The sequence below is a fragment of the Variovorax sp. efr-133-TYG-130 genome, from assembly GCF_030208835.1.
In the GTDB taxonomy this organism is placed as follows: domain Bacteria; phylum Pseudomonadota; class Gammaproteobacteria; order Burkholderiales; family Burkholderiaceae_C; genus Variovorax.
This window is the reverse complement of sequence record NZ_JARVTD010000029.1, coordinates 110,036-493,203: the sequence shown is the minus strand read 5'-3', so window position 1 is coordinate 493,203 and position 383,168 is coordinate 110,036. Positions and strand designations below refer to the sequence as shown.

Annotated in this window: 363 protein-coding genes, 1 tRNA gene, 2 pseudogenes and 1 riboswitch (1 of these 367 cut by a window edge); of the genes and pseudogenes, 153 read left to right on the top strand and 213 right to left on the bottom strand. The window is 68.1% G+C overall.

The annotated features are described in order from the left end of the window. The 3 genes and pseudogenes from QRN67_RS25230 to QRN67_RS25220 all read left to right on the top strand — a co-directional run. Positions 1–91 (top strand): annotated as a pseudogene (locus QRN67_RS25230) (superoxide dismutase [Fe]); the annotation flags it as partial. Positions 92–310: 219 nt separating this feature from the next. Continuing rightward, positions 311–1,297 (top strand): Bug family tripartite tricarboxylate transporter substrate binding protein, encoded by a 987-nt coding sequence (locus QRN67_RS25225; protein WP_081267475.1) that lies wholly within the window; start codon positions 311–313, stop codon positions 1,295–1,297. A gap of 60 nt (positions 1,298–1,357) precedes the next feature. Beyond that, positions 1,358–2,374 carry an MBL fold metallo-hydrolase gene (locus tag QRN67_RS25220; protein ID WP_285414049.1) on the top strand — a complete coding sequence of 339 codons (1,017 nt, stop codon included), beginning with the start codon at positions 1,358–1,360 and terminating at the stop codon, positions 2,372–2,374. A gap of 49 nt (positions 2,375–2,423) precedes the next feature. On the opposite strand, the gene QRN67_RS25215 is transcribed toward QRN67_RS25220, so the two are convergent. The 4 genes from QRN67_RS25215 to QRN67_RS25200 all read right to left on the bottom strand — a co-directional run bounded on the left by QRN67_RS25215 (position 2,424) and on the right by QRN67_RS25200 (position 4,777). Further along, the gene (locus QRN67_RS25215) at positions 2,424–2,681 is read right to left on the bottom strand and encodes a hypothetical protein (RefSeq protein ID WP_081267473.1); all 258 of its coding nucleotides are present in this window, start codon (positions 2,679–2,681) and stop codon (positions 2,424–2,426) included. Between the two features lie 19 nt (positions 2,682–2,700). Then, positions 2,701–3,465 carry an SDR family NAD(P)-dependent oxidoreductase gene (locus QRN67_RS25210; protein WP_285414048.1) on the bottom strand — a complete coding sequence of 255 codons (765 nt, stop codon included), beginning with the start codon at positions 3,463–3,465 and terminating at the stop codon, positions 2,701–2,703. A gap of 62 nt (positions 3,466–3,527) precedes the next feature. Next, on the bottom strand, positions 3,528–4,001 hold the full coding sequence (locus tag QRN67_RS25205) for a hypothetical protein (RefSeq protein WP_106936500.1): 474 nt from the start codon (positions 3,999–4,001) through the stop codon (positions 3,528–3,530). After that, positions 3,998–4,777, bottom strand: coding sequence for a Crp/Fnr family transcriptional regulator (locus QRN67_RS25200; protein WP_081267470.1), 780 nt, complete (start codon positions 4,775–4,777; stop codon positions 3,998–4,000). The genes QRN67_RS25205 and QRN67_RS25200 overlap by 4 nt, the downstream gene beginning before the upstream one ends. 84 nt (positions 4,778–4,861) lie before the next feature. On the opposite strand from QRN67_RS25200, the gene QRN67_RS25195 reads away from it, so the two are divergent. The 7 genes from QRN67_RS25195 to QRN67_RS25165 all read left to right on the top strand — a co-directional run bounded on the left by QRN67_RS25195 (position 4,862) and on the right by QRN67_RS25165 (position 13,695). Continuing rightward, positions 4,862–6,820 (top strand): AMP-dependent synthetase/ligase, encoded by a 1,959-nt coding sequence (locus QRN67_RS25195; RefSeq protein ID WP_285414047.1) that lies wholly within the window; start codon positions 4,862–4,864, stop codon positions 6,818–6,820. Next, the gene (locus tag QRN67_RS25190) at positions 6,817–7,602 is read left to right on the top strand and encodes an ABC transporter ATP-binding protein (RefSeq protein WP_081267468.1); all 786 of its coding nucleotides are present in this window, start codon (positions 6,817–6,819) and stop codon (positions 7,600–7,602) included. Before QRN67_RS25195 ends, QRN67_RS25190 begins: the two co-directional genes overlap by 4 nt. 153 nt (positions 7,603–7,755) lie before the next feature. Next, positions 7,756–8,685 (top strand): branched-chain amino acid ABC transporter permease, encoded by a 930-nt coding sequence (locus tag QRN67_RS25185; RefSeq protein WP_285414046.1) that lies wholly within the window; start codon positions 7,756–7,758, stop codon positions 8,683–8,685. 3 nt (positions 8,686–8,688) lie between these two features. Continuing rightward, positions 8,689–9,753, top strand: a complete 1,065-nt coding sequence (locus QRN67_RS25180) for a branched-chain amino acid ABC transporter permease (protein WP_081267466.1) — start codon at positions 8,689–8,691, stop codon at positions 9,751–9,753. 63 nt (positions 9,754–9,816) lie between these two features. After that, on the top strand, positions 9,817–11,148 hold the full coding sequence (locus tag QRN67_RS25175; protein ID WP_285414045.1) for an ABC transporter substrate-binding protein: 1,332 nt from the start codon (positions 9,817–9,819) through the stop codon (positions 11,146–11,148). Between the two features lie 169 nt (positions 11,149–11,317). Further along, entirely contained in the window at positions 11,318–12,130 is an 813-nt protein-coding gene (locus QRN67_RS25170; protein WP_081267464.1) for an ABC transporter ATP-binding protein, read from the top strand. A gap of 314 nt (positions 12,131–12,444) precedes the next feature. Then, positions 12,445–13,695 carry a phenylacetate--CoA ligase family protein gene (locus tag QRN67_RS25165; protein ID WP_285414044.1) on the top strand — a complete coding sequence of 417 codons (1,251 nt, stop codon included), beginning with the start codon at positions 12,445–12,447 and terminating at the stop codon, positions 13,693–13,695. Here QRN67_RS25165 and QRN67_RS25160 read toward each other — a convergent pair. Beyond that, complete coding sequence (locus QRN67_RS25160) at positions 13,686–14,723, bottom strand: hypothetical protein (protein WP_285414043.1); 1,038 nt, start codon at positions 14,721–14,723, stop codon at positions 13,686–13,688. The two genes, QRN67_RS25165 and QRN67_RS25160, sit on opposite strands and share 10 nt — an antisense overlap. Before the next feature lie 90 nt (positions 14,724–14,813). Continuing rightward, complete coding sequence (locus QRN67_RS25155; RefSeq protein WP_081267461.1) at positions 14,814–15,935, bottom strand: citrate synthase/methylcitrate synthase; 1,122 nt, start codon at positions 15,933–15,935, stop codon at positions 14,814–14,816. An 82-nt stretch (positions 15,936–16,017) separates the two neighbouring features. Here QRN67_RS25155 and QRN67_RS25150 point away from each other — a divergent pair, with 82 nt between their 5' ends. Further along, the gene (locus tag QRN67_RS25150) at positions 16,018–17,256 is read left to right on the top strand and encodes a citrate synthase (RefSeq protein ID WP_285414042.1); all 1,239 of its coding nucleotides are present in this window, start codon (positions 16,018–16,020) and stop codon (positions 17,254–17,256) included. On the opposite strand, the gene QRN67_RS25145 is transcribed toward QRN67_RS25150, so the two are convergent. After that, positions 17,201–17,770 (bottom strand): type 1 glutamine amidotransferase domain-containing protein, encoded by a 570-nt coding sequence (locus QRN67_RS25145; RefSeq protein ID WP_285414041.1) that lies wholly within the window; start codon positions 17,768–17,770, stop codon positions 17,201–17,203. The genes QRN67_RS25150 and QRN67_RS25145 overlap by 56 nt on opposite strands. 253 nt (positions 17,771–18,023) lie before the next feature. On the opposite strand from QRN67_RS25145, the gene QRN67_RS25140 reads away from it, so the two are divergent. Then, on the top strand, positions 18,024–18,998 hold the full coding sequence (locus QRN67_RS25140; protein WP_081267459.1) for a tripartite tricarboxylate transporter substrate-binding protein: 975 nt from the start codon (positions 18,024–18,026) through the stop codon (positions 18,996–18,998). Between the two features lie 82 nt (positions 18,999–19,080). On the opposite strand, the gene QRN67_RS25135 is transcribed toward QRN67_RS25140, so the two are convergent. Then, a complete protein-coding gene (locus QRN67_RS25135) occupies positions 19,081–21,216 on the bottom strand; it encodes a carboxypeptidase regulatory-like domain-containing protein (RefSeq protein ID WP_285414039.1) in 2,136 nt (711 codons plus the stop codon). 193 nt (positions 21,217–21,409) lie between these two features. On the opposite strand from QRN67_RS25135, the gene QRN67_RS25130 reads away from it, so the two are divergent. Then, positions 21,410–22,390, top strand: coding sequence for a helix-turn-helix transcriptional regulator (locus tag QRN67_RS25130; protein WP_285414038.1), 981 nt, complete (start codon positions 21,410–21,412; stop codon positions 22,388–22,390). Positions 22,391–22,399: 9 nt separating this feature from the next. On the opposite strand, the gene QRN67_RS25125 is transcribed toward QRN67_RS25130, so the two are convergent. Continuing rightward, positions 22,400–24,514: a PQQ-dependent dehydrogenase, methanol/ethanol family gene (locus QRN67_RS25125; protein WP_106936492.1), complete on the bottom strand. Its 2,115-nt coding sequence runs from the start codon at positions 24,512–24,514 to the stop codon at positions 22,400–22,402. Positions 24,515–24,647: 133 nt separating this feature from the next. Between QRN67_RS25125 and QRN67_RS25120 the strand changes: the two genes are divergently transcribed. Beyond that, positions 24,648–25,928, top strand: a complete 1,281-nt coding sequence (locus QRN67_RS25120; protein WP_285414037.1) for a helix-turn-helix domain-containing protein — start codon at positions 24,648–24,650, stop codon at positions 25,926–25,928. Between the two features lie 4 nt (positions 25,929–25,932). Here QRN67_RS25120 and QRN67_RS25115 read toward each other — a convergent pair whose 3' ends face one another. From QRN67_RS25115 to QRN67_RS25090, 6 genes are all read right to left on the bottom strand, one after another. Beyond that, positions 25,933–27,096 (bottom strand): ROK family transcriptional regulator, encoded by a 1,164-nt coding sequence (locus QRN67_RS25115; protein ID WP_285414036.1) that lies wholly within the window; start codon positions 27,094–27,096, stop codon positions 25,933–25,935. A gap of 1 nt (position 27,097) precedes the next feature. After that, positions 27,098–27,892: an ATP-binding cassette domain-containing protein gene (locus QRN67_RS25110; RefSeq protein ID WP_081267453.1), complete on the bottom strand. Its 795-nt coding sequence runs from the start codon at positions 27,890–27,892 to the stop codon at positions 27,098–27,100. A gap of 303 nt (positions 27,893–28,195) precedes the next feature. Next, entirely contained in the window at positions 28,196–29,386 is a 1,191-nt protein-coding gene (locus QRN67_RS25105; RefSeq protein WP_081267452.1) for a sugar ABC transporter permease, read from the bottom strand. Positions 29,387–29,496: 110 nt separating this feature from the next. Beyond that, positions 29,497–30,519 carry a D-xylose ABC transporter substrate-binding protein gene (xylF, locus tag QRN67_RS25100; protein WP_081267451.1) on the bottom strand — a complete coding sequence of 341 codons (1,023 nt, stop codon included), beginning with the start codon at positions 30,517–30,519 and terminating at the stop codon, positions 29,497–29,499. Between the two features lie 187 nt (positions 30,520–30,706). Then, a complete protein-coding gene (locus tag QRN67_RS25095; protein ID WP_081267450.1) occupies positions 30,707–31,210 on the bottom strand; it encodes a ferritin-like domain-containing protein in 504 nt (167 codons plus the stop codon). 131 nt (positions 31,211–31,341) lie between these two features. Continuing rightward, the gene (locus tag QRN67_RS25090) at positions 31,342–32,028 is read right to left on the bottom strand and encodes an alpha/beta hydrolase family protein (protein WP_285414035.1); all 687 of its coding nucleotides are present in this window, start codon (positions 32,026–32,028) and stop codon (positions 31,342–31,344) included. A gap of 133 nt (positions 32,029–32,161) precedes the next feature. On the opposite strand from QRN67_RS25090, the gene QRN67_RS25085 reads away from it, so the two are divergent. Then, complete coding sequence (locus QRN67_RS25085; protein WP_285414034.1) at positions 32,162–32,593, top strand: surface-adhesin E family protein; 432 nt, start codon at positions 32,162–32,164, stop codon at positions 32,591–32,593. Here the strand turns inward: QRN67_RS25085 and QRN67_RS25080 are convergent. From QRN67_RS25080 to QRN67_RS25065, 4 genes are all read right to left on the bottom strand, one after another. Beyond that, on the bottom strand, positions 32,590–33,870 hold the full coding sequence (locus QRN67_RS25080) for a phospholipase D-like domain-containing protein (RefSeq protein WP_285414063.1): 1,281 nt from the start codon (positions 33,868–33,870) through the stop codon (positions 32,590–32,592). The genes QRN67_RS25085 and QRN67_RS25080 overlap by 4 nt on opposite strands. Positions 33,871–33,901: 31 nt before the next feature. Continuing rightward, positions 33,902–34,534 carry a response regulator gene (locus QRN67_RS25075; RefSeq protein ID WP_081267540.1) on the bottom strand — a complete coding sequence of 211 codons (633 nt, stop codon included), beginning with the start codon at positions 34,532–34,534 and terminating at the stop codon, positions 33,902–33,904. A 177-nt stretch (positions 34,535–34,711) separates the two neighbouring features. Continuing rightward, positions 34,712–35,509, bottom strand: a complete 798-nt coding sequence (gene map, locus QRN67_RS25070) for a type I methionyl aminopeptidase (RefSeq protein WP_285414033.1) — start codon at positions 35,507–35,509, stop codon at positions 34,712–34,714. Further along, complete coding sequence (locus QRN67_RS25065) at positions 35,506–35,796, bottom strand: ParD-like family protein (RefSeq protein ID WP_285414031.1); 291 nt, start codon at positions 35,794–35,796, stop codon at positions 35,506–35,508. Before QRN67_RS25065 ends, map begins: the two co-directional genes overlap by 4 nt. Positions 35,797–35,946: 150 nt before the next feature. On the opposite strand from QRN67_RS25065, the gene QRN67_RS25060 reads away from it, so the two are divergent. The 3 genes from QRN67_RS25060 to QRN67_RS25050 are packed head-to-tail and all read left to right on the top strand — an operon-like array spanning position 35,947 to position 38,368. Continuing rightward, positions 35,947–36,963, top strand: a complete 1,017-nt coding sequence (locus QRN67_RS25060) for a thiamine pyrophosphate-dependent dehydrogenase E1 component subunit alpha (RefSeq protein WP_285414030.1) — start codon at positions 35,947–35,949, stop codon at positions 36,961–36,963. Further along, complete coding sequence (locus QRN67_RS25055) at positions 36,954–37,922, top strand: alpha-ketoacid dehydrogenase subunit beta (protein WP_285414028.1); 969 nt, start codon at positions 36,954–36,956, stop codon at positions 37,920–37,922. The genes QRN67_RS25060 and QRN67_RS25055 overlap by 10 nt, the downstream gene beginning before the upstream one ends. 23 nt (positions 37,923–37,945) lie before the next feature. Beyond that, complete coding sequence (locus tag QRN67_RS25050) at positions 37,946–38,368, top strand: MarR family winged helix-turn-helix transcriptional regulator (RefSeq protein WP_081267443.1); 423 nt, start codon at positions 37,946–37,948, stop codon at positions 38,366–38,368. Between the two features lie 130 nt (positions 38,369–38,498). Here QRN67_RS25050 and QRN67_RS25045 read toward each other — a convergent pair whose 3' ends face one another. Then, a complete protein-coding gene (locus tag QRN67_RS25045; protein WP_285414026.1) occupies positions 38,499–39,278 on the bottom strand; it encodes an SDR family oxidoreductase in 780 nt (259 codons plus the stop codon). Positions 39,279–39,402: 124 nt separating this feature from the next. On the opposite strand from QRN67_RS25045, the gene QRN67_RS25040 reads away from it, so the two are divergent. Together QRN67_RS25040 and QRN67_RS25035 are read left to right on the top strand one after the other, a co-directional pair. Continuing rightward, positions 39,403–40,341 (top strand): LysR family transcriptional regulator, encoded by a 939-nt coding sequence (locus tag QRN67_RS25040; protein ID WP_285414025.1) that lies wholly within the window; start codon positions 39,403–39,405, stop codon positions 40,339–40,341. A gap of 62 nt (positions 40,342–40,403) precedes the next feature. After that, on the top strand, positions 40,404–41,432 hold the full coding sequence (locus QRN67_RS25035) for a Bug family tripartite tricarboxylate transporter substrate binding protein (protein WP_285414023.1): 1,029 nt from the start codon (positions 40,404–40,406) through the stop codon (positions 41,430–41,432). Between the two features lie 124 nt (positions 41,433–41,556). Here QRN67_RS25035 and QRN67_RS25030 read toward each other — a convergent pair whose 3' ends face one another. Further along, positions 41,557–41,880 (bottom strand): DUF1840 domain-containing protein, encoded by a 324-nt coding sequence (locus QRN67_RS25030; protein WP_106936480.1) that lies wholly within the window; start codon positions 41,878–41,880, stop codon positions 41,557–41,559. An 11-nt stretch (positions 41,881–41,891) separates the two neighbouring features. Further along, positions 41,892–43,160 carry a class I SAM-dependent methyltransferase gene (locus tag QRN67_RS25025; RefSeq protein WP_285414020.1) on the bottom strand — a complete coding sequence of 423 codons (1,269 nt, stop codon included), beginning with the start codon at positions 43,158–43,160 and terminating at the stop codon, positions 41,892–41,894. 132 nt (positions 43,161–43,292) lie between these two features. Here QRN67_RS25025 and QRN67_RS25020 point away from each other — a divergent pair, with 132 nt between their 5' ends. From QRN67_RS25020 to QRN67_RS24995, 6 genes are read left to right on the top strand one after another with little or no spacing between them, the layout of a single operon-like run. After that, positions 43,293–45,671 (top strand): bifunctional salicylyl-CoA 5-hydroxylase/oxidoreductase, encoded by a 2,379-nt coding sequence (locus QRN67_RS25020; RefSeq protein ID WP_285414018.1) that lies wholly within the window; start codon positions 43,293–43,295, stop codon positions 45,669–45,671. Between the two features lies 1 nt (position 45,672). Further along, positions 45,673–46,152 (top strand): MarR family winged helix-turn-helix transcriptional regulator, encoded by a 480-nt coding sequence (locus QRN67_RS25015; protein ID WP_285414016.1) that lies wholly within the window; start codon positions 45,673–45,675, stop codon positions 46,150–46,152. After that, positions 46,149–47,003, top strand: a complete 855-nt coding sequence (locus tag QRN67_RS25010) for an enoyl-CoA hydratase family protein (protein ID WP_285414015.1) — start codon at positions 46,149–46,151, stop codon at positions 47,001–47,003. The genes QRN67_RS25015 and QRN67_RS25010 overlap by 4 nt, the downstream gene beginning before the upstream one ends. 4 nt (positions 47,004–47,007) lie before the next feature. After that, positions 47,008–48,201: an acyl-CoA dehydrogenase family protein gene (locus QRN67_RS25005; protein WP_285414014.1), complete on the top strand. Its 1,194-nt coding sequence runs from the start codon at positions 47,008–47,010 to the stop codon at positions 48,199–48,201. Between the two features lie 5 nt (positions 48,202–48,206). Next, positions 48,207–49,829, top strand: coding sequence for an AMP-binding protein (locus QRN67_RS25000; protein WP_285414013.1), 1,623 nt, complete (start codon positions 48,207–48,209; stop codon positions 49,827–49,829). After that, the gene (locus tag QRN67_RS24995) at positions 49,826–50,224 is read left to right on the top strand and encodes a RidA family protein (RefSeq protein ID WP_081267432.1); all 399 of its coding nucleotides are present in this window, start codon (positions 49,826–49,828) and stop codon (positions 50,222–50,224) included. The genes QRN67_RS25000 and QRN67_RS24995 overlap by 4 nt, the downstream gene beginning before the upstream one ends. A 111-nt stretch (positions 50,225–50,335) precedes the next feature. Here the strand turns inward: QRN67_RS24995 and QRN67_RS24990 are convergent. The 18 genes from QRN67_RS24990 to rplN all read right to left on the bottom strand — a co-directional run bounded on the left by QRN67_RS24990 (position 50,336) and on the right by rplN (position 59,253). Beyond that, positions 50,336–50,412: transfer RNA gene (locus QRN67_RS24990), tRNA-Met, on the bottom strand. A gap of 18 nt (positions 50,413–50,430) precedes the next feature. Then, positions 50,431–50,829 carry a 50S ribosomal protein L17 gene (rplQ, locus tag QRN67_RS24985; RefSeq protein WP_081267431.1) on the bottom strand — a complete coding sequence of 133 codons (399 nt, stop codon included), beginning with the start codon at positions 50,827–50,829 and terminating at the stop codon, positions 50,431–50,433. 91 nt (positions 50,830–50,920) lie between these two features. Further along, positions 50,921–51,910, bottom strand: coding sequence for a DNA-directed RNA polymerase subunit alpha (locus tag QRN67_RS24980; RefSeq protein ID WP_009124827.1), 990 nt, complete (start codon positions 51,908–51,910; stop codon positions 50,921–50,923). Positions 51,911–52,052: 142 nt separating this feature from the next. Then, complete coding sequence (rpsD, locus tag QRN67_RS24975; RefSeq protein ID WP_009124826.1) at positions 52,053–52,676, bottom strand: 30S ribosomal protein S4; 624 nt, start codon at positions 52,674–52,676, stop codon at positions 52,053–52,055. 131 nt (positions 52,677–52,807) lie between these two features. Continuing rightward, positions 52,808–53,212: a 30S ribosomal protein S11 gene (gene rpsK / locus QRN67_RS24970; protein ID WP_009124825.1), complete on the bottom strand. Its 405-nt coding sequence runs from the start codon at positions 53,210–53,212 to the stop codon at positions 52,808–52,810. Between the two features lie 12 nt (positions 53,213–53,224). Next, a complete protein-coding gene (gene rpsM / locus QRN67_RS24965) occupies positions 53,225–53,590 on the bottom strand; it encodes a 30S ribosomal protein S13 (protein ID WP_013544105.1) in 366 nt (121 codons plus the stop codon). Between the two features lie 23 nt (positions 53,591–53,613). Next, the gene (gene rpmJ / locus QRN67_RS24960) at positions 53,614–53,727 is read right to left on the bottom strand and encodes a 50S ribosomal protein L36 (RefSeq protein WP_013544106.1); all 114 of its coding nucleotides are present in this window, start codon (positions 53,725–53,727) and stop codon (positions 53,614–53,616) included. Positions 53,728–53,791: 64 nt separating this feature from the next. Continuing rightward, positions 53,792–55,105 (bottom strand): preprotein translocase subunit SecY, encoded by a 1,314-nt coding sequence (gene secY, locus QRN67_RS24955; RefSeq protein ID WP_009124822.1) that lies wholly within the window; start codon positions 55,103–55,105, stop codon positions 53,792–53,794. A gap of 27 nt (positions 55,106–55,132) precedes the next feature. Next, a complete protein-coding gene (gene rplO / locus QRN67_RS24950; RefSeq protein WP_009124820.1) occupies positions 55,133–55,564 on the bottom strand; it encodes a 50S ribosomal protein L15 in 432 nt (143 codons plus the stop codon). 11 nt (positions 55,565–55,575) lie between these two features. After that, positions 55,576–55,758 carry a 50S ribosomal protein L30 gene (gene rpmD, locus QRN67_RS24945; RefSeq protein ID WP_019653974.1) on the bottom strand — a complete coding sequence of 61 codons (183 nt, stop codon included), beginning with the start codon at positions 55,756–55,758 and terminating at the stop codon, positions 55,576–55,578. Between the two features lie 24 nt (positions 55,759–55,782). Next, the gene (gene rpsE / locus QRN67_RS24940) at positions 55,783–56,301 is read right to left on the bottom strand and encodes a 30S ribosomal protein S5 (protein ID WP_081267430.1); all 519 of its coding nucleotides are present in this window, start codon (positions 56,299–56,301) and stop codon (positions 55,783–55,785) included. An 18-nt stretch (positions 56,302–56,319) separates the two neighbouring features. Further along, positions 56,320–56,685 (bottom strand): 50S ribosomal protein L18, encoded by a 366-nt coding sequence (rplR, locus tag QRN67_RS24935; protein ID WP_081267539.1) that lies wholly within the window; start codon positions 56,683–56,685, stop codon positions 56,320–56,322. Between the two features lie 14 nt (positions 56,686–56,699). Then, positions 56,700–57,233, bottom strand: a complete 534-nt coding sequence (rplF, locus tag QRN67_RS24930; protein ID WP_081267429.1) for a 50S ribosomal protein L6 — start codon at positions 57,231–57,233, stop codon at positions 56,700–56,702. Positions 57,234–57,257: 24 nt separating this feature from the next. After that, positions 57,258–57,653, bottom strand: coding sequence for a 30S ribosomal protein S8 (gene rpsH / locus QRN67_RS24925; protein WP_081267428.1), 396 nt, complete (start codon positions 57,651–57,653; stop codon positions 57,258–57,260). A 20-nt stretch (positions 57,654–57,673) separates the two neighbouring features. Next, positions 57,674–57,979 (bottom strand): 30S ribosomal protein S14, encoded by a 306-nt coding sequence (gene rpsN / locus QRN67_RS24920; RefSeq protein ID WP_081267427.1) that lies wholly within the window; start codon positions 57,977–57,979, stop codon positions 57,674–57,676. A gap of 8 nt (positions 57,980–57,987) precedes the next feature. Beyond that, on the bottom strand, positions 57,988–58,527 hold the full coding sequence (gene rplE / locus QRN67_RS24915) for a 50S ribosomal protein L5 (protein ID WP_081267426.1): 540 nt from the start codon (positions 58,525–58,527) through the stop codon (positions 57,988–57,990). 11 nt (positions 58,528–58,538) lie between these two features. Continuing rightward, a complete protein-coding gene (gene rplX / locus QRN67_RS24910; RefSeq protein WP_056592808.1) occupies positions 58,539–58,871 on the bottom strand; it encodes a 50S ribosomal protein L24 in 333 nt (110 codons plus the stop codon). 13 nt (positions 58,872–58,884) lie between these two features. Beyond that, positions 58,885–59,253, bottom strand: a complete 369-nt coding sequence (rplN, locus tag QRN67_RS24905; protein ID WP_009124801.1) for a 50S ribosomal protein L14 — start codon at positions 59,251–59,253, stop codon at positions 58,885–58,887. A gap of 215 nt (positions 59,254–59,468) precedes the next feature. Here rplN and QRN67_RS24900 point away from each other — a divergent pair, with 215 nt between their 5' ends. After that, a complete protein-coding gene (locus QRN67_RS24900) occupies positions 59,469–60,629 on the top strand; it encodes an esterase-like activity of phytase family protein (RefSeq protein ID WP_285414007.1) in 1,161 nt (386 codons plus the stop codon). An 11-nt stretch (positions 60,630–60,640) separates the two neighbouring features. Further along, positions 60,641–61,501, top strand: a complete 861-nt coding sequence (gene proC, locus QRN67_RS24895) for a pyrroline-5-carboxylate reductase (RefSeq protein ID WP_285414006.1) — start codon at positions 60,641–60,643, stop codon at positions 61,499–61,501. Between the two features lie 2 nt (positions 61,502–61,503). Here proC and QRN67_RS24890 read toward each other — a convergent pair whose 3' ends face one another. From QRN67_RS24890 to QRN67_RS24845, 10 genes are all read right to left on the bottom strand, one after another. Then, a complete protein-coding gene (locus tag QRN67_RS24890; protein ID WP_285414005.1) occupies positions 61,504–61,986 on the bottom strand; it encodes a MaoC/PaaZ C-terminal domain-containing protein in 483 nt (160 codons plus the stop codon). A gap of 5 nt (positions 61,987–61,991) precedes the next feature. Next, on the bottom strand, positions 61,992–62,852 hold the full coding sequence (ubiA, locus tag QRN67_RS24885; protein ID WP_285414004.1) for a 4-hydroxybenzoate octaprenyltransferase: 861 nt from the start codon (positions 62,850–62,852) through the stop codon (positions 61,992–61,994). A 73-nt stretch (positions 62,853–62,925) separates the two neighbouring features. Continuing rightward, positions 62,926–63,501 carry a Dps family protein gene (locus tag QRN67_RS24880; protein ID WP_081267422.1) on the bottom strand — a complete coding sequence of 192 codons (576 nt, stop codon included), beginning with the start codon at positions 63,499–63,501 and terminating at the stop codon, positions 62,926–62,928. Positions 63,502–63,642: 141 nt separating this feature from the next. Continuing rightward, complete coding sequence (locus tag QRN67_RS24875) at positions 63,643–64,608, bottom strand: LysR substrate-binding domain-containing protein (RefSeq protein WP_081267421.1); 966 nt, start codon at positions 64,606–64,608, stop codon at positions 63,643–63,645. A 313-nt stretch (positions 64,609–64,921) separates the two neighbouring features. Then, positions 64,922–66,655 carry an acetyl/propionyl/methylcrotonyl-CoA carboxylase subunit alpha gene (locus QRN67_RS24870; protein ID WP_285414002.1) on the bottom strand — a complete coding sequence of 578 codons (1,734 nt, stop codon included), beginning with the start codon at positions 66,653–66,655 and terminating at the stop codon, positions 64,922–64,924. Between the two features lie 14 nt (positions 66,656–66,669). Then, positions 66,670–68,256, bottom strand: coding sequence for a 5-oxoprolinase subunit B/C family protein (locus tag QRN67_RS24865; RefSeq protein WP_285414061.1), 1,587 nt, complete (start codon positions 68,254–68,256; stop codon positions 66,670–66,672). 2 nt (positions 68,257–68,258) lie between these two features. Further along, positions 68,259–69,032: a LamB/YcsF family protein gene (locus tag QRN67_RS24860; protein WP_285414000.1), complete on the bottom strand. Its 774-nt coding sequence runs from the start codon at positions 69,030–69,032 to the stop codon at positions 68,259–68,261. 51 nt (positions 69,033–69,083) lie between these two features. Then, positions 69,084–69,764, bottom strand: a complete 681-nt coding sequence (gene pcp / locus QRN67_RS24855; RefSeq protein ID WP_285413999.1) for a pyroglutamyl-peptidase I — start codon at positions 69,762–69,764, stop codon at positions 69,084–69,086. Between the two features lie 9 nt (positions 69,765–69,773). Then, positions 69,774–70,730, bottom strand: coding sequence for a DUF979 domain-containing protein (locus QRN67_RS24850; protein ID WP_285413998.1), 957 nt, complete (start codon positions 70,728–70,730; stop codon positions 69,774–69,776). A gap of 2 nt (positions 70,731–70,732) precedes the next feature. Continuing rightward, complete coding sequence (locus tag QRN67_RS24845) at positions 70,733–71,470, bottom strand: DUF969 domain-containing protein (RefSeq protein ID WP_081267416.1); 738 nt, start codon at positions 71,468–71,470, stop codon at positions 70,733–70,735. Positions 71,471–71,741: 271 nt separating this feature from the next. Here QRN67_RS24845 and QRN67_RS24840 point away from each other — a divergent pair, with 271 nt between their 5' ends. Together QRN67_RS24840 and QRN67_RS24835 are read left to right on the top strand one after the other, a co-directional pair. Next, on the top strand, positions 71,742–72,446 hold the full coding sequence (locus QRN67_RS24840) for a GntR family transcriptional regulator (protein WP_081267415.1): 705 nt from the start codon (positions 71,742–71,744) through the stop codon (positions 72,444–72,446). A gap of 95 nt (positions 72,447–72,541) precedes the next feature. Then, positions 72,542–73,174 (top strand): LysE family translocator, encoded by a 633-nt coding sequence (locus QRN67_RS24835; RefSeq protein WP_285413997.1) that lies wholly within the window; start codon positions 72,542–72,544, stop codon positions 73,172–73,174. A gap of 6 nt (positions 73,175–73,180) precedes the next feature. On the opposite strand, the gene recG is transcribed toward QRN67_RS24835, so the two are convergent. From recG to QRN67_RS24820, 3 genes are read right to left on the bottom strand one after another with little or no spacing between them, the layout of a single operon-like run. Beyond that, complete coding sequence (recG, locus tag QRN67_RS24830; RefSeq protein ID WP_503010943.1) at positions 73,181–75,304, bottom strand: ATP-dependent DNA helicase RecG; 2,124 nt, start codon at positions 75,302–75,304, stop codon at positions 73,181–73,183. 11 nt (positions 75,305–75,315) lie between these two features. After that, positions 75,316–76,812 (bottom strand): TIGR01777 family oxidoreductase, encoded by a 1,497-nt coding sequence (locus QRN67_RS24825; protein WP_285413996.1) that lies wholly within the window; start codon positions 76,810–76,812, stop codon positions 75,316–75,318. After that, positions 76,809–77,483, bottom strand: a complete 675-nt coding sequence (locus QRN67_RS24820; RefSeq protein WP_285413995.1) for a DUF4166 domain-containing protein — start codon at positions 77,481–77,483, stop codon at positions 76,809–76,811. Before QRN67_RS24820 ends, QRN67_RS24825 begins: the two co-directional genes overlap by 4 nt. A 147-nt stretch (positions 77,484–77,630) precedes the next feature. On the opposite strand from QRN67_RS24820, the gene queA reads away from it, so the two are divergent. Next, positions 77,631–78,674 carry a tRNA preQ1(34) S-adenosylmethionine ribosyltransferase-isomerase QueA gene (gene queA / locus QRN67_RS24815; protein ID WP_285413994.1) on the top strand — a complete coding sequence of 348 codons (1,044 nt, stop codon included), beginning with the start codon at positions 77,631–77,633 and terminating at the stop codon, positions 78,672–78,674. 10 nt (positions 78,675–78,684) lie between these two features. Then, positions 78,685–79,857, top strand: coding sequence for a tRNA guanosine(34) transglycosylase Tgt (gene tgt, locus QRN67_RS24810; protein WP_285413993.1), 1,173 nt, complete (start codon positions 78,685–78,687; stop codon positions 79,855–79,857). 13 nt (positions 79,858–79,870) lie between these two features. Here the strand turns inward: tgt and QRN67_RS24805 are convergent, their stop codons facing one another. Next, the gene (locus QRN67_RS24805) at positions 79,871–80,248 is read right to left on the bottom strand and encodes a hypothetical protein (RefSeq protein ID WP_285413992.1); all 378 of its coding nucleotides are present in this window, start codon (positions 80,246–80,248) and stop codon (positions 79,871–79,873) included. Positions 80,249–80,361: 113 nt separating this feature from the next. Here QRN67_RS24805 and QRN67_RS24800 point away from each other — a divergent pair, with 113 nt between their 5' ends. Then, entirely contained in the window at positions 80,362–81,144 is a 783-nt protein-coding gene (locus QRN67_RS24800) for an SDR family NAD(P)-dependent oxidoreductase (RefSeq protein WP_081267409.1), read from the top strand. A gap of 126 nt (positions 81,145–81,270) precedes the next feature. Here the strand turns inward: QRN67_RS24800 and QRN67_RS24795 are convergent, their stop codons facing one another. The 7 genes from QRN67_RS24795 to QRN67_RS24765 form a co-directional block, all read right to left on the bottom strand. Further along, complete coding sequence (locus tag QRN67_RS24795) at positions 81,271–81,666, bottom strand: DUF3597 domain-containing protein (RefSeq protein ID WP_081267408.1); 396 nt, start codon at positions 81,664–81,666, stop codon at positions 81,271–81,273. 60 nt (positions 81,667–81,726) lie between these two features. Continuing rightward, a complete protein-coding gene (locus QRN67_RS24790) occupies positions 81,727–82,812 on the bottom strand; it encodes a serine endopeptidase (protein WP_285413991.1) in 1,086 nt (361 codons plus the stop codon). A gap of 19 nt (positions 82,813–82,831) precedes the next feature. Then, a complete protein-coding gene (locus tag QRN67_RS24785) occupies positions 82,832–83,620 on the bottom strand; it encodes a DUF2145 domain-containing protein (protein ID WP_503010945.1) in 789 nt (262 codons plus the stop codon). A gap of 11 nt (positions 83,621–83,631) precedes the next feature. Continuing rightward, the gene (locus tag QRN67_RS24780) at positions 83,632–84,111 is read right to left on the bottom strand and encodes a hypothetical protein (RefSeq protein WP_285414059.1); all 480 of its coding nucleotides are present in this window, start codon (positions 84,109–84,111) and stop codon (positions 83,632–83,634) included. A gap of 27 nt (positions 84,112–84,138) precedes the next feature. Beyond that, complete coding sequence (locus tag QRN67_RS24775; RefSeq protein WP_285413989.1) at positions 84,139–84,648, bottom strand: YiaA/YiaB family inner membrane protein; 510 nt, start codon at positions 84,646–84,648, stop codon at positions 84,139–84,141. Positions 84,649–84,764: 116 nt separating this feature from the next. Beyond that, the gene (locus tag QRN67_RS24770; RefSeq protein WP_285413988.1) at positions 84,765–86,726 is read right to left on the bottom strand and encodes an MFS transporter; all 1,962 of its coding nucleotides are present in this window, start codon (positions 86,724–86,726) and stop codon (positions 84,765–84,767) included. A gap of 13 nt (positions 86,727–86,739) precedes the next feature. Next, positions 86,740–87,594: a hypothetical protein gene (locus QRN67_RS24765; RefSeq protein ID WP_081267403.1), complete on the bottom strand. Its 855-nt coding sequence runs from the start codon at positions 87,592–87,594 to the stop codon at positions 86,740–86,742. Between the two features lie 144 nt (positions 87,595–87,738). On the opposite strand from QRN67_RS24765, the gene QRN67_RS24760 reads away from it, so the two are divergent. Further along, complete coding sequence (locus QRN67_RS24760) at positions 87,739–88,473, top strand: helix-turn-helix domain-containing protein (protein ID WP_081267402.1); 735 nt, start codon at positions 87,739–87,741, stop codon at positions 88,471–88,473. 6 nt (positions 88,474–88,479) lie between these two features. On the opposite strand, the gene pyrF is transcribed toward QRN67_RS24760, so the two are convergent. The 5 genes from pyrF to QRN67_RS24735 form a co-directional block, all read right to left on the bottom strand. Next, positions 88,480–89,304, bottom strand: a complete 825-nt coding sequence (gene pyrF / locus QRN67_RS24755; protein WP_081267401.1) for an orotidine-5'-phosphate decarboxylase — start codon at positions 89,302–89,304, stop codon at positions 88,480–88,482. 11 nt (positions 89,305–89,315) lie between these two features. Then, entirely contained in the window at positions 89,316–90,158 is an 843-nt protein-coding gene (locus tag QRN67_RS24750) for a uracil-DNA glycosylase family protein (protein WP_285413985.1), read from the bottom strand. Continuing rightward, the gene (gene rimI, locus QRN67_RS24745) at positions 90,155–90,697 is read right to left on the bottom strand and encodes a ribosomal protein S18-alanine N-acetyltransferase (protein ID WP_081266028.1); all 543 of its coding nucleotides are present in this window, start codon (positions 90,695–90,697) and stop codon (positions 90,155–90,157) included. Before rimI ends, QRN67_RS24750 begins: the two co-directional genes overlap by 4 nt. Beyond that, entirely contained in the window at positions 90,694–91,422 is a 729-nt protein-coding gene (gene tsaB, locus QRN67_RS24740) for a tRNA (adenosine(37)-N6)-threonylcarbamoyltransferase complex dimerization subunit type 1 TsaB (RefSeq protein WP_106936463.1), read from the bottom strand. The genes rimI and tsaB overlap by 4 nt, the downstream gene beginning before the upstream one ends. Before the next feature lie 114 nt (positions 91,423–91,536). Further along, positions 91,537–92,301, bottom strand: a complete 765-nt coding sequence (locus tag QRN67_RS24735) for a DeoR/GlpR family DNA-binding transcription regulator (protein ID WP_285413984.1) — start codon at positions 92,299–92,301, stop codon at positions 91,537–91,539. 80 nt (positions 92,302–92,381) lie between these two features. Between QRN67_RS24735 and QRN67_RS24730 the strand changes: the two genes are divergently transcribed. From QRN67_RS24730 to QRN67_RS24720, 3 genes are all read left to right on the top strand, one after another. Further along, a complete protein-coding gene (locus QRN67_RS24730; protein WP_285413983.1) occupies positions 92,382–92,969 on the top strand; it encodes an NUDIX hydrolase in 588 nt (195 codons plus the stop codon). Positions 92,970–92,976: 7 nt separating this feature from the next. Further along, positions 92,977–94,401: a D-alanyl-D-alanine carboxypeptidase/D-alanyl-D-alanine endopeptidase gene (gene dacB, locus QRN67_RS24725; RefSeq protein WP_285413982.1), complete on the top strand. Its 1,425-nt coding sequence runs from the start codon at positions 92,977–92,979 to the stop codon at positions 94,399–94,401. A gap of 171 nt (positions 94,402–94,572) precedes the next feature. After that, positions 94,573–96,159: an alpha/beta hydrolase family protein gene (locus QRN67_RS24720; protein ID WP_285413980.1), complete on the top strand. Its 1,587-nt coding sequence runs from the start codon at positions 94,573–94,575 to the stop codon at positions 96,157–96,159. A gap of 14 nt (positions 96,160–96,173) precedes the next feature. Here QRN67_RS24720 and QRN67_RS24715 read toward each other — a convergent pair whose 3' ends face one another. Genes QRN67_RS24715 through purE form a run of 3 tightly spaced genes read right to left on the bottom strand, consistent with a single transcriptional unit; the run spans position 96,174 to position 98,910 of the window. Further along, complete coding sequence (locus QRN67_RS24715; protein WP_285413979.1) at positions 96,174–97,175, bottom strand: L-threonylcarbamoyladenylate synthase; 1,002 nt, start codon at positions 97,173–97,175, stop codon at positions 96,174–96,176. After that, a complete protein-coding gene (locus tag QRN67_RS24710) occupies positions 97,172–98,362 on the bottom strand; it encodes a 5-(carboxyamino)imidazole ribonucleotide synthase (protein ID WP_285413978.1) in 1,191 nt (396 codons plus the stop codon). Before QRN67_RS24710 ends, QRN67_RS24715 begins: the two co-directional genes overlap by 4 nt. Continuing rightward, positions 98,359–98,910 carry a 5-(carboxyamino)imidazole ribonucleotide mutase gene (gene purE / locus QRN67_RS24705; RefSeq protein WP_106936457.1) on the bottom strand — a complete coding sequence of 184 codons (552 nt, stop codon included), beginning with the start codon at positions 98,908–98,910 and terminating at the stop codon, positions 98,359–98,361. The genes QRN67_RS24710 and purE overlap by 4 nt, the downstream gene beginning before the upstream one ends. 36 nt (positions 98,911–98,946) lie before the next feature. Between purE and QRN67_RS24700 the strand changes: the two genes are divergently transcribed. Together QRN67_RS24700 and QRN67_RS24695 are read left to right on the top strand one after the other, a co-directional pair. After that, a complete protein-coding gene (locus QRN67_RS24700) occupies positions 98,947–99,867 on the top strand; it encodes a tetratricopeptide repeat protein (protein ID WP_081268807.1) in 921 nt (306 codons plus the stop codon). A 134-nt stretch (positions 99,868–100,001) separates the two neighbouring features. Beyond that, positions 100,002–100,457: an META domain-containing protein gene (locus QRN67_RS24695; protein ID WP_106936456.1), complete on the top strand. Its 456-nt coding sequence runs from the start codon at positions 100,002–100,004 to the stop codon at positions 100,455–100,457. An 11-nt stretch (positions 100,458–100,468) separates the two neighbouring features. On the opposite strand, the gene QRN67_RS24690 is transcribed toward QRN67_RS24695, so the two are convergent. The 4 genes from QRN67_RS24690 to QRN67_RS24675 form a co-directional block, all read right to left on the bottom strand. Further along, on the bottom strand, positions 100,469–101,374 hold the full coding sequence (locus QRN67_RS24690; protein WP_081268805.1) for a phosphoribosylaminoimidazolesuccinocarboxamide synthase: 906 nt from the start codon (positions 101,372–101,374) through the stop codon (positions 100,469–100,471). A 107-nt stretch (positions 101,375–101,481) separates the two neighbouring features. Continuing rightward, positions 101,482–102,546: a class II fructose-bisphosphate aldolase gene (gene fba, locus QRN67_RS24685; protein WP_081268804.1), complete on the bottom strand. Its 1,065-nt coding sequence runs from the start codon at positions 102,544–102,546 to the stop codon at positions 101,482–101,484. A gap of 65 nt (positions 102,547–102,611) precedes the next feature. Beyond that, positions 102,612–103,550 carry an alpha/beta hydrolase gene (locus tag QRN67_RS24680; protein ID WP_285413977.1) on the bottom strand — a complete coding sequence of 313 codons (939 nt, stop codon included), beginning with the start codon at positions 103,548–103,550 and terminating at the stop codon, positions 102,612–102,614. Positions 103,551–103,585: 35 nt separating this feature from the next. Continuing rightward, entirely contained in the window at positions 103,586–104,071 is a 486-nt protein-coding gene (locus QRN67_RS24675) for an Lrp/AsnC family transcriptional regulator (RefSeq protein WP_081268802.1), read from the bottom strand. Positions 104,072–104,207: 136 nt separating this feature from the next. Here QRN67_RS24675 and QRN67_RS24670 point away from each other — a divergent pair, with 136 nt between their 5' ends. Beyond that, entirely contained in the window at positions 104,208–105,224 is a 1,017-nt protein-coding gene (locus QRN67_RS24670) for a 1-aminocyclopropane-1-carboxylate deaminase (protein ID WP_106936453.1), read from the top strand. A gap of 20 nt (positions 105,225–105,244) precedes the next feature. Here QRN67_RS24670 and pyk read toward each other — a convergent pair whose 3' ends face one another. The 3 genes from pyk to QRN67_RS24655 form a co-directional block, all read right to left on the bottom strand. Further along, positions 105,245–106,693, bottom strand: coding sequence for a pyruvate kinase (gene pyk / locus QRN67_RS24665; RefSeq protein ID WP_081268800.1), 1,449 nt, complete (start codon positions 106,691–106,693; stop codon positions 105,245–105,247). An 86-nt stretch (positions 106,694–106,779) separates the two neighbouring features. Then, positions 106,780–107,973 (bottom strand): phosphoglycerate kinase, encoded by a 1,194-nt coding sequence (locus tag QRN67_RS24660; RefSeq protein ID WP_106936451.1) that lies wholly within the window; start codon positions 107,971–107,973, stop codon positions 106,780–106,782. Between the two features lie 91 nt (positions 107,974–108,064). Beyond that, on the bottom strand, positions 108,065–108,970 hold the full coding sequence (locus tag QRN67_RS24655; RefSeq protein WP_285413976.1) for a LysR family transcriptional regulator: 906 nt from the start codon (positions 108,968–108,970) through the stop codon (positions 108,065–108,067). Between the two features lie 93 nt (positions 108,971–109,063). On the opposite strand from QRN67_RS24655, the gene QRN67_RS24650 reads away from it, so the two are divergent. Genes QRN67_RS24650 through QRN67_RS24625 form a run of 6 tightly spaced genes read left to right on the top strand, consistent with a single transcriptional unit; the run spans position 109,064 to position 114,566 of the window. Further along, positions 109,064–109,603, top strand: coding sequence for a VOC family protein (locus tag QRN67_RS24650; RefSeq protein ID WP_081268797.1), 540 nt, complete (start codon positions 109,064–109,066; stop codon positions 109,601–109,603). Further along, complete coding sequence (locus QRN67_RS24645; protein ID WP_285413975.1) at positions 109,596–110,717, top strand: alpha/beta hydrolase family protein; 1,122 nt, start codon at positions 109,596–109,598, stop codon at positions 110,715–110,717. Before QRN67_RS24650 ends, QRN67_RS24645 begins: the two co-directional genes overlap by 8 nt. A 7-nt stretch (positions 110,718–110,724) precedes the next feature. Next, positions 110,725–112,374, top strand: a complete 1,650-nt coding sequence (locus QRN67_RS24640; RefSeq protein WP_285413973.1) for an FAD-dependent monooxygenase — start codon at positions 110,725–110,727, stop codon at positions 112,372–112,374. After that, positions 112,371–112,577, top strand: coding sequence for a DUF2783 domain-containing protein (locus QRN67_RS24635; RefSeq protein ID WP_285413972.1), 207 nt, complete (start codon positions 112,371–112,373; stop codon positions 112,575–112,577). The genes QRN67_RS24640 and QRN67_RS24635 overlap by 4 nt, the downstream gene beginning before the upstream one ends. Continuing rightward, positions 112,574–113,551, top strand: coding sequence for an MBL fold metallo-hydrolase (locus tag QRN67_RS24630; protein ID WP_285413971.1), 978 nt, complete (start codon positions 112,574–112,576; stop codon positions 113,549–113,551). Before QRN67_RS24635 ends, QRN67_RS24630 begins: the two co-directional genes overlap by 4 nt. A gap of 43 nt (positions 113,552–113,594) precedes the next feature. Continuing rightward, the gene (locus QRN67_RS24625) at positions 113,595–114,566 is read left to right on the top strand and encodes a Bug family tripartite tricarboxylate transporter substrate binding protein (RefSeq protein ID WP_081268826.1); all 972 of its coding nucleotides are present in this window, start codon (positions 113,595–113,597) and stop codon (positions 114,564–114,566) included. 9 nt (positions 114,567–114,575) lie between these two features. On the opposite strand, the gene QRN67_RS24620 is transcribed toward QRN67_RS24625, so the two are convergent. From QRN67_RS24620 to def, 5 genes are read right to left on the bottom strand one after another with little or no spacing between them, the layout of a single operon-like run. Continuing rightward, positions 114,576–114,887, bottom strand: coding sequence for an AzlD domain-containing protein (locus QRN67_RS24620; RefSeq protein ID WP_285414058.1), 312 nt, complete (start codon positions 114,885–114,887; stop codon positions 114,576–114,578). 23 nt (positions 114,888–114,910) lie between these two features. Then, the gene (locus tag QRN67_RS24615) at positions 114,911–115,651 is read right to left on the bottom strand and encodes an AzlC family ABC transporter permease (protein WP_081268791.1); all 741 of its coding nucleotides are present in this window, start codon (positions 115,649–115,651) and stop codon (positions 114,911–114,913) included. Beyond that, positions 115,651–116,607 (bottom strand): methionyl-tRNA formyltransferase, encoded by a 957-nt coding sequence (gene fmt / locus QRN67_RS24610; RefSeq protein ID WP_285413970.1) that lies wholly within the window; start codon positions 116,605–116,607, stop codon positions 115,651–115,653. The genes QRN67_RS24615 and fmt overlap by 1 nt, the downstream gene beginning before the upstream one ends. After that, positions 116,604–117,116, bottom strand: a complete 513-nt coding sequence (locus QRN67_RS24605; protein WP_285413969.1) for a hypothetical protein — start codon at positions 117,114–117,116, stop codon at positions 116,604–116,606. Before QRN67_RS24605 ends, fmt begins: the two co-directional genes overlap by 4 nt. Position 117,117: 1 nt before the next feature. After that, a complete protein-coding gene (gene def / locus QRN67_RS24600) occupies positions 117,118–117,636 on the bottom strand; it encodes a peptide deformylase (RefSeq protein ID WP_285413968.1) in 519 nt (172 codons plus the stop codon). 159 nt (positions 117,637–117,795) lie between these two features. Between def and QRN67_RS24595 the strand changes: the two genes are divergently transcribed. The 3 genes from QRN67_RS24595 (at position 117,796) to QRN67_RS24585 (ending at position 120,839) form a co-directional block, all read left to right on the top strand. Next, positions 117,796–119,016: a LysM peptidoglycan-binding domain-containing protein gene (locus QRN67_RS24595; protein ID WP_081268788.1), complete on the top strand. Its 1,221-nt coding sequence runs from the start codon at positions 117,796–117,798 to the stop codon at positions 119,014–119,016. A gap of 30 nt (positions 119,017–119,046) precedes the next feature. After that, on the top strand, positions 119,047–120,219 hold the full coding sequence (gene dprA, locus QRN67_RS24590) for a DNA-processing protein DprA (RefSeq protein WP_285413966.1): 1,173 nt from the start codon (positions 119,047–119,049) through the stop codon (positions 120,217–120,219). A gap of 101 nt (positions 120,220–120,320) precedes the next feature. After that, positions 120,321–120,839 (top strand): Smg family protein, encoded by a 519-nt coding sequence (locus QRN67_RS24585; protein ID WP_081268824.1) that lies wholly within the window; start codon positions 120,321–120,323, stop codon positions 120,837–120,839. A gap of 13 nt (positions 120,840–120,852) precedes the next feature. Here QRN67_RS24585 and QRN67_RS24580 read toward each other — a convergent pair whose 3' ends face one another. The 5 genes from QRN67_RS24580 to QRN67_RS24560 all read right to left on the bottom strand — a co-directional run bounded on the left by QRN67_RS24580 (position 120,853) and on the right by QRN67_RS24560 (position 130,597). Further along, positions 120,853–123,264 carry a DUF1631 family protein gene (locus QRN67_RS24580; protein WP_285413965.1) on the bottom strand — a complete coding sequence of 804 codons (2,412 nt, stop codon included), beginning with the start codon at positions 123,262–123,264 and terminating at the stop codon, positions 120,853–120,855. Between the two features lie 151 nt (positions 123,265–123,415). Beyond that, complete coding sequence (gene secF, locus QRN67_RS24575) at positions 123,416–124,375, bottom strand: protein translocase subunit SecF (RefSeq protein WP_081268785.1); 960 nt, start codon at positions 124,373–124,375, stop codon at positions 123,416–123,418. An 18-nt stretch (positions 124,376–124,393) separates the two neighbouring features. Further along, entirely contained in the window at positions 124,394–126,274 is a 1,881-nt protein-coding gene (gene secD / locus QRN67_RS24570) for a protein translocase subunit SecD (protein ID WP_081268784.1), read from the bottom strand. 89 nt (positions 126,275–126,363) lie between these two features. Beyond that, positions 126,364–126,699 (bottom strand): preprotein translocase subunit YajC, encoded by a 336-nt coding sequence (gene yajC, locus QRN67_RS24565; RefSeq protein WP_081268783.1) that lies wholly within the window; start codon positions 126,697–126,699, stop codon positions 126,364–126,366. Between the two features lie 286 nt (positions 126,700–126,985). Further along, on the bottom strand, positions 126,986–130,597 hold the full coding sequence (locus tag QRN67_RS24560; RefSeq protein ID WP_285413964.1) for an indolepyruvate ferredoxin oxidoreductase family protein: 3,612 nt from the start codon (positions 130,595–130,597) through the stop codon (positions 126,986–126,988). A gap of 178 nt (positions 130,598–130,775) precedes the next feature. Between QRN67_RS24560 and QRN67_RS24555 the strand changes: the two genes are divergently transcribed. The 13 genes from QRN67_RS24555 to QRN67_RS24495 all read left to right on the top strand — a co-directional run bounded on the left by QRN67_RS24555 (position 130,776) and on the right by QRN67_RS24495 (position 143,345). Next, the gene (locus QRN67_RS24555; RefSeq protein WP_081268781.1) at positions 130,776–131,261 is read left to right on the top strand and encodes an Lrp/AsnC family transcriptional regulator; all 486 of its coding nucleotides are present in this window, start codon (positions 130,776–130,778) and stop codon (positions 131,259–131,261) included. Positions 131,262–131,316: 55 nt separating this feature from the next. Further along, positions 131,317–132,090, top strand: coding sequence for a hypothetical protein (locus QRN67_RS24550; protein ID WP_285413963.1), 774 nt, complete (start codon positions 131,317–131,319; stop codon positions 132,088–132,090). 79 nt (positions 132,091–132,169) lie between these two features. After that, a complete protein-coding gene (locus QRN67_RS24545; RefSeq protein WP_081268779.1) occupies positions 132,170–132,928 on the top strand; it encodes a basic amino acid ABC transporter substrate-binding protein in 759 nt (252 codons plus the stop codon). An 81-nt stretch (positions 132,929–133,009) separates the two neighbouring features. Then, positions 133,010–133,780 (top strand): amino acid ABC transporter permease, encoded by a 771-nt coding sequence (locus QRN67_RS24540; protein WP_285413962.1) that lies wholly within the window; start codon positions 133,010–133,012, stop codon positions 133,778–133,780. A 32-nt stretch (positions 133,781–133,812) separates the two neighbouring features. Then, positions 133,813–135,438 (top strand): MFS transporter, encoded by a 1,626-nt coding sequence (locus tag QRN67_RS24535; RefSeq protein ID WP_285413960.1) that lies wholly within the window; start codon positions 133,813–133,815, stop codon positions 135,436–135,438. Positions 135,439–135,607: 169 nt separating this feature from the next. Next, positions 135,608–136,429 carry a creatininase family protein gene (locus QRN67_RS24530; RefSeq protein ID WP_106936424.1) on the top strand — a complete coding sequence of 274 codons (822 nt, stop codon included), beginning with the start codon at positions 135,608–135,610 and terminating at the stop codon, positions 136,427–136,429. A gap of 11 nt (positions 136,430–136,440) precedes the next feature. Then, entirely contained in the window at positions 136,441–137,244 is an 804-nt protein-coding gene (locus tag QRN67_RS24525) for an ABC transporter ATP-binding protein (RefSeq protein WP_081268775.1), read from the top strand. Then, positions 137,222–138,106 carry an ABC transporter permease gene (locus tag QRN67_RS24520; protein ID WP_285413957.1) on the top strand — a complete coding sequence of 295 codons (885 nt, stop codon included), beginning with the start codon at positions 137,222–137,224 and terminating at the stop codon, positions 138,104–138,106. Before QRN67_RS24525 ends, QRN67_RS24520 begins: the two co-directional genes overlap by 23 nt. 129 nt (positions 138,107–138,235) lie before the next feature. Continuing rightward, positions 138,236–139,618, top strand: coding sequence for an FAD-binding oxidoreductase (locus QRN67_RS24515; protein WP_285413956.1), 1,383 nt, complete (start codon positions 138,236–138,238; stop codon positions 139,616–139,618). Positions 139,619–139,891: 273 nt separating this feature from the next. Beyond that, positions 139,892–140,920 carry an ABC transporter substrate-binding protein gene (locus tag QRN67_RS24510; RefSeq protein ID WP_081268772.1) on the top strand — a complete coding sequence of 343 codons (1,029 nt, stop codon included), beginning with the start codon at positions 139,892–139,894 and terminating at the stop codon, positions 140,918–140,920. A gap of 141 nt (positions 140,921–141,061) precedes the next feature. Next, the gene (locus QRN67_RS24505) at positions 141,062–141,652 is read left to right on the top strand and encodes an NAD(P)H-dependent oxidoreductase (RefSeq protein WP_285413955.1); all 591 of its coding nucleotides are present in this window, start codon (positions 141,062–141,064) and stop codon (positions 141,650–141,652) included. A 35-nt stretch (positions 141,653–141,687) separates the two neighbouring features. After that, positions 141,688–142,656 (top strand): PDR/VanB family oxidoreductase, encoded by a 969-nt coding sequence (locus tag QRN67_RS24500; protein ID WP_106936419.1) that lies wholly within the window; start codon positions 141,688–141,690, stop codon positions 142,654–142,656. Further along, on the top strand, positions 142,653–143,345 hold the full coding sequence (locus QRN67_RS24495; protein ID WP_285413953.1) for a TetR family transcriptional regulator C-terminal domain-containing protein: 693 nt from the start codon (positions 142,653–142,655) through the stop codon (positions 143,343–143,345). The genes QRN67_RS24500 and QRN67_RS24495 overlap by 4 nt, the downstream gene beginning before the upstream one ends. Here the strand turns inward: QRN67_RS24495 and QRN67_RS24490 are convergent. From QRN67_RS24490 to mdeB, 9 genes are all read right to left on the bottom strand, one after another. Further along, the gene (locus tag QRN67_RS24490; protein ID WP_285413952.1) at positions 143,338–143,805 is read right to left on the bottom strand and encodes a RidA family protein; all 468 of its coding nucleotides are present in this window, start codon (positions 143,803–143,805) and stop codon (positions 143,338–143,340) included. The genes QRN67_RS24495 and QRN67_RS24490 overlap by 8 nt on opposite strands. After that, positions 143,802–145,010 (bottom strand): amidohydrolase family protein, encoded by a 1,209-nt coding sequence (locus QRN67_RS24485; protein ID WP_285413951.1) that lies wholly within the window; start codon positions 145,008–145,010, stop codon positions 143,802–143,804. The genes QRN67_RS24490 and QRN67_RS24485 overlap by 4 nt, the downstream gene beginning before the upstream one ends. Further along, complete coding sequence (gene otnI, locus QRN67_RS24480; protein WP_285413950.1) at positions 145,007–145,825, bottom strand: 2-oxo-tetronate isomerase; 819 nt, start codon at positions 145,823–145,825, stop codon at positions 145,007–145,009. The genes QRN67_RS24485 and otnI overlap by 4 nt, the downstream gene beginning before the upstream one ends. A gap of 12 nt (positions 145,826–145,837) precedes the next feature. Then, complete coding sequence (locus QRN67_RS24475) at positions 145,838–146,503, bottom strand: class II aldolase/adducin family protein (protein ID WP_285413949.1); 666 nt, start codon at positions 146,501–146,503, stop codon at positions 145,838–145,840. Between the two features lie 290 nt (positions 146,504–146,793). Continuing rightward, a complete protein-coding gene (otnK, locus tag QRN67_RS24470) occupies positions 146,794–148,089 on the bottom strand; it encodes a 3-oxo-tetronate kinase (RefSeq protein WP_285413948.1) in 1,296 nt (431 codons plus the stop codon). Between the two features lie 3 nt (positions 148,090–148,092). Beyond that, on the bottom strand, positions 148,093–149,106 hold the full coding sequence (gene denD, locus QRN67_RS24465) for a D-erythronate dehydrogenase (protein ID WP_285413947.1): 1,014 nt from the start codon (positions 149,104–149,106) through the stop codon (positions 148,093–148,095). A gap of 27 nt (positions 149,107–149,133) precedes the next feature. Next, the gene (gene ltnD / locus QRN67_RS24460) at positions 149,134–150,054 is read right to left on the bottom strand and encodes an L-threonate dehydrogenase (protein ID WP_285413945.1); all 921 of its coding nucleotides are present in this window, start codon (positions 150,052–150,054) and stop codon (positions 149,134–149,136) included. A 127-nt stretch (positions 150,055–150,181) separates the two neighbouring features. Continuing rightward, positions 150,182–150,958, bottom strand: a complete 777-nt coding sequence (locus tag QRN67_RS24455) for a FadR/GntR family transcriptional regulator (RefSeq protein WP_285414057.1) — start codon at positions 150,956–150,958, stop codon at positions 150,182–150,184. A gap of 73 nt (positions 150,959–151,031) precedes the next feature. After that, complete coding sequence (gene mdeB, locus QRN67_RS24450; RefSeq protein WP_285413944.1) at positions 151,032–153,689, bottom strand: alpha-ketoglutarate dehydrogenase; 2,658 nt, start codon at positions 153,687–153,689, stop codon at positions 151,032–151,034. 105 nt (positions 153,690–153,794) lie between these two features. Here mdeB and QRN67_RS24445 point away from each other — a divergent pair, with 105 nt between their 5' ends. Further along, positions 153,795–154,262 carry an Lrp/AsnC family transcriptional regulator gene (locus QRN67_RS24445; RefSeq protein ID WP_081268760.1) on the top strand — a complete coding sequence of 156 codons (468 nt, stop codon included), beginning with the start codon at positions 153,795–153,797 and terminating at the stop codon, positions 154,260–154,262. A 121-nt stretch (positions 154,263–154,383) separates the two neighbouring features. Here the strand turns inward: QRN67_RS24445 and QRN67_RS24440 are convergent, their stop codons facing one another. Both QRN67_RS24440 and mltA read right to left on the bottom strand, forming a co-directional pair. Continuing rightward, positions 154,384–156,624, bottom strand: a complete 2,241-nt coding sequence (locus QRN67_RS24440; protein WP_285413942.1) for a PhoX family protein — start codon at positions 156,622–156,624, stop codon at positions 154,384–154,386. Positions 156,625–156,760: 136 nt separating this feature from the next. Beyond that, complete coding sequence (gene mltA / locus QRN67_RS24435) at positions 156,761–157,912, bottom strand: murein transglycosylase A (protein WP_285413941.1); 1,152 nt, start codon at positions 157,910–157,912, stop codon at positions 156,761–156,763. On the opposite strand from mltA, the gene QRN67_RS24430 reads away from it, so the two are divergent. From QRN67_RS24430 to QRN67_RS24420, 3 genes are all read left to right on the top strand, one after another. Further along, complete coding sequence (locus QRN67_RS24430) at positions 157,911–158,051, top strand: hypothetical protein (protein WP_172839868.1); 141 nt, start codon at positions 157,911–157,913, stop codon at positions 158,049–158,051. The two genes, mltA and QRN67_RS24430, sit on opposite strands and share 2 nt — an antisense overlap. Before the next feature lie 196 nt (positions 158,052–158,247). Next, complete coding sequence (locus QRN67_RS24425) at positions 158,248–158,907, top strand: YiaD family glycine zipper/OmpA-like lipoprotein (protein ID WP_285413940.1); 660 nt, start codon at positions 158,248–158,250, stop codon at positions 158,905–158,907. 117 nt (positions 158,908–159,024) lie between these two features. After that, on the top strand, positions 159,025–159,591 hold the full coding sequence (locus QRN67_RS24420) for an OmpA family protein (protein ID WP_081268756.1): 567 nt from the start codon (positions 159,025–159,027) through the stop codon (positions 159,589–159,591). A 7-nt stretch (positions 159,592–159,598) separates the two neighbouring features. Here the strand turns inward: QRN67_RS24420 and QRN67_RS24415 are convergent, their stop codons facing one another. From QRN67_RS24415 to QRN67_RS24400, 4 genes are read right to left on the bottom strand one after another with little or no spacing between them, the layout of a single operon-like run. Next, positions 159,599–160,225 carry a response regulator transcription factor gene (locus QRN67_RS24415; protein ID WP_081268755.1) on the bottom strand — a complete coding sequence of 209 codons (627 nt, stop codon included), beginning with the start codon at positions 160,223–160,225 and terminating at the stop codon, positions 159,599–159,601. Positions 160,226–160,273: 48 nt separating this feature from the next. After that, positions 160,274–162,328 carry a two-component system sensor histidine kinase NtrB gene (locus QRN67_RS24410; protein WP_285413939.1) on the bottom strand — a complete coding sequence of 685 codons (2,055 nt, stop codon included), beginning with the start codon at positions 162,326–162,328 and terminating at the stop codon, positions 160,274–160,276. A 2-nt stretch (positions 162,329–162,330) separates the two neighbouring features. After that, on the bottom strand, positions 162,331–163,146 hold the full coding sequence (locus tag QRN67_RS24405) for a carbon-nitrogen hydrolase family protein (protein WP_081268753.1): 816 nt from the start codon (positions 163,144–163,146) through the stop codon (positions 162,331–162,333). Next, positions 163,143–167,342 carry a YhdP family protein gene (locus QRN67_RS24400; RefSeq protein ID WP_285413938.1) on the bottom strand — a complete coding sequence of 1,400 codons (4,200 nt, stop codon included), beginning with the start codon at positions 167,340–167,342 and terminating at the stop codon, positions 163,143–163,145. The genes QRN67_RS24405 and QRN67_RS24400 overlap by 4 nt, the downstream gene beginning before the upstream one ends. Positions 167,343–167,367: 25 nt before the next feature. On the opposite strand from QRN67_RS24400, the gene glnE reads away from it, so the two are divergent. Both glnE and QRN67_RS24390 read left to right on the top strand, forming a co-directional pair. After that, on the top strand, positions 167,368–170,163 hold the full coding sequence (glnE, locus tag QRN67_RS24395; protein ID WP_285413937.1) for a bifunctional [glutamate--ammonia ligase]-adenylyl-L-tyrosine phosphorylase/[glutamate--ammonia-ligase] adenylyltransferase: 2,796 nt from the start codon (positions 167,368–167,370) through the stop codon (positions 170,161–170,163). Beyond that, positions 170,156–171,382, top strand: coding sequence for a septal ring lytic transglycosylase RlpA family protein (locus QRN67_RS24390; RefSeq protein WP_285413936.1), 1,227 nt, complete (start codon positions 170,156–170,158; stop codon positions 171,380–171,382). Before glnE ends, QRN67_RS24390 begins: the two co-directional genes overlap by 8 nt. Positions 171,383–171,386: 4 nt before the next feature. Here the strand turns inward: QRN67_RS24390 and QRN67_RS24385 are convergent, their stop codons facing one another. The 3 genes from QRN67_RS24385 to QRN67_RS24375 form a co-directional block, all read right to left on the bottom strand. Beyond that, a complete protein-coding gene (locus QRN67_RS24385) occupies positions 171,387–171,848 on the bottom strand; it encodes a carboxymuconolactone decarboxylase family protein (RefSeq protein WP_285413935.1) in 462 nt (153 codons plus the stop codon). 87 nt (positions 171,849–171,935) lie between these two features. Next, the gene (locus QRN67_RS24380) at positions 171,936–172,826 is read right to left on the bottom strand and encodes an RNA polymerase sigma-70 factor (RefSeq protein ID WP_285413934.1); all 891 of its coding nucleotides are present in this window, start codon (positions 172,824–172,826) and stop codon (positions 171,936–171,938) included. An 84-nt stretch (positions 172,827–172,910) separates the two neighbouring features. After that, positions 172,911–173,768: a ferritin family protein gene (locus tag QRN67_RS24375; protein ID WP_081268747.1), complete on the bottom strand. Its 858-nt coding sequence runs from the start codon at positions 173,766–173,768 to the stop codon at positions 172,911–172,913. Positions 173,769–173,897: 129 nt separating this feature from the next. On the opposite strand from QRN67_RS24375, the gene QRN67_RS24370 reads away from it, so the two are divergent. The 6 genes from QRN67_RS24370 to QRN67_RS24345 all read left to right on the top strand — a co-directional run bounded on the left by QRN67_RS24370 (position 173,898) and on the right by QRN67_RS24345 (position 180,318). Next, positions 173,898–174,512 (top strand): glutathione peroxidase, encoded by a 615-nt coding sequence (locus tag QRN67_RS24370; RefSeq protein ID WP_106936391.1) that lies wholly within the window; start codon positions 173,898–173,900, stop codon positions 174,510–174,512. 293 nt (positions 174,513–174,805) lie between these two features. Then, complete coding sequence (locus tag QRN67_RS24365) at positions 174,806–176,140, top strand: NAD(P)/FAD-dependent oxidoreductase (RefSeq protein WP_285413933.1); 1,335 nt, start codon at positions 174,806–174,808, stop codon at positions 176,138–176,140. Next, the gene (locus QRN67_RS24360; RefSeq protein ID WP_081268744.1) at positions 176,137–176,934 is read left to right on the top strand and encodes a DUF1365 domain-containing protein; all 798 of its coding nucleotides are present in this window, start codon (positions 176,137–176,139) and stop codon (positions 176,932–176,934) included. The genes QRN67_RS24365 and QRN67_RS24360 overlap by 4 nt, the downstream gene beginning before the upstream one ends. Positions 176,935–176,995: 61 nt before the next feature. Then, positions 176,996–178,213, top strand: a complete 1,218-nt coding sequence (locus tag QRN67_RS24355; RefSeq protein WP_081268743.1) for an SAM-dependent methyltransferase — start codon at positions 176,996–176,998, stop codon at positions 178,211–178,213. Positions 178,214–178,225: 12 nt separating this feature from the next. After that, positions 178,226–179,527, top strand: a complete 1,302-nt coding sequence (locus tag QRN67_RS24350) for an MFS transporter (protein WP_285413932.1) — start codon at positions 178,226–178,228, stop codon at positions 179,525–179,527. Then, positions 179,524–180,318, top strand: a complete 795-nt coding sequence (locus tag QRN67_RS24345) for an SDR family NAD(P)-dependent oxidoreductase (RefSeq protein ID WP_285413931.1) — start codon at positions 179,524–179,526, stop codon at positions 180,316–180,318. The genes QRN67_RS24350 and QRN67_RS24345 overlap by 4 nt, the downstream gene beginning before the upstream one ends. 117 nt (positions 180,319–180,435) lie before the next feature. Here the strand turns inward: QRN67_RS24345 and QRN67_RS24340 are convergent, their stop codons facing one another. After that, entirely contained in the window at positions 180,436–181,047 is a 612-nt protein-coding gene (locus QRN67_RS24340) for a glutathione S-transferase N-terminal domain-containing protein (RefSeq protein WP_081268741.1), read from the bottom strand. A 131-nt stretch (positions 181,048–181,178) separates the two neighbouring features. On the opposite strand from QRN67_RS24340, the gene purB reads away from it, so the two are divergent. Beyond that, positions 181,179–182,558, top strand: a complete 1,380-nt coding sequence (gene purB / locus QRN67_RS24335; RefSeq protein WP_285413930.1) for an adenylosuccinate lyase — start codon at positions 181,179–181,181, stop codon at positions 182,556–182,558. Next, positions 182,558–183,118 (top strand): YaeQ family protein, encoded by a 561-nt coding sequence (locus tag QRN67_RS24330; protein ID WP_106936385.1) that lies wholly within the window; start codon positions 182,558–182,560, stop codon positions 183,116–183,118. The genes purB and QRN67_RS24330 overlap by 1 nt, the downstream gene beginning before the upstream one ends. Positions 183,119–183,128: 10 nt before the next feature. Here QRN67_RS24330 and QRN67_RS24325 read toward each other — a convergent pair whose 3' ends face one another. After that, positions 183,129–183,434 carry a putative signal transducing protein gene (locus QRN67_RS24325; RefSeq protein WP_285413929.1) on the bottom strand — a complete coding sequence of 102 codons (306 nt, stop codon included), beginning with the start codon at positions 183,432–183,434 and terminating at the stop codon, positions 183,129–183,131. Between the two features lie 2 nt (positions 183,435–183,436). Further along, positions 183,437–183,907 carry a DUF3717 domain-containing protein gene (locus QRN67_RS24320; protein ID WP_081268737.1) on the bottom strand — a complete coding sequence of 157 codons (471 nt, stop codon included), beginning with the start codon at positions 183,905–183,907 and terminating at the stop codon, positions 183,437–183,439. A 493-nt stretch (positions 183,908–184,400) separates the two neighbouring features. Here QRN67_RS24320 and QRN67_RS24315 point away from each other — a divergent pair, with 493 nt between their 5' ends. The 3 genes from QRN67_RS24315 to QRN67_RS24305 all read left to right on the top strand — a co-directional run bounded on the left by QRN67_RS24315 (position 184,401) and on the right by QRN67_RS24305 (position 186,146). Continuing rightward, on the top strand, positions 184,401–185,147 hold the full coding sequence (locus QRN67_RS24315) for a TerC family protein (protein WP_081268822.1): 747 nt from the start codon (positions 184,401–184,403) through the stop codon (positions 185,145–185,147). An 87-nt stretch (positions 185,148–185,234) separates the two neighbouring features. Then, on the top strand, positions 185,235–185,699 hold the full coding sequence (locus QRN67_RS24310; RefSeq protein WP_285413928.1) for a hypothetical protein: 465 nt from the start codon (positions 185,235–185,237) through the stop codon (positions 185,697–185,699). Positions 185,700–185,792: 93 nt separating this feature from the next. Next, positions 185,793–186,146, top strand: a complete 354-nt coding sequence (locus QRN67_RS24305; RefSeq protein ID WP_081268735.1) for a phage holin family protein — start codon at positions 185,793–185,795, stop codon at positions 186,144–186,146. A gap of 19 nt (positions 186,147–186,165) precedes the next feature. On the opposite strand, the gene QRN67_RS24300 is transcribed toward QRN67_RS24305, so the two are convergent. Further along, a complete protein-coding gene (locus QRN67_RS24300; RefSeq protein ID WP_285413927.1) occupies positions 186,166–187,737 on the bottom strand; it encodes a M48 family metalloprotease in 1,572 nt (523 codons plus the stop codon). A 53-nt stretch (positions 187,738–187,790) separates the two neighbouring features. Here QRN67_RS24300 and moaC point away from each other — a divergent pair, with 53 nt between their 5' ends. Further along, positions 187,791–188,273, top strand: coding sequence for a cyclic pyranopterin monophosphate synthase MoaC (moaC, locus tag QRN67_RS24295; protein WP_081268733.1), 483 nt, complete (start codon positions 187,791–187,793; stop codon positions 188,271–188,273). Between the two features lie 6 nt (positions 188,274–188,279). Here the strand turns inward: moaC and QRN67_RS24290 are convergent, their stop codons facing one another. The 6 genes from QRN67_RS24290 to QRN67_RS24265 are packed head-to-tail and all read right to left on the bottom strand — an operon-like array spanning position 188,280 to position 196,234. Continuing rightward, positions 188,280–188,759 (bottom strand): type IV pilin protein, encoded by a 480-nt coding sequence (locus QRN67_RS24290; protein ID WP_081268821.1) that lies wholly within the window; start codon positions 188,757–188,759, stop codon positions 188,280–188,282. Then, positions 188,756–193,396 carry a pilus assembly protein gene (locus tag QRN67_RS24285; protein ID WP_285413926.1) on the bottom strand — a complete coding sequence of 1,547 codons (4,641 nt, stop codon included), beginning with the start codon at positions 193,394–193,396 and terminating at the stop codon, positions 188,756–188,758. Before QRN67_RS24285 ends, QRN67_RS24290 begins: the two co-directional genes overlap by 4 nt. A gap of 2 nt (positions 193,397–193,398) precedes the next feature. Continuing rightward, positions 193,399–194,031, bottom strand: coding sequence for a pilus assembly PilX family protein (locus QRN67_RS24280; protein WP_285413925.1), 633 nt, complete (start codon positions 194,029–194,031; stop codon positions 193,399–193,401). After that, positions 194,028–195,032: a PilW family protein gene (locus QRN67_RS24275; RefSeq protein ID WP_285413924.1), complete on the bottom strand. Its 1,005-nt coding sequence runs from the start codon at positions 195,030–195,032 to the stop codon at positions 194,028–194,030. Before QRN67_RS24275 ends, QRN67_RS24280 begins: the two co-directional genes overlap by 4 nt. Then, positions 195,029–195,646 carry a type IV pilus modification protein PilV gene (gene pilV / locus QRN67_RS24270; RefSeq protein ID WP_285413923.1) on the bottom strand — a complete coding sequence of 206 codons (618 nt, stop codon included), beginning with the start codon at positions 195,644–195,646 and terminating at the stop codon, positions 195,029–195,031. The genes QRN67_RS24275 and pilV (QRN67_RS24270) overlap by 4 nt, the downstream gene beginning before the upstream one ends. A gap of 12 nt (positions 195,647–195,658) precedes the next feature. After that, positions 195,659–196,234: a GspH/FimT family pseudopilin gene (locus tag QRN67_RS24265; RefSeq protein WP_285413922.1), complete on the bottom strand. Its 576-nt coding sequence runs from the start codon at positions 196,232–196,234 to the stop codon at positions 195,659–195,661. 246 nt (positions 196,235–196,480) lie between these two features. Here QRN67_RS24265 and pilV (QRN67_RS24260) point away from each other — a divergent pair, with 246 nt between their 5' ends. The 7 genes from pilV (QRN67_RS24260) to QRN67_RS24230 all read left to right on the top strand — a co-directional run bounded on the left by pilV (QRN67_RS24260) (position 196,481) and on the right by QRN67_RS24230 (position 204,838). Further along, positions 196,481–197,071 carry a type IV pilus modification protein PilV gene (pilV, locus tag QRN67_RS24260; RefSeq protein ID WP_285413921.1) on the top strand — a complete coding sequence of 197 codons (591 nt, stop codon included), beginning with the start codon at positions 196,481–196,483 and terminating at the stop codon, positions 197,069–197,071. Beyond that, a complete protein-coding gene (locus QRN67_RS24255) occupies positions 197,068–198,084 on the top strand; it encodes a PilW family protein (RefSeq protein WP_285413920.1) in 1,017 nt (338 codons plus the stop codon). Before pilV (QRN67_RS24260) ends, QRN67_RS24255 begins: the two co-directional genes overlap by 4 nt. Position 198,085: 1 nt before the next feature. Beyond that, entirely contained in the window at positions 198,086–198,685 is a 600-nt protein-coding gene (locus QRN67_RS24250; protein WP_285413919.1) for a pilus assembly PilX family protein, read from the top strand. A 15-nt stretch (positions 198,686–198,700) separates the two neighbouring features. Next, positions 198,701–203,089, top strand: a complete 4,389-nt coding sequence (locus QRN67_RS24245; RefSeq protein ID WP_285413918.1) for a pilus assembly protein — start codon at positions 198,701–198,703, stop codon at positions 203,087–203,089. 29 nt (positions 203,090–203,118) lie between these two features. After that, a complete protein-coding gene (locus QRN67_RS24240) occupies positions 203,119–203,580 on the top strand; it encodes a type IV pilin protein (RefSeq protein ID WP_503010944.1) in 462 nt (153 codons plus the stop codon). Beyond that, positions 203,577–204,152, top strand: a complete 576-nt coding sequence (locus tag QRN67_RS24235) for a GspH/FimT family pseudopilin (protein WP_285413915.1) — start codon at positions 203,577–203,579, stop codon at positions 204,150–204,152. Before QRN67_RS24240 ends, QRN67_RS24235 begins: the two co-directional genes overlap by 4 nt. A 365-nt stretch (positions 204,153–204,517) precedes the next feature. Continuing rightward, positions 204,518–204,838, top strand: a complete 321-nt coding sequence (locus QRN67_RS24230; protein WP_285413914.1) for a hypothetical protein — start codon at positions 204,518–204,520, stop codon at positions 204,836–204,838. A gap of 180 nt (positions 204,839–205,018) precedes the next feature. Here QRN67_RS24230 and QRN67_RS24225 read toward each other — a convergent pair whose 3' ends face one another. The 8 genes from QRN67_RS24225 to sucC form a co-directional block, all read right to left on the bottom strand. Continuing rightward, complete coding sequence (locus QRN67_RS24225; RefSeq protein WP_285413913.1) at positions 205,019–205,540, bottom strand: pilin; 522 nt, start codon at positions 205,538–205,540, stop codon at positions 205,019–205,021. Between the two features lie 208 nt (positions 205,541–205,748). Continuing rightward, complete coding sequence (locus QRN67_RS24220; protein ID WP_081268724.1) at positions 205,749–206,552, bottom strand: 3',5'-cyclic-nucleotide phosphodiesterase; 804 nt, start codon at positions 206,550–206,552, stop codon at positions 205,749–205,751. A gap of 29 nt (positions 206,553–206,581) precedes the next feature. Next, positions 206,582–208,834 (bottom strand): CHASE2 domain-containing protein, encoded by a 2,253-nt coding sequence (locus QRN67_RS24215; protein WP_285413912.1) that lies wholly within the window; start codon positions 208,832–208,834, stop codon positions 206,582–206,584. Positions 208,835–208,885: 51 nt separating this feature from the next. Further along, positions 208,886–209,536, bottom strand: a complete 651-nt coding sequence (locus QRN67_RS24210; RefSeq protein ID WP_081268722.1) for an FHA domain-containing protein — start codon at positions 209,534–209,536, stop codon at positions 208,886–208,888. 66 nt (positions 209,537–209,602) lie between these two features. Further along, positions 209,603–210,412 carry a Stp1/IreP family PP2C-type Ser/Thr phosphatase gene (locus QRN67_RS24205; protein WP_081268721.1) on the bottom strand — a complete coding sequence of 270 codons (810 nt, stop codon included), beginning with the start codon at positions 210,410–210,412 and terminating at the stop codon, positions 209,603–209,605. A gap of 26 nt (positions 210,413–210,438) precedes the next feature. Continuing rightward, entirely contained in the window at positions 210,439–211,122 is a 684-nt protein-coding gene (locus QRN67_RS24200) for a TerC family protein (protein WP_081268720.1), read from the bottom strand. Positions 211,123–211,241: 119 nt separating this feature from the next. Next, positions 211,242–212,135, bottom strand: a complete 894-nt coding sequence (gene sucD / locus QRN67_RS24195) for a succinate--CoA ligase subunit alpha (RefSeq protein ID WP_106936368.1) — start codon at positions 212,133–212,135, stop codon at positions 211,242–211,244. A 10-nt stretch (positions 212,136–212,145) separates the two neighbouring features. Beyond that, entirely contained in the window at positions 212,146–213,312 is a 1,167-nt protein-coding gene (sucC, locus tag QRN67_RS24190; RefSeq protein ID WP_081268718.1) for an ADP-forming succinate--CoA ligase subunit beta, read from the bottom strand. A 204-nt stretch (positions 213,313–213,516) separates the two neighbouring features. Here sucC and argC point away from each other — a divergent pair, with 204 nt between their 5' ends. Next, entirely contained in the window at positions 213,517–214,440 is a 924-nt protein-coding gene (gene argC / locus QRN67_RS24185) for an N-acetyl-gamma-glutamyl-phosphate reductase (RefSeq protein ID WP_285413911.1), read from the top strand. An 18-nt stretch (positions 214,441–214,458) separates the two neighbouring features. Here argC and QRN67_RS24180 read toward each other — a convergent pair whose 3' ends face one another. From QRN67_RS24180 to QRN67_RS24170, 3 genes are all read right to left on the bottom strand, one after another. Further along, positions 214,459–215,175 carry a hypothetical protein gene (locus tag QRN67_RS24180; RefSeq protein ID WP_285413910.1) on the bottom strand — a complete coding sequence of 239 codons (717 nt, stop codon included), beginning with the start codon at positions 215,173–215,175 and terminating at the stop codon, positions 214,459–214,461. A 63-nt stretch (positions 215,176–215,238) separates the two neighbouring features. Further along, positions 215,239–216,093: an IclR family transcriptional regulator gene (locus QRN67_RS24175; protein WP_285413909.1), complete on the bottom strand. Its 855-nt coding sequence runs from the start codon at positions 216,091–216,093 to the stop codon at positions 215,239–215,241. A 10-nt stretch (positions 216,094–216,103) separates the two neighbouring features. Then, positions 216,104–216,874 carry an SDR family oxidoreductase gene (locus tag QRN67_RS24170; protein WP_081268714.1) on the bottom strand — a complete coding sequence of 257 codons (771 nt, stop codon included), beginning with the start codon at positions 216,872–216,874 and terminating at the stop codon, positions 216,104–216,106. A 229-nt stretch (positions 216,875–217,103) separates the two neighbouring features. Between QRN67_RS24170 and QRN67_RS24165 the strand changes: the two genes are divergently transcribed. From QRN67_RS24165 to QRN67_RS24130, 8 genes are read left to right on the top strand one after another with little or no spacing between them, the layout of a single operon-like run. Continuing rightward, positions 217,104–217,775, top strand: a complete 672-nt coding sequence (locus QRN67_RS24165) for an RraA family protein (protein ID WP_285413908.1) — start codon at positions 217,104–217,106, stop codon at positions 217,773–217,775. A 7-nt stretch (positions 217,776–217,782) separates the two neighbouring features. Then, positions 217,783–218,109, top strand: coding sequence for a UxaA family hydrolase (locus QRN67_RS24160; RefSeq protein WP_081268712.1), 327 nt, complete (start codon positions 217,783–217,785; stop codon positions 218,107–218,109). Between the two features lie 14 nt (positions 218,110–218,123). Then, a complete protein-coding gene (locus QRN67_RS24155) occupies positions 218,124–219,356 on the top strand; it encodes a UxaA family hydrolase (RefSeq protein ID WP_285413907.1) in 1,233 nt (410 codons plus the stop codon). Between the two features lie 54 nt (positions 219,357–219,410). Beyond that, positions 219,411–220,094, top strand: a complete 684-nt coding sequence (locus tag QRN67_RS24150; protein ID WP_106936363.1) for an amino acid ABC transporter permease — start codon at positions 219,411–219,413, stop codon at positions 220,092–220,094. Between the two features lie 25 nt (positions 220,095–220,119). Continuing rightward, positions 220,120–220,767, top strand: coding sequence for an amino acid ABC transporter permease (locus QRN67_RS24145; protein ID WP_285414056.1), 648 nt, complete (start codon positions 220,120–220,122; stop codon positions 220,765–220,767). Further along, a complete protein-coding gene (locus QRN67_RS24140; RefSeq protein ID WP_285413906.1) occupies positions 220,751–221,479 on the top strand; it encodes an amino acid ABC transporter ATP-binding protein in 729 nt (242 codons plus the stop codon). The genes QRN67_RS24145 and QRN67_RS24140 overlap by 17 nt, the downstream gene beginning before the upstream one ends. 50 nt (positions 221,480–221,529) lie before the next feature. Further along, positions 221,530–222,351 (top strand): transporter substrate-binding domain-containing protein, encoded by an 822-nt coding sequence (locus QRN67_RS24135; protein ID WP_285413905.1) that lies wholly within the window; start codon positions 221,530–221,532, stop codon positions 222,349–222,351. Between the two features lie 5 nt (positions 222,352–222,356). Beyond that, positions 222,357–223,466 carry a mandelate racemase/muconate lactonizing enzyme family protein gene (locus QRN67_RS24130; protein WP_285413904.1) on the top strand — a complete coding sequence of 370 codons (1,110 nt, stop codon included), beginning with the start codon at positions 222,357–222,359 and terminating at the stop codon, positions 223,464–223,466. A 9-nt stretch (positions 223,467–223,475) separates the two neighbouring features. On the opposite strand, the gene QRN67_RS24125 is transcribed toward QRN67_RS24130, so the two are convergent. Genes QRN67_RS24125 through recA form a run of 3 tightly spaced genes read right to left on the bottom strand, consistent with a single transcriptional unit; the run spans position 223,476 to position 225,507 of the window. Further along, entirely contained in the window at positions 223,476–223,910 is a 435-nt protein-coding gene (locus tag QRN67_RS24125; RefSeq protein ID WP_285413903.1) for an SRPBCC family protein, read from the bottom strand. Next, entirely contained in the window at positions 223,891–224,352 is a 462-nt protein-coding gene (gene recX, locus QRN67_RS24120) for a recombination regulator RecX (RefSeq protein WP_081268705.1), read from the bottom strand. The genes QRN67_RS24125 and recX overlap by 20 nt, the downstream gene beginning before the upstream one ends. Before the next feature lie 48 nt (positions 224,353–224,400). Continuing rightward, complete coding sequence (gene recA, locus QRN67_RS24115; RefSeq protein WP_081268704.1) at positions 224,401–225,507, bottom strand: recombinase RecA; 1,107 nt, start codon at positions 225,505–225,507, stop codon at positions 224,401–224,403. A 144-nt stretch (positions 225,508–225,651) separates the two neighbouring features. Between recA and QRN67_RS24110 the strand changes: the two genes are divergently transcribed. Continuing rightward, positions 225,652–226,137, top strand: coding sequence for a MarR family winged helix-turn-helix transcriptional regulator (locus tag QRN67_RS24110; RefSeq protein ID WP_106936359.1), 486 nt, complete (start codon positions 225,652–225,654; stop codon positions 226,135–226,137). 72 nt (positions 226,138–226,209) lie between these two features. Then, the gene (locus QRN67_RS24105) at positions 226,210–226,884 is read left to right on the top strand and encodes a response regulator transcription factor (protein WP_081268702.1); all 675 of its coding nucleotides are present in this window, start codon (positions 226,210–226,212) and stop codon (positions 226,882–226,884) included. Between the two features lie 28 nt (positions 226,885–226,912). Here the strand turns inward: QRN67_RS24105 and QRN67_RS24100 are convergent, their stop codons facing one another. Next, positions 226,913–227,656: a hypothetical protein gene (locus QRN67_RS24100; protein ID WP_285413901.1), complete on the bottom strand. Its 744-nt coding sequence runs from the start codon at positions 227,654–227,656 to the stop codon at positions 226,913–226,915. Positions 227,657–228,021: 365 nt separating this feature from the next. Here QRN67_RS24100 and QRN67_RS24095 point away from each other — a divergent pair, with 365 nt between their 5' ends. Further along, complete coding sequence (locus QRN67_RS24095; protein ID WP_285413900.1) at positions 228,022–229,464, top strand: sensor histidine kinase; 1,443 nt, start codon at positions 228,022–228,024, stop codon at positions 229,462–229,464. 9 nt (positions 229,465–229,473) lie between these two features. Here the strand turns inward: QRN67_RS24095 and QRN67_RS24090 are convergent, their stop codons facing one another. The 3 genes from QRN67_RS24090 to QRN67_RS24080 are packed head-to-tail and all read right to left on the bottom strand — an operon-like array spanning position 229,474 to position 231,180. Further along, positions 229,474–229,716: a sporulation protein gene (locus tag QRN67_RS24090; protein WP_285413899.1), complete on the bottom strand. Its 243-nt coding sequence runs from the start codon at positions 229,714–229,716 to the stop codon at positions 229,474–229,476. Between the two features lie 13 nt (positions 229,717–229,729). Next, positions 229,730–230,542: a biotin--[acetyl-CoA-carboxylase] ligase gene (locus QRN67_RS24085; RefSeq protein ID WP_285413898.1), complete on the bottom strand. Its 813-nt coding sequence runs from the start codon at positions 230,540–230,542 to the stop codon at positions 229,730–229,732. A 2-nt stretch (positions 230,543–230,544) separates the two neighbouring features. Beyond that, positions 230,545–231,180 (bottom strand): SET domain-containing protein, encoded by a 636-nt coding sequence (locus QRN67_RS24080; RefSeq protein WP_285413897.1) that lies wholly within the window; start codon positions 231,178–231,180, stop codon positions 230,545–230,547. A 180-nt stretch (positions 231,181–231,360) separates the two neighbouring features. On the opposite strand from QRN67_RS24080, the gene QRN67_RS24075 reads away from it, so the two are divergent. Together QRN67_RS24075 and QRN67_RS24070 are read left to right on the top strand one after the other, a co-directional pair. Then, positions 231,361–234,321 carry a DNA topoisomerase III gene (locus QRN67_RS24075; RefSeq protein WP_285413896.1) on the top strand — a complete coding sequence of 987 codons (2,961 nt, stop codon included), beginning with the start codon at positions 231,361–231,363 and terminating at the stop codon, positions 234,319–234,321. A gap of 3 nt (positions 234,322–234,324) precedes the next feature. After that, positions 234,325–235,311, top strand: a complete 987-nt coding sequence (locus QRN67_RS24070; protein WP_285413895.1) for a tripartite tricarboxylate transporter substrate binding protein — start codon at positions 234,325–234,327, stop codon at positions 235,309–235,311. A gap of 20 nt (positions 235,312–235,331) precedes the next feature. Here the strand turns inward: QRN67_RS24070 and QRN67_RS24065 are convergent, their stop codons facing one another. Further along, positions 235,332–236,252, bottom strand: a complete 921-nt coding sequence (locus tag QRN67_RS24065; protein WP_081268695.1) for a LysR substrate-binding domain-containing protein — start codon at positions 236,250–236,252, stop codon at positions 235,332–235,334. A gap of 112 nt (positions 236,253–236,364) precedes the next feature. Between QRN67_RS24065 and QRN67_RS24060 the strand changes: the two genes are divergently transcribed. Both QRN67_RS24060 and QRN67_RS24055 read left to right on the top strand, forming a co-directional pair. Beyond that, positions 236,365–237,327 carry a tripartite tricarboxylate transporter substrate binding protein BugE gene (locus QRN67_RS24060; RefSeq protein ID WP_081268694.1) on the top strand — a complete coding sequence of 321 codons (963 nt, stop codon included), beginning with the start codon at positions 236,365–236,367 and terminating at the stop codon, positions 237,325–237,327. A 13-nt stretch (positions 237,328–237,340) separates the two neighbouring features. After that, positions 237,341–238,213, top strand: coding sequence for an N-formylglutamate amidohydrolase (locus QRN67_RS24055; RefSeq protein WP_285413894.1), 873 nt, complete (start codon positions 237,341–237,343; stop codon positions 238,211–238,213). An 84-nt stretch (positions 238,214–238,297) separates the two neighbouring features. Here QRN67_RS24055 and QRN67_RS33225 read toward each other — a convergent pair whose 3' ends face one another. Continuing rightward, the gene (locus QRN67_RS33225; RefSeq protein ID WP_350226937.1) at positions 238,298–238,642 is read right to left on the bottom strand and encodes a hypothetical protein; all 345 of its coding nucleotides are present in this window, start codon (positions 238,640–238,642) and stop codon (positions 238,298–238,300) included. 58 nt (positions 238,643–238,700) lie between these two features. Then, on the bottom strand, positions 238,701–239,591 hold the full coding sequence (locus tag QRN67_RS24045; RefSeq protein WP_081268691.1) for a gamma-glutamyl-gamma-aminobutyrate hydrolase family protein: 891 nt from the start codon (positions 239,589–239,591) through the stop codon (positions 238,701–238,703). Between the two features lie 140 nt (positions 239,592–239,731). Between QRN67_RS24045 and QRN67_RS24040 the strand changes: the two genes are divergently transcribed. After that, positions 239,732–240,787 carry a sugar phosphate isomerase/epimerase family protein gene (locus tag QRN67_RS24040; protein ID WP_285413893.1) on the top strand — a complete coding sequence of 352 codons (1,056 nt, stop codon included), beginning with the start codon at positions 239,732–239,734 and terminating at the stop codon, positions 240,785–240,787. Positions 240,788–240,792: 5 nt separating this feature from the next. On the opposite strand, the gene QRN67_RS24035 is transcribed toward QRN67_RS24040, so the two are convergent. Both QRN67_RS24035 and pdxR read right to left on the bottom strand, forming a co-directional pair. After that, positions 240,793–241,878 carry a catalase family protein gene (locus QRN67_RS24035; RefSeq protein WP_285413892.1) on the bottom strand — a complete coding sequence of 362 codons (1,086 nt, stop codon included), beginning with the start codon at positions 241,876–241,878 and terminating at the stop codon, positions 240,793–240,795. Between the two features lie 83 nt (positions 241,879–241,961). Then, positions 241,962–243,428, bottom strand: coding sequence for a MocR-like pyridoxine biosynthesis transcription factor PdxR (pdxR, locus tag QRN67_RS24030; protein ID WP_285413891.1), 1,467 nt, complete (start codon positions 243,426–243,428; stop codon positions 241,962–241,964). Positions 243,429–243,512: 84 nt separating this feature from the next. On the opposite strand from pdxR, the gene QRN67_RS24025 reads away from it, so the two are divergent. The 4 genes from QRN67_RS24025 (at position 243,513) to dbpA (ending at position 247,206) form a co-directional block, all read left to right on the top strand. Beyond that, the gene (locus QRN67_RS24025; RefSeq protein ID WP_285413890.1) at positions 243,513–244,748 is read left to right on the top strand and encodes an MFS transporter; all 1,236 of its coding nucleotides are present in this window, start codon (positions 243,513–243,515) and stop codon (positions 244,746–244,748) included. Between the two features lie 363 nt (positions 244,749–245,111). Then, positions 245,112–245,360 (top strand): hypothetical protein, encoded by a 249-nt coding sequence (locus tag QRN67_RS24020; RefSeq protein ID WP_081271150.1) that lies wholly within the window; start codon positions 245,112–245,114, stop codon positions 245,358–245,360. A gap of 58 nt (positions 245,361–245,418) precedes the next feature. Beyond that, complete coding sequence (infA, locus tag QRN67_RS24015) at positions 245,419–245,691, top strand: translation initiation factor IF-1 (RefSeq protein WP_015867950.1); 273 nt, start codon at positions 245,419–245,421, stop codon at positions 245,689–245,691. A gap of 84 nt (positions 245,692–245,775) precedes the next feature. Next, the gene (gene dbpA, locus QRN67_RS24010) at positions 245,776–247,206 is read left to right on the top strand and encodes an ATP-dependent RNA helicase DbpA (protein ID WP_285413887.1); all 1,431 of its coding nucleotides are present in this window, start codon (positions 245,776–245,778) and stop codon (positions 247,204–247,206) included. Here dbpA and QRN67_RS24005 read toward each other — a convergent pair. After that, entirely contained in the window at positions 247,181–248,635 is a 1,455-nt protein-coding gene (locus tag QRN67_RS24005; protein WP_285413885.1) for an MATE family efflux transporter, read from the bottom strand. The genes dbpA and QRN67_RS24005 overlap by 26 nt on opposite strands. 59 nt (positions 248,636–248,694) lie before the next feature. Between QRN67_RS24005 and QRN67_RS24000 the strand changes: the two genes are divergently transcribed. Beyond that, positions 248,695–248,865: a hypothetical protein gene (locus QRN67_RS24000; RefSeq protein WP_164546861.1), complete on the top strand. Its 171-nt coding sequence runs from the start codon at positions 248,695–248,697 to the stop codon at positions 248,863–248,865. Between the two features lie 93 nt (positions 248,866–248,958). After that, positions 248,959–249,279 carry a hypothetical protein gene (locus QRN67_RS23995; RefSeq protein ID WP_285413881.1) on the top strand — a complete coding sequence of 107 codons (321 nt, stop codon included), beginning with the start codon at positions 248,959–248,961 and terminating at the stop codon, positions 249,277–249,279. 19 nt (positions 249,280–249,298) lie between these two features. Here the strand turns inward: QRN67_RS23995 and QRN67_RS23990 are convergent, their stop codons facing one another. Continuing rightward, positions 249,299–250,186 carry a LysR family transcriptional regulator gene (locus QRN67_RS23990; RefSeq protein WP_285413879.1) on the bottom strand — a complete coding sequence of 296 codons (888 nt, stop codon included), beginning with the start codon at positions 250,184–250,186 and terminating at the stop codon, positions 249,299–249,301. Positions 250,187–250,278: 92 nt separating this feature from the next. Here QRN67_RS23990 and QRN67_RS23985 point away from each other — a divergent pair, with 92 nt between their 5' ends. After that, positions 250,279–251,247: a DMT family transporter gene (locus QRN67_RS23985; protein WP_285413878.1), complete on the top strand. Its 969-nt coding sequence runs from the start codon at positions 250,279–250,281 to the stop codon at positions 251,245–251,247. Then, positions 251,178–251,399: a tautomerase family protein gene (locus tag QRN67_RS23980; protein WP_285413877.1), complete on the top strand. Its 222-nt coding sequence runs from the start codon at positions 251,178–251,180 to the stop codon at positions 251,397–251,399. Before QRN67_RS23985 ends, QRN67_RS23980 begins: the two co-directional genes overlap by 70 nt. A gap of 10 nt (positions 251,400–251,409) precedes the next feature. On the opposite strand, the gene QRN67_RS23975 is transcribed toward QRN67_RS23980, so the two are convergent. The 9 genes from QRN67_RS23975 to QRN67_RS23935 all read right to left on the bottom strand — a co-directional run bounded on the left by QRN67_RS23975 (position 251,410) and on the right by QRN67_RS23935 (position 259,618). Then, positions 251,410–252,078, bottom strand: a complete 669-nt coding sequence (locus QRN67_RS23975; RefSeq protein ID WP_234382226.1) for a GntR family transcriptional regulator — start codon at positions 252,076–252,078, stop codon at positions 251,410–251,412. A gap of 26 nt (positions 252,079–252,104) precedes the next feature. After that, positions 252,105–253,403, bottom strand: coding sequence for an NAD(P)/FAD-dependent oxidoreductase (locus QRN67_RS23970; protein WP_285413876.1), 1,299 nt, complete (start codon positions 253,401–253,403; stop codon positions 252,105–252,107). Continuing rightward, positions 253,400–253,654 (bottom strand): (2Fe-2S)-binding protein, encoded by a 255-nt coding sequence (locus tag QRN67_RS23965; RefSeq protein WP_081268263.1) that lies wholly within the window; start codon positions 253,652–253,654, stop codon positions 253,400–253,402. The genes QRN67_RS23970 and QRN67_RS23965 overlap by 4 nt, the downstream gene beginning before the upstream one ends. Further along, positions 253,651–254,754: an NAD(P)/FAD-dependent oxidoreductase gene (locus tag QRN67_RS23960; protein WP_285413875.1), complete on the bottom strand. Its 1,104-nt coding sequence runs from the start codon at positions 254,752–254,754 to the stop codon at positions 253,651–253,653. The genes QRN67_RS23965 and QRN67_RS23960 overlap by 4 nt, the downstream gene beginning before the upstream one ends. An 11-nt stretch (positions 254,755–254,765) precedes the next feature. Further along, complete coding sequence (locus QRN67_RS23955) at positions 254,766–255,701, bottom strand: 4-hydroxyproline epimerase (RefSeq protein WP_285413874.1); 936 nt, start codon at positions 255,699–255,701, stop codon at positions 254,766–254,768. A gap of 14 nt (positions 255,702–255,715) precedes the next feature. Beyond that, on the bottom strand, positions 255,716–256,849 hold the full coding sequence (locus QRN67_RS23950) for a branched-chain amino acid ABC transporter substrate-binding protein (protein ID WP_106936337.1): 1,134 nt from the start codon (positions 256,847–256,849) through the stop codon (positions 255,716–255,718). Between the two features lie 51 nt (positions 256,850–256,900). After that, positions 256,901–257,815, bottom strand: a complete 915-nt coding sequence (locus tag QRN67_RS23945; RefSeq protein WP_285413873.1) for a dihydrodipicolinate synthase family protein — start codon at positions 257,813–257,815, stop codon at positions 256,901–256,903. Positions 257,816–257,962: 147 nt separating this feature from the next. Next, complete coding sequence (locus QRN67_RS23940) at positions 257,963–258,703, bottom strand: outer membrane lipoprotein (RefSeq protein WP_285413872.1); 741 nt, start codon at positions 258,701–258,703, stop codon at positions 257,963–257,965. 129 nt (positions 258,704–258,832) lie between these two features. Continuing rightward, positions 258,833–259,618 (bottom strand): Crp/Fnr family transcriptional regulator, encoded by a 786-nt coding sequence (locus QRN67_RS23935; protein ID WP_285413871.1) that lies wholly within the window; start codon positions 259,616–259,618, stop codon positions 258,833–258,835. 106 nt (positions 259,619–259,724) lie between these two features. Here QRN67_RS23935 and QRN67_RS23930 point away from each other — a divergent pair, with 106 nt between their 5' ends. Next, entirely contained in the window at positions 259,725–261,722 is a 1,998-nt protein-coding gene (locus QRN67_RS23930) for an acetoacetate--CoA ligase (protein WP_285413870.1), read from the top strand. A 59-nt stretch (positions 261,723–261,781) separates the two neighbouring features. Beyond that, complete coding sequence (locus QRN67_RS23925) at positions 261,782–262,768, top strand: tripartite tricarboxylate transporter substrate-binding protein (RefSeq protein WP_081268257.1); 987 nt, start codon at positions 261,782–261,784, stop codon at positions 262,766–262,768. Positions 262,769–262,775: 7 nt separating this feature from the next. On the opposite strand, the gene QRN67_RS23920 is transcribed toward QRN67_RS23925, so the two are convergent. The 6 genes from QRN67_RS23920 to QRN67_RS23895 form a co-directional block, all read right to left on the bottom strand. Then, positions 262,776–264,077: a HipA domain-containing protein gene (locus tag QRN67_RS23920; RefSeq protein WP_285414054.1), complete on the bottom strand. Its 1,302-nt coding sequence runs from the start codon at positions 264,075–264,077 to the stop codon at positions 262,776–262,778. Positions 264,078–264,097: 20 nt separating this feature from the next. Further along, positions 264,098–264,556, bottom strand: coding sequence for a helix-turn-helix domain-containing protein (locus tag QRN67_RS23915; protein WP_285413869.1), 459 nt, complete (start codon positions 264,554–264,556; stop codon positions 264,098–264,100). A 98-nt stretch (positions 264,557–264,654) separates the two neighbouring features. Then, positions 264,655–265,629, bottom strand: coding sequence for a tripartite tricarboxylate transporter substrate-binding protein (locus tag QRN67_RS23910; RefSeq protein WP_172839853.1), 975 nt, complete (start codon positions 265,627–265,629; stop codon positions 264,655–264,657). A gap of 48 nt (positions 265,630–265,677) precedes the next feature. After that, complete coding sequence (locus tag QRN67_RS23905) at positions 265,678–266,880, bottom strand: M20 aminoacylase family protein (RefSeq protein ID WP_285413868.1); 1,203 nt, start codon at positions 266,878–266,880, stop codon at positions 265,678–265,680. 80 nt (positions 266,881–266,960) lie between these two features. Then, complete coding sequence (locus tag QRN67_RS23900; protein WP_285413866.1) at positions 266,961–267,815, bottom strand: pirin family protein; 855 nt, start codon at positions 267,813–267,815, stop codon at positions 266,961–266,963. Continuing rightward, a complete protein-coding gene (locus QRN67_RS23895; protein ID WP_285413865.1) occupies positions 267,812–268,399 on the bottom strand; it encodes an NADPH-dependent FMN reductase in 588 nt (195 codons plus the stop codon). The genes QRN67_RS23900 and QRN67_RS23895 overlap by 4 nt, the downstream gene beginning before the upstream one ends. A gap of 127 nt (positions 268,400–268,526) precedes the next feature. Between QRN67_RS23895 and QRN67_RS23890 the strand changes: the two genes are divergently transcribed. Together QRN67_RS23890 and QRN67_RS23885 are read left to right on the top strand one after the other, a co-directional pair. Further along, positions 268,527–269,453: a LysR family transcriptional regulator gene (locus tag QRN67_RS23890; RefSeq protein WP_285413864.1), complete on the top strand. Its 927-nt coding sequence runs from the start codon at positions 268,527–268,529 to the stop codon at positions 269,451–269,453. Positions 269,454–269,493: 40 nt separating this feature from the next. Then, complete coding sequence (locus QRN67_RS23885; protein WP_106936326.1) at positions 269,494–269,970, top strand: FKBP-type peptidyl-prolyl cis-trans isomerase; 477 nt, start codon at positions 269,494–269,496, stop codon at positions 269,968–269,970. A gap of 10 nt (positions 269,971–269,980) precedes the next feature. On the opposite strand, the gene QRN67_RS23880 is transcribed toward QRN67_RS23885, so the two are convergent. Then, positions 269,981–270,664 (bottom strand): hypothetical protein, encoded by a 684-nt coding sequence (locus tag QRN67_RS23880; protein WP_285413863.1) that lies wholly within the window; start codon positions 270,662–270,664, stop codon positions 269,981–269,983. Between the two features lie 8 nt (positions 270,665–270,672). After that, entirely contained in the window at positions 270,673–272,259 is a 1,587-nt protein-coding gene (locus QRN67_RS23875; RefSeq protein ID WP_285413862.1) for a CYTH and CHAD domain-containing protein, read from the bottom strand. 159 nt (positions 272,260–272,418) lie between these two features. Here QRN67_RS23875 and QRN67_RS23870 point away from each other — a divergent pair, with 159 nt between their 5' ends. Together QRN67_RS23870 and QRN67_RS23865 are read left to right on the top strand one after the other, a co-directional pair. Beyond that, positions 272,419–272,841, top strand: coding sequence for a VOC family protein (locus QRN67_RS23870; protein WP_106936323.1), 423 nt, complete (start codon positions 272,419–272,421; stop codon positions 272,839–272,841). Between the two features lie 142 nt (positions 272,842–272,983). Then, entirely contained in the window at positions 272,984–274,057 is a 1,074-nt protein-coding gene (locus QRN67_RS23865) for a pirin family protein (RefSeq protein WP_503010942.1), read from the top strand. Positions 274,058–274,069: 12 nt separating this feature from the next. Here QRN67_RS23865 and QRN67_RS23860 read toward each other — a convergent pair whose 3' ends face one another. The 3 genes from QRN67_RS23860 to QRN67_RS23850 all read right to left on the bottom strand — a co-directional run bounded on the left by QRN67_RS23860 (position 274,070) and on the right by QRN67_RS23850 (position 276,626). Then, positions 274,070–274,360 carry a YciI family protein gene (locus QRN67_RS23860; RefSeq protein ID WP_285413860.1) on the bottom strand — a complete coding sequence of 97 codons (291 nt, stop codon included), beginning with the start codon at positions 274,358–274,360 and terminating at the stop codon, positions 274,070–274,072. Positions 274,361–274,424: 64 nt separating this feature from the next. Then, positions 274,425–275,441: a tripartite tricarboxylate transporter substrate binding protein gene (locus QRN67_RS23855; RefSeq protein ID WP_285413859.1), complete on the bottom strand. Its 1,017-nt coding sequence runs from the start codon at positions 275,439–275,441 to the stop codon at positions 274,425–274,427. Between the two features lie 93 nt (positions 275,442–275,534). Beyond that, complete coding sequence (locus QRN67_RS23850) at positions 275,535–276,626, bottom strand: tartrate dehydrogenase (protein ID WP_106936319.1); 1,092 nt, start codon at positions 276,624–276,626, stop codon at positions 275,535–275,537. A gap of 115 nt (positions 276,627–276,741) precedes the next feature. On the opposite strand from QRN67_RS23850, the gene QRN67_RS23845 reads away from it, so the two are divergent. Beyond that, on the top strand, positions 276,742–277,680 hold the full coding sequence (locus tag QRN67_RS23845) for a LysR family transcriptional regulator (RefSeq protein WP_285413858.1): 939 nt from the start codon (positions 276,742–276,744) through the stop codon (positions 277,678–277,680). Here the strand turns inward: QRN67_RS23845 and QRN67_RS23840 are convergent. Next, complete coding sequence (locus tag QRN67_RS23840; RefSeq protein ID WP_106936317.1) at positions 277,667–278,992, bottom strand: Nramp family divalent metal transporter; 1,326 nt, start codon at positions 278,990–278,992, stop codon at positions 277,667–277,669. The genes QRN67_RS23845 and QRN67_RS23840 overlap by 14 nt on opposite strands. A gap of 130 nt (positions 278,993–279,122) precedes the next feature. Here QRN67_RS23840 and QRN67_RS23835 point away from each other — a divergent pair, with 130 nt between their 5' ends. Then, complete coding sequence (locus QRN67_RS23835) at positions 279,123–279,431, top strand: putative quinol monooxygenase (RefSeq protein WP_285413857.1); 309 nt, start codon at positions 279,123–279,125, stop codon at positions 279,429–279,431. Positions 279,432–279,499: 68 nt separating this feature from the next. Continuing rightward, complete coding sequence (locus QRN67_RS23830) at positions 279,500–280,051, top strand: hypothetical protein (protein WP_285413856.1); 552 nt, start codon at positions 279,500–279,502, stop codon at positions 280,049–280,051. 45 nt (positions 280,052–280,096) lie between these two features. On the opposite strand, the gene gap is transcribed toward QRN67_RS23830, so the two are convergent. Both gap and QRN67_RS23820 read right to left on the bottom strand, forming a co-directional pair. Then, complete coding sequence (gene gap, locus QRN67_RS23825; protein WP_081268239.1) at positions 280,097–281,098, bottom strand: type I glyceraldehyde-3-phosphate dehydrogenase; 1,002 nt, start codon at positions 281,096–281,098, stop codon at positions 280,097–280,099. 57 nt (positions 281,099–281,155) lie between these two features. Further along, positions 281,156–283,258: a transketolase family protein gene (locus tag QRN67_RS23820; RefSeq protein ID WP_106937616.1), complete on the bottom strand. Its 2,103-nt coding sequence runs from the start codon at positions 283,256–283,258 to the stop codon at positions 281,156–281,158. Between the two features lie 144 nt (positions 283,259–283,402). Here QRN67_RS23820 and speD point away from each other — a divergent pair, with 144 nt between their 5' ends. From speD to QRN67_RS23805, 3 genes are read left to right on the top strand one after another with little or no spacing between them, the layout of a single operon-like run. Next, complete coding sequence (speD, locus tag QRN67_RS23815) at positions 283,403–283,783, top strand: adenosylmethionine decarboxylase (RefSeq protein ID WP_285413855.1); 381 nt, start codon at positions 283,403–283,405, stop codon at positions 283,781–283,783. 14 nt (positions 283,784–283,797) lie between these two features. Continuing rightward, a complete protein-coding gene (locus tag QRN67_RS23810) occupies positions 283,798–284,508 on the top strand; it encodes a nucleotidyltransferase family protein (RefSeq protein ID WP_285413854.1) in 711 nt (236 codons plus the stop codon). Beyond that, positions 284,505–285,902, top strand: coding sequence for an aminopeptidase P N-terminal domain-containing protein (locus tag QRN67_RS23805; RefSeq protein WP_285413853.1), 1,398 nt, complete (start codon positions 284,505–284,507; stop codon positions 285,900–285,902). The genes QRN67_RS23810 and QRN67_RS23805 overlap by 4 nt, the downstream gene beginning before the upstream one ends. Positions 285,903–285,928: 26 nt before the next feature. Here QRN67_RS23805 and QRN67_RS23800 read toward each other — a convergent pair whose 3' ends face one another. From QRN67_RS23800 to QRN67_RS23735, 14 genes are all read right to left on the bottom strand, one after another. Next, positions 285,929–286,297 carry a DUF3325 domain-containing protein gene (locus QRN67_RS23800; protein ID WP_081268235.1) on the bottom strand — a complete coding sequence of 123 codons (369 nt, stop codon included), beginning with the start codon at positions 286,295–286,297 and terminating at the stop codon, positions 285,929–285,931. Next, the gene (locus QRN67_RS23795; RefSeq protein ID WP_285413852.1) at positions 286,297–287,958 is read right to left on the bottom strand and encodes a PepSY-associated TM helix domain-containing protein; all 1,662 of its coding nucleotides are present in this window, start codon (positions 287,956–287,958) and stop codon (positions 286,297–286,299) included. The genes QRN67_RS23800 and QRN67_RS23795 overlap by 1 nt, the downstream gene beginning before the upstream one ends. Then, on the bottom strand, positions 287,955–288,266 hold the full coding sequence (locus QRN67_RS23790) for a DUF3649 domain-containing protein (protein WP_285413851.1): 312 nt from the start codon (positions 288,264–288,266) through the stop codon (positions 287,955–287,957). The genes QRN67_RS23795 and QRN67_RS23790 overlap by 4 nt, the downstream gene beginning before the upstream one ends. Positions 288,267–288,489: 223 nt before the next feature. Next, a complete protein-coding gene (locus tag QRN67_RS23785) occupies positions 288,490–289,863 on the bottom strand; it encodes an esterase-like activity of phytase family protein (RefSeq protein WP_285413850.1) in 1,374 nt (457 codons plus the stop codon). Positions 289,864–289,933: 70 nt separating this feature from the next. Next, positions 289,934–292,264, bottom strand: coding sequence for a penicillin-binding protein 1C (pbpC, locus tag QRN67_RS23780; RefSeq protein ID WP_285413849.1), 2,331 nt, complete (start codon positions 292,262–292,264; stop codon positions 289,934–289,936). Between the two features lie 17 nt (positions 292,265–292,281). Next, positions 292,282–298,293 carry an alpha-2-macroglobulin family protein gene (locus QRN67_RS23775; protein ID WP_285413848.1) on the bottom strand — a complete coding sequence of 2,004 codons (6,012 nt, stop codon included), beginning with the start codon at positions 298,291–298,293 and terminating at the stop codon, positions 292,282–292,284. A 194-nt stretch (positions 298,294–298,487) separates the two neighbouring features. Beyond that, positions 298,488–298,964, bottom strand: coding sequence for a DUF2269 family protein (locus tag QRN67_RS23770; protein WP_285413847.1), 477 nt, complete (start codon positions 298,962–298,964; stop codon positions 298,488–298,490). Then, complete coding sequence (locus tag QRN67_RS23765) at positions 298,961–299,338, bottom strand: DoxX-like family protein (protein ID WP_285413846.1); 378 nt, start codon at positions 299,336–299,338, stop codon at positions 298,961–298,963. The genes QRN67_RS23770 and QRN67_RS23765 overlap by 4 nt, the downstream gene beginning before the upstream one ends. Further along, positions 299,335–300,447, bottom strand: coding sequence for a saccharopine dehydrogenase family protein (locus tag QRN67_RS23760; protein WP_285413845.1), 1,113 nt, complete (start codon positions 300,445–300,447; stop codon positions 299,335–299,337). Before QRN67_RS23760 ends, QRN67_RS23765 begins: the two co-directional genes overlap by 4 nt. Beyond that, complete coding sequence (locus QRN67_RS23755) at positions 300,444–302,084, bottom strand: FAD-dependent oxidoreductase (RefSeq protein WP_285413844.1); 1,641 nt, start codon at positions 302,082–302,084, stop codon at positions 300,444–300,446. The genes QRN67_RS23760 and QRN67_RS23755 overlap by 4 nt, the downstream gene beginning before the upstream one ends. Before the next feature lie 119 nt (positions 302,085–302,203). Further along, a complete protein-coding gene (locus QRN67_RS23750) occupies positions 302,204–303,760 on the bottom strand; it encodes a polyamine aminopropyltransferase (RefSeq protein ID WP_285413843.1) in 1,557 nt (518 codons plus the stop codon). Next, a complete protein-coding gene (locus QRN67_RS23745; RefSeq protein ID WP_019653703.1) occupies positions 303,757–303,975 on the bottom strand; it encodes a DUF350 domain-containing protein in 219 nt (72 codons plus the stop codon). The genes QRN67_RS23750 and QRN67_RS23745 overlap by 4 nt, the downstream gene beginning before the upstream one ends. A 57-nt stretch (positions 303,976–304,032) precedes the next feature. Then, complete coding sequence (locus QRN67_RS23740) at positions 304,033–305,523, bottom strand: DUF4178 domain-containing protein (protein ID WP_285413842.1); 1,491 nt, start codon at positions 305,521–305,523, stop codon at positions 304,033–304,035. 124 nt (positions 305,524–305,647) lie between these two features. Then, positions 305,648–306,697 (bottom strand): SPFH domain-containing protein, encoded by a 1,050-nt coding sequence (locus tag QRN67_RS23735; protein WP_081268227.1) that lies wholly within the window; start codon positions 306,695–306,697, stop codon positions 305,648–305,650. A gap of 180 nt (positions 306,698–306,877) precedes the next feature. Between QRN67_RS23735 and QRN67_RS23730 the strand changes: the two genes are divergently transcribed. The 4 genes from QRN67_RS23730 (at position 306,878) to QRN67_RS23715 (ending at position 310,524) form a co-directional block, all read left to right on the top strand. Continuing rightward, entirely contained in the window at positions 306,878–309,226 is a 2,349-nt protein-coding gene (locus QRN67_RS23730) for an NADP-dependent malic enzyme (protein ID WP_106936308.1), read from the top strand. A 181-nt stretch (positions 309,227–309,407) separates the two neighbouring features. Beyond that, entirely contained in the window at positions 309,408–309,821 is a 414-nt protein-coding gene (locus QRN67_RS23725; protein ID WP_081268225.1) for a guanyl-specific ribonuclease, read from the top strand. Between the two features lie 50 nt (positions 309,822–309,871). Beyond that, positions 309,872–310,297, top strand: a complete 426-nt coding sequence (locus tag QRN67_RS23720; protein WP_086011111.1) for a barstar family protein — start codon at positions 309,872–309,874, stop codon at positions 310,295–310,297. Between the two features lie 77 nt (positions 310,298–310,374). Further along, the gene (locus QRN67_RS23715) at positions 310,375–310,524 is read left to right on the top strand and encodes a hypothetical protein (RefSeq protein WP_155742519.1); all 150 of its coding nucleotides are present in this window, start codon (positions 310,375–310,377) and stop codon (positions 310,522–310,524) included. Between the two features lie 58 nt (positions 310,525–310,582). Here QRN67_RS23715 and rsmA read toward each other — a convergent pair whose 3' ends face one another. The 3 genes from rsmA to QRN67_RS23700 are packed head-to-tail and all read right to left on the bottom strand — an operon-like array spanning position 310,583 to position 315,367. Further along, positions 310,583–311,347 (bottom strand): 16S rRNA (adenine(1518)-N(6)/adenine(1519)-N(6))-dimethyltransferase RsmA, encoded by a 765-nt coding sequence (rsmA, locus tag QRN67_RS23710; protein ID WP_081268224.1) that lies wholly within the window; start codon positions 311,345–311,347, stop codon positions 310,583–310,585. Between the two features lie 4 nt (positions 311,348–311,351). Next, positions 311,352–312,752 carry a peptidylprolyl isomerase gene (locus QRN67_RS23705; RefSeq protein WP_106936306.1) on the bottom strand — a complete coding sequence of 467 codons (1,401 nt, stop codon included), beginning with the start codon at positions 312,750–312,752 and terminating at the stop codon, positions 311,352–311,354. 20 nt (positions 312,753–312,772) lie between these two features. Beyond that, positions 312,773–315,367, bottom strand: coding sequence for an LPS-assembly protein LptD (locus tag QRN67_RS23700; RefSeq protein ID WP_285413841.1), 2,595 nt, complete (start codon positions 315,365–315,367; stop codon positions 312,773–312,775). A gap of 237 nt (positions 315,368–315,604) precedes the next feature. Between QRN67_RS23700 and QRN67_RS23695 the strand changes: the two genes are divergently transcribed. The 5 genes from QRN67_RS23695 to QRN67_RS23675 all read left to right on the top strand — a co-directional run bounded on the left by QRN67_RS23695 (position 315,605) and on the right by QRN67_RS23675 (position 322,633). After that, a complete protein-coding gene (locus QRN67_RS23695) occupies positions 315,605–316,783 on the top strand; it encodes an aminoglycoside phosphotransferase family protein (RefSeq protein ID WP_285413840.1) in 1,179 nt (392 codons plus the stop codon). Positions 316,784–316,852: 69 nt separating this feature from the next. Further along, the gene (locus tag QRN67_RS23690; protein ID WP_285413839.1) at positions 316,853–317,590 is read left to right on the top strand and encodes a 16S rRNA (uracil(1498)-N(3))-methyltransferase; all 738 of its coding nucleotides are present in this window, start codon (positions 316,853–316,855) and stop codon (positions 317,588–317,590) included. Positions 317,591–317,673: 83 nt separating this feature from the next. After that, a complete protein-coding gene (locus tag QRN67_RS23685) occupies positions 317,674–319,029 on the top strand; it encodes a M20/M25/M40 family metallo-hydrolase (RefSeq protein ID WP_285413838.1) in 1,356 nt (451 codons plus the stop codon). 102 nt (positions 319,030–319,131) lie between these two features. Beyond that, a complete protein-coding gene (locus QRN67_RS23680; RefSeq protein WP_081268219.1) occupies positions 319,132–319,593 on the top strand; it encodes a YidB family protein in 462 nt (153 codons plus the stop codon). 190 nt (positions 319,594–319,783) lie between these two features. Beyond that, complete coding sequence (locus QRN67_RS23675) at positions 319,784–322,633, top strand: DUF4132 domain-containing protein (RefSeq protein WP_285413837.1); 2,850 nt, start codon at positions 319,784–319,786, stop codon at positions 322,631–322,633. On the opposite strand, the gene QRN67_RS23670 is transcribed toward QRN67_RS23675, so the two are convergent. Together QRN67_RS23670 and QRN67_RS23665 are read right to left on the bottom strand one after the other, a co-directional pair. Next, the gene (locus tag QRN67_RS23670; RefSeq protein ID WP_285413836.1) at positions 322,605–323,462 is read right to left on the bottom strand and encodes an alpha/beta hydrolase; all 858 of its coding nucleotides are present in this window, start codon (positions 323,460–323,462) and stop codon (positions 322,605–322,607) included. The two genes, QRN67_RS23675 and QRN67_RS23670, sit on opposite strands and share 29 nt — an antisense overlap. Continuing rightward, positions 323,459–324,970: a M20 family metallopeptidase gene (locus QRN67_RS23665; RefSeq protein WP_106936299.1), complete on the bottom strand. Its 1,512-nt coding sequence runs from the start codon at positions 324,968–324,970 to the stop codon at positions 323,459–323,461. Before QRN67_RS23665 ends, QRN67_RS23670 begins: the two co-directional genes overlap by 4 nt. A gap of 92 nt (positions 324,971–325,062) precedes the next feature. Here QRN67_RS23665 and QRN67_RS23660 point away from each other — a divergent pair, with 92 nt between their 5' ends. Further along, complete coding sequence (locus tag QRN67_RS23660; protein WP_285413835.1) at positions 325,063–325,842, top strand: DUF72 domain-containing protein; 780 nt, start codon at positions 325,063–325,065, stop codon at positions 325,840–325,842. Positions 325,843–325,879: 37 nt separating this feature from the next. Here QRN67_RS23660 and QRN67_RS23655 read toward each other — a convergent pair whose 3' ends face one another. After that, positions 325,880–326,380 carry a bactofilin family protein gene (locus QRN67_RS23655; RefSeq protein ID WP_106936297.1) on the bottom strand — a complete coding sequence of 167 codons (501 nt, stop codon included), beginning with the start codon at positions 326,378–326,380 and terminating at the stop codon, positions 325,880–325,882. Positions 326,381–326,492: 112 nt separating this feature from the next. Here QRN67_RS23655 and QRN67_RS23650 point away from each other — a divergent pair, with 112 nt between their 5' ends. After that, positions 326,493–327,413 (top strand): ion transporter, encoded by a 921-nt coding sequence (locus QRN67_RS23650; RefSeq protein WP_285413834.1) that lies wholly within the window; start codon positions 326,493–326,495, stop codon positions 327,411–327,413. Here the strand turns inward: QRN67_RS23650 and QRN67_RS23645 are convergent. The 4 genes from QRN67_RS23645 to QRN67_RS23630 form a co-directional block, all read right to left on the bottom strand. After that, a complete protein-coding gene (locus tag QRN67_RS23645; protein WP_285413833.1) occupies positions 327,358–327,945 on the bottom strand; it encodes an IMPACT family protein in 588 nt (195 codons plus the stop codon). The two genes, QRN67_RS23650 and QRN67_RS23645, sit on opposite strands and share 56 nt — an antisense overlap. A 36-nt stretch (positions 327,946–327,981) precedes the next feature. Further along, entirely contained in the window at positions 327,982–328,572 is a 591-nt protein-coding gene (metW, locus tag QRN67_RS23640) for a methionine biosynthesis protein MetW (protein ID WP_081267859.1), read from the bottom strand. Further along, positions 328,569–329,816 carry a homoserine O-succinyltransferase MetX gene (gene metX / locus QRN67_RS23635; RefSeq protein WP_234382202.1) on the bottom strand — a complete coding sequence of 416 codons (1,248 nt, stop codon included), beginning with the start codon at positions 329,814–329,816 and terminating at the stop codon, positions 328,569–328,571. Before metX ends, metW begins: the two co-directional genes overlap by 4 nt. A gap of 217 nt (positions 329,817–330,033) precedes the next feature. Further along, positions 330,034–330,597, bottom strand: a complete 564-nt coding sequence (locus QRN67_RS23630) for a TMEM165/GDT1 family protein (protein ID WP_081267861.1) — start codon at positions 330,595–330,597, stop codon at positions 330,034–330,036. A gap of 19 nt (positions 330,598–330,616) precedes the next feature. Continuing rightward, a riboswitch (yybP-ykoY riboswitch) is annotated at positions 330,617–330,795 on the bottom strand. Positions 330,796–331,054: 259 nt separating this feature from the next. Here QRN67_RS23630 and rbp point away from each other — a divergent pair. After that, complete coding sequence (gene rbp, locus QRN67_RS23625) at positions 331,055–331,594, top strand: RNA-binding regulator (protein ID WP_285413832.1); 540 nt, start codon at positions 331,055–331,057, stop codon at positions 331,592–331,594. Between the two features lie 83 nt (positions 331,595–331,677). Here the strand turns inward: rbp and QRN67_RS23620 are convergent, their stop codons facing one another. From QRN67_RS23620 to QRN67_RS23605, 4 genes are read right to left on the bottom strand one after another with little or no spacing between them, the layout of a single operon-like run. Continuing rightward, a complete protein-coding gene (locus QRN67_RS23620) occupies positions 331,678–332,463 on the bottom strand; it encodes an SDR family oxidoreductase (RefSeq protein ID WP_285413831.1) in 786 nt (261 codons plus the stop codon). Positions 332,464–332,493: 30 nt separating this feature from the next. Further along, positions 332,494–333,156 (bottom strand): LPS export ABC transporter periplasmic protein LptC, encoded by a 663-nt coding sequence (gene lptC, locus QRN67_RS23615; RefSeq protein WP_172839906.1) that lies wholly within the window; start codon positions 333,154–333,156, stop codon positions 332,494–332,496. Further along, positions 333,153–333,701 (bottom strand): KdsC family phosphatase, encoded by a 549-nt coding sequence (locus QRN67_RS23610; protein ID WP_081269790.1) that lies wholly within the window; start codon positions 333,699–333,701, stop codon positions 333,153–333,155. Before QRN67_RS23610 ends, lptC begins: the two co-directional genes overlap by 4 nt. Beyond that, positions 333,701–334,702: a KpsF/GutQ family sugar-phosphate isomerase gene (locus QRN67_RS23605; RefSeq protein WP_285413830.1), complete on the bottom strand. Its 1,002-nt coding sequence runs from the start codon at positions 334,700–334,702 to the stop codon at positions 333,701–333,703. Before QRN67_RS23605 ends, QRN67_RS23610 begins: the two co-directional genes overlap by 1 nt. A 90-nt stretch (positions 334,703–334,792) precedes the next feature. Between QRN67_RS23605 and QRN67_RS23600 the strand changes: the two genes are divergently transcribed. Next, positions 334,793–336,778: a monovalent cation:proton antiporter family protein gene (locus QRN67_RS23600; protein WP_106936293.1), complete on the top strand. Its 1,986-nt coding sequence runs from the start codon at positions 334,793–334,795 to the stop codon at positions 336,776–336,778. Between the two features lie 22 nt (positions 336,779–336,800). On the opposite strand, the gene QRN67_RS23595 is transcribed toward QRN67_RS23600, so the two are convergent. The 8 genes and pseudogenes from QRN67_RS23595 to rpmH all read right to left on the bottom strand — a co-directional run bounded on the left by QRN67_RS23595 (position 336,801) and on the right by rpmH (position 342,490). Then, positions 336,801–337,478 (bottom strand): hypothetical protein, encoded by a 678-nt coding sequence (locus QRN67_RS23595; protein ID WP_285414064.1) that lies wholly within the window; start codon positions 337,476–337,478, stop codon positions 336,801–336,803. A gap of 213 nt (positions 337,479–337,691) precedes the next feature. Then, a pseudogene (locus tag QRN67_RS23590) lies at positions 337,692–337,739 on the bottom strand (hypothetical protein); the annotation flags it as partial. Positions 337,740–337,838: 99 nt separating this feature from the next. Beyond that, positions 337,839–338,300: a Crp/Fnr family transcriptional regulator gene (locus QRN67_RS23585; protein WP_081269786.1), complete on the bottom strand. Its 462-nt coding sequence runs from the start codon at positions 338,298–338,300 to the stop codon at positions 337,839–337,841. Between the two features lie 89 nt (positions 338,301–338,389). After that, on the bottom strand, positions 338,390–339,796 hold the full coding sequence (mnmE, locus tag QRN67_RS23580) for a tRNA uridine-5-carboxymethylaminomethyl(34) synthesis GTPase MnmE (protein WP_285413829.1): 1,407 nt from the start codon (positions 339,794–339,796) through the stop codon (positions 338,390–338,392). Positions 339,797–339,871: 75 nt separating this feature from the next. Then, on the bottom strand, positions 339,872–341,560 hold the full coding sequence (gene yidC, locus QRN67_RS23575; protein ID WP_081269784.1) for a membrane protein insertase YidC: 1,689 nt from the start codon (positions 341,558–341,560) through the stop codon (positions 339,872–339,874). Next, positions 341,557–341,844 carry a membrane protein insertion efficiency factor YidD gene (yidD, locus tag QRN67_RS23570; RefSeq protein ID WP_106936290.1) on the bottom strand — a complete coding sequence of 96 codons (288 nt, stop codon included), beginning with the start codon at positions 341,842–341,844 and terminating at the stop codon, positions 341,557–341,559. Before yidD ends, yidC begins: the two co-directional genes overlap by 4 nt. Further along, on the bottom strand, positions 341,841–342,254 hold the full coding sequence (locus tag QRN67_RS23565; RefSeq protein ID WP_285414051.1) for a ribonuclease P protein component: 414 nt from the start codon (positions 342,252–342,254) through the stop codon (positions 341,841–341,843). Before QRN67_RS23565 ends, yidD begins: the two co-directional genes overlap by 4 nt. A 101-nt stretch (positions 342,255–342,355) precedes the next feature. Then, positions 342,356–342,490 (bottom strand): 50S ribosomal protein L34, encoded by a 135-nt coding sequence (gene rpmH, locus QRN67_RS23560; protein ID WP_007834827.1) that lies wholly within the window; start codon positions 342,488–342,490, stop codon positions 342,356–342,358. A 341-nt stretch (positions 342,491–342,831) separates the two neighbouring features. Here rpmH and dnaA point away from each other — a divergent pair, with 341 nt between their 5' ends. The 6 genes from dnaA to QRN67_RS23530 all read left to right on the top strand — a co-directional run bounded on the left by dnaA (position 342,832) and on the right by QRN67_RS23530 (position 357,096). Next, positions 342,832–344,211, top strand: coding sequence for a chromosomal replication initiator protein DnaA (gene dnaA / locus QRN67_RS23555; RefSeq protein WP_081269782.1), 1,380 nt, complete (start codon positions 342,832–342,834; stop codon positions 344,209–344,211). An 88-nt stretch (positions 344,212–344,299) separates the two neighbouring features. Next, positions 344,300–345,406, top strand: a complete 1,107-nt coding sequence (dnaN, locus tag QRN67_RS23550) for a DNA polymerase III subunit beta (RefSeq protein ID WP_081269781.1) — start codon at positions 344,300–344,302, stop codon at positions 345,404–345,406. 134 nt (positions 345,407–345,540) lie between these two features. Next, positions 345,541–348,162 carry a DNA topoisomerase (ATP-hydrolyzing) subunit B gene (gene gyrB / locus QRN67_RS23545; protein ID WP_081269780.1) on the top strand — a complete coding sequence of 874 codons (2,622 nt, stop codon included), beginning with the start codon at positions 345,541–345,543 and terminating at the stop codon, positions 348,160–348,162. A gap of 160 nt (positions 348,163–348,322) precedes the next feature. Then, positions 348,323–351,526 (top strand): AAA family ATPase, encoded by a 3,204-nt coding sequence (locus QRN67_RS23540; protein WP_285413824.1) that lies wholly within the window; start codon positions 348,323–348,325, stop codon positions 351,524–351,526. Beyond that, on the top strand, positions 351,526–354,804 hold the full coding sequence (locus tag QRN67_RS23535; RefSeq protein WP_285413823.1) for an AAA family ATPase: 3,279 nt from the start codon (positions 351,526–351,528) through the stop codon (positions 354,802–354,804). Before QRN67_RS23540 ends, QRN67_RS23535 begins: the two co-directional genes overlap by 1 nt. Before the next feature lie 21 nt (positions 354,805–354,825). Next, complete coding sequence (locus QRN67_RS23530) at positions 354,826–357,096, top strand: AAA family ATPase (RefSeq protein ID WP_285413822.1); 2,271 nt, start codon at positions 354,826–354,828, stop codon at positions 357,094–357,096. A gap of 3 nt (positions 357,097–357,099) precedes the next feature. Here the strand turns inward: QRN67_RS23530 and QRN67_RS23525 are convergent, their stop codons facing one another. Continuing rightward, positions 357,100–357,771 (bottom strand): hypothetical protein, encoded by a 672-nt coding sequence (locus QRN67_RS23525; RefSeq protein ID WP_285413821.1) that lies wholly within the window; start codon positions 357,769–357,771, stop codon positions 357,100–357,102. Between the two features lie 286 nt (positions 357,772–358,057). Between QRN67_RS23525 and QRN67_RS23520 the strand changes: the two genes are divergently transcribed. The 3 genes from QRN67_RS23520 (at position 358,058) to QRN67_RS23510 (ending at position 360,558) form a co-directional block, all read left to right on the top strand. Continuing rightward, positions 358,058–358,579 (top strand): hypothetical protein, encoded by a 522-nt coding sequence (locus QRN67_RS23520; protein WP_081269778.1) that lies wholly within the window; start codon positions 358,058–358,060, stop codon positions 358,577–358,579. A 112-nt stretch (positions 358,580–358,691) separates the two neighbouring features. Next, entirely contained in the window at positions 358,692–359,177 is a 486-nt protein-coding gene (locus QRN67_RS23515; RefSeq protein WP_081269777.1) for a hypothetical protein, read from the top strand. A gap of 133 nt (positions 359,178–359,310) precedes the next feature. After that, on the top strand, positions 359,311–360,558 hold the full coding sequence (locus QRN67_RS23510) for a metallophosphoesterase (protein ID WP_081269776.1): 1,248 nt from the start codon (positions 359,311–359,313) through the stop codon (positions 360,556–360,558). Positions 360,559–360,572: 14 nt separating this feature from the next. Here QRN67_RS23510 and QRN67_RS23505 read toward each other — a convergent pair whose 3' ends face one another. Beyond that, positions 360,573–361,082 (bottom strand): polyhydroxyalkanoate granule-associated phasin, encoded by a 510-nt coding sequence (locus QRN67_RS23505; protein WP_081269775.1) that lies wholly within the window; start codon positions 361,080–361,082, stop codon positions 360,573–360,575. A gap of 209 nt (positions 361,083–361,291) precedes the next feature. Between QRN67_RS23505 and QRN67_RS23500 the strand changes: the two genes are divergently transcribed. Beyond that, positions 361,292–361,870, top strand: coding sequence for an acyloxyacyl hydrolase (locus QRN67_RS23500; RefSeq protein WP_285413820.1), 579 nt, complete (start codon positions 361,292–361,294; stop codon positions 361,868–361,870). Here the strand turns inward: QRN67_RS23500 and QRN67_RS23495 are convergent. Genes QRN67_RS23495 through QRN67_RS23485 form a run of 3 tightly spaced genes read right to left on the bottom strand, consistent with a single transcriptional unit; the run spans position 361,858 to position 364,881 of the window. Beyond that, positions 361,858–362,811, bottom strand: coding sequence for a lysylphosphatidylglycerol synthase domain-containing protein (locus tag QRN67_RS23495; RefSeq protein ID WP_081269773.1), 954 nt, complete (start codon positions 362,809–362,811; stop codon positions 361,858–361,860). The genes QRN67_RS23500 and QRN67_RS23495 overlap by 13 nt on opposite strands. A 19-nt stretch (positions 362,812–362,830) precedes the next feature. Continuing rightward, positions 362,831–364,096, bottom strand: a complete 1,266-nt coding sequence (clsB, locus tag QRN67_RS23490; protein ID WP_285413819.1) for a cardiolipin synthase ClsB — start codon at positions 364,094–364,096, stop codon at positions 362,831–362,833. Between the two features lie 11 nt (positions 364,097–364,107). Further along, positions 364,108–364,881 (bottom strand): endonuclease/exonuclease/phosphatase family protein, encoded by a 774-nt coding sequence (locus QRN67_RS23485; RefSeq protein WP_081269771.1) that lies wholly within the window; start codon positions 364,879–364,881, stop codon positions 364,108–364,110. A 223-nt stretch (positions 364,882–365,104) separates the two neighbouring features. Here QRN67_RS23485 and QRN67_RS23480 point away from each other — a divergent pair, with 223 nt between their 5' ends. After that, positions 365,105–365,533, top strand: a complete 429-nt coding sequence (locus QRN67_RS23480) for a serine/threonine protein kinase (RefSeq protein ID WP_081269770.1) — start codon at positions 365,105–365,107, stop codon at positions 365,531–365,533. Between the two features lie 89 nt (positions 365,534–365,622). Here the strand turns inward: QRN67_RS23480 and QRN67_RS23475 are convergent, their stop codons facing one another. From QRN67_RS23475 to QRN67_RS23440, 8 genes are all read right to left on the bottom strand, one after another. Then, on the bottom strand, positions 365,623–366,177 hold the full coding sequence (locus QRN67_RS23475; protein WP_285413818.1) for a Spy/CpxP family protein refolding chaperone: 555 nt from the start codon (positions 366,175–366,177) through the stop codon (positions 365,623–365,625). Positions 366,178–366,324: 147 nt separating this feature from the next. Beyond that, a complete protein-coding gene (locus tag QRN67_RS23470; RefSeq protein WP_285413817.1) occupies positions 366,325–367,407 on the bottom strand; it encodes a flavodoxin family protein in 1,083 nt (360 codons plus the stop codon). A gap of 87 nt (positions 367,408–367,494) precedes the next feature. Continuing rightward, the gene (locus tag QRN67_RS23465; RefSeq protein WP_106936282.1) at positions 367,495–368,391 is read right to left on the bottom strand and encodes a pirin family protein; all 897 of its coding nucleotides are present in this window, start codon (positions 368,389–368,391) and stop codon (positions 367,495–367,497) included. 47 nt (positions 368,392–368,438) lie between these two features. After that, complete coding sequence (locus tag QRN67_RS23460; protein ID WP_106937612.1) at positions 368,439–369,218, bottom strand: GNAT family N-acetyltransferase; 780 nt, start codon at positions 369,216–369,218, stop codon at positions 368,439–368,441. Between the two features lie 5 nt (positions 369,219–369,223). Beyond that, a complete protein-coding gene (locus tag QRN67_RS23455; RefSeq protein ID WP_285413816.1) occupies positions 369,224–370,420 on the bottom strand; it encodes a biosynthetic peptidoglycan transglycosylase in 1,197 nt (398 codons plus the stop codon). 83 nt (positions 370,421–370,503) lie between these two features. Further along, positions 370,504–371,073: an exosortase Q subunit 2 gene (xrtQb, locus tag QRN67_RS23450; protein WP_285413815.1), complete on the bottom strand. Its 570-nt coding sequence runs from the start codon at positions 371,071–371,073 to the stop codon at positions 370,504–370,506. Further along, complete coding sequence (gene xrtQa / locus QRN67_RS23445; protein WP_285413814.1) at positions 371,054–371,983, bottom strand: exosortase Q; 930 nt, start codon at positions 371,981–371,983, stop codon at positions 371,054–371,056. The genes xrtQb and xrtQa overlap by 20 nt, the downstream gene beginning before the upstream one ends. 36 nt (positions 371,984–372,019) lie before the next feature. Beyond that, positions 372,020–374,092 carry a VIT and vWA domain-containing protein gene (locus QRN67_RS23440; protein ID WP_285413813.1) on the bottom strand — a complete coding sequence of 691 codons (2,073 nt, stop codon included), beginning with the start codon at positions 374,090–374,092 and terminating at the stop codon, positions 372,020–372,022. 206 nt (positions 374,093–374,298) lie between these two features. Between QRN67_RS23440 and creD the strand changes: the two genes are divergently transcribed. From creD to QRN67_RS23415, 5 genes are all read left to right on the top strand, one after another. Further along, on the top strand, positions 374,299–375,765 hold the full coding sequence (creD, locus tag QRN67_RS23435) for a cell envelope integrity protein CreD (RefSeq protein ID WP_285413812.1): 1,467 nt from the start codon (positions 374,299–374,301) through the stop codon (positions 375,763–375,765). Continuing rightward, positions 375,762–377,054 (top strand): glycoside hydrolase family 3 N-terminal domain-containing protein, encoded by a 1,293-nt coding sequence (locus QRN67_RS23430; protein ID WP_285413811.1) that lies wholly within the window; start codon positions 375,762–375,764, stop codon positions 377,052–377,054. Before creD ends, QRN67_RS23430 begins: the two co-directional genes overlap by 4 nt. A gap of 20 nt (positions 377,055–377,074) precedes the next feature. Next, a complete protein-coding gene (locus QRN67_RS23425) occupies positions 377,075–379,474 on the top strand; it encodes a penicillin-binding protein 1A (protein WP_285413810.1) in 2,400 nt (799 codons plus the stop codon). Between the two features lie 85 nt (positions 379,475–379,559). Further along, positions 379,560–380,165, top strand: a complete 606-nt coding sequence (locus tag QRN67_RS23420) for a hypothetical protein (RefSeq protein WP_081269759.1) — start codon at positions 379,560–379,562, stop codon at positions 380,163–380,165. After that, complete coding sequence (locus QRN67_RS23415; protein ID WP_285413809.1) at positions 380,162–381,088, top strand: acyl-CoA desaturase; 927 nt, start codon at positions 380,162–380,164, stop codon at positions 381,086–381,088. Before QRN67_RS23420 ends, QRN67_RS23415 begins: the two co-directional genes overlap by 4 nt. On the opposite strand, the gene creC is transcribed toward QRN67_RS23415, so the two are convergent. Both creC and creB read right to left on the bottom strand, forming a co-directional pair. After that, positions 381,082–382,533: a two-component system sensor histidine kinase CreC gene (creC, locus tag QRN67_RS23410; protein WP_285413807.1), complete on the bottom strand. Its 1,452-nt coding sequence runs from the start codon at positions 382,531–382,533 to the stop codon at positions 381,082–381,084. The two genes, QRN67_RS23415 and creC, sit on opposite strands and share 7 nt — an antisense overlap. 124 nt (positions 382,534–382,657) lie before the next feature. Then, positions 382,658–383,168 carry the 3' portion of a two-component system response regulator CreB gene (gene creB, locus QRN67_RS23405; protein WP_081269756.1) on the bottom strand. 281 nt of this gene lie beyond the right edge of the window, so the window shows 511 of its 792 coding nt (coding positions 282–792); its start codon lies off the right edge, out of view; it ends in the stop codon at positions 382,658–382,660.

Sequence of the window (383,168 nt, the reverse complement as noted above, 5' to 3'; positions counted from 1 at the left end):
CATCGACTACCGCAACCTGCGCCCGAAGTTCGTCGAAACCTTCCTGGCCAAGCTGACCAACTGGGAATTCGCAGAGAAGAACTTCGGCTGACGCATCGCCGGCCGCCCGGCCGGCCCCTGAAGCACGCGGCCCCCATGCCATCCTCGGCATGGGGGCCGCTCCATTTCCGAGCCAGCGCGAGCCGATACGGGTCCCATCGCGAATCGCGAAAACCCCCGGCACACCGCTTCCGGCACACTGCACCCCCGGTGCAGTGAAGACAATGCGACTGCAACCCCGATCCGCTTCGCTCCCCACAAAGAGACAACCATGATCCGCAGACACCTCGGCACGCTGGCCATCGCGCTGGCACTCCCGCTGGCCTTCACGGCCCCCCTCGCCCACGCACAGACCGCGGCCTACCCCGCCAAGCCGATCCGCATGATCGTGCCCTTCCCGCCCGGCGGCGGCACCGACATCCTGGCGCGCCTGGTCGCGCAGAAGCTCACCGAGGTGAACCACTGGACCGTGGTGCCCGACAACCGCGCGGGCGCCGGCGGCACCATCGGCATCGCCGAGGCAGCGCGCGCCGCGCCCACGGGCTACGACATCGTGATGGGCCAGAAGGACAACATGGTCGTCGCGCCCTGGCTCTACAAGAACCTGAGCTACAACCCCGTGAAGGACCTGACCGCTGTGGCCCACGTGGCCTACACGCCGGTGGTGATCGTCACGCAGGCCAACTCCAAGTTCAAGACGCTCGACGACGTGGTGAAGGCCGCGCGCGCCGCGCCCGACACCATCACCTACGGCTCGCCCGGCAACGGCACCACCATCCACCTGGCCGGCGAGATCTTCAACGGCGCGGCCAAGATCAAGATGCGCCACGTGCCCTACAAGGGCTCCAACGCGGCCATGATGGACGTGCTGGCGGGCAACGTCGACCTGATGGTGTCGTCGGTGCCCTCGGCCATGGCACAGATCAAGGCGGGCAAGCTGCGGCCGCTGGCAGTGACCTCGGCCAAGCGCAGCACCTCGCTGCCCGACACGCCCACCGTGGCCGAGCTGGGCTACAAGGACTTCGACGTGAGCACCTGGTACGGCCTGTTCGTGCCGGCCGGCACGCCCAAGGACGTGGTGGCCACGCTCAATGCCGAAGTCAACAAGCTGCTGGCCACGCCTGAAATGAAGGCAGCCATCATCGCCCAGGGCGCCGAGCCGCAAAGCATGACGCCGGAGCAGTTCGGCAAGCTGCTGAAGACCGACTACGAAAAGTGGAAGGGCATCGTGCAAGCCTCGGGCGCGACAATCGAATAAGACTGGGCGTCGCAGAATGGTGTCTCCGGAACAAGCCGCAACGACGGCATGGAGACACCGATGGTTCCTTCCTTTCCCCTGAAGACAGCCGCCCTGGCGGCGGTTGTCGCCCTCGTCCAGGGCTGCGCGCAGACACCCGCGCAGAAGCCTTCCGACGCAACAGTGGCGGCGCACGTCGCGGCGGCCACGCAGGCCGCGGGCACCGACCTCGGGCCCCTGCTCTCGCTGTGCAAGCCCGCCCCCGCCACGCGTCCGCCGCAGGAAGAGCTCGACAGGGGCCTCCCCCTGCTCATCAACAAGCCGGCACCGCCGCCCGCCAAGGCCTTCGACAACCTGTACTTCGTGGGCGCCGACTGGGTCAGCGCGTGGGCCATCAAGACCTCGGACGGCATCATCCTCATCGATGCGCTCAACAACCAGGTGGAAGCAGCCGCGCTCATAGAAGGCGGCATGCGCAAGCTGGGCCTGGACCCGGCGCAGATCAAGTACGTGGTCGTCACGCACGGCCACGGCGACCACTATGGCGGCGCGCCCTACCTCGCGCAGAAGTACCGCGCGCGCGTGGTGATGAGCGACGCCGACTGGACGATGACCGAGACCAAGCTCGAATTCGCCACGCCCATCTGGGGCGCGCCGCCCAGGCGCGGCGCGGGCGACATCTCTGCGAAGGACGGCGAACGCATCACCCTGGGCGACACCACCGTCACGCTGTACCTCACGCCGGGCCACACCATGGGCACGCTCTCGCCGGTGTTCGAGGTGAGCGAGAACGGCAGGAAGCACCGGGCCATGCTCTGGGGCGGCACGGGCTTCAACTTCGGCAAGGACATGCAGCGGCTTGACAGCTACATCGCGTCCACGCGGCGCATGGACTCGCTGGTGAAGGCGCAGAACATCGACGTGATGCTGTCGAACCATTCGAACGTCGACAGCTCGCAGGCCAAGATGGCCGCGCTGCGGAACCAGCCGGCCGGCGCGCCGAACCCCTTCGTGATGGGCACGCCGACGGTGGAGCGGGCGTTGCGCGTGATGGGCGAGTGCGCGCAGGCGCAGCGCGACAGGTTCGCGATGCAGTGAGCGGGCTTTTGCTCCTTCCCTCTCCGGGGGAGGGAGAAATACCGAAGACTCAGTCCGGCACGAACTTGCTGTTGAAGATGGCCACGTCCGATTCGAGCTCGAACGTCGCCACCTGCCCCATCTTCCCGTCGCTCATCCTGCAGGCCGAGAACAGGCTGTAGCGGCCCTTGAAGTAGAACTCGTCCATCACGATCAGCGCGTACGGGTAGGGCACGAAGACCTGATGCTCGAAGACGATGCGGTGCACGTTCCTCGGCGAGGGGAAGAGCTTGTATTCGAGCGTGTCGATCGACTTGGCGGTGGCCATGGCTTGGGTGTCCCAGGTTTCAGGCCGGATCGCGCACGTCGGCCACGGGCTTGGCGCCGAAGTCTTCGCGCGCCAGGTAGCCCAGCACCTTCGCAGCAGCCGTGGCGGGGCTGTCGAGCATGCCTTCGTTCTTCATCTTCTCGAAGCGCGTGCGGTCGGGGAACTTGTCGGCCGAGGCGCCACGCAGCTGCACCTGCATGTCGGTGTCGATCACGCCGGGCGCGAGCGAGACGATGCGCGCGCCGTTGGGTGCGTTCGCTTCTTCGAGCGCCACGGCGCGCGAGAAGTGGTCCATGCCGGCCTTGGCCGCGCAGTAGGGCGCCTGGCTGCCCATCGCGTTGCGGCCCAGGCCCGACGAGATGTTGAGCACCTTGCGCACGCCGCGCCATTCGCGCGTCGCGCCCAGGAACGCGGCGGTCAGCAGCATCGGCGCTTCCAGGCCGATGCGCAGGGCCAGCGACAGCTCGGCCTCCACGGCACGCGACAGCGGCGCCGGGTTGCCGACGGTGCCGGCGTTGTTGATGAGCGTGACGCTGTCGAAGCGCTGCGCGTCGACGGTCTTGAGCCATGCCGACACGCGCTCCGATGCAGCCACCGGATCGGACAGGTCCTGCTCCCATTGCACGAGTTCGGCGCCGGCGGCCTTGGCGGCTTCGGCCAGCTCGGGCGACTGCTTGCGCGAGATGCCGAGCACCGTGTGGCCGGCCTGCAGCAGCTGCAGGGCCATGGCCTGGCCCAGGCCGCGCGAGGCGCCGGTGATGAGGGTGAGTTGGGAAGCGGTCATCGGAGAGTGGTCTTTCTGGAAAGGAGGCGGGGAGATTAAGGGGTATTGAAAAGCCTCGCGGCTCAACCGGTCCGGAACTGCTTGCGCAGGAAGTTGCGATGCCGCGCGATGTGCTGCAGCTGCGCGGGCGCGACGGTGCCGCCCAGGTCGACTTCGTCCGCGCCGTTGAGCACCGCGTTGGCGTTGGCCATGGCGCGCGCCACGACCTCTTCCTCGCTCACGCCGAGCTGCGCCGCAAGGTCGAGCGCCACGCGCCGCATGGCGCGCTGCGAGAGCATCCACATGGCGCCGAAGCGGTCCCATGCGAGCGCGGTTTCCTCGGCCTTCTCTCGGTCGGCGAGGATTTCGCTGAGCGGCTTGGCCAGCACCGCATCGAGTTCCTCGAGCTTTTCGGCCAGCTGCTCGTTGCGCGCGAGCGCCTCTTCGAGCGTCGGCCCGGCCGCTTCGGCCTCGGGCTTCTTCGGCTGCTCCGGGGGCGGGATGAACGCGGCCTCCGCATTCGCGGGCACGATCTGTATCTGGTCTTTGAGCGTCATGAGGTTTCCGTTTCCGCGGAGGGTTGGATGTTCTTCTTGTTCGACATCGCGGTGGCGCGCAGGCCCGGCAGGTCGAGCACGCGCAGGCCACCGTACTCCACGCGGATCAACCCCTGCGCCGACAGGCCGTTGAGCGCCTCGTTCACCCGCTGGCGCGACAGGCCGACCAGGTAGGCCAGCTCCTGCTGCGTGATGCGCAACACCTCGCCCACGCCGGGGTACAGCACCGGGTTGAACAGCGACACCAGGTTGCGCGCCACGCGGGCGTCGGGGTTGTTGAGCCGGTCGATCTCCAGCGCCGCGATGAACTGGCCGAGCCGCTCGTTGAGCTGGTTCATCACGAAGCGGTTGAAGCCGATGGAATGGTCGAGCAGCCAGTGGAAGCTCTCGGTCGGCAGGCCCGCAATGAGGCTGCGGCGCAGCGCCTGGATGTTGTAGCGGTAGGGCTCGCGCTTCATCACCGTGCCTTCGCCGAACCAGCCGCCGGGCGGCACGCCGGTGTAGGTGACGGAGCCGCCGTCGGCGTTGTCGTTGCTCATCTTCAGCAGCCCCTCGACCACGCCGAACCAGTAGGTGGGCGAGCGGCCAACGCGGCACACCAGGTCGCCGGGCTCCGCTTCGCCGACCACCAGCGTGGCCTCGGCGCGGCGGCGTTCGGCGGGGGTGAGCGTGGGCAGCCAGGGAATGCCGTCGAGCTCGGCGGCGTTCGCCGGACGCACGCGGTCCTTGATCGAACCGCCGAGCACGTTGTTGTGGTTGAGGTTGCCGCGAGGCATCGGGAAACTCCGGGGAGTAGTGTCCCTAGGATTGTCGTTGGAACGACAACCGGGCGTCAAAGTGAGACCTACGATCCGCCCACTGTGCAAACAACCGCCCCCACCTTCCCCCGCCTGATGCTCGAGCATGCCGAGGCCCGACCCGAGGCGCCCGCCGTGCGCGAGAAGGATCTCGGCATCTGGCAAACCTGGACCTGGAACGCCGTGGCGCAGGAAGTGCGCGAAATGGCCTGCGGCCTGGCGAGCCTGGGCTTCAAGGCCTTGGACAACCTGGCCATCGTCGGCGCCAACCGGCCGCACCTGTACATGGCGGTGATCGCCGCGCAGAGCCTGCGCGGCGTGCCGGTGCCGCTGTACCAGGACGCGGTGGCCGGCGAGATGGTCTTCATGCTGCAGGACGCGGGCATCGAGTTCGTGATCGCCGAAGACCAGGAGCAGGTCGACAAGCTGCTCGAGTGCCGCGAGATCCAGCAGGGCAAGCTGCCGGCCATCCGCCACATCATCTACGACGACCCCAAGGGCCTGCGCCACTACGACCAGCCCGGGCTCATGAGCTACGAGCAGCTGCGCGCGCTGGGCCGCGAGTTCGACAAGGCCAACGTGGGCTACTACGACCGCGCGGTCGCCAGCGGCGAGGCGACGGACGTGGGCGTGATCCTCTACACCTCCGGCACCACCGGCCGCCCCAAGGGCGTGTGCCAGACGCATGCGAGCTTCATCGCGGCGGGCCGCGGCGGCGTGGAGACCGACCGGCTCGGCCCCGGCGACAACATCATGAGCTACCTGCCGATGGCCTGGGTGGGCGACCACCTGTTCTCGGTGGCGCAGTGGCTGGTGGGCGGCTTCACGCTCAACTGCCCCGAGTCCGCCGAGACGGTGATGAACGACATGCGCGAGATCGGCCCGAGCTATTACTTCGGCCCGCCGCGCACCTTCGAAGGCCTGCTCACCGCCGTGTCGATCCGCATGGAAGACGCGGCCGCGCCCAAGCGCTGGCTGTATGCGAAGTTCATGGCGCTCGCGCAGCGCGTGGGCGCGGACATTCTCAACGGCGCGCCGGTGGGCGCCGGCGACCGGCTGATGTACGCGCTGGGCAACCTGCTGATCTACGGCCCGCTGCGCAACGTGCTGGGCATGAGCCGCATCCGCGTGGCCTACACGGCTGGCGCGGCCATCGGGCCCGACCTGTTCCGCTTCTACCGCTCCATCGGCGTGAACCTGAAGCAGTTCTACGGCCAGACCGAGACCTGCGCCTACGTGTGCCTGCAGCAGGACGGCAAGGTCAAGCTGCAGACCGTGGGCACCGCCGCGCCGGGCATCGAGCTGAAGATCGCGGAAGACGGCGAGGTGCTGGTGCGCGGCGTGTCGGTGCTCAAGGAGTACTACAAGCGCCCCGACGCCACCGCCGAGGTGCTCGACGCCAACGGCTACTTCCACACCGGCGACGCGGGCGTGCTCGACAGCGAAGGCCACCTGCGCATCATCGACCGCGCCAAGGACGTGGGCCGGCTCGTGAGCGGCGCGATCTTCGCGCCCAACTACATCGAGAACAAGCTCAAGTTCTTCCCGCAGATCAAGGAGGCCGTGTGCTTCGGCAACGGCCGCGACGAAGTGTGCGCGGCCATCAACATCGACTACGAGGCCGTGGGCAACTGGGCCGAGCGGCGCGGGCTGGCCTACGGCGGCTACGTCGACCTGGCCGGCAAGCCCGACGTGCTGGCGCTGGTGGCCGAATGCATCGGCAAGGTCAACGCCGACCTCGCGGCCGAGGACGGCATGGGCGAGACGCAGATCGCGCGCTTCCTGGTGCTGCACAAGGAGCTGGACCCCGACGACGACGAACTGACCCGCACGCGCAAGGTGCGCCGCGGCTTCATCGCCGAGAAATACGCGGTGCTGGTCGATGCGCTCTATGGCCGCAGGACCGAGCAGTACATCGAGACCCAGGTCAAGTTCGAGGACGGGCGCACGGGCACGGTGAGCGCCACGCTGAAAGTCGTCGATGCGAAGACTTTCCCCATCATCGTGAAGGCGGCGGCATGAGCACCAGGAAGACCGGCGAGGTCATCCTCGACGTGCAGAACATCAGCCTGAGCTTCGGCGGCGTGAAGGCGCTGACGGACATCAGCTTCAACGTGCGCGAACACGAGGTGCGGGCCATCATCGGCCCCAACGGCGCGGGCAAGAGCTCGATGCTGAACTGCATCAACGGCGTCTACTGGCCGCAGCAGGGCTCCATCACCTTCCGCGGCCAGACCTTCAAGCACATGAACTCGCGCCAGGTGGCGGAGATGGGTGTGGCGCGCACCTTCCAGAACCTGGCGCTGTTCAAGGGCATGAGCGTGCTCGACAACATCATGACCGGGCGCAACCTCAAGATGAAGAGCGGCCTGTTCGCCCAGGCGCTGCGCTGGGGCCCGGCCGAACGCGAGGAGCTGCGGCACCGCGAGTTCGTCGAGCACATCATCGACTTCCTGGAGATCCAGGCGCACCGCAAGACACCCGTGGGCCGCCTGCCCTACGGCCTGCAGAAGCGCGTCGACCTGGGCCGCGCGCTCGCGATGGAGCCGCAGGTGCTGCTGCTGGACGAGCCCATGGCCGGCATGAACGTGGAAGAGAAGCAGGACATGAGCCGCTTCATCCTCGACGTGAACGACGAGTTCGGCGCGACCATCGTGCTGATCGAGCACGACATGGGCGTGGTGATGGACATCTCCGACCGCGTGGTGGTGCTGGACTACGGCAAGAAGATCGGCGACGGGACGCCCGATGAGGTGCGCAACAACGATGACGTGATCCGGGCATACCTCGGCGTGGAGCACTGACGCCATGACAACCATCGCCTTGAAGCATTGCTCCTTCCCCCGCTGGGGGAAGGCTGGGATGGGGACACGCGGAGCGCCCATTGGATACGCCGCCTGCCCCCACCCGAACCCTCCCCCGAACGGGGAGGGAGAAAAACAAGAAAGAAACTGACCATGGGCTTTTTCCTCGAAACCCTTTTCGGCGGCCTCATGGTCGGCATGCTCTATTCGCTGATCGCCATCGGCTTCGTGCTGATCTACAAGGCCTCCGGCGTCTTCAACTTCGCGCAGGGCGCGATGGTGCTGTTCGCCGCGCTGGCCATGGCGCGCTTCTCCGAATGGTTCCCGCAGTGGTTCGGCTTCCAGAGCCAGATCCTCGCGAACATCCTGGCCTTCGTCGCGGCCATGGCCGTGATGGTGGTGGTCGCCTGGCTCATCGAGCGGCTGGCGCTCAGCAAGCTGGTGAACCAGGAAGGCATCACGCTGCTGATGGCCACGCTGGGCATCGCCTACTTCCTCGACGGCATGGGCCAGACGCTGTTCGGCAACGACATCTACAAGATCGACGTGGGCATGCCCAAGGAACCGCTGATGGTGCTCGAAGGCACCTTCCAGGGCGGCCTGCTGCTGAGCCAGGAAGACCTGATCGCCGCGCTGGTGGCGGCCGGGCTGGTGGTGGTGCTGGCCATCTTCTTCCAGAAGACGGCTACCGGCCGCGCCCTGCGCGCGGTGGCCGACGACCACCAGGCCGCTCAGTCGATCGGCATTCCGCTCAAGCGCATCTGGGTGATCGTGTGGTCGGTGGCCGGCTTCTCGGCGCTGGTGGCCGGGATCATCTGGGGGTCGAAGCTGGGCGTGCAGTTCTCGCTGTCGCTGGTGGCGCTGAAGGCGCTGCCGGTGGTGATCCTCGGCGGGCTCACCTCGATACCGGGCGCCATCATCGGCGGCCTGCTGATCGGGGTGGGCGAGAAGCTGTCCGAAATCTATCTCGGCCCCATGCTCGGTGGCGGCATCGAGATCTGGTTTGCCTATGTTCTTGCACTGGTCTTCCTGCTCGTCCGGCCCCAGGGGCTGTTCGGCGAGAAGATCATCGATCGGGTCTGAGCGATGTTCTACAGAGAAAACGGCCAGTTCAAGTCGAGCTACAGGGCCGACCAGCAGATCTTCCCGATCGCGCAGGACCGCATCGCGATCCTGGTGCTGCTGCTCGTGGCGTTCGTGGTGGTGCCGCTGGGCGTGTCCGACTACTGGATGCGCGCCATCCTCACGCCCTTCCTGATTCTTTCGCTCGCGGCGCTGGGGCTGAACATCCTGGTGGGCTACTGCGGCCAGATCTCGCTGGGCACCGGCGCCTTCATGGCGGTGGGCGCCTATGCGGCCTACAACTTCCAGGTGCGCATCGAGGGCATGCCGCTCATCGCGTCGCTGCTGCTGGGCGGCCTGTGCGCCACGGTGATCGGCGTGCTGTTCGGCATTCCGAGCCTGCGCATCAAGGGGCTGTACCTTGCGGTGGCCACGCTGGCGGCGCAGTTCTTCACCGACTGGGCCTTCCTGCGCATCCAGTGGTTCACCAACAATTCTTCGTCGGGCTCTGTGAGCGTGGCGGGGCTCAACGTGTTCGGCGTGCCGATCGAATCGCCGGTGCAGAAGTATCTGTTCTGCCTGGCCTTCGTGGTGGTGTTCGCGCTGCTGGCCAAGAACCTGGTGCGCAGCGCCATCGGCCGCGAGTGGATGGCGATGCGCGACATGGACGTGGCCGCCGCGGTGATCGGCATCCGCCCGGTGTACGCCAAGCTCACGGCCTTTGCGGTGAGCAGCTTCATCGTCGGCGTGGCGGGCGCGCTGTGGGGCTTCGTGCACCTGGGGGCGTGGGAGCCGGCGGCCTTCAGCATCGACCGATCGTTCCAGCTGCTGTTCATGGTGATCATCGGCGGGCTCGGCTCGATCATGGGCAGCTTCTTCGGCGCCGCGTTCATCGTGCTGCTGCCGCTGTTCCTGAACCAGCTGCCGGCGTGGCTGGGCTTCTCGATTTCGACCGCGCTGGCCTCGCACCTGGAGACCATGATCTTCGGCGCGCTGATCGTGTTCTTCCTGATCGTCGAGCCGCACGGGCTGGCCCGGCTGTGGTCCACGGCCAAGGAGAAGCTGCGGCTGTGGCCCTTCCCGCATTGATCCGTTTCGAGAGTTCCCGTTCGTAAAAACCCGGCACCGAGGTGCCCACAAAAGGAGACAGGCATGAAACTGAAATCGCTCGCTCTGACCGCCGCCCTGGTGGCCAGCACCCTCGGCGCCATGCTCGCGCCATCGGTCGCCCAGGCGCAGGCCAAGGAACAGTTCTTCCCGCTGCTGGTGTACCGCACCGGCCCCTACGCGCCCAACGGCACGCCCTGGGCCAACGGCAAGCAGGACTACCTGAAGCTGGTGAACGCGCAAGGCGGCATCAACGGCGTGAAGATCACCTTTGAAGAATGCGAAACGGGCTACGCCACCGACAAGGGCGTGGAATGCTACGAACGCCTGAAGGGCCGCCCCGGCGTTGCGTTGTTCGACCCGCAGGCCACCGGCATCACCTTCGCGCTGACCGACAAGGTGCCCACCGACAAGATCCCGCTCGTCACACTGGGCTACGGCCTCGCGGCCTCGCAGGACGGCGGCGTCTTCAAGTGGAACTTCCCGCTGATGGGCTCCTACTGGACCGCGGCCGACATCCTGATCCAGCACCTGGGCAAGAAGGAAGGCGGCATGGACAAGCTCAAGGGCAAGAAGATCGCCCTCGTGTACCACGACTCGCCCTTCGGCAAGGAGCCGATTCCGCTGCTGCAGGAGCGCGCGAAGATGCACGGCTTCGACCTGTCGCTGATTCCGGTGACGGCGCCGGGCGTGGAGCAGAAGTCGGCCTGGCTGCAGGTGCGCCAGCAGCGCCCCGACTTCGTGCTGCTGTGGGGCTGGGGCGTGATGAACTCGACCGCGCTGAAAGAGGCCGTGGCCACCGGCTACCCGCGCGAGAAGATGTACGGCGTGTGGTGGGCCGGCGCCGAGCCCGACGTGAAGGACGTGGGCGCCAACGCCAAGGGCTACAACGCGCTGGCGCTGAACGGTTCAGGTCCCGACAACAAGGTGATCCAGGACATCATCAAGCAGGTGCACGACAAGGGCCAGGGCACGGGTCCGAAGGAAGAAGTGGGCTCGGTGCTGTACACGCGCGGCGCGATCATCTCGATGCTCGGCGTCGAGGCGGTGCGGCGCGCGCAGGAGCGCTTCGGCAAGGGCAAGGTCATGACCGGCGAGCAGGTGCGCTGGGGCCTGGAGAACCTGGCGCTCGACCAGAAGAAGCTGGACGCGCTGGGCTTCGCCGGCGTGATGCGCCCGGTGAGCACCTCGTGCCAGGACCACATCGGCTCGACCTGGGCGCGCATGGAAACCTGGGACGGCGCCAAGTGGAACATCGCGCCCGACTGGTACCAGGCCGACGACCAGATCATCAAGCCGATGGCCAAGGCAGCGGCCGACAAGTACGCAACGGAGAAGAAGCTGACGCGCCGCGAAGCGGCCGACTGCCAGTCTTGAGCTAACCCCCAGTCTTCGCGCACTTCGTGTCGCTTCGCCAACCCCCTTCCAGGGGGCAACACCTGCGGCCCGGCAAAGCCGGTTCCGCGGTGTTCCCTGAAGGGAGGATGGCCGAGCGGGCATCCGAAAGAACTGCGCTGTTGTTCTTTCGAATGCTTCGGACCACACCATGAGCGAACCCAACATCCTCCTCAACGTCAACGGCATCGAGGTCATCTACAACCACGTGATCCTGGTGCTCAAGGGCGTCTCGCTCACGGTGCCCGACGGCGGCATCGTGGCGCTGCTCGGCGGCAACGGCGCGGGCAAGACGACCACGCTGCGCGCGGTGAGCAACCTGCTCGCGGGCGAACGCGGCGCCGTCACCAAGGGCACCATCGAGCTGCGCGGCGAGCGCATCGAGGCGCTGTCGCCTGCGGAGCTGGTCAAGCGCGGGCTGATCCAGGTGATGGAAGGCCGGCACTGCTTCGCGCACCTGACGATCGAAGAGAACCTGATGACCGGCGCCTACACGCGCACCGACGGCAAGGCCGCGGTGCAGCAGACGCTGGAGAAGGTGTACGCATATTTCCCGCGGCTGAAGACGCGGCGTACTTCGCAGGCGGCCTACACATCGGGCGGCGAGCAGCAGATGTGCGCCATCGGCCGCGCGCTGATGGCCAACCCGACGATGGTGCTGCTCGACGAACCTTCGATGGGTCTCGCGCCGCAGATCGTGGAGGAGGTGTTCGAGATCGTGAAAGACCTCAACACCAAGGAGCGCGTGACTTTCCTGCTGGCCGAGCAGAACACCAACATGGCGCTGCGCTATGCCGACTACGGCTACATCCTGGAGAACGGACGCATCGTGATGGACGGCGAGGCGAAGAGCCTGCGCGAGAACGAGGACGTGAAGGAGTTCTACCTTGGCGTGGGCGGCGCGGACCGCAAGAGCTTCCGGGACGTGAAGAGCTACAAGCGGCGCAAGAGGTGGCTGGCTTGAGAGTGCATTCGGCGCGCGATCAGGCCGATGGGGTGCCTTGCTCCGCGAATGTCCCCCGGCCTGCGGCCTCCTCCTTTATTTCGCTGCGCAAGGCACCCCATCGGCCTGATCGTTCAGAGCACCTGTTGATCAGCCAGCACGACAGCAGCGCTCGTCGTGCACAGGGCGTCGGGTGCTCCCCGCAGCGAAATAAAGGAGGAGGGGCGCAGCCCCGGGGGACATTCGCGGAGGGGAGTACCCGACGGCCTGTGCACACGCCCCGAACAAACACCGCTCGGTAAAGAACTGAACTGAACAGATTGAAGGGTACGGACATGACCGACCACTACGACAAGCTAGAAATCCGTGACCCCGCCGAACGCGAACGCGACCTGCTGGCCGCCTTGCCCAGGCAGATCGCGCAAGCCCAGAGCGCCGCACCCGCGTTCGCGAAAATCCTCGACGGCGTCAAGCCCGCCGACATCACCACGCGCGAAGCACTCGCCAGACTGCCCGTCACCCGCAAATCGGAACTGCTCGAACTGCAGAAAGCCCGCCGCGCCGACGACCCCTTCGGCGGGTTCTCATCGATCGCACGCGGCCCGCGCATGCCCCGCGTGTTCGCGAGCCCCGGCACCATCTACGAACCCGAGGGCGAAGCGCGCGACTACTGGCGCACCGCTCGTGCATTGCATGCGGCGGGCTTTCGCGGTGGCGAGCTGATCCACAACAGCTTCAGCTATCACATGACGCCTGCCGGTTCCATCATGGAAAGCGGCGCGCACGCATTGGGCTGCAGCGTCTTCGCGGGCGGCACCGGGCAGACCGAACAGCAGCTCGAAGCCATGGCCGACCTCAAGCCCGAAGGCTACGCAGGCACGCCCAGCTTCCTGAAGATATTGCTGGAGAAGGCCGAAGAGAAAGGGCTGAAGCTGCCCTCGCTCACCAAGGCACTCGTCTCCGGCGAAGCCTTTCCGCCGAGCCTGCACGACTGGATCGCCGCGCATGGCGTGAAGGGCACGCAGTGCTACGCCACGGCCGACCTGGGCCTCATCGCCTACGAGACCAGCGCGCGCGAAGGGCTGGTGATCGACGAGGGCGTGCTGGTCGAGATCGTGCGGCCCGGCACCGGAGACCCGGTGCCCGACGGCGAAGTCGGCGAAATCGTCGTCACCACCTTCAACCCCGACTATCCGCTGGTGCGCTTCGGCACCGGCGACTTGTCGGCGGTGCTCGCGGGCACCTGCCCCACGGGCCGCACCAACAAGCGCATCAAGGGTTGGCTCGGCCGGGCCGACCAGACCACCAAGGTGCGCGGCATGTTCGTGCATCCCTCGCAGGTGGCCGAGATACTGCGGCGCTTTCCCGAGGCGCGGCGCGCGCGGCTGGTGGTGTCCGGCGAGATGGGCGACGACCGCATGACGTTGCAGCTCGAATGTGACGGCGCCGTGCCCCAGGGGCTGCAGGCGCGCGTTGGCGACGCGATACGCGAAGTGACCAAGCTGCGCGGCGAAGTCGTGGTGGTGGGCGCGGGCGAGCTGCCCAACGACGGCAAGGTGATCGAGGACGCGCGCAGCTACAAGTAGCGGCGGTACAGCCAGCGCGTGGCGGCGCGCATGAGCATCACCACGTGTATCGCGTAGACCAGCGCGAACGCCAGCACGAAGCCGATGAGCCCTCCGAGGCCGTTGAGTCCGGAGGTGCTCGACGCGATGTACAGCCACGCGATGGCGATGACGATGCAGCTCACCTGCACCAGCACGAAGGCCAGCACCGAAGCGGCCACGGCCCTGAACGGACGCGCCCTGGCGAGCCCCGGCGCGGCGCCGAGCCAGCCGCCCCAGAACGCGAGCGCGAAGACCACCAGCGGCGGCACCATCCAGGCGAAGAGCAGCTCGGGGCCGTCCACGCCGCGCCCCATCGAGCTCCAGCGGCTCATGGCCACGCCGCCCCACATCTGCAGCGCCGCGAACATCGCGGCGCCCACCAGCGCCACCGCGCGGCGCGGCGACGCACCGTCCAGGTCTTCCACACTGCCCGGCGCTTCGGCGGCAGGCTCAAGCCGCGCGGCACGCCCGGCGCGCAGCGCGACCCACGCCGCGGCCCACACGCCCAGCACGAGCACGATCAACTGCGCGATGGACTGCAGGAACACGAACACCGCCATCACCGTGCGAATGGAAGCCGGCTCGACAGCCTCGTGCAGGCGGCCGCCCGGCATGAAGAGCAACTGCACCTCGTACAGCAGCGGGCTCAGCGCATAGAAGTTGAGCAGCAGCACTACCAGGTAGGCGGCGGCATAGCGCAGGCGCGGCCGCGCGAGCCGCGAGACGCTGTCGACGCCGCGCTTCTCCAGCGCATTGCGCCCGTGGCTCCAGGCCAGCGCCGCCGCCAGCACCCACGCCATGCCGATGCTGCACACCATCGGGATCCACACGCCCGGCAGCGCGTAGGTGCCGCGCATCTGCGCGCCCTCGGGCGTATCGGGGGCGAGCTGCACGGCCAGGTTGACGAGCACCATGACGGCATCGATGGCCACGGTGACGAGCGCGAGGTCGCGCGGCAGTCGCCGTGCGGACTCGTGCGTCGGGGGATGGAGGGAGGTCGCCGTCATGGGGGAATACTTTCGCTTTGCATTGCGCATGCCGTGGCATGCGAGGAACAAAGCGAGCGTATCGGATGACGGCGCCCGCGCCCTGTAGGCTCAGTGCGCGAGTGCGGCTTCGCCCGCCTCCTCGGGCTCGGGCCCCACGTACACCGACTGCGGACGGATCAGCCGCCCCTTCTTCACCTGCTCGCGCGCATGCGCCACCCAGCCGCCCACGCGGCCGGCCGCGAACACGCAGGTGAAGCTCTCGCGGCCGAAGCCCAGCGCCTCCAGCAGCAGCGCGGTGTAGAACTCCACGTTGGTCTCCAGCGCGCGGCCCGGCTTCTTCTCGCGCAGGATGGCCAGCGCGGCCTGCTCCGCCGCCTCGGCCAGCGCGAATCGCGCGGCATTGACGCTGCCCTCCTTGCCGAGCCGCCCGAGCGCGCCCTTGAGCGCATCGGCGCGCGGATCGCGCACGCGGTAGATGCGATGGCCGAAGCCCATCAGCCGCTGGCCCTCGGCCACGGCCTGCTCCAGCCATGCGCGGGCGTTGCCGGCGCTGCCGATGGCGTCGAGCGCATCGAGCACCGGGCCGGGCGCGCCACCGTGCAGCGGCCCCTTGAGCGCGCTGATGCCGGCGATCACCGCCGAGGCCAGGCCGGCGCCGGTCGATGCGACCACGCGCGCCGCGAAGGTCGAGGCGTTGAGGCCGTGGTCGCACACGGTGACGAGGTAGGTGTCGAGCGCGGCGCTCTGCGCCGGCGTGGGCGCGCGGCCATGCAGCATGCGCAACATGTCGGCGGCGTGCGGCAGTGCCTCGTCGGGTGCGAGCGCCTGCACGCCCAGGCGCCAGCGCATCACCGCGGCGGTGTACACGGCGGGCGCGGCCACCAGGCGCAGCGCGGTCGGCAGGTCGTCGCCGTCCGGCAGCCGTGCCAGCAGCGCGCGCACGGCCTCGATGGGCGGCAGCCGGCGCAGCACGGCGTCGTCGTTGGGCTGCAGGCGCTCGAAGGCTTCGCGGCGCGCGCGGCCGATGGCGGTGCGCAGGGCTTCGGCGGCGGGCAGCGTGTCGAAGAAGCCTTCGAACAGCAGGCCCACCACGTCTTCATAGCGCCAGCGCTGCGCGATCTCGTCCAGCGCATGCCCGCGGATCACGAGCCGGCCGGCCTCGCCGTCCACCTCGGACAGCACGGTATGCGCGGCCACCACGCCTTCGAGGCTGCCATCGTCATTGTTCATCGCTCTTTACTCCTGGGTTGACACGATGACATTGATTCTGGCCCGATGGATATTGACGTCAATCTTGATCTATTCTGTCAACATGACAACCAAGAGAACCGCGCCGCTGTGGCTGCCGGCCGCCGAAGTCCTCGAACTGATGCAGGTGCGCCCGCAGACGCTCTATGCGAGCGTGAGCCGCGGCCGCATCCGCGCCAAGCCCGATGCCGCCGACCCGCGCCGCAGCCTCTACCACCGCGACGACGTGCAACGCATCGCCGCGCGCGCACGGGGCCGCCGCAGCAGCGAGGCGGTGGCGAGCGAAGCCATCCAGTGGGGCGAACCGGTGCTGGCTTCGGCTGTGTCCACGGTGGCCGAAGGCCGGCTGCTGTACCGGGGGCAGGACGCCTGCGCGCTGTCGGAACACGCCACGCTCGAGGAAGTGGCGGGGCTGCTCTGGGAAAGCGCGCCGCCGCACTTTCCGGCTTCCGCCGTGCCGGTAGCCTTGCAAGGCAATTCGTCGCCGCTCCAGGCCGGCCTGCTCGCGCTGGCGGCGCGCGCCGCCACCGACCTGCCCGCGCGGGGCCGGTCACGCAACGTGCTGCAGGCCGAGGCTGCGGAAGCGATCGGCGCGCTGGCCGATGCATTGCTGGGCACCGCACCCGCGCGCGCCATGCCGCTGCACATGCGGCTGGCCTCGGCATGGCGCCGCCCGCGCGCCGCCGACGATCTGCGCCGCGTGCTGGTGCTGCTGGCCGACCACGAACTCAATGCGTCGACCTTCGCGGCACGCGTGACGGCGTCGACCGGCGCGTCGGTGGCGGCTTGCCTGCTCACCGGACTCTCGACCCTGACGGGCCCGCTGCACGGCGGCGCCTCCGCGGCGGTACAGGCGCTGATGCGCAGCGCGGCGGCCATCGGCACCGAAGCGGCGGTGCGCGAATGGCTCGCGCACGACCGGCCGCTGGCCGCCTTCGGGCATCCGCTCTATCCGGACGGCGATGCACGTTGCCGCGCGCTTCTGGCCAACATCGAACTGCCGCCGGCATTCCGCGAGTTGCGCGATGTCGGTGAGAAGCTGCTCGGCGACGCAGTGAACGTCGACTTCGCGCTCGCAGCGCTGGCGGCGGTACACAAGCTGCCGCCGGGCGCGCCGCTCATGCTGTTCGCGCTTTCGCGCACCGTCGGCTGGACGGCGCACGTGCTGGAGCAGCAGGCCAGCGGCCAGCTGATCCGCCCGCGTGCGCGCTACACCGGCCCCACGGCCGATGCGGCCACGCAGGAACTCAGTGAATCGACGCCTCGTGCGCGATCTCGAATGCCTTCGTCATCTCGCGGTTGAAAGCCGGCAGATCGTCGGGCTTGCGGCTGGTGACGAGGCTCTGGTCGACCACCACTTCCTTGTCGCTCCAGCTGGCGCCCGCGTTCTTCAGGTCGGCCTGCAGCGACGGCCACGAGGTCATCTTGCGGCCCTTCACGCCGCCCGCGTCGATCAGCGTCCAGGGCCCGTGGCAGATGGCCGCGATGGGTTTGCCCGCCTCCACGAAGGCGCGCACGAACGCGACCGCCTTCTCGTCGATGCGCAGGGTGTCGGGGTTGACCACGCCGCCGGGCAGCAGCAGGGCATCGAAGTCTTCGGGCTTCGCGCCCTGCAGCGGTACGTCGACCTCGAAGCTGTCGGCGGGGTCGTGGTGGTTCCAGCCGCGCACGCGGCCTTCGACCGGCGAGACGATCAGGGTCTGCGCGCCGGCATGGTCGAGCGCCTTGCGCGGCTCGGTCATCTCGACCTGCTCGAAGCCGTCCGACACGAGGATGGCGACCTTCATTCCGTCGAGGGAAGACGAGGTGATGGGCATGTGTGAATCTCCTTTGGGGTGAAAAAAACCGGCAATGAAGGTTCACCCTAGGGCCTGCGTGCGGCGGCCGCATCGTCCGGCGCCGGCTCCGCCTGTCGGACAGTTCGACGGGCGGCCGATTTCAGGCGCGCACCCGTCCCCGGCATGCACCGGCAAGGGGCGGATCGTGCTTCCCCCATAAGGGCTATTGGGTATAGGTCAGCTTGCAGTCAGCCCTTAAGATCGCGGCCTTTTTACCCCTCTCGGAGACGAAATGAAGAAACTGTTCGCCCTCGCGGCGATTGCCGCCGCAGCAGCCGGTGTTCACGCCCAGGACTTCCCCGGGAACAAGACCGTCACGCTCGTGGTGCCTTTCGCGGCCGGCGGCCCGACCGACCGGGTGGCGCGCGACCTCGCCGAAGCCATGCAGAAGACGCTCGGCACCACCATCGTGGTGGACAACACCGCGGGCGCGGGCAGTTCCATCGGCACCGCCAAGGTGGCGCGCGCCAACCCCGACGGCTACACGCTGCTGCTGAACCACATCGGCATGTCGACGATGCCGGCGCTCTACCGCAAGCTGCCCTTCAACGTCGAGACCGACTTCGAATACCTCGGCATGGTCAACGAAGTGCCGATGACGCTGATCGGCAAGCCCGGCCTGCCCGCCAACAACTACAAGGAACTGACGACCTGGATCGCCGCCAACAAGGGCAAGATCAACCTGGGCAACGCCGGCCTGGGCGCCGCGTCGCACCTGTGCGGCCTGCTGTTCCAGAGCGCGATCAAGGTCGAGATGACGCCCGTGCCCTACAAGGGCACGGCCCCGGCCATCGCCGACCTGCTGGGCGGCCAGATCGACCTGCTGTGCGACCAGACCACCAACACCACGTCGCAGATCGAGGCCAAGAAGGTCAAGGCCTATGCGGTGACCACGGCCAAGCGCCTGACCACCCCGGCGCTGAAGGACCTGCCCACGCTCGACGAGTCGGGCCTGAAGGGCTTCGAAGTGACGATCTGGCACGGCGTGTACGCGCCCAAGGGCACGCCCGCGCCGGTGCTGAAGAAGCTCAACGAAGCCATCAAGGCCGCCATGAAGGACCCGGGCTTCATCAAGCGTGAAGAAGCGCTGGGCGCGGTGATCACCACCGACAGCCGCACCGAGCCCGCCGAGCACAAGAAGTTCGTCTCGGCCGAGATCGCCAAGTGGGGCCCGATCATCAAGGCCGCCGGCGTGTACGCCGACTGATCGCCTTCCGCTTCCGGAACCAATGAAAAAGCCGCCGGCCCTTCGGGACCGGCGGCTTTTTCTCATGGCGCGAGCGGCGGGATCAGGGCGCGACCCGCCACACCTCGAAGCTCTTGCGCTGGTCGACCTGACGCGCGGTGCGCGCCGTGAAGATGAAGGTGCTGACCGAGCTGTTCTGCGCGTACTGGTAGGCATTGGGGCCCACCTGCGTGCAGTGGTTGTCGGACGGCGTGTTCACGGGCTGGCAATAGATGACGGCCTTGCGTGCCGTGGTGCGCAGCGTCACCGAATCGTTGAAGCGGTTGTTGTTGGGTCCGCGGCCGCTGGCGATGAACGTGGTGGGTGCGAGCGCGCCTTCGGGAACGACCCAGCCGTCGAGGTTGCCTTCGGCGCTGAAGTCGATGTTGTTGGCGCCGGGGTCCGAAGGGATCGGCGCCGGGAAGACGATGCCGCGATCCACGCCCTGCGTTTCCTGGAGCAGTTCGGCGCGCAGCGCGGGCGCCAGTTCCACCAGCGGCACCTGCACGGCTTCGGCCATGCTCGGCGCGCGCGAGAAGGTGCGCACGTACTGCACCACGTTGCTGCCGCCGGCGGCGTGGAAAAACTCCAGTCGCCAGACCGTCTGGTCGGGGATCGCGCGCAGCTGGGTGTCGGTGAACTGGGGCGAGGCGAACAGGTTGCCGGTCTCGAAGCTGCTCGGGTCGCCCTGCTGCGCCGGGTCGGCAAAGCGCGTGGCCATGCGCCAGGCGGACGAACTGAGCGGCGAGCCGGTGGCGGTGCCGTCCGAGGTGAGGACGAGCGTGGACAGGCCGGTGCGCGGCACCAGTACCAGCTCGCGGTCGCCCAGCGCGCTGCTGGTCACCACGACCTTCGAGAATTTCGAGCTGCCCTGCTCGAGAACGTTGTCCACGTTCAGGGCGTAGCCGGTCGAACGGTAGACGAGGTTCGGGTGCTTCAGGTAGTCCTTCATTTCCAGCTGCGGCCGCACGAAGGCGCGGTAGGGGTTGCTGCTGCCGGTGAGCTTGAGCGCACCGCCCACGATCTTCGCGTTGAAGACGTCGTTGTCGGTGTTGCCCACGACGTCGGTCCAGCGGTAGGTCAGTGCGATGTCGCCGTTGGGATAGAAGTATTCGAAGTTGCCGCGGTCGTGCTTCAGGTTGGTGGGGCCGGTGCGGAACAGGCTCTCGAACGGGCGGCGCGCGCCGCTGCTGTCGCGGCCGATGGTCGCGCCGCCGGCCGAGACGTAGCTCGCCGGGTTGTCGTCCACGAACAGGCTGCGGCAGGCCGGCGCGACCACGTTGGCCGCCGTGCCGAAGGCGTTGCCGTCGCCGTTGATGGTGCTGTCCACGCGCTGCGCGAGCGGCAGCGCATAGCAGGCGTTGATGCGCTCGAGCAGCTCCTGCACCATGGCCGGCGTGGGCGGCTGCACGAGCGCGGCGGCGTCGACCGCCGGCAGCGGCGCGATGGTGGCGTCGCCGCTGCGGAACACGATGGACACCGGCGGGCTGTCGTCCCCGGCCGGCTGCGCCTTGACGGTGATCTCGATGTTGGCGGCCGCGCCGTCGGGGCGCACCGACACGTTGATCGTGTCCAGCACGCGGTCCTGCCCGGTGCCGTCGGCCTTGAACTCTCCGCTCATCGGGTCGATGCTCATGTTGAGCGCATCCAGCAGCGGCTGCAGCGCGGACACGAGCTTCTTCACCTGGTCGGTGATCGCCCCTGCGGTCACGGCGCCGGGGTCGGCCTGGATGGCGGCGGCCAGCTTCGACGGGTCGCCGTTGGGCGCGAGCTGTGCCACCACGATGGTGGTCAGCGGCGTCACGTTGGTCGTGCCGGTGGCGGTGCTGGCGGTGGTGCTGTAGAGCGTGAGGTCGTCGCGCACGGCCTGGATCACCAGCGGCGCCTTGGTGCCGGCGGGCAGCGTGCAGCTGTAGGCGCCTTCGGCCGAGACCTTCACTTCGCAGACCTTGGCGCCGGTCTGGTCGAACACGGTGAGCGCCGCGTCCGCGAAGGCGGCGCCGGTGGCGACCGTGCCGCTCAGCGTGGTGGCAGGGGCCGTGGTGTCGGCGGCAGGGGCGGCGGGCTGCTGGCCGCCGCCGAGCGAAACCGGCAAGCCGCCGATGCCGCCGCCGCCCCCTCCACCGCCGCCGCACGCGCCGAGAAGCGCGAGCGTCACAGCGGACAGGGCAACGGGAATTTTCTGGATGAATGCGGGCATGTCTGGTTCTTCTCCAAGGGGTTGGACCTCGCTTGACCGGAGGTTCCGCAAACCATAGCTTTCACTTTTGTGGAAACAAATGATGCAAATGCACCATTCTTGAAACGCCGCGACGGGGTAACTTTCGAGCGGGCCACGGAAACCACCAGAACATGGGATGCGCGCTGCGCGGGAGCGAGGGAAAAAAGGCCAGATGAAAAAACCGGTCGCATTGCAAGACTTCAGCACGCTGCTGCTGCAGCTCTACCGGCTATCGCACGAGTTGCCGATAGACGCATTCCAGGACGCCGCGCTCGACCTCATCAAGCCGGTGCTGCCCTTCGACTCGTCGATGTGGGGCACGGCCACCAGCACTTCCAGCGGCATCGACATCCACACCATCCACCTGCACAACCAGCCGGCGGAAATGCTCACCGCCTATGAAGAGGTCAAGCACCTCGACACCGCGGCGGTGGAAGTGGGGAAGCGGCCGACCTCGACGCTCGCGTTCAACGCCGACGCATGGTTCCACCGGCCGGACCAGTCGCAATTGCGCGACTACGGCCGGCGTTTCGAGCAGGCCAACTTCTTCATCAGCTCCGACGCGAACCGGCAGACCGACTTCGTGCACTGGGTCAGCCTGTTCCGGGCGGACCCCGACGCCCAGGGCACCGAAGACGAACGCCAGCTGCTCGCCAGCCTGATGCCGCACGTGATGCAGGCGCTGGCGCTCAACCGCATCGTGCACCTGGACCGGCTGGAACCCGGCGGGCCGCCGGCATGCGGCTCGGCCATCGGCGACCTGCGCGGCGTGCTGTATCACGCCGACGGCCTCTTTGAAGCCGCGCTGAATGCGGAGTGGCCCGCGTGGCACGGGCGCACGCTGCCCGCGCCGCTGCTGAAGCACTTCCTGGAGGGGCACACCCGCTACGGCGGCCACGGGATCGTGGTGACGCACCACGTCGAGCAGCGCCTGCTGTTCCTGAAGAGCCGCACCCGTTGCCGCGCGGACAGCCTCTCGCCGCGCGAGCGCACGATTGCCGAGCTGCTGGCGCGCGGCGACACGCACAAGGACATCGCCACCATCCTGAGCCGCTCGCCGGCCACGGTGCGCAATCACATCCAGTCGATCTACGACAAGCTGGAGGTGAGCAACGTGGCCGGGCTGATCCAGGAGCTGCGGCTCGCGGGCTGAGCGCTCCCGCTACTTGGGCCGGATCGCGTCCGCCGTCCCCTGGATGAACGCCTTGATGCTTTCGATCTCCTCGCCCGAGAGCTTGCCCGTGAAGTCGGGCATGCCGCGCGACATGGCCGGGCCCTTGAGGATGAACTTGTCGAGGTTCTCGATGTAGGCCGCGTCCATGTAGCCGAGGTTGGGAATGTTGCCGCCGCGGTCCACGCCCGGCACGCCGTGGCAGAAGACGCAGTTGCTCACGTAGAGCATGGTGCCGGCCTGGACCTTGGCGGGGTCGTACTTGACGCCCTGCACCAGCTTGTCCATGCGGTACTGCACGAAGTCCGGCATCTTGGCCGTGCCGCCCACCGCGAAGGTGTAGACGGTGCCCGGCCCCTGCCGCTCGGTGGCGCGCTGCGCGAGGCCGTACACGCCGCCCCAGCCCACCGCCACCGACACGTACTGCTTGCCGTCCACCATGTAGGTCGACGGTGCCGCTACCACGCCGGTGCCGGTGGGCGTTTCCCAGAGCTTCTCGCCGGTCTTGGCGTTGTAGGCGAGCAGGCGGCCGTCGGCCGTGCCCTGGAACACCAGGTTGCCGGCGGTGGTGAGCGTGCCGCCGTTCCAGGGCGACACATAGTCCACGCCCCAGGCTTCCTTCTGCGCCACCGGGTCCCAGGCCACGAGACGGCCGAAGGGCTTGCTCTTGGGCGGCTCCACGTTGGCGAACTTGGCCAGGTTCCAGCCCAGGCCCGCATGCGGGCGGCCCGGCACGTCCTCGTTGAACTTCCAGTCCTTGTCGTCCATCAGGTTGATCGGCACGTGCTGCGCCGGCAGGTAGGCGAAGCCGGTCTGCGGGTTGAACGACATCGGGTGCCAGTTGTGCGCGCCGAAGGGGCCGGGGATGGCGTCGTTGGGCTTGGTGCCGTCGCGCGCGGCGGCCACGCCGATCGGGCGGCCGTTCTTGTCGTAGCCGGTGGCCCAGTTCACTTCGGTGAAGTTCTTCGCCGAGATGAACTTGCCGTTGGTGCGGTCGATGACGAAGAAGAAGCCGTTCTTCGGCGCATGCAGCAGCACCTTGCGCGGCTTGCCGTCCAGCTTCATGTCGGCCAGGATCATCGACTGGGTGGAGGTGTAGTCCCAGTTGTCGCCGGGCGTCTCCTGGTAGTGCCACTTGTACTTGCCGGTGTCGGGGTCGAGCGCCACCACCGAGCCCAGGTAGAGGTTGTCGCCGCCCTTTGGGCTGCGCGCCTTGTGCGACCACGGCGAGCCGTTGCCGGTGCCCACGTACATGAGGTTGAGCTCGGGGTCGAAGGCGAAGCTGTCCCACGCGGTGCCGCCGCCGCCGGCTTCCCAGTACTTGCCGCTCGGGTCCCAGGTCTTCGCGGCCTTGGCCATGGAAGCGTCTTCGAAGGGCTTGCTCGGGTCGCCGGGCACCACGAACCAGCGCCACTTCTGGTCGCCGGTCTTCGCGTCGTAGGCGGTGACGAAGCCGCGCACGCCGTATTCGGCGCCACCGTTTCCGATGATGACCTTGCCCTTGAACACCCGCGGCGCGCCGGTGATGGTGTAGCTGCCCTTCTGGCCTTCGAGCGTGTCCTTCTCCCAGACCTTCTGTCCGGTGGCGGCGTCGAGCGCGATCAGGCGCCCGTCGTAGGCGGCCACGTAGACCTTGCCCTCATGGATGGCGACGCCGCGGTTCACCACGTCGCAGCAACCCTTGAAGCCCTTGGACTTGTCGACCTGCGGATCGAAGGTCCACAGCTTCTGGCCGGTGCGGGTGTCGATGGCGTGCACCACGCTCCACGAGGCGGTGACGTACATGATGCCGTCCACCACCAGTGGCGTAGCCTCCACGCCGCGCGTCGACTCGAGGTTGTATGACCAGACCAGCCCCAGGTCCTTCACGTTGCCGGTGTTCACCTGGTCGAGCCTGCTGAAGCGCGACTCCGAGTAGTCGAGGCCGACGCTGGGCCAGTCGGGGGTTTTCTTCTGCGCCGCGTTGGCGCGTATGAAGTTGCCGTCGACGCGCGCGGTGGCGGCCGCTGCGCGCTCCTGTGCGTTCTGGGCCGTGGCCGCCGTCGATGCGCCCAGGCACAGCAGCGCGCCGGCGAGCATGAGCAGCCCGGAGTGTGTTCTTTTCATCGCAGGTCTCCTTTGTGCCGCAAGGATCGTTCGCGCCGGCCTCGCGTTCACCTTCGGGATTTCCCCAATCCGTCGCTGTTCCATTGCGGAACACATTCGCTGCTGGTCCCGAATACAGGGAGGCGGCGAACCCATGTCCCAAGGCAAGTTCGACAGCAGGCTAGGCACGGCGGATGCGCCGCGCCAGCTCTTTGCCAGCACGCCGGCGCAGCGCGTGGCGCTCGCGCGGCGGCAGTTCTTCGAAGAAGGCGTGCGGCCCTCGGGCCTGGTGGGCGAGGCGGTGATCCAGTCGTGGCTGCGCTGCAGCCGCACGCACACCGACCGCCAGCGCATCGTGCCCTTCGACGCGGTCACGCCGAGCCGTCTGCACGCCACGCTGGCGCGCAACCGCGAACTGCTGGAGGTGGCCCGGCAGGAGCTCGCGCAGATGGAGAACATGCTCGCGGGCACCGACTGCCGCGTGATCCTGACCGACCGCGACGGCGTGCTGGTGCACGTCACCGACCAGCCCGCCGCCGCGCACCAGCCGGTGCTGTGCAAGACCGCGCGGGTAGGCGTGAACATTTCGGAGCGCGTGGTGGGCACCACCGCGCCGGGCATCGTGGCCAGCACCGGGCAGGCCTGCACGGTGGACGGCGCGGAGCACTACTTCGACGTGCTGTGCCACATGCAGTGCGCCGCCGCGCCGATCCGCGATGTCACGGGCCGGCTGGCCGGCGTGCTCGACCTCACGGTGGAGGCGCGGCGCTTCGGCTTCGATGCGGCGTCGATGGTGGCGCTCTACGCCACCACCATCGAGAACCGGCTGCTGCAGGCGCAGTCGCGCGACCACCTGATCCTGCGCTTCCAGGCGAGCCCCACGCTGCTGGGCACGCCGCTGGAGGCGCTGGCCGGCATCGCGCCGGACGGCACCATCGCCTGGCTCAACAACGCGGGCGCGCGGCTGCTGGGCCGGCTGCCCGAGGCGGTGGACGAACGCGATGTCGAATGCCTGCTGGGGCACGACCTCGCGAGCCTGATGCGGCTCGGCCGGCGCGAGGCGGCGCAGCCGCTGCGCCTGGCGAGCGGGCTCGGCGTGTGGGTGCAGGCGCAGTTGAAGGGCGCGAACGGCGCGGACTTCCGCCATGCCGTGGCGATGCCCGGAGAGACGGCGCCAGCGGCCCTGGAACGCATCGCAGTGCCGGCCATTGCAACCACCGCCACTGAAGGCCGGACGGGCACAGACGCCGCGGAGGCCGCGTGGCCCGCCGGCACGCTGCGCGAGCACAGCCGCAAGCTGATCGAGGACACGCTCGCCGCGCACGGCGGCAACGTCTCGCAGGCGGCGCGGCAGTTGCGCGTGTCGCGCGGCACGCTGTACCGGCGGCTGCGCGGCTGGCACGACGACGCCGCGCAGGCCGCCGCGGACGACTGACCGATCAGACGGCGGCGCGGGCCAGCGCGCGCGCCCTTCGCGCCTTCGCGTCGGGCTGCAGCGGCCGCAGGTATTCGTGAAGCGCCAGCGCGGCGGCGCCCACCGCCGGCGCCAATGCGTCGTAGCGCGCGGTGCGCAGTTCGGGTGCCGGCATGCCGGCGCGGTCGGCGTGCCGGTGGACGCTCTCGAACGCCGCCTGCACGAAGTCGCGGTGATCGGTGCAGGCCTTGCCGCCCAGCACGATCGCGCGCGGGTTGAAGGTGACCCACAGGTTCTGCAGCATCACGCCGAAGAAGGCGGCGGCGCGCTGCATGTCGCGGCCTTCGCGCAGCAGCACGCGCGAGCCGAAGAAGGCCTCGGCGCAGCCGCGCCGCCCGCATGAGCACAGCGGCCCGTCGAGCTCGAGGATGGTGTGGCCGATCTCTCCGGCCATGCCCTGCGCGCCGGTGAAGAGCCGGTCGTTCAGCACCACGCCCGCACCCACGCCCACGTCGCAATTGACGAAGATCAGCGGGTCTTCGCCCTCCTGGCCTTCCATCGCAGCGAACTCGTATTCGCCCAGCACGGCGGCATCGGCGTCGTTCTGCAGCTGCACGGTGACGCGCGGCAGGCCCACGGCGGCAAAGGCTTTCTCCAGCGCGGGCAGCAGGCTCACGTTGCGCCAGCCGAGGTTGGGCGCGAAGCGGACCACGCCGGTGCAGTCGTCCACCGCGCCGGGTATGCACACGCCGATGCTCGACAGGCGCAGGCCGAGCTGCTCGAGCCGCGCATGCGCGACCGAGGCCATGCGCGCAACCTGCGCGCAGACGCCGGCGGGCGCGCTGTCGGCCAGTGCCCGGGTGTCGGAATACAGCACCTCGCCCTGCAGCGACATGCACACGAGGCGCACCGTCTCCACGGCGATCTCCACGCCCATGAGCGCGCGCACGCCCACGTTGATGCGCAGCGGCGTCGAAGGCCGCCCCAGGCCGTCGGCCACGGCCGCGCCCGATTCGCTGAGCCAGCCCTCGTCGATCAGCTCGCGCACCAGCAGGCTCACGGTCGACTTGGTGAGGCCGCTCTCGCCGGCCAGCCGCGCGCGCGAGAGGCCGGGCTGCGCGCGCAGCAGCCGCAGCAGGACGCTGCGGTTCATGCGCTTCACGAGCTGCTGGTCGCCGATGGTGGTCACATCAGGCGGCCGCGGTGTCGGCGTGATGGGCCTGCTCTTTGCCTTCGGGCCGCTTGCCGGCAATGATCATGCCGAGCACTTCGTCTTCGGTGACGTCGGCGGTGCGATAGGTGCCGACCAGCTTGCCGTTCTTCATCACGGCGAGGCGGTCGCTCAGCGAGAACACGTCGGGCATGTCGTGCGTGATGAGGAAGATGCCCACGCCGTCGGCCTTGAGCTGCTTCACGAGGCCGCCGACCATCGCGGTCTCCTCGGGGCCGAGCGCGGCGCAGGGCTCGTCCATGATGAGGATGCGCGCATTGAAGTACAGCGCGCGAGAGATGGCGACCACCTGCCGCTGTCCGCCGGAGAGACGACGCACGGGCACGCGGATGTTGGTGAAGTTCTTGTTGAGCCGGTGGAACACCTTGCGCGCCTGCACTTCCATGAAGTGGTCGTCCAGGGTGTTCCAGCGCGTCATCTTCTCGCGGCCGAGGAACAGGTTCGACACGGAGTCGAGGTTGTCGGCCAATGCAAGGGTCTGGTAGATGGTCTCGATGCCTTGCGCCTGCGCTTCGGCGGGCGTGCGGATGTTGACTTTCTCGCCGGCTATCAGGGTGTCGCCGGAGTCGATGGGGTAGGCGCCGGCGAGCATTTTCATGAGCGTGGACTTGCCCGCGCCGTTGTGGCCGAGCAGCGCGACCACTTCGCCGGGGTAGAGGTTGACGCTCACGCCGTCCACGGCCTTGACGCCGCCGAAGGACTTGCGGATCTCGCGCAGTTCGACGAGGGGTTTGGTTGTGTCGATGTCTGCCATTTCAGTGCTCTGCCTTGGTTTGGCGTTCTTGTTCGGGGAGTGTGCGAATGCCACCGGGTACTCCCCTCCGCGAATGTCCCCCGCCTTCGGCTCCTCCTTTATTTCGCTGCGGGGAGCACCCGGCGCCATTCGCACAATGGGCTCGGCCGTGATGCCGGCCGCGCGAGCGCTGCGTCCATCGATCACGCTGGCGGGGTGCCTTGCGCAGCGAAATAAAGGAGGAGGCCGAAGGCCGGGGGACATTCGCGGAGCAAGGTACCCCGTCGGCGTGATCGCACCCTGAACAGCAATGCAAGTTCATCCCTAGTTCTCCCCAAACTTGCGCCGGTAGAGAACGTCGAACACCACGGCCACGATCAGCACCTGCCCGATGATGACCATGCGCTTGCCGATGGGCACGTCGAGCAGCAGCATGCCGCTGTCGAGCGACTGCATGATGAGCGCGCCCAGCACCGAGCCGAAGATCGAGCCGCTGCCGCCCGCCAGCGCCGTGCCGCCGATGACGGCCGCCGCGATCACGTACAGCTCCATGCCCGTGCCCAGCGAATTGGTGCCCGCGTTGAGCCGCGCGATCGACACGATGGCCGCGATGGTGACCAGCACCGCCAGCAGCGCGAACAGCATCAGCGTGACGCGCTTGACCGGAATGCCCACCAGCGCCGCCGCGTCGGGGTTGCCGCCCATCGCGAACACGTAGCGGCCGAAGCGGGTGCGGTGCACGATGAACGACAGCACGATGGCCACCACCGCCCAGATCAGCACCGGAATCGGAATGCCCTGGGGCGCGTCTTTCGAATCGATCTTGTAGTGGTTCATGACCGCCGCGAAGCCGATCACCACCGCCGCCGGCACTGCGGTGAGCAGCAACTCCAGCCACAGCGGCTCGTTGGGCATCTCGTGGCGCGCGCGCGCCGCGCGCTTCTGGAACATGCGCGCGAACAGCACCACCGCCACCAGCCCGGCGATCACCCAGCTCGCGGTGACGCCGATGCCGCCGTCGTAGCCGCCGCCCAGGCGCTGGAAGAATTCGTCGTTCACCGGCTGCGTCTTGCCGTCGGCCACCAGGAAGGCCGCGCCGCGGAACGACATCAGGCCGCCCAGCGTGACCACGAACGAAGGCACGCCCAGCATCGCCGTGAGCCAGCCCTGGTAGATGGACACCAGCAGCGCCACCGCCAGGCCCGCCAGGCAGGCCGTGGGCCACGACCAGCCCGAGGTGTATTGCAGGTACGCGATGAGCACGCCGACGAAGCCCATCACCGAGCCGACCGACAGGTCGATGTGGCGCGCCACGATGATCAGCACCATGACGGTCGACACGATGCCGACCACCGCCGTCTGTTGCGCGACGTTGTAAAGGTTCTCGGGCGACAGGAACACGCCGCCCGACATGACGCTGAACACCACCGCCATGATGACCAGCAGCACGCACATCAGCACGAGGCGCAGGTCGATGCCCGTGCGGCGCCACCAGCCCGGTGTTGGATTGCTCATTTTTCAGACCCCCTTCGGGACAAAGACAGGAGCGCGCCCACCTCCGGCCGGGCCCGTGGACGGCCGGCCGATTGGCGCGTTGCGCGGGTGATCCGTGCTGGCTTGCTCGCCTACTTGCAGGCCGCGGGCGCGCTGGCGCCCGTCACGCCCTTGCAGAGCTCGTCCTTCTTGATCCAGCCGGCCTTGACCACGACGTCGAGGTTGTCGCGCGTCACGGGCACCGGCGTCAGCAGGCGCGATTGCAGCGAGACCTTTTTCGGACCGGAGTTCCAGGTGCCGGCCTTGTCGACCGGCTTGCCCTGCGACAGCGCGATGGCCGCGGCGGCGGCTTCGCGGCCGAGTTCGCGCGAGTCCTTGAAGATGGTCGCGGTCTGGGTGCCCAGCGCGATGCGGTTGAGCGCCGCAAAGTCGGCGTCCTGGCCCGACACCGGAATGCCGCGCAGGCCCTTGGCCGTGAGCGCCGCCACCGCGCCGCCGGCCGTGCCGTCGTTGGCCGCCACCACCGCGTCGACCTTGTTGCCGTTCTTGGTGAGGATCTGCTCCATGTTCTTCTGCGCGACTTCGGGCTTCCAGCCTTCGGTGTATTCGTCGCCCACGATCTTGATGTCGCCCTTCTTGATGGAGGCGTCGAGCACCTCCTGCTGGCCGGCGCGCAGGAAGTCGGCGTTCGGGTCGCTCGGCGAGCCCTTGATGATCACGTAGTTACCCTTGGGCTTGACCTTGAGCACCTCGCGCGCTTCCATGCGGCCGACCTCGACGTTGTCGAAGGTGATGTAGAAGACGCCCGGCGCCTCGATCAGCCGGTCGTACGCCACCACGGGCACCTTCTGGCGCGTGGCCTTGGTCACCGCCGGCAGGATGGCGTCCTTGTCCATCGCCAGCACGATGAGCGCCTTGGCGCCCTTCGACATCAGGCCCTCGATGTCGCCCAGCTGCTTCTCCGGAGAGCCGCCCGCATCGGCACTGATGTACTTGGCGCCGAGCTTCTCGAGTTCGGCCTTGATGGCGGCCTCGTCGGTCTTCCAGCGCTCTTCCTGGAAGTTGGACCAGCTCACGCCGACCACGGTCTGCGCCATCGCGCCCACGGCCGTGAGACCGAAGGCCATGGCGGCCAGGGTGTGTTTCAGTTGCATCGATGTCTCTCCTGAGTTGGTGCGCCCCACAGGGATAAGCCGTGTAAGAAATTAGTTAGTTTGAAGGGCGAACTAACTATCCCATCGCGGCAAGGTGCTGGGCATCCGGGAATTCCCGGAGCGCGGGGCGCCCATGAAAAAAGGCCGGGCAAGCCCGGCCTTCATGCGCTGGAGCGCGTGGCGGCGATCAGTCGCGGGCGCGCGCGGCGTTGCGCAGGTCGCGGATCTGGTCGTGGTTGCGCTGGGCGCCTTCGGCCTGGGCAGCGACCACGCTGCGCACGTCGGCGGGCAGGTTCTGCTTCAGGGCCTTGCGGTAGCGTGCAACACCGGTGTCTTCTCCGCGCTCGCACGATTCGAGGATCGAGAGTTCGCTGTTGGCGCCCAGCGAGCCCTTCACGTGCACCCAGCCACGATGCAGCGCGCCGCTGGCGGTGCCGCCATCGGCAGGCTTGCCGCCGTAGGCCGTGATGAGCGCCATCAGTTCGCTGCCGGCCTTGCGGCATTCTTCGGCGCGGTTGGCGAACAGTTGCTTCGCCGCCGGGCTCTCCACTTCGTCGGCGCAGGCGCGGAAGCCGTATTCGCCGTCCCGCGAGTTCTCGAGCAGGTCGTTGAGCACGTCCACGACTTCGTCGTTGGCGAGCGCGGGGCCGGTTGCCTGCAGGGTGTCGAGGGATGCGTCTGTGTATGCCATGTCGGTGATCCTTTCAATTGATGATCTGTTTGCCGTCTGTCGAACACACATCGTTGAAAGATCCGCGATGCCTCGGCGTCGTCCCATCGGGCGACACGGCGTAGGCGAAGGACGACCCGCGCCGCCCGGCTTCAGCCGATGCGCCAGGCCTGCATCCACACGGCGATGCCGTCGAGCATGTCGTCCAGCGCCTGCCCGTCGGTGCGGCCGGTGCGCCTGAGCACATGGAAGGAATGGTCGGCACCCTCGATCTCCAGCACGGTGGCGATCGGACCCAGCGCCTGCACGGTGTCGTCGAAAGGCGCGGGCTCGGCCAGCGTGTCGCGCGGCCCGTGCGCGAAGAGCATGGGCACGTCGACCTCGCGCAGATGCGCCGCGCGCCCGGCCGCCTTTGCGGGCGCGCCCGACGGGTGCAGCGGAAAGCCCAGGAAGACCAGCCCTTCGACGGCCGCGAGCGGCTCCAGCGCCTGGGCCTGCGACGTCATGCGCCCGCCGAACGACTTGCCGCCCGCGAAGAGGCGCACGCCCGCATAGCGCGCCGAGGCGCAGGCCACGGCCGCGCGCACCGTGGCATGCGCCAGCGGCGGTGCGTCCGTGCGCTTGCTGCCCTGCTCCATATAGGGGAACTGGTAGCGCAGCGTGGCGATGCGCCGCTCGGCAAGGCCCTCGGCCACGGCCTGCATGAACGGATGCGCCATGCCCGCGCCGGCGCCGTGCGCGAGCACCAGGCACGCCTCGGCCGAGGGTGGCGACATCGCAAGGGCCGACACCGCAGTGCCGGGCCTCACGTCGATGGAAAGTCTGTGCAGGGTGGTCATCGCGCGAGTTTGCCCCCGCGCGCCCGCCGTTCGGCACGGACCTTCGGCGTCGTCCGACACGCGAGGGGCCGGCGGTCAATGTAAATTCATGTTTCACCGTTTCCCCCTATTTCTTCTTTTCCTGGAGTCCGTCGTGAAGCACTGGCTGTTGGCTATCGGCATGGTCGGCTGCATCGCGCATGCGCAGCCCGGCTGGTTCACGGTGACGGGAGATCCGCAGGACAAGCTGGCAGACACGGTCCAGGTCGACCCCGACCGCGTGATGCTCCAGGACACACCGGGCGACGCCTCCAAGGCCATGAATCTGCGCGTGAGCCGCGCGGCGCAGCGCGTCAACTGGGACGGCATTCCGTACCGTTCGTACGAGTCTCGCGTGGTGTTCGACTGCCAGGCGGGCCGCGCCAGCTACGTGGCGGCGCGCTTCTACGCCCAGCCGCTGTGGCAGGGCGAGCCCCACCGCAGCGCGGACTACAGCAACGCCCCCAAGCCGGTGCGCTTCCTGGACATGAAGCCCAACCCGACGGCGCGCATCGTGCGCGCGGCCTGCCGCCCGCGCAGCAGCTAGAGCTGCGACGACAGCAGCGCCGCCAGGTGCTCCATCGCCTTCTCGTGCAGCGGGCGATCCTTCCAGGCCTCGTACGTCAGGCGCTTCGACTGGCGCAGGTCGGCCTCGAACTGCGCGGTCTGCTCGGCGGCGAAGGCCTCGTCGTAGATGTTGAGGTTGGCCTCGTCGTTCAGGCGGAACGAGCGATTGTCGAAGTTGGTGGAGCCCACCGACACCAGCAGGCCGTCGACCGTGAAGACCTTGCAATGGAACATGGTCGGCTGGTATTCGCTGATCTCGGCGCCCGCCTCCAGCAGCGGGCCCCACGCCGCGCGCGAGGCACCGCGCACGGTCTGCGAATCGATGATCGGGCCCGGCGTGATGATGCGCAGCCGTACGCCGCGCTTCATGGCCGCGACCAGCGCGCCCACCGTCAGGTCGTCGGGCACGAAGTAGGCGCTCGACAGGTCGATGGTCCTGGTGGCCGCCGCGATCGACAGCAGGTACATGAGATGCATGCTCTCGCTGCCGCCCGAAGGCGAACTGCTGAACATCTGGGCGCGCCCGTCGCCCATCGAGGGAATCGGCGGGAAGTAGGTTTCGCCGTGCAGCACGTCGCCCGACACCTTCACCCAGTTGTCCATGAACACGGCCTGCATCTGCGCCACCACCGGCCCTTCGACCTTGTAGTGCGAGTCGCGCCAGTGCTCGGCGTCCTGTGCATGGCCGGTCCATTCGGGCGCGATGCCCACGCCGCCGGTGAAGCCGGTGCGGCCGTCGACCACCAGCAGCTTGCGGTGGGTGCGGTTGTTCATGCGCGCGATGTCGTACCAGCTCGGCTTGTGGAACTTGCGGATCTGCACGCCGGCGCTTTCCATCTCGCGGATGAAGTCGCCATCGACCTTGGCGCTGCCCACCCAGTCGAGCAGCACGTGCACCTTGACGCCCGCGCGGGCGCGCTCCGAGAGCGCGTCGGCAAACTCGCGCCCGATGTCGCCCGACCAGTAGATGTACGTCTCGAAGGTGATGCTGCGCCTGGCGCCGCGGATGGCGGCGAGCATCGGCGGAAAAATCCGGTCGCCGTTCTGGAAGGCCTCGAAGCGGTTGCCGCCGGTGATGGGCGGCCCGAGCATCACGCCCAGCGCGCGCTGGTACTGCGCATCGTGCAGCGCGTACTCGCGCTTGACCTGCTCGTCGAGCTTCTTCTCGCCGCTGGTGAAGTTGAGCACCAGCAGCGTGGCGGCAAGCGTCAGGACGAAAGTCCAGACGATGGTCTTGAGCGTCCCTCGGCGCTGCACGTGGGGACGCGAAGCCTGTGTGCTCAAGCGATCAGTCGATCAGCTGCGTCTTGATCGCGTAGTAGGTCAGGTCGCTGTTGGTGGAGAGGTTCATCTTCTCCATGAGGCGCGTGCGGTAGGTGCTGATGGTCTTCACCGACAGCGACAGCGCCTCTCCGATGCTGCCCACCGACTCGCCCTTGGCGAGCTTCAGGAACACCTGGAACTCGCGCTCCGACAGGTGCTTGTGCGGCGGCGCGTTGTCCTTGCGCTCCAGCTGGCCGGCCAGCAGCTCCGCCACCGAGGGCGAGATGTAGCGGCGGCCCAGCGCCACCGTGCGGATCGCCTTGGCGATTTCCTCGGGCTCGCATTCCTTGTTGAGATAGCCCGATGCGCCCTGGCGGATCAAGTTCACCGCGTAATGTTCCTCGGGATAGCCGCTGAGGATGAGCACGCCCAGGTCGGGCGCCTTGGCGCGCACCATGGCGAGCGCGTCGATGCCGCTCTGGCCGGGCATCGAAAGGTCCATCACGAGCACGTCGATGTCGGCCGTGCGAACGAGGTCGATGGCCTCGCGGCCGGAGCCGGCCTCGCCGACCACGCGGAAATCGACGAAGGTGGAGAAGAACGCCTTGAGGCCTGTGCGGACGACGGCGTGGTCGTCGACGATGCCGATCTTGATCATGGTGTTGTTCCTGCTTGAAGCGATGCGCGCCAGGAGGCGGCGCGACAGGGGAACGAAGATGCCACAGCCATCGGCCCGCAAGACACCCGAAAAGCAGGACGCGGCGTTGTCCTGCACGGCAATGCAGGATTGCCTGTCGCCCGCGTCGGACGGAAACGACGCGGGAGCGCCGCCCTCTCAGGCAATGGCGGGATAGCGCCCCGTGCCTTCGGGCCAGGGCGTCAGCACCTCGAAGCCGTCTTCCGTGACCGCGACCATGTGCTCCCACTGCGCCGACAGCGAATGGTCGCGCGTGACCACCGTCCAGCCGTCGGGCAGCTCGCGGGTCTCGCGCCGGCCGGCGTTGATCATCGGCTCGATGGTGAAGACCATGCCGGCCTCCAGCCGCAGGCCCTGGCCGGGCTGGCCGTAGTGCAGCACCTGAGGATCGTCGTGGTAGATCCGGCCGATGCCGTGGCCGCAGTACTCGCGCACGACGCTGAAGCGCTCGCGGTGCGCAACGCTCTGGATCGCATGGCCCACGTCGCCCAGCGTGGCGCCGGGACGCACCTGCAGGATGCCGGCGCGCATCGCCTCGTAGGTGGTGTCCACCAGGCGCCGCGCCAGCGGGCTGGGCTCGCCGACGAAGTACATGCGGCTGCAGTCGCCGAACCAGCCGTCCTTGTTGACGGCCACGTCGATGTTGATGATGTCGCCCTTCTTCAGCACCTTCTGCGCCGAAGGCACGCCGTGGCAGACCACATGGTTGACCGAGGTGCAGACCGTCTTGGTGTAGCCCTGGTAGCCGACGTTGGCGGGCACCACGCCCTGCACATTGACGATGTGGTCGTGGCAGATGCGGTCGAGCTCCTCGGTGGTGACGCCGGGCTTCACATGCTCGCCGATCATCGCCAGCACCTCGGCGGCGAGCCGGCCCGCTGCGCGCGCCATCGCGATTTCGTCGGGCGACTTGAGCGGTGCGGCGGCGGTCCTCATGCGCGCGCCCCGGCCAGCTTGCGTGCGGCGGGAGCGGCAGCGGGCGCGGGCGCGGTCGGCGGCGGCGGTTCGACGAGGCCGGAGACGGTGGCCAGGTCGAAGCCGCCGGCCTGCTCGGCGCGGATGAGCAACTGGCAGATCTCGCGGTGATCGAGCTCGGGGTGCAGCTCGGCCAGCATGCCGATGCGCATCCAGTGCTCGGCCTGCGCGTTGATGGAACGGCTCAGCGCATTGCCCGCGACGCGCAGGTTCTCATGCATGAGGTCTGAAATCTTGACGATGCCCATGGTCTGTTTTTATATACGAAATGTATATGAATCATATCAAACCAGGCGGCGGGCTTCAACACCGCGACGGGGGTAAGCCCGGTGAAGCGGTTCGATCTCGTTTGATACGATTTTTCGCAAGGCGCCCACCTCGAGCGCGTTGGAGACAAGATGGACCCGAGCACATCCGATGCGCAGGCGCTGTACCGCGTCATGGTGCGCATCCGCGCTTTCGAGAACGCCGCCGAAGCGGCCAGCCAGGGCGGCGTGAGCGCCTATGGCCAGCAGGCCGCGGGTGCCGCCAAGGTGCGCGGGCCGCTGCACCTGTCCACCGGCCAGGAGGCGGTGCCGGCCGGCGTGTGCGCCCACCTGCGCGCCAGCGACTACCTCACCTCCACCCATCGCGGCCACGGCCACACGCTGGCCAAGGGCGCGGACCTCGCTCGGATGATGTGCGAGCTGTTCGGCAAGGCCACCGGCTTCAACGGCGGCAAGGGCGGCTCGATGCACATCGCGGACTTCTCGGTCGGAATGCTGGGCGCGAACGGCGTGGTGGCGGCAGGGTTGCCGATTGCCGTGGGCGCGGCGCATGCGCAGAAGCTGCTCGGCAAGGGCGACGACATCACGGTCTGCTTCTTCGGCGACGGCGCCATCAACCGCGGGCCCTTTCTCGAAGCGCTGAACTGGGCGCGGGTGTACGAGCTGCCGGTGCTCTTCGTCTGCGAAGACAACCGCTGGAGCGCGACCACCGCGAGCGGGCCGATGACGGCGGGCGACGGCGCTTCGGTGCGTGCCGAGTCGCTCGGCATCGCCGCCACGCAGGTCGACGGCAACGACGTGTTCGCGGTGCACGAAACCGCCGCGCGGCTGGTGAGCGAGGTGCGCGCCGGCGGCGGCCCGCGCCTGCTGCATGCGCTGACCTACCGCGTGAAGGGCCACGTGTCGGTCGACCTTGCGGCCTACCGCGACCCGGCCGAACTGGCGGCGGCGCTGGAAACGGACCCGATCGCGCGGGCGCGCGGCCATCTTCTTTCGGCGGGCATCGCCGCCGCCACGCTCGACGCCATCGAGAACGCCGCGCGCGACGAGGTCGACACCGCGCTGGCCGTCGCCGACGCCGCGCCCTGGCCCGACGCCGGCGCCGCCTTCACCGACGTGCAGACCACCGGAGCCGGCCAATGGCATTGACGAAGCAGGACCTGAGCTATTCCGAAGCCGCCCTGCTCGCGCTGCGGCGCGAGATGGAGGCCGACCCGCGCGTGGTCGTGCTCGGCGAGGACGTGGGCCGCGGCGGCATCTTCGGCCAGTACAAGGGGCTGCAGCAGCACTTCGGCACCGGCCGCGTGATCGACACGCCGATCAGCGAGGCCGCGATCATGGGCGCCGGCGTGGGCATGGCGCTCGCGGGGCTGCGGCCGGTGGTCGAGATGCGCGTGGTCGACTTCGCGCTGTGCGGCATGGACGAACTGGTGAACCAGGCCGCCAAGAACCGCTTCATGTTCGGCGGCCAGGGCCGCGTGCCGCTGGTGGCGCGCATGCCGGGCGGCATCTGGGACGCATCGGCGGCGCAGCACTCGCAATCGCTCGAAGCCTGGTTCGCGCACCTGCCGGGCGTGGTGGTGGTGTGCCCCTCGACGCCGCAGGACAACCACGGCCTGCTGCGCGCGGCGCTGCAGTGCGGCGACCCGGTGGTCTACATCGAGCACAAGACGCTGTGGGGCGTGCGCGGCGAGGTCGACGAAAGCATCGCGGTGCCGTTGGGCAAGGCCGCGCGTGTGCGCGAGGGCGATGCGCTCACGCTGGTGAGCTGGAGCCGGCAGATGCAGGCCTGCGCGGACGCCTGCGATGCGCTGGCCGCAGAAGGCATCGCTGTCGACCTGATCGACCTGCGCACCCTGTGGCCGTGGGACCGCGAGACGGTGCTGTCGTCGTGCGCGCGCACCGGCCGTCTGCTGGTGGTGCACGAGGCGGTGCAGGCGGCGGGCTTCGGCGCCGAGATCGCGGCCAGCGCGGCGGAGGCCACCGGCTGCCGCATCGCGCGGCTGGGCGCGCCGCGCATTCCGGTCGGCTATGCGCCGGTGCTGGAGGCGCAGTCGCGCGTGGGCGTGCCGGCCATCGTGGCCGCCGCGAAGAAGCTGGCCGGCTGAGGTCCGGCCGCGACACAGGCGCGATGGACCCGCTCTTCTTCAAGCTGGTGCGGGTGGTCAACCTCACGGCGCGGCCTTTTCATGAGCGCGTGGGCCGCGAGCACCAGCTCACGCTGAACGAATGGCGCACGATGGCCGTGCTCGGCGCCCAGCCCGGGCTCAACGCCACGCAGGTCGCCGACCAGACCGGCCTGGACAAGATGGCGGTGAGCCGCGCGCTGGCCGGACTCAAACGCCACAAGCGCGTGCAGCGCCACGAAGACCCGACCGACCAGCGCAGCAGCCGCCTCTACCTCACCGCCGCCGGCAAAGCGTTGCATGAAAAGGTCGCCACACTGGGCCGCGAGCGCGAGGCCGCGCTGTTCGCAGGTGTCGACGGCAACGAACTGGCCCAGCTAGACGCAACGCTCGACAAACTCATCAAGGCCGTCCAGCGCAGCAGTTGACCCCACCACGCCAGGCCCCGCCCCCCTTCCAGAACACCGAGGAACCGGCTCCGCCGGGCCTCAGGTGTTGCCCCCGGCAGGGGGAAGGCGAAGCGACACGAAGTGCGCGCAGCCTGGGGGCGAGCCAGTGTCAAGCGGCAAAGCCGCCGTCGATGTTCAGGCCCGCGCCGGTCACGAACGCGGCTTCGGGGCTGGCCAGGTAAGCCACCATGCCGGCGATCTCGTCGGCGTGGCCGTGGCGGCCGATGGCCATGAAGCCGTGCATGTTGGCGGCCATCGGGCCGCTGGCGGGGTTCATGTCGGTGTCGACCGGGCCGGGCTGCACGTTGTTGACCGTGATGCCGCGCGGCCCCAGGTCGCGCGCCAGGCCCTGCACCAGCCCGGTCAGCGCCGACTTGCTCATCGCATACACGCTGCCGCCGGCAAAGGGCATGCGCTCGGCGTTGGTGCTGCTGATGTTGACGATGCGCCCGCCCGTGCCCATGTGCGCCAGCGCCGCCTGGATCGCGACGAACACGGCGCGCACGTTGACCGCGATGGTGCGGTCGAAATCGGCCAGCGAGAACTGCTCGACGGGACCGAGGTGCAGCACGCCCGCGTTGTTGACCAGGATGTCGATGCGCCCGCCGAAGTGCCCGGCGGCCCGGTCGATGCCGGCCTTGAGCGCGTCGGCGTCGGCACTGTCGATCTTCAGCGCGAGGGCGCGGCCGCCCTCGGCCTCGATGGTGCGCACCAGTTCGTCGGCCGGCGCGCCGGAACTGGCATAGCTGAAGGCCACGGCGGCACCGTCGCGCGCCAGCCGGCGAACGATGGCGGCACCGATGCCGCGCGAACCGCCGGTGACGAAGGCGACCTTGCCGGCCAGGACGGGGGAAGAAGAAGAAGCAGAAGCGACGTTGCTGGAAGCCATGATTTTTTCCGATCTGTTGGAGGAAGAAGGCCTCCAGTCTCTGCCTTTCATTGCATTGCCGGTAGCCATTAATCGAGTCAATCAAATTCAACTGGAAGTTGAAACTCGGCCTGAAAATGCGCGCATGGAACCGCTCAATCACCTCGAATCCTTCGTGCAAAGCGCGGAGGGCGGCAGCTTCTCGGCCGCGGCCCGGCGCCTGGGCCTCACGCCGGCGGCGGTCAGCAAGAGCGTGGCGCGGCTCGAGGCGCGGCTGGGCCTGCGGCTGTTCCAGCGCAGCACGCGCAGCCTCACGCTGACCGAGGGCGGCGAGCGCTTCCTCGCGCAGATCGGCGGCGCGCTCGCCACGCTGCGCGAGGCCGTGGCCGGCATCGACACCGACGACGGCCAGCCCGCCGGCACGCTCAAGGTGAGCATGGGCCAGGCTTTCGGGCGCGCGCATGTGCTGCCGATGCTGGGCGACTTCATCGCGCGCTACCCGGCCATCGTGCCGGACTGGCATTTCGACAACCAGCAGGTCGACCTGGTCGGCGAGGGCTTCGACGCGGCCATCGGCGGCGGCATCGAACTGTCGGCGGGGCTGGTGGCGCGCGAACTGGCGCGCGTCCACCAGGTGGCGGTGGCGTCGCCGCGCTACATGGAAGGACGCAACATGCCCCGGCAGCCGTCGGACCTGGCGGCGCTCGACGCCTTGCTGCGCCGCTCGTCGCCCACGGGCCGCGTGCGCGGCTGGACGCTGCGGCGCGTGCGCGCCAACGCCCAGGAGGCCGAGATCACGGTCGAGCTGCCCCGCCCGCGCGCCGTCTTCAACGACCCCGAAGCCCTGGCGCAGGCCGCGCTCATGGGGCTGGGCGTGGCGATGCTGCCGATGCCCTTCGTCGAGCGCAGCCTGCGCGGCGGCGAACTGGTGCGGCTGCTGCCCGAGTGGTACCAGGACACGGGCGCGGTGTGGCTCTACTACCCGAGCAAGAAGCTGCTGCCGCCGAAGACGCGGGTGTTCATCGACTTCGTGCTCGAGCGCTTTCGCAGCGAACGCTTCGCCCAGCGCATGCAGGTGGCCTGACCGTTGCGCCCACGGGGTTTTCACCCGCGACGCAGGCAGCGCCCCCATGTACAAACGCGCGCATGACTTCTTTCTCTTTCTTTTCCTCGCCTTCCAATCGCCGGACCGCGCTCGCGGCCTCGGTCGCCACCGCACTCGCCCTCATGGCCGCACCGTCCTGGGCCCAGAGCAACTGGCCTACCAAGCCGGTGCGCATCGTCGTGCCGTTCGCGGCGGGCGGCACCACGGACATCCTGGCGCGCGCGATCGCGCCGGAGCTCTCCAAGGCCTTCGGCCAGCAGTTCATCGTCGACAACCGCGCCGGCGCGGGCGGCAACCTGGGCGCCGAGATCGTGGCGCGCGCGCCCAACGACGGCTACACACTGCTGATGGGCACCGTGGGCACGCACGGCATCAACCGCGCGCTCTATCCCAAGCTGGCCTTCGACCCGATCAAGGACTTCGCGCCCATCACGCTGGTGGCCGCCGTGCCCAACGTGATGGAAATGAACGCCGACAAGGCCAAGGCGCTGAACATCCACAACGTGCAGGACTTCATCAAGTACGCCAAGGCCAACCCCGGCAAGCTGAACATGGCGTCCAGCGGCAGCGGCACGTCGATCCACCTGGCGGGCGAGCTGTTCAAGAGCATGACGGGCACCTTCATGGCGCACATCCCGTACAAGGGCTCGGGCCCGGCGCTGCTGGACATGGTGGGCGGCAACGCCGACGTGATGTTCGACAACCTGCCCTCGTCGATGGCGCAGATCAAGGCCGGCAAGCTCACCGCGCTGGCCGTCACCAGCGCCCAGCGTTCGCCGGCGCTGCCGGACGTTCCGACGGTGGCCGAGGTGGGAGGCCCGACGCTCAAGGGCTACGAGGCGAGCTCGTGGTTCGGGCTGCTGGCGCCGGCCGGCACCCCGCCCGAGATCGTGAACCGCATTCAGCAGGAAGTGGCCAAGTCGCTGGGCACGCCGGCCATCAAGGAGAAGATGCTCGCGCAGGGCGCGCTGCCGAGCGGAAATTCACCCGCCGACTTCACGAAGCTCATCGCGAGCGAACACGTGAAGTGGGCGAAGGTGGTGAAGGACTCCGGCGCTAAGGTGGACTAACCCCCAGGCTGCGCGCACTTCGTGTCGCGGCGCCTTCCCCCTTGCAGGGGGCAACGCCTGCGGCCCGGCGAAGCCGGTTGCGCGGCGTTTCAAGACGAAGACCGGGCGCGCGGCTGGGCTGGGATCAGGTCTTCCAGGTCACGTCCTTCTTGTCGGCCAGCGAATCCTTGAGCATGTGAAGCAGGGGGGCTGCACGCTGGTGCAGTCCCACATGCTGCTTTTCGGCGTCGTTGGCATGGCCCTCGACCGCGTAGTCGTCGTGGTTGTGGGCATTGCCGCCTTCGCGGGCCAGTGCGGCCTCCAGCGCGGAAATGGCGCCCGGGATCTGCTCGACGGTGATGATGCCTTGCGGCGCGGCCGGCTTGCCGACGATGTCGAGCAACTGGCGCGCGTGCACTTCGAGCATCACGAAATCGGCGGAAGCCCGGGACTGGAATCGATAAAGCATGGTGTTCTCACTTACTTGTAGATGTAATCACGGGCAAAAGGGTACACCGATTGCGCACCGCGCAAGACGCCATGCTCGACATTGCCGTCGGGCTTGGTCGACAGCATCTGGTGCAGCGAAATCCAGCCCTGCTCGAAGCTCATGGCCGAGCCCGCCAGGTACAGGCGGTAGGCACGCAGCACGCGTTCGGCGTTCTCGCCCTGGCGGCCGCCGCTGCGCCTGAGCACCTCGCGCGCGGTGTCGAGCTGCGCTTCGAGCGCGTCCGACCAGGCCCACAGCGTGCGCGCGTAATGCGGGCGCAGGCTTTCGGTGTCGACCATCTCCAGGCCGGCCGCGGCCGTCTCGCGCAGCACGTGCGTCACGTGCAGCAACTCGCCGCCGGGGAAGATGTATTTCTCGATGAAGTCGCCCATGCCAGCGCCCAGCTGGCGGTAGTTGAGCTCCCCCGAGGTGATGCCGTGGTTCATGACCAGGCCACCCGGCTTGAGCAGTGAATGAATCTTCCGAAAGTAGGTCGGCATGTTGGCCGCGCCCACGTGCTCGAACATGCCGACCGACGAGATCTTGTCGAAGGGCTGCTCGGCCGACAGTTCGCGGTAGTCGCGCAGCTCGACGCGCACGCGGCCCTGCAGGCCCTTCTCCTCGATCAGCCGCTGCACGTGCGCATGCTGGTTCTTCGACAGCGTGATGCCGGTGGCATCCACGCCGTAGTGCTCGGCGGCCCACAGCAGCAGCGCGCCCCAGCCGGAGCCGATGTCGAGGTAGCGCTCGCCCGGCTGCAGCATGAGCTTGCGGCAGATGTGGTCGAGCTTGGCTTCCTGGGCCTGCGCCAGCGTGAGGTCGGGGGTGCGGAAGTACGCGCACGAATAGACCCGGCGCGGGTCGAGCCACAGCGCGTAGAAGTCGTCGGAAACGTCGTAGTGGAACTCGATCTGGGCCGCGTCCTTGCGCAGCGAGTGCGAGCCGTGCGACTTGGCCATGTGCTGCAGGCGGCTCCACCAGCCGGTGTCGGTCTCGGCCGGGTTGCCCGGCAGCATGCCCACCGTGGCGTCGATGAGGTCGCGCATGGCGCCTTCGATCTGCACCTTGCCCTCGACGTATGCCTCGCCGATGGCCCCCACCTGCCGGGCCGCCAGCTTGGCAAGCACCGCCCACTCCTTGAAGGCCAGCGTGACGCGGGCACCCGCCTGGGCGACGCGGCGGCCATCGGGCAACTCCAGCGCGATTGGAACAGGCAGCGAAGCCAGCTGCGACTCGATCTTGGGTATCAAGTGTTGCATGGGCCGATGGTATTGATTTTTCCAGGTTTTTGCATGGCTGCCCGTGTCGGCGGAAGCCTCGAAACGGTGCGCCCTGCCGTTGGTTGCCAACCCGCATTGACAGCAGATTGTTTATGTCTAAACTATTGAAACATGAACAGCCTCAACCCGGTTCAATCCGTCCGCCCCGCTCCAGCCGCGGATCTCCAACGCATCCTGTGCATCGGCGGCGGTCCGGCCGGGCTGTACTTCGCCCTGCTGATGAAGGCGCGCAACCCGGCGCTGCAGATCACGGTGGTGGAACGCAACCGCCCCTTCGACACCTTCGGCTGGGGCGTGGTGCTGAGCGACCAGACGCTGGGCAACCTGCGCGCGGCCGACGCCGAAACCGCGGCGCTCATCGGCAACGAGTTCCATCACTGGGACGACATCCAGGTGTTCTTCAAGGGCCGCCAGGTGCGCTCGGGCGGCCACGGCTTCTGCGGCATCGGCCGCAAGCGGCTGCTGAACATCCTGCAGGAACGCTGCCTGGCGCTGGGCGTCGACCTGGTGTTCGAGACCGACGCCACCGACGACCAGGCCATCGCCGCAAAGTACAAGGCCGATCTCGTCATTGCCAGCGACGGCCTCAACAGCCGCATCCGCCAGCGCTATGCCGACGTGTTCAAGCCCGACATCGATCTGCGCAACTGCCGCTTCGTGTGGCTGGGTACGCACCAGACTTTCGACGCTTTCACCTTCGCCTTCGAACAGACCGAGCACGGCTGGTTCCAGGCGCATGCCTACCAGTTCGACGACAAGACCTCGACCTTCATCGTCGAGACGCCCGAGGCCGTATGGAAGGCCCACGGCCTCGACCAGATGGAGCAGCCGGAGGCCATCGCCTTCTGCGAGAAGCTGTTCGCCAAGTACCTGGGCGGCCACTCGCTGATCAGCAATGCCACGCACCTGCGCGGCTCGGCCAACTGGATCCGCTTTCCGCGCGTGGTGTGCGAACGCTGGACCCACCGCATCGAGGTCGACGGCCGCTCGGTGCCCGTCGTGCTGATGGGCGACGCCGCGCACACCGCGCACTTCTCGATCGGCTCGGGCACCAAGCTCGCGCTGGAAGACGCCATCGACCTGGCCAACGAATTCGCACAGGGCGGCACCGTCGACCATGTGCTCGAAGGCTACGAGGCGCGCCGCAGCGTCGAGGTGCTGAAGATCCAGAACGCCGCGCGCAACTCGACCGAGTGGTTCGAGAACGTGCCGCGCTACACCGGCATGGAGATCGAGCAGTTCGCCTACTCGCTGCTCACGCGGTCGCAGCGCATCAGCCACGAGAACCTGCGCGTGCGCGACACGCAATGGCTCGGCGGCTACGAGCAGTGGCTCGCGGGCGGCAAAGCCGTGCCGCCGATGCTCATGCCCTACAAGGTGCGCGGTCTCACGCTGAAGAACCGCATCCTCGTGTCGCCCATGGCCACCTACAGCGCGGTCGACGGCGTGCCTCAGGACTTCCTGCTGGTGCACCTGGGCGCGCGCGCGCTCGGCGGCGCCGCGATGGTGTTCGTCGAAATGACGAGCCCGACGCCCGAAGGCCGCATCACCCCGGCCTGCACCGGCATCTACAACGACACGCAGCAAGCCGCCTTCAAGCGCATCGTCGATTTCGTGCACACGCAGTCGAGCGCGAAGATCGCGATGCAGCTCGGCCACAGCGGCCCCAAGGGCTCCACGCGCGTGGGCTGGGAAGGCACCGACGAGCCGCTCGAAAGCGGCAACTGGCCGCTGCTCGGCGCCAGCGCTGTGCCGTACGGCGAACAGAGCCAGCTGCCCGCCGCCATCACGCGCGCCGAGATGGACACGCTGCGCGACCAGTTCGTCGCCTCGACGCGCCGCACGCTGGAAGCCGGCTTCGACTGGCTGGAGCTGCACTGCGCGCACGGCTACCTGCTGTCGGCCTTCATCAGCCCGCTCACCAACCTGCGTACCGACGAGTACGGCGGCGACATCGAAGCGCGCTGCCGCTATCCGCTCGAGGTGTTCCGCGCCATGCGCGCCGTGTGGCCCGCGGACAAGCCCATGAGCGTGCGCATCTCCGCGCACGACTGGGCGCCAGGCGGCAACACCGACGCCGACGCGGTCGTGGTCGCGCGCCTCTTCAAGGAGGCGGGTGCGGACTTCATCGACGTCTCGTCCGGGCAGACGACGCGCGCCGCCAAACCGGTGTACGGCCGCATGTACCAGACGCCCTTCTCCGACCGCATCCGCAACGAAGTGGGCATCGCGACCATCGCCGTGGGCGCCATCACCGACGCGGACCAGGCCAACAGCATCATCGCGGCCGGCCGCGCCGACCTGTGCGCCGTCGCGCGCCCGCATCTCGCCGACCCGGCCTGGACGCTGCACGAAGCCGCCAAGCTGCAGAGCCGCGAAGTCGACTGGCCGAAGCAATACCTGAGCGGCCGCGACCAGATGTACCGCGAGATCGCCAAGCAGCAGCAGATGGCTGCGGCAGCCGCGGCGAACCCCGAGGAGACGCACTGACATGGACCTCGAAGCGCGCGCGCACAGCGAACACCCCGAAGCCCTGCGGCTCTGGCTGCGGCTTCTCACCTGCACCCAGCTGATCGAGAAGCAGGTGCGCAACGAACTGCGCTCGCAGTTCGCGACCACGCTGCCGCGCTTCGACCTGATGTCTCAACTCGAGCGCTCGCCCGACGGCCTGAAGATGAACGAGCTCTCGCGCCGCATGATGGTGACGGGCGGCAACGTCACCGGCATCACCGACCAGCTCGTGACCGAAGGGCTGGTGGAGCGCATCAATGTCGAGGGCGACCGCCGCGCCTGGCGCGTGCGCCTCACCGCGCGCGGCCGCAAGCTCTTCAACGAGATGGCGCAGCAGCACGAAGACTGGATCGTCGCGGCCTTCGCGGGCCTCAGCGGAAAAGAGATCGCGCAGCTGCACAAGCTGCTCGGCAAGGTCAAGCAACACTCACACAACCAATCGATGGCGGAGACGGAATGAAGCACTACATCGGCGCAGGCAACCCCATGCGCGCGCAATTCGAAGCGAAGGCTGCCTACAAGGCCGAGCACTTCGCATGGAGCTACGAAGCGGGCGTCGGCACCATCACACTGAACCGGCCCGAGCGCAAGAACCCGCTCACCTTCGACTCGTATGCCGAGCTGCGCGACCTGTTCCGCGCGCTGACCTACGCGACAGACGTGAAGGTGATCGTGGTCACCGGCGCGGGCGGCAATTTCTGCTCGGGCGGCGACGTGCACGAGATCATCGGCCCGCTGACCGGCATGCGCATGCCCGAGCTGCTGGAGTTCACGCGCATGACGGGCGACCTGGTGAAGGCCATCCGTTCGTGCCCGCAGCCCATCGTCGGTGCGATCGACGGCGTGTGCGCCGGTGCGGGCGCGATGATCGCGCTGGCCTGCGACCTGCGCTACGGCTCGCCCGCCACGCGCACCGCATTCCTCTTCACCCGCGTGGGCCTCGCCGGCGCGGACATGGGCGCATGCGCGCTGCTGCCGCGCGTGATCGGCCAGGGCCGTGCTTCGGAACTGCTGTTCACTGGCCGCGCGATGACCGCGCAGGAAGGCCACGCCTGGGGCTTCTTCAACGCACTGCACGAAAGCGATGCGTTGCTGGAGGCCGCCACCAAGGTGGCGCGCGAGCTGGCCGAAGGCCCCACCTTCGCGCACGGCATGACCAAGACCATGCTCGCGCAGGAATGGTCCATGACCATCGACCAGGCCATCGAGGCCGAAGCGCAGGCACAGGCCATCTGCATGCAGACCGAAGACTTCAAGCGCGCGTACGAAGCCTTCGCGGCCAAGCGCAAGCCGGTGTTCGGCGGAGACTGAAGCCATGATTACCAAGGCACCCGCTCCACCATCGACAGTGCACCTGGCGCTGCCGTTCTTCGACGACGCGCATCGCGCGCTGGCCGAAGGCCTCTTGCCCTGGGCCGCGGCGCAGGAGGTCGACGAGCACGACGACCGCGCCGCCTGCCGCGACTGGGTCCGCCGCCTCGGCGACGGCGGCTGGCTGCGCTACTGCGTGCCGGGCACATCGGGCGGCGCGCTCGAGCGGCTCGACTCGCGCGCGCTCGTGCTGCTGCGCGAGACGCTCGCCTTCCATTCGCCGCTCGCCGACTTCGCATTCGCGATGCAGGGCCTGGGCAGCGGCGCCATCACGCTCGCTGGCACGCCCGAGCAGCACGCCAATTACCTGACGGCCGTGGCCAAGGGCAGCAAGATCGCGGCCTTCGCGCTCAGCGAACCCGAAGCAGGCTCCGACGTGGGCGCGATGGCGATGCGCGCCGAGCCCACCGCCGATGGCTGGAAGCTCAACGGCGAGAAGACCTGGATCAGCAATGGCGGCATCGCCGACTTCTACTGCGTGTTCGCGAAGACCGATCCTGCAGGCGGCACGCGCGGCATCACCGCGTTCATCGTCGATGCGACGACGCCGGGCCTCGACACCTCCGCGCACATCGACGTGATGGCGCCGCATCCGCTCGCCACCTTGCGCTTCGAGAACTGCGTGGTGCCGCGCACCGCCCAACTCGGCGAGCTCAACGGCGGCTTCAAGCTCGCGATGCGCACGCTCGACATCTTCCGTGCATCGGTGGCCGCGGCCGCGCTCGGCATGGGGCGACGCGCACTGGCCGAAGCCATCGCGCATTCGAAGAACCGCCGCATGTTCGGCCAGACGCTCGCGGATTTCCAGCTCACGCAAGCCAAGCTCGGCGAGATGGCCGCGCTGATCGACAGCGCCGCACTGCTCACCTATCGCGCGGCATGGATGCGCGACGACGCCGAACGGCGCGGCGCGCCCGCTGTTGGCGACGTGTCGGCCGCCGCCGCGATGGCGAAGATGTGCGCCACGGAAAACGCGAGCCGCGTGATCGACATGGCGCTGCAGATGCACGGCGGCCTCGGCGTGAAGGTTGGCACGAAGATTGAGAGCCTCTACCGCGACATCCGCTCGCTGCGCATCTACGAAGGCGCGACGGAGGTTCAACAACTGATCATTGGCAAATCCGTTCTGCGGGGATAAATACCGTGTCTGCCCAAGTCGACCGCTTCGTTCACGACCGCCTGCCGCCAGCCGCGCAGCTGCCCGTCTTTCGCTACGACCTGCCCGAGTTGCAACTGCCCGACCAGTTGAACCTGGTCGAGGAACTGCTCGACAAGGCAACTGCCAAGGGCTTCGGCGACAACCCGATGCTTCGTTCGCCGCAGGGCACGCTCACGTATTCGCAAGCAGCCGTCGAGGTCAACCGCATCGCGCAGGTGCTGACGGAAGACCTCGGGCTGGTGCCGGGCAACCGTGTGCTGCTGCGCGGCGGCAACTCGGTGGCGATGGCGCTGGCTTGGCTCGCCGTGGTGAAGGCGGGATTGATCGCGGTCGCGACGATGCCGCTGCTGCGCGCGAAGGAACTGGGCGAGATCATCGAGAAGGCACGGCCCGTGGCCGCGCTGTGCGATGGCCGGCTGCTCGACGAACTCGCGACTGCGCAGCGGGAGCATCCAGTGCTCGCCACCGTGATCGCCTTCAACCAGCCCGATGCACCGGACTCGCTCTCGTCGCGCGCCGCGAAGAAGAGCGGCGTGTTCACCGCATGCCCCACGGCATCGGACGACATCGCGCTGCTCGCGTTCACGTCGGGCACCACGGGCAAGCCGAAGGCGCCCGTGACCACGCATCGCGACGTGCTCGCGATGTGCCAGACCTGGCCGCGCCACGTGCTGAAAGCGCGCAGCGACGACATCGTGGTGGGCTCGCCGCCGCTGGCCTTTACCTTCGGTCTCGGCGGGCTGCTGGTGTTTCCGATGTGGGCCGGTGCCTCGGTGTACTTTCCCGATGCTCCGTTCTCCCCCGAAGGGCTCGTGAAGCTGATCAACGAGGTCGGCGCGACCATCAGCTACACCGCGCCCACCTTCTACCGCCAGATGGCGCCCTTCGTGAAGCAGCACGGCATGCCTAGCCTTCGCATCAGCGTGAGCGCTGGCGAGGCACTGCCCGACGCCACGCGGCAGCTATGGAAGGAAGCCACCGGCATTGAGATGCTCGACGGCATCGGCGGCACCGAGGTGTTCCACATCTACATCTCGGCTGCAGGCGACGAGGTGCGCCGCGGCGCCGTCGGCAAGGCGGTGCCGGGCTTCACCGCCAAAGTGGTGGACGACGCCGGCAACGAGGTGCCGCACGGCACCGTCGGCAAGCTGGCGCTGCAGGGACCCGTGGGCTGCCGCTACCTCGACGATCCGCGCCAGGCCGACTACGTGAAGAACGGCTGGAACTACCCGGGCGATTCGTTCGTCCAGGACGACGACGGCTACTTCTTCTACCAGGCGCGCGCCGACGACATGATCATCACCGCCGGCTACAACGTCGGCGGCCCCGAGGTGGAAGATGCGCTGCTGAAGCACCCCGCCGTCGCGGAGTGCGGCGTGATCGGCAAGCCGGACGCGGACCGAGGCATGATCGTCAAGGCCTTCTGCGTGCTCAAGCCCGGCCATGAAGGCGATGCAGCCCTGGTGAAGACGCTGCAGGACCATGTGAAGGCGACGATCGCACCCTTCAAATACCCCCGGGAGATCGAGTTCGTCACGGCGCTTCCGCGCACCGAGACTGGCAAGCTCCAGCGATTCAAACTGAGACAACCCAACACAACATCATGATCAACAAACTCCTGCAGCCCGAAGGCTGGTTGCCTCCCAAGGGCTATGCGAACGGCGTCGCCGCACGCGGAACGATGCTGTTCGTCGGCGGCCAGATCGGCTGGAACGCGCAGCAACAGTTCGAATCGGACGACTTCATCGACCAATGCGGCCAGGCGCTGCGCAACATCGCCGAAGTGCTCCGCGCCGGCGGCGCGGGCCCCGAGCACATGGTTCGCATGACCTGGTATGTGACGGACCGCGACGAGTACAGCCGCCGGCTCTCAGAGCTGGGCCCGGTCTATCGCGATGCGATGGGGCGCAACTTCCCGGCCATGACTTGCGTGCAGGTCGCGGCGCTGGTGGAGCACCGCGCGAAGGTCGAGATCGAGGTAACGGCAGTCATTCCGGACTGACGCCGCGTCAGGCAAATTCCAGAAACAGAAAAGCCCTCTTTGCGAGGGCTTTTTCAATTCATTTACCAGCCAAGAAAAAAGGCCCTTTGAAATTCAAAGGGCCTTTTAGATTGGTTGCGCGAGCAAGATTTGAACTTGCGACCTTTGGGTTATGAGCCCAACGAGCTACCAGGCTGCTCCATCGCGCGGCAAGAATAAATTATAGCTTATTCAGCAGCGTTTTGCTCAGCTGCGTCTTCTTTAATTTCAGGACGGTCGACGAGTTCGACCAGCGCCATCGGCGCGTTGTCGCCCACGCGGAAACCCATCTTCAGAATGCGCGTGTAGCCGCCCGGACGGGCTGCGAAACGCGGGCCGAGTTCACCGAAGAGCTTCACGACGCTGTCGCGGTCGCGCAGGCGGTCGAAAGCCAGGCGCTTGTTGGCCAGCGTGGGCTTCTTGGCGAGCGTGATCATCGGTTCGATGACGCGGCGCAGTTCCTTGGCCTTGGGGACCGTGGTCTTGATGACTTCATGCTCGATGAGCGAGTTCATCATGTTCTGCAGCATCGCGAGGCGGTGCGAGCTGGTGCGGTTGAGTTTGCGGAGTCCGTGTCCGTGACGCATGGTGCTTTCCTTTACTTTATAAAAACAGGCAGCCGTATCAGGTACTGCCCGGTGCACTGGCTCTTTGGGGAGCCAAATTCAAAAATTCAAATCAACGCTTGTCGAGACCGGCCGGGGGCCAGCTTTCGAGCTTCATGCCCAAGGTCAGGCCGCGGGAGGCAAGCACTTCCTTGATTTCGTTGAGCGACTTGCGACCCAGGTTCGGGGTCTTGAGCAGCTCGTTTTCGGTGCGCTGGATCAGATCACCGATGTAGTAGATGTTCTCGGCCTTCAGGCAGTTCGCCGAACGCACGGTGAGTTCGAGCTCGTCGACAGGGCGCAGCAGGATCGGGTCGAACTGCTGTGCGCTGCGCGGTGCCGGTGCGTCGAATGCAGCGAGTTCGCCGCCTTCGAGCTGCGCGAACACTGCGAGCTGCTCGACCAGGATTTTAGCCGAAGCGCGAACTGCGTCTTCCGCGGTGATCGCACCGTTGGTTTCGATCTCGACGAGCAGCTTGTCCAGGTCGGTACGCTGTTCGACACGGGCGCTTTCGACCGTGTAGCTCACGCGCTTGACGGGCGAGAACGAAGCGTCGAGCACGATGCGGCCGATCGACTTCGTCGGCTCGTCCGCGTAGCGGCGCATCGTGCCGGGCACGTAGCCGCGACCCTTTTCGACCTTGATCTGCATGTCGAGCTTGCCGCCTTGCGACAGGTGCGCGATCACGTGGTCGGGGTTGATGATCTCGACGTCGTGCGGGGTCTGGATGTCCGATGCGAGCACCGGGCCTTCACCGTCCTTGCGCAGGCTCAGCGTGACTTCGTCGCGGTTGTGGAGCTTGAACACCACGCCCTTGAGATTCAGCAGGATGTTGACGACATCTTCCTGCACGCCGTCGATCGACGAGTACTCATGCAGAACGCCAGCGATCGTGACTTCGGTGGCCGAGTAACCGACCATGGACGACAGCAGAACGCGACGCAGCGCGTTGCCGAGCGTGTGGCCGTAGCCGCGCTCGAAAGGCTCGAGCGTGACCTTGGCCTTGTTGGCGGCAAGTTGCTCGACCTGGATGGTCTTGGGTTTCAGCAGGGTGGTTTGCATGCAGACTTCCTCTCAATACCCCCGGCTCGTTACACCGGTAAGGCTGGTGAAGCACCTGATCCGCGACGAAGCGCGGAGCAGGAACGTGAACAACAATATCAATCTCCCGCCAGCGCGAACGCGCCGAGGCGGGTAGAAAAAATCAACGCGAATACAGTTCGACGATCAGCGATTCGTTGATGTCGGCTGCGAATTCGTCGCGATCGGGCACCTTCTTGAACGTGCCTTCGGCCTTGTCGGCATTCACGTCGACCCAGGCCGGAATACCGACTTGCTGGGCGAGTTGCAGCGCTTCGACAATGCGGTTCTGCTTCTTCGACTTGTCGCGCACGGCGATCACGTCACCGGTCTTGACCAGGTACGACGGGATGTTGACCGACTGACCGTTCACCGTGATCGCCTTGTGCGACACGAGCTGGCGCGCTTCGGCGCGGGTCGAGCCGAAGCCCATGCGGTAGACGACGTTGTCCAGGCGCGATTCGAGGATGAACAGCAGGTTGGCGCCGGTGTTGCCACGGCGGCGGTCGGCTTCTTCGAAGTAGCGGCGGAATTGCTTTTCGAGCACGCCGTACATGCGCTTGACCTTCTGCTTTTCACGCAGCTGCAGACCGTAGTCGGAGGTGCGCTGACCCGAGGTGCGACCGTGCTGGCCGGGCTTGGAGTCGAACTTGGCCTTGTCCTGGATGGAGCGGCGGGCGCTCTTCAGGAACAGGTCGGTGCCTTCACGGCGGGAAAGTTTGGCCTTGGGGCCGAGGTAACGTGCCACGATTTTTCCTTTGTGTCATCTGCCGCAGTTGCCTGCGGGAGCCATCTGCGAAGCGCGGATGGCGGTGGGCTTAGATAAAAAACAAATGCGCAGCCGCTTGAAAAAGCCGGCTGCGCCTTGCGGACTGACGATCAGATGCGACGACGCTTCTGGGGACGGCAGCCGTTGTGCGGAACGGGCGTCACGTCGGCAATGGAATTGATCCGGATGCCGAGCGCAGCCAGTGCGCGCACCGACGATTCGCGACCAGGACCGGGGCCCTTGATCTCGACGTCGAGGTTCTTGATACCTTGTTCGACAGCAGCACGGCCGGCAACTTCGGAAGCGACCTGCGCAGCGAACGGGGTCGACTTGCGCGAGCCCTTGAAGCCCTGGCCACCCGACGAAGCCCACGACAGGGCGTTGCCCTGGCGATCGGTGATCGTGATGATGGTGTTGTTGAACGAGGCATGCACGTGGGCGATACCGTCCGCAACGTTCTTGCGAACCTTCTTGCGAACGCGCTGTGCGGCGTTGTTTGCAGGTGCTTTAGCCATGCTGGTCTATCCTTATTTCTTCAGGGACTGCGCAGCCTTGCGCGGACCCTTGCGGGTGCGGGCGTTGGTGCGCGTGCGCTGGCCGCGCATCGGCAGGCCGCGACGGTGACGGAAGCCGCGATAGCAGCCGATGTCCATCAAACGCTTGATGTTCATCGTCGTCTCGCGACGCAGATCGCCTTCGATGGTGAACAGAGCGATCTGGTCGCGGATCTTTTCGAGATCGGCGTCGGTCAGATCCTTGATCTTCTTCGAATACTCGATGCCGCTCGCTTCGCAGATTTGACGGGCGCGGGTGCGACCGATGCCGAAGATGGCGGTCAGGCCGATTTCAGCGTGCTTGTGCGGCGGGATGTTGATGCCAGCAATACGTGCCATGTGCGTCCTCTAATACTCTTCAATCAACCCTGGCGCTGCTTGTGGCGCGGGTCGGTGCAAATCACACGCACCACACCTTTACGGCGGATGACCTTGCAATTACGGCAGATGGTTTTGACCGAAGCCGAAACTCTCATTTCATTCTCCTAAAACTGTTTAACGTGGCGGTCTACCGCCCGGACTCAATACTGAAACACAGCCCTACGATGTCTTGAAGTTCGCCTTCTTCAGCAGCGATTCGTACTGCTGGGACATCATGTAGTTTTGCACCTGGGCCATGAAGTCCATCGTGACGACCACGATGATCAGCAGGGAGGTACCACCGAAGTAGAACGGCACGTTGTACTTCAGGATCAGGAACTCGGGCAGCAGGCAGACGAAGGTGATGTACACCGCGCCGGCCAGCGTCAAGCGAACCAGAATCTTGTCGATATAGCGAGCGGTCTGGTCACCCGGGCGAATGCCAGGAATGAATGCACCACTCTTCTTCAGGTTGTCGGCCGTTTCCTTGCTGTTGAACACGAGTGCCGTGTAGAAGAAGCAGAAGAAAACGATCGCAGCGGCATACAGCAGCACGTAGATCGGTTCGCCCGGACGCAATGCGCCCGCAACGTCCTTGATCCAGCGGAAACCGCCTTCACCGGTACTGAACCAGCCAACCACCGTTGCGGGCAGCAGGATGATCGACGAGGCGAAGATCGGCGGGATCACGCCGGCCATGTTCAGCTTCAGGGGCAGGTGCGACGACTGGCCGCCATAGACCTTGTTGCCGACCTGGCGCCGCGCATAGTTCACGAGGATCTTGCGCTGGCCGCGTTCGACGAACACCACGAAGTAGGTGACCAGCACCACGACGGCGATGATGAACAGCGCAATGATCGGATTCATTGCACCGGTCGTCACCAGCGAAGCGAGGCCGCCGATCGCGTTCGGCAGGCCGGCCGCGATACCTGCAAAGATCAGGATCGAGATGCCGTTGCCCAGGCCGCGTTCGGTGATCTGCTCGCCGAGCCACATCAGGAACATCGAACCTGCCGTCAGGCTCACCATGGCGGTCAGGCGGAAGCCGAAACCGGGGGCGATGACCAGACCGGCCGACGACTCGAGAGCCACCGCGATGCTGAACGATTGGAACAGTGCCAGACCGAGCGCGCCGTAGCGCGTGTACTGCGTGATCTTGCGGCGGCCGGCCTCGCCTTCCTTCTTCAATTGCTCGAAGGTCGGAAGCACGTAGGTCATCAGCTGCATGATGATCGACGCCGAGATGTACGGCATGATCCCCAACGCGAACACGGTGAAGCGCGACAGCGCCCCGCCCGAGAACATGTTGAACAGGCTCAGAATGCCGCCCTGCTGGCCCTGGAACAACGCTGCCAGCTGGTCCGGGTTGATACCCGGCACAGGAATGTGCGCGCCAATCCGGTAGACCACGAGCGCGAGCAGCAAAAAGACGAGCCGACGACGGAGGTCGCCGAACTTGCCTGTTTTTGCGATCGTTGCCGCGTTAGTTGCCACGAAGAACTTCTTTCAGTCCGATGGTGATCAGGCGATGCTGCCGCCGGCTGCTTCGATCGCAGCCTTGGCACCAGCGGTAGCGCCCACGCCCGTCAGCTTGACGGCCTTGGTCAGTTCGCCGGTCTTGACGACCTTGACGACCTTGGCCAGCTGACCCACGAGGCCGGCTTGCTTCAGCGCCAGGACATCCACTTCGGCCAGGCCGAGCTGCTCGAGAGCAGTCAGCGTGACTTCGGCGTTGAACTTCAGCAGGTGCGACTTGAAGCCGCGCTTCGGCAGGCGACGCTGCAGAGGCATTTGACCGCCTTCGAAGCCCACCTTGTGGAAGCCGCCAGCACGCGACTTCTGGCCCTTGTGGCCGCGACCCGCGGTCTTGCCGATGCCAGAGCCGATACCACGGCCAACGCGACGCTTGGCGTGCTTGGCGCCGGCTGCCGGCTTGATGCCATTGAGTTCCATATCAGTCTCTCTTACAGAACTTTGACCAGATAACTGATCTTGTTGATCATGCCGCGCACAGCGGGCGTGTCTTGCAGCTCGCTCACGCTGTTGAGCTTGCGCAGGCCGAGGCCGCGCACGGTCGCGCGATGCGATTCCTTGGTACCGATCGGGCTCTTGACCAATTGGACCTTGAGGGTTTGTTGTTGCGTCATTTGAATGCTTCTTTCGGCTTGCGCTTAAGCGAAGATTTCTTCGACGGTGAGGCCGCGCTTGGCAGCCACTTGACCCGCGGTCGTCGAGTTTTTCAACCCGTCGAGCGTAGCGCGAACCATGTTGTAGGGGTTCGACGAACCATGGCTCTTGGCCACGATGTCGGTGATACCCATCACTTCGAACACGGCGCGCATCGGGCCGCCGGCGATGATGCCGGTACCCTTAGGAGCCGGGTACATCACGACCGTCGAAGCGCCATGGTGGCCCTGCACCTGGTGGTGCAGCGTGCCGTTCTTAATCGAAACCTTCAGCAGGTTGCGACGCGCTTCTTCCATGGCCTTCTGCACTGCAGCGGGCACTTCCTTCGACTTGCCCTTGCCCATGCCGACGCGGCCATCGCCATCACCAACGACGGTGAGTGCTGCGAAACCGAGGATACGACCACCCTTCACCACCTTGGTGACGCGGTTGATCGCGATCATCTTCTCGCGCAAACCGTCCTCGGGGCCTTCGTTCTGCGTTCTTGCCTGAATCTTTGCCATTTTGAATCTCGTGTCCGGTTAGAACTGCAGGCCGGCTTCGCGGGCGGCCTCGGCCAGCGCCTTGACGCGGCCGTGGTAAGCGAAACCTGCGCGGTCGAAAGCGACCTTCTCGACGCCGGCTGCCTTCGCCTTTTCAGCGATGCGCTTGCCGACGGCGGTGGCTGCGGCGGCATTGCCGCCCTTGCCCGAACCGCCGAGCGAGGTACGCACTTCGGCTTCTGCCGTCGATGCGGTTGCAATCACCTTGGAGCCGTCGTCGGAGATGACGGTTGCATAGATGTGCAGGTTGGTGCGGTTCACCGTCAGACGGGCCACGCCCTGCGTCGCGATGCGAATGCGGGTCTGGCGCGAGCGGCGAAGACGCTGTGCTTTTTTGGTCAACATCATTTTGCTGCCCCTTACTTCTTCTTGGTCTCTTTGATCACGATCTTCTCGTCCGAATAACGGATACCCTTGCCCTTGTAGGGCTCGGGCGGACGAACAGCGCGGATCTCAGCGGCGATTTGACCAACGCGCTGACGGTCAGCACCCTTGATCACGATTTCGGTCGGGGTCGCGGTGGCCACCGTGATGCCTTGCGGCATGTCGATGTTGACCGGGTGCGAGTAACCGACTTGCAGGTTCAGCTTGTTGTTGGAAGCCGCAGCCTTGTAGCCGACGCCGACCAGGTTGAGCTTCTTCTCGAAGCCCTTGGTCACGCCAACCACCATGTTGTTCACCAGCTGACGGATCGTGCCGCTCATCGCGTTCGCTTCACGCGACTCGTTGGCGGGCTCGAAGCTCAGCTTGCCGTCATTGCTGACGATCTTCACCAGCGCATTGCGGGCCAGGCTGAGCGAACCGCCCGTGCCCTTGACGCTGATCTGGTCTTCCTTGATCGACACATCCACGCCTGCGGGGATGGTGACCGGCATTTTTCCTACTCGGGACATTTCAGTAACTCCTCGATGTCTCGGTTAGGCGACGTAGCACAGAACTTCGCCGCCGACACCGGAGGCGCGAGCCTTGCGGTCGGTCATCACGCCCTTGGGGGTCGTGACGATCGCAACGCCGAGGCCGTTCTGGACTTGCGGAATGGAAGCACTGGCCTTGTAGACACGCAGGCCGGGGCGGCTCACGCGCTCAATGCGCTCGATGACCGGACGGCCAGCGTAGTACTTCAGCGAGATTTCAAGTTCGCTCTTGCCGGCTTCGGTCTTGACCTGGAAGCCGTCGATGTAGCCCTCGTCCTTCAGGACTTGTGCGATTGCGATCTTCACCTTGGAAGACGGAACCGACACGGTGGGCTTCGCCACCATCTGCGCGTTACGGATACGCGTCAGCAGGTCGGCAATGGGATCACTCATGCTCATGTTGTTTGCTCCTGCCTGGCTTACCAGCTGGCCTTGGTGACACCGGGGATGTCGCCGTTGAAAGCCAGTTCGCGGATCTTGGCGCGGGCCAGACCGAATTGACGGAAGGTGCCACGGGGGCGACCGGTGATTTCGCAACGGTTGCGCTGACGCGTGGGGTTCGCGTTGCGCGGGAGCTTTTGCAGCGCCAGACGGGCAGCTGCACGCTCTTCGTCGGTCTTCTTCACGTCGTTGGAAGCCGCCTTCAGTTCCGCGTGCTTCGCAGCGAACTTGGCAACCAGCTTGTCGCGCTTGAGTTCGCGCTGGATCAAAGATGCTTTAGCCACGGATCACCTCAGTTCTTGAACGGGAAACGGAAGCCGGCGAGAAGCGCCTTGGCTTCTTCATCGGTCTTGGCCGTCGTCGTGATGCTGATATTCAGACCGCGCAGGGCATCGACCTTGTCGTACTCGATCTCGGGGAAAATGATCTGTTCCTTGACGCCGATGTTGTAGTTGCCACGGCCGTCGAACGCACGGCCGGAGATGCCGCGGAAGTCGCGAACACGCGGCAGCGCGATGGTCACGAAACGGTCCAGGAACTCATACATCTGCACGCCACGCAGCGTGACCATGCAGCCGATAGGCTGGTTTTCGCGGATCTTGAAACCGGCGATAGCCTTCTTCGACTTGGTGACCACGGGCTTCTGGCCAGCGATCTTGGTCAGGTCGGCGACAGCGTTGTCGAGAACCTTCTTGTCGGCGACTGCTTCACCCACACCCATGTTCAGGGTGATCTTGGTGAGGCGCGGAACCTGCATCGGCGACGTGTAGCCGAACTTTTCCGTCAGGTCTTTCGCGATCTTTTCGCGATAGTGTTGTTGGAGACGTGCCATGTGAGTACCTCTTAGGCGAACTTGATTTCGTCGCCGCTGGACTTGAAGACGCGAACAGCCACGCGCTTGCCGTCAGCACCCTGGGTGATCTTGATGCCCACGCGGTCGGCCTTGCCGGTCGCGGCATTGAAGATCGCCACGTTGGATTGGTGGATGGGCATGGACTTCTCGACGATGCCACCGGTCGTACCCTTGAGGGGGTTCGGCTTGGTGTGCTTCTTGACGAGGTTCAGGCCTTCGATGACGACGTGCGAGTCGTCCTTGCGCAGCGAGACGGTGCCCCGCTTGCCCTTGTCACGGCCGGCCAACACGATGACCTGGTCGCCTTTGCGAATCTTGTTCATGGCGTTGTTGTCCTTACAGAACTTCGGGTGCCAGCGACACGATCTTCATGAACTTCTCGGTGCGCAGTTCGCGCGTGACCGGTCCGAAGATGCGGGTGCCGATGGGCTCCAGCTTGGCATTGAGCAGCACGGCGGCATTGCCGTCGAACTTGACGAGCGAGCCGTCGGCGCGACGGATGCCCTTGGCGGTGCGGACCACCACTGCGCTGTAGATCTCGCCCTTCTTGACGCGACCACGCGGAGCGGCTTCCTTGATGCTGACCTTGATGACGTCGCCCACGCTGGCGTAACGCCGCTTGGAGCCACCGAGCACCTTGATACACAGGACGGATTTCGCGCCTGTGTTGTCGGCCACTTCGAGCCGGGATTCAGTTTGGATCATTTCTTGATATTCCCAACTTGTACCGATGTGCCTCCAGGAGGGAAACACCGCGGTCAGTCTTGGGCCCGTCGTCCGCACCTCGAACCACTCGAGGCACTTCCGCTTTGGGCTGAAAGCTTCGCCTTTTGGAAGCGAAGCCCGCGATTGTTGCACGCACTTGTGCCGATGTCAACAGCCCTATTACACCACCAAGCGCTGGCACTAGACTCTCGACGGTGCGCACCACTGCGAAATCCCACTTTTCAGCCCCGCATCCCGGCCGCCGCAGCGTTCTGGCCGGTGCTGCCGGCCTGCTGGCCCTGGGCCTCGGCGCCTGCCGCAGCGCCGCTCCGCAGCAGGACCCCGGCAGGCTGCGGCTGGTGGCCGAAGCGCGCTGGGCGCACCGCCTTCATATGGAAGGCACCACGGTGGGCGGCCTTTCGGGCATCGACTACGACCCGGCGCGAGGTGAGTACCTGCTCATCAGCGATGACCGGTCAGACTTCGATCCGGTGCGCTGCTACACCGCACGCTGGCCGCTGCCACAGGCCGCGCCGCCCGAGCCCACGGGCGTGGTAAAGCTGCAACGCCCCGGCGGCGGCCCCTGGCCCAGCCGGCGCCAGGCCATCGACGGCCTTCCGGTGCCCGACCCCGAAGCCCTGCGCCTGCGCCCCTCTACCAACACCATCCTGTGGGCCAGCGAAGGCGATATCGCCCGCGGTTTCGGCCCCGCGCTGTACGAATCGGCCCGCGACGGGCGCTTCCTGCGCGAATTCGCGATGCCGCCGATGTTTCAGCCCGACCCGGCAAAGCGCCGCGGCCCGCGCGACAACCTGACGTTCGAGGGCATCGCCCTCACGCCGGACGGCCGCTTCGCCTGGCTGGGCATGGAGAACGCGCTGATCCAGGACGGCCCCGAGCCCACCATCGGCGCGCCCGGCGGCCCCTGCCGCTTCACCGAGGTCGACCTGGGCACAGGCCGCGCCGTGCGCCAGATCGCCTACGTGCCCGACGCCATTCCGCTGCGCCCGCTGGTGCCCGGCACCTATGCCGACAACGGCGTCAGCGAGATCCTGATGCTCGACGCCCACCGCATTCTGGTGCTGGAGCGCGCCTACGCCACCGGCACGGGCAACTCGCTGCGCCTGTATGAAATCGACACCCGCGCCGCCGGCGACGTGCTCTCCATCGACACGCTGGTGCCGGGCAACCACCGCCCCGCCTCCAAGACCCTGGTGGCTGACTTCGCCGCCCTGGGCCTGTCGCGCCTCGACAACACCGAAGGCATGTGCTGGGGGCCGCCGCTGCCCGACGGCAAACGCATGCTGGTGGTCGTGAGCGACGACAATTTCAATCCGCTGCAGATCACCCAGTTCGCAGCCTTCGCCTTCGAATAACCCGACCGACCATGACCATCGCCGTCACTTTCCTGCCCCGTACCGCCCCCGCGCCGCTGCCGCCCGTCGCCTTCATCGGCGGCGGCAACATGGCGAGCGCCATCATCGGCGGCTTGATCCAGCAAGGCTCAGCGGCCGATTCGTTCGAGGTGGTCGAGCCCTTCGAGGAGGCCCGCGCCAAGCTGTCCCAGTCGTACGGCATCGTCGCGAAAGCCGAGGCCGGGGAAGCGCTGTCGCGCTGCGAGGTGGTGGTGTGGGCGGTCAAGCCCCAGACATTTGCCGAAGCCGCCCGCCCGGTGCGCGAATTCGCCGACGGCGCGTTGCAGCTCAGCGTGGCCGCGGGCATTCCGTCGGACAGCATCGCCCGCTGGCTGGGCACCGAGCGCGTGGTGCGCGCCATGCCCAATACGCCCGCGCTGGTCGGCAAGGGCATGACCGGCCTGTTCGCGCGCGCCGGCGTCACCGGTGCCGACCGCTCGCTGGTCGGCCAGCTGCTGGCACCCACCGGCGAGCTGATCTGGGTCGACGCCGAACCCGCGCTCGACGCCGTGACCGCCATGTCGGGCTCGGGCCCGGCCTATGTGTTCTATTTCATCGAGGCCATGACCGAGGCCGGCGTCGAGATGGGCCTGACGCCCGACCAGGCCCAGCGCCTGGCCATCGGCACCTTCACCGGCGCCTCGGCACTGGCGCACAGCGCGACCGAGCCGCCTTCGGTGCTGCGCGCGCGCGTCACCTCCAAGGGCGGCACCACTTACGCCGCCATCAGCTCGCTGGAAGAAGCCGACGTGAAGGCGCAGTTCAAGACCGCCATCCGCGCGGCGCAGAAGCGCGCCGCGGAGCTGGGCGAGGAATTCGGCCGGGACGACTGATCTCAGGCCGGGGGCAGCGCGCGCGGCCCCAGCAGGAAGAGCCACTCGGCCGCCAGCGTGACGGTGCCGTCTTCCAGCTCGAGCCAGACTTCCTCCTTCAGCAAGAAGCTGTCGCCGGACCTGGGCGTCACCTCCGCGATGCGCACCCGCGCCCGGAAGCGCGCGCCCACGGGCATCGGCCGCACGAAGCGCAGACGCTCGAAGCCGTAGTTGAGCGCGTGGTTCGAGTCGAAGGGCAGCAGCGTGCGCATGGCCTCGCCGGTCAGGCGGATCAGGTGCGACACCTGGAAGAAGCCCTGCACGATGGTGCCGCCGTAGTTCGCCTCGCGCGCCGCGCGCTCGGGGTCGAGGTGGATCCACTCACCCTCGCCGTCGCCCGACAGCTCCGAGTAGCGGTCGACCATCTCCTGCGTGATGCAGTGCCATTCGGAGAAGCCCTCCTGGCCGATCTTCCGCTTCAGCTGCTCCAGCATGGCGTCGGACATCGCGTTCATCGCAGCGCGTAACCGGCCACGATGCCGGCGAACACGGTGAAGCCCAGCCAGTGGTTCAGGCGGAAGGCCTTGAAGCAGCCGTCGCGCGTTCGGTCGTGGATCAGACGCCAGTGCCACAGCGCCTGTGCCGCGGCCACGGCGATGCCGGCGTAGAACAGGACGCCCAGCGAACGGCTCGCGCCGGCCCAGATCCACACCGCGAGGAAGATCGCGTAGCTCGCCATCACCGCCGCCACGTCGAAGCGGCCGAAGGTGATGGCCGAGGTCTTCATGCCGATCTTGAGGTCGTCGTCGCGGTCGACCATGGCGTATTCGGTGTCGTAGGCCAGCACCCAGAACAGGTTGCCCGCCAGCAGCCACGCGGCGAACACGGGCACGTGCGACTGCACCGCCGCAAAGGCCATCGGAATGCCGAAGCTGAAGGCAATGCCCAGCACCGCCTGCGGGATCGACACGAAGCGCTTGGCGAAGGGGTAGATCAGCGTGATGGCGAGCGCCGCGAACGACCACAGCACCGTGGTGCGATTGGTGGTAAGCACCAGGGCGAAGGACACCAGCGCCAGCACCGCGCCGAGCCCCAGCGCCTCCTTGACCGACATCGCGCCGCTGGTCACCGGCCGTTGCGCCGTGCGCTTGACATGGCGGTCGAAGTCGCGGTCGGCCACGTCGTTGACGCAGCAGCCGGCGCTGCGCATGAGGAAGGTGCCCAGCGTGAACACCACCACCAGGTGCCAGCCCGGCCAGCCGTCGGCGGCGAACCACAGCGCGCCCAGCGTGGGCCACAGCAGCAGCAGCCAGCCTGCGGGGCGGTTCCAGCGGATCAGGTCGAGGTAGAGCGCGAAACGACGGGCGAGCATGCGAGGGAAAGAGACGGGCAAAAAAAGAGCGGCCATTGTGCCGCTCTTGTGCAGGTGCGAGGAAAGCGCGCGCTCAGTCTTCGAGCAGCGAACGCAGCATCCACGCGGTCTGGTCGTGCACCGTGCAGCGCGCGGTCAGCATGTCGGCCGTCGGGTCGTCGCCGGCTTCCTCGGCCACGGGGATGAATTCGCGCGCGATGCGCGACACGGTCTCGTGGCCCTTCACCAGGATGCGCACCATCTCCATCGCCTTGGGCGGGGTCTGGGGCACGTCGGGCACGGTGGCGATCTTGCTGAATTCGGCATAGGAGCCCGGTGCGTAGTGGCCCAGCGCGCGGATGCGCTCGGCCAGCACGTCGGTGGCGCCCCACAGCTCGGTGTACTGGCCCATGAACATCGCATGCAGCGAGTTGAAGTGCGGGCCCGTCACGTTCCAGTGGAAGTTGTGCGTGGTGAGGTACAGCGTGTAGGTGTCGGCCAGCACGCGGCTCAGGCCTTCGGCGATGGCCGCGCGGTCCTGGCGTTCGATGCCGATGTTGATGATCGGCGCATTGCGGCTGCCCGACTCCTGCGCGACCACCGTGCCGCCCTTCTTGGGCACCTTGCCGGCGGAGGAAGCAGGCGATGATTTCTTCGAGGCTTTGGCCATGGCGGGAACTCTTTCTTCAAGTTTGGGTGGAACGCTTCGATTCTGGAAGCCGGCGTGCGGCTTCGCAACAGCGCCACTCTATCTCAGCGATCAACGATTCAAAACGGCCCTGGCGTAGGCCGATTCCCCGAATTGCCGCCTTCAGGACAGCCGCTTGACGCCCGGCAGCTCGCACGCGTAGATCGCGTTGCGCAGGGCCGCGATGGCCTCGTAGCGCGTGAAGGTGCGCCGCCAAGCGAGCACCACGCGGCGCGTGGGCGGATCGCGATCGTGCGCGTCGCGCACCGGCAGGTAGCGCACCATCTGCTCGGCCTCCTTGCGACCCTTGACCCTGGGCTTGAGCGCCTCGGCCGGCACCGACAGCCGCGGCACCAGCGTCACGCCCATGCCGGAGGCCACCATGTGCTTGATGGTTTCCAGCGACGAGCCCTCGAAGCTCTTGCGGATGCCTTCGGCATTGCTGGAGAAGCGCGCGAACTCGGGGCAGACCTCGAGCACGTGGTCGCGAAAGCAGTGGCCGGTGCCCAGCAGCAGCATGGTCTCGCTCTGCAGTTCCTCGGACGTGATCGATTCGCGGTCGGCGAACTTGTGCTTCGCGGGCAGGGCCGCCATGAAGGGCTCGTCGTACAGCGGCGCCATCGCCAGGCCGGTGTCGGGAAAGGGCTCGGCCATGATGGCGCAGTCGATCTCGCCGGCGCGCAGCATCTCGAGCAGCTTGACGGTGAAGTTCTCCTGCAGCACCAGCGGCATCTGCGGCGTGCGCTGGATCACCTGGCGGACCAGGTCGGGCAGCAGGTACGGCCCGATGGTGTAGATCACGCCCAGGTTCAGCGGGCCGGCCAGCGGGTCTTTGCCGCGCTTGGCGATTTCCTTGATGCTGGCCGCCTGGTCGAGCACGCTCTGCGCCTGCTGAACGATCTGCTCGCCCAGCGGGGTGACGGTCACCTCGCCGGCGCTGCGCTCGAAGAGCTTGACCTCGAGTTCGTCCTCCAGTTTCTTGATGGCGACCGAGAGGGTCGGCTGGGAGACGTAGCAGGCCTCGGCCGCCTTGCCGAAGTGCCGTTCGCGGGCTACTGCGACGATGTATTTGAGTTCGGTGAGAGTCATAGCTTGCGTCAATTATGCGCAAGCGCCCGCGACCCGGTGGGCCTGGGGCCTTGGGCGGAACAACTCTGGGGACAGTTTCAGCACAAGGCCCCACTTGTCCACAGCGGCATCGTTCGCCCGCGAGTTGTCCTTTTTCCAGGGCGACCCCGAAACGGACGTGTACACAGTGACGCGCGCGCGGCAAGTCGTTGTCAGCCAAGAGAAAACCCCTGCTGTCCACAGCGGGGGTTTACCCTTATCTACTACTACTAACTTGAATAAGAAGAATAAATAAGAGAGAAGCGGCAGCCCGCCATGGGCGTCGCGGGGCCCGTCAGCCGATGGTCGCGATCGCCGATCCCACCGCCACGTAGCCGCCTGCCGCCACGCCGAATGCGATGCGTCCCGCGCGGTGCGCGAGCACCTGCATTTCCATCTTCATCGCCTCCATGACGGCGATCACGGCGCCCTGCGCAACCTCGTCGCCGTCGGCGACCTTCCAGCCCTGCAGCGTGCCCGACACCGGCGCCGCCACCGCGGCCGGGTCCTGCACCGCCGCGGGCTCGGCCGGCACGGCGGTGGCGCCCCCCGCATCGGCCGACGACAGCCCGCGCAGCAGCTCGGGCGGCAGGCCCAGCGACAGGCGCCGGCCGTCGACCTCGATGGCGGTGCGCACCAGCACGGTGTCGGGCCGCGGCTCGGGCCGCGCGGCGGCGGTCTCGCCGTTGGCGAAGTCGGTCTCGATCCAGCGCGTGTGGACCTTGAAGGCATCGCCGGACACGAAATCCGGGTGCGCCATCGCGGCACGATGGAACGGCAGCACCGAGGCCACGCCTTCGATGCGGAATTCGGCGAGCGCGCGGCGCGCCCGCGCGACGGCCTGTTCCCGCGTGGCGCCGGTGACGATCAGCTTGGCCATCAGCGAGTCGAAGGTGCCCGGCACGCTCGATCCCGCCGCCACGCCGGTGTCGATGCGCACGCCCGGGCCCGAGGGCACGTCGAACACCTTCACCGGGCCAGGCGTCGGCAGGAAGCCGCGGCCGACGTCCTCGGCGTTGATGCGGAACTCGAACGCGTGGCCGCGCGGCGCCGGCGTTCCGGTGACCGACAGCGGCAGGCCGTCGGCAATGCGCAGCTGCTCGACCACGAGGTCGATGCCGGTGGTTTCTTCCGTCACCGGATGCTCGACCTGCAGCCGCGTGTTGACTTCGAGGAACGAGATCGCGCCGCTCGCGCTGAGCATGAACTCGACCGTGCCGGCGCCGGTGTAGCCGGCCTCGGCGCAGATGTCGCGCGCCGACTGGTGGATGCGCTCGCGCTGCGCATCGCTCAGGAAGGGCGCGGGCGCTTCTTCCACCAGCTTCTGGTTGCGCCGCTGCAGCGAGCAGTCGCGCGTGCCCAGCACCACGACGTTGCCGTGCGTGTCGCCCAGCACCTGCGCCTCGACGTGGCGCGGCCGGTCGAGGAACTGCTCGACATAGCACTCGCCGCGGCCGAAGGCGGTGACGGCCTCGCGCACGGCCGATTCGTACAGGCCCTCGACCTCGTCCATGCGCCACGCGACCTTGATGCCGCGCCCGCCGCCGCCGAACGCGGCCTTGATGGCCACCGGCAGGCCGTGCTTCTCGGCGAAGGCCAGCACCTCGGCGGCGCTCTGCACCGGGTCGGCGGTGCCCGCGACCAGCGGCGCGCCGACCTTCATGGCAAGCTTGCGCGCCTGCACCTTGTCGCCCAGCCGCGCGATGGCGGCGGGCGACGGGCCGATCCAGGTCAGCCCGGCGTCGATGACGGCCTGCGCGAACGCCGCGCTCTCCGACAGGAAGCCGTAGCCGGGATGCACCGCGTCGGCGCCGCTGCGCGCCGCCACGGCCAGCAGCTTGGCGATGTGCAGGTAGGTATCGGCCGGGCGGTCGCCCTCCAGGCCGTAGGCCTCGTCGGCCATGCGCACATGCAGCGCGTCGATGTCGGCATCGGCGTACACGGCGACCGATTGCACGCCGTAGTCGGCGCAGGCGCGCGCGATGCGCACGGCGATTTCGCCTCGGTTGGCGATCAGGACTTTTTTCATCGGAAAACTCTCGATCAGTGTTCGACCGGGCCGAGTCCGGCCACGGGTTGGAAGCGGACGCGGGCGTTCACGGGAATCTGCCCCGCGCGGTCCAGGTGGTGGGTGGCGACCGAGGCGATCACGGGATAGCCGCCGGTCAGCGGATGGTCGGCCAGGAACAGCACGGGCTGGCCGCTGGGCGGCACCTGGATGGAGCCGCGCGCGGTGCCCTCGCTGGGCAGCTCGGACAGGTTGGCGCGCTCCATCGGCCGATCGCCGGCCAGGCGCAGCCCGACGCGGTTGGACTGCGGCGTGACCTGCCACGGCTGGCCGCACAGCTGCGCGATGGCCTCGGGCGTGAACCAGTCGGCACGCGGGCCGGGCACGATGTCCAGCACGACTTCTTCCTGCACGGTGGGCAGGTCCGCAGGCGGCGTCTCGGGCGCGCCGACGACGGCGCCGACATGCACGGCACGCACCGGCAGCGCATCACCGGCAGCCAGCGCGGGCGGGCCGATGCGGGCCAGCGTGTCGCTCGAGCAGCTGCCCAGCACCGGCGCCACCGCGAAGCCGCCGCGCACCGCCACGTAGCTGCGGATGCCGGCGACGGGCTCGCCCAGCGAGAGCATGTCGCCGTCGGCCAGCGCGAAGGGCTGGTAGCGCGGCAGCGGCCACCTGGCGCCATCGGCACGGGTCAGCGTAAGGGGGCCGTCGGCACCGGTGACGGCCAGCACCGCCTCGCCACGGCACACGAGCTGGAAGCCGCCGTAGGCCACTTCGATGCAGGCTGTGTCGGTGGCGTTGCCGACGAGCCGGTTGGCCGCCTGCAGTGCGCGCTGGTCCATCGCGCCGGAGACCGACACGCCCTGGCGCGCCTGCCCGGGCCGGCCCCGGTCCTGCAGCAGCGCCTGCACGCCGGCGGCGCGGATCTCGAGTGCGCAGCCGCCCGGCGCGGCCGCCGCGAATGCGGAAGGCGCTTCGCTCGGTGGCACGGGCAAGGTCGCCGGCGAGGCGGTGACGTCCACGAAGCGCACGGTGTCGCCGGGCTGCAGCAGCGCCGGCGTTGCGCGCGACAGGTCCCACATCGGCGTGTCGGTCACGCCGATGATCTGCCAGCCGCCGGGGCTGGCCTGCGGGTACACGCCGCTGAAGCTGCCGGCCAGGCCCACGGCGCCGGCCGGGATGCGGGTGCGCGGCACCTTGCGGCGCGGTACGTCCAGGCTCGGATGGCCGCCCGACAGATAGGCGAAGCCCGGCGCGAAGCCGGTGAAGGCCACGGTGTAGTCGCTGCCGGTGTGGCGGCGCACCACCTCTTCGGGCGAAACGCCGAGCAGGCCGGCCACTTCGGCCAGGTCCTCGCCGTCGTAGCGCACGGGAATTTCGATGCGCTTTTCCGAGCGCGTCTCGCGGGCATCGAGGTTGCGCAGCCGCAGTTGGCGCGCAAGCTCCACCGCCGTCAGCGCGGCGGGCCGGAAGGTGATCAGCAGCGTGCGCGCGGCGGGCACCAGTTCCTCGATGCCGTCGATGGGCTCGGCGCGCAGCGAGGCCAGCAGCGCGAGCGTCTGCGGCAGGTCGTCGAGCTCGACCAGCACGGCATTCAGGTTGGCCGACAGGCAGCGCATGGTCATGCGCCGGTGCCCGTGCCCACGAACGAAGCGATGGTCACGCCGGCCTGCGACAGCCGCTCGCGCACCTGCCGCGCCATGCCGACCGCGCCCGGACTGTCGCCATGCACGCAGACCGACTCGGCGCGGATGCGCACGGTGCTGCCGTCGATGGCCGTCACCACGCCCTCCTCGGCGAACCGCAGCATGCGCTCGGCCACGTCCTGCGCATCGTGCAGCACGGCACCGGGTTCGCGGCGCGACACCAGCGTGCCCTGCGGCGTGTAGGCGCGGTCGGCGAAGGCCTCGGCCACGGCGCGCAGGCCCTGGGCCTCGGCCCAGCCCAAAAGCGGTGAGCCGGCCAGCGCCACAAGGCACAGGCCAGGGTCGATCTCGCGGATGGCGGCGATCACGTCGCGCGCCTGGCGCTCGTCGTGGGCGATGGTGTTGTAGAGCGCGCCGTGCGGCTTCACGTAGCGCACGGTGGTGCCGGCGGCGGCGGCCAGGCCCTTGAGGGCGCCTATCTGGTAGATCACGTCGGCGCGCAGGTCGGCGCTTTCCACGTCCATGTTGCGGCGCCCGAACCCCACCAGGTCGCGGTAGGCCACGTGGGCGCCGACCACCACGCCGCGCTGCGCGGCCTGGCGCAGCGTGCGCAGGATGCCGGCCGGGTCGCCAGCATGGAAGCCGCAGGCCACGTTGGCGCTGCTCACGATATCCAGCATGGCGGCGTCGTCGCCCATGCGCCAAACGCCCAGGCTCTCGCCGAGGTCACTGTTCAAGTCGATGTTCATCGTTCGTCTTTTCCGGCGCGCGACGGGCGCACGCCACAGGGGGTCATCGGGTCAGTGCAGGCGGCCGCCGGTCTCGCGCACGTCGTCGCGCACGGTCAATGCGGTGCGGATCGCCACGCGGAAAGCCTCGACCTGCGTCGCGAGCGCCAAGCTGGCGAAGCCGGGTTTGGAAGCCGCCTGCTCTGGCAGGTAGGGCACGTGCACGAAGCCGCCGCGCGTGCGCGCGAGCGCGGGCTGCGTCGCGATGCGGTGCATCAGCGCGTAGAAGATGTGGTTGCAGACGAAGGTGCCCGCGCTGTTGGACACCGCTGCCGGCAGGCCGGCCGCGCGCATGTCGCGCACCATGGCCTTGATGGGCAGCGTGCTGAAGTAGGCCGCCGGCCCGTCCTCGACCACCGGAATGTCGATGGGCTGATAGCCGGCGTTGTCGGGGATGCGCGCGTCGTCGACGTTCAGCGCGGCGCGCTCCAGCGATATCTCGGTGCGCCCGCCCGCCGCGCCGATGCAAAGCACCAGCACGGGCGCCGTGCCGGCCAGCAGCGCCTCGTCGAGCCGGTCGATGGCGCGGCCGAACACGCAGGGCAGCTGCACCGCCTGCACCGCGGCGCCTTCGCAGGTCCAGCCGTCCAGCGTGCGGGCGATTTCCCACGCGGGGTTGACGGGGTCGTTCTCGAAGGGCTCGAAGCCCGCGAGCAGCACGCGGGGCGCGGCGGAACCGGTCGTCTTCTTCATTGCGGGGCCTCAGCGGAACATCAGGAAGTACAGCAGGAAGATGTTGACCACCAGCAGCGCGGCCGCCGTGGGCACCTGCACCTTGATGACCGCGTTCTTGTCGGGCAGCTCCAGCAGCGCCGCCGGCACGATGTTGAAGTTGGCCGCCATCGGCGTCATCAGTGTCCCGCAGTAGCCCGAGAACATGCCGATGGCCGCCATCACCGCCGGGTCGCCGTGGTACACGCCCACCAGCACCGGCACGCCGACGCCGCCCGTCATCACCGGGAAGGCCGCGAAGCCGTTGCCCATGATGATGGTGAACAGCGCCATGCCCAGCACGTACACCACCACCGCGACGAAGCGGATGTCCATGTTGATGTAGCTGGTGGTGATGTACGCCACCGCCTTGCCCACGCCGGCGTCGGAGAACACCAGGCCCAGCATGCCCAGCATCTGCGGCAGCACCACGGCCCAGCCCAGCGCGTCGGTCAGGCGGCGCGACTCGCGCATGCCCTGCACCGGCGTCTCGCGCGTCAGCCAGCAGGCCAGCGCCAGCGCCACCACGCAGCCCACGCCCAGGCTCATCAGCGTGGTGTTCTTGGGGTCGAGCAGGAAGGCGTCGCCGATCTTGACCTTGCTCATCAGCACGGTGCCGATCACCGTGACCAGCGGAATCGCCAGCGCCGGCATGAAGAGCTTGTTGCCCAGGCGCGCGGCGCTGGCCTGGTACTGCTCGGGCGAGGGCTCGCGGTGCTTGCCCGCGCCGACGCCGCGCATGCCTGCAATGACGGCCATGGCCACGGCGCCCACGCCCACCCACGCGGGCGGCAGCTTGTCGCCCACCAGGAACACCAGCGAATAGAGCGCCCAGAACAGGCCGCTGGTGTAGCGCTTGGGGTGCTGGCGGTCGGTCAGCGTCATGATGGCCGTGATCGCGAGGATCAGGCCGACCAGGATGTAGAGGTGCTGGATCGAGAGAATCATGATCAGCGGCCCTCTTGCGTGGCGGGAACGGCCGGGGCATCGGTGCCCGGGGTGCCTTCCATCTCGCGGGCGATGGCCTGGTCGAGGCGGCGCAGGCGCCACGAATGGATGACGAACGCGGCAATCGCGGTGGGAATGCCCCACATCGCGATGTGCAGCGGCTCGACGTCGATGCCCGCTTCATGCAGGAAGGTGGTCATCAGCACGATGGCGCCGAAAGCCACGAAGATGTCTTCGCCGAAGAACAGGCCCACGTTGTCGGTGGCCGCGGCATAGGCGCGCAGCTTGTGGCGCAGGCGCTCCGGCAGCTTGCCGTAGCGGGTTTCGGTGGCGCCTTCGGCCATGGGCGCGAGCAGCGGGCGAACCATCTGCGGATGGCCGCCCAGGCTGGTGAGGCCGATGGCCGCCGTGAGTTCGCGCGCGGCGAGATAGACGATGAGCAGGCGCCCGGCGGTGGCCGACTTGATGCGCCCGATCCAGTTCTGCGCATGCTGGCGCAGGCCGTGGCGCTCCAGCAGCCCGATCACCGCCAGCGGCAGAAGAATGATCAGCGGCAGGTTGCGGGTCTTGATGAAGCCGGTGCCGATGGCCGTGAGGATGGCCATGGGGCCGAAGCCCGCGGCGGCGGCCGTCACGATGGCCGTGACGATCACCACCAGCATCGGATTGAAGCGCAGGATGAACCCCGCAATGATGACGGCCACGCCAATCAGCGGCCAGAGAGGGATGTCAGGAGTCATGTGGGTCTTTCGTGTTGGAGTTCACAGCCGCCTGGCGCATGTGCGCCGGCACGTCGGTCTACGCAAGCGCCGTGCCAATGAATGAGCAATTCAAACAACCTGAACCACTCATTTTCTTAATATTGTTGAACAATCATTGCGAGTGTGCCCAACAAAGGTGCCTGGATGACCCCATGGAAACCCTGATCGCGTTGCGATCTGGTGCACGGGCGGCCGGCGGAAATCTGCTACAAACGCGCGGCACCGACGCCCCCTCCACCTACCTCCCGGCATGAATCGACAGGTTTCCCCCACACCGCCCGCCTCGCCGGCCGCGGGCACGCAGACGCTCAACGACCGGGTGGCGGAACTCATCCGCCAGAAGATCGTGAAGGGCGAGTTCTCGCCCGGGCAGCGGCTGTCGGAGGCCACGCTGGCCGACAGCTTCGAGATTTCGCGCAACACGCTGCGCGAGGTGTTCCGCACGCTGACCAAGGAAGGCCTGCTCAAGCACGCGCCCAACCGCGGCGTGTTCGTGGCCGTGCCCAGCATCGCGTCGATCATCGACATCTACCGCGTGCGCCGCCTCATCGAGTGCCAGGCGCTGGCGCAGGCCTACCCCCGCCACCCGGCCAAGAAGCACATGCGCGAGGCGGTGGAACTGGCGCTGAAGTGCCGCGAGGCCGGCGACTGGCTGGGCGTGGGCACGGCGAACATGGAGTTCCACAAGGGCATCGTGGAGCTGGCCGACAGCGAGCGGCTGAACGTGCTGTTCGCGCACATCCTGGTCGAGCTGCGGCTGGCCTTCGGCCTGCTGAAAGACCCGGAGTTCCTGCACGCACCCTACGTGGACATGAACACCAAGCTGCTCGAACTCATCGAGGCCGGCAAGTTCGCCGAGGGCTCGGCGGCGCTGAACGACTACCTGATCCACTCCGAGCGCATCGTGCTCGCGGTGTACGCGCGGCAGATGCCCGAGGGCGGCGTCGACAGCTAGGCGGGGCTCCGGGAAGGGCCGCCCCGGTGTCGCGGCATTCCTCGGCGAGCTGAAATAATGGCGGTCCCGCCACGCAACGCCGACGGAGACGCGCCATGACACTGTCTGCCTACCTGCTGTTCCTGCCCGCCTGCTTCGCCATCAACATGGCGTTCGGCCCCAACAACCTGCTGTCCGTGACCAACGGCGCCAAGCACGGCGTGTCGCCGGCCGTCATCGCGGCCAGCGGACGGCTGGTGGCCTTCGCGATCATGATCGCCATCGCGGGCCTGGGCATGGGCGCGGTGCTGGTGGCGTCGGAGCTGGCCTTCCACGTCATCAAGTACATCGGCGCGGCGTACCTCGTTTGGATCGGCATCCGCCTGCTGCGCGCCCCGGCGCCCACGGCCGACGTGGGTTCGCGCGACGCCTCCGCGCCGCCGTCCATGCGCGCGCTGGCGCGGCAGGAATTCACCGTGGCGGCCGGCAACCCGAAGGCCATCCTGGTGTTCACCGCCTTCTTTCCGCAGTTCGTGGCGCCGGAAGCCTACGCCAGCAGCTATCTGCTGCTGGGCGCGACATTCCTGGTGTTCGAGCTGGTCGCGATCGCGCTCTACGCGCTGCTCGGCGCGCGCATGCGCCGCATGGCCAACGGCAGCCGCGCGATGCTCTGGTTCAACCGCATCAGCGGCAGCATGATGGTCGGCTTCGGGCTGATCCTCGCCTTCACGCGCCGGCCGACGACCTGAGTTCTCTCAGGCTTTGAGGTACTCGGCCTTGGTGCCGAGCCAGCGGTCGATGTGGCGCTGTGCCAGGTCGGGGTGCTTCTGCAGCATCACGGGCGCCAGTTCGCGCGCCCACTCGAGCAGCAGCGTGTCGGTCGTCAGGTCGGCAAAGCGCAGCAGCGGCGCGCCGGACTGCCGCGCCCCCAGGAATTCGCCGGGCCCGCGAATCTCGAGGTCGCGCCGCGCGATCTCGAAGCCGTCGCCGGTCTCGGCCATGGCCTTGAGCCGGGCGCGCGCGGCCTCGCCCACGCGGCCGCTGTCGCCGGGCGCATAGAGCAGCACGCAGGCCGAGGCCGCCGCGCCGCGCCCCACCCGGCCGCGCAGCTGGTGCAGCTGCGAGAGGCCGAAGCGCTCGGCATGCTCGATCACCATCAGCGAGGCATTGGGCACGTCCACGCCCACTTCGATCACGGTGGTGCTCACCAGCACCTGGATCTCGTTGGCGGTGAACGCCGCCATCACCGCCTGCTTCTCGGCCGTGGGCATGCGCGAATGCAGCAGACCGACCTGGATCGGCTCGCCCAGCGTGCCGGCCAGCTCGTCGCGGGTTTCGGTGGCGTTGCGCAGGTCGACCGCCTCGCTCTCCTCGATCAGCGGGCACACCCAGTACACCTGCCGCCCCTGCGCGATCTGCGCATGGATGCGGTCGATGACCTCGTCGCGCCGGTGGTCGGCCACCAGCTTGGTGACGATGGGCGTGCGGCCCGGCGGCAGCTCGTCGAGCGTGGACACGTCCAGGTCGGCGTAGTAGCTCATCGCCAGCGTGCGCGGGATGGGCGTGGCGCTCATCATCAGCAGATGTGGCTCGAGGTGCCCTTCGGCCTTGCCGCGCAAGGCCAGGCGCTGCGCCACGCCGAAGCGGTGCTGCTCGTCGATGATGGCCAGCGCGAGGTTCTTGAAGCGCACCTTCTCCGAGATGACGGCATGCGTGCCGATGACCAGCGCGGCCTCGCCGCTCTCCACCGCCGCCGACATCGCGTCGCGCTCTTTCTTCTTCTGGCTGCCCGTGAGCCACGCCACGCGCAGGCCGCGTTCGGCCAGCAGCGGATCGAGCCAGCCGACCAGCTTGCCGAAGTGCTGCGCCGCGAGGATTTCGGTCGGCGCCATCAGCGCGCACTGGAAGCCCGCATCGATGGCGCGTGCCGCCGCCAGCGCGGCCACCACCGTCTTGCCCGAGCCCACGTCGCCCTGCAGCAGCCGGTGCATGGGAATCTCGCGGCGGAGGTCGCGCGTGATCTCCTCGCCCACCCGCTGCTGCGCGCCGGTCAGGCCGAAGGGCAGCACCGCGAGCAACTGCGCATGCAGCGAGGCAGGCGCAGGCTCGGCCGGCGCGGGCAGCACCGGCGCGCGCTGCGCGGCACGCTCCAGCCGTGCCTGCAATTGCGACAGCTGCTGCGCCAGCAGTTCCTCGGCCTTGATGCGCTGCCATGCCGGGTGGCTGTGGTCTTCGAGCGTGGCCATGGCCACGTCGGGCGTCGGGTAGTGCAGGAAGCTCAGCGAGGCGCGCAGGTCCCAGGCCCCGCGGAAGCCGATCTGCACCGGAATGGTCTCGTCGAGCACGGCCCGCGCCAGGCCCGAGCGCACTTCGCGCCGCAGCACCGGCTGCGGCAGCCCCGCCACGGTCGAGTAGATGGGCGTCAGCGCGTTGGGCAGCGCGGTGCCGGCGGCCTTCACCGTGGGATGCATGATCTGCCGCCCCACGAAGCCGCCGCGCATCTCGCCGCGCACGCGCACCCGCGCGCCGACCGCGAGCTGCTTCTGCTGCGACGGATAGAAATTGAAGAAGCGCAGCTGGCAGGTGTCGCTGCCGTCGTCGATGGTGGCGATGAGCTGCCGGCGCGGGCGGTAGACCACCTCGCATTCGGTGACCACGCCCTCGACCTGCGCCATGTCGCCGTCGCGCGTGTCCACCAGGCGCACGATGCGGGTCTCGTCCTCGTAGCGCATCGGCAGGTAGAGCGCGAAGTCGATGTCGCGCACCAGGCCCAGCTTGCGCAGCGCGCGCTGCACCTGGCTCAGGCCGGCACCGGGCGGCTGCGGCGGTGCCGCGGCTGCGTCGGCGGTGGGCGGGGGAGCTTGTTTCTTGGGCGGCACGGGCGAAGCTTCTAGCGCGGGCGGCAAAGGTCCGTCAAGGCGCTGCGCGCATCGGGAAACGCGAAGCGGAACCCGGTCTGCAGCAGGTGCGCGGGCACCACGCGCTGCCCTTCGAGCAGCAGGTCGGCCTGCTCGCCCAGCAGCAGCCTGACCGGCGCGGCGGGTGTCGGCATCCAGAAGGGGCGGTGCATCACGCCGGCCGCCACGCGGGTGAATTCCTCCTGCGAGAGCGCACCGGGCGCGGTGAAGTTGAAAGCCTGCGCTGCCGCCGCATCGCCGCCGGCCTGCTCGGCCAGGCTCCACACATGGGCCATCGCGCGGATCACGTCATGCACATGCACCCACGACAGCCACTGCCGCCCGCTGCCCAGCCGGCCGCCCATGCCGAGCGCCACCGGCAGCAGCAGCTGCGGCAGCGAGCCCTGGTGGCCCAGCACGAAGCCGAAGCGCATGCAGGCCACGTGCACGCCGTGCGCGACCGCGCCCCGCGCGGCCTGCTCCCAGGCCTGGCACAGCGCCGACATGAAGATGTCCTGCGGCGGTGCGTCTTCGGCCAGCTCGGCGGTGTCGCCCTGCGGCTGCACGCCGTAGTAGCCGATGGCCGAGCCCGACAGCAGCAGCCATGGCTTGCGCGCACGCGTGGCGATCCACGCGACCAGCGTGTTCGTGAGGCCCGCGCGGCTTTGCATCAGCTGGCGCTGGCGCCGCTCGCTCCAGCGCTGGCCGAGGATGCGCGCGCCCGCCAGGTTGATGACCACGTCGACATCGTCCGTGGCCGGGATCTGCTCGAGCGCCTGCACGCAGCGCACCGCGCCACCGAAGCCCCAGGCCGCCGAGCGCGCATCGCGCGTCCACACCGTCACCGCATGGCCGTCGGCCAGCAGGTGGCGCACCAGGATCTGGCCGATGAAGCCGGTGCCGCCGGTCACCAGCACGCGCTGCGGCTTGCTGCCGAAACGCACCGGCGCATCGGCCGCGCGCTGTTCCTCCTGCGCGGTGCGGCGGAAAAGCGCGCGCGCCGCCAGCCCGTCGCGCAGCCCCGAGATGCCCACGCCCACGCCGCACAGCGCGAGAAACGCGCCGAGCCAGCCTTGCGGCTGCCACACCAGCGCCGTGGGCTGCGCCGCCCAGTCGGCCGCATTCATGGCCAGCAGCGCGATGAACGCGCCCGCGTTGATGGCCAGCACCGTATGCGTGACGCGCTCGGTGGGCGGCAGCAGCCGGCTGCCGTCTTCCACCACGAAGTCCCACAGCGTGAGCACGATCTCGACGCCGAACACCGCGAGCAGCACCCAGGCCCACACGCCGTGCCAGGCCCACGACGACAGCCCGATGAACATCGCGCAGTAGATCGACGAGCGCACCGCGTGGATGGACAGCTCGCGCCGCGCGGTGTTGCGCTGCGCCAGCGCCTCGGTGCCTTCGTGGTGATAGAGCGTGTCGAACGCGCCCATCAGCCCCTGTGCGGCCATGAGCTGCAGCGCCAGCAGGTGTGTGTCGATCGTCATGCGGTCACCGCCTTGGGTTCAGTCACTTCCTCGAACACGCCGACCTGGGTGAAGGTGGTGCCCATCAGCCAGTGGCGGATCTCGATGCGGATGTTGAAGCGCTCCGGCGTCTCGTTGTGGTGCCACAGGAAAGTCTTGCCGGGCGTGAACACGCCGGGCAGCGGAATGCGCCAGCCCAGCACGTCCCAGAAGTAGCCGTCGCTCTGGAAATGCAGGCTGCCGTTTTCTTCCACGCTCAGCACCAGCTTCATGCCCAGGCCCATGCCCACGTACTCCAGCACCTCGCCGCGCTCGCTCTCGCGCATGAAGCTGGTGAACTGGATCGGCTCGCGGCCATGCAGGCGGTAGATGCGCTGCTTGTAGATGGCCGGGTCGTCGGGCTTGGCATAGACCTGTATCTCCACCGGAAAATTGGCGTCGCTGTATGGAATGAGCGCGCCCTGGATCATCGGCTGCGTCAGGTGCCCCAGCAGCTTGCCGAAGCGCGAGCAGCGCAGCTCGCTGAGCGCACCGAGGTAATGCAGCGCCCTGCCCGGCAACGGGTTCTTGTCGAAGCGGCGGCGGATGTCGGGGTGCAGGCCCTGCCACTTGCTCCCCAGGATCTTCTTGAAGAGCTCGCCTTCGGAAGGCCCGGGCTGGGGTGCGGCGCGCGCGGCAAGTGAATCAGGCATGCGCCGATTCTGCCTTGGCAAGACACCGCCGATAGCCCCGCCTCGACGCCCCGTTTTCCGGGCATGGGACAATTCCGCCCGCCTCCCGGCTTTCTCTTTTCTTTTCCCATGCCTCCTTGGCACGGGCCCGTCCGGCCCTCAAGCAACATGCGCGCCTTCACGCTTTCCGATTTCGATTTCGCCCTGCCACCCGAGCTGGTGGCGCAACACCCGGCCACCGAACGCACCTCCTCCCGCCTGCTCGACGGCACGGGGCCCGCGCCGGTCGACCGCATCTTCAGGAACCTGCCCTCGCTGCTGCGCGCGGGCGACCTGCTGGTCTTCAACGACACGCGCGTGGTCAAGGCGCGCCTGTTCGGCGAGAAGCCGACCGGCGGCAAGCTCGAACTGCTGGTCGAGCGCGTGCTGCAGGGCCAAGAGGTGGTCGCGCACATGAAGGTCAGCAAGAAGCCGCCGGTGGGCACCACGCTCGACATGGTCGGCGGCTTCCGCGCCACGCTGCTGGGCCGCTGGCCCGACGAAGACGGCGCGCTGTTCCGCTTCGCCTTCGAGAGCGACACCGGCGAGAACCCCTACATGCTCATGGAGCGCTGCGGCCACGTGCCGCTGCCGCCCTACATCACGCACACCGATTCGGCCGAGGACGAGAGCCGCTACCAGACCGTGTTCGCACGCGTGCCCGGCGCGGTGGCGGCACCCACCGCCGCGCTGCATTTCGACGAAGGCCTGCTGGCCGAGCTCGAAGCGCGCGGCGTGCAGCGCGCCAACGTCACGCTGCACGTGGGCGCCGGCACCTTCCAGCCGGTGAAGACCGAGAACATCGCCGAGCACACCATGCACGCCGAGCGCTACGAGGTGCCCGATGCCACGCAGCGCGCCATTGCCCAATGCAAGGCGCGCGGCGGCCGCATCGTGGCCGTGGGCACGACCACCGTGCGCACGCTCGAGTCGTGGGCCAGGAGCGGCGAGGCATCGGGCGACACGCGCATCTTCATCACCCCGGGCTTCGCCTTCGCGCATGTCGACCTGCTGGTGACCAACTTCCATCTGCCCAAGAGCACGCTGATGATGCTGGTCTCGGCCTTCGCGGGCTACGAGCGGGTGATGGGGCTGTATGCCCACGCCATCGCCGAGCGCTACCGCTTCTTCAGCTATGGCGACGCCATGCTGCTGGAGCGGCAACAAGATTGAGACGACCACCATGCTGAACTTCGAACTCCTCAAGACCGACCCCGACAGCCACGCGCGCCGCGCCACGCTCACGCTCAACCACGGCAAGGTGCAGACGCCGATCTTCATGCCGGTGGGCACCTACGGCACCGTCAAGGGCGTGATGCCGCGCAGCCTGGAGGAAATGGGCGCGCAGATCATCCTGGGCAACACCTTCCACCTGTGGATGCGCCCCGGCCTCGACGTGATGGCCAGCTTCGGCGGGCTGCACGGCTTCGAGAAGTGGAACAAGCCCATCCTCACCGACTCGGGCGGCTTCCAGGTGTGGTCGCTGGGCGCGATGCGCAAGATCAGCGAAGAGGGCGTGAAGTTCGCGTCGCCCGTCAACGGCGACAAGCTGTTCCTCACGCCCGAGGTCTCGATGCAGATCCAGACCATCCTCAACAGCGACATCGTGATGCAGTTCGACGAGTGCACGCCCTACGACACCAAGGGCCACATCACGACCGAGGCCGAGGCGCGCATCTCGATGGAACTGAGCCTGCGCTGGGCGAAGCGCTGCCAGTCGGAGTTCAACCGGCTGGAGAACCCGAACGCGCTCTTCGGCATCGTGCAGGGTGGCATGTTCGAGAACCTGCGCGAAGAGTCGCTGGCCGCGCTGGTGGACATGGACTTCCCCGGCTACGCCATCGGCGGCGTGAGCGTGGGCGAGCCCAAGGAAGAGATGCTGCACATCATGGGCCACACGCCGCACCGGCTGCCCGCGAACAAGCCGCGCTACCTGATGGGCGTGGGCACGCCCGAAGACCTGGTGCAGGGCGTGGCCGACGGCGTCGACATGTTCGACTGCGTGATGCCCACGCGCAATGCGCGCAACGGCACGCTCTTCACGCGCTTCGGCGACCTGAAGATGCGCAACGCGCGCCACAAGAGCGATCCGCAGCCCATCGACCCCAGCTGCACCTGCCACGCCTGCGCGGGCACTTCGGGCGTGAGCTGGAACGACGGCGGGCGCGAAGGCTTCAGCCGCGCCTACCTGCATCACCTCGACCGCTGCGGCGAGATGCTCGGGCCGATGCTGACGACCATCCACAACCTGCACTACTACCTGAACCTGATGAGCGAGATCCGCGAGTCGCTGGACGCGGGCACGTTCACGGAGTTCCGCGCGCGCTTCAAGTCGGAGCGCGCAAGAGGCGTCTGAAGAAGAGCGGCCGCTACTTCAGCGGCTGTATCGGCAGCGGCGTGGCGTAGGGCTCGATGCGCAAGGCCTCGTTCCTGAAGACGACGATCTGCCTGAGCGGCGCCTGCACCAGCGCACCGCTCGCGTCCTTGTGGGAGGCGTACTGCCACAGCGTGAGCTGGCCCTTGGCCGCGAGCTGGGCGGCCAGCCTCTCGACGGCGGGACCGGAGCCGGTGCCGAGCAGCGCGGCATCTGCGCCCACGACAACCTCGTCGCGCGGCGAGACCACCTTGAAGAGCTGTACACCGCCCGCACCCGCCTGGGCGCGCACGGAGCGCACCGCCAGCGCGGCGGGAACGAGCATCGCGAACGCGATGAGGGTACGGCGGCGGGACAGCGTCTTCGTGTTCATGAGAGCGAGCGTAGCCACGCCCGGATGCGCCGCCCATTTGCCGGAAGCCATACACCGGCCGGCCGCTATCCGCTACGCTTGCCGTCCGTCCCCATCGCTGTTGCCGCATTCACATGACCGACGCATCACAACTTTCGCCCTACACCGCCCGCTACCCCTCGCTGGCCGGGCGCACCGTGTTCATCTCCGGCGGCGCCAGCGGCATCGGCGAATCGCTGGTGCGGGCCTTTCATGCGCAGGGCGCGAAGGTCGGCTTCTGCGACCTCGACACCGCTGCCGGCAGCGCGCTCGCGGCGCAGTTGCAGGGCGAGCATCCGGCACTGTTCTTGCCCTGTGACGTGACCGATACGGCCGCGCTCGCCGCCGCCATCGACGCGGTGCGCCAGCGCTTCGGGCCAATCTCCGTGCTGCTGAACAACGCCGCCAACGACCGCCGCCACGAGATGGCCGACGTGACCAGCGACGACTTCGACCGCCTCGTGGCCGTCAACTTCAAGCACCAGTTCTTCGCCGCGCAAGCGGTGGCCGACGACATGCGCGCGCTGGGCGGCGGCTCGATCATCAACTTCGGCTCCATCAGCTGGATGATCAAAGGCAAGGGCTATCCGGTGTACCAGGCCTGCAAGGCGGCGGCGCGCGGCCTCACGCGTTCGCTGGCGCGCGACCTGGGCAAGCAGAACATCCGCGTCAATTCGATCGTGCCGGGCTGGGTGATGACCGAGCGGCAGATCAAGCTGTGGGTCAAGCCCGAATCGGGCGCGGAGATCGATGCGGCGCAGTGCCTGCCGGGCCGCGTGATGGCCGAGGACATCGCGGCGATGGCGCTGTTCCTGGCAGCCGACGACTCGCGCATGTGCACCGCGCAAGATTACGTGGTGGACGCCGGCTGGACCTGAAATGGTCTCGCCCCCAGGCTACGCGCACTTCGTGTCGCTTCGCCAACCCCCTACCGGGGGCAACACCTGAGGCCCGGCAGAGCCGGTTCCTCGGTGTTCTCGAAAACTTCCGAGCGACTGTCCAGCTCAGTCCCGCAACTCTGCCGGAACCGTGCCGCCGTTGGCGGCCAGCTTGGTCATGACCTGGCGGTGCAGCCAGATGTTCATCTTGGCGCTGTCGCTGGTGTCTTGGCCGTAGCTCAGTTCCGCGGCCAGTTGCTTGCGTGCCTCGAGGCTGCTGTCCAGGCCCAGCAGCTTCATGAGGTCGACGATGGAGGTGCGCCAGTTGAGGTTCTTCGCGCCCGGCATGCCGTCGAGCACGGCGGCCACGTCGCCCAGCGGAATGGCGGGCGGGGGCGCGGCCACTGCGGGTGCGGGTGCATCGGCCGGTGCCGCGGCGGTGGGCGCCGGGGCTGGGGCCGGGGCCTCGGCTGCCTTGGCGCCCGGGAAGATCTTGGAAAGGATGCTGCCGAAAATGCTCATGCTTTAGCTCCGTCTGGGGTTGGGAATCCATCGTTGTAGCACGGCCTCGCGGCGCGCCGGCTACATGGTGTGTCGATCGGCGCGCGGGGGCGTGACCGAATCCGCAGACTGCGCCGCGGCCGGGGTGCCGCAGGCGTGGCAGAACCTGGAGAACGCGCTCTTGCGCGTCTCGCACACGCCGCAGTGGTCGAACAGGCCGATGCCGCAGTGCGGGCAGAAGTCGATCGCGTCGTTCTTCAGGTCCACCGGCCGCTCGCAGCCGGGGCACACGCCCTTGCCCAGGCGGGCCAGCGCGGTGTCGTAGCTGAGCTCTTCGCGCCGCACCTGGTCGGGCTGCTGCTCGGCGAGTTTCTGGCGCGCCAGGTAGCGGTTGAGCGCGACGATGGCGTAGCGCCCCACCAGCACCGTGAGCACGATGCCCACCAGGTAGCGCACATAGCCGCCGTAGCTCGGCAGGTAGGGCACCAGCTCGACGAAGAACGCGAACAGCGCGAAGAAGATGAAGCCCCACACGAAGGGCCAGTACGTGCTCCTGCGCTTCTTCGCGAACAGCCAGCCGGCGACCACCAGCAGCGGCAGCGTGAGCGCCAGCCGGTAGAGGAACACGCGCAGCTCGATGCGGCGGTACTCCGCCTCCAGCTTCACCTGCGCGTCGCGCTCCAGCTCGGCGAGCGCGGTGCGCGCGCGCTGCTCGGCCTGGCGCGCGTCGAGCGTGATCTGCTGCTGCGCGCTGACCTGGCGCTGCACCTGTTCTTCTTTCTGCTTGAAGGCGTCGAGCGCCTTGGTGCGCGCGATGAGCTCGGGGTCCTGGTCGGGCTGCGCGGTGGCACGGCGCGTGGCGAGCCAGTTGCCGAAGGTCTCGCGCGCATTGGCGTTGGCCTGCTGCGCGGCCTGCAGCTGCAGGCGGATCTGGTCGAGGTCGCGCGCGGCCTGCAGCTCGGTGGCTTCAGAGGCCGCGATGGTCGCGCGAAGCGGCTGCGCGGCGCGCAGGTCGATGAAGTCGTCGATGCCGCGCACGCGCTCGACCTGCGGCAGGTCGCCCACGATGGTGCTCCCCAGCCCGATGAGGAAGCTGGCGAACACGAAGGCCACCAGCCAGAGGCCGCGGCGGAACCATTTTTCGGAAAGGCGAAGGGATTTGCTCATGTCGTTGTCCCGCTCCTGGTCATTGAAGCCTCAGCGTCACCGGCGCGGCGCCCAGCCCGGCACGCGGCAGCCAGGCGAACACGGAGTCGACGGTCACCGTCTCGATGCGGTCGCTGAAGCGCTTGTCGTTCGGGTGGTCGTCGAAGGCCACGTTGGCCGAGCTCACGCGCCCGCCCAGCCGGGTGAGCGGCCCGAGCTTCAGCGTGGTGGGCTCGTAGCCCTTGAACTGCATCCAGGCCTGCGCCTGCGCGCGGTTGCCGATGGTGGCGGGCTCCATCGCGGCGGCCAGCGTCTCGACGGCCCACTGGTTCGACTGCTGGTACTTTCGGCCCCAGGCGTAGCTCACGATGCTGTAGGGCGCCACGTTCATCCGCACGATGCGCGCGGGCGGCTCGTCCAGCGCAGCCATCAGCTGCGCCTGCATGGCCGGCGTGGGTACGACCCATGCCGCCTCGTAGCGCCACAGGTCGTCGAGGAAGAACTCGCCGAGCCCCTGGCGGTACACCGCCGCCACCGCCGTTCCGCACTGGTTGAGCTTGTGCACCACGCGCCACGGACCGGCATCGGTCTTGTAGGCGATGCCCAGGTGCGAGTAGCGCAGGCCGTACTTGCCCAGGTCCTGCCCGGCGCGCGCCAGGAACACCACGCGCGCCCCGCTGGCGTCGAGCGCCTGCGAGGTGCGCTCGGCCAGCTCCATGCCCTTGACGATCACCGCGGGCGCCGGCTTGGCCTGCTCGCACGAACGGCCCGCCCGGGCCTGCATCGGCAGGGCCGCTGCAAGCGCAAGCCCGAGCGCGGTGCAAGCCATGAGCGCGCGCTTCACGAGAGCCTCTCGTTGTAGAGCAGCGCACGGCCGATGGCGTTGGGCACGAAGGCCAGCACCTCGCCGGCGGCCGACAGCACCACGCCCGAGCCGATCACGCTGACGGTGACGCCGGTGCCCACGGCAGCCGACACGCCGTTGGCGGCGCGCCCGGCCACCCTGATGCTGGCGCGCGCGCCGTCCGATGCGCGCTCCAGCACGTAGACCGTGCCGTCGGCCGAGGCTTCGACAGCGACCACAGTGAGCATGGAGCCGGCCACCGACAGCGCAGCGGGCAGCGCCACCGATGCCTTGGCCACTCCGCCGACAGAGTCCGCCGAAGCACCCACGGCCGACGCCGTGACAAGGACGGAGGCCACCGGCATCAGCGAGATGGCCGTGGAGGCGTCGCTCTGCGCCTGTGCCTGCAAGGGGACCGATACGCCAGCGAAGGCGGTGCATGCGGCGACGAGAACGGCGGCAATCGACTTCTTCATGATGGTCTTTCGTTGGTCGGGCACGGGTTATTCGGCGGTGGAGGAAGCAGACGCGGCGGCTTCGGCGCGGGCCAGCCGGCGGCCTTGCAGGCGGGCTTCGGCCATGTCGGCTTCGTGGCGGTCACGCAGCGTCTTGGCCAGCGTGAAGGCCGAGCTGATGAGGAACAGCCAGCTCACGCCCAGGAAGGCCTTGTAGGCGTCGTTGATCTCCATGCGCACGAGGCCCCAGCCGGTCAGGGCCATCGCGGTGAAGAAGCTGCCCCAGACGACCAGGCGCCACATGGGCACGTCGCGGCCTGCCGAGAGGCCGGCGGCGGCCTGCTCGCCGTCGCGGATGAACTTGGCCAGCATGAAGGCGGTGCTCAGGCAGAACACGTAGCCCATCACCATGAACGCCCGGTCCAGCGCCTGCCCCGGCAGCCAGCTCAAGCCGGTGGCGCACAGGAAGACGGCGATCGCGAACGAGGCCCAGGTCTGGAACTGCCAGGCCCGCGTGTCGCGCTGGATGGAAACGGTCGAGGATGAAAGGGGTTGCATGTGTGCCTCGCGGCGTAGTGAAGGTGAGCGAATGATGGTTCGCTCCCGCACCGCGGGGCTTGAATGCTTGCACCGGTGGCGGTTTGCAGCGCCGCCGGTATCTCGGGGAGGTACTTTTAGGCGCCGAGCAGGCCGCCCACGCGCTGGCGCAGCGACTCGGGCTGCACCTCGGACGACGGCACGGCCGCGCCCACGTTCAGGCCCACGCGGCTGAAGAAACCGCGGCGGAAGGGCTTGGCCATGGCCACGCGCTCGCCGCCGCGCAGCTCGATGCGGCTGAAGTACGAGCCCCAGAGGTTGGTCAGCGCCATCGGGATCACCGGCGGCTCGATGCCTTCGGCGCGCGCGCTGTCGACGATCTTCATCACGCCGCCCTTGAAGGGCTGCAGCGTGCCGTCACGCGTGATCGCGCCCTCGGGGAAGATGGCGAGCAGGTCGCCCTCGCGCAGCACGCCCAGCGCGCTGGCGAAGGCGGCTTCGTAGGCGGCCGGGTCTTCCTTCTGCGGCGCGATGGGAATGGCCTTGGCCAGCTTGAACAGCCACCCCAGCACCGGCACCTTGAAGATGCGGTGGTCCATGATGAAGCGGATGGGCCGCGGGCTCGCCGCCATCAGCAGTACCGCGTCGATGAAGCTCACGTGGTTGCACACCAGCACGGCCGCGCCCTCGGTGGGAATGTGCTCGTCGCCCTTGATGTCGAAGCGGTAGACGAAGCGCGACAGCACCCAGGCCACGAAGCGCAGCATGTACTCGGGCACCAGCATGAAGATGTAGAACGCCACCACCGCGTTGGCGATGCCGGTGAACAGGAAGATCTGCGGAATGGTGAAGCCCGCACCCAGCAGCGCGCCGGCGATGACCGAGCTGCCGATCATGAACAGCGCGTTGAGGATGTTGTTGGCCGCGATGATGCGCGCGCGGTGCGTGGGCTGGCTGCGCAGCTGGATCAGCGCGTACATCGGCACGCTGTACAGGCCCGCGAACAGCGACAGCAGCGCCAGGTCGGCCATCACGCGCCAGTGGGCGCCCTGGCGCACGAAGCTGCCGATGCCCATTTCGGCCACCTTGGGCAGCCCGCGCGAGGCGAAGTACAGGTCGATCGCGAACACGCTCATGCCGATGGCGCCCAGGGGCACCAGGCCGATCTCCACCTGCCGGCGGCTCAGCGTCTCGCACAGCAGCGAGCCCACGCCGATGCCCACCGAGAACACCACCAGCAGCAGCGAGGCCACCTGCTCGTCGCCGTGCAGCACTTCCTTGGCGAAGCTCGGGAACTGGCTCAGGAACACCGCGCCGAAGAACCACATCCACGAAATGCCCAGCAGCGAGCGGAACACCACGATGTTCTCGCGCGCGAGCTTGAGGTTGCGCCAGGTCTCGCTGACCGGGTTCCAGTTGATCACCAGCCCGGGGTCGGTGGCCGGCGTGCGCGGAATGGCCTGCGCCACGCCGCGCCCCACCAGCGCGAGCAGCACGCAGGCCACGGCCACCGTGAGGTGGCCGATCTGCGGCACCGCCACCAGCAGCCCGCCCGCCACCTGCCCCAGCAGGATGGCGACGAAGGTGCCCATCTCGACCATGCCGTTGCCGCCCGTGAGCTCGCGCGGATCCAGCACCTGCGGCAGGTAGGCGAACTTGACCGGTCCGAACAGCGTGGAGTGAAGCCCCATGAGGAACACGCAGCCCAGCAGCACCACGGCGTTGGCCGTGACGAAGCCCCAGGCGGCGATCAGCATGATCGCGATCTCGAGGTTCTTGACGAAGCGGATCATCTTCGTCTTGTCGAACTTGTCGGTCAGCTGGCCCGAGGTGGCCGAGAACAGCAGGAACGGCAGGATGAACAGCGCGCCGATCACCAGGCCCGCCATGGCCGGCGGCATCCAGCTGAGCTGGAGCTGGTAGGTCACCATGACGGTGAATGCGAACTTGAAGAGGTTGTCGTTCGCGGCGCCCGCGAACTGGGTCCAGAAGAAAGGCGCGAAGCGCCGCTGCCCGAGAAGGGCGAACTGGTTGGCGTGCGCGTTGGCCTCGTGGGGCGCGGACGTCGCGGGGGCTGCAGCAGCGGCGGGGGTGGTCATGCGAAGGATTTCCTCAGGCCGCTACGGCGGCTGCGCCCGGATTGTGCCGCAGCGCGGCTTGCCAGCGCATCTCGAGTTTGCGCAGCGCCAGCACCACCGGCAGTCCCGCGAGCGACGCCGTCAGGTGCTTGAGCGTGTGGCCCGAAACCGCGTGCTGCGTGAACTCGTAGATCGAGTGGTCGGCCATCTCGAAGGCCTTGGCCACCACGTAGAAGAAGATCACCCAGCCCAGCTTGAGGCCGACCGAATTGCGCATCGGGGTGGACAGCGCCAGCGTCAGCACCAGCGCCATGCCGCCGAACTGCACCAGCGCCCAGGGCATGACGTTGCCGGTCTCCTGGAACACCTCCGCCGAGAGCAGGCCGGCCGTGAGCACGAACCACGCCGCGGGCCAGCCGGCGCGCTGGCTCACCCGCTCGCAGACCGCCACGCCGATCAGCCCCGCGAAGGCCACCGCCATGCCGGCGCGGTCGGCCGCGAGGCGCGGGGCGTCGGGCACGAGGTGGAAGAAGGCGGAGCCCGCGGCGGTGGCGATCAGGCCCGCGAAGAAGAGCCAGGCGCAGTCGAGCGTGTTGTCCGGCGGGTCGCTGGCGGGCGGGGCCAGCGGGAACCGCGACAGCGCTTCCTGGTGCGAGCGGTCGATGCGGTTGAGCCGGTACAGGCCCCACAGTCCGATCACCACGAAAGGGATGTTGCTCAGCACGTCCATGGCGTTCGGCAGGCCGTGCCAGGCGCGGTCGTCGGCGAACACGGTGGCGATGGCGACGTCGGCCGCCGGCAGCGCCGGGCCGAAGACGGCGATCGCCGTGAGCAGGACCAGGGTGAAAAGCAACCCGCGTTCGCGGCGGCTGAGAGAGGGCAGAGGCATGGCGTTTCTCGGTGGTGGTCGGTACGTGCCGCGGAATTTAGGGTCCCGACCCCTCCACGGGCATCGAGAATCGATACGAGGTACTAATTCACACCCAGCGGTATCTCCAATTGATACTTGCCTGTGCCCGTGTACGCTCGAACGATGAGCACCACCGTCGACCTCGTCCAAGCCCTCAAGAACGAACTCAAAAGTGCGCGCATGACCTACGCCGACCTGGCGCGGTCGCTCGACATGGCCGAATCCAGCGTCAAGCGGATGCTGGCCAAGAGCGACATGCCGCTGTCGCGCGTCGACGCCATCTGCCGTGCGCTGAAGATCGATTTCGCCGAACTGGCCCGCCGCGTGGCCGACGCCCAGCCGCTGCTCAAGGAGCTGACGCACGAGCAGGAAAAGGCCGTGGTCAAGGACAAGAAGCTGCTGCTGGTGGCCATCAGCGTGCTGAGCCAGTGGACGCTGGAGCAGATCGTGGCGGCCTACCGCATCAGCGAGGCCGAGTGCATCGGCTGCCTGGCACAGCTGGACCGCATCGGCATCATCGAGCTGCGGCCGCTGAACCGGTATCGCCTGAAGCTGGCCAAGACTTTCCGCTGGCGCCCGCACGGCCCGGTGATGGAGTTCTTTCGCGAGAACGTGGTGCTCGACTACTACCGCGGCGGCTTCGACGGCCCGGCCGAGGGACTGCTGCTGGTGCACGGCTCGATCAGCCGCTCGCTGGCGCCGGCCTTCCTGGAGCGCCTGCAGCGCGTGGCGCAGGACTTCGCGCAGCAGCACCAGACCGACCAGAAGCTGTCGGCCAAGGACCGCGAGGGCTACACCCTGCTGCTGGGCATGCGCAACTGGGAATTCGAGCTCTTCACCCGCCTGCGCCGGAACTGACGGGGCTCAGGGCTTGGCGGCTTCCAGCGCGTCGCGCGTGCTGCGCGCGGCGTTCTTCGCGGCCTCGGCGAAGTCATCGCCCGACGACGCGTAGCAGATCGCCCGCGACGAGTTCACGATGATCGGCGCATCGGCACGCCAGCCGGCGCGCACGGTGGCGACGGCGTCGCCGCCCTGGGCGCCGACGCCCGGAATCAGCAGCGGCACGGTCGGCGCGAGTTCGCGCACGCGCTCGATTTCCGCCGGGTAGGTCGCGCCCACCACCAGCCCGAGCTGGCCGTTGAGGTTCCACGGGCCCTGCGCCAGCCTGGCGACGTGCTCGTACAGGAAAGGCTGGCCCTCGACGTCGGCCAGGCGCTGGCCCTGCAGGTCGGAGCCGCCGGGGTTGCTGGTGCGGCACAGCAGGAAGGCGCCCTTGCCCTCGTGCTTGAGGTACGGCGCCACGGAATCGAAGCCCATGAAGGGCGACAGCGTGACCGCGTCGGCACCGTAGCGCTCGAAGGCTTCCAGCGCGTACTGCTCGGCGGTGGAGCCGATGTCGCCGCGCTTGGCGTCCAGGATCACGGGCACGTCGGGCGCGTTGCGGCGCATGTGCTCCATTAGCTGCTCGAGCTGGGCTTCGGCGCGGTGGGCCGCGAAATAGGCGATCTGCGGTTTGAAGGCGATGACCAGGTCGGCCGTCGCGTCGACGATGCGCGCGCAGAAATCGAAGATGCGGCTGGCGTCGCCCTTGAATTGCCCCGGGAATTTGGCCGGCTCGGGATCGAGCCCCACGCAGAGCAACGAACCGTTTTTTTGCTGTGCGGCGGCCAGCTTGTCGAGGAAAGTCATGGGCCGGGATTTTAGGCGGGCGTGTGCTGCTCGGCCGCCAGGCAGAGGTCGGCCCAGGCGCGGGCCTTGTCGGCCGGGTTGCGCAGCAGGTAGGCCGGGTGATAGGTGGCCACGACGACCGCCGCGCCCGGCTCCCCGTTCGTCGCCAGCGGCACCGCGCGGCCGCGCAGCTTGCCCAGCGGGTCGCCGCTCTGCATCAGGCTCTGCGCGGCCAGCGGGCCCATCGCCAGCACGACGCGGGGCGCGAGCGCGGCGGCGTGCTCGCCGAAGGCCTCGGCCATGGGGCGCGGACTGCCGGGCTGGCCGGCGGCCACGCCGCGGTGGGTGCGCATGAGGTGCACAGGCGTCTTGCCGTCGTGCAGCTTCAGGGCGCGCAGCATGTTGTCGAGCAGGCGGCCGGCGTCGCCCGCGAAGGGCTCGCCGTGGCGGCCGTCGGCCTCGGGCGGCATGTCGGCGACGACCAGCCAGCCGCCTTGCGTCGCGGCAATGTCGTGTGGCGTGCCGGCATCGGCATAGAGGCGGCAGGGCGCCTCGAGCAGCACGGCGGCGCCCATCGACGCCGGGGCGGGGGCGGGGGCCGGGCGCGCAGCCGGCGCGGGTGCCGCCACGGGGCGGGCGGCAGGCGCGCGCGGCGGGCGCGGCGCGGAGACGGGCATTTCCGCCTCCATGCGCTCCTCGGCGCTCGGGATGTATTCCTCGTCGTCGGGCGGTCCTGCTTCGGGCGCGGCCTGCACCGGTACCGGTTCGGGCTCGGCTTCCGCGACCTGGGGCACGGGCCACCAGACCTTCACGCCCATTTCGTCGAGCATCGCGCGCTGGCGCGCGTCGAGCTTCAATGTCTGCACCGCGCTCATCGCAAGGCTCCCCAGGCGGTGCCTGTTTCGTTCAATCGCAGGCTCATGACGACGGCATCCTCGCGCTTGCCGTCATGGGCTGGGTAGTAGCCCTTGCGCACGCCCACGCTGCGGAAACCCTGCCGCACGTAGATGTCGAGCGCGCGCTGGTTGCTCTGGCGCACTTCGAGCCACAGCCATTGCGCGCCCTGGCTGCGCGACCAGCCGCCCAGCGCCTCCAGCATGAGCGGCGCCCAGCCCTGGCGCTGGAAGGCCGGGGCCACGGTGATGTTCAGCAGGTGCACCTCGTCGACGCCCTTCATGGCCACGAAATAGCCGATGAGCGTTTCGCCCAGGCTGGTGACGGGCGAGGCGACTCCTTGCGCCACGCCGGGCGCCAGCAGGCACTGGCAGTGGTAGCCCACGGCCATGGAGTCGGTGAAGTTGGCGCGCGTCCAGGGGTGGCTGTAGGCCGTCTGCTCCACCGCGCAGACAGCGTCGATCCGCTCGATGGTGAGCGGTTCGAGGCGGGCTTCGACGGGCTGGAGGACGGCGCTCATGCGTGGCTGGAAGGGGCTGCTGCTGCCGCCGATGCCGCGGCCGCCTTGATGGCGGCGCGTTCTTCGGTGGTCTGCGCCACTTTATCGCGAACATAGAGCGGCCAGGCCTGTGCCGCGGGCACGGTGCGGCCGGCCGCGAGCAGCGCGGGCGCGAGCCGCAGCATGGCGGTGGCGCTCGGCAGGGCCTCGTGGCGGGCGGCGGCCGGCGCCAGGCGCGGGCCGTAGGCGGCGAAGGCGTTGCCGGCCAGCGCATGGCCGGCGGGCACTTCGAGGGCCTCGGGCGACAGCAGCAGGAGCTCGTCCTCGCCGGCCAGGCCACCCAGGGGGCCGGCGGCGAAGTCGTAGCGCGCGGCGTAGACCTGGTCCATGCGGGCGTCGAGCACCGCCACCACCTGCCGCGCGCCGAAGGCATGGCGCGCTTCCTCGGCCACGGCCAGCAGGGTGTCGACCGGCAGCAGCGGCACGCCGGCACCGAAGGCCAGCCCCTGCGCCACCGAGCAGGCGGTGCGCAAGCCGGTGAACGAGCCGGGGCCGCGGCCGAAGACGATGGCGTCCAGGTCGGCCAGCGCCAGCCCGGCCTCGCCCAGCAGTTGCTGGATCAGCGGCAGCAGCGTGGTCGAGGCCTGCGCGCCGCCCACGCCGTTGTGGGCCAGCAGCCGCTCGCCGTGCAGCACCGCGACCGACAGGTGCTCGGTGCTCGTGTCGAAGGCCAGCAATCTAGGCATTGGCGGGACACCCCGGGGCCGCGCCCGCGGCGGGCGGGCGGAGAAGGAAACGGGGCGAAAGAGGCATGCCCCGATTATCGAGGGGCGGCCAATCCCGGTCGCCGCCCTGCGATATCAGGCCTTTTCGCTCATCAGCACGGCCAGCCCGGCCTTGCGCAACGGCGCCAGCGCCTTGGCGGGCGCATCCGGCGACACCAGCAGCGTGGCGGCCGAGGTGACCGGGTTGACCACCCAGGCCGAGGCCGCGCCCAGCTTCTCGGACGAGGCCAGCACCACCGTCTCGGCCGACGCGGCCATCAGGGCGCGCTTGATCTCGGCTTCCTCGAGGTCGCCGGTGGTCAGGCCCGCCTCGGCGTGCACGCCGGTGACGCCCATGAAATACGTGTCGGCGTGGATGCGAGAAATGGCCGCCATCGCCGCCGAACCCACGACCACCACCGAATGCTTGAAGAGCCGCCCGCCGATCAGCACCACCTCGATGCCGGCATGCGACACCAGCTCGACCGCCACCGACGGGCTGTGCGTGACCACCGTGGCCTGCAGCGAAAGCGGCAGGTGGCGCGCGAGCTGCACGGCGGTGGTGCCGCCGTCGATGAACACCACCTGCCCCGGCTTCACCAGCCGTGCGGCGGCGCGGCCGATGGCGACCTTCTCGCCGGAGGCCAGCTGCTGGCGACCCGCGAAATCGGCCTCGGCCGGCGCCAGCGGCAAGGCACCGCCGTGCACGCGCTGCAGCAGGCCCTCGGCGGCCATCTCGCGCAGGTCGCGGCGCAGCGTGTCTTCCGACAGGCCGAGTTCTTCGCTGAGCGCCTTGGCGACGACGTTGCCGTCGCGCCGCAGGACCGAAAGGATGTGTTGCTTGCGCTGGCTGGTGAGCATCGGGCGATGGTATCGGGCTTGCACGCTTTCTGCACGAATTTTCTTGTTATTGCACGAATATGCACATATGCTCGCCGCCCATGACACTCCAAGACCGCGTCCGGGTGCACGAAGTCACCCTGCTTTCCGACAACTGGTACACGCTGCGCACCACCGCCTTCGACTGGCAGCGCAACGACGGCCGGTGGCAGCGCATGCACCGCGAGACCTACGATCGCGGCAACGGCGCCACGCTGCTGCCGTACAACCTCGCGCGGCGCACGGTGCTGCTGGTGCGGCAGTTCCGCTACCCGGCCTTCGTCAACGGCCATGACGACCTGCTGATCGAGGCGGCCGCCGGCCTGCTCGACGACGCGGCGCCCGAGGAGCGCATCCGCGCCGAGGTCGAGGAAGAACTCGGCTACCGGCTCGGCGAGGTGCGCAAGATCTTCGAGAGCTTCATGAGCCCCGGCTCGGTGACCGAGAAGCTGCACTTCTTCGTCGCGCCCTACGAGGCCTCGATGCGCATCGGCGCGGGCGGCGGGCTGGCCGAGGAAGGCGAGGACATCGAGGTGCTGGAGCTGGACATCGACGAGGCGCTGGCCATGGTGGCCGACGGCCGCATCGCCGACGCCAAGACCGTGATGCTGCTGTACCACGCGAAGCTGCATCTTTTCGCGCCGGGATAATGGGCGCATGCCTCTTGCCTCCCGCCGCGCCGCGCGCGCACTGACCCTCGTCGCGATGCTGGCCCCGGCCGGCGCCGCCTTCGCCCAGCAAGCCTTCCCGACCCAGGTCGACGCCGCCCTCGCCCGCGCCAAGGTGCCGCGCGACGCGGTGACGATGCTGGTGGCCGATGCCGACGGCTCGCGCCCGCCGCGCCTGGCCTGGCGCACGCAGGTGCCGGTGAACCCGGCGTCGATCATGAAGCTGGTGACGACCTACGCCGCGCTCGACCTGCTCGGGCCAGCCTACAACTGGACCACCCCGGTCTACACCGACGGCACGGTGAGCAACGGCGTGCTCAACGGCAACCTCTACATCAAGGGCCAGGGCGACCCGAAGCTGGTGCTCGAGCGCATGTGGCTGCTGCTGCGCCACGTGCAGGGGCTGGGCATCACCACGGTGAGCGGCGACATCGTCATCGACCGCAGCGCCTTCGAGAACACGGTCGAAGGCGACCCGGCCGCCTTCGACGGCGAGCCGCTGCGCCCGTACAACGCCTCTCCGGACGCGCTGCTGGTCAATTTCAAATCGGTCAACATGAGCTTCGCGCCCGACCGCGCGGGGCAGTTCGCCCGCGTGAACTACGAGCCCCCGCTGGCCAGCGTGGCCATGCCGGCCACGGTGCCGCTGGTGCCCGGCGAATGCGGCGACTGGCGCACCGCGCTGCGCGCCGACTTCACCGACGTGAACCGCATCCGCTTCAACGGCGGCTTTCCCGCCGGCTGCGGCGAGAAGAGCTGGGCCGTGGCGTACGCCGACCCGCGCACCTACAGCCTGCGCGCCATCGGCGGCATGTGGGCCGAAATGGGCGGGCGCGTGGGCGGGCAGATGCGCGAGGGGCGCGTGCCGGCGGGGCTGAAGCCGGCCTTCGAGTTCGAGTCGCCGCCGCTGGGCGAGGTGGTGCGCGACATCAACAAGTACAGCAACAACGTGATGGCGCAGCAGCTGTTCCTCACGATCGGACTCACGCAGAAGAACCGCGGCACCTTCGAGGCCTCGCGCACCGCGCTGGGCCAGTGGTGGCGCGACCGCATCGGCACGGGCGAGGCGCAGCCGGTGTTCGAGAACGGCTCGGGCCTGTCGCGCGACGAGCGCATCAGCGCCGCCGCGCTCGGCAAGATGCTGCAGGTGGCGTGGCGCTCGCCGGTCATGCCGGAGCTGGTCTCCTCGCTGCCGGCCATGGGCGTGGACGGCACGCTGAAGAAGCGCACGCTGCGCTCGGGCGGCTCGGCCCACCTGAAGACCGGCACGCTGCGCGACGCCTCGGGCGTGGCCGGCTTCGTGGACGGCGCGAGCGGCCGGCGCTACGTGCTGGTGGCCATCGCCAATGCCGAGAACGCGGCGGCCGCGCGCGCCGCGTTCGACGCGCTGGTCGACTGGGCCTCGCAGGACTGACCTGCGGCCCCCAGCCGCCGGGCCGCTACAGCGGTGTACTGAAAAAATCTACCGGGGTGCGCCGCTTGCGCGCAGCCCGGCCCCTGCGCAAAATCGCTGCGGGTCATGCGAACGACCGTTCGTTTCGGCCTTCCGGCACGACAACAAACATCCACGCAGGAGACATTCCCGATGAAAAGACCGTTGCACATTCCCGCACCGGCGTTCGCGCTGGCGGGCGTCGCGTTGCTGTTGACCGCCTGCGGCGGTGGTGGTGGAGGCGGCGGAGGCATCGGCTTCGGCGGGCTGCCGATCGGCGGCGGTGGCGGCGGCGACACCGGGCGCGGCTCGGTCGTCTCGGGGCCGCCCGCGCAGACGGCCAACCTCACCGCCTCCCAGTTCAATGCCAGCCTGCAGGCCAGCGACCAGGGCAAGGCGCTGCTGCAGGTGGCCGGCGCGCCCAAATGCGGCATCGACCTGCGCTACCTCGAGTACCGCACCATCGGCGGCAAGAACGAAGCCACCAACGCCACCGCCGCCATCATGGTGCCCACGGGCAGCGACGCGGCCTGCAGCGGCGCGCGGCCGGTGGTGCTGTATGCGCACGGCACCACGCCGGCACGCAACTACAACCTGGCGAAATGGACCGACACCACCCAGCCGGCCGCCGGCGAGGGCCTGCTGGTCGCGGCCATGTTCGCGGCGCAGGGCTACATCGTGGTGGCGCCGAACTACGCCGGCTACGACAAGTCGACCCTGCCCTACCACCCGTATCTCAACGGCGACCAGCAGGGCAAGGACATGGTCGATGCGCTCACGGCGGCGCGCAAGACCTTCGGCGACATCGGCGCCACGGATGCGGGCTCGCTGTTCATCACCGGCTATTCGCAGGGCGGCTACGTTGCGATGGCGGCGCACCGCGAGATGCAGGCCACCGGCAAGACGGTGACGGCGGCGGCGCCGCTGTCGGCGCCCTCGGCCATCAGCCTGCTGACCGACTACACCTTCCAAGGCTGGCCGGCGCTGGGCGCCACGCTGTTCGTGCCGCTGCTGTCGACCAGCTGGCAGCAGCAGTTCGGCAACGTCTACAACGCCACCACCGACGTCTACGAGAACCAGTACGCCAGCGGCATCGACACCCTGCTGCCGAGCAACACGCCCATCGCCACGCTGTTCCAGACCGGCAAGCTGCCGCAGCTGGCGCTGTTCCCGGCCGACGCGGTGCCGGGTCCGCTGAATCCGCAGCTGTCGATCTTCTACGGCGCCAACAACCTGATCCGCCAGAGCTACCTGACGCAGGCGGCGAGCGACATCCAGTCGAATCCCTGCGCCGGCAACGCGCTGCCGACCACGGCGGCCTCGTTGGGCACGGCCACGCCGCTGGACTGCAAGCCGACCACGGGCTTCCGCAGGGCGGCGGTGGCGAACGACCTGCGCAACTGGGTGCCGGCCAAGCCGGTGCTGATGTGCGGCGGCGCCAACGACCCGACGGTGAACTTCGCCAGCACCCGCGCCACCGCGGGCTACTTCCGCGCCAAGGGCATGCCCGCTGCCGCGCTCACGGTGGTCGACCTGGAGGATTCGGGCGCCAACGACGCTTATTCAGCCGCCCGCGCCGGCTTCGCACAGGCCAAGAGCCTGCTGGCGCAGAACACGCCGGGCAGCGCGACCGACAAGGCCACGGCCGTCACACAGGCGTACCACGGCACGCTGGCGCCGCCGTTCTGCCTGGCGTCGGCCCGAGGCTTCTTCCAGGGCGTGCTCGCCGCCGGAAGCTGACCGGGGACGGGGGATCAGGCGGCCGCTGCGCGCTGCAGGCGGTCTTTGACGCCTTCCCACTCGGGCGTGTCGGGCGGGGTCTCGACCCAGATCAGCTTGACGCCTTCGGTGTCGAACGCGCGCAGCACGGCGAACAGCTGCTGCGCGCTGGCCGCTGCGTCGTCGGGCATGCGCCGCAGCAGCACGCGCTGCGAACGGCTGCGCACCAAGGCGCGCGACCACACGGCGATGTGCGCGGCGTTGGCGCCCAGCACGTCGAGCCCGGTCTGGATGGCCTTGGCGTCCATCAGGCGCACCTTGGCGTCGGGCGCGTAGTGCGCCTCCAGCGTGCCCGAGGCGCGCGGGTCGGGTGTTTCGAGCACTTCGCGGTCGGCCAGCTTCTCGCCGCAGGCCGCCTCGATCTGCGCGCGGGTGATGAGGCCGGGGCGCAGCAGCACGGGCGCGCCGCGGCTGCAGTCGACGATGGTCGACTCGATGCCGACCTCGCAGGCCCCGCCGTCGACCACCGGCAGCGCGTCGCCGAATTCGTCTTGCACATGCTGCGCCGTGGTCGGGCTGACGCGGCCGAAGCGGTTGGCGCTGGGGCCCGCGAGCCCCGGCACGCCCTGCTCGGCGCAGGCCTGCAGCAGCGCCTGCGCCACCGGGTGCGAGGGGCAGCGCAGGCCGATGGTGTCCTGCCCGCCGGCCGCCGCCGCGCCCACGCCGGGCTGGCGCGTGACGATCAGCGTGAGCGGGCCGGGCCAGAAGGCCTGCACCAGCTTCTGCGCGAAAGCCGGCAGCGGCTGGGCGAAGCGCGACAGCGATTCGGTGCCCTTGACGCCGGCCGCCACGTGGACGATCAGCGGATGGTCGGCGGGACGCCCCTTGGCCTTGAAGATGCCGGCCACGGCGGTGTCGCTGCTCGCATCGGCGCCCAGGCCGTAGACGGTTTCGGTCGGGAAGGCGACCAGCCCGCCCGCGCGCAGCACGCGCACGGCTTCAGCGATGGCGTCCGGGGAGCGGCCGTCGAGGATCATGCGAGGTCGGTGGAGGTCACCGCCGGCAGGCCCAGCAGCAGCGCCGCCTGCGAGGCCGTGGCGCGCACCGCTTCAAGGGTGGCGCCGGTGAGCGTGAGGTGGCCCATCTTGCGGCCGCGTCGCGGTTCCATCTTGCCGTAGAGGTGCAGGTGCACGCCCGGCAGGGCCAGCACTTCGCTCCAGCGGGGGGAGACCGGCTTGTCGGCACCGGCCGGGAACCACAGGTCGCCCAGCAGGTTGAGCATGATGGCCGGGCTGTGCTGGCGCGGCGCGGCCAGCGGCAGGCCGGCGAGCGTGCGCACCTGCAGCTCGAACTGCGACACGTCGCAGGCTTCCATCGTGTAGTGGCCGCTGTTGTGCGGGCGCGGCGCCATCTCGTTCACCACCAGCGAGCCGTCGGCCAGCGCGAAGAACTCGACGCACAGCACGCCCACGTAGCCCAGCCCGTTGGCGATGCTCTTGGCCGAATTGATGGCGCCCTGCGCCACCGTCTTGGGCATGTTCTGCGGATGCACCTCGGTGACGGCCAGGATGCCGTCGCGGTGCAGGTTGCGCTGCGGCGGAAAGTGCACGACCTGCCCGTCGCGGCCGCGCGCGAGGATCACCGAGCACTCGAATTCGAGCGGCAGCATCTTCTCGAGCACGCAGGGCACGCAGCCCGTGGCCTGCCAGGCGTCGACCAGCTCGGCGCGCGTCTTCACGCGCTGCTGGCCCTTGCCGTCGTAGCCCAGGCGCGCGGTCTTCAAGATGCCGGGCAGCAGGCTGTCGTCCACCGCGGCCAGCTGGGCCGCCGTCTCGATGGCCGCGTAAGGCGCGCAGGGCACGCCGCAGCGGGTGAAGTGCGCCTTCTCGGCGATGCGGTCCTGCGCGATGGCGATGGCCGGGGCGCCCGGCGACACCGGCCGCGCCACCGCCAGGTGCTCCAGCGAAGGCGCGGGCACGTTCTCGAACTCGGTCGTCACCGCGTCGGCCAGCCCGGCCAGGCGGGCGAGGCCGTCGACGTCGTCGTAGTCGGTGTGGATGTGGTGGTGGCTCACGCGGCCGGCGGGGCTGTCGGTGTCGGGGTCGAGCACCGCCGTGAAGTAGCCCATGCGCTGCGCAGCGTGGACGAACATGCGCCCCAGCTGTCCGCCGCCGAGCACGCCGAGCGTGGCGCCCGGAAGAATGGGCAGGTCGGCGTTGCTCACAGGGCACCTCCGCCCTGGGGCGAGAAGGGGGACACGGGGGGTGCTTCGCCAGCGGGGGCCGGCGGCAGCGTCATGGCTTCGGCGGCGGCGGTCTGCGCCGTGCGGAAGGCGTCGAGCTTCGCGCGCAGCGCCGGGTCGTTCACCGCCAGCATCGACACCGCGAACAGTGCCGCGTTGGCCGCGCCGGCGTTGCCGATGGCAAAGGTGGCCACGGGCACGCCCTTGGGCATCTGCACGATGCTGTAGAGCGAATCGACGCCCTGCAGGTGGCGGCTGGCCACCGGCACGCCGAGCACCGGCACCGTGGTCTTGGACGCCAGCATGCCCGGCAGGTGGGCCGCCCCGCCCGCGCCGGCGATGATCGCCGCGAGCCCGCGCCCGGCGGCGCTTTCGGCATACGCGAAGAGCGCATCGGGCATGCGGTGGGCCGAGACCACCTTTGCCTCGTGGCTGATTCCGAATTGCTGGAGAATCTCGACCGCGTTGCGCATCGTCTCCCAATCGGAGCTCGAGCCCATCACTACACCGACCTGAATGGTTTCGTTCATGGTTTCAATTTTACGTTTCACCCTCAGTTGGTTCCGATGATCGACATCACTCTCGAAAATTTCCAGGCCGAACTGATCGAAGGCTCGGTCGCCACGCCGGTGCTGCTGGACATCTGGGCCGAATGGTGCGGCCCCTGCAAACAGCTCGGCCCGGTGCTCGAAAAGCTCGAAGTCGAGTACGGCGGCCGCTTCACGCTGGCCAAGCTCGACGCCGACAAGGTGCCGCAGATCTCCTCCCAGCTGTCGGAGATGTTCGGCGTGCGCAGCATCCCGTTCTGCGTGATGTTCAAGGACGGCCAGCCGGTCGACGGCTTCGTCGGCGCCATTCCGGCCGAGAAGATCCGCGAATTCCTCGACAAGCACGTGCCCGGCGCCGACGAAGCCGAGGCTGCCTCGGAAGAAGCCGCCGCGCAGGAAGCGCTGGCCGGCGGCGACACCCAGGGCGCGCTCGAGAAGCTGCAGCACGCCGTGGCCACCGACCCCGCCAACGACGACGCCCGCTTCGACTACGTCAAGCTGCTGCTGCAGGAAGGCCGCCACGACGACGCCAAGGTCGCGTTCGCCCCGGTGATCGCCAAGACCACGCTGGTGCGCCGCTTCGACGCGCTGCAGCGCTGGATGGACGCTATCGATTTCGCAGCGCCGCCCACCGGTGCCGCGCCGGCCGTCGCCGATTTCGACGCGAAGATCGCGGCCAACAAGCGCGACTTCGACGCCCGCTTCGGCCGCGCCCGCCTGCTGATGGCCGCCCAGCGCTGGACCGACGCGATGGACGAGCTGCTCGACATCCTGATGCGCGACAAGACCTGGAGCGAAGACCTCGCGCGCAAGACCTACATCGCGATCCTCGACCTGATCGAGCCGCCGAAGGTCAAGGTGGCCGACGGCCAGATCCCGCCGGACGATCCGGTGGTGGCCACCTACCGCCGCCGCCTGAGCAGCGTGGTGCTGAGCTGATCCCCAAAAGCGGCCTCCGGGTCGCTTTTTTCATGGCCCGGCCGCACGCGGGGACGGCATTGGCGCGGCCGGCGCCGTCGCATACGATCACGCCCGATTCAACTTGTTGCAGATTTGAAAAGGAAAGACCGGCCATGCGCTCATTCGCCCGCCCCACCAGCCGCATCGCACTGCTTGCCCTCGCGGCGGCGGCGCTGTCGACCACCCTGGCCGGATGCGGGAGCGGCATCAGCCTGGACGAACCGATCGAGGGGCCGACCTGGCGCCTGGTGCAGCTGGGCGACGAGACCATCGCGCCCAACAGCGGCGCGCAGGTTCAGTTCGACCGCAGCAGCGGACGGGTCAGCGGATCGGGCGGCTGCAACCGCCTTTCGGGTTCGTTCACGCGCGCCGGCATCTCGCTGAAGATCGGCCAGCTGGCCTCGACCCGCATGGCCTGCCTCGACCCGACGCGCGGCGCCAACGAGGCGCAGTTCATTTCGGCGCTGCAGAACACCGCGAGCTACAGCCTCGCGGGGCCGGGCCGGCTGGCGCTGCTGGACGCCGGCGGCCGGACCGTGGCGACCTTCAGCTCGGCCGGAGCGCGCTGATCAGCCGCTGATCAGCCGGTGAGGCGCTCGAGCGCCTCGCGGTACTTGGCGGCGGTCTTCTCGATGACCTCGGCCGGCAGGCGCGGCGCCGGCGGCGTCTTGTCCCAGGGCTTGCCGTTGATCTTGGTGGCTTCGAGCCAGTCGCGCACGAACTGCTTGTCGTAGCTCGGCGGGTTGGCGCCGGCGGCCAGCGCGGCCTGGTAGCCCTCCACCGGCCAGTAGCGCGAGCTGTCGGGCGTGAGCACCTCGTCCATCAGCACCAGCGTGCCGGCTTCGTCGAGGCCGAACTCGAACTTGGTGTCGGCAATGATCATCCCCTTGGCCAGGGCGATCTGCGCCGCGGTTTCGTAGATGGCGATGCTGGTCTCGCGGATCTGCTGGGCCAGCTTGGGGCCGACGATCTCGACCACGCGCTCGTAGCTGATGTTCTCGTCGTGCTCGCCGGCCGCGGCCTTGGCCGCGGGAGTGAAGATGGGGCGCGGCAGCTTGCTGGCGTTGGTCAGGCCCTCGGGCAGCGGCACGCCGCAGACCGACTGGCTTTCCTGGTATTCCTTCCAGCCGCTGCCGGCCAGGTAGCCGCGCACCACGGCCTCGACCGGGATCGGCTTCAGGCGCTTGACCAGCATCGAGCGGCCGGTGACCTGCGGCACCTCGGCCTCGGTGACCACGCTCTCGGGCGCATCGCCGGTCAGGTGGTTGGGGCACAGCTGGCCGAGCCGCTCGAACCACCACAGCGCCATCTGGGTCAGGATCTCGCCCTTGCCGGGAATCGGCTCGCCCATGATCACGTCGAAGGCGCTCAGCCGGTCGCTCGCGACCATCAGGATGCGGTCTTCACCGACGGCGTAGTTGTCGCGCACCTTGCCGCGCGCAAGCAGGGGCAGGCTCTGGATGGAGGAGGTGTGGACGGTGGTCATGGGCAATTGCGGTGGGGAAACGACGGAAACTGAAAGACGGTGAAAGCGGATTGTGCGCGCAGAAAAAAGCCACCGCGAACGGTGGCCTTCGAATCGCGGGAAGGTTTTTAAACGACTTCCTGAGCGAGTTCGCCCTTGGCGTACTTGGCGGCAACCACTTGCAGCGTGTCGCCCTTGATCTTGGCGCCCTGGCCTTCGCAGCCGAACTCGATGTAGCGCTGCTTGCAGATCAGCTTGGCGGCTTCGCGCGCGGGCTTGAGCCATTCGCGGGCGTCGAACTTCTCGGGGTTCTCGAACAGGAACTTGCGCACCGCGCCGGTCATGGCCAGGCGGATGTCGGTGTCGATGTTGATCTTGCGCACGCCGTGCTTGATGGCTTCCTGGATTTCCTTGACGGGCACGCCGTAGGTTTCCTTCATGTTGCCGCCGTACTGGCGAATGATGGCCAGCAGCTCCTGCGGCACGCTCGACGAGCCGTGCATCACCAGGTGGGTGTTGGGAATGCGGCGGTGGATTTCCTTGATGCGGTCGATGGCCAGGATGTCGCCGGTGGGCTCGCGCGTGAACTTGTAGGCGCCGTGGCTGGTGCCGATGGCGATGGCCAGCGCGTCGATCTGGGTGCGCTTGACGAAGTCGGCGGCCTGCTCGGGGTCGGTGAGCAGCTGTTCGCGCGTCATGGTGTCGTCGGTGCCGTGGCCGTCTTCCTTGTCGCCCTTCATGGTCTCGAGCGAGCCGAGGCAGCCCAGCTCGCCTTCGACCGTCACGCCCAGGCGGTGGGCCATGTCGGACACCTTCTTGGTGACGTCGACGTTGTAGTCGTAGCTGGCGATGGTCTTGCCGTCGGCCTCGAGCGAGCCGTCCATCATGACCGAGCTGAAGCCCAGGTCGATGGCGCCCTTGCAGACGTCGGGGTTCTGGCCGTGGTCCTGGTGCATGACCAGCGGGATGTTCGGGTACTGCTCGATGGCGGCCTGGATCAGGTGCTTGATGAAGGCTTCGCCGGCGTATTTGCGCGCGCCTGCGCTGGCTTGCAGGATGACGGGGGCGCCGGTTTCCTTGGCGGCCTCCATCACGGCCTGGACCTGTTCGAGGTTGTTGACGTTGAAGGCCGGAATGCCGTAGCCATTGGCTGCGGCATGGTCGAGCAGTTCGCGCATCGAGACGAGTGCCATGGGGAAATACCTCGCGGGAAATTGGAAAAAGAGAAGGCTGGAAGACGAGAAAAACTACTCCAATTCTACCGAGCGGCCTTGTCGGACGGCACTGACGCCAACCCGAGGAACTCCATGACCGGCGGCAGCACCGGCCCGCCCAGCCACTGGATCGGCTTGGCGAAAGCGCCGATCAGCGTCACGTGGCTCAGGTTGTCGTACAGCCTGACCTGCACCGGAACGCCCGCCGCGCGCAGCGCCTGGGCCATCCGCCCGGTGTTGCGGTCGGGATAGACCAGGTTGTCCTTGGAGGCCGCCAGGAGCAGCGCGCGGGGCGATGCGGACGTGACGTGCGCCAGCGGCTGCGAGTCGGGCGGGGTGTCCGGCCAGTTGAAGGCGGCCTGCGCCTGCGGGTCGCCGATGGGCAGGAAGTCGTAGGGCCCGGCCAGGCCGATCCAGCCCGCGAGCTGCCTGGGGCTGGCGCCCACCTCGGCCAGCCAGCGATCATCCAACGCCACCATCGCGGCGTTGTAGCCGCCCGAGCTGTGGCCCATCACGTAGACCTGCTTCGGGTCGGCGCCCAGCTGCGCGGCGTTGTCGAGCGCCCATTTCACGGCCAGCGCGCTGTCGCGCACGAAGACCGGATAGGTGAAGGTGGGCGACAGGCCGTAGTCGGGAACCACCACCACCGCGCCGCGCGCGGCCAGCGCCTCGCCGACGAACTTGTAGCTGGCGCGGTCGCCGTTGGTCCAGGTGCCGCCGAAGAAGAACACCACCAGCGGGCGGGAGCCCCGCGCCGGTTGCGTGGACGGCAGCGGCTGGTACACGTCGAGCAGCTGGCGCGGCGCCTGGCCGTAGGCGATGCCGCCCTGGAACTGGTAGGTGTCGCCGGGCACCAGCCCGTTGAGCACCTTGACCGGCGAACAGGCCGAGAGCACGGCGGCGGCGGTGACTGTGAAGGCGGTGAGGAAAGCGCTGCGGCGCCGGCGGAGGGACTCGAAGGTGGCGAAGGTGGGAAGGCTCATCGCACCAGTACGCACGAAGGCGGGCGGCGGTTTCGTCAGATCGGAAGCTGCGTGGTTGACAGCACCTGCTTGAGAACGACGAAGGTGCGGATCTGGCGCACCCCGGGCAGGTAGAGCAGCTGCTCGGCGTGCAGGCGGTTGAAGCTGTCGTTGTCGCGGGTGCGCACGAGCATGAAGTAGTCGAACTCGCCGGTGACCACGTGGCATTCGAGGCAGCCCAGGACCTTCTGCGCGGCCTTCTCGAAGTCGGCGAAGGAGTCGGGCGTGGAGCGGTCGAGCACCACGCCGATCATCACCAGCATGCCGAGGTCGAGCGCATCGGCATCGAGCAGCGCCACCACGCCCTTGATCAGCCCCGCCGCCTTGAGCCGCTCGACCCGGCGCAGGCAGGCGGCGGCGCTGAGGTTGACCTTGGCCGCGAGCGCCACGTTCGACAGCGAGGCGTCGCGCTGCATGGCGCGCAGGATGGCGCGGTCGATGCGGTCCAGCTCCGGCGGGGTACGCAACTTTGTTGTGTTCATCGGCAGCCTTGCAGATTGAAATTCCTGAATATACAGATCCTGCCTTTTTTTCTTACGAAAAGCCACTGAACTTCGCAAGCACGTTGCGAACCGTTCTTCCTACGATCGATGGCTTCAACGCACCGGAGCCAGCCTCATGAACCTGAAGAAATTTCCCCGCCATGCCCTGACCTTCGGCCCCACGCCGATCCACCCGCTGAAGCGGCTGAGCGCCCATCTGGGCGGCAAGGTCGATCTGTACGCCAAGCGCGAGGACTGCAACAGCGGCCTGGCCTTCGGCGGCAACAAGACGCGCAAGCTCGAATACCTGATTCCCGAGGCGCTGGAAGGCGGCTACGACACGCTGGTGTCGATCGGCGGCATCCAGTCGAACCAGACGCGGCAGGTGGCCGCGGTGGCCGCGCACCTGGGCCTGAAGTGCGTGCTAGTGCAGGAGAACTGGGTCAACTACTCCGACGCGGTGTACGACCGCGTGGGCAACATCGAGATGTCGCGCATCATGGGCGCCGACGTTCGGCTCGATGCCTCCGGCTTCGACATCGGCATCCGCAAGAGCTGGGAAGACGCGATGGAGAGCGTGCGCAAGGCCGGCGGCAAGCCGTTCCCGATTCCGGCGGGCTGCTCGGAGCATCCGCGCGGCGGGCTCGGCTTCGTGGGCTTTGCCGAGGAAGTGCGCCAGCAGGAGGCCGAGCTGGGCTTCAAGTTCGACTACATCGTGGTCTGTTCGGTCACCGGCAGCACGCAGGCCGGCATGGTGGTGGGCTTCGCGGCCGACGGCCGGGCCGACCGCGTGATCGGCATCGACGCCTCGGCCAAGCCGCAGCAGACCTTCGAGCAGATCGTGCGCATCGCGAAGAACACGGCCGAGCTGGTCGAGCTGGGCCGGGACATCACCGAGAAAGACGTGGTGCTGGACCGCCGCTTCGGCGGCCCCGAATACGGCCTGCCGAACGAGGGCACGCTGGAGGCCATTCGCCTGAGCGCGCGCTTCGAGGGCATGCTGACCGACCCCGTGTACGAGGGCAAGTCGATGCACGGGATGATCGAGAAGGTGCGGCTGGGTGAATTCCCGGCCGGCTCGAAGGTGCTGTATGCGCACCTGGGCGGGGTGCCCGCGCTGAACGCCTACAGCTTCCTGTTCCGCAACGGCTGAGCAAGCTCAGCCGGGCGGGTTCAGCTCGCCCTGCAGATCTTGAGCATGTTGGTGCCGCCGGGGGCACCCATCGGCTCGCCGCAGGTGATGGCGTAGACGTCGCCGGTCTGCACGATGCCGCGCTTCTTCAGGTGGTTCTCGGCCTGCAGCAGCGCGGTGTCGCGGTCGCTTTCCGAGTCCATCAGCAGCGGGCGCACGTTGCGGTACAGCGCCAGCTTGCGCTGCGTGGCCAGCCGCGAGGTCAGCGCGTACATGGGAATGTGCGCGCGGTGGCGGCTCATCCACAGCATGGTGGCGCCGGACTCGGTCAGCGCCACGATGGCCTTGGCGCCCAGGTGGTGCGCCGTGAACAGCGCGCCCATGGCGATCGACTGGTCGATGCGGCTGTAGGTCTTGCCGCTGAAGTCGGCGTCGAGCGTCTTGTCTTCGGCCGCTTCCGCGGCTTCGCAGATGCGGCTCATCTCCTGCACGGTCTCGAGCGGGTAGCGGCCCGAGGCGGTCTCGGCGGAGAGCATCACGGCGTCGGTGCCGTCGAGCACGGCGTTGGCCACGTCGCTCACCTCGGCGCGCGTGGGCACGGGGTTGGTGATCATCGACTCCATCATCTGGGTCGCGGTGATGACCACCTTGTCCATGTCGCGCGCCATGCGGATCATCTTCTTCTGCAGCGCGGGCACTGCCGCGTTGCCCACTTCCACGGCGAGGTCGCCGCGCGCGACCATGATGCCGTCGCTGGCGCGCAGGATCTCTTCCAGCTTGGGAATGGCTTCGGCCCGCTCGATCTTGGCGATCATGCCGGGCTTGTGGCCGTACTCGGCCGCGGCCACGTTGCACAGCTGGCGCGCCATTTCCATGTCGGTGGCGTTCTTGGGGAAGCTCACGGCCACGTAGTCGGCCTGGAAGCTCATCGCGGTCTTGATGTCTTCCATGTCCTTGGCCGTCAGCGCGGGCGCCGTGAGGCCGCCGCCCTGCTTGTTGATGCCCTTGTTGTTCGACAGCTCGCCGCCGAGCTTGACGGTGGTGTGCACCGCCTCGCCCTTGACGGCGTCGACCGTGAGCACGATGAGGCCGTCGTTCAGCAGCAGCTTGTCGCCGGGCTTCACGTCGCGCGGCAGGTCCTTATAGTCGAGGCCCACGGCATCGACGTCGCCGGGCTCGGTGCGCGAGGCGTCGAGCACGAACTTGGCGCCCGGCTCCAGCCAGACCTTGCCCTGCGCGAACTTGCCGACGCGGATCTTGGGGCCCTGCAGGTCGGCCATGATGGCCACTTCGCGGCCCGTCTTGCGGGCGGCTTCGCGCACCATGGCCGCGCGGTCGATGTGGTCCTGCGCCGTGCCGTGGCTGAAGTTCAGCCGCACGACGCTGACCTTGGCCAGGATCATCTTTTCCAGCAGTTCCGGCGTGTTGGACGCCGGACCGAGCGTGGCAACGATCTTGGTGGCGTGGCGGGGAATGCGGTCCGTGCTCATGAGGGTAGTCTCCGTTTTGTATTCGCTACTGTATACACTTTGTGTGTCTGACGGAAGTCACCCCACGGGCTTTCCCGCCGCCGGCATCAGCCGGCCGCGCGCCTGGACAGGATCTCGAAGGCCGGCAGGGTCTTGCCCTCCAGCACTTCCAGGAAGGCACCGCCGCCGGTCGAGATGTAGCCGACCTGCTTCTCGATGCCGTACTTGGCGATGGCCGCCAGCGTGTCGCCGCCGCCGGCGATCGAGAACGCGCTGCTTTCGGCAATCGCCTGCGCGATGGCCTTGGTGCCGCCCGCGAAGGCATCGAACTCGAACACGCCCACCGGGCCGTTCCAGACGATGGTGCCGGCTTCGCGCAGCTGCGCGGCCAGGATCGCGGCGGTCTTGGGGCCGATGTCCAGGATCAGGTCGTCGTCGGCCACGTCGCTCGCGTCCTTGACGGTGGCGGCCGCGTCGGCCGCGAAGGTCTTGGCCGTGACCACGTCCACCGGAATCGGCACGTCGGCGCCGCGCGCGCGCATGGCGTCGATCACCGCCTTGGCCTGGTCGACCAGGTCGGGCTCGGCCAGCGACTTGCCGATCTTCAGGCCGGCGGCCAGCATGAAGGTGTTGGCGATGCCGCCGCCCACGATCAGCTGGTCGACGTTGGCCGACAGGCTCTTGAGGATGGTGAGCTTGGTGCTGACCTTCGAGCCCGCCACGATGGCCACCAGCGGCCGCTTGGGCTGTGCCAGCGCCTTGGTGATGGCGTCGATCTCGGCGGCCAGCAGCGGGCCGGCGGCGGCGATCTTCGCGAACTGCGCGATGCCGTAGGTGGTGGCCTCGGCGCGGTGGGCGGTGCCGAAGGCGTCGTTCACGTAGATGTCGGTGAGCGCGGCCAGCTTGCGGGCCAGCGCCTCGTCGTTCTTCTTCTCGCCCTTGTTGACGCGGCAGTTCTCGAGCAGCACGACCTGGCCGGGCTTGACGTCGACGCCGTCGACCCAGTTGGCGACCAGCGGCACTTCACGGCCGAGCAGCTCGCCCAGGCGCCTGGCGACGGGGGCCAGGGAGTCTTCGGGCTTGAATTCGCCTTCGGTCGGGCGGCCCAGGTGCGAGGTGACCATCACGGCCGCGCCGGCGTCGAGCGCCAGCTGGATGCAGGGCACCGAGGCGCGCACGCGCGTGTCTTCGGTGATGTTGCCGGCGTCGTCCTGCGGCACGTTGAGGTCGGCACGGATGAAGACGCGCTGGCCGGCGGCTTTGCCCTGTGCGCAGAGGTCGGTGAATCGAATGACGTTCATGGGTCTGGAAGAGGTGGAAGACGGGTCGGCCTGCATTGTAGGTTTTGCACTTTGCCCGCCCTGAGCGCCTGTTGCCGCGGGCCGATGCTTTTCAGGCCTTTTGCTGCGCGCTGGCGAACTGCTCCAGGATCTCGACGAAGCCCGCGGCAGCCGGCGAAAGGCTGCGCCGGGCCGCGCTGTAGACGCAAACCTCGCGGTGGAAGTCGGGCGACTCGAGCCGCACCATGCGCAGCCCGTGGGCGCGCACCAGCGGCGCGGAATAGGTCGGGCACACCGTGAGCCCCAGCCCCGAGGCCACCATGCCGAGCGCGGTGGTCATGTACGAAACCTCCTGCGTGCCGGGGCGCAGCATGTAGTCGCGCTCGGCCGGCGCCAGCTCGGGCAGCACGCGCTGGCGGAAGTCTCGCGTGGGCGCGATGAAGGTGTAGGGGCCCAGTTCGTGCCAGCGCACCTTGCGGCGGTTGGCGAAGGCGTGTTCCGGCGGGCAGATCAGCCAGTGCCGGTCGCGGAACAGCGTGCGGCGCTCGATGGCGCTGTCCACCGCCACGTCCTGGCCCACGGCCAGCTCCACGTCGCCGGCGCTCACGCCCGCCAGCAGGTGCTCCGGCAGGGTGTCGGCCAGCCGCACGTCCACGTCGGGATAGGCCTCGCGATAGACCGCGATGACGCGCGGCATCAGCGTGCAGGCCATGAGCTGCGGCGCCGCAAGCCGCAACAAGCCTTTCTTCTTGTCACGCAGGTCGGTGACGCCAGCCACCGCGCCCGCCAGGTCGCCGAGCAGCCGGTGCACCGACGGCAAAAACTCGCGCCCCGCCTCCGACAGCTGCACGCTGCGGGTGTTGCGGTCGAGCAGCTGCACGCCCATTTCGCGTTCGAGCTCGCGCACCAACACGCTGAGCGCCGACTGCGTGAGGTGCAGCTGCTGCGCCGCGGCGGTGAAGCTGCCGCTTTCGGCCACGGCGGCGAAGGCGCGCAACTGGCGCAGGGTGAGGTTCATATATATGGTTATTTCATCAATCGATGAATTAATTTCGATTGCATCATAAGACCCGGCGTCGCCCAATACCGGCTCAACGGAGACACCAGAGCCATGCCAACCCCACCACCGCCCGTGCGCGGGCTGCACCACTTCGCCTGGCGCTGCCGCGACAGCGAGGAAACCCGCCGCTTCTACGAAGACCTGCTGGGCCTGCCGCTGGCCCACGTCATCAAGAGCGACCACGTGCCGAGCACGGGCGAGTACTGCCCCTACGTGCACATCTTTTTCCAGATGCGCGACGGCTCGTACATCGCCTTCTTCGACCTGGGCGACGACGTTGCAGCGCTGCCCTCGCCCAACACGCCTTCCTGGGTTAATCACATCGCGCTGCGCGTCGATTCGGTGGACGACCTGCTGGCCGCCAAGGCGCGGCTCGAGGGCGCGGGCGTCGAGGTGCTGGGCGTGACCGACCACCACATCATCGAGTCGATCTACTTCTTCGACCCCAACGGCATCCGCGTGGAGCTGACCACGCCGACCGTGCCTCAGTCCGAGATGGACGCGCATGCGCTGCGCGCCCGTGCCGACCTGGACGCCTGGACCGCGCGCAAGGCCGAGCTGCGCGCTGCGAGGAGTGCGTCGAATGCCTGAGCTGCAACTCGCCGTCATCGACGTGAAGCCCGGCGCCTCGATGGAGAGCCAGTCGGGCCTGCAGCTGCTGCGCCCGCGCATCTATGGCGCCTGCCAGGCACCGCAGGGGCCGAAGAAGGTCGCGGCCATCGTGATGCACCCGACCAGCAACTTCATGGGCCACTACCTGATCGGCCCGCTGGCCGAGCGCGGCATCTGCTGCATGGGGCTGAACTCGCGCTTTGTGGGCAACGACACGGTGCTGCTGATGGAACGCGCCATTCAAGACCTGGGCGCCGGCGTGCAGTACCTGCGGGCGGCGGGCTACGAGAAGGTGTTCCTCGTCGGCAACTCCGGCGGCGCCGCGCTGTCGGCTTTCTACCAGGCGCAGGCCGAGAAGCTCACCGCCACGCACCTCCCGGACGGCGACCCGACGCACCTGCACCCGGGCGACCTGCCCCCGGTGGACGGCATCGCGCTGTGCGCCGCGCACCTGGGCCGCACCCGGCTGATGCGCGACTGGATCGACCCCTCCGTCACCGACGAGCACGACCCGCTCTCGGTGGACCCCGAGCTCGACATGTACGACCCGCGCCACCGCGTGCCCTACGACAGCGACTTCCTCGCCCGCTTCAGCGCCGCGCAGAAGGCGCGGCTGGACCGCATCGAGCAGTGGTGCATCGACCGCCTCGCGCTGCTGCGCAACACGCCCGGCGCGCCGCGCGACCAGACCTTCATCGTCTACCGCACGCATGCCGATCCGCGCTGCGTCGACCTCTCGCTCGACCCCAACGACCGCCTGCCCGGCAGCGTGTGGGGCGACGCGCGGCAAGTGAACTACTCGGCCAACGCGATGGGCCGCACCACCTCGCTCACGGCCTTCCTGTCGCAGTGGTCCTCGCGCTCGCAGGCCGACGGGCCGACCAACCTCGCGCGCACCACGGTGCCGAAGCTGCTGCTGACCTACACCGGCGACCAGTCGACCTTCCCGAGCACGCGCGACGCATGGATGGCGGCGGGCGGATCGCGCATCCGCAACGTCGACATCGTGGGCGGCAACCACTACCTGGCGGGCCAGCCGCACCTGATCCCGCAGGCGGCCGACGCCATCGCCGAGTTCGCCCACGCGCTGTAGAAGAGACATGGAAAACTTTGCATTCGCACCGGCCTACGAGCTGCCGGTCTGGCCCTTCACGCCCCCGCCCGAGCTGAACAGCGCGAAGGTCGTGCGCCACCCCATCGTGATCGTCGGCGCCGGCCCCTCGGGCCTCACGCTGGCCTGCGACCTCGCGCAGCGCGGCGTGCATGCCGTGCTGCTCGACGAGGACGACACCGTCGGCGTGCGCGGCGCCTCGTCGCGCGGCATCTGCTACGCGCAGAAGAGCCTGGAGATCTTCGAGCGCCTGGGCATCTACGAGCGCATCGCGGCCAAGGGCATCACCTGGTCGTTCGGGCGCACCTTCTCGGGCGAGCAGGAGGTCTACAACTTCAACCTGCAGGCGAACAGCGTCTCCAGGCAGCCGCCGTTCATCAACCTGCAGCAGTTCTACGTCGAGTGGTTCCTGGTCGAGCGCATCCTCGAACTCGGCCGCACCGACGTGCGCTGGAAGAGCCGCGTGACGCGCGTCGAGCAACTGGCCGACGGCGTGCGCCTGGACATCGAGACGCCCGCGGGCAGCTACACCATCGAGGCCGACCGGCTGATCGACGCGACCGGCGCCAACAGCCCGATACGCGCGCAGCTCGGCATCGAGGCGCACGCCTCGCGCAGCACCGACCGCTGGTGCATCAGCGACGTGCGCTTCAGGAAGCCGCTGCCCACCGAGCGCTGGACCTGGGTCGACGCGCCCTTCAACGAAGGCCGCGGCGTGTGGCAGCACCTGATGGCCGACGGCGTGTGGCGCATCGACTACCAGATGCCCGAAGACTGCGACACGGCCCACATCAGCAAGCCCGAGGTGGCCGGCGCGCGGCTGCGCGAGCAGCTGGGGCCGGACGTGGAGTTCGAGTTCGTGTGGATCGGGCCCTACGGCTACCGAGACCACCTGCTCGACAGCTTCCGGCACGGCCGCGTGTTCTTCATCGGCGACGCGGCGCACGTGGTGAGCCCCTTCGGCGCGCGCGGCGGCAACAGCGGCATCCAGGACGCGGCCAACCTCGGCTGGAAGCTCGCGCTGGTCGCGCAAGGCAAGGCCGGCGATGCGCTGCTCGACAGCTACGACGCCGAGCGCCAGCCCGCCGCCGCGCAGAACCTGCAGGTGACCAGCCGCTCGGCGCGCTTCCTGGCGCCGCGCTCGCCGGCCGAGCACACGCTGCGCCGCGCCGTGGTGGCGCTGGCCGCGCGCCATCCATTCGCCCGGGCGCTGGTGAACACCGGGCGCATGTCGGTCGCCAACGACTACCCGCCCGCGCCCGCGCTGCCCGAAGGCGGCCGCACGGTGCAGAACCTGGCGCTGCGCTGGACCGACGGCCGCGGGACGACGCTGATGCAGCTGCTGGCCGAGGGCACGCAGTGCATCGGCCTGTGGTTCGCGCCGACGCGCGAACAGGCACGGGCCGCGCTCGACGCCACCGCCGCATTGCCGCTGCGCCTGCTGGCAGTGGGCGGCGACAGCGGCCTGCCCACGCTGCAGGCCGACGAACAACTGGCGCGCCATCTCGGCATCGGCCATGCGGGCGGCTTCGTCCTCGTGCGGCCCGACGCCTACCGCGCCGCCGTGCTGACGCAAGCCACGCCCGGAGCCATCGCCGCCGCGTTGCGCACCGCCCTCGCCCACGACACCGCCCCATGAACACAGCGCCCCGCATCCCCGACCCCGACGGCTTCTACGCCGCCCTGCTCGCCGCGCACGAAGGCCTGAGCGAGGCGCACAGCGCCGACCTCAATGCCCGCCTCGTGCTGCTGCTGGCCAACCAGTGCGCCGACCAGGACGTGCTGCTGGCCTGCATCCGCGCGGCCGCCGAAGACAACCCCACGACCAACCACACCCCATGACCGCCAACGTCTCTTTCGCTTCTGCCTCGGACACCCGCGAGCAGAAGCCGCAGCTGCGCGAGCTCGCGCCCGGTGCCTACGGCTACATCAGCGACTTCGATCCCAACTGCGGCTTCGTCGTCGGCGACGACCACGTGGTACTGATCGACACCCGCCCCACGCCGCGCATGGCGCGCGACTTCCTCGCGGCCATCCGCACGGTGACCGACAAGCCGATCCGGACCATCGTGCTCACCCACTACCACGCGGTGCGCGTGATGGGCGCGAGCGCCTTCGACGAGGTGGAGCAGATCATCGCGAGCAACGGCACGCTCGACTGGATACGCACCCGCGGCCAGGCCGACTTCGATTCGGAGGTGGGCCGCTTCCCGCGCCTGTTCGCGGGCGTGGAAGAGATTCCGGGCCTGACCTTCCCGACGATGAGCTTCCAGGGCGAAATGAGCCTGTGGCTCGGCCCCCGCCCGGGCACCGGCCGCGAGCTGCGGCTGATGGCGCTGGGCCGCGGCCATTCGAGCGGCGACACCGTCGCCTGGCTGCCCGACTGCGGCGTGCTGTTCTCCGGCGACGTGGTCGAGAACCACTGCGGCGTGTACGCGGGCGACGCCTACATCGGCGACTGGGCCCGCACGCTCGACGCGGTGCATGCGCTGAACCCGCGCGTGCTGGTGCCGGGCCGCGGCGCGGTGCTGCAGGACGAAGCCGCATGCGCCGAGGCGATCGGCCTGACCAAGGCATTCCTGTCGACGCTGCTCGACAGCGTGAAGGCCGGCATCGCGGCGGGCGACACGCTCAAGGGCTGCTTCGCGCGCGCCGAGGCGGCCATGACGCCGCGCTTCGGCGGCTGGCCCGTGTTCCAGCATGTGCTGCCCTTCGACGTGTCGCGCGCCTATGACGAGCTGCGCGGCATCGAGCACCCCGTGGTGTGGACCGCCGAGCGCGACCGCGAGCTGTGGCAAGTGCTGCGCGGCGACTGAACAGAACCGATTTCTAGACAGGCAACGGAGACAAGAGACGATGATGAAACGCTTCCTTCCCCTGCTGGCCGCGACCCTCGCGCTGGCTGCTTCTTTCGCGTCGGCGCAGCCGGCCGCCTACCCGAACCAGCCGGTCAAGTGGATCGTGCCGTACTCGGCCGGCGGCGGCACCGACAACCTCGCGCGTTCGCTGGCCGAGGCCATGCAGCCTTCGCTGGGGCAGCCGCTGATCATCGACAACCGGCCCGGCGCGTCGACCAACATCGGCGTGTCCGTGATGATGCAGGCCAAGCCCGACGGCTACACGATCATGCAGGCCGAGAACGCTGCGCTGCTCTTCAACGAACACATGTTCACCAAGCTGCCGTACAAGCCGGCGAGCGACTTCACCTACATCGGCACTATCGGCCGCTTTCCGGTGGCGCTGGTGGTGCACCCCGACTTTCCCGCGAAGAACGTGGCGGAGTTCGTGCGCTACGTGAAGGCCAACCCCGAGAAGGTGAGCTATGCCTCGCCGGGCAACGGCTCGCCGCATCACATGGCGATGGAGCTGTTCAAGCAGAAGGCCGGGCTGAGCATCGTGCATGTGCCGTACAAGGGCGCCGCGCCCGCCATGTCCGACGTGATGGGCGGACAGGTGCCGGTGATGATGCTCGACCTGGCCTCGGGCCTGTCGATCATCAAGTCGGGCAAGGTGCGGGTGCTGGCCATCGCGCTGCCGCAGCGCGCCAATGCGCTGCCCGAGGTGCCGACCTTCGTCGAGGCCGGCTTTCCCGACGTCAACGCCTACGCCTTCCACGGCCTGATCGGCCCGGCCGGCATGCAGCCGGAAGCGGTGGCGCGGCTCAACGCCGAACTGCACAAGGCCATGAAGGCGCCGAAGGTGGTGAAGCTGTTCGCGGACTTCGGCTTCGAGGCGCTGCCGGGCTCGCCGCAGGACTTCTACAAGCTCTCGCGCGCCGAGAGCGAGCGCTGGGGCAACATCATCAGAACAGCCGGCGTGAAGCTCGACTGAAGACGCGAACTACCAGCCGAGGCCCAGGTGCAGCGGCAGGTACACCGCCATGCCCGCGAGCATGGTGCCGAGCACGCCCCGCCGCCAGTAGTAGTACGCCGCGCCGACGACCGCCGCATAGAGGCGGGCGTCGTGCAGCGTGCCGATCAGGTGGCCCTGCGTCATGACGATCTCGGGCGCGATCACCGCCGCGAGCGCGGCAGCCGGCGCGTAGTGCAGCGCACGGTGCGCCCACTCGGGCAGGCCCCAGGGGCGGTCCAGGATGAAGAAGAAGCAGCGCGTGAGCACGGTGACGAGCGCCAGCCCGACGATCACGCCCATGGTCCACAGGTCGGTGGTTCCACTCACTTGTCGTCCTCCGCCGCCGGGTCGAGCCCGAACTGCTTCTCCAGCCAGAAGCACAGCAGCACCGCGACGCCGATGGCGACCACGATGTTGAGCTTCAGCGGCAGCGCATAGGCGGCCACCGCGGTGACGCCGGCAATCAGCGCGGCCAGCACGCGCAGCCGCGTCGTCGCCATCGAACAGACGATGGCCACCAGGCTCAGCACGCCCGCGAAGCCCAGGCCCCAGTTCTGCGGAATGAAGTTGGCGAGCGCCACGCCCAGCATGCTCATGCCCATCCAGGCGCACCAGGTCACGAAGTAGTTGCCGGTGAGGTAGGCCTCCTGCGAATGCTCCTCGGCAATGGTGAGCGGCGGCTTGGGGTACTTCCTGGTGAAGAGCGCATAGCTCATGTCGGCCGTGAGGTAGCCGTGCAGCATGCGGCGCCAGCGCGGCATGTGCATGAGGTAGGGGCGCAGGTGCAGGCTGAACACGACGAAGCGCAGGTTCACGCAGAAGCCCGTGGCCAGGATCACCCAGGCCGGCGCGCCCGCGGCCAGCAGCGGAATGGCCGCCAGCTGCGAGCTGCCCGCGTAGACCAGCAGGGTCATCGCAATGGCCTCGATCACGCTCATGTCCGACTTGACCATGGCCACGCCGGTCATGAGGCCCCAGGCGCCGATGCCCAGCGCCACGGAAGACATGTCGCGCACGCCCGTCCGGAATTCGGGCCGCGAGCGGATGGCGGTCGACAGGAACATCAGCCGAACACCTGCCCGGGCTTCAGGTCGAAGCCGCGCAGGAAATCGGCCACGGGCAGGCGTTTGCCGCCCGCGCGCTGGAGTTCGGTGATGGTGACGGTCGAGCCGGAAGCCGCCACGGCAACGCCGGCGTCGGTGACGGCCAGGATCGTGCCCGGCGCAGCCGACGCATCCGTGGCCGCAGTCGCGTGGGCGGCCCACAGCTTGATGGCCTCGCCGTCAAGCGGGCTGTTGGCGCCGGGGAACGGGTCGAAGGCGCGGATGCGACGCACGATGGCGTCGGCGGCCTGGGCCCAGTCGATCAGCGCTTCGTGCTTCTCGACCTTGTGGGCGTAGGTGATGCCTTCGGCGGGCTGGGGTGTGCGGGTGAGGCCGCCGATGTTCGCCAACGCCTCGACGATCATGCGGCCGCCCAGCCCGGCCAGCCGGTCGTGCAGGCGCGCGGTGTTGTCGTCGCCGATGTCGACCGACTCGCGCAGCAGCATGTCGCCGGTATCCAGCCCCGCGTCCATCTGCATGATGGTGATGCCGGTCTGCGCGTCGCCGGCCTCGATGGCGCGGTGGATCGGCGCGGCGCCGCGCCAGCGCGGCAGCAGGCTCGCGTGGATGTTGAGGCAGCCGTGCGCCGGCAGGTCGAGCACCCACTGCGGCAGGATCAGGCCGTAGGCGGCGACCACCATCACGTCCGGCTTCGCGGCCAGCAGGGTGTCGCGCGCGGCCGAGGCTTCGTCGGGGTACTTGCCGTCCAGGCGCAGGCTGCGCGGCTGGGCCACGGGCCAGCCGTTGGCCACTGCGCACTGCTTGACGGGCGAGGCCTGCAGCTTCATGCCGCGGCCGGCGGGGCGGTCGGGCTGGCTCATCACCAGCACGATGTCATGGCCGGCGGCGGCGATGGCCTCCAAGGCCACGCGAGCGAACTCGGGCGTGCCCGCGAAAACGACGCGCAGGCGGCTCAATCGCGGATCCGATCGAGCTCGAGATCGTCCCCCGTGTGATAGCGCCGGACCACGCCGGTCGGATCGATGTAGATGTACAGCATGCGGCGCTCGTTCACGGCCTTGTAGCGCCAGGTCCAGACGGCACCGTCGAAGGAACTGACGCGGGAGATTTCATAGGGGCGGCCGTAGAAGGCCATGACGTCGTCCTGGCGCCACTGGTTGACCTTGATGTCCTGGCCGAAGCGCGCTTCGCTGAGCACTTGGGTCACGGAGACGACCTTGCCGGACGCGTCGACGTCGATGTCGGTCACCTCGAAGCCGGCGGGCATGCGCGAATACTGCAGCCGCTCGCCGCCGCCGTTGAGCGGATAGCGGCCCGTGGGCGTGCCCAGCAGCTGCAGCGTTTCGGCGGCGGAGGTGCCGGGCCGGATGCGCGCGGGCTCGCTCACGCAGCCCGCCAGCCCCAGGCCGGCGGCCGCGAAGACCGCCAGCGTGGCGAAGGTGCGAAAGCCGCGCTGCATCGTCATGTCAGGCCCGTTCCCGCAGTTCTTCGCGCTGCTGCTTGAGCAGCTTGCTCTTGATGCGGTTGCGCTTCAGGGGGGAGAGGTATTCGACGAACACCTTGCCCAGCAGGTGGTCGAGTTCGTGCTGGATGCACACGGCCAGCAGGCCGTCGGCCTCGATGGTGCGGCTTTCGCCGTTCTCGTCGAGCGCCTGCACCTTGACCGAGGTCGAGCGCATCACGCCGTCGTAGATGCCGGGTACCGAGAGGCAGCCTTCCTCGTTCAGCACCTTCTCTTCGCTGGCCCAGGTGATCTCGGGGTTGATGAGCACGATGGGCTCGTTGCGCTCTTCCGACACGTCGATGACGACGAGCCGCTCATGCACGTCGACCTGCGTGGCTGCCAGGCCGATGCCGTTGGCGTCGTACATTGTTTCCAGCATGTCGGCCACCAGCGCCTTGACGCGTGCGTCGACGCCCTGCACCGGCTTGGCCACCGTGTGCAGGCGCTTGTCCGGGTAACTCAGAATGATTCGTTTGGCCATGAAATCGGGGGGAAGTTGTGGCTATTTTCGCCAATTCCGCGACGCGACGGGCCCCGCGAGCCCGAAAACGTTGCCCTGCCAGGGGCTTCAGCGCAGAATTCGTAGCAAATTGTGAGATTCGTATGTGCGGCGATACCTCGCGCGCTCACCCATCCAGACATGAAAAAGCTCAGATCAGCTGAACGCCAGCGCCCCTCATTTCTTGCCACGCTGACCGCCCTGGCGGTGCTCGGCAGTTGCGGCGCCACGACGGCCTGGGCCCAGAACTACCCGGTGACGCCGCAGCAGCGCGCCACGGCCCAGCAGACCGCGCAAACCGGCGTGCCGCTGAGCGAACTCTCCCCCAACGCCCCCGACGAATACACCGTCAAGCCCGGCGACACGCTCTGGGCCATCTCCCGCCTCTACCTGCTGCGCCCCTGGCGCTGGCCCGAGCTGTGGGGCATGAACCTCGACGAAATCGCGAACCCGCACCGCATCTACCCCGGCCAGGTGCTCTACCTGGACAAGACCGGCGGCCGTGCCCGTCTCACGACCACCCGCCGCGGCGGCTTCAGCGGCGACGGCGGCACCATCAAGCTGTCCCCGCGCACCCGCTTCGATTCGCTGGCCGGCATGGCGCTGCCCACGCTCAACCCGAGCATCATCGAGCCGTTCCTGAGCGAGCCCATCGTGGTCGACGCCGGCACGCTGGAGAGCGCGCCGCGCATCGTGGCCGGCAACGACAACCGTGTTCTGCTGTCACGCGGCGACCGCGCCTATGCGCGCGGCAACGCCAATTCGCCGCTGGTCGAGGCCCCGGGCCCGGTGCAGCATTTCCGCGTGTTCCGCAACGCCACCCCGCTGAAAGACCCGGGCACGGGCGAAATCCTCGGCTACGAGGCGCAGTACCTGGGCAAGGCGCAGCTGCAGCGCGGCGAGTCGACCACCGTCGAGACAGTCGAGGACAAGGACGTCATCACGGTGGTGCCCGCGACCGTCGACATCATCGCGTCGCGCGAGGAAATCCGCGCCGGCGACCGCCTGCTGCCCGAGCCGCCGCGCCAGCTGCTGAGCTACGTGCCGCGCGCGCCCTCGACGCAGGTCGACGGCCGCATCATCTCGGTCTACGGCAACGCGGTGCAGTTCGCCGCGCAGAACCAGGTGGTGGCCATCAACAAGGGCACGCGCGACGGCATCGACAGCGGCCACGTGCTGGCCATCCTGAAGAACGGCGAGACCATCGTCGACCGTACCGGCGCCCGCAAGGAAACCATCAAGCTGCCCAATGAACGCATCGGCCTGCTGATGGTGTTTCGCACTTTCGAGAAAGTGTCCTACGCGCTGGTTCTGGAAATCAACGACACTCCGCGCGCTGGCGACTTCCTCGTCAATCCCTGACCCACGGCTACGGCTCTTTCGCACATTCGTTTGGAACGCGCAGAACTCGCAGGCTGGCTGCGACTTTCACTGACCCCCGGCATCGGTGACGGCACCGTGCGCCGGCTCCTCGCGGCGTTCGGCCTGCCCGAGCGCGTGTTCGCGCAGCCGGAAGAAGCGCTGCGCGAAGTGGTGTCGCTCGCGCAGGCCGAGGCACTGCGGCAGCCGCCCGCCAATCTGCAGGCCCAGGTCGACCAGACCTGGCAATGGCTGCACAGCACCGACAACGGCAGCTCGCGCCGGCTCGTCACGCTCGGCGATGCAGGCTACCCGGCCTCGCTGCTCGAAATGGCCGATCCGCCGCCCATGCTCTATGTGCTCGGCGCCGCCGACTACGACCTCACGCAGCTCGGCCACAGCATCGCTGTCGTGGGCAGCCGCAACCCGACACCGCAAGGCGCCAGCAATGCGCGCAGCTTTGCGCGCGCGCTGGGCGAGGCGGGCCTGCCGGTGGTCTCGGGGCTGGCGCTGGGGGTGGACGGCGCCGCGCACCAGGGCGCGCTGGACGCCGCCGGCGAGACGTCATGCCTGGCCACGGTCGCCGTGGTCGGCACCGGGCTCGACCGCGTCTACCCGGCGCGGCACCGCGACCTCGCGCACCGCATCACCCAGCAAGGCCTGATCGTCAGCGAGTTGCCGCTGGGCACGCCGCCGCTCACGCAGAACTTTCCGAAGCGCAACCGGCTCATCGCCGGGCTGGCGCGCGGCACGCTGGTGGTCGAGGCGGCGCTGCAGTCGGGCTCGCTGATCACCGCGCGGCTCACCTCGGAGCAGGGCAAGGAAGTGTTCGCGATACCGGGTTCGATCCACTCGCCCCAGTCGCGCGGCTGCCATGCGCTGATCCGGCAGGGCGCCAAGCTCGTGGAATCGGTCAACGACATCCTCGAAGAGCTGCCGCCGCTGCAGCACACACCGTCCGCATCGCCGCCCAAGAACGGCAACGGCAACGGCAGCAGCGACGCAGCCGAAGCGCAGCAGGCGCCGTCGTCGGCCGAGGCCCCGCTGCTGGAGGCCCTGGGCTTCGACCCGGTCAGCCTCGACGCACTGAGCGCACGCACCGGCTGGAGCGCCGCCGCGCTGCAGGCGAAGCTGCTTTCGCTCGAACTGGACGGCCATGTCTCGCGCCTGCCCGGCGGGCTCTTCCAGCGATCTGCCAGCAGCTGATCGAGGCCCGCGCGACCGCCTGCGCATGCAGGAAGGAAAAGTGATGCGAAGTGCGCAAAGCCCGGGGGCGATCGGCCACTTCCTGGGCTATATTGGTGCGCATGTTCGAAGTACTTGTTTTTGTCTACGAGAACTACTGGCGCGGCGATGCATGCCCCGAACCCGAACAACTGGGCCGCAAGCTCAGCGCGCACGGCTTCGAGGCAGAAGAAATCCGCGAAGCCCTTCACTGGCTCGACGGCCTGAGCCTTGCAACGCAAGGCATGCAGATCGAGCACCACGCCGACGACGCGGCCTCGGCCACCGTCACACTGCGCGGCGCACCCGAAGCGGCCCTGCCCCAATCCCCCGATGCCATGCGCATCTACTCCCAGGCAGAGCAGGAGCACCTCGGCGCCGAATGCCTGGGCTTCATCCGCTTCCTCGAATCATCGGACGTGCTGCCCTGCGGGCTGCGCGAAATCGTGATCGAGCGCGCGATGGCGGCGCCGGGCGATCCGGTCGCGATCGACGAGCTGAAGATCATCGTGCTGATGGTCCACTGGAGCACCGGCATCGAGCCCGATGCGCTGGTGCTCGACGAACTCTGCGAAAGCCGCGAAGGCCGCACCGCACACTGAGCTCGCCTCCCGGCTAGTTCAGCAGGCGCTCGGGGTTGGCGTCGAGCTTGGCCAGCGCTTCGCGCGTGGCGCGCACGGTGAGCGTTTCTTCCTCGGCCGGCACCAGCAGGCCGGCCTGCAGGTACATGGCCAGGCGACCGGCCTGGATCAGGAAGCTGCGGCCGTCCGCGGAGGCGAACAGGTGCAGTTGCTTGCGGTCGCTGCGCCACACGAACTGAACCTGGCTCACCCGGTCGTTGTGGTCGAGCATGAACCAGGTGCCCACCTGCAACTCATGCGCCCAGGCGAGCATGTCCTCGGCCACCTTGGCGCCGGCGGCATCGGGAACGACCTCGATCGAGGCGGCGTCCACGCCGAGCAGCAGCTCGATGCTGTGGGCGTCGAGCGGCAGGTCGGAGGCGCCGCCGACGTCGGTCACGAAGTCTTCCAGGTGCGTCAGCCGCTCGGCCATGGCTTCGATCTTGGCCTGCGGAATCGCCTCGGTCTTCGACAGGAAGGCGTCGGACAGCGTGGCGCCGATGATCTTGATGTGCGCTTCCTGTGGCTCGTCGACGATGCCCAGCAGCGCCATGCCCTGGCGCAGGCGCTGCAGCAGCTGCGGCAGGTCTTGTATGACGCGGGCGCGGTCGGTGCGGTTGGGCTTGGCGCTCGCGGCCCACACCAGGTCGGAGGCCACGCGCTTGAGCATGACCGTCTGCTCGCCCTGCGCGCCGTAGCGCAGCGCGGCAATGGCCAGCACCTCGGCCCAGACCTTGAAGAGGAACTCCCGGATCTCGTCGCGCACCGGCATGTCGTTCAGCATCTTGCGCAACTCGATGGTGTACTGGATCGCCATCGTTTCCTTCTGCTCGACCTGCTGCGCCACGCTCATCACGCGCTGCGTGGTGTCGCTCTGGGTCAGGTAGCGGTTGAGGAAGGCGACGAACTCGTCGAACACCAGCTTGAACACGCGCTGGCCGGTTTCGGGATATTGCTCGATGACCTGCACCACGCGGCGGATCTCGCCTTCGAGCGCGCTGCCGGTGATGGCCGCCGCGTCGAAGCCCATCACGCACGAGCCCATGCGGTCGATCAGCATGCGCGCCGGGTGCTGCAGGGTGCCGAAGAACTCAGGCTCGGCAATGGCCACGCGCAGCACCGGCATCTGCAGGCGCGCGAACCACACGCGCGCCGAAAAAGGAATGCGTTCCTCGGCCAGGATGGCCTGGAACATCAGCGCCACGATCTCGACCGTGGCCTTGTCGGCGGTCGTCGGCGCACGCTTCTTGAGCTCGGTGGTCCGCTTGCGCAGGTCGACGGCGGTCTGCTGCATCAGCGTGGCCTGCTCGCCCGGGCCGTCCATGAACTGGGTGGCCGCCATGCGATAGGCGACTTCGGCGTCGGCGATGGCGCCGGCGAAGGTGCGCGAGAACGCGCGCGTAGCCGGCGGCCCCCCGCCGCCACCGGCATCGGTGGCGCGTCCATCGGGATTCGCGGCCTGGTAATGCTGTCCCGCGCCTGCGCCCGTGTCGCCGCCGATGCGCGCGGTCACGAACCGCTTGAGGCTGAGCAGGGCGGTCTGCGCGCGTTGCCGGGCGATCATCAACGGCGATCCGCCGGTGGTTGCGGGAGGCGCCACGGCCGAGGGCACCGAACCCTGCTGCGAGCCGGCGAACCCGAAGCCGGGGCGCTGGGCGCTGTGGGGGCCGCCGGACATGCCGCTGTCGCGGGCCATCGAGCCGCTCGACGTGGTCGGGCCGCCGGAGCCGCCGCCTGCGCCCGCTGCGCCGCCGCCGCTGCCCGTGCGCCGCACGAAGCTCTTGAGATCGATCTCCTGCATCACCCCGTTGGCGACCAGGAACACGTTGGCGTCCTTGTAGGCCTTGACGACCACGTCGACCAGCGCCTGCTGCACGGTGTCCTGCACCCGGGTCCACATGCCACGGCTCAGGCCCGCGCCGAGCCATTGCTCGACCAGCAGCTTGGCCAGCGTCTCGGGCTTGAGCACGTCGTGGGCGTCGAGTTCGGAGGTGCCTTCGAGGTGCTGGATGCGCAGGCGCAGGTCGCTCAGCTCGAAGCTGGCCTTGTCGTGGATCACCTGCGCCAGGCGCGAAGAGAGGATGTTGCTCTCGACCTCCTCGTCGCCGATGAGCTCGAGGCGCAAACCCGAAGACGCCGCGGCCGTGCCGCCGCCCGAGCCCGCCAGCGCCTTGCGCCAGCCGGTCTGCGCGAGCGAGACCCAGCGGGTGCCCTGCCCCTGGAACGCCACGAAATCGTCGCGGTGCTCCTGCATGGCGCGGGCGTTGCCCGCTTCCGAGGCCAGCGCGGTCAGCCGGTCCCGGATTGCGCGGGCCAGCGGCACGATCGCGCCTTCCGTGGCCGCCACGAAACGCTCACGCGTCTCGCGAGCGAGCTGCAGGGAAGAAGCGGACCGCGCAATGCTCATTGAAAAGTCGGAAAGGCCAGGGTGTTCGGTTTATCGGCGACAACCGCGAGCTTGCATCGGGATGCTCAACCGCACAAGTGTGGAGAGCGCGCGGCGTTGCATGCATACCGCGGCGCCGCCCTGGCCGCCTGAATTAAGCCTGAAGTATCCGTCAGACCACGGCTCCGGCGTTCGGGTCGTCCCCCGATTCGCCGTCGCGCTTGGTCGGGCCGCCCTTGACGAGGTCTTCGCGCTTGATGCCGAGCCACATGGCGATGGCCGCCGCCACGAAGCACGAAGAGTAGATGCCGAAGCAGATGCCGATGGTCAGCGCCAGGGCGAAGTAGTGCAGGGTCGGCCCGCCGAAGAAGAACATCGACAGCACCACGAGCTGGGTGGAGCCGTGGGTGATGATGGTCCGGCTGATGGTCGAGGTGATCGCGTTGTCGATGATCTCGGTGGTCGTCATCTTCCGGTAGCGGCGGAAGTTCTCGCGGATCCGGTCGAAGATCACCACCGATTCGTTCACCGAGTAGCCCAGCACCGCCAGCACCGCCGCCAGCACCGCCAGCGAGAACTCCCACTGGAAGAAGGCGAAGAAGCCCAGGATGATCACCACGTCGTGCAGGTTGGCCAGCACGGTAGCCAGCGCAAACTTCCATTCGAAGCGAAACGCCAGGTAGATCATGATGCCCACGACCACCATGCCCAGGGCCTTGAGGCCGTTGGTGGTCAGCTCTTCGCCGACCTGCGGGCCGACGACCTCGATGCCGCGCTGCGTGGCCGACGGGTCGACCGACTTCAGCGCCTGCATGACCTGCGCGCTCTGCTGGTCGGAGCTCATGCCCTTCTGGGCCGGCAGGCGGATCTGCACGTCGCGCGAGGTGCCGTAGTTCTGGACCTGCACCTCCGGGTAGCCGAGCTTGGTGACGGCATCGCGCACCTTGCCGATGTCGGCGGACTGCTCGTAGGCGACCTCGATCACCGTGCCGCCCGTGAACTCCACCGACAGGTGCAGCCCGCGGTGGAACAGGAAGAACACCGCCAGCGCGAAGGTGACGACGGAGACGATGTTCAGCACCACCGCGTGGCGCATGAACGGGATGGTCCTGTGGATGCGGAAGAATTCCATGACGCTTGTCCTCGCCCTTTACTTGGTTGCCACGGCCGAGCCGTCGGTTGCGGGGCGCCAGACCGTGCCGATGGACACCGTCTTGAGCTTCTTCTTCTGGCCGTACCAGAAGTTCACGAGGCCGCGCGAGAAGAACACGGCGGAGAACATCGAGGTGACGATGCCGATGCAGTGCACCACCGCGAAGCCGCGCACCGGGCCCGAGCCGAAGGCCAGCAGCGCGATACCCGCGATCAGGGTGGTCACGTTGGAGTCCAGGATGGTGCCCCAGGCGCGTTCGTAGCCGGCATGGATGGCCGCCTGCGGCGACGCCCCGTTGCGCAGCTCTTCGCGCACGCGTTCGTTGATCAGCACGTTGGAGTCGATCGCCACGCCGATGGCCAGGGCCATGGCCGCGATGCCGGGCAGCGTGAGCGTGGCCTGCAGCAGCGAGAGGATGGCCACCAGCAGCATCAGGTTGACGGCCAGCGCGATCGAGGAGAACAGGCCGAACAGTGCGTAGTACGCGCACATGAAGACCATGATCGCCAGGAAGCCGTACATCACGCTCTTGAAGCCCTTCTCGATGTTGTCGGCGCCCAGCGTCGGGCCGATGGTGCGTTCCTGGATGATTTCCATGGGCGCGGCCAGCGAGCCGGCGCGCAGCAGCAGCGCGAGGTCGTTGGCCTCGACCACGGTCATGGAGCCCGAGACCTGGAAGCGGTTGCCGAGTTCGCCGTTGATCGACGGGGCGGTGAGCACTTCGCCCTTGCCCTTCTCGAAGATCAGCATGGCCATGCGCTTCTTGTAGTTCTCGCGGCTGACGTCGCGCATGATGCGGCCGCCCTTGGCGTCCATGGTCAGGTCGACCTTGGGCTGGTTGCTCTGCTGGTCGAAGCCGGGCTGCGCGTCGGTGAGGTTCTCGCCGGTGACGAGCACCTGCTTCTTCACGATCACGGGCCGGCCCTGGCGGTCGAGGAATTTCTCGGAGCCGAAGGGCACGGGGCCGCCGCTCAGCTCGGCGGCGCGGCCCTCGGCGCTTTCGTCGACCATGCGCATTTCGAGCGTGGCGGTGCGGCCCAGGATTTCCTTGGCCTTGGCGGTGTCCTGCACGCCGGGCAGCTGCACGACGATGCGGTCCAGGCCCTGCTGCTGGATCACGGGCTCGGCCACGCCGAGTTCGTTGATCCGGTTGTGCAGCGTGGTGATGTTCTGCTTGAGCGCGGCGTCCTGCATGCGGCGCGCGGCCTCGGGCTTGATGGTGGCCACGAGGCGCCAGTTGCCGCCGTCCTGGCTGTCGGTGGTGGCGAGGTCGGGGAACTGGTCCTGGATGATGCGCTTGGCCGCGTCGAGCGAGGCCGCGTCGCGGAACGTCACCTCGACGGTCTGGCCGTTGCGGCTCACCGCGGTGCCGCGGATGCTCTTGTCGCGGAAGGTGGTGCGCAGGTCGCTGGCGAAGGACTCGGCCTTCTTGTCGATGGCGCCCTTCATGTCCACCTGCAGCAGGAAGTCGACGCCGCCGCGCAGGTCGAGGCCCAGGTACATGGGGAAGGCGTGCAGCGCGGTCAGCCACTTGGGCGAGCGCGACACCAGGTTGAGCGCCACCGTGTACGGCGGGTCGTTCGCGTCGGGCACCAGCGCGCGCTGCACGGCGTCGCGCGCCTTGAGCTGGTCGTCGGTGGTGGCGAAGCGGGCGCGCAGCGAGGTGGCGTCCAGGGTGATCAGGTCGGGCGTCAGGCCAGCGGCCTTGAGCGCCTCCTCGACCCGGGTCTGGGTGGAGGCATCGACCTTGACGACCGTCTTGGCCGCCGACACCTGCACCGCAGGCGCCTCACCGAAGAAATTGGGCAGGGCGTAGATGAGCCCCACGAGCAACACGATCACGATGATCGTGTACTTCCAGACCGGGTAGCGGTTCATGAGCGGGCGCTTTTCTCAAGCTTTTCAGAAATGGAACACCGCGTGACTTGGGGCCCTGCGCCGCAAAGCGCAAGGTTCAGCTCACGCTTTTATTGCTTGACGGCGCCCTTGGGCAGGACCTGCACCACGGCGCTGCGCTGGATCTTGATCTCGACGCCGTTGGCGATCTCCAGGCCCAGGTACTGGTCGCTCAGCGAGGTGATCTTGCCGAGCACGCCGCCGGCGGTGGCGACTTCATCGCCCTTGGCCAGCGCCTCGATCATTGCGCGGGCTTCTTTCTGGCGCTTCATTTGCGGGCGGATCATGACGAAATACAGCACCACGAACATCAGCACCAGGGGCAGCATGCTGCCGAGCGAGGACAACATGTCACCGCCGCCGGCTGCAGCGGGCGCGGTCTGGGCGAAAGCAGAGGAAATGAACAAGAGAGTCTCCAGCAGAGGGAAGAGAAAACGAGAGGAAGGCGGGCCGGTCCCGACTCTTCTCATGGCTTCGCGGCCACGAACGGAATTGGGGCCGCAAGTCAAAGCTCGGCGGGGCTTGGCCGCGCACAGCACCGGGCATTGTATTCGGCGCGGATGGCCGTTCCACGGGCTTATCCGGCGCGGCGGGGAGGGCTTTCCGGCCATCCGTTCCGCTTACCGAATGCTATCTTTTCAATAGCAAAAAGCGCCCGTCGGGCGCTCTTTGCGGTGGGATTCCGTCGAGAAATCAGGCAGCCGCGCGCTGCGCCTGCGGGTTGCGCCACTTGGCCAGCAGCTCGTTCCAGCGGGTGCGGGCGGCCGCGAGATTGCGCTCCTTGACGTGGCCGTAGCCGCGGATCTGCTCGGGCAGGCCGGCAATTTCGAGCGCCAGCGCATGGTTGTCGGCCCGCAGCGCGCCGAGCACTTCCTCGATGCTGGCGCGGTACTCGCCGATCAGCGCGCGCTCGGTCTTGCGCTCCTCGGTGCGCCCGAAGATGTCGAGCGCCGTGCCGCGCACGCCCTTGAGCTTCGCGAGCAGCCTGAAGCCGGCCAGCATCCAGGGGCCGAACTTCTGCTTCTGCAGCTGGCCCTTGCTGTTCTTCTTTGCGATGAGCGGCGGCGCCAGGTGGTAGTTGAGCTTGTAGTCGCCCTCGAACATGCCTTCGACGCGGTCGAGGAACGTGCGGTCGGTGTGCAGGCGGGCGACTTCGTATTCGTCCTTGTACGCCATCAGCTTGAACAGGTAGCGCGCGACCGTCTCGGTCAGCGCGGTGCTCTTGCCGACGGCCGCCTCGGCCCGCTGCACCTTGCCCACGAACTGCTTGTATTCGTCGGCGTAGGCGGCGTTCTGGTAGCCGGTCAGGAACTCCACGCGGCGCGCCACCAGGCTCTCGACCGATTCGCGCTTCTTGAACTCGATGACCTGGCCGGGGCGCACGCGCTTTTGCAGCTCTTCGGGCCGCACCGCCGCCTGGCGGCCCCACTCGAAGGCCGTCTTGTTGTTCTCGACGGCCACGGCGTTCAGCTCGATGGCGCGCATCAGCGACTCGTGCTCGAGCGGGATCCAGCCCTTCTGCCAGGCGTAGCCCAGGATCATCGGGTTGACGTAGATGCTGTCGCCCATCAGCGTGGTGGCGGCTGCATCGGCGTCGAAGGTGCCCATGGCGTCGATGCCCACGGCGCGCGCGATCTCGGCGGCGCAGGCGTCTTCCGGGTTCTGCCAGTTGGCGTTGCGCACGAAGGCGGCGGTGGGCGAGCTGTGGCTGTTGAGCGCCACGTGCGTGCGCCCTTCGCGCATGCGCGCCATGGTTTCGCCGTTGACCGTGACCAGCGGATCGCAGGCCAGGATCAGGTCGGCCGCCGCGGTGCCGACGCGCGTGGTGCGGATGTCGTCCTGCGTGTCGCCGATCAGCACGTGGCTCCAGGTGGCGCCGCCCTTTTGCGCAAGGCCGGCCGCGTCCTGCGTGACGATGCCCTTGGCCTCGATGTGCGCGGCCATGCCCAGCAGCTGGCCGATGGTGATGACGCCGGTACCGCCGACGCCCGCCACCACCACGCCCCAGACCTTGCCGCCGACCAGCGACGGGATCGCGGGCTCGGGCAGCAGGCCGAACTCGGCCGGCGTGGCCGCCTTGTTCTTGCCCTTCTTCTTGAGCTGGCCGCCTTCGACCGTCACGAAGCTCGGGCAGAAGCCCTTCAGGCAGCTCATGTCCTTGTTGCAGCTGCTCTGGTTGATGGTGCGCTTGCGGCCGAATTCGGTTTCCAGCGGCTCCACGCTCAGGCAGTTGCTCTGCACGCTGCAGTCGCCGCAGCCCTCGCACACCAGCTCGTTGATGACCACGCGCTTGGCCGGATCGACGGCCGTGCCCCGCTTGCGGCGGCGGCGCTTCTCGGTGGCGCAGGTCTGGTCGTAGATGATGGCCGTGGTGCCGGGGATCTTGCGGAACTCGCGCTGCACGTCGTCGAGCAGGTCGCGGTGCTTGACCTGCACGTGGTCGCCGGGGATGTTCACGCCCTCGTACTTCTCGGGCTCGTCGGTCACGATCACGACCTTGACCGCGCCTTCGGCATGCAGGCTCTCGGCGATCTGCAGCACCGAGTGGCCTTCGGGCCGCTCGCCGACCTGCTGGCCGCCGGTCATGGCGACCGCGTCGTTGTAGAGGATCTTGTAGGTGATGTTCACGCCCGCCGCGATGCTCTGGCGGATGGCGAGCAGGCCGCTGTGGAAGTAGGTGCCGTCGCCCAGGTTCGCGAAGATGTGCTGGTCGGTGGTGAAGGGCTGCTGGCCCACCCACGGCACGCCCTCGCCGCCCATCTGCGTGAAGCCGATGGTGGAGCGGTCCATCCAGGTCGCCATGAAGTGGCAGCCGATGCCGCCCATGGCGCGCGAGCCTTCGGGCACCACGGTGCTGGTGTTGTGCGGGCAGCCCGAGCAGAACCAGGGCTGGCGGGTGGCGTCGACCACGCTGGTGGAAGCCTGCTGCACCACCATCGAGCGCTCCTTGGCCTCGAGGATGGCGAGCTGGGCGTCGATGCGCGCGGCCATGTCGGCGCCGGCGGCGGCCAGCAGGCCGGTCTTGCGCAGCCGCCCGGCGATGGCCTTGGCGATCATGGCGGGGTTCAGGTCGGCGTTGGCGCGCAGCAGGGTGTGCGCGGTCGGGTTGGGCATCGACCATTCGCCGCCCGAGTAGCCCTCCGCCGCGTGCACCTCGCCCTCGTCGAACTTGCCGACCACGTTGGGCCGCACGTCGGAGCGCCAGTTGTAGAGCTCTTCCTTGAGCTGGTATTCGATGACCTGGCGCTTTTCCTCGACCACCAGGATCTCCTGCAGGCCGGTGGCGAACTCGCGCGTGAGCTGCGCTTCCAGCGGCCACACCACACCCACCTTGTGCAGGCGGATGCCCAGCTGGCGGCAGGCCGCGTCGTCCAGGCCCAGGTCGATCAGCGCCTGGCGGGTGTCGTTGAAGGCCTTGCCGCTGGCCATGATGCCGAAGCGGTCGTTCGGGCCTTGAATGACGTTGTGGTTCAGCCGGTTGGCGCGGATGTACGCCAGCGCGGCGTACCACTTGTAGTGCATGAGCCGGGCTTCCTGATCCAGCGCATGGTCGGGCCAGCGGATGTGCAGGCCGCCGGGCGGCATTTCGAAGTCGGTGGGAATGACGATCTCGACGCGCTCGGGGTCGATCATGGCCGTGGCGCTCGACTCGACGATCTCCTGGATCGTCTTCATGCCCGACCACACGCCCGAGAAGCGGCTCAGCGCGAAGGCGTGGATGCCCAGGTCGAGGATTTCCTGCACGTTCGCGGGAAAGAACACCGGCGTGCCGCAGGCCTTGAAGATGTGGTCGCTCTGGTGCGCGGCCGTGCTGCTCTTGGAGATGTGGTCGTCGCCCGCCACCGCGATCACGCCGCCGAACTCGGTGGTGCCGGCCATGTTGGCGTGCTTGAAGACGTCGGAGCAGCGGTCCACGCCCGGGCCCTTGCCGTACCAGATGCCGAAGACGCCGTCGAACTTGTTGGTGCCCTGCGGAGAGAAGCCCAGTTGCTGGGTGCCCCATAGCGCGGTGGCGGCCAGCTCTTCGTTCACGCCGGGCTGGAAGACGATGTTCTGTTCCTTCAGGAACTTGCTGGCCTTCCACAGGGCCTGGTCGTAGCCGCCGAGCGGGGAGCCGCGGTAGCCGCTGATGAAGCCGGCGCTGTTCTTGCCGGCCTGCTGGTCGCGCAGGCGCTGCAGCATGGGCAGCTTGACGAGGGCCTGGACGCCGCTCATGAAGGCCCGGCCGTAGTCGAGCGAGTATTTGTCGTCGAGCGTGACCGTTTCCAGGGCCTTGCGAATGTGCGCGGGCAGCGGTGCATTCATTTTTTCTGTCTCCGTATGGCAGGGCCTTGTGGGCCTGGCTGATTACTGTGGGTCTTCGCCCGGGTAGGGCACGAGCCCATGATCATGCAAAGTGTATGCCGGGGTCCGCGACAGGTGTTTGCGTTCTTTGCACTGAAAAACCCTGTTCCAGAAAGAATCTTGCTTAAGATTCGACTCCATGGAAAGCATTGACAAGTTCGACCTCGCAATCCTGCAAGAACTTCAGGCCGACGGACGCCTCACCAACGCCGAGCTTGCGCAGCGCGTGGGCCTCTCGGCCGCGCCCTGCTGGCGCCGGGTGCGGGCGCTCGAGGAAGCCGGCTTCATCAAGGGCTACCACGCCGAGATCGACCGCCACAAGATAGGGCTGGGCGTGCTCGCTTTCGTGCGCGTGGACACCGAGCGCGTCACGCACGAGGCCACCCGCAAGCTGGAAGACGCCATCCGCAAGCTGCCCGACGTGGTCGCCTGCCACTACATCAGCGGCACCGGCACCTTCGAGCTGCAGGTGGTGGCGCAGGACCTGGACAGCTTCTCGGCCTTCGCGCGCCAGCACCTGATGAACCTGCCGAACGTGAAAGACCTGCACACCAGCTTCTCGCTGGGCGAGGTGAAGGCCAGCAGCGCGCTGCCGCTGGGGCACCTGGCCGCCCGGGGCAAGTAGCCGCGCGGCGGTGTGCGAGCATGCGCCGATCACAACGAAGAGGAAGGGCTGCTCCATGAATCCCGACACCGGCCGCCGGGCACTGTCCTGGCTGCATGAAATGCGCTTGCTGACCGACGCCGAACACACGGCCGCCGCCAGCGACCCCGAGCTCGGCGTGGTCACGCTGCGCACGCCCGCCGAAGCCCTGGCCTGGGTGGTGGCGCGCAAGATCGTCTCGACCGCGCAGCTGGCCGACCTGCCCGCCCGCGCGGCCGCCGGCCGCGCAAACGAAGCGCAGGCGATCGTGTCGGAAGCGACCGGCCTGGTGAGCAGCGAGCTGCCGCTGCCGCCGTGGGCGCAGTTCCAGCTGCGCCTGCGGGAGCGGCGCATGCAGGACGGCGTGAGCGCCGACGCGCTCGACCGGTTGCTCGCCCTCGGGCTCGTCGACGCGGTGCAGCATGCGCACAGCCTCGCGATGCTGCCCACGCACCAGGCAGCCTGGGCCGCGCCCGATTCGCTGCCCGCGACGCTCGCCTGGACAGTGCTCGGATCGGGCGCCCTGAGCGACGACGACCTGGCGGCGCTGGCCGGGCGCGCGGGACACGCCGACATCGTCGCCGACGCGGCGGCCCGCGTCGCACAGGCCAGAAAGCCTTCGCGCACGGCGACGTCGTTCGTCACGTCGACTTCGAGCTCGGCGTCTTCCTCGACCTCTTCCACCTCGGCGTATTTCTCCAAGACCACGATTTCCGTCAACACCTCGCCCGGCCTCGTTCCCGCCCGCTGGAAGATGATCGGCGCCGTCGTGGCGGCCCTGGTGGTGCTGTACGTCCTGTTCGGGCGCTGATCGCGCCGCGGCGCGGCCCGGCGGCCGCCTAAAATCGTCGCCCACCATATCCCGCCAACCGCGGAAACGAGGACCCTCAATGAACCCCATCCGCCGCGCCCTGGCCCTCGGCCTTGCCGCCGCCACGCTCGCCTTCGGCGCCCAGGCGCAGAACCGCGAACTGATCGTGGCCTCCAGCGCCACCTACGCACCCTTCGCCTTCGAGAACAAGGACAAGCAGATCGTCGGCTTCGACATCGACATCATCAATGCCATCGCCAAGCAGCAGGGCCTGAAGATCAAGGTCGTCAACACGCCCTTCACCGGCATCTTCGGCGCGCTGAACAACGGCGACGTCGACCTCGTGATCTCGGGCGTGACCATCAACGAGAAGCGCAAGCAGAGCTACGACTTCACGCCGCCCTACTTCGCGGCCCGCCAGCTGATCGCACTGCCGAAGAACAGCAAGGTGGCCTCGCTGAAGGACCTGGCCGGCAAGAAGATCGCCGTGGTCAGCGCCTCCACCGCCGACGACATCGCCTCGCGCGAGTTCGGCAAGACCAACCCCGACATCCGCCGCTTCGAGAGCACGCCGCTCATCATTTCCGAGCTGGCCGGCGGCGGCGTCGATGCGGCCATGGGCGACAACGGCGTCATCGCCTATCGCGTGGCGCAGAACCCCGAGCTGAAGACCATCGACGACAAGTCCTTCCCCGAGGAAGGCTTCGGCATCGTCGTGAAGAAGGGCGACAAGGCCCTGCTCGACAAGCTCACCGCCGGCCTGGCCGCGATTCGCGCCGACGGCAGCTACGTGACCATCTACAAGAAGTGGTTCAACAAGGACCCGAACGTGCGCTGAGCCGCACGGCATTTCATTGAATACGGCCGCCTTCCAGCGGCCGTTTCGCTTTTCGTTGATTGAGAGTTTGAGGAGCTAGGGATGGAACAACCGATCCTGCTTTTTGGATGGTTCCGATGGGACATCCTGGTCGAATACAAGGACCTGTTCTGGCAGGGCGCCTGGATGACGCTGCGCATGACCGTGGTCTGCGTGCTGCTGGGCTCCAGCTGGGGCCTGTGCCTCGCGCTCGCGCGGCTGGCGCAGCCGCGCCACGCGCCCTGGACCTGGGTCGCGCGCTTCTTCCTGCGCTGGCCCGCCACGGTGTACGTGAGCTTCTTTCGCGGCACGCCGCTGTTCGTGCAGATCCTGCTGATCCACTTCGCGGTGATGCCGGTGTTCATCCACCCGACCAGCGGCCTGCTGATCGACGGCGAACTGGCGCGCACGCTCAAGCAGGAGCACGGCGCGCTCATCTCGGGCGTGGTGGCGCTCACGCTCAACTCGGCGGCCTACATCTCCGAGGTGTTCCGCGCCGGCATCCAGTCGATCTCGCGCGGGCAGTTCGACGCCGGCCGCTCGCTCGGCTTCTCGCCCGCGCAGGTGATGCGCTACGTGGTGCTGCCGCAGGCCTTCCGCCGCATGCTGCCGCCCCTGGGCAACAACGCGATCGCGCTGCTGAAAGACACCTCGCTGGTGTCCGCCATCGGCCTGGCCGAGCTGGCCTACGCGGCCCGCACCGTGGCCGGCGCCTATGCGCGCTACTGGGAGCCGTACCTGGCGATCTCGGTGATCTACTGGGTGATGACGCTGGTGCTCACGACGATGCTGCGCCGCCTGGAAATCCGTCTCGCCCGCAGCGATCGGGGCTGAGACGGGAAAGGGGCGCGCCACAATAACGGCACATGCCACCCATATCCCCCGAAGAGACACCGATCCCGCCCAAGCGGCCGCAGCCCTCGAAGCTCGCGGCCCTCGAGCCCCTGAAGCTCCCCGTGTTCCGCATGCTGTGGAGCACCTGGCTCATCGCCAACATCTGCATGTGGATGAACGATGTGGCCGCGGCGTGGATGATGACCTCGCTCACCTCCTCGCCCATCTGGGTGGCGCTGGTGCAGTCGGCCTCCACGCTGCCGGTGTTCCTGCTGGGCCTGCCGAGCGGCGCGCTGGCCGACATCCTCGACCGCAGGCGCTGGCTGGTGGCCACGCAGTTCTGGCTGGCCGGCACCGCCATCGTGCTGTGCGCGGCACTGGCGCTCGACGTGATGACGGCGCCGCTGCTGCTGGCGCTCACCTTCGCCAACGGCATCGGGCTGGCGCTGCGCTGGCCGGTGTTCGCGGCCATCGTGCCCGAGCTGGTGCCGCGGCCGCAGCTGCCGGCCGCGCTGGGGCTCAACGGCATTGCCATGAACGCATCGCGCATCGTCGGCCCGCTCACCGCCGGCGTGCTGATCGCGAGCGCCGGCACCGTGTGGGTGTTCGCGCTCAACGCGGTGCTCTCGGTGGCCTCGGGCTTCGTGGTGCTGCGCTGGCGGCGCGCGCACACGCCCAATCCGCTGGGCCGCGAGAAGCTCATCGGCGCGATGCGCGTGGGCGTGCAGTTCGTGCGGCAGTCCCAGCGCATGCGCGCGGTGCTGGTGCGCGTGTCGATCTTCTTCTTCCACTCCACCGCCCTGCTGGCCCTGCTGCCGCTGCTGGCGCGCAACCTGAAGGGCGGCGGCGCCGGCACCTTCACGCTGCTGCTGGCGGCCATGGGTTCGGGCGCGATCATCGCTGTGCTGTTCCTGCCGCGGCTGCGCCAGGCGCTGGGACGCGACCAGCTGGTGCTGCGCGGCACGCTGCTGCAGTCGGGCGCCACGGCGGTGATGGCCGTCGCGCCCAATGCCTGGGTGGCGGTGCCGGCGATGTTCTTCGGCGGCATGGCGTGGATCACGGTGGCCAATTCGCTCTCGGTGTCGGCCCAGCTCGCGCTGCCCGACTGGGTGCGCGCGCGCGGCATGTCGATGTACCAGATGGCGATCATGGGTGCGAGCGCGATCGGCGCGGCCATCTGGGGCCAGGTGGCCACGGTCACGACGCTGCAGCTGAGCCTGGTCATCGGCGCCATCAGCGGCACGCTGGTGATGCTGCTGGCCCTGCGCTGGGTGACCGACGTGAGCGACGAGGACGACACCAGCCCCGCCGCGGCCGGCTGGGCCGCCGGCCCGCCGGCCGAGGCACCGCAGGAAGAAGGCCGGGTGGTGATCACGGTCGAATACATCATCGACCCCGCCCGCGCCGCCGCCTTCCACCTCGTGATGCAGCAGACGCGCCGCGCGCGCCTGAGCCAGGGCGCCATCGGCTGGGAGCTGCTGCACGACATCGTGCAGCCCGAGCGCTACGTGGAGCAGATCGTCGACGACTCGTGGACCGACCACCTGCGCCGCTTCAACCGCGCCACCGCGAGCGACATGGCGCTGCGGGAACGCAGGCTCGCCTTCCACATCGGCGAGGCGGCGCCGGTCATCACGCGCTACGTGGTGCGGCGCTGACGCACCGGTTCGGGGCGCCCGGCGGGTCAATTTTTGACCAAACGGGTGAATTTGATGGCATGGCGCTTGCATGCGAAAAATCGCCGGGTATCCACGGATAGCCAGTCTTTTTTGACCATATGGATAATTTAAGCCACCGCCAACTCCGGCGTCACGAGGTACAGCCCCGATGAATACACCTCCCCTGCGCAGCCGTTTCTGGTCCGACCTGACCAGCGAAGAGTTCTCCCGCCTCGACCGTGAACGGCTCATCGCGGTGCTGCCGGTCGGCGCCACCGAACAGCACGGCCCCCACCTGCCGATGTCGACCGACACCGCGACCATCGACGGCATGGTGCGCGCCACGCTGCCCCACCTGCCCGACGACCTGCCGGTGCTCTTCCTGCCCACCGTGCCCTACGGCAAGAGCAACGAGCACTCGCGCTACCCGGGCACGCTCACCGTGTCGGCGGCCACCCTGATCGCGATGTGGAAAGACATCGGCGCCTGCGTTGCGAAAGCCGGCGTGCGCAAGCTGGTGCTCTACAACAGCCACGGCGGGCAGATGAGCGTCATGGACATCGTGGCGCGCGACCTGCGCGAGGAGCACGACATGATGGTCGTGGCCGCCAACTGGTACACGCTGGGCCTGCCCGATGGCCTGTTCACCGCGCACGAGGGCAGGCACGGCATCCATGCCGGCGACCTCGAAAGCTCGGTGATGCTGCACCTGACGCCCGACTACGTGCGCCGCGACCAGTTCCAGAACTTCAGCTCCATGACCGAGCAACTGGCCGCCGAGAACAAGTTCCTCTCGATCACGCCCAGCGGCAAGCTCGGCTGGCAGATGCACGACATCAACCCCGCGGGCGCCGCCGGCGACGCCACGCGCGCCACGGCCGAGAAGGGCGCGGCGGTGCTCGACCATGTGGGCCGCCGCTTCGTCGAGCTGCTGCACGAAGTCGACCGCTTCCCGCTCTCCCGCCTGGCCAACGTGCCGGCCTGGCGCTAGGCTCGCACGCCATGGACAGCACCCGGACCCCTCCCCTGGTCAGCCTGCGCAACGTAGGCAAGCGCTTCGCCAACGGCACGCTCGCATTGCAGGGCATGTCGCTCGACATCGGCGAGCACGACTTCATCAGCTTCCTCGGCCCCTCGGGCTGCGGCAAGAGCACCGCGCTGCGGCTGATCGCGGGGCTCACGCGCCTGAGCTCGGGCGAGATGGCCTGGTCGGGTGCCAACACCGGCTCGGCCAAGGACAGCAAGAGCGACCGCGACCTGGGCTTCGTGTTCCAGGAGCCCACGCTCATGCCCTGGGCCAAGGTGTTCGACAACGTCTGGCTGCCGCTCAAGCTGGCCGGCACCAGCCGCGACGCCGCCGCGCCGGTGGTGCAGCAGGTGCTGGAACTGGTGGGCCTCTCGCGCTTCGCCGACGTGTATCCGCGCGAGCTGTCGGGCGGCATGAAGATGCGCGTGTCGATCGCGCGCGCACTCGTCACGCACCCGCGCCTGCTGCTCATGGACGAGCCCTTTGCCGCGCTCGACGAAATGACGCGCATCAAGCTCAACAACGACCTGCTGGCCATCTGGCGCGAGCACCGCTTCTCCATCGTGTTCGTCACGCACAGCGTGTACGAGTCGGTGTACCTGTCGAACCGCATCGTGGTGATGGCGGCGCGCCCGGGCCGGGTGATCGACGAGATCCGCATCGACGAGCCCTACCCGCGCGGCGAAGAGTTCCGCACCTCGAGCCGCTACAACGCGCATTGCACGGCGGTATCCCAATCCCTGCACGGAGCGCTCCATGGCCTCGACATCGACCATTGAACCCGCCATGCCCATGGACACGACCGACGCCACCCCGTCCGCCGACATGCTGCGCGCCCATGAAGACCGGCTGCGCCGCCGCGAGTCGCTGCTGCGCATCGTCGTGCCCGCGGGCATCGTCATCGCGCTGCTGCTGATCTGGGAATGGACGGTGCGCGCCAACAACATCCCGCACTACATCCTGCCCGCGCCCTCGCTCATTCTTCGCACGCTGTTCGACAACTGGGATTCGCTCTCCAGCGCGCTGTGGTTCACGGTGAAGCTCACGCTGCTCGCGCTCACGGCGGCCATCGTCGGCGGCGTGCTGCTGGCGATTGCGTTCGCGCTGTTCAAGTGGGTGGAGATCGGCCTCTTCCCCATCGCGGTGATCCTGCAGGTGACGCCGATCATCGCGATCGCGCCGCTGATCCTCATCTACGTGTCGAGCACCACGGCGGCGCTGCTGCTGTGCGCCTGGATCGTGGCCTTCTTCCCGATCCTGTCGAACACCGTCATCGGCTTGAAGAGCGCCGACAGCAACCTGCGCGACCTGTTCCAGCTCTACAAGGCATCGCCCTGGCAGACCTTCCGCTACCTGCTCGCGCCCAGCGCGCTGCCGTACTTCATGGCGGGCCTGAAGATCGCGGGCGGCCTGAGCCTGATCGGCGCGGTGGTGGCCGAGTTCACGGCCGGCACGGCCGGCAAGGAAACGGGCTTGGCGTCGCGCATTCTCGAATCGAGCTTCCGCACCGAGATCCCGATGATGTTCGCGGCGCTGCTGCTGGTGTCGTTGCTGGGCATCGTGATCTTCATCGTGTTCGCCGCGCTCTCCCGCCTGGTATTGGGCCACTGGCACGAAAGCGAGATGCGCCGTGAAAGGTAGTTTGCTCGCCCCCAGGCTGCGCGCACTTCGTGTCGCTTCGCCAACCCCCTACCGGGGGCAACACCTGCGGCCCGGCCAAGCCGGTTCCGCGGTGCTCCCTTGCAAAGAGTTCCCCCGGACAGAGCCTCGATGAGTTCCGAACACCCTTCCCCGACAAACGTTGACTGGGACGCCGTACGCGCCGACCTGCGCGGCCTCAACGTCGTCACCGCGCCGGCCCAGCGCAAGCAGCTGTCGAAAGACTTCTACTGGTACAGCCCCATCCTCAGCGCGCAGCTCGCGGGCTGCGTGGCCGACCTCGTGGTCAAGGTCAGCACGGAAGACGACGTGCGCCAGGCCGCGGCCGTGGCCGCGAAGTGGAAGCTGCCGCTCACGGTGCGCGCCGGCGGTACCGGCAACTATGGCCAGTGCGTACCGCTCGAAGGCGGCATCGTGCTCGACGTGACGCAGATGTGCCGCGTGCTCGACATCGGCGAAGGCCGCATGCGCGTGGAAGCCGGTGCGCGCATGCACGACATCGACCTCACCGCGCGCGAGACCGGCCAGGCGCTGCGCATGTGGCCGTCGACCTGGCACGTGGCTTCCATCGGCGGCTTCATCGCGGGCGGCTTCGGCGGCATCGGCTCGTTCCGCCACGGCATCCTGCGCGACCCCGGCAACCTGCTGCGCGCGCGCGTGATGACGGTGGAGCGCGAGCCGCGCGTCATCGAGCTGCACGGCGACGAGATCCAGCAGGTGCACCACGCCTACGGCACCAACGGCGTGATCCTCGACGTGGAAGTGGCGCTCAGCCCCGCCGTCGAATGGGTGCACTGCACGGTGCTGTTCGACACCTACCGCGGCGCGCTCGACTTCGGCATCGCGGCGCAGGCGCCAACGCTCGACATCTTCCTGCTGTCCACGGTGGAGGCACGCTTCTCGCCCTACTACACGGCCATGCGCGACCGCTTTCCGCCAGACCGGCATGCGGTGTTCACCATGGTCTCGCCCGATTCGATGGCGGACTTCCGCGCGCTCGCCGAAGCGCACGGCGGCACCATCTCGGTGGCCGGCACCGAGGCCGAGTTGCTGGCCGACGGCCTGCCGCCGGCCTACGAATGCGCGTTCAACCACACGACGCTGCAGGCACTGAAGGCCGACCGTGGCTGGACCTATCTGCAGGTGGCTTACGCCCAGCCCTTCGACCCCGCAGTGGTTGAGCGCCATCTGCAGATCTTCGGGGACGACGTGCTGCAGCACCAGGACTTCGCCCGCGCCAACGGCGAATGCGGCACCTTCGGCATCCTGCTGGTGCGCTGGAAGGGCGAGGCCCACCAGTACGAGCTGATCCGCGAGATCGAGTCGCAGGGCGGCTGCAAGATCTTCAACCCGCACGTCGTGACCATCGAGGACGGCGGCATGAAGACCATCGACACGCAGCAGATCGAGTTCAAGAAGCGCAGCGATCCGATGGGGTTGATGAACCCGGGCAAGACGCGCGGCTGGACTGCCGACATGGCTGTCGAGCGCTGAAATGAAATCTCCTCTTCCTTTTCGCCGTGATCGTTGGACAGAGCAGTCGTTGATCGGCCGCGCACCAGCAGCGTGCCCCGTGCACAGGGCGTCGGGTGCTCCCCGCAGCGAAATAAAGGAGGAGGCCGCAGGCCGGGGGACATTCGCGGAGGGGAGTACCCGACGCCCTGTGCACGCACCCCAACCACACTCACCTCTATCAGTTCCATCCATCTCACAGTGGACCGCTGACATGAAAATACCCCGTCGCATTCAACCCAGGAGTCCACTGCCATGCGCGTTCCCGCTCTGACAATCCGTCCGCTTGCCCTCGGCCTCGCCCTCGCTGCCGCCGCCTTCGCCGTGCAGGCGCAGGAAAAAGTGGTGTTCGCCACCAACTGGAAAGCGCAGGCCGGCCACGGCGGCTTCTACCAGGCGCTGGTGGACGGCACCTACAAGAAGTACGGCCTCGACGTCGAGATCCAGCAGGGTGGCCCGATGGTCAACAACCGGCCGATGCTGCCGGCCGGCAAGGTCGACTTCCTCATGACCGGCAACCTGCTGCAGTCCTTCGACAACGTGAAGAACGGCGTGCCCACCGTGGTCGTCGCGGCCTTCTTCCAGAAAGACCCGCAGGCCATGTTCGCCCACCCGGGACAGGGCTTCGACACCTTCAAGGACATGACCAAGGCGCCCGTGGCCTTCATCGGCAAGGACGGCCAGTTCAGCTTCTGGCAGTGGATGAAGTCGGAGTACGGCTTCAAGGACTCGCAGCTCAAGCCCTACACCTTCAACGTCGGCCCGTTCCTGGCGGACAAGAAGTCCATCCAGCAGGGTTATGCCATTTCGGAACCCCTGTCGATCAAGGCGCAGGCCGGCTTCGACCCCGTGGTGCAGCTGCTGGCCGACAACGGCTTCTCGACCTACGCGACCACCATCGAAACCCGCGCCGACCTCATCAAGAACAAGCCCGAGACGGTGCGCAAGTTCGTCGAGGCCTCGATCATCGGCTGGAACAACTACCTCTACGGCGACAACAAGGCCGCCAACGAGCTCATCGCCAAGACCAACCCCGACTCGCCCATCGCCGCGCTGCAGGGCTCCATCGAGCTGATGAAGAAGATGGGCATCGTCGACAGCGGCGAGTCGCTCACCAAGGGCATCGGCGCCATGGACGAAGCCCGCGTGAAGGACTTCTACGACAAGATGGTCAAGGCTGGCCTGTACAAGCCCGGCGAGGTCGACCTGTCGAAGGTCGTGACCACGCAGTTCGTGAACAAGGGCGTCGGCGTCGACGTCCGCAAGAAGCTCACCGGCAAGTAAGCACGCCGGTTTTTTCCCGTGGGTCGCGCGGGGCTTGCGCCGGGGTCAGATGCCGGCGCCTGGGTTGCCATAAGGCACTGCGCGGCCTTTTGTTCCTTGGGCTCTGACCCCGTCTCGCCGAACAGGCGAACCGGCCCTCAAATGAAAACGCTCGTCGTCCACTGCCATCCGAACCCTGACAGCTTCAATCACGCGCTCTACCGCACCGCCCTCGAGGCGCTCGAGCCCCGGCACTCCGTCAAGGCCATCGACCTGTACGCCGAGGGCTTCGACCCGACGCTGACACGCGAGGAGCGCATGGCCTACCTGGACAACCCCGAACTGATCCGCGAACGCGTGAAACCCCACGTCGATGCGCTGCTGTGGGCCGAGCACCTGGTGTTCGTCTACCCCACCTGGTTCCACGGGCCGCCGTCGATGCTCAAGGGCTGGCTGGAGCGGGTGTGGCTGCCGGGCGTGGCCTTCCTGCCGGCCGAGCGCAAGGGGCAGCTCGTGAAGTCGGGCATGCGGCACATCCAGCGGCTGACGGTGGTGACCACGGGCGGCTCGCCGCGCTGGTTCGTGATGGCGATCGGCGATCCGGGCCGGCGGCTGTTCACGCGCGCGCTGCGGGCGCTGTTCGCATGGCGCTGCAAGGTGACGTGGCTGCAGCTGCACGACATGAACGCCGCGACCGCGCACGACCGCAGCCATTTCATTGCGCGCGTGTCGCGCAAGCTGCAGAGCATCTGAGCCATTTCAAACAGAAAGAATAGGGAGCTCGCACCATGAGCCTCGAACGCACGCTCACCGTCCGCGTCGAACGCATCTCGCGGCAGACGCCGGAAATCCTGGCCTTCGAGCTGGCCCATCCGTGGGGCCGGCCGCTGCCGGCCTACGAGGCCGGCGCGCACATCGACGTGCACATGCCCGGCGGCTTCTCGCGCCAGTACTCGCTGGCGCGGGCGCCTTCGGGCAATGCGGCGCCTTACGTGATCGGCGTGAAGCGCGAGCTCGGCAGCCGCGGCGGCTCGGCATCGATGCACGAGCGCGTGCGCGAAGGCGACCTGCTGCCGATCAGCGCCCCGCGCAACACCTTCCCGCTGCGCGAGGAAGCCGCGCATCACCTGCTGCTGGCCGGCGGCATCGGCATGACGCCGCTGCTGGCGATGGCGCAGGCGCTGGCCGCGCGCGGCGCCTCCTTCACGCTGTGCGTGTTCGCGCGCAGCGAGGAGCACCTGGCCTTTGCCGATGCGCTGCACGCGCCCGCGCTGGCGCCGCATCTGCGGCTGCACCTGGACCAGGGCGACGCCTCGCAGCGCATCGACCTGCGCGCGCTGCTGGCCGAGCGTGCGCCGGGCACGCATCTCTATGTGTGCGGGCCGGGCGGCTTCATGCAGGCGGTGCGCGACGCGGCCGCAATGACGGATTGGCCCGAAGACGCCCTGCACGCCGAATACTTCGCCGCCCCCACCGACGCCAACACCGCCACCGGCCTGCCCTTCACGCTCAAGCTCGCGCGGCGCGGCATCAGCGTGCCGGTGGCGGCCGACCAGACCGCCGTCGATGCGCTGCACGAAGTCGGCATCGACATCCCGGTGTCGTGCCAGCAGGGCCTGTGCGGAACCTGCGTGGTCGAGGGCGACGGCGAAGGTGCCGAGCACCGCGACTTCTGCCTGACCGGCAGCGAGCGCCGCCACAAGGTGGCGCTGTGCTGCTCCCGCGCCAGGGGCACGGAGCTGGTGCTTCAGCTGTGAACGCGCGCGCTTCCAACAACACCACCACCAAGCCCCCCGCCGCTGCCGACGAGGGCGACGGCGAGGCCCCCGCCACGCGCGGACGCTCGCGCAAGTACACGCAGGTGCTCGGCCTCATCAACCAGGCCGCCATCGAGGTGTTCGCGAGCGAGGGGCTGGCCGGCGCGTCGACCCAGGCCATCGCCGACAAGGCGGGCCTGTCGAAGGCGCAGCTGCACTACTACATCGAGAGCAAGGAAGCGCTGTACCGGCAGGTGCTGCAGGACATCCTGACCGACTGGATCGTGGTGTTCGGCTTCAGCGACGAAGCCTTCGGCCCGCGCAAGGTGCTGGGCGACCTGATCCACCGCAAGATGGTGTTCTCGTTCGACCATCCGCTGCGCTCGCGCATCTTCACGGCCGAGATGATGCGCGGCGCGCCGGTCATCAACGACATGATGACCACGAGCAAGGCCCGCACCGACCAGGCCGCCGCCGTGATCCAGAACTGGATGAACCAGGGCCTGATGGACAAGGCCGACCCGATGCTGGTGCTGTTCCACATCTGGGCCGTGACGCAGTTCTATGCCGACCATGCCACGCAGGCCGCCTACTTCCGCGATACGGCCCAGCAAGGCGACGAGAAAGACCGGCGCTACCTGATCGAGCAGGTGACCGATTTCCTGTTCAAGGGCGCAGGGGTCAGGTAGCCGCGCGCTGCGGCAGGTACATCGTCGCTTCGACTTCCACCAGCACCTCGTCGCCCGGCAGGAAGCGCGACACCTCGACCACCGTGCTCACCGGCGGCTCGCCCGGATAGAACAGGCCGCGCACGCGGTTGTAGAAGGCGTAGTGCGGCAGGTGGCGGAAGTACTGCACCAGCTTGACCACGTCTTCCATGGTGCCGCCGTGCTCGGCGGCGATCTGGCGGATGCGCTCCAGCACGAACCAGCTCTGCGCCACGATGGGCCCCTCGAAAACGTCCACCGACATCTGGCCGGTGGCGTAGCCCACCCCCTGCAGCGCGGTGCGCGCTTCTTCGGGAATGGCGTCGTAGCCAGCGACGGCGCGACGCGTGGCCGGATCGACCGCGACCACGCCGCTCATGAAGACGAAATCGCCGACGCGCTTGGCGGCGGCGTAGTTGGCCATTGGCTTGCCCATGCTCATTGGGTTTTCTCCAGATTTTTCTCGATGATCCGGCCGGCGCGGATGACGGTGCGTTGCCGTCCGCGCGGGCCGATGAGTTCGTGTTCAGCGGTGGCCGACAGCACCAGCAGGTCCGCCGGGCAGCCCGGTGCGATGCGCCCGTCCCACGCGAGCCCCAGCGCCTTCGCGGGGTTCACGGTGATGGTGTCGAGCCAGTCGGCCGCAGGTGCCAGGTGCGCCACCTGCACTCCGAGGCCGAAGGTCTCCAGCAGGTCATAGCTGCCGTAGGGATAGAAGGCGTCCTGCACGTTGTCGGTCGCCAGGCTCGCACGCAAGCCCCGTGCCGCCGCCTCGCGGATGCGCGTGATGCCGCGCTGCACCGGCGTGCGGTCCCATGCGCCCTGCAGGTAGAGGTTGGTGGTGGGCAGCGCGATGAGATGCAGCCCGGCGCCCGCGCACAGCGCGAGGGTTTCGCCCGCGACCGCATCGTCCTGCACCGACAGCGAGCAGGCATGGCCGCAGGCCACGCCGCCCTTGAAGTCGCGCGCGCGCACCAGTTGCGCGATGCTGCGCAGGCCGCCGGCTTCGGCGTCGAGCCCTTCGTCCACGTGGAAGTCGAGCGCCAGCCCGTGCTGCTGCGCCAGGTCGAACACGCGCCCCAGCTTGTGCACGATGCCGTCGTTGCGGTAGACGAAGGCGCCCAGCACGCCGCCCGCGCGCTTCACCTCGCGCGCGATGCGCTCGCCGGCCGCGAGGTCGGCGAACAGGTCGAGCGGCGTGAGCGAAACGAACTGCAGCTCGACGCGGCCGCGCCATTCCTCGCGCAAGGCTTCGAACACCGGTATCGCGGCCGGCGGCTCGGCATGCACCCAGTCGAGGTGCGTGCGCAGCGCGCGGGTGCCGCACTGCCATGCGTCGAGCAGCGCGCGCTCCATGCGCAGGCGCAGCGACTCGCCGGTCCAGCTGTCGCGGTGCCGGTTCATGCGGTCGATGGCCGCGAACAGGTTGCCCTGCGCGGCGCCCACGTCCTGCACGGTGTAGTTCTTGTCGATGTGCGCATGGGCCTCGACCAGCGCGCTCAGCAGCGTGCCGCGCGCGTGCTTCTGATCGGCGCTCGGCGTGATCGATTCGACCTTGCCGGCAGCCAGCACGATGTCGAACAGCTCCGCGTCGCCGGCACCGAAGCCCCGCAGCGGCGCCGGAATGCGCAACGCCTCGAGCTTCATGCGCGCTGCCGCCAGGCGCGCAGCCAGCCCAGGCCGGCCGACGTACCGCCGGGTTCGGCGCCGCGGGCGGGCCGGTACTCGCAGCCGACCCAGCCCTGCCAGCCGCACTGCGCCGACACCTCGTCGATCACGTCGAACAGGTAGGGGTAGTTCTGCTCGCCGATGTCGGGCTCGTGGCGCTCGGGCACGCCCGCGATCTGCAGGTGGCCGACGCGGCCGGTGGGCAGGTATTTGTGGATCTTCATCGCCACGTCGCCTTCGACGATCTGGCAGTGGTACAGGTCCATCTGCACCTTGAGGTTGGGCGCGCCGACGGCTTCGACGATCTCGTGCGCATGGTCTTGCCGGTTGAGGAAGAAGCGCGGAATGTCGCGCGTGTTGATCGGCTCGATCAGCACGTCGCGCTCGGCCTTGGCGGCTTCGGCGGCGGCCCAGCGCAGGTTGTCGAGGTACACGGCCTGCACGGCATCGCGCTCCAGGCCTTCGGGCACGAGGCCGGCCATGACGTGGATGCGCGGGCAGTCGAGCGCCACGGCGTAGTCGACGGCCCGGGCGATGCCTTCGCGGAACTCGGCGTCGCGCCCCGGCAGGCAGGCGAGGCCGCGGTCGCCGCCGTCCCAGTCGCCGGGCGGGCCATTGAAGAGCACCTGCTTCAGGCCGTTGGCCTGCAGGCGGGCCATGATCTCTTGCTGCGGGAAGGCATAGGGGAAGAGGTATTCGACGCCCTGGAAGCCGTCTTTCGCGGCGGCGTCGAAGCGGTCGAGGAAGTCGAGCTCCGGGTAGAGCATCGAGAGGTTGGCGGCGAATTGGGGCATGGGGTGTTTTTACTACCAGCGCGCGCCGAAGGTGCGGCGCAGTTCATCGATCTGTGCGGCATCCAGCGGCTCTGGGCTGGCAGCCTGGGTGAGCATCCGGAGCCGGGCGGTTTCCTCGAGTTCCTCGAGCACGGACATGGCGGCGGCGGGGGTGTCGTGCCAGACGTTGGGGCCCAGGCGCGAGAGCATCACGGCGCGGATCGGGGTGCCGGCGGCGCCCATGCGTTCGATGGCCTGAGCGACTTGTTCGGCCGCCTCGGCTGCACCGGGGCGGTGGTACGGAATGACCGGCACGTGGCCGACTTTCATCACGAAGTAGGGCGTGAGCGCGGGGAGCAGTTCGTCGCCCGTTGGGTTCAATGTGAGCGCGACGCAGTGGGTGCTGTGGGTATGAATGACGCAGGCGGTGTGTGCGTCGAACTTGCGCGCGGCGGCGTAGATGCGGGTGTGCAGCGCGATGGTCTTGCTGGCGCGGTCGCCGCTCGTCTGCCGGCCTTGCGCGTCGAGCCTTGCAAGGCGTGCGGGGTCGAGGAAGCCGAGGCAGGCGTCGGTCGGCGTGATGAGGAAGCCGTCGTCCAGCCGCACGCTGATGTTGCCTGCGGTGGCATGCACGTAGCCTCTGTCGAACAGGCTGCGGCCTGTGCGGCAGATTTCTTCTCTGGCTTGGGTTTCGGTCATTTCTTTTTTCTGTTCAGTTCCGTTGTTCGGGGGCTTGCACAGGCCACCGGGTACTCCCCTCCGCGAATGTCCCCCGGCCTGCGGCCTCCTCCTTTATTTCGCTGCGGGGAGCACCCGGCGCCCTGTGCAGTGGACACGCTGCTGGTGCTCGGCCGATCGACCGGCGCTCTGTCCAACGATCACGGCGATGGGGTGCCTTGCGCAGCGAAATAAAGGAGGAGCCCGAAGGGCGGGGGACATTCGCGGAGCAAGGTACCCCGTCGGCGTGAGCGAGCCCTGAATCACGAACGTCATCCAAGCACCGCAAACGCCTTGGTAAAAAAATCATCGCTGCCGAAGTTGCCCGACTTGAGCGCGATATGCAAGCCGCCTCCAGGCGCAGCGTCGGAACGCGCATGGCACCACGGCACGCCGGGGTCGATCTGCGGGCCGATCTGCATCTGCGAGATGCCCAGCGCCTGCACGCATGCGCCGGAGGTTTCGCCACCGGCCACCACCAACTGGCGCACACCGCGCTCGACCAGGCCACGCGCGATGGCGGCGATGGTGCGCTCGACCATCGCGCCGGCCTCCTCCACGCCGAGCTTGCCCTGCACCGACTTCACGGCGCCGGCATCGGCTGTGGAATAGACGAGCACCGGGCCCTTGTCGATCAATGGCGCAGCCCATGCCAGCGCTTCTGCCGCGACGTCGACGCCCTGCGCAATGCGCAGCGGGTCGACGGCCATGGCCGCGCCGCCGCGCTGGATGAAGTCTTGCACCTGCCGGTTGGTGGCGAGGGAGCAGCTGCCCGAGACCACCGCCGTCTTGCCGCCGGCCTTCGGCAATGCGCTGGCCTGCGAGGAGGGCGCGAGGCCGAAGTTGGCCGGCAGGCCGATGGCGACGCCGGAGCCTGCGGTGACGAGCGGCATCTTCGCGAGCGCGGGGCCCATGCGCACCAGGTCGTCGTTCGACACCGCATCGACGATGGCGATCGAGACTCCTTCGGCCTTCAGCTGCGCGATGCGTTCGCCGATGGCCGCCGCGCCGCGCGCCACCACGGCGTAGTCGATCAGCCCCACCCTGCGCGTGCACTGCGCCTGCAGCACGCGCACCAGGTTCGGGTCGGTCATCGGCGTGAGCGGATGGTTCTGCATGCCGCTTTCGTTGAGCAGCACGTCGCCTGCGAACAGGTAGCCCTTGAACACGGTGCGCTTGTTGTCGGGGAAGGCGGGGGTGGCGATGGCGAAGTCGCAGTTCAGCGCATCCATCAACGCTTCCGTGACGGGGCCGATGTTGCCCTGCGGCGTGCTGTCGAAGGTGGAGCAGTACTTGAAGTAGATCTGCTGCGCGCCCTGTGCCTGCAACCAGCGCAGCGCATCCAGCGATTGCGCGATGGCCTCGGCCGGCGCGATGGTGCGCGACTTGAGCGCGACCACCACGGCATCGACATCCGCGTCGAGCGGCGGCCGTTCGGCCCCCGCGCTCGGCGCTTCGGGCACGCCGATGGCCTGCACCACGCGCATGCCGGCGCGCACCAGGTTGTTGGCGAGGTCGGTGGCGCCGGTGAAGTCGTCGGCGATGCAGCCGAGCACGAGCTTGGCCATGGCTCAGTCCTTCAGCGGCAGCTTCACGGCCTGCGCGTTCTCTCGCACGTAGTCGCGCAGGATGGCGTCGAAGCTGGCGTCGGCCTTCAGGCCCAGCGCCTCGGCGCGCGTTGCCTGGATGCGGCTGGGCCAGCTGGTGACGATCTTCGCGACGGCGGCATCGGGCGCCCAGTCGATCAGGCCGGTGGCTTCCTTGCCCGCGATGCGTTCGAGCGCCTGCGCCATGTCGCGCACGGTGGTGGTGAGCGCGGGCAGGTTGACGGCCGTGCGTGCGCCCCACTCGGCGGCGCTGGCCGTGGCCGCGCGGATGATGCCGGCGACGGTGTTGCCGGGAGAGGCCAGCGCGACCGGCGTGTCGGGCGGTACGGGGCAGCGCGCGCGCTCGCCGGCCAGCGGCTCGCGCAGCATGCCGCTGAGGAAGCTGGAGGCCGCGCCGTTGGGCTTGCCCGGGCGCACCGACACCGTCATGAGCCGCGCGTTGCGGCCCTGCACAAAGCCCTTGCGCGTGAAGTCGGCCACCAGTTGCTCGCCGATGAACTTCTGGATGCCGTAGCTGTTCTGCGGCGTCGGCAGCGTGGTGTCTTCGATCACCGCCGGCAGGCGCTGCTCGGGCGAATCGCCGAACACCGCGACCGAGCTGGAGAACACGAACACCGGCGCATGGCCGGCGCGGCGCGCGGCTTCGAGCAGGCCGCGCGTGGCGTCGAGGTTGCTGCGCATGCCGAGGTCGAAGTCGGCTTCGCACTCGCCGCTGACTGCCGCGGCGAGGTGGAACACGAGCTGCGTCTCGGCCATGGGCAGCGCGCCGCTCGCGAGCTGTTCGAGCAGGTCGCCCTGCACGAACAGCACGCGCGCATCGCCGGCCAGGTCGGCGGGCGGCGGCACGCGGTCGGCCAGGGTGATGCGCGACACGGGCTGCGCGGCGGCGCCGGCCAGCGCGAGATGGCCGCCGGCGAGCAGCGTGCGGGCGAGGCGGGCGCCGAGAAAGCCGCAGCCGCCGGTGATGAGGATGTTCATGTGTGTGTGTCTCTCTGTGCTTTCTTTTCAGGCTTCTTTTTTCGGGGCCGGCACTTCTATGCCGGGGAAGATCTTGATGACCGCGCTGTCGTCCTCGCGCGCATAGCCCGCGGTCGAGGCCTGCATGAACATCTGGTGCGCGGTGGACGACAGCGGCAGCGGAAACTTGCTGGCCCGCGCCACGTCGAGCACCAGTCCCAGGTCCTTCACGAAGATGTCGACGGCCGACAGCGGCGTGTAGTCGCCAGCCAGCACATGGGCCATGCGGTTCTCGAACATCCAGCTGTTGCCCGCGCTGTGCGTGATGACCTCGTAGAGCGCGGCCGGGTCCACGCCTTCGCGCAGGCCCAGCGCCATCGCCTCGGCCGCGGCGGCGATGTGCACGCCCGCCAGCAGCTGGTTGATGACCTTCACCTTGCTGCCCGCGCCCGCGCGGTCGCCGAGGCGGTAGACCTTGGCGGCCATCGCGTCGAGCACCGCGCCGGCTTTCTCGTAGGCGGCCGGCGTGCCGGCGGTCATCATCGTCATCTGGCCGCTCGCGGCCTTGGCGGCGCCGCCGGAGATGGGCGCGTCGAGGTACAGGATGCCCAGCGTCGCGAGGCGCGCCTCGAGCGCGACAGACCAGTTGGGATCGACGGTGGAGCACATCACGAACAGGCTGCCGGGCTTCATCGATGCGGCGCAGCCGGGCGCGGCGCCGTCGCCGAACAGCACCGATTCGGTCTGCGCGGCGTTGACGACGACGGACACCACGATGTCGCACTGCGCGCCCAGCGCTTCGAGCGTGGCGCAGGCCGTGCCGCCGTCGCGGGCGAAGGCCTCGGCGGCTTCGCGGCGCACGTCGAACACATGCGGCGCATGGCCGGCGCGGCGCAGCGACTGCGCCATGCCGGCGCCCATGGCACCAAGGCCCACGAGGCCGACGACGGGGACAGGTGAAGAGGTCATGGACGCGCTTTCCTTGAACGGTGTACAGCGTAGGCCACGATGGCCTGCGGCTCGATTTGTAAGGTCATCATACAAATTCCCATCGCTCGGGCCGATCCGATCTAACCCGCACCGGGGCGTGCGCGGCTCAGCTGCGCGCGGGCCAGCCTTCGACCAACGGCCGCGCGAGCTGCGCGCCCTCCTGCTGCCAGAACGCCGGGTCGGCCTGCTCGATGCGGCGGATCGCGTTGTCCATGTGCGACTTGGCGGCTTCGCGCGCACGCACCGGGTCGCCGGCGTCGATGGCGTCGACGATCAGCGCATGCTCCTGCGCCACCTGGGCGGCGAAGTCGGCACGGCGTGCCTCGTTGGCGCGCGTGACCCGGGTGGCGCCATGCAGGAACTGCCGCAGGTACTGCAGCGTGCCAAGAAGGAAGGGATTGCGCGCGGCCTCGGCGATGGCGGTGTGGAAGCGCACGTCTTCTTCGGCCCCGTTGCCGCCGTCCGCCACCGCCGCCTTGAGCGCCTTGATGGCTTCGCGGATGCGGCGCAGGTCGGCCCTGGTGCGCCGCTCGGCGGCCAGCGCGGCCACCTCGGCTTCGAGCGCGCGGCGCAGCTCGACCATCTGGACCACCGCCTCGCGCGAGGCGACATGCGGCATCTCGAAGCGCAGCGGCTCGATGCCGGCGGCGCGCACATACACGCCGCTGCCCTGGCGCGAATCGACCAGGCCCAACGACTTGAGCCGCGACACGGCTTCGCGCACCACGGTGCGGCTCACGCCGAACTGCGCGGCCAATGCGGTCTCGGTGGGCAGCCGGTCGCCTTCGGACAGGCGGCCGCTGCGCACCTCGGCGACCAGCGCATCGGCCACCTGGTCGGCCAGGCGGACGGTGGGGGCGACGGACTGGAAGCGGGCGGTCATGGGCATGATGCGGCGATGGGCTGCGACTCTAACGCAGCCCCCGCGCGGACCGCTCCCGCCCTTCCGCGCCTGCTCAGGCCAGCGCGTGACGCGCGGCGCTCGCGATGCTGGCCGCATCCACCCCGAAGAAGCCGCGCAGCGCAGCGCGCGTGTCGCTGCGACCGAAGCCGTCGGTGCCCAGCGTGATGTAGCGGCGGCCTTCGGGCAGGAAGGCGCGCACGCTCTCGGGCACGGCGCGCACGTAGTCGGTGGCGGCAACGATGGGCGCATTGCCGCCCTTGCCGAGCTGCCGCGCGACGAACGCAGCGCCGACTTCTTTCTCGCCAGCCAGTGCGCGCTGCTCGCAGGCCAGCCCGTCGCGCGCGAGTTCGCTCCAGCTCGTGACGCTGAACACCTCGGCCTCGATGCCTTCGTCGGCCAGCAGCTGCGCCGCCTTGACGACTTCGGTGAGGATCGCGCCCGAGCCCATCAGCGTGACCTTCTTCTTCGCCTTGCCCGATGCCGGCGCGTAGGTGCCGAAGCGGTAGCAGCCGCGCAGGATGTCGCCTTCCGCGCCCTCGGGCACGTCGGGCTGCGCGTAGTTCTCGTTCATGAGCGTGACGTAATAGAACACGTCCTGCTGCTCGACCATCATCTCGCGGATGCCCGCGTCGACGATCACCGCCATCTCGCCCGCATACGCCGGGTCGTAGGCCTTGCAGTTGGGAATGGTCGCGGCCACCAGGTGGCTGCTGCCGTCCTGGTGCTGCAGGCCTTCGCCGCCGAGCGTGGTGCGCCCCGACGTGGCGCCCAGCAGGAAGCCGCGCGCACGCTGGTCGGCCGCGGCCCAGATGGCATCGCCCACGCGCTGGAAGCCGAACATCGAGTAGTAGATGTAGAACGGCAGCATCGCCAGGCCGTGCACGCTGTAGCTGGTGGCAGCCGCCGTCCAGCTCGCAATGGCGCCGGCCTCGCTGATGCCTTCCTCGAGGATCTGCCCGTCGGTGGCCTCGCGGTAGCTCAGCACCGAGCCGATGTCTTCCGGCGCATAGCGCTGGCCCACGCTCGAATAGATGCCCACCTGCTTGAACAGGTTGGCCATGCCGAAGGTGCGCGCCTCGTCGGCCACGATGGGCACGATGCGCGGGCCCAGGGCCGGGTCTTTCAGCAGGTTGCCCAGCATGCGCACGAAGGCCATGGTGGTGCTCATTTCCTTGCCGGCGGCCGCGGTCGCGAACTGCGCGTAGCTCGCGATGTCGGGCTTGGGCACCACGTCGCAGGCGGTCTCGCGCCGTGGCATCGCGCCGCCGAGGGCCTCGCGGTGCTGGCGCAGGTAGCGCATCTCGGCGCTGTCTTCCGGCGGGCGGTAGAAGTCCATCGCCGTGGCCTGCGCGTCGGTCAGCGGCAGGTTGAAGCGGTCGCGGAATTCGATCAGGTCCACGTCGCCCATCTTCTTGTGCGAGTGCGTGGTCATCTTGCCCTGCGCGGCGCTGCCCATGCCGTAGCCCTTCTTGGTGTGGGCGAGGATCACGGTGGGCTGGCCCTTGTGCCGGGCCGCCGCCGCGTAGGCGGCATAGATCTTCACCAGGTCGTGGCCGCCGCGCTTCAGGCGGTCGATCTGCTCGTCGGTCATGCCTTCGGCCAGGCGCGCGAGCTCGGGGTTCTGTCCGAAGAAGTTGTCGCGGTTGAAGCGGCCGTCCTTGGCCGCGAAGGTCTGCATCTGGCCGTCGACGGTGTTGGCGAACACGCGGGCCAGTGCGCCGCTCACGTCCTGTGCGAAGAGGCCGTCCCAGTCGCTGCCCCACACCAGCTTGACGACGTTCCAGCCCGCGCCGGCAAAGAGCTTTTCGAGCTCGTCGATGATGCGGCCGTTGCCGCGCACCGGGCCGTCGAGGCGCTGCAGGTTGCAGTTGACGACCCATACGAGGTTGTCGAGCTTCTCGCGCGCGGCGAGCGTCAGCGCGCTCATCGACTCGGGCTCGTCCATTTCGCCGTCACCGAACACGCCCCACACCTTGCGGCCTTCGCAGTCGAGCAGGTTGCGGTGCGTGAGATAGCGCATGAAGCGCGCGTGGTAGATCGAGCTGATGGGGCCGATGCCCATCGAGCCGGTGGGGAACTGCCAGAAGTCCGGCATCAGGTACGGATGCGGGTAGCTGCACAGGCCACGCGCGCCGCTGCCGTCGGTGAAGGCGGGCGCGGTGAGTTCCTGGCGGTAGTGCTTCAGGTCTTCCTCGCTCAGGCGGCCTTCGAGGTAGGCACGGGCATAGACGCCGGGCGCGCTGTGCGGCTGGAAGAACACCAGGTCGCCGCGATGGGCGTCGCTGCGCGCATGGAAGAAATGGTTGAAGCCGGTTTCGAACAGGTCGGCCGCGCTTGCGTAGCTGGCGATGTGGCCGCCGAGTTCGCCATACGCCTGGTTCGCCTTGGCCACCATCGCGAGCGCGTTCCAGCGCATCAGCGAGGCGAGCTTTTCCTCGATGGCCAGGTCGCCCGGAAACGGCGGCTGGTCCTGCGCGGCGATGGTGTTGACGTACGGCGTGGCCAGTTCGGGCTGCCAGCCGATGCGCTGCTGGCGCGCCAGCCGTGCCAGCTCGGTGAGCATCTGCTTGGCGCGCTGCGGACCCTGCGACTGCGCCAGCGCCAGGAAGGCGTCGCGCCATTCGGCGGTCTCGGCGGGATCGGGGTCGTGCGACAGCGGCGTATCGAGCAGCAGCGCGCGCATCTGGTCGGCGGAAATCGGGGCGTTCATGGCGGCACTTTAGGCCGGCATGCGAAGAATTAGCTACCGGCGCGTGCAAGTCCATGCGCACCTCGCGGCATAAAATTCCGCGAAATTACGGAGACGCGGCATTTCATGCAACTGGACACCATCGACCTGCGCATTCTTGATGAACTGCAACGCGACGGCGCGCTGTCGAACGTGGAACTGGCGCGCCGCGTGCACCTGTCGCCGTCGCCCTGCCTGGCCCGCGTGAAGGCGCTCGAAACCCACGGAGTGATCGACCGCTACGTGGCGCTGGCGAACCCCAAGGCGCTGGGCCTCGGGCTCAACGTGTTCATCTCGATCAGCCTCGCGACGCAGAACCGGCAATCGCTCGCCGACCTGGAACAGCGCATCGCCGAACACGACGAGGTGATGGAGTGCTACCTGATGACAGGCGACAGCGACTACCTGATCCGCATCGCCGTGGCCGACATGGCGGCGCTGGAGAAATTCATCATGGAACAGCTCACGCCGATTCCAGGAATCGAGAAGATCCGCTCGAGCTTTGCGCTCAAGCAGGTGAGATACAAGACGGCGCTGCCGCTGCCGAAGGACTAGGTACTCCCCCAGGCTTCGCGCACTTCGTGTCGCTGCGCCTACCCCCTCGCCGGGGGCAACACCGGTGGCCCGGCAGAGCCGGTTCCACGGTGTTCCCTCCCGGAAAGGGGGCGACCCTTGCTTACAGGCCGATCAGGCCGCCGTCGTTCTTCGTGATGACGATGGTTGCCGAGCGCGGGCGGGCGTTGCCGCCTTCGGGCCAGTGGCTGGAGAACTTGGCCGGGGTCGTGATGTCGGCCACCTTGGTGTCTTCGCCCGGGTGCTGGATGTTCACGAACAGCGCGCGGCCGTCGCCCGATTCGGCGATGCCGGTGATCTCGCACTCCTTCGGCCCGACGAGGAAGCGGCGCAGGCCGTCGGTGCCCGGTGCCTTGCCGACGAAAGTCGCCTGCTGCGCGGTGGTGGCGCCGTCGAAGTTGGTGATGGTCCTGGCCGCACCGTCGCCGACCTTGCCAGGCAGCGCCCCGAGCAGCATGCAGTTGGTCACGTCGGTGTACTTGCCGTCGTCGGTCTCGATCCACAGCAGGCCGGGCGCAGCCTGGCTGAACCACATGCCGTCGGGGCTGGAGAAGTCGTTGTCGGCGCCGAGGGCGGACACGTTCACGTCGGCCGATGCGGTCGAGCGCGCGCCGAACAGGTACACGTCCCACTTGAAGCTGACGGCCGCCGGGTCACCGCCGGTGTCGGTGAAGCGGACGATGTGGCCGTTCGGGTTGCCACGCTGCGAGCTGGTGCCCTTGGGGTCGTTGTAGAAACGCGGGTTGGCGGCATCGGTGGTGCCGATCGCGCGAGCCGAGTTGTTGGTCAGGGTGAGGTACACCTCGCCGTTCTTCGGGTTCACGGCCGTCCATTCCGGGCGGTCCATTTTCGTGGCGCCGGCTGCGTCGGCTGCATGGCGCGCGTTGATCACCACGTCGGCCGCGTCGGCGAACGCGTAGCTGGCGTAGCTCGCGGTGATGTTGTTGACGCCCAGCTTCAGTTCGAGCCAGTCGCCCGTGCCGTCGGCCTTGAACTTGGCGACGTAGAGCTTGCCGTCGTCCATGTACTTGTCGCCGGCTGCAATGCCGCCGCCGATGTCGGCCGCATCCCAGTTCCTGGTCGACACGAACTTGTAGAGGTACTCGTTCTGCGAGTCGTCGCCCATGTACCAGACGAGCGGCTTGCCGGCCACGACCGGGCCCAGGCAGGCGCCTTCGTGGCCGAAGCGGCCGAGCGCGGTGCGCTTCTTCGGGGTGCTGGTGGGGTTGAAGGGGTCGATCTCGACCACCCAGCCGTAGGTGTTGGCGCCGTTGCGGTAGTCGTCGGTGGCGGTGCCGCCCACGACGGTGACTTCGGTGTTCCAGCGGCCGTACAGGTTGTCGGCGGTGTCGGGCGTCACGGTGGCCCAGAGCTCGCGGCCGGTGCCGGCGACGCCGTAGCGGCTGAAGGAAGCGAGTTCCTTGGCGGTGCGGTTGGCGTTGTCGTTGGCGGTGACGCGGCGGAAGTAGCCGGCCCAGTTCTCTTCGCAGGTCAGGTACGTGCCCCACGGCGTGGTGCCGTTGGCGCAGTTGTTGACCGTGCCGCGGGTCTTGCTGCCGTCGGTCGAGTACTTGGTCTTCAGGTAGTCGGTCTTGGCGGCCGGGCCCGAGAAGGTCATTTCGGTCAGCGTGTGGACGCGGCGGTTGAAGCTCGAGTCCTGCTTGTAGCTCCAGGTGCTGCCGCTCTTGTTGACCTCGATCACGCTCACGCCGTGCAGGTAGAACTCGCGCAGCACTTCATCGGCAACCGTGCGCACGCCGCTGACGGCGGTCTGGCCCGTAGGGTGCAGGAACACGGGGGTGATGGCTTCGTGGTTCATCACGAGCAGGCCGCGCGTGGCGCTGGTGGCGTCCCACTTGTTCGACGCATTCATGCCGAAGAAGGTCATGCCGTCGTGGTGGTCGCCGGCGCGGCGGTCGTAGGTGGTCGCGTCGTCGGTGCCGTCGTTCTTGTAGGCGGCGACACCGGCTGCGGTCGGATCGCCCAGGCGGTACAGCACGCTGGCGGTGTAGCCGGCGGGCACGGTGACCACGTCGGCGAGGCTCTTGGCCACGGCATTGAAGCCAAGCTTCATCGGGCCGGCGGGGGCCGGTGCCGGTGCCGGCGCGGGGGCTGGGGCGGGTGCCGGCGGCAGGATCGGGAAGGGTGCGGCGCCTGCGCCGCCACCACCGCCGCCGCAGGCTTGCAGCAGGGCCGTGCCGGCGGTGCCGGCGCCGAGGCCGAACAGGCGCCGGCGGCTCAGGCGCGCGGCGATCAGGTCGGTGAACGAGGGGTTCGACGTGGGGTTGGTGCCGATGTCGTCGAGATCGACCGAGGGATCGTCGGTGCGGGTGTTTGCGGTCATGCGCAATGTCTTTCTTCGTGGGGTGGAAAGGAAACCAGCCCGCGAAGTTAGGCACTTCGTATGACGCTTCTGTGAATTGCTCAGCTTCCCGTCAGGTTGAATCGATCTCCCTGACGGCCCGCCGCGCCGGCAAAAATCAGGGCGCCGGCAACTGCCTCGGCCACAGCGCCCAGAGCCGCAGCGGCTGGTTCATGCTTGCCGCAAGCCGCCCGGCGTCGGCGCCGGTGCCGGCGAAGTAGTCGGCCCGCACGGCGCCCAGGATCGCGCTGCCGGTGTCCTGCGCCACCACCAGCTTCTGCAATTGCGCAGCAGGTCCGTTGGATGCCAGCCACACCGGTGTGCCGTAGGGGATGCTCTCGCGGTCGACCGCGATGGAACGCCCCGCCGTCAGCGGCACGCCCTGCGCGCCGCGCGGGCCGAAGGCGGCATCGACCTCGCTCATGGTTTCTTCGCGGAAGAACACGTAGCGCGGGTTGCTCCACAGCAGTTGCGTCACGCGCTGGGGGTTCTGCGCGGCCCAGGCCTTGGTGTCGTCGGGCCACTTGCCGACCTTGGTCACGCCCTGGCTCATGAGCCATTGCTGCACGCTGCGGTAGGGCTGCTCGTTGGTGGCCGAGAAGGCCATGCGCACGGTGTGCTGCCAGCCGTTGGCCTCGGTGATGCGCAACCGGCCGGAGCCCTGGATGTGCAGCATCAGCGCGTCGATGGGGTCGGCCATCCATGCGATCTCGCGGCCGCGCAGTGCGGCCTGGGCTTCGGGCAGGGTCTCGATTTCCTGGCGCGTGTACCAGGGGCGGCGCGGTGCCAGGCCATCGGGGGCCTGGTAGATCGGCACGTTGAAGGTGGCGGTGGGCACGCGCGAGGCCTCGTACACCGGCTCGTAGTAGCTGGTGAGCTTGCCTTCGCTCTGGCCGTTCAGCGCCTCGACGCGGTAGGGCTGCAGCCGCTCGGTCATCCACTGGCGCTGTTCTTCGGGCGTGGCGATGGTCAGCTGGCGCACGTCGCGGCACAGCGGCGCGAAGGCGGCATTGGGGCGCGAGCAGTTGGCCAGCAGCGCGATCCAGGCTTCGTGCAGCGGGTCTTCGCCGAAGCCCGGCAGCTCGGCCCAGCCGACCGGCACCCAGCGGCTCTTGGGATGCGCGAGCGAGCCGGTGAGCGGGCCGAGGTCGCGCGGCGGGGTGATGACGGGGGGGCGCGTCGGCAGGTCGGGTGCGCGCGGGCCGGTGGAGCAGGCTGCGAGCGTTGCTACGATCAAGAGCCCGACCAGCCACTGGAGTCCATTTCTCATGGGTTTGATTCTGCTTGAAGCCCTCGCCGCGGGACTTGTGTTCATCTTGATCATCTGGTGGACCATGTTTTCCGGCCGCAAGAAGGGTGAATTGCACGACGAGGACGACACCGACCGCAAGCCGCCGCCCGAAGCGTGAATTGCTTGTGCAGTCCGGCGCCGCCGCAACTTGTCGGAGAAGTACCCCATTGCTATTACTTTCGTAGCAATCATCGCAGCATTCATGGGCAATGGCGAAACTTTTCTTATTTTCCGTGGGGCTTTGAGGCCGTACCATCCGTGGCACCCGGGAGCTAAGCTGTGGCCCGCTTGACTCAACCCTGAAAGGTATCGCCATGAAAAAGTTCGTACTCGCAACCGCCGCCGCCGCCCTCGTTCTCTCCGGCTGCGCCGGAGGCATGACAGACACGCAGCGCAACACCGGCATCGGCGCCGGCATCGGCGCCCTGGGCGGCGCGGCGATCGGCTCCGCAACCGGCGGCAACCGCGGTGCCATCGGCACGGGCGCGGTGGTCGGTGCCGCGGCCGGCGCGCTCGGCGGCTACCTGTGGTCGCAGCGCATGGAAAACCAGAAGCGCCAGATGGAAGCCGCCACGCAGGGCACCGGCATCGCCGTCACGCAAACGCCCAACAACGAGCTGAAGCTGCAGATCCCGAGCGACGTGTCCTTCGACGTGGGCCGCGCCAACATCAAGTCGAACTTCGCGCCGGTGCTCGACCAGTTCGCGAACGGCCTGCGCAACAACCCGAACGCCGAGGTGCGCATCATCGGCCACACCGACAGCACCGGCTCCGACGCCATCAACAACCCGCTGTCGGTCGAGCGTGCAGCCAGCACGCGCGACTACCTGGTGGCGCGCGGCGTGAACCCGGCTGCCTTCCGCATCGAAGGCCGCGGCTCGCGCGAGCCGATCGCCGACAACAACAGCGACGCGGGCCGCGCGCAGAACCGCCGCGTCGAGATCTTCGTGGGCGAGCGCGCTCCGCAAGGCTGATCCGGCAGGGTGCCGGCGCGCCTCGGTGCGCCGGCACCCTGACCACTCCACCGGGGAACCGGCCGCTTTCAAGAAGCCGGAACCCGCCATTTGTCCGTTTAGAGAAGAGGGAATCTCATGAGGAAGTTTGTCGTTTCGAGTGCGGCCGCGGCCGCTTTGCTGTTCATTGCGGGCTGTGCTTCGCAGTCGACGCCGCCACCCGCACCGCCGGCCGCCGAGGCACCGGCCCCCGCACCGGCGAACAGCTGGACCGCGCGCCTGGCCACGCTGAAGGCCGACCTCGAAACTTCGACCAAGGGCACCGGAGTGGTGATCGAGCAGACCGCCGACAACCAGCTGCACGTGGTGATCCCGAACGAGCTGTCGTTCGACACCGGCCGTGCCAACGTCAAGCGCAACCTCGCGCAGGTGCTCGACAAGGTCGCCGCCGGCCTGAAGAGCGCCACCGCCGCCAGCGTGCGCGTGGTGGGCCACACCGACAACACCGGCAGCGAAGAAGGCAACGAGCGCCTGTCGGTGAGCCGTGCCGACAGCGTGCGCAACCATCTGGTGGCGCGCGGCGTGTCGACCACCGCCATCACCACCGACGGCCGCGGCTCGCGCGAACCGCTGGCCGACAACGGCACGGCCGCCGGCCGCGCACAGAACCGCCGCGTCGAAATCTTCGTCGCGGAGAAAGCCTGACGGGCCTCTAGAGGTCCCGCAGGCGGTTGGCCAGCTCCACGGCCGACTTCACTTCCATCTTGTCGAACACGCGCGCGCGGTGGACTTCCACCGTGCGCACGCTGATCGCGAGCTGGTCGGCGATGAGCTTGTTGGGCAGGCCCTCGATCACGAGCCGCATCACGTCGCGCTCGCGGTCGGTCAGCTCGGCGATGCGCTCCGACAGGCCGCGGCGCTGGCGCTGCAGCTCGAGCGCCTGCAGCGACGCATTCAGCGCATGCTCGATGCGGTCGACCAGCGCGTTGTCCGAGAACGGTTTCTCGCAGAAGTCGAACGCCCCGCGCTTCACGGCGTCGACGGCCGTCGGCACGTCGGCGTGCCCGGTCAGGAAGATCACCGGCATGGCGGGCAGCAGGCCGCGCTCCACGAGCCGGTCGAACAGCACCAGCCCGCTCGTGCCCGGCATACGCACGTCCAGCAGCAGGCACAGCGGCTGCTGGGGCAGCGGCCCCTGGTCGAGGAACTGCTCGAAGGCCTCCGCGCTGCCGAAGTGCTCGCTGGCCAGGCGGCGCGAGCGCAGCAGCCAGGCGAGCGCTTCGCGCACGCTGGCGTCGTCGTCCACGATAAAGATCAATCCATCGATCAGCGGTTGCATGCCATGAGGTCCAGCGGAAGATTGTTTGCTTGAGGAAAAAGGGCGCCGTCAGGCTGCCGCCGGTAGCGTAAACCTGAAGACGGTGCCGCGCGGCTTGTTCGGCTCGAACACCAGCGCGCCGCCATGCTGCTCCACCACCGTGCGGCACAGGCTCAGGCCGAGCCCCATGCCGTCGGCGCGGGTGGTGAAGAAAGGCGTGAAGAGCCGCTGGGCCACTTCGTCGCTGATGCCGCAGCCCAGGTCGGCCACCGAGAACTCGAGCCAGCGCCGGCCGTCTTCCTGCACCGCGCCGCCCACCGCCGCCGCACGCGCCACGCGCAGGCGCAGCACGCGGCTGCCGACGTTGTCGGGGCTGTCCATGGCCTGCATCGCGTTGCGCGCGAGGTTCAGCAGCACCTGCTCGACCAGCGTGCGGTCGCACATGGCCGCTGGCAGGCGGTCTTCGAACACCACCTCGATGCTCACGCCGAGCTTGCGCGCCTGCAGCCGCACCAGCGGCAGCACCGCGTCGATCAGCGCCTGCGGCGCGACCGGCTCGCGCGTGCGGTCGCGCCGGCGCACGAAGTCGTGCACGCTGCGGATCACCTGGCCGGCGCGGTCGGCCTGCTCGGCGATGCGCCTCACCGCCATCGCCACTTCGCCCTGGTCGCCGCGCGCATGCGGGCCGAGCAGGTTGAGCGAGCCGCTGGCATAGCTGGCAATGGCAGCCAGCGGCTGCGTGAGCTCGTGGCTCAGCAGCGACGCCATCTCGCCCACCGTGGCCAGGCGCGCGCTGGCCTGCAGGCGCTCCTGGCTGGCGCGCGACAGCTCCTCGATGCGGCGCTGCTCGCTCACGTCGATGAAGGCGCTCATCCAGCCGGTCTGCACCTTGTGGGCGTTGATGAGGGGCGCCTCGAAGATCAGCACCGGAAAGCGCGTGCCGTCCTTGCGCATGAAGACCGACTCGAAGCCCTCGCGCGGCGGCATGCCGCCCGCCAGCCGCCGCGCCTGGCGCTGCTGGTATTCGTGCGCCAGTTCCGTGGGCCAGTAGGGCGCCTCGGGCGCCTCCGCGTTGCCGGCCATGAGTTCTTCGGGCGTGAAGCCCACCATCTCGCAGAAGGCCGGGTTCACATAGGTGATGCGGCCCTGCAGGTCGCGCGCGCGCAAGCCGGTGATGACCGAGTCTTCCATCGCCTTGCGAAAGGCCAGCGCGTCGGCCAGGTCGCGTTCGGCGCGCAGGCGGCGGCGGGTGTCGCGCGCCAGCAGCACCAGCACCGACACCAGCGCGATCGAGATGGCCGTGACCAGCGCGGTGAGCATGTTCGGGAACAGGTCTGGCGCCGCGCGCCAGCCGTCCACGCGCAGCATCAGCGAGGTGCCCGGCAGGTCGATGAGCTGCTGCGAGGTGAACACGCGCGTGCCGGTGCGCCGCGAGGTGCCCAGCGCCACCAGCCGCGTGCCGTCGGCCTCGGTGAATGCCACTTCCTGCCCGCGCGTGAGCGTGGGGCCGACCAGCTCGATCAGCGCGTCGCGCAGCGAGTAGCTGGCCACGAGGTAGCCGCCCGCGTCGATCGGCACGCACAGCTCCATCACCTCGACGCCGCCGCCGCCCGCCACCGGCACGTAGTGGCTCGGCGAGTAGGCCGACGCGCCCAGCTTACGCGCGGCCGCGCAGGCCAGGGTGACGTCGGACTGCTCGGGCCCGCGGCTGGCCTCGTCGAGGATGCGCATGCGGTAGGGCGTGTTGACGGCCTGCAGCGGGCGCAGCGCGGCGTCGCGCCATTCGAGCCGCAGCCACTCGCGGTGCTCGCGCAGCAGCGAGGCGGCGATGTCGCTCCACTGCCCCAGGTTGGCGCCCGGAGCCTGCGTGGCGCGCAGGCTCTGCGCGTTGCGCTGGAAGCCGCTGCGCAGGTCGGACACGGCGTCGGCGGTGTCGCGGTCGAGCGAGGCCTGCACCTGTTCGACCTCGTGCCGGCCCGCGAGCCACACCACCGTGACCAGCAGCGCCGACACCAGCACCGCCAGCAGCAGCCACAGGAACCAGCGCTGCCACAGCGAGCGCAGGCGCGCGAACGCGATGAGCGCCCATCGCCTCGGTGGGACGGTCAGCAGCGCATCGGACATTGCTACAGGACGCTGTGCGAAAGCACGGGCAGCTGCATGCGCATGCGCGCGACCTGTCCGGCGTCGATGTCGAACAGCACCACGCCTTCCTCGGTGGCCTGTTGCGCCACCACCGTGCCCCAGGGGTCGACGACCAGCGACTGGCCCCAGGTCTGGCGGCCGTTCTCGTGCGTGCCGCCCTGCGCGGGCGCGACCACCCAGGCGAGGTTCTCGATGGCGCGGGCGCGCAGCAGCACCTCCCAGTGCGCCGCGCCGGTGGTGCGCGTGAAGGCGCTGGGCACCAGCAGCAGGTCGGCGCCCTGCTTTGCCAGCGCGCGGTACAGCTCGGGAAAGCGCAGGTCGTAGCAGACGCTCATGCCCACGCGCCAGCCGTGGCCGTCGCGCGAGGGCAGATCGAACACCACGGGCTCGGCGCCGGGCGCGATGACGCGGCGCTCGTCGTAGCGCTCGGTGCCGTTGTCGAAGAAGAAGAGATGGATCTTGTCGTAGCGCGCCACGCAGCGGCCTTCGGGCGAGAAGGCGAGCGAGCTGTTGAACACGTGCTCGGCGTCGGTGCTCTCGATGGGCAGCGTGCCGCCGACGATCCACAGGCCGAACTCGCGCGCCGCGTCGGCCAGGAAGCCCTGCACCGTGCCCGCGCCGGCGGTCTCGCGCAGGCCGAGCTTGTCGGTGTCGCGCGCGCCCATCATGCAGAAATACTCGGGCAGCACCGCGAGCTCGGCGCCGGCTTCGGCGGCCCGTGCGAGCAGGTCGTGGGCGCGCGCGAGGTTGGCCTCGCGCGCGATGGCCGACACCATCTGGATGGCTGCGACTTTCATTGCGTAGTCTCCGTTTTCTTGCCGTCGTCCGCGGTGGGCGTGCTGGGCAGCCCCGGCATGTTGGGAATGCCCTGGGGCAGCAGCTGCAGCGAGCGCGGCACCTTCGCTATTTTGGGGTCGGCCCAGGTGCCTTCGATATGGAACTCCTGCGTGGCCGCGGCCGAGAGCGGCTTGCTCAGCACCCACTGGGCCAGGAAGGTGCCGAGCCCGACGGCCGGATTGATGGCGGTGGCCACCAGCGCGGCGGTGCCGGCGTTGATCTCGGGCACCACCACCACGCGCAGGTTCTGCGTCTCGCGCACGATGTCGGCCGAGCCGTCCATCAGCACCGCGGCGTTCACGCCCTTCATCTGCAGGTTGTTGGTGCTGGCGATGCCCTTGCTGATCTTGGCGTCGCCGCGGATGAAGTCGAAAGCGAAGCCCTGGCTGAACACGTCGCGGAAATCGAGCGTGAGCCGCCTCGGCAGCGCCTGCAGGCTCAGCACGCCGAGCAGCTTGGCCAGGCCGGGGTCGGCCTTGAGGAACTGGCCCTGCTCGACGTCGACCTGCAGCTGCCCGCCCAGGCTGGGATAGTCAAGCGAGAACGGCGAACCGCGCCAGTTGACGTCGCCTTCGAGCCGCCCGCGCCCGCGCCGCAGCACGCCGGGCATGCCGAAGCGCGTCAGCAGCTCGCCGGCGTCGACGATCTCCAGCTTGAAGCTCATGGCGGTGCGGCGCTGGCCGGCCGCGGCACCGGGAATCGCGGCCCAGCTGCCCTTGGCCGAGAAGTTGGCGTCGGGCGTGCTGAAGGCCAGCTTGTTGAGCGCCCATTCGCGGCCGGCGCCGCCGCGGTTGACGGCATCGATCTCGGCCCGGCCCAGGCGCTTGCCGAGCAGCTCGAAGTCGTCCACCACGATGTCCAGGGCGGGCAGGGTGCCGGGCTGTTCGTCGAGCAGGGTCTCGACCTGCGTGGCCTCGGACGGCGCGATCTTCAGGCGCGCGAGCCGTGCATAGAGGCGGCCGGCCTGCGTATGACTGTATTCGGCGTAGCCGCTGAGCTCGGCGGCGTCGATGTTGGCGCGCCAGAGGGCGCCGTCGCGCGTGCCGCCGAGCACCACGTCGTGCAGCGTGCGCCCGGCAACGCCCAGCTGCTGCGCGCGCACCGCGATGCGCGTGGGCAGGTAGGCGAGCAGGGAGGTGTCGTCGGACCGCTCGGCGGCTTCCGTGCCCGTGCCCGTGCTTGCAGCGGCATCGCCCACCAGCGACTGCCACGCGCCCATGTCGAGCTTGCCTACGTTGATGTTCGCGAACACGCCCTTGTCGGGCAGGCTGGCGGTTTCGCCGGGCGCCAGGCCCACGCCGATGCTGCCGCGCGTCACGCGCGCCTCGCCGCCCACCAGCTCGCGCACGTATTGCGCCGAGCCGACCCGGCCGAGTTCGAACGAGAGCTGGTCTTGCGTGGCGACGCCCTGGCGGCTGTCGCGCGCCAGCACTTTCTTCTCGACGCGCAGCGGCATCTGCTCCTCGGCGGACTTCGTGAGCGGCGGCGGCAATTGCAGCGCCAGGCCCTGCAGGCTGCTGGCAAGCGAGAACTCGGGCGTGCCGTCGCGCATCGAGAAGGTGGCTGAGAACGGCGTGCTGCCGCTCGCGTTCTTCGCGAGGCGGGCGAGCCAGTCGACCTCGCGCGTGCCGCGCAGGCCGTCGGCCGTGGCGGTGCCCTGTGCCTTCAGCGCGACCTCCCGGTTGGGGCCGGAGAAACGCCCGCGGCCTTCGATGCGGATGTCTCCGCCCAGCAGCCTGGCCTGCACGCCGGCCAGCGAGAAGCCGGTTTCGGTGAAGTTGAGCGTGCCGCGTGTCTGGGAGAACGACGGGGCCTCGGGCACGATCTGCAGCTCGTTGTCGGCCAGCGTCACGCTGGCCTGCACCTTGGCGTTGTCCATGGCCGCGAGCGGCAGTTCGAGATGCAGCTTGTAGTCGGCCGAACCGGTGGCGCGCGCGCGCTGCATGACCTCGCCGACGCCCCCCGTCTCGGTGCCGGCCAGCGGCGCGCCGACGCGCAGCACCTCGGCCAGCGGCCCCTTGGCCTGGGCATCGACGCGCAGTTGCGGCGCGTGGTGCGACAGCTCCGGGATCTGCGCCTCGGCCCTGGTCACCTCGACACCGGCGGCGCCGGCCAGGCGGCCACGCGCGTTGCGCACCAGCATGCTGTCGCGCTCGAACACCAGTTCGCCCGACAGCGCGGTGAGCGGCGGCCACACGGCCGGCGGCTTGCCGTTGCGCGGCGCGGTGGCCGGCACGTGGGGCGGCGAATAGGCGTAGTCGACGTCCGCCACCTTGGCCGCGATGCGGAAGTCGCCCTGCTTCGGGTCCAGGAAGGGCATGTCGTGCAGGTCGCCGCGCACGCGGAAATCGACGCTGCTCGCAGTGCCCTTGGTGACGGCCTCGCGCACGTAGTCGCGCGTGTGCTGGGGAATGTCGAGCGGCAGGTAGCGGAACACGCGCGTGCCGTCGGCACGGGTCAGCTTGCCCTGCAGGTCGAGCACGCCGGGGTAGCGGCCCTTGCTGCTGGAGGTGGCGGGGTCGCTGGTGCGCCAGCTGGCCTCGGCGTCGCCTTCCGCGTCGACGTTGGCGAAGCGCAGCCTGGAGACCTGGAGCTGCGCATTGCCGTTGTCGAGCTTCCATTGCAACTGCGTCGAGAGCCGGTCGATCGGAATGACGGGATCCTCGAACACGCCGGGGAATTCGAGCGTGCCCTGCGCGATGGCCAGCGTGGCGGTGCCGCCGGCGTGGGTGGCGTCGAAGTCGACCGTGGCGCCGCTCAGGCCGGGGGTGCCGGCATGGACCTTCGGCGCAGCAGCCGCGGCGTTGGCCGTGGCCGTGGTGGTGGACGGAGCCGGCGCCGCGGCGGCGGCCGGCTGCGGCGGCGTGCCGGGTTGCGAGGCCACGCGCAAGCCGCTCACGCGGCCCTTGGCCTGGTAGCGGTCGGGCGCGCCCAGGGTGCCCTGCCAGTTGAAATCGATGTGCTCGACCAGCCCGCGCGGCGCATAGGCCTCGAGCAGGCGGTGCGAGGCTTCGCCCAGCGGCAGCCGGTCGGCAATGAGCGCCAGCGCCGCGAGGTCGAGCCGGTCGGCGCGCAGCGCGCCGTGCTCGGGCGTGCGGCCCCTGGCGGGCGTGTGCTGCAGCCACAGGTTGCCGCCGGGCCAGCGCAGGCCGTCGCTGGTGCCGAACTGCAGCGCGGTGGTCGAGAACTCGAGCGTGTCCGCGGTGAGCCGGCCGGACAGCCGGCCGGTGACGCCGCGAAGCACCAGCGGCTGCAGCCCCTTGTCGAGCGACACGTCGACCTTGTCGAGCCCCAGGTCGGCCGCGCCGCCGACGATCTGGCCGTCGTCCACGTCGGCCCACACGCGCAGCGCGCCGTTGCCTTCGCGGATGCGGGCGTCGAGCGACACGTACTGCCCGAGGCGGGTCACGTCGATGTAGGGCAGGTCGGCATAGAGCTGGCCGTCCCAGGTCTGCCAGTGGCCGCTGCGCATGGACAGCAGCGGCTGGCGGAACTGGCCGCGCAGCGTGAAGCGCTCGCCCCAGCCGGCCGGCGGCGTGGCGTCGAGCCGCACGCCGTGGCGCAGGCCGGTGTTGCGCGCGACGAAGCGCACGTCGGTCAGCAGGAGCGGTTCGGCCTTGCGCTGCTCGTCGGTCCAGCGCACCGTGCCGCCTTCGATGACCAGCTCGCGCTGCGCGAAAAACCAATCGGCGCCGCGGGTCTCTCCGGTGGTGTCGGTCTCCATGTGCAAACCAGCCACATGGAGTTTTCCCTGAGTGTCGCGGCGCACGTCGAGCTGCGGGCCCTCGATGTAGAGCTGCTCGAAATTGAGGCGCCACAGCGAGCGCGGCGACACGCTGGCCACCACGCGCACGAGGCGAAGGGCCTCGCGCCTGTCGGCATCCTGCAGCACCACGTCTCGCAGCTCGAAGGCCGGGAAAAGCCCTTCGGAGCGGGCGGTGATCGATCCGATGCGGACCGGCACGCCGATGGCCTTGCTAGCCTGTGCTTCCAGAGCCCCGCGAAAATCGCCGATTCGCGGCACAATCCACGCGTGTAGGACAACGACTGACAGCGCCAGCAGAAGCCATGCAGCGATCAACAGACCCAGCAGCCAGCGCGCCGTCACAGCGGTTATTTTGAGCAGACGTGAAGGGGTAGACGCCGTGTCGTTCATTGAGGATCGCGCTGTGTCGGGAATTATGACCGCCAGCATTCAGAGGGGTTCCACGGAAACCAGCATCAGTGTGAACCAGTTGCCAGCCACTTCGACGCAAACAGCGTTCTCCTCCTACTCGCGCTTCGTGCAGCGCCTGCGTCGCAGGTATGCGGCCGAGCTTTCATTGCTTCCCCCTGGCGCGCCGCGGCGCGAGTCGATGACGGTGGCTTACGAGGCATTGCGCCTGCGTGGGGACAGCGTCGGCGATGCCCTGAGGATTGTGCGGCAGCTCGTGATGGAGCGGCTTGTAACTCTTGATTGCGACGCGCAGGCGCCGCTGGCCGTGGTGACCACCGCGGTCACCGAGCTGGCCGAGCTGGCACTCGACATCGCCTGCCGGGACGCCTGCCACGAACTCGACGCCGTGCACGGCGCGCCGCTGGGCCCCGACGGCCAGCGCGCGCAGCTGTGGATCGTCGGCATGGGCAAGCTCGGCGCGCGCGAGCTCAACGTGTCGAGCGACATCGACCTCATCTACCTCTACGACCTGGACGGCGAGACCCGCGGCGACGCCGACGGGCGCGGCCGGCTGTCCAACCAGGAGTACTTCGCGCGTGCCGTGAAGCGCATCTATGCGCTGGTGGGCGACACCACCGAGCACGGCTTCGTGTTCCGCGTCGACCTGGCGCTGCGGCCCAACGGCAACTCGGGCCCGAGCGTGGTCTCGCTCGACGCGCTGGAAGAATATTTCCAGGTGCAGGGCCGCGAGTGGGAGCGCTTCGCCTGGATGAAGAGCCGCGTGGTGGCCCCGCGCGACGTGGTGCAGGCAGGCCAGGCCCAGTCGCTGCGCGGCGCGGTGCTGCCATTCGTGTTCCGCCGCTACCTCGACTACAGCGTTTTCGATTCGCTGCGCGTGCTGCACCGTCAGATCCGCGAGCAGTCGGCGCGCCGCAGCGCCGGCCGGCCCGAGCGCGCCAACGACGTGAAGCTGTCGCGCGGCGGCATCCGCGAGATCGAATTCACCGTGCAGCTGCTGCAGGTGGTGCGCGGCGGCCAGTTCCCCGAGTTGCGCACGCGTCCCACGCTCGATGCGCTGCAGCGCCTGGCGCGCGCCAACCTGATGCCGCAGGAAACCGCCGATGCGCTGGCCGCGGCCTACGAGTTCCTGCGCCGCGTGGAGCACCGCATCCAGTACCTCGACGACCAGCAGACCCACGTGCTGCCGGTGGCCGACGACGACCTGCGCTGGATCGCCCAGACCATGGGCTATGCCGATTGCTGCCCCTTCCTCGCGCAGCTCGACACGCACCGCGAGTTCGTCGCGCAGGAGTTCGACAAGCTGCTCGGCGGCGAGAAGCCCTGCAACGGCAAGTGCAGCGGCAAGAAGGCCGCCGCCCCCGCCGAGCTGGCCGACCTGCTCGGCGACCTGCCGCAGGTCTTTGCCGAACGCATCCGCGACTGGTGCGAGCAGCCCCGCGTGCTGGCCCTGCGCGAGGAAACCCGCGTGCGGCTGCGCCAGCTAGTGCAGCGCACCGGCGTGTGGCTCAAGGAGGCCGACGGCGACGGACCGGGGCAGACGCCGCGCCACGTCGACGCCGCGATGCGCTGGGCCGACTGGATCGAGCCGCTGATGCGCCGCGAGAGCTACCTCGCATTGCTGGTCGAACGGCCCGCCGTGCAGGAACGCCTGCTGCGCCTGCTGGGCGCGGCGAGGTGGCCCGCGCGCTACCTGATGCAGCACCCCGGCGTGATCGACGAACTGGCGAGCGACGAGATGCTCTCCGGCCGCTTCGTGGCCGCCGAGTTCGAGCGCGAACTGGAGGCACGCCACGCATCGCTCACCCGCACCGGCGAGGCCGACGAGGAACGCCTGCTGAACCTGCTGCGCCACGCCCACCATGCCGAGGTGTTCCGCACGCTGGCACGCGACGTGGACGGCCGCATCACCGTCGAGCAGGTGGCCGACGACCTGAGCGCCCTGGCCGACACCACGCTGCGCGTGACCGCCCGCTGGTGCTGGCCGCACGTGCGCAACCGCCACCGCGAGGAGCCGCAGTTCGCGATCATCGGCTACGGCAAGCTGGGCGGCAAAGAGCTGGGCTACGGCAGCGACCTCGACATCGTGTTCGTCTACGACGATGACGACGAGCGGGCCGGCGAGGTGTACGCGGCCTACGTGCGCAAGCTCATCAACTGGCTCACGGTGAAGACGCGCGAGGGCGACCTGTTCGAGATCGACACCGCGCTGCGGCCCAACGGCAACTCCGGCCTGCTGACCACCAGCTTCGAGGCCTACGAAAAGTACCAGCTCGGCCGCGGCAGCAACACGGCCTGGACCTGGGAACACCAGGCCATGACCCGCGCGCGATTCGTGCTGGGCAGCAGCGACCACGGCGCCGAACTGGGCGCGCGCTTCGACCAGGTGCGCGAGGCCGTGCTGGTGTCGCCGCGCGACCGCGAGGCGCTGAAGGCCGAGATCATCGCCATGCGCGAAAAGCTGCGCGGTGCGCGGCCGGTGAAGGCCGGCCGCTTCGACGTGAAGCACAGCCCCGGCGGCATGGTCGATGCCGAGTTCGCGGTGCAGTTCCTGGTGCTGTCGTCCTCGGGCGAGCATCCCGAGCTGATTCCCAACGTGGGCAACATCGCGCTGCTGCTGCGCGCCGAACTGGCCGGGCTGCTGCCCGAAGGCGTGGGCCGCAGCGCGGCGCGGGCTTACCGCGAGCTGCGCCGCGTGCAGCATCGCGCGCGCCTGAACGAAGAACCGACGCAAGTCACCCCGCCCGCACTGGCCGCCGAGCGCGACGCCATGCTGGCGCTCTGGAAGGCGGTATTTGGCTGACGGCACCCGCACCCCACTGGGCACCGCGCTGGCCGCCTGCGCGGTGGCCGTCGCCGTCTTCCTCGCGGGTTGCGCGAGCGGCCCGCGCTCCGGCGGCGGTGGCGCCACCGGCGGCCGCGACGGCCCCGGCACCAATATTCCGCCCGACCTGGCGCGCGTGCCCGACGCCGAGCCCCGCATTGAACCCATCCGCACCAGCGGCGGCACCGCCAAGCCCTACACGGTGCTGGGCCGCGGCTATGCGCCGATCACCGACGACCAGCCGTTCCGCGAATCGGGGCTGGCCTCCTGGTACGGGACCAAGTTCCACGCACAGTCGACGTCGAGCGGCGAGCCCTACGACATGTACGCCATGACGGCCGCGCACAAGACGCTGCCGCTGCCGAGCTATGTGCGCGTGCGCAACCCGGCCAACGGCCGCGAGGTGATCGTGCGTGTGAACGACCGCGGCCCCTTCGTCGACGGCCGCGTCATCGACCTGAGCTACACCGCCGCGCTGAAGCTCGACCTGCTGCGCGGCGTGGCGCCGGTGGAGATCGAGCGGATCACCAACGAGGACATCCGCACCGGCGCATGGCGGCGGGATTCGGGCACGGCCTATGCGGCGGCAGCGCCTGCCGCTGCACCCGCGGCACCGGCTGCGCAGTTCGTTCCGGTGCGCGTGGCGTCATCCTCGTCCTTGTCGCGTGCGTCGAATGCGCAGCAGCCCGTGGCGGTGCCCGTCCAGTGGACGACGCCCGTCGCCGCGAGCAACAACAGCGGCTACAACGACCTGCCGCCGCCCGCATCCACGATGCCGGTCGCGCCGCAGACGCCGATCGCCACCGTGCCGCCGGCCGGGGCCGAGCCGGAATCGGCGCAGTCGCCGCCATCCATTCCGCCGTCGCGCCCCGCCATCGTGGTGACCGACCTGGCGCCGCTGCAGGCCGCGCCTTCGTCGCCGCCGCCGTTGCCCGCGGGCGCACCGGCGCCCTCCACCGCGCTGCAGGGCTTCTGGGTGCAGCTCGGCGCCTTCCGTGAGCGGGACGGCGCCGAAAGCATGCTGAACCAGGCCGCGCACGGCGTGCCTGCGCTGGCGCCGCAACTGCGCGTATTCAGCGAGGCGGGCACGCACCGGCTGCAGGCCGGGCCGTTCCCGTCGCGCAGCGCGGCCAGTGAGGTCGTCACGCAGTTGCGCGACAGCCTGCGCATTGCGCCGATGGTGGTGGAGCGGCGCTGAGCCTTCAGGCGATCGCCTTGGCCGCGACGGGCAGGCGCATGCCGACGCCCAGGCGGTTCCAGCTGTTGATCTGCGCGATCGCCACCGAGAGTTCGGCGATTTCCTGGTCGTTGAAATTGGCCTTCAGCGCGGCGAATTCGGCATCGCGTTCGTCATGGCGGTCGGCCAGCCGCGTGAGCGACTCGGCCCAGGCCAGCGCGGCGCGCTCGCGGTCGCTGTAGAAGCTCACCTCGCGCCATGTCGGCAGGCTGTTGATGCGCTGCCATTCCTCGCCCTGCTTGCGCAGGTCGCGCACGTGCATGTCGAGGCAGTAGGCGCAGCCGTTGACCTGCGAGACACGTGCGAAGACGAGATCGATCAGCACCTTGCCCAGCGTGCTCGACTCGAGCGTGGCATTGACCGACAGAAAAGCCTCGAAGGACTTCGGGGCGAGCTTGGACCAGTTGAGGCGCAAAGTGGGGTTCATGGGTTTCTCCAGTTGGGTTGCAATGAAATCTGCCTGCTCACCCACTGAAGACGGACGGGTCCCACGCCCTGTGACACGCCGCGCGAGTTATTTCGAAGAAAAGAGCTGCGCGATGCGCGCCAGCTTGTCGGGGTTGCGCTGCGCGCGGATGCGCACGATGCGGCCATCCTCGATCTCGAAGGTCTGGGCCGATTCGAGTTCGCCGCCGAGAAAGCGCAGCATTCCCGGCTCGCCGTTGATGTCGACGATTTCCATGCGCACCGCCGGCCCCATGCGGCGCCAGAGCGCAAAGTAGAGCTGCGCCACGCGCTGGCTGCCATGCAGGCTCTTGCCGAAGGTCGGCACCTTGCCGCCGCCGTCGCCGATGAGCTCGGCGTCCTCGGCCATCAGCGCCTTCAGTTCATGCAGGCTGCCGCGCGCGGCGGCATCGGCAAAGGCGCGCAGCAGGCGCTCATGGGTCTCGCGCGGCACGCTGAAGCGCGGGCGCCCCTCCTGCACCTGGGCCTTGGCGCGATGCACCAGTTGCCGGCAGGCGGCCTCGCTCTTGCCGAGGGTGCGGGCGACTTCGTCGTAGTCGGCATCGAACACCTCGCGCAGCAGGAAAGCCGCGCGGGCCTCCGGGGCGAGGCGCTCGAGCACGGCCAGGAAGGCGACGGAGATGTTGTCGGCGCGCTCGAGCAGTTGCTCGGGGGTCGCGGGGGAATCAGGCGCGCCGGTGAGCGTGGGCTCGGGCATCCAGGCGCCGATGTAGTGCTCGCGCTGGACCTTGGCGGCGCGCAGGCGGTCGATCGACAGGCGGGTGACGACGGTCACGAGCCAGGCCTCGGCGCTGTCGAAGGCGTCCTTGGCGGCTTCGTGCCAGCGCAGCCAGGCGTCTTGCACGACCTCTTCCGCCTCGGCAACCGAGCCGAGCATGCGGTAGGCGATGCCCTGCAGGCGAGGGCGGTGGCGGTTGAAGGTGAGGGTGGCGTCGTCCATGGCTGCTAGACGGCTGGCACACGCGGTTTGTGACACCCGCCCCAAAAAAATCGCCCCGGGGTGCGGGGCGAGTGTTTTCTTTGCTTATGCGCCCTGGTATTCGGGCTTGGGGCCGAGCGAAGCGGCCAGTTCCTTGCGGTAGCGGTTCAGTTCCTGGACCGTCTTGAAGCTGCGGTCCATGAGCAGGCTCAGGTTGTGCAGGATGCGCTCGCCGACCTTGGTTTCCCAGACGGCGTCGAACTTGATCTGCTTGTCGAGCCAGTGCTCGAGCCAGTCAGGGTCGGGCATGCGGCTCTGGATGGTGTCGTTGGGGAACAGCGCCTTGTTGACGTGCAGGTTCGTCGGATGCAGCGCCTGCGCCGTGCGGCGGGCGCTGGCCATGAGGACGCCGACCTTGGTGAAGGCGGCACGGGCCTCGTCGCCGAACTTTTCCATGGCGCGCTTCATGTAGCGCAGGTAGGCGCCGCCGTGGCGGGCTTCGTCCTGGCTCAGCGTGGTGTAGATGTGCTTGATGACCGGCTCGGTGTGCCACTGGGCGGCACGGCGGTACCAGTGGTTGAGGCGGATCTCGCCGCAGAAGTGCAGCATGAGGGTTTCGAGCGGGGGCGCCGGGTCGAAGTCGAAGCGCACCTCGTGGAGTTCGGCCTCGGTGGGCGCGTGCTTGGGGCTGAAGCGCTTCAGGTACTCCATGAGCACCAGCGAGTGCTTCTGCTCTTCGAAGAACCAGATCGACATGAAAGCCGAAAAATCGCTATCGTGGCGGTTGTCGCGCAGGAACATCTCGGTGGCCGGCAACGCAGCCCACTCGGTGATGGCGTTCATCTTGATGGTCTGCGCCTGCTCTTCCGTCAGCAAAGAAGCGTCGAACGACTGCCAGGGAATATCCTTGTCCATGTCCCAGCGGACGGATTCGAGTTGTCTGAAAAGTTCCGGATAGAGCATCAATGTCTTTCTATGGCCGTCGATTTTAGTCGGCCCGTTTGGCGCGACCATGACAGACGCGCGATGATGCGGATACGCGCGCCCTCGCGGCGCGGATGCGCATTCCCCCTTTTTGACCAGGAGTCCGCCATGCGAACCCGTTCCCCATTGTCGGCTCTAGTCGGCCTCGTACCGGCTATCTCCCTGCTGGCGAGCCTGTTTACCGCCCTTCCGGCCAGTGCGCAGACACCGCCGGCAGCCATCGCCCCGGCGGAGGCTGCAGGATGCCCGGCCATCCTGCAGCACACCTTCCCGCGGCTGCAGGATGAAAAACCCCAGACCTTGTGCCAGTACTCCGGCAAGGTGGTCCTGGTGGTCAACACGGCCAGCTTCTGCGGATTCACGCCGCAATACAAGGGCCTGGAGGCGCTGGACATGAAATACCGCTCGCGCGGCCTCGTGGTGCTGGGCTTCCCATCGAACGACTTCTCCCAGGAATCGGGCTCGAACAAGGAAATCGCGGACTTCTGCGAGAGCACCTTCGGGGTGAAATTCCCGATGTTCGCCAAGTCGTCGGTGCGCGGCACGGAGGCGAATCCGCTGTTCAAGCAGCTCGCGCAAGCCTCGGGCACCACGCCCAAGTGGAATTTCTACAAATATCTGATCGGGCGCGACGGCAAGGTCGTGCAGGCGTGGTCGAGCATGACCGCGCCAGACGAAAACGGTTTCGTGAGCGTCATCGAGAAGCAGCTCGGACCAAATTGAGACTGCACAGTTCACAGAAAGACGGATCGGTAATATTATTTACCGATGCGTCCAAATCAATGTGAACTGAGCGAAACAAACGTTTACCACTGCGGCGGGAACCGTGCCGCAGCCGCTTCGCTCCTAACTTGCGTGGGCAGTGATTGCCCACCAGTTTTCATGTTGCGAGGTCTTCCGGACGCCAGCCGTCCGGTCGAAATCCCGAGGCGATTCTTCTCCTCCTCCCTCCCTCCCTCCTTCGCGTCGGGGCGCCTCGCAGCATTTTTGTATTCTGGCCGGGCGGGGGCTGTGCGATGACGCAGCCCACCCGCATCGCCGTCATCGGCGCCGGCATCTCGGGACTGGCCGCGGCGCACACGTTGCGTGACGCGGCCGCCGTCACCCTCTTCGAAGCCAGTGACTACTTCGGCGGCCACGCCCATACGGCAACGATCGAGCTTGCGCGCTCGCCCGCCGATGCCACCCGCGTCGCGCACGGCGTGGACACCGGCTTCCTGGTCTACAACGACCGCACCTATCCCCACCTGATCCGGCTTTTCTCCGATCTCGGCGTCGAGACCGCCGAGTCGGACATGTCGTTCTCGGTCCAGGCCACGCGTGACGACGGCCGCCCGCTCGAATGGAGCGGCAACAACCTCGACACCGTGTTCGCGCAACGCCGCAACCTGTTCGACGCCCGCTTCCTGGGCATGCTGCGCGACCTGCTGCGCTTCAACCGCCTGACCACCCGCATCGCCGAGGCCGGCACCGAGGGCGAGCTGGCCCAGCCGCTCGGCGAATTCCTCGATGCCAACCGCTTCGGCGCGGCGTTCCGCGACTGGTATTTCCTGCCGATGATGGGCTGCATCTGGAGCTGCTCGACCACGCAGATGCTGGCGTTCCCGGTGGCCACCATGATCCGGTTCTGCCACAACCACGGCCTGATCCAGATCGCCAACCGGCCGCAGTGGCGCACCGTGCGCGGCGGTTCGCGCAACTACGTCGAGAAAATCGTCGCCGGCCTGCCCGACAAGCGCCTGAACACCCCCGTGCGGCGCATCACCCGCACCGGGAACGGCGTGCTGCTGGCGACCGACGCCGGCACCGAGCGCTTCGACCACGTCGTGCTGGCCACCCATTCCGACCAGTCGCTGGCAATGCTGGGCGACGCCAGCCCGGCCGAGTCGGCCGTGCTGGGCGCGATCCGCTACCAGCCGAACCACGCCGTGCTCCACACCGACGCGGCCGTGCTGCCGCGGCACCGCTCGGCCTGGGCCGCCTGGAACTACGAGCGGGCCGCCGTCGGCGAGCGCGAATCGGGCCGGGTCTGCCTGCACTACCTGCTGAACAAGCTGCAGCCGCTGCCCTGGGAGCAGCCGGTCGTCGTTTCGTTGAATCCGGTTCGCGAGATCCAGCGTAGTCAGGTCATGGCGGAATACGACTACGACCACCCGGTGCTCGACCTTGCCGCGATCCGCGCGCAAGCCGAGGTGCCGGCCCTGCAAGGCCAGCGCAACACCTGGTTCGCGGGCGCCTGGATGGGCTACGGTTTCCACGAGGACGGCCTGAAGGCCGGCCTGGCCGCCGCCGCGGGCCTGCGCGCGCGGTTGTCCCCCGGCAGCGACGCGACCGCGAGGCGCGCGGCATGACACCGACGCAGGCCGTGCCGCTGATGGGCTTCGGGGAAGTCCGCCATGCACGCCTGCGCCCGGCGCGCAACGCCTTCGCCTATCCGACCTATTTCCTGATGCTGCCGATGCGCACTCTGCGCGCGCATGGCAGCGAGGCCGTGGCGCTCAATCGCCGGGCCGCGATTTCCTTCCACGACGTCGACCACGGCGACGGCCGAGCGCCGCAGCAAGGCGGCGCGCTGGCCTGGCTCGACGAACTGCTGGCCGCCCACCGCATCCACGACGCCACCGGCGAAGCCTGGCTGCACTGCTATCCGCGCGTGTTCGGCTACACCTTCAAGCCGGTGAGCTTCTGGTATTGCCACACGCCCGAAGGCGTGCTGCGGGCGATCGTGGTCGAGGTGAACAACACCTTCGGCGAGCGCCACTGCTACCTGCTCGACCGGCCGGTGTACGGCGCCGAGCTCAAGGCCGCGAAGGCTTTCCACGTCTCGCCGTTCTGCCAGGTCAGCGGCGGCTACCGGTTCCGCTTCTTCGTCGATGCCGAGCTGACGCGCACCGTGGTGCGCATCGACCACGACGACGCCGAAGGCCCGCTGCTGCAGACCAGCGTGAGCGGCCAGCTCGCCCCCATGGACGCGGCCAGCGTGCGGCGCGCGCTGTGGCGCTACCCGGCGATGACCTTCGGGCTGATCGCGCGCATCCACTGGCAGGCCGCCAGGCTCTGGCTCAAGCGCGTGCCGTTCGTCGCCAAGCCGGCGCCGCCCACCCATTTCGTTTCACGCGACAACCAGCAGCAGGCGAATCCATGAGCGCCGCGCCGGGCCGCCCCAAGCAAGCTCGCACCGCAGTGCGCAGCATGAAGGTACTTCAATGACTTCCTCCCTCACCACTGCCTCCCGCTTCTCGCTGCCCCAGGATGCGCCCGGCGCCGCGCGCACCGTGCTCGGCCTGCTGCAGCGGCTGGCTTACGGCTCGCTCACCGTGCGCCTGCCGGACGACTCCGTGCGGCACTTCGGCGCCACGCCCGGCAGCGGCCCCACCGCCTCGCTCACGCTGCGCAACTGGAACGTGTGCAAGGCCGCGCTCAAGTCGGGCGACATCGGCTTTGCCGAGAGCTACATCGCGGGCGACTGGACCACGCCCAACCTCACCGAGCTGATCAAGGTGTTCATCGCCAACCGCCGCGCAATCGAAGACGTGGTGTACGGCAACTGGTTCGGCCGCCTGGTGTACCGGGTGCGGCATCTCATGAACCGCAACAGCAAGGCCGGCAGCTCGCGCAACATCCATGCGCACTACGACCTGGGCAACGCGTTCTACAAGCTCTGGCTCGACGAGACGATGAACTATTCGTCGGCCTGGTTCGAGGGCGACCTCTCCAAGCCGATGCCCGGGGCGCAGCGCGCCAAGGTGCGCCGCGCGCTCGAACTCGCAGCCGTGAAACCCGGCGACCGCGTGCTCGAGATCGGCTGCGGCTGGGGCGCGCTGGCCGAGATGGCCGCCGTCGACTTCGGCGCCTCGGTGACGGGCGTGACGCTCTCGACCGAGCAACTGGCCTTCGCGCAGCAGCGCACCGCCGGCCTGCGCGCGGACCTGCGCCTGCAGGACTACCGCGACATTTCGGACGCGCCCTTCGACGCGGTCTGCTCCATCGAGATGGTGGAGGCCGTGGGCCGCGAGTACTGGCCGACCTACTTCCGCAGCGTGAGCCGGCTGCTCAAGCCGGGCGGCCGCGCCTGCGTGCAGAGCATCGTGATCGACGACGAGCTGTTCGACCGCTACATCGACTCGACCGACTTCATCCAGCAGTACATCTTCCCGGGCGGCTGCCTGCCGTGCCCGCGCGAGTTCCGCCGCGAGGCCGAGGCCGCGGGGCTGGAGGTGGTGGACGAGTTCGCCTTCGGCGCCGACTACGCCGAGACGCTGCGCCGCTGGCGCGAGAGCTTCCTGGGACAGCGCGCGCAGATCCTGCAGCTGGGCTTCGACGAGCGCTTCATGCGCATCTGGGAGTTCTACCTGGCCTACTGCGAGGCCGCGTTCTCGCAGGCCAACATCGACGTGGTGCAGTACACGCTGCGCAAGCGCTAGATCGCGCGGACCTTGGTGTCGTCTTCCTTCGGACCCCTGGCCGGCTTGCGCTACGGCCTTCTCGGACTGCCGCTCGCCTTTGTCGCGCTGCCGCTCTACGTGCTGCTGCCCAACCACTACGCGCGCGCCTTCGGCGTGCCGCTGGCCACGCTGGGCGCCGTGCTGCTGGGCGCGCGACTGCTCGATGCGCTGATCGACCCGCTGCTCGGGCGGCTCAGCGACCGGCTGCATGCGCGCTCGGCGCACGCGGTGCTGGGCGGCGGTGCCGTCGCGGCCGGCGTGCTGCTGCTGGGCTTCGGGCTGCTGTTCTTTCCGCAGGCGCTGGTCGATCCGTCGAGCCATGGCGCGCTGCTGGTGGCGGCGGCCGTGCTGCTGGCGCTGACCTACGCGGGCTACAGCATGCTGAGCATCGCGCACCAGTCGTGGGGCGCGATGCTCGGCGGCGACGCCTTGCAGCGCGGGCGCATCGTCGGCTGGCGAGAAGGCCTGGGGCTGGTCGGCGTGGTGCTCGCCTCGGTGATCCCGACGCTGGCGGGGCTGCCCGCGATGGTGGCGCTGTTCGGCGTGCTGCTGGTGATCGGCTGGGTGCTCTGGACGCGGGCGCCACGGCCCGTGCGTGGCAGCGCTGCGCATCAAGAGGTCGACCTGCGGCTGCCGCTGCGCCGCCCGGCATTCCGCCGGCTGCTGGCGGTGTTCGTGCTCAACGGCATCGCGAGCGCGGTGCCGGCCACGCTGGTGCTGTTCTTCGTGCAGGACCGGCTGCGCGCCCCGGCCTCGCTGGAGCCGGCCTTCCTGGGCCTGTACTTCGTGATGGCGGCGGCGTCGATTCCGGCGTGGCTGCGCATCGTGAAACGCTTCGGGCTGGCGCGTTCGTGGCTCGGCGGCATGTGCATGTCGGTGGCGGTGTTCGCCTGGGCCGGCGCGATGGGCGCGGGCGATGCGGTGCCGTTCCTGGTGGTGTGCGCGCTGTCGGGCTTCGCGATCGGCTCCGACCTGGTGCTGCCTAGCGCCCTGCTGGCCGGAATCATTGCCGACGCCGGCGACCAGCCGCATGCCGGCGCCTACTTCGGCTGGTGGAATTTCGCGACCAAGCTCAACCTGGCGCTGGCGGCGGGACTGGCGCTGCCGCTGCTCGGACTGGCCGGCTATGTGCCCGGAGCGCGCGAGGCAGGCGCGCTGCAGGCGCTGTCGCTGGCCTATTGCCTGCTGCCCTGCGTGCTCAAGGTGCTTGCGGGCGCCTCGCTGTGGGCACTGGTGATTCGCCCGGCGGCGGCATCGCAGCAGTCCATCCCGGTCTCGAAGGCCGCGCCTTGAAGCCGCTGAATCCTCCGCTCGCCGACTGGCAGGGCAAGACCGCGTGGATCGTCGGCGCGTCCACCGGCATCGGCCGGGCGACGGTGCTGGCGCTGCTGGAGCGCGGCGCGCGGGTCGGGGTGTCGGCGCGCAACGTCGAGGCGCTCGAAGAACTGGCGCTGCTGCACAACCATGCCGGCCAGCCGCCGCGCGTGATCGTGCTGCCGCTCGACGTGCGCGACAGCGCCGCGGTGGCCGCCGCGCATGCGCAGCTGCTGGCGGCCACCGGCGCCATCGATTTCGTGCTCTTCAACGCCGCCACCTATGGCGCGCTGCGCGCCGATGCGTTCTCGCTCGAGCAGATGCTGGCGCACCAGCAGGTCAACTACGTCGGCGCGCTCAATGTGCTGGCGGCGGTGCTGCCCGGCTTCGTGGCGGACGGTGCGGGGCATGTGTCGATCACCGGCAGCGTGGCCGGCTTTCGCGGGCTGCCCAAGAGCCTGGCCTACGGTCCGACCAAGGCGGCGCTCACCAACCTGGCCGAGGTGCTGTATGTCGACCTGCATGCGCGCGGCATCGGCGTGAGCGTGGTGCAGCCGGGCTTCGTCGACACCCCGCTCACGGCGAAGAACGATTTCAGGATGCCTGCGCTGATCACCCCCGCCCAGGCGGCCGAGGCCATGCTGGAGGGCTGGCGCCGGGGCGATTTCGAGATCCACTTCCCGCGCCGCTTCACCTTCTGGATGAAGCTCATGCGGCTGTTGCCCTACCGGCTGTACTTCCCGGCCGTGGCGCGCTTCACCGGCCTGTGAGGTTGGCGAAGGGAGGCTTCGCGAGACACCGTGGAACCGGCTTCGCCGGGCCACCGGTGTCGCCCCCGGCGAGGGGGAAGGAGAAGCGACACGAAGTGCGCGAAGCCTGGGGGAGAGTCAAGGCTTCGTGTCGATGAAGCTGGGGCGCAGCATCAGCTTGTCGTACAGCTTGGCGAGGTTGGCGTGGTCGGCGCGCCACTCGATCTCGGGGAAGCGCAGGTCCAGCCAGCCCAGCGTGCAGCCGACCGCGATGTCCGACAGGCTCAGGTGGATGCCGCTGCAGAAGGGCTTGTCGCCCAGCCCCTTGGCCATGGCCGCGACGCCGTCCAGCACCTTGGTGCGCTGGCGCTCGATCCATGCCGCGCTGCGTTCGCCGTCGTTGCGGCCGGACCAGGTGGCTTCCAGGCGCCAGAGCACGCCGGCGTCCATGACGCCGTCGGCCAGAGCTTCCCAGGTCTTGACCTCGGCGCGCTCGCGGCCTTGCTGGGGAATCAGCTTGCCGACCGGAGACAGGGTGTCGAGGTATTCGACGATCACGCGCGAGTCGAACATCGCCTCGCCGCCTTCCATGATCAGGCAGGGCACCTTCCCCAGGGGATTGGAGCTGGCGATGGTGGTTTCGGCAGCCCAGACGTCTTCGATCAGGAACTGGTAATCGAGCCGTTTCTCGGCCAGCACCACACGCACCTTGCGCACATACGGGCTGGCGGCCGATCCGATCAGTTTCATGAAGGCTCTCTCCCCAAACTATGACAACATTAGTTAATAGTCATTTTAGGTGAATGGGAAAACCGGAGGTCCGAATCGGCCCCGATGTGTCGGGCCGGCCCCACGGACCGCCGGCCGCCTAAAATTGAGGCATGAGCTTTTCCACCGTTTCCGCCCTTTCCCCCCTTGATGGCCGCTACGCGGCCAAACTCGCGGCGTTGCGCCCGCTGATGAGCGAACAGGGCTATATGCACCGGCGCGTGCAAGTCGAGGTGGCGTGGTTCATTGCGCTGTCCGACTGCGGCTTCGCCGAATTCAAGCCCCTCACGGGCGGCGCCCGCAAGTACCTGCTGGGCCTGGTGTCCCACTTTTCCGAGGCCGACGCGCTGGCCATCAAGGAAATCGAGAAAACCACCAACCACGACGTGAAGGCCGTCGAATACTGGATCAAGTCCAAGTTCGAGGCCCGGCCCGAGCTGCTGGCCGCTGCCGAGTTCGTGCACTTCGCCTGCACCAGCGAAGACATCAACAACACCAGCCACGCCCTGCAGATCCAGGCCGCGCGCGACAAGGTCATGCTGCCGGCCATCGACGGGCTGATCGCCAAGCTGCGCGAAATGGCGCACCAGTTCGCCGGTGTGTCGATGCTCTCGCGCACGCACGGCCAGACCGCCAGCCCGACCACCGTGGGCAAGGAAATCGCCAACGTGGCGGTGCGCCTGTCGAAGGCGCGCGCGCAGATCGCCTCGGTGCAGCTGCTGGGCAAGATGAACGGCGCGGTCGGCAACTACAACGCCCACCTCGCCGCCTGGCCGGAGTTCGACTGGGAAGCCTTCAGCCGCAAGGTCATCGAGACGCCCGCGCCGCTGGGCCTGGGCCTGAGCTTCCAGCCCTACAGCATCCAGATCGAGCCGCACGACTACATGGCCGAGCTGTTCGACGCGGTGGCGCGTGCCAACACCATCCTGATCGACTTCTCGCGCGACATCTGGGGCTACGTGAGCCTGGGCTACTTCAAGCAGCGCCTGAAGAAGGGCGAGATCGGCTCCTCGACCATGCCGCACAAGGTCAACCCCATCGACTTCGAGAACGCCGAAGGCAACCTGGGCCTGGCCAACGCGGTGCTGCGCCACCTGAGCGAGAAGCTGCCCATCAGCCGCTGGCAGCGCGACCTGACCGACAGCACGGTGCTGCGCAACATCGGCGTGGCCTTCGGCTACGCCACGCTGGCCTATGCCAGCCTGGCAACCGGCCTGGGCAAGCTCGAACTCAACGAGGAAGCGCTGGCCGAAGACCTCGAAGCCTCGTGGGAAGTGCTGGCCGAGCCGATCCAGACCGTGATGCGCCGCTTCGGCGTGCAGGGCGCCTACGAGCAGCTCAAGGAAGTGACGCGCGGCAAGACCGTGACGGCCGAGGCGCTGCACGGGCTGATCCGCTCGCTGGAAATTCCGGAAGAGGAAAAGGCCCGCCTGCTGGCGATGACGCCGGCCAGCTACGTCGGCAAGGCTGCCGAGCTGGCCAAGCGCATCTGATGGCACTCAAGTCCACCATCTTCAAGGCCACTCTCGCGGTGGCCGACATCGACCACGGCTACTACGCCGACCATGCGCTGACGCTGGCGCGCCACCCCAGCGAAACCGACGAGCGGATGATGATCCGGCTGGTCGCGCTCGCGCTCAACGCGCACCAGCTGCAGGACATCTGCAACGGCGACGGCACGCTGGCCTTCGGCGCCGGCCTGTCGAACGTCGACGAGCCCGACGTGTGGCTGCGCGACTTCACCGGCGAGGTGAAGATCTGGATCGAGGTCGGCCAGCCGGAGGACAAGCCCATCATCAAGGCCTGCGGCAAGGCGGACGAAGTGATCGTCTATTGCTTCAACCACGCGGCCGAGATCTGGTGGCGAGGCATAGAGAACAAGCTGACGCGGCCGCAGAACCTCAAGGTCTACCGCGTGCCGACCGCTGCCTCGCAGGCACTGGCCGCGCTCGCGCAGCGCAGCATGCAGCTGCAGGCGACGATCCAGGAAAACACGCTGACGCTGGGCGACGGCACGAACAGCATCGACGTCGAGCTGCTGCGCTGGAAGTAACGCCGCGCGGCTAGAACGCCGGCATCATCTCGCCGCACTGCCAGCACTGCTCGAAGCCGCCTTCGACGTGCTCGCCGCACACGCACTGCCAGCTGCGCTGCGGACGGTTCTGCAGCTCGTGCAGCAGGCGCCTGGCAAGGTCGAACTGGGTCTCGTCGTCGATCCAGATCTCGGGCAGGCACTGGTCGGGCGGCAGCTGGCCCATGACCGCGCCGAGAAACTCGCGCTGCACGGTGGCGGCCACGCCCTCTTCGCGCAATGCATGCGCCCACACGGTCGCGATGGCGAGGTTGGGGGCTTGCGCGAGGCGGCGCATCGTCAGGGCGCCCAGTTCTGCTCGTTGTCGGGGTCGAACCCGGGTTCGGCGGCGGACGGCGGCGGTTCTGCCTCGCGCGCGCGCTCCGCATAGCGGTTGAAGCGCCAGGCCGAGTCTTCCATGGTGATGCGGCGCCAGGTGGCGCGCTTCTCTACCGGCGTCATGGCGGGCCAGAGCTGCACTTCGTCGAAACTGCGGCCGCAGCCCTTGCATTCGTCGTCGCCCTGGCTGGTGGAGCAGATCGCGATGCAGGGGGTGTCGGGCGTGCTTTCGTACCAGGCCATCCATGCGGCCCAGGCCTTGGGCGGAAAGCCGACCTCGTCGACCTCCTCCTCGTGATGAAAGACCATGAGCGCGTAGACCTCGGCCAGCGCCCGCAGCTCGGGGCCCAGCGTGACCCCGTCGGGCGAGGGCGATTTCTCGCGCCAGTGATTGATGGCGGCCTCGATGTCGGTGATGTGTATGGCGGCCATGAAGAATGAAGAATCCAGCGAGCGGGGATCATAGACCGGCAATGCCCCGAAGCCGTGAAGGGCCATGATTGCTACAAAACAAGGAGCATCGGAGCCCCTGTTCATGCGCATTTTCAGCGCATTCTTTTTAAACCCCTGAAAACTTTCGGTTGCGCCGCCGATGTCTTCGATGCTCTAATCCCGCCCACGAAGGGGAGTAGCTCCCGACCGCCGTCCACGACGGCGCGAATCGTCAGGTCGTCAATACGAAGCAAAACACTTCCGGCCTGCCGGGCAGCGTACGCGCATTGTTTTTTGCGCGCGCGGTGTCGAGCAAGACCTTCGATTTGAACCTGTGCAGGTTTGGTCGAAGCGTTCGCGAGTCCCCGGTATCACCCGGCCTTTCTTCCTCGCTTTCGACCATCCGCCCAGGATGAATCGAAACGCATCGCCATGCGCCTTCGTCGTCGCCCTTCCGGGGGCGAGGCTGGGGCGCGACAACCAAGAGGAACCTATGGAACTGTTCATGGCCCCGGAATTCTGGGTCGCTGTCGGTCAGATCATCATGATCGACATCCTGCTCGGCGGCGACAACGCCGTCGTGATCGCACTGGCCTGCCGCAAGCTGCCGCCGCACCAACGCACCAAGGGCATCCTCTGGGGCACCGCCGGCGCCATCATCCTGCGCGTCATCCTGATCTTCTTCGCGCTCACGCTGCTGGCCATTCCGTTCCTGAAGCTGGTCGGCGCCATCCTGCTGGTGTGGATCGGCGTGAAGCTGCTGGCACCCGAGCATGACGACGCGCACGGCAACATCACCGGCAGCGACAAGCTGTGGGGCGCGGTCAAGACCGTGATCATTGCCGACCTCGTGATGAGCGTGGACAACGTGATCGCCATCGCCGGCGCCGCGCAAGGCGCGGGCGAAGGCCACCAGATGCCGCTCGTGATCTTCGGCCTGCTCGTGAGCATCCCGATCATCGTCTGGGGCAGCCAGCTCGTCATCAAGCTGATGGACAAGTTCCCGATGATCATCACCGCCGGCGGCATGCTGCTCGGCTGGATCGCCGGCACGATGGCCGTGTCCGACCCCGCGCTCGCCAACGCCGCTGCCTGGACCTGGGTGCCGAAGGTGCCGCAGACCGACACCATCAAGTACGCGGCCGGCGTTGGCGGCGCACTGCTGGTGCTGGTGATCGGCAAGTGGATTGCCGCCCGCCAGGCCCGCAACAAGCCGCAGACCCCGGTGACCACCGGCTGAGCATCGCTCGCAGCCACCGGACATCGATACCGCGAACTTCCGTCACAAGCCAGCCTCTGTCACTCTAACTATCTGAAGGAGCACGCCATGGAAAAGATCATTCTTTATATCGACGACGTCACCTACGCCTGTGAACAGTTCGCCGAACTCGCGCCCGACGCGAACAACGTCGTGGCGCGCCATTGGGTGCTGGTGGCCTGCGCGCCGCGCATGACGCATCGCATCAGCAAGTGGGTGAGCCACAGCGCGCGCGAGAACTGGCGCGCCAAGTGGTTCAGCAAGGTGCAGGCACAGATGCTGCCCCTGCTGGAGCGCAACGGCGGGCAGGTGACGCCGGTGCTGGCCAAGGGACCGCTGGCCGAGCTGACCGCGCAGCTGAAGCGCGAGCACGGTGCCGCGCACGTGGTCGATGCGCGCCGCCCGAAGATCGGCGTCGACCTGGAGCCGGTGACGCCGGAGCAAAAGCCGGCGCACCAGTCAGGCTGGGCCTTCCCGGGCGCGGTGATGGGCATGGGCGCACTGCTGGTGCTGGCGAACGAGCTGGCCGAGTAAGCGGCTCGCGTTCTCTTCTTCCACGAGCCCCGGCGCGGCAACGCACCGGGGCTCGTTTGTTTTGTCCGGGCACCCTGGGGTATCCTGCGCCGCATGCGCATCATCATCAAATGGCTGCTCAGCGCCGTCGCGCTGCTGGCGGTGGCTTATCTCTACAGCGGCGTCCAGGTCAACAGCTTCGGCTCCGCGCTGATTGCCGCGGCCGTCATCGGACTGCTCAACATGATCGTGCGGCCGGTGCTGGTGGTGCTGACGCTTCCCGTCACCATCGTCACGCTCGGGCTGTTCCTGTTCGTGATCAACGCGCTGCTGTTCTGGGCGGCCTCGGGGCTGCTCGCCGGATTCCACGTCAACGGCTTCCTGGCCGCGCTGATCGGCTCGCTGCTTTACTCGCTGCTGGGCCTGCTGATCGAGTCCGCGCTGGGCGGGCTGCTGTCCAGGCGCTGAAGCAACAGCCCTGCGCGGGCTACTTCAGCGGCGGCTCGGCCGCCTGTTCTTTCACCAGCACATCCACCGCCCGCGCCCGGGTGTCGATGATCGACGCCTCGTAGTGATCGACCGGCTTGCCGGACTGGCGGATCAGCTCCTGCGCTGCCTTGAAACGGTCTCGCGCGGCCGGATAGTCGAGGATCGCGACGTTGGCCTCGGCATCGGCGCGCACCGCGCGCAGCGTGTCGTTCTCCGCCCCGTAGAGGTTGGCCAGCGTGTGCCATGCCGTCGCATCGCGCGGGTTCGCGGCGACCCAATCGCGCAGCACGGGAATCATCGGTGCGGGCTGGCGCAGGGCGGTCGCGGCTTCGGCGGCGAGCATCATCTCCGGCCGCTCCTTCGACTTGGCGTCGACCAGCGCGGCGGCCTTGGCCGGGGCGCCCGCGGCGAGTTCGATCTCGGCGCCGAGCCAGCGCGCCTGCTTGGCCGCGGCGGGGTCATCGGCCGTGCGAGCCGTCAGCCGCTCGGCCAGCGCGCGTGCCGCCTTGTAGTCCCGCAGTTCCTTCGCCGACAACGCCGCCGCGTAGAGCGTGCCGGCCTGCTGTGCCGGCGAGCTTTTCGCGAATTCGCCGGAGGACGCGGAATCGACCCACAGCCGCAGCACGTCGACACCCGGCCGCGTCAGCACGCGGGCGCGCGAAGCGATCATCGCGTGGTCCATGACGAGCGGCAGCGGCGGCGTGGCGTCCATGCGGAACTGGAAGCGGCCCTGCATGTCGGAGATGCGCTCCGTGGTCAGCGGATGGCTGCGCAGGTAGGGGTAAGAGCCGTTGTCGTTCAGGCGCGAGGCGTACTGCAGCTTCTCGAACATCGCGGCCGCGCCCTGCGGCGCGAAGCCCGCCTGCGTCATCACGCCGAAGCCGACGCGGTCGGCCTCGCGCTCCATGTCGCGAGAGAAGTTCAGCTGGTTTTGCGCGAAGAGCGCCTGGCTGCCCATCATCACGGCCTGGCCGGCATCGCCGTTGCGGCTCTTGCCGGCCGCGATCATGCCGAGGATCAGGCCCGCGATCATCAGCGGCATCTGCTTGCCCTGCTTGCTCATGATGCGCGAGATGTGGCGCTGGGTGACGTGCGAGAGCTCGTGCCCCAGCACCGTCGCCAACTCGTCGCGGCTGCCGACCGCGGCGACGAGACCCAGGTTCAGGCCCAGATAACCGCCGGGCAGCGCGAACGCGTTGATGTTGCGGTCGCGGCCCAGCAGGATGGTCCAGGCAAAGCGCTCGTCGAGCTCGGGCGTGAGTTCGCCGCGCGCGCGGGCGGCCGCCAGCAGGCGCTGCCAGATGTCCTGCACATAGGCCGCGACCACGGGGTCGTCGATGTAGTCGGTGTCGCGATAGAGCTCGCGGGCGATCTGGTCGCCGAGGTGGCGCTCGGCGCTGGCGGTCATCTCGCCGCCGTCGCCCAGGCCGGGCAGGACCTGCATCTGCATCTGCGCCAGCGCGGGGGCCGGCAGCAGGGCCTGGGACGCTATCAAGAAAGTAGCACAGAACGTCCGCAAGGCGGGTGTCAGGCGGCGTCTTCTGAAGGGAGTGGGAGTCAAGCGCGGCATTCCTCGTCTGTGGCTCGGGCTCGTATGATGCATCTTCAAAACGAACGTTCACCATGAGCACTCTCACCCATTTTGACGCCCAGGGCCAGGCCCACATGGTCGACGTGGCCGGCAAGGCCTCCACCCACCGCGTGGCCGTGGCCACGGGCCGCATCGAGATGCAGGCGGCGACGCTGGCGCTGATCGAATCGGGAACGGCGAAGAAGGGCGACGTGCTGGGCATCGCCCGCATCGCGGGCATCCAGGCGGCGAAGAAGACGAGCGACCTGATTCCGCTGTGCCATCCGCTGGCGCTGACGCGGGTGGCGGTGGCGTTTGCCCTCGCCGACTCGGGCAACGCGCCGCAGGTGGCCTGCACGGCCACCGTCGAGACCGTGGGGCCGACCGGGGTGGAGATGGAGGCGCTGACGGCCGTGCAGGTGGCGCTACTGACGATCTACGACATGTGCAAGGCGGTGGACCGGGGGATGCGGATCACCGACGTGCATGTGCTGGAGAAGCATGGGGGGAAGTCGGGAAGTTGGGTGGCGGGGTAGCGCGGCTCAGTTCCAGCACGCGCTTGCAGCCGCCAGTGCCGCGCTGAAGCCCGTGTAGTTCTCGACGGATTTCCGGCCCGTGTGCGTGACGACATAGTCGCCGCAGCGGTCGCCTCCCATGGAACCCGTGCGCACTGCCTTCAGGGTGTAGCCGGTGCCCTTGTCGTTTGGCGTCAGCGCGATGTTGTAGTTCGCGGCGCCTTCGCCCGGCAAGGGTGAGGTGCTGAACTGGGTCTTGAACACGCCGCCGTTCGCGTTGATGTCCGTTCCGTCCGCCGTCTTGGCGTAGCTGTAGTTTTCGCTGTAGTGCCGCTCCAGCCATTGCTGGGCCTGCGCGAGCGAGGCCTTCGCCTGGGCGCGCTTGCCTCTGGCGATGTGCTCGCGGTAGTTCGGGTAGGCGATGGCGCTGAGGATCGCGATGATGACCACGGTGATCATCATCTCTATCAACGTGAAGCCCCGCGCGCGTGCTTGTCCGGCGCTCATCGGTGCTTCTCCACGGTCGTCTTCAGGCCGGGGATCTCGCGCCAGAAGATGCGCGCCTGCACGGTGTTCTTCTTCATCGTGATGTCGGTGTTCGGCCCCACGATCCGGGCGCAGGACAGGCCCGCCGCGCACCGGGCGGTCGAGTCTTCCGGAATGGCGAAGCGCTGGTCGAGGCCGACGATGCCGATCACTTCGCCCGCGGCGCCGGCAATGCCGAAGAGATTCGGTGTCGTGGCAACGCCCGCGACCCCGTTCACCTGCACGTCGGCCCCGGCGCCGCTGTCGGCGCACATGACCTCCGCCGCCGCCTTCTTGTAGACGATGGGAATGTTGACGTCCTTGCCCATGGCCTTCGGATTGCCCAGCACCATGCCCGAAGCCAACGAACCCGGAATGTTCACGTACCAGCCCTTCTTGCGGCTCCAGTCGATCGCGCCGGTGGCGCTCTGGACGATCGCCTCGGGCTTGTTCGTGTCGAGGCTCCACGTGCGCTGCTCGAGTTCGGTCACGCCCGACGGAATGGTGGCGGGGGCTGCCGCATAGCTCGGCTTGTCCCAGATGCCGAAGACGCGATGCTGCCGCGCCTTGTCGGGAAAGTCGCCGGAAAAGATCGATTGCCCCGTCCCGAAGACCACGACCTGCCCGCCGCCGGGATGGAAGCGCGTGACCGGCGCCGTCGTGATCGGGAGCACGTTCGACAAGGCGTCCATGGCGACGTACAGCGGCTTGCCGTAGGCCTCTGCCCAGCGGCTCGCGTCATCACTGGAAACATCGAACTTCCACATGTTGCCCTTGAGGTCGCCGGCATATATGGCGTCCGCGATGCCGTCATCGTTCGTGTCGAGCCAGGTCGGCTGCATCAAGCCGCCGCCGCCCGCCGTGCCGACTTCGATGCGCTTGTAGTGGGTGTTGTGCACCCATCTGCCATCGGCGCCCGGCCCGTCGACGAAGAGGATGTAGAGCACGGTCTTGCCCGACGCGCTCGACACGCCGTTGCCGAACAGCACGGCGAACTTGCCGTTGGCCATTCGCGCGACCTGCGCGGCCTGGTTGCTTGCCGGGTGCACGCCGCCGTCGGAAATGACATGGCCCAGGTCGGCGTCGTCCGCGGTGGTGAACTGCCATTTGAAGACGCTGGCGGCATTGGCCTCGGTCAGCGCTGCCGGCGACGTCACGTCCAGCGCGAAGATCGCCTTGGCGCCGCGCCCCAGGCTGGAGAAAAGGTACGTGCGCCACGCGGCCGTGGCGGCGGAGGTTTTCACATCCGCGGTGAATGGAGAGCCGTCCATGTAGGCGCGCAGATCGGTGACCGTGGGATCCGGAATTTCCTTGAGGCGCGAGGAGAGCGCCTGCGGCACATAGGACATGACAGGCGTCAGCGCGTCTGCGGTGAACGCGTGGAGCATGCCGTCCGCGGCGCCCACCCATACCAGCCTGGTGCGCGACTTCTGGGCGGCCTTGAATGTGCCGTAGCCGCCGAAGACGGCGCCGAAGAAGTTGGCCGAGGGCCGGTCCTGCAGCCAGGGGTTGGCGTTCACCACGCCGCCCATGATCGAATCCGAGTTCCGGTCACGGAAGGTGCCGCCGTACAGCTTCTCGTGGGTGCGGATGCCGCGCAGGTAGCCGATGACGTCCTGCTGCACGCTCGTGGAAACGCCGAGGCCGGCCAGGTACGTGGCGCCCGCGGGGACGTTCAGGCCCGCATGGGTGAACGGCACCCCGGTGGTTCCGAGGTTCGTGATGATCGCGCGCGTCGCTGCGCTGGTCAGGTTGGCATGCCCCTTCGCGGAAGGCGTGGCGCCGAAATTGCCGGCCGCGTCGAGCCGGTAGGCCAGCAGTTCGCCGTGCAGGTCGGACGCGGAGAAGTTGGCGACGTACTTGTAGTCGCCGGCGCGCAGGTCGGGCCGCGACACCGCCGGCGCGGAATTCGAAGTTCCGGTGATGTCCGCGAAGACCTGCCGCAGCGATTCCTCGAGCAGGTCCGGACGCCGTGCGAGGAAATAGTTGTCCGGAATGCCGTCGCTGCAGTCGGGCTGGCCGGCGGCCCCGCAGGCGGCACCGTCGGCCCGCCTGGTGTCCCACTTGGAAACGGCGTCGGGGAATCCGGTCGGGGTCTTCTCGGAGTCCTTGAAGCCGCCGTATTTGGCAACGTACCAGAGCGGGTCCTGGATCGCTGCCTCGCTGGAGCCGAGCATCTGGTAGTCGAGCCGGGTCTCGCCCTTGACGAAGACATTGCCGAACTTCACGCACAGGCGCGGCGCCACCTTGTGGTTCCACCCCTCCGGCTTGCTTCCGTTGTCGTTCAGGTAGCACTTGGCTGCGGTCGGCCGGTCTTCGCGCTGCACGTTCGATGCGGCATAGGACGCGGTCGACTCGCTGGAGGCGTAGTTGTTGATGCCGCTGTGGAAGTGGCTTCCATCCCTGTTGCTGCCCACCACCGTGTAGCCGAAGGCGAACGGCCCGGCGTTGCCGGTGTTCGACTCCAGGGTCTGCGTGAACACGCGCAATGTGGGCGGCGTGGTGCTCGCATCGGTCTCGTACCGGATGGAGCCGAGCATGTCCTGGTCCTGGTCTTCACCGAGCGCCTGGTGCTGCCAGAGCACGAGAAAGGTCCCGGATTCGCCGTTCGCTGCGCGCTTCAGGACCTTGAAGTCCACCATGTTGCCTGGAAGCGGAGTCGTGCCGTTCCAGTCGATGCTGGCGGGGGTGATGAAGACATAGCGCTTCGGGCTGGAACCTGGAACCGGAATGCGGATGGAGGCGGACCCGCCCGACATCGTCACCGCGTACTGGCGGACCTTCAGCACGTTGGCGTTCGCGTCCTTGGGCACGGTCAGTTTGGGGCGGATGCGGTTCACGTGGGCGTAGTAGGCGGCTCCGGCGCCGAGGTAGGTGCCCCGCATGTTCGGCGCCTCGGGGCACAGGCCCGACACCATGCTCAGGTCTCCGATGAGCTTGCCGGTGCAGATGCCCTTGGTGCCTTCGCCCTCGGTTGCGGCTCCCACGGACCCAGCCAGGCGGATCGTGTCCGAAATACCTTCATGCGCGGACTCGCCGATCAGCTTCGTGTAGTACGCCGCGCTGTGCGGAGCGCCAATGCCCAATTCGCTGTGGTCGAGAGCGCCCATGTTGTCGCCATCGAACGTGCCCACGCCGCTGGAGATGGTGACCATGTTGAGCGGTCGGCAGATGCTCTTTCCGTAGAGCGACTCACGCGACTTTCCAGAACCCGGGTACTGCGGATTTGCCTCGAGCGGATCGATCCAGGCGGGGGACGGCAGGCCCAGCGTTGCGTCTTTTTCTCCGCCACGGTAGAGAGCCCCTTTGGAGGCGTAGTAACGCAGCCCCTCCAGAATGATTTCTCCGATGGGATTGCCCCATGACGGGCAATCTCCGTTCTTGATGGTGTTGGAAAAGCAGTCGTCTGCGTATCTTCCGGTCACGGGTTTGTATCCAAAAGGCCTTAGCCGATTCAGCGAATAGATGATGCCGCGATCGTTTGCATTGGAGAAAACCTTGAACACCCCCGTTTGCGCATCGATTTCATCATTGATCTCGGACATGTTCTTGCGAAGCACGCCGCCATCGAGATTGGTGTCGAAGGAGCCGAGGAACATCGCAAATTCAGCCTTGGCTGCGCTGTGCCCGTAATTGCTGCTTTCTCCAAATTCATTCAGCAGGCCGATCGGCTTCAGATTTGAATTCGGATATTGCTTGCAACGCTCTTCCCCGATCAGATCTTTTCGGCAGACTTCCACTCGGGCCATGTATTCATTGGCCTTCGCCGGATTGCTGCCCTGGTGCGCCGATGCGCCACCAGCGCCCACATAATTCGCGGTCATGAATGCGACGGTCGAATCCTGCCAATCGTATTTTTCCTCGTTCAACCAGTTGCAGCTGCGGACTTCCGTCATGTTCCACAGAACGTAGTTGCCTTCGGCCGCACGAATCACCGGGTTCAATTTCGATATCTGCGATTCTTCGGCATTGGTCGGATTCTCGTGCCGGCGGCACAGCGTGAGCCCTGTAGCGTATGAAAACGGCGTGAGGCGAATCAGGTCGGGGCCGTTGTAGTACTTGGCGTAGGCCTGGCTGTTGCGCGGGACGAAAGCCATTTCGAGCACGGTTTTTCCAGGATTCTGCGAAGACCCGGCTTCATCGGTGGAGCGCAATCCGCCGTAAAGAATCTTGCGAAGCACGTCCATGCGGGACATGGTGGCCCAATTCAGGAAATTGCCGCTCCAGAGGCTGGATGACCTGGCACCCGCTTCGGCGCAGTAGTATCTCGGCGAACCTGCCGGGTCTCCGGCCACAGTCACCTTTTCGGCCAATTTCTCCGGAACGAAATTGCCGGCTGCTCCGGTGCCGCCATAGCTGTAGCATTTCGTCGGATCGAAATATCCGTAGTATTTGAAATACGGCAGAAAATAATAATCGATGCTGCCGTCGAAATTCAGGTCTTCGTAGTCCGTATAGGCGCGGCTGAACATGCTGTAGTCCTTGGACACGTTCAACACCACCATGGGCAGATTCGGATCCGGATTCACGTTGGGCGGAACCGCCTGGATCTGGGCATTGGCAGCACCCGCCACGGCCAGAAACAACATTGCCGCAAATTCGATGATTGCTTTTTTCATTTTCAGCTTCGCTTGAAATAGCTTTGCAGCACGACTTCCGTATTCGGGTCGAGCCCCCAGCCGCGCGCGGTGTTCCTGAAATAGATTTCTTCGCCGCGCTGCATGTACTCGATCAGGTATTCGGGCTGGCGAGACACACCCTTGACGCCCGGCGTACCGGTGAAGGTGCCCAGCGGGACGCCCCCTGTGAAAGCGCAGCCGGAAGGCGGGCTCGCCTTCCAGCCAACGCCGCCGCTGTCCGCGGGCCACCACGGTTCGGGGTTGGTCTTCGACTTGGCGTTGCTGTCCGCGTAATAGGAAGCAGGCGTCTGCTCGCCGAAGCGGCACTGCCCGCGGGGGCAGTCGGTGCCGAAGTTCGGCTCGCTGTAGGCCGACTTGATGGGGCGGTCGTCCCCGCGTGGGCAGGCGGCGCCCGTCACGTCGTCCGCCAGCGAAATGTCTCGCTCCGCATCGCGCAAGGCGGCCTCGGCGGCCTGCCTGGCAACTTCCATGTCGAGCACGTTGCGTGCGATGTGCTCGCCGAACATCACGCGCCGCACGGCGAAGGCGGCCACGCCGGACAGGATCACGATGAACACCAGCACGATGACCAATGCGAGTCCGCGCTGGGCGGCGGGGCGGCGCGTGCGGTTCAAAACGTCCTCGTGAGGTTGTTGCGGACGCCGAAGACGCGGGTCTGCTGCTTGTAGATCGCGCGATCGGCGCCGGAGAAGCTGCGCGAGACGCCGTCGCAGTCCACATAGCTGCCGCTCGAGGTCTGCCGCACCGATGCATCGAGCGTCTTGGTCACGACGCACACCTGCACGGCGACCACGCGCTGCCAGGCGGTCTTGCTCTGCCCGTCGATGGTGGCTGCCGGCTGTGCGCTGACCTCCGTTGCGGTGAAGAAGCGCGCGGGCGACTCGAGTGTGTTCGCCTCGGCAACCCCGTAGCGAAACCTCAGTTCGACGACGCCCGGGACGATGGGCTGGTGCGGTTTGGTGTTGGGCCCGTTCCCCGCGCAGCGAAAGCTGCGGGTGGAGATGGACCTGCCGTCCTGCGTGTAGGTGTAGCTGTCGCCCAGGCCGTAGACGTTGCTGATGAACAGCGGCAAGACCACGGTTCCGGTGCCTTTGTCGCCCGAGCCGGCGCGGTCCTTGTTGTATTCGGCCCCCTCGAAAGTGGCCAGTTCCACGTCCTGGCGCAGGCAATCCTTCCGCGTGCCGACGCCTTCTATCCCGAAGTTGTCCGCGGAAAAGTAATTGACCACGAGCGAATCAGGCGCCGAGGTGCCGGCTGCCGGGCAGGTTCCGCTGGCCACGTCGAACAGCGCCGCGCTGCAGCCGAAGATGCCCTGGTCGAACGCGTTCTTCGAGCTCGACACGATGTTCGAGTAGGCGCCGGGCAAGCGCGAAGAGCCGGCCGAAGCCGCGAAGCTGGCCGGATAGAAGCCCGCGTTCTTCAGGTCGCGGCCGATGATGTCCAGCACGATGTTGGCGGCTTCCTGCTGCTCGGCGCGGGCGTCGATGGCCCTAGCCACCCGGTTCGTCGAAACAAGCAGATAGCCGGCCACGGCGGCCAGCAGCAGCCCGAGCGCGATCGCAACCAGCAGCTCGACCAATGTGAGGCCGCGCGACCTGTGGGCACGCGCCTTCATGGCAGAACGCTCGTGGTGTAGCAACGCACGCCGGCAGGCGCCGAGGCTCCCTCAGGGCAGCAGAAGCGGGCCGACGCCGTCTGCCGGTCGTCGGCCTCGTCGGTGCAGACGGCCGGTTCGATCGCATCGCCGGCCTTGTCCGTCGCGCTCTTGTCGAACCACATCACGCTGACGACGAAGCCGGACGAGATGTTGCCGGTTACGTAGCCCGCCCCGCCCGGGAAAGCCGTGCGAAGAATGTTTTTCCAGGCCGCGAGGTCGTAGGCCGCCAGTTCCGCCGGGCTGCAGACCGCTGTCAGGCAATTCTTCGACGGTACGGTCACCGCCTCGGCGGCCTGCGTCGAATAGTCGTCGGTCAGCTGATAGCCCGACCCGGAAGCGGCGACACCGCCGACCAGGCCCGAATAGCCGTTTGCACCGGGTACGTTGATGCGGATCCTTTCCGACAGGTCGTCGATGACCGCCGAAACATTCAGCCGGGCTTCGTTGCCGGTCTGGTATCTCGTCGCCGCGGCCATCAGGCCGGCGATGCCCAGCAGCCCGAACGAGAAGACCAGTAGAGCCGCCAGCGCCTCGATCAGCGCCACACCCGATTGCCGAGCGCGATTCATCATTCGCCGTCCCGCCTAGTTTCGATTGCTGTCGTCGCAGCTGATGCCGCCGACGTTGCCGACGCGGGCGCGACCCATCACGTCCAGGCACACCACCTTGGTGGCGGAGGCGCCCACAGGCGCGAGCCCCAGCGACTGCTGGGCGGTGAGGCTCGAGCGCCCGCGCGCGTCGAAGCGCAGCGCCGCGACCTTGCCGGTGGGCGCGGTCAGCGTGGGACCGTTGGCCTTGCCGATGTAGAACTTCAGCAGCCGCGCCGTGTCGTCGTCGGCAACGCTGTCGCACTTCGGATTGGAGAACACGATCCAACCGCCGCTCCATTCGACCCCTCTGCCGGCGCAGGTGGGATCGGCGACGGTGATGTCCGCCGGCACGCAGACGGTGACGCACTTGTTCGTCGCGATGGCTTCGGAACGCGCGAAGCCCACCGCCATGACGAACTCATTGCCCAGCGTCGCCGCCGCCGAGTTCCGTTGCATCGCCACAAAACCCGGCACGGCCAGCGCCAGCAGTATCCCGAGCATCGCGACGACGACCACCATTTCGACGAGCGTGAACCCGCCGCACCGCAATGCTTTGCGCCTCCAGGACATGTGTGGCACCTCTCCCTTGCATCACTGTTTCTATATGTGTCCTGGATGCTAGGTGAGTTTGAAAGTACTCAATTGCCGTTTGTCACCTGGCTGCGACCGTTCGATGGGCACTAACAATCGAGTAACAAATGTTCCGAATGGTTGCTCAGGTCCGACAGGCGGCGCGCCCTTGCAAGAGCGCCCCCGGCATCATCTCCGTTCACATTTGAAAAATCTTGTTCACAACTCGGCCCGCGCACTGGAACGATGAACCCTGCAAATTTCCGGATCCGGCAAGCCCAGAAAACCAGCGGCTTCACGCTGCTCGAAGTCCTGGTGTCCATCGTCGTGCTGTCCTTCGGGCTGCTCGGCATGGTCGGCCTGCAGGCGGCTTCGCTGCAGGCGAACCGCGATGCGCGGCTTCAGTCGACAGCCGTGGTGCTCGCGCGCGAGCTTGCCGAGATGATGCGGGGCAACAAGGACCAGGCGCTGCTTGCTACGAACAATCCGTACCTGACAGCTGAGCTGACCAGCCCCCTGGTGGCCCCGACCGCGTCCTACTGCCTGTCCGTCGGCCAGAACTGCGCGAGCACGACCGCCGTCGCGCAAGCCGAGCTCACCGATTGGCTGGCACGGCTGGATGACGCGCTGCCGGGTGCACACGTGCGCATCTGCCGCGACAGCGCGCCGTACGGGTCGGACGGCAGGGCCGTGTGGGCGTGCACCTCGACCGATACCACCGACCCGATCCTCGTCAAGATCGGCTGGAGCCGCCCCTCCACGAAGACCGGCACCACGGTCGACCAGGCGGCGCAGCCGTCCATCGTCCTGCCGGTCACGCCTGGGAGCACTCTGTGATCGTCCGTTCACGCAGCCGCGACAGTGTTCGCGGCTTGACCCTGATCGAACTGCTCGTTGCCATGGCCGTCGGCCTGATCGTGGTGGCCGCGGCGGTATCGGCCCTGACGGTCGCGCGCCGTGGCTTCACCACGGTCGACGCAGCCTCGCAACTGCGCGACAACGGCCGGTTTGCCGCAGACATGATCCAGCGCATCGGTGTGCAGACCGGCTACCGGGACGTGTTCTTCGCGGCCACACTCCGCCAGGCGACAGCGACCGATCCGGCGCCGAGCATCATGGGGTTCGACAACGCCAAGGTGAACCTGACCAACCCGTTGACGACGTCCACCACACGGCCCGGCACCGAAGCGGGCACCGGCAGCGACGTGCTGATACTGCGCTACCAATCCGCGCAGGCCCACACCATGGTCGCCGGCTCCACGGACGCGGACAAGACGATGATCGACTGTGCCGGCAACGCGCAGGCCACCGTCGCGGACATCAACACCGCCGCTGCGCGAGACACGCTTCTGGCAAGCATCTTCTCCGTGGGCCTGAGCCAGGGCGAACCGTCGCTCCTGTGCACCTACTACGACACCGCGACCAGCTCATGGCTGTCCAGCCCCATCGTGCAAGGTGTCGAGAATTTCCAGGTGCTGTATGGCGTCGATGGCGTCACGGCCGGAACAGCGCCGGCGGCTAACGCCCCCTCTCCCAACGTGCCGAACGCCTATCTTCGAGCGGACCAGATCACGGTGACCGGCAACAGTGCCGCCACCAACGCCAACTGGCGCAGGGTGCGCAGCGTGCGCATCGGCATGGTGCTGCGCAGCGCCAAGGGCGCCGCCCAGGATTCGCAGTCGCAGACCTTCTACCCGTTCGGCCCGACCAAGAGCAGCGCGAACGGCGCGCTCGGAAGCGCCTTCGCCTCCAGTAACGACGTCAACACGGTCTTCCAGCCCACGCCGGACGGTCGACTTCGCCAGACGCTGACCTTCACGATCCACCTGCGCAACGACCAGGGGCTCTGACATGAAAAACACACGCTCTTCTTACCGTTCCGCAGGCCAGCGCGGCGTGTCCTTGATCATCGTGCTGCTGCTGCTGGTGATCGTTTCCATACTGGGCGTGGGCGCAGCGCAGATCGCGACCATGGGTGAACGCAGTTCACGGAATGACAGGGACATGCAGGTGGCCTGGCAGTCTGCCGAAGCTGCGCTGATGGATGCCGAGTTCGACATCCACGGCCCTGTGGACTCCAGCCGGCGGACGGTGTTCACCCGCATGGCCAACACCAATGCCTTCGTCAGCGGGTGCGGCAGCTCCGGCACCAGCAAGGGCCTGTGCGCACTTGAAACGACGGCCAAGCCCGCATGGCTGACCGTGGACTTCACAGCGACGACCGGAGCCAAGACGGCCGCCTATGGCGACTTCACGGGTCGAAGCTTCCCGTCAGGCTCGACCGGCATCCAGCCCTCCAAGCCGCCGCGCTACGTGATCGAGCCGATCGAAGACCCCGCCAACCGCGATATCGCGGGCTCGACGACCAGCTACATCTACCGCGTGACAGCCATGGGCTTCGGCCCCCGGGACGACATCCAGGGCGTCGTCCAGATCATCTATCGCGACTGACGCGAACCGCCTTCCATGAAAACGTCCAACACCAAAGCCCGTCCATGGTTCGCGCAGCCGCGCACGCTCGCGTGGCTTGCCTTCCCGCTGGTGGCCGCAACGATTGCGCTGTCTTTCGCAGCCATCTCCAGCACAGCCCCCAACATCAAGCCCGTTGCGCTGGCCAGCGACCCGCTCTATGCCACCACGTCCGGCGACAAGCCGACTCTGGCATTGGCGCTGTCGGTGGAATACCCGACGGTCGGCGCCCAGTACACCCCCAGCGGCGACACGGACAGCACCTACAGCAATCTCAACGAATACATCGGCTACTACGACGCCAATGCCTGCTATTCGTACAACGACACGCCGACCGAATCGCCTGCCTCAGGCCTCACGGCCTCCGACTACAAGCGCTTCGACCGCATCCTGTCCAGCGCGCGAACGGACCGCATGTGCGATGACGGCTTCAGCGGCAACTTCCTGAACTGGGCCAGCAGCTCGGCCATCGACATGCTGCGGCTTGCGCTGTCGGGCGGCGACCGCTACATCGATACGACCGACCTGACCATCCTGCAGCGCGCCGTGATCCCGAACGGTGACCCGATCTGCATGTGGAATTCGACCAACTTTCCAGCCAAGCAACTGCAGCGCAACGGCGGCAGCACCGGCGCATATTGGGGCGCGGTGCCCAGGAAGATGATCAACGCGGCCGGCACCAGCGACATCTGGGTGGCGAACACGCTGAACAAAATCTACTTCGGCACGGCCAAGGGTGGCAGTTGCGGTTCTCCCAGCAGCTACAGCCTCAGCGTGAAGCCATCCACGTCCGCGGTGGGTCCGGTGTCGAACTACTCGGGCGCGAAGCCCTCCGATGTGGCGAGCAGCAGTTGCGCGGCCGAGAACGGCAGCTGCACCTTCACCGGGACGCGAGAGGTCTGGTACGGCGCCGGCACCAAGTGGGCCGTGGCACCTGCGTCCAACGGCGTGACATGCTCCAACGGCGTGTTCGGCGACCCGATCAGCGGCACCGTGAAGGCGTGCTATCTGCGCACCTACAACGGAACCTGGACGCCACCCAGTTCCGCGAACGGCCTCAACAGCGACGGCTTCTTCTATTCCCGCGTCAAGGTCTGCGACAAGGATGCCTCCGGCAACCTGGCCGACGCACGGGACTACACCTTTTGCACCAAATACCCGAGCGGCAACTACAAGCCGACGGGCACCGTGCAGAAGTACAGCGACCAACTGCGCCTGTCCGCCTTCGGCTACCTGATGGACCAGACGAACAGCGGAGCCAGCCCGCCGGGCCGCTACGGCGGCGTGCTGCGCGCGCCCATGAAGTACGTCGGCGCCAAGACTTTCGACATCAACGGCATAGAGAACACACCGACCGGCGGCAACGCGGCGGCCGAATGGAACGCCACCACGGGCGTGTTCGCAACCAATCCGGACAGCAGCTCACTCTCGGGCACCAACGCCACCTTCGGCGTGAGCGGCGTCATCAACTACCTCAACAAGTTCGGCCGCACGGGTCCGGTGGCGGGCCGCTACAAGCAGTTCGACCCCGTCAGCGAGCTCTACTACGAATCCCTGCGCTATCTGCAAGGCTTGCAGCCCAGCGACATCGCGATCAGCAACATGACGACGAGCATGTACGACGGCTATCCGGTGTTCACCACCTGGAACGACCCCTACGGAGACAGCCGGTCCAGCTCGAGCAACTATTCGTGCCTGAAGAGCAACATCGTCGTGATCGGCGACATCAACACCCACGACGGCAACCGCTACCCCAGCACCAACGTGGCAGGGAACATTCCGAACCTCTCGGCCTGGACGGGCGTGGTCCAGAACTTCGAGCGGGGCAACGACACCACCTACATCGACGGACAGGGCGTGACGCAGCACACCACCGGCAACACCAGCACCAACGGCAGCCCGCGCGGCGAAGCGATCATCGGCTATTCGTATTGGGCGCATACGCAAGACATCCGCGGCGCCGGCTGGACCGACCAACCGAGCATGCAGCGCCCTGGCCTGCGCGTGAAGAGCTTCTTCTTCGACGTGAACGAATACGGCGACCAGAACGACGCGAACACCCGTCGAAACCGGAACCAGTTCTTCACCTCGGCAAAATACGGCGGCTTCGAGTCGGACCCATCCAATACCGGCAGCAAGCCCTACAACACCTTCGGCAACCCGTTCAAGCGGCAGGACGGCACGGTCGACGCCAACGTCTGGCAGGACAGCGCGCGCCCCGGCGAGGCCAGCACCTACTACCTGCAGAGCAGCGCGCGCAGCGTGCTGAGCGCGTTCGACAGCATCTTCAGCCGGGCTTCCACCTCCGCGCGCAGCATTGCCGGCAGTGCGGTGCAGTCGAAGTCGCTGCAAACGAGCAACTCGGTCTACCAGGGCGCCTTCGACACCAGCGACTGGAGCGGCGACCTGCTCGCGCAGTCGATCAGCGTCAGCAACGGTACCGCCAGCATCACGCCCACGCCCACCTGGTCGGCCACCAACCGGCTCTCGTTGCTGTCCGCGCCCGCAACCTCGCGCAACATCGTCATCGGACGTCCGGGCAATGCCGTACCCAAGGCCAGCGCATTCCTGTGGGATTCCCTGACCAGCGCGCAGCAAGCCGACCTGAACAAGATCACCCCTTCCTCCACCGCCGACTCGCTGGGCTCCGATCGCGTGACCTATCTGCGTGGCAGCAATGCCCGCGAAGGCTCGCCGTTCCGCCGCCGCAACAACAAGCTGCTGGGCGACATCATCAATTCGGGCGTCGTGTATTCCGGCGCGCCGTCCAACAACATCAACTCCACCAGCTATGCCGCCTTCAGGACGGCCAACCTCAACCGTACGGCCGCCGTGTTCGTGGGCGCCAACGACGGCATGCTGCACGCCTTCAACGCCGGCACCGGCGACGAGTTGTTCGGCTACATCCCCAGCTGGATGACACCCAAGCTTGCCGCGTTGACCGATGCGAGCTATGTGTCCAACCACCAGAGCTATGTCGACGGTCCGCCCGTGGTGGCGGAAGCGCAGTTGGGCTCCGCCGGTACAGCGGCCGACTGGAAGACGGTGCTCGTGTCGGGCACCGGCGCAGGCGGACGCGGCGTGTTCGCGCTCGACGTGACCGACCCCACGTCGTTCTCCGCGTCGAACGTGATGTGGGAGTTCACGCAGGACGACGACGTCGACATGGGCTTCGTCGTCGGCCAGCCGCAGATCCTGAAGATGCGCACCAGCGCGCCGACAGCCACGACCCCCACCTACAAGTGGTTTGCGGTGGTGGCCAGCGGCGTCAACAACTACACCAAGGTGAACGCGGCCAACAACTACAGCTCCGGCAACCCCGCCCTGTTCCTGCTCGACCTTTCGAAGGCGCCCGAGACGGCCTGGACGCTTGGCACCAACTACTACAAGGTGGAATTTCCATTCGATGCGACGCTGGCGGTCACCAAGGCCACCGGCATGCTCAACTTCAAGGCGGCCATTGCCACCGGCGGCAACCGCGAAGTGGCCCAGATCTTCGCGGGTGACCTGCACGGCAACATGTGGAAGCTCGACTTCCGCAACCACGGCACCTCCGAGTGGAACATGGCGAACCTGTCGGCCTTCAAGAACGCCAGCAGCAACGCCCCCTACCCCCTCTACGTCGCCAAGGACAGCGCGGGCAACGTGCAGCCCATCAGCATGGCCCCCACGCTGGTGGCCGCGACGAACAACATCAACGCGATCCAGGTGGCCTTCGGCACCGGCAAATACCTGGAAGTGGACGACCGCTCGTCGACCGCGCAGAACTCGTTCTACGTGGTGTACGACGACGGCACGAGTGTTGCCGATGCGACGCCGAACGGATCCGGCGCCATCAGCGGGCGTGCAAGATTGAGAGCCGCCTCGATCGACTCCACCGGCGCGATCACCGTGCCCAGCTTCACCTGGGGCCGCGCCACCAGCGACCTCACCAACTCATCGACCGTGAGCTCGGGCTGGTACATGGACTACGCCAGCACCGAGCGCCAGGTGAGCGGGGCGCTGTTGAACGGCAGCACACTGATATTCGGCAGCCTGATTCCGGGCACGGCAGGCAACTCGACCAACTGCGGCGTCAGCGGGGGCGGCGGCAATTCGTACATCGTCGACGTGGACACCGGCATGGGGACACGACGGGTATCGACCGTCGGCATCATGGGGCAGCCCTTGGTGATCGAGGTGGCGTCCACGGTCGAATCAATCAGCGACAGCACCGGCCGGCGCAAGAAGAGGATCACCAGCCAGGTGATTGCACAAGGTTCCGGCGGTGTCGGCAATGCCGCTGGCGGCACGGGCAACACCGGCCAGAGCAGCGTCGTCATAACCGCGGGCCGGTTGAGCTGGCGGCAGATCAACAACTACCTGGACCTGAAGCGCGGATCTTGAACATGAACCACATAAAGAAACGTGCCTCCATGGGCGGCTTCACGCTCATCGAATTGATGATCGTCGTGGCTGTGATCGGGATCCTGGCGGCTATTGCGTATCCGGCGTATACAGATTCGGTGCTGAAGGGTCGGCGCGCACAAGCGCGCACAGCGTTGCTCGAACTCATGCAGCAGCAGGAGCGGTACATGACGCAGCGCAATGCTTACCTCGATTTCACGACCAGTAATACGGGCGTGGTCACCCAAGCAACCACAACTTTGCCGAATCCGCTGCCTTTCAAGAATTACTCGGGCGATAGCTCGTCCAGCCCGGCCTATTGGCTCTCTGCAGCCAAATGCGGTAGTCAGTCCCTCTCCGAGTGTGTGCTTCTGACTGCCACGCCCACGGGAACGGATTCCGTCGTCGGCGCGCTGACCCTCAGCAGCACGGGCGCAAAAACCTGCAACATCGCTTCGACCGATGCCAAGTTCAGGCTTTGCTGGCCATGAGACGACTCAGCCAAAGCCAGAACATCGGCTTCACGCTGATCGAATTGATGGTGACGATCGCCATCGCGGCAGTCTTGCTGGTGATTGGCGCGCCAAGCTTTGTGACCTTTCAGCGCAATTCGGAACTCACATCGGCGGCCAATTCTTTCGTTGCTGCCCTGGGCGCCGCACGGGGAGAAGCAATGAAGCGTGGCCGGCAAGCAGTTGTAGTGCCCCGCGCGGACAACAACTGGGCAACCGGTTGGACCGTTTTTGTCGACACAGACAACAACCAACAATTCAATGGATCAGACATCCTCATCGTGCAGGGAAGCGCACTGCCTAGCTATTTCAACGCCACAGGACAGGGAACAGCGCAGAACAGCCCGGCGTACATCATGTTCAATCCCTCGGGCTACACACAGACCAGTGATTCGACTTTTCAGTCAGCGACGTTGAAGATTGAACGCAACGACATCTCGGGCACGGCGAAGACGCAGCAGACTCGGATTGTGGTGATTGCAAAGACCGGCCGCGTCCGCGCGTGCCAGCCTGCTACGGATGCAACCTGTACGACTTCGGCAACGGAATAGCAGCGTCCGCGCTACCGAATCGCGCCCACGAATCGAGGAAGCACGAAGTGGATGCAAGTCGTCCGCAGTCTGAATCGGAGCAAGAGTTTTTCGGTGTAACTGCGTCGCTATACTGCGCCAGTCATGCCAGAAGACGGCGTGATCGGGATTGGTCTCCCGTGCAATCACTGCGATACAAGCCGCGGTTTCCTCGCAGGGTCTGCGGCTTCGTCGTTCGTGCCTCCAGTTTTGGCGGCTCGGCGGGCGGGCGCGAACCCGGCCGGTTTCACGCAAGTGGTTGCCCGGTAGACCAACCCGTCGAGCTGCCGCCCCGATTGGTCTCGTGACGGCAGTTTTTGAAAGCTGCAATCACTTGGAGGCCGTTCATGGCTGCATCCGCCCGCGCGTCTGCGCACGCTCCTTCGCTCCCTGAGTCTTCTGAAAACGTCAGCGCGGAATCGCTTGCACTGCAGGCATGCGATGACATTGACAACCTGCAGATTGTGCGGCGCGCCTACACGTGTCTCGAAAAACTCATCGCTCCGCACCACGTGAACGACACGGAAGAGGTTTATCCGACGCGTTCTGAATTCAGCGCCTTGGTCTGGCTGGTCAACGATGAGTTGGGGCGGCGAATCGACGCAGCCGAAATCACGGTTCGATCGCTTCGTATTGCGCTAAATGACAGAGCGTCAATTGGAGTCTGACCCTGTTTTTTCGTGGTCGACCGAAGCCACAAATCAAGACGGCGTCTTGAGGTTTATCTGCGCAGGACCGGTATTAGCACCCCGTCAAAGGTCGCGGTTGCTAACTAAGTCCCAGTGGCGCAGCCAACAAAAAAGAAAAAGCCGGCTGACACTTTAATGTCAGCCGGCATTATTTTTTAATTACGGATAGATACCGCGGCAAGAAGCCGGAAGATATTTTGGAGGAATCGTGGTTGCGCCAGCAGGAGTCGAAGCCGTGGTGCCACCGCAGGCCCATCCAGCAATCGTCTTCCCGCCATCTTTCGTCCCATCAACTGCAGTGGTTCCAGTTTGAACGGGCACCAAGGTAAGCACATTGGTAGCGGTGGTCAGGGCGGTAAGGTTTGCTTCGTTCGCGGTTACGGTGATGACACCATTTGCACTGGCAGTGACAGATTTGACAAACTTGCTCGTAGCAGTAGTGCAAGCGGCGGGCAGTGCGGCGGATGCATCGACACCACTTGACGACTGCAGTGCCTCCGTGATGCCAGTGCGGCAAGCAGATGCGGCCAGAACAACTTCAGAAAGCTTGGCCCGTACCGTGTAATCTTGATACGCAGGCAGCGCCACAGCAGCCAAGATACCGATGATCGCCACAACGATCATCAATTCGATAAGGGTGAAACCCTTTTGCACGTTGCGTGCGATAGAACGACGGTTCATTCACTAACTCCAGGTTGGTTGGTTGTCACGCCCGGGAACCTGCCCGGAGCGGGAGAACTTCCGCAGCATCTGTGCCACCCTCCAAACCAGCCTTCTGTCGACCGAACACGTCACCTTTGTTTACCAACGTGTAACACGATGCGACACATTTTGTGTCCAGATGCTTCTTGCATGACAAATATGTCAACCGGCAAGGGCTGCCGATGCGTCAGAAAGTCAACACCCCATCCGCCTTCAACCACCGGATATCCCGCTGCGCCACCCCCGCCACCTGATGCTCTCCCAGCGCCTCGATCTGGCTCATGATTTCGTCGGTTTCCGCCGGCTTGGTATGGGTGATGTAGATCGGAAACTGCTTCGCGGGGTCGATCCGCGCCAGTTCGCCTGCCAGCATCACTGGTGACAAATGCAAGCTGCGCTCGGCCAGCGCCTGCTCCCTGTTGCTGAAGGCCGTCTCTATCACCAGCATCGCCACATCCAGCGCGTTGACCCGGTCCCAGAACGGCGGGTTGCGCTCGGTGTCACCGCTGAAAACCCAGTTCGCGCCGCCGGAAGCCCGTCGCACGGCAAAGCCGCAGGCCGGCACGGTGTGCACGGCCGGCAGCACCTCGATCGACTTGGGCGCACAGCTGCCCAGCTGCAGCATCTGCCCCACCTCGATGTCGTGAAAGCTCACGAACGGCGCTTCAGGGCTGGGAATGCTCTCGAAATCGGGCCAGATGACGTTGTTGAACACGTGAGCGCGCAGCGCTTCGATGGTGGCGCGCAGCGCATGCACGCGCAGCGGTCTGGAGCGGCGGCTGCCGATGGCGTCGAGCATCAGGGGCAGGGCGGCAATGTGGTCGAGGTGGCAGTGCGTCAGAACCACGTCGTCGATGGCGGCCATTTCTTCGAGCGAGAGGTCGCCCACGCCGGTGCCCGCATCGACGAGCAGGTCGGTGTCGACCAGGAACGAGGTGGTGCGGCAGTCTTTGGCAATGGCGCCTGAGCAACCCAGCACACGAACCTGCATTGTGAAAGACCCCTTGTGTGTGTCTGTCGTCATTTGGTTTCGAACCGGGTTGCGCCGTCCCAGTTCGGATCCTGGGGTCGCAACGCCATGGAGGCTAAACGCTGGGCGTAGAGCTGGTAAAGGACTTTTTTGGCATCCGCGGCGAGCAAGGGGGCCAGCAAGTTCCGGCCCACGGCCCAGTCCTGGCGGCGGTAGGCGGCGAGCACGGCGCCCCAGCGCTCGAGCATCGGCTGGGCCTGTTTTTCGGCTTCGGGCGTGCGCTCGGCCAGGGGGGTGAACACGGCCACGGCCTGCGCCTTGCCCTTGACGCGCACGCTGTCGAGCTCCTGCCAGACGTAGCCGGGCGCCAGTTCCTGGGTGGCGCCGCTGGCGACGATCTCCACCCCGTAGTGGCCGCTCAGGCCTTCGAGGCGCGACGCGAGATTGACCGCGTCGCCGACGACGGTGTAGCTGCGCCGCGCGGCCGAGCCCATGTCGCCCACGCTCATGACGCCGCTGTTGATGCCGATGCCCACGCTGATCTCCGGGCGGCCGCCGGCGCGGTTGGCGCTGTTGATGTCGCGCACGGCATCGGCCATGCCGAGCGCGGCGCGCACGGCCAATGCGGCGTGGTCGGGCGCGTCGATGGGCGCGCCCCAGAAGGCCATGACGCAGTCGCCCATGTATTTGTCGACGGTGCCGCGGTGCGCGCTGATCACGTCGGTGAGCCGGCTGAAGACGGTATTGAGGAAGGCCTGGAGCTGCGCCGGGGTCATCTGCTCCGACAGGCGGGTGAAGTCGCGCATGTCGCAGAACATCACGGTCATCTGCTTGCTTTCGGCGCGCATGCTGTAGCGGTCCGGCTGGACCAGCATTTCGTCGACCAGCTGCGGCGGAACATAGGTGCCGAAGAGCCGAACGAGCCCGCGCCGCGCGCGCGATTCGACGAAGTAGCCCCAGCTCATGCTGAGCACGAAAGCGAGCATGGTCATGGCAAGGGCCGATGCCAGCGGCAGCACGAGGCCGTACCCCACGAAGAGCCAGGAATTGAGCCCGACCAGCCCGGCGATGGTTGCCGCGACCAGCAGCACCGCGCGCGGCGCCGACAGCAGCGACAGGCCGAAGGCCAGCAGCAGCCCCGTCACCAGCACGCTCAGCACTTCGTAGCCGGGCGCATAGTCCGGCACGCTGAACAGCCGCCGGTCGAGCAGGCCGGAGACGACGTTGGCGTGCACTTCCACGCCCGGGAACGCGGCTTCGACGGGGGTGGCGCGCAGGTCCTGCAGGCCCGGCGCGGTGGCGCCGACGAGCACGATCTTTCCTTTCAGCTCGCCGGGGGCGAGGCGTCCTTCGAGCACGTCGGCGGCCGGGATGTAGCGGAACGATCCGCCGCCGGCGCCGCCCGGGCCACGAAACGGCACCTCCATGCTGGCGGTCTGGTCGACCGGCACGCGCAACTGGCCGATACGCAGCGATTCGAGCCGCGGCACGGCGCCGCCGGAGGCAAAGGCCGGACGCACGGGCGGCAAGCCGTTCGCCAGCCGGTAGACCGCGAGCGCGAGCGACTCGTAGTAGCCGGGCTGGGCCTGGTCGCCTTGATAGCGGGCAATGAGGGGCACGCTGCGGATCACGCCGTCGCCCTGCGCGCCGACCAGTGTGTTCAGGAAGCCCGCGGTGGGCGCGGCCTTGGCGAGCGCCGGCAGGCTGGCGCCGAAGCCGTTCCAGCTGGAAGCGTAGATGCCGCCGGCGGGAAACGCATCGGCCGGCAGCAGGGGCGCGTCGGGCAATTGCCCCTTGGCGCCGGGCTTGCCGGTCCGCGTGAAGTAGTAGCCGAGCGCCACCCGCCGGCCTTCCAGCGACCTGGCGAGGGTGGCGTCGTGGTCCAGCGCGGGGGCGAGCCGCTCGATCTCGTCAGCGAGCCCCTGCATGCCGCGAAGGGGGCCGGCCGCCATTGCCCGCAGCCTCTCGAGGCCGGAACTCCGGTCGGGCTCGAGGAACATGACGTCGAAGCCCAGCACCGCCGCCTGCTGGCGGTCCAGCAGCTCGGTGGTGAGGCCGGCGATCTTGTCGCGCGCCCAGGGCCACTGTCCCTGGCGCGCGAGGCTGGCGTCGTCGACATCGACGATCACCACGCGCGGGTCGAGCGTGCGCGGCATGGTCGCGCGCAGGCGGATGTCGTAGATCAGGCGGTCGAGGCGCTCGAGCGCGCTGAGCGGCCAGGCGCCGGTGGCGTGCGCCAGCGCCAGCAGCACCGGCAGCAGGCTGATGACGATGCGCGGCCAATGCCGCCGCAGCACGCTCACGGCGCGCCGTCCGTACGGTTCACGCCGCCACGAAACCCAGGGGGAAAGGAATCAGACCCGCACGAACTGCATGCGCGCGGTGCCGCCAAGCTCGAGCACGTCGCGCTCCTGCAGGGCGACTGCCTCGGTGCCCAGTTGCAGGCCGTTGAGCGTGACGTTGCCTTCGACGCCCGCCGCCACGTAGCCTTGACGCCGGCGCGTGACGACGGCCACGGCCACACCGGGCTTGCCGATGGTGGTGACGACCTTTTGCAGTGCGACGTCCTGGCCTTCGTTGGGGCCGGCCAGCACCCGCAGCACGGGAATGCCAAGCTCGACGAGCGCACCCGATTCCGTGGGCGCCGAAGACAGCGGCGTGGCCGGCGAATATTCGCCCACGGGATTGCGCACGGAACCGGGGCCGACGGCCAGGTTGCTGCGGGCCCGGAAATGGATGCGGCAACCTCCGACCTCGATGACGTCGTTGTCCTTGAGCGCCTGCTTCTGGATGGCGAGCGCATTGACGTAGGTGCCGTTGGTGCTGTTGAGATCTTCAATTTCGACGTCGCCATCGCTCATGTGCAGCACGGCGTGCTCGCCGCTGACTGCCAGGTTGTCGATCACGATGTCGTTGTAGGCGCGACGTCCCAGCGTCGTGCGTTCCTTGGCGAGCGCCACTTGCCCGATGACAACGCCATCGACCGAAATGATCATCTTCGGCATTGCCGACTCCCCGATTGCAAAGCTTGAATGACTGCAAGCGCAGCAGTGGGGTACCGCTGGGGCCTGCTACTTGGCTGCGCGAGGCGCTTGCGCAACGCCTGCTCTTGCCAGAACAACCGAAATATTGTCCCTGCCGCCATTCTCGTTGGCAATTGCAACCAAAAGCGAAGCTTTTTTCTGAAGCCCGACATCGTGTTCTAGAAGCGTGAAAAGCTGCTCATCGGAAATCATCTCGCTCAGTCCGTCGGAGCAAAGCATATAGAGATCGCCCGGCCTTGCGCTGTGCTCATGCATTTCCAGCAGGACCTGGGCCTCCACGCCGACCGCCCGGGTCACGAGATTGCGGGTTGGCGAATTGAGCGCTTCCTCGGGGGTGATGGCACCCGCGTCGAGCTGCTGCTGGCGCAGCGAATGGTCACGCGTGAGCAGTTCGAGCTTGTTGTTGCGCACCCGGTAGCAACGCGAATCTCCGATGTGCCCGACCACCACGCGCTGCGGCCGGAAGGCCGCCAGCACCAGCGTCGTTCCCATGCCCTGCAGCTCGGGGTTGGTGGTGCCGGCTTGCAGGATGGCGCTGTTGGCCTCGTCGGTGGCGGCCTGCAGCGCACGCCGGACCACCCGGGCCGGCGCCTGCATGCCGGCCTGGGCGAACCAGCGGCCGAAGCTGGCGTGCAGCAGCGAGACAGCCATGGCGCTCGCCACCTCGCCGCCCTTGTAACCGCCCATGCCATCGGCCAGCAGGGCCAGCCCCAGCGCGGAATCCACATGTACGGCGTCTTCGTTGTGGGCGCGCAGCCTGCCGACATCGGTCAGTGCTGCGAACTCCCAAGTCAGCGGTGGACGGGTGGAGAACAGGGAGACGCCGACACTCGCCATGGTTTGTCAGCGCAGACTTCGCGAAATCAGTGAGCAGCGGCGTGCGCGCGCCGTTGCATCAAGCGGCCCGCGGCCACGACAAACACCGCACCGGCCGCAGCCGCCGCATAGTGCAACCAGGGATTGGCCGCCAGCACGTCGCGCAGGGCGACGTCGCTCACGATGGTCTCGCCGCCGACCCAGCCGATCAGCGCGGCGCCCAGCATGACGATGATCGGGAAGCGTTCCATGAGCTTGATCATGAGGGTACTGCCGAAAATCACCAACGGAATGCTGATGGCCAGGCCCAGGATCAGCAGGACCATGCTGCCCTGCGCGGCGGCCGCGACGGCAATCACGTTGTCCAGGCTCATCACCAGGTCGGCCAGGAGGATGGTGCGCACGGCCGCCATCATGCTGCCGTATTCCTTGGACTCGCCGTCGTCCTCGTCGTCCTCGCTGAGCAATTGCATGCCGATCCACAGCAGCAGCATGCCGCCGATGATCTGCAGGTAAGGCAACGCCAGCAGCTTGGCCGCCACCACCGTCAGCACGATGCGCAGCACCACGGCCGCACCCGAACCGAACAGGACGGCCTTTTTCTGCTGCGCAGGCGGCAACGAGCGCGCCGCCATCGCAATCACCACCGCGTTGTCGCCCGACAAGATGATGTTGATCCAGACGATCTTGAGCAGACCTAACCAGAAGTCCGTGCTTTGAAGAATTTCCATGTCTCTGATCCCACTGTGTTTTATTGAAAAAAGCGCCCGCAATCCAGTGCGGGCGCTTTTTAATTTCTGCGTGGTCCTCGCATGACCCGGCTCTGCGGCCGGTGTCTAGGGGCCGTTTCTTACAGCTTGGCCTTGAGCAGCTTGGCCAGTTCCGAGAAGTTGCGCGTCACGGTGAAGCCGCATTCTTCCATGATGGCGAGCTTGGCATCGGCCGTGTCGGCGCCGCCGGAGATCAGCGCGCCGGCGTGGCCCATGCGCTTGCCGGGAGGGGCGGTGACACCGGCGATGAAGCCGACGACCGGCTTCTTCATGTTGTCCTTGCACCAGCGGGCTGCGTCAGCCTCGTCCGGGCCGCCGATTTCGCCGATCATGATGACCGCGTCGGTGTCCGGATCGTCGTTGAAAGCCTTCATCACGTCGATGTGCTTCAGGCCGTTGATCGGGTCGCCGCCGATGCCGACTGCCGACGATTGGCCCAGGCCGATTTCCGTCAGTTGAGCCACGGCTTCGTACGTCAGCGTGCCCGAGCGCGAGACCACGCCGATGCGGCCCTTGCGGTGGATGTGGCCGGGCATGATGCCGATCTTGATCTCGTCGGGCGTGATCAGGCCGGGGCAGTTCGGGCCCAGCAGCAGCGTCTTCTTGCCGCCGGCCGCTTCCTTGGCCTTCATCTTGTTGCGCACTTCGAGCATGTCACGGACCGGAATGCCTTCGGTGATGCAGATCGCCAGGTCCAGGTCGGCTTCGACGGCTTCCCAGATGGCGGCCGCGGCGCCTGCCGGCGGCACGTAGATCACCGACACGGTGGCGCCGGTCTGCGTGGCGGCTTCCTTGACCGAGCCGAAGATCGGGATGTTGAAGATCGACTCGCCGGCCTTCTTCGGGTTCACGCCCGCCACGAAGGCGTTCTTGCCGTTCGCGTATTCCTGGCACTTCTCGGTGTGGAATTGACCGGTCTTGCCGGTGATGCCTTGCGTGATGACTTTGGTGTCTTTGTTGATATAGATCGACATGACTTGTTCCTTAGGCCTTCTTGACTGCTGCCACGACCTTCTGGGCCGCTTCCGCCATGGTGTCGGCGCTGATGATCGGCAGGCCCGAATCGGCCAGCAGCTTCTTGCCTTCGACTTCGTTGGTGCCCTTCATGCGCACGACCAGCGGCACTTGCAGGTTCACGGCCTTGCAGGCCGCGATCACGCCGGTGGCGATGGTGTCGCACTTCATGATGCCGCCGAAGATGTTCACGAGGATGGCTTCCACGTTCTTGTTCTTCAGCATGATCTTGAAGGCTTCGGTGACCTTCTCGGGGGTGGCGCCGCCGCCCACGTCCAGGAAGTTGGCCGGCTCGCCGCCGAACAGCTTGATGGTGTCCATGGTGGCCATGGCCAGGCCGGCACCGTTCACCAGGCAGCCGATGTTGCCGTCCAGCGAGATGTAGGCGAGGTCGAACTTCGAGGCTTCGACTTCGGCCGCGTCTTCTTCGTCGAGGTCGCGCAGGGCCACGATTTCGGGGTGGCGGAACAGCGCGTTGCTGTCGAAGTTGAACTTGGCGTCCAGGGCGACGATGTTGCCCTTGCTGTCACGGTTGAGCGGGTTGATCTCGACCAGCGAGGCGTCCGTCTCCATGTAGCAGGTGTAGAGCTTCTTGAAGATGTCCACGGCTTGCGCGGTGGAGTCGGCCGGAATGCCGATGCCGTCGGCGATCTGCTTGGCCTGTTCGTCGGTCAGGCCCAGGGCCGGGTCCGCGAACACGGTGATGATCTTCTCGGGCGAGGAGTGGGCCACTTCCTCGATGTCCATGCCGCCTTCGCTCGAAGCGATGAACGCCACCTTCTGGGTGGCGCGGTCGGTCACTGCCGAGACGTAGTATTCCTTCTGAATGTCGGCGCCGTCTTCGATGTAGAGGCGGCGGACCTTCTGGCCTTCGGGGCCGGTCTGGTGCGTCTTGAGCTGCATGCCGAGGATCTCGCCGGCGAGCTTCTTGACGTCTTCGATGGTCTTGGCGACCTTGACGCCACCGCCCTTGCCGCGGCCACCCGCGTGGATCTGGGCCTTGACGACCCACACCGGGCCTCCAAGTTTCTGGGCGGCTTCCACCGCCTCCTGGACCGTATAGGCCGGGATGCCGCGCGGCACCGGCACGCCGAACTTGGCAAGGATTTCCTTGCCTTGGTACTCGTGAATCTTCATGAGGGATGTCTCTCGGAAGGAGGAGGTTGAGAACGGGAGATCTGGGGTGAGAGTGTTTCTGCTCTGTTGCTCGCGGGCGACGGCAGCCTGACGGCTGGGGGCGGCGAACAACCGCGGACTGTATCATGGTGCGCCGCACCAATACTGTACGTGGGGTTGCGGTCAATACGTACTTTCTTCTAGCTACCCCGGGCAAACTCCATCATGGCCAAGGTTTTCATCGACGGCGAAGCCGGTACCACCGGCCTGCAAATCCGCGAACGGCTCCAGACGATGCCGCAGGTCGAACTCGTGAGCATCGCTCCCGAACTGCGAAAAGACGCCAATGCCAAGCGGGACCTGATGGCCGGCGTCGACCTGGTGGTGCTGTGCCTGCACGACGACGCTGCGCGCGAATCGGTTGCGCTGATCGACCAGCTGCCCGGCAGGAAGCCCAAGATCATCGACGCCTCCACGGCGCACCGCATCGCTCCCGGCTGGGTGTTCGGCTTTCCCGAACTCACCGAAGGCCACTGGCAGGCCGTGGCGAAGGCCGATCGCGTCGGCAACCCCGGCTGCTACGCCACCGGCGCCATCGCGATGGTGCGCCCCCTGGTAGACGCTGGCCTGCTGCCCGCCGATTTCCCGATTTCGCTGCCCTCCGTGAGCGGCTACTCGGGCGGCGGCCGGACCATGATCGAGGCCTACGAAAAGGGCGAGGCCCCGCTGTTCGAGATCTACGCGCTGGGCCTGAAGCACAAGCACATCCCCGAAATCATGACCTACACCGGCCTCACACGCAGGCCGGTGTTCATCCCGTCGGTGGGCAATTTCAAGCAGGGCATGCTGGTGCAGCTGCCGTTGCACCTCGACCTGCTGCCCGGCAAGCCGAAGGCCGGCGACCTGCAGGACGCCCTGGCCGCGCACTATGCCCGGAGCAACACGCCCGAGCAGTTCGTGAAGGTGCTGCCGCCCACGGAAGACGGCAAGCTCGAAGCGCTGGCGCTCAACGACACCAACAACCTCGAGATCCGCGTGTTCCCGAATGAAGATCACCGCCACGCCGTGGTGATCGCGCGCCTGGACAACCTCGGCAAGGGCGCCAGCGGCGCCGCGGTGCAGAACCTGAAGCTGATGCTGGCGCTCTGAGCGCCAGCCGCTCGCTCGTCAGTTCACCAGCCAGAGCCCCACGCCCAGCAGGGCCGCGTGCGCGCCCAGCGCGATGTAAAGCGGCTTGCGCGAGGGCGTCGCCATGTCCTGCAGCGTCTCGTTGATGCGGCGCGTGAGCAGAGCGCGCAGCGCGGGGTCTTCGCCAGCGGCAGGGGCGCCATGCTCGGCGCGGCTCTGCTGCCATTCGGCAAGCATCTCGCTCATCGGCAGGCGGTTCAGCACGAAGGCCACCACCGAGCGCACCGCCCTGCCCTCGCCCAGCACCGGCGCGAGCTGCTTGCTCAAGGCATCGACCGACAGCCAGTCGGCCGCGCGATGCAGAACGCCCTGCGTGCGCGGCATCGCCTCGATGCGACCGGCAATGCCGCCCGCCAGCCGCTGCGACACGGCCTCCCCGCGCGCCGCGACCAGATGCTGCATCGCACGCGCGCGCCCCTGGTGCACGCCCAGCATCACGTAGACGACCACGAACAGCAGCAGCAACAGCGCCACCAGCAGCGGCGGCGAGGTGACGAGCGCCACCAGCGCGCCGACGCCGCCGGCACGCGCGGCCACGTTGCCCGGACCCTGCAGCTGGCTCAGATAGAAGAAGAAAACGCCGCCGCCCAGCACGACGCCGAGCAGGCCGCCCTTGATGACGGACCCGGCAAAGGACAGGCCGGCCTTGGCGCCGGTGCGCACCAGAGACTGCTGGCCGACGGGATCAGATGACATGGAAGGCTCCTCCGTAGTTTTGCCACGGATGATGCCACCGCCCCACCCTGCCTTGCCCTCGCGCTATTCGTTGTCGTTGTAGCCGCTGGCCCCCATCAGCGCCGACAGCCGCCCGGCGATGTTGCCCACGATGCCGCGCACCTGCACCGCGTCGGGTGCCGACTTCTGGTCGATGCGCTCGATGTACGGCACGTTGATCGACGCGATGACATGGTCGGCCGCCCCCATCACCGGGAACGCGATGTTGGTGATGCCGCGCGTCTGCTTGCTCGGCATGGCCGAGTAGCCGCGCTCGCGCACGTCCTGCAGGATGGCGAAGAGCTCCCCCGGGTCCATCTCCAGCTCGCCTTCCACGCCGATGTGGGCGCGCAGCATGCGGGCGCGGTCGATCTCGTCGCGGAACGCCAGCAGCACGTGGCCCGAGGAGGTGTCCGTGAGCCCCATCACCACGCCCACCTTGAGCCCGAAGGACCAGCGCTCCGGGCTCTCGACCTGCGCGATGACCACCACGCGCCCGCCCTGGTACATGGCCAGGTGGCACGACTGGCGCGAGCGGTTGGCCAGTTCGCGCAGCAGCGGCAGCGCCACGCTCACCAGGCTCTTGAGCGGCTGCTGGCGATGCGCCAGCTCGAACATGCGCAGCGTGAGCGTGTAGCGGTCGTTCTCGTCGACCTGCACGAAGCCGCGCCGCTGCAGGGTCACCGCCATGCGGAAGATCTCGCTGACCTTGCGCCCGACCTTCTGCGCCAGCTCGTTGAGCGTGTAGCCGGAGACGCTGTCGGCCAGCGCCTCCAGGATGTCCAGCCCCTTCTCCAGGGCCGGCGCGGCGTAGCGCAGCGCGCCCTCGCCTTCCGGCGCGGCCTCTTCGTGGCCTTCCCGGCCCTGTGGTTCTTGCGGCGCTGGTGCTGCTTGCTTCATCGTTCCCCGTTCAGTTCGACCATCCACCGTCGATCATATGGATGGCGCCGGTCGTGAAGCCCGACTCGTCGGAAGCCAGGTACACCACCAGCGCTGCGATTTCCTCGGGCTTGCCGACGCGCCCCAGCGGCTGGCGCGCCACGAAGGCGGCGCGCACCGCGGCCTCGTCGGTGCCGGCCTGCTGGGCCTGCGCCGAGATCCGGTCGCGCAGCGAGGGCGACTCCACCGTGCCCGGGCAGATCGCGTTGCAGCGCACGCCCTGCTGGATGAAATCGGCCGCCACCGCCTTGGTCAGCCCGATGACGGCGGCCTTCGAGGCGCCGTACACGAACCGGTTGGGCACGCCCTTCACGCTCGACGCGGCCGAGGCCATGTTGATGATCGAGCCGCCGCGCTCCAGCATCGCCGGCAGGAAGGCGCGGATCGTGCGGTACATGGACTTCGCGTTGAGGTCCATGCTGAAGTCCCAGTCGGCTTCCTCGCAGGCCAGGATGTTGCCGCTGTGCACGAAGCCGGCGCAGTTGAAGAGCACGTCCAGCCGCCCCGTGGTCTGCGCGAAGGCCTGCACCGCGGCGTTGTCGCGCACGTTGAGCGTGGCGGTCTTCAGCCCCGCCAGCCCTTCTTCGCGGGCCAGCGCGGCGAGTTCGGCCAGCGCGGCTTCGTCCACGTCGGTGGCCCACACGGTGCCGCCCTCGCGCGCCAGCGCCAGCGCGCTGGCCCGGCCTATGCCCTTGCCGGCGGCGGTGACGAGGATGTTCTTTCCCTGAACGCGAGAAGTCATTGGCGGTGTCCTTTGAGTGATGGTTGCGGCACAAGTGAAATACAAATTTCACTGATGAAATCAAATATACGCGACCGGCAAGCCCCCAAGCCCCCTCAAAAACCCGATCCGACTCACCGATTCATTGGTAAATACCCTCGAATAGGCGCAAACCCCAGCGTCAGGCGAGTACCCCGCTGCTAACCTCATTAATGAAATCTAGTTTTACCTAAGAAAACGAGACATATCCATGGCCCACGCTTTCGATGCCCCGGCTACTTCGCTGCTTCCGCGCCTGCAAGCCTGTTACACGGGCATCCTCCACGACGTGATGCGCGCCGCGGGCCTGCGCGACTTCACGCTGCCGCCCACGCTGCGCCCGCTGATCGCCGGCCAGAAGATGTGCGGCCCGGCCTTCACGGTGAACGGCCGAGTCGACGCCACGGCCGATCCCCACGAGACGCTGATGGCCTGGACCGGGTTTCTCTCGCGCGCCAAGTCGGGCCACATTGCCGTGATCCAGCCGAACGACTCGACCGTCTCGCACATGGGCGAGCTCTCGGCCGAGACGCTGGGCCGCAAGGGCGTGCTGGGCGTGATTGCCGACGGCGGCGTGCGCGACGCCGAATTCATCCTGCAGCAGGGCTTCCAGGTGTGGCACCGCTACTTCACGCCGCGCGACATCGTCGGCTACTGGCTGCCCGACGCGATGGACGTGCCGGTGCGCATCGGTGACGTCACGGTGAACCCCGGCGACCTGCTGCTGGCCGACACCGACGGCGTGATCTGCCTGCCGCTCGCGCAGGCCGAGGCCGTCATCACGGAGGCCGAGCACATGATGGGCCGCGAGAACCTCGTGCGCACCGCCATCCTCGCGGGCACCGACCCGCAAGAGGCCTACCTCAAGTACCGCAAGTTCTGAGCGACGGATGCCGACCCCGCAATCCATCGACGCCCGGCTGGTGCTGCTCTCGCCCGGCGACAACTGCCTGATCGCCTGCACCCATCTCGCCGCCGGCACCGCCGTGCAGCTCGAGGGCGGCACCGCCGTGCTGGCCAGGGACATCGGCCTGGGCCACAAGCTCGCGCGCCATGCCATCGCCGCCGGAGAGAAGGTGCTGAAGTACGGCGCCGTCATCGGCAGCCTGCACGCGCCGGTCGCGGCGGGCGAGCACATCCACACGCACAACCTCGACAGCGACTACACGCCCACCTACACGCTGGACGAGGGCAAGACCTTCGTCGGCCACGCCTGAGGCGCCCTCCCCGCATGAACGCTCCCGAATTCCAGATCCGCGGCTTCCCGCGCGCCGACGGCCGCAAGGGCATCCGCAACGTCGTGGTCGTGGCCTACCTGGTCGAATGCGCGCATCACGTGGCGCGCGAGATCACGCTCGACTTCCGCCAGCAGGACGGCGAGTCCGAAGTGCATCTCGTCGGCTTCCCCGGCTGCTATCCGAACGAGTACGCCGAACGCATGATGCAGGCGATTGCCACGCACCCCAACGTGGGCGCGGCGCTGCTGATATCGCTGGGCTGCGAGAGCATGAACAAGCGCAAGCTGGAAGAAGCGGTCGCCGCCTCGGGCCGGCCGGTGCACACGCTCACCATCCAGCAGGAGGGCGGCACGCGCAGCACCATCCGCGAAGGCACGCAATGGGTGCAGTGGGCGCTGGCCGAACTGGCGCAGCAGCAGCGCGTGCCCATGGACCTGAGCGAGCTCGTGGTGGGCACCATCTGCGGCGGCTCCGACGGCACCAGCGGCATCACCGCCAACCCGGCCGTGGGCCGCGCCTTCGACCTGCTGATCGCGCAGGACGCGCGCTGCATCTTCGAGGAAACCGGCGAGCTGATCGGCTGCGAGTTCCACATGCAGCGGCGCGCCGCCACGCCGGAACTCGGCCAGGCCATCGTCGAATGCGTGAACAAGGCCGCGCGCTACTACAGCACCATGGGCCACGGCAGCTTCGCGCCGGGCAATGCCGACGGCGGGCTCTCGACCATCGAGGAGAAATCGCTGGGCGCGTACGCCAAGAGCGGCGCCTCGCCGATCAACGGCATCGTCAAGCCCGGCGACGTACCGCCGCAGGGCGGCCTCTACCTGCTGGACGTCGTGCCCGACGGCGAGCCGCGCTTCGGCTTTCCGAACATCAGCGACAACGCCGAGATCGTCGAGCTCATCGCCTGCGGCGCGCACGTCATTCTTTTCACCACGGGGCGCGGCTCGGTGGTGGGCTCGGCGGTGTCGCCGGTCATCAAGGTCTGCGCGAACCCCGACACCTACCGCCGGCTGCACGAGGACATGGACGTCGATGCCGGCCGCATCCTCGAGGGGCGCGGCACGCTGCAGGAAGTGGGCGAGGAGATCTTCGACGCGGTGCGCCGCGTGGCCGATGGCGCCGCCACCAAGTCCGAAGCGCTGGGGCACCGCGAATTCATCCTGACCTACAAGGCCTTCGAGCCGCTCGGGCCTTCGTGCCTGCCGCTTGCGCGCGCCGCGTAGCCGCGCCTTTTCCTTCCTGTCTTTTTCTTCAATGGACTTACGGAGCCCGACGCATTGAACTACCAGTTCGACTTCATGCCCGTGCTCGAGCAGTGGCCGCTGCTGCTCGAAGGCGCGTGGACGACCGTGCAGCTGTCCTTCCTGGCCACCGTGCTGGGGTTCGCGCTGGGCACCGTCTGCGCGCTGGGCCGCAACAGCCGGCACGGCTGGCTGCGCGGACTGACGGGCGGCTACGTGGAGGCGATCCGCAACACGCCGCTGCTGATCCAGAGCTATTTCTTGATCTTCGGCCTGTCGAGCGCGGGCGTGACGATGCCGATCATGGTGGGCGCGGTGCTGGCGCTGGTGGTGAACATCGGCGCATACAGCTGCGAGATCATCCGCGCGGGCATCGAGTCGATCCACAAGGGCCAGCTCGAGGCGGCCGAGTGCCTGGGGCTTTCGAAGCCGCAGGTTTTCTGGCACGTGATCCTGCGCCCGGCGGTGGAGCGCGTGTACCCGGCGCTCGCCAGCCAGTTCGTGCTGCTGATGCTGGCCTCCAGCATCATGTCGTCGATCGGCGCGGAAGAGCTCTTCGGCGTGGCCAACCGCATCCAGTCGGACACCTTCCGCAACTTCGAGATCTTCATCGTGCTGTGGGTGGTGTACCTGGCGCTGTCGTACGCCATGCGCCTGGGCTTCTGGCTGCTCGGCATGGTCGTGTTCCCGCGCCGGCGCAAGCTCGGCACGCCGCTGTGAAGAAGAGGCCCGCGCCATGACATTCATGCCGGCCGAGCACTTCGGCTTTCTCCTGATGGGCGCGTGGGGCACGCTGCAGCTCTCGGCGCTCGCATTCATCGGCGGCGGGCTCATCGGGCTCGCGGTGGCGCTGGCGCGCGTGTCGCCGGTGAAGGCGGTGCGCGTGGCGGCCGCGGGCTACATCCAGGTCATCCAGGGCACGCCGCTGCTGGTGCTGATGGGGGTGTGCTTCTTCGGGCCCAACATCGCGGGCATCGGCTCCGTGCCCGCGCTGGCGGCGGCGGCGCTGGCCATCACCGTGTACGCCAGCGCCTTCCTCGGCGAAATCTGGCGCGGCTGCATCCAGGCCGTGCCGCGCAGCCAGTGGGAAGCGGCCGAATGCCTGGCGCTCACGCGCCTCGAGCGCATGCGCCGCGTGATCCTGCCGCAGGCGCTGCGCATCGCGACGCCGCCCACGGTGGGCTTCCTGGTGCAGATCATCAAGAACACGTCGATTGCGTCGCTGGTGGTCGGCTATGCCGAGCTTTCCTACAACGCCAAGGTGCTGAACAACTCGACCTTCCAGCCCTTCCTGTATTTCGGGTGCGCGGTGGTTCTGTATTTCATTCTTTGCTACCCGCTCTCGCGATGGAGTCGCGCCCTTGAAAGGAAGCTCAATGCAGCCCGTGGTTGAACTCAACGACGTCCACAAGCACTTCGGCAAGCTGCATGTGCTCAAGGGCGTGTCGTTCTCGGTCCAGCGCGGGCAGGTGGTGGCGATCATCGGCCAGAGCGGCTCGGGCAAGAGCACGGCGCTGCGCTGCATCGACCGGCTGGAGACCATCGACAGCGGCACCATTCAGTGCTGCGGCCACGCGGTGCACGACCCCGCCCTGAACCTGCGCGCGCTGCGCAAGGACGTGGGCATCGTGTTCCAGAGCTACAACCTGTTCCCGCACCTCACGGTCAAGCAGAACATCACGCTCGCGCCGCAGTCGGTGAAGAAGATGAGCGGCTCGGAAGCCGGCGCCATCGCCATGGAGGTGCTCGAGCGCGTGGGCCTGGCCGAGAAGGCCGATGCCTACCCCGAGCAGCTCTCCGGCGGCCAGCAGCAGCGCGTGGCCATCGCGCGCTCGCTCGCGATGAAGCCGCAGCTCATGCTGTTCGACGAAGTCACCTCCGCGCTCGACCCGCAGCTCACCGGCGAGGTGCTCAAGGTGATGGAGAAGCTCGCCTCCGAAGGCATGACCATGATCCTCGTCACGCACGAGATGGCCTTCGCGCGCGGCGTGGCCGACAAGGTCATCTACATGCACCAGGGGCTGGTGTGGGAGGAGGGCGACGCCAGCATCCTCGGCAATCCGCAGACGCCGGAGCTGCGCCAGTTCATCGGCACCGGGCTTTGAGCCGCGCGCCACCGACACCCGCTTTCATCAACAACTCCAGGAGACCATCGATGACCCGCTCTTTCCTCGCCCGGCGCCGCGGCGCACTGCTTTCCGCGCTCGCACTGGCACTGCCGCTCGCCTTCGCCGGCGGCGCGGCGCATGCCGACCAGCTCGACACCATCACGGCCGCCAAGAAGATCCGCGTGGCCATCGACCTGGCCGTGCCGCCCTATGGCCTGAAGGACGAAAAGCTCAACGCCACCGGCTCCGACGTGGAAACCGCGCGCCTGCTGGCCAAGAGCCTGGGCCTCGAACTCGAGATCGTGCCGACCACCGGCGCCAACCGCATTCCCTTCCTGCAGACCGACAAGGCGGACATCGTGATCTCCAGCATGTCGGTCACGCCCGAGCGCGAGAAGGTGGTCGACTTCTCGGTGCCCTACGCCGCCATCCTGGCCGTGGTGGGCGCGCCCAAGAGCATGAACATCACCGGCCCGGCCGACCTCGCGGGCAAGAAAGTGATCGCCACGCGCGGCACCACCAACGACCAGGAAGTGACGAAGATCCTGCCGGCCGGCGCGCAGATCGTTCGCTTCGACGACGACGCCACCTCCATCACCGCCGTGGTGAGCGGGCAGGCCGACATCTTCGCCACCGCGCCGCCGCTGCTGAAGACCATCAACGACAAGAACCCGGCCAAGCAGATGGAGCCGAAGTTCACCATGAAGGTCAACATGATGGCCATCGGCATGCGCAAGAACGAACCGCGCCTGAAGGCCAGGCTCGACGAGTTCGTGAAGGCGCAACTCAAGAGCGGCGAGCTCAACACCATCTACAAGAAGTTCCACGGCGCCGACCTGCCGGCCGACGTGACGCGCAACGCAGGCTGATCGCGATGGCGAAGATCGACCAGGTCGAGATCGCGCAGATCGACATCGCGCCGAAGGTCAGGCGCACCGACGCCATCCAGTCCTTCGTGACGCAGGAAACCGTGATGGTCACGGTGCGCTGCGACGACGGCTCGTCGGGCACCGGCTACACGTACACCATCGGCACGGGCGGCTCGTCCATCGTGGCGCTGCTGAACGACCACCTGGCGCCGCGGCTGATCGGGCGCGACCCGCAGCAGTACGAGGCCATCTGGCGCGACCTGTTCTTCCACACGCACGCCACCGCCGTGGGCGCGATCACCAGCCTGTCGCTGGCGGCGATCGACACCGCGCTGTGGGACCGCAACGCGCGGGCGGCAGGCTTGCCGCTGTGGAAGCTGGCCGGCGGCGCGCAGCAGCGCGTGCCGGTCTACACCACCGAAGGCGGCTGGCTTCACATCGAGCCCGCGCAGCTGGTGGAGCAGACACTGGCCGCCAAGGCCGACGGCTTCCTGGGCGCGAAGATCAAGGTCGGCAAGCCGCACGTGGCGCAGGACATCGCGCGCCTGTCGGCCGTGCGCGAAGCGGTCGGCGCGGATTTCGAGCTGATGGTGGATGCCAACCAGAGCTTCACCGTGGCCGAGGCCATACGCCGTGCGCGCCAGTACGCGCCGCTCGACCTCGCGTGGTTCGAGGAGCCGATGCCGGCCGAGCATGTGCGCGCGCATGCGCAGCTGCTGGCCAGCACCTCGGTGCCGATCGCGGTGGGCGAATCGATGTACCACCCGTCGCAGTTCGCGGAATACATCCAGCAGGGCGCCTGCTCCATCGTTCAGGCCGACGTGGCGCGGGTGGGCGGCATCACGCCGTGGCTGAAGATCGCGCACCTCGCGGAGGCGCACAACATCGCGATGTGCCCGCACTTCCTGATGGAGCTGCATGTGAGCCTGTGCGCCGCCGTGCCGAATGCGCGCTGGGTCGAATACATCCCGCAGCTCGACGACCTGACGACAAGCCGCCTGCGCATCGAGGACGGGCATGCGGTGGCGCCGGAAACGCCCGGGCTGGGCATCGAGTGGGACGCCGACCAGTTGAAGGCGCGGCGCAAGTTCACGCCGCTGGTGCTGCGCGGCTGAGCCGGCCGGTCAGTCGGCTTCGATGAGGCTGCGCAGCGACTGCAGGTCGCGCGCGATCCAGCCGGCGTCGCGCTCGAAGGCCGCATCGTCCATGTGCGGCTGTCGCAGCAGCGTGAACTGCAGCTCGCAGGCGTCGGGCCCGACGCCGATCACGCGGAACGGCAGGTAGACCTCGGGCACGCCTTCAGGCGTGACCCAGTGGTCGAGCACGCCGAAGTCGTTGCGCGGCGCGAAGCGCATGCGGGCGTCGCCGCTCTCGGGCGTGCGCACGATCCAGTGGTCGCCGTGCGGCACCAGCGCGCTCTTCGCAAGGCCGCTGGCCCAGTCGGGCAGGCGCTTCGGATCGGCGGCCAGCACGTAGGCGCGGCGCCATTCGCAGGCCACGCGCTGCGTGATGACGCGGGACTGGACGGCAGCACTGCCTTCATTCGTCGTCGATTTCATCGAAGTCGCTCCTGAGTACCTTGGACACGACGGCGCCCGAGAAACCGCGCGCCATCAGGAATCGCATCTGCTTGGCCCGTTCCTTCGCGTCGGCGGGCGCGGCGTCGAAGCGGCGGCGCCAGAGGGCGGTGGCGCGCTCCACCTCGGTTTCCTGCAGGCCGGCCACCGCTTCGGCGATGGCCTCGGGCGCGATGCCCTTGGCCTGCAGTTCCTGCTTCACCCGCAGCGCGCCGGAGCGGGCCGCCCGCTGGTTGAGCACCGAGGCCACCACGCGCGGCTCGCTGATGAAGTCCTTGGCGGCCAGTTCGTCGAGCGCCTTGGCCAGCGTGCCGGGCTCTTCTTCATGCTTGGCGAGCTTGCGCTCCAGCTCCAGGCGCGAATGCTCGCGCTGGCTCAGCAGGCGCAGTGCGCGGCCTTTGAGGGACGGGGCGTCGAATGCCATGCGGGAACCGCTCGCGCGGCCCGGCAGGGGACCGCGCTCGGGGGCTTGTTACTCGCCCTTGTCCGCCTTCTCGGCCTTGGCGGCCTTCTGCGGCTTCTCGGGCGTGGAGCCGGCATCGGCTGCCAGCAGCGGAATGCCCAGCGACTCGCGCACCTTGTTCTCGATCTCGCGCGACAGCTCGGGGTTCTCGCGCAGGAACTCGCGGGCGTTGTCGCGGCCCTGGCCGATCTTCTCGCCGTTGTAGGCGTACCAGGCGCCCGACTTGTCGACGATCTTGGCGGTCACGCCCATGTCGATGATCTCGCCTTCGCGGCTGATGCCTTCGCCGAACAGGATGTCGAACTCCGCCGTCTTGAACGGGGGCGAGACCTTGTTCTTCACCACCTTCACCTTGGTTTCGTTGCCGATGGCCTCGTCGCCCTTCTTGATGGTGCCGATGCGGCGGATGTCCAGGCGCACCGAGGCGTAGAACTTCAGCGCGTTGCCGCCGGTGGTGGTTTCGGGCGAACCGAACATCACGCCGATCTTCATGCGGATCTGGTTGATGAAGATGACCATGCAGTTGGTCTTCTTGATGGTGGCGGTGAGCTTGCGCAGCGCCTGGCTCATCAGGCGGGCCTGCAGGCCGGGCAGCGAGTCGCCCATCTCGCCTTCGATTTCGGCCTTGGGCGTGAGCGCGGCGACCGAGTCGACCACGATCAGGTCGACGGCGCCCGAGCGCACCAGCGAATCGACGATTTCGAGGGCCTGTTCGCCGGTGTCGGGCTGGCTGATCAGCAGGTCGGACAGGTTGACGCCGAGCTTCTGGGCGTATTGCACGTCGAGGGCGTGTTCTGCGTCGACGAAGGCGCAGGTGCCGGCCTGCTTCTGCATGGCGGCGATGACCTGCAGCGTGAGCGTGGTCTTGCCCGAGGATTCAGGGCCGTAGATTTCGATGACGCGGCCGCGCGGCAGGCCGCCGACGCCCAGCGCGATGTCCAGGCCCAGCGAGCCGGTGGAGACCACCTGGATGTCTTCCAGCGCCTCGCCTTCGCCGAGCCGCATGATCGTGCCCTTGCCGAACTGCTTTTCGATCTGGGCCAGCGCGGCTTGCAGCGCCTTGGCTTTTTCACTGTTGGCGACCGAGATGCTTGCGCCCTTGACGACTGCGTCCATGTGGAAACTCCTTGAATATCAACGGTTTGTGTCTGGTTTCACCCATCTGCTTTTAACCACAGGCTGGATGCTTGAACAGTAGTGTAGGGGCTGATGCCGCTGCGTAAACCTGTTTTTTGGTCAGTTTGCTTTACCATTTGGCACATGAGCGAAACCGCCTTTCCGACCGATCCCGACGCCTGGCGGCAGACCCACCTGGGCCGCCTGCTGGGCCACGCCATGCGCCGTTTCGACGAGCGCGTGCTGGAGCTGATGGCGCACGACGTCGACGTGCCGCTGGCGTTGTCGAACCTCGCGGCGCGCGCGCAGGTGAGCGCGGCGCACATCCACATCACCCGGCACCTGGCGCGCGAGGGCTCGCGCCTCACCGAGCTGGCCGAGCGCGCCGGCATGACCAAGCAGGCGATGGGCGCCCTGGTGGACCAGTGCGAGGCCTGGGGCCTGGTCACGCGCGGCCCCGATCCGCTCGACGCGCGGGCCCGGCGCGTGCTGTTCACGGCCGACGGGCTGGCCTGGCTCGACGCCTTCCACGGCGCGGTGACGCAGGCCGAGCGCGAGTTCCGCAGCAGCGTGGGCGACGACATCGCCACCGTGGTAACCATCGGACTGGAAGCCTATACAGCGGGCTAGACTTCGAGGCAGAGACAAACGTCGACGGCGCCGCCGGGCGCCCGACACCCAAACAGGCCGGAGGTGGCGCATATGCGGATTCTGATTGCCGAAGACGACCAGGTGCTGGCCGATGCCCTGCTGCGCAGCCTGCGCACCTCGGGCGCGGCGGTCGACCACGTGGCCAACGGCTCGCAGGCCGACACCGCGCTCATGACCCATGACGAGTTCGACCTGCTGATCCTCGACCTCGGGCTGCCCAGCCTGCACGGCATCGAGATCCTCAAGCGCCTGCGCGCGCGCGGCTCGCAGCTGCCGGTGCTGGTGCTCACGGCGGCCGACAGCGTGGAAGAGCGCGTCAAGGGCCTGGACAACGGCGCCGACGACTACATGGCCAAGCCCTTCAGCCTGCAGGAACTCGAGGCCCGCGTGCGCGCCCTCACGCGCCGCGGCATGGGCACCACCAGCAACGCGATCCGCCACGGCCCGCTGGTGTACGACCAGGCCGGCCGCGTGGCCACCATCGACGGCAAGATGATCGAGCTGTCGGCGCGCGAACTCGGCCTGCTCGAAGTGCTGCTGCAGCGCGCCGGCCGGCTGGTGAGCAAGGACCAGCTGGTCGACCGCCTCTGCGAATGGGGCGAGGAGGTGAGCCTCAACGCGATCGAGGTGTACATCCACCGGCTGCGCAAAAAGATCGAGAAGGGCCCGGTGCGCATCGCCACGGTACGCGGGCTGGGCTACTGCCTCGAGAAGATCCAGAACTGACAGAGGCCTCAGTCCACGCACCGGCCCGCTACGGCTGCTTGCGCAGGCCAGCCGACAGCGTGGCGCCATCGCTGGTACGGATCAGGAACATGATGTTGCGGAAGAAGCCGTTGCTGTCGAAGTTGCCGGCGGGCACAAGGCCGATGGCGGCCGGGCCCTTGTAGGGAAGATCGGTCCTGAGCTTGCAGGCGTCCTTGGCATCGGTGGCGGCGTTGACCGCACTCATGGCGAGACCGTACATGTTCTTGCTCGTGCCGGGCTGCGCCTGCGCGATCGTGCCCGAAATGCTGCAGGTGCCGATCTGCAAGCCGACCGTCTTGCCGGTGAATGCCCCCTTGTCGTCGACCTCGATCGTGACGCTGATGCCGAAGGTCGTATCCGTGTTGGCCCACTTGCCGACCACGCTGTCCTGCGACACCGCGAGCGCGTTCTCCGCGGCATAGCCCAGCGGCCCGAATTTCGACGGTTCACGCGAGCCGTGGGCATAGGTTCCGCTTATCGACTTCTTCGACACGAAAGTGCCGGAGCCCGTCACGGGCGAGGCGTCGATGAAGTAGTACAGCGTGTCGGGGTTGAAGGACCAGTCGAGTCCCGAAACCTTGATCGATCCCCACAGCGTGCCGACGACGAACTTGGCGGCCACGGAGCCGTCGGCACCGACAAAGCCGAGGTCGAGCAGCGAGCCGTATATGCCTTCGCTGTCGTTGCCCACTGCGGCGGTCGAGCCGGGTTGAGGCGCGCTCAGCGACGGCAGCGGTTCGCTGCCCTGCACGGGATCACGGTTCGCTGCAGGTGCGGGCGCAGGCGCGGGTGCCGGCGACGGTGCGGGTGCGGGTGCAGGCGAGCTCGATGGCAGTGGCAGCAACGGCATCCCCCCGCCGCCCCCGCTGCCGCCTCCTCCACATGCCGTGATCCCCACTCCCGTGGCAAGCACGGTCGCAGCAACCCAGAACGGCCTTGGGCAGCCGCCCGGTGACTTGGTCTTCATGATTCACTCCCTGAGATTTTTTCGAATTGCAGAAACTGCGTGCAGAGACTACAACCGAGCACCGCGCAAACTTCAGCATCCCGTTTTGTTGCAATGGCACTAAATCACGCTCGTCGTGGATTTCTTGAGCCTCATCAGGAACTTCACACTTGAAATTATTTCAGCGCGCGCAGCGCTCGCTGTTCGGCGAGATCCTCGACTGGATGCTCACGCCGCTGCTGCTGCTGGTGCCGGTGAGCATCGGCGTCACCTGGCTGGTGGCACAAGGCATCGCCAACGCGCCCTTCGACCGCGCGCTCGAGCACAACGTGAAGGCGCTGGCCGAGCTGGTGACGGTGAAGGAAGGGCACACGCAGTTCGTGCTCTCGCAGTCGGCGCGCGAGATCCTGCGGGCCGACGATGCAGGCCACGTCTACTACCAGCTGCTCGACGGCCACGGCACGCTGCTGAGCGGCGAGCGCGACATTCCCCAGCCCGGCCTCGACGAGCCGCTGCCGCCCAACCAGGTGTTCCTGCACAACAGCGACGTGCACGGCCAGCCGGTTCGCGTGGCCTCGATGTGGCTGGCCAGCGGCCGCGACGACGTGCCGCCCTCGCTGCTGCAGCTGGCCGAGACGCGCGAGAAGCAGTCGGTGCTGGCGGCCGAGATCATCAAGGGCGTGCTGCTGCCGCAGTTCGCGATCCTGCCGCTGGCGGTGCTGCTGATCTGGCTGGCGCTGGTGCGCGGCATCAAGCCGCTGTCGGTGGTGGAGGCGCGCATCCGCGAGCGGCGCCCCGGCGACCTGAGCCCGCTCGACGAATCATCGGTGCCGCTCGAAGTGGTGCCGCTGGTGTCTTCGGTGAACGAGCTGCTGGACAAGCTCAACGATTCCATCGGCACGCAGAAGCGCTTTCTGGCCGACGCGGCGCACCAGCTCAAGACGCCGCTGGCGGGCCTGCGCATGCAGGCCGACCTGGCGCAGCGCGAAGGCGCCAACGCCGACGAGCTGAAGCAGTCGCTCAAGCAGATCGGCCGCGCCAGCAAGCGCGCCACGCACACGGTGAACCAGCTGCTGTCGCTGGCGCGCGCCGAAGGCAACAGCGCCAACGTGCACCACCAGCCCTGCGACCTGGCGCGGCTCACCATCGAGGTGGTGCGCGAGGCGGTGCCGCGGGCCATCGAGAAGCGCATCGACCTGGGCTACGACGGCGCCGAGGCGGGCGCGCCCGGCGTGATGTTCGACGGCAACCAGACGCTGCTGAAGGAGCTGGTGCGCAACCTCGTCGACAACGCGCTGAACTACACGCCGTCGACGCCGGAGCGCCCGGGCCTGATCACCGTGCGCGTGCTGGCAGACCCCTTCGGCCACGTGCTGCTGCTGCAGGTGGAGGACAACGGCCCCGGCATCGCCGAGGCCGACCGCGAGCTGGTGTTCGAGCCTTTCTACCGCGTGCTCGGCAACGAGGCCGATGGCTCCGGGCTGGGGCTGCCGATCGTGCGCGAGATCGCGAACCAGCACCGCGCGCAGGTGAGGCTGGAGGATGCGCATCCCGGCAAGCATCCGCCGGGGGCGCTCTTCACGGTGCGCTTCGAGGCCGAGGCGCCTGTCTGAGCCTGATGGTCAGGGGGAGGGCGCGGGCGCGGCAGCTGCGGGGGCCGGGGTTGGAGTCGGAGCCGGCCCGGCAGGCTTCGCGTCGTTGCGGATCTGCAGCCACTCGGGCCGGATCTGCCGCGCGAGACGCTGCGGCTCGCGCTCGTTGAGCCCCGCCGGCGCCAGGCCGAAGCCGGCGAGATCGCCGCGCGCCCACAGGAAGTAGCCGGCGTTGGCCAGCAGCAATACGACGAGCAGGAGACGCAGCTTCATGCGGATCGGCCGGTCAGAACGCCATGCCGCGAGGGCGCACGCTTACTTCGTCGCTCGATATGAGCTGCAGCCCGGCGTCGGTGCGCACCTGCAGTTCGCCGCCCCAGGCCACGCCTTCGCACAGGCCGGTGGTGCCGTCGCTGAGCGCCACTTCACGGCCGCGCAGCACGTCGCGCGCGGCAAAGCGTTCGGCAAAAGGCGCGAAGCCGCGCGCCTCGAAATCCAGCACGGCCTGCACGAGCGGCGGGGCCAGCTCGCCCAGCACCTCGGGCGCGCTGGCATCGGGGCGCCACTGGCGCAGCCAGGCCGGCGGGGTGCGCATGCCGTCGGCATCGCGCGCGCCGATGTTCACGCCGATGCCGATCACGAGGTAGCGCGACGCATCGGGCCGGCCGCTGGACGGCAGCGCGGTCTCGATGAGGATGCCCACCAGCTTGCTGTCGTTGACCCACACGTCGTTGGGCCACTTGAGCCCGACCTTGTGTGCGCCGGAGGGGTCGAGGCTCTCGGCCACGCTGACACCCACGGCCAGCGACAGGCCGGACCAGTCGGCGGGCGCCAGCGGCAGGCCCAGCGAGAACAGCAGGGAGGCCGAGGCTTCCTGCCGCGGTGCGCTCTGCCAGGGCCGGCCCAGCCGGCCGCGCCCTGCCGTCTGGTGCTCGGCCACGAGCAGCACGGGCTCGACACGCCCGGCGCGCGCACGGCGCATCAGTTCGGTGTTGGTGGAATCGATCTCGGCCACGGCCTCGACGGTGAAGCCGGGCAGCAGCGGGGCGACCGCCGCGGCGATCCGGTCTTCGAACCAGTCGGCGGTGGTGCTGCCCATGTTCAGTCCTTCCCGGACTTGTCCTTCCTGGCGGATTTTTTCTTTTCAGCCTTATTGCCGGCCTTCTTTTCGGCCTTCTTGGCTTCTTTCTTTTCGGCCTCTTTTTTCTCGGCCTTCTTCTTCTCGGCTTTCTTTTTGTCTTTCTTCTTCTTTTTCTTTTCTTCGTCCTCATCCTTGGGCGTCAGCAGCGTGCCGCGGCACTGCTCGGAGCCGCACCAGCAAGGGAATTCGGACAGAAGCTTCGGCGTGTACGGCTCGTCGATGATCAGGCCGTAGTCGTAGTTGAGCTCTTCGCCTGCGGCGATGTTGCGCAGCGCCTTGATATAAACGCGCCCATCGACCTCGTCCGCCTCGCAGTTCGGTTCGCACGAGTGGTTGATCCAGCGCGCGTCGTTGCCCTTGACGTTGCCGTCGATCACACGCCCGTCGTCGATGTGGAAGTAGAAGGTGTGGTTGGGCTGGGCCGGGTCGTGCGGATGGCGGCGCAGCGCTTCCTTCCAGCTGATGATCTCGCCCTTGTATTCGATCAGCGTTTCGCCTTCGGCCAGGTCCTGCACCGCGAACACGCCGTTGCCGTGGACATCGGAGCGCCGCATCTGGATTCGGCGACCGGCGGAAAGTGGGGTTTTGGAAGGCATCGCCGAAGTCTGTTAGTTTGAATATGCACACATGCGCGTGTGCGCGTGCGCACGCGGGAAGCCGCAGATTGTATGTGGCCCCCACGCTCCCGCACTGCGTGTCGTCGCTGCCCCCCGAGGGGGCCGCAGGCCGCCTTGAGGCGGCTCGGCGGCGGCCTGAGAACTTTTTAGGAATTGTTGATGAAGACCTTGGTAATCGCAGAAAAGCCGTCGGTGGCGCAGGACATCGTCCGCGCCCTCACGCCGGTGGCCGGCAAATTCGACAAACATGACGAGCATTTCGAGAACGACAGCTATGTCGTGACCAGCGCTGTCGGTCACCTGGTCGAAATCCAGGCGCCCGAGGAATTCGACGTCAAGCGCGGCAAGTGGAGTTTTGCCAACCTGCCCGTGATTCCGCCGCACTTCGACCTGAAGCCGGTCGACAAGACCAAGACGCGCCTGAACGCGGTGGTCAAACAGGCCAAGCGCAAGGACGTGACGCAGCTCATCAACGCATGCGACGCGGGCCGCGAGGGCGAGCTGATCTTCCGCCTGATCGAGCAGTACGCCGGCGGCAAGTCGGGGCTGAACAAGCCGGTCAAGCGGCTGTGGCTGCAGTCGATGACGCCGCAGGCCATCCGCGACGGCTTCGACGCGCTGCGCACCGAAAAGCAGATGCAGGGCCTGGCCGACGCCGCGCGCTCGCGCTCCGAGGCCGACTGGCTGGTGGGCATCAACGGCACGCGCGCCATGACCGCATTCAATTCGCGCGACGGCGGCTTCTTCCTCACGACCGTGGGCCGCGTGCAGACGCCGACCCTCTCCGTCGTGGTGGAGCGCGAGGAACAGATCCGCAAGTTCGTCTCGCGCGACTACTGGGAAGTCCACGGCAGCTTCGCGGCCGAGGCCGGCGAGTACCCCGGCAAGTGGTTCAACCCCGACTGGAAGAAGGCCAGCGCGCCGCTCCTGGCCAACGGCGAACCCGACCCCGAACAGCGCGCCGACCGCGTATGGAACGAGCAGGAAGCCCGCGCCATCGCCGACGCCTCGCGCGGCAAGCCCGCCACCGTCACCGAAGAAAGCAAGCCCACCACGCAGGCTTCGCCGATGCTGTTCGACCTGACCTCGCTGCAGCGCGAGGCCAACGGCCGCTTCGGCTTCAGCGCCAAGACCACGCTGGCGCTGGCGCAGAGCCTGTACGAGCGCCACAAGGCGCTGACCTACCCGCGTACCGATTCGCGCGCGCTGCCGGAAGACTATCTTCCCGTCGTCAAGCAGACCATGGGCATGCTCGCCAACAGCGGCATGAAGCACCTGGCGCCGTTCGCCAAGCAGGCGGTCGACGGCAACTACGTCAAGCCCAACAAGCGCATCTTCGACAACGCCAAGGTGTCGGATCACTTCGCCATCATCCCGACGCTGCAGGCCCCCAGCGGCCTGAGCGAGGCCGAGCAGAAGCTGTACGACTTCGTAGTGCGCCGCTTCCTGTCGGTGTTCTTCCCAAGCGCCGAATACCAGGTCACCACGCGCATCAGCACGGTGGAGCAGGGCGGCAGGAAGTACCCCTTCCGCACCGACGGCAAGGTGCTGGTGAAGCCGGGCTGGCTCGCCATCTACGGCAAGGAAGCCCAGGACGACGAGAAGGAAGACGACAAGGACGGCAAGCGCCTCGTGCCGGTGAAGCCGGGCGAGATCGTGAAGACCGAGTCCGCCGACATCAAGGGCCTGAAGACGCGCCCGCCGGCGCGCTACTCCGAAGCCACGCTGCTCGGCGCGATGGAAGGCGCGGGCAAGACCATCGACGACGACGAGCTGCGCGAAGCCATGCAGGAGAAGGGCCTGGGCACGCCAGCCACGCGCGCGGCCACCATCGAAGGCCTGATCACCGAGAAATACATGCTGCGCGAAGGCCGCGAGCTGATTCCCACGGCCAAGGCCTTCCAGCTCATGACGCTGCTGCGCGGCCTGGGCGTGGAAGAACTCTCCAAGGCCGAGCTCACCGGCGAGTGGGAATACAAGCTCGCGCAGATGGAGAAGGGCGCGCTCAGCCGCGACGCCTTCATGCGCGAGATCGCCGAGATGACGGAGCACATCGTCAAGAAGGCGAAGGAATACGACCGTGACACCGTGCCGGGCGACTACGCCACCCTGCAGACGCCGTGCCCCAACTGCGGCGGCATCGTGCGCGAGAACTACCGCCGCTACGCCTGCACCGGCAAAAGCGGCACCGGCGAGGACGCCTGCGGCTTCTCGTTCGGCAAGTCGCCGGCCGGGCGCACCTTCGAGGTGGCCGAGGCCGAGGCGCTGCTGCGCGACAAGCACATCGGCCCGCTGGACGGCTTCCGCTCCAAGGCCGGCTGGCCCTTCACTTCCGAGATCGTCATCAAGTTCGACGACGAGGCCAAAAACTGGAAGCTGGAGTTCGACTTCGGCGACGACAAGAACGCCGACACCGGCGAGATCGTCGACTTCAGCGACCAGGACACCGTGGGCCCGTGCCCGGTATGCGGCGCGCCGGTGTTCGAGCACGGCAGCAACTACGTCTGCGAGAAGTCGGTGCCGACCAATGCGCAACCCACGCCAACGTGCACCTTCAAGACCGGCAAGATCATCCTGCAGCAGCCGGTGGAGCGCGCGCAGATGGAAAAGCTGCTGGCCACCGGCAAGACCGACCTGCTCGACAAGTTCGTGAGCATGCGCACGCGCCGCGCCTTCAAGGCCTTCCTGACCTGGAACGCCGAAGAGGGCAAGGTGACCTTCGAATTTGCACCGCGCGAGGGCGGCAGCAAGTTCCCGCCGCGCAAGACCTTCGGCAAGGCCGCGCCCGCGGGCAAGACGGCGGCAGCCAAGAAGGTGGCGGCGAAGAAGACGCCCGCCGCCAAGAAGGCACCGGCCGCGAAGAAGGCCGCCGCGCCGCGCAAGCCTGGCGCGGGCTTGAAGCCCAGCGACTCGCTGGCCGCGGTGATCGGCGCCGAACCGGTGGCGCGCACCGAAGTCATCAAGAAGCTGTGGGACTACATCAAGGCCAACGGCCTGCAGGACGCGACCAACAAGCGCGCGATCAATGCCGACGCCAAGCTCAAGCCGGTGTTCGGCAAGGACCAGGTGACGATGTTCGAACTCGCGGGCATCGTGGGCAAGCACCTCTCGGCGACCTGAGCCATGCGGCGCAGACACTTCGCAGCGAGCGTGGCCCTGGCGGCCGTCGCGACGCTGGGCGGCGCCGGCATGGCGCATGCCGCCGCGTGGCCCGACAGGCCGGTCAAGCTGGTGGTGCCGTTCCCGCCGGGACAGGCCACCGACATCTTCGCCCGCGCGATGGCCGAGCAGCTCGGCAGGCGGCTGGGCCAGCCGGTGATCGTCGACAACAAGGCCGGCGCCGGCAGCAACATCGGCACCGAGTTCGTGGTGCGCTCGCAGCCCGACGGCTACACGCTGGTGGTAGCGGGCAGCGCGATGGCGGTGAACCAGACGCTCTACGCCAAGCCGGGCTTCGATCCGCGCAAGGACCTGGTCGGCATCTCGCTCATCGCGAAGGTGCCGCTGGTGTTCCTGGCCACGCCGGAGAGCGGCATCCGCACGCTGGCCGAGCTCACCGCGCGCGCCAAGGCGGAACCCGGCCGGCTGAGCTACGCGAGCGCCGGCATCGGCGGCACGCAGCATCTGTCGGGCGAGATGTACAAGTCGGCCGCGCATGTGTTCATCACGCACATTCCGTACCGCGGCAGCGGCCCGGCACAGTCGGACTTCCTGGGCAACCAGGTGCCGCTGATGATCGACTCGGTGACGGCCGCGCTGCCGCACATCAAGTCGGGCAAGGCGGTGGCGCTGGCGGTCACGTCGGCCACGCGCTCGTCGCAGCTGCCCGAGGTGCCCACCGTGGCCGAAAGCGGCGTGGCCGGCACGAAGAACTTCGAGGCGGTGGGCTGGCTCGGCCTGATGGCGCCGCGCGGCACGCCGCCCGAGATCGTCGAGCGCCTCAACCACGAGGTGACGGACATCCTCAAGAGCGAGCAGATGGCGCGCTTCATCCGCGAGCGCGGCTCCGAGCCGGCGCCCACCACGCCGGCGGAGTTCGACCGCTTCGTGGCGAGCGAGATCCGCCTGTGGGGCGCCGCGGTGAAGGCTTCGGGCGCAAAGCCCGAATGAGCCGTTCGACCTAGCAGGGCTCAGGCGGGCGCCTGCGCCTCTTTGGCGCGGTCGACCTCCGCCAGCAGCCAGCTGCGGAAATGATCGAGCGTGGCCAGCTGGCCGCGCCCTTCCGGATAGCAGAACCAGTAGCCCTCGTTGCCCCTGTAGCCGCCGCCCGGCAGCGGCTCGTCCACCAGCCCCGAGGAAATTTCGTCCTGCACCAGGCAGCGCGGCACCAGCGCCACGCCCATGCCGACCATCACCGCGCGGATCATGGTCTGGAACTGGTCGAACTGCGGACCGGCCAGCGGGTCGAGGCCGCGCACGCCGTGCGTCTCGCTCCAGTGCAGCCACGACTGCGGCACCGTGACGTGGCGCAGCAGCGTGCAGCGCGCCACGTCCTGCGGCGTGCGGATGGCGACCTCGGCCTGCGCGGCGCGCGGCGCGATCAGCGCCACGTCACGGCCCGCGAGGTAGTGCGATTGCGCGCCGGGCCAGTGGCCGTCGCCGAAAAGAATGGCGCAGTCGAGCTCGGGCCGCTCGAAGTCGTAGCCGTGCACGAAGGGCACGAAATGCAGCGTGATCTGCGGATGGGCGCGCTGGAAGTCGGGCAGCCGCGGAATCAGCCACTTGGCGCCGAAGGTGGGCAGGGTGGACAGGTGCAGCGCGCCGCCGCCGTCGCCGCTGGTGATGAGCTCCAGCGTGGCCGCCTCCAGCTGCGCGAGCAGGGAGCGCACCGTCTTCTCGTAGCGCTCGCCGGCCGGCGTGAGCGCCAGTCGCTTGCGGTTGCGCTCGAACAGCGGCGCGCCGATCCAGCGCTCGAGCTCCTGCACCTGCTTGCTGACCGCGCCCTGCGTGAGGTGCAGCGCCTCGGCCGCGCGCGAGACGCCGCCGAAGCGCACCACGGTGGAAAAGGCACGCAGCAGGTTCAGCGGAGGATTGAGACGGCGCAACGACATGGCAGGATGCCCATTAAAACATTCCAGATCAGAATGTTAGCTGGTCTATCCTTTGCTTCTGAAGTGAGGCGAAATCGCTCCTTCTCACTCAATGCACATTGGAATCCACCCCATGCAACGTCGTCATTTCATCTCCACGCTGGCCGCTGCTTCGATCCTTCCAGGAATATCCTTTGCCCAGGGCAAGCCCATTCGCCTGGTCGTTCCGTTCCCGCCCGGCGGCGCCACCGACATCACGGCGCGCGTGCTCGGCGAGCCCGTGGCCAAGATCCTTCAGCAGCCGGTGGTCATCGACAACCGCGCCGGTGCCGGCGGCTCCATCGGCATGGCCGAGCTGGCCCGCGCCACGCCGGACGGCCTGACCTTCGGCATCGCCACCCTGTCCACGCACGGCGTGAACCCGGCCGTGTACCAGAAGCTGCCGTACGACCCGATCAAGGGCTTTGCCGCAGTGACCGAGATCGTCAAGGCGCCGGGCGTGATCGTCATCAACCCGGCGAAGCTGCCGGTGGCCAGCTTCGCCGAGCTGGTGAAGTACCTGAAGGCCAACCCGGGCAAGGTGTCTTACGCCTCTCCGGGCAACGGCACCATCGGCCACATGTGGGGCGAGCTGTTCAAGAGCAGCACCGGAACCTCGATGGTGCACATCCCCTACCGCGGTGCGGGCCCGGCCATCAACGACGTGCTCGCGGGCGAAGTGCCGGTGTACTTCGACCAGGTGGCTTCCTCGCTGCCGCACGTGAAGGCGGGCAAGCTGAAGGCGCTGGCCGTGTCGTGGAACGGCCGCCTCGACGTGCTGCCCGACGTGCCCACCTACGGCGAGCTGGGCTATCCGGCCAACAACGACCCGTCGTGGTTCGGCATGATCGCGCCCGCCGGCACGCCGGCCGAGCTGGTGCTGCGCATGCAGCAGGCCGTGGCCACCGCGCTGAAGGACGCCTCGGTGCGCGAGCGCCTGGCGCTGCAGGGCCTGTACGCATCGGGCACCACGCCGGCGCAGTTCACCAAGCAGATCGCCAGCGAGATCGACAAGATGAAGAAGGTGGCCGAATTCGCACGCGTGCGATTGGACTGAGCCCGGCCTGCCTATGCATCCAGTCCTGAAACTGATTCAAACCCGCGCCCAGGTGACGAGCGTTGCCGGGCATACGCCGCTGGTGCTGGACTCCCCGCACAGCGGCACCGTCTACCCCGAGGACTTCGGCACGGTGCGCGACCTCGCGACGCTGCGCCGCGCCGAGGACACGCACGTGGAAAAGCTCTACGCCTTCGCCCCGGCGATGGGCGTGGCCTGGGTGGAGGCGCACTTTCCGCGCAGCTACCTGGACGCCAACCGCGACACCACCGAGATCGACACCACGATGCTGCAGGGCGAGTGGACCGACCCGGTCTCCACCGATCCGCGCGTGCTGTCGAAGGTGCGCCTGGGCAAGGGGCTGATCTGGAAGCTCACCGACGAAGGCCTGCCGATCTACGACCGGCAATTGCCGGTGGAAGAGGTGCGCCAGCGCATCGACACCTGCTGGCGCCCGTATCACGCGGCGGTGGCGCAGGCCATCGACGAGGCGCATGCGCGCCACGGCTACAGCATCCACATCAACTGCCACTCGATGCCGGCCATCGCGGCCAGCCATGCCACCGACTTCCCGGGCCTGGCGCATGCCGACTTCGTGATCGGCGACCGCGACGGCAGCACCGCCGACCCGGCGCTGTCGCGCAAGATCTGCGAGCACCTGCGCGGCTTCGGCTACAGCGTGGACTACAACCACCCCTACAAGGGCGTGGAGCTGGTGCGCCGCAACGGCGACCCGGCAGGCCACCGGCACAGCATCCAGGTGGAGATCAACCGCAAGCTCTACATGGACGAGACCACGCTGGCGCTGGACGAGGCCGGCGCCGCGCGGCTGCAGGGGCACCTGCGCTCGCTGGTCGAGATGCTGCTGGCGACGGACCCGCGCTGAGCGGCCCGCCGCAGGCCAACAACCCTGCCGGCCCCGGTGTGTTGTTACACGAGGGGCCGGGCCGGCGGCCTATAGTGGAAACGGTCATGACCCACCACACCTCTTGGAGTTTCCAGTGAAGCCATTCATTGCAGCCGTTCTTGCCGTCGCGATGGGCGCGCTCGTCGCGGGTTGCGCGGGCACCGGCTCAGCCGGCAGCGCCAATGCATCGAGCGCCGCCACACCCACGGGCGGCAGCGGCGTCACCGTGTTCGGCACCATCGACGCCGGCGTCTCCGGCACGAAGAACAGCTCGCGCTGATTCAGCGCGCCACGCCCCTTCTTCGGGCCGTCGGCCGCCACGTCCGAGGCAGCCTCGAGCACGCCCACCCACTCGGCCACGAAACGGTCGTACATCTCGCGGTGCGCCTCGACCTGCGCGTCGATCACCGCATCGACGATCTCCCGCAGCGGCCACGGTCTCGCGGATGGTGATGGGAGCGCGGCCTCAGCGCCGCAGCAGTGCCTGCTTCAGCAGGCGCGCGGCGCGGTTGCGGATGCGCCCGGGCATGCCGCGCATGCTGCTCGTGCGCGGCGCCACGCGCGCGGTGGCGCAGGCCCAGAGGAAGTCGTGCAGGATGGGCGTGTCGTCGACCGTCTCGGTACTGCCGTACTTGTGGAACTCGGGGTGCCACTGGGTCGCGGCGATGTAGCTGCGGCCGCGATCGGCCCGGCGCCGGATGGCCTCGGGCACGCGGTCGGGCAGGCTCCAGGCCTCGATGTCGAAGCCGGGCGCGATGTCCTTCACGCCCTGGTGGTGGATGCTGTTCACCCGCGCGGTCTTCAGGTCGGGGTAGAGCTTCGACAGGCGGGTGCCCTGCACCAGCTCGATCTGGTGGAAGTTCTGGTCGTAGGTGACCGGGTCGCGGTGCTTGAGCGTCTCGGGGTGCCCGTGCTGCGCCTCGATGTCCTGGTAGAGCGTGCCGCCGAAGGCCACGTTGATGAGCTGCAGCCCGCGGCACACGCCGAAGATGGGCTTGCCGGCCTGCTCGAAGGCTTCGACCAGCGCCAGGTCGTAGAGGTCGCGGATGCGGTCGCCGATCCATGCGTCCTTCAGCGGCACCTCGCCGTAGCTGCCGGGCCAGACGTCGGCGCCGCCGTGCATCACCACCCCGTCGAGCCATTCGGCGTAGTGCGAGAGCTTGGTGTCGCCGCGCGCGGTCTCGCCGGTGGGGCAGGGCACCATCACCACCATGGCGCCAGCGGACATGAGCCAGTGCGCGATCGATTGCTCGACGTACTGCAGCGTCTTGTTGGTGAAGAGCGATCGGGCGGGGTCGGCATGCGAGAAGCAGGCGGACAGGCCGATCTTGAGCCGGGCGGAAACAGGTTGTGTCATCGCGGGACTGTCGACGGAGCGAACCGGACGGGTGATGCGAAAAGGAAAATCCATTGTGGCTCGTTGGCCTCTCGCACGGGGTCGGACGACACGCCAAGTATGCTTTCAACGCGACGCCCACGAACAAGGAAGACAAACCGATGAAGACAATCAAGGGTCCGGCCATTTTTCTCGCCCAGTTTGCGGGCGACACGGCACCGTTCAACACGCTCGACGGCATTGCGGGCTGGGCCGCCGGGCTCGGCTACAAGGGCGTGCAGATTCCCAGCTGGGACGCCCGCCTGTTCGACCTGAAGAAGGCGGCCGAAAGCAGGACCTACTGCGACGAGGTGAAAGGCACGCTGGCGAAGCACGGCCTGGAGATCACCGAGCTCTCGACACACCTGCAAGGCCAGCTGGTGGCGGTGCACCCGGCCTACGACGCGGGCTTCGACGGCTTCGCGGCGCCCGAGGTGCGCGGCGATCCGGCCAGGCGCCAGCAATGGGCGGTGCAGCAGCTTCACTTCGCGGCCAAGGCATCGGCCAACCTGGGCCTCACGGCGCATGCGACCTTCTCGGGCGCGCTGGCCTGGCCGTATCTCTATTCGTGGCCGCCGCGCCCGCCGGGACTCATCGAGGAAGCCTTCGACGAGCTCGCGCGCCGCTGGCGGCCGATCCTCGATGCCTTCGACGCGGCGGGCGTGGACGTGGGCTACGAGATCCACCCCGGCGAAGACCTGCACGACGGCGTGAGCTACGAGATGTTCCTGGAGCGCGTGAACAACCATCCGCGCGCCTGCCTGCTGTACGACCCGAGCCACTTCATGCTGCAGCAGCTCGACTACCTGGCCTACATCGACCACTACCACGAGCGCATCAAGATCTTTCACGTGAAGGACGCCGAGTTCAACCCGACCGGCAAGCAGGGCGTGTACGGGGGCTTCCAGAGCTGGATCAACCGCGCAGGCCGCTTCCGCTCGCTGGGCGACGGTCAGGTGAACTTCAAGGCCATCTTCTCGAAGATGGCGCAGTACGACTTCCCGGGCTGGGCGGTGCTCGAATGGGAGTGCTGCATCAAGCACCCCGAAGACGGCGCACGCGAGGGTGCGAAGTTCATTGCCGACCACATCATCCGCGTGGCCGACCGGGCCTTCGACGACTTCGCCGCGGGCGGCGTGGACGTGGCGGCCAACCGGCGGATGCTCGGGCTGGGCTGAAATCTTCAGCGGTGCAGCGGGCAACCGTTGCGCTCGCTGCGGTAGTCCGACGAAGCCGCATACGCCGCCTTGCGCGCGCGCATCACGTTGCCCAGCGGCCGGTGCGCGGCCAGCGCATGCCAGGGGTTGAAGGCCATGCCGTCGTCGATCTCGCGCGCCAGCGCCTCGCTCCAGCCTTCTTGCGGATCGGCCGTGATGCGCGCGACAACAATGAACGGGCTGAGCGCCTGCGGCCATTCGACCGATGCGTCTTCGACCGGCATGCGTTCCAGGTCCACGCACAGCTGCACGCGCAGTTCCCACACGGCGGGGTTCGCGCGGATGAAGTCGGCCACCGCCTCGCGCGTGCCGTCGGGCTTGCCGGCGAGGTCGAGCGGCGCGTTCTCCAGCGCCAGCAGCGCCGGGGAAACAGGCGCCAGCTGCAGCTTGGCGATGTAGGCGCCATAGCGGATCGGCACCTGCGTGAAGAAGGTGGCGCCGAGGGGGTGCGTCTCCGCATGGCCGCCGAGTGCGATCAGCGTGCCGCTCTGGCCGCCGAAAGTCTCGACCGCCTTCTCGACGCCCTGCAGCACGCCAGACAGCACGCGCTTGGCGTTCGGCGCCTTGTCGGTGGTGCCCGCAAGCAGCTTCAGAGTGCGCAGGAAGCCCTTGGCGTCGGGCGCGGAGAACACCGGTCCGTCGACGAACAGGAAGTCCTGCGTGGAGCCGCCTTCGGCACCGTCGACGCGCGGACCTTCCACGCCGAGCACCTTCAGGGCCATGCCGCGCGGCAGCGAGACGCGGTCGTCGAGCACCTCGGCGGGCGGCGTCGACAGCCGCATGACGACCGGGTAGCGGCGCGCCGACGCGAAGAGGCCCTGCGCCAGCGTTTCGGGCAGGCCGTCGAGCACGCTCAGTTCGCCGCGCAGCAGGCCGTGGCTCTTGGCGTGCACCGCGCGCATGGCATGGCCGGTGTGGTCGGCCATGGTTTTCTCCATGTCGACGAGCGTGGCCACCAGGTCGGTCTGCGTCTGCGCCTCGTCGTCGCGGAAGGTTTCCACGGCGGGGTCGTAGCGCACGGGGGTTGCTGAAGAGAGTGCGGTCGTGTTCATGCCTCGATTGAGCGCAGTGGCCCGCGCAACGGCTGTAGGAGCGCGACGCCATCGCGTGCGCTCGAATGCCTGCGTGGGCGGGCTTACAGCAGTTGCACCAAGCGCTGGATGGCGCCGTCGATCTGCGCTTCGCCGATCAGCCCGTAGCCGAACGACAGCCCGTTGGGCACGTCGGGCGCGTGCGGATCGAGCGCGAAGCGCGAGAGCGGCGGCAGCACGATGCCGGCCGCCGCGGCGCGCTCGACCACCACGTCGGCCCGCGTCGGGCCGTGCAGCCAGGCCGACAGGTGCAGCCCGGCGTTGGATGGAATCGCCTCGAGCCGCCCGCCGCCGTGCCGCGCCAGTGCGTCGAGCAGGGCGGCGCGCCGAGCGCCGTACAGCTTGCGCATCTTGCGGATGTGCCGGGCCAGGTGCCCCTCGGCAATGAAGGCCGCGAGTGCTTCCTGCCCCAGCACCGGGCCGTGCCAGTCGGCCAGTTCGCGCGCCCGCACCAGCGCCGCGCGGGCCCATGGCGGCGCGACCACGAAGCCCAGGCGCAGCGCGGGAAACAGGCTCTTGGAAAAAGTGCCGACGTAGAACACCGACTCGGCGCGGTCCAGCGTCTGCAGTGCATCGAGCGGCCGGCCGGCGAAGCGGAATTCGCTGTCGTAGTCGTCTTCCACCACGACCGCATTGCGTGCCCGCGCGAAGGCCAGCAGTGCGGCACGCCGCTGCGGCGACATCGCCACGCCGGTGGGAAACTGGTGCGACGGCGTCACGCAGACCACGCGCGCTTCGGGCGGAATGCGCTCGACGCACAGGCCCTCGGTGTCGGTCGGCACGGTGACCACTTTCGCGCCCGCGGCCAGCATCGCTTCGCGCAGCGAGGGATAGAACAACTGCTCGACCGCGACCACGGTGCGCCCCGGTACGACCAGGATGCGCGCGAGCAGCCCGAAGGCCTGCTGCGCGCCGGCCGTCACCACGATGTCGCCGGCTGTGCAGCCCACCGCGCGGGTGAACGACACATGCCGCGCGATCGCCTCGCGCAGTGCCTGCTGGCCCTGCGGGTCGGCGTAGTCGGCGGTCTGCCGCGCGACGCGGCGCAGCGCTCGGTCGGACAGGCGGCGCCAGATGTCGAAGGGAAAGGCGCTCACGTCGGGCAGGCCGACGCGGAAGTCGTCGCGCGCGGCTTGCGGCTGCAGCGTCGGCGCGAGATCGGCGCCGGGCACGTGCAGCGGCACCAGCCGGGGGTCGCGCCCGGCCGCCATGCCCCGCGCCGGGCGGGCGGGACGGCCGCGCCGCGAGGCCGGCAGGGTGTCGGCCACGTAGGTGCCGGCGCCGGGACGCGCCAGCAGGTAGCCCTCGCTCAGCAGCAGGTCGTAGGCCGCGAGCACGGTGTTGCGCGACACGCCGAGCCGCTCGGCCAGCGCGCGCGTGGCGGGCAGGCGCGCGCCGGGCTGCAGCCGGCCGTCGAGGATGGCGCCGCGCAACTGCCGGTGCACTTCGCGCAGCAGTTCGCGCGAGCCGGCGCCCGGCAGGCGGATGGCGAGTTCGAAAAGTGGTTCCATGAACTTCGCCGATTGTGGTTCTTTCAAGGAGCCAATCGCAATCCTATTCTGAAGGCCTCGGAACACCTTTGAACGGAGCATTCCATGCCAACCAACCCCACTGCCGCGCCCTTGCCCGAACGGTTGCCCATGAGCCTCGGCTGGCTCGCGCTGGGCGCCTTCGCCATCGGCACCGAAAGCTTCATGGTCGCGGGACTGCTGCCGGTGCTGGCGGCCGACCTGCAGGTCAGCGCCGCGCGGGCCGGACAGTTGGTGCTGCTGTTCGCGCTGAGCTACGCCGTCGGCTCCCCGCTGATGGCGGCGTTGTTCGCGCGCTTCGGGCGGAGGCCGCTGCTGATCGCCAGCCTCGCCGCGTTCTCGGGCCTCGCACTGGCGGCGGGACTGGCGCACGGCTTCGCGCAACTGGCGCTCGCGCGCATCGCGCTGGGGCTGGCGGCCGGCGTGTTCCTGCCGACCGCGAGCGCGGTGGCGGCGGCGATGGTGTCGCCCGCACTGCGCGGCCGGGCGCTGGCCATCGTGAGCGGCGGCGGCACCGTGGCGGTGGCGCTCGGCGTGCCGCTGGGCGCGTGGATCGCGAGCTGGGGCGGCTGGCGCACGGCCTACCTGCTGATCGCGGCGGTGGCGGCACTGGCCGCCTGGGGCCTGGCCCTGGGATTGCCGCGCGCCCTGGCCCAAGCCCCCGCTACCGCGAAGCAGGCACCGGCCTTCGAGGCGGCGCGCGCACCCGGCGTGCTGCCGGCGCTGCTCGTCACCCTGCTGTGGGCCACCGGGGGCTTCAGCTTCTACACCTACATCGCGCTGTTCCTGTCGGACACGCTGGGCCTAGGGGCCGAAGGCGCGAGCGCGGTGTTCTGCGCCATCGGCGTGGCCGCGGCCCTTGGCACCGCGGCCGGCGGCTGGGCCACCGACCGCTTCGGCGCCGACCGCGTGGCGCAGGGTTTTGCACTGTTGCTGGTGCTGATTCTGGGCGGGCTGTCGTTCGCGGCGCAGATGCTGCCGCGCGGGCTGGCGTTGCCGCTGATCGTGGGGCTGTCGGCGCTGTGGGGCTTTGCCGGCTGGGGCTTCGGGCCGGCGCAGGCGGTGCGGCTGATCCGGCTGGCGCCGGAGCGCGCGCCGATGACGCTGTCGCTCAATGCATCGGCGACGTACCTCGGCATCGCGGCAGGCTCGGCGCTGGGCGGCGCGGCCATCGAGCTGTTCGGCGTGAGCGCGGTGGGATGGGCGGGCGCCGCGATGCAACTCGCAGGGCTGGCGCTGCTGCTTCGGGCGGCTCGCAGGGCACGGAGGGCCTGTTCCGCCCCGGCATCGCTATGTTTTTAGTAGCTGAAAACCTCTGATCGCTGGCCCCTCGGGGCCTTTTTCATGGAAGCGTTGTAATTAAGACAAGCGGTCGTCATGCCCTGCGGGCTATAATGTCGGGTTCGTTTCGATACCACGACGAAGAATTTCGTCAATACCGCCGGCTGACCTGCACTGTCCTTGGATTCTTCAGGCCCCTCATTCCCAAGCCGGCTCATACAGTGTGTTGGAGCGCCAGACCGGGCGCCCATGATTGCCACCACTGCCTTCGTTCCTGTTGAAGCGAATAGCGCGTCCGCCGCGCCATTCCGGCCGGCCCACGCCCGTTTTCAATTATTTTTCAGGCTCTTCGCGCTTCGTATCCGCGCGCCGAGCCAAGGCTTCATGGACATCATTCAACACAGTATCGCGGTGGGCAAGTACCTTGTTTCGCCGCTCATCCGACACCAGGACGACGGCAATTTCGCCGCTTCCGTCTCCATCCGCTCCGGCAGCGGCAGCGGCATGCACGACCGCGTGATGCGTTTCACGCCGCGCTTCGCCAGCCACGCCGCGGCGGTCCGCTATGCCGTCGACGAGGGCCTTGGCTGGGTGCGCGAACGCGCCCCCCTCGCACTCCCGTGCGCGGCCTGAAACAATTACGCCCGATTCCATCTCCAACACACATCGAACGATTCAGAGGTAATCACACATGCCCAAGGAAGAACTGATCGAAATGAACGGCGCGGTGACCGAAGTCCTGCCCGACTCGCGCTACCGCGTCACGCTCGACAACGGCCATCAGCTGATCGCCTACAGCGGCGGCAAGATGCGCAAGCACCACATCCGCATCCTGGCGGGTGACAAGGTGTCGCTCGAACTCTCGCCCTACGACCTGACCAAGGGCCGTATCACCTTCCGTCACCTGGAACGTCGCGGCCCGCCGCCGACCAACTCCGGCAACAACAACGCACCCCGCCGCTGATCCGCGACTGACGCAAGGCCTTGCGGCGCCCCGCCAAGGGAGCCGGCAAGGCTTTTGTTTTTTGCGCTCCCCGGCTGCTGAACGATGACCACAACCAATCCCAAAGCCGGCGGCACCCCAGCCGACAACGGCTTTGCCACGCTGGCGCTCACGCCCCAGATGCTGGCCAACCTCACCCAGCTCGGCTACACGCAGATGACGCCGATCCAGGCGGCCGCGCTGCCGCCCGCGCTGCTCGGCAAGGACCTGATCGCGCAAGCCAAGACCGGCAGCGGCAAGACCGCCGCCTTCGCACTGGCGCTGCTTGCCAACCTCAACCCCCGGCGCTTCGCCATACAGGCGATGGTGCTGTGCCCGACGCGCGAGCTGGCCGACCAGGTCACGACCGAAATCCGCCGCCTGGCGCGCGCCGAGGAAAACATCAAGGTCGTCACGCTCTGCGGCGGCGTCGCGCTGCGCGGGCAGGTCGCCAGCCTGGAGCATGGCGCCCACATCGTGGTGGGCACGCCGGGGCGCATCATGGACCACCTCGAGCGCGAAAACCTCGACCTGTCCGCGCTCAACACGCTGGTGCTCGACGAAGCCGACCGCATGCTGGACATGGGCTTTTTCGACGACATCGTGACGGTGGCGCGCCAGTGCCCTTCGGCCCGCCAGACGCTGCTGTTCTCGGCCACGTACCCCGAAGGCATCGCCAAGCTCGCGCAGCAGTTCATGAAGAACCCCGAGCAGATCACGGTGCAGGCGCAGCATGAAGGCAGCAAGATCCGCCAGCGCTGGTACCAGGTCAAGGACAGCGAGCGGCTGCACGCCGTGAGCCTGCTGCTCGACCATTTCCGCCCCGTGAGCACGCTGGCCTTCTGCAACACCAAGCAGCAGTGCCGCGACCTCGTCGATGTGCTGCAGGCCCAGGGCTTCAGCGCGCTGGCGCTGTTCGGCGAGCTGGAGCAGCGCGAGCGCGACCAGGTGCTGGTGCAGTTCGCCAACCGCAGCTGCTCGGTGCTGGTGGCCACCGACGTGGCCGCGCGCGGGCTCGACATCTCGCACCTCGAGGCGGTGATCAACGTCGACGTGACGCCCGATTCCGAAATCCACATCCACCGCGTCGGCCGCACCGGCCGGGTCGGCCAGCAGGGCGGCTCGGAAGGCCTGGCGCTGAACCTCGCCAGCATGAACGAGATGGGCTTCGTCGGGAAGATCGAGCAGTTGCAGGGCCGCGAATCGGAATGGCACGAGCTGTCCGAACTCACGCCCGCCAAGGGCACGCCGCTGAAGCCGCCGATGGCCACGCTGCAGATCGTGGGCGGGCGCAAGGAAAAGATCCGCGCCGGCGACGTGCTGGGCGCGCTCACCGGCGACTGCGGCTACACGAAGGAGCAGGTCGGCAAGATCAACGTCAACGAGTTCTCGACCTACGTGGCGGTGGACCGCGCCATCGCGGCCGAGGCGGCGCGCAAGCTGTCCGCCGGCCGCGTCAAGGGCAAGTCGGTCAAGGTGCGGCTGCTGGAGCAGTAACGCCCGCCTGCGGCGTGGCCAGCGCCGATGCAGGCGCCACCGGTGCGTCGAGCACCGGGGCCGGTGCCGCGTCGGGCGCCTCCTGCCGCGCCAGCTTCGCGGCCAGCCTGAACGCCACCACCACCGCGAGCAGCCCGAAGATCGACGAGCCCACGGCCTGCCCGATCAGCACGCCGGCCGCCCCGTGGTGCGAGCCCCACCAGGCGAACGGAATCGTGCCCAGCGTGGCGCGCCCCCAGTTGAACGCGGTCGACAGCAGCGGATGTCCGAGGTTGTTGAACGACGCGTTCGCCACGAACAGCCCGCCCGCGAAGAAGAAGCTCGCGGCCAGCCAGCTGCAGAACAGCGAGATCAACTCCGCCGCCTGCCCTTCGGCCGAGAACGCGCGAATGAGCACGCCTTGCCCCAGCGCCAGCAGCAGCCACGCCGCGGCCACCGACGCCACCATGAACAGCAGGCTGTCGCGCAGCCCTTCCTGCACCCTTCGGTACTGCCCCGCGCCCAGGTTCTGCGCCAGGATCGGCCCGACCGCGCCGCTGAGCGCATAGACCAGCCCGAAGGCCACCGGCGTGAGCCGGTCGATGGTGGCCGCGCCCGCCACCGCTGAGGGACCGAACTGCGCCACCGCATGCGTGACGAAGGCCGCGCCCACTGGCGTGGCCAGGTTCGTCAGCACCGCCGGCCCGGCCACCGAGCCCAGCGCGCGCGCATCGGCGCCGAGCCGCGAAGCCTGGAAGGGACCGAGCATGCGGTGCTTCACCATCACGCCGTGCAGGCCGATGGCCGCCAGCACCGTGCGCGAGACCACCGCGCTGATGGCCGCGCCGTCGAGCCCCAGGCCCAGGCCGAAGATCAATATCGGGTCGAGCACCGCCGTCACGAAGGCGCCCGCCAGCGTGACCGTCATCGAGCGGCGCGCATCGCCCACCGAGCGCAGCAGCGCCGACGTCGCCATGCCGATGCCCAGCAGCGGCAGCGTGTGCACCGTCACCGAGAGGTAGCGATGCGCGAGCCGCGCCGTCTCGCCCTGCGCGCCCAGCGCCTGCAGCGCCGGGTGCAGAAAGAAGGCGGTGCCCGAGCCCGCGAGCACCGACAGCGCCACCATCAGCACGAGGCTCGAGGTGCCGATGCGTCGCGCGTCTTCCAAGCGCCCCGCGCCCACCGTGCGCGACACCACCGCCGCGATGCCGATGGTCAGCCCGATGCAAAGCGACGCATGGAAGAAGCCCACCACGCCCGCAAAACCGACCGCCGCCGCAGTCTCCTTTTCGCCGAGCAGCGAGATGTAGAACAGGTTGATCAGGTCGACCGCGAACACCGCGATCAGCCCGATGGCGCCCGTGCCCGCCATGACGCAGACATGGCGCATCAGCGAGCCCGAAACGAAGCGCGGACGCCCGGCGCCGGCGGTTGTTTCGGTTATTGGCATATGAAATCCTCGATGTGGCCTAATTGCGGGTTCGAACATTACTTTTACCCGAGCTTTTCATGCCCAAGACATTCCGTACCGAAGCCGAACGCGTTGCCACCCCGAAGCCGACGCCGCTGCCCGGCTACACCGTGCCTCGCTCCGGTGGCGGCCAGAAGGTCAGCCTCGAGCGCGGCACCGCAACGCGCAGCAAGAAGAACCCTGGCAAGCGCGCCAAGAAGGGCGGCTGATCCAGCCTTCGCCGGCTCCACGGAGCCACGACGACGAACGCGCCCCCGGGCGCGTTTTGTCGTTGGGACGACGGCCTTCCTGAGCGATTCGCGATGTCCGACGACAACCAGATCTACATCCCGCCCTCGTTCTTCGCGGTCTACAGCGACGCGCGCCAGCGCCTGAGCGAGCCGATCGGCGTGGTGCGAGCGCGCTACGAGATCTGCGAAGACCTGGCGAACCATCTCGTGGGCCACGCGCAGATCCAGCACTACACCGAAGTACCGGTCGAGAGCGAGATCCTGCGGCGCATCCACGCCGGGCTGGCGACGCCCGAGGCGGGCGTGTCGGCGGCGGAAGCCGCCTGGATCGTCCAGCGGCTGGCCGAGCTGCTGGGCTGGCAGGGCCCGGAACCGGCGCCAGACGCCGACTGAGCGCGCCGCTCCCGAGCGATCAGCGCGCTGAAAACCGCTCAGCCAGGAAGTCAACGAAAGCGCGCGTCTTCGCCGCGAGGTGACGCGAGGGGTAGACCGCGTACACCGGCGTCTTGTCGGCCTCCCAGTCTTCGAGCACCGCCTGCAGGCGGCCCGAGGCCAGCTCGTTCTCGACGTAGATGCGCGGGATCAGGCTCAGGCCGAAGCCCGCGAGCAGCGCGTCGCGCACTGCGATGCTGGAGCTGACCTTGTAGCGCCCGTCGACGGGCACCGCCACGCTGCGGCCGGCGCGGTTGAAGGTCCATTTGTTCGCATGCCCGGAGAGCGTGAACTGCACGCACTCGTGGGCCTTCAGGTCTTCGGGCTGCGCGGGGCGGCCGAACGCGGCGAAGTAGCCGGGGGCGCCGCACAGCACGTGGTCCATGGTCATGAGGCGGCGCGCGACGAGGCTGGAGTCCTCGAGCCGGTCGCTGCCGCGGATGGCCAGGTCATAGCCCTCGCCGATGATGTCCGAGCGGCCGTCCTGCAGGTTCAGCTCGAGCCGCAGCTTGGGGTAGCGGGCCATGAACTCGGGAATGGCGGGCGACAGCGAGGTGAGCGCAAAAGTGAGCGGCGCGCTCACGCGCAGCACGCCGCCGGGGCTGCTGCCCATGGGCGCGAGGGCGGCGTCGGCCTCGGAAAGCTCGTCGAGGATGCGCGACAGGCGCTCGTGGTACGCGGCGCCGGCTTCGGTCAGGCTCATCTGCCGCGTGGTGCGGTTGATGAGCCGCACCTTCAGGTGCGCCTCCAGCTGCGCGATGTTCTTGCTGACGGCCGCGGCCGAGAGCCCCAGTTGCCGCGCGGCACCGGCGAAGCTGCCCGTGGCGGCGGTGGTGCGGAACACCTTGAGGGCCGTGAGATGGTCCATGCTGGAAACGCTGCGAATTGACGACTGGCGGTAAAGAATCAATTCATTATTCGAACATTCACAACCGGCGGTCAATTCCATAGATTCGACCCATGACAAGCCGCACCACCGACGTCCTCCTCACCGCGTCAGCGCCCGCGATCTGGGGCAGCACCTACATCGTCACGACCGAGCTGCTGCCGCCCGGCTACCCGCTGACGGTGGCACTGCTGCGCGCGCTGCCGGCCGGGCTGCTGTTGCTGCTGATCGTGCGCAAGCTGCCGGAGCGCGCATGGTGGGGCCGCATCTTCGTGCTCGGCGCGCTGAATTTCTCGATGCTGTGGGCGATGCTGTTCCTGGCGGCGTACCGGCTGCCGGGCGGCGTGGCGGCCACCATCACGTCGGTGCAGCCGCTGCTGGTGGTGTTCCTGGCCGGCGCCTTTTTGGGCGCGCCGGTGCGCGCGCTGTCGGTGGCGGCGGCGGTGGTGGGCATCGGCGGGGTTGCGCTGCTGGTGCTCACGCCGAACGCGGCACTCGACGCCGTCGGCATCGCCGCAGCGATTGCAGCCGCGGTGTCGATGGCTTTCGGCACGGTGCTGAGCCGGCGCTGGCAGCCGCCGGTGTCGGCCCTCACCTTCACGGCATGGCAGCTCACGGCGGGCGGCCTGCTGCTGTTGCCGGTGGCGCTGCTGTTGGAGCCGCCGCTGCCCGCGCTCACGCTGCACAACTGGATCGGCTTCGGCTGGCTCGGCCTGGTGGGCGCCGCACTGACCTACATCGTGTGGTTCCGCGGCGTGGCCCGGCTGGAGCCCTCGGCGATCGCGCCGCTGGCCTTCCTGAGCCCGGTGACGGCCGTGATATTGGGCTGGGCGCTGCTGGGGCAGAGCCTCTCTGCATGGCAGGTGCTGGGCATCGGCATCGTGATCGCGAGCATCTGGCTCAGCCAGCGTGCGCAGCGCGGCGGGCAGCGTTGGCAGAATCACGCAGCCACGCCCCCTGGAGGAATCCGCTCATGCCCCTCGTCACCATCCGCCTCGCTCGCCGCGAGCAACCCGCCACCCGCGATCAGAAGGCCGCGCTGATCGACGGCGCCACCAGGCTGCTGCAGGAGGTGCTGGGCAAGCGGCCCGAAGACGTGACGGTGCTGATCGACGAGATCGACCCCGACAACTGGGGCCAGGGCGGCGAGAGCGCGACGGTGCTGCGGCAGCGGCGGCGCGCGGCGGGCGGCTGACCGGCCGGGCCTACCTGTCGATGATCTTGCGCGCGAACACTTCGAGGTAGTCCATCAGCCGGTCGGCGCCGGCAATGGCGGCGGCCTCGTCGCCGGTGGCGATGCCCTGCGCCAGTTCGAGGTGCGCGTTCGCGCCCTCGACGATCTCGCCCTCGTGCTGGTAGGCGTACCAGAAGCGCCGGCACTGCACGATCAGCGGCACCACGGCCTTCACCGCCGAATCGTTGTGGCTCGCCTGGTGGTTGACGAGGTCGAGCGCGCGGTCGGCCTTCATGTAGTCGTTGAGGTCGCCGCGGCCCGCGGCCTCGACCATCATCTCGGCGCAATGCACGATGGCCGTGCGCTGCTGCGCGGTGGCGCGGCGCGCGGAGCACGCGGCAATCAGCCGTTCGAGCACGCGCCGCGTGAGGATCACGTCGAGGTGGTCGGCCAGGTCGATGGTCGACACCAGCAGGCCCCGGCGCGGCTGCTGCACGATGAGGCCGATCGACACCATGCGCATCAGCGCCTCGCGCACCGGCGTGCGGCCGAGCCCGGTGCGTTCGGCCAGGTCGGCCTCGGCGATCTGGCTGCCCGGCTCCAGCTGCACGGTGGACAGCAGCGTTTCGATGGCGTCGTAGGCGAGGTCGGCGGCGCGGCGCTTGGGCGGGGGGCGGGAATCGGTCTTCGGGGCGGCCATGGTGTTCTTGTGCGGATGCTGCGGCGTCATTGTCGGGCGTCCACCGGGTCCACTGTGTCCACCAGGCCCGCCAGCGTCGCGATGCGGACCGGCGACAGCGGCGGCCTGGGCGCGGGCGGCGTCCAGCCGAAGAGGAACTGCGCCGCATCGCCGCAGACACGGCCCTGGCAGGCGCCCATGCCGCAGCGGCGGTGCAGCTTGGCGTCGGTCCAGCCGGTGCAGCCGGCCAGTGCGGAGAACGGAACGTCCTCGCAGCGGCAGACGAGGGTGTCGGCCTGCGGCATGCGCCTGATGGCGTCGGCCAGCGCGAAAGTCCGGTGCAGCTGCGCCGCGAAGGCGTTCCAGCGGGTGCGCTCGCTTTCGAGGGCTTTCGCCGCGCGCTCGTTGCCCACGGCGGCGTGGCCGGCAATGGCGCCTTGCACCAGCGCGCGCTCGCTGCCGCCGAAGCCGGTGCATTCGCCGGCGGCGTAGATGCGGTGGACGCTGGTGGCCTGCCTTGCGTCGACCGACAGGGCCTGCGTGCCGCCGCCGACTGGCGCGAGTGCGCAGCCGAGCAGCTGCCCGAGTTGCGTGTTGGGCGTGAGGCCGAAGCCGCAGGCCACGCGGTCGCAGGCGATGTCGGCTTCCTTGCCGCCTTGCAGCAGCCGGACCGATTCGACCTGCGCCGCGCCATGCACGGAGACGATGCGCGACGAGGTTCGATAGCCGGCGTCGGCCAGCGTCACGGCCTGCGCGGCCTTGCCCGGCCAGCGCGCCAGGCTGGCGCCGAAGCGCGCGACCGCTGCGAACGACGCCTGCTCGGCAATGCGCAGCACCTTCGCGCCTGCCGCGCGTGCGGTTGCTGCGGCGGCAAGAAGCAGCGGCCCGCTGCCCGCGATGACGATGCGTTCACGCTCGACAGGCATGCCCGCCTTGACGAGCGCCTGCAGGCCGCCCGCGCCTGTCACGCCGGGCAGCGTCCAGCCGGGGAAGGGCAGCAGCAGCTCGCGCGCGCCGGTGCAGAGAATGAGCTTGCGCCACGCCATGCGCGTCGCGCCGCCGGCGTCTTCGAGCAGCAGTTCGCAGGGCGCGGCGATGGCGACGATGCGCGTGCCGCTGCGCACGCGGATGTTCGCGTGCGCGGCGAGCGCGTCGCGCCACTTGCGCGCCGCCGGCGGCAGGGCGGCGCCGGGGCCGTCGCGCCAGATCTGCCCGCCGGGCGCGGGGTTGTCGTCGATCACGACGATGGATGCGCCGCTCGGCGCGGCCGCCACGGCCGCCGCCATGCCGGCCGGCCCGGCACCGACGACCAGCAGGTCGCAGCTGTCCGTCGCGATGCCGGTCATTCCGTCGTCTCCACGCGCATGCCCTCGGCGCACACGGTCTGGCAGGCGAGCCTGCGGCGGCCGTCGACCAGCACGCGGCATTCCTGGCACACGCCCATGCCGCAGAACGGCGCGCGCGGTTGCCCCGTGACCGAGGTGCGCGCAGCGCCCATGCCGCCGCCATCGGCCACGCGCAATGCCGCGGCCACCGAACTGCCCGTCTTCACGCGCACCAGATGCCCGTCGATGTGCAGCAGGGTGTGGGCGCTCATGCCATGCCTCGCAGGCCGCGCGGCGCGTAGGGCGCCGGGTCGAAATCGGGCCTGGCGCCGGTCATCAGCGCGGCGAGCAGTTGCGCGCTGCCCGGCGCGGTCGTCACGCCGAGGCCTTCGTGGCCGACCGCGAGCCAGAGCTTCTCGCGCCACGGATGCCTGCCCAGCAGCGGCAGGCCGTCGGGCGACGCGGCGCGCATGCCGGTCCATGAACGCACGGCGTTGAGGTTGGCGAGCCCCGGCAGGTAGTCGAGCGTGCGCTGCAGCATGCGCGCCAGCATCGGCGCTTCGACCGCCGGGTCGGTGGTGTCGAACTGGCGCGACGAGCCCACCAGCAGTTGCCCGGTGGGGCGCGGCTGCACGTTGAAGGCGACCGAATCGCCGTCGCTGTGGTGCGCGCTGGTCACGTAGCCGAGTTCGACGAGCTGGTGATGCACGGTGCCCGGGTAGCGGTCGGTGATCAGCAGGTGGCCCTTCTTCGGGCGGATCGGAAGTTCGGGGCACAGCGCCGTGGCCTCGATGCCGTTGGCCAGCACGATCTGCGGCGCGCGGCGACTGCTGCCATCGGCCAGCCGCAGCGTGCCGTCGTCCTGGATGGCGGCGACCTTCGCATGCTCGACACGCACCGAATCCGCGGCTTGCGCGAGCAGCCAGCGCGCCGCGTTGGGCGCATAGAGGATGCCGTCGCCAGGCACTTCGAGCGCACCGGCCAGGCCCTTGCGCAAGGCGGGTTCCGCGCTTGCCAATTCGCCGGCAGTCAGCAGGCGGCTGTCGATGCCGTGCGCATGCAGACGCTGGCGCTTGCGTTCGGCCTCGGCCATTTCTTCGTCGTTGGCCGCGATCCAGAGCGTGCCGCAGGGGCTGTAGGCGCAGTCTTCGCTCATGCGAGGCGCCAGCGCGCGCCATTGCGCGACCGAACGGCGGCTCAGTTCCAGCTCGGCCGCGTTGTCGTCCATCACCACGAGGTGGCCCATGCCCGCGCCGGTGGCGCCGCCGATGCGCGCATCGAGCACCAGCACCTGCAGCCCCGCCTGCGCGAGCGCATGCGCGCACGCCGCGCCGACGATGCCGGCGCCGATGACGATGACGTCCGCGTCCATGCCGCCCGGCGTCAGAGCCGGATGCCCCAGCCGAAGGGATCGTCGTCGTCGATCAGCAGCGTGGCCTCCGCGCTGATGTGCGCACGGCCGCGCAGCGTGGGAATGACCTTGTCGCCGTCCATCGCGTAGCTGGCCTCGAAGCGGCTGCCGATCACGCTGGCCTGCGTCCACACCGCGCCCGGCGCGAGCTTGCCGTCGGCCGCGAGGCAGGCGATCTTGGCGCTGGTGCCGGTGCCGCAGGGCGAGCGGTCGTAGGCGTTGCCGGGGCACAGCACGAAGTTGCGGCTGTCGGCGCCTTCGCTGTCGTCGGCGAAGAGTTCGATGTGGTCGATCTCCGCGCCGTCCGCGCCGGTGATGCCCTGCGCCGCCAGTGCGCGGCGCAAAGCGGCGGTGTAGTCGGTCAGCGCCGCGAGGTTGTCGCTGGCCACGCGCTGGCCGTGTTCGCTCACCAGGAAGAACCAGTTGCCGCCCCAGGCCACGTCGCCGCGCACGACGCCGTGGCCCGGCAGCTCGACCGCCACCTGCCGCAGGTGCCGGTAGGCCGGCACGTTGCGCACGCTCACCGAGCCGTCTTCATGCAGCGTGGTCGTGACCGTGCCCACGGGCGTCTCGATGCGGTGCTCGCCCACGCCGATGCGCCCCATGTGCGCCAGGCTCGCGACCAGCCCGATGGTGCCGTGGCCGCACATGCCGAGGTAGCCGGCGTTGTTGAAGAAGATCACGCCGGCGGCGGCGTCGGGCGACACGGGCTCGCACAGCAGCGCGCCCACCACCACGTCGCTGCCGCGCGGCTCCAGCACGGCGGCGGCGCGCCATTTGTCGTGCCGCTCGGCCAGCAGCGCGCGGCGCTCGGCCATGCTGCCGCCGCCCAGATCGGGGAACCCGCCGATCACAAGGCGCGTGGGCTCCCCACCCGTGTGCGAGTCGATGACCTGGATGCGTTGCATGCGGCCGGGCCCCATCAGTAGCTGGCCAGGGGAACGGGCGCGGCGTTCTTGAAGGTGAACACCGTGATCGGCGCCTGCTTCATGTTGCCCTTGTCGTCGTAGGCGTAGGTGGCGGCCACGCCCTTGTAGGTGGTTTTGTAGAGCTCGGCGCCGACCTTGTCGGGGTCGATGGAGTTGGCCTTCTTCATCGACTCGCCGATGAACATCACTTGGTCGTAGTACGAGGCGGCGTAGGCGTCGGCGTCGATGTTGAAGCGCTTCTTGAATTTCTCCTTGAACGCCGGGCCGCTCTGCGCCTTCTCGAGGATGGAGCCGCCCTGCGCGCAGAACACCACGTCGTTGACCGCGTCGCCGCCGAGCTTGCCGGTGGCGGGGCTGCAGACGGTGTCGCCGCCCAGCAGCTTGCCGGCCACGGCCAGCTGCTTCATCTGCCGGGCCATGGGCGCGGCCTGCGGCGCATAGCCGCCGAAGAAGATGGCCTCGGGCGCCTTGGCCTTCATGTTGGTGAGGATGGCGGTGAAGTCGACGGCCTTGTCGGTGGTGAACTCCTGGCCGACCACGCTCAGGCCCTGCGCCTTGGCTTCCTTGGTGAACTCTTCCGCCAGGCCCTGGCCGAAGGCGGTGCGGTCGTCGATCACGCCGACCTTCTTGACCTTGAGCACCTTGGCCGCATAGACCGCCATCGCGCCGCCGATCTGGTTGTCGCTGGCGATGATGCGGTAGAGGTTCTTGTAGCCGCCCTGCGTGACCTTGGGGTTGGTGCCCACGGTGGAGAGCAGCACGCCGCCGTCGCTGTAGATGCGCGAGGCCGGAATGGCCACGCCGGAGCAATACGGGCCCATGACGAACTTCACGCCGTCGTCCACGAACTTCTGCGCCACGCTCACGCCGGTCTTGGCGTCGCACTGGTCGTCTTCGGAGACCAGCTCGAACTTGAGCGTCTTGCCGCCGACCACGAGCTTCTTCGCGTTGAGCTCCTCCACGGCCAGGCGCACGCCGTTTTCATTGTCCTTGCCCGCGAAGGCGTTGGGGCCGGAAAGCGGGCCGCTGTGGCCGATCTTGACCACCTGCTCCTGCGCATGCGCCTGGCCTGCAAGGGCGAGGGCCGCGAGTCCGAGAAACGAAACCATGCTTGCTTTTGTCTTCATGCTTCTTCCTGCTGGGTTGGGGACGATGAAAAACGCGAGGCCGTGCGGTTATTACATGACCGACTGGTATTGAACAGGCCGGGTCGCGAGCGCCTTCTTCACGATGCCTTCGATGAACTCGCGCTCGGCGCCGATGAGCGGCAGGCGCGGACGGCGCATGTGCTCGGTGCCCACGCCCACCAGCACGTCGATGAGCTTGAGGTTCTGCACCAGCTTGGTCGACACGTCGAGGTGCAGCATCGGCGTCATCCACTGGTAGAGCTTGAGCGCTTCGGCGAACTTGCCTGCCTTCATCAGGTCGTACAGCGCCACGGTCTCGCGCGGGAAGGCGCAGCCGACGCCGGCCAGCAGCCCGTCGCAGCCGAGTGCCAGGCCTTCGTAGGCGAGGTCGTCCACGCCCAGGAACAGTTGGTAGCGGTCGCCCACGGTGTTGCGCAGGTCGGTGATGCGGCGGATGTCGTCGGTGCTTTCCTTGATGGCCGCGATCCATTCGCAGTCGGCCAGCTCGACCATGTGCTGCGGCTTAAGGTCGACGCGGTAGGCCACCGGGTTGTTGTAGACCATGATGGGTTTCTGCGCAGCGTTGGCGATCGTGCGCACGTTGAGCATGGCCTCTCGCGCGTCGGCCACGTAGATCACCGAGGGCATCACCATGAAGCCGGCCACGCCGAGCTTGTTGGCGCCGTCCACGTAGCGCAGCGCCTCCCGGGTGCTGGTTTCCGACACGTTGGCAAGCACCGGGATGCGGCCGTCGGCGGCCTCCAGCGCGATCTTGGCAACCTGCAGCTTTTCTTCCAGCGTGAGCGTGCTGGCTTCGCCGAGCGAGCCGCAGGTGACGAGGCCGTGGATGCCGTTGCGGATCTGGAAGTCGATGTGCCGGGCGGTGCCTTCGGCGTCGATGCTCTCGTCGGCGTGGAACTTGGTGGTGACGGCGGGGAAGATGCCTTGCCAGCGGGGATTGCTCACTTGGTCGCTCCTTGTGGATGTGCGGTGTGGAAGCGTCGCACTTTAAATATATTAACAATATACCGTCAAGATATTCGTGGGGCAAGCGCTCTTCCGGGCACGGAGCTTGTGTGATATGGCGGCCCGGGGGCGGGCCGCCGCCGTGCGCTACTTGCGGCCGTCGGCCGGGCGCAGCACGCCGCGCCTGAGCGTGACCGGCTTGCCGATGGGCGGCGCGCTCTTGGTCTCCACCGTACGCAGCGAGCCGTTGTCCATGCGCACGCCGACCTCGTAGACGGTGACGGTGCGCACGTGCTTCTCGATGGCATTGCCCGCGAAGCCGCCGCCGACCGCGCCGAGCACGGTGGTCGCGGCACGGCCGTTGCCGTGGCCGAACTGGTTGCCCACAAGGCCACCCACCACGCCGCCCGCGACCGCGCCGACACCGGTGGTGCGCTGTGCACGCTGCACCGGCCGGACCGATTCGACCCGGCCGCAGACTGCGCAAGGCGGCGGTGCGGGCTGGGCGGCGGCCACCACCGGCGCATTCGAGCCGGGGGCGGGTGCGGGCTGGACGGCTTGCGCCGGCAGCGGGGCCGGGACAGGCGTGGACATGGGCGCCGCGGCCATGGCCTGCGGTGCCGGGCCCGCGCCGGTAGGTGGCACGGCGGGGGCGGGCGGCATGAGCTCGGGCTTGAAGTCGTCCGGCGCCTTGGGCGCCATCGCGGCGGCCACGGGCGGCGAGGCTGCGGCGGCCGCCGTCGTGTCCTGCGACTGCTTGTGCAACAGCACGCCGCCCAGCGCCACCACGGCCACGGCCAGGACGCCGATCACTGCCCACAGTGCCTTCGGCGACCTGGCGGCGCCCGGCGCGCCGGAGGGTTGATCAAGGGGGGATGTCGAGTCCATGGGGAATCCTTTTTTCTTTCCCTCGCAGCATGCGGGGAACCCACCCCGGAGCATGGGCGCCGACGCCGCGTTGTCAATCCAGCGGCGTCCTACACGCAGCGTTTGCCACGCCGCTGCGGAAGAAGGGCGTCAGCCGGAGCGAGCCATCTCGGCGATGGGGTCGAGCGCGAGCAAGGTCAGGTGCCCATAGCCGACGTGCAGCCAGCCCTGAGCCTGCATGTGCTGCAGTGCCAGGTTGCAGCGCTGGCGTGAAACAGCGGCGATGGCGGCCAGTTCGTCCTGCGCGATGGGCAGGTGGACGAGGCCGAGCGGGTTGTTCAGCACATGCGCCAGTCCGCACAGCGCATTCGCCACTCGCGCGGGGCCGCGCATCAGCCGCACGTCGCCCACATGGTCCATGAAGTAGTGCAGGCGCTCGTTGATCTGCGAGTACACGAAGTCCTTGAACACCGGCTGCTCCTGCAGCAGACGGGCGAAATCGTCGAGCGGCAGCAGTACGACGCGGCTGTCGCGCAGCGCCACGTAGTCGGCATGGCGCGGCTTGCCGCGCAGCAGCGCGCCTTCGCCGAACCAGCAGCCCGGCAGGATGCCGCCGAGCGTGGAACTGCGTCCGTCCGCGGCGAGCACGGAGGTCTTGAGCAGCCCCTGCGCGAGCCCGAACCAGGCTGTCGGTATCTCGCCCCGCCGGGCCAGCAGCTGGCCCTGCGAGACCCGGTGTTCGCGGGCGCGTTTCAAGATCCAGCCCTGTGCCGGGGCCGGGAGCACCGCGTACCAGGGCGAAAGGCGCAACAGCTCGTCCAGCCGGTAGCCGGCAGGTTCGCCCACGTTCAGGCGCCGAGGCGGCAGGCGGGTGGCCGGGGCCGCGTGCGGCACCGTGCCAGGCGGAATCGGCAGATCGTCCGGCTTCGTTTTCAACGGGTAAACCCTTCCTCCAAATGTCCCCGTTTCAACAGTAACGCTTCGACGCAGACCGAACAATCCGGCCCAACCCGCCCGCACCCTGGATTCATCCGGCCACGACATGCACACCTCGACCCCCTCCGAAGCTCAAGCCCCACTGCTGTGGTCGCCTTCGGCCGAACAGATTCGCGCCAGCCGCCTGCACGACTACCAGCAATGGCTGGCCGACCGCCACGGCGTGCCCGCGGGCGGCTACGAAGCGCTCTGGCAGTGGTCGGTGGAGGAACTGGACGCCTTCTGGCAATCGGTGCGGGAGTACTTCGGCGTGGTCGGCCACGGCGATCCGCAACCGGCACTGGGCCGCCGCGAGATGCCCGGTGCGCAGTGGTTCCCGGGCATGCGGCTGAACTATGCAGAGAACCTGTTTCGCCGGGCGCCCATGGACCCGGCAAGTCCAGCGATCATCGCGCGCAGGGAAGGCGCGCCGCTGCGCACCGTGTCGTGGGCCGGGCTCGAACGCGACGTCGCCGCGCTGGCCGGGCAGATGCGCGCCTGGGGCATCGGCCCCGGCGACCGGGTGGCCGGCTACCTGCCCAACTGGCCAGAGACCGTCGTCGCTTTCCTGGCTTGCGCCAGCATCGGCGCCATATGGTCCAGCTGCGCGCCGGACATGGGCCCTGGCGTGGTCCTGGACCGGTTGCGCCAGATCGAGCCCTGCCTGCTGCTGGCCACCGACAGCTACCGCTACAACGGCAAGCGCCACGATCGCATCGCCCAGGTCAGGGAGTTGCTGGCCGAGCTGCCCAGCGTGAAGCGCGTAGTCCACGTGCCGGGCGCCGCGGACGAAGCGCCTGTGCCCGACTGGCGCGACCGCGTCGACTGGGCCGAGGCGCTGCGCAACGACGCGCCGCCGCACTACGAGCGCCTGCCTTTCGACCACCCGCTGTGGATCGTCTATTCCTCCGGCACCACCGGCCTGCCCAAGGCGATGGTGCACGGCCACGGCGGCATCGTGCTCACGCACCTGAAGACCATGGCGCTGCAGCACGACCTGCGCGAGGGCGACCGGCTGCTGTTCCTGGGCAGCACCGGATGGATCGTGTGGAACCTGCAGGTGGGCGCGCTGTTGACCGGCGCGAGCATCGTGATGTTCGACGGCAACCCCAGCTGGCCGGATGCCAAGGCCTTGTGGCGCTTCATCGACGAGCAGGGCGTCACGCTGTTCGGCTGCGGCGCGGCTTACTTGGTCAATTGCATGAAGGAAGGCTTGCGCCCGCGCGACATCGCGAAGCTGGACCGCCTGCGGGCCATCAACGCGACCGGCTCGCCGCTGCCCGTCGACGCCTACCTGTGGGTCTACGAGGCCGTCAAGCCCGACCTCTGGCTGGCCTCCATCAGCGGCGGCACCGACATCGCCTCGGGCTTCGTGGCTTGCGCTCCCAGCTTGCCGGTGCATGCCGGCGAGATCCAGTGCCCCGAGCTGGGCGTGGCGGCCTACGCCTTCGACGACGCCGGCCGGCCGGTGGTCGATGAAGTGGGCGAACTGGTCATCACCAAGCCGATGCCCTCGATGCCGCTCTACTTCTGGAACGATCCCGATGACCAGCGCTACCGCGAGAGCTACTTCACGACCTTTCCCCGCGTCTGGCGGCACGGCGACTGGATTCGCTTCACGCCGCGGCGCAGCGCGGTGATCTACGGCCGCTCCGACAGCACCATCAACCGATTCGGCATCCGCATGGGCACGGCCGAGATCTACCGGGTGGTGGAGCAACTGCCCGAGGTGCGCGACAGCCTGGTGGTCGACCTGGAGTACCTGGGCCGGCCGTCGTTCATGCCCCTGTTCGTCGTGCTGCAGCCGGGCGCGACGCTCGACGCTTCGCTCAAGGAGCGCATCTGCGCCGACATCCGGGCCAAGGCCTCGGCGCGCCATGTGCCCGACGACGTCGTCCAGGTCGACGAGATTCCGCGCACGCTCAGCGGCAAGAAGATGGAAGTGCCGGTGCGCAGGCTGTTGCTGGGCGCCCCGGCCGACAAGGTGGCCAGCCCCGACAGCATGCAAAACCCTCGCAGCCTCGCCTTCTTCATCGACTACGCCCGACAGCGCACGGCCGCCTGACGCCGGCGCCCCCCAGTTTTTCCCCGCACGCATACACACACACTCAAGGAGACAGAACCATGCAACGACGTCACTTCCTGAACACCATGGCCGGCGCCGCCACCGCGGGGGCGCTGATGCCCTTCTCGGCCATCGCGCAGGCACTGGACCAGGTGAAGGTCATCTACGGCTTTCCCGCCGGCAGCGCCGGCGACAGCGTGGCGCGCCGCGTGTCCGAAAAGCTGGGCGGCACGGCCTACAGCAAGAACCCAGGCTATGTGGAGAACAAGCCCGGCGCGGGCGGGCGCATCGCGCTGGAGACGCTCAAGGCCGCGCCGGCCGATGGCTCCGTGCTGGCACTGGCCCCCGTGTCGGCGTTGGCGGTCTACCCGTACATCTACCCGAAGCTCGCGTACAAGCCGGAAGACGTGACGGCCGTGTCCATCGGCGCGATCATGTTCCATGGCCTGGCCGTGGGGCCCGCCGTGCCCGCCGAGGTCAAGACGCTCAAGGACTTCCTGGCCTGGGCCAAGGCCCACCCCGAGAAGGCCAGCTACGGCTCGCCCGGCGCCGGCTCCATGCCGCACCTGCTGGGCGCGCTGCTGGGCATGCGCGCGGGCGTGGAGATCAAGCACGTTCCCTACCGCGGCACCGTGCCCAGCATCACCGACCTCGTGGGCGGGCAGATCGCCGCCGCCATGAACCCCAGCGGCGACTATCTGCAGTACATGAAGACCGGCCGCATCCGCGTGCTGGCGACCTCCGGCAAGAAGCGCTCGCCCTTCCTGCCCGACGTGCCGACATTCACCGAACTGGGCTACCCCGACGTGACGTCCGAGGAATGGTTCGGCTTCTACGCGCCCGCCAGGACGCCCGCCGCCACCATCGCCGCCGCCAATGCCGCCATCACCCAGGCGCTGAAAGACAAGGCCGTGGTTGACGCGCTGGCCCTGGTCGGCCTGGTCGCAAACGCCAGCACGCCGCAGGACATGGCGGCCGACCAGAAGGCCGAGTACGAGCGCTGGGGGCCGCTGGTGAAGCAGATCGGCTTCACCTCCGAGTCCTGAGCGGCTTCTACGCAGCGATGCCGTCGAGGCCTGCGAGGAATCGCTTCGCCTCGCCCCGCATGCCCTGCGAAATGGTCTGCCAGGTCCGCGCGGGAAAGCCAGGCGGCAGCAGCGCCTCGACTTCGTCCAGCGCGGCGTCCACCGACGCCACCAGGCCGAGCATGGCGTTCCATACGTCGATGCCGCCGTTCTTCATGGCCAGGCCATGCCAGTGGCGCGCCTGGATGGTCTGGAACACGTAGTGCGTGTTCCGCGAGCGCACGGCCATCGCCAGCCCCGCCTTGCGCGGCTGGAACTGATTGGCGCCATCGCCTAAGTACGGCCACATCGAGATGACGTCGTACAGCGGCGTCATCTCGTAGGCGTCGCCGCGCTGGAGATGGATCGAGAAGTTCTTGGCGTGCCCGTCCGTGGCCGCGAGCAGAAAGAAAGCCAGCTGCGCGAGCAGGAAGCGCATGCCGTCGTCCGCGCTCCGGCTGCCTTGCAGAAGCTGCAGGCACTTCGGCATGCCGGGGCCGCCGTGCTGCTCGTACTTCTTGTCTGACGGCAGGCCCAGGGCCTGGCAGAAGTCTTCCTGCGGCAGCCGCGCGATCCAGGTGCCGCCGTCCATCCATTCGCGGTCGAAGCGCTCCACCATCAGCACCGTCTGCCCGCCGAAGGTGGCCATGGAGGTCGGCGCCACCGGCAGGCCCAGGGCCTCGACGATCTGCGCGCACAGCCATTCGTTCTGCACCGAGTCGGAGGCGTCCACGCGCCTGGAGCCGCCGATCAGCCCGAGCGGCAGCTTCACGATGTGCGTGGTGGGCGTGGCGCCGTGCGGCCGGCACCACGCGCCATTCCATCGGGTCAGTGCCGTCTTTTCCTGCGCGCCGGCCAGCGAGATGCGAAACAGGTCTTCGTCGCGCATGCCTTGCGGGGCGTCTTCGGACGGCACGGCCTGCAGCAGTTCGGCGATCTGCGCGTCGTCCAGCGGCTCGCAGTTGATGGCGTTCCAGCCTTCCGGCACAGCCCCTTCGGGCAGCAGCTGCACGGCACCGACGCAGTCGCGGCCGATGGCTTCGAGCAGGCCGAAGGTGGTGGCATCCTTGAGCCGGAAGCGGTTGCGCAGCCGCGCGCGAATGCGGTCGTTGTCGGGCAGCAGGTTGTCGAAGTAGTTGCGGACCACATCGCCGCGAACCTCGAGCGTGCTGTTGAGCGGAATCGACAGCGACAGCGAGCGCCGCCGGGGCGATTCCAGCCAGGCCGGGTCGTAGCGGAAAGCGTGGGCGCCACGGTCGGCGAACCAGGTGCCTACGCGCTCTCCGTTCATCCAGGCATCCAGGGCCTGCGTCACCAGGATTCCCTCTTCGGCCGCACGACGAAGCTGCGGCGCGACGTGGGCTTGACCTCCTTGCCGGGATTCAGCGCCTGGAGCGCCCGAAGCGATTCGCCCGGTGCGCCCGGTGATTCGGCTTCCAGGCGCACCAGCACAGACTGATCGCTCATCTGCATGGCGGTCCATGGGCCGGGCGGGAGCTTCACCGCGTCGTACTGCGCGGCCTCTTCAGCGGCCACGAGCACGCGGCTTTGCGCAGCCTCGTCGCGCAGGCAAAAGGAGGCCCCCAGCGCCGACAGCAGTTTCATCAGCTGCTCGAAGCTGACCGCGCCGGGGTTTGCCTCGATTTCCGCGACGCGGGCCTGGCTGACGCCGATGAGCGCGCCGGCCTGCGCTTGCGTCAGCCCGCGCTGCTTCCGCAGGGCCTTGAGGTGCGGCCGGAGCTGGTCGACGAAGCGCAGGGGATAGTCCATGGCGGACTCAGAATATCGGCCCTGGCTTGTTTTGTCAAAATATCGGCTTTGGCGTATTTTTACGAACTATCAGGCTGAGCCTGTATTCCTCCGGCCATTCAATCGATCTTTGCGCCCGACGCCTTCACCACCGCGCCCATCGCATCCCAGTCCGAGCGCAGCAGCTTCTGGAATTCTTCCGCGCTCTGGCTGCGCGGCTCCACGCCCAGGCGCTTGAAGCGCTCCTGGATCGCCGGGTCGGCCAGCACCTTGTTGGCCGCGGCGTTGATGCGCTCGACCTCCGCCTTGGGCGTGGCGGCCGGCGCGAGCAGGCCGATCCACGAGTCGAAGGCATAGCCGGGCAGACCGCTTTCGGCCACGGTCGGCAGCTTGGGCAGGAAGGGGCTGCGCGACTGGCCGGTGGACGCCAGCAGCTTGATGCGCGCGTCGTCCTGGAACCCGATCACGCCGATGCTCGACGAGATCACCGCCTGCACCCGGCCCGCCAGCACTTCGTTGACGGCCTCGCCGGTCGACTTGGTCGGGATGTGCGTCATCTGCAGCCCCGCCTTCGCCAGGAAAGAAGCCATCGCGAGGTGCGTGGCGCTGCCGTTGCCGGCCGAGGCGTAGTTGTACTTGCCCGGATGCGCCTTGACCTCCTTGATGAAGTCGGCCGTGTTCGACACGCCCATGCCGCCCGCCACCGCCAGCACGTAGCCCGCGTTGCCGACGTTGGCCACGCCGACGAAGTCCTTCAGCGGGTCGTAGCTGAGCTTGTTGTAGAGGAAGCCCGCGATGTTGTGGCTCGCGGCCGCGAGGATGAGCGTGTTGCCGTCGGCCGGTGCGCGCGCCACCAGGGCCGCGCCCACGGTGCCGCCCGCGCCCGCGCGGTTCTCGACGATGGCGCTGGCGCCCAGCGCCGCGCCCAGCTCGTTGTTGAAGGCGCGCGCCACCGTGTCCTGCACCGCGCCGGTGCCGAAGGGCACGACGATGTGGATCACGCGCTGCTGCGCATGCACCGGTGCGAAGGCACAGAGCGCGGCAGCCGCGGCAAGCGCGCCCAAGGCACGCCGGGAGAACAGGGTCGAAGGCATCGTGGGGGCCGCTTTCTTTTTCATCGTCATCAACACAGGGGAGGAATCTCAGGCGCCCGACGGCAGCCAGCGCTGCACCAGCTTCACGAAGTAGCTGGCACCGATCGGGATGATCTCGTCGTTGAAGTCGAACGAGGTGTTGTGGATGATGCAAGGGCCGGGCCCGTGGCCGTCGAGCCGGTGGTCGCCGTCGCCGTTGCCCAGGAAGGCGTAGCAGCCGGGCCGCGCGAGCAGCATGTGCGCGAAGTCTTCGGCGCCCATCACGGCGGGGAAGTTGTCGGTGACCATGTCGTCGCCCACCACCTCGCGCATCACGCCGGCGGCAAAGCGCGCCTCGGCCGCGTGGTTCACCGTCGGCGGCGACGAGCGGTTGAAATACACCTCGGCCGTGCAGCCGTGCGCCGCCGTCACGCCCGCGGCCACTTCGCGCAGGCGCGCCTCGATCTTGTCGATGGCTTCGATGGAGAAAGTGCGGATGGTGCCGCCCACCGTGGCCACGTCGGGAATCACGTTGGGCGCGTCGGAGCCCTGCAGCTGCGTGACCGCGAGCAACGCGCGCTCGGTGCTGGGAATGGTGCGCGCCACGATGGTCTGCAGCTGCTGCGCAAGGTTGACCACCGCCGCCACGGGGTCGATGCCCGTGTGCGGCATCGAGGCGTGCGTGCCGCGCCCGCGCACGGTGATCTTGTACGTGTTGCTGGAGGCCATGAGGGCGCCTTCGTTGAGCGCGAAGCGGCCCACGTCGCCGACCGGAAAGTTGTGCAGCCCGAAGACCGCGTCGCACGGGAAGCGCTCGAACAGGCCCTCGTCGATCATCTTCTTGGCGCCGGCCTTGCCCATCTCCTCGGCGGGCTGGAAGATGAAATGCACCGTGCCGTCGAAGTCGTCCGGCCCCTGCTGCGACAGGTGCCACGCGGCGGCCAGCAGCATGGTGGTGTGGCCGTCGTGGCCGCAGGCGTGCATGCGCCCGGGGTTGGTCGACTTGTGGGCGAACTCGTTGGCCTCGTGCAGCGGCAGCGCGTCCATGTCGGCGCGCAGGCCGATGGTGCGGCTGCCGGTGCCCTTGCGCAGCACGCCGACGAGGCCGGTGCCGGCAATGCCGCGGTGCACCTCGATGCCCCATTCGGCGAGCAGCTTCGCGACCTTCTCGGAGGTGCGGTGTTCCTCGAAACCGAGTTCGGGGTGGGCGTGGATGTCGCGCCGGATCTCGACGAAGCGCGAGATGTCGGCAAAGGAATCGGCAATGTTCATGGCGGGGCGTGGGCTGCGAGTCGGTCGTTCGACCGGAAGCGAACGATTCTGGCGCAGCCGCGCGCCACGCGCATGCAGGCTTACGAGAGTCGGCCTTGCTGCCTCAGCGCCGCGCCGATGCGGCGGATCTCGGCCTCGCCCTGGTCGAGCGCCGCCCGGCTGGTGTGCACCGAGTAGTGGCCCATCACCAGCTCGTGCGGATGCTTCACCGCCGAGCCCAGCACGAAGGCCGTGTCGCCATGCGCGATGAAATCGATGGCGTCGTTCGACTCCTCGAACACCGCGAGCTCGCCGGCGCCGATCGGCCCGCCGCGCGCGTCGCCCGTGCCGAGCCCGCCCTCGTTGACCGCGACCCAGCCCACCGTGTGGCCGGCAGGCGGCGTGTAGCGCCAGCGCTCGCCGTCTTTCAGCTCCACGGCCAGGTAGTTCATCGACGCGGGCGCGGCAATGGCGCTGCGCGCCGCGCCGTGGCGCCCGAGCAGCACGCGCGCCGGACCTTCGCGCGGCACCTGCGCGGGTGCGAGGTACATGCTTTGCGCAGGCGCGTTTTCTTCCGAAGGCGGCAGGGCCACCCACAGCTGGAAGCCGCGCACGCGCTTCACGCCCGGCGCGGGCGCGCCGGTGTGCCACACGCCGTTGCCGGCGCGCATCCACTCCACACCGCCGCCGCGCAGCGTGCCTTGTTCGCCGGTCGTGTCTTCGTACAGCGTGTCGCCTTCGATCAGGTAGGTCAGCGTGGCAATGCCCGAGTGCGGATGCAGGCCGAAGCCCTTGTGGCCGCCTTCGGTGTTGAAGCCGAAGAGGTCGAGGAAAACGAAGGGCTTCAGGAATTCGCCCAGGTCCCCGGGGCTCACCAGCCGGGTGATCGAGCCGTGCGAACTGCCGCGCGTGCGGTAGACCACGGCGCGGGCCCGCGTATCGATGGCGGCGGTCATGCGGCCTCCCTTGCGGTCTTCAGCGCCTTGGCCCACCAGGCGATGTCGTCGAGCATGCCGTTTGCGGACTGCGCGAGATGCGGGAAGTCGCCGAAGCTCTTGCCCTGCTGCCATATGCCCATGAACTCGACCATGCCGATGTGCACCGCATGGCGCACCGGGGCCATCTGCATCTCGACCGCCACCAGCCGCAGCTGCTCGACCGCGCGCGCCGCGCCCACGCCGCCGTAGCCCACGAAGCCGATCGGCTTGCGGATGAACTCCTTGTAGGCCCAGTCGATCGCGTTCTTCAGCACCGCGCTGGGGCCGTGGTTGTATTCGGGCGTGACCACTATCAGGCCGTCGAAGGTGGCCAGCCTGGCTTGCCAGCGCTGCGCGGCCTCGTTCTTCACCGGCCCCCAGGCGGGCGCCGACGCCTCGTTGAAGAAGGGCAGCGGATGGTCGCGCAGGTCGACCAGCTCGAAGGCGAGGTCGGTGCGCTGCTGCGCGATCTCATGGATCCATTGCGCGGGCTTTTCGCCGAAGCGGCCCTCGCGGGTCGAGGCGATGACGATGCCGATACGGGGTTGCAGTTGTGAGGTCATGGGGTGCTCCTGGACGGGTGGATGAAGGCCGCGAGGCCATGGACAGAAGCTTAGGTACGCACCCATTAATCGACTAGACGGTAGAGTCGGATTGCACTCGTCCATCAAACGAAGGAATCAACCCGCCATGCTCGACCTCAACGACGTTGCCATGTTTGTGCAGGTGGTGCGCCACGGCAGCTTTGCCGAAGCGGCCCGCAGGCTGGGCCTGCCGCCCAACACCGTGAGCCGGCGCATCCAGCAGCTCGAGTCGCAGCTGGGCACGCGGCTGATGCAGCGCTCGACGCGCAAGCTGACGCTGACGAGCGCCGGGCAGGCTTTTCATGACCAATGCGCGGGGCTGGTCGACGGGCTGGCCGCCGCCGGGCAGGCGCTGGCGGCCGGAGGCCAGGAGCCCAGCGGCCTCGTGCGCGTGGCGGCGCCGGCGGATTTCTTCGATTTCTTCCCGATGGAATGGGTCGCCGACTTCCTGGCCGGGCATCCGCTGGTACGGCTCGACTTCGTGCTCAGCGACGCGGCCGCCGACCTGATCGCCGAGCAGATCGACGTGGCGTTTCGCGGCGGCGTGCTGCGCGATTCGGGCTACATCGGGCGCCGGCTGATGACGCGAAGCGGCGGCCTGCTGGCGAGCCCCGGCTACATCGCGCGGCGCGGCCAGCCCACCACCCTGCAGGAGCTGGCGGACCACGACTGCGTGACGCCGCCGCACCCCACCGGCCACACCATCTGGCGCCTCACGGGCCCTGGCGGCGCGGAAGAAGAAGTGCAGGTCACAGGACGGTTCACCGGCAACACCGCGCAGGCGCTGCGCAGGGCCGCACTGGCCGGACTGGGCATCGCCCAGCTGCCGCCGGCAATGGCGACGCGCGACGAGAAGGAAGGACGGCTGGTGCGGGTGCTGCCGCAGTACGAGTACACCGGCCGGGGGCTCAGCGTGGTCTACCCGAGCCGCAAGCACCTGCCGCTGGCGGTGTCGGCGTTCATCGAGCTGGTGATGGCCAAGCTCGACCAGATGGACGTGCTGCACGAGCCCGCGTCGCAGGGGAAAGCCTAGGCGACGGGTTCCTTTCGTTTTCCACTGAAAATGCCTCCCCATGAAAATCGAAAAAGACACCGTCGTCACCATCAAGTACAAGGTCTCCGACGCCCAGGGCAAGCTCATCGAGGCAAGCCCAGAGCCGATGGCCTATCTGCATGGCGGCTACGAGAACACGTTGCCGAAGATCGAGGAAGCGCTCGACGGCAAGGAAAAGGGCTACCAGACCGTGCTGAACCTCTCGCCCGAAGACGCCTTCGGCCAACGCGACGAGACGCTGGTGCGCAGCATTCCCAAGACCGACTTTCCACCGGGCGTGAAGGTGGGCGGCCAGCTGCAGGGGCGCCTGGACGACGGCCGCGAGCACGTCTTCACCGTGATGAAGATCAAGGGCCCGGTCGTGCTGCTCGACGGCAACCATCCGTGGGCGGGCAAGGCGCTGAAGTTCAGCCTGCAGGTGACGGACGTGCGCGCGGCGCTGCCGGTGGAAATCGAGCACCGGCATGTGCATGGCGCCCACGGGCACCATCACTGATCTGCTTCTTCTAGCCGCTGCTGCGCGGCACCGGCGTGACGGGGCTCAGTGCCAGCAGCCGCTGCAGGCCGGCCTCGTAGGCCGCAGCGTCCATTTCGCTGCTGTGCCTCGCCACCAGGTAGCTGAGCCCGAAGCGCTCGGTGGCCTGGGTGTAGAGCCGGTAGAAGCGCCCGCCTTCTTCGATGCGCGTCAGCTTCTGCCACGGTACGACGGCGGCCTTGCTGCTTTGGGGCGCCATGAGGCTCAGGCCTTGCGCGCTGATCGTCACCTCGTGGATGCCGACGGCCCTGGTCGCGGAGCGCGTGACCGATCGATGCAGTGCGCGGGCCACGCGGTCCCGCCTGGCGGGCTGGGTCCTCGCCCTGCGGCGCGAGCCCAGGGCGGCTATTCGCTCGACGAGACGTGCGCGAAAGAGCCACAGCACCAGCCCCGACAGCACGACTGCCACGGCCGAGCTGATCCAGAACTCGGCACGCACGGGCCGGGGTTCGAGCGCGTACAGAAGCCCGATGGCGAGCACGGGCGCGGCCACCATCAGGGCCGACAGCGCCCGTGGCACCAGCCGCTGGACAGCCGCATGAAGGCGTTCCGACTGCCGGTCATGTTCCGCGAGGCGGCGTTCCAGGGCCGCTTCTCCGAGCAGCTCCGCGTCTTCCGGCGCCAGCCTGAATCGCAGTTGCAGTGGCTCATCCATCCGGTTTCCTATTTCTTCTTCCAGAACCTGGCGGCCTTGTCGATCTTGCCCAGCGCCTTGGCGCAGGCCCTTGCGCCCGCCGCATGGCGCGCGCTGAACCAGCCCACGGCGAACCACGCGCGGGAATCGCGTTCGGTCGCTTCGCGGTAGAGCGCGAGCGCGACGGCTTCGTCGTTGAACTCGCCCAGCGCATCCTGCGCGGGACGCAAGGCCTTGAGGTAGCGCTCGGCGCCGCCCTTGTCCGCCGCATCGAACAGCGGCGCGACGAATTCGGCGAGGTAGCGCAAGCGCTTGAGTCGCTTGCGCACGCGGTGCTGGCTTTCGGTGTCCAGCGATTCGAAGCGTTCACCTTCGCGCATCACCTGCTTGTGCAAGCGTTGCAGCCGCTTGCGCAGCACGCGCCGGGCGGCGTCGGCATCCAAGGGCGCCGGGCTGGCCGGTGGCATCTCTCCTCCTTCTTCGCTTTCCGACGCAGCCTTCGCGGGGCCGGCCGCGGTAAAGCCGATCAGCGACACCAGCACGTTCTGGAACGCCGAAGCGCGCACGGCGTCTCCGGCCGAAGGCGCGCTTTTGGCCGCCGCATCGCCCGCCAGCGGATCGAACTCCGGCGCGCCTGCCTCGCGCAGCCGGGGCTGCGCCAGCTTCACCACCTGCTCGCGGTCACGCAACTCGCCAAGCGCGCGGAAGGCTTCGACCAGGGGCGGCTCCCATGCAGCGGCATCGAACAGGCCCGAGGCGGTGTCGAGTTCGGCCAGCTCACGCAGCGCGGTGCGCAGCCGCCGGATGCCGATGCGCAACTGGTGCAGCTGCTCCTCGTCTTCGCTGCCCGCGGCGATCTCGCTCGCGTTCGGCAGCATCTGCGCCAGGCATGAGGCGACCACCGCCTGCTGGATGGCACGGCCGTCCGGGTGCTGGCTGCCGAAGCGCGGGGCCTCGGCCTTCACGGCTTCCACCGTTTCCTGCGCCGCCAAAAGGCGCGCGCCGCGCTCGGCCTTCGACACGGTGCTGAACCACAGGCCGTGCTGCTGCGACCAGCGCCGCGCGAGCGACACCAGGCCATGCACGTCGCCGTGCTTGAGTTCCAGCTCCAGTTCGCACACCGGCGATGCGCGTTGCTCCGGCGTGCCGGCGTGGGCGACGACCTTGCCGACGTCGAGCGCCATCTCGACCACCGCGCCGCCGGCCCCGGTGACGCGCACTTCGCGCGTGAGCCGCACGATGTCGGTCGATTGCCGCTCGACCAGCGGCACGCCGCCGTCGCTGCCGTCCGCCAGCAGCAGCTTCGCGAGCCTGTCGCCCACCGGTGTGCCCTGGTGGCGCTGCGGGTCGATGGCCGGCGCGGCACCGGCCGTGCCCAGGTCGACGTTGTGCTCCAGCCGGTGCAGGGCGTTGTCGCCGGTGGCCTTCACGGTCTGCACCCAGCGCCGGCCTTCCTTGCGCAGCCGAAGCACCATGCCGTCGGCGGCCAGCCGCTGGTCGGCGGTGTCGAAATAGCGCGCTTGGAGGCGGGTGCGCACGACGGTGCCGCGTTTCAGGGCGGCTTCGACGGCCTTCAGGCGGCCGGCGGGAATGCAGAACTTGAACTCGATTTCCATAGGGCGCCATGATGCCCGCGCCGTCACGCAGGGCCGCCAAATCCCCTGTCTGGAAAATCATGTGGACGCCGTCCATTTTCTTTGGTATCTTTTGTGGACGGCGTACACAAGACGCCGTTGAACATCCACATCACCCCTTCACCGACACAGGACGACACCATGGCCACCAAGCAGATCTTCGTGAACCTCCCCGTCAAGGACCTCGACAAGAGCAAGGCATTCTTCGCCGCGCTGGGCTACACCTTCAATGCGCAGTTCACCGACGCCAATGCCGCATGCATGGTCATCCAGGAAGGCAGCATCCACGCCATGCTGCTGGTGGAAGATTTCTTCAAGACCTTCACTAGCAAGAGCATCACCGACACCAGCAAGAGCACCGAGGTGCTGCTGTGCCTCTCGTGCGAAAGCCGCGCCGAGGTCGACGAGCTGGTGGCCAAGGCCAAGGCCGCGGGCGGCACCATCCCGGGCGAACCGAAGGACTACGGCTTCATGTACGGCCACGGCTTCCAGGACATCGACGGCCACCTCTGGGAGCTGATGTACATGGACCCGAACGCCGTCGTCACGCACCAGAACCAGTGACGTGACGCCAAACCGTTGAAGAAGCAGAACGATGCCGATCGTTCCATACGCGCTCTTCACTGTTGCACGGAAGGCCCCTACCGGACGGGGGCGGCGCCCCGATATTCCTTTCACCGGCACGGCATCATCGGCCGAGCCCCCCATGAAAAGGAATAGCCCCATGCCCGAACAAGACAACAGCCCCGTCGTGCGGGTCGCGCCCCTCGGTTTCCCGTGGCAGACGATCGACCCGTTCCTGTTCTGCGTCTACCACGACGATGCCTATCCGCAGGGCAACGGGCGCATGGGGCCGGCCGCATCGCTGGCCGGGCGCGACATCGGCCAGGACTTCAGCCGCAAGGACGGCTGGAGCATGTACCACGGCGACAAGGTGCCGGGCTTTCCCTCGCACCCGCACCGCGGCTTCGAGACCGTGACCATCGTGCGCAAGGGCCTGGTCGATCATTCCGACTCGCTGGGCGCCACCGCGCGCTTCGGCGGCGGCGACGTGCAGTGGCTCACGGCCGGCAAGGGCATCGTGCACTCCGAGATGTTCCCGCTGCTCGACGCCGGCGCGCCCAACCCGCTGGAGCTGTTCCAGATCTGGCTGAACCTGCCGGCGCGCAGCAAGATGGCCGAGCCGCATTTCACGATGTTCTGGTCCGACGCCATTCCGCGTTTCGCGTCCGACGACGCGAAGGGCGGCCGCACCGAGGTCGCCGTGATCGCCGGCCGGCTGGGCGACGCCGCGAACGGACAGGACCCGATCCAGCCGCTGGCGCCGCCGCCCGACTCGTGGGCCTCGCAGGCCGACGCCGACGTGGCGATCTGGACGCTCAAGATGACGCCCGGCGCGCAATGGACGCTGCCGGCCGCCAGCGGCGAGGGCACGCGGCGCATGCTGTATTTCTTCAAGGGCGCGGCGGCTTTCGTCGCGGGCCGGCGCGTGGAGAGCCCGGCGGCCATCGAACTGCGCGGCGATGCCGCGGTGGAGATTGCCAACGGCGACAGCGAGAGCGAGTTCCTGGTGCTGCAGGGCCGCCCGATCGCCGAGCCGGTGGTGCAGTACGGCCCCTTCGTGATGAACACGCAGGCCGAAATCAGCCAGACCATGGCCGACTACCGCCGCACCCAGTTCGGCGGCTGGCCCTGGGACGACTCGGCGCCGGTGCACGGCCAAGAGGCCGCGCGCTTCGCAAGGCACCCGGGCGGGCGAGAGGAAGTGCCCGAAGCCTGAGCGAGCCCCGGCTCAGATCGTCTTCAGGACTTCGGCGCCCGGCGCCGTCATGCTGGGCACGAACTCGATCACGTCGGTGCGCGCGACGCCGTTCTGCACGAACGGATCGCGCGCCAGCAAGGCTTCCAGCGCCGCGCGGTCGCCCGAACGCGCCAGGATCACGCCGCCCTTGCGCGGCACCTGCCGGCCCGAGGCCACGAACAGGCCGCTTTCGTAGTGCTTCTTCAGCCAGGCGACGTGCGCATCCATCAGCGCGTCGAGCTCTTCGAGCGGGCGGATGTAGGTAAGGGTGACGATGAACATGGATGAGGGCAGAGAGTGAACGAGGAAGCCACCATCCTATGAGTTCGGTGGTTCGGCCGCCTCCTCACTCGATTGCCACGCCGCCTTCCTTCACCAGCTTCGCGAACTTGGCCGTCTCCTCGCGGATGCGCCGCGCCATTTCTTCCTGCGTGCCGCCCAGCGGCTCGGCACCGATGGCCTGCATGCGTTGCGCGAAGTCGGGCGAATGGATGATCTTCACCATCTCGGCGTTCAGGCGCGCGACGATCTCCTTCGGCGTGGCCGCCGGCGCCAGCACGCCGAACCAGGTGCCGATGTCGAAGCCCTTGAGGCCCGCCTCTTCCATCGTCGGCACGTCGGGCAGCACCGTCGAGCGGCGCGCCGTGGTCACGGCCAGCGCGCGCAGCTTGCCGCTCTTGATGTGCTGCAGCACCGGCGTGATGGTGTCGAAGGACATCGCCACCTGGCCGCCGAGCAGGTCGGTGGTGAGCGGGCCGCTGCCCTTGTAGGGCACGTGCAGCAGCGTGGTGCCGGTGCTGGCCTGGAACTGCGTGCCGATCAGGTGCTGCGCCGTGCCGTTCCCGTTGGAGCCGTAGGCCAGCTTCTCGGGCGCGGCCTTGGCCAGCGCGACCAGTTCGGCGACGTTCTTCGCGGGCGTGCTGGAGGCGTTGACGACCAGCACGTTCGGCACCATGGCCACCAGGGTGACAGGCGCCAGGTCTTTCTGGAAGTCGTAGGGCAGCTTCTTGTAGACGCTGGTGGCGATGGTGTGGTGCACCGCGCCCATCAGCAGCGTGTAGCCGTCGGGTTTGGCCTTGGCCACGTAGTCGGCGCCGAGCGTGGCGCCGGCACCTGGCCTGCTTTCCACCACCACGGGCTGGCCGAGCGACTGCGAGAGCTTGTCGGCCAGCGCGCGCGCCAGCACGTCGGTGGTGCCGCCGGCGGGGAAGGGCACGATGAGGCTGATGGGCTTGGCCGGCCAGCCGGCCGGTGACTGCGCAAAGGCCAGCGCAGCGGCGCCAAGGCCCAGTGCGAGTGTCGCGGCCCGAAGCAGGGCGCGCCTGCCGCTGCTGCGGCGGCGCGCGTTGGAAGAAGCGTTCATGGTTTGTCTCCGGCTCGTTGTCGTGGTGCGCGCATCGAGGCGCGCGGATACCGTCGTGTCTGTCGCTGGCGGCCGTTCAGGCCATTGCGTGTGTCACGCCGCGAGCCGCATCGGCTCGCCCGCGATGTGCGCGCACACCGCCTGCGTGACCTGCTCGGTGGTCGCGCTGCCGCCCAGGTCGCGTGTGTGCAGCGCCGGGTTGGCCGTGACGTGCTCCACCGCCTGCATCACGCGCCGTGCCGCCTCGGCCTCGCCCAGGTGCTCGAGCAGCATCACCACCGACCAGAAGGTGCCGACCGGGTTGGCCAGCCCCTTGCCCATGATGTCGAAGGCCGATCCGTGGATGGGCTCGAACATCGACGGATAGCGCCGCTCGGGGTCGATGTTGCCGGTGGGCGCGATGCCCAGGCTGCCCGCCAGCGCGGCGGCCAGGTCGCTGAGGATGTCGGCGTGCAGGTTGGTGGCGACGATGGTGTCGAGCGTGGCCGGGCGGTTGACCATGCGCGCGGTGCAGGCGTCGACCAGTTCCTTGTCCCACGTCACGTCGGGGAACTCCTTGGAGATCTGCAGCGCGATCTCGTCCCACATCACCATCGCATGGCGCTGCGCGTTGCTCTTGGTCACCACGGTGAGCAGCTTGCGCGGCCGCGAACCGGCCAGCTTGAAGGCGAAACGCATGATGCGCTCCACGCCCGCGCGGGTCATCATGCTCACGTCGGTCGCGGCCTCGATGGGGTGGCCCTGGTGCACGCGGCCGCCGACGCCGGCGTACTCGCCCTCGGAGTTCTCGCGCACGATCACCCAGTCGAGCTGGCCGGGCGCGCAGCGCTTGAGCGGGCCGTCGATGCCCGGCAGGATGCGCGTGGGCCGCACGTTGGCGTACTGGTCGAAGCCCTGGCAGATCTTCAGGCGCAGGCCCCAGAGCGTGACGTGGTCGGGAATGTGCGGATCGCCTGCGGAGCCGAAAAGAATGGCGTCCTTGCCGCGCAGCGCATCGAGCCCGTCGGCCGGCATCATCTCGCCGTGCGCGCGGTACCAGTCGCCGCCCCAGCCGAAGTCCTCGAAGCTGAATTGCAGCGCGCCGCCGGAGGCCTCGGCCAGCGCCTCCATCACCCGGCGCCCCGCCGGAATCACTTCCTTGCCGATGCCGTCGCCGGGAATGGTGGCAATGCTGTAGCGGGTCATCGATGTCCTTTTGCGTGTGTGCTCTTTGGGAAGGCGCACTGTAGGATCCGGCGCGCTGAACAATTCATGCCCGAAGTGAATCCATCCTTAACTTCCATTCAACAGTGAGGCTGCCATGACGTCGCCTGTACAGCCCGCCGACCTCGGCTTCTTCTCCGCGCTCGCGGCCTGCGGCAGCCTCAGCGCCGCGGCGCGCGAGCTGGGCATCAGCACGCCGGCCGTGAGCAAGCGGCTCTCGCAGATGGAAACGCGCCTGGGGGTGACGCTGGTGAACCGCACCACGCGGCGCATGAGCCTCACGCCCGAAGGCGAGCTCTACGTGGCGCATGCGCGCCGCATCCTCGGCGAGATCGACGACATGGCGCAGCTGCTGGGCGGCGCCAAGGGCGAGGCGCAGGGCCTGCTGCGCGTGAACGCCACGCTGGGCTTCGGGCGCAGCCACGTGGCGCCGCTGATCTCGAAGTTCGTGCGCAAGCATCCGCAGGTCGAGGTGCAGCTGCAGCTGTCGGTCAACCCGCCGCCGCTGACCGACGACGCCTTCGACGTCTGCATCCGCTTCGGCGCGCCGCCCGAGGCCCGCGTGATCGCCCGGCGCATCGCGTCGAACCGGCGGCTGCTGTGCGCATCGCCGGCCTACCTGGCGCGCGCCGGGCAGCCCAGGGTGCCCAACGACCTTGCGCACCACCGCTGCATCGGCATCCGCCAGGGCGACGAGGCCTACGGCATGTGGCGCCTGAGCACCGGCCGGGGCACGGCGCAGCGCACCGAGGCGGTGAAGACGCGCGGCGCGCTGAGCACCAACGACGGCGAGATCGCGGTCAACTGGGCGCTCGACGGCCACGGCATCCTGATGCGCGCCGAGTGGGACATCGCGCGCTACCTGCGCAGCGGCCGGCTGGTGCAGGTGCTCGCGAACTACCGAACGCCCGACGCCGACATCTACGCCGTGTACCCGCAGCGCCACCAGCTGTCGGCGCGCGTGCGGACCTTCGTCGACTTCATCGCGGCCGCGCTCGGCAAGGACGCGGCCGAGCCTTCGCTCAACCGCCGCTGAGCACCGAGGCCACCAGCCACACGTTGGCGGCGCTGATCACGCCGAACAGGCCCCACGCCAGCGACTTGAGCACCGGCCCGTTGGCAAAGCCGCCCATCATGGCGCGGCTGCTGGTGAAGCGAATCAAGGGCCACATCGCGAACGGAAGCTGGAAGCTCAGCACCACCTGGCTGAGCACCAGCATCTTGCCCACGCCGCCGTCGCCGAACCACCAGACGCCGAGGAAGGCCGGGCCGAGCGCGAGCGCGCGCGTGATCAGCCGGCGCTGCCAGCACGGGATCTTCATGTCGAGAAAGCCCTCCATGATGATCTGGCCCGCGATAGTGCCGGTGAAGGTCGAGCTCTGCCCCGAGGCCAGCAGCGCGATGCCGAACAGCGTGGCCGCGAAGGCGCTGCCGACGACGGGCTCGAGCAGGCGGTAGGCGTCGTCGATCTCCGCCACTTCGCGGTGGCCGGTGGCATGGAAGGCGCTGGCCGCAAGCACCATGATGGCCGCGTTGACCAGCAGCGCGAGCGACAGCGACACCACCGCGTCGAGCGTGCAGAAGCGCACCGCCTCGCGCCGCGCCGGTTCGGTATCGGCCACGAGGCGGGTCTGCACGATGGACGAATGCAGGTACAGGTTGTGCGGCATCACCGTGGCGCCGACGATGCCGATGGCCAGGTACAGCGCGCCCGGCTGGTGCAGCCGCTCCAGGCTCGGCGCGAAGCCCATCGCCACGCCGAACCAGTTGGGCGGCGCCATCATCAGCTCGACCGCGAAGCAGCCCGCGATGGTGCCGACCAGCCCGAGCACGATGGCCTCCACCCGGCGAAAGCCCGCGCCCTGCAGGCCCAGCACCAGCAGCGTGTCGAAGGCCGTGATGGCGATGCCCACCGGAATCGACACGCCGAACAGCAGGTGCAGCGCGAGCGCGCTGCCCAGCACCTCGGCGAGGTCGCAGGCCACGATGGCCAGCTCGGCGCCCAGCCACAGCAAGCGGTTGACGCGCGGCGAGTAGTGCTCGCGGCAGGCGCGCGCCAGGTCTTTCTGCGCCACCAGCCCCAAGCGCACGCACAGCGTCTGCAGCAGCATTGCCGCCAGGCTCGCCAGCAGCACCACGAACAGCAGGCCGTAGCCGAAGCGCGAGCCGGCCTCGATGTCGGTGGCCCAGTTGCCCGGGTCCATGTAGCCGACCGACACCAGCAGGCCCGGGCCCGCGTAGCGCATCAGCTTCCTGAAGAAAGGCAGGTCCTGGGGAACGGCCACGCTGCCCTTCACTTCGGAAGGACAGAAAGGCGCGGTGGCCGTGCGGGGCAGCGGAAAGAACATCCGGGCGATGATAGGGACAAGGCCGCGGCGTTGTCGCGGACCTGACCGGCGCGGCGATGCCGGATCTCTTAGATTCGGCGTTCGCACCCCGGTGCGTCATCCCTCACATCAATCCTCGGAGACCTTTCCAATGATCCACGTCGTCGCAGTCATCACCGCCAAGCCGGGCCAGCGCGCCGCGCTGCTCGAAGCCTTCGCCGCCAACCGCGCGGCCGTGCTGGCCGAAGAGGGCTGCATCGAATACGGCGCGACGATCGACGCGCAAGGCATCCCAACGTCGAAGGCCAGCTTCGGCGACGACACCTTCGTCGTGATCGAGAAATGGGAAACGCTGGCCCACCTGCAGGCCCACGCGGTCGCGCCGCACATGAAGGCGCACAGCGAGAAGACCAAGGAGCTGACGGCGGGCAAGCTGATTCACGTGCTCGAGCCGGTTTGAGTTTTCCGCTCGTGGCCTTCGCTTGCGGCGCGACTACCTGGGAAGACGCCGAACTCCGAGCCCCAGACTTGGCACGCGCACTGGCTCGCATCGAGCTGGCGCTTGGAAACTGGGGTCCAGTCACTGCATCGGCCGAAGCGCTCGAAGCCGCCATTCAGTCGGGGTGGCACAGCGTTGTCGCATCGGCCAGGGAAAGCAAGGTGTCGCTCGAATCCTCATTCCTCGCCTCGCTTCATGCGCAGATCGCCCAAGCCATAGGCGCCCCCGGCGCAGGCAATTTCCGCGAAGGGGAGCATCCCTCGGATTGGGCAACGTTCAAGCGTGCCCTGGACGACACGGCGCTGGAATACGGCCTGGCTGGCAACACGGAAGCCTGGGTCCTCGCCCAGCTGTACTGGGGGAAACATCTGGACTCGCTGATGTTCTCCGTGGCGTGGCTGACGAGCGGCGGAATTCGCCTGCAGGCGGGAATGCAGATGCTGGTGCCGGACGCCAGGCGCGACCAGGAACTGCAAGAACAATTGGACTGGGCGGGCCCTCGTTCATACGACGCAGAAGGCTTGCGCGGGCTCCTTGCAATCTATGCGTCCGAGCAGATACCCGACTTGTCCTCGCCATGAAAAAACGCGCCCTCGGGCGCGTTTTTTCATTGAAGCGTCGAAGCCTTACTTCGACACGACCTTCACCATCTCCAGGCACTTGTTCGAGTAGCCCCACTCGTTGTCGTACCAGCTCACGAGCTTGACGAAGGTGCCGTCCAGCGCAATGCCGGCTTCGGCGTCGAAGATCGAGGTGCGCGGGTCGCCGCGGAAGTCGGTGGCGACGACCTTGTCTTCGGTGTAGCCCAGCACGCCCTTGAGCGCGCCTTCGCTCTGTGCCTTCATCTCGGCGCAGATTTCCTTGTACGTGGCTTCCTTCACCAGTTCGACCGTCAGGTCGACCACCGACACGTCGGAGGTCGGCACGCGGAAGCTCATGCCGGTGAGCTTCTTGTTGAGCTCGGGGATCACCACGCCCACGGCCTTGGCGGCGCCGGTGCTCGAGGGAATGATGTTTTCCAGGATGCCACGGCCGCCGCGCCAGTCCTTGTTGCTCGGGCCGTCCACGGTCTTCTGCGTGGCGGTGGCGGCGTGCACGGTGGTCATCAGGCCGCGCTTGATGCCCCACTTGTCGTTCAGCACCTTGGCCAGCGGCGCCAGGCAGTTGGTTGTGCAGCTGGCGTTGCTGACGATGGCTTCGCCGGCGTACTTCTTGTCGTTCACGCCGTAGACGAACATGGGGGTGTCGTCCTTCGACGGTGCCGACAGGATGACCTTCTTGGCGCCCGCGTCGATGTGCTTCTGCGCGGTTTCCTTGGTGAGGAACAGGCCGGTCGATTCGAGCACGACGTCGGCGCCGACTTCGTTCCACTTCAGTTGCGCGGGGTCGCGCTCCTGGGTCAGGCGGATCCTCTTGCCGTTCACGATCAGCGTGTTGCCGTCAACCGTGACCTCACCCTTGAAGCGGCCATGCACCGAGTCGTACTGGAGCATGTAGGCGAGGTAGTCGGGCTCGAGCAAGTCGTTGATGGCAACGATTTCGATGTCGTTCTTGAAGTTCTGCACTGCTGCGCGCAGCACGTTGCGACCGATGCGGCCGAAGCCGTTGATACCGAGTTTGATAGCCATCTGACTTGCTCCTAAGGTTGAAAAACTTGTTGTCTGTCGTGAACCGTGCGAAGGGACTCAGTCGCGCAGCGCTGCTTCCACCGTGGCGGCCACGTTCTCCGCCGTGAATCCGAAGTGCTTGAACAGCACCGGCGCGGGCGCCGATTCGCCGTACGTGTCGATGCCCACGACGGCGGCGCAGCCGTACTTCCACCAGCCGCCGGTGCAGCCCATTTCGACGGCGATGCGCGGCAGCTTCTTGGGCAGCACGGCCTTCTTGTAGGCCAGGTCCTGGCGGTCGAAGGTGGTGGTCGAGGGCATCGACACCACGCGCACGGCGATCTTCTTCTCGGCCAGCAGCTTCTGCGCGGCCAGTGCGAGCTGCACTTCGGAACCCGTGGCGATGATGACGGCGGCCGTCTTCTTGCTCTTCAGGCCGACGGCTTCCGGCTCGGACAGCACGTAGGCACCGCGGCTGATGTCGCCGAGTTCGCTCTTGGGCGCGTAGGCGATGTTCTGGCGGCTCAGCAGCAGCGCCGTGGGGCGCGACTGGTTCTGCAGCGCCACGGCCCAGGCCACGGCGGTTTCGGCCGTGTCGCCCGGGCGCCAGACGTCCAGGTTCGGAATCAGGCGCAGCGAGGCGGCGTGCTCGATCGACTGGTGCGTGGGGCCGTCTTCGCCCAGGCCGATGGAGTCGTGGGTGAACACGTGGATCACGCGGCGCTTCATCAGCGCGGCCATGCGGATGGCGTTGCGGCTGTAGTCGCTGAAGGTGAGGAAGGTGCCGCCGTAGGGGATGTAGCCGCCATGCAGCGCCACGCCGTTCATGATGGCCGCCATGCCGAACTCGCGCACGCCGTAGTTGATGTGGCGGCCGATGGTGCCGTGGGGCGTTTCGGCCGGGGCCTCGGACTTGGTTTCGTCTTCGGCGCCCTGCTTGGCTTCGACGGCCGGCACGTTCATGACCACCGCGCCGGTCTTCGCATCGAAGCGCAGCGCGGCGGTGCTCTTGGTGTTGGTGAGGTTGGAGCCGGTCAAGTCGGCGCTGCCGCCGAGCATTTCAGGCAGCGCGGCGGTGAAGGCTTCCAGCGCGAGCTGGCTGGCCTTGCGGCTGGCCACTGTCTCGGCCTTGGTGTGGGCGGCGACCACGGTGTCGAACGCGACCTGGTGGAAGTCCTTGGGCAGCTCGCCCTTCATGCGGCGGGTGAAGTCGGCGGCCAGTTCGGGGTAGGCGGCGGCGTAGGCGGCGAACCTGGCGTTCCACTCGGCTTCGATGTTGGCGCCCGCTTCCTTGTGGTCCCAGTCGGCGTACACCTCGGCCGGAATCTCGAAGGGCGGGTAGTGCCAGTCGATGGCGTCGCGCGTGAGCTTGATTTCTTCGGCGCCCAGTGCTTCGCCGTGGGCCTTGGCGGTGCCGGCGCGGTTCGGGCTGCCCTTGCCGATGACGGTCTTGCAGTTGATGAGCGTGGGCTTGTCGGTCGATTGCTTGGCCTTGGCGATGGCCTTCGACACTTCGGCGGCGTCGTTGCCGTCGATCGGGCCGATCACGTGCCAGCCATAGGCGTGGAAGCGCTCGGCCACGTTGTCGATGTACCAGGGCTTGACCTGGCCGTCGATGCTGATGCCGTTGTCGTCGTACAGCGCGATCAGCTTGTTCAGGTGCCACGCGCCGGCGAGTGCGCAGGCTTCATGGCTGATGCCTTCCATCATGCAACCGTCGCCCAGGAAGGCGTAGGTGTGGTGGTCGACGATCGCGTGGTCCTTGCGGTTGAACTCGGCCGACAGGAGCTTCTCGGCCAGCGCGAAGCCCACGGCGTTGGTGATGCCCTGGCCCAGCGGGCCGGTGGTGGTTTCCACGCCGGGGGTCACGTCGACTTCAGGGTGGCCTGCGGTCTTGCTATGCAGCTGGCGGAAGTTCTTGAGCTCGCCGATGGGCAGGTCGTAGCCGGTGAGGTGCAGCACCGAGTACAGCAGCATCGAGGCGTGGCCGTTCGAGAGCACGAAGCGGTCGCGGTCGAACCAGTGCGGGTTCGCGGGGTTGTAGCGCAGGTGTTCGCCCCAGAGTGCGACGGCCATGTCGGCCATGCCCATCGGTGCACCCGGATGTCCGGAATTCGCTTGTTGAACGGCATCCATAGCCAGCGCGCGGATCGCGTTGGCCATCAGGGCTTGGTTTGCCATGGGCATGGGACTTTCGGGGGAAAAGGGTGGGTGAGATAGGGGGGAACCCGCGATTTTACCGGGCGAGCCCGAACGGCTGCCGATACGGCCCGAACACCCCGCGGATGTTCTTGTGCGGCGGCCGGACTGCTAGAGTTGCCACCCATGCATGGGCTGCACCTCACCGCCGACCTCCACGACTGCCAATGCGGCCTTCAATGGCTCACCGACCGGGAGGCGCTGGGAGCGGTTTGCCTCAAGGCGGTATCGGCCGCCGGGCTGCAGGCAGTGGGCAGGCTGGTCCACGGTTTTCCGGCCACGCCGCAGGGGCCGGGCGGCGTCACCGCCACGGTGCTGCTGGCCGAATCGCACCTGTGCATCCACACCTGGCCCGAGCAGCGCGGCGTGACGCTGGACGTGTACGTCTGCAATTTCAGCGCCGACCACTCGGCCAAGGCGCATGCGCTGATGGAATGCCTGGTGGCGCTGTTCCAGCCCCGCCACAGCGAGCGCAACGAACTCCAGCGCGGACGGGTCCCGGCGTGAGCGCGGCGCGGGCCATGATCCTCGCCGCAGGGCGCGGCGAGCGCATGCGGCCGCTGACCGACACCTGCCCCAAGCCCCTGCTCGAAGTGCGCGGCAAGCCGCTGATGCAGTGGCCGATGGAGGCGCTGGCCGCCGGCGGCTTCACTGAACTGGTGATCAACACCGACTGGCTGGGCGCGCAGATCTCGCAGCGCTTCGGCGCAAAGCCCTTGCTGGACGGGCATGCCGCGCTATCGATTTCATACTGCGACGAAGGCCGCGACTTCGGCGGCGCGCTCGAGACCGCCGGCGGCATCGTGCGCGCGCTGCCGCTGCTGGGCGATGTGTTCTGGGTCGCGGCCGGCGATGTGTTCGCGCCCGGCTTCGCCTTCACGCAGGCTTCGGTCGAGCGCTTCCTGGCCGGCGGCAAGCTCGCGCACCTGTGGCTGGTGCCGAACCCGGCGCACAACCCCAAGGGCGACTTCGGCCTGTCGCCGGACGGGCTTGCGCTCAACACGGCGCCCGAGCAATTCACCTTCTCGACCATCGGCCTCTACCGCGCCGCGCTGTTCGCGCCGCCGTACTGCGACATCCCCCCCGGCAACCCGGCCGGCCGCAAAGCCCCGTTGGCGCCGATCCTGCGTGCCGCGATGGACAATGAACTGGTGAGCGCCGAGCTCTACACCGGCCCCTGGACCGATGTGGGAACCCCCGAACGGCTTGCCCAACTGAACACGCCAAGATGACCTCAGCAGACACCACCACGATCTACGCCGAGCGCCGCGCGCGCCTCGCTTCGCAACTGGGCAAGGACGGCATCGCCATCATTCCGACCGCGCCTGAGCGCCCGCGCAACCGCGACACCGATTTCCTCTACCGCCACGACAGCTACTTCTATTACCTGACCGGCTTCACCGAGCCCAACGCCTGGCTGGTGCTGGCGGGCGACGGCCGCGCCACGCTGTTCTGCGCGCCTAGAGACCTGGAGCGCGAAATCTGGGACGGCTACCGCCTCGGTCCCGACGCGGCGCCGGCGGCGCTCGGTGTCGACGAAGCCTTCTCGGTGACCGACCTCGACACGAAACTGCCGAAGCTGCTCGAGAACCGCTCGACCGTGTGGTTCCCGTTCGCGATCCACAAGGGCCTGGAGACCCGCATCGACGGCTGGCTGCAGTCGGTGCGCGCCCGCGTGCGCTACGGCGCGCTGTGCCCCGAGGAGCAGCGCGACCTGTGCGGCCCGCTCGACGAGATGCGCCTCGTGAAGGACGCGCACGAACAGGACATCATGCGCCGCGCCGCGCAGATCAGCGCCCGCGCGCACGTTCGCGCCATGCAGCTGTCGGCCCGCATGCTGCGCGAGGGCAAGGACGCTCGCGAGTACCACCTCGATGCCGAGCTGCTGCATGAATTCCGCCTTGGCGGCTCGCAGTACCCGGCCTACTACTCCATCGTCGCGGCCGGTGCCAACGCCTGCGTGCTGCACTACCGCGCCGATGCGGCGCCCGTGCGCAAGGGCGAGCTGGTGCTGATCGACGCGGGCTGCGAGCTGGACGGCTACGCCAGCGACATCACGCGCACCTTCCCGGCCGACGGCAGGTTCACCGGCCCGCAGCGCGCGCTGTACGACCTCGTGCTGGCCAGCCAGGACGCCGCGGCCGCAGCCACCAAGGCCGGCAACCGCTTCAACGACCCGCACGACGCGGCCGTGAAGGTGCTGTCGCAAGGCATGCTCGACCTGGGCCTGCTCGACGCCGACAAGGTCGGCAACGTGCAGGACGTGATCGACTCGCGCGCCTATTTCCAGTTCTACATGCACCGCACCGGCCACTGGCTGGGCATGGACGTGCACGACTGCGGCAGCTACGTCGAGCCCACGCAGGTCGGCGAAGTGAGCGAGCGGAAAGATCCGCTGTCGAACGAGGTAATCAAGAACCGCCCGAGCCGCATCCTGCATCCGGGCATGGTGCTGACGCTGGAGCCCGGCATCTACGTGCGGCCGGCCGACGGCGTGCCGGAGCAGTTCCACAACATCGGCATCCGCATCGAGGACGACGCGATCGTCACCGCCGCCGGCTGCGAGCTCATCTCGCGCGGCGTGCCGGTGAAGGCGGACGAGATCGAGGCGCTGATGCGAGCCTGACGGCCCGCTGCGCTCGCTGCTGGTCGTCAGCTGGCGGCCAGGGCCGCCAGCACCAGATGGAGCAGCGCGGCGCCGAGCGCCAGCACCGCGGCAGCGGAAGCGATCCAGTGGAAACGGCCAGGCACCGCGCTCAGCAGGCCCACCGTCGTCAGCGCGGCCGCGGTGAGCGCGCCCAGCCAGAGCACCCAGCCGATGGCGCTGCCGGCAGCCTGCAGGCTCGCGCCCAGCGACAGGCACAGGAGGGCAGTGCCCCCCAGCTGCAGCCAGCGCCGCCACGGGCCCGGCGTGCTGCCGCGGCCGAAAACGTCTTCGCTGTGGCGGTCCATCGCGAGGCTCAATGCGCAGAAGCCCGCGAGCGAAGCGGCGAACACCAGCGCCAGGAGCAGGGCGTGCATCAGGAGCCGCCTCCCGAGGTGGCGAACCCTTGCTGCGGCGGTGTCTTCGGGGCCGGCTTCTGCGTGATGGCCTTGCGGCGCTTTCGCTCGACGAGCCAGACCGCGCTCGCGAGCCCCAGGCCCAGCGCGATGGCGACGAGATCGAAACCCGCCACCGCGCTCGGTCCGCAGCGCAGGCTCACCGTCAGCGGCGCGGGGCCGGTGAACGCATTGAGCACCGGCAGCAGCACGAACAGCAGCGCGCCGAGCGCCAGTTGCGCCTGCCACATGCGCAGCGTCGGCCGCAGCAGGCCCAGCACCGCGGACGCGCCCCAGACGATGAAGAACCAGCGGATCTCCGCCTCGCCGCGCTCGGCCATCTCGACCGGCAGCAGGCGGTTGGCCCAGAAGAACGCCGCCATCGCGAGCGGCAGCCCGGCGATGGCGCCGAGGTTGAGCCCGTCGACCAGCCGCAGGCCGAAGCCGACACGCCCGCCCTGCTTGAGCGTCTTCGCGTACTTCTGCCGCTCCTTCACCGCCCACAGCAGCAGCCCCGTGGCCACCATCAGGCAGCCCGCGATGCCCGAGAGGAAGAACAGCGCGCGCAGCAGCGGATTCGCGAAGCGCCCGATGTGCAGGCCGTAGAGCACGCCGCGCGTCTCGGCGGCGGGCTTGGGCACGTCGCCGAACGTGCCGATCAGCGCGCCGGTCGCGCCGTTGAACTGCATCGTCGGCTGGTCGTAGGAAAGCTGCGGCCCCTCGGCGCGCGTGAGCGAGACCACCGCATTGGCATCGTTCGGCTGGTGCACGGTGACACGGCCCACCGCGGCGCCGTTCCAGTGCGCGGAGGCCTGCGCGATCATCGGCGCGATGGGCGCCAGCGGCACCTTGTTGCCCGAGGCCTTGAACTGGTCGCGGCCACCGCCGGGGAAGACTTCGGAGAAGAAAGCCTGCTCGCCGCCGCGGTCCTTGTAGGCCACCTGTGGCGCCCACGGCATGTACAGGAACATCAGCGTGACGAGGCCCGTGTACGTGATCATCAGGTGATAGGGCAGCGCGAGCACCGCCGTCACATTGTGCGCATCGAGCCACGAACGCTGGCCCTTCTTCGGCCGGAAGGTGAAGAAGTCCTTGAAGATGCGCTTGTGCGTGACGATGCCGCTGAAGATGGCCACCAGCATGAACATCGCGCAGAAGCCCACGATCCAGCGCGCCCACAGCGCGGGCATGTAGTGCAGGTCGAAGTGCAGGCGGTAGAAGAACTCGCCGCCGCGTGTGACGCGCGGCGCGGTAACCGGCTCGCCGGTGGCCGGGTCGAGCGATGCGCGGTCGAAGCGGCGGCGCGGCGGTTTCTTGTCTTCGGGCGTGGCGGCGCCGGCGGCGGCCGGCGGCGCGAGCCAGAGCACATCGGTCGACCTCTGGCGCTCGTTCGGCAGGTTGATGAACCAGCGCGGGCTGTCCGCGCCGCGTTGCTGCAGATAGGCCACGGCACTTTCGACCGCGCGCACCTGCGGCACGGCGGGCTGCGCGGCGGCGTGCAGCTCGGGCTTCATCCACAGCGTGATCTCGTCCTTGAAATACGACGCCGTGCCGGCCGCGAAGACCATGAACAGCACCCAGCCGACCAGCAGGCCCGACCAGGTATGCAGCCACGCCATCGACTGGCGGAATCCCTCCTTCATGCTGCTTGTCCTCCTGTGAGCCGCAGGAGGACAAGCAGCAGTACGCCGAGCGACCCCGCGACGACGACCAGGCCGGACCAGGCACGCAGCGCCGAGCGCGCCGCAAAGACCCACATCACGGCGAGCGCGAAGACGAGGAAGGAAGCCAGCGTGCCGGTCATCGTGGCTTCGCTGCGGGCCATGCCGAAGGCGAAGGGCAGGCACAGGGCGAGGACGGCGGCGAACAGGGCGGCTACGCCGTAGCCGCCCAGGATGGCGGCAACGGCGCGCACGGCCACGCCGAGGCGGTAACGAAGGCTGGAGCTCACGACGCGGGCCGGACGGCGGGCGAGGACGTTCGGGGATTCATTGGAAAAAAGAGATGTCAGATAATGAGAATCATACTCATCTTCGGCATGGATCTCTTCTTGCCCTGGTGACGCAGCAGCAATGGAACGCCACGGCAAAAGCCCCGGAGCGATGCGGCTGCACCGCCCGGGGCCTTGCCCGGCGTCAATCGAGATTGAGCGTCGGCTTCTGCGTACCGCGTCGTTACTTCGCCTGCAGCAGCGCGCCGGCTTCGAGCAGCACCAGCTCGTTGTCGTCGGCCTTGTTCGGCTCGCGGCTGCTGGAGAAGGGCAGGTTGTTGTCGTTGCCGACCACGATGTGCGTGGCATCGACCACGTCGACGTTCTCGATCGTGAAGAACGGGAACTTCAGCACGCCGTCGTTCAGCGGCTTGCGTGCGAGCTTGTTCGGGTCGGCAATGTTCAGCAGGTCGATGTAGCCGATCTTGCGCACCGGGCCGCCCACGTTGGCGTCGTTCAGCTCGACCTTGTAGACGCGCTTGAACTTGGCGATGTCGTGGAAGCAGTCGGTGCGCTTCTGGCCTTCGGGGCAGGCCTTGTCGCTGGTGCCTTCGCCGTTGTCGCGCTCGATGATGAGGCCCATGGCACTCGTGCCATCTCCTGCCTTGCCGTCGATCATGTTGAAGTCGCCGATGGCGTTGCCGTTGGCTTCGAGCACGTATTGCCAGTGGCGGCCGGTCCACTTCTCGGTGGCCACGTCGAACTCGAGCACGCGCAGCGCTTCCTTGCCGTCGACCTTCTCGTAGTCCTTGGCTTCGGCGTTCCACACCGGGCCTTCGAGCAGCGCGTAGAGCTTGCTGCCGTCCTTCGACGCGGCCATGCCCTCGAAGCCCTTGGAGCGCTTGACCTGGAACTCGACCGCGCCACCCGGCGCGCCCGGCGTGGTCACGGCCGGATGGTCGGGCGAGCGCACGGCCTTGCCGTCGACCAGCGTGTCGTACACCGCGAGCACCTTGCCCTTCAGGTCGGCCTTGATGAGGAAGGGGCCGAACTCCTCGCCGATCCACAGCGCGCCGCCGGCAAACTGGAAGCTCTCGGGGTCGAAGTCGGAGCCCGTCAGGTAGCGCTGCCTGGTGCCTTCGTGCACGATGCGGAAAGGCACCTTCTTGTCGGGGTCGTGCAGGAAGATGGTGTCCAGGCGATTGAACTTGCCGCTCTTGAAGTCCACCTTGTAGTGGTTCAGGTAGAGCATGAAGTCGGGCGAGTTGGCCTTGGCGCCGGCGCCGTTGTCGGTAAGGATCCAGAAGGTGCCGTCGTCCATCTTCTTGATGCCCGAGTGGCCTTGCAGCGGCTGGCCCTTGAAGGGCAGCGACACGCCGGTGGGGCGTCCGGCCGACAGGCCTTCGACGCTGCCCACGGCCTCGACACGCCTGGCCGTCGTGAACTTGCCGCTGACCTGCAGGTCGGCCGGTGCGTCCTTGGGCGTGGCAACGAAGCTCTGCGCGGGCAGCACGGCGTGGCCGGCGAGCGTGGCGGGGAAGGCGGTCTGCGCAGCCGCGGCGCCGCATGAGAGTGCGGCCGCCAGGGCAACGAAGGACAGGGAGGCAAGACGTGTCATGAGCAGGAGAGTGTTCAAGTCGAAAACGCGTGACCATGCCGAGGGGGCATGACGCCGCCATGACATCCCTTCAAGGTGCGATGTCGACCGTCACCTCGCGCGACTCGGCACGCCCCTGGTCGTCGACCGCGCGCAGCACGTAGCGCCGGCCCGAGGCCGCGAGGTCGGGCATCCACGTGATGCCTTCGCCGGGCGCGGCGCGGCCGATGAGCGCGTCGTCGGCAAACCAGTAGATCGCCTGCGTGCCCGCCGCGGCTTCGGCGCGCAGCACCAGCGGTTCGGGCTTGTTCGCGCGCAGCGTGTGGCGCACGCCGCGCAGGGGCGAGGTGATGAGCGGCGCGCTTTCCGGTGCGTCGCCATCCTTCTCGCAGCCATCGGCCGGTGCGCTCGCGCGCGGCAGGCCGGCCTGGCGGAACAGGCGGCGCATGTCGCTGCCCCATTGCTCCACCACCTGCTGACGGGCATTGGGCTGCGGGCCGCAGACCACCTTGCCGGTGGTCTCGTCGACCCATACCGCGCGGTGCAGGTTGCTGACCTGGATGGGCGACTTGCCGGCGATGAACCACGTCATGGTGCGCACGGGGCACAGCGCGTCGGGCAGGCCACCCGTCGCCGCGCAGACTTCGACCTGGCGCAAGTCGGGCGGCTGGCGCGACGCGACCTCGCCGGGGTCGAGCCGCTGGGCGCGCAGCGCATCGACCATGCGCAGGAACAGCGGCGCGGCCGCATCGACGCCCACCAGCGCGGGGTTGCTGGTGCCGTCGAAGTTGCCCACCCACACCACCAGCACATGCCGGCCGAACACGCCGGCCGTCCACGCATCGCGAAAGCCCCAGGACGTGCCCGTCTTCCATGCGATGGCGGGGCGCGCGGGCAGCGTGGTGTCGGGGCGCGGCGTGTGGCGCAGCATGTCGAGCGTGATGAAGGAAGCCTCCTCGCTCAGCAGGCGCAGCGGCTGCACGGGCCGCTCGTCGGGCGCGGGCTGCGTGTAGCGAATGGGCTGCGAGATGCCGCCGTTGGCCAGCGTCGCGTACATGCCCGCCAGTTCCTCGGGCGTGACCTCGCCACCGCCCAGCACCAGCGCAAGGCCGTAGTGCGATTCGCTCTGCAGCTTCTGCACGCCCGCGAGCCGCATGAAGTCGTACAGCCCCGGCTTCGAGAGCCTGGCCGCCACGGCGACCGCGGGCACGTTGCGGCTGCGGATCAGCGCCTCCTGCGCCGGCAGCGGCCCGGCGAAGCGGTGGTCGAAGTTCTCAGGCGTGTAGGGGCCGAAGGAGGTCGGCGCGTCCTTCAGCATCGTCTTCGGATGCAGCAGCCCCTGGTCGAGCGCCAGCGCGTAGATGAAGGGCTTGAGCGTGGAGCCCGGCGAGCGCTTGGCCAGCACGCCGTTGACCTGCCCCGCGATGGCGTCGTTGCGGAAGTCGGCCGAGCCGATCATCGCGCGCACCTGCATGGTCGAGGCGTCGAGCAGCAACGCGCTCGCGTTCGTCATGCCCACGTCGGCATGCGTGCGCAGGTACTGGCCCATCACGCGTTCGAGGGTGGCCTGCATGCGCAGGTCGATGGTGGTGCGCACTTCCTGCACGCCACGCTCCTGCGCGAGCAGCATGTCGGTGGCGTGCGGCGCAAGAAAAGGCAGGCTGCCGCGCGACTGCGCCGACAGCGCGAGCTGCGCATCGGGCGCATGCTGCTTCGCGGCCGGGTCGCGCTCGGCCCACAGCGCCCACAGCCGTTCGCGCGCCGACTGCAGCTCGGCATTGCGCCCGCGCTCGGCGATGCGCTTGACGGGGTTCTGCGGAATCACGGCAAGCGTCAGCGCCTCGGGCAGGCTCAGCTTGGCGGCGTCCTTGCGGAAGTAGATGAGGCTCGCGGCCTGCACGCCTTCGATGTTGCCGCCGTAAGGCGCGGTGTTGAGGTACGCCTCCAGGATGTCGTGCTTGCTGAAGCGCGCCTCCAGCCACAGCGCCGCGAAGATCTGCGCGACCTTGCCTGTGGGCGTGCGGCTGTCGATGCCGTAGACGCGGCGCGCGAGCTGCATCGTGAGCGTCGAGCCGCCCTGCCTGCGTTCGCCGCTGGCAATGCGCCAGGCACTGCGCGCCAGCGCGGCGGGGTTGACGCCGGGGTGCGCATGGAAGCGCCGGTCTTCGTACAGCAGCACCGCGTCGACCAGCGTGGGCGAGATGCGATCGAGCGGCACCCAGAGCCGGTACTGCTCGTCCCCCGCGAGCGTGAGGCGCAGCAGCTCGCCGCCCTGCGCATACACGGCGCGCGAACTGCCGACGGTCTCGCTCAACGCCGCGTGCGGCCACAGGCGCAGCAGCGCGAGCACGAGGACAAGCGCCAGCGCCCACAGCGCGGGCTTGCGCAGCCTTCTTCCTGCAGACGCGATGCCGATGCGCATGGCGGACCTGCCTTGCCTCAGTTGCCGACCACCTGGAAGCGCGCACCGGCCGAGCGCGAGAACACGCGCCGGTCGTACATCGCCTCGCCGTACGCCGCCGGCACCACGTAGTCACCCACGTTGGTGGCGCGCGCCTTGTAGGTCACTTCGAGCAGGTCCTTGTTGACGTTGCCGTAGAACACGACACGGTCTTCGCGGATGTCGGCGTACTGCACCTTCCACGAGCCGCCGCCGCCCAGGCGCTTCTTCCACATGGGCGCGTCGGCGTTGGCATCGTCGTCGTCGCCCACGGCCTGCAGCACAGGCTCGAGGCCGCCGGGCAGCACGTCGACCAGCGCCACGTCGTTGAGCTGCGCGCGCTCCAGGCTGCGCACGCGCACCCGTACCGTGACCTCTTCACCGAGCCTGGCCTTGGTGATCGGGTTGCCTTTGGCGTCGAGCACTTCGTGGAAGATTTCGAGGCCCTTGTTCACCGCCGTGGCGGGCACGTTGCGCTCGAAGCCCTGTTCGGCCCAGCTGTAGTAGAGGTTGAAGTCGCTGTCGTTCGACAGTTTCAGCTTGGCCGTGCCGGCCGGCACCGCTGCGCGCGTGATCGGGTTCACCGCGCCCAGCGCGAGCGCGGCGGCCTGGCCCTGCGCGTTGACGGCGCTCGCCGTGAGCTTGCCTTCGGCGTTCTGCCCCACGGCCTCGAAGTACGAATCGACCGCCAGCAGCATCGAGGCCGACGACAGGCTGTTGTACCAGCCGTCGCGCACCATCGCGGCCATGCCTTCCCACACAGCGGGCTTCAGCGTCTTCAGGCGCGACGGGAAGTGGCGGCCCACCAGGTGCAGCGTCATGCTGTCGTGCACCAGCGGGTCGTAGTAGGCACCCCATACGTTACGGCGCTGTTTCTTCTCCGTGCGCGCGAGCAGGTCGGCCCACACAGGGTTCAGCAGCTCGTTGGCCACCTGCTCCTGCTTCACGAGCTGGTAGCTCGCGGCAAGGTAGACAGCGCCGAGGTCGTCGCTCCAGCCCTGCGTCTGCTTGCCGCGCCATGCTTCGCGCAGGTTGGCCAGCGCGGCCGGCGCGATGATGCCCTGGCGCGTCAGCAGGTACGCCGCCTGCGTGCGCTGGCGCCAACCGTCCAGCGATACGTCGCTGCTGCCGAGCCAGCCCTGAAGGTAGGCGTCGGCCTTCTGCAGCAAGTCTTGCGGCACGGGCAGCTTGTGGTCCCTGGCCTCGACCAGCAGGTGCACCGCGTACAGCGTGGCGAAGGCATCGGTGCCGGCACCGGGCCACAGCGAGAAGCCGCCGTCGGCCGTCTGCCGTGCGCGCAGCTGCACGAGGTAACGCTCGAAGGTCTTGCGCGCCTCGGGCATCGGCCCCTGCTCGGCCGTGCGGCCACGCGCCATCTCCTTCACCAGCTCGGGGCGGCCCGCGAGCAGCACGGCCGGGAAGGTCTGGCTCGTGATCTGCTCGGTGCAGCCGTGCGGGTACGCCTCCAGGTACTGCATGAGCCCGGTCGCGAAGGCCCACGGCGCGGCGGACACGGCCACGTCGCTCTGGCGGAAGTTCGGGTACAGGTCGGCCTGGCTCGACAGCTCGCCCGCGCGCTGGAAGCTGCCGGCCTGCACCAGCGTGACGAAGGGCGATGCGGGCCGCACGCTCACTTCGGTCGACAGGCGCGCGCTGTAGTTCTTGTGCGTCGATGTGAACACCAGCGCCGAAGAACCCAGCACCGCCTGTTCGCCCGGCTTGGCGCGCACGTTGAACTTGGTGCTGGCTTCGCCGCGCTCGTTGACCTTGAGCGTCTGCGTGGCGTCGCCCACCACTTCGAGCCCGCCGGAGGCGGTGAGCGTGAGCGCGATGGGCGCTTCCTTGCCCGAGCCCGCGATGTTGTTGGCCAGGCCCACGCCCACTTCGACCGTATCGCCGGGCGCCATCGCGAGCGGCGCGTTCGGCAGGATCACCATGTCGCCGCGCACCACGGTGCGGGTGCTCTTGGCGGCGGTGGTCTCGTCGTTCACGGCCACGGCCATCACGCGCAGGCTGCCGTTGAAGCTTTCGGGCACGGTGTAGCTGAACTCGCGGCTGCCGTTCACGTCGACCAGGCCCGACCAGTAGGCGACCGGTTTGTCGCGCTTGCGCTTGAACGGGTTCAGGTGCTTGCCGAGTTCGCCCTCGCCGTCGCCGCCGGGTGCGGCGCCCTGCATGAGCTTCTTGAACTCCGGCAGGATCAGGTCGAGCGTCTGCAGCGTGCCGACTTCGAGCGCGCGCTTCTGGAAGAAGTGCTTCAGCGGGTCGGGCGTCTTGTAGCGCGCCACCTGCAGGATGCCTTCGTCCACCGCGAACACCACGGCGCGCGTGGGCTTGTCGCTGGTGAGCTTCATCTTCACGGTCTGCCCCGGCTTCACCAGTTCGCTGCTGGTGAGCTGCAGGTTGGCGGTGCGCTTGGTCAGCGCGGTGGCGAAGGGCACGACGCCGTACGACAGCGGGCTCATGTAGACCTCGTCCGAGGCCGGGTCGCGCACGAAGTGCACGTTGATGTAGCCGGTGCCCTCGAAATCCTTGGGCAGCACGATCTTCTGCACCGACGCGGTCTTGTCGGTCTTGAACCATGCGTGGGCGTAGACCTTGTCGCGCTCGATGGTGATGAGGCCCGCTCCCACGTACGGCGCGCGGATGCTTACCGCGATTTCCTGGCCCGGCTCGTAGTCTTTGCGGTCGAGCGTGAGCTGGAGCTCGGCGTTGCGGTCCAGAGAGCGCGACACGTTGGCATTGCCCGCCACGCTGTACTCCACCCGGTTGAGCTCCAGCCCCTGGGCATTGCGCACCACGTAGGCAAAGTTGCCGGGCGCGCCGGTGTCCAGCGCCACGTTGTTGCCGGCCGCGGCGATGACGAAGGGCTTCTCGTCGAGCACCACTTCCTTGCGGCGCGACTCGTAGCGGTACAGGCCGTTGTCCTGCTTGATGAGCACCGACAGCACCTTGCGCTCCACGCGCTCGATCTTCAGGTCGGCCACGGCCGTCTTCTTCGCCTGCGGGTCGATGGCGATCACGGTGGCGTTGCGCGCGGCGCCCTTGCTCACGTAGCCGACGTCGCCGTCGACCTTCACGCCGACGAGGTAGGGCATGTCGCTCACCAGCGTCTGCGCCTCGGCCGACACGCTGCGCCCGCCCTCGGGCTCGAAGGCCTTGGCGAGCACGTGCACCTGGTAGGTGGCGGCGTCGAAGCGCGACAGCCGCAGGTCGAATTCGGCCTTGCCGTCGGCGCTGGTCTGCACGCTGCCCAGGTCGTCGACCTGCCTGTCGGCCGCACGCTGCGGATCGAAGAACGCGTAGTCGGTGAAGGCGCGGAACACCGGGAAGCCGGGGCTCAGCGTGAGCGTGCCTTCCACTTTGCGATCAGGCGCGGGCGTGCCGAAGAGGTTCTGCACGTCGATGAGCGCCTTCAGGTCCTTGGGCCTGACCCAGCCTTCGGCGACTTCGCTGCTGAGCTTGGCCGTGACCTTGGTGCGGTCCGGCAGGAACTCCTGCACCTTCACCGTGGTGCTGCCGATCAGCAGGCCTTCGACCTCGGGCGTTCCTAGCGACGACTCGCGCGGCAGGTAGAGGTTGACGGTGTAGTTGCCGGTGGGCGATGTGTCTTGCGTGGTGTGGGCGATTTCCGCCGCGCCGCCCGGGCCCAGCTTGAGCTTTTCGCGGCGCACGCTGAGGCCGCGCGCATCGATGATCTCGGCTTCGAGCGGCAGGTCGCGCAGCGAGGTGCCCCAGTTGCCGGCCTTGACCATCATCGCGATGTGCATCGTGTCGCCGGGGCGGTAGATGCCGCGGTCGCTGAAGACGTAGGCCGTCATCTGGTTCGGCACGCCGGCCGCGCGCAGGCCGCCGACGTCGAAGCGGGAGATGTCGAGCGTGCGGTCGTTGCGGTTGAAGGGCAGGAAGCTCAGGTCGCCGTCCTTGCGCACGACCAGCACCACCGGCGCCTTCTCGCGCTGGTAGCCGGCGAGGTTGGGCAGCTTGGCGGCGCCCGTCGCATCCGTGGCCTGCGACGCGACGATCATGCCGTTGCGGCCCCACACCTCGACCAGAGCGCCGGCCACCGGCTGGCCGTTGGCGATGCTCTGCACGAACACGTCGCGCGTGCCGTCGAGCGACTTCTTGGCGACGATGCCCAGGTCTGTGACGAGCACGAGGCGCTGGTCGAGCTGCTGCTCGGGACTGCCGCCTTCGCCATTGCTTTCCTCGTCCGACGACTGTCCCTCCTGTTGCTGTTCGTCTTCGGGCTGGGACTGCTGCTCGTCGCCCTCGGGCTTCTTCTTCGCCTTGGGGTCGTAGCCCTGCACCTTGAGCAGGAACACGCCTCGCCGGTCGGCCACGTCGTTGCGCAGGTACTCGGCGAAGTCGACGGTTTCGTAGTGCGCCTTGCCGGCGGGAATGCTGAGCGGGATCTCCTTCTGGAAGCGGTCGACGAGGTTGTCCGACTGCAGGCCGCCGTAGAACTGCGGATGCGCGAAGTCGCCGCTGGTCTGCGTCACCAGGTGCTGCAACTGCTGTGGCAGCAGACGGCCGATTTCGAGGCGGATGCCCGGCAGGTCGCGCACCAGGATCGGCAGCTTGCGCTCGCCCGAGAGTGCGAGCAGCGAGCCCTGGCTCATGATGGTGAGCTCGGGCGCGAAGGTCTTGAGCAGGCGCACGTCTTGCCGCGCGGCGCCGAGCTGGTAGCCGCCGGGCGTCTTCAGGCCCTTGGCCACGCGCACCAGCAGATAGCGGCCGCCCTCGGCCTGCGGCATGCGGAAGCTGACCATCTCGGTCACTTCGCGCTCGCTGGCGATGGGCTGCAGGTTGATCTTCCTGGCGCGGCGCAGCACGGCGTCGGTGACCTTCGACGGATCGGCGGACCAGTCGAACTTTTCTTCGGATTCGCCCTTGGCGTCTTCGGTCGCGGGCAGCAGCCAGGCTTGCACCACGCGCGCCATTTCGCGCTCGTGCACGGGCATGGAGGCGGTGACGTGCATCACGTGCTCGGGCTCTCCGTTCTCGCCGGTGACGATGGTGGGCTCGATGCTGGCGATGCCCAGGCTGAAGAGGCCGGGGATGTCGACCGCGCGGGACATGTCGGCACGCAGCGCCGGCCCGCCCTTCTGCGCGACCGTACCGGAGGTCAGGCTGAGGATCGCCGGGCGCGTCTTCTCGGGAATGGGCAGCGGCTCCGATTGCAGGGTGGCGTTGAGGCGCAGCTTGTCGTAGCTGACCGTGAACTTCTCGCTCGCGCACTTGCCCACGCTGAAGAAAGAGGAGCTGCAGGGCTGGTCGTAGGTCAGCACCAGGCGCTTCTCGAACTCGGCCGTGTTCACGGGGTGCGAGAAGTGCACCTGAAAGAGCGCGCGGCGCACGTTGGCCTGCACCGGGTCTTGATAGAACTCGGCGGCGTTGATCTGCGCAGTGAATTCGGGCGAGGTGAACTCATACTTGCGCAAGGCCATCTCGATGTGCGGCGCGAGTGCGCTGTCGGTGATCTGCACCTTGTACGGCTGGCCGATGGGCCAATCTTGCGCGGGCAGGAATTCGAGCCGGTTCTGCTTGGTCCACGTCCAGCGGCCGGCGATGGCGGGCTCGATGGTGACGCCGGTGGCCTCCTGGCCGATGCGCGCAATGGGCGCCACCGAGGCCGAGAAATCAATGGCGAAGGGGTTCGGGCCCCTGTCGAGCTCGATCTGCGTGCGCTGCGGCGGCTCGGTCTTCGCGGTGGCGACAACGGGTTCGACGCGATCGGGCGTGAGGCCATGCCACCATCTGATCACATGGGGGCTGGCCATCCAGCCTGCCAGCACGAGCAGCAGAAGCAACACCACCCAGGCCAGCCGCTGCTGCAGCCACTGCAGGCCGAAGAGCAGGAATGCGCCCGCGATGCGCAGCCAGCCCGGAGGTCGCCAGGAGCCGACGAGCCCACGGGCCACCGGACGCAGAAGGCCGAGCGCACGGCCCAGCCCGGTGAAGAGCGCGTCGCTGAACGACGCGAGTTTTCGATTGGCGACTTGGAACATGGACGCTCCCACTGTGTTTTTGTTGGCGTCCGCGAGTGTGCGGACCATCTGTGAAGCAATGGCGCTGTGTGTGAAGTCTTCGTGAAAACCGCACAGGGGCCGCGCCGCGGCCGTGTCAGTGACTCATGGTGCGGTGTCAGGAGCGCTGTTGTTCAGGGCGCGCAGTTCGACGAAACGAAAAGCGGGTGTTCATTTCAGATCGAAAGCTGCGGCTTGTTCACCATCAGGTAGAACACGATGACCATGGCAACGAAGGCCGGGTAGCCCAGCAGCTCCCAATAGCGCTGGTAGCGCGCATACAACTGAGGCAGCGGTGTCGATTCGCGATGCGCCTGCGCCGCGATGGCCGCCATGCGGATCTGCAGCCACACCACCGGCAGCCAGCAGATGCCCGCGAACACGAACAGCCCCATCGAGAGCGCGAGCCACGGCGTGGACAACGGCCAGCCCGCCATGTGCGCGAGCGCGAAACCCGTGGCCGGCTGGATGATGACGGTGGGCGTGGTGAACCACCAGTCGGCACGCACCACCAGCCGGCTCACCACCGCCTGCGCGGGCACGCTGCCGCTGCGGTTGGTGAAGAACATGTAGAACGCCGACCCCAGCCCGGTGCCCACCATCAGCACGCTGGAGACGATGTGCAGCCACTTGAGGACGAGGTAGGTGTTCATGGCGTCGCGCGTCGGTAAAGATGCCAGAGCAGGGCGGCGATGGGCAGGTTCTTGAGCAACGGGCCGAGCGGGTGCAGCCACAGGCTCGGCTGTAGCACGGTCGCCACTAGCGTCATGGCAAGCATCAGGGCGAGTGCGGCGCTGTAGCTGGCACGGCCTGGCCAGCGCCACAACGCGATGCCGACGACGAGGTCCGCGGCGGCGCCGCCGCCGATCAGCAGTTGCACCAGCCACGGCGGCGAAGTGATGCCCGCGGCGGCCAGCACCTCGCGGCTCTGGCCGTTCAGCTCGACGATGCTGGCGACGGCCGTGAAGAGCCACACGGCGACGAGGCTCAGGCGCAGCAGGCGATCGTCAGCTTCGGCGCGCGTCATGCGGCTTCGTCGACCGTTTCCGTCACCATGCCCCAGCGCGCGAACTCGGGCTCGAATTCCTCCAGCGTGAGCAAACCCGCGCAGGCGTGCGCACCGGCGGGCAGTGCGTCGCCGCGCGCCAGGCGCCGGGCCAGCAGGATGGCCGCCATGCAGGGGATCTCCGGGCCGTGGTTGTCGTCGGCGGCAATGTGCCAGGCGCGGCGCGCGGTGCGGCCCGATGCGTCGGTGCCTTCCACGCGCACCACCATGCCGCCCAGCGCAGTGCCGAGCGCATCGAAAACGCGGCCCGCCGAATGCAGCAGGGGCGCCAGCTTTTGCGGCGCGGGCAGCACGCCCACGCGGCGCAGGAAGGCCAGGAACGCAAAGGCCTGCTGCGCCAGCCCGACTTCAAGCGCGGCGCGGAACATGACCGACTGCACACCGGCATGGCGCGCGGGAAAGAGTTCGAGATCGGGGATGTCGCACAGCGCACCGCGGCGCGGCTTCATGCGCGCGAACGCGACTTTCGTCGGGTGCGCCCAGCCGGGCTGCTCGGTCCAGCGCCCGCCATGCCAGACGCGGATCGGCTCGCCGCAGTAGGCGAGCACGCCGGCCAACGTGGCTTCGCCGCGCGGCGCGCCTTGCGCGGGCGCGATGCAGATGTCGATGCCGTGGATGCCTTGCCAGCCCGCCGCCAGATGGTCGACCACGGCGGACGACAGCGCAGGCACCGTGCTGGCGCCGCTGATGCCCGTGCGGCCGGCATTGCGGAACGCGGTGTCGAGCGCGCCGGGAAAGTCGCACACGAAGCGGCGGCCGTCGGCCAGGTCGATGTAGTGTGCGCCCGCCGCCGCAACGGCCTGCGGCACGCCGTAGCCCTGGTTCTGGAACGGCCCGGCGGTGTGGATCGCCAGCGCCACGCCGAGCCGGCGCAGCGTGTCCGCGAGGTCCGGCGCCTGCACGTCGATGCGAACCCCGCGCGCGCCACCGCCCAGCGATTCGGCGAACGCCGTGGCGCGCCGCGCATCGCGCCCGGCCACCAGCAGCTCGATGCCGGCGTCGGCGGCCAGCGCCCGGCAGATGCGCGCGCCGAAATTGCCGTACCCGCCGAGCACCAGGGTCCTCATCATGCGGACGCCGCGCTGGTGCCCGCGACATGGCCGCGCGTGAATGCCTCTTCGAAGATGGAGTAGCCCGACCAGTCCGCATGCGCGAACGACAACCGCCCCGCGACGACGCTGCCGCGATGCGCCTCGTCCGGTGCGCTGCGCTGCGACCCGATCTGCGCCAGCAGGCCCGGCCCGGGGATCGACATGGCATGCCCGTAGCGCGTGATCTCGATGCGCGTGGCAAGCGCGGGCAGGTCTGGATGCGGCAGCGACAGCTCCGCGAGCAGGTCGTCGCGCCAGCCGGTCCATGGGCGGTCGAGCAGCAGGCGGCGGCCGTCGGCGGTGTCGTAGCTGCTCGGACCCAGCGGGCGATACCAGCTGAGCACGGTGCCGCGCGGCGTCGGGTCGAGCGCCTGGTGGCGCGCATCGACATAACCGAGGCCGCGCGTGCCGTAGATCACGTTGTCCCAGCTCGGCGCGGCGCCGGGCCGGTCGGCCAGCGGGCCGCGCAGGTGCACGTTGGCCACCAGCCACGGCGCGTAGCGCACATGCGCGGCGGCGTTGGCCAGCACGGGCGGCGGGTTCTCGACCACGCGCGCGGCGATGAACACCGGCAGCGCGACGATGCAGCGCTCGGCCTGCCAGCGCACGAGCGACTTCGTCTTCGCGTCCCATGCATCGACCTCGACGCCGCCGCGCAGCTCGGCGATGCGCGTGACGACCTGGCCGGTGTGCACCCGCTCGCCGAGCGGCCTGGCCAGCTGCCGCGTGAGCCAGCCGTTGCCTTCGGGCCAGGTAAGGATGCCGTCGCGCTCGGGGCTCGAATCGTTGACGCTGCCGCTCGGGTCGCCGGGCGCGTGGAAGCCGTGGCGGCTCGCGAAATAGTGGATGCCGGCCCAGGCGGAGACATGCGCGATGCCGGCGCCGTAGTCGTCGCGGCAGCAGTAATCGAGGTACCAGCGCAGTTGCGCGTCGCTGAAGCCCTCGCTGTCGAGCCAATTGGAGAAGGGGATGGCGTCGAGCGCCAGCAGCTCGGGCGTGATGGCGACCTTGAGCGTGGGAATGGCGAAATGCGCCGCGTGCTGCAAGGTGTCGATGCGCTGCGCGAACTTGCGGTACTGCGCCATCGTGCTTTCGCCAACGCCGTGCACGGGCAGCAGGCCGTCCTGCCATTCGCCGTGCAGGAACAGCCGCTCCTGCGGGGCGTGGCAGAGGTTGAGCTCGTCGTATTCCCAGCGGCCCGCCACGCGGCGGCGCAGACCGAGTTCCTCGAGCAGGTCCTGTACCTCGCGCGCATCGTCTCCCGGCACCGGCAGGTAGTGCGCGCCGAGCGGGCATGCGATGCCGTTGACCAAGCCGCCGCGCGCGTTGCCGCCGGCGGTGTCCTCGAGCTCGAGCAGCGCGAAGTCTTCGACGCCGGCGAGCCGCAGCGCGCGCGCCGCCGCGAGCCCGGCCACGCCGCCGCCGGCAATCAATACGCGCGTGCGCTTCACGACGGCGGGCGCCGCGCCCTTGAGCGCGCCGTCGCGCATCGCGTGGCCGCGCGTGACGTCGATGCCGGTGAAGCCGCCTTCGATGGGCGGTGGCGGCGCCTCGCAGCCGGCCAGCGCGAGGACGCCCGCCGCACCCGCCGCCCCCAGGAAGCCACGGCGCTTCATTCGCATCGCTCCCTTCCAGGAACACCGCGGAACCGGCTCTGCCGGGCCGCAGGTGTTGCCCCCGGCGAGGGGGAAGGCGAAGCGACACGAAGTGCGCGAAGCCTGGGGGAGTTCATCATTCAGTGCGCCATGACCTTGCCCCACTCCTGCTCATAGGTGGTGACGAGGATCTGGTTCGACAGCCGGTTCACTTCGGTCGGCACGCGCGCCATGTCGAGCGGAAAGTCGAACATCAGCGGCAGCGTGGAAGGCGACAGGAAGCGCAGGCCGGCAGGCAGGGCATCGGGCATGCGATAAGGCCTGCGGCTCGCGATGATGTAGCCCCACTCGCCGAAGCTGGGCACGTGCGCGTGGTACGGCGTGGCGCGCAGGCCGACCGACTCGATGGTGGTCGCCACGGTCCAGTAGCTCTTGCGCGCCACCAGCGGCGAGGTGGTCTGGATCACCGCATAGCCGCTGGCCGACAGGCGCTTTTCGAGCAGCGCGTAGAAGCTGTTGGTGTAGAGCTTGCCGATGGCGAAGTTGGTGGGGTCTGGAAAGTCGACCACGATCACGTCGTAAATGTCGCCCGGCTGCTGCAGCCACTGGAAGGCGTCGGTGTTGACGATCTTCACCTTGGGCGACGAGAGCGAATGGCCGTTGAGCGCGGCCAGCGTCTCGTGCTCGGTGAAGAGCCTGGTCATGTTGGGGTCCAGCTCCACCAGCGTGACCGACTCGACCGAGGGGTACTTGAGGATCTCGCGCACCGCCATGCCGTCGCCGCCGCCGAGCACCGCGACCTTCTTCGGCGCGCCCTGCGCGGCCATCACCGGGTGCACCAGCGCCTCGTGGTAGCGGTACTCGTCGCGCTCGGCGAACTGCAGGTTGCCGTTCAGGAACAGGCGGTGCCCGAGCAGCCCGCGCGTGACCACGATGCGCTGGTACGGCGAGGTCGCGCTGAACACGATGCGGTCCTGGTAGAACTTGTCTTCCGCCAGCGTGGTGATGTGGTCGGCCCACACGAAGGCCGCCAGCAACGCGGCCAGCGACAGCAAGCAGGCGAGCGCATGCGCGCCGATGCGGCGCAGCTCATGGCGGAACAGCCACAGCGCCCACACCGCCACCGCCGCGTTCATGAAGCCGAACAGCAGGCCGGTGCGGATCATGCCGAGCTGCGGCACCAGGATGAGCGGGAACGCCACCGACACCGCGAGCGCGCCGAGGTAGTCGAAGGTCAGCACCTGCGACACCAGGTTCTTGAGCACGATGTTGCGCTTCAGGATGCGCATCACCAGCGGAATTTCGAGGCCCACCAGCGTGCCGACCACCATCACCAGGCCATAGAGCAGCAGCCGGAAGGCGCCCGGCACGTAGGCGTTGGCCAGGAACAGGATCGCCGGCAGCGCGCCGCCGATCAGCGCGACCATCAGCTCGATGCGAAGGAAGTGCGCCGGCAGCTGGCGGTCGAAGTAGCGCGAGAGCCAGGAGCCCACGCCCATCGCGAACAGGTAGGTGCCGATGATGGTGCTGAATTGCAGCACCGAGTCGCCGAGCAGGTAGGAGCTCAGCGCGGCCGCGCTCAGTTCGTAGACCAGCCCGCAGGCGGCGACCACGAACACGCTGGCGAGCAGCGCGACTTCGACGGGTTGCGGCCCCCGCGCATCCGGGGTGCGCGCGGGCGAGGCCGCGTCGCTCAATGGATTGCAGCAGCCACGATGATGCTGATGCCCAGGCTCATTGCCGCCACGACGAGGCCCAGCGCCACGTTCTGCTTCTCGACGATCTCGCCCCACAGGTCATAGGGCGTGATCTTGTCGATGATCAGGAAGCAGAGCCAGAAGATCACGACGCCGATCAGCGCGTACACGAGCGATCCGAGGACCACGCCCGGTTTCAGCCATTCAAATCCCATGGGGACCTCCAGTCGTAGTAATGAGATACATCGGGTGCGTCATGCGCATCTTCCTCGTCATTTGTGCCCGCCGCCACTCGAGTAGCCGCCGTAGGAGCCGCCCGAGCTGCGGTAGCCGCTCGAAGAGCCGCCACTGCTGCTGCAGGTGCTCAGGATGATCAGCAGGATGATGATCACGACGATGATGATGATGATCGTGCCGCAACCCATCTTCGACGCCGCCGCGCTCACGGGCAGCGCGTCGGCGCGCTTGAACATGTCCTTCTTGGCGTCGAGCTTGAAGGCGGTGGCCACCACGCCGCTGTCGAGCTTGATGCCCGACGACCAGGTGAGCTCGTTGGCCGAGCGCTCCATCGAGAGCAGCGCGGGGCCGCTGGCGAAGTCGCGGTTGAAGGTCTTCTGCCCGCGCTCGACCTGCCAGTAGAACTCGCCCGCCACATAGGTGGTCTCGGCGTTGTAGGCGTACTGCTGCTGGTAGCGCTTGTTGAGGTAGGTGGCGGTGCTGCCGTTCTCGGCCATCACCGGGGCGCCGGTGGTCGGCTTGACCATGCTCCAGCCGTCTTCCGCGTCGACCAGGAAGCTGAAGCCGCGCTTCTTGTTGTAGAGCAGGTACTCGTCCCAGCCGAACTGTTCGTCGTCGCCGGGCTCGGTGCCCATGCGGTGCTGGAACCCCACCACCTGCCACTGCGCGCCCTGCAGCTGGCCCATGCTGCCGAGCGCGATGAGCGGGCGCACGGGCTCGTCCTGCGTGGCGTGCCTGAGCTCCCCGCCGATGCCCTGCGACAGGTCGATGATGCTGTTGCACGAACGGCAGGTGATGCTCTTGCTGTCCGCCAGGTTGACGGTGACGGGCGAACCGCAGTTGGGACAGTTGAAGCTGCGGCCTTTCTCGTCCTTGGCCGATTCCTCGCGCAGGCCGGTGAGCTGCAGGTCGTCGAGCTGAACCGAGCGGCCGAGGTAGGCGCTGGGCGTGGCGGTGCCGTAGTCGATGCTGAGCACCAGCCCCTTGTCGTTGCGCAGCTCGACCATCGCGAAGGAGCGGCCGAGTTCGGGCAGGTGCGGCAGCTCGCCCTGCGCGGAAGTCAGCGCCACCTGCTCGTTCGAGGTGACGGTGTAGCTCTGGCCGGCGAAGGCGGTGGTCGCGCCCACGCGCAGCTCGTTCCAGGGCGGCGCGGCGCGCTGCAGGTCGAAGGGCAGCGCGAAGACGTAGGCGCCGTTGTCCTCGCTGAGCACGCCGGTGCGGTCGCCGTCGAGCGCGGCGATCCATTCGGTCCAGCGCCCGCCCGGGTAGGTGTATTGCAGCCGGCCGATCAGCGTGAACGGCTTGTCCTGGATGCGACCGGCGGCAAACAGCTGCAGCGGGCTGAAGTCGTCGAACAGCTCGGCCATCTTGCCGGTGCGCGCGAGCGTGTCGCCCTGGCGCACGACCGTGCTCTGGCAGTACGGGCAGACCGCATGCGTCGATTGCGCCGAGCGGAATTCGACCGGCGCGCCGCAGCCGGGGCAGGGCGCGCGGTAGTAGCGTTGGTTGCCGGTTTCCTCAGCCATGAAGCGATGCTGAAGACACGGCGAACGAGGCGGGAGATGCCGCGGAACCGGCTATGCCGGGCCGCAGGTATCGCCCCCTGCAAGGGGGAAGGAGTAGCGACACGAAGTGCGCGAAGCCTGGGGGTTAGACCAGCTTCTTGAGCAACTCGGCCTTCTTGGCGTCGAACTCTTCCTGCGTGAGGATGCCCTTGGTCTTGAGTTCGCCGAGCTTCTCGAGCGTGGTCATCACGTCGGTGGGGCTCACCACGGCCACGGCAGGCTGCTGCTGGGTCGCCGCGGCCTGGGCGGCCGCGTTGGGGCTCAGGCCCTGCGCGAGGTTCTGCGCCAGCACCTGGCCGAGCGCCACGCCGGCGCCCAGGCCCATCGCGTCGCCGGCAATGCCGCCGCCGTTGGCCGCGCCCTCGGCGAACTTGGGGATGGCCTGCGCCGTCTGGTACTGCATGAACTTGCCCATGTCGTTGCCGACCATGCCCATGCCGATCTTCTGGTCGAGGATCTTCTGCAGCTCTTCGGGCAGCGAGACGTTCTGGACCGTGATGTTCTCGAGCTTGATGCCGATCTTCTCGAATTCGGGCACCAGCTGCGCGGCCAGCGCCTGCGCGAACTGGATCTGGTTGGCCGCCAGGTCGAGGAAGGGCACGCCGCTGGAAGCGATGGCGTTGCTGATGTTCTGCAGCACCAGGCCGCGCAGCTGGCCGTCGAGGTCGGCCACGCTGTAGATGTCGCGCGTGCCGGAGATCTCGGTGTGGAACAGCTTGGCGTCGCCGATGCGGAAGCTGTAGTTGCCGAAGGCCCGCAGGCGCACGGCGCCGAAGTCCTTGTCGCGGATGGTGATCGGCTGGGGCGTGCCCCACTTCTGGTCGACCTGCTGGCGGGTGCTAAAGAAGTAGACGTCGCTCTTGAAGGGGGATTCGAAGAGCTTGTCCCAGTTCTTCAGGTACGTGAGCACGGGCAGCGTCTGCGTCGTGAGCTTGTACATGCCGGGGCCGAACACGTCGGCCACCTTGCCTTCGTTGACGAAAACCGCCACCTGGGATTCGCGAACGGTGAGCGATGCCCCGTTCTGGATTTCCATCTCCGCCATCGGGAAGCGCCAGGCCAGCGTGCCGTCGCCGGTCTCGGTCCACTGGATGATGTCGATGAACTGTTTCTTGATGAAATCCATCAGGGCCATGGTCGCTCCTCTTCAGGTGTTTTCAGGTTTTTGTCCGAACTGTGCATATTGCCACACCGATTTGACCGCGCAGCCGTGTCTTTGGTCATGGGCCGCACAGGCCATCCGGCGTAGGGCGCCAATGACGCGAGGTCTACAATCGGCGCCCCCAGAAGAAGCGCCACCAGGAGCTACAGGCACATGTCCGATTCGACCCCTTCGACCTCATCGACTCCCACGCCCGAAGACAAACGCGCCGAGTTGCGCCGTGCCGCCCTCGAGTACCACGAGTTTCCCGTCCCCGGCAAGATCGCGATCGCGGCGACCAAGCAGATGGTCAACCAGCGCGACCTGTCGCTGGCCTACTCGCCCGGCGTGGCCGCCCCCTGCGAGGAAATCGTCAAGGACCCGGCCAACGCCTTCAAGTACACCTCCCGCGGCAACCTCGTGGCCGTCATCAGCAACGGCACCGCCGTGCTGGGCCTGGGCGACATCGGCCCGCTGGCGTCCAAGCCGGTGATGGAAGGCAAGGGCGTTCTCTTCAAGAAATTCGCGGGCGTCGACGTGTTCGACATCGAAATCGACGAGAAGGACCCGGCCAAGCTGGTGGACATCATCGCGTCGCTGGAGCCGACCTTCGGCGCCATCAACCTGGAAGACATCAAGGCACCGGACTGCTTCTACGTGGAGCGCGAGCTGCGCAAGCGCATGAAGATCCCGGTCTTCCACGACGACCAGCACGGCACGGCCATCACGGTGGCGGCGGCCATGGTCAACGGCCTGAAGGTGGCGGGCAAGAACATCGCCGACGTGAAGCTGGTGACCTCGGGCGCGGGCGCCGCGGCGCTGGCCTGCCTGAACCTGCTGCTCAAGGTCGGCCTGAAGCGCGAGAACGTGTTCGTGACCGACCTGGCCGGCGTGGTCTATGAAGGCCGTACCGAGCTGATGGACGACGACAAGCGCCAATACATGCAGAAGACCGACGCGCGCAAGCTGTCGGAGGTCATTGCCGGCGCCGACGTGTTCCTGGGCCTGTCGGCCGGCGGCGTGCTGAAGCCCGAAATGGTGGCCAAGATGGCCGCCAAGCCGGTGATCTTCGCGCTGGCGAACCCGAACCCCGAGATCTCGCCCGAAGACGCCCATGCGGTGCGCGACGACGTGATCATGGCCACCGGCCGCACCGACTACCCGAACCAGGTCAACAACGTCCTGTGCTTCCCGTACATCTTCCGCGGCGCGCTCGACTCGGGCGCGACCACGATCACCGACGAGATGGAAATCGCCGCGGTGCACGCCATTGCGGACCTGGCGCAGGCCGAGCAGAGCGAGCGCGTTGCTGCCGCCTACGTCGGTGAAAAGCTGTCGTTCGGCCCCGAATACCTGATTCCGAAGCCCTTCGACCCGCGCCTGATGATGAAGATCGCGCCGGCCGTGGCCAAGGCGGCGGAGGAAAGCGGCGTGGCCACGCGTCCCATCAAGGACATGGACGCCTACCGCGACAAGCTGCAGAGCTTCGTCTATGCCTCGGGCACCACGATGAAGCCGATCTTCGAGACCGCACGCCGTGCCGCCAAGAAGCGCGTGGCCTACTGCGAAGGCGAGGAAGAGCGCGTGCTGCGCGCCGCGCAGATCGTGGTCGACGAAGGCATCGCCCGCCCGACGCTGATCGGCCGCCCGGCCATCATCGCCCAGCGCATCGAGAAATTCGGCCTGCGGCTGAAGGAAGAGCTGGACTACGACATCGTCAACGTCGAGCAGGACCACCGCTACCGCGACTTCTGGCAGACCTACCACCGCATGACCGAGCGCAAGGGCCAGACGGTGCAGACCGCCAAGATCGAGATGCGCCGTCGCCTCACGCTGATCGGCGCGATGCTGCTGCACAAGGACGAGGTCGACGGCATGATCTGCGGCACCTGGGGCACCACGCTGATCCACCTGCACTACATCGACCAGGTGATCGGCAAGCGCCCCGGCGGCTGCCAGAGCACCCCGCAGGACGTGCCGGTGTACGCCTGCATGAACGGCCTGCTGCTGCCCGACCGCCAGGTGTTCCTGGTCGACACGCACGTCAACTACGACCCCTCGCCCGAGGAACTGGCCGAGATCACGACGATGGCGGCCGAGGAAATGATGCGCTTCGGCCTGAAGCCGAAGGCGGCGCTGCTGTCGCATTCCAATTTCGGCACCAGCAACGAGCCCAGCGCCATCAAGATGCGCAAGACGCTCGAACTGCTGCGCGTGCAGGCCCCCTGGCTCGAGGTGGACGGCGAAATGCACGGCGACGTGGCGCTGGACAGCAAGCAGCGCGCGGTCGTCATGCCGCACAGCGCGCTGGCGGGCGACGCCAACCTGTTGGTTTTCCCAAACATCGACGCAGCGAATATTTCGTACAACCTGCTCAAGACGGCGGCGGGCGGCAACATCGCGATCGGGCCGGTTCTGCTCGGCGCGGCCAAACCTGTGCACATTCTCACGGCCAGCGCGACCGTTCGCCGCATCGTGAACATGACAGCCTTGACAGTGGCTGACGCAAACGCCGAAAGATAGGCTGTTTGGCGAGAGTGGCCGCCAACTTAAAACGCCATTCGATGCCCCCGCGACTGCTCAAACTTTGGGCAGTCGCTTGCTATTTTCGCCAGCGTGGTGCACACTCGCGGGCTTGAATTTGCGGGTTAACCCCGAGGTTGATCGCCAATTCGAACCCCCCGCTCTTTTCTTGTGGTGCCCCATGGCGGCTTACGCCTCGATCACGTCCTCTGTCACAAAGTTTGCGCTCACCAGCCTGTTGCTGGCGGCGTTGACGACGGGGGCCGAGGCCCGAGGTTGGTTCGGCGCAGGAAAAACGCCCGCCGAGGAAACGATTGCACTGTCCGAATTGCCGGTGCAAGGACAGCAGACCTATCAGGCAATCCTCAGCGGCGGCCCGTTTCGTTATGAGAAGGACGGCGTTGTATTTGGCAACCGCGAACGCCTCCTGCCAGCGGCACGCCGCGGCCACTACCGCGAGTACACGGTGCAGACGCCCGGCGCGCGCAACCGTGGTGCACGGCGGATCGTCTGTGGCGGCGAGCAGCGCACGGCGCCCGAAGCCTGCTGGTACACGGCGGACCACTATGCGAGTTTCAGACGGATTGCACCATGAGCGATGAAAACGACCTGAGCGGCGCACCAAAGCGCCCCGAAGAAATGATGATGACTATGGAAAGACCAGCGGAGATGACCTTATCCCTTCGTGCCGTACGCCCGAACATCGTGCAATCGATCCGCGCGTTCCGCGTGAACGACCTGCAGGACGCTGCCAACGCAGCCGGCCAGCACTTCTTGTATGCGAACCTGGGCAACGCCCAGACCAAGCAGGACGTGCTCGACCTGATCGCACAGCAGTTCACGTTCCCGGCCCACTTCGGGAAGAACTTCGACGCGCTGTACGACTGCATGACCGACCCGTTGCATAAATCGGGCCCGCAGCCAGGTTTCGTCATCGTGCTGGAGCAGATCCCGGCCAACGCCAAGTTCGACAAGGAAGCGCGCGAGCAGCTGCTCGACATCTTCCGCGACGCCTCGGACTACTGGGGCGACCGCAAGGTCCCGTTCCGCTGCTTCTATTCTTTTCTGTAGCCCGTTCTGCATCCACCAGCCAAGCAGAACGGGCGAACGAGGCTCAGCCGAACGCTGAAACCCTCGATGGCATCGACGTGAACAACACCTCCGCAACCGCAGCGGCCGCCGCCAGCACCGAGCCGGCCGGCGAAAAAATGCCGACCGACAAACTGGTCGACGTTTCGCCGCTTGCCCTGCGCATGAGCAGCCCCTTCAACGCGGGTTACTGGCTCGCCGCCGCTTAAATACGAGCGACGGACAGCGCCTCAGCCCAATTGAAAAAGCCCGCTCAGCGGGCTTTTTTCATGGGGCGACGGCCTGGGCCAGGGCGACGTATTCGTCGACGGGCACTTCCTCGGCCCGCCGCTGGACATCGAACTCGCCCTCGAAGCCGTGTTCCTGCAGCCACTTGCCCAGCGTATGGCGCAGCAGCTTGCGGCGCTGGCTGAAGGCCACTTGCACGATCTCGCCCAGCCGCGCGGCATCGACCGCCGGCGGCGTGGCCAGCGGCACCATCCGCACCACGGCGCTGTCCACGCGCGGCGGCGGATCGAAGCTCTCGGGCGGCACGAACAGCACGTCTTCCATCTTGTAGCGCCACTGCAGCATCACGCTCAGGCGGCTGTAGTCCGATGTGGCGGGCTTCGCCACCATGCGGTCGATCACTTCCTTCTGCAGCATGAAATGCTGGTCGGCCACCAGGTGGGCATAGCCCAGAAGGTGGAAAAGGATGGGCGTGGAGATGTTGTAGGGCAGGTTGCCCACCACGCGCAGCGGCTTGCCGGGAAACCGTTCGGCCAGCGCCGCGAAGTCGACCTTCAGCACATCGGACTCGATCACCTCGAGCTGGGCGTGCTCGCGCAGCCGCTTGGCGAGGTCGCGGTCGAGCTCGATCACCGTCAGGCGGCCCAGCCGCTCGACCAGCGGCTGCGTCAGCGCGGCAAGCCCCGGTCCGATCTCGACCATGGCATCGCCGGGCTGCGGCGCGATCTCGCGCACGATCGCATCGATGATTCCCCCGTCGGACAGGAAATGCTGTCCGAACCGCTTCCTGGCGATATGTGCCATCAGATCAGGACTGCGGCGGATCGCGGTATTCGACGTAGGCGCGGGCGCGCACTTCCTGCACCCAGGTGGAGAATGCTTCCTCGACACGCTTTTCGCGCAGCGCGGCGCGCGCGGCTTCGCGCTGCTCGGACTGGCTGAGCTTGGCGTCGCGGCGGCCTTCCACCTGGATCAGGTGCACGCCGAAGCGCGACACCACCGGATCGCTGATCTCGCCCGGCGCGAGGCGGTCCATGGCTTCCTCGAACTCGGGCACGAACTGCCCGGGGCGCGACCAGCCGAGCTCGCCGCCGTCCTTGGCGCTGGCGTCCTGCGAGTTGTCGCGGGCCAGCCCGGCGAAGTCGGCCGTGCCGGCCTGCACCCGGCGCTTGAATTCGGCCAGCTGCGCGACCGCCTGCGCCGTGGTGCGCTTGGGATCGTTGAGCAGCAGGATGTGGCGCACCTGCGTCTGGGTCACGGTCGCGTCGCCCGAGCCGATCTGGGCCTTGGCGAGCACCTTGAGCACATGGAAGCCGGCGCTCGAACGCACCGGCCCGGCAATGCCGTTCACCGCCGTCGATTGCGTGGCGTCGACGAACAGCGGCGGATAGCGGTCGGCGCTGCGCATGCCGATGGCGCCGCCGTTGGCGCGGTCGGGTGCATCGGAGTTCTCGCGCACCAGTTTGGCGAAGTCTTCGCCGGCGCGGGCGCGCTGGGCGATGTCCTGCGCCTTCTTCTGGGCCGCGGCCACCTGGGCGTCGGTGGCGTTCTCGGGCACGGCGACGAGCACCTGCGCGAGGTTCAGGTTCTGCAGCGCCGCGTTCTTGACGGCCTGGTTGCGCTGGTCGATCAGGTATTCGTCGGCCTCGGCATCGCTGATCTTGACCTTCGACTCGACCTCGCGGTCGCGCAGCCGCGTGAGCAGCAGCTGGTCGCGCAGGTCGCGGCGGAACTCCGCCTGCGTGAGGCCTTCGGCGATCACGCGGCGGCGCAGCTCGGTCAGGCTGATTTCGTTCTGGCGCGCGACCGTCTGCTCGGCCTGGTCGATCGCCACGTCGTCGACCTTGATGCCGTTTTCCTTGGCCAGCTGCAGCTGGGCGCGCTCGGAAATCAGGCGCTCGAGCACGAGCCGCGTGAGTTCGTTGCGCGGCACGCGCTCGGCGTCCGGATTTTCCTTGATGAGGCGGTCCACCCGCGTCAGCACCTCGGTGTTGGTGATCGGCTCCGAGTTGACCAGCGCGACGATGAATTCGGCGGAGCGCTGCACCGGCGCGGTGTTGGCGGGCGCCGCGGGGCGGGCCGCCGGCGGGCCCAGGCGCGGGCCGGCGCGCATGATGTCCGTGATGCCGGAGTGGAAGCCTTGCGCGCCCGCCGCTGCGGCCATTGCTGCAAGGCAGCCCAGTGTGATGATGGAACGGAAGTGTTTCATGGCGTGCTCAGTCAGTCGTCTCAGTCGTAGTTGGTGAAGCGGCTGGGCGCTTCGCCAGGTTGGCGCAAGGGTTCATAGCGCTGGATGTTCTGCCGCAGCGCCTGCATCGGGCTGGAGCCGATGCTGGAGAAGCCTATCAATTCGAGCTGGAACATGATGCGGGTGTTCGCCGTCACCAGGCCGGTCGTGGTGCGCTGGAGCACCACGCGGCCGATCCAGCAGCAGCCGTCGTACTCGAAGCCGAGCACGCCGTCGGTGATCTTCTTGCCGTCCAGGTCGTAGTTGAGGCGGCCGACCGCATACCAGCGTCCGCCGCCCTGGCCCTTGCCGGGGCCCAGGTTCTTGCCCTTGTCGCCCCACAGGTCGTTGATCGGCCACTGCCAGCCCACGTCGAACGACTTGCTGCCGTCGGTTGCGGTGGGCGTGGTCGGCGCCTGGTAGCGGAAGGCGGCACTGAGGTTGTGATACGGCTCGGGGTTGTAGCGGGCGCTGATGGCGGAGCGCTCGGACTTGCGCGTGTCGGGGTTGTACTGGACGAGGGTGTCCACGCTCCACTTCGGCGTCCAGTTGATCTGGCCGCCGACCAGCAGGTCGCTCGCGCGGTCGGTCACCGGCGTGCCGCCGGGCAGCACGACGTTCTGGTTGCTGAAGCGCAGGCGCTGCGCGATGCCGAAGCGCGCCGCCTCGACGCCGGTGGACGGATCGATCAGGCGCGAGGTCACGCCGAGCGTGAGCGCATTCGTGTCCGAGACCCGGTCACCGCCGGAGAACGCGTTCTCGGTGTAGATGGTCGCGAAGCTGAAGTCGTTGGCTGCCGAATCGTAGTTCGGCAGCATGTTCTGGTTGCGGTACGGCGTGTAGACGTAGTAGGCGCGCGGCTCCAGCGTCTGGCGGAAGGCGCGGCCGAAGTAGCTGGCGTCGCGCTCGAAGATCAGGCCGCTGTCGAGGCTGAAGGTCGGCACCGTCCGGGTGCTGGAGGTCGGGTAGAAATACAGCGAGTTCGGGTTGTAGGGGATGCCGCCCACGTACTGCGTGCCGTTGACGGTGAGCTTGGGAATGTCCGTCTGCGGCAGGTAGTAGTTGTAGGTGGCCGCGTTCAGCATCAGCTTCGGAATGACGAAGGAGCTCGGCGTGATGAACGGCCGGCTGATCGAGGCGACGGCCATGGCACGGTCGCCATCGGGCTGCGACTGCTGGTTGGCGTCGTAGCCCGGCTGGCCGTTCAGGATCGTGTTGACCCGGAAGTGCGTGTAGTCGAGGTTGAGCGATACGTCGAAGCCGTGCCAGTCGTACTTGTTGTAGTTGGCGGTGATCTGCGGCATCCGGTCGTAGGCCGGCGTGATCGGCGACAGGTTGTACTGCAGGTTCTGGTACTGCAGCGCGCGGATGCCGCCGCTCCAGTCGCCCTTGGCCCAGTTGAGCGAGGCGTCGTTGGGCAACTGGCGCTGCGCAAGCGACGGCGTGCGCGTGAAGTCGCGCCAGTAGTCGTTGTCGCTCACGCGGTTGATGCTGATGTTGGCCGACAGCGAATCCAGGCCGAGCGCCTTGGCGTCGAAGTCCTGGTGGTGGGTGGCCCAGAGGCCCCAGCGCCGGGTGCTGCCCGGACCGTTGCCGAGCGCCAGGTTCTGCGGCTGGATCTGCCCGCTGATGAGCTGCTGCAGCTGGCTGCTGCGCAGTTCGTTGTAGCGCTGGCCCACCAGCCGGTCGCTGCCCATGAAGTCGAGGCGGACGGTGCCCTTGTAGTCCTTCTCGAGATAGCGGAATTCGTTGCTGAAATCGACGCCGCGCTTGCTCATGATCGTCGACGTGATCGTCGCGTCGCGGTTGGGCGCGATGTTCCAGTAGTACGGCTGCGAGATCTCGATGCCGTTGGTGTTGTCGATGCCGAAGGTCGGCGGCAGCAGGCCGCTCTTGCGCTCGCTGGTCAGCGGAAAGCTCACGCTGGGAATGGGCGGCGTGGTGATGCCCATGAAGCTCAGGCGCGCGTTCTTGGCGACGCCCTCGTTCTCCTCGGTGTCGGTGGTCAGCGTGGTCGCGGTCAGCAGCCAGGCCGGCATCCAGCCGGGGAAGTCTTCGCGGCGGCAGGTGGTGTAGGTGGCCTGGCGGGCCACCGACACGTTGGCGTCGACGAAGTCGATGCGCTGCGCCTCGCCGTGCGCCTCGTTCGCGAGGAACTGGTAGCGCACGTTGTTGAAGAAGCCCTCGAAGGTCTCGAGCTTGAGCTGCAGCTCGGGCCCTTCGTACACGTTGCCGCCCTGGTTGACCCGCACGTTGCCGGTGGCCTTGGCCAGGTCGTTGGGCTGGTAGTACTCGAGGCGGTCGGCGGTGATGCCGAGCGCGCCGCGGCGCAGCGTGGCGTTGCCCTCGACCACGGTTTCCAGGTCGGGGCGGCCGGAAATGCGGTCGCCGGTGACCAGGCTGGGCAGCTGGCCGCGCTCGTTGGGGGGAATGGTTTCCGTCAGCAGCGGCGTGCGCTTGAGCGTGAGCGGCCCGTCGAGGCTGGGGGCCTGCTGGGCGGAAGCGCCCTGCGCCTGGAACAGCGCCAGGGACAGCACGGCCAGCGGCAGCGGCGGGCTGGCGCGCCGCGGGCGAGGCAGCGTGGTGCGTCGGCGCATCACGCCTCCCGCCCGGCCGTTCCGAGGAAAGCCCGCGACTCTCCGGCGGAGGGCTGCGAGCGCACAAGGTGCCAAGCGTGAGGGCGTTGGGTCGTAGGCATCGGTTCGGAACGAAGGATCGTCGGGGGAGACGGCGCGGCAGGCCGGCGGGTTGCAGGTGCCGGCGGCAACCCGCTTCGGCCGGTAGCCGGCCAAGCGTGGTTGCCGCGCCAGGCGGATTTGTAGAATCGATTATCCATGACAGCACCCCCGACCCCGGCCCCATTGGCCCCAAGTCCCGCCGAGCCCATTCTCTGGACGGATCCGAAACGGGCCGAAGTGTTCCAGGGCTGGCTGCACGGCATCGCCTCCGCCCAGCGCCTGTTGCCGGACACGGTCCGGCTGGCCTCGGTGGACGCGAGTTTCCGGCGCTACTTCCGCATCGACACCGCCGATCCGGCCGCGCCCACGCGCATCGTGATGGACGCACCGCCGGACAAGGAAAACAGCGACCCCTTCGTGCAGGTGGCGAAGCTGATGGCCGAGGCCGGCGTGCTCGCCCCCACGGTGCTCGAATGGGACCGGCCCCACGGCTTCCTGCTGCTCGACGACCTGGGCCGCCAGACCATGCTGGACGTGCTCGACCCCGCTCGCCCCGACGCAAGCCGCCCGCTCTACGACGAGGCGATCGACGCGCTCATCCGCTGGCAGCTGGCCTCGAAACCCGGCGTGCTGCCGCCCTATGACCGGGCGCTGCTGGAGCGCGAACTCGCCCTGTTCCCCGAGTGGTACATCGGCCGCCACCGCGGCATCGCCGTCGAGGGCAAGCTCAAGGAGCGCCTGGAGCGCAGCTTCAAGCTGATCGTCGACAGCAACCTCGCGTCGCCCAGCGTCTATGTGCATCGCGACTTCATGCCGCGCAACCTCATGGTGAATGTGGCCCCCACGCTCGGCACTGGCGTGTCCTCGCTGCCCCCCGAGGGGGCGCTCGCCGCCTTGGGGCGGCCCGGCGGCGGCTCGGGACCCAGGCTCGGCGTGCTGGACTTCCAGGATGCGGTGTATGGCCCCATCACCTACGACATCGCCAGCCTGATGCGCGACGCCTTCCTCAGCTGGGACGAGGAGTTCGTGCTCGACATCACCATCCGCTACTGGGTCGCCGCGCGCAAGGCCGGCCTGCCGGTCGACGAAGACTTCGGCGCCTTCTACCGGGCCGTCGAATGGATGGGGCTGCAGCGCCATTTGAAGGTGGCCGGCATCTTCGCGCGCATCACGCTGCGCGACGGCAAGCCCCGCTACCTGGCGGACACGCCGCGCTTCATCGCCTACATCCGCGCCACCGCCGGCCGCTACATGGAACTGACGCCGCTGGTGCGGGTGATCGACGAAATCGAGGGCACTTCGGCCATCACCGGCTTCGCCTACGGCCGTGTCTGAAGGAAAACTGAAAAAGCACCATCCTGTGACGCCCGCGCAACGGCCGCTCACAGCTATCGATTCCATAGCATGCCGCGTTTTTACTGTTCCGTGCCGCTGAGCGCCGGCACCAGCCTGGCGCTGCCGCCGGGCGCCGCGCGCCATGTGCAGGTGTTGCGGATGCAGCCCGGCGACGCGCTCACGCTGTTCGACGGAGCGGGCGGCGAATACGCGGCCACCGTCGAGCGCATGGGCCGCAGCGACGTCGCGGTGACGGTTGGCGCCCACCAGCCGGTGGAGCGGGAAGCATCGCGCGCCGTGCACCTCGCGGTCGGCATGCCGGCCAACGAGCGCATGGACTGGCTGGTCGAGAAGGCCACCGAACTGGGCGTGTCGAGCATCCAGCCGCTGGCCACCGCCCACGGCGTGCTGCGCCTGTCGGGCGAGCGCGCCGAGAAGAAGCGCGCGCACTGGGAGGCGATCGCCGTCGCCGCCTGCGAGCAGTGCGGCCGCAACCGGGTGCCCGTGATCCACCCGGTGCAGGCGTTCTCAGCCTGGATCGGCGCGCAACGGCAGCCGGACGCCGATACCGCCGGGCGCCTCGTGCTGAGCCTTGCCGACGGCACTCGCGGGATCGCCTCGGTTCCGGCCGGCGGCGGCCGGGGCGTCCTGGTGCTCAGCGGCCCCGAAGGCGGCCTGAGCGGCGCCGAGGAACAGGAAGCCATGGCCCGGGGCTTCGTGCCCATCACCCTCGGTTCGCGCGTGCTGCGCGCCGAGACGGCGGCGCTCGCCGCATTGGTGTCGCTCGCCGGACTTCCAGCCGATTGAGGCGGTGTTTTCCGCGAGGCGAACGCCGAGCGCTTTGGGAACAATCGTTACTTCTTTAAGACAAAAGAAGGATTTTTGCTTCCATGCCCCGCCTGTCCCGCGCGCTGCGTCCCGTTTTTCTAGCGCTTGCCGCCCTCTGTACGGCGCACGGCGCCCAGGCCCAGAATCCGCCCGCCGTGCAGGCGCAGGTGGTGGTCGGCCCCGAGGTCGACAAAGCCTATGCCCAGCTGATGGCCTCGCCCCGCATCCAGAAGCTGATGGATGCGGTGAAGGCCGACCACGAGCGCTCGATCGATGACCTGAAGGCGCTCACCGAAATCGAGGCCCCGCCCTTCAAGGAGCACAAGCGCGCCGAAGCCTTCCTCGCCCGCATGAAGGCGCTGGGCCTGCCGCACGCGAAGATCGATGCCGAGGGCAACGTGATCGGCCTGCGCAAGGGCACGGGCAACGGGCCGGTGCTGCTGGTCTCGGCCCACCTCGACACCGTGTTCCCCGCCGGCACCGACGTGAAGGTGAAGGAGCATGAAGGCCGGCTCCATGCCCCGGGCATCGCGGACGACACGCGCGGCCTGGCCGTGCTGCTGTCGTGGCTCAAGGTGCTGAACGACAACAGGATCCAGACCGTGGGCGACCTGATGTTCGTCGCCAACGTCGGCGAGGAAGAACTGGGCAACCTGCGCGGCATGAAGGCGATCTTCCGCGACCACCTCGACATCGACGGCATGGTGGGGCTGGAGCCCTCTGCGCCGGGCAGCGTGCTGATACTGGGCACCGCGAGCCACCGCTGGGAGGTCACGTTCCAGGGCCCGGGCGGCCACAGCTTCGGCGCGTTCGGCCAGGTGCCGAGCGCCATCCACGGCATGGGCCGCGCCATCGCAAAGATCGCCGACGTGCGCACGCCGAGCTTTCCCAAGACCACGTTCACGGTCGGCACGGTGGGCGGCGGCACCTCGGTGAACACCATCGCGCCCGACGCGCGCATGGCCATCGACATCCGCTCCGACGACATGGCCTCGCTGCTGGAGACCGAGAAGAAGATCCTCGCGGCCGTCGACGAAGCCGTGGCGGAGGAAAACAAGCGCTGGAACGTGAGCACGCTGAGCGCGAGCGTCAAGCTCATCGGTGATCGCCCCGGCGGCCGCACGCCGCCCGACTCGGTCATCGTCGAGGCCGCGGTGCGCTCGAACGCGGCCTTCGGCCACAGGACGCTGCTGCGCGGCGGCAGCACCGACGCCAATGTGCCGATCTCGCTGGGCATCCCGGCCATCATCATCGGCGGGGGCGGCAAGGCGTCGGGATTCCATTCGCTGAGCGAGTCCATTGACATGACGGATGCATGGAAAGGGGCGCAGAATTCGCTCGCCACCGTGCTGGGGCTGGTGGGCGTGCAGGGGGTCAGCCCCGCGCTGCTGCCCAAACGGGCGGTGCGTACCAAGTAATTTGTCACGCTGCCAGTTCGAAAGTGCAAGTGCAGCTTCCAGCTCGGGGTCCGCGGCATTTAACAATGCTCACCGGTTCTGTCACACACCAAGGAAACGGCCATGGGATTGCTCGATTCGGTACTCGGTCAAGTGCTGGGGGGCGCTGCGCAGCAGCAGCCGCAACAAGGCGGCGGCCTCGGAGGGCTGGGCGATCTCGGCGGACTTGCCGGTGCACTGGGCGGCCTGCTCGCCAACAACGGAGCGCAGGGCGGCATTGGCGGGCTGGTCTCGAAATTCGAGCAGGCCGGCCTCGGCAACGTCATCGGCTCCTGGATCGGCAAGGGAGAGAACCAGCCTGTGACGGGCGACCAGCTGCAGAACGCGCTGGGCAGCGACACCATCGCGAACATCGCTTCCAGGCTGGGCATCAATGCGCAAACGCTGCTGCCGATGCTCGCGACCATGCTGCCGGCCCTGATCGACCAGCTCACGCCGCACGGCAAGGTGCCGGAGCAGGGGCTCGGCAACCACGAAGACCTGCTGGGCTCGCTCAGCGGCCTGCTGCAAGGCAAGCAGTCCTGAAAGAGAGACTGCCGTCTCCGGACTCGGCGCCCGCAAGGGCGCTTTTTTTCGACCTTTTTCTGCTCCAGCGCCCTTGGCCGACAATGCCGCTCGCATCAATTCGAGGTAAGACGGCATGGCGGGCGGTGGCAAATCGAAGGTAGAGGGTTGGCAAGCGCGGCCCGATGGCACCGTCCGGTGGTCCAAGAGCATGCGCGAGGCGCTTGCGCAGTTCAACGACCGGCCATGCGGCCATTGCGGCGGCCTGCTGTCCGATGAGCGCAGCCTGGCCGACAGCCTCGACTTCTTCCGCCGCCACCGTTCCAGCTTCTATCCGCCGCGCGCGGCCCGGCTGCGCATGCTGGAGATGCACGGCGCAGGCGCGGCCGAGCTGTTTTTCGAGCCGTCTCCGCACAAGGAAGAAGTGGCCGACCTGCTGGCCATCCAGGACGAGGCCGTGGTCCGCTTCTTCGTGGCGCAGGTCAAGCAGATCGACTGCAAGAACGCGCTCGTCAAGCAAGCGGCGCGCTGGCCGCTGTTCGTGCTGCGCGAGCTGCTGTCGGCGAACCCCGCGCGCCACCAGGCCGGTGCCGCGCTGATCCTGGAACTGCTGGCCGCCAACCCCGACTGGCAAGCCCCGCTCGAAGCCGCCTGCGACGAAAGCCAGCGCGACACGCTCGCGCGCCTGCAGGAAGACGGCTCCGGCGGCGTGGCCGAAGCGCCGCCGGCTGCCTGGCCCGCGTTGCTCAAGCGCCCGCCCTGGAAGAACCGGCAGGCGCTGCCCGTCATTCCCGTCCTGGCGCTGCAGCCCCTGCCGCCGGCCGCGTCGCTGCACTGGCAGAACCTGCAGCCGCCGCAGTACCTGCAGGCCACGGGCGACGTGTCCGGCTGGCTGGCGCGCGAGGTCCGCGTCTCGCGCGAGCGCGCCGACGAATGGGCAGGCGAGTTCACCCGCCACCAGCCCGACGCGCCGGCGCATGTGCGCGAAGGCGGAAACGCGCACAAGGCTCTGTGGATGCTGGGCCTGCGCCCCGAGCTGATCGACGACGTCCTGGCGAACGGCAGGGCGGTCGGGCCGGAAGACTTCGGCCCGCTGCCCGACGCGCGCTGGGGCGCCGCCGAATACCTCTGGCTGCTGCCGCAGCCGCTCGCCGTCGCGGTGTTCACACACGGGCCGGCGCCCACCCACTACATGGACGACGTCTCGCGCGTGCGCCCCATCCTGCATGCGTTCGGCGCCGCCGCGCTGCCCGGGCTGCAGCGCGTGCTCAAGCAGGGCTCGCGCGCGATGTTCGAGCTGGCCGCCGTCGTCGAGTGGGACCCGCTCGCGGGCTGGATCGCCAGGGGCTTCCACACCAACCGCTGGGTCCGCCAAGAGGCGGGCGAGTGGCTGGCCCGCTACCCGGATGCGGCCGCGCGCGGCCTCGTGCCCGTCGCGCTGGGCGAGCCCGGCGCCGCGCATGAAGCCGCGCAGGCCGCGCTGCGCTGGCTGCACGGCGCCGGCCATGCCGACGCGGTGCGCGACCAGGCCGCCGCCTATGGCCCCGAGGCCGCCGACGCCGTGGAGCAGCTGCTGGCCATCGCCCCCGAAGACCTGCTGCCCGACAGCCTGCCCGTGCTGCCGAAGACCCTGCCGCTGGCCGCGCTGCCCCGGCTGATCCTCCGGCAGGGCGGCCAGGCGCTGCCGCAGGCCGCCGTCCCCGACGTGCTGATGGCGATGATGCTCGGCAAGCCCGACATGCCCTATCCGGGGCTGGCCGGCCTGCTGGAGGCGCTCACGCCCGACTCGCTCGCACGCTTCGGCCGTGCGCTGCTGGCCTGGTGGATCGGCAACGGCCGGCCCGCCAAGGAGCGCTGGATGTTCGCGCTGCAGGGCCGCCTGGGCGACGGCGAGACCGCGCGCCAGCTCTACGGCCTGCTGCGCCAGTGGCGTGCCGCGCTCGACCGCGTGCGCGCCTACGACGCGATGGCGATGCTCGGCGAGATCGGCAGCGACGCCGCCCTAATGCACCTGGCCGAACTCTCGCGCCAGACCCGCCACGACGACCTGCGCACCCGCGCCGACCGCATGCTGGGCGAGGTCGCCGAGCAGCGCGGCCTGAGCCTCGACCAGCTGGCCGACCGCACCGTGCCCGACTTGGGCCTGGACAGCCGCGCGCGGCTCACGCTCGACTTCGGCCCGCGCAGCTTCGAGATACGCATGGACCACGACTTCGAGCCGGTGGTGCACAACCGCGCCGGCAAGATGCTCAAGACCCTGCCCAAGCCCGGCGCGAACGACGACGCGGGCAAGGCCCAGGCCGCGGCCAATCAGCTGAAAGACCTGCGCAAGCTCGCCAAGGCGGTGGCCGCCGCGCAGCTGCGGCGCCTCGAAGCCGCCATGTGCGCGCGGCGCCGCTGGGCGCCCGCCGAATTCCTGCCCTTCTTCGCCAACCACCCGGTGCTGCGCGTCTTCAGCCGGTCGCTGGTGTGGGGCATGTTCGATGCGTCGAACCGGCTGGCCGGCACCTTCCGCGTCGGCGCCGAGGGCGAGTTCACAGATCTGCACGGCGCCCCGGTCATGCTGGCCGACAACGCACGCATCGGCATCCCGCATCCGCTGGAGATCGCGGGGCTCGACCCGGCGCTGGCCGCCGCCTGGGCCGGTGTGCTGGCCGGCCACGGCATCGCGCAGCCCTTCGAGCAACTGGCGCGCCAGACCTTCGCGCGCGACGAATCGCTGCGCGCGCGCCGCGACATCCCGCACTGGGCCGGCCGCCAGGTGTCGAACGGTGCGCTGCTGGGCCTGGAACAGCGCGGCTGGATGCGCGAGGTGGGCGAAGGCGGCATGGTCGGCAGCTTCGGCAAGCCCGTGCCCGGCGGGCGCCGCATCCGCCTGCGGCTGGCCGTCGGCTGGTTCGTGCAGGACAGCCCCGACAGCGCCGAACTGCAGACCGTGCAGTCCGTGGCGCTCGACGGCGCCGACGGCAGCATGCTGGGCGACTTGTCGCCGGTCGATTTCAGCGAGGTCGAGCGCGACCTGCAACGTGCCGTCAGGCCCGCGGCGGAAATCGCTGGTTGAGCCAGCGCTGCAGGGCCGCGAAGACCGGCTCGGCTTCGATCTCGTTGAAGATCTCGTGGTACAGCGTGTCGAAGCAATGCGCCTCGACCTTGCCGCCCGCCGCGGCCGCGGCGAAGGCCCGGCTGGCCGACGGCCTCACGAGGCGGTCGTCGCCCGCGTAGAGCAGCAACGTGGGCACGGGCCAGTTGGCGGCGCGCTGCTGCACCGTCGCGCCCTCGTACGCCAGGAAGCGCGCGAGCCGGCTGCCGATGCGGTCGTGCGTGAGCGGATCGTCGCGGTAGGCCTGCACCACGGCCGTGTCGTGCGAGAGATAGTTGTCGTCCAGGCCGTTGCCCACGCGCAGGTTCGGCGCAATGCGCGGCAGCACCGCGAGCAGCGCCTTCTGGAAGCCGCTCAGGCCGGGGTCGAGCCCCGGCGATGACAGCACCAGCCCGTCGACCGGCCGCACCCCGCGCGCCACCAGGCTCGCCGCGACCAGCCCGCCCAGGCTGTGCCCCAGCAGCACCAGCGGCAGCCCGGGGTTCAGTCGGCGCGCATCGTCGACCACCAGCGCGAGGTCGTCGACCAGCCGCAGTTCGCTCGGCAGGCCGCCGCGCGCACCGGTCGATTCACCGTGCCCGTGGTGGTCGTGCGCCCACACCGCGAAGCCCCATTCGTGCAGGCATTCCGCCAGCGCATGGTAGCGGCCCGCATGCTCGCCGAGCCCGTGGACCACGACGATCACGGCGCGCGCCGGCCCGGGCGCCGGCAGGCGGCGCAGGGCGAGCGTCTCGCCGTCCGGCGTGGACAGCGACACGCGCTGCGGCAGAGGCAGCGCGGGGTCGTTCAAGCCGCCACCGGCTCCGATGCGGCGGCGCGGTGCGCAGCCGGCAGCGCCGCGATCACCTCGGCCACGGCGGCCGTGAGCTTCTTCGCGTACGGCACGTGCAGGAACTCGTTCGGGCCGTGCGCGTTGCTCTTGGGGCCGAGCACGCCGCAGACCATCATCTGCGCCTTCGGGAAGCCGGCGCTGAGCATGTTCATCAGCGGAATGGTGCCGCCCTGGCCGATGTAGCCGCACGACGCGCCGAAGTGCGCGCGCGAGGCCTTGTTGAGCGCATCCTCGAACCACGGCGTGATGGTCGGTGCGTTCCAGCCGGTGGCGCCGCCGCCGCTCTCGAAGGTCACGCGGGCCTGGTAGGGCGCGTTGTCCTCGAGCAGCGCCTTGAGCGTCTGCACCGTCTCGGCCGCATCCACCAGCGGCGGCAGGCGCAGCGAGAGCTTGAAGGCGGTGTAGGGGCGCAGCACGTTGCCCGCGTCCTTCAGCGCCGGAAAGCCTTCGGCGCCGGTGACCGACAGCGTGGGCTTCCAGGTGCGGTTGAGCAGGGCCTCGACCGGGTCGGTGGTGGTGGGCAGCGCGAACATGGTCGAGCCGCCGCAGTCGTAGTGCGCCCACGGGAAGCGCTTGTAGACCTCGTCGCCGAGGATGGCGGCGGTGGCCTTGGCCTGCGCCAGCCGGTCGGGCGGCACTTCGCAGTGGAAGCTCGCGGGCAGCAGGCGGCCGGTGGCGCTGTCCTCGAGGCGGTCGAGCACCTGCCGCATGATGCGGAAGCTCGAGGGCACGAGGCCCGAGGCATCGCCCGAGTGGATGCCTTCGGTCAGCACCTCGACCTTGAGCGTGCCGCTGGCCATGCCGCGCAGCGAGGTGGTGAGCCAGAGCTGGTCGTAGTTGCCGGCGCCCGAATCGAGGCAGATCACCAGTTCGACGTTGCCCAGGCGCGGACGCAGCGCGTCGACGTAGGGCAGCAGGTCGTAGGAGCCGCTTTCCTCGCAGGTCTCGATCAGGCCGACGATGCGCGGATGCGCCGCGCCCTGGGCCTTGAGCGCCTGCAGCGCGGCGATGCTGGCGTACACCGCATAGCCGTCGTCGGCGCCGCCGCGGCCGTAGAGCAGGCCGTTCTCGTACTTGGGCGTCCAGGGGCCGAGGTCGTTGCGCCAGCCGGTGAACTCGGGCTGCTTGTCGAGGTGGCCGTACATGAGCACGGTCTCGTCCATGTCGGTGCCCGTGGCCGGGACTTCGAAGAACAGCACCGGGGTGCGGCCCTCGAGCCGCACGATCTCCAGCTTCAGGCCCTCGACCTTCTGCGCCTCGACCCAGGCGGCCGCGTTGCGCAGCACGGTCTCGAGGTAGCCGTTGGCCGACCAGTCCTTGTCGAAGCCGGGCGACTTGGCGGGGATGGCGATGTAGTCGGTGAGTTGGCGGACGATGTCGCCGTCCCATCGGGCGGTGACGTCGGACAGGGCACGTTCGGCGTCGAGCGTGCCGGCGGGCATTTCGCGGTGCAGGGGGGCGTTCATCGGTGGGTTCTCCGCGGGTGGACGAAAAGATGCATTTTGCGCCTTGAGGCGAGCGCGCGTAGAGTGCGGGCGATCTCAAAACCGGAGGCCATGTGAGCAAGTCAGCATCGACTCGGATCAGGGTGGGTATCGGCGGCTGGACCTACGAACCCTGGCGCGACAACTTCTACCCCAAGGGCCTCGCGCACGCGAAGGAGTTGAACTACGCGAGCCGCAGGGTCAGCGCCATCGAGATCAACGGCACCTACTACAGCACCTTCAAGCCCGAGACCTTCCGCAAGTGGCACGACGACACGCCGGCCGACTTCATGTTCTCGCTCAAGGCCTCGCGGTTCGCGACCAACCGCAAGCTGCTGTCCGGCGCGGGCGACTCGATCAAGCGCTTCATCGACAGCGGCGTGGCCGAGCTGGGCGACAAGCTCGGGCCGATCGTCTGGCAGTTCATGCCGACCAAGCAGTTCGACGCGGAAGACTTCGAGGCCTTCCTCTCGCTGCTGCCGAAGAAGGAAGGCAGCCGCGTGCTGCGCCACGTGATGGACGTGCGCCACGAGAGCTTCATGGTGCCCGCGTACAAGGCGCTCGCGAAGAAGCACAAGGTCTCGACGGTGTTCACCGACGCCGAGAAGTTTCCGTCGTTCGAGGAGCCCGAGGGCGACTTCGCCTATGCGCGGCTCATGATGGCCAACGCCAAGCTCAAGGCCGGCTATGCGCCGAAGGCGCTGGACACCTGGGCCGAGCGCGCGCAGGGCTGGGCCGTGTCACCGAAGAAGCGCAACGTGTTCGTCTACTTCATCAACGGCGCGAAGGAAAGGGCACCGGCCGCGGCCGGTGCCCTGCTGGAGCGCCTGGGATGGGAGCCGCCGGCGGCCTGAATGAAGCCGGGCGGCGCGGGATGAACCAGAGACTGCGTCAGCCCTTGGCGCCGAAGCTGATCTCGCCCGACAGCTGGCCGCCTTCTTCGATCACGATCTTGCCGTAGCGGATCTTGCCGGTGACCTTGCCGGTGGAGTGGATGACGAGCTTCTCGCGCACGGTGAGGTTGCCGTCGAACACGCCGCGGATTTCGGCGATGTCTATTTCGGCCGAGCCCTTGAACTCGCCCTGTTCGGCGATCTGCATCAGGCGCGAATCCATGGTGGCTTCCACCAGGCCTTCGACCACGAGCGTGTCGCAATCGGTGATCTCGACGCCCTTGAGCTTGATGTTGGGGCCGACGGTGAGCTTGCTTCCGCCTTCCTTGGCGACGGGGGCCGCCGCTGCATTGAGGCCGCCTTGCTGCGCGGTCAGCGACGAGGGATTCACAGGGGAACCGGAGAGGTTGGTGGCTGCGCCGACGAGCGGAGCGGGGCGGGAAGTCAGCGAATCGTTGTCTCGGTCACGCTTGCCGAAGAAGGGGGACTGTGTAGCCAATGGGGAGCTCCTCAAGAAAGGGGACTATCGTAAGAACGCACTCACGGCATGCGGCACTTCATTGCGCAAGAAGCGTAACTGAATAAGTCGTCCGCGACACGACAATGCCCTCATGACCCGCCCGACTCTAGAAGCCCTCTCCACGCCCACCGCCACCGACTTGCGGTTCGACAAGCCCTCGCACGGCTGGCGGCGCACGCTGTTCACGGTGATCTTCGAGGCCGACACGCGCGCGGGGCTGTGGTTCGACCTTGCGCTGATCGCGGTCATCGTCACCAGCGTGCTGGTGGTCATTCTGGACAGCGTGCAGTCGATCCGCGAGCACTGGCGCCCGCTGTTCAACGCGCTCGAATGGGTGTTCACCATCCTGTTCACGCTGGAGTACATCGCGCGGCTGTGCTGCGTGAACAAGCCGCTGCGCTATGCGCTGAGCTTCTACGGCGTGGTCGACCTGCTGGCGCTGCTGCCGACCTTCCTGGTGGCCCTGGCGCCCGAGCTGGCCTACCTGATCGACGTGCGCATCCTGCGCCTCCTGCGCGTGTTCCGCATCTTCAAGCTGTCGCGCTACTCGGTGGAGTACCGCGCGCTGGTGACGGCCGTGGCTTCGAGCCGGCGCAAGATCACGGTGTTCGTGGGCTTCGTGATGCTGGTGGTGCTGGTGATGGGCACGCTGATGTACGTGGTCGAAGGGCCCCAGCACGGCTTCACGAGCATCCCTGTGGCCATCTACTGGGCCATCTCGACGATGGCCACCGTGGGCTTCGGCGACCTCGTGCCCAAGACCGACCTGGGCCGCGCGATCGCCTCGGTGATGATGCTGCTGGGCTGGGGCGTGCTGGCGGTGCCCACGGGCATCGTGACGGCCGAGATGGCGCGGCGCGGGCCGAACGACGAAGCCGTGCCCGTGCCGGTGGCGCAGCGCGGTGTTCTTGCGATGACGGCGCCGGAATCCGTGCCCGCGGTGCCGGCGAAGCGGGTTACTCCGTCGGCCAGGCGACGCGCCCTTGCGCAGCATCGCCGAGGCGGGCGATGAACGCATCGGCGTCGGGCTCGGGGAGCGTGAAGGCGAAGCGCACGTCGTCGCCGTGCTGCACGCTCTCGAGCACCGCGCCGGCCGAGGCGAGTTCGCGCCGCACCAGCCCTTCGAGTGCATAGGGCACGATGCATCGCAGGCTGCGCTGGCGCAGCAGCGGCACGAGCGTGGCGCCGAGCAGGGCCTGCGCCACCGCGTCGGTATAGGCCCGCACGAGACCGCCGGCACCGAGCTTCACGCCGCCGAAGTAGCGCACCACGGTTGCCAGCGCGCCTTCGACCTGCTGGTGGCGCAGCACCTCCAGCATCGGCCGTCCCGCGGTGCCGCCGGGCTCGCCGTCGTCGTTCGCGGCCGACTGGCCGCCGGCCATCAAGGCCCAGCACACATGCGCGGCAGCGGGATGTTCGGCGCGCAATGACGCGACCACGTCCAGTGCGGCCGCGCGGTCGGCCACCGGCTGCACGCAGCCGATGAAGCGGCTTTTCTTGATGAGCAGTTCGCTGTGAACCGGCTGCGCCAGCGTGAAGCTCATGCGTTGCGGTCCACGTCCGTCACGGGCATCAGGGGCTCAGCCGCCGCCGCGCTCGAACTTGAAGACCGCGGTGCCGGCGCGCGCGTTGGGCAGCCAGCGCACGTCGCGGCCGTCCTGCAGGCCGAAGGCGTCGAGCACGCGCAGGTTGTTCTTGCCGGCCAGCACCTCGAAGTCCTTGAAGGTGCCGACGCGGATGTTGGGCGTGTCGTACCACTGGTAGGGCAGGCGGCGCGTCACCGGCATGCGGCCGCGCGCCACGCTCAGGCGGTTGGGCCAGTGCGCGAAGTTGGGGAAGGCGACAATGCCGATGCGCCCCACGCGCGCGGTCTCGCGCAGCATCACCTCGGCATTGCGCAGGTGCTGCAGCGTGTCGATCTGCAGCACCACGTCGAAGGAGGCGTCGTCGAACATCGACAGGCCTTCGTCGAGGTTGAGCTGGATCACGTCGACGCCGCGGCGCACGCACTGCAGCACGTTGCCGTCGGCAATTTCCACGCCGTAGCCGGTGCAGCCGCGCTCGCGCTGCAACAGGTCGAGCAGGGCGCCGTCGCCGCAGCCGAGGTCGAGCACGCGCGAGCCCTGGGGCACCAATTGCGCGATCAGTCGTTGATGTTCGAGGTCGCTCATGCAGTGGTACTCCCCCCCAGGCTTGCCGCTTCGCGTGCTGCGCCAACCCCCTTCAGGGGGCCCGCGCCTTGGGGCGGCCCGGCGGCGCTCGTCTCCTTGGCGACGCGCTCGAAGTACGAGCGCACCACGCCCATGTAGCGCACGTCGTCGAGCAGGAAGGCGTCGTGGCCGTGCGGCGCGTCGATCTCGGCATAGCTCACGTTGCGGCGGTTGTCGAGCAGCGCCTTCACGAGTTCGCGGCTGCGCGCGGGCGAGAAGCGCCAGTCGGTCTTGAAGCTCACGAGCAGGAACTTGGCCGTGGCGTTGGCGAACGCGGTACTGAGCTTGCCGCCGTGGCTGCGCGCGGGGTCGAAGTAGTCGAGCGCGCGGGTGATGAGCAGGTAGGTGTTGGCGTCGAAGTACTCGCTGAACTTGTCGCCCTGGTAGCGCAGGTAGCTTTCGATCTGGAACTCGACGTCCTGCGTGGAGTAGCGGTAGTCGAGCCCCGCGGCCTCGCCTTCGACGGCGCTGCGCAGGATGCGGCCGAACTTCGCGTTCATCACGTCGTCGCTGAGGTAGGTGATGTGGCCGATCATCCGAGCGATGCGCAGGCCGCGCTTGGGCACCACGCCGTGTTCGTAGAAGTGGCCGCCGTGGAAGTCGGGGTCGGTGACGATGGCGCGGCGCGCAACCTCGTTGAAGGCGATGTTCTCGGCCGTGAGGTTGGGCGCGCTGGCCACCACCACGGCGTGGCGCACGCGACCGGGGTACTGCAAGGTCCACGACAGCGCCTGCATGCCGCCGAGGCTGCCGCCCATGACGGCGGCGAGCGTCTCGATGCCGAGCGCGTCGAGCAGCGCGGCCTGCGCGTCGACCCAGTCCTCGACCGTGACCACCGGGAAGTCGGCGCCGTAGACGCGGCCGGTGGCGGGGTTGACGTGCATCGGGCCGGTCGAGCCGAAGCAGGAGCCGAGGTTGTTGACGCCGATCACGAAGAAGCGGTCGGTGTCCACCGGCTTGCCCGGGCCCACCATGTTGTCCCACCAGCCTTCGGAACGGGCCTGGCCCTGGTAGACGCCCGCCACATGGTGCGAGGCATTGAGCGCATGGCACACCAGCACCGCGTTGCTGCGATCGGCGTTCAGGGTGCCGTAGGTTTCGTAGGCGAGCGTGTAGTCGCTGATCGATGCGCCGCTGCGCAGGGCCAGCGGGCCCGCGAACTGCATCGACTGCGAAGTGACGACCAAGGGAGGTGACGACGACATGAATGAAAAACCCGGCCTCGCCAAAAACGAGCCGGGTCTGCCGCGCCTGTCTTTAGCTGGATTTATAAAGCGCCCGCAAGCTGAAGCAAATCGGCGCAGCGCGAGTATATCCCCCAGGCTGCGCGCACTGCGTGTCGCTTCGCCAACCCCCTTCGGGGCAACACCTGCGGCCCGGCGAAGCCGGTTCCGCGGTGTTTCTGGAAGGGGCTCTGCTTTCTTACCAGCCGATGATCATGATCACGCCCAGCACCAGGAAGATCGCGGCCGAGATGCCGTGCACGAGCTTGATCGGCACGCGGCGAACGATCTTGTCGCCCAGCCACACCACCGGCGCGTTGGCCAGCATCATGCCCAGCGTGGTACCCGCGACCACCCAGAAGTAGTCCTGCGTGAAGCGGGCGGCCAGCATGACGGTGGCGATCTGGGTCTTGTCGCCCATCTCGGCGAGGAAGAACGCGATCACGGTGGTGCCGAAGACGCCGAACTTGGACACGCCCGGGGCATCGTCTTCGTCGAGCTTGTCGGGAATCAGCATCCACACCGCCATCGCGATGAACGAGCCGCCGAGAATCCAGCGCAGCACCTCGGGTCCGAGCCAGCGCGTGATGTAGTTGCCCACGGCACCCGCCAGGGCGTGATTGATGATGGTGGCGGCGAAGATGCCGAGGACGATCGGCCAGGGCTTCCTGAAACGGGCTGCGAGCAGGAGGGCCAGGAGTTGGGTCTTGTCGCCCATTTCGGCGAGCGCAACGACGCCGGTCGCAACGAGAAAAGCTTCCATTTTTTGAACGTGGGGTTTCTTGGCCGAAGGACGCAATTGACCGTGCAACACCTTCGGCCATATTCCCGAAGTTGCACGGTCAAAGGTCTCGCCAGGTGTTTTCTCACTGCACGCGCCATGTCCTGTGGGGCAGGACAAGTCTGTTGACGCGGGCCCCTCTCGCAGATCGGAAGGCGGCTACTCCCCAATGACGGGCGAGATTCTACCTGTAGCGCCAAGGGCCTGACCCGATCTTGTAAGCGGGCGCTAGCTTTTGATTGTTTTCACAGGCGCTACCTCAAGAAGCAAATTCCTGCTTGCTTTTCGGATATTTCACCCATAATGCACGAGCCTCCCACTTCATTTTGGTGGGGAGGCAGTTCGGTGATCGGTCAGTTTCGCGCGACTCGACGCTCTCGTTTGAGTGATGCTTTCGGGACTCCATCGCTTTTCTTGATGTGTTTATAGGAGTCCCTTGATGGGCAACAAACTGTACGTCGGCAACCTGCCTTACTCGGTGCGCGACGGTGATCTCGAACAGGCCTTCGGCCAGTTCGGCGCAGTGACCAGCGCCAAGGTCATGATGGAGCGCGACACCGGCCGCTCGAAGGGCTTCGGCTTCGTCGAGATGGGCAGTGACGCGGAAGCACAGGCCGCCATCAACGGCATGAACGGCCAGCCCCTGGGCGGCCGCAGCGTCGTCGTCAACGAAGCACGTCCCATGGAAGCACGCCCCCCCCGTAGCGGTGGCGGCGGCTACGGCGGCGGCGGTGGTGGTTATGGCGGCGGTGGTGGCGGTGGCTACGGCGGCGGCGGTGGTGGCGGCTACGGTGGTGGTGGCGGCGGTGGCCGCTCCGGCGGTGGCGGCGGCTACGGCGGCGGTGGCCGCAGTGGCGGCGGCGGCGGTGGTGGCGACGGCGGTTTCCGCAGCCCCTACGGCGCCGGCCCCCGTGGCGGTGGCGGCGGTGGTCGCAGCGGTGGTGGCGGTGGCTACGGCGGCGGCAACAGCGGCTACTGAGTCCTGCACCTCGACGCACAGAAAAGACAAAAGGCTCCTTCCGGAGCCTTTTTCTTTGGCCGCCCGCTTTTCCTCGCGCCGGTTCAGGCCTCGCCGCTTCGCTTCTTGCGGCCGCGCCCCTGTACCGCGCGGTCGAGCACGGCATTCGGCAGCATGCGCATGATCTTGGCGACCACGCCCATCTGCCACGGAATCACGCGGTAGCTCGTGCCCGACTCAATGGCACGCAGCGCCTGGGCGGCAAAGTCTTCGGCCTTCATGAGGAAGGGCATCCCGTAGCGGTTGCCCTGCGTCAGCGGCGTGTCGATGTAGCCGGGGCAGAGGGTGACCACCTTCACGCCGCTGTTGTGCAGTTCGCCGCGCAGGCTCTCGCAGTACGCGACCACGCCGGCCTTGCTTGCGCAGTAGGCCCCGTGGCCGGGCAGGCCGCGGATGGATGCAACGCTGCCGATGCCGACCAGCCGCCCGCTGCCGCGCTGCACCATCGCCCGCACGAACGGATGGAAGGTCGCCGCCAGCCCGACGTTGTTGGTGGCGAAGGTCTGCGAAAGCACGTCGAGGTCGGCGCGTTCCGCAGTGTCGATGCCGATGCTGATGCCCGCGTTGGCGATCACCACGTCGGGCAGTCCCTGCTGCGCGATGCATTCATTGCCGGCGGCCACGATGCTGTCGGTCTGCGCCACGTCGGCCTTGTAGACCCGGTAGCGGTCCGCGCCCAGCCCGCGCGACTTTGCCCAGGCCTCGATCTCCGCCGTGCGCCGGGCCACCAGCGCCAGCCTGTAGCCCGCGTCGTGGAAGCTCGCGGCCAGGGCCTGGCCGATACCGCTCGACGCGCCAGTGATGAAGACGAGCGGGGCCGAGGTGGTCATGCGTGATCTTCTTTCGCGGTCTTCTTGTTGTCAGCGCTTCTTGGCAGGCGCGGGAGCGGCAGCGGCCGCCGACGGAATCAGCACGCCGCGCACCCGGCCCTTGAGGTTGGCGACGCCGCTCAAGTTGTCGTAGTCGAGCGTGTCGCCCGTGAACTGGTCCTTGTCGCGGATCAGCGTGACCGGCTGGTTCGACGTGACACGCTCGGTGTCGACGAAGGCGTGCAGGAACTCGCCGCGGAACTCCAGGCGCGGCGTGGGCTTGCCGTCAGGACCCACCGACGGGTCGCGGATGACGATGGCGTTGCCGAACAGCTGCAGCTCGCTGCCGTCCGAATTCGACAGCCCGCGGTTGGCGGTGGAGCGCGTCACCAGCCCCTCGGGCGAGATGGAGCGCATGCGCACCTTGTCGACCTCGATGGTGTCGGTATCGGGGTAGTGCCGGCCTTCGGCGCCGTACAGCTCGCTGCGCAGGTCGCCGTTCGGCAGGAAGTTCTTGATGACGAAGTCGCGCATGAAGTAGTCGGGTTCATGCGTGGGCGCGGCCTTGGCGGTGGGCTCCAGCAGCTTGGGCGCATTGCGCACCAGCCAGTAGGTGCCGAGCGCGACGGCCGCCGTCAGGATGATCGGCAGGTAGATGGTGGCGCGGTCGAGGACACCGCGCACCAGGCCCCATGCGCTTTTCACGTTGTTCATGTGTTCGGGCCCCGGGCAGCGTCGAGCATGGCGCGGTACTGGCCGCAGGCCGTGAGAAGCAGGTCGCAGAACTCGCGCGCCGCGCCTTCGCCGCCGCGCGCCTTGGTGACGTAGCGGGCAATGCCGCGCACCTCGGCATGCGCATTGGCCGGCGCCGCCGCGAAACCCACGCGCGTGAGCACCGGCAGGTCGGGCCAGTCGTCGCCGATGGCCGCGGCCTGTGCCCACGTGAAGCCCAGCTGGCCGAGCATGGCCTGCGCGGCGGGCAGCTTGTCTTCGGTGCCGTAGCGCACATGCTCGATGCCCAGGGCCTCGAGCCGCACGCGCAGCGGCTTGGAATCGCGCCCGGTGATCACCGCGGGCACGATGCCCGCCTTGCGCAGCAGCTTCAGGCCGTAGCCGTCGAGGATGCTGAAGCGCTTGAGCGTTTCGCCGTGCTCGGTGAAGTACACGCCGCCGTCGGTCAGGACGCCGTCGATGTCGAAGAAAACGATGCGCACGTCCTGCGCGGCGAGCAGGGTCTCGGCCTGGAACTCGAGCGCCATCAGATGACCTTCGCGCGCATCAGGTCGTTGGTGTTGATCGCACCCACGACCACGCCCGCGCCGTCGATCACGAACAGCCGGGTGATGCCGCATTGCTCCATGAGCTCGGCGGCTTCCACGGCCAGCGCGTCGACGCGGATGGTGCGCGGGTTGTGGTGCATCACCTCGGCCGCCTTGGGGCTGCGCAGGTCGGCGCCGGCTTCGATCAGGCGGCGCAGGTCGCCGTCGGTAAAGATGCCCGAGGCCCGGCCGTCGGACTCGACCACCGCGGCGGCGCCGAAGCCCTTGATGCTCATCGCGCGCATCAGCTCGCTGATGGTGGCCGACGGCGGCACGCGCGGCACCTCGTCGCCGGAGCGCATGACGTCGCTCACGTGGGTGAGCAGCTTGCGCCCGAGCGCGCCGCCCGGATGCGAGCGCGCGAAGTCTTCGGAGCCGAAGCCGCGCGCGTCGAGCAGCGCCACGGCCAGCGCGTCGCCCATCGCCATCTGGGCGGTGGTGCTCGCGGTGGGGGCGAGATTGAGCGGACAGGCTTCCTTGGAGACGCCGGCGTCGATCACGATGTCGGCATGGCGCGCAAGCGTGGACTCGGGCCGGCCGGTCATGGCGATCAGGGGCACGCCCTGGCGCTTGACGACCGGCAGGATGACGGTCAGTTCGTCGACTTCGCCGCTGTTGGAGATGGCCAGCACCAGGTCGACCGACTTGATCATGCCGAGGTCGCCGTGGCTGGCCTCGGCCGGGTGCACGAACATCGCGGGCGTGCCGGTGGAGGCGAGGGTGGCGGCGATCTTGCGGCCGACGTGGCCGCTCTTGCCCATGCCCATGACGACCACGCGGCCGCGCACTTCGAGGATCTTGCGCACGGCGTCGACGAAGCTCGGCCCGACGCGGGCCTTCAGGCCGGAGACGGCTTCGGCTTCGATGTCGAAAGTGATGCGTGCCCGGGAGAGGATCGCTTCGGGGTCGACCACGGGGGCCGGGACGGGACGGGAGCTCATCGGCAGATTTTACGGGGCGGCCAATCCGGGGATATACGTGCACGCCCCGGCGAAGCCCGGGGCACGGACATTGCTCTAGCATCGGCGCCTATGTCTTCGTTCGATCTCACGCTGTTGTACCTGCTTGCCGCGGTAATCGGCGTGGTGGCCTGCCGCTCCCTGAAGCTGCCCCCGATGCTGGGCTACCTGTCGGCCGGCGTGCTGATCGGCCCGCATGCTTTCGCGCTGGCGCAGAACTCCGAGGGCATCCGGCACCTGGGCGAATTCGGCGTCGTGTTCCTGATGTTCGTGATCGGGCTGGAATTCAGCCTGCCCAAGCTGCGCGCCATGCGAAAGCACGTGTTCGGGCTCGGCCTGCTGCAGGTGCTGCTGACGATGGCCATCGCCACGGCCGGCGCGCTGCTGATCGCGCGGCTGCTGCCGCCGTCATGGCAGCTCGGCTGGCAGACCGCGCTGGCGCTGTCGGGCGCGCTCACCATGAGCAGCACCGCCATCGTCGTCAAGCTGATGGCCGAGCGGCTGGAGCTCGAGAGCGAACACGGCAAGCGCGTGATGGGCGTGCTGCTGTTCCAGGATCTGGCGGTGGTGCCGCTGCTGGTGCTGATCCCCGCGCTGGGCGCGCCGCCCGAGGCCCTGGCCAAGGCGCTCGGCCTCGCGCTGCTGAAGGCCACCTTCCTGATCGGCGTGCTGCTCTACGGAGGCCCGCGCGTCATGCGCTGGTGGCTCACGCTGGTGGCGCGGCGGCGCAGCGAGGAGCTGTTCATCCTGAACGTGCTGCTGGTGACGCTGGGGCTCGCCTGGCTCACCGAGCTGGCCGGCCTGAGCCTGGCGCTGGGCGCTTTCATCGCGGGCATGCTGGTGTCGGAAACCGAATACAAGCACCAGGTCGAGACCGACATCCGCCCCTTCCACGACGTGCTGCTGGGTCTGTTCTTCATTACCGTGGGCATGTCGCTCGACTGGCACATCGTGGTCGAGCGCTGGATGCTGGTGGGCGTGCTGCTGCTGGTGCCGCTGGGATTCAAGCTCGGGCTGGTGACGGTGCTGGCAAGGGTGCTCGGGGCCACCTCGGGCGTGTCGCTGCGCACCGGCCTTTACCTCGCGCAGGCCGGCGAATTCGGCTTCGTGCTGCTGACGCTGGCGCAGGAGCGCAGCCTGCTGCCGTCGTGGCTGGCCAATCCGGTGCTGGCGTCGATGGTGCTGTCGATGCTGGCGACGCCTTTCATCATCATGTACAGCAACGCCATCGTGCGGAAGCTGGTGGCCAGCGACTGGCTGCAGCAGTCGCTGCAGATGACGAGCATCGCGCGCAAGACCATCAACACGGCGCAGCACGTGATCATCTGCGGCTACGGGCGCTGCGGCCAGAACCTGGCGCGCATCCTGGAGCGCGAAGGCATCCCGTACATGGCGCTCGACCTCGACCCCGACCGCGTGCGCCAGGCCGCCGCCGCCGGCGACTCGGTGGTGTTCGGCGACGCGGCGCGGCTGCAGGCGCTGATGGCCGCCGGCCTGGCACGCGCCAGCGCGGTGGTGGTCACCTACCTCGACGTGCCGGGCGCCATGAAGGTGCTGGCCAACACGCGCGCCCACGCCGCCCACGTGCCGGTGATCGTGCGCACGCAGGACGACCACGACCTCGAGAAGCTGCAGGCCGCCGGCGCCACCGAGGTGGTGCCCGAAGCCATCGAGGGTTCGCTGATGCTCGCCAGCCATGCGCTGGCGCTGGTCGGCGTGCCGATGCGGCGCGTGATCCGCGTGGTGCAGGACCAGCGCGATGCGCGCTACAACCTGCTGCGCGGCTACTTCCACGGCGCCGACGACGACAAGGCCGACGAGGTCGACCACGAACGGCTCAACAGCTTCACCCTGAACGCCGGCGCCCGCGCCGTCGGCCAGACGCTGGAGCAGCTGGCGCTGCCGACGCTGGGCGTGCGCGTCGCGAGCGTTCGCCGCCATGACGGCCAGCCGCGCACGCCGGCCGGCGACACGGTGCTGACCGACGGCGACACGCTGGTGCTGTCCGGCAAGCCGACCGCGCTGGCCGTGGCGATCGAGCGGCTGCAGAAGGGCTGAGGCGGCCGCGGGGCCGCTCAGCTCAGTTGATCAGCGTCGGGTTGCGTTTTTCTTCGTCGATGCGCTGCTGGCGGCGCACCGCCTCGCATTGCGAATGGGCCTTGTACTCGGCCTTGAGGCACTGCGCGGCCATGCACTGCGCCCGCGCGATGAAGTTGCGGTCGCCGCACTGGGCCAGGGGCTCGGGGGCGGGAGGGGCGGGTGCCGGTGGCGGCGGGGCTGCCGCGACGGCGGGTGCCGGAGTCTCAGCGGCGCCGGGCGCGGGCGCTGCAACGGTCGCCTGCTTGCGTGGCCGGGCGGCGGGCCTGGTGCTTGCCGCAGGCGGTGCGGCTTCGGCGACGGGAGGTGCCTCGGCCGCCGGAGGCTGCGGCGCGGCCGGCGCCTGCGCCGTGGGTGGTGCCGGCTCGGCTGGAGGCGTCGCGGGCTCGACGGGCGGTGCCGATGCCGCCGGTCCGGGATCGGTGACCGCCGCGGGCGCCTTGCTGGTTCCATAGCCGTACCAGCCCGCGACCATCATCAGTACCGCCACCGCCAGCAGCCCGAGCCACAGCAGGATGACCCGCTTGCGGGGCGGCCGCTCGACCGGCCGCCGGACCTTGACCCGGGTGCGCTTGCGCTCGGCCTTTTCCGGCCGAGCTGTCTCGAAGCCCGACGATGGCGCGGGCGGCGGTGGTGGGGGGTCGTCGTAGACCATGACCACCGTCTCCTGGTCGTCCGACGGTGGCGGGGTGGGCGATCTTCCAAAGAACGAACGCCCGGGCTCGGCCTCGCGCGGATCGGAGAGCGGCGCGGGTATGGTCGGTGCGCGCAGCTGGGCGGGAGCGGTGGTCGCCCACTCGCGCTCCGGGCTCGGCGGCGGGGGAATCCTCGCGGCCTTGCCGGACAGCGTGGCACCGCAGCTCCGGCAGAAATTCGCGCCGTCACGGTTTTCCGTGCTGCAGACCGGACAGATCAAGGCCATGGCGTACTACTGACTACTCTCGGGAACCGGAACGAAAAGGGCTGTTGGCGGGCACGCCCGCATCTGGAAGGGAAGTCTGGCGAAGAGGCCGCCGGGGCCTCAGGTCACGGCGACGCGCTTGGAGCGGTGCGCCATGCGCTTGGCGATCACCGCGCCCAGCGCCATCGCGATTTCCAGCGCCAGGTTGGGCTGGCGGTTCGACATCTCGGCGAAGCGGATCGCGTTGAGCCGCCAAACGCGGCCCGCGCCGGTGACCACCACGTTGGCGGAGTGCGGCAGGCGCGAGAAGAACGAGCCTTCGCCCACCACGGACCCCGGCGTGAGCACGGCGAGCCGCATCTGCTCCTTGCTGCTGACGCGGTGCACGCTGATGGCGCCGCTCTCGATGAAGAACACCGAGCGGTCCGGCGTTCCCTGCTCGATCAGCACGTCGCCGACGGCGGTCTCGATGGGCTGCAGGTAGCCGGCCAGCGTTTCCCATTGCTGGACGCTGAACGTCAACGCAAAAGCGTCGGTGCTCATGTTCTCCGCGATGGCGCGGCTCAGATTCTGGATGGACATGCTTTTCTCAACCCCCGCATCGGTCCCGAAGTATCCGCGATGGCCGCCAGATTCGGCTACAAGTGATTACGTTTTTGCGGCGCCTGTCGCTATTTGCCAATGCAGAAGCGCGAAAAGATGACCCCCAGCAGGTCATCGGCACCGAACTCCCCCGTGATCTCGTTCAGCGCGTTCTGCGCCAGCCGCAGTTCCTCGGCCAGCAGATCGAGCAGCTGGGCCTGCGCAGCAAGGTGGCTGGCTGCCAGTGCCAGGTGCGCCTCGACCTGCGCCAGCGCCTGCACGTGGCGCGCGCGCGCCAGGTACACGCCCTCGGGAACTGCCTGCCAGCCGGCCATGGCCAGCAGCTGTTCGCGCAGGGCCTCGATGCCCAGGCCGGTCTTGGCGGACAGCGCGATGCCCTCTGCGGGCCGTGCCGAAGGCGCCGCGTCCTGCTTGTTCCAGACGTCCAGCACCGGCACGCTCGCCGGCAGCTTGCGCCGCAGGCCCGCCAGGATCTCGGCGTCGGCGGCCGCGTAGTCCGGCAACGCGCCCCGGGTCAGGTCGTGCAGGAACAGCACGGCGTCCGCGCTTTCGATCTGGCCCCAGGCGCGCGCGACGCCGATCTGCTCGACCTCGTCGCTGCTCTCGCGCAGGCCGGCCGTATCCGCCACGTGCAGCGGCACGCCGTGGATCTGGATGGTCTGCGAGACCACGTCGCGCGTGGTGCCCGCCACCGCGCTCACGATGGCCAGCTCGGCGCCGGCCAGTGCGTTGAGCAATGAGCTCTTGCCCGCGTTGGGCTGCCCCGCGATCACGACCTTGATGCCTTCGCGCAGCAAGGCGCCTTGGCGCGCGCGCTGCTGCACGGCGGCCAGTTGCGACTGCAGCTTCGCCAGCTGCCCGGCCGCATCGGCCTTCTGCAGGAAATCGATCTCTTCCTCCGGAAAGTCGAGAGTGGCCTCGACCAGCATGCGCAGGTGGATCAGCGCATCGCGCAGCGTGTGGATCTCGCGCGAGAACTCACCCGACAGCGAACGCCCGGCACTGCGCGCGGCCGCTTCGGTGCTGGCGTCGATCAGGTCGGCAATGGCCTCGGCCTGCGCCAGGTCGATCTTGCCGTTGAGGAAGGCTCGCTGGCTGAACTCGCCCGGCTCGGCCACGCGCAGGCCGGGCAGGCGCGGGCGGCCGGTGACCGGGTCGGGCTCGGCGGCCGCCTCCAGGCAGCGCGCCAGCAGCAGTTGCAGCACGACCGCGCCGCCGTGCGCCTGCAGCTCGAGCACGTCTTCCCCGGTGAAGGAATTCGGCGAGGGAAAGTGAATGGCCAGGCCGTGGTCGACCGGCTCGCCGTCGGCATCGCGAAACGGCAGGTAGGTGGCCTCGCGCGGCTTGAGCGCACGCCCGCAGATGGCATCGATCAGCGGCGCCAGCCTGGCGCCCGACACCCGCACGATGCCGACCGCCCCGCGCCCCGAGGCGGTGGCGATGGCGACGATGGGATCGGTGGTACGGGCGAGCATGGTTCGGATTCTTTCAGCAAAAAGGGCCGCTTACGCGGCCCTTCGTGGGATGGCTTGGTTGCCGTGCGGCTGCCGTTACTTGGTGCCGAGCACGCCCAGGCGCTTGTTGATGAACCACTGCTGCGCGATCGACAGCACGTTGTTCGTGATCCAGTACAGCACCAGGCCGGCCGGGAAGAAGATGAACATCACGCTGAACGCGAGCGGCATGATCCACATCAGCTTGGCCTGCATCGGATCGGGCGGCGTCGGGTTGAGCCAGGTCTGGAACAGCGAGGTGGCCGTCATGACGATCGGCAGGATGTACCAGGGGTCGGGTGCCGACAGGTCGGTGATCCAGCCGATCCATGGCGCATGGCGCATTTCGACCGACGACAGCAGCACCCAGTAGAGCGCGATGAACACCGGGATCTGGATCACGATGGGGAAGCAGCCGCCCATCGGATTGACCTTCTCGGTCTTGTAGATCCGCATCATCTCCTGCTGCATCTCTTGCGGCTTGTCCTTCAGCCGCTCGCGCATTTCCATGATCTTGGGGTTGATGGCCTTCATCTTGGCCATGCTGGCGTACGCCTTGGCGTTGAGCCAGTAGAAGGCCGCCTTCAGCAGCACCACCAGCGCCACGATCGACCAGCCCCAGTTGCCCAGGATGCCGTGCAGCTGGGTGAGCAGCCAGTACAGCGGCTTCGAGATGATCGCGAAGATGCCGTAGTCCTTCACCAGGTCCAGGCCGGGAGCGATGCTTTCGAGCTTCTTTTCTTCTTCGGGGCCGGCGAACAGCACGCTGTTCACGACCTGCGTGGCGCCCGGGGCGATCTTCGGCAGCGTGGCCACCATCGACACGGTGAACAGGTTGTCGCCCAGGTCCCTCACGCGGAATTCGCGGCGCAGTTGTTCGCTGGCCGGGTCGCCCTTGAGCAGCCAGGCCGAAGCGAAGTAGTGCTGCACCATCGCGATCCAGCCGTCGTTGGCCGGCGGCGGCGGTTCGATCTTGCCCTTGGCGATGTCCTTGAAGTCGAGCTTGTGGAACTTCTTCTCGTTGGTGTACGCGGCCGGACCGGTGAAGGTGTTGGTGCCGAACATGGTGCCGGCGGCCACGGTGCCGTGGCGCAGCAGCTGCATGTAGAGCAGTGCATCGCGCGGCTGGTCGCTCACGTTGACCACTTCGTGGCGCACGCCGATGGCGTAGTCGCCGCGGTGGAACACGTAGGTCTTGACGTACTTCAGGCCGCCGACGGGGGCGCTTTCGAAGCTGACCTCGAGCGTGTTCTGGCCGTCGGCCATCTCGCGCGGGCCGGCCTTCGGCGTCATCTGCGTCAGGTGGTTGGGGAAGGCGTCGCCGGCCACCGGGTTCACCAGGCCGGTCTGCGCGACGTAGCGCGTGGCGGGCGAGCCGTCTTCGAACAGCACGACGTGCTTGGTGCGGTCGGCCTCGTCGTACTTCAGCAGCTCGAGGTAGTTGACCGTGGCGCCTTCGCTGTCGATCGTGGCCTTGAACAGGTCGGTGGTGACGTTGACCTTCTCGCGCGGCGCGGCCGGCGTGGCCGACGTCGGCACGGCACCTGCGCTGCCAGGGGCGGCGGACGCGGAGGGCACGCCATTGGTGGCGGCGGGCGTCGTGCCGGCGGCCGGGGCGGTGGCGGCCGGCTTGCTGGACGGCAGGAAGGTCGGCTTGTTGCCGTTGAAGACCTGCCATTGGTCCCACAGCAGCACCAGCGAGAACCCAAAAATCACCCACAGTATCGTGCGGCGGATATCGTTCATGACGAAGACTTCTTGTCGGAGGAGAGAAGAGACGAAAACAGCGATCCTGACTTGTCAGTGCGACGCTGTGATTTCGGTGGAACCGGATCGTGCCCGCCCTGGCACCAGGGCTGGCATCGCGCGATGCGGTGCAGAGTCAGGTAGCTGCCCTTGAGCGCGCCGTGCACCTCGAGCGCCTCGATCGAATACACCGAGCAGGTCGGCGTGAAGCGGCACGACTGGCCGAGCCAGGGGCTCAGCAGCAGTCGGTAGGCCTTCACGAAGCCGATCAGCAGGCGTTTCATGATGAGGATGGGGCTGGCGAGGAAGGCGAAGGCGCGCGCGCGGCGCGCGCCAGCAGCTGCTGGAGCTCGGCGCGAACGGCGGCCTTGAGCTTGTCCGAAGTGGCGCTCACGAATTCCTTGCGGTCGAAGCCCGCGCGCAGACGCACCACGTGCGCGGCACGTGGCAAGGCAACGCCCTGAGCGGTGCTCACGGCGTAGATCTGGCGCTTGATGGCGTTGCGCGTGACCGCGCGGCGCGCCCAGCGCTTGGGCACCATGGCGCCCAGCCAGACGTCGTCGGACGCGAACAACGGCTGTACGCCCGATGCGGAATCGAGCGCACAGCGATGCAATGCGAAATGAGCAGTGCGCGCCACGGTGGCACCTGCGAGGACGGCCTGGAATTGCGCGCGGGTCTTGAGCCGCTGCATGGAAGCCTGGCCGCGCACGTCGTTACCGGTCTGGCCGGACGCACCGGCCGCGAGAGCTGGCGCTGACGTGTCGGCTGCTGGCAACGGCAGGTGTGCTGCCGTCAGACGGCCAGGCGCTTGCGGCCCTTGGCGCGGCGTGCGTTGATGACGGCACGGCCGCCGCGGGTCTTCATGCGGACCAGGAAGCCGTGGGTACGGGCGCGGCGGACTTTGGAAGCTTGATAAGTGCGTTTCATGATGATTTCCTAATTCCCTGTTCGCGCGGACTCTCTGCCTGAAAAAGCACGAGAAGCCAGCGGGGCGCCGGGGGAGCGTATTGGGATGACCCAGGGATACCCCTGAACTCCTACTCCTGGCGCCGGTGAAGAACGCAAAGAGGTTTTCAGGGAAACCCGCAATTATCGCAAACATTGGCCGCCCGAACAATCTTCGACTGGATTTGCGGGCCTTTCGGCATCCGGGTCAGCGTGTGGATAAGGTTTTGACAAGTTAGAATGCCAGGCGCCTTCCAGCAGAGAATATCCACAATACCTATACCAAGAAATGCCCGAGGGTTCCATCACTTTTTCCCCCGCCCATGTCGACTGACGGCATCGGCGAAAGCCTCTGGCAGGCCTGCGTCGACCAGCTCGCGCAGGAGCTGTCCGAGCAGCAGTTCAACACCTGGATCAAGCCCCTGACGGCACAGGTTGCCGACGACCTGTCGCGCATGACCGTGTTCGTCGCCAACCGGTTCAAGCTGGACTGGATCCGGGCCCAGTACGCCGGCAAGATCGCGGCCATGGCCGAGAAGATGTACGGCCAGCCAGTTGCCATCGAGTTAGCGCTTGCTCCCAGAGAAACGCCCGTGCGCTCTGCGCCCGTGGCGGTCATGACCGAAACCGACGTGCCGCGCGACGTGGCCGGCCCGGGCGAGGAGCCCGCCGCCGCCGGCTTCAAGAACCGCCTCAATTCGGGCCTCACCTTCGACACCCTCGTCGAAGGCACGGCCAACCGCATGGCGCGCGCCGCGGCCATGCACGTGGCGGGCATGCCCGGCCATCTCTACAACCCGCTCTTCATCTATGGCGGCGTCGGCCTGGGCAAGACCCACCTGATGCACGCTGTGGGTAACCGGCTGCTGGCAGACCGGCCGGATTCCAAAGTTCTCTACATCCACGCCGAGCAATTCGTCTCGGATGTGGTCAAAGCCTATCAGCGCAAGACTTTCGATGAGTTCAAGGAGCGCTACCACTCGCTCGACCTGCTGCTGATCGACGATGTGCAGTTCTTCGCCAACAAGGACCGCACGCAGGAAGAATTCTTCAACGCGTTCGAGGCCCTGCTCGCCAAGAAGTCGCACATCGTGATGACCAGCGACACCTATCCGAAGGGGCTGGCCGACATCCACGAGCGCCTGGTTTCGCGCTTCGACTCCGGTCTCACGGTGGCCATCGAGCCGCCCGAGCTCGAAATGCGCGTGGCCATCCTGATCAACAAGGCGCGCGCCGAATCGGCCGAAATGCCGGAAGAAGTGGCCTTCTTCGTCGCCAAGAACGTGCGCTCCAACGTGCGCGAGCTCGAAGGCGCGCTGCGCAAGATCCTGGCCTATTCGCGCTTCAACCAGAAGGAGATCTCGATCGCCCTGGCGCGCGAGGCGCTGCGTGACTTGCTGTCGATCCAGAATCGGCAGATCTCCGTCGAGAATATCCAGAAGACGGTGGCCGACTACTACAAGATCAAGGTCGCCGACATGTACAGCAAGAAGCGCCCGGCCAGCATCGCGCGGCCACGGCAGATCGCGATGTACCTGGCCAAGGAGCTCACGCAGAAGAGCCTGCCGGAAATCGGCGAGCTGTTCGGCGGGCGCGATCACACGACGGTGCTGCACGCGGTGCGCAAGATTTCGGGCGAGCGCCAGCAGCTCACCGAACTCAACCAGCAGCTCCACGTGCTCGAGCAGACGCTCAAGGGCTGAAGCCGGATGTCACCCAGGATGCCCATCGCGACAGCGGAGAATGGCGTCTTACAAGCTGATTCAAAGAGATAGAGAAGAGGAAGAAGACATGATCGTTTTGAAGGCAAACCAAGACAAAGTCCTCGCCGCGCTGCAGTCGGTGGCGGGCATCGTCGAACGGCGTCACACCTTGCCGATCCTGGCGAACGTGCTGATCCGCAAGACCGGCGGCCAGCTGCAGCTGACCACCAGCGACCTCGAAATCCAGATCCGCACCACCGCCGAGCTCGGCGGCGACGAAGGCAACTTCACCACCACCATCGGCGCGCGCAAGCTGATCGACATCCTGCGCACCATGCCGGCCGACCAGACCGTGAGCCTCGAATCGAGCGCGAGCAAGCTGGTGCTCAAGGGCGGCAAGAGCCGTTTCACGCTGCAATCCTTGCCGGCCGAAGACTTCCCGCTGGTGCAGGAAGCCGCCAATTTCGGCCCCGTGTTCAGCGTGCCGCAGAAGACGCTGAAGGACCTGCTCTCGCAGGTCTCGTTCGCGATGGCCGTGCACGACATCCGCTACTACCTGAACGGCATCCTGTTCGTCGCCGAAGGCAAGCAGCTGAGCCTGGTGGCCACCGACGGCCACCGCCTGGCGTTCTCGTCGGCCACGCTCGACGTCGAAGTGCCGCGCCAGGAAGTCATTCTTCCGCGCAAGACCGTGCTGGAAATGCAGCGCCTGCTGTCCGACGCCGAAGGCGCCATCGAGATGCAGTTCGCGAACAACCAGGCCAAGTTCAGCTTCGGCGGCATGGAGTTCGTCACCAAGCTGGTCGAGGGCAAGTTCCCCGACTACAACCGCGTGATTCCCAAGAACCACAAGAACACCGTCACCCTGGGCCGCGCGCCGCTCCTGGCCAGCCTGCAGCGCACCGCCATCCTGACCAGCGAGAAGTTCAAGGGCGTGCGCCTGAACATCGAGCCCGGCACGCTGCGCATCGCATCGAACAATGCCGAGCAGGAAGAAGCCCAGGACGAACTCGACATCGACTACGGTGGCGACACCATCGAGATCGGCTTCAACGTGACCTACCTGATCGACGCGCTGTCGAACATGGACCAGGACATGGTCAAGCTGGACCTTGCCGACTCCAACAGTTCGGCCTTGCTGACCATCCCCGAGAACGCATCCTTCAAGTACGTCGTGATGCCGATGCGTATCTAGCAGACAGACACCGAAGCGCCTTGCGCACACAGCCCGCGGCCCCCCGCGGGTTTGCGCTTTCAAGAGGCGGCGAATTGAGCTTTTGAGAGCCCGAAAAATCACGTGAATGCCGTGAGAGACAGAGGAATATCCGAATGAGTGCTGAAGAAAACAAGCCCGAAGTGCCGCACACCGAGCCCGTCTACACCCCTGAAGTCCAGGTCGTGCCGCCGGAGGACATCCCAGCCGACACCAGCTACGGCGAAGGCTCGATCACGATCCTCGAAGGGCTCGAGGCCGTGCGCAAGCGCCCCGGCATGTACATCGGCGACACCTCCGACGGCACCGGCCTGCACCACCTGGTGTTCGAAGTGGTGGACAACTCCATCGACGAGGCGCTGGCGGGCCATTGCGACGACATCGTCGTGACCATCCACTCCGACAACTCGATCTCCGTCACCGACAACGGCCGCGGCATCCCGACCGGCGTGAAGATGGACGACAAGCACGAGCCCAAGCGCTCGGCCGCAGAAATCGCGCTGACCGAGCTGCACGCCGGCGGCAAGTTCAACCAGAACAGCTACAAGGTGTCGGGCGGCCTGCACGGCGTGGGGGTGAGCTGCGTGAACGCGCTCAGCGTGATGCTGCGGCTGGTGGTGCGCCGCGAAGGCAAGATCCACGAGCTCGAATTCAGCCGCGGCTTCGTGCAGAACCGCCTGCTCGAGACGGTGAACGGCGTCGAAGTCTCGCCCATGAAGATCATCGGCGACACCGACAAGCGCGGCACCGAGGTGCACTTCCTGCCCGACACGCAGATCTTCAAGGAGAACAACGATTTCCACTATGAAATCCTCTCCAAGCGCCTGCGCGAGCTGAGCTTCCTGAACAACGGCGTGCGCATCCGCCTGAAGGACGAGCGCACCGGCAAGGAAGACGACTTCTCCGGTGCCGGCGGCGTGCGCGGCTTCGTGGAGTTCATCAACAAGGGCAAGACCGTCCTGCACCCGAACTCGTTCTACGCCGAAGGCGAGCGCCCGGCCGACACCTACGGCGGCATTCCCGGCACGCACATCGGCGTCGAAGTGGCGATGCAGTGGAACAGCGGCTACAACGAGCAGGTTCTCTGCTTCACCAACAACATCCCGCAGCGTGACGGCGGCACCCATCTCACGGGCCTGCGCGCCGCGATGACCCGCGTCATCAACAAGTACATCGAAGAGAACGAGTTCGCCAAGAAGGCGAAGGTCGAAGTCACCGGCGACGACATGCGCGAAGGCCTGTGCTGCGTGCTGAGCGTGAAGGTGCCCGAGCCCAAGTTCTCGAGCCAGACCAAGGACAAGCTGGTGTCCAGCGAAGTGCGCGCGCCGGTGGAAGACATCGTCGGCAAGCTGCTGACCGACTACCTGCAGGAACGCCCGAACGACGCCAAGATCATCTGCGGCAAGATCGTCGAGGCCGCGCGTGCCCGCGAAGCCGCCCGCAAGGCCCGCGAAATGACGCGCCGCAAGGGCGTGCTCGACGGCATGGGCCTGCCCGGCAAGCTGGCCGACTGCCAGGAAAAGGATCCGGCGCTGTGCGAGGTCTACCTGGTGGAGGGTGACTCCGCCGGCGGCTCCGCCAAGCAGGGCCGCGACCGGAAGTTCCAGGCCATCCTGCCGCTGCGCGGCAAGATCCTGAACGTCGAGAAGGCACGCTACGAGAAGCTGCTCACCAGCAACGAAATTCTCACGATGATCACCGCGCTGGGCACCGGCATCGGCCGCGCCGGCGCGACCACGGCGGGCGGCGGCGCGGACGACTTCAACGTCGCCAAGCTGCGCTACCACCGCATCATCATCATGACCGACGCCGACGTCGACGGCGCCCACATCCGCACGCTGCTGCTCACCTTCTTCTACCGCCAGATGCCCGAACTGGTGGAGCGCGGCCACATCTACATTGCGCAGCCGCCGCTGTACAAGGTCAAGGTCGGCAAGGAAGAGCAGTACCTGAAGGACGGCCCCGCGCTCGACGCCTTCCTGCTCAAGGTGGCGCTGAAAGACGCGCGCATCGAGACCGGCGGTGCCAGCTCGACCACGCTCAGCGGCGACACCCTGGGCGAACTGGCGCGCAAGCACCAGGTGGCCGAGGCCGTCATCGCACGCCTGCGCAACTTCATGGACGCCGAGGCGCTGCGCGCCATCGCCGACGGCGTGGCGCTCGACCTCGACACCACGCCCGCCGCCGAGGCTTCGGCCGTGGCGCTGCAGGCCAAGCTGCGCGAACTCAACACGACCGGCGTGCCGGCCGAGGTGAGCAACGAGTTCGACGCCCGCACCGACAAGCCGCTGCTGCGCATCAGCCGCCGCCATCACGGCAACATCAAGAGCAGCGTGATCACGCAGGACTTCGTGCACGGCGCCGACTACGCCGCGCTGGCCGAAGCCGCCAACACCTTCCGCGGCCTCCTGAGCCCCGAAGGCGCGCTGGTGAAGCGCGGCGAGGGCGAGCGCGCCAAGGAAGAAAAGGTCGACGACTTCCGCCAGGCCATGAAGTGGCTGATCAGCGAAGCCGAACGCGCCACCTCGCGCCAGCGCTACAAGGGCCTGGGCGAGATGAACCCCGAGCAGCTGTGGGAAACCACCATGGACCCCGCCGTGCGCCGCCTGCTGCGCGTGCAGATCGACGACGCGATCGAAGCCGACCGCGTGTTCACGATGCTGATGGGCGACGAAGTGGAGCCACGCCGGGAGTTCATCGAGCAGAACGCGCTGCGGGCGGCGAATATCGACGTGTAAGCCGTCCAGGCTTCCCCGCACCCCAGAACGCCCGGCCCTTTGCCGGGCGTTTTGCTTGGCGGATGCGTCAAGACCTTGAGGCAGAATCTGCGCCAATTTCGTTCGCGCCCACAGGACTCCTCCCATTCCCTCCAGCCTCGCTTTCTTCGAACTGACTACCGTGGCCGGAGAAACCGTCGTCACGTCGCTGGCCTTTCCCGAAATGGCGTGGCTCGGCAGCAACGCGCATTCGATGGCGCGGCGCATGACGCAGGCAGTGCAGTCGCACCTGATCGACAAGGGCCGCTACCTCGAGGCCGTGCAGATCAGCGATCCGCCGGCATTCGAGCGGCACGAGTTCGACGTCGACCTGCCGGGAGGCAGCGACCCGCTGCTGCATCCTCCACGCCGCTGTCGCCATGTCGCGTTTCTCTCCAGCGGCCCGGCGAACACGCCCTGCATCGGCTACGTCCCCGCGCTGGGCATCGTCGCGCTCGCCGAGGCGGAGCGTCTGCGCGCAGCCGTGAGCGAGGCCATCGTGCTCGAACACCGCCGCACCGGCCGGCAGACCGACGTACGCCGCCAGGTGGCCGCTCAATGGTTCGAACAGGTCGAGCTGACGCAGTTGCCGCTCGACGTCGTGTTCCACAGCGCCGAAGCCTTGCGCAAGCTGAAGGACGATCGCGCCAAGCCGCTGCTTCCCACTGTGGCCGACAAGATGAGCGTCGGCTCGCGCCCCGCCATCGGGCTGGCTGAGCCGCTGACAGCGCTGAAGCGCGCGTCGGAGGGCCGGTTCGCGCGCAGCGTGCTGATCGTCGGCGCGGAAAGCAGCGGCAAGACGGCGTTGATCCATCAGTACGCACGCGAACGCCGCGACCGTGCCGGCGGCTCTCCGTGGGAAACCAGCGCGGCGAGGCTCATCCAGGGCCTGACGCGCGACGGCAGCTGGCAGCAGGCGCTGACCACGCTGTGCCGCGAACTGGCCGCGCGCGAGGTGGTGCTGTACGTCGGCCATCTGGCCGAGCTGTTCGAGGTCGGCCAGTACCAGGGCAACAGCGTCAGCCTGGGCGATGCCTTGCGCGAGCCACTGGCGCGCGGCCAACTGATGCTGCTGGCCGAAGCCACGCCCGCCGAGCTCTCGCAGATCGACCTGCGCAGCCCGGGCTTCTCGGCACTGTTCCAGACAGTACGACTGCCCGAACTGCCCGAGGCCGAGCAGGAGCGCACGATGCTTGCCGCGGTGGCGGCGCTCGCGGCGGAACACCGTGTCGCGGTGTCGCCCGATGCGGTGTCCGAGCTGATCGCGCTGCAGCGCCGCTTCTCGCCGTACTCGGGCTTTCCGGGCAAGGGCATCCGCTTCTTCGAGGAGCTGATCCTGCACGTGCGAGGCCAGCAGGGCGCGGCGATCGGGCGCGACGACGCGCTCGCCGCGTTCTGCGCCGAGACCGGCATGCCGCGCCGCATGCTAGACGCGCGGTTGCCGCTCTCGCTCGACGAAGTCGACGGCTTTTTCCGCAGCCGCCTGTTCGGCCAGCCCGAGGCGCTGTCGGTCGTGACGAACCTGCTGGTGGCCACCAAGGCCGGGCTCGCGCGCGGTGGCAAGCCTATCGCGTCGATGCTGCTGATCGGCCCGACCGGCGTGGGCAAGACGGAGACGGCCAAGGCACTGGCCGAGTTCATGTTCGGCGACCCGCGCCGCATGATCCGCATCGACATGAGCGAATACGCCGACCCCGCCGCCGTGCTGCGCCTGCTCGGCGATCTCGGTGGCGACGAGGGCGTGCTGATCGGCGCGGTGCGGCGCCAGCCGTTCTCCGTGGTGCTGTTCGACGAACTCGAAAAGGCCCACCCCAGTTTCTTCGACCTGCTGCTGCAGGTGCTCGGAGAAGGCCGCCTGACCGGCGGCGACGGCCTCACCGCCAACTTCTGCGGCAGCTTCGTGGTGATGACGTCGAACCTGGGCGCCGAGGCGATGCAGCGCACGCCGATGGGCCTGGGCGCGGTGCGAGGCGATCCGCGTACCCACTTCGAGCAGGCGGTGCAGCAGGCCTTGCGCCCGGAGCTGTTCAATCGCATCGACCACATCGTGCCCTTCGCCGCGTTGTCGGCCGCCGAGCGCGCGCCGATCTTCGGACGCGAGATGACACTGCTGCGCAAGCGGGAAGGCCTGCTCGAACGCAGTGCCGAAATGACGCTGGACGACGGCGTCGCCGACCGTCTCGCCGCACTGCCCGGTGACGAGCGCTATGGCGCCCGCGACGTGCAGCGCGTGCTGCGCCGGCAACTGCTGATGCCGCTCGCGCATGCGCTGTCGCCGCATGCCTACGTCACGCCGCTGGCCGTGCGGATCGGCGCGGGCGACGCCGGCCAGCCGCTCGGCGTGCGCGTCGACCCGCTGCAGCGCCCGATCGACAACGCGCCGCTGCTGACCGCGGAGGCATTGGCCGACGCGCGCCGCCATTGGCAACGCGTGACCGAAGGCCCGCTCTTCGTGAACCTGGTGAACCAGGTGTTCCGCCTCGACGACGAACGGCGCCGCTACGAAAAGAAGCGCAAGCGCGCACCGCACCTGCCGCATTGGGACGGCACGCCGTCCGCCAGCCGCGCCCGCACGCTGAGCGCCGTGCAGCAGACGGCGCAGGGATTGTTCACCGAGATCACGGCACTCGAGGGGCAAGCCCTGCTCGCGCTGGTCGGCGAATCCGACGCGCCACCCAACATCGCCGCATGGCGCGCCCGCTTCACCGCGTTCAAGCAGCAGGCTTTCCATGCAGTGCGGCCCGACAGCGGCGTCTGCACCGTGGGCCTCTACGCCGCGCCAGCCTTGGCCACCATGCTGCATGACGCGTGGTGCGAGCTCGCGGCGCTCGCCGGCTTCGAATTCCGCTCACAGGTAGTGCGGCTCGGCGACGAGCCCCGCAAGCCCGCGCCGCCCGCCGACACCGAGGCACGCGATGAAAAGCGCGAGGAAAAAACCGATGAAGAGGCACCGCCCAGTCCGTACCTGAAATTTCCCTGGCCGCAGGCTTCGGGCCGCAAGAGCTTGATCGTGGGCTTCGAGATCGAGCTCAAGGGCCCTGCGGTGTTCGACTACTTCCGCCAGGAAAGCGGCGTCTGGCGCATCTGGGTCGCCGATCGCAACAAGTCCGACGCCTGGGTCTCGGTGCGCAGCGGCACGCTCTCGGGCTTCGAGACGCCCCACAACGTGCACCGCCAGCATTTCTTCGACAGCCGGCCCGTGCATCGGGTTCTAAGGGAAGGCGTGCTGGCGTCGCAGCAGACCGACTGGAAAACCTCGTTCCCGGACGCGCCCGCCTGGAAGCACGCGCTCGACGCCCAGTTCGACGTGCTGATGGACCGCATGCTGCTCGGGGACGACGACTGATGAGCGGACGCGGCAGCCTGCGCATTCCGGTTTTCGTCACGCATCGCAAGGAAGCGGGTTACCGGCTGCGCTGCCTGTTCCTGCCGGAAATCGACGCGACGGCCATGCGCTACGAAACAGCGCTGAACAAGCTGCGCCAGGCCGTGGTGCATCACTTCCGCGGCACGCGCAGCACACGCGCCACGCTCGATGAGCGCCTGTGGCTCGGCTTCTCGCCTGAGCTGCGCTTCGAGCTCGTGCCGCTGGGTTTCGACAGCGGGCGCCGCTGGGTCGAGGGCGCGTTCGCCGCGGCCCACTTCACAGTCGGCGGGCGCCGCTACGCCTGCCTGCCGCAGCTCGACGGTACCGTGGCCGACCTCGGCGAATCGCACCTCGACAAAGCCCAGCGCACCGAGCGGCTGGTGGCCAGCATCCAGGCCTGGTTCCGCGAGCAGCGCAAGGAGCGGGGCGACGCCTTCGACCCGCAGCGCTACCTCGCCGCGCCCAATGACGAACTCGGCGAGCTCGAAATCTCGATGCACCTGGCGCAGGGGCGTTTTCCGTTCGAGAGCGAGCACGACCTGCGCGCCGCGCTGCGCGACGACGGCATCGGCGACGGGCCGACCGAAATGGCGCGCGCCGCCGTCGACCTGAACGATCTCTACCCGGACGAACTGACCCAGGCGATCCTGCGCGACGACGCGATCGAGGAACTGGGCCGCGCGATCTACCGGCCCGACGGCGGTGCCGGAGCCATCGTGCTCGTGGGTCCGCGCGGTGCCGGCAAGACGGCGCTGGTGCACGGTGCGCTGCGGCAATTCATGGCCTCCGAGACGGGCCGCGACCGCGCGAAGCTGCAGAAGATCTGGCATCTCGACCCGATGCGCGTGATCTCCGGCATGAGCGTGATCGGCCAATGGCAACGCCGCATGGCCGTGCTGCTGCAGCACCTGCAGTTCCGCATGCGCGACGATTTCCGCATTGCCAAGCCCGACCATCTGTACTGCGACAACCTCGTCGCGCTGCTGGCGATCGGCAAGAGTTCGCAGAACACATTGACGCTGGCCGACGTGCTGCGCCCGCTGCTCGAGAAACGCGCCTTCACCATGATCGGCGAAGCCACGCCCGAGGCCTGGCAGAAAGTGCAGCAGCGCGACCGCCGTTTCGCCGACCTGTTCCGCGTGATCCGCGTCGAGCCCCCATCACGCGAGACGGCCATACGCATCGTCGGCTGGCGCCGCGCCGAGCTGGAGCGCCAGCACGAGTGCCGCATCGCTGCCGGCGCGGTGGCCGAGCTGCTGAAGATGGAGCGTCGCTTCGCCGCCGACGAGGTGCTGCCGGGCTCCGCGATCCGCGTGCTCGAACGGCTGGCCGTGCGCCACGCGCGCGCAGAAGTCGGCCGCGCCGAGGTGCTGGCCGCCTACACCGCGGCGTACCACTTCCGCGAAAAGCTGTTCTCCCGCCAGATCGGCCTGGCACCGGCGGAAGCCGCGGCGCATTTCGCGGCACGGCTGATCGGCCAGCCCGAGGCGCGCGCACAACTGGTCGATGTGGTCGCGCTGATCAAGTCCGGCCTCGCGGCGCCGGGCAAGCCGCTGTCCTCGCTGCTCTTCATCGGACCGACCGGCGTCGGCAAGAGCGAGGCGGCGAAGCTGCTCGCCGACTTCCTGTTCGAGGACGAAGGCGGCCTGGTGCGCTTCGACATGAACGAATACGTCGACGGCGACGCGACAGGCCGCCTTATCGGCGACGCCTACCGCCCCGACGGCCAGCTCACCGCCGCCGTGCGCCAGCGCCGCGCCTGCGTGCTGCTGCTCGACGAAATCGAGAAAGCCCATCCCTCCGTGCACGACCTGCTGCTGCAGGTGCTCGGCGAAGGCCGGCTGACCGATGCGCTGGGCCGCACCACCGACTTCTCCCAATGCGTGGTCGTGCTCACCTCGAACCTCGGCGCTGGTGCGGCGAGCCGCCACACCGGCTTCGTGCGGCAGCAGGCCGACGTGGCACATACCTACCGCGAGGCGGTCGAGCGCTTCTTCCGGCCCGAATTCCTCAACCGCATCGACCAGGTCGTCGGCTTCACGCCGCTGGGTGCGGACGACATTGCCGCCATCGCCCGGCTGCAGCTGGAGCGCGTGCTGGCGCGCGACGGCTTCGTGCGCAGGTTGACCTTCCTGAATGTGTCGGCACAGGCGCTGGACCACCTGGCGCGGCTCGGTCACGACGAGACGCTCGGCGCGCGGGCACTGAAGCGCGGCATAGAGCGTGCGCTGACGCAGCCCATCGCGCAGCGCCTGGCGGCTTCGCACAGCGGCCAGCCGATGCTGCTGGACGTGGCCTTCGGCGAGGGCGGCCTGACGACCCGCGCCACCGTGCTCGACTACGCCACGCGGCGCACAGTACCGCTGCCGGAAGACGCCGACTCGGCCGCCGGTTACCAGGCGCTGGCCGCCGTCGCCGACGCGCTGCATGAACGCCTGCGCGCGCAGCTCGACGCGGCGCCGGCAGAGCCCGAAGCACTGGCGCTGCGCGCGCTGCAAGTGCGGCTGGACCCGCTGCGCGAGGTGCTGGCACGCCGCAGCTGGGATCTTTCGGAGCGCCGTGTCACACCGGGACGCGCGGTCAAGCAGAGCCTGCCGCGGCCACGCGAATGGCGCCAGACGGGCCACCAACAGGCGTTCGACGAGTTGATGGCGCAGCAGGACATGCGGGACTTCTTCGAGCAGCTGTTTGCCGGCGCGTCGCCGGTGCGGGGCATGGACACCGAACTCGTGCGCTGGCAGCTTGAGATCGACCAGCTGGCCAGCCGCGCCGACAGCCTTGGCCGGCATGGCATCGAGCCAGTAGCGGTGGAAATCATGCCGCTGCAGACCGGTGCCGGAGAGACCGCGGTGGAAACGGCATGGGCCGACTACGCAACGCTGATCGCGCAGCTCGACCTGCACGAACTGCCGTCGCCGCGCGCCGGCGTGCGCTGCTTCGAAGGCATCGGCCTGCGCGACGCGTTCGGCGGGGAATGTGGCATTCACCTCTGGTACGTCGGCGACGACCGGCCGTTGCCGCTGGCGGTGCGGCTGCTGTCCGTAGAGCAGGCCGCGCCCGATGCGGCGCCGGCACCGCTGCCCACCGAGATCGTGCGCATCCGCCTCGAGCCCGCCCGCCCCGGCGACCACCGGCGCCTGACCGACCTGCGCTCCGGCCGCGTGCGCAAGTTCAGCGGCCCGCTCACCGAAGAAGACTGGCGCCTGCTGATGTGGGACGGCCGTGCCGCGGCCCGCACGTCCGCGGCGCAGGACTGAGAGAAAAAGACCCGCACCCGCATGGCCACGCTTTCGTACCCCCTGGTGTGCTGGCAGCTCGACGACACGTCCGTCTGCGGCATCCTGCTCGGCACCGACTTCCAGGTGATCGAGCGCAACGCCCGCCGCGTGAAGGCCGCGCTGGCCGAGACCCTGCAGCGCGAACGCGAGCGCGATGGCTACGTGCCCGAGCCGGACATCGACAACGCGCGGCTCAAGCTGGTGCATGTGCCGGTCAACCTCGCGCACCGCACCGACAAGGGCAGCTTCCCGGTGCCCCGTGCAACGGACTTCCACGTGGCGGCCGTGTTCGGCGAGAACGAGGAAGACGGCTACGCCAAGTGCTACCTGCCCTGGCTCGACCAGAGCTTCTATTACTACGACGACGCGCAGCTGCCGGTGCTGATCGAGCACTACACCCGCGAATGCCTCGACGGACTCTCGCCCGAGGCGGCGCAGCGCTTCCTGATGCCCGCTGCGCCATGGCTCGACCAGATCGACGTGCGGCGCGACGACAAGACCACGAACAGGCAGCATGTGCCGCGCCACCTGCGCGAGGCTTACGCGCAACTCGATGCCGTGGCCGATCGCCTGCCCGAGACCGGCGCGCGCCGCGGCCTGCATGTGTTTCCCGAGGTGGCCTGGGAGCAGGGTGCCCTGAGCGACGAAATCGCGGAGCGGCTCGCGCGCGGCGGCAACCTGCTGCTGGTCGGCGAGCCCGGCGTCGGCAAGAGCGTGGTGATCCTCGAGGCGATCCGCAAGGCGCACCGCCTCACGGTCGCGCGCGACGCGCCGCCGACCTTCTGGCGCAGCCATGCCGAGCGGCTCGTCGGCCGCGCGAAGTACCTGGGCGAATGGCAGGCGCTGTGCGACCAGACGGTGGAGTGGCTGGACATGTCGAACGGCCTGCTGTGGATCACCGACTTCGTGAACCTGCTGCAGGTCGGCGGCGAGAGCCCCGAGGAATCGATGGCCGCCTACCTGCTGCCGGCGCTGCGCCGGGGCGCGCTGCGGCTGGTCGGCGAAGCCAATCCCAGCGAGCTCGAAATTGCGCGCCAGCGGCTGCCCGGATTCATCGACTGCTTCGAAACCCTGCGCCTGCCCGAGATGGACAGCGTGCGCGCGCGCCGCGTGCTCGACCTCTTTGCCGGCCATGCCAGGAACACGCTGTCGATCGAGATCGAGCGGCCGGCGCTGGACACCGGCTACCGGCTGCTCGGCCGCTATGTACGCTACGACAGCTTTCCGGGCAAGGCGGTTCGCTTCTTCGGCGATTGCGTGCGCGAAGCCATCGCCGGGCAAACGGGCGTCGTGACCGAGACCGCCGCCATCGCGCACTTCGCAAAGAGCACCGGCCTGCCCGAGAGCTTCCTGCGCGACGACCAGCCGCTGGACGACACGCAGGTGCACGGCTTCTTCGCACAGAAGCTGTTCGGCCAGGACGCGGCCATCGGCCACCTGAAAGACGTGGTCTACCTCTTCAAGGCCGGGCTGAACGACCCCGCCAAGCCGATCGCGACCTTGCTGTTCGCCGGGCCCACAGGCGTCGGCAAGACCGCGGCCGCCAAGGCGCTGGCGCGCTACTTCTTCGGTGCCGGCGGCGGCGCCGATCCGCTGTTCCGCATCGACATGAGCGAGTTCCAGCACGCCTTCCAGATCGCGCGCCTGATCGGCTCCGGCAAGCGGCCGGGGAAGCTGGTGGAGCACGTGCGGCGGCAGCCGTTCTCGGTCGTGCTGCTCGACGAGATCGAGAAAGCCGATGCCTCGGTGTTCGACCTGCTGCTGACGGTGCTCGACGAAGGCCGCCTGCGCGACAGCCGCGGACGCATGACCGACTTTCGCAGCACCGTGATCGTGATGACGACCAACCTGGGCGTGCGCCACGGCGCGTCGCTGGGGTTCGGCGAGCCGGCGCCGAGCGACGGCGCCGTGCACGACATCCGGCAGTTCTTCCGGCCGGAATTCTTCAACCGCATCGACCGCGTCGTGCCTTTCGCGCCGCTGTCGCGCAGGGCCATCGAGGCCATCGCGGTGCAAGAGTTGCAGGCGATCGCGCAGCGCGAAGGGGTGGCGCGCCGCGGCGTGCGCCTGAACTTCTCGCCCGAGGTCGTGGCATTCGTCGCGGACAAGGGATTCAGTCCGAAGTACGGCGCGCGGCCTTTGCAGCGCGCCGTCGAGCAGCATGTGGTGGCCGCGGTCGCGCGGGCGATGTTCGGGGCGGTCGCGGACGGGGCATGCCTGGAGGTAGCGCTGGTGGACGGGGTCGTCGTGGCAAGACCGCAGCCCGGCTGAACCTCACCGCTGCTGAGGACACCCCAGCCTGAACTGCCGGTCCCGCGTGCGCTTGCGCTCGTCCCGCAGCCAATCCTGCGAATACGCGCCTTGCGGCTGCCGCCCGATCGCGTCGATCCAGTTGATGTGTTCGGCAAGGCCGCTGCATTCGCCCATTTCGTTCGCCACGTTCTGCGCGACCTGCCTTTCGTACTGGTGCTGTTGCGCGGCGACGGCCGCGTTGTCGCGGATCGAGGCTTCGCGCGCTTCCGGGCTCATGCCGTCGGCGATGTTCACGTCGCGCCGCAGCCGGACCGTCGTGGCGCGCGAGCCTTCGGGGCACGGGCCGTCAGAGTAGGCGGCCTTGCCTGACGGGGTCAGGCACTTGGTCACCTCGAAGGTGTCGGGGCCGGTCGCGCCAGGGGAGGCCACGGGCGGGGAGGGCGCGGGGCGGGCATCCTGAGGGGGCGGCGCGATGCCGGGTGGTACCGCCATCGTCGGCCCGGCGGATTGCTTCTGCGCCCTTTGCTGCGCCAGCAGCCACTCCGCACCCATATAGAACAGGTACACGGCCAGCACGGCCAACGCCAGCCACAGCGCCCAATGGCGATCCGGCTTCGGCCGCAGGCCCTGCTCCCACGCGGTCATCGCCTCGCGGCGTTCGCGCATCGGGTCGTAGTCGTCGTCGGGGTTCATGGGACCGCAGTATCTCCGGCCGCGATGCACCGCCATCGACCTGCGCCGTGCACCCTGGCGGACTCCGGCGGCAAGGCCCGTGGAAACTGCCGCATCAGGGTTTGCGTGAGGTCTGTCAGCAAATGTGGCTTGCACGTCCGTCACACGGGCGTCACCAGCTATGAAAACAATAGCATTCACATTGAATCCGAGGATCGTTCCTCGTAAACGCTATATCTAGCCCGACTCTTGCTAAGCAAAATCCTCGTCGGATTTCACGTCACGCAAGATCGAGGACCACACAGCAATGAACCCTTCGCGTCTCCGCCGGCCGCTGGCCGCGCTGGTTTTGGGCGGCACAGCAGCATTCCTCGGGGCCTTCACTTCGGCCCATGCGTTCTCGAACCCACCCATCCAGGTGGCGCAGGGCATCGAATTCATGAGCGGCGGCACCACACGGGACGAAGCCGCGTTCATGGAAATGGTGTCGCCCCGCTGGGCCGCGACCATCGCGCTGGGTGTGAGCGACGGCAAGGGTGCGCAGCAACCCGGCTTTCCCGCCAAGGCACACGTCGAAGTGCGCCAGAAGTACACCGGCCAGGCCGTGATGACCGTGGACTCCCAGGCGCCGTACATGCTCGCGCGCCTGAATCCCGGCGCGTATGACGTGAACGTGACGCTGGGCGGGCTGACGCTGACGCAGTCGCTGGTGGTGATTGCCGGCGTGCCGGCGCGCGCTTCGTTCGTGTGGCCGTCGAACTTCGACATGGCCTCGGTCGCGCCGCCGCTGCCGCAGGCGCTGGCGCAGACCGCCTCGGCCACCCGTTGAAAAACCGGCGCACGGCTGTGGCCGTTGCGTCCTCGGTCAGCCTTTCCTAAGTCGCGCGCCGCACAGTGGCGCTGTGGTTTTTCGCCACTACGAACAGGAAAGGACCCAGACCATGACCTCCCGCTTTTCATCGCGCATGCGGCCCGTGGCGGCCGCGATGCTTTGCGGCGCCGTTCTGCTCGGCGCGTTCTCGTCGGCGCAGGCCGCGATGAACCCGCCGATCTACATGACGCACGGCGTCGAGTACATGAGCGGCGGCATCGGCAGTGACGAAGCGCAGCTGATGGAAACTGTGCTGCCGCGCTGGCCCGCCAGCTTTGAGTTCGCTATCAAGGACCACAAGGGCGCCGATTTCGCCGCCAATGTGCACGTTACCGTGCGCGACAGCAGCGGCGTGGCGCTGCTCGACAACGTGGTGTCGGGCGGCCCGTTCATGGTGGCCCGGCTCGACCCGGGCAACTACGAGGTCGAGGCCCGCCTCGGCAACCAGGTGCTGAAGCAGCAGCTGCGCGTGCCGCAGGGTGCCTCCGCCAAGGCCACCTTCGTCTGGCCGGCGGGCACCGACATGGCTTTGGCCGGCACGCGCACGGTGCAATAAGGCGTGAAAACGGGCGCCGGCAGCACATGCCGCCGGCGCGCGTTGGCAAGCTCCATGTGAGCCACAACGCCCGCTATCCGGGCGCCTCTCGCTATAGAAAAAATAGCGGTGGTGGCACCCTTGGGCGTCTTGAATGCGCGGCATGCGCCTTGCAGATGGTGTATCCCGGGCGATGCCCGACCCCATTGCCCCGATGCCGATCCGTCCCCTGAGCGCGCTGACCGCGTTGCTCCATGTCTACATTGCGCTGCGCCTGCTGCCCGCGCTCGCCGTGCTCACGCCCGCATGGCCGCTGGCGCTGCTTGCGCTGGTGGTCTCGGCGGTGACGATTCCGCTGCCTTTCCTGTCGCGCCGAATCGAGCGCAACGCGTCGATGGGCGAGGCGATCAAGTGGATCGGGCTGATCAGCATGGGCTGGTTCTCCTCCATGTTCGTGCTGACGCTGGTGCGCGACGCGGGCCTGCTGCTCACCTGGCTGGCCGGCGCATTGGGCGGCGTGCAGGTGCAATGGAACACGCTGCGCCCATGGACCGCGCTGGCGGTGCTGGCCGTGGCCACGGCCACGTCGGCGATCGGTTTTCTCAATGCACGGCGCACGGCCAGCGTGAAGCGTGTCGACGTGCCGATCCGCGGGCTGCCGCAGGCGCTCGAGGGCTTCACGATCGCGCAGCTCAGCGACATCCATGTCGGGCCGACAATCAGGAGCGGGTACATCCAGCGCATCGTCGAGGCGGTCAACCGGCTGGGCGCCGACACCATCGCCATCACCGGCGACCTGGTGGACGGCAGCGTGCCGGAACTGCGCGAGCACATCGCGCCGCTTGCCGGGCTTCGCGCGCGCCACGGCACCTTCGTGGTCACCGGCAACCACGAGTACTACGCGGGCGCGCATGCCTGGATCGACGAGTTGCGCCGCCTGGGCCTGAAGGTGCTGCTCAACGAGCATGTGGTGCTGCAGACGCGCAATGTGCGCGGCGCGCAGACCGATGAAGAGCTGTTCGAAAGCGCGCTGGTGCTGGCGGGCGTGACCGACTTCACCGCCGGGCATTTCGACGCGGCCCATGCCAGCGACCCGCACCTGGCGCTGCACGATGCGCCCCCGCTGGTGCACACGCGCGTGCTGCTGGCGCACCAGCCGCGCAGCGCGCCGCTGGCGGCCGCGGCCGGCTACCAGCTGCAGCTGTCGGGCCACACGCACGGCGGCCAGTTCTTTCCGTGGAATCTCTTCGTGCCGATGCAGCAGCCTTTCACGGCGGGCCTGCATCGCCTGCACGACATGTGGGTCTACGTGAGCCGGGGCACCGGTTACTGGGGCCCGCCGAAGCGCTTTGGCGCGCCCTCCGAGATCACGCTGCTGACGCTGGTGCCCGCGGCCGCCTGAGCGGCTTCGATCGATCAGTCGGGGCTGGATTCGAGCTCTGCCAGGCGCCGCGCGTTCGACGTGGCGGCCGCGCGAATCGGCTCCAGGCCTTCGCGAGCGATGTGCACCGCCATGTCGGACAGCTCGCTCGCCGCGCTCACCGTGCCGGCGGCCGACTGCACCAGCGCGTCGCCGTGCACCGCCGCCTGCGCCGGCGTGACGCTGCCGGCCAGCGAGAAGAACGCCGTGGTGCTCTGCACCCACTGCTGCAGCACGCGGCTGGCCAGCGAGAGGTGGCTGCTGTGCCACTGCTTCGCCATCGCGATGCCCGACTCGCTCGCGGCGGCGAGCTTTTCGTGGCCCATGAGCTGGAATTCCGCCAAGTCGGCCGGGCTGGGCGCGAGCCCCGCCTTGGCGATGCGTTCAGTGCGCATGCGGATCACGGAGCCGGAGGACAGCAGCATCTCGTTGGTCTTGAGTGCCAGGTCGAACCACTGCATGAGCGGATGGACCAGGCCGGGAGTGGTTGTGAGAGACGACGACATGGTGGGGTTGTGCGCGCGAACGCTTGGAGGAAGTCGAACCACTATAGGCCTCGCGAGCCGAAATTGCTGCAGTGCAACATGACGAAGTCCGTTTTGTTGACCAAGTCCTACTTTCGGACGTGGAAATTACGCGCTGGACGGATGCAGAGGCGCCGGGAAATTGATCATCCGGCTGTCATATCCCACTCTCCGTGCAAGAAAACCACATCATGAGATTGCACGCATCCACGCCCCTTCGGGCCGCCGTGTTCGCAGCTTCATTCGGGCTGCTGGGCTCGGCGGCCCATGCATTCGACGACAACACGCGCGGCATCTACTTCGACCTCGGCCATGCCGCGCATGGCCAGAAAGACGATGCCGACGCGGCCACGGTGGGCATGGTGCTGCCGTGGGCACCGGGCCAGGCGGTGCAGCAGGGGCCGCTCACGCGCTACTGGGATGTTTTCCTGAGCCAGTGGAGCGCGCCGGGGCTGAACAACGACGGCCGCCGCAGCTACACGCAGATCGGCGCCATCTACATGCTGCGCTACCGCTTCGGCGACGGCGGATCGCCCTGGTTCGCCGAAGGCGGCGTCGGCGCGACGCTGATGGACCGCATCTACCGCACGCCCGACCGCAGCTTCAGCACCGCTTTCCAGTTCACCGAAGTGCTGGGCATCGGCCGCAGCTTCGGCGAGAAAGGCGCGCACGAGGTGTCGCTGCGCGTGCAGCACTTCTCCAACGCGGGCATCAAGAAGCCCAACCCCGGCGAGACCTTCCTGCGCCTGCGCTACGCCTACCGCTTCTGAAGCCGCCGCCGCGCGCGCACTTCCGTCGCGAGATAGCCGAGCGTCGCCACCGTCAGCGGCAGCAGGTAATAGAGGCCCCGATAGGCCAGCAAGGCGCCGAGCAATGTGGCCTCCGGCACCTGGTGGGCCAGCAGCGCCACGAACACCGCCTCGAGCACGCCGAGCCCCGCCGGCACGTGCGTGACCACGCCCGCCACCGCCGCCACCAGCAGCACCGCCAGCACGTGCGGATAGCCGACCGCGCCCTGCAGCAGGAACCAGATCACGCCACCGATCAGCGACCAATTGGCGCACGACATCGCCAGCTGCAGCAGCGCCATTGCGAGCCCCGGCGTCCTGAACGCATGGCCGCGTATGCGCCACACGCGGCCCCTGGCAAAGGCGCACACCAGCACATAGGCCGCGGCCAGCACCAGAAGCGCCGCGCCCAGGATGCGCAGGCCGTCGTTGCCGATCTTCCAGCCGGGCGGCAATGACAGCGGCCAGAAGCAGAAGGCGACGCCCGCCACCAGAAGGTAGCCGATCCAGTTGGTCAGCATGCTGAAGCCCAGCACGCGCGTGATGGTCTCGTTGCCCAGCCCCAGCCTCGAATAGAGCCGGTAGCGGAACGCCACGCCGCCCACCAGCGAACCCAGGTTGAGATTGAAGGCGTAGCTGATGAAGGTCACGCCCATCACCGTGCCGGTGCCCAGCCGGTGCCGCGTGAGGTGCCGCCCCAGCAGGTCGTACGTGCTGTAGAGCACGAAGCTGCAGGCCGCGATTGCGCCGGCCGCGAGCAGCGTGGTGGCGGGCAGCGCGCGGATCGCGTCGAGCACGTCGTCCCAGTCGATGGTGCGCGCCTGCCGCACCAGCAGCCACGCGATCAGCGCGAAGAAGCCCCACGCCGCGGCACGGCGTACCCAGGGCCACCAGGACTGCCGGGACAGGGCCATCGTGCTCATGCGTGCATCCGGCCGCGGCTCAGGCGGCTTCCGTCTGCGTTGCGCCGCCGGTCGGCTGGCTGGTGCCGGTGTCGCGGCGGCTGGCCAGCTCGATGGCTTCGGCCGGCGTCAGGCGCGGCACGTGGCGCGGCAGCCGGCCCAGCAGCGCCGGATACCAGCGCAGGATGTGGAAAACGAAGAAGCTGCGCACCAGCCGCCAGCCGCTCCATTCGCTCGCGAGGTCGGCCGCGTCGATCTTCTTGCAGCTGTGCTGCATGAGATGGTCCATCCGCTCCCACAGCACGCCGTTGAAGGCCCGGTCGCGCACGATCACGTTCGACTCGAGGTTGAGCGACAGGCTCAGCGGATCGAGGTTGCTCGAACCCACGGTGCTCCACTTGTCGTCCATGAGCGCGACCTTGCCGTGCAGCGGGCGGTCGCAGTACTCGTAGATGCGCACGCCCGCGTGCAGCAGGTGGTGGTAGAGCATGCTCGCCGCCGTCTTGACGATCGGCATGTCGGGCTCGCCCTGCAGTATCAGCCGCACGTCCACGCCGCGCCGCGCCGCGCGCCGCAGCTCCTTGATGAGCCGGTAGCCCGGAAAGAAGTATGCGTTGGCGATCACGATGCGCTCGCGCGCCGCGCGGATGGCGGCGCGGTACTGCCGCTCGATGTCGTTGGTGTGGCGGCGGTTGTCGCGCGTGACGAACATCGCGTCGGCCTGGCCGGCTGCCGCGTGCTCGACAGCCGGCGCCTGCCGCAGCCGGCGGCGGAACCAGCCCGCGCCCTTGCCGCCGAGCGCGATGGCGCGCAGCACGAACTGGTGGATCTCGGCCACGATCGGCCCGTGCAGCTCGACCGCGTAGTCCTGCTTGGCCTTGGGGCCGAAGTCGAGCAGGTGGTCCGCCGAATAGTTGATGCCGCCGACGAAGGCGCGCTCCCCGTCGATCACCACGATCTTGCGGTGCATGCGGCGGAACACGTTGAGCCGCTTGCCCAGAAACCGCTGGCCGGGGTCGAACACGCGCACCTTCACGCCGGCCGACGTGAGGCCCTCGATGAACTCGCGCGACAGGTCGGGCGAACCGAAGCCGTCGATCATCAGGTCGACCTTCACGCCGCGCAGCGCGGCCTCGCGCATGGCGGCGTGCAGCTGCAGGCCGACCTTGTCCTCGAACAGGATGAAGGTCTCGACGATGGCTTCGCGCTTCGCCTGCCGGATGGCCTCGAACACGCGCGGGAAGAACTCCTCGCCGTTCTCGAGCAGCTCCACGCGGTTGCCGCCGGTCCAATGGTTGTTGTTCATGGCAGTAGTGCTCAAAGATCGATGTCCGCCACCAGCGGGGCGTGGTCCGACAGGTGCGACCAGGGCCGGCGCGGCAGCACCACGGGCGCATGCACGCCTGCGTTGCGCACGTAGATGCGGTCCAGCGGCAGCATCGGAAAACGCGCCGGAAAGGTACGCGCCGCGCGGCCGTGGGCATGCACGAACACCTCGCGCAGCGACGCGCCTTTTTCGAGCACGGCGTGCGCGCGGCCGCGCCAGTCGTTGAAGTCGCCGGCCACGATCAGCGGCGCGTCGGCGGGCACTTCGTCGCGCACGATGTGGCAAAGCAGCTCGAGCTGCTGCTGGCGGTGCGCCTCGGCCAGGCCGAGGTGCGCGCAGATCACGTGCACGTCGACCACCCGCGCCGGCAGGCGCAGCACGCAATGCAGCAGGCCGCGCTTCTCGGGCCCGCTCACCGACACGTCGTGGTTGCGGAAATGCACGATGGGAAACTTGGAGAGCACCGCGTTGCCGTGGTGCCCCTTGGGATACACCGCGTTGCGCCCGTAGGCGAACTGCGGCCACATGCTGTCGGCCAGGAATTCGTAGTGCGGCGCCTCGGGCCAGTTGCTCACCTTGCGCGAGTGGCGCGAATGCGTGCCCAGCACTTCCTGCAGGAACACCACGTCCGCGCCCACGGTGCGGACCGCGTCGCGCAGCTCGGGCAGGATGAACTTGCGGTTGAGCGCCGTGAAGCCCTTGTGGGTGTTCACGGTCATGACCTTCAGCGAGACGGGCGCGGAGCCGGTGGAAGAGGAAGACATCGTTGACCGGGTTGTACGTTGCCCGGCGCGCGCCGACTGTAGGAACGCGCCACCTTCTTCCGAACCCTTCGCGCGCGGGCGGCGGGCTCCTACAGCCACGCCTGCCACACCCCCACAACGCACCAATCTGGTGGCTCCTACGGTGGGTTCCAGGGCTTGAGGCAACGGCCCTTCGTTTTCATCCACCGATACAGAGACAGACAAGCCACAAGGAGCAAACACCATGAAGCAAGCCATCTTCCACGCCACCGTTCTCGCTGCCCTGCTGGGCGCCGCGGGCATCGCCCAGGCCCAGGCCACATCCATCCCCGCGCAGCCCGACCCGTCGGTCGGCGGCCAGGCCAGCACGATGACGCCCGCGGGCGTCGCCAATCCGCCGCAGCGGCCGGACAACACGATGCCTGCGTCGCGCGAATCGGTGAAGGCCGAAGCCCGCGTGCAGAACCGCAACAACGCCAACAGCATGGTGCCCAAGGGCGAGGCGACCACCACGGTCAACCACCAGCCCAACGCCATGCCGCAGCCGACCGGCGAGATGTCGCGGGCCGAGGTCAGCCAGACCGGCCGCAAGGTCAAGCCGCAGTTCGGCCAGAAGGGCGAGCGCCCGGACGTCGTGACCAACCCGACGGACAAGACCGGCACGCCGAAGTAATTTCCTCCTGGCCGCAGCCTCGCGGCTTCAAGAACGAAAAAAAGCCCGCAGCGCTTTCACGCTGCGGGCTTTTTTTTTGTCGACGGCGATCAGCTCTTGGCGGGCGCCTGGCCGTGATGGCCGTCCGGGCCGCCACGGTGCCAGCGATGGCCGCCCATGTGCGCGGTCTCGGTGTCGAAGGTCTTCTGCTGCTCAGGCGAGAGCGTGGCGTAGAAGGTCTTCGTGGCGTCGGCGCGCTTGGCGAACATGGCGCTGCGTTCGGCCTGGCGGGCCTGCATGCGCTCCAGGCGCTGCGGCGTGGTCAGCTTGGCGAACTCGGCGCGGTCCATGTGCGGACGCGGGCCGGTGGGCGGCTGCGTCGCGGTGGTGTACGCGCTCCATGCGCCTTCCTGGACCGAGCTCAGCTTGAGCTTTTCCTTCAGGGCAGCGAGGCGCTTGGCACGGTGCTCCTTCATGCGCTCCATGCGCTGTGCGGGGTCCATGCGCTTGTGCTGCGCCTTGGGCGCTGCGGCGGTGTCGGCCTGGGCCACCGCGGCGCTGGGTGCGGTGGGGGCGGCCGGCGCTTGAGCGAAGGCGCCCGAAGAGGCGAGGGCTGCCGAACCCAGCAGGCTGGCCCAGACGATGCGTTGGCGAAGAGAAATCATGAGAAGTGCTTCCTTTCAAGAAGCCCGCCGCCGATGGGCAGCAGGTGAGATGAAGTGTGGAAGACCTCTGTATCGCGACCGTTAGTCCGGCGTGAGCTTGCGTAAAGAATGGTGAACCCGCCCCAGCGGCGCCCAGGGGCACGCGGCCTATTTGGGCCTCGGACGCTTCAGGCCCCGGTCCGGCGACTCCAGCTTGCCCGCGCGCAGTTCGCCCACCGCCCGTGCGACGGCACGTGCCACGTTGCGCACTTCTTCCTGCATGTCGGCGTCGGCGTCGAGCGTGTCGTGACTGGTGGCGTAGGGCTCGTAGTAGCCGATGTAGCGGTCCAGCCGCGCCTGCGCGCCGGCGTCGATCAGGCCCATCCAGTCGAGCCAGTCGCAGAGGTTGCGGCGCAGGCTTTCGATGCCGGCCACGTCGCCGTGCACCACCACGCCATAGGCCCGGCCGTCCAGGTGCTTGGGAAAGCCCCAGCCCTCGAGTTCCAGCGCCTTGGCTTCCTCCGGCTTCTTGCCGTGGGTGCTGGTGGGGTCGGGGTTGCCGCCGTCGGCGCACACCAGGCGGTCGATCATGAGCTTCAGCGGGCTGCTGGCCTGGTACCAGTGCGTGGGCGTGAGCAGCACCACGCCATGCGCGGCCACCCAGCGTTCGTAGATCTCGTTCATCCAGTCGCCGGTCTGGCGCAGCGAGTGGTTGGGGTAGCAGCTGCAGGGCCAGTGGCACAGCGGCATGGCGGTGGACGCGCAGGCCTTGCACGGGTGGATCTGCCGCCCGTATTCGGAAGTGACCAGGCTCAGGTCGAGCATGTCGGTCTCGATGCCGCTGCCTTCGAGCACCTCCTGTGCGAGCTGCGCGAGGCGCCATGTCTTCGACACCTCGCCGGGGCAGGTGCCGTCGTTGCGCGGCGAGCCGTTGATGAGCAGCACGCGCGAGCGCGTCTGCGGCGAGCCCCATGCGGCCTGCGCAGCGTCGATGCGGGCCTTGGCTTCGAGCCAGTCGACGGACAGGTCGTAGTCGGGGTCTGCGTAGCCGGGCCCGGCCTTGCGCGTGACCGGCGCCTTGCGGCCTTGCTCGTAGGCTTCCCAGGCGATCAGCTCGATGCGCTGGAGCGAGGCGGCCTCGGCCTGGAAGGCCGGGTCCTGGAACGGCTGCATGAAGCGGTCGTGGAACTGCGCGCGCTGCAGCTTGTCGGGCGCCTGTCCCTTCCTGATCGTGGGTGTCTTGGTGGGCATGGGCGCAATCTAGGCGGCGAGCGCGGCAAGCCGCATCCGCGCCTGATGCCGTTTTTCGGTAGGTGGGCGACTACAGCCCGGCGCCCGTCAGCCGAGCTTGCCGTTCTGGAAGTCGTGCACCGCCTGCTTGACCTGCTCCTGCGTGTTCATCACGAAGGGGCCGTACTGCGCGATGGGCTCGTGCAGCGGCTTCCCTGCGATCAGCAGTGCGCGCGCGGGGCTGTGGTTGGTCGCGCCCGCGCGCAGCACCACGCCGTCGCTGCCCGCGTCGTTCGCGAGGATGGCCATGCGGCGCGTCGGTATCTCGCTGCCGGCGATCCACAGCGATTCGCGGAAGACGTAGACCAGCGCGTTGTGGTCGTCAGGCAGCGGCTGTGCGAACTCGGCGCCGGGCGGCAGGGTGATGTCCAGGTACAGCGGCTCTGTGTGCTCGCGGCGCACCGCGCCCTCGATGCCGTGGCTCGCACCCGCGATCACGCGCACGTGCGCGCCGCCGGTGGTGGTGAATTCGGGGATCTCTTCGCTCTGGATGTCGCGATACCAGGGCTCGCGCATCTTGTCCTTGGCGGGCAGGTTGAGCCACAGCTGGAAGCCTTCCATCAGGCCTTCTTCCTGCTCGGGCAGTTCGCTGTGCACGAGGCCGCGGCCGGCGGTCATCCATTGCACGCCGCCGTTCTCGAGCAGGCCTTCATGGCCGGCGCTGTCGCGGTGGCGCATGCGGCCCGCGATCATGTACGTCACGGTCTCGAAGCCGCGGTGCGGATGGTTGGGAAAGCCGCCGATGTAGTCGCCCGGGTTGTCGCTGCCGAAGGCGTCGAGCATGAGGTAGGGGTCGAGCCGCTTCTGCAGCGGCTGCTGCAGCACGCGGGTGAGCTTCACGCCGTCGCCATCGCTGGTGGAAACACCGGCCACGATGTGGTCGATGCCGCGCGGCGTGGCGACGGGATCGGTGGGGTGGTTGGCGTGGTGGTTGGCGTTGGTCATGCGCCCATGTTGGCACTAACGCGCGCCCGGCGCCACCCGGGGCGCTGTCAGCCCCCCGGAGCCCGATCCCATTGCCGCGGCCGCCAGTAGCGGTACTGCCAGCGGGTTTCGAACCCCGCGCGCCTGTACAGGGCCAGTGCCGGCGGGTTCGCCGCATCGACCTGCAGGAACACCCGCTCGAAACCGCGCGACATGGCCGCCTGCGCCAGGCCGGCCAGCACGCGCCCTGCCAGTCCCCGGCCGCGCTGCGCCTGGTCGGTGCGCATGCCGTGCACGCTGCACCAGCCGTGGCCGAACGCCATCGCGCCGGCGGCCAGGGTGCGGCCGCCTTCACGCACGCTGGCATACAGCGTGCCCTTGGCGCGCGAGAGGGTGCGCACGCGATGCGCGCCGTCCACCGGATCGAAGCCCTCGCCGAGGAACAGCGCCGCCCAGGCGTCGTCGGGCGCCGTGTCGACATCGGCCGGCGCGCCGCGGCCCTCGGCCACCTGCAGCATCCGCGGCGTCGAGCCGAGCTGCACCAGCGTCGGGTTGTCGCTGGCGTAGTGGCGCCGCTCCAGTTCGGCGCGCAGGCCGTCGAAGCAATCCGCGTCGGCCAGGCGCAGCAGCGGCACGGCCTGGCGGCTTTCGTAGCGGTCTTCTATACGGTCGAGGGTGGCCGCATCGACCGCGCCCCGGTGCAGCGGCACGGCGGACCTCGCGCGATTGACCGTGCCCTCGGCAAAGGGCAGCAGCCAGCCGTCGAGCTCTTCGGTCAGGTCGGGCGCCACCGCCGATACGGTGGCGCGTTCGATGGCTTCGATGTCGGTGTCTGGAATCGGGTTCATGAGGTTCATTGCGTGACGGCCTCGGGCGCCGTGAACTTCGCCGCGGCCACGCTCTTGAGCAGTGCCTCGCGCTGGTTCCGGCTGATGCCGCGGATGCTTTCGGCAACCCACTTGGTGCGGTCGGCGTCGATGTGGCCGTCGCGCCGCCACTGCTCGAGTACGGCCTGCGGCTTGTGCAGCATGGCCGCGAGCCACACGGCCTGCGCCGGCTCCAGCGTGCGCGCGCTGCGCTTGAAGTAGCGCCGCGCCGCCGCCTCGGCGCCGCAGATGCTGCCGCCCCACGGCGCGTTGTCGAGGTAGAGCTGCAGGATGCGGGCCTTGCCCAGCGTCTGCTCCATCTCGACCGCGTAGAGCATCTCGCGCAGCTTGCGTTCGGCGGTGCGGTCGCTTCCCGTCACCAGCAGCTTGGCCAGTTGCTGCGTGAGGGTGCTGCCGCCGCGCTTGGTCTGGCCCGGCTTCTGGTTGTTGTCGATCGACGCGAGGATCTCGGTCAGGTCGTAGCCGGCATGGGTGAAGAAGCGCTGGTCTTCGGCGGCTACCACCGCGCGCGCCAGCCAGCTGTCGTTGGTCAGCCTGGCCGACGGGCCGCAGCTGGTGCGCGCATTGAGCATGGCCTCGGTGCCGAGTCCCTCGACGGTGAACTGGCTGATGGTCGGCTGCACCGCGAACGTGGCCTCGGGCAGCAGCAGTTGCCCGTGCAGCGCCAGCGTGCCGCCGATGCGCGCGCTGCGCAGCTCCGGCAGCGTGGGCACCAGCACCGCATACCAGCGGGCGATGGGCGCGTCTTCGACTTTGGCGCTGAGCTGCAGATTTTTTGGCGAGAGCTTGCCTTCCCAGCGGCCGTGCAACCGGGTCGTGTCGGTGCTCTCGGGCGTGGCTTCGAAGGTGCCGCTGAGGGTGTTGCCGTCGCGCTTGACGGTGGCCACAAGCCGCTCGACCCTGATCGGCTGGGTGCCGAGCGCCGGCACCTCGGCGCTGCAGGGCGTGCATTGCATCTCCAGCAGCTCCCCGGCCGGCTTCCAGGCAAAGCGCACGGCGCCGGCGCGGGTGTCGAACGAACGCCCGTCCAAGTAGGGCGCGAACCACGGCGAGGTGGCCACGCGCAATGCGGTGGGCACGCCGATCTCGAAATTCAGCGGACCGGCCTTCACCGTGGTGCTCCATTCGCCGGCAGCCGGCGCAAGCGCCAGCTTGACTATCAAAAAGATAGCAACACACGCCGTGATGACAAGGGCCATCAGGCTGAAAAGCACAATTCGCAGGGTCTTCTTCACAGGCTCGTTTCTCAGATCGGTCTGGCCACGGTGACAGCTTGCCACGGTCCATGCGATTGGCCGCTGGCCGCTGCCCAGTACCAGCTTGAAGTGTCTGTGAAAGCCGTGCCCCGGGCGTCGACGATGCGCTCGCAAACACGGATTTTTTGCGCGCCGTGCCGTTGCGCAACAAAACAGCGCCACAGGCGCTCCTGCGCATCGCGTTCCAGCCGGGCCTGCTCGATGCGGTAGCCCAGCGCGCGATAACAGTCGGCCGCCGGATGCAGCATGCGCGTGGGCTGCTTCACCTCGCGCATCACCAGGGTCTGCGTGCCGTCGGTCATGCGGCCGATGGCGCCCGGAAAGCTGTCCGCGAAGCGCTGCTCCACGTCGCTCAGCGCCAGCGGGCGCAGCGGCACGCCGTCCCACTGGCTGGGCCATTCGTGCGACGCGGCCAGGGCCGCCGGCTCGGCCGGCGCACGCAACGCCGCGCCGGCCGACCACAGCATGCACAGCAGCATCGCCAGCGCGAAGGCCGACTTGTGGCCGATGCGGTTGATGAAATGGTTGGCGAGCCAGCGCTCAAAGAACGGTGTCGACACGGCGGCCTCCTTGGGTGGTGATCAGGCCCGGGATGGGTTGTCCGGCAGGTTCGGCCACGTGGCGCTCCGGCACCATCAGGCGGGCGATGGCGGCGCACACGAAGGCGAGCACCGCCAGGCCCAGCGCGTTGTGCGCCCAGCCCGCCAGCGGATGGCCGGCGCCTTCGAAGGCGATCAGCACGCTGTTGCGCACGATGTTCCCGGCCAGCACCAGCAGCCCGACCATCGGCAGGCGGCGCAGGAAGGCTTGGTCGCCGCGGCGCGCCCACAGCGCGACCGCGCAGGCCGTGAAGTAGCCGAGCCAGACCATCTGAACGCCCGAGCAGGGCGCATCGACGATCACGAGGCGGCCGTCGACCATCAGGCTGGTGCCTTCGCGCATCACCTCGAAGCCCGGCGCGAGCAGCCAGCGGCTCGCCTCGGCCGTGACCACCCGCAGCGGATAGCCCGCATAGAACTGGAGCGACGACAGCAGCGGCAGCGCCAGCACCGCGAGCCCCGCCACCGGCAACCTGCCCACGTTGCGCGGCAGGAACGCCAGCAGCCCGCAGGCCAGCGCCAGCACCGCCACGAGACCCGCCGCCAGCGGCGGCAGCGCGGGCAGCACACCGAGCCCGGTGCGCAGCAGGGTCGCGAGCACCGTGCCCGCGCCAGCCAGCACGAGCCAGCCCAGCCGCGGCGAGGCGCGCAGCTCGCGCCGGCTGTTCCAGGTCAGCGCGGCCAGTGCGACCAGCGCCAGCAGGCCCAGCGGATCGTCGGAGCCGTCGCGCATGCGCTGGACCATCCAGGCCCAGGTCGGCATCAGCGCCAGGAATTGAAGGCCGAGCCAGCCGGCGGCCGGTGCGCGGTCGATGAGGATGCCCCAGTCGACGATGCGCGGGTGGCGATGGGCAAGTGCTGCCAGAGACATTCTTTTCTTTCTTGGTGGTTCAAGCGTTCAGCGCGTTCAGGCGGTGAAGCGGCGCGCGTCGTTGCGGCGGGCCCGGCGGCGCAGCATGGCGAGCATCGACAGCACGACCGCGATGGCGCCCAGCGTCTCGGGTTCGGGCGTGCTCGGCACCTCGGCGCCGAGCGCCAGTTCGCTCACGCCTTGCGGAAGGGGCAAGGGCTGGTTCACGTCCGCGCTGTTCTGCGGCGCCAGGTTGCGCACCACCTTGTCGACGGCAATGAAGCTCGTGTACTGGGTGAGCAGGCTGTACTTCAGGCCCAGTTCGGTGATGCGGTCCTTGAAGGCCGTGCCGCCTTCCAGCGTTTCCTGGTCGCTCAGGCTCTGGATGCGGTGGCGCGCCCACAGCGTGCGCAGCGCCGCCGTATCCTGGCGGGTGCGCTCGTCGATGCGCACTTCCTGCCGATAGGGGCCGCTGGCGCCCTGGCCTTCGATGATCACGCGGCCTTTTGCCTGCCCGCTCGAATCCGCGCGCCACTTGCCGAACACGATCACCGGGCGTTCGCCGAGCACGTCGGGCAGGGCCTGCGGCTCCACGTCGTACACGTCGAGTCCGCCGAAGGTCGCCTTCACGTTCGTGAGCACCGGCGACTCGACCATGCGGCGAAAACGCGCCGCCTGCTCGGGCGCCTGGATCGGGTCGGTGATGATGAACGGCTCGCCCATGCCGGCGCGCGCAATGCCTTCCATCAGGCTGCGGTTCACCGACGAACCGATGCCGAAGGCGAACACGTTGGCCTTCGACAGGTTCTTGCGCACCAGATCGAAGGCTTCGCGCTCGACCGTCACGTAGCCGTCGGTCACGACCACCACGGTGCGCGACACCTTGTCTTCCTTCGGCTCGGCATACACGCGCTTGAGCGCCGGAATCAGCTCGGTGCTGCCGCTGCCGCCGTAGTTCTGGATGGTGGCCAGCGCCTGCTCGATGTTGGCGCGCGTGGCCGGCACCGACTTGGGCGAGAGCATCCTGTTGCTGCCCGAGAACAGCAGCACGTTGAAGGTGTCGCTCGGGCGCAGGCCGCCGATCAGGCGCTCGAGCACCGTCTTCGCGGTGTCGAGCGGAAAGCCGTGCATGGAGCCCGAGATGTCGACCACGAAGATGTAGTCGCGCGGCGAAATGGCGCTGGCGGCCACGGCCTTGGGCGGCTCCACCATCGCGAGGAAGAAGTTCTCGGCGTTCTCTCCCTGGCCCTTGTAGAGCATCAGGCCCGACTCGATCTTTTCGCCGGCCAGGCGGTAGTCGAGCACGAAGTCGCGGTTGTCCGCGGGGCGGCCGTCGGCGGTGAGCACGACGTCGGCGTGCCTGTCTTCGTCGCTCTTCTTCACGTCGACGGTGTGCGTGGTCGAGCGGATTTCCTTCAGGCCCATCGGCGTGTCGATGCTGGCCTTGAGCTTGAAGCTGGTGCCGCTCGCCGCGCCTTCCGCGAGCGTGGGCTGCGCCACCCACTTGGCCTGCGCGTTGGCCGACTGCGGGCTGTTGTAGCGCGGGCCCACCACGGTCGGGAACACGAACTCGTAGTTGCCCGACTGCGGCACCAGCAGTTCGGTGTAGCGCAGTTCCACCTTCACGTCGTCGCCCGGCATGATGTTGGCGACGTTCATCTGGAACACGTTGGGCAGGTGCTGCTCCAGCAGCGCGGCGGTCTTGCCTTCTTTCTTGGCGGTGTCGTATTCGATCTGCGCCTGCTGCTTCTCGCGGATCTGCGCGGTGACGAGCCGGTCGGCCAGCCGCACGTTGAGGCCGCTCACTGCCGCCTTGGTCGAACCGGGGAAAACATACTTGGCCTCGATGGCGCGCGTGCCTTCGTTGCGATAGGTCTGCGTGACCGTCACGTCGGCGATCACGCCCGAGATCTTCACGGCCACCTCGGTGCCTTTCAGGGGCAGGCGGTCGACCGAGGGGTCGTCGCTCTTGACGAAGAAATACGGGCTCTCTGTCTTCAGGCGCGGGCCGGCGGGCGCTTCCTGCGCATACACCGGGCGCGCGCTCAATGCGACGAAGCCCACGGTCGCCAGGCTCACGGTGGCGAGCCAGAGCCAGCGGCCGGGGCGTGGAGTGGTGGGGGCGTTCATGGCGGTGTCCTTGTCCGTGCGAACTTGCACGGGACTGAATGTCGACACCGCGCGAGAAGCCAGTTGGAAGGCTCCTTGAAGTCGAAAAAGCCGGTTTTCCGCTGTGTGAAGTTTGTGTGAAGGCAAGCGCGCAAGGTGCTTCACACGGCCTTCGGGTCGCGCGGAGAGCATCGCCGCTTCACCGATACCGACGAGGAGAGAAAAACATGCTTCAGTTGTTGAAGGTCCTGCAGAGTTCAATGCTGGTCAAGGTGGCCGGCCTGTTCTTCCTGCTGTTGCTGCTGTGCATTCCGCTCGCGGAAATCGATTCGATCAACCGCGAGCGCGGCGAGAGCCAGCGCGAAGCGGGCCGCGAGCTAGCCGCCACCTACGCCGGCCGCCAGACGGTGGTTGGCCCCTTGCTGCTGGTGCCGTATGTCGAGCGCTGGATGGAGCCGCTGCGCAACGCGCAGGGCAAGGTGATCGGCCAGGAGCCGCGCAGCAAGGAAATGGCCCACGTGGTGTTCCCCGACAAGCTGCACATCGAAGGCACGATGGCGCCGCAGGAGCGCTACCGCGGCATCTTCAAAATCCCGTTCTACACGCTGAACGCCACGCTCGGCGGCGGCTTCGCGGCCTTCGACCCGAAGGCCGTCTCGCACAGCGAAGCCGATTCGAAGATCGAGTTCAAGGCCCCGTTCATCGCCTTCAACGTGAGCGACCTGCGCGGCCTCGACGGCTCGCCCACGGTGGTGATGGCCGGCGAGGCGCTTCGCTTCAGGCAGCGCGTGCCCGGCCTGGCCGACGACGCCTGGTTTGCCGATGGCATCCACGCACCCGTCACCGGTGCCGCGCTTGCCGCATGGCAGGCCGGCACGCCGGTCGCCTTCGAAATGAAGATCGGCCTCGTCGGGCAGGACACCCTGGCCATTGCGCCCATTGCCGAGGAAACCACCGCGCATCTCACCTCGCCCTGGGCCCACCCGAGCTTCGGCGGCCGCTTTCTCGCGGCCGAGCGCAGCGTGACGCCGCAAGGCTTCGACGCGCACTGGCGCGTGTCGTCCCTCGTCACCTCGGCGCGCGAGCAGGTGCGTTCCGGTCTTTCGGGCCGTGGCGGTCCCGCCGACGGCAACACGGCGGACGTGGCCGGCGCGAACGCCACGGTCGCCGGCATGAACATGCCGCGCCGCAGTATCGGTCCGCTGCAGACCTTCGACGTCTCGCTCGCGCAGCCGATCAACGTCTATTCGATGAGCACGCGCGCGGGCAAGTACGGCGCGCTCTTCATCGGCATGGTGCTGATGGCGGCTTTCATGTTCGAGCTGTTCCGCAAGCTGCGGCTTCATCCGGTCCAGTACGGCCTGGTGGGCCTGTCGATCGCGCTGTTCTTCCTGCTGCTGCTCGCGCTGTCGGAGAAGTTCGCGTTCTGGATGGCCTACGCCGGTGCCGCCGCAGCCAGCGTCGTGCTGCTGGCGGTGTATTTCAGTGCCGTGCTGGCGGGCTGGCGGCGCGGGTTGTCGTTCGGCGCTTTCGTGGCGCTGCTGTACGGTGCGCTCTACGGGCTGCTCGCATCGGAAAGCAATGCACTGCTGCTCGGCGCATTGCTGATCTTCGGCATGCTGGCCGCGCTGATGCTGGTCACGCGCAAGGTCGACTGGTATGCGCTTTCGCGCCGTGCCGACGACACGCCATGAGAGCGCTGCGGGTCATCGCCGGCGCGGTGGGCTGGGTTTTCCTGGCCGTGCTGTGGTTCTGGGCTTGGCACCTGAAAGACCCGCATCTGCGTTTCATGCGTGCGTGGGAGCTGTGTTTGCTGCTGGGCGCGCTCGCCGTGGGCATCGCCATCGCTTGGCGGTTCGCGCGGGGCAGGCTGCGTCCCGTGGCGCTGGGCCTGGCCTTCGCGGCCTTGCTCACTGCCCTGGGCAACGAAGCCGCATCGCGCCGGCACCGGGCCGAGGTCGAAGCCGCATCGGGCCCTGTCGCCCAGGCGCTCGGTGCGCGCTTCATCGTCGGCTATGACGATGCGGCGCAGCTGCGCGACCGCGTCCGCAAGGGCCTGATCGGCGGCATTTTCGTGACCGGCCGTAATGTGAAGGGCCGCACCGCCGCCGAACTGCGCGATGAAATCGCCGGCCTGCAGGCGCTGCGCCGCGAAGCCGGGCTGCCGCCGCTGGTGGTCGCGACCGACCAGGAGGGTGGCGCCGTCTCTCGGCTCTCCCCGCTGGTCGAACCGCAACCCGCGCTGGCCACGCTGCTCGACGCCGAAGTGTCAGATGAAGAACTCAAGCAGCGCGCCCATGCTTACGGCGCACGGCAGGGCAGGGCGCTCGCTGCTTTAGGCATCACACTCAATTTCAGCCCGGTGGTCGACCTGCGCCCGGGCCGCGCGCCGGGCCGATGGGACCTTCACACCCGCATCGACGAACGTGCCATTTCGGCCGACCCTGCCATCACCGCGCAGGTGGCGCTCGCTTACGAGCGAGGCCTTGAATCTGCTGGCATTCGCGGCACGCTCAAGCACTTTCCCGGGCTGGCCGGTGTGACCGAGGACACGCACCATTTCGCCGCGGTGCTGCACACGCCGGCGGCCCGACTTGCAACACATGACTGGAAACCATTTCAAGAAGTATCGAAACAATCTGACGCAGCGATCATGCTGGGCCATGTGATCCTTCCGGAACTCGACGCGGAACATCCGGTCTCTTTCTCGCGCAGAATCGTGCGGCAGGTGATTCGGAGCGAGTGGGGCTACCAGGGCCTGCTCGTCACAGACGACCTCACGATGGGCGCGGCCTACAACCGCGGTCTGTGCGACGCCACCGTCCGCGCCCTCGGCGCCGGGGTGGATCTGCTGCTGATCGCCTACGACCACGACAAGTACTTCGACGCCATGCACTGCGCGCTGCAGGCCGCGCAGCGCGGCGCACCCGATCTCCTTTTGCCGGAACGCGCCGACGCGCGGCGGCTCCAACCTTCTCGCTAGCCAGCCAGTAATTCCTTTCTATGTCCAAACGCTCAAGCTCCACCCCTCCCGACGACGGATCCGTGCCGGCCGATCCGAACCGCCGCTGGAAACGCATCGCCAAGTGGGGCGCGGTGGTGGTGGGTTCCGGCGCGCTGGTGGTGCTGGTCGCCGCCATCGTGGCCGTGGTGGCCATCTATCCGAAGCTGCCCGATGTCTCCGAACTGTCCGACTACCGCCCCAAGCTGCCGCTGCGCGTGTACTCGACCGAAGGCCAGCTGATCGGCGAGTTCGGTGAAGAGCGCCGCAACCTCACGCCGTTCGCCGACATTCCCAAGGTCATGAAAGACGCGGTGCTCGCCGTGGAAGACGCGCGCTTCTACGACCACGGCGGCGTCGACTACAAGGGCTTCGTGCGCGCGGCGGTCGCCAGCCTGAAGGGCGGGCGCAAGCAGGGCGCCTCCACCATCACGATGCAGGTCGCGCGCAACGTGTACCTGAGCTCCGAGCGGACCATGAGCCGCAAGACCTACGAGATATTGCTGGCGCTGCGGCTCGAGCAGCAGCTCACCAAGGACCAGATCCTCGAGATCTACCTGAACCAGATTTACCTGGGCAACCGCGCCTACGGTTTCGCCGCCGCCGCCGAGACCTACTTCGGCAAGCCGCTGCAGGACGTGACCATCGCCGAGGCCGCCATGCTGGCCGGCCTGCCGAAGGCGCCCGGCGCCAACAACCCCGTGGCCAATCCGCGCCGCGCGCGGGCGCGCCAGCTGTATGTGATCGACCGCATGCAGGAAACCGGCTTCATCACCGCCGAGCAGGCGGCCGCCGCGAAGAAGGAAGAACTGCACCTGCGCGATGCCGCCGACCCGAACCGGCTGCATGCGGAGTACGTGGCCGAGACCGTGCGCCAGATGATGTACGCGCAGTACGGCGACAGCATCTACACCAGCGGCCTGAAGGTCTACACCTCGCTGGTCGCGGCCGACCAGGCTGCAGCCTACAAGTCGCTGCGCAAGGGCGTCATGGACTACGAGCGCCGCCAGGCCTATCGCGGTCCCGAGAAGTTCGTCGACCTGCCGACCGATCAGAAGGAAATCGACGAGGCCGTGGACGACGCGCTGGCCGAACACCCCGACAACGGCGACGTGATCGCGGCCGTGGTGCTCGATGCCAGTCCGAAGGAAATCAGCGCCGTGCGCGCCAACGGGGAAACCATCCAGATCACCGGCGAGGGCCTGAAGCCCGCGCAGTCGGGCCTCGCGGCCAAGGCGCCGCCGAACATCAAGATCCGCCGCGGCGCGGTGATCCGCGTCGCGAAGACGCCGAAGAACACCTGGGAGATCACGCAGCTGCCCGAGGTCGAGGCGGCCTTCATCGGCATGGACCCGCGCTCGGGCGCCATCAAGGCGCTGGTCGGCGGCTTCGATTTCGGCAAGAACAAATTCAACCACGTGACCCAGGCCTGGCGCCAGCCGGGCTCGAGCTTCAAGCCCTTCATCTATTCGGCCGCACTCGAGAAAGGCTTCACGCCCGCCACCGTGGTGAACGACGCGCCGCTGTACTTCGACGCCAGCGCCAACGGCGGCCAGCCGTGGGAGCCGAAGAACTTCGAAGGCACCTACGACGGCCCGATGCCGCTGCGCACCGCGCTCATGAAGTCGAAGAACCTGGTGACGCTGCGCGTGCTGCAGTCCATCGGCGCACCCTATGCGCAAGACTGGGTCACCAAGTTCGGCTTCGACAAGGACAAGCAGCCCGCCAACCTGCCCATGGGCCTGGGCGCCGGCTCGGTCACGCCGATGCAGATGGCGGTGGGCTATTCGGTGTTCGCCAACGGCGGCTACCGCGTCAACCCGTACCTCGTGACCAAGGTAACCGACATGAAGGGCAAGGTCCTGATGGAGACCGAGCCGCCGGTGCTCGACGAATCGCGCCGTGCCATTCCGCAGCGCAACGCCTTCATCATGAGTTCGCTGCTGCAGAGCGTGGTGCGCAACGGCACCGGCTTCAAGGCCTACCAGACGCTCAAGCGCGACGACCTCTACGGCAAGACCGGCACCACCAACGACTCCTTCGACACCTGGTTCGCCGGCTTCCAGCCGACCATGGTCGGCGTGGCCTGGGTCGGCTACGACACGCCGCGGCAACTGGGCGTGCGCGGCGAAACCGGCGGCAGCCTGAGCCTGCCGATCTGGACCGGCTACATGCAGACCGCGCTGCAGGGCGTGCCAGTGACGCAGCCGGCCGAACCGCCGGGCGTGGTGCGCATCGACGGCGAGCTGTATTTCGACGACTTCACGCCGGGCCACAACGTGGCCAGCCTGGGGCTGGACAGCACCGAGGCGCCGCCGCCTGTGGAGGAACTCACGAGCGCGCCCATCGGCGCACCGCCGCCGCCCGAAGAGCGCAACAAGATCCTCGATTTCTTCCGCTAGCGCGTTGTCGCAGGAAACAAAGGCGGGATGGCGGTGCCTACACTCGGTGCTGCTTCCCGCCTTTTTCCCTTATTCCCCCGCATCCATGGAAATTCTTACTCTGGTGGCACTCATTGCCGCCGGCTTCTACATCCTCAAGTCCAGAGACCAGCGACAGCGCATCGCACTGCTGGGCAGCCACCTCGGCCGCTACCAGATCGAAAAGCTGATGGAGAGCCTCACGTCGGGCTACCTGCGCTGCCTCGGCGAGGACGACGCCGAACGCCGCCAGCAGATCTGGAGCCTGCTGGACTCCACCGAGGAAAAGCTCGCGGGCCAGTTCGACAGCTTCGCCGCCGAGTTCTCGCGCCTGCCCGAACCGCTCACGCGCATGAGCAAGCTGCCGGTGGGCATCCCGATGGCCACCACCATCTTCCCGGCCGCGAGCTTCGACTTCCGCCAGGCCCTGCTGATCCACGCGCGCGGCATTGCCGGCGTGATGCGCAACGAGTCGAACCGCACGCCCAAGTCCAAGGCCTTCACCATGTCGGCCGAGCTGTTCCTGATGCAGCACACCTGCCACTGGTACTGCAAGTCGAAGACCGTGGCTTCGGCGCGCATGCTGGCGCGGCACCAGACCTCGTATGAGCAACTGCTCGATGCGGTGAGTCCGGAGACGCGCAGTGCCTATCGCGCACTGACCGGCATTTGAGCCCTGCGGTGCGGCCCACGGGACTCGACCACCACCGCATTCGTGCAACACAAGCCAGCTTTGGCTGCGATGGTGAAGTTCGATATGCGCCGGCCAAGTCGCTCTGGTTCTCCGGCATGGCTGCCGCCGCGCTTGGCGGCTGCATTTTTTTCTTTCGTTGGGACGCACTGGCACTTTTTGTCGCCAGCACCGCTTTCGTCCTGCTGTTCGGCCATTCGCTCGGCAGCCATCGCCAGCTGATTCATCACAGCTTTCAATGTCCTCGCTGGCTGCGATGCACTTTGATCTACTGCGGGGTCCTCGTCGGACTGGCCGGTCCACTGGGCATTCTTCGCCAGCATGAATTGCGCGACTACGCGCAGCGCCTGCCGGCCTGTCACGCCTACCTGCGGCACGGCCGCGGTTTCTGGACCGACGCATGTTGGCAACTGCATTGCGATCTCAGGTTCCCGCACCCGCCGGACATGCAGCTCGAACCTCTTGTCGCGGAGGATCCATTCCTGCATTGGCTCGAACGGACCTGGATGCTGCAGCAGTTGCCGATCGCCGTGCTTTTCTACATTTGGGGTGGCTGGGCTTTCGTTTTCTGGGGCGTATGCGCACGCGTGACGGCTGGTGTCCTGGGCCACTGGCTGATCGGCTGGTTTGCGCACAACCAGGGCGAAATGAACTACGAAGTGCGCGGCGCGGCGGTGCAGGGCCGCAACATCCCATGGATCTCCTTGCTGACCATGGGCGAGAACTGGCACAACAACCACCATGCGTTTCCAGGATCAGCCCGGCTCGGGCTCGCTCCCGGCGAGTGGGATCCGGGTTGGTGGATGCTCAGGCTGCTCGAACGATGCGGACTGGTGTGGGATCTGCGCCTGCCCGAATCACTGCCGCCGCGCCCCGAGCTCGAGGTACTGAAATCCGCTCAGTGATTCCGCCCTGGATGTGACAAGAGCGGCAGCGTGAGCGTCGCCACCGCACCGCCGCGCGACGCGTTGCCCAGCTCGATGCGCCCGCGGTGCAAGGTCGCGATCTCCTTCACGAACGCCAGCCCGAGCCCGGTGCTTTTCTTCTTGCTGTGCGGCCTGGCCAGCGAATAGAACTTCTGGAAGACTTTTTCCTGCGCGTACTCCGGAATGCCCGGTCCGTGGTCGCGCACGCTCACGCGCGCGAGCCTGGACGTGGTCTCCAGCGTGAGCAGCACCTCGCTGTCGCGCGGTGAAAAATCGATTGCGTTGTCCAGCAGGTTGCTGATCGCGCGGCGCAGCAAGAACGGGTCGCCTTCCGTGCTGGCTTCGTTGCGGATGTTCACCAGCAGCCTGATGTTCCGCTTGGCCGCCGCGGGCTGGGCGCTGATGGCGATGTCGTCGATCAGCGAAGCCAGCGCGACCGGCTCGGTGCGGTCCAGCACGCGCCGTGTCTCGAGCGCGGTGAGCTCCATCATGCGGTCGACGATTTCCTGGATGCGCTGTGTCTCGCGCTCGATGTTCACCAGGAAGCGTTCGCGCTCGGCATGCGGCATCGACGGTTCCTGCAGCAGCTCGGCCGCACCGCGAATGGCCGAGAGCGGGCTCTTCACTTCATGCGTGAATGTCTGCACGTAGTCGGCCACGTAGCTGCGTCCCGTCAATGCGTCGCGCATTTCGCTGAAGCCGCTGCGCACGCCGTCGATGGCGCGGCGCACCATGCGCGACAGGCTCAGGGTGCGCTGCGCGCGCACCCAGGTCCAGTAGTCGCGGATCAGCCCGAAGGGCCGCACCAGCCATACCGACACGATCAGCGCCAGCAGCAGCAGCGCGAGCCCCGAGCCCACGCCCACCCACAGCGTGCGCGCCCGCGCGTCTTCCACGAACTGGCCGAAGCTCTGCACCGGCTTGCCGACGCTGACCATGCCGACGATCTCGTTGTTCCAGCGGATCGGCGCGCCCACGTACATGACCGAGGTGCGCGGGTCGCCGTCGACGTCGCGCGAAGTGCGCGCGCCGTACAGGCCGGCCAGCGTGCGGCTCACGTCCATCCATTGCGAATAGTCGGCGCCGAGATGCCTGCCGAGCGAATCGAACATCACGCGGCCGTTGCGGTCGGTCACGTACACGCGCAGCTCGACCTGGCTCTTGTGCAGGTTGTAGATCTGCGCCGAGAACTCGCGCGCATAGGCGGTGCGGAACAACGGCTCGAGGCGCGCGGTGTTGATGGCGCCGGCGATCACGTCCTGCTCGACCAGGCTGGCCAGCAGCTGCGAGGTCTCGACCAGCGATTCCTCGGCCGACTCGCGGTAGCGCGGGTCAATGTCCGAGACCACGCGGTACAGCAGGAAGGCGATGCCCGCCGTGTAGATCAGCAGGATCCCGATGAATATCCGCGTGCGCCTGGTCACGACTTGGCACTCCCCCAGGCTTGCCCACTTCGTGTGGCCGCCAACCCCCTCGCCGGGGGCAATACCAGCGGCCCGGCAAAGCCGGTTCCGCGGTATTCCGCGAAAAGGCATCCCAAGCTCGGATTCATGCCTTCGAGGGCAATTCTTCGTTCAGTGCGTAGCCGGTGCCGCGCAAGGTGCGGATCGGCTCGACGTCCGGCGCAATCGCCTTGAGCTTGGCGCGCAGGGTCTTGATGTGCGCGTCGACCGTGCGGTCGAAGCTGTCGCTCGAGTCGTCCCAGACCAGTTCGAGCAGTTCGTCTCGCGTGAAGACGCGCCCCGGGCGCTGGACCAGCAATTTCAGCAGGCCGTATTCGTAGCGCGAGAGTTCGAGCAGGCGTCCGTAGTACCGGATCTGCATCCGCTCGACGTCCAGCGAAAACGGCATGGAAGGGGGTTGAGCGGCCGCATGAGGCGCGTGGGCGCCGATTTGATGGGGTACCCCATGGTTCGGCACCGGAGCCGTTCCCGGGCTTCCTGGCGCGTTTCTGGCGCTGCGCCGCAGGATGGTCCGTACGCGAGCGACCAGTTCACGCGGGGAGAACGGCTTGGCGATGTAGTCGTCGGCACCCAGTTCGAGGCCCACCACGCGGTCT

Coding starts and splice junctions, on each gene's coding strand:
- QRN67_RS24165 (WP_285413908.1), top strand. CDS start 217,104: ATGGCCCACGCTTTCGATGCCCCGGCTACTTCGCTGCTTCCGCGCCTG.
- QRN67_RS24625 (WP_081268826.1), top strand. CDS start 113,595: ATGAAACGCTTCCTTCCCCTGCTGGCCGCGACCCTCGCGCTGGCTGCT.
- QRN67_RS25190 (WP_081267468.1), top strand. CDS start 6,817: ATGAGCACCAGGAAGACCGGCGAGGTCATCCTCGACGTGCAGAACATC.
- QRN67_RS24375 (WP_081268747.1), bottom strand. CDS start 173,768: ATGCTCTATCCGGAACTTTTCAGACAACTCGAATCCGTCCGCTGGGAC.
- QRN67_RS24525 (WP_081268775.1), top strand. CDS start 136,441: ATGGACAGCACCCGGACCCCTCCCCTGGTCAGCCTGCGCAACGTAGGC.
- purB (WP_285413930.1), top strand. CDS start 181,179: ATGAGCTTTTCCACCGTTTCCGCCCTTTCCCCCCTTGATGGCCGCTAC.
- QRN67_RS24020 (WP_081271150.1), top strand. CDS start 245,112: ATGGACATCATTCAACACAGTATCGCGGTGGGCAAGTACCTTGTTTCG.
- QRN67_RS24090 (WP_285413899.1), bottom strand. CDS start 229,716: ATGAAGCTGCGTCTCCTGCTCGTCGTATTGCTGCTGGCCAACGCCGGC.
- QRN67_RS24340 (WP_081268741.1), bottom strand. CDS start 181,047: ATGAAACTGATCGGATCGGCCGCCAGCCCGTATGTGCGCAAGGTGCGT.
- QRN67_RS24485 (WP_285413951.1), bottom strand. CDS start 145,010: ATGAAGCTCGAGGCGTTGCGCATTCCGGCGCCGCTGCGGGGCTTCGGT.
- QRN67_RS24835 (WP_285413997.1), top strand. CDS start 72,542: ATGACACTGTCTGCCTACCTGCTGTTCCTGCCCGCCTGCTTCGCCATC.
- QRN67_RS25030 (WP_106936480.1), bottom strand. CDS start 41,880: ATGCTTTATCGATTCCAGTCCCGGGCTTCCGCCGATTTCGTGATGCTC.
- QRN67_RS24620 (WP_285414058.1), bottom strand. CDS start 114,887: ATGGGCGTGATCGTCGGGCTGGCGCTCGTCACCGTGCTCACGCGCTGC.
- QRN67_RS24200 (WP_081268720.1), bottom strand. CDS start 211,122: ATGGAAATTCTTCAAAGCACGGACTTCTGGTTAGGTCTGCTCAAGATC.
- QRN67_RS25060 (WP_285414030.1), top strand. CDS start 35,947: ATGGACCCGAGCACATCCGATGCGCAGGCGCTGTACCGCGTCATGGTG.
- QRN67_RS24735 (WP_285413984.1), bottom strand. CDS start 92,301: ATGCTCACCAGCCAGCGCAAGCAACACATCCTTTCGGTCCTGCGGCGC.
- QRN67_RS25160 (WP_285414043.1), bottom strand. CDS start 14,723: ATGACGGCGACCTCCCTCCATCCCCCGACGCACGAGTCCGCACGGCGA.
- tgt (WP_285413993.1), top strand. CDS start 78,685: ATGCTGAACTTCGAACTCCTCAAGACCGACCCCGACAGCCACGCGCGC.
- QRN67_RS24585 (WP_081268824.1), top strand. CDS start 120,321: ATGTTCGAAGTACTTGTTTTTGTCTACGAGAACTACTGGCGCGGCGAT.
- QRN67_RS23495 (WP_081269773.1), bottom strand. CDS start 362,811: ATGAGCACGATGGCCCTGTCCCGGCAGTCCTGGTGGCCCTGGGTACGC.
- QRN67_RS23465 (WP_106936282.1), bottom strand. CDS start 368,391: ATGACCAACGCCAACCACCACGCCAACCACCCCACCGATCCCGTCGCC.
- QRN67_RS24360 (WP_081268744.1), top strand. CDS start 176,137: ATGACACCGACGCAGGCCGTGCCGCTGATGGGCTTCGGGGAAGTCCGC.
- QRN67_RS25020 (WP_285414018.1), top strand. CDS start 43,293: ATGAACAGCCTCAACCCGGTTCAATCCGTCCGCCCCGCTCCAGCCGCG.
- QRN67_RS23855 (WP_285413859.1), bottom strand. CDS start 275,441: ATGAACGCTTCTTCCAACGCGCGCCGCCGCAGCAGCGGCAGGCGCGCC.
- QRN67_RS24310 (WP_285413928.1), top strand. CDS start 185,235: ATGGAAAAGATCATTCTTTATATCGACGACGTCACCTACGCCTGTGAA.
- QRN67_RS23460 (WP_106937612.1), bottom strand. CDS start 369,218: ATGAACCCGATTCCAGACACCGACATCGAAGCCATCGAACGCGCCACC.
- QRN67_RS25045 (WP_285414026.1), bottom strand. CDS start 39,278: ATGGCTTCCAGCAACGTCGCTTCTGCTTCTTCTTCTTCCCCCGTCCTG.
- QRN67_RS23685 (WP_285413838.1), top strand. CDS start 317,674: ATGCCCCGCCTGTCCCGCGCGCTGCGTCCCGTTTTTCTAGCGCTTGCC.
- def (WP_285413968.1), bottom strand. CDS start 117,636: ATGGCCAAACGAATCATTCTGAGTTACCCGGACAAGCGCCTGCACACG.
- QRN67_RS24890 (WP_285414005.1), bottom strand. CDS start 61,986: ATGTCCGACGCCATGCTGGAGCAGCTGAAGCGGAAGATCGGCCAGGAG.
- QRN67_RS24140 (WP_285413906.1), top strand. CDS start 220,751: ATGCAGCCCGTGGTTGAACTCAACGACGTCCACAAGCACTTCGGCAAG.
- QRN67_RS24780 (WP_285414059.1), bottom strand. CDS start 84,111: ATGAAGAAGTCGATTGCCGCCGTTCTCGTCGCCGCATGCACCGCCTTC.
- rpmH (WP_007834827.1), bottom strand. CDS start 342,490: ATGAAACGCACTTATCAAGCTTCCAAAGTCCGCCGCGCCCGTACCCAC.
- QRN67_RS25005 (WP_285414014.1), top strand. CDS start 47,008: ATGATTACCAAGGCACCCGCTCCACCATCGACAGTGCACCTGGCGCTG.
- QRN67_RS23880 (WP_285413863.1), bottom strand. CDS start 270,664: ATGGATGAGCCACTGCAACTGCGATTCAGGCTGGCGCCGGAAGACGCG.
- QRN67_RS24645 (WP_285413975.1), top strand. CDS start 109,596: ATGCCTGAGCTGCAACTCGCCGTCATCGACGTGAAGCCCGGCGCCTCG.
- QRN67_RS24175 (WP_285413909.1), bottom strand. CDS start 216,093: ATGAAGCAAGCAGCACCAGCGCCGCAAGAACCACAGGGCCGGGAAGGC.
- secD (WP_081268784.1), bottom strand. CDS start 126,274: ATGAACCGCTACCCGGTCTGGAAGTACACGATCATCGTGATCGTGTTG.
- QRN67_RS24795 (WP_081267408.1), bottom strand. CDS start 81,666: ATGAGCATTTTCGGCAGCATCCTTTCCAAGATCTTCCCGGGCGCCAAG.
- QRN67_RS23630 (WP_081267861.1), bottom strand. CDS start 330,597: ATGGAAGCTTTTCTCGTTGCGACCGGCGTCGTTGCGCTCGCCGAAATG.
- QRN67_RS24535 (WP_285413960.1), top strand. CDS start 133,813: ATGCCACCCATATCCCCCGAAGAGACACCGATCCCGCCCAAGCGGCCG.
- QRN67_RS24285 (WP_285413926.1), bottom strand. CDS start 193,396: ATGAAAAAAGCAATCATCGAATTTGCGGCAATGTTGTTTCTGGCCGTG.
- QRN67_RS23620 (WP_285413831.1), bottom strand. CDS start 332,463: ATGACCACCTCGGCCCCGCTCGTCTTCATCACTGGCGCGTCGAGCGGT.
- QRN67_RS24265 (WP_285413922.1), bottom strand. CDS start 196,234: ATGTCCTGGAGGCGCAAAGCATTGCGGTGCGGCGGGTTCACGCTCGTC.
- QRN67_RS24615 (WP_081268791.1), bottom strand. CDS start 115,651: ATGTTCCTGTCGACCGCCATCCGCTCGCGGCCCGAATTCCGGACGGGC.
- QRN67_RS24105 (WP_081268702.1), top strand. CDS start 226,210: ATGCGGATTCTGATTGCCGAAGACGACCAGGTGCTGGCCGATGCCCTG.
- QRN67_RS24240 (WP_503010944.1), top strand. CDS start 203,119: ATGGGCGGCTTCACGCTCATCGAATTGATGATCGTCGTGGCTGTGATC.
- QRN67_RS23645 (WP_285413833.1), bottom strand. CDS start 327,945: ATGAGCTTCACGCTGGCGCAGCCGGTTCACAGCGAACTGCTCATCAAG.
- QRN67_RS23705 (WP_106936306.1), bottom strand. CDS start 312,752: ATGAAACACTTCCGTTCCATCATCACACTGGGCTGCCTTGCAGCAATG.
- QRN67_RS24315 (WP_081268822.1), top strand. CDS start 184,401: ATGGAACTGTTCATGGCCCCGGAATTCTGGGTCGCTGTCGGTCAGATC.
- QRN67_RS23970 (WP_285413876.1), bottom strand. CDS start 253,403: ATGACCGGCATCGCGACGGACAGCTGCGACCTGCTGGTCGTCGGTGCC.
- QRN67_RS23665 (WP_106936299.1), bottom strand. CDS start 324,970: ATGAACGCCCCCCTGCACCGCGAAATGCCCGCCGGCACGCTCGACGCC.
- rplN (WP_009124801.1), bottom strand. CDS start 59,253: ATGATCCAAACTGAATCCCGGCTCGAAGTGGCCGACAACACAGGCGCG.
- QRN67_RS24775 (WP_285413989.1), bottom strand. CDS start 84,648: ATGCAACCCCTTTCATCCTCGACCGTTTCCATCCAGCGCGACACGCGG.
- rplX (WP_056592808.1), bottom strand. CDS start 58,871: ATGAACAAGATTCGCAAAGGCGACCAGGTCATCGTGTTGGCCGGCCGT.
- QRN67_RS23475 (WP_285413818.1), bottom strand. CDS start 366,177: ATGATTTCTCTTCGCCAACGCATCGTCTGGGCCAGCCTGCTGGGTTCG.
- QRN67_RS24490 (WP_285413952.1), bottom strand. CDS start 143,805: ATGAGCATGGGCAAGCCAATGGCCAACTACGCCGCCGCCAAGCGCGTC.
- QRN67_RS24580 (WP_285413965.1), bottom strand. CDS start 123,264: ATGAGCATTGCGCGGTCCGCTTCTTCCCTGCAGCTCGCTCGCGAGACG.
- QRN67_RS23955 (WP_285413874.1), bottom strand. CDS start 255,701: ATGCAACGCATCCAGGTCATCGACTCGCACACGGGTGGGGAGCCCACG.
- ltnD (WP_285413945.1), bottom strand. CDS start 150,054: ATGACCTCTTCACCTGTCCCCGTCGTCGGCCTCGTGGGCCTTGGTGCC.
- QRN67_RS24330 (WP_106936385.1), top strand. CDS start 182,558: ATGGCACTCAAGTCCACCATCTTCAAGGCCACTCTCGCGGTGGCCGAC.
- QRN67_RS24635 (WP_285413972.1), top strand. CDS start 112,371: ATGAACACAGCGCCCCGCATCCCCGACCCCGACGGCTTCTACGCCGCC.
- QRN67_RS24320 (WP_081268737.1), bottom strand. CDS start 183,907: ATGGCCGCCATACACATCACCGACATCGAGGCCGCCATCAATCACTGG.
- QRN67_RS23845 (WP_285413858.1), top strand. CDS start 276,742: ATGACGTCGCCTGTACAGCCCGCCGACCTCGGCTTCTTCTCCGCGCTC.
- QRN67_RS23480 (WP_081269770.1), top strand. CDS start 365,105: ATGAAGCAAGCCATCTTCCACGCCACCGTTCTCGCTGCCCTGCTGGGC.
- QRN67_RS24235 (WP_285413915.1), top strand. CDS start 203,577: ATGAGACGACTCAGCCAAAGCCAGAACATCGGCTTCACGCTGATCGAA.
- QRN67_RS24605 (WP_285413969.1), bottom strand. CDS start 117,116: ATGACGATGCAGCGCGGCTTTCGCACCTTCGCCACGCTGGCGGTCTTC.
- QRN67_RS23585 (WP_081269786.1), bottom strand. CDS start 338,300: ATGTCCATCCAGAATCTGAGCCGCGCCATCGCGGAGAACATGAGCACC.
- QRN67_RS24420 (WP_081268756.1), top strand. CDS start 159,025: ATGAGGAAGTTTGTCGTTTCGAGTGCGGCCGCGGCCGCTTTGCTGTTC.
- QRN67_RS23985 (WP_285413878.1), top strand. CDS start 250,279: ATGACAAGCCGCACCACCGACGTCCTCCTCACCGCGTCAGCGCCCGCG.
- QRN67_RS24860 (WP_285414000.1), bottom strand. CDS start 69,032: ATGAACATCGACTTGAACAGTGACCTCGGCGAGAGCCTGGGCGTTTGG.
- moaC (WP_081268733.1), top strand. CDS start 187,791: ATGAGCACTCTCACCCATTTTGACGCCCAGGGCCAGGCCCACATGGTC.
- QRN67_RS24430 (WP_172839868.1), top strand. CDS start 157,911: ATGGGTTTGATTCTGCTTGAAGCCCTCGCCGCGGGACTTGTGTTCATC.
- QRN67_RS24760 (WP_081267402.1), top strand. CDS start 87,739: ATGAGCACCACCGTCGACCTCGTCCAAGCCCTCAAGAACGAACTCAAA.
- QRN67_RS23960 (WP_285413875.1), bottom strand. CDS start 254,754: ATGGACGCGGACGTCATCGTCATCGGCGCCGGCATCGTCGGCGCGGCG.
- QRN67_RS24425 (WP_285413940.1), top strand. CDS start 158,248: ATGAAAAAGTTCGTACTCGCAACCGCCGCCGCCGCCCTCGTTCTCTCC.
- QRN67_RS24475 (WP_285413949.1), bottom strand. CDS start 146,503: ATGACCGAAACCCAAGCCAGAGAAGAAATCTGCCGCACAGGCCGCAGC.
- QRN67_RS24730 (WP_285413983.1), top strand. CDS start 92,382: ATGACACTCCAAGACCGCGTCCGGGTGCACGAAGTCACCCTGCTTTCC.
- dbpA (WP_285413887.1), top strand. CDS start 245,776: ATGACCACAACCAATCCCAAAGCCGGCGGCACCCCAGCCGACAACGGC.
- tsaB (WP_106936463.1), bottom strand. CDS start 91,422: ATGCCTAGATTGCTGGCCTTCGACACGAGCACCGAGCACCTGTCGGTC.
- QRN67_RS23700 (WP_285413841.1), bottom strand. CDS start 315,367: ATGCGCCGACGCACCACGCTGCCTCGCCCGCGGCGCGCCAGCCCGCCG.
- ubiA (WP_285414004.1), bottom strand. CDS start 62,852: ATGCTCGCCCGTCGTTTCGCGCTCTACCTCGACCTGATCCGCTGGAAC.
- QRN67_RS23695 (WP_285413840.1), top strand. CDS start 315,605: ATGACAGCACCCCCGACCCCGGCCCCATTGGCCCCAAGTCCCGCCGAG.
- QRN67_RS24025 (WP_285413890.1), top strand. CDS start 243,513: ATGCCAACCAACCCCACTGCCGCGCCCTTGCCCGAACGGTTGCCCATG.
- QRN67_RS24700 (WP_081268807.1), top strand. CDS start 98,947: ATGATCGACATCACTCTCGAAAATTTCCAGGCCGAACTGATCGAAGGC.
- QRN67_RS24510 (WP_081268772.1), top strand. CDS start 139,892: ATGCGCGTTCCCGCTCTGACAATCCGTCCGCTTGCCCTCGGCCTCGCC.
- QRN67_RS23800 (WP_081268235.1), bottom strand. CDS start 286,297: ATGCACGCCCTGCTCCTGGCGCTGGTGTTCGCCGCTTCGCTCGCGGGC.
- QRN67_RS24720 (WP_285413980.1), top strand. CDS start 94,573: ATGAAAAGACCGTTGCACATTCCCGCACCGGCGTTCGCGCTGGCGGGC.
- QRN67_RS23940 (WP_285413872.1), bottom strand. CDS start 258,703: ATGGACTCGACATCCCCCCTTGATCAACCCTCCGGCGCGCCGGGCGCC.
- QRN67_RS25125 (WP_106936492.1), bottom strand. CDS start 24,514: ATGAAAAGAACACACTCCGGGCTGCTCATGCTCGCCGGCGCGCTGCTG.
- QRN67_RS23770 (WP_285413847.1), bottom strand. CDS start 298,964: ATGAACACCTACCTCGTCCTCAAGTGGCTGCACATCGTCTCCAGCGTG.
- rpsH (WP_081267428.1), bottom strand. CDS start 57,653: ATGAGCATGAGTGATCCCATTGCCGACCTGCTGACGCGTATCCGTAAC.
- QRN67_RS24980 (WP_009124827.1), bottom strand. CDS start 51,910: ATGCAAACCACCCTGCTGAAACCCAAGACCATCCAGGTCGAGCAACTT.
- QRN67_RS24055 (WP_285413894.1), top strand. CDS start 237,341: ATGCATCCAGTCCTGAAACTGATTCAAACCCGCGCCCAGGTGACGAGC.
- QRN67_RS23820 (WP_106937616.1), bottom strand. CDS start 283,258: ATGGCAAACCAAGCCCTGATGGCCAACGCGATCCGCGCGCTGGCTATG.
- QRN67_RS24250 (WP_285413919.1), top strand. CDS start 198,086: ATGAAAAACACACGCTCTTCTTACCGTTCCGCAGGCCAGCGCGGCGTG.
- QRN67_RS24415 (WP_081268755.1), bottom strand. CDS start 160,225: ATGCAACCGCTGATCGATGGATTGATCTTTATCGTGGACGACGACGCC.
- QRN67_RS24520 (WP_285413957.1), top strand. CDS start 137,222: ATGGCCTCGACATCGACCATTGAACCCGCCATGCCCATGGACACGACC.
- rimI (WP_081266028.1), bottom strand. CDS start 90,697: ATGAGCGCCGTCCTCCAGCCCGTCGAAGCCCGCCTCGAACCGCTCACC.
- QRN67_RS24370 (WP_106936391.1), top strand. CDS start 173,898: ATGCGAACCCGTTCCCCATTGTCGGCTCTAGTCGGCCTCGTACCGGCT.
- QRN67_RS23730 (WP_106936308.1), top strand. CDS start 306,878: ATGTCCGATTCGACCCCTTCGACCTCATCGACTCCCACGCCCGAAGAC.
- QRN67_RS23755 (WP_285413844.1), bottom strand. CDS start 302,084: ATGAAGCGCCGTGGCTTCCTGGGGGCGGCGGGTGCGGCGGGCGTCCTC.
- QRN67_RS23950 (WP_106936337.1), bottom strand. CDS start 256,849: ATGAAGACAAAAGCAAGCATGGTTTCGTTTCTCGGACTCGCGGCCCTC.
- QRN67_RS25220 (WP_285414049.1), top strand. CDS start 1,358: ATGGTTCCTTCCTTTCCCCTGAAGACAGCCGCCCTGGCGGCGGTTGTC.
- QRN67_RS23850 (WP_106936319.1), bottom strand. CDS start 276,626: ATGACCCGCTACAGCATTGCCACCATTCCCGGCGACGGCATCGGCAAG.
- QRN67_RS25155 (WP_081267461.1), bottom strand. CDS start 15,935: ATGAACAATGACGATGGCAGCCTCGAAGGCGTGGTGGCCGCGCATACC.
- QRN67_RS23910 (WP_172839853.1), bottom strand. CDS start 265,629: ATGCCTTCGACCCTGTTCTCCCGGCGTGCCTTGGGCGCGCTTGCCGCG.
- QRN67_RS25075 (WP_081267540.1), bottom strand. CDS start 34,534: ATGATCAAGATCGGCATCGTCGACGACCACGCCGTCGTCCGCACAGGC.
- QRN67_RS24180 (WP_285413910.1), bottom strand. CDS start 215,175: ATGTCATCTGATCCCGTCGGCCAGCAGTCTCTGGTGCGCACCGGCGCC.
- QRN67_RS24005 (WP_285413885.1), bottom strand. CDS start 248,635: ATGCCAATAACCGAAACAACCGCCGGCGCCGGGCGTCCGCGCTTCGTT.
- QRN67_RS23565 (WP_285414051.1), bottom strand. CDS start 342,254: ATGCAGCGGCTCAAGACCCGCGCGCAATTCCAGGCCGTCCTCGCAGGT.
- QRN67_RS24875 (WP_081267421.1), bottom strand. CDS start 64,608: ATGACTCTCACCGAACTCAAATACATCGTCGCAGTAGCCCGCGAACGG.
- dacB (WP_285413982.1), top strand. CDS start 92,977: ATGCCTCTTGCCTCCCGCCGCGCCGCGCGCGCACTGACCCTCGTCGCG.
- QRN67_RS24650 (WP_081268797.1), top strand. CDS start 109,064: ATGCCAACCCCACCACCGCCCGTGCGCGGGCTGCACCACTTCGCCTGG.
- pyk (WP_081268800.1), bottom strand. CDS start 106,693: ATGAGCACGGACCGCATTCCCCGCCACGCCACCAAGATCGTTGCCACG.
- QRN67_RS24540 (WP_285413962.1), top strand. CDS start 133,010: ATGGAACAACCGATCCTGCTTTTTGGATGGTTCCGATGGGACATCCTG.
- QRN67_RS23525 (WP_285413821.1), bottom strand. CDS start 357,771: ATGAACCCCGACGACGACTACGACCCGATGCGCGAACGCCGCGAGGCG.
- QRN67_RS23610 (WP_081269790.1), bottom strand. CDS start 333,701: ATGGCGCTCGAGTTCCAGGCCGAGACCCTGCTCGCCGCGCAGGACGTG.
- QRN67_RS25010 (WP_285414015.1), top strand. CDS start 46,149: ATGAAGCACTACATCGGCGCAGGCAACCCCATGCGCGCGCAATTCGAA.
- QRN67_RS24225 (WP_285413913.1), bottom strand. CDS start 205,540: ATGAACCGTCGTTCTATCGCACGCAACGTGCAAAAGGGTTTCACCCTT.
- QRN67_RS23675 (WP_285413837.1), top strand. CDS start 319,784: ATGCGCGAGGCGCTTGCGCAGTTCAACGACCGGCCATGCGGCCATTGC.
- QRN67_RS24160 (WP_081268712.1), top strand. CDS start 217,783: ATGCCGACCCCGCAATCCATCGACGCCCGGCTGGTGCTGCTCTCGCCC.
- QRN67_RS23420 (WP_081269759.1), top strand. CDS start 379,560: ATGGAAATTCTTACTCTGGTGGCACTCATTGCCGCCGGCTTCTACATC.
- QRN67_RS23965 (WP_081268263.1), bottom strand. CDS start 253,654: ATGAGCGCCCACACCCTGCTGCACATCGACGGGCATCTGGTGCGCGTG.
- mnmE (WP_285413829.1), bottom strand. CDS start 339,796: ATGCTCGCCCGTACCACCGATCCCATCGTCGCCATCGCCACCGCCTCG.
- QRN67_RS24405 (WP_081268753.1), bottom strand. CDS start 163,146: ATGAAAGTCGCAGCCATCCAGATGGTGTCGGCCATCGCGCGCGAGGCC.
- QRN67_RS24765 (WP_081267403.1), bottom strand. CDS start 87,594: ATGCCTCTGCCCTCTCTCAGCCGCCGCGAACGCGGGTTGCTTTTCACC.
- QRN67_RS24820 (WP_285413995.1), bottom strand. CDS start 77,483: ATGCCTGATTCACTTGCCGCGCGCGCCGCACCCCAGCCCGGGCCTTCC.
- QRN67_RS24155 (WP_285413907.1), top strand. CDS start 218,124: ATGAACGCTCCCGAATTCCAGATCCGCGGCTTCCCGCGCGCCGACGGC.
- QRN67_RS24065 (WP_081268695.1), bottom strand. CDS start 236,252: ATGTCGTTGCGCCGTCTCAATCCTCCGCTGAACCTGCTGCGTGCCTTT.
- QRN67_RS24790 (WP_285413991.1), bottom strand. CDS start 82,812: ATGAGCAAATCCCTTCGCCTTTCCGAAAAATGGTTCCGCCGCGGCCTC.
- QRN67_RS23975 (WP_234382226.1), bottom strand. CDS start 252,078: ATGGCCGCCCCGAAGACCGATTCCCGCCCCCCGCCCAAGCGCCGCGCC.
- QRN67_RS24045 (WP_081268691.1), bottom strand. CDS start 239,591: ATGACACAACCTGTTTCCGCCCGGCTCAAGATCGGCCTGTCCGCCTGC.
- QRN67_RS23885 (WP_106936326.1), top strand. CDS start 269,494: ATGAAAATCGAAAAAGACACCGTCGTCACCATCAAGTACAAGGTCTCC.
- QRN67_RS23765 (WP_285413846.1), bottom strand. CDS start 299,338: ATGACGCGCGCCGAAGCTGACGATCGCCTGCTGCGCCTGAGCCTCGTC.
- QRN67_RS23650 (WP_285413834.1), top strand. CDS start 326,493: ATGACCCGCCCGACTCTAGAAGCCCTCTCCACGCCCACCGCCACCGAC.
- QRN67_RS24305 (WP_081268735.1), top strand. CDS start 185,793: ATGCGCATCATCATCAAATGGCTGCTCAGCGCCGTCGCGCTGCTGGCG.
- QRN67_RS25065 (WP_285414031.1), bottom strand. CDS start 35,796: ATGGGCATCGTCAAGATTTCAGACCTCATGCATGAGAACCTGCGCGTC.
- QRN67_RS24670 (WP_106936453.1), top strand. CDS start 104,208: ATGAACCTGAAGAAATTTCCCCGCCATGCCCTGACCTTCGGCCCCACG.
- rplQ (WP_081267431.1), bottom strand. CDS start 50,829: ATGCGTCACGGACACGGACTCCGCAAACTCAACCGCACCAGCTCGCAC.
- QRN67_RS24505 (WP_285413955.1), top strand. CDS start 141,062: ATGAAAACGCTCGTCGTCCACTGCCATCCGAACCCTGACAGCTTCAAT.
- QRN67_RS24695 (WP_106936456.1), top strand. CDS start 100,002: ATGCGCTCATTCGCCCGCCCCACCAGCCGCATCGCACTGCTTGCCCTC.
- rpmD (WP_019653974.1), bottom strand. CDS start 55,758: ATGACGCAACAACAAACCCTCAAGGTCCAATTGGTCAAGAGCCCGATC.
- QRN67_RS25120 (WP_285414037.1), top strand. CDS start 24,648: ATGTCCCAAGGCAAGTTCGACAGCAGGCTAGGCACGGCGGATGCGCCG.
- QRN67_RS23925 (WP_081268257.1), top strand. CDS start 261,782: ATGCAACGACGTCACTTCCTGAACACCATGGCCGGCGCCGCCACCGCG.
- QRN67_RS23535 (WP_285413823.1), top strand. CDS start 351,526: ATGAGCGGACGCGGCAGCCTGCGCATTCCGGTTTTCGTCACGCATCGC.
- QRN67_RS24690 (WP_081268805.1), bottom strand. CDS start 101,374: ATGACCACCGTCCACACCTCCTCCATCCAGAGCCTGCCCCTGCTTGCG.
- QRN67_RS23865 (WP_503010942.1), top strand. CDS start 272,984: ATGAAAAGGAATAGCCCCATGCCCGAACAAGACAACAGCCCCGTCGTG.
- QRN67_RS24145 (WP_285414056.1), top strand. CDS start 220,120: ATGCCGGCCGAGCACTTCGGCTTTCTCCTGATGGGCGCGTGGGGCACG.
- rpsM (WP_013544105.1), bottom strand. CDS start 53,590: ATGGCACGTATTGCTGGCATCAACATCCCGCCGCACAAGCACGCTGAA.
- denD (WP_285413947.1), bottom strand. CDS start 149,106: ATGAACATCCTCATCACCGGCGGCTGCGGCTTTCTCGGCGCCCGCCTC.
- QRN67_RS24205 (WP_081268721.1), bottom strand. CDS start 210,412: ATGGCGAGTGTCGGCGTCTCCCTGTTCTCCACCCGTCCACCGCTGACT.
- QRN67_RS23895 (WP_285413865.1), bottom strand. CDS start 268,399: ATGACCTCACAACTGCAACCCCGTATCGGCATCGTCATCGCCTCGACC.
- QRN67_RS24660 (WP_106936451.1), bottom strand. CDS start 107,973: ATGAACGTCATTCGATTCACCGACCTCTGCGCACAGGGCAAAGCCGCC.
- QRN67_RS24770 (WP_285413988.1), bottom strand. CDS start 86,726: ATGACCACCCCCGCCGCTGCTGCAGCCCCCGCGACGTCCGCGCCCCAC.
- pcp (WP_285413999.1), bottom strand. CDS start 69,764: ATGAAGAAGACGACCGGTTCCGCCGCGCCCCGCGTGCTGCTCGCGGGC.
- QRN67_RS24110 (WP_106936359.1), top strand. CDS start 225,652: ATGAGCGAAACCGCCTTTCCGACCGATCCCGACGCCTGGCGGCAGACC.
- rplF (WP_081267429.1), bottom strand. CDS start 57,233: ATGTCCCGAGTAGGAAAAATGCCGGTCACCATCCCCGCAGGCGTGGAT.
- QRN67_RS24035 (WP_285413892.1), bottom strand. CDS start 241,878: ATGAACACGACCGCACTCTCTTCAGCAACCCCCGTGCGCTACGACCCC.
- proC (WP_285414006.1), top strand. CDS start 60,641: ATGACCATCGCCGTCACTTTCCTGCCCCGTACCGCCCCCGCGCCGCTG.
- QRN67_RS25215 (WP_081267473.1), bottom strand. CDS start 2,681: ATGGCCACCGCCAAGTCGATCGACACGCTCGAATACAAGCTCTTCCCC.
- QRN67_RS24290 (WP_081268821.1), bottom strand. CDS start 188,759: ATGAGCGCCGGACAAGCACGCGCGCGGGGCTTCACGTTGATAGAGATG.
- QRN67_RS24800 (WP_081267409.1), top strand. CDS start 80,362: ATGACCGACGCATCACAACTTTCGCCCTACACCGCCCGCTACCCCTCG.
- dnaN (WP_081269781.1), top strand. CDS start 344,300: ATGATCGTTTTGAAGGCAAACCAAGACAAAGTCCTCGCCGCGCTGCAG.
- pbpC (WP_285413849.1), bottom strand. CDS start 292,264: ATGCGCATCGGCATCGCGTCTGCAGGAAGAAGGCTGCGCAAGCCCGCG.
- QRN67_RS23425 (WP_285413810.1), top strand. CDS start 377,075: ATGTCCAAACGCTCAAGCTCCACCCCTCCCGACGACGGATCCGTGCCG.
- QRN67_RS24080 (WP_285413897.1), bottom strand. CDS start 231,180: ATGCCTTCCAAAACCCCACTTTCCGCCGGTCGCCGAATCCAGATGCGG.
- QRN67_RS23905 (WP_285413868.1), bottom strand. CDS start 266,880: ATGAACATTGCCGATTCCTTTGCCGACATCTCGCGCTTCGTCGAGATC.
- QRN67_RS23470 (WP_285413817.1), bottom strand. CDS start 367,407: ATGCCCACCAAGACACCCACGATCAGGAAGGGACAGGCGCCCGACAAG.
- QRN67_RS25035 (WP_285414023.1), top strand. CDS start 40,404: ATGACTTCTTTCTCTTTCTTTTCCTCGCCTTCCAATCGCCGGACCGCG.
- QRN67_RS24245 (WP_285413918.1), top strand. CDS start 198,701: ATGAAAACGTCCAACACCAAAGCCCGTCCATGGTTCGCGCAGCCGCGC.
- QRN67_RS25090 (WP_285414035.1), bottom strand. CDS start 32,028: ATGACCACCCTGCACAGACTTTCCATCGACGTGAGGCCCGGCACTGCG.
- QRN67_RS24275 (WP_285413924.1), bottom strand. CDS start 195,032: ATGAAGGCGCGTGCCCACAGGTCGCGCGGCCTCACATTGGTCGAGCTG.
- secF (WP_081268785.1), bottom strand. CDS start 124,375: ATGGAATTCTTCCGCATCCACAGGACCATCCCGTTCATGCGCCACGCG.
- QRN67_RS24365 (WP_285413933.1), top strand. CDS start 174,806: ATGACGCAGCCCACCCGCATCGCCGTCATCGGCGCCGGCATCTCGGGA.
- QRN67_RS23740 (WP_285413842.1), bottom strand. CDS start 305,523: ATGGCTGAGGAAACCGGCAACCAACGCTACTACCGCGCGCCCTGCCCC.
- QRN67_RS25165 (WP_285414044.1), top strand. CDS start 12,445: ATGACCGACCACTACGACAAGCTAGAAATCCGTGACCCCGCCGAACGC.
- QRN67_RS23430 (WP_285413811.1), top strand. CDS start 375,762: ATGAGAGCGCTGCGGGTCATCGCCGGCGCGGTGGGCTGGGTTTTCCTG.
- rpsE (WP_081267430.1), bottom strand. CDS start 56,301: ATGGCAAAGATTCAGGCAAGAACGCAGAACGAAGGCCCCGAGGACGGT.
- sucC (WP_081268718.1), bottom strand. CDS start 213,312: ATGAAGATTCACGAGTACCAAGGCAAGGAAATCCTTGCCAAGTTCGGC.
- QRN67_RS24060 (WP_081268694.1), top strand. CDS start 236,365: ATGCAACGTCGTCATTTCATCTCCACGCTGGCCGCTGCTTCGATCCTT.
- QRN67_RS25095 (WP_081267450.1), bottom strand. CDS start 31,210: ATGGCATACACAGACGCATCCCTCGACACCCTGCAGGCAACCGGCCCC.
- QRN67_RS25050 (WP_081267443.1), top strand. CDS start 37,946: ATGGACCCGCTCTTCTTCAAGCTGGTGCGGGTGGTCAACCTCACGGCG.
- infA (WP_015867950.1), top strand. CDS start 245,419: ATGCCCAAGGAAGAACTGATCGAAATGAACGGCGCGGTGACCGAAGTC.
- QRN67_RS25185 (WP_285414046.1), top strand. CDS start 7,756: ATGGGCTTTTTCCTCGAAACCCTTTTCGGCGGCCTCATGGTCGGCATG.
- xrtQa (WP_285413814.1), bottom strand. CDS start 371,983: ATGTCTCTGGCAGCACTTGCCCATCGCCACCCGCGCATCGTCGACTGG.
- QRN67_RS23720 (WP_086011111.1), top strand. CDS start 309,872: ATGACTATGGAAAGACCAGCGGAGATGACCTTATCCCTTCGTGCCGTA.
- QRN67_RS24220 (WP_081268724.1), bottom strand. CDS start 206,552: ATGCAGGTTCGTGTGCTGGGTTGCTCAGGCGCCATTGCCAAAGACTGC.
- rplR (WP_081267539.1), bottom strand. CDS start 56,685: ATGTTGACCAAAAAAGCACAGCGTCTTCGCCGCTCGCGCCAGACCCGC.
- QRN67_RS23920 (WP_285414054.1), bottom strand. CDS start 264,077: ATGAACGGAGAGCGCGTAGGCACCTGGTTCGCCGACCGTGGCGCCCAC.
- QRN67_RS23500 (WP_285413820.1), top strand. CDS start 361,292: ATGAGATTGCACGCATCCACGCCCCTTCGGGCCGCCGTGTTCGCAGCT.
- yidC (WP_081269784.1), bottom strand. CDS start 341,560: ATGAACGATATCCGCCGCACGATACTGTGGGTGATTTTTGGGTTCTCG.
- QRN67_RS23915 (WP_285413869.1), bottom strand. CDS start 264,556: ATGGACTATCCCCTGCGCTTCGTCGACCAGCTCCGGCCGCACCTCAAG.
- yidD (WP_106936290.1), bottom strand. CDS start 341,844: ATGAAACGCCTGCTGATCGGCTTCGTGAAGGCCTACCGACTGCTGCTG.
- QRN67_RS25180 (WP_081267466.1), top strand. CDS start 8,689: ATGTTCTACAGAGAAAACGGCCAGTTCAAGTCGAGCTACAGGGCCGAC.
- QRN67_RS23440 (WP_285413813.1), bottom strand. CDS start 374,092: ATGAACGCCCCCACCACTCCACGCCCCGGCCGCTGGCTCTGGCTCGCC.
- creD (WP_285413812.1), top strand. CDS start 374,299: ATGCTTCAGTTGTTGAAGGTCCTGCAGAGTTCAATGCTGGTCAAGGTG.
- QRN67_RS24555 (WP_081268781.1), top strand. CDS start 130,776: ATGGAAAGCATTGACAAGTTCGACCTCGCAATCCTGCAAGAACTTCAG.
- clsB (WP_285413819.1), bottom strand. CDS start 364,096: ATGAACAACAACCATTGGACCGGCGGCAACCGCGTGGAGCTGCTCGAG.
- QRN67_RS24385 (WP_285413935.1), bottom strand. CDS start 171,848: ATGAACCCCACTTTGCGCCTCAACTGGTCCAAGCTCGCCCCGAAGTCC.
- QRN67_RS24655 (WP_285413976.1), bottom strand. CDS start 108,970: ATGAACCTCACCCTGCGCCAGTTGCGCGCCTTCGCCGCCGTGGCCGAA.
- QRN67_RS23530 (WP_285413822.1), top strand. CDS start 354,826: ATGGCCACGCTTTCGTACCCCCTGGTGTGCTGGCAGCTCGACGACACG.
- QRN67_RS24040 (WP_285413893.1), top strand. CDS start 239,732: ATGAAGACAATCAAGGGTCCGGCCATTTTTCTCGCCCAGTTTGCGGGC.
- speD (WP_285413855.1), top strand. CDS start 283,403: ATGCATGGGCTGCACCTCACCGCCGACCTCCACGACTGCCAATGCGGC.
- QRN67_RS24675 (WP_081268802.1), bottom strand. CDS start 104,071: ATGAACACAACAAAGTTGCGTACCCCGCCGGAGCTGGACCGCATCGAC.
- mdeB (WP_285413944.1), bottom strand. CDS start 153,689: ATGAACGCCCCGATTTCCGCCGACCAGATGCGCGCGCTGCTGCTCGAT.
- QRN67_RS25140 (WP_081267459.1), top strand. CDS start 18,024: ATGAAGAAACTGTTCGCCCTCGCGGCGATTGCCGCCGCAGCAGCCGGT.
- QRN67_RS24715 (WP_285413979.1), bottom strand. CDS start 97,175: ATGATCCTCGACGGCCGCTCCCCGGACGCCATCGCTGAAGCCGTGCGC.
- fba (WP_081268804.1), bottom strand. CDS start 102,546: ATGGCACTCGTCTCGATGCGCGAACTGCTCGACCATGCCGCAGCCAAT.
- lptC (WP_172839906.1), bottom strand. CDS start 333,156: ATGAACAACGTGAAAAGCGCATGGGGCCTGGTGCGCGGTGTCCTCGAC.
- QRN67_RS25175 (WP_285414045.1), top strand. CDS start 9,817: ATGAAACTGAAATCGCTCGCTCTGACCGCCGCCCTGGTGGCCAGCACC.
- QRN67_RS23725 (WP_081268225.1), top strand. CDS start 309,408: ATGGCGGCTTACGCCTCGATCACGTCCTCTGTCACAAAGTTTGCGCTC.
- QRN67_RS24500 (WP_106936419.1), top strand. CDS start 141,688: ATGAGCCTCGAACGCACGCTCACCGTCCGCGTCGAACGCATCTCGCGG.
- QRN67_RS23805 (WP_285413853.1), top strand. CDS start 284,505: ATGACCTCAGCAGACACCACCACGATCTACGCCGAGCGCCGCGCGCGC.
- argC (WP_285413911.1), top strand. CDS start 213,517: ATGGCCAAGGTTTTCATCGACGGCGAAGCCGGTACCACCGGCCTGCAA.
- QRN67_RS23795 (WP_285413852.1), bottom strand. CDS start 287,958: ATGAAGGAGGGATTCCGCCAGTCGATGGCGTGGCTGCATACCTGGTCG.
- xylF (WP_081267451.1), bottom strand. CDS start 30,519: ATGCAACTGAAACACACCCTGGCCGCCATGGCCTTCGGTCTCACGGCC.
- QRN67_RS25110 (WP_081267453.1), bottom strand. CDS start 27,892: ATGGCAGACATCGACACAACCAAACCCCTCGTCGAACTGCGCGAGATC.
- QRN67_RS23745 (WP_019653703.1), bottom strand. CDS start 303,975: ATGGGATTTGAATGGCTGAAACCGGGCGTGGTCCTCGGATCGCTCGTG.
- metW (WP_081267859.1), bottom strand. CDS start 328,572: ATGAGCGACCTCGAACATCAACGACTGATCGCGCAATTGGTGCCCCAG.
- gyrB (WP_081269780.1), top strand. CDS start 345,541: ATGAGTGCTGAAGAAAACAAGCCCGAAGTGCCGCACACCGAGCCCGTC.
- QRN67_RS24595 (WP_081268788.1), top strand. CDS start 117,796: ATGAAAAAGCTCAGATCAGCTGAACGCCAGCGCCCCTCATTTCTTGCC.
- QRN67_RS24445 (WP_081268760.1), top strand. CDS start 153,795: ATGCAACTGGACACCATCGACCTGCGCATTCTTGATGAACTGCAACGC.
- rplE (WP_081267426.1), bottom strand. CDS start 58,527: ATGGCACGTCTCCAACAACACTATCGCGAAAAGATCGCGAAAGACCTG.
- pyrF (WP_081267401.1), bottom strand. CDS start 89,304: ATGACTTTCCTCGACAAGCTGGCCGCCGCACAGCAAAAAAACGGTTCG.
- rbp (WP_285413832.1), top strand. CDS start 331,055: ATGGGCAACAAACTGTACGTCGGCAACCTGCCTTACTCGGTGCGCGAC.
- QRN67_RS23860 (WP_285413860.1), bottom strand. CDS start 274,360: ATGTTCATCGTCACCCTTACCTACATCCGCCCGCTCGAAGAGCTCGAC.
- QRN67_RS24410 (WP_285413939.1), bottom strand. CDS start 162,328: ATGTCCGATGCGCTGCTGACCGTCCCACCGAGGCGATGGGCGCTCATC.
- QRN67_RS24750 (WP_285413985.1), bottom strand. CDS start 90,158: ATGAGCGCGGTGCAGACATTGAAGCTCGACGCGCGCCAGCGCGCGATG.
- QRN67_RS25150 (WP_285414042.1), top strand. CDS start 16,018: ATGACAACCAAGAGAACCGCGCCGCTGTGGCTGCCGGCCGCCGAAGTC.
- recX (WP_081268705.1), bottom strand. CDS start 224,352: ATGGCATTCGACGCCCCGTCCCTCAAAGGCCGCGCACTGCGCCTGCTG.
- QRN67_RS24880 (WP_081267422.1), bottom strand. CDS start 63,501: ATGGCCAAAGCCTCGAAGAAATCATCGCCTGCTTCCTCCGCCGGCAAG.
- QRN67_RS25015 (WP_285414016.1), top strand. CDS start 45,673: ATGGACCTCGAAGCGCGCGCGCACAGCGAACACCCCGAAGCCCTGCGG.
- QRN67_RS23810 (WP_285413854.1), top strand. CDS start 283,798: ATGATCCTCGCCGCAGGGCGCGGCGAGCGCATGCGGCCGCTGACCGAC.
- QRN67_RS24995 (WP_081267432.1), top strand. CDS start 49,826: ATGATCAACAAACTCCTGCAGCCCGAAGGCTGGTTGCCTCCCAAGGGC.
- QRN67_RS24325 (WP_285413929.1), bottom strand. CDS start 183,434: ATGCGCCGCCTCGCGCAAGCCCCCAACCTCGCCATCGCGACCGTGTGG.
- QRN67_RS25205 (WP_106936500.1), bottom strand. CDS start 4,001: ATGACGCTCAAAGACCAGATACAGATCGTGCCCGCGAATGCGGAGGCC.
- QRN67_RS23735 (WP_081268227.1), bottom strand. CDS start 306,697: ATGGCCCTGATGGATTTCATCAAGAAACAGTTCATCGACATCATCCAG.
- QRN67_RS23995 (WP_285413881.1), top strand. CDS start 248,959: ATGTCCGACGACAACCAGATCTACATCCCGCCCTCGTTCTTCGCGGTC.
- QRN67_RS24075 (WP_285413896.1), top strand. CDS start 231,361: ATGAAGACCTTGGTAATCGCAGAAAAGCCGTCGGTGGCGCAGGACATC.
- QRN67_RS23520 (WP_081269778.1), top strand. CDS start 358,058: ATGAACCCTTCGCGTCTCCGCCGGCCGCTGGCCGCGCTGGTTTTGGGC.
- QRN67_RS25105 (WP_081267452.1), bottom strand. CDS start 29,386: ATGAGCAATCCAACACCGGGCTGGTGGCGCCGCACGGGCATCGACCTG.
- QRN67_RS24070 (WP_285413895.1), top strand. CDS start 234,325: ATGCGGCGCAGACACTTCGCAGCGAGCGTGGCCCTGGCGGCCGTCGCG.
- QRN67_RS23990 (WP_285413879.1), bottom strand. CDS start 250,186: ATGGACCATCTCACGGCCCTCAAGGTGTTCCGCACCACCGCCGCCACG.
- QRN67_RS25040 (WP_285414025.1), top strand. CDS start 39,403: ATGGAACCGCTCAATCACCTCGAATCCTTCGTGCAAAGCGCGGAGGGC.
- QRN67_RS24825 (WP_285413996.1), bottom strand. CDS start 76,812: ATGACGATCGACACACACCTGCTGGCGCTGCAGCTCATGGCCGCACAG.
- rplO (WP_009124820.1), bottom strand. CDS start 55,564: ATGGAACTCAATGGCATCAAGCCGGCAGCCGGCGCCAAGCACGCCAAG.
- QRN67_RS23605 (WP_285413830.1), bottom strand. CDS start 334,702: ATGAGCTCCCGTCCCGTCCCGGCCCCCGTGGTCGACCCCGAAGCGATC.
- QRN67_RS24870 (WP_285414002.1), bottom strand. CDS start 66,655: ATGAAAAAAGTCCTGATCGCCAACCGAGGCGAAATCGCCGTGCGCATC.
- QRN67_RS24785 (WP_503010945.1), bottom strand. CDS start 83,620: ATGGCTTGCACCGCGCTCGGGCTTGCGCTTGCAGCGGCCCTGCCGATG.
- QRN67_RS24130 (WP_285413904.1), top strand. CDS start 222,357: ATGGCGAAGATCGACCAGGTCGAGATCGCGCAGATCGACATCGCGCCG.
- QRN67_RS23515 (WP_081269777.1), top strand. CDS start 358,692: ATGACCTCCCGCTTTTCATCGCGCATGCGGCCCGTGGCGGCCGCGATG.
- QRN67_RS24355 (WP_081268743.1), top strand. CDS start 176,996: ATGACTTCCTCCCTCACCACTGCCTCCCGCTTCTCGCTGCCCCAGGAT.
- purE (WP_106936457.1), bottom strand. CDS start 98,910: ATGAACGAAACCATTCAGGTCGGTGTAGTGATGGGCTCGAGCTCCGAT.
- QRN67_RS23600 (WP_106936293.1), top strand. CDS start 334,793: ATGTCTTCGTTCGATCTCACGCTGTTGTACCTGCTTGCCGCGGTAATC.
- glnE (WP_285413937.1), top strand. CDS start 167,368: ATGACCGCCAGCATTCAGAGGGGTTCCACGGAAACCAGCATCAGTGTG.
- gap (WP_081268239.1), bottom strand. CDS start 281,098: ATGGCTATCAAACTCGGTATCAACGGCTTCGGCCGCATCGGTCGCAAC.
- QRN67_RS24680 (WP_285413977.1), bottom strand. CDS start 103,550: ATGAGCCTTCCCACCTTCGCCACCTTCGAGTCCCTCCGCCGGCGCCGC.
- QRN67_RS23930 (WP_285413870.1), top strand. CDS start 259,725: ATGCACACCTCGACCCCCTCCGAAGCTCAAGCCCCACTGCTGTGGTCG.
- QRN67_RS23505 (WP_081269775.1), bottom strand. CDS start 361,082: ATGTCGTCGTCTCTCACAACCACTCCCGGCCTGGTCCATCCGCTCATG.
- QRN67_RS24210 (WP_081268722.1), bottom strand. CDS start 209,536: ATGCCGAAGATGATCATTTCGGTCGATGGCGTTGTCATCGGGCAAGTG.
- QRN67_RS24805 (WP_285413992.1), bottom strand. CDS start 80,248: ATGAACACGAAGACGCTGTCCCGCCGCCGTACCCTCATCGCGTTCGCG.
- QRN67_RS23980 (WP_285413877.1), top strand. CDS start 251,178: ATGCCCCTCGTCACCATCCGCCTCGCTCGCCGCGAGCAACCCGCCACC.
- mltA (WP_285413941.1), bottom strand. CDS start 157,912: ATGAGAAATGGACTCCAGTGGCTGGTCGGGCTCTTGATCGTAGCAACG.
- QRN67_RS24530 (WP_106936424.1), top strand. CDS start 135,608: ATGAATACACCTCCCCTGCGCAGCCGTTTCTGGTCCGACCTGACCAGC.
- QRN67_RS24300 (WP_285413927.1), bottom strand. CDS start 187,737: ATGCCGCGCTTGACTCCCACTCCCTTCAGAAGACGCCGCCTGACACCC.
- QRN67_RS24135 (WP_285413905.1), top strand. CDS start 221,530: ATGACCCGCTCTTTCCTCGCCCGGCGCCGCGGCGCACTGCTTTCCGCG.
- QRN67_RS23485 (WP_081269771.1), bottom strand. CDS start 364,881: ATGTCTTCCTCTTCCACCGGCTCCGCGCCCGTCTCGCTGAAGGTCATG.
- QRN67_RS24380 (WP_285413934.1), bottom strand. CDS start 172,826: ATGGACGACGCCACCCTCACCTTCAACCGCCACCGCCCTCGCCTGCAG.
- QRN67_RS24515 (WP_285413956.1), top strand. CDS start 138,236: ATGAGTTCCGAACACCCTTCCCCGACAAACGTTGACTGGGACGCCGTA.
- rpmJ (WP_013544106.1), bottom strand. CDS start 53,727: ATGAGAGTTTCGGCTTCGGTCAAAACCATCTGCCGTAATTGCAAGGTC.
- QRN67_RS24550 (WP_285413963.1), top strand. CDS start 131,317: ATGAATCCCGACACCGGCCGCCGGGCACTGTCCTGGCTGCATGAAATG.
- QRN67_RS24865 (WP_285414061.1), bottom strand. CDS start 68,256: ATGCGCTGCCTGTCGGCCAACCTGAATGCCGTGCTGGTCGAGCTCGAC.
- QRN67_RS25130 (WP_285414038.1), top strand. CDS start 21,410: ATGAAAAAACCGGTCGCATTGCAAGACTTCAGCACGCTGCTGCTGCAG.
- recA (WP_081268704.1), bottom strand. CDS start 225,507: ATGGACGCAGTCGTCAAGGGCGCAAGCATCTCGGTCGCCAACAGTGAA.
- QRN67_RS24125 (WP_285413903.1), bottom strand. CDS start 223,910: ATGAAATCGACGACGAATGAAGGCAGTGCTGCCGTCCAGTCCCGCGTC.
- QRN67_RS24630 (WP_285413971.1), top strand. CDS start 112,574: ATGACCGCCAACGTCTCTTTCGCTTCTGCCTCGGACACCCGCGAGCAG.
- QRN67_RS24845 (WP_081267416.1), bottom strand. CDS start 71,470: ATGACTCCTGACATCCCTCTCTGGCCGCTGATTGGCGTGGCCGTCATC.
- QRN67_RS25025 (WP_285414020.1), bottom strand. CDS start 43,160: ATGCAACACTTGATACCCAAGATCGAGTCGCAGCTGGCTTCGCTGCCT.
- QRN67_RS25200 (WP_081267470.1), bottom strand. CDS start 4,777: ATGCCTCGCGGCAACCTCAACCACAACAACGTGCTCGGCGGTTCGATC.
- otnI (WP_285413950.1), bottom strand. CDS start 145,825: ATGCCCCAATTCGCCGCCAACCTCTCGATGCTCTACCCGGAGCTCGAC.
- QRN67_RS23760 (WP_285413845.1), bottom strand. CDS start 300,447: ATGATGAGGACCCTGGTGCTCGGCGGGTACGGCAATTTCGGCGCGCGC.
- QRN67_RS24545 (WP_081268779.1), top strand. CDS start 132,170: ATGAACCCCATCCGCCGCGCCCTGGCCCTCGGCCTTGCCGCCGCCACG.
- otnK (WP_285413948.1), bottom strand. CDS start 148,089: ATGGCCAAGCTCGTGCTCGGCTGCATCGCCGACGACTTCACCGGCGCC.
- QRN67_RS24640 (WP_285413973.1), top strand. CDS start 110,725: ATGGAAAACTTTGCATTCGCACCGGCCTACGAGCTGCCGGTCTGGCCC.
- QRN67_RS24440 (WP_285413942.1), bottom strand. CDS start 156,624: ATGACCGCAAACACCCGCACCGACGATCCCTCGGTCGATCTCGACGAC.
- QRN67_RS25225 (WP_081267475.1), top strand. CDS start 311: ATGATCCGCAGACACCTCGGCACGCTGGCCATCGCGCTGGCACTCCCG.
- map (WP_285414033.1), bottom strand. CDS start 35,509: ATGAGGACCGCCGCCGCACCGCTCAAGTCGCCCGACGAAATCGCGATG.
- pilV (WP_285413921.1), top strand. CDS start 196,481: ATGAACCCTGCAAATTTCCGGATCCGGCAAGCCCAGAAAACCAGCGGC.
- QRN67_RS24170 (WP_081268714.1), bottom strand. CDS start 216,874: ATGACTTCTCGCGTTCAGGGAAAGAACATCCTCGTCACCGCCGCCGGC.
- QRN67_RS23900 (WP_285413866.1), bottom strand. CDS start 267,815: ATGACCGCCGCCATCGATACGCGGGCCCGCGCCGTGGTCTACCGCACG.
- QRN67_RS23835 (WP_285413857.1), top strand. CDS start 279,123: ATGATCCACGTCGTCGCAGTCATCACCGCCAAGCCGGGCCAGCGCGCC.
- QRN67_RS23890 (WP_285413864.1), top strand. CDS start 268,527: ATGCTCGACCTCAACGACGTTGCCATGTTTGTGCAGGTGGTGCGCCAC.
- sucD (WP_106936368.1), bottom strand. CDS start 212,135: ATGTCGATCTATATCAACAAAGACACCAAAGTCATCACGCAAGGCATC.
- pilV (WP_285413923.1), bottom strand. CDS start 195,646: ATGATGAATCGCGCTCGGCAATCGGGTGTGGCGCTGATCGAGGCGCTG.
- QRN67_RS24560 (WP_285413964.1), bottom strand. CDS start 130,597: ATGAATGCACCGCTGCCCGCGCACATTCGCAAGGCCCTGGAAACGGTC.
- QRN67_RS24085 (WP_285413898.1), bottom strand. CDS start 230,542: ATGGGCAGCACCACCGCCGACTGGTTCGAAGACCGGATCGCCGCGGCG.
- QRN67_RS23680 (WP_081268219.1), top strand. CDS start 319,132: ATGGGATTGCTCGATTCGGTACTCGGTCAAGTGCTGGGGGGCGCTGCG.
- QRN67_RS25055 (WP_285414028.1), top strand. CDS start 36,954: ATGGCATTGACGAAGCAGGACCTGAGCTATTCCGAAGCCGCCCTGCTC.
- QRN67_RS24400 (WP_285413938.1), bottom strand. CDS start 167,342: ATGAACGACACGGCGTCTACCCCTTCACGTCTGCTCAAAATAACCGCT.
- QRN67_RS23840 (WP_106936317.1), bottom strand. CDS start 278,992: ATGTTCTTTCCGCTGCCCCGCACGGCCACCGCGCCTTTCTGTCCTTCC.
- rpsK (WP_009124825.1), bottom strand. CDS start 53,212: ATGGCTAAAGCACCTGCAAACAACGCCGCACAGCGCGTTCGCAAGAAG.
- metX (WP_234382202.1), bottom strand. CDS start 329,816: ATGTCGTCGTCACCTCCCTTGGTCGTCACTTCGCAGTCGATGCAGTTC.
- QRN67_RS25210 (WP_285414048.1), bottom strand. CDS start 3,465: ATGACCGCTTCCCAACTCACCCTCATCACCGGCGCCTCGCGCGGCCTG.
- QRN67_RS24000 (WP_164546861.1), top strand. CDS start 248,695: ATGCCCAAGACATTCCGTACCGAAGCCGAACGCGTTGCCACCCCGAAG.
- QRN67_RS24455 (WP_285414057.1), bottom strand. CDS start 150,958: ATGACCGCCCGCTTCCAGTCCGTCGCCCCCACCGTCCGCCTGGCCGAC.
- QRN67_RS23510 (WP_081269776.1), top strand. CDS start 359,311: ATGCGCGGCATGCGCCTTGCAGATGGTGTATCCCGGGCGATGCCCGAC.
- QRN67_RS24230 (WP_285413914.1), top strand. CDS start 204,518: ATGGCTGCATCCGCCCGCGCGTCTGCGCACGCTCCTTCGCTCCCTGAG.
- QRN67_RS24850 (WP_285413998.1), bottom strand. CDS start 70,730: ATGATTCTCTCGATCCAGCACCTCTACATCCTGGTCGGCCTGATCCTC.
- QRN67_RS23690 (WP_285413839.1), top strand. CDS start 316,853: ATGCCGCGTTTTTACTGTTCCGTGCCGCTGAGCGCCGGCACCAGCCTG.
- pdxR (WP_285413891.1), bottom strand. CDS start 243,428: ATGGAACCACTTTTCGAACTCGCCATCCGCCTGCCGGGCGCCGGCTCG.
- QRN67_RS23775 (WP_285413848.1), bottom strand. CDS start 298,293: ATGTTCCAAGTCGCCAATCGAAAACTCGCGTCGTTCAGCGACGCGCTC.
- queA (WP_285413994.1), top strand. CDS start 77,631: ATGCGCGCCTTCACGCTTTCCGATTTCGATTTCGCCCTGCCACCCGAG.
- QRN67_RS25170 (WP_081267464.1), top strand. CDS start 11,318: ATGAGCGAACCCAACATCCTCCTCAACGTCAACGGCATCGAGGTCATC.
- QRN67_RS25145 (WP_285414041.1), bottom strand. CDS start 17,770: ATGCCCATCACCTCGTCTTCCCTCGACGGAATGAAGGTCGCCATCCTC.
- rsmA (WP_081268224.1), bottom strand. CDS start 311,347: ATGGCACATATCGCCAGGAAGCGGTTCGGACAGCATTTCCTGTCCGAC.
- QRN67_RS23875 (WP_285413862.1), bottom strand. CDS start 272,259: ATGGAAATCGAGTTCAAGTTCTGCATTCCCGCCGGCCGCCTGAAGGCC.
- QRN67_RS23785 (WP_285413850.1), bottom strand. CDS start 289,863: ATGACACGTCTTGCCTCCCTGTCCTTCGTTGCCCTGGCGGCCGCACTC.
- QRN67_RS23870 (WP_106936323.1), top strand. CDS start 272,419: ATGGCCACCAAGCAGATCTTCGTGAACCTCCCCGTCAAGGACCTCGAC.
- QRN67_RS24840 (WP_081267415.1), top strand. CDS start 71,742: ATGAATCGACAGGTTTCCCCCACACCGCCCGCCTCGCCGGCCGCGGGC.
- dnaA (WP_081269782.1), top strand. CDS start 342,832: ATGTCGACTGACGGCATCGGCGAAAGCCTCTGGCAGGCCTGCGTCGAC.
- QRN67_RS25135 (WP_285414039.1), bottom strand. CDS start 21,216: ATGCCCGCATTCATCCAGAAAATTCCCGTTGCCCTGTCCGCTGTGACG.